At 40.5% G+C, this 461,373-nt stretch carries 370 protein-coding genes, 4 tRNA genes and 3 pseudogenes (2 of these 377 running past the window's edge); 192 read left to right on the forward strand and 185 right to left on the reverse strand.

Annotation, left to right across the window (positions count from 1 at the left end; all coding sequences use genetic code 11):
• Together ACPZ3T_RS11060 and ACPZ3T_RS11065 are read left to right on the forward strand one after the other, a co-directional pair.
• Window positions 1-961, forward strand: partial view of an NACHT domain-containing protein gene (locus ACPZ3T_RS11060; protein WP_490276184.1) — the final stretch only. The gene continues 1,367 nt to the left of window position 1, outside the view; 961 of the gene's 2,328 nt are visible here — the last part of the coding sequence; its start codon lies off the left edge, out of view; the stop codon is at window positions 959-961.
• A 148-nt stretch (window positions 962-1,109) separates the two neighbouring features.
• On the forward strand, window positions 1,110-1,556 hold the full coding sequence (locus ACPZ3T_RS11065) for a rhodanese-like domain-containing protein (protein WP_490276186.1): 447 nt from the start codon (window positions 1,110-1,112) through the stop codon (window positions 1,554-1,556).
• A 205-nt stretch (window positions 1,557-1,761) separates the two neighbouring features.
• Here ACPZ3T_RS11065 and ACPZ3T_RS11070 read toward each other — a convergent pair whose 3' ends face one another.
• Window positions 1,762-2,391 carry a ribonuclease H-like domain-containing protein gene (locus ACPZ3T_RS11070; RefSeq protein ID WP_490276188.1) on the reverse strand — a complete coding sequence of 210 codons (630 nt, stop codon included), beginning with the start codon at window positions 2,389-2,391 and terminating at the stop codon, window positions 1,762-1,764.
• A 65-nt stretch (window positions 2,392-2,456) separates the two neighbouring features.
• A complete protein-coding gene (locus ACPZ3T_RS11075; RefSeq protein WP_490276190.1) occupies window positions 2,457-3,002 on the reverse strand; it encodes a CAP domain-containing protein in 546 nt (181 codons plus the stop codon).
• 94 nt (window positions 3,003-3,096) lie between these two features.
• On the opposite strand from ACPZ3T_RS11075, the gene ACPZ3T_RS11080 reads away from it, so the two are divergent.
• A complete protein-coding gene (locus tag ACPZ3T_RS11080; protein WP_490276192.1) occupies window positions 3,097-3,294 on the forward strand; it encodes a hypothetical protein in 198 nt (65 codons plus the stop codon).
• On the opposite strand, the gene ACPZ3T_RS11085 is transcribed toward ACPZ3T_RS11080, so the two are convergent.
• The 3 genes from ACPZ3T_RS11085 to ACPZ3T_RS11095 form a co-directional block, all read right to left on the reverse strand.
• Window positions 3,264-4,073 carry a CAP domain-containing protein gene (locus tag ACPZ3T_RS11085; protein ID WP_490276194.1) on the reverse strand — a complete coding sequence of 270 codons (810 nt, stop codon included), beginning with the start codon at window positions 4,071-4,073 and terminating at the stop codon, window positions 3,264-3,266. The two genes, ACPZ3T_RS11080 and ACPZ3T_RS11085, sit on opposite strands and share 31 nt — an antisense overlap.
• Window positions 4,074-4,120: 47 nt before the next feature.
• Window positions 4,121-4,243 carry a hypothetical protein gene (locus ACPZ3T_RS11090; protein ID WP_490276196.1) on the reverse strand — a complete coding sequence of 41 codons (123 nt, stop codon included), beginning with the start codon at window positions 4,241-4,243 and terminating at the stop codon, window positions 4,121-4,123.
• A 355-nt stretch (window positions 4,244-4,598) separates the two neighbouring features.
• On the reverse strand, window positions 4,599-5,822 hold the full coding sequence (locus ACPZ3T_RS11095) for a bifunctional sterol desaturase/short chain dehydrogenase (protein ID WP_490276197.1): 1,224 nt from the start codon (window positions 5,820-5,822) through the stop codon (window positions 4,599-4,601).
• Between the two features lie 265 nt (window positions 5,823-6,087).
• Here ACPZ3T_RS11095 and ACPZ3T_RS11100 point away from each other — a divergent pair, with 265 nt between their 5' ends.
• From ACPZ3T_RS11100 to ACPZ3T_RS11125, 6 genes are all read left to right on the forward strand, one after another.
• Window positions 6,088-6,543: a MarR family winged helix-turn-helix transcriptional regulator gene (locus ACPZ3T_RS11100; protein ID WP_490276198.1), complete on the forward strand. Its 456-nt coding sequence runs from the start codon at window positions 6,088-6,090 to the stop codon at window positions 6,541-6,543.
• Between the two features lie 163 nt (window positions 6,544-6,706).
• The gene (locus ACPZ3T_RS11105; protein ID WP_490276200.1) at window positions 6,707-9,961 is read left to right on the forward strand and encodes an EAL domain-containing protein; all 3,255 of its coding nucleotides are present in this window, start codon (window positions 6,707-6,709) and stop codon (window positions 9,959-9,961) included.
• A 142-nt stretch (window positions 9,962-10,103) separates the two neighbouring features.
• A complete protein-coding gene (locus ACPZ3T_RS11110) occupies window positions 10,104-11,030 on the forward strand; it encodes a carbohydrate ABC transporter permease (protein WP_490276202.1) in 927 nt (308 codons plus the stop codon).
• A 302-nt stretch (window positions 11,031-11,332) separates the two neighbouring features.
• Entirely contained in the window at window positions 11,333-12,001 is a 669-nt protein-coding gene (locus tag ACPZ3T_RS11115; protein ID WP_490276204.1) for a response regulator transcription factor, read from the forward strand.
• Window positions 12,002-12,187: 186 nt separating this feature from the next.
• Entirely contained in the window at window positions 12,188-13,801 is a 1,614-nt protein-coding gene (locus tag ACPZ3T_RS11120) for a sensor histidine kinase (protein WP_490276206.1), read from the forward strand.
• Window positions 13,802-14,269 carry a PepSY-like domain-containing protein gene (locus ACPZ3T_RS11125; protein WP_490276208.1) on the forward strand — a complete coding sequence of 156 codons (468 nt, stop codon included), beginning with the start codon at window positions 13,802-13,804 and terminating at the stop codon, window positions 14,267-14,269. It begins immediately after the preceding gene.
• A gap of 211 nt (window positions 14,270-14,480) precedes the next feature.
• Here the strand turns inward: ACPZ3T_RS11125 and ACPZ3T_RS11130 are convergent, their stop codons facing one another.
• The 6 genes from ACPZ3T_RS11130 to ACPZ3T_RS11155 form a co-directional block, all read right to left on the reverse strand.
• Window positions 14,481-16,232, reverse strand: a complete 1,752-nt coding sequence (locus tag ACPZ3T_RS11130) for an iron uptake porin (protein ID WP_490276210.1) — start codon at window positions 16,230-16,232, stop codon at window positions 14,481-14,483.
• A gap of 62 nt (window positions 16,233-16,294) precedes the next feature.
• Complete coding sequence (locus ACPZ3T_RS11135; protein WP_490277192.1) at window positions 16,295-17,254, reverse strand: phosphotransferase; 960 nt, start codon at window positions 17,252-17,254, stop codon at window positions 16,295-16,297.
• Between the two features lie 81 nt (window positions 17,255-17,335).
• Window positions 17,336-19,120 carry an ABC transporter ATP-binding protein gene (locus tag ACPZ3T_RS11140; protein ID WP_490276212.1) on the reverse strand — a complete coding sequence of 595 codons (1,785 nt, stop codon included), beginning with the start codon at window positions 19,118-19,120 and terminating at the stop codon, window positions 17,336-17,338.
• Window positions 19,121-20,296, reverse strand: coding sequence for a glycosyltransferase family 4 protein (locus ACPZ3T_RS11145; RefSeq protein WP_490276214.1), 1,176 nt, complete (start codon window positions 20,294-20,296; stop codon window positions 19,121-19,123).
• Window positions 20,293-21,546 (reverse strand): glycosyltransferase, encoded by a 1,254-nt coding sequence (locus tag ACPZ3T_RS11150; RefSeq protein ID WP_490276216.1) that lies wholly within the window; start codon window positions 21,544-21,546, stop codon window positions 20,293-20,295. The genes ACPZ3T_RS11145 and ACPZ3T_RS11150 overlap by 4 nt, the downstream gene beginning before the upstream one ends.
• Window positions 21,547-21,700: 154 nt before the next feature.
• Window positions 21,701-22,966 (reverse strand): glycosyltransferase family protein, encoded by a 1,266-nt coding sequence (locus ACPZ3T_RS11155; RefSeq protein ID WP_490276218.1) that lies wholly within the window; start codon window positions 22,964-22,966, stop codon window positions 21,701-21,703.
• A 441-nt stretch (window positions 22,967-23,407) separates the two neighbouring features.
• Here ACPZ3T_RS11155 and ACPZ3T_RS11160 point away from each other — a divergent pair, with 441 nt between their 5' ends.
• The 12 genes from ACPZ3T_RS11160 to ACPZ3T_RS11215 all read left to right on the forward strand — a co-directional run bounded on the left by ACPZ3T_RS11160 (window position 23,408) and on the right by ACPZ3T_RS11215 (window position 41,806).
• On the forward strand, window positions 23,408-24,625 hold the full coding sequence (locus ACPZ3T_RS11160) for a glycosyltransferase family protein (RefSeq protein ID WP_490276220.1): 1,218 nt from the start codon (window positions 23,408-23,410) through the stop codon (window positions 24,623-24,625).
• Window positions 24,603-25,805: a glycosyltransferase family protein gene (locus tag ACPZ3T_RS11165; RefSeq protein ID WP_490276222.1), complete on the forward strand. Its 1,203-nt coding sequence runs from the start codon at window positions 24,603-24,605 to the stop codon at window positions 25,803-25,805. Before ACPZ3T_RS11160 ends, ACPZ3T_RS11165 begins: the two co-directional genes overlap by 23 nt.
• A gap of 46 nt (window positions 25,806-25,851) precedes the next feature.
• Window positions 25,852-27,699: an ABC transporter ATP-binding protein gene (locus ACPZ3T_RS11170; protein ID WP_490276224.1), complete on the forward strand. Its 1,848-nt coding sequence runs from the start codon at window positions 25,852-25,854 to the stop codon at window positions 27,697-27,699.
• A complete protein-coding gene (locus ACPZ3T_RS11175; RefSeq protein WP_490276226.1) occupies window positions 27,683-28,423 on the forward strand; it encodes a histidine phosphatase family protein in 741 nt (246 codons plus the stop codon). Before ACPZ3T_RS11170 ends, ACPZ3T_RS11175 begins: the two co-directional genes overlap by 17 nt.
• A gap of 1 nt (window position 28,424) precedes the next feature.
• A complete protein-coding gene (locus ACPZ3T_RS11180; RefSeq protein ID WP_490276227.1) occupies window positions 28,425-29,705 on the forward strand; it encodes a colanic acid biosynthesis glycosyltransferase WcaL in 1,281 nt (426 codons plus the stop codon).
• Between the two features lie 10 nt (window positions 29,706-29,715).
• Window positions 29,716-30,987 (forward strand): glycosyltransferase, encoded by a 1,272-nt coding sequence (locus tag ACPZ3T_RS11185; protein ID WP_490276229.1) that lies wholly within the window; start codon window positions 29,716-29,718, stop codon window positions 30,985-30,987.
• A gap of 43 nt (window positions 30,988-31,030) precedes the next feature.
• Window positions 31,031-32,056, forward strand: a complete 1,026-nt coding sequence (locus tag ACPZ3T_RS11190; protein WP_490276231.1) for a glycosyltransferase family 2 protein — start codon at window positions 31,031-31,033, stop codon at window positions 32,054-32,056.
• A gap of 185 nt (window positions 32,057-32,241) precedes the next feature.
• On the forward strand, window positions 32,242-37,629 hold the full coding sequence (locus ACPZ3T_RS11195) for an AAA family ATPase (protein WP_490276233.1): 5,388 nt from the start codon (window positions 32,242-32,244) through the stop codon (window positions 37,627-37,629).
• A gap of 333 nt (window positions 37,630-37,962) precedes the next feature.
• Window positions 37,963-38,033, forward strand: a tRNA-Phe gene (locus ACPZ3T_RS11200).
• 506 nt (window positions 38,034-38,539) lie between these two features.
• On the forward strand, window positions 38,540-39,121 hold the full coding sequence (locus tag ACPZ3T_RS11205; RefSeq protein ID WP_490276234.1) for a YdeI/OmpD-associated family protein: 582 nt from the start codon (window positions 38,540-38,542) through the stop codon (window positions 39,119-39,121).
• A 34-nt stretch (window positions 39,122-39,155) separates the two neighbouring features.
• Window positions 39,156-40,682 carry a slipin family protein gene (locus ACPZ3T_RS11210; protein ID WP_490276236.1) on the forward strand — a complete coding sequence of 509 codons (1,527 nt, stop codon included), beginning with the start codon at window positions 39,156-39,158 and terminating at the stop codon, window positions 40,680-40,682.
• Window positions 40,683-41,035: 353 nt separating this feature from the next.
• A complete protein-coding gene (locus ACPZ3T_RS11215; RefSeq protein WP_490276238.1) occupies window positions 41,036-41,806 on the forward strand; it encodes a hypothetical protein in 771 nt (256 codons plus the stop codon).
• Here the strand turns inward: ACPZ3T_RS11215 and ACPZ3T_RS11220 are convergent.
• The gene (locus tag ACPZ3T_RS11220; RefSeq protein ID WP_490276240.1) at window positions 41,790-42,656 is read right to left on the reverse strand and encodes a phosphate/phosphite/phosphonate ABC transporter substrate-binding protein; all 867 of its coding nucleotides are present in this window, start codon (window positions 42,654-42,656) and stop codon (window positions 41,790-41,792) included. The two genes, ACPZ3T_RS11215 and ACPZ3T_RS11220, sit on opposite strands and share 17 nt — an antisense overlap.
• Before the next feature lie 288 nt (window positions 42,657-42,944).
• Here ACPZ3T_RS11220 and ACPZ3T_RS11225 point away from each other — a divergent pair, with 288 nt between their 5' ends.
• Window positions 42,945-43,841, forward strand: a complete 897-nt coding sequence (locus ACPZ3T_RS11225; RefSeq protein WP_490276242.1) for a Tll0287-like domain-containing protein — start codon at window positions 42,945-42,947, stop codon at window positions 43,839-43,841.
• A 523-nt stretch (window positions 43,842-44,364) separates the two neighbouring features.
• Window positions 44,365-44,745, forward strand: coding sequence for a hypothetical protein (locus ACPZ3T_RS11230; protein WP_490276244.1), 381 nt, complete (start codon window positions 44,365-44,367; stop codon window positions 44,743-44,745).
• A gap of 119 nt (window positions 44,746-44,864) precedes the next feature.
• On the opposite strand, the gene ACPZ3T_RS11235 is transcribed toward ACPZ3T_RS11230, so the two are convergent.
• Complete coding sequence (locus ACPZ3T_RS11235; RefSeq protein ID WP_490276246.1) at window positions 44,865-46,259, reverse strand: protein kinase domain-containing protein; 1,395 nt, start codon at window positions 46,257-46,259, stop codon at window positions 44,865-44,867.
• 392 nt (window positions 46,260-46,651) lie between these two features.
• Between ACPZ3T_RS11235 and ACPZ3T_RS11240 the strand changes: the two genes are divergently transcribed.
• Together ACPZ3T_RS11240 and mltA are read left to right on the forward strand one after the other, a co-directional pair.
• Window positions 46,652-46,906 (forward strand): hypothetical protein, encoded by a 255-nt coding sequence (locus tag ACPZ3T_RS11240; protein WP_490276248.1) that lies wholly within the window; start codon window positions 46,652-46,654, stop codon window positions 46,904-46,906.
• 7 nt (window positions 46,907-46,913) lie between these two features.
• Window positions 46,914-48,164, forward strand: coding sequence for a murein transglycosylase A (mltA, locus tag ACPZ3T_RS11245; RefSeq protein WP_490277193.1), 1,251 nt, complete (start codon window positions 46,914-46,916; stop codon window positions 48,162-48,164).
• Between the two features lie 49 nt (window positions 48,165-48,213).
• Here the strand turns inward: mltA and ACPZ3T_RS11250 are convergent, their stop codons facing one another.
• Both ACPZ3T_RS11250 and ACPZ3T_RS11255 read right to left on the reverse strand, forming a co-directional pair.
• Window positions 48,214-48,357 carry a hypothetical protein gene (locus ACPZ3T_RS11250; RefSeq protein WP_490276250.1) on the reverse strand — a complete coding sequence of 48 codons (144 nt, stop codon included), beginning with the start codon at window positions 48,355-48,357 and terminating at the stop codon, window positions 48,214-48,216.
• Window positions 48,338-49,207, reverse strand: coding sequence for a DUF5895 domain-containing protein (locus ACPZ3T_RS11255; RefSeq protein ID WP_490277194.1), 870 nt, complete (start codon window positions 49,205-49,207; stop codon window positions 48,338-48,340). Before ACPZ3T_RS11255 ends, ACPZ3T_RS11250 begins: the two co-directional genes overlap by 20 nt.
• 360 nt (window positions 49,208-49,567) lie before the next feature.
• Between ACPZ3T_RS11255 and ACPZ3T_RS11260 the strand changes: the two genes are divergently transcribed.
• Window positions 49,568-50,842, forward strand: coding sequence for an urease accessory protein UreH domain-containing protein (locus tag ACPZ3T_RS11260; RefSeq protein ID WP_490276252.1), 1,275 nt, complete (start codon window positions 49,568-49,570; stop codon window positions 50,840-50,842).
• A complete protein-coding gene (locus ACPZ3T_RS11265; protein ID WP_490276253.1) occupies window positions 50,817-51,479 on the forward strand; it encodes a hypothetical protein in 663 nt (220 codons plus the stop codon). Before ACPZ3T_RS11260 ends, ACPZ3T_RS11265 begins: the two co-directional genes overlap by 26 nt.
• A gap of 1 nt (window position 51,480) precedes the next feature.
• Here the strand turns inward: ACPZ3T_RS11265 and ACPZ3T_RS11270 are convergent, their stop codons facing one another.
• Complete coding sequence (locus tag ACPZ3T_RS11270; protein WP_490276255.1) at window positions 51,481-52,350, reverse strand: DUF4231 domain-containing protein; 870 nt, start codon at window positions 52,348-52,350, stop codon at window positions 51,481-51,483.
• 131 nt (window positions 52,351-52,481) lie between these two features.
• Between ACPZ3T_RS11270 and ACPZ3T_RS11275 the strand changes: the two genes are divergently transcribed.
• Window positions 52,482-52,613, forward strand: coding sequence for a hypothetical protein (locus ACPZ3T_RS11275; RefSeq protein ID WP_490276257.1), 132 nt, complete (start codon window positions 52,482-52,484; stop codon window positions 52,611-52,613).
• A gap of 61 nt (window positions 52,614-52,674) precedes the next feature.
• Here the strand turns inward: ACPZ3T_RS11275 and ACPZ3T_RS11280 are convergent, their stop codons facing one another.
• Window positions 52,675-54,030, reverse strand: a complete 1,356-nt coding sequence (locus ACPZ3T_RS11280) for a pentapeptide repeat-containing protein (RefSeq protein WP_490277195.1) — start codon at window positions 54,028-54,030, stop codon at window positions 52,675-52,677.
• Window positions 54,031-54,043: 13 nt separating this feature from the next.
• Window positions 54,044-54,292: a hypothetical protein gene (locus ACPZ3T_RS11285; RefSeq protein ID WP_490276259.1), complete on the reverse strand. Its 249-nt coding sequence runs from the start codon at window positions 54,290-54,292 to the stop codon at window positions 54,044-54,046.
• 133 nt (window positions 54,293-54,425) lie between these two features.
• Here ACPZ3T_RS11285 and ACPZ3T_RS11290 point away from each other — a divergent pair, with 133 nt between their 5' ends.
• From ACPZ3T_RS11290 to petL, 3 genes are all read left to right on the forward strand, one after another.
• Window positions 54,426-55,172, forward strand: coding sequence for a tetratricopeptide repeat protein (locus ACPZ3T_RS11290; protein ID WP_490277196.1), 747 nt, complete (start codon window positions 54,426-54,428; stop codon window positions 55,170-55,172).
• 5 nt (window positions 55,173-55,177) lie between these two features.
• Window positions 55,178-55,300: a hypothetical protein gene (locus tag ACPZ3T_RS11295; protein WP_490276261.1), complete on the forward strand. Its 123-nt coding sequence runs from the start codon at window positions 55,178-55,180 to the stop codon at window positions 55,298-55,300.
• Window positions 55,301-55,431: 131 nt separating this feature from the next.
• The gene (gene petL, locus ACPZ3T_RS11300; RefSeq protein ID WP_490276263.1) at window positions 55,432-55,527 is read left to right on the forward strand and encodes a cytochrome b6-f complex subunit PetL; all 96 of its coding nucleotides are present in this window, start codon (window positions 55,432-55,434) and stop codon (window positions 55,525-55,527) included.
• A 407-nt stretch (window positions 55,528-55,934) separates the two neighbouring features.
• Here the strand turns inward: petL and bioB are convergent, their stop codons facing one another.
• On the reverse strand, window positions 55,935-56,939 hold the full coding sequence (gene bioB, locus ACPZ3T_RS11305; protein ID WP_490276265.1) for a biotin synthase BioB: 1,005 nt from the start codon (window positions 56,937-56,939) through the stop codon (window positions 55,935-55,937).
• A gap of 262 nt (window positions 56,940-57,201) precedes the next feature.
• Here bioB and ACPZ3T_RS11310 point away from each other — a divergent pair, with 262 nt between their 5' ends.
• From ACPZ3T_RS11310 to ACPZ3T_RS11365, 12 genes are all read left to right on the forward strand, one after another.
• The gene (locus ACPZ3T_RS11310; RefSeq protein ID WP_490276267.1) at window positions 57,202-57,771 is read left to right on the forward strand and encodes a GNAT family N-acetyltransferase; all 570 of its coding nucleotides are present in this window, start codon (window positions 57,202-57,204) and stop codon (window positions 57,769-57,771) included.
• 266 nt (window positions 57,772-58,037) lie between these two features.
• A complete protein-coding gene (locus ACPZ3T_RS11315) occupies window positions 58,038-59,621 on the forward strand; it encodes a sigma-70 RNA polymerase sigma factor region 4 domain-containing protein (RefSeq protein WP_490276269.1) in 1,584 nt (527 codons plus the stop codon).
• A gap of 15 nt (window positions 59,622-59,636) precedes the next feature.
• Window positions 59,637-61,190: a DUF1822 family protein gene (locus ACPZ3T_RS11320; protein WP_490276271.1), complete on the forward strand. Its 1,554-nt coding sequence runs from the start codon at window positions 59,637-59,639 to the stop codon at window positions 61,188-61,190.
• A 369-nt stretch (window positions 61,191-61,559) separates the two neighbouring features.
• Window positions 61,560-66,131 carry an nSTAND1 domain-containing NTPase gene (locus ACPZ3T_RS11325; RefSeq protein ID WP_490276273.1) on the forward strand — a complete coding sequence of 1,524 codons (4,572 nt, stop codon included), beginning with the start codon at window positions 61,560-61,562 and terminating at the stop codon, window positions 66,129-66,131.
• 206 nt (window positions 66,132-66,337) lie between these two features.
• Window positions 66,338-67,150: a C39 family peptidase gene (locus ACPZ3T_RS11330; protein WP_490276275.1), complete on the forward strand. Its 813-nt coding sequence runs from the start codon at window positions 66,338-66,340 to the stop codon at window positions 67,148-67,150.
• A gap of 17 nt (window positions 67,151-67,167) precedes the next feature.
• The gene (locus tag ACPZ3T_RS11335; protein ID WP_490276277.1) at window positions 67,168-69,531 is read left to right on the forward strand and encodes a dynamin family protein; all 2,364 of its coding nucleotides are present in this window, start codon (window positions 67,168-67,170) and stop codon (window positions 69,529-69,531) included.
• 537 nt (window positions 69,532-70,068) lie between these two features.
• Window positions 70,069-72,036, forward strand: a complete 1,968-nt coding sequence (locus tag ACPZ3T_RS11340; protein WP_490276279.1) for a dynamin family protein — start codon at window positions 70,069-70,071, stop codon at window positions 72,034-72,036.
• A gap of 137 nt (window positions 72,037-72,173) precedes the next feature.
• Window positions 72,174-74,219: a dynamin family protein gene (locus ACPZ3T_RS11345; protein WP_490276281.1), complete on the forward strand. Its 2,046-nt coding sequence runs from the start codon at window positions 72,174-72,176 to the stop codon at window positions 74,217-74,219.
• 196 nt (window positions 74,220-74,415) lie between these two features.
• On the forward strand, window positions 74,416-75,402 hold the full coding sequence (locus tag ACPZ3T_RS11350) for a M48 family metallopeptidase (RefSeq protein ID WP_490276283.1): 987 nt from the start codon (window positions 74,416-74,418) through the stop codon (window positions 75,400-75,402).
• A 32-nt stretch (window positions 75,403-75,434) separates the two neighbouring features.
• Window positions 75,435-77,213 (forward strand): dynamin family protein, encoded by a 1,779-nt coding sequence (locus ACPZ3T_RS11355; protein ID WP_490276285.1) that lies wholly within the window; start codon window positions 75,435-75,437, stop codon window positions 77,211-77,213.
• Between the two features lie 27 nt (window positions 77,214-77,240).
• Window positions 77,241-78,209, forward strand: a complete 969-nt coding sequence (locus ACPZ3T_RS11360) for a lipase family protein (protein ID WP_490276287.1) — start codon at window positions 77,241-77,243, stop codon at window positions 78,207-78,209.
• Between the two features lie 262 nt (window positions 78,210-78,471).
• Entirely contained in the window at window positions 78,472-78,612 is a 141-nt protein-coding gene (locus ACPZ3T_RS11365; RefSeq protein ID WP_490276289.1) for a hypothetical protein, read from the forward strand.
• Window positions 78,613-79,025: 413 nt separating this feature from the next.
• Here the strand turns inward: ACPZ3T_RS11365 and hemW are convergent, their stop codons facing one another.
• Entirely contained in the window at window positions 79,026-80,207 is a 1,182-nt protein-coding gene (hemW, locus tag ACPZ3T_RS11370; protein WP_490276291.1) for a radical SAM family heme chaperone HemW, read from the reverse strand.
• A gap of 248 nt (window positions 80,208-80,455) precedes the next feature.
• On the opposite strand from hemW, the gene ACPZ3T_RS11375 reads away from it, so the two are divergent.
• Window positions 80,456-81,532 (forward strand): PIN/TRAM domain-containing protein, encoded by a 1,077-nt coding sequence (locus ACPZ3T_RS11375; protein WP_236144393.1) that lies wholly within the window; start codon window positions 80,456-80,458, stop codon window positions 81,530-81,532.
• 5 nt (window positions 81,533-81,537) lie between these two features.
• Window positions 81,538-81,732: a DUF8622 domain-containing protein gene (locus ACPZ3T_RS11380; protein ID WP_490276293.1), complete on the forward strand. Its 195-nt coding sequence runs from the start codon at window positions 81,538-81,540 to the stop codon at window positions 81,730-81,732.
• Between the two features lie 391 nt (window positions 81,733-82,123).
• On the opposite strand, the gene tnpA is transcribed toward ACPZ3T_RS11380, so the two are convergent.
• Window positions 82,124-82,528 carry an IS200/IS605 family transposase gene (gene tnpA / locus ACPZ3T_RS11385; protein ID WP_490277197.1) on the reverse strand — a complete coding sequence of 135 codons (405 nt, stop codon included), beginning with the start codon at window positions 82,526-82,528 and terminating at the stop codon, window positions 82,124-82,126.
• 85 nt (window positions 82,529-82,613) lie between these two features.
• On the opposite strand from tnpA, the gene ACPZ3T_RS11390 reads away from it, so the two are divergent.
• The 4 genes from ACPZ3T_RS11390 (at window position 82,614) to ACPZ3T_RS11405 (ending at window position 87,121) form a co-directional block, all read left to right on the forward strand.
• Complete coding sequence (locus tag ACPZ3T_RS11390) at window positions 82,614-83,930, forward strand: RNA-guided endonuclease InsQ/TnpB family protein (protein ID WP_490276295.1); 1,317 nt, start codon at window positions 82,614-82,616, stop codon at window positions 83,928-83,930.
• A 123-nt stretch (window positions 83,931-84,053) separates the two neighbouring features.
• Window positions 84,054-84,470, forward strand: coding sequence for a hypothetical protein (locus ACPZ3T_RS11395; RefSeq protein WP_490276297.1), 417 nt, complete (start codon window positions 84,054-84,056; stop codon window positions 84,468-84,470).
• A 108-nt stretch (window positions 84,471-84,578) separates the two neighbouring features.
• Entirely contained in the window at window positions 84,579-85,367 is a 789-nt protein-coding gene (locus tag ACPZ3T_RS11400) for a hypothetical protein (RefSeq protein ID WP_490276299.1), read from the forward strand.
• Window positions 85,364-87,121, forward strand: a complete 1,758-nt coding sequence (locus ACPZ3T_RS11405; protein ID WP_490276301.1) for an ATP-grasp domain-containing protein — start codon at window positions 85,364-85,366, stop codon at window positions 87,119-87,121. Before ACPZ3T_RS11400 ends, ACPZ3T_RS11405 begins: the two co-directional genes overlap by 4 nt.
• Here the strand turns inward: ACPZ3T_RS11405 and ACPZ3T_RS11410 are convergent, their stop codons facing one another.
• Complete coding sequence (locus ACPZ3T_RS11410) at window positions 87,122-87,730, reverse strand: PAP/fibrillin family protein (protein WP_490276303.1); 609 nt, start codon at window positions 87,728-87,730, stop codon at window positions 87,122-87,124.
• 130 nt (window positions 87,731-87,860) lie between these two features.
• Here ACPZ3T_RS11410 and psb34 point away from each other — a divergent pair, with 130 nt between their 5' ends.
• Window positions 87,861-88,031, forward strand: a complete 171-nt coding sequence (gene psb34 / locus ACPZ3T_RS11415) for a photosystem II assembly protein Psb34 (RefSeq protein ID WP_490276305.1) — start codon at window positions 87,861-87,863, stop codon at window positions 88,029-88,031.
• Between the two features lie 106 nt (window positions 88,032-88,137).
• On the opposite strand, the gene ACPZ3T_RS11420 is transcribed toward psb34, so the two are convergent.
• The 5 genes from ACPZ3T_RS11420 to ACPZ3T_RS11440 form a co-directional block, all read right to left on the reverse strand.
• A complete protein-coding gene (locus ACPZ3T_RS11420) occupies window positions 88,138-93,357 on the reverse strand; it encodes a PAS domain-containing protein (protein ID WP_490276307.1) in 5,220 nt (1,739 codons plus the stop codon).
• A gap of 141 nt (window positions 93,358-93,498) precedes the next feature.
• The gene (iscB, locus tag ACPZ3T_RS11425; protein ID WP_490276309.1) at window positions 93,499-94,782 is read right to left on the reverse strand and encodes an RNA-guided endonuclease IscB; all 1,284 of its coding nucleotides are present in this window, start codon (window positions 94,780-94,782) and stop codon (window positions 93,499-93,501) included.
• 469 nt (window positions 94,783-95,251) lie between these two features.
• Window positions 95,252-95,653: an SMU1112c/YaeR family gloxylase I-like metalloprotein gene (gene gloA2, locus ACPZ3T_RS11430; protein ID WP_490276311.1), complete on the reverse strand. Its 402-nt coding sequence runs from the start codon at window positions 95,651-95,653 to the stop codon at window positions 95,252-95,254.
• Between the two features lie 4 nt (window positions 95,654-95,657).
• Entirely contained in the window at window positions 95,658-96,941 is a 1,284-nt protein-coding gene (locus tag ACPZ3T_RS11435) for a vWA domain-containing protein (protein WP_490276313.1), read from the reverse strand.
• Window positions 96,938-98,191, reverse strand: coding sequence for a vWA domain-containing protein (locus ACPZ3T_RS11440; RefSeq protein ID WP_490276315.1), 1,254 nt, complete (start codon window positions 98,189-98,191; stop codon window positions 96,938-96,940). The genes ACPZ3T_RS11435 and ACPZ3T_RS11440 overlap by 4 nt, the downstream gene beginning before the upstream one ends.
• Before the next feature lie 280 nt (window positions 98,192-98,471).
• Here ACPZ3T_RS11440 and ACPZ3T_RS11445 point away from each other — a divergent pair, with 280 nt between their 5' ends.
• The 5 genes from ACPZ3T_RS11445 to ACPZ3T_RS11465 all read left to right on the forward strand — a co-directional run bounded on the left by ACPZ3T_RS11445 (window position 98,472) and on the right by ACPZ3T_RS11465 (window position 100,891).
• Entirely contained in the window at window positions 98,472-99,134 is a 663-nt protein-coding gene (locus ACPZ3T_RS11445; RefSeq protein WP_490276317.1) for an ATP-dependent Clp protease proteolytic subunit, read from the forward strand.
• The gene (locus tag ACPZ3T_RS11450; protein ID WP_490276319.1) at window positions 99,124-99,369 is read left to right on the forward strand and encodes a hypothetical protein; all 246 of its coding nucleotides are present in this window, start codon (window positions 99,124-99,126) and stop codon (window positions 99,367-99,369) included. Before ACPZ3T_RS11445 ends, ACPZ3T_RS11450 begins: the two co-directional genes overlap by 11 nt.
• 12 nt (window positions 99,370-99,381) lie before the next feature.
• Window positions 99,382-99,975 (forward strand): ATP-dependent Clp protease proteolytic subunit, encoded by a 594-nt coding sequence (locus ACPZ3T_RS11455; protein WP_490276321.1) that lies wholly within the window; start codon window positions 99,382-99,384, stop codon window positions 99,973-99,975.
• Complete coding sequence (locus ACPZ3T_RS11460) at window positions 99,959-100,084, forward strand: hypothetical protein (RefSeq protein ID WP_490276323.1); 126 nt, start codon at window positions 99,959-99,961, stop codon at window positions 100,082-100,084. The genes ACPZ3T_RS11455 and ACPZ3T_RS11460 overlap by 17 nt, the downstream gene beginning before the upstream one ends.
• Before the next feature lie 174 nt (window positions 100,085-100,258).
• Window positions 100,259-100,891, forward strand: coding sequence for a J domain-containing protein (locus tag ACPZ3T_RS11465; protein WP_490276325.1), 633 nt, complete (start codon window positions 100,259-100,261; stop codon window positions 100,889-100,891).
• A gap of 40 nt (window positions 100,892-100,931) precedes the next feature.
• On the opposite strand, the gene ACPZ3T_RS11470 is transcribed toward ACPZ3T_RS11465, so the two are convergent.
• Window positions 100,932-102,263: an aromatic ring-hydroxylating dioxygenase subunit alpha gene (locus ACPZ3T_RS11470; protein ID WP_490276327.1), complete on the reverse strand. Its 1,332-nt coding sequence runs from the start codon at window positions 102,261-102,263 to the stop codon at window positions 100,932-100,934.
• A gap of 184 nt (window positions 102,264-102,447) precedes the next feature.
• On the opposite strand from ACPZ3T_RS11470, the gene ACPZ3T_RS11475 reads away from it, so the two are divergent.
• Entirely contained in the window at window positions 102,448-102,708 is a 261-nt protein-coding gene (locus ACPZ3T_RS11475; protein WP_490276329.1) for a MoaD/ThiS family protein, read from the forward strand.
• Window positions 102,698-102,892: a hypothetical protein gene (locus tag ACPZ3T_RS11480; protein ID WP_490276331.1), complete on the forward strand. Its 195-nt coding sequence runs from the start codon at window positions 102,698-102,700 to the stop codon at window positions 102,890-102,892. The genes ACPZ3T_RS11475 and ACPZ3T_RS11480 overlap by 11 nt, the downstream gene beginning before the upstream one ends.
• On the opposite strand, the gene ACPZ3T_RS11485 is transcribed toward ACPZ3T_RS11480, so the two are convergent.
• The 5 genes from ACPZ3T_RS11485 to ACPZ3T_RS11505 all read right to left on the reverse strand — a co-directional run bounded on the left by ACPZ3T_RS11485 (window position 102,818) and on the right by ACPZ3T_RS11505 (window position 114,396).
• On the reverse strand, window positions 102,818-105,589 hold the full coding sequence (locus ACPZ3T_RS11485; protein WP_490276333.1) for a DUF11 domain-containing protein: 2,772 nt from the start codon (window positions 105,587-105,589) through the stop codon (window positions 102,818-102,820). The genes ACPZ3T_RS11480 and ACPZ3T_RS11485 overlap by 75 nt on opposite strands.
• Window positions 105,590-105,656: 67 nt before the next feature.
• A complete protein-coding gene (locus tag ACPZ3T_RS11490; protein ID WP_490276335.1) occupies window positions 105,657-109,415 on the reverse strand; it encodes a TonB-dependent receptor in 3,759 nt (1,252 codons plus the stop codon).
• Window positions 109,412-110,941: a DUF11 domain-containing protein gene (locus ACPZ3T_RS11495; protein ID WP_490276337.1), complete on the reverse strand. Its 1,530-nt coding sequence runs from the start codon at window positions 110,939-110,941 to the stop codon at window positions 109,412-109,414. The genes ACPZ3T_RS11490 and ACPZ3T_RS11495 overlap by 4 nt, the downstream gene beginning before the upstream one ends.
• 253 nt (window positions 110,942-111,194) lie before the next feature.
• Window positions 111,195-111,758 (reverse strand): hypothetical protein, encoded by a 564-nt coding sequence (locus ACPZ3T_RS11500; RefSeq protein ID WP_490276339.1) that lies wholly within the window; start codon window positions 111,756-111,758, stop codon window positions 111,195-111,197.
• Between the two features lie 103 nt (window positions 111,759-111,861).
• Window positions 111,862-114,396 carry a beta strand repeat-containing protein gene (locus ACPZ3T_RS11505; RefSeq protein WP_490276341.1) on the reverse strand — a complete coding sequence of 845 codons (2,535 nt, stop codon included), beginning with the start codon at window positions 114,394-114,396 and terminating at the stop codon, window positions 111,862-111,864.
• Window positions 114,397-115,104: 708 nt separating this feature from the next.
• Between ACPZ3T_RS11505 and thrC the strand changes: the two genes are divergently transcribed.
• The 4 genes from thrC to ACPZ3T_RS11525 all read left to right on the forward strand — a co-directional run bounded on the left by thrC (window position 115,105) and on the right by ACPZ3T_RS11525 (window position 117,555).
• Complete coding sequence (gene thrC / locus ACPZ3T_RS11510; protein WP_490276343.1) at window positions 115,105-116,409, forward strand: threonine synthase; 1,305 nt, start codon at window positions 115,105-115,107, stop codon at window positions 116,407-116,409.
• A gap of 79 nt (window positions 116,410-116,488) precedes the next feature.
• Window positions 116,489-116,764 carry a MoaD/ThiS family protein gene (locus ACPZ3T_RS11515; protein WP_490276345.1) on the forward strand — a complete coding sequence of 92 codons (276 nt, stop codon included), beginning with the start codon at window positions 116,489-116,491 and terminating at the stop codon, window positions 116,762-116,764.
• 266 nt (window positions 116,765-117,030) lie between these two features.
• A complete protein-coding gene (locus ACPZ3T_RS11520) occupies window positions 117,031-117,381 on the forward strand; it encodes a hypothetical protein (protein ID WP_490276347.1) in 351 nt (116 codons plus the stop codon).
• 6 nt (window positions 117,382-117,387) lie between these two features.
• On the forward strand, window positions 117,388-117,555 hold the full coding sequence (locus tag ACPZ3T_RS11525; RefSeq protein WP_490276349.1) for a hypothetical protein: 168 nt from the start codon (window positions 117,388-117,390) through the stop codon (window positions 117,553-117,555).
• Here the strand turns inward: ACPZ3T_RS11525 and ACPZ3T_RS11530 are convergent.
• Entirely contained in the window at window positions 117,544-118,479 is a 936-nt protein-coding gene (locus tag ACPZ3T_RS11530) for an alpha/beta fold hydrolase (protein ID WP_490276351.1), read from the reverse strand. The genes ACPZ3T_RS11525 and ACPZ3T_RS11530 overlap by 12 nt on opposite strands.
• 52 nt (window positions 118,480-118,531) lie before the next feature.
• On the opposite strand from ACPZ3T_RS11530, the gene ACPZ3T_RS11535 reads away from it, so the two are divergent.
• Both ACPZ3T_RS11535 and ACPZ3T_RS11540 read left to right on the forward strand, forming a co-directional pair.
• Entirely contained in the window at window positions 118,532-118,681 is a 150-nt protein-coding gene (locus ACPZ3T_RS11535) for a hypothetical protein (protein WP_490276353.1), read from the forward strand.
• A gap of 34 nt (window positions 118,682-118,715) precedes the next feature.
• Window positions 118,716-119,585, forward strand: coding sequence for a shikimate dehydrogenase (locus ACPZ3T_RS11540; RefSeq protein WP_490276355.1), 870 nt, complete (start codon window positions 118,716-118,718; stop codon window positions 119,583-119,585).
• Between the two features lie 301 nt (window positions 119,586-119,886).
• Here ACPZ3T_RS11540 and ACPZ3T_RS11545 read toward each other — a convergent pair whose 3' ends face one another.
• The gene (locus ACPZ3T_RS11545; RefSeq protein ID WP_490276357.1) at window positions 119,887-120,873 is read right to left on the reverse strand and encodes an alpha/beta fold hydrolase; all 987 of its coding nucleotides are present in this window, start codon (window positions 120,871-120,873) and stop codon (window positions 119,887-119,889) included.
• Between the two features lie 87 nt (window positions 120,874-120,960).
• Window positions 120,961-121,863, reverse strand: a complete 903-nt coding sequence (trhO, locus tag ACPZ3T_RS11550; RefSeq protein ID WP_490276359.1) for an oxygen-dependent tRNA uridine(34) hydroxylase TrhO — start codon at window positions 121,861-121,863, stop codon at window positions 120,961-120,963.
• A gap of 72 nt (window positions 121,864-121,935) precedes the next feature.
• Here trhO and ACPZ3T_RS11555 point away from each other — a divergent pair.
• The 5 genes from ACPZ3T_RS11555 (at window position 121,936) to ACPZ3T_RS11575 (ending at window position 128,681) form a co-directional block, all read left to right on the forward strand.
• A tRNA-Ala gene (locus tag ACPZ3T_RS11555) sits at window positions 121,936-122,008 on the forward strand.
• An 83-nt stretch (window positions 122,009-122,091) separates the two neighbouring features.
• Entirely contained in the window at window positions 122,092-123,486 is a 1,395-nt protein-coding gene (locus tag ACPZ3T_RS11560; protein ID WP_490276361.1) for a protein kinase domain-containing protein, read from the forward strand.
• A gap of 267 nt (window positions 123,487-123,753) precedes the next feature.
• Complete coding sequence (locus ACPZ3T_RS11565; protein ID WP_490276363.1) at window positions 123,754-124,260, forward strand: COP23 domain-containing protein; 507 nt, start codon at window positions 123,754-123,756, stop codon at window positions 124,258-124,260.
• A 142-nt stretch (window positions 124,261-124,402) separates the two neighbouring features.
• Entirely contained in the window at window positions 124,403-127,606 is a 3,204-nt protein-coding gene (locus tag ACPZ3T_RS11570) for a trypsin-like peptidase domain-containing protein (RefSeq protein WP_490276365.1), read from the forward strand.
• 547 nt (window positions 127,607-128,153) lie between these two features.
• Window positions 128,154-128,681 carry a single-stranded DNA-binding protein gene (locus ACPZ3T_RS11575; RefSeq protein ID WP_490276367.1) on the forward strand — a complete coding sequence of 176 codons (528 nt, stop codon included), beginning with the start codon at window positions 128,154-128,156 and terminating at the stop codon, window positions 128,679-128,681.
• Between the two features lie 24 nt (window positions 128,682-128,705).
• Here the strand turns inward: ACPZ3T_RS11575 and ACPZ3T_RS11580 are convergent, their stop codons facing one another.
• Both ACPZ3T_RS11580 and ACPZ3T_RS11585 read right to left on the reverse strand, forming a co-directional pair.
• Entirely contained in the window at window positions 128,706-129,092 is a 387-nt protein-coding gene (locus ACPZ3T_RS11580) for a response regulator (protein ID WP_490276369.1), read from the reverse strand.
• The gene (locus ACPZ3T_RS11585) at window positions 129,082-134,379 is read right to left on the reverse strand and encodes a response regulator (protein WP_490276371.1); all 5,298 of its coding nucleotides are present in this window, start codon (window positions 134,377-134,379) and stop codon (window positions 129,082-129,084) included. Before ACPZ3T_RS11585 ends, ACPZ3T_RS11580 begins: the two co-directional genes overlap by 11 nt.
• Before the next feature lie 527 nt (window positions 134,380-134,906).
• On the opposite strand from ACPZ3T_RS11585, the gene ACPZ3T_RS11590 reads away from it, so the two are divergent.
• From ACPZ3T_RS11590 to psb35, 10 genes are all read left to right on the forward strand, one after another.
• Window positions 134,907-135,443, forward strand: coding sequence for a universal stress protein (locus tag ACPZ3T_RS11590; RefSeq protein ID WP_490276373.1), 537 nt, complete (start codon window positions 134,907-134,909; stop codon window positions 135,441-135,443).
• A gap of 197 nt (window positions 135,444-135,640) precedes the next feature.
• Window positions 135,641-136,153 carry a bidirectional hydrogenase complex protein HoxE gene (hoxE, locus tag ACPZ3T_RS11595; protein ID WP_490277198.1) on the forward strand — a complete coding sequence of 171 codons (513 nt, stop codon included), beginning with the start codon at window positions 135,641-135,643 and terminating at the stop codon, window positions 136,151-136,153.
• Window positions 136,140-137,759, forward strand: coding sequence for an NADH-ubiquinone oxidoreductase-F iron-sulfur binding region domain-containing protein (locus ACPZ3T_RS11600; protein ID WP_490276375.1), 1,620 nt, complete (start codon window positions 136,140-136,142; stop codon window positions 137,757-137,759). The genes hoxE and ACPZ3T_RS11600 overlap by 14 nt, the downstream gene beginning before the upstream one ends.
• A gap of 221 nt (window positions 137,760-137,980) precedes the next feature.
• Window positions 137,981-138,697 (forward strand): bidirectional hydrogenase complex protein HoxU, encoded by a 717-nt coding sequence (hoxU, locus tag ACPZ3T_RS11605; protein WP_490276377.1) that lies wholly within the window; start codon window positions 137,981-137,983, stop codon window positions 138,695-138,697.
• 120 nt (window positions 138,698-138,817) lie between these two features.
• Window positions 138,818-139,411 carry a DUF3122 domain-containing protein gene (locus ACPZ3T_RS11610; protein ID WP_490276379.1) on the forward strand — a complete coding sequence of 198 codons (594 nt, stop codon included), beginning with the start codon at window positions 138,818-138,820 and terminating at the stop codon, window positions 139,409-139,411.
• A 106-nt stretch (window positions 139,412-139,517) separates the two neighbouring features.
• Window positions 139,518-140,063: an NADH-quinone oxidoreductase subunit B family protein gene (locus ACPZ3T_RS11615; protein ID WP_490277199.1), complete on the forward strand. Its 546-nt coding sequence runs from the start codon at window positions 139,518-139,520 to the stop codon at window positions 140,061-140,063.
• Window positions 140,063-140,257 carry a hypothetical protein gene (locus ACPZ3T_RS11620; RefSeq protein WP_490276381.1) on the forward strand — a complete coding sequence of 65 codons (195 nt, stop codon included), beginning with the start codon at window positions 140,063-140,065 and terminating at the stop codon, window positions 140,255-140,257. Before ACPZ3T_RS11615 ends, ACPZ3T_RS11620 begins: the two co-directional genes overlap by 1 nt.
• 236 nt (window positions 140,258-140,493) lie before the next feature.
• Complete coding sequence (locus tag ACPZ3T_RS11625; RefSeq protein ID WP_490277200.1) at window positions 140,494-141,108, forward strand: CP12 domain-containing protein; 615 nt, start codon at window positions 140,494-140,496, stop codon at window positions 141,106-141,108.
• A gap of 235 nt (window positions 141,109-141,343) precedes the next feature.
• Window positions 141,344-142,783 (forward strand): Ni/Fe hydrogenase subunit alpha, encoded by a 1,440-nt coding sequence (locus tag ACPZ3T_RS11630; RefSeq protein WP_490276383.1) that lies wholly within the window; start codon window positions 141,344-141,346, stop codon window positions 142,781-142,783.
• A gap of 245 nt (window positions 142,784-143,028) precedes the next feature.
• Entirely contained in the window at window positions 143,029-143,256 is a 228-nt protein-coding gene (gene psb35 / locus ACPZ3T_RS11635; RefSeq protein ID WP_490276385.1) for a photosystem II assembly protein Psb35, read from the forward strand.
• Between the two features lie 60 nt (window positions 143,257-143,316).
• Here the strand turns inward: psb35 and ACPZ3T_RS11640 are convergent, their stop codons facing one another.
• From ACPZ3T_RS11640 to ACPZ3T_RS11685, 10 genes and pseudogenes are all read right to left on the reverse strand, one after another.
• Window positions 143,317-143,739, reverse strand: a complete 423-nt coding sequence (locus ACPZ3T_RS11640; RefSeq protein ID WP_490276387.1) for a tellurite resistance TerB family protein — start codon at window positions 143,737-143,739, stop codon at window positions 143,317-143,319.
• A gap of 19 nt (window positions 143,740-143,758) precedes the next feature.
• Window positions 143,759-144,967 (reverse strand): RNA-guided endonuclease InsQ/TnpB family protein, encoded by a 1,209-nt coding sequence (locus tag ACPZ3T_RS11645; RefSeq protein WP_490277201.1) that lies wholly within the window; start codon window positions 144,965-144,967, stop codon window positions 143,759-143,761.
• Between the two features lie 129 nt (window positions 144,968-145,096).
• Window positions 145,097-146,446, reverse strand: coding sequence for a 16S rRNA (cytosine(967)-C(5))-methyltransferase (locus tag ACPZ3T_RS11650; protein ID WP_490276389.1), 1,350 nt, complete (start codon window positions 146,444-146,446; stop codon window positions 145,097-145,099).
• Window positions 146,447-146,770: 324 nt separating this feature from the next.
• Window positions 146,771-147,274 carry a MogA/MoaB family molybdenum cofactor biosynthesis protein gene (locus ACPZ3T_RS11655; RefSeq protein ID WP_490276391.1) on the reverse strand — a complete coding sequence of 168 codons (504 nt, stop codon included), beginning with the start codon at window positions 147,272-147,274 and terminating at the stop codon, window positions 146,771-146,773.
• Window positions 147,275-147,520: 246 nt separating this feature from the next.
• Window positions 147,521-147,856 (reverse strand): photosystem II reaction center protein Psb28, encoded by a 336-nt coding sequence (gene psb28, locus ACPZ3T_RS11660; RefSeq protein ID WP_490276393.1) that lies wholly within the window; start codon window positions 147,854-147,856, stop codon window positions 147,521-147,523.
• A 101-nt stretch (window positions 147,857-147,957) separates the two neighbouring features.
• Window positions 147,958-148,407 (reverse strand): D-aminoacyl-tRNA deacylase, encoded by a 450-nt coding sequence (gene dtd, locus ACPZ3T_RS11665; RefSeq protein WP_490276395.1) that lies wholly within the window; start codon window positions 148,405-148,407, stop codon window positions 147,958-147,960.
• Between the two features lie 114 nt (window positions 148,408-148,521).
• On the reverse strand, window positions 148,522-148,617 hold the full coding sequence (locus ACPZ3T_RS11670; RefSeq protein ID WP_490276397.1) for a type II toxin-antitoxin system HicA family toxin: 96 nt from the start codon (window positions 148,615-148,617) through the stop codon (window positions 148,522-148,524).
• 122 nt (window positions 148,618-148,739) lie between these two features.
• A pseudogene (locus ACPZ3T_RS11675) lies at window positions 148,740-148,979 on the reverse strand (type II toxin-antitoxin system HicB family antitoxin).
• A gap of 87 nt (window positions 148,980-149,066) precedes the next feature.
• A complete protein-coding gene (uppS, locus tag ACPZ3T_RS11680) occupies window positions 149,067-149,810 on the reverse strand; it encodes an undecaprenyl pyrophosphate synthase (protein ID WP_490276399.1) in 744 nt (247 codons plus the stop codon).
• A 74-nt stretch (window positions 149,811-149,884) separates the two neighbouring features.
• Window positions 149,885-150,814 carry a ferritin-like domain-containing protein gene (locus ACPZ3T_RS11685; protein WP_490276401.1) on the reverse strand — a complete coding sequence of 310 codons (930 nt, stop codon included), beginning with the start codon at window positions 150,812-150,814 and terminating at the stop codon, window positions 149,885-149,887.
• 201 nt (window positions 150,815-151,015) lie between these two features.
• Here ACPZ3T_RS11685 and ACPZ3T_RS11690 point away from each other — a divergent pair, with 201 nt between their 5' ends.
• Window positions 151,016-153,640, forward strand: coding sequence for a tetratricopeptide repeat protein (locus ACPZ3T_RS11690; RefSeq protein WP_490276403.1), 2,625 nt, complete (start codon window positions 151,016-151,018; stop codon window positions 153,638-153,640).
• 468 nt (window positions 153,641-154,108) lie between these two features.
• Complete coding sequence (locus ACPZ3T_RS11695) at window positions 154,109-154,627, forward strand: SH3 domain-containing protein (RefSeq protein ID WP_490276405.1); 519 nt, start codon at window positions 154,109-154,111, stop codon at window positions 154,625-154,627.
• A gap of 120 nt (window positions 154,628-154,747) precedes the next feature.
• On the opposite strand, the gene ACPZ3T_RS11700 is transcribed toward ACPZ3T_RS11695, so the two are convergent.
• Window positions 154,748-155,797, reverse strand: coding sequence for a BMP family protein (locus ACPZ3T_RS11700; protein ID WP_490277202.1), 1,050 nt, complete (start codon window positions 155,795-155,797; stop codon window positions 154,748-154,750).
• Window positions 155,798-156,085: 288 nt separating this feature from the next.
• Between ACPZ3T_RS11700 and ACPZ3T_RS11705 the strand changes: the two genes are divergently transcribed.
• A complete protein-coding gene (locus tag ACPZ3T_RS11705; protein ID WP_490276407.1) occupies window positions 156,086-156,580 on the forward strand; it encodes an ureidoglycolate lyase in 495 nt (164 codons plus the stop codon).
• A gap of 31 nt (window positions 156,581-156,611) precedes the next feature.
• Here ACPZ3T_RS11705 and ACPZ3T_RS11710 read toward each other — a convergent pair whose 3' ends face one another.
• From ACPZ3T_RS11710 to ACPZ3T_RS11750, 9 genes are all read right to left on the reverse strand, one after another.
• Window positions 156,612-158,405, reverse strand: coding sequence for an ABC1 kinase family protein (locus ACPZ3T_RS11710; protein WP_490276409.1), 1,794 nt, complete (start codon window positions 158,403-158,405; stop codon window positions 156,612-156,614).
• A 285-nt stretch (window positions 158,406-158,690) separates the two neighbouring features.
• On the reverse strand, window positions 158,691-162,029 hold the full coding sequence (locus ACPZ3T_RS11715; protein ID WP_490276411.1) for a LamG-like jellyroll fold domain-containing protein: 3,339 nt from the start codon (window positions 162,027-162,029) through the stop codon (window positions 158,691-158,693).
• A 147-nt stretch (window positions 162,030-162,176) separates the two neighbouring features.
• The gene (locus tag ACPZ3T_RS11720) at window positions 162,177-163,478 is read right to left on the reverse strand and encodes a lipase family protein (protein WP_490276413.1); all 1,302 of its coding nucleotides are present in this window, start codon (window positions 163,476-163,478) and stop codon (window positions 162,177-162,179) included.
• A gap of 54 nt (window positions 163,479-163,532) precedes the next feature.
• On the reverse strand, window positions 163,533-170,480 hold the full coding sequence (locus tag ACPZ3T_RS11725; protein WP_490276414.1) for a condensation domain-containing protein: 6,948 nt from the start codon (window positions 170,478-170,480) through the stop codon (window positions 163,533-163,535).
• Window positions 170,477-174,439 (reverse strand): beta-ketoacyl synthase N-terminal-like domain-containing protein, encoded by a 3,963-nt coding sequence (locus tag ACPZ3T_RS11730; RefSeq protein WP_490276416.1) that lies wholly within the window; start codon window positions 174,437-174,439, stop codon window positions 170,477-170,479. The genes ACPZ3T_RS11725 and ACPZ3T_RS11730 overlap by 4 nt, the downstream gene beginning before the upstream one ends.
• A 169-nt stretch (window positions 174,440-174,608) precedes the next feature.
• Complete coding sequence (locus ACPZ3T_RS11735) at window positions 174,609-175,940, reverse strand: hypothetical protein (protein ID WP_490276418.1); 1,332 nt, start codon at window positions 175,938-175,940, stop codon at window positions 174,609-174,611.
• Between the two features lie 136 nt (window positions 175,941-176,076).
• Complete coding sequence (locus ACPZ3T_RS11740) at window positions 176,077-176,352, reverse strand: acyl carrier protein (RefSeq protein WP_490276420.1); 276 nt, start codon at window positions 176,350-176,352, stop codon at window positions 176,077-176,079.
• Window positions 176,353-176,496: 144 nt separating this feature from the next.
• Complete coding sequence (locus ACPZ3T_RS11745; protein WP_490276422.1) at window positions 176,497-178,104, reverse strand: acyl-CoA dehydrogenase family protein; 1,608 nt, start codon at window positions 178,102-178,104, stop codon at window positions 176,497-176,499.
• Complete coding sequence (locus ACPZ3T_RS11750; RefSeq protein WP_490276424.1) at window positions 178,091-179,995, reverse strand: AMP-binding protein; 1,905 nt, start codon at window positions 179,993-179,995, stop codon at window positions 178,091-178,093. Before ACPZ3T_RS11750 ends, ACPZ3T_RS11745 begins: the two co-directional genes overlap by 14 nt.
• A 992-nt stretch (window positions 179,996-180,987) precedes the next feature.
• Between ACPZ3T_RS11750 and ACPZ3T_RS11755 the strand changes: the two genes are divergently transcribed.
• The 14 genes from ACPZ3T_RS11755 (at window position 180,988) to ACPZ3T_RS11820 (ending at window position 200,027) form a co-directional block, all read left to right on the forward strand.
• Window positions 180,988-182,118: a DUF3419 family protein gene (locus ACPZ3T_RS11755; RefSeq protein ID WP_490276426.1), complete on the forward strand. Its 1,131-nt coding sequence runs from the start codon at window positions 180,988-180,990 to the stop codon at window positions 182,116-182,118.
• A gap of 806 nt (window positions 182,119-182,924) precedes the next feature.
• Window positions 182,925-183,965: a Rieske 2Fe-2S domain-containing protein gene (locus tag ACPZ3T_RS11760; RefSeq protein WP_490276428.1), complete on the forward strand. Its 1,041-nt coding sequence runs from the start codon at window positions 182,925-182,927 to the stop codon at window positions 183,963-183,965.
• 3 nt (window positions 183,966-183,968) lie between these two features.
• A complete protein-coding gene (locus ACPZ3T_RS11765) occupies window positions 183,969-185,090 on the forward strand; it encodes an acyl-CoA dehydrogenase family protein (protein WP_490276430.1) in 1,122 nt (373 codons plus the stop codon).
• Between the two features lie 63 nt (window positions 185,091-185,153).
• Window positions 185,154-187,244, forward strand: coding sequence for an AMP-binding protein (locus ACPZ3T_RS11770; RefSeq protein ID WP_490276432.1), 2,091 nt, complete (start codon window positions 185,154-185,156; stop codon window positions 187,242-187,244).
• Window positions 187,245-187,365: 121 nt separating this feature from the next.
• Window positions 187,366-188,409 carry a 3-oxoacyl-ACP synthase III family protein gene (locus ACPZ3T_RS11775; protein ID WP_490276434.1) on the forward strand — a complete coding sequence of 348 codons (1,044 nt, stop codon included), beginning with the start codon at window positions 187,366-187,368 and terminating at the stop codon, window positions 188,407-188,409.
• A gap of 273 nt (window positions 188,410-188,682) precedes the next feature.
• On the forward strand, window positions 188,683-191,301 hold the full coding sequence (locus ACPZ3T_RS11780; protein WP_490276436.1) for an aminotransferase class III-fold pyridoxal phosphate-dependent enzyme: 2,619 nt from the start codon (window positions 188,683-188,685) through the stop codon (window positions 191,299-191,301).
• 214 nt (window positions 191,302-191,515) lie between these two features.
• Window positions 191,516-192,976, forward strand: a complete 1,461-nt coding sequence (locus tag ACPZ3T_RS11785; protein WP_490276438.1) for an NAD(P)-binding domain-containing protein — start codon at window positions 191,516-191,518, stop codon at window positions 192,974-192,976.
• A gap of 259 nt (window positions 192,977-193,235) precedes the next feature.
• Complete coding sequence (locus ACPZ3T_RS11790; RefSeq protein ID WP_490276440.1) at window positions 193,236-193,931, forward strand: methyltransferase family protein; 696 nt, start codon at window positions 193,236-193,238, stop codon at window positions 193,929-193,931.
• Window positions 193,932-193,949: 18 nt separating this feature from the next.
• A complete protein-coding gene (locus ACPZ3T_RS11795) occupies window positions 193,950-195,602 on the forward strand; it encodes an acyl-CoA dehydrogenase family protein (protein ID WP_490276442.1) in 1,653 nt (550 codons plus the stop codon).
• Window positions 195,603-195,805: 203 nt separating this feature from the next.
• Window positions 195,806-196,504, forward strand: a complete 699-nt coding sequence (locus ACPZ3T_RS11800) for a Coq4 family protein (RefSeq protein WP_490276444.1) — start codon at window positions 195,806-195,808, stop codon at window positions 196,502-196,504.
• A gap of 103 nt (window positions 196,505-196,607) precedes the next feature.
• The gene (locus tag ACPZ3T_RS11805; RefSeq protein ID WP_490276446.1) at window positions 196,608-197,477 is read left to right on the forward strand and encodes an alpha/beta fold hydrolase; all 870 of its coding nucleotides are present in this window, start codon (window positions 196,608-196,610) and stop codon (window positions 197,475-197,477) included.
• A 174-nt stretch (window positions 197,478-197,651) separates the two neighbouring features.
• Entirely contained in the window at window positions 197,652-198,206 is a 555-nt protein-coding gene (locus ACPZ3T_RS11810; protein ID WP_490276448.1) for a 1,2-dihydroxy-3-keto-5-methylthiopentene dioxygenase, read from the forward strand.
• A 239-nt stretch (window positions 198,207-198,445) separates the two neighbouring features.
• Window positions 198,446-199,090: a methylthioribulose 1-phosphate dehydratase gene (gene mtnB, locus ACPZ3T_RS11815; protein WP_490276450.1), complete on the forward strand. Its 645-nt coding sequence runs from the start codon at window positions 198,446-198,448 to the stop codon at window positions 199,088-199,090.
• Window positions 199,091-199,163: 73 nt separating this feature from the next.
• Window positions 199,164-200,027, forward strand: coding sequence for an alpha/beta fold hydrolase (locus tag ACPZ3T_RS11820; protein ID WP_490276452.1), 864 nt, complete (start codon window positions 199,164-199,166; stop codon window positions 200,025-200,027).
• A gap of 334 nt (window positions 200,028-200,361) precedes the next feature.
• On the opposite strand, the gene purU is transcribed toward ACPZ3T_RS11820, so the two are convergent.
• From purU to ACPZ3T_RS11855, 7 genes are all read right to left on the reverse strand, one after another.
• Window positions 200,362-201,216, reverse strand: coding sequence for a formyltetrahydrofolate deformylase (gene purU / locus ACPZ3T_RS11825; RefSeq protein WP_490276454.1), 855 nt, complete (start codon window positions 201,214-201,216; stop codon window positions 200,362-200,364).
• Window positions 201,217-201,684: 468 nt separating this feature from the next.
• Window positions 201,685-202,305, reverse strand: coding sequence for a DUF4340 domain-containing protein (locus ACPZ3T_RS11830; RefSeq protein WP_490276456.1), 621 nt, complete (start codon window positions 202,303-202,305; stop codon window positions 201,685-201,687).
• A 213-nt stretch (window positions 202,306-202,518) separates the two neighbouring features.
• Window positions 202,519-202,647, reverse strand: coding sequence for a hypothetical protein (locus ACPZ3T_RS11835; protein ID WP_490276458.1), 129 nt, complete (start codon window positions 202,645-202,647; stop codon window positions 202,519-202,521).
• Window positions 202,622-204,406, reverse strand: coding sequence for a GldG family protein (locus ACPZ3T_RS11840; protein WP_490277203.1), 1,785 nt, complete (start codon window positions 204,404-204,406; stop codon window positions 202,622-202,624). The genes ACPZ3T_RS11835 and ACPZ3T_RS11840 overlap by 26 nt, the downstream gene beginning before the upstream one ends.
• A 109-nt stretch (window positions 204,407-204,515) precedes the next feature.
• Window positions 204,516-204,650 carry a hypothetical protein gene (locus tag ACPZ3T_RS11845; protein ID WP_490276460.1) on the reverse strand — a complete coding sequence of 45 codons (135 nt, stop codon included), beginning with the start codon at window positions 204,648-204,650 and terminating at the stop codon, window positions 204,516-204,518.
• Between the two features lies 1 nt (window position 204,651).
• Window positions 204,652-205,464 (reverse strand): ABC transporter permease, encoded by an 813-nt coding sequence (locus ACPZ3T_RS11850; RefSeq protein WP_490276462.1) that lies wholly within the window; start codon window positions 205,462-205,464, stop codon window positions 204,652-204,654.
• Window positions 205,465-206,457 (reverse strand): ABC transporter ATP-binding protein, encoded by a 993-nt coding sequence (locus ACPZ3T_RS11855; RefSeq protein ID WP_490276464.1) that lies wholly within the window; start codon window positions 206,455-206,457, stop codon window positions 205,465-205,467.
• Window positions 206,458-206,556: 99 nt separating this feature from the next.
• Here ACPZ3T_RS11855 and ACPZ3T_RS11860 point away from each other — a divergent pair, with 99 nt between their 5' ends.
• The 4 genes from ACPZ3T_RS11860 to ACPZ3T_RS11875 all read left to right on the forward strand — a co-directional run bounded on the left by ACPZ3T_RS11860 (window position 206,557) and on the right by ACPZ3T_RS11875 (window position 214,597).
• Window positions 206,557-206,790, forward strand: coding sequence for a hypothetical protein (locus tag ACPZ3T_RS11860; RefSeq protein WP_490276466.1), 234 nt, complete (start codon window positions 206,557-206,559; stop codon window positions 206,788-206,790).
• A 278-nt stretch (window positions 206,791-207,068) separates the two neighbouring features.
• A complete protein-coding gene (locus tag ACPZ3T_RS11865) occupies window positions 207,069-210,107 on the forward strand; it encodes an Eco57I restriction-modification methylase domain-containing protein (RefSeq protein ID WP_490276468.1) in 3,039 nt (1,012 codons plus the stop codon).
• 170 nt (window positions 210,108-210,277) lie between these two features.
• Window positions 210,278-210,847, forward strand: coding sequence for a Uma2 family endonuclease (locus ACPZ3T_RS11870; RefSeq protein WP_490276470.1), 570 nt, complete (start codon window positions 210,278-210,280; stop codon window positions 210,845-210,847).
• 375 nt (window positions 210,848-211,222) lie between these two features.
• The gene (locus tag ACPZ3T_RS11875) at window positions 211,223-214,597 is read left to right on the forward strand and encodes a helicase-related protein (RefSeq protein WP_490276472.1); all 3,375 of its coding nucleotides are present in this window, start codon (window positions 211,223-211,225) and stop codon (window positions 214,595-214,597) included.
• Here ACPZ3T_RS11875 and ACPZ3T_RS11880 read toward each other — a convergent pair.
• Window positions 214,592-214,789, reverse strand: a complete 198-nt coding sequence (locus ACPZ3T_RS11880; RefSeq protein ID WP_490276474.1) for a hypothetical protein — start codon at window positions 214,787-214,789, stop codon at window positions 214,592-214,594. The genes ACPZ3T_RS11875 and ACPZ3T_RS11880 overlap by 6 nt on opposite strands.
• A gap of 813 nt (window positions 214,790-215,602) precedes the next feature.
• On the opposite strand from ACPZ3T_RS11880, the gene ACPZ3T_RS11885 reads away from it, so the two are divergent.
• A complete protein-coding gene (locus tag ACPZ3T_RS11885; protein ID WP_490276476.1) occupies window positions 215,603-217,684 on the forward strand; it encodes an S-layer homology domain-containing protein in 2,082 nt (693 codons plus the stop codon).
• 132 nt (window positions 217,685-217,816) lie between these two features.
• Complete coding sequence (locus tag ACPZ3T_RS11890; RefSeq protein WP_490276478.1) at window positions 217,817-218,503, forward strand: hypothetical protein; 687 nt, start codon at window positions 217,817-217,819, stop codon at window positions 218,501-218,503.
• A gap of 325 nt (window positions 218,504-218,828) precedes the next feature.
• On the opposite strand, the gene ACPZ3T_RS11895 is transcribed toward ACPZ3T_RS11890, so the two are convergent.
• Complete coding sequence (locus ACPZ3T_RS11895; RefSeq protein ID WP_490276480.1) at window positions 218,829-220,112, reverse strand: aspartate aminotransferase family protein; 1,284 nt, start codon at window positions 220,110-220,112, stop codon at window positions 218,829-218,831.
• A 456-nt stretch (window positions 220,113-220,568) separates the two neighbouring features.
• On the opposite strand from ACPZ3T_RS11895, the gene ACPZ3T_RS11900 reads away from it, so the two are divergent.
• Window positions 220,569-221,633 (forward strand): potassium channel family protein, encoded by a 1,065-nt coding sequence (locus tag ACPZ3T_RS11900; RefSeq protein WP_490276482.1) that lies wholly within the window; start codon window positions 220,569-220,571, stop codon window positions 221,631-221,633.
• Window positions 221,634-221,842: 209 nt separating this feature from the next.
• On the opposite strand, the gene ACPZ3T_RS11905 is transcribed toward ACPZ3T_RS11900, so the two are convergent.
• From ACPZ3T_RS11905 to ACPZ3T_RS11920, 4 genes are all read right to left on the reverse strand, one after another.
• Window positions 221,843-223,552: an NAD+ synthase gene (locus ACPZ3T_RS11905; protein WP_490276484.1), complete on the reverse strand. Its 1,710-nt coding sequence runs from the start codon at window positions 223,550-223,552 to the stop codon at window positions 221,843-221,845.
• A 132-nt stretch (window positions 223,553-223,684) separates the two neighbouring features.
• Complete coding sequence (locus ACPZ3T_RS11910) at window positions 223,685-224,431, reverse strand: NUDIX hydrolase (protein ID WP_490276486.1); 747 nt, start codon at window positions 224,429-224,431, stop codon at window positions 223,685-223,687.
• Window positions 224,392-224,994 carry a nicotinate-nucleotide adenylyltransferase gene (locus ACPZ3T_RS11915; RefSeq protein WP_490277204.1) on the reverse strand — a complete coding sequence of 201 codons (603 nt, stop codon included), beginning with the start codon at window positions 224,992-224,994 and terminating at the stop codon, window positions 224,392-224,394. Before ACPZ3T_RS11915 ends, ACPZ3T_RS11910 begins: the two co-directional genes overlap by 40 nt.
• A gap of 219 nt (window positions 224,995-225,213) precedes the next feature.
• A complete protein-coding gene (locus tag ACPZ3T_RS11920; protein WP_490276488.1) occupies window positions 225,214-226,584 on the reverse strand; it encodes a nicotinate phosphoribosyltransferase in 1,371 nt (456 codons plus the stop codon).
• A gap of 572 nt (window positions 226,585-227,156) precedes the next feature.
• Between ACPZ3T_RS11920 and ACPZ3T_RS11925 the strand changes: the two genes are divergently transcribed.
• Window positions 227,157-227,309 carry a hypothetical protein gene (locus tag ACPZ3T_RS11925; protein WP_490276490.1) on the forward strand — a complete coding sequence of 51 codons (153 nt, stop codon included), beginning with the start codon at window positions 227,157-227,159 and terminating at the stop codon, window positions 227,307-227,309.
• A gap of 402 nt (window positions 227,310-227,711) precedes the next feature.
• On the opposite strand, the gene ACPZ3T_RS11930 is transcribed toward ACPZ3T_RS11925, so the two are convergent.
• Window positions 227,712-228,401 (reverse strand): haloacid dehalogenase type II, encoded by a 690-nt coding sequence (locus ACPZ3T_RS11930; RefSeq protein ID WP_490276492.1) that lies wholly within the window; start codon window positions 228,399-228,401, stop codon window positions 227,712-227,714.
• 496 nt (window positions 228,402-228,897) lie between these two features.
• Between ACPZ3T_RS11930 and ACPZ3T_RS11935 the strand changes: the two genes are divergently transcribed.
• The gene (locus ACPZ3T_RS11935) at window positions 228,898-229,398 is read left to right on the forward strand and encodes a sterol desaturase family protein (RefSeq protein WP_490276494.1); all 501 of its coding nucleotides are present in this window, start codon (window positions 228,898-228,900) and stop codon (window positions 229,396-229,398) included.
• Between the two features lie 291 nt (window positions 229,399-229,689).
• Here ACPZ3T_RS11935 and ACPZ3T_RS11940 read toward each other — a convergent pair whose 3' ends face one another.
• The 3 genes from ACPZ3T_RS11940 to glyS form a co-directional block, all read right to left on the reverse strand.
• Complete coding sequence (locus ACPZ3T_RS11940) at window positions 229,690-230,220, reverse strand: DUF1622 domain-containing protein (protein WP_490276496.1); 531 nt, start codon at window positions 230,218-230,220, stop codon at window positions 229,690-229,692.
• A complete protein-coding gene (gene murD / locus ACPZ3T_RS11945) occupies window positions 230,217-231,584 on the reverse strand; it encodes a UDP-N-acetylmuramoyl-L-alanine--D-glutamate ligase (RefSeq protein WP_490276498.1) in 1,368 nt (455 codons plus the stop codon). The genes ACPZ3T_RS11940 and murD overlap by 4 nt, the downstream gene beginning before the upstream one ends.
• An 84-nt stretch (window positions 231,585-231,668) precedes the next feature.
• Complete coding sequence (gene glyS, locus ACPZ3T_RS11950; RefSeq protein WP_490276500.1) at window positions 231,669-233,819, reverse strand: glycine--tRNA ligase subunit beta; 2,151 nt, start codon at window positions 233,817-233,819, stop codon at window positions 231,669-231,671.
• Between the two features lie 639 nt (window positions 233,820-234,458).
• Between glyS and ACPZ3T_RS11955 the strand changes: the two genes are divergently transcribed.
• Together ACPZ3T_RS11955 and ACPZ3T_RS11960 are read left to right on the forward strand one after the other, a co-directional pair.
• Window positions 234,459-235,751: a glycosyltransferase family 4 protein gene (locus tag ACPZ3T_RS11955; RefSeq protein WP_490276502.1), complete on the forward strand. Its 1,293-nt coding sequence runs from the start codon at window positions 234,459-234,461 to the stop codon at window positions 235,749-235,751.
• Window positions 235,752-235,933: 182 nt separating this feature from the next.
• Window positions 235,934-236,620 (forward strand): polysaccharide deacetylase family protein, encoded by a 687-nt coding sequence (locus tag ACPZ3T_RS11960; RefSeq protein WP_490276504.1) that lies wholly within the window; start codon window positions 235,934-235,936, stop codon window positions 236,618-236,620.
• A 118-nt stretch (window positions 236,621-236,738) separates the two neighbouring features.
• On the opposite strand, the gene ACPZ3T_RS11965 is transcribed toward ACPZ3T_RS11960, so the two are convergent.
• The 3 genes from ACPZ3T_RS11965 to ACPZ3T_RS11975 form a co-directional block, all read right to left on the reverse strand.
• On the reverse strand, window positions 236,739-237,080 hold the full coding sequence (locus tag ACPZ3T_RS11965; RefSeq protein WP_490276506.1) for a helix-turn-helix transcriptional regulator: 342 nt from the start codon (window positions 237,078-237,080) through the stop codon (window positions 236,739-236,741).
• Window positions 237,081-237,396: 316 nt separating this feature from the next.
• On the reverse strand, window positions 237,397-237,840 hold the full coding sequence (locus ACPZ3T_RS11970) for a PIN domain-containing protein (protein WP_490276508.1): 444 nt from the start codon (window positions 237,838-237,840) through the stop codon (window positions 237,397-237,399).
• 836 nt (window positions 237,841-238,676) lie between these two features.
• Window positions 238,677-240,059, reverse strand: a complete 1,383-nt coding sequence (locus ACPZ3T_RS11975; protein ID WP_490276510.1) for a proton extrusion protein PcxA — start codon at window positions 240,057-240,059, stop codon at window positions 238,677-238,679.
• Window positions 240,060-240,152: 93 nt separating this feature from the next.
• Between ACPZ3T_RS11975 and ACPZ3T_RS11980 the strand changes: the two genes are divergently transcribed.
• The 3 genes from ACPZ3T_RS11980 to msrA all read left to right on the forward strand — a co-directional run bounded on the left by ACPZ3T_RS11980 (window position 240,153) and on the right by msrA (window position 244,362).
• Window positions 240,153-242,345, forward strand: a complete 2,193-nt coding sequence (locus tag ACPZ3T_RS11980; RefSeq protein WP_490276512.1) for a recombinase family protein — start codon at window positions 240,153-240,155, stop codon at window positions 242,343-242,345.
• A gap of 261 nt (window positions 242,346-242,606) precedes the next feature.
• A complete protein-coding gene (locus ACPZ3T_RS11985) occupies window positions 242,607-243,266 on the forward strand; it encodes a PEP-CTERM sorting domain-containing protein (RefSeq protein ID WP_490276514.1) in 660 nt (219 codons plus the stop codon).
• Window positions 243,267-243,690: 424 nt separating this feature from the next.
• Window positions 243,691-244,362 (forward strand): peptide-methionine (S)-S-oxide reductase MsrA, encoded by a 672-nt coding sequence (msrA, locus tag ACPZ3T_RS11990; RefSeq protein WP_490276516.1) that lies wholly within the window; start codon window positions 243,691-243,693, stop codon window positions 244,360-244,362.
• 7 nt (window positions 244,363-244,369) lie between these two features.
• On the opposite strand, the gene mazG is transcribed toward msrA, so the two are convergent.
• Together mazG and ACPZ3T_RS12000 are read right to left on the reverse strand one after the other, a co-directional pair.
• Window positions 244,370-245,197, reverse strand: coding sequence for a nucleoside triphosphate pyrophosphohydrolase (gene mazG, locus ACPZ3T_RS11995; protein WP_490276518.1), 828 nt, complete (start codon window positions 245,195-245,197; stop codon window positions 244,370-244,372).
• Window positions 245,172-245,783 (reverse strand): metal-binding protein, encoded by a 612-nt coding sequence (locus ACPZ3T_RS12000; protein WP_490276520.1) that lies wholly within the window; start codon window positions 245,781-245,783, stop codon window positions 245,172-245,174. The genes mazG and ACPZ3T_RS12000 overlap by 26 nt, the downstream gene beginning before the upstream one ends.
• Before the next feature lie 105 nt (window positions 245,784-245,888).
• Between ACPZ3T_RS12000 and ACPZ3T_RS12005 the strand changes: the two genes are divergently transcribed.
• Window positions 245,889-245,961, forward strand: a tRNA-Val gene (locus tag ACPZ3T_RS12005).
• A gap of 138 nt (window positions 245,962-246,099) precedes the next feature.
• On the opposite strand, the gene ACPZ3T_RS12010 is transcribed toward ACPZ3T_RS12005, so the two are convergent.
• From ACPZ3T_RS12010 to ACPZ3T_RS12020, 3 genes are read right to left on the reverse strand one after another with little or no spacing between them, the layout of a single operon-like run.
• Window positions 246,100-247,488: a TniQ family protein gene (locus tag ACPZ3T_RS12010; RefSeq protein ID WP_490276522.1), complete on the reverse strand. Its 1,389-nt coding sequence runs from the start codon at window positions 247,486-247,488 to the stop codon at window positions 246,100-246,102.
• Complete coding sequence (locus tag ACPZ3T_RS12015; RefSeq protein WP_490276524.1) at window positions 247,478-248,629, reverse strand: ATP-binding protein; 1,152 nt, start codon at window positions 248,627-248,629, stop codon at window positions 247,478-247,480. The genes ACPZ3T_RS12010 and ACPZ3T_RS12015 overlap by 11 nt, the downstream gene beginning before the upstream one ends.
• 2 nt (window positions 248,630-248,631) lie before the next feature.
• Window positions 248,632-251,328, reverse strand: coding sequence for a TnsB C-terminal domain-containing protein (locus ACPZ3T_RS12020; protein ID WP_490276526.1), 2,697 nt, complete (start codon window positions 251,326-251,328; stop codon window positions 248,632-248,634).
• Window positions 251,329-251,501: 173 nt separating this feature from the next.
• Here ACPZ3T_RS12020 and ACPZ3T_RS12025 point away from each other — a divergent pair, with 173 nt between their 5' ends.
• Together ACPZ3T_RS12025 and ACPZ3T_RS12030 are read left to right on the forward strand one after the other, a co-directional pair.
• The gene (locus ACPZ3T_RS12025) at window positions 251,502-251,762 is read left to right on the forward strand and encodes a helix-turn-helix domain-containing protein (protein WP_490276528.1); all 261 of its coding nucleotides are present in this window, start codon (window positions 251,502-251,504) and stop codon (window positions 251,760-251,762) included.
• Between the two features lie 32 nt (window positions 251,763-251,794).
• The gene (locus tag ACPZ3T_RS12030; RefSeq protein ID WP_490276530.1) at window positions 251,795-252,802 is read left to right on the forward strand and encodes a TniQ family protein; all 1,008 of its coding nucleotides are present in this window, start codon (window positions 251,795-251,797) and stop codon (window positions 252,800-252,802) included.
• 28 nt (window positions 252,803-252,830) lie between these two features.
• On the opposite strand, the gene ACPZ3T_RS12035 is transcribed toward ACPZ3T_RS12030, so the two are convergent.
• Window positions 252,831-256,313, reverse strand: coding sequence for a HEAT repeat domain-containing protein (locus tag ACPZ3T_RS12035; RefSeq protein WP_490276532.1), 3,483 nt, complete (start codon window positions 256,311-256,313; stop codon window positions 252,831-252,833).
• A 168-nt stretch (window positions 256,314-256,481) separates the two neighbouring features.
• On the opposite strand from ACPZ3T_RS12035, the gene ACPZ3T_RS12040 reads away from it, so the two are divergent.
• Window positions 256,482-256,685 (forward strand): hypothetical protein, encoded by a 204-nt coding sequence (locus ACPZ3T_RS12040; protein ID WP_490276534.1) that lies wholly within the window; start codon window positions 256,482-256,484, stop codon window positions 256,683-256,685.
• Between the two features lie 103 nt (window positions 256,686-256,788).
• Here the strand turns inward: ACPZ3T_RS12040 and ACPZ3T_RS12045 are convergent, their stop codons facing one another.
• The 7 genes from ACPZ3T_RS12045 to ACPZ3T_RS12075 all read right to left on the reverse strand — a co-directional run bounded on the left by ACPZ3T_RS12045 (window position 256,789) and on the right by ACPZ3T_RS12075 (window position 264,055).
• Window positions 256,789-259,668, reverse strand: a complete 2,880-nt coding sequence (locus tag ACPZ3T_RS12045) for a type I restriction endonuclease subunit R (protein ID WP_490276536.1) — start codon at window positions 259,666-259,668, stop codon at window positions 256,789-256,791.
• A 59-nt stretch (window positions 259,669-259,727) separates the two neighbouring features.
• Complete coding sequence (locus ACPZ3T_RS12050) at window positions 259,728-260,342, reverse strand: Uma2 family endonuclease (protein WP_490276538.1); 615 nt, start codon at window positions 260,340-260,342, stop codon at window positions 259,728-259,730.
• Window positions 260,343-260,387: 45 nt separating this feature from the next.
• On the reverse strand, window positions 260,388-260,756 hold the full coding sequence (locus ACPZ3T_RS12055; RefSeq protein ID WP_490276540.1) for a type II toxin-antitoxin system VapC family toxin: 369 nt from the start codon (window positions 260,754-260,756) through the stop codon (window positions 260,388-260,390).
• A complete protein-coding gene (locus ACPZ3T_RS12060) occupies window positions 260,734-260,994 on the reverse strand; it encodes a hypothetical protein (protein WP_490276542.1) in 261 nt (86 codons plus the stop codon). The genes ACPZ3T_RS12055 and ACPZ3T_RS12060 overlap by 23 nt, the downstream gene beginning before the upstream one ends.
• Before the next feature lie 67 nt (window positions 260,995-261,061).
• Complete coding sequence (locus ACPZ3T_RS12065) at window positions 261,062-262,312, reverse strand: restriction endonuclease subunit S (RefSeq protein ID WP_490276544.1); 1,251 nt, start codon at window positions 262,310-262,312, stop codon at window positions 261,062-261,064.
• Window positions 262,309-263,844: a type I restriction-modification system subunit M gene (locus tag ACPZ3T_RS12070; RefSeq protein WP_490276546.1), complete on the reverse strand. Its 1,536-nt coding sequence runs from the start codon at window positions 263,842-263,844 to the stop codon at window positions 262,309-262,311. The genes ACPZ3T_RS12065 and ACPZ3T_RS12070 overlap by 4 nt, the downstream gene beginning before the upstream one ends.
• On the reverse strand, window positions 263,834-264,055 hold the full coding sequence (locus ACPZ3T_RS12075; RefSeq protein WP_490276548.1) for a hypothetical protein: 222 nt from the start codon (window positions 264,053-264,055) through the stop codon (window positions 263,834-263,836). The genes ACPZ3T_RS12070 and ACPZ3T_RS12075 overlap by 11 nt, the downstream gene beginning before the upstream one ends.
• A 272-nt stretch (window positions 264,056-264,327) precedes the next feature.
• Between ACPZ3T_RS12075 and ACPZ3T_RS12080 the strand changes: the two genes are divergently transcribed.
• Entirely contained in the window at window positions 264,328-264,621 is a 294-nt protein-coding gene (locus ACPZ3T_RS12080) for a helix-turn-helix domain-containing protein (RefSeq protein WP_490276550.1), read from the forward strand.
• 127 nt (window positions 264,622-264,748) lie between these two features.
• Window positions 264,749-265,054, forward strand: a complete 306-nt coding sequence (locus ACPZ3T_RS12085) for a hypothetical protein (protein WP_490276552.1) — start codon at window positions 264,749-264,751, stop codon at window positions 265,052-265,054.
• A 630-nt stretch (window positions 265,055-265,684) separates the two neighbouring features.
• Here the strand turns inward: ACPZ3T_RS12085 and cas5 are convergent.
• From cas5 to ACPZ3T_RS12105, 4 genes and pseudogenes are all read right to left on the reverse strand, one after another.
• The gene (cas5, locus tag ACPZ3T_RS12090) at window positions 265,685-266,323 is read right to left on the reverse strand and encodes a type I-MYXAN CRISPR-associated protein Cas5/Cmx5/DevS (protein WP_490276554.1); all 639 of its coding nucleotides are present in this window, start codon (window positions 266,321-266,323) and stop codon (window positions 265,685-265,687) included.
• 152 nt (window positions 266,324-266,475) lie between these two features.
• Entirely contained in the window at window positions 266,476-266,691 is a 216-nt protein-coding gene (locus ACPZ3T_RS12095) for a hypothetical protein (RefSeq protein ID WP_490276556.1), read from the reverse strand.
• Between the two features lie 2 nt (window positions 266,692-266,693).
• Window positions 266,694-267,356, reverse strand: a pseudogene (gene cas6, locus ACPZ3T_RS12100) (type I-MYXAN CRISPR-associated protein Cas6/Cmx6).
• 470 nt (window positions 267,357-267,826) lie between these two features.
• Window positions 267,827-269,248: a hypothetical protein gene (locus ACPZ3T_RS12105; protein WP_490270384.1), complete on the reverse strand. Its 1,422-nt coding sequence runs from the start codon at window positions 269,246-269,248 to the stop codon at window positions 267,827-267,829.
• 857 nt (window positions 269,249-270,105) lie between these two features.
• Between ACPZ3T_RS12105 and ACPZ3T_RS12110 the strand changes: the two genes are divergently transcribed.
• The gene (locus tag ACPZ3T_RS12110) at window positions 270,106-272,256 is read left to right on the forward strand and encodes a hypothetical protein (RefSeq protein WP_490276558.1); all 2,151 of its coding nucleotides are present in this window, start codon (window positions 270,106-270,108) and stop codon (window positions 272,254-272,256) included.
• A gap of 111 nt (window positions 272,257-272,367) precedes the next feature.
• Here ACPZ3T_RS12110 and ACPZ3T_RS12115 read toward each other — a convergent pair whose 3' ends face one another.
• Both ACPZ3T_RS12115 and ACPZ3T_RS12120 read right to left on the reverse strand, forming a co-directional pair.
• Window positions 272,368-273,180: an alpha/beta fold hydrolase gene (locus tag ACPZ3T_RS12115; protein WP_490276560.1), complete on the reverse strand. Its 813-nt coding sequence runs from the start codon at window positions 273,178-273,180 to the stop codon at window positions 272,368-272,370.
• Window positions 273,181-273,318: 138 nt separating this feature from the next.
• On the reverse strand, window positions 273,319-273,813 hold the full coding sequence (locus ACPZ3T_RS12120) for an NUDIX hydrolase (protein WP_490277205.1): 495 nt from the start codon (window positions 273,811-273,813) through the stop codon (window positions 273,319-273,321).
• 1,135 nt (window positions 273,814-274,948) lie between these two features.
• On the opposite strand from ACPZ3T_RS12120, the gene ACPZ3T_RS12125 reads away from it, so the two are divergent.
• Window positions 274,949-275,113 carry a hypothetical protein gene (locus ACPZ3T_RS12125; protein ID WP_490276562.1) on the forward strand — a complete coding sequence of 55 codons (165 nt, stop codon included), beginning with the start codon at window positions 274,949-274,951 and terminating at the stop codon, window positions 275,111-275,113.
• Between the two features lie 255 nt (window positions 275,114-275,368).
• Here ACPZ3T_RS12125 and argH read toward each other — a convergent pair whose 3' ends face one another.
• The 9 genes from argH to trmD all read right to left on the reverse strand — a co-directional run bounded on the left by argH (window position 275,369) and on the right by trmD (window position 282,553).
• Window positions 275,369-276,754, reverse strand: a complete 1,386-nt coding sequence (gene argH, locus ACPZ3T_RS12130; RefSeq protein ID WP_490276564.1) for an argininosuccinate lyase — start codon at window positions 276,752-276,754, stop codon at window positions 275,369-275,371.
• 179 nt (window positions 276,755-276,933) lie between these two features.
• Window positions 276,934-277,140 (reverse strand): hypothetical protein, encoded by a 207-nt coding sequence (locus tag ACPZ3T_RS12135; protein WP_490276566.1) that lies wholly within the window; start codon window positions 277,138-277,140, stop codon window positions 276,934-276,936.
• 114 nt (window positions 277,141-277,254) lie between these two features.
• On the reverse strand, window positions 277,255-278,043 hold the full coding sequence (gene larB, locus ACPZ3T_RS12140) for a nickel pincer cofactor biosynthesis protein LarB (RefSeq protein ID WP_490276568.1): 789 nt from the start codon (window positions 278,041-278,043) through the stop codon (window positions 277,255-277,257).
• Between the two features lie 143 nt (window positions 278,044-278,186).
• A complete protein-coding gene (locus ACPZ3T_RS12145) occupies window positions 278,187-279,974 on the reverse strand; it encodes an ABC transporter substrate-binding protein (protein ID WP_490276570.1) in 1,788 nt (595 codons plus the stop codon).
• 24 nt (window positions 279,975-279,998) lie between these two features.
• Window positions 279,999-280,592 (reverse strand): PIN domain-containing protein, encoded by a 594-nt coding sequence (locus ACPZ3T_RS12150; RefSeq protein ID WP_490276572.1) that lies wholly within the window; start codon window positions 280,590-280,592, stop codon window positions 279,999-280,001.
• A gap of 13 nt (window positions 280,593-280,605) precedes the next feature.
• Window positions 280,606-281,106 carry a hypothetical protein gene (locus tag ACPZ3T_RS12155; RefSeq protein ID WP_490276574.1) on the reverse strand — a complete coding sequence of 167 codons (501 nt, stop codon included), beginning with the start codon at window positions 281,104-281,106 and terminating at the stop codon, window positions 280,606-280,608.
• Window positions 281,107-281,201: 95 nt separating this feature from the next.
• Window positions 281,202-281,684, reverse strand: coding sequence for a 2-C-methyl-D-erythritol 2,4-cyclodiphosphate synthase (gene ispF, locus ACPZ3T_RS12160; protein WP_490276576.1), 483 nt, complete (start codon window positions 281,682-281,684; stop codon window positions 281,202-281,204).
• Window positions 281,685-281,703: 19 nt separating this feature from the next.
• Complete coding sequence (locus tag ACPZ3T_RS12165) at window positions 281,704-281,853, reverse strand: hypothetical protein (RefSeq protein ID WP_490276578.1); 150 nt, start codon at window positions 281,851-281,853, stop codon at window positions 281,704-281,706.
• Window positions 281,843-282,553 carry a tRNA (guanosine(37)-N1)-methyltransferase TrmD gene (gene trmD / locus ACPZ3T_RS12170; RefSeq protein WP_490276580.1) on the reverse strand — a complete coding sequence of 237 codons (711 nt, stop codon included), beginning with the start codon at window positions 282,551-282,553 and terminating at the stop codon, window positions 281,843-281,845. Before trmD ends, ACPZ3T_RS12165 begins: the two co-directional genes overlap by 11 nt.
• Window positions 282,554-282,803: 250 nt before the next feature.
• Between trmD and ACPZ3T_RS12175 the strand changes: the two genes are divergently transcribed.
• From ACPZ3T_RS12175 to cphA, 3 genes are all read left to right on the forward strand, one after another.
• The gene (locus ACPZ3T_RS12175) at window positions 282,804-282,962 is read left to right on the forward strand and encodes a hypothetical protein (RefSeq protein ID WP_490276582.1); all 159 of its coding nucleotides are present in this window, start codon (window positions 282,804-282,806) and stop codon (window positions 282,960-282,962) included.
• A gap of 107 nt (window positions 282,963-283,069) precedes the next feature.
• Window positions 283,070-283,933: a cyanophycinase gene (locus ACPZ3T_RS12180; RefSeq protein WP_490276584.1), complete on the forward strand. Its 864-nt coding sequence runs from the start codon at window positions 283,070-283,072 to the stop codon at window positions 283,931-283,933.
• Between the two features lie 170 nt (window positions 283,934-284,103).
• A complete protein-coding gene (gene cphA / locus ACPZ3T_RS12185; RefSeq protein ID WP_490277206.1) occupies window positions 284,104-286,809 on the forward strand; it encodes a cyanophycin synthetase in 2,706 nt (901 codons plus the stop codon).
• A gap of 68 nt (window positions 286,810-286,877) precedes the next feature.
• On the opposite strand, the gene tatA is transcribed toward cphA, so the two are convergent.
• Both tatA and ACPZ3T_RS12195 read right to left on the reverse strand, forming a co-directional pair.
• Entirely contained in the window at window positions 286,878-287,051 is a 174-nt protein-coding gene (gene tatA / locus ACPZ3T_RS12190; protein WP_490276586.1) for a twin-arginine translocase TatA/TatE family subunit, read from the reverse strand.
• 95 nt (window positions 287,052-287,146) lie between these two features.
• A complete protein-coding gene (locus ACPZ3T_RS12195) occupies window positions 287,147-288,547 on the reverse strand; it encodes a serine/threonine protein kinase (RefSeq protein ID WP_490276588.1) in 1,401 nt (466 codons plus the stop codon).
• Between the two features lie 86 nt (window positions 288,548-288,633).
• On the opposite strand from ACPZ3T_RS12195, the gene cbiT reads away from it, so the two are divergent.
• Both cbiT and ACPZ3T_RS12205 read left to right on the forward strand, forming a co-directional pair.
• Window positions 288,634-289,236, forward strand: coding sequence for a precorrin-6Y C5,15-methyltransferase subunit CbiT (gene cbiT, locus ACPZ3T_RS12200; protein WP_490276590.1), 603 nt, complete (start codon window positions 288,634-288,636; stop codon window positions 289,234-289,236).
• A 202-nt stretch (window positions 289,237-289,438) separates the two neighbouring features.
• Window positions 289,439-290,329 carry a phosphatidate cytidylyltransferase gene (locus ACPZ3T_RS12205; RefSeq protein ID WP_490276592.1) on the forward strand — a complete coding sequence of 297 codons (891 nt, stop codon included), beginning with the start codon at window positions 289,439-289,441 and terminating at the stop codon, window positions 290,327-290,329.
• A gap of 266 nt (window positions 290,330-290,595) precedes the next feature.
• On the opposite strand, the gene ACPZ3T_RS12210 is transcribed toward ACPZ3T_RS12205, so the two are convergent.
• Complete coding sequence (locus ACPZ3T_RS12210; RefSeq protein ID WP_490276594.1) at window positions 290,596-291,309, reverse strand: LmeA family phospholipid-binding protein; 714 nt, start codon at window positions 291,307-291,309, stop codon at window positions 290,596-290,598.
• A 144-nt stretch (window positions 291,310-291,453) separates the two neighbouring features.
• Here ACPZ3T_RS12210 and ACPZ3T_RS12215 point away from each other — a divergent pair, with 144 nt between their 5' ends.
• Window positions 291,454-292,272 (forward strand): pseudouridine synthase, encoded by an 819-nt coding sequence (locus ACPZ3T_RS12215; RefSeq protein ID WP_490276596.1) that lies wholly within the window; start codon window positions 291,454-291,456, stop codon window positions 292,270-292,272.
• The gene (locus tag ACPZ3T_RS12220; protein ID WP_490276597.1) at window positions 292,244-293,059 is read left to right on the forward strand and encodes a helix-turn-helix domain-containing protein; all 816 of its coding nucleotides are present in this window, start codon (window positions 292,244-292,246) and stop codon (window positions 293,057-293,059) included. The genes ACPZ3T_RS12215 and ACPZ3T_RS12220 overlap by 29 nt, the downstream gene beginning before the upstream one ends.
• 37 nt (window positions 293,060-293,096) lie before the next feature.
• On the opposite strand, the gene malQ is transcribed toward ACPZ3T_RS12220, so the two are convergent.
• Window positions 293,097-294,605, reverse strand: a complete 1,509-nt coding sequence (malQ, locus tag ACPZ3T_RS12225) for a 4-alpha-glucanotransferase (RefSeq protein WP_490276599.1) — start codon at window positions 294,603-294,605, stop codon at window positions 293,097-293,099.
• 58 nt (window positions 294,606-294,663) lie between these two features.
• On the opposite strand from malQ, the gene ACPZ3T_RS12230 reads away from it, so the two are divergent.
• The 7 genes from ACPZ3T_RS12230 (at window position 294,664) to ACPZ3T_RS12260 (ending at window position 300,664) form a co-directional block, all read left to right on the forward strand.
• Complete coding sequence (locus ACPZ3T_RS12230; protein WP_490276601.1) at window positions 294,664-294,837, forward strand: hypothetical protein; 174 nt, start codon at window positions 294,664-294,666, stop codon at window positions 294,835-294,837.
• The gene (locus ACPZ3T_RS12235; protein WP_490276603.1) at window positions 294,834-295,277 is read left to right on the forward strand and encodes an NUDIX domain-containing protein; all 444 of its coding nucleotides are present in this window, start codon (window positions 294,834-294,836) and stop codon (window positions 295,275-295,277) included. The genes ACPZ3T_RS12230 and ACPZ3T_RS12235 overlap by 4 nt, the downstream gene beginning before the upstream one ends.
• Complete coding sequence (locus tag ACPZ3T_RS12240; protein WP_490276605.1) at window positions 295,274-295,666, forward strand: RidA family protein; 393 nt, start codon at window positions 295,274-295,276, stop codon at window positions 295,664-295,666. The genes ACPZ3T_RS12235 and ACPZ3T_RS12240 overlap by 4 nt, the downstream gene beginning before the upstream one ends.
• A 286-nt stretch (window positions 295,667-295,952) precedes the next feature.
• Window positions 295,953-296,153 carry a hypothetical protein gene (locus ACPZ3T_RS12245; protein ID WP_490276607.1) on the forward strand — a complete coding sequence of 67 codons (201 nt, stop codon included), beginning with the start codon at window positions 295,953-295,955 and terminating at the stop codon, window positions 296,151-296,153.
• 91 nt (window positions 296,154-296,244) lie between these two features.
• Window positions 296,245-296,712, forward strand: a complete 468-nt coding sequence (locus ACPZ3T_RS12250) for a hypothetical protein (RefSeq protein ID WP_490276609.1) — start codon at window positions 296,245-296,247, stop codon at window positions 296,710-296,712.
• A 521-nt stretch (window positions 296,713-297,233) separates the two neighbouring features.
• A complete protein-coding gene (locus ACPZ3T_RS12255) occupies window positions 297,234-298,796 on the forward strand; it encodes an ATP-binding protein (protein ID WP_490276611.1) in 1,563 nt (520 codons plus the stop codon).
• 161 nt (window positions 298,797-298,957) lie between these two features.
• Entirely contained in the window at window positions 298,958-300,664 is a 1,707-nt protein-coding gene (locus ACPZ3T_RS12260; protein WP_490276613.1) for a tetratricopeptide repeat protein, read from the forward strand.
• A gap of 270 nt (window positions 300,665-300,934) precedes the next feature.
• Here the strand turns inward: ACPZ3T_RS12260 and ACPZ3T_RS12265 are convergent, their stop codons facing one another.
• The 3 genes from ACPZ3T_RS12265 to ACPZ3T_RS12275 all read right to left on the reverse strand — a co-directional run bounded on the left by ACPZ3T_RS12265 (window position 300,935) and on the right by ACPZ3T_RS12275 (window position 302,549).
• Window positions 300,935-301,372: a hypothetical protein gene (locus tag ACPZ3T_RS12265; RefSeq protein ID WP_490276615.1), complete on the reverse strand. Its 438-nt coding sequence runs from the start codon at window positions 301,370-301,372 to the stop codon at window positions 300,935-300,937.
• 238 nt (window positions 301,373-301,610) lie between these two features.
• Entirely contained in the window at window positions 301,611-302,237 is a 627-nt protein-coding gene (locus ACPZ3T_RS12270; RefSeq protein ID WP_490276617.1) for a (2Fe-2S) ferredoxin domain-containing protein, read from the reverse strand.
• Window positions 302,238-302,303: 66 nt separating this feature from the next.
• A complete protein-coding gene (locus ACPZ3T_RS12275) occupies window positions 302,304-302,549 on the reverse strand; it encodes an Asr1405/Asl0597 family protein (RefSeq protein WP_490276619.1) in 246 nt (81 codons plus the stop codon).
• Window positions 302,550-303,169: 620 nt separating this feature from the next.
• On the opposite strand from ACPZ3T_RS12275, the gene dpsA reads away from it, so the two are divergent.
• The 8 genes from dpsA (at window position 303,170) to nblB (ending at window position 312,443) form a co-directional block, all read left to right on the forward strand.
• Window positions 303,170-303,724 (forward strand): DNA starvation/stress protection protein DpsA, encoded by a 555-nt coding sequence (dpsA, locus tag ACPZ3T_RS12280; protein ID WP_490276621.1) that lies wholly within the window; start codon window positions 303,170-303,172, stop codon window positions 303,722-303,724.
• Window positions 303,725-304,150: 426 nt separating this feature from the next.
• Window positions 304,151-304,291 carry a hypothetical protein gene (locus tag ACPZ3T_RS12285; protein ID WP_490276623.1) on the forward strand — a complete coding sequence of 47 codons (141 nt, stop codon included), beginning with the start codon at window positions 304,151-304,153 and terminating at the stop codon, window positions 304,289-304,291.
• Between the two features lie 37 nt (window positions 304,292-304,328).
• Window positions 304,329-307,604 carry a carbamoyl-phosphate synthase large subunit gene (gene carB / locus ACPZ3T_RS12290; protein ID WP_490276625.1) on the forward strand — a complete coding sequence of 1,092 codons (3,276 nt, stop codon included), beginning with the start codon at window positions 304,329-304,331 and terminating at the stop codon, window positions 307,602-307,604.
• Between the two features lie 770 nt (window positions 307,605-308,374).
• The gene (locus tag ACPZ3T_RS12295; protein WP_490276627.1) at window positions 308,375-309,331 is read left to right on the forward strand and encodes an RNA polymerase sigma factor, RpoD/SigA family; all 957 of its coding nucleotides are present in this window, start codon (window positions 308,375-308,377) and stop codon (window positions 309,329-309,331) included.
• Window positions 309,332-309,782: 451 nt separating this feature from the next.
• Window positions 309,783-310,127 (forward strand): DUF760 domain-containing protein, encoded by a 345-nt coding sequence (locus tag ACPZ3T_RS12300; protein ID WP_490276629.1) that lies wholly within the window; start codon window positions 309,783-309,785, stop codon window positions 310,125-310,127.
• Between the two features lie 420 nt (window positions 310,128-310,547).
• Window positions 310,548-310,964, forward strand: coding sequence for an 8-oxo-dGTP diphosphatase MutT (gene mutT, locus ACPZ3T_RS12305; protein WP_490276631.1), 417 nt, complete (start codon window positions 310,548-310,550; stop codon window positions 310,962-310,964).
• A gap of 260 nt (window positions 310,965-311,224) precedes the next feature.
• Window positions 311,225-311,683, forward strand: a complete 459-nt coding sequence (locus ACPZ3T_RS12310) for a CBS domain-containing protein (RefSeq protein ID WP_490276633.1) — start codon at window positions 311,225-311,227, stop codon at window positions 311,681-311,683.
• Between the two features lie 94 nt (window positions 311,684-311,777).
• Window positions 311,778-312,443 carry a phycobilisome degradation protein NblB gene (gene nblB, locus ACPZ3T_RS12315; protein WP_490276635.1) on the forward strand — a complete coding sequence of 222 codons (666 nt, stop codon included), beginning with the start codon at window positions 311,778-311,780 and terminating at the stop codon, window positions 312,441-312,443.
• Window positions 312,444-312,503: 60 nt separating this feature from the next.
• On the opposite strand, the gene ACPZ3T_RS12320 is transcribed toward nblB, so the two are convergent.
• A complete protein-coding gene (locus ACPZ3T_RS12320) occupies window positions 312,504-313,322 on the reverse strand; it encodes an exosortase-dependent surface protein XDP2 (protein ID WP_490276637.1) in 819 nt (272 codons plus the stop codon).
• A gap of 883 nt (window positions 313,323-314,205) precedes the next feature.
• On the opposite strand from ACPZ3T_RS12320, the gene ACPZ3T_RS12325 reads away from it, so the two are divergent.
• A complete protein-coding gene (locus ACPZ3T_RS12325; protein WP_490276639.1) occupies window positions 314,206-316,059 on the forward strand; it encodes a C2 family cysteine protease in 1,854 nt (617 codons plus the stop codon).
• Window positions 316,060-316,269: 210 nt separating this feature from the next.
• Here ACPZ3T_RS12325 and ACPZ3T_RS12330 read toward each other — a convergent pair whose 3' ends face one another.
• The 7 genes from ACPZ3T_RS12330 to rpaB all read right to left on the reverse strand — a co-directional run bounded on the left by ACPZ3T_RS12330 (window position 316,270) and on the right by rpaB (window position 321,582).
• Complete coding sequence (locus ACPZ3T_RS12330; RefSeq protein ID WP_490276641.1) at window positions 316,270-317,091, reverse strand: exosortase-dependent surface protein XDP2; 822 nt, start codon at window positions 317,089-317,091, stop codon at window positions 316,270-316,272.
• Window positions 317,092-317,707: 616 nt separating this feature from the next.
• On the reverse strand, window positions 317,708-318,226 hold the full coding sequence (locus ACPZ3T_RS12335) for a DUF456 domain-containing protein (protein WP_490276643.1): 519 nt from the start codon (window positions 318,224-318,226) through the stop codon (window positions 317,708-317,710).
• A 261-nt stretch (window positions 318,227-318,487) separates the two neighbouring features.
• Window positions 318,488-318,766: a hypothetical protein gene (locus ACPZ3T_RS12340; protein WP_490276645.1), complete on the reverse strand. Its 279-nt coding sequence runs from the start codon at window positions 318,764-318,766 to the stop codon at window positions 318,488-318,490.
• Between the two features lie 5 nt (window positions 318,767-318,771).
• Complete coding sequence (locus tag ACPZ3T_RS12345; RefSeq protein WP_490276647.1) at window positions 318,772-319,278, reverse strand: hypothetical protein; 507 nt, start codon at window positions 319,276-319,278, stop codon at window positions 318,772-318,774.
• A 126-nt stretch (window positions 319,279-319,404) separates the two neighbouring features.
• A complete protein-coding gene (locus tag ACPZ3T_RS12350) occupies window positions 319,405-320,037 on the reverse strand; it encodes a Uma2 family endonuclease (protein ID WP_490276649.1) in 633 nt (210 codons plus the stop codon).
• Between the two features lie 21 nt (window positions 320,038-320,058).
• Window positions 320,059-320,700 carry a cofactor assembly of complex C subunit B gene (locus ACPZ3T_RS12355; RefSeq protein WP_490276651.1) on the reverse strand — a complete coding sequence of 214 codons (642 nt, stop codon included), beginning with the start codon at window positions 320,698-320,700 and terminating at the stop codon, window positions 320,059-320,061.
• 153 nt (window positions 320,701-320,853) lie between these two features.
• Window positions 320,854-321,582, reverse strand: coding sequence for a response regulator transcription factor RpaB (gene rpaB, locus ACPZ3T_RS12360; RefSeq protein WP_017742704.1), 729 nt, complete (start codon window positions 321,580-321,582; stop codon window positions 320,854-320,856).
• A 177-nt stretch (window positions 321,583-321,759) separates the two neighbouring features.
• On the opposite strand from rpaB, the gene radA reads away from it, so the two are divergent.
• Both radA and ACPZ3T_RS12370 read left to right on the forward strand, forming a co-directional pair.
• Entirely contained in the window at window positions 321,760-323,268 is a 1,509-nt protein-coding gene (gene radA, locus ACPZ3T_RS12365; RefSeq protein WP_490276653.1) for a DNA repair protein RadA, read from the forward strand.
• Window positions 323,269-323,541: 273 nt separating this feature from the next.
• Window positions 323,542-324,252: a Uma2 family endonuclease gene (locus ACPZ3T_RS12370; RefSeq protein WP_490277207.1), complete on the forward strand. Its 711-nt coding sequence runs from the start codon at window positions 323,542-323,544 to the stop codon at window positions 324,250-324,252.
• Window positions 324,253-324,639: 387 nt separating this feature from the next.
• On the opposite strand, the gene ACPZ3T_RS12375 is transcribed toward ACPZ3T_RS12370, so the two are convergent.
• Together ACPZ3T_RS12375 and ACPZ3T_RS12380 are read right to left on the reverse strand one after the other, a co-directional pair.
• Window positions 324,640-324,903 (reverse strand): hypothetical protein, encoded by a 264-nt coding sequence (locus ACPZ3T_RS12375; protein WP_490276655.1) that lies wholly within the window; start codon window positions 324,901-324,903, stop codon window positions 324,640-324,642.
• A 54-nt stretch (window positions 324,904-324,957) separates the two neighbouring features.
• Window positions 324,958-325,431, reverse strand: a complete 474-nt coding sequence (locus tag ACPZ3T_RS12380; RefSeq protein ID WP_490276657.1) for a hypothetical protein — start codon at window positions 325,429-325,431, stop codon at window positions 324,958-324,960.
• A gap of 255 nt (window positions 325,432-325,686) precedes the next feature.
• On the opposite strand from ACPZ3T_RS12380, the gene ACPZ3T_RS12385 reads away from it, so the two are divergent.
• The 3 genes from ACPZ3T_RS12385 (at window position 325,687) to ACPZ3T_RS12395 (ending at window position 329,834) form a co-directional block, all read left to right on the forward strand.
• Window positions 325,687-326,508 (forward strand): Uma2 family endonuclease, encoded by an 822-nt coding sequence (locus ACPZ3T_RS12385; RefSeq protein ID WP_490276659.1) that lies wholly within the window; start codon window positions 325,687-325,689, stop codon window positions 326,506-326,508.
• Between the two features lie 544 nt (window positions 326,509-327,052).
• A complete protein-coding gene (gene ppk1, locus ACPZ3T_RS12390) occupies window positions 327,053-329,266 on the forward strand; it encodes a polyphosphate kinase 1 (RefSeq protein WP_490276661.1) in 2,214 nt (737 codons plus the stop codon).
• Between the two features lie 154 nt (window positions 329,267-329,420).
• Complete coding sequence (locus ACPZ3T_RS12395) at window positions 329,421-329,834, forward strand: response regulator (RefSeq protein ID WP_490276662.1); 414 nt, start codon at window positions 329,421-329,423, stop codon at window positions 329,832-329,834.
• A 163-nt stretch (window positions 329,835-329,997) separates the two neighbouring features.
• Here the strand turns inward: ACPZ3T_RS12395 and ACPZ3T_RS12400 are convergent, their stop codons facing one another.
• A complete protein-coding gene (locus ACPZ3T_RS12400) occupies window positions 329,998-330,180 on the reverse strand; it encodes a hypothetical protein (protein WP_490276663.1) in 183 nt (60 codons plus the stop codon).
• 312 nt (window positions 330,181-330,492) lie between these two features.
• On the opposite strand from ACPZ3T_RS12400, the gene ACPZ3T_RS12405 reads away from it, so the two are divergent.
• The gene (locus ACPZ3T_RS12405; RefSeq protein ID WP_490276664.1) at window positions 330,493-331,044 is read left to right on the forward strand and encodes a DUF2854 domain-containing protein; all 552 of its coding nucleotides are present in this window, start codon (window positions 330,493-330,495) and stop codon (window positions 331,042-331,044) included.
• A 98-nt stretch (window positions 331,045-331,142) separates the two neighbouring features.
• Here the strand turns inward: ACPZ3T_RS12405 and ACPZ3T_RS12410 are convergent, their stop codons facing one another.
• Entirely contained in the window at window positions 331,143-331,403 is a 261-nt protein-coding gene (locus ACPZ3T_RS12410; protein ID WP_490276665.1) for a CRR7 family NDH-1 assembly protein, read from the reverse strand.
• Window positions 331,404-332,117: 714 nt separating this feature from the next.
• Here ACPZ3T_RS12410 and ACPZ3T_RS12415 point away from each other — a divergent pair.
• Together ACPZ3T_RS12415 and ACPZ3T_RS12420 are read left to right on the forward strand one after the other, a co-directional pair.
• On the forward strand, window positions 332,118-332,393 hold the full coding sequence (locus ACPZ3T_RS12415; protein WP_490276666.1) for a hypothetical protein: 276 nt from the start codon (window positions 332,118-332,120) through the stop codon (window positions 332,391-332,393).
• A gap of 108 nt (window positions 332,394-332,501) precedes the next feature.
• On the forward strand, window positions 332,502-333,530 hold the full coding sequence (locus ACPZ3T_RS12420) for a diguanylate cyclase domain-containing protein (RefSeq protein WP_490276667.1): 1,029 nt from the start codon (window positions 332,502-332,504) through the stop codon (window positions 333,528-333,530).
• Window positions 333,531-333,699: 169 nt separating this feature from the next.
• On the opposite strand, the gene ACPZ3T_RS12425 is transcribed toward ACPZ3T_RS12420, so the two are convergent.
• Window positions 333,700-334,902 carry a histidine kinase gene (locus ACPZ3T_RS12425; RefSeq protein ID WP_490276668.1) on the reverse strand — a complete coding sequence of 401 codons (1,203 nt, stop codon included), beginning with the start codon at window positions 334,900-334,902 and terminating at the stop codon, window positions 333,700-333,702.
• A gap of 126 nt (window positions 334,903-335,028) precedes the next feature.
• Between ACPZ3T_RS12425 and ACPZ3T_RS12430 the strand changes: the two genes are divergently transcribed.
• The 4 genes from ACPZ3T_RS12430 to ACPZ3T_RS12445 all read left to right on the forward strand — a co-directional run bounded on the left by ACPZ3T_RS12430 (window position 335,029) and on the right by ACPZ3T_RS12445 (window position 339,552).
• Window positions 335,029-336,537, forward strand: a complete 1,509-nt coding sequence (locus ACPZ3T_RS12430) for a hypothetical protein (RefSeq protein ID WP_490276669.1) — start codon at window positions 335,029-335,031, stop codon at window positions 336,535-336,537.
• Window positions 336,538-336,669: 132 nt separating this feature from the next.
• A complete protein-coding gene (locus ACPZ3T_RS12435) occupies window positions 336,670-337,995 on the forward strand; it encodes an S-layer homology domain-containing protein (protein WP_490276670.1) in 1,326 nt (441 codons plus the stop codon).
• Window positions 337,996-338,081: 86 nt separating this feature from the next.
• Complete coding sequence (locus ACPZ3T_RS12440) at window positions 338,082-339,125, forward strand: M42 family metallopeptidase (RefSeq protein WP_490276671.1); 1,044 nt, start codon at window positions 338,082-338,084, stop codon at window positions 339,123-339,125.
• 46 nt (window positions 339,126-339,171) lie between these two features.
• Window positions 339,172-339,552, forward strand: a complete 381-nt coding sequence (locus ACPZ3T_RS12445) for a hypothetical protein (protein WP_490276672.1) — start codon at window positions 339,172-339,174, stop codon at window positions 339,550-339,552.
• Between the two features lie 137 nt (window positions 339,553-339,689).
• Here the strand turns inward: ACPZ3T_RS12445 and ACPZ3T_RS12450 are convergent, their stop codons facing one another.
• Entirely contained in the window at window positions 339,690-343,004 is a 3,315-nt protein-coding gene (locus ACPZ3T_RS12450; RefSeq protein ID WP_490276673.1) for a CHAT domain-containing protein, read from the reverse strand.
• A gap of 93 nt (window positions 343,005-343,097) precedes the next feature.
• Here ACPZ3T_RS12450 and ACPZ3T_RS12455 point away from each other — a divergent pair, with 93 nt between their 5' ends.
• Window positions 343,098-343,571, forward strand: coding sequence for a type II toxin-antitoxin system VapC family toxin (locus ACPZ3T_RS12455; RefSeq protein WP_490276674.1), 474 nt, complete (start codon window positions 343,098-343,100; stop codon window positions 343,569-343,571).
• A 5-nt stretch (window positions 343,572-343,576) separates the two neighbouring features.
• Complete coding sequence (locus ACPZ3T_RS12460) at window positions 343,577-343,759, forward strand: hypothetical protein (RefSeq protein WP_236140374.1); 183 nt, start codon at window positions 343,577-343,579, stop codon at window positions 343,757-343,759.
• Between the two features lie 233 nt (window positions 343,760-343,992).
• On the opposite strand, the gene ACPZ3T_RS12465 is transcribed toward ACPZ3T_RS12460, so the two are convergent.
• A complete protein-coding gene (locus ACPZ3T_RS12465; RefSeq protein WP_490276675.1) occupies window positions 343,993-344,226 on the reverse strand; it encodes a hypothetical protein in 234 nt (77 codons plus the stop codon).
• 283 nt (window positions 344,227-344,509) lie between these two features.
• On the opposite strand from ACPZ3T_RS12465, the gene ACPZ3T_RS12470 reads away from it, so the two are divergent.
• Window positions 344,510-345,748 carry an RNA-guided endonuclease InsQ/TnpB family protein gene (locus tag ACPZ3T_RS12470; RefSeq protein ID WP_490276676.1) on the forward strand — a complete coding sequence of 413 codons (1,239 nt, stop codon included), beginning with the start codon at window positions 344,510-344,512 and terminating at the stop codon, window positions 345,746-345,748.
• A 114-nt stretch (window positions 345,749-345,862) separates the two neighbouring features.
• On the opposite strand, the gene ACPZ3T_RS12475 is transcribed toward ACPZ3T_RS12470, so the two are convergent.
• Window positions 345,863-345,934: transfer RNA gene (locus ACPZ3T_RS12475), tRNA-Thr, on the reverse strand.
• Window positions 345,935-345,967: 33 nt separating this feature from the next.
• On the opposite strand from ACPZ3T_RS12475, the gene ACPZ3T_RS12480 reads away from it, so the two are divergent.
• A complete protein-coding gene (locus ACPZ3T_RS12480; protein WP_490276677.1) occupies window positions 345,968-346,234 on the forward strand; it encodes a DUF3493 domain-containing protein in 267 nt (88 codons plus the stop codon).
• Between the two features lie 650 nt (window positions 346,235-346,884).
• Here ACPZ3T_RS12480 and ACPZ3T_RS12485 read toward each other — a convergent pair.
• From ACPZ3T_RS12485 to ACPZ3T_RS12525, 9 genes are all read right to left on the reverse strand, one after another.
• Window positions 346,885-348,525, reverse strand: a complete 1,641-nt coding sequence (locus ACPZ3T_RS12485; protein WP_490276678.1) for a DUF1565 domain-containing protein — start codon at window positions 348,523-348,525, stop codon at window positions 346,885-346,887.
• Window positions 348,526-348,969: 444 nt separating this feature from the next.
• Window positions 348,970-349,149 (reverse strand): hypothetical protein, encoded by a 180-nt coding sequence (locus tag ACPZ3T_RS12490; protein ID WP_490276679.1) that lies wholly within the window; start codon window positions 349,147-349,149, stop codon window positions 348,970-348,972.
• Between the two features lie 6 nt (window positions 349,150-349,155).
• Entirely contained in the window at window positions 349,156-349,767 is a 612-nt protein-coding gene (locus ACPZ3T_RS12495) for a low-complexity tail membrane protein (protein WP_490276680.1), read from the reverse strand.
• Window positions 349,768-349,897: 130 nt separating this feature from the next.
• The gene (gene infB, locus ACPZ3T_RS12500) at window positions 349,898-353,017 is read right to left on the reverse strand and encodes a translation initiation factor IF-2 (protein ID WP_490276681.1); all 3,120 of its coding nucleotides are present in this window, start codon (window positions 353,015-353,017) and stop codon (window positions 349,898-349,900) included.
• An 18-nt stretch (window positions 353,018-353,035) separates the two neighbouring features.
• Window positions 353,036-353,395 (reverse strand): hypothetical protein, encoded by a 360-nt coding sequence (locus ACPZ3T_RS12505; protein WP_490276682.1) that lies wholly within the window; start codon window positions 353,393-353,395, stop codon window positions 353,036-353,038.
• Between the two features lie 110 nt (window positions 353,396-353,505).
• Complete coding sequence (locus ACPZ3T_RS12510; protein ID WP_490276683.1) at window positions 353,506-353,775, reverse strand: YlxR family protein; 270 nt, start codon at window positions 353,773-353,775, stop codon at window positions 353,506-353,508.
• A gap of 151 nt (window positions 353,776-353,926) precedes the next feature.
• On the reverse strand, window positions 353,927-355,216 hold the full coding sequence (gene nusA / locus ACPZ3T_RS12515; protein WP_490276684.1) for a transcription termination factor NusA: 1,290 nt from the start codon (window positions 355,214-355,216) through the stop codon (window positions 353,927-353,929).
• A 186-nt stretch (window positions 355,217-355,402) separates the two neighbouring features.
• Window positions 355,403-355,864, reverse strand: a complete 462-nt coding sequence (gene rimP, locus ACPZ3T_RS12520) for a ribosome maturation factor RimP (RefSeq protein ID WP_490276685.1) — start codon at window positions 355,862-355,864, stop codon at window positions 355,403-355,405.
• Window positions 355,865-356,264: 400 nt separating this feature from the next.
• On the reverse strand, window positions 356,265-357,707 hold the full coding sequence (locus ACPZ3T_RS12525; protein WP_490276686.1) for a hypothetical protein: 1,443 nt from the start codon (window positions 357,705-357,707) through the stop codon (window positions 356,265-356,267).
• Window positions 357,708-358,029: 322 nt separating this feature from the next.
• On the opposite strand from ACPZ3T_RS12525, the gene ACPZ3T_RS12530 reads away from it, so the two are divergent.
• Window positions 358,030-358,797, forward strand: coding sequence for a peptidoglycan-binding domain-containing protein (locus tag ACPZ3T_RS12530; RefSeq protein ID WP_490276687.1), 768 nt, complete (start codon window positions 358,030-358,032; stop codon window positions 358,795-358,797).
• Between the two features lie 3 nt (window positions 358,798-358,800).
• Here the strand turns inward: ACPZ3T_RS12530 and ACPZ3T_RS12535 are convergent, their stop codons facing one another.
• The 3 genes from ACPZ3T_RS12535 to ACPZ3T_RS12545 all read right to left on the reverse strand — a co-directional run bounded on the left by ACPZ3T_RS12535 (window position 358,801) and on the right by ACPZ3T_RS12545 (window position 362,261).
• On the reverse strand, window positions 358,801-359,694 hold the full coding sequence (locus ACPZ3T_RS12535; protein ID WP_490276688.1) for an SDH family Clp fold serine proteinase: 894 nt from the start codon (window positions 359,692-359,694) through the stop codon (window positions 358,801-358,803).
• Window positions 359,695-359,826: 132 nt separating this feature from the next.
• Window positions 359,827-360,852: a UDP-glucose 4-epimerase GalE gene (galE, locus tag ACPZ3T_RS12540; RefSeq protein ID WP_490276689.1), complete on the reverse strand. Its 1,026-nt coding sequence runs from the start codon at window positions 360,850-360,852 to the stop codon at window positions 359,827-359,829.
• Window positions 360,849-362,261, reverse strand: a complete 1,413-nt coding sequence (locus tag ACPZ3T_RS12545; protein ID WP_490276690.1) for a sugar transferase — start codon at window positions 362,259-362,261, stop codon at window positions 360,849-360,851. Before ACPZ3T_RS12545 ends, galE begins: the two co-directional genes overlap by 4 nt.
• Window positions 362,262-363,207: 946 nt before the next feature.
• On the opposite strand from ACPZ3T_RS12545, the gene ACPZ3T_RS12550 reads away from it, so the two are divergent.
• The 13 genes from ACPZ3T_RS12550 (at window position 363,208) to ACPZ3T_RS12610 (ending at window position 378,478) form a co-directional block, all read left to right on the forward strand.
• Window positions 363,208-365,421 carry a GumC family protein gene (locus ACPZ3T_RS12550; RefSeq protein ID WP_490276691.1) on the forward strand — a complete coding sequence of 738 codons (2,214 nt, stop codon included), beginning with the start codon at window positions 363,208-363,210 and terminating at the stop codon, window positions 365,419-365,421.
• A gap of 398 nt (window positions 365,422-365,819) precedes the next feature.
• A complete protein-coding gene (locus ACPZ3T_RS12555; RefSeq protein ID WP_490276692.1) occupies window positions 365,820-366,860 on the forward strand; it encodes a CgeB family protein in 1,041 nt (346 codons plus the stop codon).
• 5 nt (window positions 366,861-366,865) lie between these two features.
• Window positions 366,866-367,807 carry a class I SAM-dependent methyltransferase gene (locus ACPZ3T_RS12560; RefSeq protein WP_490276693.1) on the forward strand — a complete coding sequence of 314 codons (942 nt, stop codon included), beginning with the start codon at window positions 366,866-366,868 and terminating at the stop codon, window positions 367,805-367,807.
• 39 nt (window positions 367,808-367,846) lie between these two features.
• A complete protein-coding gene (locus ACPZ3T_RS12565) occupies window positions 367,847-368,584 on the forward strand; it encodes a class I SAM-dependent methyltransferase (protein ID WP_490276694.1) in 738 nt (245 codons plus the stop codon).
• 1 nt (window position 368,585) lies between these two features.
• Window positions 368,586-369,821 carry a lipopolysaccharide biosynthesis protein gene (locus ACPZ3T_RS12570; protein ID WP_490276695.1) on the forward strand — a complete coding sequence of 412 codons (1,236 nt, stop codon included), beginning with the start codon at window positions 368,586-368,588 and terminating at the stop codon, window positions 369,819-369,821.
• Window positions 369,822-369,835: 14 nt separating this feature from the next.
• The gene (locus ACPZ3T_RS12575) at window positions 369,836-370,636 is read left to right on the forward strand and encodes a class I SAM-dependent methyltransferase (protein WP_490276696.1); all 801 of its coding nucleotides are present in this window, start codon (window positions 369,836-369,838) and stop codon (window positions 370,634-370,636) included.
• Window positions 370,633-371,829, forward strand: a complete 1,197-nt coding sequence (locus ACPZ3T_RS12580; protein ID WP_490276697.1) for a glycosyltransferase family 4 protein — start codon at window positions 370,633-370,635, stop codon at window positions 371,827-371,829. The genes ACPZ3T_RS12575 and ACPZ3T_RS12580 overlap by 4 nt, the downstream gene beginning before the upstream one ends.
• A gap of 68 nt (window positions 371,830-371,897) precedes the next feature.
• The gene (locus ACPZ3T_RS12585; RefSeq protein WP_490276698.1) at window positions 371,898-373,322 is read left to right on the forward strand and encodes a hypothetical protein; all 1,425 of its coding nucleotides are present in this window, start codon (window positions 371,898-371,900) and stop codon (window positions 373,320-373,322) included.
• A 119-nt stretch (window positions 373,323-373,441) separates the two neighbouring features.
• Entirely contained in the window at window positions 373,442-374,479 is a 1,038-nt protein-coding gene (locus tag ACPZ3T_RS12590) for a glycosyltransferase (RefSeq protein WP_490276699.1), read from the forward strand.
• Window positions 374,463-375,653, forward strand: coding sequence for a glycosyltransferase (locus tag ACPZ3T_RS12595; RefSeq protein ID WP_490276700.1), 1,191 nt, complete (start codon window positions 374,463-374,465; stop codon window positions 375,651-375,653). The genes ACPZ3T_RS12590 and ACPZ3T_RS12595 overlap by 17 nt, the downstream gene beginning before the upstream one ends.
• Window positions 375,643-376,404: an FkbM family methyltransferase gene (locus ACPZ3T_RS12600; protein ID WP_490276701.1), complete on the forward strand. Its 762-nt coding sequence runs from the start codon at window positions 375,643-375,645 to the stop codon at window positions 376,402-376,404. Before ACPZ3T_RS12595 ends, ACPZ3T_RS12600 begins: the two co-directional genes overlap by 11 nt.
• 58 nt (window positions 376,405-376,462) lie before the next feature.
• Window positions 376,463-377,245: a glycosyltransferase family 2 protein gene (locus ACPZ3T_RS12605; RefSeq protein WP_490276702.1), complete on the forward strand. Its 783-nt coding sequence runs from the start codon at window positions 376,463-376,465 to the stop codon at window positions 377,243-377,245.
• An 18-nt stretch (window positions 377,246-377,263) separates the two neighbouring features.
• The gene (locus ACPZ3T_RS12610; protein WP_490276703.1) at window positions 377,264-378,478 is read left to right on the forward strand and encodes a glycosyltransferase family 4 protein; all 1,215 of its coding nucleotides are present in this window, start codon (window positions 377,264-377,266) and stop codon (window positions 378,476-378,478) included.
• A 15-nt stretch (window positions 378,479-378,493) separates the two neighbouring features.
• Here the strand turns inward: ACPZ3T_RS12610 and ACPZ3T_RS12615 are convergent, their stop codons facing one another.
• From ACPZ3T_RS12615 to ACPZ3T_RS12625, 3 genes are all read right to left on the reverse strand, one after another.
• Window positions 378,494-381,016: an AAA-type ATPase lid domain-containing protein gene (locus ACPZ3T_RS12615; RefSeq protein WP_490276704.1), complete on the reverse strand. Its 2,523-nt coding sequence runs from the start codon at window positions 381,014-381,016 to the stop codon at window positions 378,494-378,496.
• Window positions 381,017-381,386: 370 nt separating this feature from the next.
• Window positions 381,387-382,526, reverse strand: coding sequence for an AI-2E family transporter (locus ACPZ3T_RS12620; protein ID WP_490276705.1), 1,140 nt, complete (start codon window positions 382,524-382,526; stop codon window positions 381,387-381,389).
• A 90-nt stretch (window positions 382,527-382,616) separates the two neighbouring features.
• The gene (locus ACPZ3T_RS12625; protein ID WP_490276706.1) at window positions 382,617-382,796 is read right to left on the reverse strand and encodes a hypothetical protein; all 180 of its coding nucleotides are present in this window, start codon (window positions 382,794-382,796) and stop codon (window positions 382,617-382,619) included.
• A gap of 333 nt (window positions 382,797-383,129) precedes the next feature.
• Between ACPZ3T_RS12625 and ftsH the strand changes: the two genes are divergently transcribed.
• Window positions 383,130-385,064 carry an ATP-dependent zinc metalloprotease FtsH gene (ftsH, locus tag ACPZ3T_RS12630; RefSeq protein ID WP_490277208.1) on the forward strand — a complete coding sequence of 645 codons (1,935 nt, stop codon included), beginning with the start codon at window positions 383,130-383,132 and terminating at the stop codon, window positions 385,062-385,064.
• 170 nt (window positions 385,065-385,234) lie between these two features.
• Here the strand turns inward: ftsH and ACPZ3T_RS12635 are convergent, their stop codons facing one another.
• The 3 genes from ACPZ3T_RS12635 to ACPZ3T_RS12645 all read right to left on the reverse strand — a co-directional run bounded on the left by ACPZ3T_RS12635 (window position 385,235) and on the right by ACPZ3T_RS12645 (window position 388,873).
• Window positions 385,235-386,278, reverse strand: a complete 1,044-nt coding sequence (locus ACPZ3T_RS12635; protein WP_490276707.1) for a cysteine hydrolase family protein — start codon at window positions 386,276-386,278, stop codon at window positions 385,235-385,237.
• A 516-nt stretch (window positions 386,279-386,794) separates the two neighbouring features.
• The gene (locus ACPZ3T_RS12640) at window positions 386,795-387,592 is read right to left on the reverse strand and encodes a hypothetical protein (protein WP_490276708.1); all 798 of its coding nucleotides are present in this window, start codon (window positions 387,590-387,592) and stop codon (window positions 386,795-386,797) included.
• 39 nt (window positions 387,593-387,631) lie between these two features.
• Complete coding sequence (locus tag ACPZ3T_RS12645) at window positions 387,632-388,873, reverse strand: hypothetical protein (protein WP_490276709.1); 1,242 nt, start codon at window positions 388,871-388,873, stop codon at window positions 387,632-387,634.
• Between the two features lie 329 nt (window positions 388,874-389,202).
• Here ACPZ3T_RS12645 and ACPZ3T_RS12650 point away from each other — a divergent pair, with 329 nt between their 5' ends.
• From ACPZ3T_RS12650 to ACPZ3T_RS12680, 7 genes are all read left to right on the forward strand, one after another.
• Window positions 389,203-390,612 carry a sensor histidine kinase gene (locus tag ACPZ3T_RS12650; protein ID WP_490276710.1) on the forward strand — a complete coding sequence of 470 codons (1,410 nt, stop codon included), beginning with the start codon at window positions 389,203-389,205 and terminating at the stop codon, window positions 390,610-390,612.
• Between the two features lie 150 nt (window positions 390,613-390,762).
• Window positions 390,763-391,242, forward strand: coding sequence for a DUF2267 domain-containing protein (locus ACPZ3T_RS12655; RefSeq protein ID WP_490276711.1), 480 nt, complete (start codon window positions 390,763-390,765; stop codon window positions 391,240-391,242).
• 294 nt (window positions 391,243-391,536) lie between these two features.
• Window positions 391,537-392,340 carry a hypothetical protein gene (locus tag ACPZ3T_RS12660; protein ID WP_490276712.1) on the forward strand — a complete coding sequence of 268 codons (804 nt, stop codon included), beginning with the start codon at window positions 391,537-391,539 and terminating at the stop codon, window positions 392,338-392,340.
• Window positions 392,341-392,771: 431 nt separating this feature from the next.
• On the forward strand, window positions 392,772-393,458 hold the full coding sequence (locus ACPZ3T_RS12665) for an Npun_F0296 family exosortase-dependent surface protein (protein ID WP_490276713.1): 687 nt from the start codon (window positions 392,772-392,774) through the stop codon (window positions 393,456-393,458).
• Between the two features lie 361 nt (window positions 393,459-393,819).
• Window positions 393,820-393,975 (forward strand): DUF2256 domain-containing protein, encoded by a 156-nt coding sequence (locus ACPZ3T_RS12670; protein WP_490276714.1) that lies wholly within the window; start codon window positions 393,820-393,822, stop codon window positions 393,973-393,975.
• Window positions 393,976-394,071: 96 nt separating this feature from the next.
• Window positions 394,072-395,028, forward strand: coding sequence for an isoaspartyl peptidase/L-asparaginase (locus tag ACPZ3T_RS12675; protein WP_490276715.1), 957 nt, complete (start codon window positions 394,072-394,074; stop codon window positions 395,026-395,028).
• 5 nt (window positions 395,029-395,033) lie between these two features.
• A complete protein-coding gene (locus tag ACPZ3T_RS12680) occupies window positions 395,034-395,207 on the forward strand; it encodes a hypothetical protein (RefSeq protein WP_490276716.1) in 174 nt (57 codons plus the stop codon).
• On the opposite strand, the gene glmU is transcribed toward ACPZ3T_RS12680, so the two are convergent.
• Together glmU and ACPZ3T_RS12690 are read right to left on the reverse strand one after the other, a co-directional pair.
• Window positions 395,162-396,517, reverse strand: a complete 1,356-nt coding sequence (gene glmU, locus ACPZ3T_RS12685; RefSeq protein ID WP_490276717.1) for a bifunctional UDP-N-acetylglucosamine diphosphorylase/glucosamine-1-phosphate N-acetyltransferase GlmU — start codon at window positions 396,515-396,517, stop codon at window positions 395,162-395,164. The genes ACPZ3T_RS12680 and glmU overlap by 46 nt on opposite strands.
• A 145-nt stretch (window positions 396,518-396,662) precedes the next feature.
• A complete protein-coding gene (locus tag ACPZ3T_RS12690) occupies window positions 396,663-397,898 on the reverse strand; it encodes an HD domain-containing phosphohydrolase (protein ID WP_490276718.1) in 1,236 nt (411 codons plus the stop codon).
• A gap of 524 nt (window positions 397,899-398,422) precedes the next feature.
• On the opposite strand from ACPZ3T_RS12690, the gene ACPZ3T_RS12695 reads away from it, so the two are divergent.
• Entirely contained in the window at window positions 398,423-398,608 is a 186-nt protein-coding gene (locus tag ACPZ3T_RS12695; RefSeq protein ID WP_490276719.1) for a hypothetical protein, read from the forward strand.
• A gap of 32 nt (window positions 398,609-398,640) precedes the next feature.
• On the opposite strand, the gene ACPZ3T_RS12700 is transcribed toward ACPZ3T_RS12695, so the two are convergent.
• Window positions 398,641-399,528, reverse strand: a complete 888-nt coding sequence (locus ACPZ3T_RS12700) for a tRNA (5-methylaminomethyl-2-thiouridine)(34)-methyltransferase MnmD (protein WP_490276720.1) — start codon at window positions 399,526-399,528, stop codon at window positions 398,641-398,643.
• Between the two features lie 141 nt (window positions 399,529-399,669).
• On the opposite strand from ACPZ3T_RS12700, the gene ACPZ3T_RS12705 reads away from it, so the two are divergent.
• The gene (locus tag ACPZ3T_RS12705; RefSeq protein ID WP_490276721.1) at window positions 399,670-400,488 is read left to right on the forward strand and encodes a sulfurtransferase; all 819 of its coding nucleotides are present in this window, start codon (window positions 399,670-399,672) and stop codon (window positions 400,486-400,488) included.
• A 244-nt stretch (window positions 400,489-400,732) separates the two neighbouring features.
• On the opposite strand, the gene ACPZ3T_RS12710 is transcribed toward ACPZ3T_RS12705, so the two are convergent.
• The 6 genes from ACPZ3T_RS12710 to ACPZ3T_RS12735 form a co-directional block, all read right to left on the reverse strand.
• Window positions 400,733-402,061 carry a hypothetical protein gene (locus tag ACPZ3T_RS12710; RefSeq protein ID WP_490276722.1) on the reverse strand — a complete coding sequence of 443 codons (1,329 nt, stop codon included), beginning with the start codon at window positions 402,059-402,061 and terminating at the stop codon, window positions 400,733-400,735.
• Window positions 402,062-402,373: 312 nt separating this feature from the next.
• Window positions 402,374-403,462, reverse strand: a complete 1,089-nt coding sequence (locus ACPZ3T_RS12715; RefSeq protein WP_490276723.1) for an alkene reductase — start codon at window positions 403,460-403,462, stop codon at window positions 402,374-402,376.
• Window positions 403,463-403,615: 153 nt separating this feature from the next.
• Complete coding sequence (locus tag ACPZ3T_RS12720) at window positions 403,616-404,059, reverse strand: type II toxin-antitoxin system VapC family toxin (protein WP_490276724.1); 444 nt, start codon at window positions 404,057-404,059, stop codon at window positions 403,616-403,618.
• Window positions 404,059-404,349, reverse strand: coding sequence for a DUF2281 domain-containing protein (locus ACPZ3T_RS12725; RefSeq protein ID WP_490276725.1), 291 nt, complete (start codon window positions 404,347-404,349; stop codon window positions 404,059-404,061). Before ACPZ3T_RS12725 ends, ACPZ3T_RS12720 begins: the two co-directional genes overlap by 1 nt.
• Before the next feature lie 71 nt (window positions 404,350-404,420).
• Complete coding sequence (locus ACPZ3T_RS12730; protein ID WP_490276726.1) at window positions 404,421-407,504, reverse strand: efflux RND transporter permease subunit; 3,084 nt, start codon at window positions 407,502-407,504, stop codon at window positions 404,421-404,423.
• A gap of 121 nt (window positions 407,505-407,625) precedes the next feature.
• Window positions 407,626-408,534: an AAA family ATPase gene (locus tag ACPZ3T_RS12735; protein WP_490276727.1), complete on the reverse strand. Its 909-nt coding sequence runs from the start codon at window positions 408,532-408,534 to the stop codon at window positions 407,626-407,628.
• Between the two features lie 257 nt (window positions 408,535-408,791).
• Here ACPZ3T_RS12735 and ACPZ3T_RS12740 point away from each other — a divergent pair, with 257 nt between their 5' ends.
• Complete coding sequence (locus ACPZ3T_RS12740; protein ID WP_490276728.1) at window positions 408,792-408,944, forward strand: hypothetical protein; 153 nt, start codon at window positions 408,792-408,794, stop codon at window positions 408,942-408,944.
• Here the strand turns inward: ACPZ3T_RS12740 and ACPZ3T_RS12745 are convergent.
• The 3 genes from ACPZ3T_RS12745 to surE form a co-directional block, all read right to left on the reverse strand.
• Complete coding sequence (locus tag ACPZ3T_RS12745) at window positions 408,899-409,951, reverse strand: bifunctional riboflavin kinase/FAD synthetase (RefSeq protein ID WP_490276729.1); 1,053 nt, start codon at window positions 409,949-409,951, stop codon at window positions 408,899-408,901. The genes ACPZ3T_RS12740 and ACPZ3T_RS12745 overlap by 46 nt on opposite strands.
• Before the next feature lie 131 nt (window positions 409,952-410,082).
• On the reverse strand, window positions 410,083-410,979 hold the full coding sequence (locus ACPZ3T_RS12750) for an MBL fold metallo-hydrolase (RefSeq protein ID WP_490276730.1): 897 nt from the start codon (window positions 410,977-410,979) through the stop codon (window positions 410,083-410,085).
• A 317-nt stretch (window positions 410,980-411,296) separates the two neighbouring features.
• Window positions 411,297-412,094, reverse strand: a complete 798-nt coding sequence (gene surE, locus ACPZ3T_RS12755) for a 5'/3'-nucleotidase SurE (protein WP_490276731.1) — start codon at window positions 412,092-412,094, stop codon at window positions 411,297-411,299.
• Between the two features lie 192 nt (window positions 412,095-412,286).
• Here surE and pheS point away from each other — a divergent pair, with 192 nt between their 5' ends.
• The 3 genes from pheS to ACPZ3T_RS12770 all read left to right on the forward strand — a co-directional run bounded on the left by pheS (window position 412,287) and on the right by ACPZ3T_RS12770 (window position 414,421).
• Complete coding sequence (gene pheS / locus ACPZ3T_RS12760; protein ID WP_490276732.1) at window positions 412,287-413,279, forward strand: phenylalanine--tRNA ligase subunit alpha; 993 nt, start codon at window positions 412,287-412,289, stop codon at window positions 413,277-413,279.
• Between the two features lie 86 nt (window positions 413,280-413,365).
• The gene (locus tag ACPZ3T_RS12765; protein WP_490276733.1) at window positions 413,366-413,839 is read left to right on the forward strand and encodes a P-loop NTPase family protein; all 474 of its coding nucleotides are present in this window, start codon (window positions 413,366-413,368) and stop codon (window positions 413,837-413,839) included.
• 3 nt (window positions 413,840-413,842) lie between these two features.
• Entirely contained in the window at window positions 413,843-414,421 is a 579-nt protein-coding gene (locus ACPZ3T_RS12770) for a Uma2 family endonuclease (RefSeq protein ID WP_490276734.1), read from the forward strand.
• Between the two features lie 14 nt (window positions 414,422-414,435).
• Here the strand turns inward: ACPZ3T_RS12770 and ACPZ3T_RS12775 are convergent, their stop codons facing one another.
• The 3 genes from ACPZ3T_RS12775 to ACPZ3T_RS12785 all read right to left on the reverse strand — a co-directional run bounded on the left by ACPZ3T_RS12775 (window position 414,436) and on the right by ACPZ3T_RS12785 (window position 418,491).
• Window positions 414,436-415,878 carry a RecQ family ATP-dependent DNA helicase gene (locus ACPZ3T_RS12775; RefSeq protein ID WP_490276735.1) on the reverse strand — a complete coding sequence of 481 codons (1,443 nt, stop codon included), beginning with the start codon at window positions 415,876-415,878 and terminating at the stop codon, window positions 414,436-414,438.
• A gap of 402 nt (window positions 415,879-416,280) precedes the next feature.
• Window positions 416,281-417,885, reverse strand: a complete 1,605-nt coding sequence (locus ACPZ3T_RS12780) for a 2-isopropylmalate synthase (protein ID WP_490276736.1) — start codon at window positions 417,883-417,885, stop codon at window positions 416,281-416,283.
• A gap of 84 nt (window positions 417,886-417,969) precedes the next feature.
• The gene (locus ACPZ3T_RS12785) at window positions 417,970-418,491 is read right to left on the reverse strand and encodes a LabA-like NYN domain-containing protein (protein ID WP_103136109.1); all 522 of its coding nucleotides are present in this window, start codon (window positions 418,489-418,491) and stop codon (window positions 417,970-417,972) included.
• A gap of 665 nt (window positions 418,492-419,156) precedes the next feature.
• On the opposite strand from ACPZ3T_RS12785, the gene ACPZ3T_RS12790 reads away from it, so the two are divergent.
• Window positions 419,157-421,484: a CHASE2 domain-containing protein gene (locus tag ACPZ3T_RS12790; protein WP_490276737.1), complete on the forward strand. Its 2,328-nt coding sequence runs from the start codon at window positions 419,157-419,159 to the stop codon at window positions 421,482-421,484.
• A 5-nt stretch (window positions 421,485-421,489) separates the two neighbouring features.
• Here the strand turns inward: ACPZ3T_RS12790 and ACPZ3T_RS12795 are convergent, their stop codons facing one another.
• Entirely contained in the window at window positions 421,490-422,206 is a 717-nt protein-coding gene (locus ACPZ3T_RS12795) for a rhomboid family intramembrane serine protease (RefSeq protein WP_490276738.1), read from the reverse strand.
• Window positions 422,207-422,543: 337 nt separating this feature from the next.
• Between ACPZ3T_RS12795 and ACPZ3T_RS12800 the strand changes: the two genes are divergently transcribed.
• The gene (locus ACPZ3T_RS12800) at window positions 422,544-423,164 is read left to right on the forward strand and encodes a tetratricopeptide repeat protein (RefSeq protein ID WP_490276739.1); all 621 of its coding nucleotides are present in this window, start codon (window positions 422,544-422,546) and stop codon (window positions 423,162-423,164) included.
• A gap of 9 nt (window positions 423,165-423,173) precedes the next feature.
• Here the strand turns inward: ACPZ3T_RS12800 and ACPZ3T_RS12805 are convergent, their stop codons facing one another.
• From ACPZ3T_RS12805 to ACPZ3T_RS12835, 7 genes and pseudogenes are all read right to left on the reverse strand, one after another.
• Complete coding sequence (locus ACPZ3T_RS12805) at window positions 423,174-425,054, reverse strand: TubC N-terminal docking domain-related protein (RefSeq protein ID WP_490276740.1); 1,881 nt, start codon at window positions 425,052-425,054, stop codon at window positions 423,174-423,176.
• A 259-nt stretch (window positions 425,055-425,313) separates the two neighbouring features.
• Complete coding sequence (locus tag ACPZ3T_RS12810) at window positions 425,314-425,622, reverse strand: phosphopantetheine-binding protein (RefSeq protein WP_490276741.1); 309 nt, start codon at window positions 425,620-425,622, stop codon at window positions 425,314-425,316.
• 196 nt (window positions 425,623-425,818) lie between these two features.
• On the reverse strand, window positions 425,819-427,147 hold the full coding sequence (locus tag ACPZ3T_RS12815; RefSeq protein ID WP_490276742.1) for a phthiocerol/phthiodiolone dimycocerosyl transferase family protein: 1,329 nt from the start codon (window positions 427,145-427,147) through the stop codon (window positions 425,819-425,821).
• Window positions 427,148-427,495: 348 nt separating this feature from the next.
• On the reverse strand, window positions 427,496-429,127 hold the full coding sequence (locus tag ACPZ3T_RS12820) for a PfaD family polyunsaturated fatty acid/polyketide biosynthesis protein (protein ID WP_490277209.1): 1,632 nt from the start codon (window positions 429,125-429,127) through the stop codon (window positions 427,496-427,498).
• A 73-nt stretch (window positions 429,128-429,200) separates the two neighbouring features.
• The gene (locus ACPZ3T_RS12825) at window positions 429,201-432,395 is read right to left on the reverse strand and encodes a PfaB family protein (protein ID WP_490276743.1); all 3,195 of its coding nucleotides are present in this window, start codon (window positions 432,393-432,395) and stop codon (window positions 429,201-429,203) included.
• A 396-nt stretch (window positions 432,396-432,791) separates the two neighbouring features.
• Window positions 432,792-439,946, reverse strand: a pseudogene (locus ACPZ3T_RS12830) (SDR family NAD(P)-dependent oxidoreductase).
• 438 nt (window positions 439,947-440,384) lie between these two features.
• Complete coding sequence (locus tag ACPZ3T_RS12835) at window positions 440,385-440,696, reverse strand: hypothetical protein (RefSeq protein ID WP_490276744.1); 312 nt, start codon at window positions 440,694-440,696, stop codon at window positions 440,385-440,387.
• 786 nt (window positions 440,697-441,482) lie between these two features.
• Here ACPZ3T_RS12835 and ACPZ3T_RS12840 point away from each other — a divergent pair.
• From ACPZ3T_RS12840 to ACPZ3T_RS12850, 3 genes are all read left to right on the forward strand, one after another.
• Window positions 441,483-442,670, forward strand: a complete 1,188-nt coding sequence (locus ACPZ3T_RS12840; protein ID WP_490276745.1) for an ABC exporter membrane fusion protein — start codon at window positions 441,483-441,485, stop codon at window positions 442,668-442,670.
• Between the two features lie 287 nt (window positions 442,671-442,957).
• Window positions 442,958-444,130, forward strand: a complete 1,173-nt coding sequence (gene devC / locus ACPZ3T_RS12845; RefSeq protein WP_490276746.1) for an ABC transporter permease DevC — start codon at window positions 442,958-442,960, stop codon at window positions 444,128-444,130.
• A 144-nt stretch (window positions 444,131-444,274) separates the two neighbouring features.
• On the forward strand, window positions 444,275-444,967 hold the full coding sequence (locus ACPZ3T_RS12850; protein WP_490276747.1) for a DevA family ABC transporter ATP-binding protein: 693 nt from the start codon (window positions 444,275-444,277) through the stop codon (window positions 444,965-444,967).
• A 336-nt stretch (window positions 444,968-445,303) separates the two neighbouring features.
• Here ACPZ3T_RS12850 and ACPZ3T_RS12855 read toward each other — a convergent pair whose 3' ends face one another.
• Window positions 445,304-445,720: a hypothetical protein gene (locus tag ACPZ3T_RS12855; RefSeq protein WP_490276748.1), complete on the reverse strand. Its 417-nt coding sequence runs from the start codon at window positions 445,718-445,720 to the stop codon at window positions 445,304-445,306.
• Window positions 445,721-445,944: 224 nt separating this feature from the next.
• On the opposite strand from ACPZ3T_RS12855, the gene ACPZ3T_RS12860 reads away from it, so the two are divergent.
• Entirely contained in the window at window positions 445,945-447,417 is a 1,473-nt protein-coding gene (locus ACPZ3T_RS12860; protein WP_490276749.1) for a site-2 protease family protein, read from the forward strand.
• Here ACPZ3T_RS12860 and ACPZ3T_RS12865 read toward each other — a convergent pair.
• Both ACPZ3T_RS12865 and ACPZ3T_RS12870 read right to left on the reverse strand, forming a co-directional pair.
• Window positions 447,379-447,585, reverse strand: coding sequence for a hypothetical protein (locus tag ACPZ3T_RS12865; protein ID WP_490276750.1), 207 nt, complete (start codon window positions 447,583-447,585; stop codon window positions 447,379-447,381). The genes ACPZ3T_RS12860 and ACPZ3T_RS12865 overlap by 39 nt on opposite strands.
• A gap of 8 nt (window positions 447,586-447,593) precedes the next feature.
• On the reverse strand, window positions 447,594-448,844 hold the full coding sequence (locus ACPZ3T_RS12870; RefSeq protein ID WP_490276751.1) for a glycoside hydrolase family 10-like protein: 1,251 nt from the start codon (window positions 448,842-448,844) through the stop codon (window positions 447,594-447,596).
• Between the two features lie 378 nt (window positions 448,845-449,222).
• Here ACPZ3T_RS12870 and ACPZ3T_RS12875 point away from each other — a divergent pair, with 378 nt between their 5' ends.
• On the forward strand, window positions 449,223-449,720 hold the full coding sequence (locus tag ACPZ3T_RS12875; RefSeq protein ID WP_490276752.1) for a hypothetical protein: 498 nt from the start codon (window positions 449,223-449,225) through the stop codon (window positions 449,718-449,720).
• A 223-nt stretch (window positions 449,721-449,943) separates the two neighbouring features.
• Here the strand turns inward: ACPZ3T_RS12875 and ACPZ3T_RS12880 are convergent, their stop codons facing one another.
• The 4 genes from ACPZ3T_RS12880 to crtR all read right to left on the reverse strand — a co-directional run bounded on the left by ACPZ3T_RS12880 (window position 449,944) and on the right by crtR (window position 452,792).
• A complete protein-coding gene (locus tag ACPZ3T_RS12880) occupies window positions 449,944-450,669 on the reverse strand; it encodes an SDR family oxidoreductase (protein WP_490276753.1) in 726 nt (241 codons plus the stop codon).
• Between the two features lie 167 nt (window positions 450,670-450,836).
• Complete coding sequence (locus tag ACPZ3T_RS12885; protein WP_490276754.1) at window positions 450,837-451,427, reverse strand: Crp/Fnr family transcriptional regulator; 591 nt, start codon at window positions 451,425-451,427, stop codon at window positions 450,837-450,839.
• A 27-nt stretch (window positions 451,428-451,454) separates the two neighbouring features.
• Complete coding sequence (locus tag ACPZ3T_RS12890) at window positions 451,455-451,820, reverse strand: hypothetical protein (RefSeq protein ID WP_490276755.1); 366 nt, start codon at window positions 451,818-451,820, stop codon at window positions 451,455-451,457.
• A gap of 81 nt (window positions 451,821-451,901) precedes the next feature.
• Window positions 451,902-452,792, reverse strand: coding sequence for a beta-carotene hydroxylase (gene crtR, locus ACPZ3T_RS12895; RefSeq protein WP_490276756.1), 891 nt, complete (start codon window positions 452,790-452,792; stop codon window positions 451,902-451,904).
• A gap of 349 nt (window positions 452,793-453,141) precedes the next feature.
• On the opposite strand from crtR, the gene pyk reads away from it, so the two are divergent.
• Window positions 453,142-454,911: a pyruvate kinase gene (pyk, locus tag ACPZ3T_RS12900; protein ID WP_490276757.1), complete on the forward strand. Its 1,770-nt coding sequence runs from the start codon at window positions 453,142-453,144 to the stop codon at window positions 454,909-454,911.
• A gap of 431 nt (window positions 454,912-455,342) precedes the next feature.
• Here the strand turns inward: pyk and ACPZ3T_RS12905 are convergent, their stop codons facing one another.
• The 8 genes from ACPZ3T_RS12905 to ACPZ3T_RS12940 all read right to left on the reverse strand — a co-directional run.
• Window positions 455,343-455,813: a type II toxin-antitoxin system VapC family toxin gene (locus ACPZ3T_RS12905; RefSeq protein WP_490276758.1), complete on the reverse strand. Its 471-nt coding sequence runs from the start codon at window positions 455,811-455,813 to the stop codon at window positions 455,343-455,345.
• Window positions 455,810-456,205 (reverse strand): hypothetical protein, encoded by a 396-nt coding sequence (locus tag ACPZ3T_RS12910; RefSeq protein WP_490276759.1) that lies wholly within the window; start codon window positions 456,203-456,205, stop codon window positions 455,810-455,812. Before ACPZ3T_RS12910 ends, ACPZ3T_RS12905 begins: the two co-directional genes overlap by 4 nt.
• Window positions 456,206-456,261: 56 nt before the next feature.
• Window positions 456,262-457,353, reverse strand: a complete 1,092-nt coding sequence (locus ACPZ3T_RS12915; protein ID WP_490276760.1) for a glycosyltransferase family 4 protein — start codon at window positions 457,351-457,353, stop codon at window positions 456,262-456,264.
• A gap of 49 nt (window positions 457,354-457,402) precedes the next feature.
• A complete protein-coding gene (locus ACPZ3T_RS12920) occupies window positions 457,403-458,584 on the reverse strand; it encodes a hypothetical protein (RefSeq protein ID WP_490276761.1) in 1,182 nt (393 codons plus the stop codon).
• A gap of 10 nt (window positions 458,585-458,594) precedes the next feature.
• The gene (locus tag ACPZ3T_RS12925; protein WP_490276762.1) at window positions 458,595-459,179 is read right to left on the reverse strand and encodes a D-glycero-alpha-D-manno-heptose-1,7-bisphosphate 7-phosphatase; all 585 of its coding nucleotides are present in this window, start codon (window positions 459,177-459,179) and stop codon (window positions 458,595-458,597) included.
• Window positions 459,180-459,251: 72 nt separating this feature from the next.
• Window positions 459,252-459,821: a D-sedoheptulose 7-phosphate isomerase gene (gmhA, locus tag ACPZ3T_RS12930; RefSeq protein WP_490276763.1), complete on the reverse strand. Its 570-nt coding sequence runs from the start codon at window positions 459,819-459,821 to the stop codon at window positions 459,252-459,254.
• A 9-nt stretch (window positions 459,822-459,830) separates the two neighbouring features.
• Window positions 459,831-460,760, reverse strand: coding sequence for an NAD-dependent epimerase/dehydratase family protein (locus ACPZ3T_RS12935; RefSeq protein ID WP_490276764.1), 930 nt, complete (start codon window positions 460,758-460,760; stop codon window positions 459,831-459,833).
• Between the two features lie 2 nt (window positions 460,761-460,762).
• On the reverse strand, window positions 460,763-461,373 hold the 3' portion of the coding sequence (locus ACPZ3T_RS12940; RefSeq protein ID WP_490276765.1) for a methyltransferase domain-containing protein. Its footprint extends 592 nt past the window's final position; 611 of the gene's 1,203 nt are visible here — the last part of the coding sequence; the start codon falls outside the window, past its right edge; it ends in the stop codon at window positions 460,763-460,765.

The following is a 461,373-nucleotide window of genomic DNA, read 5'->3' on the forward strand; positions in this document are numbered from 1 at the left end:
ACCAAATGTAGAAACTCTCTCTCCAGATACATCCCAAAGATATAGGAACTCAGTGATACAAGGTTTATTATTTCAAGATGGTTTATTGGTGGAGCGAGCCAGGGGAATATACTCTTTTTATAATTTGGGATTATTAGAATATCTGACTGCCAAGCACTTGGTTGAAAATTACGAGCAAACCAATTGGCAATCATTAATCACCAATATTATAGAAGAGCGTTGGCATTCTGTTTTTATGCTGGCTCTGACTATGCTACCAAATACTGATGAAACTATCAAATTAATCAAAAATCAGATTGATAGACTTGTAGTAAATAATCAAAGACTCCAAGCATATCTCATTTGGCTAAAACAAAAAACTGATTCTGTCTCTAAATCTACTAAAAATAAAGCTGCTGTCCGCGCTTTTTATTTTACTTATGGTTGTACTCCTTGTCTCAGTAAAAATTACTGCATAGAATGGGATTTTCTAGAAAGTTTAGTTTTTCACCCAGAACTAGCACTAGATGAATTGCTGTTTAGTATTCTTAATTGTCTCCATGAATTAAAATTCGCTAGTAATAATCATTTGAATATCATTGATGCTTTTAACCATGCTCGTGCCTTGAGTCTGACTTTGGATGAAGCTATTGACTTAGTGTGGGATTTGGAATTTAAGCAAGAACTAGAAAAACTAAAAAAACAATTGCCTTGCACAGAAAGCAACTCAGAAAAATTCTATTCTTGGTGGCAAGAACAAGGTGTAAATTGGGAACAAAAAATCCGATATCAGATGATTAAATATCGTAATATTGGTTATGATTTAGAGTTGGATAACCAACAGATAAAAATCTGGCGTTCTTATTTTAAGTCTAATAAATTAATCATTGATTGCTTAGAAAAAAATACCAGCATTAACCAGGAATTACAACAGCAAATTGAGGAGCAATTATTTTTAGCGATCGCTGACAATAATCCCTAATAATTAACTGATTTTATTCCCGATAAAATATCCTCTCACACTAAATCTACCTCCAGAAATCGCCGTTATTCATACCAGAGCAAGATAAATTAAATCAAGATAATTAGTTAAATTGCAAATAATGCAGTCAGCAATTAATAGTTAAGCTATGAATAACAATTTACTCGGCGGTGTTATTCCCCCACAACCACCTATAGAAGCACAATCTGACGTTCATGTAGTTAAATCTCGTCTAGAATGGGGTGAACCAGCCTTTACAATCTTAGATGTACGCGATCGCCCAATATATAATGAAGGTCATATTATGGGTGCAATGCCCATGCCAATCGATCAATTGGTAGATCGAGCCTTACCATCTTTAGATAAAAGCCGTGATATTTACGTCTATGGCGCAACAGAAGAACAAACCACCGCAGCAGCTAGAATGCTTCGTTCTGCTGGATTTATTCACGTATCAGAACTCAAAGGCGGTTTAGCTGCATGGAAAGCTATTGGTGGCCCGACAGAAGGGATTATTGAATCACAAACCCCCGCCGGTGCGGATGATTATAATGTCGTTGATCGGATGAAAAGTCACGTAGACATTAATTCGTAATTCGTAATTCGTAATTACGAGTTACGTCTAATGTCAATTAAAATCTTGCGAATACCCAGATATTTGTAGGGGCGGGTTCACCGAAATCAAAAGTTAATCATGAATGATGTTTGTTAACCCGCCCCTACTATTTATTGGATAGGCGGTTTTCCTAATTCACATCAGGCATGAGTTACGAATTATTATGGTGAGTTTAATGGCCTGCTCAATGCTCAAATAAATCTTTGAATTGCAGTAAATCCAAAGAAACAATTGTAGGAAGAACTTGAAAACATTGTTGAGCGAGTTCCCAACGTTCTTCCCGTTGGAGCATCGCGGTTAACTTTTGTTGCACACCAATTAAATAGCGGACATCATTGGCGGCGTAACTTAGCTGTGCTTCAGATAAATTATTGACGTTACCCCAATCTGAACTTTGAGCAGTTTTATCGAGTTCTACACTTTCTAATTCGTGTACTACATCTTTGAGTCCATGACGATTGGTGTAAGTACGAGCTAACTTACTAGCAATCTTAGTGCAGAAAATTGGTTGGACATGAATGTCCAAATGATGACGTAGGGTAGCAACATCAAACCGCGCAAAATGAAATATTTTCAGGACATTGGCAGCTTCTAACAGTTTCTTTAAATTGGGGGCTGCCGTTTGTCCTTTGACAATGCGAATTGCTGTGACTTGGCCTTGTGGGTTGCACAGCTGAACTAGACACAAGCGATCGCGCTGTGGTAATAATCCCATAGTTTCGGTATCAACAGCCAAAACCTCAGACTGTAAATATTGGGATACAGCCTCATCACTCAAATCCCTTTCGCTCACTTGAAAGTCTTGTAATGTCATGAATCACTTAATAATATATGCAGTCAGACATACATTATTATTGTGTAAAAACACCAAAATGCCATCTAGCGAGTCCGCAGAAAAATTTGTGTGAGATAAACTTCACCTTTTTGGTTACTAGCGACACCAATTCCTGTAAGATTGTAATTACCCTGGATATTCTTTAAATGTCCCGGACTTTCTAACCAACCAATCACCGCCTGATTAGCTGGATCAGTATACCCCCGGTTAAAAGCAAGATTTTCAGCAGCACTCTTGTAGCGCAGGGGAATAGCATAAACTCGTTCCTCAAATCCATGATGACTAAATGGTGCTTTACCTCTAGCCATATTTTGACTGTGGATTCTAGCTTGGCGAGTAATGTTGGCATTGAGAGTCAGCTTTGGCAAATTCCTAGCTGATCGATATCGATTGATTTGTTCAAACACGGATCTCTCTAGAGCAGTAGTTTGAAATGTTGTAGAAGTAGCAACCTGACTATAAACAAACGACAACGGTTGATCATCAGTAGGTGCTTGTGTAGACGTATGGCCTGCTATGGGAGGAACAAGCAATCCTCCTGCAAGGACAAGCGTACTTAAAGCGATGCCAAAAGCAGGTTGTCGGGTCATGCGAAATTACTTTGTGTACATAATAATAAGACCTATACTCTACTTCCCTAGCTGGCAATATATAACAGGATACTTTTAGAGATTCATCGGCAAGTTGGGGGCAGGGGGCAGGGGGCAGGGGGCAGGGGAGACAAGGGAGACAAGGGAGACGAGAAAGCAGAGGAGATTTTATCCCAATGCCCGATGCCCGATGCCCAATGCCCAATGCCCAATGCCCAATGCCCGATGCCCGATGCCCAATGCCCAATGCCCAATGCCCTTTTATGAGCGCATGAAAATTTGTGTCAGATAAACTACACCTCGGCCATTAATTGCAACACCAATACCCGTCAAATTAGTATTGCTCTTGATGTTAGCAAGGTGTCCTGGACTTTTTATCCAGCTTTGTACAGCACTTGTAGCCGCGTCTCTATCTTGGTTGTAAGCAACATTTTCACTGGCTGTTTTATAAGCAATACCAGTTGCTTTAAATCTTTGATCTGCACCCTGATGGCTAAATGGAACTTGTCCACTAGCCATGTTCTGACTATGAGTTCTGGCTTGCTCATCAATAGCAGAATTACGTGTGAGTGCTGGTAGATTTTGGGAAGCTCTATATTGGTTGATTTGGTCGAAAACTGCCTGTTCTATAGAAGCTGCATTAGAGTTAGATTGTCCACCGGCAGAGCTAGGATTTGATGTTTGTCCAACACTATCGGGATTTGATTGTCCACTGCCAGAGTTAGAATTTGTTGGTTGTTCAACACTACTGGGATTTGATTGTCCGCCAGACGAGTTAGGATTTGATGGTTGTCCAAAACCACCGGGATTTGATTGTCTAGAAGGATTATATGGTCGTTGAGGAAAAGATTGTACGGGACGATTATATATTGGACGACGATTGTATTGTCCCGGGAAATATTGTGCTAAATCATAGCTGGTGGTTGAAGACTTCGACTCAACAGATTGAGTTTGTAGGGAAACAGCACTCGCTCCACTGGCGAGAACAAAACTGCCTATAGCAAAACTATAAATTGTCGTTCGGAGCATTTCTCTAGCCATGTAGTTGTTGCAATCATCTAACCAGAGCATGATTAATTGAACAACTTCGCTGTGTGGTCATATCTCTTTGGTTATAGTTACATAACTACGAATATTCTCTGCTCACTTTTAAATTCACAGTTTTTGAGAATGGGGCATGGGGCATTGGGCATGGGGCATGGGGCATTGGGCATTGGGCATGGGTTGAAAAATTCATGCACAATCCTTTCCTTGGCTGGCTGAGTAAAATTTGCAGTAGGAAAAGTTATTTTTCGCGTTCTTTAAGTAACAAGTAATAAGTCATGGGTATTTACTCATTACTCATTACTCATTACTCATTACTCATTACTCATTACTCATTACTCATTACTCATTACTCATTACTCATTACTCATTACTCATTACTCATTACTCATTACTCATTACTCATTACTCATTACTCATTACTCATTACTCATTACTCATTACTCATTACTCATTACTCATTACTCATTACTCATTACTCATTACTCATTACTCATTACTCATTACTCATTACTTATTACTCATTACTCATTACTTATTACTCATTACTCATTACTTGCTAAAAACCCGATAGTATAACCAAGTGCTGACTTCCTTGATGGGGAAAAGTAAATAAGTCAGAGGATTGATGGTAACGATAATATTGCGAAAATCGCGCCGTGCTAAAAATAAAACGGCACGAGCTACTTGCTGTGCTGACATCACCCCATAGGGATTAAGTTGGCTTTTAAAAGGCCCTAAAATCAATTTACGAATTACACAACTATCATCTAAACGTTTGAGTGTGATTAAATTACCCAAGGTGCGTTTGCTGAGTTCATAAAGTGGACTTAAGGCAGGAGAAACTTCAGCTTCAGATGTATTTACCCAAATTTCTTTAGTGGCTTTTGCTTGTGGCCCTGTGACTGTGGCGATAAATATATCCATCAACCGCAAAGCAGAAAAAGCATTGACTTCATAAGATGAGTTGATGGCTTGTGATGTCCGTTCAGTGTAGACATTAACACCGTGGTTGATAATCAAAATATCGACTTTCTCTAAACTGGCTTGGAGTTCTGCTTCATTACCTAATTCCCAGGTAATTACTTTCACACCATTATCCGTTGGTAATTTATCTGGGTTGGTAGTTAATGCTATAACTTTAGCTTTGTATTTAAGTAATTCTGCGGTTAGGGCTTGTCCTAAAGCACCGGATGCACCAGTGACAGCGATGGTTTTACCCTTTAAAGACAGTCCTGTTCCTAATATCTTATCTACCAAGGAAAATACTCCACTGTAGTAAGCATTGACATCATCAAAATGGTGTCGCCAATGGTAAGAGCGATTTACCCACCAGACAGAAGGGGTGGTTTCTAAAGGCCCTGGTAGATGATTATAGTCTGTTTCAATTGTGCCTCGGAAATATCGCAGGGATGCACCAAACAAAAATGTACTGGCGTAAATGACTCCTAACCATAACCCGATTTGTTGGACGATTAAGGCAATGATTGTTAATACTGTGACTAATAGACTAGATTCTACAATGTCGTTGTATAGCTGGGATTCTTGATAAGCTTTTAAAGAGATCATTGATAAATCCCGGCGATATACCATATGGTGCTTGTTGTGCCATTTACCTAGCCAAATGAATTTATGACACAAGGCATGGTATGTATCTCTGAATATCTCCGCCAAGAATAGGGAGAATAACCCCCAACTGGCAAACTGCAAACTAGCACTGAGCAGCACCCAATTAATTTGTAATTTTGTCGCAACTTCGGTTAAGCTCTCTAGCATTTTTTCCCCACCACTTGTCTTAATCTTTTTTCATATTCTGATCAGAATAGATTAACGGCAAGTTACAAAGCAATCTATTATTGGGGAGCGGGGTGTGGGGGTGTAGGGAGACAAGGGACAGGGGGCAGGGGGCAGGGGGCAGGGGGCAGGGGGCAGGGGGCAGGGGACAAGGGGGACAAGGAAGTAGAGGAGAAAGATTAATCTAAAATCTAAAATCCAAAATCAAAAAGGGTATGAGTATCGTTACGAGGAGAATCATAGTTTCATGGAGTTCGGAAAACCTTCCCAGGAATGTGCTGTCAGGGTTATGGATACAATTCCATTATTGATGCGGTTTATCCGGGCTGAGATGCGGACTCATAGTGCTGATTCTATTTCTATACCACAACTGCGATCGCTAGCTTTTCTCAAGCGTTGTCCTGGTGCTTCTTTGTCTCAGGTGGCAGATCACCTTGGTGTAACTTGTGCTACAGCATCAAGCACAATTGAACGACTAGTGCAACGCCATTTGGTACAACGTACTGATCATCCTCAAGAGCGGCGGCGTGTAGTTCTAAATTTGACACCAGAAGGAAAGGATCTGTTAGAGCAATCCCAAGAAAAAACTCGCGCTCATATTGCGGAAATTTTACAGGATCTCACCCCAGAACAAATATCACAAATTGAAGAAAGTTTGACTCTGTTGAAAAATGTGTTTGAGCAAACTGAATTTTCTTTGTGAAGCTATTAAAAGATAACTTAACTTTAAAAATTACATGAAGTTTTAATTATTACTTCATATTTATCAAGGGTAAATTTGGTCACATTTACTCTGTTAAGAAAAATGATGTCATGGGCATTATAAACTACAGCATTTAAAAAAAATTTACATAATCCTGGCACGAATGTTCATTTCTCCCACCGCTTTGACAGTAGCTGATCTGGAGTCCGCGATCGTTCGCAACCCACTGATAGTTTCGCCGGATACATCTGTGATCGCAGCCATTGCCCAAATGAGTGGGATTCGTGCTGTGTGTTCATATTCCAGAGAGACAGACAGTGAACTTGCAGCCCTACATCTAGAGGCGCGTTCTAGCTGTGTATTAATTGTTGAAGGGAATAATTTATTAGGTATTTTCACGGAACGAGATGTTGTTCGTCTGAGTTCTCAAAGGCGATCGCTAGAACATCTCACCATAAGTGAAGTGATGACACATCCAGTTATTACCTTACAGCAATCTGCATTTACTGATCTGTTCTTCGCAGTCAATTTACTCCAGCAACATCACATTCGCCACTTACCATTACTTGATGAACAAAACCAAATTGTCGGCATACTCACCCATGAAAGCTTACGGCACTTGTCTCGTCCCATAGATTTACTGCACCTCCGCATTGTTGCTGATGTGATGACTTCTGAAGTGATTTGTGCTGCTCCTACTGTTTCCATGCTCACTATCACTCGCTTGATGGCAGAACATCAAGTCAGTTCGGTGGTGCTGGTAGAAGAACGATTTCAGGAAATACAAGGGGAATTTATACAATTACCAGTTGGCATTGTCACAGAGCGAGATATTGTGCAGTTTCACGCCTTAAAACTCGATTTTGAGGAGCTACCAGCACAAATTGTCATGAGTACACCCGTGTTCTCAGTCACTCCTCAAGAGTCATTATGGATGGTGCAACAGATTATGCACCAATACTTAGTCAAAAGGTTAGTGGTGATTGGCAAGCAAGGGGAGTTGCTAGGCATCGTTACCCAAACTAGTATTCTCAAAGTTCTCAATCCTTTGGAGTTAAATCAATTAGTGGCAGTTTTAGAGCATCGGGTGTCTTGCTTAGAAACAGAGAAATTAGAACTATTGCAAAATCGCAACGCCGAATTAGAACAGCAAGTTCAAGAACGAACAGCTACACTCAAAGCCAAAGCAGAACGGGAAAAGTTGATTGCAACTATTGCTAGCCAAATTCGCTCTTCCCTCAACCTACAAGATATTCTTGACACCACAGTCCAAGAAGTGCGATCGCTGTTAAAGTGCGATCGCGTGAATATCTGGCAGTGTCAACCAGACTGGAGTGTAGTTGTAGTTGCTGAATCTGTCGCTCATGGTGATATTGCTTATTTGGGCAAGCAAGTTTACGATCCTTGTTTTGCAGGTGACTGGGTAGAACTATACCGTCAAGAACGGATTCGAGTAGTGTCTGATATCTACACTACACAGATAAGCGATTGTCACCGAGAATTACTAGAAAATTTACGGGTTAGGGCTAAAGTATTAGTACCAATTGTCAACAGTAATCAACTGTGGGGATTGCTGAATGTTGTCGAAAGTCAAGCACCTCGACAGTGGCAACCGGAAGAAACAGCTTTGTTGCAACAGCTATCTACCCAAATGGCGATCGCTATTCAACAAGCCACTGCTTACCAACAGCTACAAACTCAACTCACCGAAAGACAAAAAACAGAAGCAAACCTCCGGCAAAGCGAACAAAGATATGCTTCCTTAGCCGCAGCCGCTCCCGTGGGCATTTTTCGTACTGATGCTCAAGGAAATTGTCTTTACGTCAATGAACGTTGGTGCAAGATAGCTGGGTTAGCTTCTCAAACAGCCCTCAAAAGTGGATGGATAGCAGCGATTCATCCCGATGACCAAAATCAAGTTTTACTAGAGTGGTACACTGCTACCAGAGAAAATCGTCCTTTTCAACTAGAGTACCGCTTGCAACAGCCTGATGGCACAATAACTTGGGTGTTTGGGCAAGCTGTGGCAGAGTTAGATACTACTGGAAAAATTACAGGTTATGTTGGCACAATCACCGATATTAGTGAACGCAAAGATGCCGAAGCACAACTAATTTACAACGCCTTACATGATTCTCTAACTAACTTACCCAATCGTAACCTCCTCATAGAACGATTGGAATTAGCTATGAACCGAGCCAAGCGAATTGACAATTATCATTTCGCGGTTTTGTTTCTCGATATGGATCGATTCAAAATTATTAATGACAGCTTAGGACATTTAGCCGGCGATCAACTCCTCAAAATTATTGCTCAGAAGCTAAAATCCAAAATTCGGGCGATGGATTTAGCCGCTCGCTTGGGTGGCGATGAGTTTGTAATTTTACTAGAAGACATAGACGGTATTGACGAAGCTGTCATTGTTGCCAAGCGAATTTTAGCCGAATTTCAAACCCCATTAACCCTTAATGGACACGAAGTCTTTATTACTACCAGCATCGGCATAGTATTAGGAACAGCTAATTACCATCAAGCCTCAGATTTACTCAGAGATGCCGATATTGCCATGTATCGAGCCAAAACTGAAGGTAAAAGCTGTTATAAAATTTTTGATACTCAGATGCACATTCAGGCACTACAACGACTCAATTTAGAAAATGATCTCCGCAAAGCACTGGAACGACAAGAATTTATTGTTTACTATCAACCAATTGTTGATATTAATAAAAATCATTTAATCGGTTTTGAAGCTTTAGTACGCTGGCAACATCCTACTCGCGCTTGTGTTTCTCCCATAGAATTTGTTTCTATAGCTGAAGAAATAGGTTTGATTGTTCCCCTAGATAGCTGGGTACTCAAAACTGCTTGTCAACAACTCGCAACCTGGCAAACTCAATTTTCTAGCCAATTACCCCTGAAGGTGAGTGTTAATTTCTCAGTCCAAGATATCCACAAAGCCACCTTAGTCCAAGATGTAAAAGAGATTTTAGCTCAAACTGGTTTAAGTGGTGATTGTTTAACACTAGAAATTACTGAGAGTATTTTAATTGAAAATATTACTGAAACAATCATAATATTGGAGCAGTTAAAAGCATTGGGAATTAAAATTAGTATTGATGATTTTGGTACTGGATATTCATCACTCAATTATTTGCATCGATTACCTGCCGATACTTTAAAAATTGATCGTTCCTTTATTCGGCAAATGCTGCAAGAAAAACGCAACTATCAACTTGTTAAAACTATCATCACACTCAGCAATGAACTGGGATTAGCAGTAGTGGCAGAAGGTATTGAAACACAGCAACAACTTCAATGGTTACAGCAACTAGGATGTAAGTTTGGCCAAGGTTATTTGTTTTCTCGACCTTTGCCTGCTGATAAAATTGAGACTCTGCTACTCAAGAGGCTTGAGTGATGAGTGATGAGTGATGAGTGATTATTACTTATTACTTATTCTTAACAGCCTAGGCAGGCGCAGAATAGTCTGATATCATATATCTCCATGTAGTTAGGAATTTAGTCCTTAAAATCTACACTAAGCATATATAAATGTATTTATGAAACAATTAATGTCTAAAGATTGGATAGTCATTCAACAACGATTGACTCCTTATTTATTTTTATTGCCAGCTTTAATTTTGTTGGGTTTAACTGTATTCTGGCCTGCACTACAAGCTTTTTACCTGAGCTTTACTAGCTACGAAGACCTCAGCCAACCACCCCAATGGATAGGTATAAAAAATTTCTTGCGTTTATGGCAAGATGCCGTTTTTTGGAAGACTTTAGAAAATACCTTTCTTTATCTTGTAGGCGTAGTACCGATTCTAGTGATTTTTCCTTTAGGATTGGCAATTTTAGTTAATCAAAAATTACGAGGAATTAACTGGTTTCGTGCTGCCTATTATACCCCAGTAGTTATTTCTATGGTGGTAGCCGGGATAGCTTGGAAGTGGCTATATGCAGAAAACGGCTTACTAAATCAAGTCTTGAAAATATTAGGTCTTTTCCCTGATGGTATTCCCTGGTTAACTAGTTCGACGAAAATTTTTGGTATCGTGCCAATCACTTTAGCTAGTGTTATGGCTGTCACCATCTGGAAAGGATTGGGTTATTACATGGTGATTTACTTAGCAGGGTTGCAATCAATTCCAGCAGATGTTTATGAAGCCGCCGCTATTGATGGTTCAGATGGTATTCGTAAACATTGGGATATTACTGTACCTTTAATGAAGCCTTATTTAGCATTAGTAGGAGTAATTTCCGCAATTTCAGCGACAAAAGTATTTGAAGAAGTTTATATTATGACCCAAGGTGGCCCTTTGAATAGTTCTAAAACAATTGTTTATTATCTCTACGAGCAAGCCTTTACTAATTTAGAAATTACCTATGCTTGCACAATTGGATTAGTGCTATTTTTAATAATTTTAGGATTATCGGTTTTACGATTAGTAATTAGTCAACCAGGGGGAGACAGTTTAATTTAACAGTATTGGATGGAATTACAGCATTTTTGAAGTAAGTGAGGTACATCTTGAGTAATGAGTAATGAGTAATGAGTAATGAGTAATGAGTTGGGTGTATCAAACTTGGTAGGGGTGGGTTAACAAACATCATTAATGATTAACTTTTGATCTCGGTGAACCCGCCCCTACAAATATCTAGGTATTCGCAAGATTTGAATTGACATTAGAAGTAATTTGTAATTGAGAACTGCGTTGAAGATGGGGAACAGGTTCTAGTTTTATGGATGTCTTAGCTGTAGAAGCACAAACAGAGGTTGCATCAGATGAATCGAGTTCTCATTGTAGAAGATGAACCCCGCATAGCGGCTTTTATTGAAAAAGGGTTACGTTCTCATGGTTTTACAACATCTATAGCAGTTGATGCTGATTCTGCTACTAATATGGCATTAAGTAGCGGTTTTGACTTAATGATTTTAGATTTGGGGCTACCTGGAAAAGATGGCTTAGATGTATTGGCAGAAGTACGGGGACAAGGGGAAAGCTTCCCGGTGATTATTTTAACTGCCCGTGATGATATTCAAGATAAAGTTGCGGGTTTTGAAGCTGGTGCAGATGACTATGTAACTAAGCCTTTCCGGTTTGAAGAGTTATTAGTAAGGGTAAAAGCTAGATTACGTCATATTGGTAACACTCAAACAAATGAAGAGATGGTACTCAGGTTTGGGGATGTAGTTTTAGACTTGCGATCGCGTAAAGCAAAAGTGGGTCAAAACATAGTAGAATTGCCAGCACGGGAATTTACTCTGGCGGAAACCTTCCTTCGCCATCCTGGACAAGTGTTGAGTCGTGAACAATTATTAGATAGAGTCTGGGGTTATGACTATGACCCAGGCTCAAATATTGTTGATGTTTACGTTGGTTATTTACGCAAAAAATTAGGTAGTAACTTAATTGAAACTGTCAGAGGCATGGGTTATCGTCTGCGAACATGAGAATTTTCTCATCAACATTTCATGATTGTCTCATGAGAGAATTAGATACTCATAAGCATAGATTAGATTGTAATGTGCGTGTGTTCCCTATGTGACCAGAATTTTGGATGTAAAGTTTTGGGTTTTGGAGATCAGATCCAAAATCTAAAACTTTTATAGTTGTCATACCCAGGAATTTATAGTTATATGGAGAAACAAGCCAAGAAAGACAAGTCTCAAGTTTCTCTATTTGATTCCCAAATCCTAAGATTCGTGGTAAAAAATCAAACCACAATAGCTAAAACATATCTAAAACATCGTCGAGGCTTTTTTTGGGCTACCCGTACTAGGATTTTGTTTTGGTATGCCATAATTTTATCCTTGACTTTTATAGTTTTTATTCCGGCGATTCGTCAGGCTTTATATGCACGAGTTGATCAACGTGTACATAATGAAGCTAGAGACAAAATACAAATCTTTGAGCATTTACTGACTGGTAAAAGTAACATTGATCAGCCTCTAGATGAAGACAGTATTGAAGCTATTGACAAACTCAGAAGAACTGATAACCGTCTACTAAATCCACCAACCACAAAAAGAGAACTCAGAGAATTTTTTGATGCTTTCTTAAGCAATCAACTCCCACAAGATGATACATTTCTGATTGCCTTAATGGATGAAAAATTTTATAAATCAAGTCCTAGGGCTAGACCAAAAGAAATGAATATAGATGCAAAAATTGTTTTAGATTGGGCAAAGTTAACACAACCAGCCCAAGGAGAAAAGATCATTCCTGGTAGTGAGATTGATAGTATCTTATATCTAGCTCAACCCGTGATAATTAATGGCGAAGTCATGGGAGTCTTTGTCATTGCTCACACCACGGCTGGAGAACGTGGAGAAGTTTTAGAAACGGTAGCAGTGATTCTGCAAGTGAGTGTGATTGTTGTAGCATTTGCTTTAGTTTTCGCTTGGTTTGCTGCGGGAAAAATTCTTGCACCTTTGCGCTTACTCACTCAAACGGCTCGCAAAATTAGTGAAACAGATTTAAATCAAAGGCTGACTATAGATGGTAGCGGAGAATTAGCAGAATTAGGAACTACTTTCAATGACATGATGGATAGGTTGCAAAATGCTTTTATCAGTCAACGGGATTTTATTAATGATGCTGGACACGAACTCCGCACACCAATTACTATTATTCGTGGTCATTTAGAATTAATGGGTAATGATCCACAAGAGATCAAAGAAACTTTAACTATAGTAATGGATGAATTAGAACGGATGAACCGCTTTGTTAATGATTTGATGTTATTAGCAAAGGCGGAACGTCCTGATTTTCTGTGCTTAGAAACAATTGATGTTTGCACTTTCACCGAAGAGTTATTTGCTAAAGTTAAAGGTCTTGGCGATCGCAACTGGCAACTCGAAGCCCTCGCTAGGGGTAAAATTGTTGCAGACCGTCAACGTCTAACTCAAGCGATGATGAATTTGGCACAAAATGCCACTCAACATACCAAAAATACTGATAAAATTGCCCTGGGTTCAATTATTCACCGGGGTAAAATTAGCCTTTGGGTACGTGATACAGGCATAGGTATCGCACCTGCTGATCAACAGAGGATTTTTCAACGTTTTGCTCGTGCTGCTAATAGTCGCCGCCGTTCTGAGGGAGCAGGGTTAGGTTTATCTATTGTGCAGGCCATTGTTGAAGCCCACGAGGGGAAAATTACCCTAGAAAGTCAACTAGGAGCAGGATCTGTATTCACAATTATTTTACCTTTGGAATCACCCCAAATTAGAACATTAATAATAAAATAAATGGTTATTTTGGTAATAAAATCAATTATTTATGCTGTCGTTAGTGTCTCACTTTTAACCTGTTTATTAGCTTTTTATTATTTACCTAATCATCAACAAGGTATAGTAGTTCCTGAAGCTGTAAAGGCAGCTTTTAAAGCCAAGTATGCTGATATTCCTCACACTTGGCAAAAACACGACTATGGTTATGAAGCGGTTTTTAAGCAAAACAATATTTTATATGAAGCAGAATTTTCAGCCACAGGGGAATGGTTAGAAACTGAATATTATGTAACAGAAAAAGATTTCCCTGCTGTTGTGTTAGAGCGAATCAAAGAAAAAAGACCTGGATTTATTGTCACAAAATATGAAATTGAAATCACCCCTAAAGGGATATTTTATGAAGTAGATATTACAGACGGAGAATTAGAAGAAGAATTATATCTTGATGGGAATGGTAATTTACAAGTTGATTTATATGAGGATTGAAAGCTGTGTTATAATTGATGTCTAGTGTGAATTATAATCTTGTGAATCCCTTGTAGGGGCATGAAAGACCTAACCCCTAACCCCTTCCCTACAAGGGAAGGGGAATAAAACTCAAAGCTTTTATCCTTGGAGGACAGAGGTTTAGAGAGAGGTCAAAACAGTTGTAAATTCAAGCGAAAGCTGCTATTTTTATTCACATCAGGCGTAATTTTTAAAAGCTAAATGTTGTCCGAAGTGTGCCAACATAAATGTTGTCATTACTATTATTATGTTCTGGATTTGTGATGACAAATAATCCTGGAGTGATAGCCATATTATCTGTGATTTGCCAATGATAAAAAGCTTCTAGATGTAAAGATGTAGCCTTATCTTCAAAGGCTTTGTCAAAACTATTATGAGTTACTTTAGGCGGTTGACCAAGCACAAATCCGGCAAAACTTCCTTCTTGTCCTATATCTCTAAGAGTTAGAAGTAACGCCCATGTGGAGATAGTCGCATTGGGAGTTGTTGGTAAATCTGCGGCTGTGGCATTAATCACACCAACTCGCCCACCGAGACTGATAGTTGGGTTAATTTGCCAAGCGGCCTCTGCACCAAAGGAATTAGCTATAATTGCATCGGCTTGATCATCAAAAGGATTGTTAGTTAATTCGCTGCCAGTTCCAGTCTTTACATTATTGTAAGAATGGATATAGGTAAGACTAAGTGCTGTGTTTTTGGTAGGTTCGAGGGTAAGTTGAGCGATCGCGCCATAAGGACTAGCCAAAATTCCCTGCTCTGGATTAGCTACATTATTAGTGACATATCCCAATGATAAATTCACTGAGTCACTTAAATTATGAGAAATTCCTACACCCGCACCGCCACCTTGACGGCGAATGGGATTTTCTCGCCCAAAGGTGGAAATTGAACCGTCTCCGCTACCGCTAAACAGAGGATTAACACTAGGAACAAAATCACCTAAACCTCCTCCCAGTGCGTAAAGAGTGAGGCGGGTTTGTTTGCTGAGGGGTAATTTATAATCTATTTCATCTATTTCTACTTCGTTGTCATCGTCACCATCAAAGCCCAAATTAGCCATTTTAGTATCGGTAACATTTTCTAATTCCGGTGTGTTGCGTCCTTGCAAGCGGATTTGTAGTTTGTCTTTACCTGTGAAACTTGCTTCTAAACTGAGACGAACGCGATCGCTTAATACTAAATTCTCATTGATTGGTTTGGTTTTACTGTTAGCTTTTTTATCACCAGCAATTCCAGTCACAGCAAATATAATCTCTCCCTCTAGCTCAACTTGGGGTGAAAACTGTTGTGATTGTAAAGTAGCGACTTTGTTTTCTAATAAATCAACCCGACTGCTAAAAGTTAGTAATTCTGCTGCAAATTCTGATTTTAATGTTTGAATTTTACTTAATTTTTCTTGGTCAATTGTCTTGATTTTTCCCTGAGTGATTAGCTCATTTATTTGTATGATACAAGCATTGATTTTAGCAGCAAATTCATATTTAGACAGCGTTTGATTGTTTCTATTGATATCATTACTAGCACAGTGATATTTTTCAATTAATGATTGTAGGGTTTGCCATGTCCAACTATCTCTATTCACATCAGACAATTGATCCACTGATGTAATGTTCTTTAATTGATTATTATTGCTTACAGATGGGATAGTTTTTGCATTAGCTTTAGTTGTACTCAAAGCAAGTAAAACCGTCAAACAAATCAAGTGAAATTTTCGCACGATAATTAAACCTATCAACGCTATCTCCTGAAAACAATCAACTATAGGACTAGTATTTGATTTTTGACAAAATCTAAGTATATGTAGTGGCGTGGCAAGGCTAAAATAGTGTATTAAATGTAGGTTGGGTTGAGCAAGGCGAAACCCAACATGGATATCGGTGTTGGGTTTCCTTACGTCAACCCAACCTACTCCTAATTCATCATTTAAGGCTTGCCAAGCCACTACGTATCTATTTCCTGAAAACAATCAACTAGAATATCAAAACTTATAATTAGGAATGCGAACTATAAATCATGAGTTATCTTCAAACGTTGTTCGCATATATTTAATAAGGTTTCCGTAAAAGAACGACGTTCGGGGAATTGGGTACTGATGTGAATATGTCGGACTAAAGTTAGAGTAATATAGGCTTGAATTGCGGGTAAAAATTCCTTGCCTGATAGTTGCAAGAATCTTGTAATGAGAGCATCTTCATAATCTTGCAATACTTGTAAATTTCCAAAAGTACGCAGACTATATTCTTGAATATGAGCGATGAAATTACCAATATCAAGTGCTGGATTACCTGCACAATATAAATCCAAGTCAAGCAGATACAAACGTGAATTATTAACAATCACTTGATCAGGATAAAAATCACGATGAATACCACAAGGTTTTGATTCTGGCGTGTTTGCTCCCAAATTATCGCTAGCAGCTAATATCCGTTCTAAACGAGTTTGCCATTGTGGATATTGTTGCATGACCAATGGCATCCGTTCATGCAAAATTCGCAGTTCATCAGACATAGTATGAGAACGACGCGGAGGAATATTAGCTTGGTGCAACTTATGAGCAGCTTCAGCAATAAGTTGAGCCGGAAAAATACCGTTATTTCTTGAGAGTAATTGAGTAGAAATTTGCCCCTCAACCTTACGCTGTAACCACATTTGCCATTCAGGAATTATCCCCACAGGTTCAGGTACAGAAATTCCATCAGAACTATCATCACCAAATCCCGATTCCCACAGAGACTTCTGCAACTCATAACTATAAAAATCCGTCCCCTTAGCCCGCACCTTCCCAATTAGAGTAATCACTTCCCCAACATCATTAATCAACACATACTCAATCAAACAACGCCGCCCCAACTTATGACGAATCAGCCGCACATTTTGCACACGACAATTTTTAGCGATCGCCAAACACTCTCTAAAACACTCCTCCACCCGCACCCGATCCAGCGCATCCCCCAAAAAACCCATCTTCTCATCACTAAAACTCATACTCCGCGTACCTTTGCGCCTACCTTTGCGCCCCTCTGCGTTAAAAATCCTCTTCCCCCTCTAAACCCTCAAAGAAGCCTGCACCTCATACAAAGCCGCATACCGCCCATTTTTGTGCATCAACTCCCGATGAGAACCCTGTTCCACCACCCGCCCATGTTCCAGATAGACAATCACATCTGCGCGAGTAGCAAAATCCAGATCATGAGTAATCACAAAAGTTGTCTTATTCCGTGACAAACATTGCAGCGCATCAATCACAGCCTTCTCATTTACCTTATCTAGCCCCGTAGTCGGCTCATCTAAAATCAGGATAGGAGCTTGACGAATAGCAGCACGAGCGATCGCAATTCGTTGTCTTTGTCCCCCTGAAAGCGTCGCCCCTCTTTCCCCCACCAGGGTATCGTATCCTTGGGGTAAAGCTTCGATAAAATCATGAGCATGAGCTAGACGCGCCGCCGCTTCGATTTCCCCATCAGACACCCCAGCAACTCCGTAAGCAATGTTTTCGCGGATACTGGCAGCAAATAACAGACTATCTTGTAAAACTACACTAATTTGGGGACGTAATGAAGCCAATGTATATTCTCGAATATCCCACCCATCAATCATGATGCGCCCAGAGGTAGGTTCATACAGCCGTAATAAAAGACTGACTAATGTAGATTTCCCACCGCCAGAAGTCCCGACAATAGCGACTTTTTGTCCTGGTGCAATATCTAAATTAATATCTTGGAGTATTCCTTGTCCTGATTCATAGCCAAAGTGGACATGATCAAAACGGATTGCTCCTTGGAAAATCGGCGCAGGGATAGCATTTGGTGAATCCCGTATCTCTGGTTGCTGGTTTAATACATCTAAAATACGTTCACTAGAAGCCGCAGCTTTAGCCAGCCTTCCAGTGTACTTAGCGAAGTTCTGCACTGGCTTAAAGGCGTTCTTCAGGTAGGTAAGGAATACCAGTACATCCCCAGGGGTTAAGGCATCGCGCAGAGCCAGCCAAGAGCCATACCATAAAACGATCGCAGTTCCCAAGGCAATTACCCCGTCTACAGTACGTTCCAAGTGAGCCGCTAGACGTTGAGTTTTGACACTTTCTTGAAGACTGCGGTGATTTAATTGAGCAAATACCTGAGCAAAAGCATCCTGTAGAGAGAGGGCTTTGACTAACTTAATGGCTGCAATTGATTCCGCAGCCGTCGCTGCCACAGCCCCTTCTTGTTGACGCTGCTTGAGTGAGGACTCTTTAATGCGTCGGCTGAGTCGGTTTGTCACGAGCCAAAATAACGGCAGTGTCAGCAATGATAGTAAAGTTAGGCTACGATTCATCCAGAACATTACCCCAATCATCCCCACGAGAGAGAGAATGCTGATTAATAGGGGTAAAGCCGCCGTAATCATAATTTCTTGGAGACGGCTAGCATCACTACTAACACGGATAATTAAATCACCGCTACGGGCTTTAGTGTGATAAGCCAAAGATAAATCTTGGAGATGACAGTATAAACGATTACGAACTTTTGCCATAACGCGACTGCCGACGGTGGCTAATCCCACGGTACTACCATAGGCAGCTAGAGCGCGTAAACCTGTAATGATTAAGACAGCAACGGCTGAGAGTGTCAGTAATGTGATGGGTTCGAGACGAGCAATTACAGGTAGAGTATTTAACTTATCACCCCGGAGGAGAACATAATCAAAGACAAACTTTAAAGGCCAAGGTTCTAACACCCGTAGCCCCACATCCGCAACTAAAGCGATCGCGGAAATCAAAAGTAGTCCATAATGGGGACGAATATCACGCCAGAAATAAACCAACACTCCCCACAAACTTGCTTTTGGCATTTAGGATTTCACCTCCATTGGTAATGGAGAATCTAAGCCAGCTATCTGGATAATTTGGTGAGCGATCGCATCCCAAGTATGATGAGTAATGACCGTGTTTCGTGCAGCTTTTCCTAAATTATGCCGGAGATGAGGCGATCGCCATAATATCTCTAATGTCTCAGCTAAAGCGATCGTATCACCAGGAGGGCAAAGCATACCATTCACTCCATGCTCAATTAAATCAGTTAATTGTCCAATCTGACTAACAACCACAGGTAAACCAGCCGCCATATATTCATACACCTTCAACGGCGAGAAGTAAAAATCAGATTGGGCGGCGTAGGGTGCGACAGCCACAGTCATTGCAGCTAATAATTGCGGTACTGCTTCAGGATTTACCGCCCCTGTAAATTGAGTGTGAGTATTTAATCCCCGTGCCGCTAATTCAGCCTCTAGCTTTTCCCGTTCCGGGCCATCACCCACAATTAACAACTTAGCCTGGGGAACACGTTGATGTAGTAAACTAAAAGCCTCCGTTAAAATGGGCAATCCATGCCAAGGCTTCAAACTCCCGACAAATCCCACCGTAAAATCATCTGATTGACTTACCGCAGCCAGACTAGAAAAACGGCGAGGATTGACACCATTAGGGATGACATGAATTTTGCTCTCATCCACATAATCCATCAAGTAACTTTTCACCGCCTCAGAAACCGCAATCAAAGCGGTAGCAGCAGAAAACACCCGACGCGCCACAGCTTCCGCCCCATCTCGATCAATCAAACCCCGATGCTGCGCCTGTTCTAAAATTAAAGGTGAATTTACCTCCAACAACCCAGGAACACCCATATCCTGAGCAAATTCCATCGCCCCATAACTCCAGAGAGAATAACGCTCATAAACCAAATCAAAAGGTGCAGACTTCTCCAAACTCAACCGTAAATCAGGATTCATCCCCAAAGCCACCTGCTCACGCATCCCCCGTTCCAACTTAGGAACAGGTGGAAGTTGATGCACCACCACATCATTCAAATCCGTTGGTAACTCCCCCCCCAACCGAGTAGCAAACAAATCCACCCGTACACCTTCCCCCTTTAAACCCCGCATCACCTCCTGCACATGAATAGAACAACCCTTCTGTCCAAAAACAGGAATCCCCCCATCAGCACAAACATAAGCAACTCTCACCTTCATACCTCCTCCGCGCCTCCGCGCCTCTGCGTGAAAAATAACTCCCTCAAAACTTCCGTATTCCGACAAATATCAAACTCCGACTCAATCAACCTCCGAGCCTGAGTAGACAACCTCACCCGCAAAGCCTCATCCTTAAGAAGTTGCCCAAGAGCATTAGCCAACTCCTCCGCATCATATTGCCCTACAATCAAACCAGTCTCCCCATCCCGCACCACTTCAGGGATACCCGTCACCACCGTACTAACACAGGGAGTTCCCAAAGCCATCGCCTCCAGTAAAACCGTAGGTAATCCGTCCCGATTCCCATCTTGACCAATCACATAAGGCGCAGCAAACACAGCCGCATTCTGTATTAATTGAAACACCTCATTTTGCGGACGCGCACCAACAATTTGCACACAAGATTGCAAACCTAAATCTTGAATCTGCTGACGTAAAGTTGATTCTAAACCCCCAGTACCAACAATTTGACACTGAAACTGATAATTTCTCTGCTGAAGAACTGCACAAGCATCAATTAAAACAGATAAACCTTTCTTCTCAATTAACCGACTAACAGAGAGAATTAACGGTGGACGTTCAGCCGGAGAAGAATATTGTAACTGTCGCAAGTCCAAACCATTATATATGCGTTGAACTTGATTTGCAGACAAACTATACATCTTTTGGAGATATTTGAGATTATAGTCACTGACAGTCACCACCCTAGACGCATCCTTGAGCTTGCGCCGCATATCCTCAAATTCCACACTCTCATGAAAGATATCTTTAGCATGAGCCGTGAAAGTATAGGGAACACCTGCAAAGTGAGATGCTAGACGAGCTACACTAGTGGCCACAGTCCCGAAATGAGCGTGTAAATGAGTAATCCCTTTGAGCTTGACTTCTCGTGCTAACCAAGCAGCTTGGTAGACAGTGCTAGCTTTTTCCCCTTGAGCAACAGCCAGCTTTGACCAAAAATCAGGTATAACTTGACTAGCCTCCTGTAATTCCGCCCAAAAATAACTAGCGGCTGTAGGCGCAAGACTATTGAGAGAATCACTCACCCGTCCTTGAATTGGCTTACGAATATAAGTAACAGGCGCACGCACTTGGGAAATAATATTTTGAAAATGCGTATCAGCAGGCGGCCTCAAGGCGAAAATCTTGATATCCAACCCAGCCGCTTCATGAGCCAAAATTTCATTGACAACAAAAGTTTCAGAATAGCGAGGATAACGTTTGAGAACATAAGCGATAGACATGGACATTATTCGTGTCAAAAGGGTATAGGGGTGTAAGGGTATAAGGGTATAGCAAAGTTACTTATTTGCGTTCTTCTTTGCGCCTTTGCGCCTTTGCGCGAGCTTTTAAATAATATTCTTGCCAACACCAAAGAATTTATGCAACAAGTCGAAAGACTATTCATGAAGCTTGTGGCGGTGCTTGATGAGCAGACATCAGGATTTCATTAACAAATTGAGGAATGCGAGTGAGTCCATTAAGATCAACATAACTACGGACTTGTGGTGGCCGAATATCTTGGATAAGCCAGTCTGTCAATGCTTGAGATGTCAGCTTATTTGGATGTATATAATCAATTAAACCTAGAGATTTTAATTTTTCAGCCCGGATTAATTGTTCTTTGCGGGGTTTGATGCGGGGTAGAATGAGCGATCGCTTACCAAATGACAACAATTCACAAGTCGTATTGTAACCACCCATTGCAATCACGCGTTCGGCTTGATTTAACAACAATGTCGGCTCGGCTAAATATTCCAAGACACGCAAGTTTTCACGTTGTGCTGCATAGTTTTGGAGTTTCTGCCGTATTTCTCGCGGCATAAACGGCCCTGTTAAGATCATACCGTTCATCCCTGGTGGTAATTCAGCATGGGCAAAGGTTTCAGCTAACATTGCTCCATCTTGTCCACCACCTACCAAGCATAATACTAATCTTTCGGGTAAATTGAGTGATTTAAATGCTTGCACAGTCTCTAAATTGAGATGTTTGAGGCGGTAACGTTGGTCAAGATAGCCAGTATAGCGGAACTTAGCGACGGTTTTTGATTGCCAGCGATATTCTTTAGCTAAATCGTAGATGTTGCGATCGCCATACACCCAAACTTGATCATAATAGGTTTGAATCGCTTCTTCATTGCCTGCCCGCTTCCAATCTCGACGCACGGCAGCAGGTTCATCTAAGATATCCCGTAAACCTAGAATACAATGGGTTTTGCCTTCACTACGCAAGTATTCCAAGGTGGGATCTAATTCTCTAACTGCGCCTCGCGGAACATTATCGACAATGAAGATATCCGGTTGAAAGGTTTTAATAGTAGTGAGGATAACTTGCGATCGCAGTGTAATGATTTCGTGCAATGATAGATCCAATCTTCTGGCTTGATATTGCCCATCAATGTTTTTATGCAACGCCGGGAGAGTTAAACAGTCTACTCCTGGGGGTGTGGGAACATTGCTCACATCTGGAATACCACTAATCATTAAAACATCTGGTTTTAGGGGTGAAGATCCTAAAGTTTGAGCAATTAATAAATTACGACGTTTGTGTCCTAATCCCATTGTGTCGTGGGAATATAACGCAATGCGACACTTACGAGTATTGCTAGATAAACTACTAATAGCTGAGGTTCTGGGGTTGTTTCTAAAGAGGGGTAGAAATTTGCTCATGTGACTCCACACTAATTGAGGAAGTTGAAAAAGTATCAGAAATTTCAATGGAATCGATTGAATGCCTTCTTGGACATATCGTCTTACTCACTGCTAAATAGCATTGGTTATTTTAAATGCTATGTGTATTTGCTTATCTCTAGGCGAAAAGTAAAATTAATACTCAAATTTATTTAACTTTGACTTAAACTAAGTTTAATCTTTTCTTTATGAGAAGATAATTAAAGAAAAATGAGAAACTTCTCATGAAAGCGTTATCAGATATAAGATTCAGACTATTAGCCGCCTAAAAAATGGTTAACAACTGGCTAAGAAAAGAGAAAATACTACTAAATATACTGGAAATTTTCATGAGAATCTTCTCATAAGATGTTCATTCATCACTCATGTAGATAAGTAAATATGTGTATTAACAAGAGAAGATCGTAATTGGTAAAAATTATGCGACTGCTGGTATATTCCCATGACGCATACGGACTTGGTAACATCCGCAGAATGTTGAGTATCTGCAAACATCTGCTAGCTGAAATACCGGAACTCTCAATTTTACTGGTGTCTGGTTCACCGATGTTACAGGGGTTTCGTTTACCCCAGGGTTTAGATTACATCAAACTGCCTTGCTTGAATAGAGGCGCAACTGGCGAAGTGGCGGTAAAATATCTGGGAATGGGGGTAGAAGAGACGGTAAGATTGCGATCGCAATTAATTCTCTCTGCTGCCATTAACTTTCAACCAGACTTATTTCTAGTAGATAAAAAACCATACGGTATCAAAAACGAATTAGCCAGCACGATTAATTATTTTCATCACAAATTACCCCAAACCAAGCTAGTTCTCTTACTGCGTGATATTCTCGACTCCCCACAAGTCACTATTTCCGAATGGAAAAAAAATCATTATTACACAGCTATAGAAAAGTATTACCACCAAGTTTTAATAGTCGGAACGCCAGCAGTTTTTGATACTGTCAAAGAATATAACTTTTCCCCCGCTATTACCCAAAAGTCTCATTACTGCGGTTATATCCATCATCAATCAGGTTTAAAACCATCTGCACAAGTGAGAGCAGAATTACAAATATCCCCCACAGAAAAATTAATTTTAGTTACCCCTGGCGGCGGTGAAGATGGTTATGAAATAGTTGCTACTTATCTTGATACAATTAAATTAGATACAGCTAATATCTACAAAAGTTTAATCATTTATGGGCCGGAAATGCCCACAAAGCAAAAACAACTCGTGATGGCAGCAGCAGCCAAGAATCCTCAAGTACAGGTGAGAGAATTTACAGATGATTTAATGAGTTATATCCAGGCAGCAGATGCAATAGTTTCAATGGCTGGTTATAATACAGTTTGTGAGATTTTATCTGCCAAAAAGCCTGCCATAATTATACCACGCTCTCACCCATCACAAGAGCAATTGCTGCGCGCTCAAAGGATGGCTGCATTAGGTTTATTTACAGCCATTCATCCCGATGAATTTACTACATCAACCTTAAAAGCTGCTCTAGAAAATCAGTTTTCTATGTCTCAAGTTACATTCAATATGAATGGCTTGGATAACATCAAAGAACACATCCAGATTTTATTAACTCAAACAAGTTGCGAACGCCAATTCAAGTATGAAAAAAATCATGTTTTATTGCCAATATCTTAGCGGTATGGGACATTTAGTCAGAAGCACAGAAATAGTGCGGAATTTAGTTAAATATTTTGAGGTTTATTTTATTTGTGGAGGCCCAGAAATCAGGGGTTTTGCAATTCCGCCACAAGTAGAATTAATTAAACTACCTGCACTATGGTTAGAAGATGGAGAATTTAGAGTAGAGGATAGTGATAAAAGTGTTGAACAAATCAAAGAAATCAGAAAGAATCTGTTAATTTCAGCTTTTGATAACATCAAACCCGATTGTTTAATTACCGAATTTTTCCCCTTTGGCAGACACAAATTATTGTTTGAACTAATTCCCTTAGTTGAGCATATTAAAACTACAAATCCTGATACAAAAATTGTTTGTAGTTTACGTGATGTAATTGGCAAGGAGAGCAACCCGCAGGAAGAAGGAACTATTTGTGATTTAATGAATCGCTATTTTGATTTATTACTATTTCACGCTGATGCTAATTTTCAGAAATTCTCTGAGAGTTTTCAGAGATATAGAGATATTAAATCTAGGATTATTCATACTGGCTTCGTGACTCAACCAGTGAAAGCTGATGTTAATCATCATCAACTGTGGGGTAAATTCAACCCAGAAACACTAAAAATTATCGTGAGTATTGGCGGCGGTAGAATTGGTTATGAATTGTTAGAAACAGTGGTAGCAGCTAGCCCAATCTTAGCAAAAAAGATACCGAATATTATCAAAATATTTACTGGGCCGTTCATGCCAGAAGCCAAGGTAAAGCAATTAAAAGAATCAGCAAAAAATCACAATAATATTCAGATTGCCACATACACATTACATCTACTTGCTTATATGCAAACGGCAGATATTTCTCTTAGCTTGAGTGGCTATAACACGACTATGAATATTTTAAGTACGGGGGTGCGTGCTATTGTTGTGCCAATTGGCCATGAGCATCAAGATCAAGAACAGTTAATTAGAACTCAGAAATTACAACAGTTAGGAGTTGTTGATTGTTTGTTACCACAAGATTTAGATCCGGGTTATTTATCTGAGAAAATTATTGCTTCTTTAACCAGGAATATAACTTTAGATTGCTCTTGTAGGTTTGATTTGCAGGGTGCTGAGAACACAGCTATATTCCTGAAGGATTTTTTGAATAATCATCAAAATCTATCTCAACCAGAGGAGATAAGTTTAAAAGATTAATTTTTTCTATTGATAATTATATGTTGGTGAAGGAGAGGAATAATTAATGGGACAACGTGCCAAAGAAAAGGAATTAATAGGAGTTATTCCAGGTATCTTGCGAATATTAAATAAACTTTCGCTTTATATTCGGCAACAAAAAGTTTTAATTGCTGGTTCTTTTCTGGCACTTTTACTAGAAACTGGCTTACGTTTGCTTGAACCTTGGCCTTTAAAATATGTATTTGATTATATTCTGATACCTGCTCACAATAACTCTGTTAATTCTATTAACCATTATGGATTAAGTCCGGTTTTATTATTAACTTTGGCGGCTGTTGCCATTGTCGTAATTTCTGCGGTGGGTAGCATTGCTGCCTATCTTAGTACCTATGGAATGTCTTTAGCTGTGGTGCGGGTGTTATCAGAGGTACGTGGTGATGTTTTTAATCATTTACAACATCTTTCTTTATCCTTTCATCAAAAGTCTAAAAGTGGTGATTTAATCGCCCGTGTCACCGCCGATATTGAAAAAATGCGGACTGTGACTGTAAAAACTGCTTTGCCTTTATTTACGAATACATTCTCAGTTTTGGGAATGTTGGCGATTATGTTTTGGTTAAATTGGGAGTTGGCTTTAGTAGTCTTGGCTATTTTCCCATTATTAATGTTGTTAACCAGTAATATGATTAGCCGCATTCGTAAATTTGCTAAAAAACATCGTGATTCTGAAGGGGTTTTAGCAGCAACTACTGGTGAAACTATCGGTGCTATTAAGGTGGTGCAAGTTTTATCTCTTCAGACAATGCTACATGATGTTTTTTCAGCACAAAATCAAAAGAGTTTAGATGAAGCAATTGAATCTTTAAGATTATCAGCCGCACTAGAAAGGGCTGTCCAAATTTTAATGGCAATAATTATTGCTGTGGTGTTGTGGCGTGGTTCTCATGTGGTGCTACATCAAGAACTTACACCAGGGGAATTATTGGTATTTATGAGTTATTTAAAAAATGCTTTTGAACCGATGCGGAAACTATCCAACCAAATTGGACAAATTGCTAAAGCTACAGCTTCCGGGGAACGGGTGGTAGAACTTCTCGACTATGAACCGAATGTCAAAGATTTACCAACAGCGAAACCAGCACATCCTTTTTTTGGTGCGGTGCGGTTTGAAAATGTTGGGTTTGGTTATGACACAGAAAAAGAGATTTTAAACAATATTAGCTTTACTGTGCAACCGGGACAGCAAGTGGCAATTGTAGGGGCTTCTGGTAGTGGTAAATCAACGCTCCTGAGTTTAATTTTACGGCTTTATGATCCAGAAGCGGGGAGAATTTTAATTGATGGTCAAGATATCCGCGAATATACTTTAAATTCTCTCAGACAACAAATCAGTGTAGTTTTACAAGATAGTGTGTTATTTGCTGTCAGTGTGAGAGAAAACATCGCTTACGGTAAATTAGGATGCTCTCATCAAGAAGTAGAAAAAGCGGCAAAGTTGGCGAATGCTCACGAATTTATCATGAACTTGCCCCAAGGTTATGATACGATTTTGGGCGATCGCGGTGGTACACTATCAGGAGGACAACGACAAAGAATTGCGATCGCTCGTGCTGCAATACGTCAAGCACCAATAGTTATTCTGGATGAACCCACTACAGGTTTAGATAAAAAAAGTGAATATATAGTTAACTCTGCACTCAGTAAACTAACCAAGGGGCGAACAACCTTTATTATTTCCCATAACCTCAAAGCAGTAGAGAACGCAGATATAATTCTCTACGTCGAGGGGGGAAGTATTTTAGAGCAAGGTACACACGCAGAATTAATGGCTGTAGGTGGTTGCTACGCCACTTTATACCGGATGCAAAGTATTGTTGATGCAGAGGGCGATATCTATGCGGTTGAAGCTTGAAAAAAGCTCAGGAACTCGTGTGGTGCTGTTACGCCACGGGGAGAGTACGTTTAATGTTTTGGGTTTATATCAAGGTAGTAGTGATGAGTCGGTATTAACTGAAGTTGGGCGCAAAGATGCGCGAATTACTGGGGAGTTTTTGCAGGAAATAGCATTTGATGCTGTTTATATCAGTTCTTTGAAGCGGGCGCAGGAAACTGCTAAGGAAATTTTAGAGGTAATGAATGTTCTACCAAAGTCGGTTTTTATTACTAATAAATTACGGGAAAATGATCTACCTGGTTGGGAAGGTTTAGCATTTGAATATGTGCGGGAAGTCTTCCCGGAAGCTTATAAACTTTGGAAACAACGTCCCCATGAGTTTTGGATGCAGGTAGATACTGAAACACGGTTTTATCCGGCTCTGAATTTATATCAACGGGTGCAAGAGTTTTGGCAGGATGTGTTACCAAATCAGGTTGGTAAAACTTTGTTGGTGATTGCACATGGGGGGACAAATCGGGCTTTGATTAGCACTGCTTTGGGTATAAGTCCTGAGTTTTATCACTGTTTTAAACAGTCTAATTGTGGGATAAGTATACTGCATTTTTCTGATGGTTGTTTGGGTTCTGGGGCGTTGGAGGTGATGAATTTGAATAGTCATTTGGAGTGTTTTAGAAAGGAAAGGAGGATTTTGAAACGCAGAGGGGCGCGGAGGTTTACGCAGAGGGGCGCGGAGTTTTAAGATGAAGGTGGCTTTTTTTGTTTGGCGATTTCCGGTTTTGTCTGAGGCTTTTATTCTTAATCAAATTACGGGTTTGATTGATAGGGGACATGAGGTTTATATTTATCCTGTGAATGGTTTACCTAAGAATTATACGGGTAAGGTTCATCCAATTGTGGAAGAATATAAGTTGATGGATTGTGCTTATTTTCCTCCTGTTGTTCCTGAGAATATTGTTTGGCGTTTTTTTAAGGGTATTGGGTTATTAGTTAGGAATATTTATCAGGGTTCTTTCAAGAGTTTGCGCTTTTTTTATGGGAAGTATGACAAGGAAGTAAGCACTTTAAAAACTTTTTATCGGATTGTGCCTTTTCTGGAAGATGGTGTATATGATATTATTCACTGTCAATTCGGTACGTTAGCACCTATTGCCCTTGCTTATCGGGATGCGGGAATAATTTCTGGTAAGCTAATTACGACTTTTCGGGGTATTGATATTAGTAAATATGTGGAGGAAAATGGCAGGGATGTTTATGAGCAATTGTTTCGGGAAGGGGAGTTTTTCTTGGCGAATTGTCAATTTTTTGGCGATCGCGCGGTGAATTTAGGTTGTGATTCTGATAGAATTGTGGTTCACGGTTCTGGTTTGGATTGTGGAAAGTTTACTTTTAAACCTCGTTATTTCCCTGCTGATGGTAAGGTACAGATTGTAACGACGGGACGCTTGGTAGAAAAGAAAGGAATTGAATACGCTATTCGTGCAGTTGCTAAAGTAGCGGAATTTTACCCTAATATTCAATATAAAATTATTGGTGATGGGGAGTTAAAGGAACATTTTGAACAACTTATTGCGGAACTAAATATTGGTCATATCGTCCAATTATTGGGATGGAAGCAGCAAAAAGAAATTGTCGAAATTCTGGATAATGCTCATATTTTTATCGCGCCTAGTGTGACGGCTGCTGATGGTAATCAAGATGCGCCAGTGAATACTTTAAAAGAAGCGATGGCGATGGGTTTACCTGTGATTAGTACGACGCATGGCGGGATACCTGAATTAGTAGAAGATGGGGTTTCTGGGTTTTTAGTTCCAGAACGAGATGCGGATGCGATCGCTACTAAATTACTCTATCTTATTCACCATCCCCAATTGTGGGAAAAAATGGGTAAAGCTGGACGTGCGCGTGTTGAAGAAAAATACGACATGAACAAGCTAAATGATGAATTAGTGGCTATTTATAAACAAGTTCTGCAAACAGAATTACCTGTAAGAGCTTTGCGAGAAGAATTAACTCATATCTAAATATAACATCATGAAAGTTGCCTTCTTTGTAGCACGTTTCCCTGTGTTATCTGAGCCGTTTATTGTCAATCAAATTGTTGGTACTATCGAACGGGGACACGAGGTTGATATCTACTCTCTTGATGGTCGTCCTAGTAATATATCTAAAGTACATCCTTTAGTAGAGCAATATCAACTCATTGAACGAACAATTTACGCTCCCACTCGCCCAAATCATGAAGTATGGCGATGGGTTAAAGGTTTAAGTTTACTGCTGCTCAACTTTTACAAAAATCCTGCTGTTTGTCTGCAGTTACTAAATACTTCCCGCTACGTTAGTCAAGCAAAATCCTTAAAAATGCTCTACCGAGGATTTCCATTTTTAGAAAAGAAATCCTACGACATCATCCACTGTCAATTTAGTACCTTGGGCGTGTTTGGGGTGTGGTTTCGTCAACTTGGTTTAATTGAAGGAAAATTAATTTCTACTTTTCGGGGTGCAGATATTAGTAAGTTTCTCCCTAAGTGGGGTGAAAAAGTTTATCAGGAATTATTTCAAGAAACAGATTACTTTTTAGCTAACTGCGAATTTTTCAAAAATAAAGCAGTTGCTTTGGGTTGTAATGCTAACAAAATTCATGTCCACGGTTCAGGAATTGATTGTAGTAAATTCTTTTTTAAACAGCGTGAGTTTCCCAGTGATGGAATTATCCGCATTGCCACCACTGGCAGGTTAGTAGAAAAAAAAGGGATTGAATATGTCATTAAAGCCATTGCTGAGGTAGCTAAATATCACCCGCAACTTGAATATAATATTATCGGCGATGGAGAACTCAAAGAACATTTTCAACAATTAATTGCTGATTTAAACCTGAAGGACATAGTTAAATTATTAGGGTGGAAACAGCAAAAAGAAATTGTTGAAATTCTTGATAAATGTCATATTTTTATTGCCCCTAGTGTCACAGGTAAAGACGGAAATCAAGATGCGCCAGTCAATACATTAAAAGAAGCGATGGCGATGGGTTTACCTGTAATTAGTACCAGACACGGCGGCATCCCTGAACTTGTTCAAGATGGAGTTTCTGGGTTTTTAGTACCCGAACGAGATGCAAATGCGATCGCAACTAAATTATCTTATTTAATCACACATCCTGAAATCTGGGAAGCAATGGGTAAAGCTGGACGGGTGCGAGTTGAAAAACAATACGATATGAATAAACTCAATGATGAATTAGTAGACATCTACCAACAAATTTTAAATAATCAATCTCCTAACAAACCGCTTGTAGAGGCTCGATGAAATCTATCTAAATGTCACAAATATCAAAATGGAGTTATCAACAATGTCACAACCAATAGTTACCCTGATAGTTGTCCCCCGTGAAAGATTTAGCTGCACTCAAGCATCCCTAGAAAGTATTTACGAACATACAAAAATCCCCTTCAAACTAATCTACATTGATGGTAATTCACCCCCTAAAATTCACCATTATCTCCAAACAAAATCTCAAGAGCATAACTTTCAACTAATTCGCACAGATTATTATCTTTCTCCCAATCACGCGCGTAATATCGGCTTGAGTCACGTTGATACTAAATATTTAGTCTTCATTGATAATGATGTGATAGTTTCCCCTGGTTGGTTAACAGCTTTAATTAACTGTGCAGAATCAACAGGTGCAACTGTTGTTGGCCCTTTAATGTGTGAAAAGCAACCCATACATCAAAGAGTACATTTTGCAGGTGGAGAAAGTCATATTGTAGTTGATATTAAAGGCAAAAGACATCTCCGCGAAAAAATGTATAAACAAGGTCATCAAGTATCAGAATTGCGTCCTCATCTCCAACGCACTGAAACCGAGTTAGCCGAATTTCACTGTACTTTAGTTCGCACGGAAATCTTTGAAGAAATTGGCTATTTAGATGAAGAAATGCTCAACACTAAAGAACACCTTGATTTTTGCATGACTGTGAAACAGGCAGGTGGTAAAGTTTATTTTGAGCCTGATAGTTTAGTCACCTATGTACCAGGGCCTCCCCTAGAATGGAGTGATTTACACTTTTATATGCTGCGTTGGAGTGATGCTTGGACTTTAAATAGTCTACAACGCATCCGCAGTAAATGGGATTTATCTGAAGATGGTTATTTTCAAACTAAATACAAAAAATTAGGGGTGAGAAGAGTAGCAACAATTATTAAACCTTTAGTGCGTAAACTCAGTTTTGGCAATGAAAATAAGCCATTAAAAAAATTATTAAAAAAATGGGATAGAAAACTCAATAATTTTTTGACTAACCGCTATACCCAGACGCTACCACAATGCAAAATTGATTTACCACCTATCAAAAAAACATTATATACTGAGTGAGAATATGAATTTATCTCACGCAGAGGCGCAGAGACGCAGAGATAGACGGAGGTTTAAGCCTGAAGGTGACTTTGGAGGTGTAGGGGTTTTCGGTTTTGTCTGAGGCGTTTATTTTGAATTAATTATGGGCATACTAAGGGTTCAATATCCTACACACTATCACCTTCAGTATGAGGTCGTTGTCCATGAGTGCAACCTTAGATAAAACCGTTTTGCTGCCGGGATATGAGTTAATTGAGCAGCTTTATCACGGCTCTAAAACGCTTGTATATCGTGGCATACGACTGACAGAGAGTACACAGCAACCTGTGGTGATTAAATTCCTGCGCCGGGAATATCCTAGCTTCAGCGAATTATTGCAGTTTCGCAATCAATACAGCATTGGTAAAAATCTCAATATTCCCGGTATTATCCACCCCACTGCCCTAGAAACCTATGGCAATGGTTACGCTTTGGTGATGGAAGATTTTGGCGGGGTATCATTGGAATGCTATAGTCAAACCCACTCTTTGTCTTTGGTGGATGTATTAGCGATCGCCATTCAACTGGCAAATATTCTACATGATCTCTATCAAAATCGTGTCATCCACAAAGATATCAAACCCGCTAACCTGCTCATTCATCCTCAGACGAAAGAAATTAAGCTGATTGATTTTAGCATTGCTTCCTTATTACCCAAGGAAACCGAAGCCGTTAAGCATCCCAAAGTTTTAGAAGGGACACTTCCCTATCTCGCACCAGAGCAAACCGGACGGATGAATCGAGGTATAGATTATCGTAGCGATTTTTATGCTTTCGGTGTGACGTTGTTTGAATTGTTAACAGGAAAGTTACCTTTTATATCAGATGATCCTTTAGAATTGGTACATTGTCACATTGCCAAACCTGCGCCCTCGGTGTGTACATTACAACCAGAAATTCCCTCAGTAATTGGAGAAATTATCGAGAAACTAATGGCGAAGAACGCCGAGGATCGCTATCAAAGTGCATTGGGTTTGCAGTATGATTTACAAAATTGTCTAAATCAACTGCAAAATACAGGTAAGATTGAGTCATTTGAGATTGCTACACGGGATATTTGCGATCGCTTTCTGATTCCTGAAAAACTTTACGGTCGGGAGGAGGAAGTTGCTACACTACTCAAAGCCTTTGACCGTGTCAGCAATGGTAACTCTGAACTGATGCTAGTGGCGGGTTTCTCTGGAATTGGTAAAACTGCCGTTGTCAATGAAGTTCATAAGCCCATTGTCGAGAAGCGGGGCTATTTTATTAAAGGTAAATTTGACCAATTTAATCGCAGTACGCCCTTCTCGGCTTTTGTGCAAGCATTCCGCGATTTAATGGGGCAATTGTTGAGTGAAAGTGATGAGCAATTGCAGACTTGGAAAACCCAGCTTTTAAAAGCTTTAGGGGAAAATGGACAAGTTATTATTGAAGTAATTCCCGAATTGGAACGCATTATTGGGGAGCAACCCCCCGCCATAGAATTATCTGGAAATGCGGCACAAAATCGCTTTAAATTACTCTTACAGAACTTTATTCACGTTTTTACTAAACCAGAGCATCCCTTAGTTATATTTTTAGATGATTTACAATGGGCAGATTCCGCTTCTCTCAATTTAATGCAAGGATTAATGGCGGAGTCAAAAACAGGCTATTTACTGTTGCTTGGGGCATATCGTGACCATGAAGTTTACCCTGCTCATCCTTTAATGTTGACTCTGGAAGCAATTCAAAAAACAGCAGCAACAATCAATACAATTACTCTGCAACCATTGAGTTTAACTAGCCTTAATCAATTGATTGCAGATACTCTCAATTGTACAGCAACGTTAGCGCAACCCTTAACTAAATTAGTCAACCAAAAAACCCAAGGTAATCCCTTTTTTGCTACCCAATTTCTCAAGGCATTATATCAAGATGGACTGATTTATTTTGATTTAGCTGCCGGATATTGGCAGTGTGACATTGTTCAGGTGCAGACAGCAGCGTTAACTGATGATGTAGTGGAATTTATGGCGTTGCAGTTGCAAAAACTGCCACCAGTCACCCAAAATATTTTAAAGTTAGCTGCTTGTATTGGCAATCAATTTGATTTAAATACCTTGGCGATTGTCTCGGAACTATCTCCAGCCGAAACGGCTACAATCTTGTGGAAGGCATTACAAGAAGAATTAATTCTCCCCCTGAGTGAAACATATAAATTCTTCCAATCTAGCCCACATCAAACAGCAGGCGATAGCCAAATTACAGTCAGTTATAAATTTTTCCATGACCGTGTACAACAAGCTGCTTATTCCCTCATTCCCCAAGAGCAGAAAACAGCTACTCACCTAAGAATCGGTCAACTCCTGTTAAATCATACCCCAGAAACAGAATTAGAAAATCGTATTTTTGATATTGTTAATCAGTTAAATGTCGGTATTGATTATTTCACAGAGCAACATCAAAAACAGCGATTACTAGAATTAAATTTAATTGCTGGAAGAAAAGCAAAAGTTGCTACCGCTTATGTTGTCGCTGTCGATTATTTAAATACAGCCATCAAACTCCTTGAAGAACATAGTTGGCAAAATCAATATGAACTAACGCTGAATTTGTATGATTTGGTGGCGGAGGCGGAATATTTAAATACGAATTTTCCCACTTCGGAATTACTAGTTAAGGAAATATTGGTAAATGCCAAACATACCTTAGATAAAATTAAAGCTTACGAAATTCAAATTCAAGCTTATACAGCGCAAAATAAACTCATAGAAGCGATAAATATCGGGAGAGAAGTTTTAGGTTTACTGGGTATTGATTTTCCTGAAGATGGCGACATGGAAACCATCATAACTGAACATGATCGATTGAAGTCGCTGTTTGGAAAACGCTTAATTGAAGACTTAGTAAATTTACCAGAACTGACAGACTTACAACAAGGTGCAGCCTTAAGAATTTTATGTGGTTTATTTGCCCCGATTTATCTCGCTAAACCGATGCTGTTACCTTTAAAGATATTCACAATGGTGAAAATCTGTATTCAATATGGTAACTCTCCTCAATCTGCGATCGCATACAGTTTGTATGGATTATTTTTGTGTGCATCGGAAGACATTGCTGATGGCTATCAATTCGGCCAGTTAGCTATGACAATTTTAGATAAATTTAATGCCCAAGAGCTAAAAAGTAAAGTTTATCTAACATTTTCCTTGTTTATTAAGCATTGGCAAGATAGTGTTAATTCCACTTTAGATATATTCTTAGAAGGTCTGAAAGCTGGTCTAGAAACTGGTGATTTAGAGTATGTTGGTTATTGTGCCAATTGTTATGCTCAGTTCTTATTCTGGACAGGAGAAAATCTAGAAATTGCCGAAACAGAGGCTAATAAATATTGTGCTTTGATGCAGGATATTAAACAAGATGTATCTTTAATTTGGGGAAATACATGGCGACAAACTGTCATGAATTTACAAGGGAAAGTCGATCATCCCCAAATGCTAGTGGGTGAATGTTTTGATGAAACCGTCACTCTCCCGGCTTTAATTGCTAGCCGTAATACTAATGGTATTTGTTACGTTTATCTAGCCAAACTATTCTTAAATTATTTGTTGGGAGCAGATGAAAAAGCGATTGAATACGCCAGTCTCTTTGAAGAATACGAACAGGGTGCGGCTGGTTTATTAATTGTGCCGTTGAAGAATTTTTATCAATCTCTGAGTATGCTTTCCTTGTATCCTCAATTGGATACTGAGCAACAATCTCGCTATTTAGAAAAGATTACAAATAATCAACAAAAAATGCAAAAATGGGCAGATCATGCTCCTATCAATTATCAACATAAATTTTACTTAGTGGCAGCCGAAAAACATCGGGTTTTAGACGAGAAAACAGCTGCTATAGAATTATACGACCACGCGATCGCCCTAGCCAAAACCAACGGTTACATCCAAGAAGCCGCCCTAGGTAACGAACTAGCTGCCAAATTCTACCTCAACTGGGGTAAAGAAAAAGTTGCCGCAGGCTATATGCAGGAGGCTTATTACTGCTACGCTCATTGGGGTAGCCTCGCCAAAACTAATGATCTAGAAAGCCGTTATCCTCAACTGTTGCGCCCCATACTACAACAAGCTATTCATCCCCTGAACATTTTACAAACCTTCACTAACCTCACTAGTTCCCTACATTCTACCCATCACCAAAGTTCTTCCAGCACCAGCATCAATCAGATATTCGACTTTACGGCACTACTGCAAGTATCTCAGGCAATTTCTAGCACGATTGAACTAGATAAGTTACTGCAAACCATGACTGAGAAGATGCTGGAAAATTCCGGGGCTGATTATTGTGCTTTAATACTGTGTCAAGAGGGAGAATGGCAAGTCAAAGTAATAGCTAACTCCCAGCAAACCAGCTTACAATCTACTCCCCTGGAAAATAATCTTACCGTTCCTGTCAAGCTCATTCAGTATGTCAAAAATACCTTACAAACAGTTGTCATCCATGATCTAAAAACCGATATACCAGGCGTAATGAGCAATTATCTTGATCAGCATCAGCCCAAAAGCGTGTTATGCTTGCCGTTAATTAATCAAGGTAATTTAAGCGCGATTTTATACCTAGAAAATCAAGTTACCAGTGATGTGTTTACAAGCGATCGCCTCCTAGTGCTGAAATTCCTCTCTAGCCAAGCCGTTATCGCCTTAGAAAATGCTCGTCTCTATCACCAAGTACAACAAACTTTAGAGGATCTGCAACAAGCACAAGTGCAAATTGTGCAGAATGAAAAGATGTCTGCATTGGGTAACTTAGTAGCCGGGGTGGCTCACGAAATCAATAATCCCGTCGGTTGTATTGTTGGTAATATTGGTGCAGCCCAAGAATATATTAACGACCTGTTGGGAGTGATTGACCTCTACCGTGAGCAATTTCCCCAACCCGGTAGAAAAATTGAAGATGAAGTAGAGGCGATTGATTTGGAATATCTGCGGGAAGATTTGCCCAAACTTATCAAAGCCATGAAACACGGAGGCGATCGCATTAAAGCTATCAGTAAAAGTTTGCGTACTTTCTCCCGCGCCGACAGCGACGAAAAGCAGCCTTTTAACATCCACGATGGTATCGACAGTACCCTGTTGATTTTACGTCATCGCCTCAAAGCCAACGAACACCGCCCAGCCATTGAAGTTATCACCGAATACGGCAATCTTCCCCCGGTGAAATGTTTCCCTGGGCAACTAAATCAAGTATTTATGAATATACTCGCCAATGCCATTGATGCCTTAGATGAATCAAATCAAGGATATACTTTTGCTCAAATTGAAGCCCAGCCCAATCGCATTACAATTTGTACAACCGTTACAGGTGAACAGGTGAAAATTAGCATCAGCGACAATGGTAACGGAATGCCAGAAGAGGTGCAAGCCAAAATTTTTGATCACTTGTTCACCACTAAAGGAGTAGGTAAAGGAACAGGTTTAGGATTAGCCATCGCCCGTCAAATTATCGTAGAAAAACATGGAGGCGCGATCGCGGTTAACTCTACACTAGGTCAAGGAACTGAGTTTTTATTAACCTTGTCCATCTCTTAGAGATAAAATCAATCTTAATTTTGTAGGGTGCGTTCAAGCAACGCGTAACGCACCAATATCATACGGTGCGTTACGGCTACATATCATTTGTTCAGAAGTCTCAATCCTTACACAGCCGTAACACACCCTACTTTATACTACTTAATACACAACAGTGAAATATGTATGCTACATTAAGTAGTAATGTAGTAATACATCTGCCGAGCTATAGTCTAGGTTCTATATACCCAACTGGTGCGCCAACCTCTGGATTGAGCGTATACCGCAAAGCAATGCGTCACTACGTTACCCCTGTTTGATCAGGATGGAGTGAACGTCCCGCATCAAACCCCTGAAAGTAAGCTCAGTGGTAGAGCAATCGACTGAAGATCGATGAGTCGCAGGTTCAAATCCTGTACTTTCCGCAACCCTGTCCGGGTTAAAAGACACTACCCTTTTAAGGTAGCCCATGTAACTTAATTCTCAACTCTGTGATGTAGGTATACTATTGGTTTACCGATAGTAGCAGTGCAGAAGCCAGCGTGAATGTCCTCTCCCTAATTTGAGTATGTCCCTTCGTTTTCCAGCCTGAATTGGTCAACTGAACGGTATATTTGAGGTTGTTATCTGTTTCAAGATTATCCTTGGGTAGTCTAGAGGCGATCGCAATTATCTTAATCCAATTTTGGAGACGCAATTCACCCGCAACTAAACTGTAAACACCTACATTTGCAGAGTTTTAAAATATAGTGTAGTATATGTAGTATGTTGCTGTTAAAACCCCATTCAATCCGAGTATGCTTCTGACTTTTCACGGTATGTGGAAAGATTGACGCAAAACCTAACCCCCTAACCCCCTTCCCTACTAGGGAAGGGGGAAAAGTTAAAGGCTCTCTCCTTGTAGGGGAGAAGATTAATTATCTTAATTTTTATGTCTAACTTCGATAATCAACTAGAAACATTTCATGCTCCAAATCGCCAAGCTTGGCGGCAATGGTTAGAAAATAACCATCAAAATTGTATTGGTATATGGCTAATTTATTACAAAGTTAAAAGTGGTAAACCTAGCATTAAATATAGTGAAGCCGTCAAAGAAGCCTTATGTTTTGGTTGGATTGACAGTAAAGTTAAATCCTTAGATCCAGAACGTTATATGCAAATATTTACCCCACGTAAACCCAAAAGTGTTTGGTCAAAATTAAATAAACAGTATATTGCCGAACTCATCGATCAAGGTTTAATGAATGAGGCTGGTTTGGCAAAAATTACAGCAGCTAAAGCAGATGGTTCATGGACTAGTTTAGATGCCATAGAAGCATTAATTATTCCCGATGATTTACAGCAAGCATTAGCCGCAAATCCAGAGGCTAATGAATATTTTATGGGATTTAGTAACACCAATAAAAAAAATATTCTTTCTTGGATTGCTAGTGCTAAACGTCCAGAGACAAGAATGAAACGAATTGAACAAACTATTAATTCAGCCGCACAAAATAAAAATCCTAAGTTATAAATGTCTAATCCTTAATTGAAACAGGAAAATTTTTATGTGGAAAACTTTTTACATCCAACCTCACGAAATTGGTATTCTCTATCATCGTAGCGACTTTCAAAAAATCTTACAGCCAGGGATTTACCATTATTTTGGTCGCCATTGGCAAGTAACAACCTATGACCTCAATCAACCCCAGGCTAAGATTGAAAATTTAGAATTATTACTCCGAAATCACAGCGCAGAATTACAGAAATATTTATTAGTAGTACGCACAGCATTTAATCAAGCGGCTTTAGTGCGCTGTGGTCAAAATTGGGTTAGTGTTCTACCCAATCAACTCATAGCTTTTTGGCGTGGTTTTATTCAGGTAGAATCTCATGTTTTTAACTTAAATGAAAGCTTAGAATTACCTGCTGAATTTGTACAGCAACTACGAGGAATTAATTTTAATAGTATCAAGACATTCCAAATTTCCGAGTATGAAATTGGTTTGTTGTATGTGCAGAATAACTTTGTCCGGCCATTAGAGCCAGGAGAATACGCGTTTTGGGCTGTGAATAGGGATGTTTGTGTCAGAACTCTCAGCCGGATTTTGCCCAATCCAGAATTTCCCTTAGAGGATGTATTAATTGAGCGACATCCTGAGTTTGTAGCGGCTTACTGCCAGATAGTACAATTACAAAATCAACAAGTAGCGATCGCCCGTTATCAAGGTAAAGTCATCTCTATTCTACCCCCATGCACTCGTAAGCTTTTCTGGCAAGGTGTGGAAGTGGAAGTGATTAATATTAGCACTGATGGGAAATTACCCTCTCGCCTAGTCGCAGAGTTAGTTTCTGGTTTACCAGAGACTTTATTATTGAGCCGCAATTTTTTGCATATTTGCGAAGTACCCACCCAGCACATCGGCTTACTATACATTAATCAAGAATTTCAAGCCCAACTCCCACCAGGAAAACACGCTTGGTGGTTGTTTGGAACTTCATTAAAAACAGAAGTTTTTGACTTACGTCAGCAAACAATGGAAGTTTCCGGCCAAGATATTTTATCGAAAGATAAAGTGCCATTACGTTTAAACTTAACGGCTGGTTTCCGTATCATCGATCCCTTGAGAACCAAGAACGGGTTAGCAGATATCAATGGCTACTTATACAAAGAATTACAGTTTGCTCTCCGTGGGGCTGTAGGGGAAAGAACGTTAGATCAACTATTGGAGGACAAAGGCGTAATTGATAGAAGTATTTTTGAATACATCCACCAGAAAACCGCAGACTATGGAATTGAAATAGATTCCGTGGGGGTAAAGGATATTATTCTCCCTGGTGAGATTAGGACAATTTTAAGCAAAGTAGTAGAAGCCGAAAAAGCAGCCCAAGCCAACGTAGTGCGTCGCCGGGAAGAAACAGCCGCTACCCGCAGTATGTTAAATACAGCCAAAGTCATGGAAGATAACCCCGTAGCCTTGCGTTTGAAGGAGTTAGAGGTATTGGAAAGAATTGCTGAAAAAATTGAGAAAATTCAAGTCAATGGGAGTTTAGATAGCATTTTGACCGAGCTAATTCGGATTAATAGAAATTAAGAAATGTAGGAGTGTAGGGGAGACAAGGTAGACACGGTAAGCTGTTACACCTATTAAGTACTGTAGAGACGTTGCATGCAACGTCTCTACATCATTTATTTGGCGCAACTTCATAGAGAATTGGTATTAGATCATTTCATGTGTCTAAAAAAGTTGTAAACCCTTGCTCCCTGCCCCCTGCCCCCTGCCCCCTGCCCCCTATCGCCCTAGAATGTGAATCTGCAAATTAAAAGTCCGACAGCTTAACCGATAAAATTAGATGAGCAGGCTAGAGAGAATTTTTTTGACAGATGCTCCAGTCCGTGTAAAATTATACGCAATGAAATAAACACAGACATTTAAAATGGTTTCTTATGTCCATTATTGCGCTCAGAGCATGGTATCTCCAGGATTATGAGCCGATTTCAGAACTGGAAAAACGTCCCCCAGATATTCGCCTCAGTAAAAAAAGCTTGCTGAGGTCAGCCTTGCGTGCAGATTTTCTCGAAGATAGTGACGAAGTTAAACAGTCTACTTGGTTTACCCGCTATCTTGAGGGAGAAAACATTGAATTTTATATTGAAGGTAGTGGGGGATATTGTGTAGCTAACATTGATTTGATTAGCCATGAAATTTATTTCACGAAGCAGACTCTGTTAGCACAGTTAGAACCAACAATTTTTTTCTCCTATCAAGTTGAGTATGCCCCTGCTAGTGATGCTCTCAAAGAGGCATTACGCAAAAGTTTAGAAACATTAAATTTGCGATCGCGCTTCCCCCTCACCCTAGTAGAATCATATCGCCCTAGCAATGCACCAATCCGGCTTAACCGTACAGTTATGCGAAAAATTCGCAAGAGTTTACTATTTATCGCTGATACTACACCAATTGCTAGCATTGATGGGGAAGAAAATCAGCAATTAATTCCTAGTTCTAATGTCTGTGTAGAACTGGGCTATGCTATTCAAAGCAAGCGTGCTGAACAAATATTACTAGCACAGATGCAACGCTCAGATATGCTAGGACAATTTCCTTTTGATTTACCTACCCAGCAAATTTTACAATTTCAAGATATTTCAGAACTCAATAAAATTCTTACCAAATCAATTGAAACTCAGCTAGCAAGATTTAAGTTGTTTTTTTGAATAATTGCACAGGCTTATTTTGCAGTTCTGTTGCAATTAATTTCACCCGTTCCACTACATCAATCATGTATTTATAATCGGGGATTTGTCCATTAGGAACATAGCCAACTTCTTGCGCTATAACACTAGGAAATTCACTCATCACTTTACGGATGTATTCCTGGCGATTTCGTTCTACAGTCGGACTAATTAAAACTACTCCCGGAGGGACGTAGTGAGGATCTGTGTGGAGGACTTGCAACTCACTTTGGTTTAAAGGCGAACTGTAAAGATTAAATTCTGCCATTGAAATTGCACCAGCCACAGCTTGACCTTCTGCTACCCACTCTAGCAGCGTTTTCGGTGTGGGAGCAAACATGATTTCTGCTAGTGTCAATCCGTAAAGATTATAAAGTGGTAAATAATATCCCGTAGCTGAACCTCGTTGACCTAACGCTATAGTTTTACCTTGCAACTGCTTTAAATCCTTGATGGAACTATCCTTACGAACTACTATAATTGAGCGTAAATTACTCACACCCACCAAAGGAAAAATCGGTACATATTGAGAACGCGCAATGGCAACAGCTGCTAACCCTGGCGGCGCAAACACCAAAGACCAAGCTTGAGACTCTACACGCTCAATAGCTTTATTTTCATTAAAAGTAGGCTCTAATTGAATACTGGCTTTAGTTTTTTCTGCTAAATAACGATTAAACTTTGCATATTGGTTGATGATTTCTGCATTACCATCATAATCAATCACCCCAATAGTTAATTTACCTTGATAAGTTGGTGCTGATGAGCATCTAGCAACGGTAAACCCTAGTAAATTTAACAGAAATAAACGTCTCGAAAATCTCCACACCATCACTATTTATGTTTAGATAATTTATTTTTACCACTATTTAGACATTAAATGTAATTAAAATCATACCTAAGTTATCAACTAGCGCAATTTTAACATTTATTTACTTTTATCAGGTATCTGATCATCTCTTATCTGATAAAATACGTTATTATTCTCTGACTTTTTTATGAAAATTGTCATCATAAAAATCAGCTATAGGCTAAAAATACCATAAGCTGAAAACCTGCTGTTGGAAAGATCAGAATTAATTGCAAATATCAAGATTTACGCTTAGTTAATTAATAAATTATGTTAAATAATTTAAAAATAGGTACTAAATTCAATTTACTTTTAATATTAGTTTTTGTTATCAGCATTTGTTTAAGCGGTGTGATCTTATCAAGCGTATTACAACGCAGAGCGCAAAATGAAGTTAGTTCTCAAGCACTGCTGTTAATGAAAACCATGAACTCTGTAAGAACCTATACACAAGATAGGATCAACCCTTTATTAGCACCTCAGCTAGAAACAGCAACGGCATTTATTCCCGAAACAGTACCAGCTTTTTCCGCCACAGAAGTATTTGAAAATTTTCGCAAAACCGAAGGAAATGAAAACTTTCTTTATAAAGAAGCTACACTAAATCCTACTAATTTGAGAGACAAAGCCGATGCTTTTGAAACTCAACTTGTAGAGCGTTTTCGCCAAGAATCTAACATTAAAGAAATTGTCGGCTTTCGTTCCCTACCTGAAGGCGATGTATTTTATATTGCGCGACCTTTAGCAATTACAAAACAGACTTGTCTGCGATGTCATTCCACACCAGAACTAGCTCCTAAAAGCCAATTGATCACCTATGGCAGAAAAAATGGTTTTGGCTGGAAGCTCAATGAAATTGTTGCGGCTCAAATAATTTCTGTTCCCTCCAAGGAAATTTTTAATCATGCCCAAAGTAGTTGGTCTTTGATTATGGGGCTATTGATTGCTATCTTTACTATCGTTCTACTTTTAATTAATTTTTTAATTAAAAAGACTGTTATTCAGCGCATTAAGAATATAGAAAAAATTGCTCAAAGAGTCAGCACTGGCGACATGAACGCTGATTTTCATGAATCTTCAAAAGATGAAATTGGAGGGTTAGCAGCAGCATTCAACCGCATGAAATCTAGCCTACAAATAGCAATGGATATGCTTAATCAACAATGATAATCAGAGTTGTGAGATTAAATAAGTAATGAGTAATGAGTAATGAGTAATGAGTAATGAGTAATGAGTAATGAGTAATGAATAATGAGTAATGAGTAATGAGTAATGAGTAATGAGTAATGAGTAATGAGTAATGAGTAATGAGTAATGAGTAATGAGTAATGAGTAATGAGTAATGAGTAATGAGTAATGAGTAATGGGATTTACCGATTAAAACGTTTTTTACTCTGTCAAAGCACAAATCTCTGCGTACCTTTGCGCTTTACTCCGCGCTCCTCTGTCTTGAAAAGTTTCCTACGGAGGGAAACCCTCCTCCAGAACTTTTCGCTGCGTTTCAAAATATTATCCTCGAATCAAGCCCTAAAAAACTGGGTTTCTGAACGAAAGATTAAGGTTTTAAGCTGAGGGATTTGCAAGAAACCCGGTTTTTAACCGAGGTGCAAGATGAGAGTCAACAAGTTACTTGATATTTGTTGGGGAATCGAATAACCTAGACAATCAGTTATATTCTTTGAGGCATCTTATGAACAAAAAGCTGATACTGAATCTGCTTGCTAGTTCCTCAATTTTTACATCTTTGATATCTACCCTAGGTGTAATTAATCCCGCTCATGCTAATGATAATATCACCCAGCGAATATTACACACCGATGATAATCGTACCTGCATTACTAATCCTCATGGTATGAAGGATTTTGTTTGTATTAGAGATTCCGAGAGAGATCCAAAGGCTGCTCCACCTAAATCGATGATAGTTTCAGCACAACCATCTGATAGTACTGTTGCAGTCCTAAATTTTACTGAAGAAGAAAGTGATGCTGCAATTAGAATATTTAAATGTGATTGTCCATTCTGTATCAATTCTTTGCGTCAGTTACGTGGTACTGGTAGCTTAGTCTACTAATTTATTAAAATGAGATGACTGAAACTTCAGTTTGTGTAGTTTAATTTTCAGAGTCAGTAGCATTTTCGTAACCAAATACTTCTATTTGACAAACAATAAATTTTTGACGTTCAAGACATTTACGATAAGAGACGCTGCTGAAATTGCAAAGCTTTTTGAGGATCTGGAATTGTAGCTGCTAGAACTTTCACAAACTCTATCCGAGAAATAGATATACCAGCAGATTTAATGGCTTTTTGAACGAGAAAAACACCCATTGGGCCGATTAAATCAACTAATTCCCGTTCACATTCACGGAGAAAATTTTCACTAATGGTTGAGTTGATACTGGGGGGAGTGATGCTGGGGATGTTTGGTAAAGTTTGAGAGGGATTTTCTGGCTGAGGACTAGTAGATTCTTCTAATAACAATGACATCGCCTTTTGCCGGAATTGAGGACGTTGATTTTCTGTCAGGTGTAGAGATAAATTATCAATAAGTTCTTGGTAATTGGTTGCTGAGGCTGCCAGGCGTAATAATGTTTTAGCTACAGGGCCAACTAATTCTAACAGTATCTTCTCCAGGCGATCGCTTTTTTCTGGCGACAACATAGAACCAGTTCGATTACTCATTCCCTGTTGTTGGGATGATGTATTTTGAGTTTGTAATGTCAATGTTGATGGTGTCTGCGTCAACTGAGTTTGTGCTTGCGGGTGAAAACTCTCCTGAAGTGCTTCTAAAACCTCTGTGGCAGACTGATAACGTTGTTTCCAGTTATTTAGCACCATCTTGGAAATCACAGATGCTAAGGCTGGACTAACTGTCGCACGATATTGCCAGAGAATTTCCCCTGTTTGGGGATCTTCTTGAAATTCCCTAGGATGTAGTCCTGTGAGTGCTTGGATACAAACAACCCCTAAAGAATAAATATCACTGTTAGGTTGGGGTTTGCCTCGTCCCTGTTCTATAGACATATATCCAGGTGTACCAATAGCTACAGTCATTTCCGTTTGCCCAGGGACTGTAATCATTTGGGTGTGGACTTGTTTAACCGCGCCAAAATCAATCAGCACTAATTTACCATCATTTAAACGTCGGATGATATTTTCCGGCTTAATATCTCGATGGATGACTTTGTAGCTGTGAATAAATTTCAGAATATTTAATATTTGCTGCAACAGAAATATAACTTTCTCTTCCGTCCATCTCTGACTAGATGCAATTTCAGCTTTGAGAGAATTGCCCTCAATATACTCTTGCACCAAAAAAAACTCTTGCTTTTCTTCAAAATATGCCAAAAGCCGAGGAATTTGCTCGTGATGACCGAGTTGTTCTAAAGTTTCTGCTTCAGTGGTGAATAATCTTCTAGCAGTTTCCAAAAAGTCAGGGTTATGAGTGACAGGACGAAAGTGCTTGACAACACATCTAGGATAACCTGGACGTTGGGTGTCTAGCGCAATATAAGTTTGACCGAATCCTCCTCCCCCTAAGACTTGGAGGACTTGATAACGACTAGCTAGTAAGTTTCCTAACATTGTATGACTTGTCTAAGTCCTCACCTTCATATTGACATAATCACCAATCTAGGGAGAAATTATTCGCAAAATGTAGGGACTTGATTTTATACCATTTCTCTAAATCCCGGCTACAGATCATTCTTCCCCTGCCCCCTGCCCCCTGCCCCCTGCCCCTGCTGTCTATCTGTAGGTTTATTTTGGAGAATTGGTATATGCAACCCTTGGGGAACTGCTCAAAGCCTTAACCGTCTAGAGGGGAAGTAAAAATCAAGATTTAAAAATAGATTATCATGGGTGACTAATTCATAACTATCTGAAAAAGCTGGTATTGCTCCCGTATGCTTACCCTTTTCATTCTGGGGAATCGTGGTTAACAATAGGTTGAACATTTTTGATCAAGATTCAATCTTATGCCTAGAACCCCAAATGAATATGCAGTCTACCTCTTACTAGAAAGTGGTCATCGAGAAGAAGTCAGATTTCCCACCATCCAAGAATTTCAAAAGTGGTATAGTGGAGAACTTGTACCGAAGTCTGGCTCTGGTGATTTTATTAGCGTACCAATCAAAAATATTCAAGGGGAGTATATGGTGGTGCGTCCCTCCCGGATAGTGGCAATTCGAGTAGAACCAGTTTTTAGTTCTAGTGTTGAAAGATTTAACTAACTTAATGATGAGAAAAACCCTTGCTTTGCTTTCCTTGAGTCTGGGAATTACCTTTATCAACCCAGTTGCTGTTGCTCAGATTATCATTCCTGTCCCAGCACCGAATGTTCCTACTCCTGAGTTACAACCGCCAGTCAAGCCAAGCACTCCTGAGATTGATCTACCCCTCAAACTAGTACAGGTCAGCAATTGTAATGGCCAAAGTACTTGCTTGGGATGGGATGAGCAAATTTTTGGTAGCAGGGGTCAAGCAGGCGATCGCCAAGCTTTATTAACATCAATTGATCACAGCCTGCGTTATCTCAATACCAATACTGCTAGGAGATTATACCAGAATTATCCCGTCCAGGGAATCACCCTAGACCGTGTACGCCGCAGTTTGTTACGGTTTCGTCAATTGGTGGTTAATTCTCAATCTCCAGCCCAACTAGAAGCGGCAGTCAAAAGAGAGTTTGCTTTTTACCAGTCTGTCGGCAATGATGGCCAAGGTACTGTCAAATTTACTTCCTACTACCAGCCTGTCTATAATGCCAGCCGTGTCAGGACTTCTGTATATAAATATCCTCTTTACCGACTACCGTCTAATTTTGACAGATGGGCTAAACCCCATCCTACACGCCTGCAATTGGAAGGTAAAGATGGTTTACTGGGCAATAAAAGCAAGTTGCGCGGTTTAGAATTGTTGTGGTTCCGCGATCGCCTTGATGCCTATATGATACATATTCAAGGTTCTGCCCAAATTCAGTTAACTGATGGCACAAGAACAGCTATCGGTTATGCCGGCGCAACCGACTATCCTTGGACAAGTATCGGGCGAGAATTAGCCAAAGATGGTAAATTACCGTTATCAGGGTTAACCATGCCCAAAATGATTAGCTTTTTTAAAGCACAACCCCAGGAATTAAATAACTATCTACCCCGTTGGGAACGATTTGTTTTCTTCCAGGAAAGCAAGGGTAGACCAGCTACAGGCAGTATAAATGTACCAGTCACCGCCGAGCGTTCCATTGCCACAGACAAATCTTTAATGCCTCCAGCCGCACTAGCACTAGTTCAGACTTCAATACCTTATCCCGTTGCTGGTGGCAGATTAGAGTATCGTCGAGTGAGCCGTTTTGTGCTAGATCAAGATACTGGTAGTGCCATCAAAGGCCCAGGCAGAGTAGATTATTTTATGGGAACTGGTAAACTAGCAGGCGATCGCGCAGGTGTCACAGGCGGCAATGGATCATTATATTATTTATTGTTGAAAGAATAGGGGCTAATCAATTCAAAATTCAAAATTCAAAATTCAAAATTAAGGAATTTTAGCGTATGGGGCATTGGGCATGGGGTATTGAGGTAAATATTTCTCCCTTGTCTCCCTTGTCCCCCTTGTCCCTACTTCCCCTGCCCCCTGCACCCTGCCCCCCTGCCTCCTCCCCCCATTCCCTAATACGGCGGATAACCAAAATCATCCTCATCAGGATAAATATAAGAACCAGAAACCGCAGCTACCGCCATTTTTGGTGCTTCTGTTCTCACTGGTTCTTTAGCAAAATCTTTGTAATCTTCAAAGGCTTTACAAATAATTGTTGATTCTGGTGAATCGGAAGCAACTAAGTAATTAGTTAAAGTTCCCACTGTAGGATGTTCATAATCTACAGTAGAAGCTACCAAAACTGTATTTGGTTCAATTCCTCTTTCTTCACACTCAATAATCGGACAAAAGATTCCGTGAGCATGAAAGAGAGGGCCTTTTGGTGTAATTGGTTGTTTACGGAATAAAGCATAAGCTCTTTCTAATTCCGCGACAAAACCACTAACAACTTTACCCTGTTGAAAATCACAATAAGTTTTACTAAAACTTGCTCCTGCTGCCCCATTGAGAGTTAATTGTAAAGGAGAATCATGGAGAAATTTTTTATCTTCACTTACTAAGAAAATCAGGTAACGTGTGAAGGTTTTAAACTTTAATTTATCTGCTAAAAACGCATCATAATTATCTTTGAGTGTCCCCAGTTTGATGCCAGTTTCTCGATCTTTAACTGACAAAGGCCCCCGACGTACTATTACTATGCGGGGAGTGGCAGTCATAAAAACTGTTTCCACTCCAGAACTAAATTCATGTTCTACTTGCTGCCAATTATCGTCAGGCTGAAAACCTACTGCCTGAGCGTTATCTAGTTTAATAGCTAAACCGTGGGATTGGACTCCATCTGCACCATACCGAGGATTAATCATCTGACACCAGGGTATGACTTGAGAAGGCGGCGCATTAAATTTTTCATCCTCAAAGTCGAATTTAGCAGATGCTTTCATCGTTTTAGGCACGGTGGTACTTTACTATACAAGTTTATCAATAGCTTGCTGATCAGCAAACAGGTGTACTGTTTTTCCAGATTAAGACACAATCAATCTTTGTGACAATCCTTGTTTTATTTTTTCACAACTGCTCGTTAACAATTCAAAATACCCTTACGGAAAGCAAGCTACAAAATTCAAAAAAATGGTGCGTTACGGCTATATATCATTTGCTCACACTCCCACATCCTTAGCCCTAACACACCCTACTGGAATCATTTTTGATACAGTTTGACGGGTGGTCTTTTGACAAATTGGTAAATTTTACTTAATATCTCCCGATAAAATTAAGTAGCTTCCCAACAGCCATGACGAAATATGCTAGATTTATCGCTGATCACAATTCTGGGGTTTTTGGGTAGCTTTGGGCATTGTTTTGGGATGTGTGGGCCGCTCACCGTGGCTTTTTCCCTGTCTAGCCACCAGTCAAATTCACCAAAATCATCTTCAGTTGGGGTATTAACTGTAGAAAAATCCTCCCATACTTGGCAGCAACAATTAACATTCCATGTGTTGTTAAATTTAGGACGAATGTTAAGTTATGGCTTGGTTGGTGCTGGTATTGGGGCTTTGGGTTCGGTACTTTTACAAGGGGGACAGTTAGCTGGGGTAGGTAGCGACTTCCGCCGTGTGATGGCAATTTTGACGGGTTTAATGCTGATTTGGTTCGGTTTAGGGCAAATTACACCGAATTTACTGCCTCATATTCCCCTACTGCATCCTTTTTTAAAAGGTGGCTTACATAATCGACTCAGTGCTGTAATGATGAAGTTATCTTTACAGCAACGATGGTGGACACCGATAATTTTGGGCATGACTTGGGGTTTAATGCCTTGTGGTTTTTTGTATGCAGCCCAAATTAAAGCGGCGGAAACTGGTAGTTTATGGCTGGGGATGGCTACTATGTTGGCTTTTGGCTTAGGAACAATGCCGACAATGCTGGGTGTAGGAGTTTCTACTGCTTTAGTTAGTCAAGATAGGCGTAGTCAGTTATTTCGTTTAGGTGGTTGGGTAACACTAACTATTGGTGCAATTACCTTGCTGCGGACTGGGGACACAATGGCAGATTATACCGGACACGCAGCATTACTGTGTCTGATTCTGGCTTTAATTGCTCGTCCTATTAGTAAATTATGGGCATCACCTTTACGTTATCGTCGTGCTTTGGGTGTGGGTGCTTTTGTTTTGGCTGTGGTGCATACTACCCACATGATTGAACATTCCTTGCAATGGAATTTAGCTGCTTTTTGGTTTTTACCGCCACAATTCCAAGTAGGGATGGGGGCTGGTGCGGTAGGATTAATATTAATGACCCCCGCAGCCCTCACAAGTTGGGAATCATTACAGAAATCTTGGGGTAAACGCTGGCAACAAGTTCATTTATTGAGTGTGCCGGCTTTGCTTTTGAGTGTGATTCATACTATTTTAATTGGCTCTCATTACTTGGGTTCTTCACAATTAACATGGGGGCATAAACTAGCAACGCTACTATTGGGACTTATTAGTCTGGCGGTATTGCTAGTTAGGACAAGATTTTTTTGGTCAAAGTTAACTCTAGAAAAGTTTTATGTCCCACCTAGTAAATCACGGTAAAGCTATCACAGACAAGAGTGTACAAGTTATTAAGTGTATTTCGGTGTTGAGTTGCTTCATATTGGGGTTAACTCATGTTGATTCTGCTTTAGCCCATAAGGTTGAAGTAGCCGCAGATGTTGGTGCGACACTGCATATTGAACCGAATGATACGCCTCGTGCGGGAGAAACTGCCCAAGCTTGGTTTGCATTGACTCGCAAAGGTGGTAAAGCTATTCCTTTAGCAGAATGTGATTGTCAATTGGCTGTGTATGCTGAACCCCACATTGCCGGAGAACCAGCATTGCTAGAACCATCCTTACAAGCAGTGAATGCTGAACGTTTTCAAGGCATACCAGGGGCAGATATTACATTTCCCAAACCAGGAATTTATCAACTGCAACTAACAGGAAAACCTAAGCCTGGGGCGAATTTCCAACCGTTTGAATTTAAGTTTGATGTGACTGTGGCGGTGGGTGCTGGTAGTGCTAGGAAACAAGTACAAAGCCAGCAAGCGATTAATAATAATGATGTGGGGGACAGTGAAGCATCATCATTGACAGTGGGGACGATTCCAGTTTGGGCGATCGCTATCCCCACTGTCTCAGCCTTGGGTATAATATTCGCAGCTTGGCAAAGTCAAAAAGGCAAGAATTAAATTAGGCAGTCTGCTGTGATTGTGATTCGCTAGATGAGGCAGATTCTTTCTTCTCTGATTGCGTGTCACCATTCTGTTGCACTTGCTGAAGATGAATGTTATTGACTTGCACAATAAAGTATTCTAATGCTTGACTAACTTTTTGTTGCTGTTCGATTTCGTCAGAGGCATCATAACAACGATAAGGCTGAGTCACTCCCAAAATAAATTTTTCTTGTTCAGCTTCTAACAGTTCAACGGCTGTATTAGCTGCAACCCAATTTTTTTGAAAAGGAAACGATGTTACTATACTCGCAACAATAGAGGCAATAGCTGGACAAATCACAGGCAGCCACTTTAGCCAAGCTTGACCTGATTCTATTTTATCTACCAAGACTAAAATAGGTGTGATTCCTGAAAATACAACAGTGGTAATTTGCAAAACATAGTAAATCGTTCTTGATAAATTGCGAACGCGTTTATAGTCGTCAATCAACTCTTGGCAATACTGTAAAGCTTTAGCTTTCACAGGAGTAAAAGTATTTTGTTGCTGGGAATTATTACTCAACAGATAAGTATATAATTCAGCTTTTTTGTTGAACTCATACTGATTAACTAATTGCTTTGAATCTTGAAACACTTGTCTATTAATAATAAACAAGACACCTACAAGACTCAAAGATATGATGCCATAAATTAAAAAATTTTGACGTTTTGAAAATATAAATACCAGAAGTATAGCCATAAATAATATAGCTATGAGTAAATTTTCAATTATCTTCAAAGTCAACAGTTTTTTTTGCTCTACTGAGGAGAATAAATTCCCAAAACCTTGATCATTTGAGCTTTGAGGTTGATTTGCAAGACTAGTAAAGTCAGAGGTTGTAGTCATAATCTAGAAATTGAATTGATTATGGGGTAGTTTATATGTGACGGCTGTAATTGCTGGGCAAGGATTAGAATCTGCCAAGTTTAATTTAGCTATTAGAGTATGTATCTCGCCTCGGCATTAATTCGGAGTCTATGGGAGGTAGGGGGCAGGGGGCAGGGGGAGACAAGGGAGACAAGGGAGACAAGGGAGACAAGGGAGACAAGGGAGATAAGGGAGATAAGGGAGATAAGGGAAAGAATTTTAGATTTTGGATTTTAGATTGAAATTCAATCCAAAATTTAAAATCCAAAATCCAAAATTGAATGCCCTATGCCCAATTCCCAATTATCTTCCTAACCGATTAGGGATACCTTCACAACCGCCGGGAATTGTACTTCTGGTTTTTTCGCCACCCCAAGCACAACAGTAGTGCCGATTCACGTCAGACATTCTTTGAACATTGGTGAAATCAGCATTTTCAACTACAGCACCGGTATATTCTCCTGTTTCGTAGTCTGGTGGTAAGGTGCGACTACGGGGTGATGCTTGTTCGACTGCACCATAAAATAGGCGTACCCCATTTAAGTCAGCACCCCTGAGATTAGCATCATATAAAATCGTGCGAGAGAGGTTGGCTTTGACTAAATCACAACCACTGAGGTTAGCACGGACAAGATTTGCTTCACTGAGATCAGTCCAACGTAAATCTGTATTACCAAGATCGGCGGCGGCTAGCATCACACCTAAATCAATTACCCGCACACCATCTAATCTGTCTTCTTCGTAACCGCCAATACCGTTGAGAATAGCTCTACCTAAACGCCGATCGCGTTTTAGGGGTGTGAGTAACTTAGAACGGGATAAAAAACGGAGAATTTTGGCTTTTCCGCTACCATCAACACTACTAAAAATTGCTGCTGTGCGACCTTCCGCGATCGCTCTTTCTTGCGGCCAATCTTCTAATAATCCTTCTTCATCTAATACTAAGTCAGAAACACCTTGGAAATAAGAATCAATGGTTTGTTGTTGGGTAATAATATTTTGTTGTACAGTTAACAGGTTTTGCTGAATTGTCAAGTCTTTAGAAATGACATATTGTCGCCACGCCACATAAACAGCAATGATGGCGATAAGAATTTGTCCTAAAGCTCCAAACCACTCCGCCAAAGTCCCCGAAGCATCCCAATTAATTCGCCGTCCCCACTCAATTAAGCGATCGCCTAATCCGCTAAACTTTAAACCACCCACAATTCCTACTATCATCCCTACCAAGGCGATGAAGATAGTTTTATCTTCGCCAGAAAACCAAGAGTTGACGATATATTCTAACCAAGGAAACAGAATCACCAAAGATAACAATAGCGTCCCCAAAGTCCCCAGCATCCCAATAATCCAGTTATTGAGGACAAAACCGAGCAGAGTTATAGCGATCGCTACTATAGTCATTAACAATGCTCTCGGCTTGACAGTTAATTGAGGTTTAGGGTGAGTTGAGAAACTAGAACGAGCTTGTTGTAAAGCGGCTGTATTTTGCGGAGATTGCAAAGAAGAAATCGCCGCTAACGCTTGTTGTGCAGCGAGTGTTCCCGGTGTGAGGTGATTTTCACCTCCTCTTGCGCCATCAAAGTCATTTGATTGCAACTCATCATCAGATGTAGATTGCGGGGTGGTTGGTTTTGGGGAATCGGATTCAGTCGTCATGCTTTCTAAATAGTTAGGAATTGGGAATGGGGAATGGGGCATGGGGCATTGGGAATTGGGAATGGCGCAGGGTGTACTTGGTGTGGGATGGTGGAGAACAAATCTTTCCCCCCACACTCCCCTCTCCCCCCTCCCTTGTCTCCCTTGTCTTCCTTGTCTCCCCCTGCCCCCTGCCCCCTGCCCCCTGCTCCCTGCCCCCTGCCCTTCCCTGCCAGGACAAGATTTGATTTTTACAACAAAATGTGTTAATATTGGTGAACATTTTTTACAATTCTTTCAAAACTAGGTCAATCGTCAAAACATATACAAAACTATCTAAAAACATTGGTGATAGTAAATACGATTAGAAAATATGGGTAGTTTTAAAATTGTTGTATGAGTTCTATCGTCATAGCATGGTCTTTTGGCGTTGCTTGATTACGTGTGGTTTTATTACTGTCTTGATGTTTGGCTGTAGTGATGGCATAAACTCATCAAAAGCTAATACCAAGGAAGTAGTCAAGACTGTTAATATTCCTCCTCGACGATTGACACAAGCTAATAATACCCAAGAGGCAGAAAAGTTATTTTTTCAAGGTAATAATTTATTAGATGCGCGACGCTATCAAGATGCTATAGGTATATATGAGCAAGCGATCGCCATCCAACCCGAAAATGCAGACATTTGGATTAATCGCGGTAACGCCCTAGCATCCTTGCAAAAGTACAAAGATGCTCTCTCATCCTATGATAAAGCGATCGCCCTTCAGCCAGAGAAGGACGAGGCGTGGTATAACCGAGGCAATGTTTTAATGACGTTGCAAAATTATCCAGGTGCAGTAGCAGCATACGACAAAGCGATCGCGCTTGCACCAAACAAAGCCGCCGCCTGGATTAATCGCGGTATTTCCCTGACGAAACTGCAACGATATCAACAAGCTTTAAAATCTTATGAGCAAGCGATCGCTATCAAACCAGATAAACCAGAAGCCTATTACAATCGAGCCTGTACCTATGCCTTACAAAGCAATGTAGAATTAGCCACTAGCAATTTACGAAAAGCCATACAACTCGATGCTACCAAATACCAATCCTTAGCAAAAATTGATCCCGATTTTGATCAAGTAAGAAATCATCCGCAGTTTCAAGAATTGATTCAATAGGGGAGTTGAGGGGCAGGGGGCAGGGGGCAGGGAGCAGGGGGCAGGGAGCAGGGGGAGACAAGGTAGACAAGGGAGACAAGGGGCAGGGGAGCAGGGGAGCAGGGGAGCAGAGGCAGAAAAACTCTTGAATTTTGAATTTTGAATTTTGAATTTTGAATTGATATGCCCAATGCCCAATTCCCAATGCCCCATGCCCAATTCCCAATGACCAAAAATTAATGGTTCAATATAGTTAGTAAAGTATTGTGGAGAAAGATAAATGTTAGCAGTGGTATTTTATATTGTCTTCTTGGCTTTGTTCATGGGCATAGCTGTGGGTTTGCTGTTCGGTCTGCGTTCTGCCAAGATCCTCTAAGAATTAAGGGTATGGGGGTATAGGGGTGTAGGGGTATAGGGGGGTGAGAGAATAAAGGTGTGGGGAGTATGGGGAGTGTGGGCAGTGCGGAGAGTGTGGAGGGTAATTTTTTAGATACTTAGCTAGAAATCCCACACAAAATTCCGTTCACCGGGTATAGGGGGAAAGAGAGGAAGAATTTTAAACCCTTACACCCCTACACCCTTACACCCTTACACTAGGCTGTTGACTTTGTTGAAATTTGGGCGGTTTTTAGTAATTTTGTACGCGATGTTTAATTTGTGCCTCAAAGCCTTCTCAAAACACAGTTTCAGCCATCGTAACTACGCACATTTTTTGCATGGACAAAATCCCAAAAAAGGTACAGAGTCAACAGCCTACCCTTACACCCCTACCCCCCTACACCCTTACACCCCTATTTGACTAGCTACCCTATTTAGTCTTTGGGAAGGGGGACGCATTTCTAAGCCGAGTAAGTTCAACATTTCTTGGTCTGCGTCGTAGTCTGGACAGGGGGTGGTGACTGTTAACATCTTGTTATCGTCGCTGGAAAAGATGGAGTTAGCCCCCGCCATGAAGCACAAAGCTTGTTCAACTTGAGAAAGTCTCGCCCTCCCTGCACTTAAGCGCACGTCGGAAGTAGGCATAACTATGCGCGCTGTGGCTATCATTCTGACAACATCCCAAATGGGGATATCTGGTTGGTTTTCTAAAGGTGTACCTGGTACTTGGGAGAGAATGTTAATTGGTACTGATTCTGGGTGAGGATGGAGGTTGGCTAGGGTGTGTAACATGGAAACTCGATCCTCGACGGTTTCGCCTAAACCGAGGATACCGCCAGAACATACAGTAACATTAGTTTGGCGGACATTTTCGATGGTATTGAGGCGATCGCTATAAGTTCTACTAGTGATAATTGTGCTGTAATATTCTTCAGAAGTATCTAAGTTATGGTTGTAAGCATACAGCCCAGCTGTTTCTAATCGTTTGGCTTGGTCTGCTGTCAACATTCCCAGGGTACAGCAAACTTCTAAACCCATATCAGTTACATCTTTGACCATATCCAGAACTTTCTCAAATTGAGAATTGTCCCGCACTTCCCGCCAAGCTGCACCCATGCAAACGCGACTCACGCCTTTTTGTTTAGCGTTTTGGGCAATGTTAAGAACTGTTTCTTTATCTAAGAGTGCTTGCGGCTTCACCTCAGTTTGATAACGAGAAGATTGAGCGCAGTAACTACAATCCTCTGGACATCCACCGGTTTTAATGGAGATCAGTTTGCATACTTGTATCTGTTTGGGGTCATGATATTGACGATGGATGCTAGCTGCTTGATAAATTAGCTCTAGCAATGGTTTATTATATATTCCCCGGATTTCTACTTCTTGCCAATCGTAGCGTATTCCCGACATTAGTATCCTTCTTCTAGACTGGAGTGAGTGATTAACATCTGTCTTTTTGTTATATCCCGTAATGTACATCTTTTGGAGCAGGCGACAAACTCAACCCCGTGCAGACTACTGCACCTATTATCCCCGACTAACATTTGATAGATGTGATTCATCAGGATAAACAATAGCCAGAAAATTTCTGTAAATTTAGTGACAATATAACTATTTCTGTACCCCTACACCCCTACACCCCCACACCCCTACACCCCTACAAAACAGCAAGATGAAATCAGAGCTACCGATAATTACTAGCGATCGCCTACTATTACGAATAGGGATTAAAGAAGATATACCTGAAATTCTCAGATATTTTCTGGAAAATAAAGATTTTCTCACCCCATTTTATCCGACTTGGGCAGAACATTTCTTCACAGAAGAGTATTGGCAATATCAACTAGAAAATAATTTTTTAGAATTTATTCACGATCAATCTTTAAAACTATTTATTTTTCCTATAAAACAACCAACTCAAGTTATAGGCACAATTAATTTTAATAACTTTATCAGAGGTGCTGCTCATTTCTGCCATGTGGGATATAGTCTAGCGGAAGTTGCTCAAGGTAAAGGTTACATGACAGAAGCGTTGCAGGTAGCAACTAAGTATGTCTTTGAAGAACTAAATTTTCATCGCATCATGGCTAATTATATGCCCCACAATCAACGTAGTGGCAATGTCTTAAAAAGATTAGGTTTTGTGGTAGAAGGTTATGCTAGAGATTATTTGTTAATTAACGGCAAATGGCAAGACCATATTCTCACTAGTTTAATGAATCCTGATTGGGAATGGGAGTAGGGGAGAAATTAAGTCATCTGTCACAACCAAAAATTGGATTGCATAATTTACCAACTCGTCACGATGGTAGATACAGCAAGGATAAGCTTGCATCCATGCGGAGGTGTAGATGGCTTTTCACACACACACACACATAGAAACCAGCGATTCCCATCAGGATTTTAGCACCAGATTAGTTGGCGATCGCTATAAGCCCCCTAACCCATTGTCTCAGAACAGCAGCTTCGCTAGCTTTCTAACTACTGAGAAATGAGGGAGGGGAGTTTATGACAACAAATTTACCACCATGTCATGCTGAGATTGTGCAGTTGTTTTCTCAGCGATTTCGCGGTTGGCAAGATACTAATGGCAGTGTGACTATAAAACAACCTTGTTTGCAGATTGATGCAAAACTACAAACAAGTATCACAGATTGGTTAGCTGCTAATTCATCAAAAGATGCTGAAACCTTTGCTAAATATTGCATTCTAAATTTAGATAAAAATAATGTCAAGCTAGCCGCTCCACACTTATCAGCTTTTTTGGAAAATATTGGCTATAAAATCGCTAAAAATATTTTCAAAAAGCTAAAAAATAGACAAGATCATCATCGCATTACGCCTATTGAAAATTCTTTAGAGGAAGTTTATCAATATGCTTGGTTAGCAGCAAGTAACCCCCAAAAGTTTTATGATACTTTTCAAAGAGAAACACCTTATTTATTACGTTATACCCAACGCAAAATGGAAGGTGTGATCTATGACGGCATATTTGCTAAAAAAAATCCTCGGATGACTGGGTACGGTTTATTACGTAAATTAGGGCCAAGACAACGTAAAAATGCTCTGGAATTACAAGGATATAAAGAACCTTTACTCAGTCAATACTGCTTACTTTGGGAGTGTTTTTATCAGATTTGTACTAGCATTCGTGGCAAGATATCTCCAAATGATGCTCATTGGCAAGCGATTGTTCAGCAATATAATCGATTGAAAAAACAATTACCCAATTCCATGAAAAATCATAATATTGATGCAAATACAGTGAAAGAATACCTTGATGATATTTGTATTCCAGCAGCTACAATGTATTTGTTTCCTAAATTTAAATCTATAGATATTCTCTATGAAGACAACAACTCTCCTTTATTAGAATTAGCTGATACTTCTCCCTTGCCAAATGAAATATTAGAACAACAAGAGTTTCATAAAATCATCAATAGCCTGAGAGCTAATTTCTCAATTGTCAATATTCTAGAACAACTTGAATTAGAACAAAAAAAAGTCCTGTTGTTAAGATATGGTTTAGCATTGACACAAGTAGAAGCTGCTCAAGAAATGTCATGGCTAGATAAACAAAATCGTCCCATAAATTCGACAGTTTCCCGATGTGAAGATAGAGTTATAGTAAAACTATTAAAGGAAATAAGTAATTGGGTAGAACAAGAGCAACAAAATAATGATTACCCTTATACTATAGTTCCGAGCAACACTAAATTTAATGCAGATTGGCTCAAGCAAATGGAAATTAAACCTGCTGTAAGCAGCTTATTAAGCAAATATTATTTAAATGTAGTCAAATCGTTATTTGATGCGGTATTATTGCCAGTACAATTTAACCAGCAACAAATAACAGTACAACTTCCTCCGCCAAAAAGTAATGAAAATATGCTGGAATTTGTGGCAAGAATATCTGAGTTAGACGAGGATAATTTACTACCAACTAGACTGCTGCATTTACACCAACTAATTACTCAACAAATCCAAACCCGTTTCAACATCACTCTCCAAACAGGAGGCACAGCCGCACAAAGGATTATGATTCTTGTTTTAGATTGGTTGAAAATTGATTTTTATCAACCAAATAATTAAAATGGAGGTAATAGAATGAAATCTGGGTTACAAGAATTTGAAATAATTGATAGCGAACAAATTTGGTTAGCTTTCTCGCTAGAATACGAGAATTATCTGTTGTCATCTGTTAGAGATTATTCCTATGAAGCGGCACGTTGGAATGCTTACCTAAATTGTTTATCTTTAAATGCTTTTATTAGTTGGGTTAAAGAATATCTAGATTTATCAGAAACAGTTTTATTGTTACCAAATGAAGATGAATGCTATAAACTTTGGGAATTTCTCAACGGTACATCTATACAATTAGGTAACAATCGGATTGTCATAATTCCTACGGAAGATAGTATTGTTGAAGAATTTTGTATACAGCAGGAATGGATAGATATTCCTGGTTGGGAGGCGAATTTTTATGTATTAATTCAGGTAAACCCGGAAGAACGTTGGTTGCGAATTTTAGGATATGCTAACCACAATACGATTAAGTATAAGGCAGAATATAACCAGATTACACGTACTTATTCATTATTGCGGAATCATTTAACAGCAGATTTAAATATGATGTGGATAGAAGGCGGAATTTTGACTCAAAAGCAACTAGCAAGCATCCCACTACCAAATATATCCCATCAACAAGTAAAGACACTAATGGGAAAAATAGATGATCATTTGTTATGCTCTCCTCGGTTAATGTTGAATTTTGAAGATTGGGCAGCTATATTAGCTGATGGTAACTTAAGGAAATGTTTGTATGAGCAGCCAACAGCAGAACAGATTCATTATCAGTCATATATTACTAAATTAACATCCCATAAAAAAGTTAATTTATCCCATTGGTTACAAGGATTATTTGATTTACCTTGGCATACTTTTACAGAACTTTTAGGGACAAGAGAAGGGAATTTTGCTTATGGGTGGCGGGGAGGCGAACATGGCGAAAAAATTACTGCCGAACAAACGACAGCTATTCCGGCCTTAATTGAACTGTTACATTTAGAAACAAATGAAGAAAAGCGGTTGAAAGCTGCCGAGTGTTTGGGTACAATTGCCCCTGGTAATGTAGAAGCGATCGCAGCTTTAATTGAACTGTTAAATAATAGTAAAAACAAATGGACTCGCTGGCAAGCTATAGAAAGTTTGGGAGAAATTGGTCATGGGAATACAGATGCTATAGCAGCTTTAACTACAATATTAAATAATTACCAAGATGATGATTTACGCTGGCAAGCTGCCTTAAGTTTAGGAGAAATTGATCCTCATCATCCCAAAGCAGGCATTGGTAGGTGTCGTAAAATTGACTTGGGAATGCAATTAGACGGACATTCGGTAGCCTTGCTAGTATATTTAATGCCAGAAAAAGAAAATAAAGTAGCAGTTTTACTCAAAGTTCTGCCGACAGGGAATAATATTTACTTACCAGCTAATTTAGAATTAATTGTACTTAATGAATCTGAAGAAATATTCGACCAAGCAACAGCTAGAAGTGCTGATAATTATATACAACTAGAGTTTACTTACCAAGCAGGGGATAGTTTTTTGGTGAAAGTAGCACTGGCAAATATCAGCCATACAGAAGAATTTACCAGCTAAAATTGCATATTTGGCAAAATGATTCCGATATACCCTCAACTGTGCTATTGCAGTTTGATATAAAATTTTACTCTAGCCCAACGCCTTCGGTGCGTTACGGCTTACGCCTAACACACCCTACAGATAAGTAAGTCGGCGAGAAAAAAACAAACTACATTAAGTAATGTAAAATTTAATTAAATTAGCTTGTAGTAAGAGCTTTAGCCCTTAAGAGAGGACTAAAGTCCCTACTACAAACCTTGAATTATTCACGCCGTTCTACTTACTGATAGAGAAATAAATCAAATCGGATGCCGAGATTAACTTTAAATCTCATACAATTTAGAGATGATTAAATAACAGTAATTACCTAGTTGACTGGAAATAAACATGACTAAGTTAGTTATCATTCGGCTAGATGCTGGTAACTTTAAAAATGGATTTCCAGTCACCCTAGAGATTGGAGAAGATAATAGCCGTCCCTCAATGGTTATTCAAGGCTATTTACCGCCAATGCCAGAAATGCTCAAACATTATGAAAATTGGCAATTAGCCTACCGTCAACTAGGATTACATTTTCGAGAGTTACAACGCAAAACAACCCAAATTAAAAATGTTTCCATCACTCAAGATTGCCGGGAACTGGCCTTAATATTAAGCAATAGTCTGAATGTTTGGTTAAACTCAGAAAGTTTTCGCCCAGTCAAAGAGGGATTGATTAAATACATCCCAAATTTTACAGAAATTCGCATTGTTATTCAAACTGAAAATCTGCAATTACGACAACTTCCTTGGCATTTATGGAAAATATTAGCAACAGATTATCACCACGCAGAAATTAGTTTTAGTCCGGTAGAATATGAACAGTTAATCATTGTACCTCAGCCAAATAGCAAGCAAAGAGTCAAAATTTTGGTGATTTTGGGGGAAAGTTCGGATATCGAGGTACACAATGACTTAAATTTATTAAAACAAAAATTACCTGATGCAGAAATATTCCCACTGATTAATCCCCAAATTGAACAATTAAGTAATGAACTTTGGCAACAACATTGGGATATTCTATTTTTTGCTGGACATAGTTCTAGTCAATTTCACGACGGGCAAGGCAGACTATATATTAATGAGCGCGAAAGTTTGACGATAGATGAGTTAAAATTTGCCTTGAGGAATGCGATCGCTCACGGTTTGCAGTTAGCTATTTTCAATTCCTGTGATGGTTTGCTCCTAGCCGAGCAACTAGAAGATTTACATTTACCTGCATCTATTGTCATGCGGGAAAGAATCGCTGATGAAGCTGCCCAAAAATTCTTAGAGTATTTTCTTGAGCCATTTCGAGAACAAGGAAAATCTTTATATCTGTGCGTGCGAGAAGCACGGGAGAGACTACAAAGTCTGGAATATAAATATCCCTGTGCTAGTTGGTTGCCAGTCATTTGTTCTCATCCCGCAGCAGAAACCATAACTTGGCAAAGATTAGGCGGTATTCCTCCTTGTCCCTACCGAGGTTTAGCAGCCTTTCAAGAACAAGATAAATCTGTATTTTATGGGCGAGAAGCTTTCACACAGCAGCTACTCATAGCTGTGACAACAAAAAAACTGGTGGCGGTAATTGGTGCAAGTGGTAGTGGTAAATCTAGTGCTGTATTTGCAGGGTTAATACCTCGTTTACGTTCCCAGACAACAACATCACCCATCAAAATTGCCTGTTTTCGCCCAGGCAATCATCCTTTTGAGGCTTTAGCAACAGCACTGGTGTCTGTCACCTCTAATTTCCCAGAGATACTTTCCCCTACACCCGCTTTCACATCAGAGCAGCGATTAATTGCCCTGCAACTAGCACAAGAACTACAACAGCATCCAGATGTATTAACCCGAACTATGGAAAACATTATCCAGTCGGGTAATTGTCAATTATTATTGGTGGCTGACCAATTTGAAGAACTGTATACCCTAGTTGGGGAAGCAGAACGGCTATTATTATTGGATGGGCTATTAAAGGCAGTTAATCACGTTCCAGGATTTACTTTAGTGCTGACCTTGCGGGCAGATTTTTGCGGTAGAGTCCTAGAATATCAACCTTTTGCTGAAGCATTGCATCAGTATCCCCCAGAATTTTTAATACCCATGAACCGGGAGGAATTGCAACAAGCGATCGCACTACCGGCACAACAAACAGGGGTAAACTTAGAATCAGGACTAGTAGAACGCATCATTAACGATATCCACCTACAACCAGGTAAATTACCATTGTTGGAATTTGCCCTTACCGAATTATGGACAACACAACAACAAGGTGTTTTATCTCTCAAAGCCTATGCAGATATTGGTGGTGTCGAAAAAGCCTTAGCTAACCATGCCGAACGCGTCTATCTTCAACTCTCTGAAGTTAACCGCCAACGCGCCAAGCAAATTTTTATCCAATTAATACAACCAGGGGAAGGAACAGAAGATACCCGGCGGATTGCGACTAGGACGGAGATAGGCGAAGATAATTGGGATTTAGTTGTGCAATTAGCTTCGGCACGGTTAGTAGTCACCGGACGAGACGAGAGCAAAGGTTGTGCAACCGTGGAAATAGTCCATGAGGCATTAATTCGCAGTTGGAGAGAATTAACACTGTGGATACAACAAAACCGCGATTTTCGCACCTGGCAAGAACGCCTACGAATGGCAATACTACAATGGCAAAAAAGCGGTTATGACCAAGAAGCATTATTACGAGGTTTCTTACTCACAGAAGCCGAAGACTGGCTACAACAACGCCAAACAGAATTAAGCCCTGATGAGCAAAATTTTATCGAAATCAGTGTTAACCAGCGCAACAGCGAGCAACAAGCAAAAGAACAGCAAAGACAGACTAAAATCGCCGCACTAACTAGCAGTTTGGTCTTAGCTCTCAGTTTAGCGGGGATAGCTTGTTGGCAATGGCAGCGTGCTGAGTGGCAAAAACAATTAATAGAAATCACTGCTATTCAGGCATTTTCCGAAAATCTCTTACTTTCAGGTAAAGAATTTGAGGCTCTGTTAGCAAGCTTAAAAGCTGCTAAACTCTTACAAAAATTTCATAACCACCAAGATACACGTATTCAAGTTGCGGCCACCCTCCAACAAGCACTCTACAAAGTTAGAGAAAGTAATCGACTGGAAGGACACACGGGTCGAGTGATGAGTGTATCCTGGTCAGGTGATGGTCAGACTATCGCCTCGGCTGGGTTTGACAAAGTAGCTAAAATTTGGCGCAGCGATGGTACATTGCTGAATACTTTATCAGGACATACCGACACAGTTTTTAGTGTGGCTTTTAGTCCAGATGGTCAGTTAATTGCCACTGCTAGTTTTGACCAAACCGTGAAAATTTGGAATGTCAACGGCAGTTTAGTCAAAACTATTATAGGACATAGCCAGAGAGTTTTAGGTGTGGCTTGGTCGCCTGACGGAAAAACCATTGCCACCGCCAGCGAAGATCAAACAGTCAAACTCTGGAAGTTAGATGGCACTCTCATTAAAACATTTGTGGGGCATACAGATACAGTTTTTAGTGTCACTTTTAGCCCTGATGGCCAGACAATTGCCTCTGCCGGTTGGGACAACACAGCAAAATTGTGGGATTTAGATGGCAACCTGCTACAAACCCTCACCGGACATACTGACCAAGTAGATAGTGTAGCCTTTAGTCCCGATGGTAATTTAATTGCTACTGCCAGTGCAGATTTAGATAAAACTATCAAATTATGGCGACGCGATCGCACTCAAGGAATTTATACCATTGATCGCACTCTCCCCGCCCATCAGGATACCATCTATAGCGTCAAATTTAGCCCTGACGGTAACACTCTCGCTTCTGCTAGTAAAGACGGCACGATTAAACTTTGGCATCGCCAAGGAGAATTAAAACAAACCCTCATAGGACACACTAACAGCGTTAATAGCATTAGTTTCAGTCCTGATGGTAAAAGCATTGCTTCCGCCAGTGCAGATGGCAGTGTGAAAATTTGGCAGGTGGCTGGAGCAATGCCAATGAGATTACAAAGCACTGGTAAACCAGTCTTAGCCATCAGTTTTAGCCCCAACGGACAGCACATCGTCACCACCGAACAAGAAGGCAAAATCAGACTGTGGCGGACTAACGGACAGCAGCAACTTGAGTTTGGGGACGAACAAACTTATATTAGTGTAGCGTTTAGTCCTGATGGAGAAACTATTGCTACCGCAGGTAAAGATAATTCAGTAAAAATATGGCGGCGAGATGGTACTTTTATTCAAGCATTACCAGGACATACAGCCAGAGTATTTGATTTATCTTTTAGTCCAGATAAGGCTTTAATTGCTACAGCCAGCGCAGACAATACCGTAAAAATATGGGGAATAGACGGAACTTTAGTCAGAACCATTCCCGCCCATGACGATGAAGTATTGGCTGTTGCATGGTCGCCGGACGGTAAAACCCTCGCCTCTGGTAGTAGCGATCGCACCGTTAAGTTGTGGAACATCGCCGGGGAATTATTATCGACAATGAGGGGACATAGCGATCGCATTATGAGTATTGCATGGTCGCCCGACGGCAAAACCATCGCCTCCGCTAGTCAAGACAACACGATTAAATTGTGGGGCATGAACGGTCAATTGCTACACACACTCAAAGCACATACCGACATCATCAATAGTGTGAAATTCCACCCCAATGGTCAAAGTATCGTTTCCGTCAGTGAAGATAGCACAGTCAGATTTTGGAATTTAGAAGGCAGTTTACTAGCTACCCTGCGCGGACACAACCAAGGCATTAACAGCGTCAGCTTTAGCCCAGATGGTCAAACTGTCGCCTCAGCCGGTAACGACGGTATCGTCATCCTCTGGAGTTTGGATTTAAACGAGTTAACCACGCGTGCTTGCCATTGGGTAGGTCATTATTTGCAGACTAATCCCACAGGGCAACTAACAAGCCACATATGCGATATTTAAATGGGAAAGGCTATTATTCAAGGATTTTAGAGCTTATCTGCATATTTTGCTAACTCATACACGATAAAGATTCAGGAAAATGAAATGTCTGAGGTGGTTCTTTAATAGGACAACAGCTAACTAACTGTATATGTCACCCTACTGAGAAATACATATAAGTAGGGAAATGCAAGTCAAGTATAGAAATCTTTATCAAGGTTAACAAGATGTTTGTTAATAGTATTTTCTCAACCTTAAATGAATGGTTGGATGTAGAGGATAACTCACAAGAAGATGTACTTGCACCAGAAACAACTATCGACGATAGTGCAGATAATTTTCACGGCGATAAACATCCAGGCTCATCGGGCGATCGCCAACCACCCAAAAATATGAAGGAGGATGAATCTTTCGATGAAAATCTCTACTTCATCAGTGACACAGAATGGTTAGCATCTGATAACGATTGGCATCCTTCCCAATTCGATGGTTGGGGAAATCCCATTGCTGATGCCGAACACTGGCAACGACAACAAGGTAATAGTTCCTGTGCGGTAGTTGCCCAAATTAGCGTTCTGGAATCAATTACAGGGGTGGAAATTACAGAAGCAGAAGCTTGTGAACTGTCAGAAGCTAAGGGTTGGTTTGACCCAGAAACGGGAACTACCCCAGAACATATCGGCAAATTTTTAGAACATTATGGTGTGCCTTGCGAAAAAAGTTATAACGGTACTCTCGAAGATATAGCTGATGCTTTAGAAAAGGGCGATAAAGTAATTGTTGGACTCGATGCCCATGAAATTTGGCATCCCGTTAGAGATCCCATGACAGGTTCGCCTCTAGAACAAGCCAATGGCGGCCATGCGGTTTGGGTGACAGGAATTGATACTGAACCAGACGGTAGTGTGAAAATCATCCTCAATGATAGCGGTACTGATACTGGTCAGATGAAAGTTGTGGATGCAGAAGATTTTCTCAATGCGTGGGAAGACTATGGCAATTTGTTAGTCGTAGCAGATAGCCCGGATCAAGTGGTATAAAAATAGGAGCAATCGCCATGCAAATTAACCGAGATTTACTCAGACAAGTATCTGTACAAACTGCTGCCAAGCAAACAGGTGTCGGGGCTTTACCTCGTAGCATTCACAAAACACCTGATTTGCGAGAATGGGTAACTTTAGAAACAGTCGCTTTACCTCCAGTACCAGTAAATAAAGCAGGTAGTTGGCACTTGATTTCTCTGTTAGTTGTACCGACAACCTTCAACAGAGATACCCTGCAATGGAAAGCTCCTTGGGGGGCTGTAGAATGGTCTTGGAGCGATCGCCAACTAGTACAAACCATCGACCTCCGCCAGCGTCAAGATACAGCTGTGTTGCGTCGTTCGCCAACTATCTCGGCATATCCGACTGCGGCTAATTTAACCTTAAATACAATCTCCCGCACTCAAAAGGAAAATCATCTGTTTCGGGTTTTAGATGGTATCCTAGCCACTCCACCCAGTCAGGAACTTGATTTAAGTTCCCTGGCTATCCACTATGCTCATCTTCTCCCTGGGGAAATTTACCCTTATTATTGGGCATTGATTCCCGAAAGTAAAGCATGGTTGCGTCCTGAGTCGCCATTATCACCTTTATCTATCCCATCCCCAATACCCACTCCCACCGACTTGACTGCACAGGTTAGTCATTGGTTGCATCAAAGTTTAGATTTAGCCGCATCAACAGAATTATCTCCCGTAGTGGCAGAAATCGAAAAGTTAGTGACTTTGCTACATTTACCTGGTTTTCGCGTTGCAGTTGTGGGAGAATTTAACCGGGGCAAAAGCACTCTCGTAAATCGATTGTTACATCGGTCTGTTGTACCTGTGGGGATCATTCCCACAACAGCCGTTCTAACTTCCATTACACCCGGAAATCGAGACGAGATGGAAGTCTATTTTTCTCAACAACGTAGTCAAATCCGACCTTTAGAACCATCCTCATGGAAAGATTTACTCGCCACAAATGAGAATAAGCGGGAACGGGAAGTATTAGCTGGGGTGCAAATCACTATAGATGAACCGTGGTTACAAAAGCTGGATATTGAATTAATTGATACTCCCGGAACTAGTGATTTAAACGCTAGTCGTACATCCCTAGTGTTGAATGTACTCGATCGCTGCGATGCGGTGGTGATGGTTGTGAGTGCGATCGCTCCCTTAAGTTTAACGGAAGTGGCGTTTCTCAAACAACAAGTCATGGGACGACATATCAATCAGGTATTAGTCGTTGTTTCCCATCTAGACACAATTGCCCAAGCAGAACGACAAAGACTATTTCAGCATATTTGTCAACGGGTGCGGGAAATCTCTGCACATATCCCAATTTTACCCTTGCATCCTGTTGAGGAAGATTCCGAAACCGTTGTACTAGAAGCAGTACGCCATCAAATTGCCACAATGGTTTCTGGTTCTCGTCGTGCTTGGCGCAGTCAACAAGTAGCAGCACAACTAGTAGATCATCTCAGTAATTTAATCCAAATTGGAGAAAATGCGATCGCCTCTGCCCGTCTAGACCCCGTAGCCAGAGAAAAAGCGTTAGAACAAGCCCAAGCCGCAGCCAAAAAAGCAGAATCCCACTGGCGGAAAATTTGTCGAGAAATTGATCACAGACGTAATCAGTGCAATCAAAAATTGCGCGACAAAATTCTCAATGCCAAAGACGATTTTCTTGATGTTCTCACTTTTGAATTAAGTCGTACACCCAATCCTAAATTCTGGTGGGAAAAAGAATTTCCTTTTCGGTTACGGCGAGAATTTCCCGCTATTGGTAGGAGATCAGAAGGCTTTTTAATTAAAGCGATATCTAACGATGTTGAATGGTTACAAGCAGAAGTCAAGACAATTTTTAATATGCAAATGAACTGGAAAGGTGACAGTTCTATAGTTCTAGCATCACCCAATCCCAGTATGAACCAGCCCGGCGAAATCGTCCCAGCCTCATCAGACATGGTTGACATCCAAAAGTATCGTTTAATGACCAGAATTGGCAGCAGTATGGCAATGATTGGCGGATATATTTTTGGTGGGCCAATTGGTGTGATTACCAACACGGGAATCGCTGTTTTCAGTGAATTTTTGCTGAACAAAACCTTAGAAGAACAGCGACAGATCATTAGAACTAAACTGACTGAAATTATTGACCAAGCATTTGAAGAACATTGTCAACACGTTTCTCAACGCCTGAGTAATTTATATAAACAATTGATTGATGACACCAAACGTCAACAATCTCTTTGGGAATCTGCCAAAAATACAGCCGTCAACGAACCGATTATTATAGGAGAAACCGAAATCATTTGGCAACAAGTCATAGCATCAGCTACTATTTTGCAAACAGAGATTAATAAACAATTGCAAATACATTCTACAGTAATGTAAACAATTATGTAGATATGCAATCCTTTACGAATTTATCCGATTGCAAAGTGTATTCATTTCTAACAAATTCAGTAGGGGCAGGTTTCAAAATATCATCACCTATGAATAATGGTATCAGTGACCTCTCCCCTACTTCCCATTCCCAGGACTTACACAACTAGCATATTAATCCGATGCGTCAGATACAAAAATCAATTTACAGCAGATTCGATGTTTATGAGGTACAGCAACTGATTGAAAAAAGTAATGAGTAATAAGTACAGGACTTACGCAAATGTCACAATTGATCGTTGATGCGTGACGCTATAAGTTTCATGACTACGTTCACATACTTTCGCAGCGTCACACATCCTACATCAAAAAATATCCCAGTTGCGTAAGTCCTAAAGTAAATTTCTTACTCATTACTCATTACTTATTACTTATTACTCATAGTGTACCTCACTTACTCCAAAAGTACTGTATTAACAGCATTTGAGCCTCTGACGCACCCTAAAAAACTAACTCCCCCTGCCTCTTATCAAATTGGATGGCTATATGATGCAATCAAGATCAAATTTAGCGTCTATTGATTACAGGAAATCAGTATTTCACCTCACAAATTATCTCAAACAACTGCAAGATTATGCTCAAAAACTCAATCTTGCCAACTTAGAGCAAGTGATTAGCTATCTTCGCAATCACTTAGAAACTAATTCCTTTTCAATTGGGGTTTTTGGTAACTTCAACTGCGGTAAAAGCACCTTTATTAATGCCTTAATTGGTAAAGATATTTTACCAGTTGATATTTTAGCGACAACGGCAACTATTAGCCGTATTACTCACAGAGAAACATCAGGGGCAAAAATTTGTTTAAAAGACGGTAGAGAACAAGAAATATCTCTATATCAGCTAGCAGACTATATTACTAAACTGACATCAGATGCTGCTAGTCAAGCTGAAAAAATACAAGAATCTATAGTTTATTATCCTATACCCTATTATCAGAATCAATTAGAGATCATCGACACCCCAGGATTAAATGATGATGGAGAAATGACAGCCATAACTTCAGAAATGATCCATCAATGTGATGTAGCTATCATGTTAATTTCTGCGATATCGCCTTTTGGCACTACTGAAGGAGAATTTTTAACTACACAATTACTAGCTAATGGAATTAGTAGCATTTTATTTGTGATCAATGCGATTGACTTACTGGATACACCAGAAAATGTTAATAAAATTGTTAACTTAATTAAGAATCGCATTAATAAATGTATTCGAGAATGGGCTGCACAACAACCAAACCCAGAAGCATATTTAAATAAAATCGGTAAAATTCAAATTCATGAAATTTCTGCCTTTCAAGCATTAACAGCCAAAGCTGCTCACAACATACCATTACTAGCACAAAGCCGCTTTGTAAATTTTGAATGTAGCCTAAGAAGTTTGATTAATCAAGGACGGGGTTTAATTCAATTACAAATAACTAGCGATCGCATCATCATCTATGCTACAGAAATTCTTGCTATTGTTAATAATGAACAATATGAACTTGCAGATAAAATAAACCAATTAAGTAAAGCAAAAGCAAATATTAATCATTATATTACTCACCTGCGCCGTCAAAAAACAGATATAATTGAAACCCTACATACAACATTATCCTATACTCAAAATCACGCCCATTCATCATCTTCGCGCCTAGACACAAAACTGAAAACATCTGCAAGACAAACTATTGAATCAAGCGAAATAAACGTTGCCAAACAAAATGAAATTGGTGAATCAGTATTCAAAGCTGTGCAGAATGCTACACAGGAATTTGCCCAAGAAATTCAAACCGAAACCCAAAATACATTGAACTTGTGCTTGCTCAAAATTCAGCAGTTCACACAGTTATGTGAACAAGTTATTCCTCAACTGCAATTAGAGATGAATCAGTTAGGATTAAACAATGAATTTTACAGCAAAGTAATCGAAATTACCCGCTCATCTCATCGAATTTGTGACAGCTTAAGCCAAAGAAAACTCAATTCCTTATCTCTAAAATTTGCTGGTAACGCAGAAACGTTCACCTTCACAATAGAATCTAATGGTGCAGGAACAGCAGCCGGTGCAGCAATAGGTTTTATGGTACTTGGCCCTATAGGCGGCGGAATTGGCGCAGCAATTGGTGCGGCAACTGGCGAACATAGGCGAGGTAAGAAGTTTAAAGAAAACTATCAGCCACAAGTAATGACAGCTATTGATAATCAATTAAAAAATCTTAACGTCAATCAAATAGTAGAAAAATATCTATCTCAAGCATTTTCTCAAATAGCAGAACTGCAAAATTTATTAGAAACAAGCGTGACTGCAATGCTCAATCAAACTCAAAATCAATTTACAGAATATTCTGGAAAGCAAGAAGTTCTCAATGAAATAAAACAACAGGAACTTAGTCAAATGCGAACAGAGATTGAGAAAATTATCAGCCAGATGCAAGATTTTTCACAACAACTGAGTCAAGTAAGTGCATAAATGCAGTTCTCATCACGATAACAACATGAAGCAATTATTTTGGGATTCTGGGTAAATCTTTTTAGCGTTCTTATTAACCAAAACCAAATTCCCAATTAAATTACATCAGTTTTTAGATTATTCAGGAGTATTCAGCCATGACAGCTACATATGACCAAACTATCAACCTTGATTCTGTAATCGAATACAAAAAAGTTGAACGCACACTCATCGATGATTTAACAAAACTACGTGGTTATTCCGAAAAACTCAAGCTGAATAAATCCGTTGAATTAATTGATGAAGTCTTAAATCGGATAGCAGAAAGAACTTTTTCTGTTGCCATTGTCGGGGAGTTTAAACGCGGTAAAAGCACTTTTATTAATGCTTTATTGGGTAAAGAAATTTTACCATCTGATATCTTACCTTGTTCGGCAACATTAAACCGTGTCACATACGGAGTTACACCCTCAGTAAAAATCATTTTCAAAAATGGTAGTGAAGAACAGATCCCAATTGATCACCTGACGGATTATGTTACCAAACTAACGCCGGAATCTGAACTAAAAGCTGAATCAATTAAAGAAGCTGTTGTTTCTTATCCTATCCCTTACTGTCAGAATAGTATCGAAGTTATTGATACACCAGGGCTGAATGATGACCAAAATATGACTGAAGTTACCCTATCAGTTTTACCCCAGGTTGATGCAGCAATCATGATTATCTTAGCTCAAGCACCTTTTTCTGAATTTGAGCGGGATTTATTAGAAAATAAGCTGCTCACCAATGATTTAGGGCGGGTGATTTTTGTCGTCAATATTTGGGATAACTATACACCAGAACAAGCCGAGCGCGTACTGCAAAATATTAAAGCTCGTATTGAAAAGTATGTACTGATTCGAGCCGAAGAACAGTTTGGTAAAGATTCTGAAGAGTATAAGATTTACAAACAAAAGATTGGTGAACCTAAAGTATTTGGTCTTTATGTTAAGCAAGCTTTAGATGCTAAACAAAGAGGAAATGATGAGTTATTAACTAAGAGCGGTTTTAAGAAATTTGAAAGCGCGTTAGAGAAATTTCTCACACAGGAGCGGGGTATCATTGTTTTGCAAGTACCAGCTAATCGCGTCATCGCTTCGGCTCAAGAAATTCTCTCTACCATCAGTATTCAAGAAAAAGCCATACAAATGAACCAACAAGAGTTTCAAGTGGCTTATGACAAGAGTGTAGCTGAAATTGCTACTGTTCGAGAGCGACAAACACAAGAATTGAGATTGATTGATGGTGCTGCGGCTAACGTCAAAATGTTACTGCGTCCTTTAGTTTATAACCTGCGAAATGAATTAAAAAAAGCAGCCCAAGAGGCTATTCAATCAACATCTATTGAGCCAAGGGAAGTAAATAACAAAAAAGCTCTAGCTAAAAAGTTGGGTGAGCAAGTATCTAAGGCTCTGCAACGCACTTCTGATAAATTATCACAGCAAATTCAGGATGAGGTTCAAAGAGGAATTGATCAAGAAGTTGAGCGATTAAAAGACTTTGCTCAATCAGTTGATCAGGCTCTCACAAATATCCAAATGGAGTTTGAGGGAATTGAAGGTAGATCAACTCGTCCAACCAGTGGTGCGGCAGAAGCAATTACAGCTGCTTTATCAGTGTTTACAGGATTTGGTGGTATTTGGTCAGGCTATCGTGTAGCCGGACTCAAAGGTGCGCTGGTTGGTGCTGGTGCTAGTTTCGGTACATTTTTCTTAGCCGGATTAATTACTGGAGCTATCGGATTAACAGCCGCCGCATTTTGGCCTGTGGTTATTGCTACAGGCGTGATTTCAATTTTTACTGGTGGTAAATTAGCAGAAGTTGTATTTAGCCGCGATCGCGTGGAAAATTTCCGTAAAGATTACACCGAAAAAATACTCTTGGAAATTGAAAAGAAAGTCCAAGAAGAACACCTAGAACAAAAAATTGATGAACAGATCAGCAATCCTTTTGAAGTGTTGAAACTAACACTGCGTCAAGAAGTAGAAACATTTCTTGATAATACCCAAAAGACTTTGAATGATTTGAATGATAAGCGGGGAAGAAATGAAGCAATCACTGATGCTCAACGTCAAGAACTCAACAACATTCGTACTGAAACTGAAAAAATTCTGGGTAATTCTCAAAGGTTAGCAGACCAACTTGTAGAAATTATGAGTGTCTAATTCTTGCAGGTAGTTGGTATTAACTTACTACTATCAAACGGTGTGTTACGGCTAGATATCATTTGCTCACAATCCTAAATTTTCATCCAGCTGTAACACAACGGCAATAAAGCGGGAGGAAAATCCACACCGCTTTTTTCCTCCCCTAGTTAATATTATTTGAGGACTAAAGTTCTCACTACAAACTAACGAAAAAATGCAACAATTACCTAACAGCAACCCTACTGCAAACATTGATCTGAATTTTGCTGACTTCTTGCAGCATCGCACATCAGAATTATCTTCTCATTTAGTCGCTGGTATCCCTGATTATGCTTTCTCCCTAGACCAAAAATTACGCCAACAAATTTCAGCAATGGGAATCATTAGAACTATAGCTCAAGCTTTAGTGTCTTTCACCGTTCCCTACTATAAACAAATCCAAAATATGCAAGGTGTTGCTGTTAGTCCCCAGCAATATCCGCATATTTATACTATTGGTGAAGATTGTGCTAAACGTCTTGGTATTGGCATTCCCCAGATTTTTGTCTACTTTTCGCCTCTGTTAAATGCTTATACAATTGCTACTGATAATGTTGCACCGATGATTGTTTTATCTAGTGCCTTAGTAGAAGCATTAGAACCCCTAGAATTAAAATTTGTGATTGGTCATGAGTGCGGCCACATTCATAACTTACACGGGGTTTATAATACTGCGGTGGAATTAATGACTAATGGCTTGGCTAAAGTAATTTTGCAATCAATTCCCGCTTTAGGATGGTTAGAAGGGGTAGTAAAAGGGGGAATGATGCTGTTTTTCTTAAGATGGAGTCGCTGTGCAGAAATTACTTGCGATCGCGCCGGTTTGATTTGTTGTGGTGATACCATAGCAGCACAGATGGCTTTAGCAAAATTGGTGACAGGTGGTGGCGATAAATTACAACAAATTAACTTTCGAGAATACCTCAAACAAATTACTCAAGTACAGTCTACACCTGTACGTCTTTTAGAATTATTTTCTACACACCCCCTGATTCCTAAACGCATCCACGCTTTGCAATTATTTGCTGATTGTGAAACTTACTATACTTGGCATCCTGAATTACAACCCTCTACACCACTCCGCAGCAAAGTTGAACTTGATGAAACCTGTGAAAAATTTATTAGTGTTTTAAACCAAGGCTATTCTGTTCAATCTGCTTAATTTTTATCTAGAAATTATTAAAATTATTGCTTATGTCTACCACTGTTAAAACTATTAGATATAGTCCCGAACATTTACATCAAGAATTTGCTCAATTGCTGCAAAATTTTGTTGGCGGATGTCAAGCAGAAAATATTTCCCGATTTCTCGGTAATGATTTACTCACTAAAATTATCTGCCAAACCAATCAAATTCAACAAAAGCTCCATCAAGAATGTGCAATTGTAGTTATTGGAGACTTTAAACGTGGTAAGTCTACCTTAATTAATGCCTTACTACAAAACCCTATTGTTACAACCGATGTCACCCCCGAAACCATCACCATCAACGAAATTAAGTATGGTGAAAGTAGCAAAATTAATATCTGCTTAGAAGACGGCGGATATATCAACTTACAACCAGAAGAACTCAAAGCCGAAAAGCTCTCACCCATACTCGCACAATATGGCGATCGCATCAGCCATTTACAGATTGAAACACCTGTAGAATGGTTAAAGGGAGTGCGTTTAGTTGACACCCCCGGCACAGGCGATATTTTTCATAAATTTGATCAGCAAGTGCAAACTTATCTCCAAAAAGCTGATGTAGTGGTTTGGGTTTTATCTGCCTTGACACCACTTTCGGAATCAGAACAAGCTTTTCTCAAACTTGCTGTTTTACCTCAAGACTTCCCCAAAATACTGTTTGTGATTAACTGGATGGACGTTACCCAGAATGAAATAGAAGCACAAAGATTATTAAATTCTAGCTCTCAGAAAATTTCCCAAAACTTCCCCAATGCTCATATTTTTGCAGTCAGTGCGCTAGATGAAATTTCCCGTCTGCAATCTTTACCCAGACCTAATTTATCTTTAGAATCGACATTAGAAACTTACTTTCAAAGTTTTCAAAATTACCTACAACAATCCATTATTCTTAACCGAGATGTCATTCAACTAGAAAGAGCTTATAGTCAACTATCACAAATTCTTGCTCAATCTGATTTTAGTCTTAACTTAATTTCTGAATTAATAGCGACAGAACAATTATCACCCAAACCTGATCAGACATTAGAACTACGTAAAAAAGTTGAAAAAGAGAAACAAGAGATTATAGCAGAAATTACCAAACTCCGCCAGCGATCGCACCATTGGATGATTGAGTTTATAGAAAGATTGAAAACAGAAACAATTGCCCAACTAGACAAATTTAGTTTAGATGAAATCCGTTGTAACTTTCCCTTCTTTCTAACAGAAAAATTACGCCAAGCCATTTATGAGTGCATCAATATTCATCAACCAATCATCTTAGAAAAAATCCAAAAATCTCAAATATCTATCCTAGAAGATTTCCATAATTTAACTGATATTCAAATTACAGGCGCGAATTTAGCCATGCCATCTGCTGCTTTGGATGATATGCGGTGGCAAGACATGAATGCTGTGCAACTATTAATCAATTTAGGACGGATTGGGGATATTATGAGAGTCTTAACAGCCTTACTTGGACAGGAAGGCACTAAAGCAGAAAGAACCAAGTTAGTGATTACCTATCAAAAAAGGCTTCAGGAATATTTACCAGAATTAGAAAATTTGCTGTTACAACATCTAGATAAAATATATACAGGTATCGCCACTAATATTGAAAAACAACTCGAAACAATATACCAACAAGAAATAGAAACATCTTTAGCCGCAATTAAACAGGCACATAATATTAAATTTTCGCAGCAAGAAAATTTAGAGAGTAAAAATACAGCCTTATCACTTATAGATGATACTCGCATAAAATTGCAATCATTGAGAGAAAAGCTAAGTTATACGCTCTTATAAAGTAAACATTAAAAATGTGCAATACTTATGAACAATAATATAGACAGAGCGCGGACGCTAGAAATGGCTTGCCTAGCTCAATTAACTTATGTTGGCTATAAAGAAGGAGAAACAATTGTTAAGACGATTCTGACCTCTGGTTTACAACCATTTATAAATAGTTACAAAAAAATTGAATTTCTACACGCACCGCGTCTTTTTAATTCTCGTGGAGAGTTGTCAACAGTTGGTTTTTTATTATCGAACCCAGATTATATTGTAATTGCCATTAGAGGCACAGAAAATTTAGACGACTATTTTTGTAATCTCCTTATTCAGCCCAATTCTGAATACATCCATTCAGGTTTTGATATCTACGTCCAAAGTTTTTGGCAGCAAATACAAGATTTTCTATTACAAGAAGATAACGGTAGCAAAAACATTTTCATTACTGGGCATAGTTTGGGCGGTGCAGCAGCGATACTCATTGCTAAGTCTCTGAGCCAACTTGGTTTTAAACCTATTTATCCCTATGTTTTAGAAACATATACCTTTGGCGCACCACCAGTCAGCACCGTAGAATTAACACTAGACACACCTTTATTAAGATTCCGCACGTCTGGTGATTTGATTCCTCATTTACCCCAGATAGTTGTTACCTTAATTAACAGAATACCTCACTTACAAAATTTAATATTTAACTGGAATCCCAACTTGTTGTCAACGCTTTCTGAATATCGCCATACAGGTAACGAATATTTAATAGATAAAGATGATCAAATTCGTCACCTGGAACAACCTGAAATCGGCAAAGCTTGGTTATGGATTCAGTTAACTAAAGTATTATTACCAAATCTACAGTTAAAAATACAGAAGTGGGAAGATAAAAACAATATCAGAAATCTACTCAGACAGATCATTACTACTCTAATTGATACTTCATTGCAAGAACATCGAGCGATTAAATATGTAGAAAAGTTAAATTATGGGCAACTGCCATCTTGGTGCAAAAAATGAGCAACCTAAGTAGGTCGGCGTAAATAATTATTGTTGGGATAAGGCAGGATGTAGGGGTATAGGGTAATAAAAAAGTGTTTCTTCTATATTTTGCTAGTGCGCCACTGCACTAGTTAAAGCCTCTCAACTTGCAGAGAATTTTTCTACAACATGATCTGCATATTTTCATTGTTCATCACGATAACACCATCAACCAAGGAATTAACAATAGTCCTCAAAATAAACAAAACAAGGGGTATCGACAATGCAACAAATAATTTTTGTGCTTATATGGATTGCAATGGGTTTTCTTTGCTCTAAAATAGCTGAAAATAAGCATCGAGATAAAACAGTTTGGTTTATTCTCGGTGTTTTAGGTGGTTTAATTGCTGTTGTAGTGATCTCGGTTTTACCTCCGATATAAGGGACTTCGATGTGAAAAGTTCTGGAGCAGGGGAGCAAGGGTAGGCTGTTGACTCTGTACCTTTTCAGGGGTAAAAAATTCATCACAATCCTTTCCTTCTTTAAGTAATGAGTAATGAGTAATGAGTAATGAGTAATGAGTAATGAGTAATGAGTAAATAGCCATTACTTATTACTTATTGAATTTGGTTCACCGATGATGACACCAAAACTTTATGAATAAAGAATAGGTAAATCTCATGAAAGTCAACACCCTAGAGCAAGGGATATATCGCCCAAAATTCTACTTGGTTTTAACCTTATTCTTTTGATCAAAAATATCCAAAATTTAGCCAGCGTCAAAACTATTCTGCTCCCTTGTCTCCCTTGTCTCCCTTGTCTCCCTTGTCTCCCCTCCCCCTCTGCTCCCCGTCCCTAAGCTTCTAAGGAATTAAACAAATCTGCTAGTACAACGTTAGAGAATAAAAACCCCTCTGGGTCAGACAAACGCAGCCTTTCCTCAGTGGTTTCTACTAAACCTTGCTCAACATGAGGTTTAAGACATTTGTAAATTACTTCTAAAGGCTGTTGACCAAATTTTTCGCTGAGTGTGGTTAAATTCACACCCTCAGCTAAACGTAAACCCAACATTAAAGTGTCTAATAATACTTCTTGGGGTGGTGTAACTTCACAATCAATTACACAACCTGCTTCTACCCATTGATAATACTCCTTCGTCGTGCGGGGACGAGTAAAGCGTTTACCTTCTACATAACTTGCTGCACCCATCCCAAAGCCATAATAAGGACGATTTTCCCAATACACCCGATTATGTTGACATTGATGCCCTATTTGTGCATAGTTGGAAATTTCATAATGTTGATAACCCGCAGATGTTAAGATTTGCTGTGCGAGTCGGTACATTTTAACGGTGGTTGCATCTGTGGGTAAGGGACTATCCCCTGGTCGATAGTAGCGACCGAAAGCTGTTCCCGGTTCAATGGTGAGATCATATATAGATATATGAGTTGGTGCGATCGCTACCGCTTTGGTGAGAGAATCTTGCCATTGATCTAAAGACTGATGTGGCAGTCCAGAAATCAAGTCTATGCTAAATTCGGGAATCTTCGCTTGGTGAATTAATTCTACAGCTGCAAAAACATCTTCTACCGAGTGCGATCGCCCTGCAACTTTGAGTAATTCTGCTTGCAATGCTTGTACACCCAAACTTACCCGATTTACGCCCACATCACGGTAGCCTGTAATATGTGCCAAATCAAACGTTCCTGGGTCTACTTCCATCGAAATTTCTGCATCAGGAGTCATCCCAAACCGCTTGTCTAAAACCTGTAATATTTGTGCTAACTGTTCTGTAGACAGCAGTGAAGGAGTGCCACCACCAAAGAAAATGGTTTTTAGTGGTTGACCATAAATTGGTGCGGTAGTGATTTCTTGACACAGTATGTCAACATATCGAGAGATACTACCAGAATTTTCTCCCCGCAGGCGATCGCCCACCACAAATACCGGAAAATCACAATAAAAGCACCGCCGCCTGCAAAACGGAATGTGTACATAAGCAGAACTAACAATGCTAGCGTCATTAACTTGTGGCATTTTCGTGCAGAAAAATCAATTTAATTAACAAAAAATTAGAAATAATGAAATTGCGTAGTTTCTTTACAAGTTTTTATCGGTTTTTGACAAAACTATGAAAAATATTAAGAGAAAGCACTTTAGTTATAATATTTGCAGACATTCCCTGCATCAAACCCTAATCTAATTAAATATTGCTGACTCTCATTGAGTCAATTCACATTATTTGACTTGATTAGGTAAACCAATCGCAGGAATACATCATAACCATGCTTGATGCCATTATCATTCTCTCATTTATCCTGGCAGCAGCAGGCATCGGCTTCTACAGCACCGATCTACTACCCAACGGGACACTAGATCGCGTTACGAATCTCGAAGCTTTACGCCTAACTGTTGCAGTTTTTGCCGCTATCATTGGCGGTGCTGTCGGCCTGAGTTTTCAAACCACCTACCGCCGCTTAGAAGCCCAAGTCCGAGAAATGCCTCTGGAAGTAATTCTAACGCGTGCGATCGGTTTAGTGATCGGGTTATTGTTAGCAAACTTAATGCTAGCCCCATTATTTTTATTACCGATTCCGGCGGACTTTAGTTTTATTAAACCACTAGTGGCAGTGGTTGGTAGTATCATCCTCTCCGTTACCGGCATGAATTTAGCCGACACCCACGGACGGGGTTTATTACGATTTATTAATCCTAATACCGTTGAAACAATGGTAGTCGAAGGGACACTCAAACCCGCCAGCACCAAAGTTTTAGACACTAGTTGTATTATCGATGGTCGGATTGAAACACTGCTAGAAACCGGATTTCTAGAAGGACAAATCATCGTTCCCCAGTTTGTCTTACAAGAACTACAGCAAGTTGCTGACGCGAGTAAAGACCAAAAACGGGTACGGGGAAGACGCGGACTAGAAATTTTAAACCGCATTAAGGAAGCATATCCAGATCGAATTATCATCAATCAATCTGATTATGACGATATTCCTACGGTAGATGCCAAATTAGTCCGTTTTGCCCAAGAAATTAACGGTACACTCCTGACCAACGACTACAACTTATCGAAAGTAGCCAGCGTGCAGAAAGTACCCGTCTTAAACGTCAACGACCTTGTAAATGCAGTTCGTCCTACATATTTACCAGGGGATAACCTTGATTTGAAAATTCTCAAAGAAGGTAAAGAACCCAGCCAAGGCATTGGTTACTTAGACGATGGCACAATGGTTGTCGTTGAGGAAGGTAGAAATTATGTAGGTGGTGAAGTGCGGGTAGTAGTTACCAGCGCATTGCAAACCACAGCCGGACGGATGATTTTTGCCAAACCCCAAGCGTCAGCAATAGCGTGAGGGCAATGTCTGCTAGAAATCGAGTTAAATTATGCAATCGGTGTAGGAATACTCAACCTGCACCGATTTTATATAGAGTGAAATTTGAACTAGGCGGAGATTGGGTTTTTGTCTGTCCTCAATGTTGGACGGATGTCAGCGAAAATAACCCATTTTACGTTTACGGTGGAACGTGGAAAGCAAAGACACCAAAGAAGTAGCGAGAAGACTTAAGATTTACTTTATAAAATCCTCTAATAGCAACTTATCTAAAAAATCTCTGCGTACCTCTGCGCTAACCTCCGCGTACCTTAGCGTTAAAAAAATCGAGATTTGACACCCGATAAATTTGGGAAACTTGGTAGCCTCGTCTCTTTAGAGCGAGGCGGAAAAGTGACCCATGCGACTTTAGTTGCCTAGTTCCTCCTGAAGTGAATATTCAAAGTAAGTATTGTTAACCTAAACTCTCGCCATTGCCTGCACCAGTAGAAAAACTTCTTGTGTAATCCCAATGAAACTTTCCATCCCTCACCCTGGATATAATCTTTAGTTTGAAATCTAAAGAAAACAAACCTTCCGTCAGGTGATGTTGATATAAAATTTTTAAGCATATTAATAATGATGCGGGTCTTCAATGTACTTTTGAATTGTAGCAGCACTAACATTACCTGCGGTACTAAAAAAGTAGCTTTTGCTCCATAGACTTGGAAGTTTTTTAAGCTCTGGAAACTCTTTACGTAAATAATTTGAAGACCTCCCTTTAAAAGCCTTAACGACTAAATGAATTGGGTCTGTTGGGTTAATCTCAACAAACAGATGGATATGGTCTGGAGCAATTTTTAAAGCTCGGATGTTCCACTTTTTTTCTACAGCTAATTCTTGCCATATTTGATAAAGGCGATTCCTGACTTCACCTTTTAAAACAGGCTTACGCCGCTTTGGTATGAAAACAAAATGGACAATAGCCAAACCTACAGAGTGATTGTAGTGCTGATATTCAAAAGTCTGTTTACGCATGAAGTCTCGCCATTTTTCAATCATCATGTTTAATCCAATTATCTTGTGATATACTGTCGTTTAGTATAAAGATATCGACAAAATTATGTATGGATGTCAACAAACGTTAATTCATGCCCCGCCTGATATTCAGGCAATTCTTGAGTATCTTTGCACAGAATCAAACAAAGTTTGGAACTGTTCTGTTTATTATGCCAGACAAATCTTTTTTAAAACTGGCAAGATAATTAAACGTGCGGAAATATGTGCTGAGATGGTTCGCTCCAAAAACAAACATTTTGGAGCAATGTATGTATCCTCAGCACAACAAACTTGTAATAATGTTTCAGAAGCTTTTAAGTCATTCCAAGAACTAACAAAACTGTGGAAACGTGGAGAGCTTCAAGATAAGCCATCATTACCCAAATACCGTAAAACTGGATTATTCACAGTCACTTACCCTAAGCGTTGGTTAAAGTTGTCTGAAGAAGGTATCAGGATTCCACTAGGTAATCAGGTTAAAGCTTGGTTTGGCATTGATGCAATCTACTTACCAATGCCCTCAAATTTAAAGTGGGAGGATATCAAAGAACTTAGAATATTGCCCAGGAATAGATGCTTTTACGCTGAATTTGTTTATCCCGTTGAAGATATTAAGTCTCAGCTAGATGCAAGCAGAGTACTAGGAATTGATCACGGAATCGATAATTGGTTAACTTGCGTTAGTAATGTAGGTACAAGTTTTATCATTGACGGAAAGCATCTCAAATCTTTAAATCAATGGTACAACAAGCGAGTTGCCACTCTAAAAGAGAACAAAGAGCAAGGTTTTTGGTCTACGCAATTAGCCGCAATCACAGAAAAACGCAACCGACAGATGCGAGATGCTGTGAACAAAGCAGCAAGATTAGTGATTAATCACTGCCTAGAAAATAGCATTGGTCGAATTGTTTTTGGATGGAATCAAAGACAAAAAGATAGTGCCAATATGGGGCGTAAAGCTAATCAGAAGTTTGTTCAAATCCCCACAGCTAAACTTAAAGAACGCATTTCTCAACTTAGTCAGCAATATGGAATTGATTTTGTAGAAACCGAAGAAGCGAATACTTCTGCTGCCTCATTTGTAGACGGTGACAGTCTCCCTAAATATGGTGAAAAACCCGTTCGCGCTAGCGTCTCCGAAGGAGAAGGGTGGAAGTCATCAGGTAAGCGAGTAAAGCGTGGGTTATTCCGTACTGCAAGCAATTGGTATATCAATGCTGATGCCAATGGTGCAGCAAATATAATTTCCAAAGTAGCGGCAACATTGGGGATTAACCTCAGTGGAGTCAGTAGAGGCGCATTGACTACGCCATTACGAGTTCATTTGTGGACTCTTAAGAATCCCCCGACTTTTTGTTTAAATGAGCGAAGCGAAATTTAAACAGTCGGGGGAGTGTCAACTGCATAAAACAGCATAGCCAAACCTATTAGACAATAACAGCTTGCAAAATCACAAGACACAAGCTGGTTAAGAACTTTGTCAACCAATGAGGTTTTCAAAATTATGAATATCAAAACTATGCTGTCGGCTCGGTTTTTGTTAATGCTGAGTCTTACCGTTCCGACTATGCTCTTGTCTACAATAGCTGGAGCAAAAGCCCAACAGCCTGCACCCGGCCAAGTCAACGTCCGTCAGAAACAGCCTTTTATTCAAGATAATTTCCGGCGCGATACTTTATTAGATTTGCATAAATCACCCGTGTTTAGTAACGATGGCGGTACAGGTAAAGAAGCCTCCGATAAAGGCAAAGATGCGTCTGATAAAGGTTCTGATAACAAAGAAGCTTGTGATAATCCCTGCGGTGGTTATTTCAACTCTAAAGACCCCGTAACTTTACCAGCCGATAGATTACTTCTACCCGCAAAATTACAAAACATTCGTTCTAAGTCCTTGCTTAAAGGCAGCAACCCGATTTTTTAATTTAGGGGTGTAGGGGTGTAGGGGTGTAGGGGAAAATTCTACCCAGTTACCAATGCTCAATGCCCAATGCCCCATGCCCTATGCCCATCTCAAAAATAATTCAAGACTATGGATTTAATCATTGTAGGCGATCGCAGCGATCGCTTTTCTACGGAAGTTCTCGATTTAGTGCAGCAAGCTGGCTACACGGCTGATATTTTCGATGTCTGTGATGCGGCGCGTTTATTCTCCATTGGGATGGAAGATGGACAAGTCTTCGTCACCCCTGACATCCCAATTTTACTGAGGATTCAACCACCATCTACTATCAGAACTAGTTTCGATGATTCATTTATTTATGGTGAATGTCTCTCCACTTTATGGGCAGCAGCCACACTCAATAAATCACCTGTAATTAATCGTCCCACACCTCATAGTATTTGGGGTAAAACTTCATATTCTTCTGTATTAACGGCGGTGCGCGCAGGTTCTCAAGAAAAGGATATAGAAATATTTTCCTCCCAAATTTTACCGCCACACATTCCCCAAATTAACAAACAATGGTACATCCAAGATTTAGTTACCTATAACACCACAGCTTACCCTAACATTCCCCAAGGAGCAGGGCCTTATCGCGGACGTTGGGCAGATATTGATCCTGGTTATGAAATTGTTGTCGTATTAGAAGACAAAGCTTGGCGTTCTACTACTGTTCCCTTAGAACATTTAGCACTTGAACAACAAAGTATTGACTTAATTAGAAACTTAGATTTAACATTCGCTGCTATCACCTGGAGCATTTCTGAAAACTTAGAAACTGCAACTATTGCGCGTATTGATTCCTTCCCTTTAATGGAACAAATTCAATTTGTTTGGCCTGCTCTTGCTCCTGCACTTTTGGAGGTTTTCTTCCCATGATTTACGCCATTGGTATTGACTCAGACCGCACTTTTCGTCATTTCATCCGTGAAACTAATCAGCGTGGTATTGAAGTACAAGCAATTAATCTCCGCGAAGTCATAGCTTCAGGAGACTGGCGGTTAACGCTTCCTGATGATGGTATGAGTTGGGTAAGTGTAGACGATAAAAAATTTCAGCTAGACCCCAATGGTGCTTATTATTGCCGCATTATTGACCTTTCTAGTGTGCAGTCAGACATGGCTTTGGCAATGCGTTGGCGGAGTTTGTTGGCTGCCCTTTGTGTGTGGTTAGAACATATTCCAGGTGTAGTAATTAACCGTCCTGGTGGTCGTACTGATAATTCTTCTAAACCATTACATGAATATTCTTTGCAATCTTGGGGTTTTAATGTTCCTCCTAGTCTCACTAGTTCTGATCCTGAACTATTAGCAGCTTTTGCTAGTCTTGGTAAAACCATCGTTAAACCTACATCGGGTATTCGTGCTGATAGTCGCTTAGTTTCACCAGAAGAATTTCTAGATTTTCATCCATCCCAAGGGCCAGTACACTTACAAAGATATTTTGCTGGTGCAGATGTCCGCGCTCATGTTGTTGGGAATCAAGTTCACGCGGAAATTATTAATTGTCCTCAAGTAGATTATCGCCGTTCTTATCAAGAGGCGAAATATTCTCCTTGGGAATTACCAGAGTCTTTAACTAAACAAATTATTCAAGCGACGGCTGCTTTTGGTTTACAGTTTTCTGGCTGGGATTTTAAGGTGACAGAAGACCAACAATACTGGTGTTTAGAAGCCAATCCAATGCCGGGTTATGATGGTTATGATATTAGAGCCGAGGGTAAAATTACTGAATCACTTTTAGCCTTGCTCTCCCCTACCAATGTAGAGACGTTTCATGAAACGTCTCTACATATTCCCCATTCCCTAGTAGGGAAGGGGGTTAGGGGGTTAGGTTTTGCATGGACTTTTCCACATAACCTGAAAAGTCAGGAAGATTTACAAGGAGATGCTGCTAGGCTGAGTCAGTCGCCTATTCTGGTTGCAGATGAAATATTAACAGAAACTCAATGTAATGAAGTTTATGAGACTATTCAAAGTTTAAAAGAACATTGGATTACTAGAGGACAAGAACCAGCAAGCTTTTTTACCTTGGGAACAGCATCTTATTTGGATTTTCTCAATTTACCTGACTTTGCAGGTGATTATTACACTAGAGCCAAACAATATAATTATCTATTACAACAACATTTTGGCTGGCTTTACGAATTAGTTAAAACTTCCCTAGAAAAACAACTGCAAGCAGCAGTTAATTATCATCCTGATTTTGCTCTCCCAGGATTTCATATTTGGGAAACACCTGCAATTTTCACTAAATCCACAGCATCCGTGCATTTTGATTTACAATATCAAAATCTCAATTGGCAAGAGCAAGAAAATATAGATTTTCAACGCACCATTTCCTTTACTCTCCCAATCAAACTGCCGCATTTGGGTGGAGGTTTGAATGTTTGGGATTTAACTTATGACGAATATATTGATGGTCGTGACCCTGATTATTTAGGCGATGTGGAAGTGATGAAACGCTTTAGAAATAAAACTGTTCATCCTTACAATGTAGGTAAGATTGTAATACATGGTGGACATTCACTGCATCAAATTGCCGCGATCGCACAAGTTTACCCCGGTGACGAGCGCATTACCCTACAAGGTCACGGCATATATCATAATGGGCAATGGCTACTCTATTGGTAATCACTGACGACGAAAGACAAACAGATTCCCGGTTGCACCTCTCCCCACTCTAATTTCTTCATCTAAATACGAAGTGATCCATACAGCTTCTTTTCGTAAAAATTCTAATACGGGAATTTTCAATGGCGGTAAGTTTACAGATACCCCAAAAGGTTTGATAGCTTCCACAGCAAAGGAATGAAAGCTCACCTTCGCCTCTTGCTCATCTTCCCCCCAACGCCAAACGCCATCAGCCCACAGTTGCCAGTTTCCTAACAGGGGTAGTTCAAACTCAGCCCCATTACTAGCAGAAATTTGTCTGTTATCGCCTGTAACTAACTTTTGCCAAACTCCGATAATTTTGATTCCTCCCCAAACACTTGCAACTGATGACAAGGGACGAGTAATCACAGTCCCGCGAGAAGCGTACACCAATTGCCAATTACCACTTAAATCAGCTTGGTGTTGCACACTCAAGGGTTTGCTAATGGGATTAACACTTTCCAACTGTTGCACTAGCTCATCAATTCGTGGTTCGGAAGTAGGAAACAAAGCTTGCTGTACATCTAAATCTGCTATGCGCTGTAATAGCTCACTTCTCCAAGATAGTCTGGTTTCACTCTCTATCATGTCTTCCTCCGCCCCCTAATAAGCAATTTTTATGAAACTTATCAGGCTTTTATTGTCAAGCCTAGTTGACACTTTGTAACAAACTTGTTAAATTTATTTACATAAGTTAACAAAACACAGAAAAAAACATATGTATACCACCATTAACGAAGACGGCATCCTCAATAACTACGCAAACGAACCTGAAATGTACTATGCTAGCTACCCCAACCAAGAGCAGCAACGCCGCTACGCCTTACAAGGTGCATATGCTGTATTACTCGTCACCACTTTAGTTTTAGTTGCTTTAGGCGTTAGCTAAAATTTTTACCTCGGTTAAGGTTTCTCATCGTCATTCGGACTTCTCTTAATTACCCCAGTTGTCAAGCTGGGGTTTTTTGTTTGCAAGAGCAAACCTGCTGATTGCTTCACCTTCCTATTAACATTGCAACTGCCCTAACTAACTCATCAGGATCAATGGGTTTGGCAAGATGCTGTTGAAAACCTGCTTGCAGTGCTTGTTGTTGGTTGATTTCTCCAGCATAGGCAGAAAGTGCGATCGCTGGGATAGTTCCGCCCTGTTGGGGTGAGTATTGTCTAATGTGCCGAATCAGAGCATAGCCATCCATATCTGGCATACCAATGTCAGATAGTAGTAAATCAGGCACAGATTGATTTAAGAATGTCAATGCCTGTAATGCGGAAGCTGCTGTAATTACTTGTGCGCCAGCTTGAGTCAGGATAAATTCTGCCAACTCACACATATCGGGATCATCATCCACAATCAATATCTGCATACCTTTGAGGTTGATTGCACTTTCGATATCGTTATGATCTGAAGATAGCTCCTGCTCGACAACATTTAAAGGCAACTTGACTGTGAATTTTGCTCCTAAATTTTGCCCTGGACTATCTGCTTGAACTGTTCCTCCATGCAATTCTGTTAAATGGCGGACAATCGCCAGCCCTAATCCCAATCCCCCGAATTTTCGTGTCGTTGCGCCATCCTGTTGACGGAAGTATTCAAAGACGTAAGGTAAAAACTCTGGGCTGATGCCAATACCCGTGTCTTTAACTTGAATTTGAGCATACATCCCCATCTGTTCTAGTTGCACTTCAACTTGTCCTCCAGAGGAAGTGAACTTCACAGCGTTGGAAAGGAGATTCCAAACCACCTGTTGTAAGCGGTTGGAATCGCCCAAAACTGTGCCAGCAATCGGGTTGAGTATGGTCTGAATTTGAATATTCTTGGCTTCTGCTGCCAGCCGTACTGTTTCGAGAGCGGCTTCAATAGTTGCAGCTAAATTCACTGGGGCGACATTTAAAGAGATTTTTCCCTGAAGGATGCGGGAAACATCTAATAAATCTTCAATCAACTGGGCTTGCAACTGAGCATTACGTTCGATTGTTTCTAAGGCCTGGTCAGCTTTTGTAGGGTTGAGCCGCTTATTTCGCAGCAGTTTTGTCCAACCTAAAATCGGATTGAGGGGCGATCGCAATTCGTGGGATAGTACCGCCAGAAATTCATCTTTAATTCTGTTAGCCGCTTCTGCTTTGGCGCGATCGCTTTGAGCTATGCGGTACAATTGGGCATTATCAATGGCTAAGGAAGCACGGCGAGCTAGTTCCTCTGCTAATTGTAAACTTTTCTGGTCATAGCGTTGTCCTGACTCGGTTGAGATAAAAGAAATCACACCCAGAATTTTGGTTTGGGTTCGTAATGGTACTGTCATGACAGATTTAAACCCAACAGAGCGCAAGATTTCTAAATGTTCTCGATCACGGGCTGCTTGTACGAGCAATTCATCGGGAATATCTGAGATTAAATCTGGCTTTCCGGTGCGTAACGTCCATGCAGCACCTCTAGGCTCATCCGGGTTGAGAGGATATTTCTGTCTGATTTGGTTAGCCCATTGCAGTTTAGCAGGGTCGATGTGAGCTACTGCAATCTGATCAATAGAACCACCTTCTTTAACTACATGGACTGTACACCAATCTGCTAACTCTGGTACTGCCAACTGTGCTACTCGCTCTAGAGTAGTTTGGTAGTCGAGGGAAGATGCCAAAACTCCGCTTGCTTCTGCTAAAAAGCGTTGATTACGTTCCAACCTGACCTGCTCGGTAACATCTATCACATACGCTAAAACATCTTCTACTTGATGGTTGGAGTTTGTGGTTGGCAGATAATAAACATTGTAGTAACCAGGAGAGCGATCGCTACGACCTGGAGGATTGATAGCAAGGCTGAAAGAGATAAAGCGATTTCCTGTTTTGTAAATCTCATCAAAGACGGAAACTATTCCCGGATCAATTTGACTAAACAGCTCCGCCACTGAATGTCCTAAATGTTGTTCACGAGTGAGTCCGTTGATTTGAGCTAATGCCTCATTAATGGCAATAAATCGCTGCTTACCATCTAACAAACCAATTCCCACCGGAGAGGTTTCAAAAATGGTTGTTAGTTGCCGTTGTGCGGTTTCTGCTTGCATCCGGGCAATGCGTTCACGTTCTAGCAATTGTTCCCGTTCTTGTTCAGCTTGCTTCCGCTTTGTGATTTCAACGACAGCCCCAATAGAAGTTTTTGGATTGCCCTTCAAATCGTAGGTAAACTGTCCTCTGGCTTCTACCCAATGAATCGAGCCGTCTGGCCAAAGTAGCCGATATTCGTGGTGATACTCTTTCTTGGCCAGCATGGTTTCCTGAATTTTGGCCTCGGTTTGTGCTAAATCATCTGGATGCACCCGACTTGCCCAAAGTTCGTAGGTAGGTTGACACTCATACGGTTGCAGACCGAACACCGTGAAGTGTCCTGCTGACCAGGACAATGTACCAGTTTGTATGTCCCAGTCCCATGTTCCCATAAGTCCGACCTTCAGGGCAAATTGCAATTGCGCCTCATTTTCTCGCAATGCTTCCTCAGTGCGCGATCGCTCTACGGCTAACCAAGTTTGTGCAGCAATCTGCTCCATCAGTGCTACTTCCGCCTCTGTCCAGTAACGAGGAGCAATATGGTGTAGCACAAATAACGCTACAAACCTGCCTTGTTTGACTAACGGCACACATAAAAAAGATTTAGTTTCAATTGTCTCAAAGGCTATTGCACCAGTTCCCCTAGTCCGAGGATCAGCATCCACATCATGCACAACAATTGTCTTGCCTTGCTTGAGTTCAGCAATGATTTGTGTGCCAAAAGAATCCATGTAATGAGAGCCAACAATGCTGATGACACCATTGCAGTAGTCGCGCTCAACGATGACGTATTTTTGGGTGGGGTCAATTTCACCGTAGGTACAGCGAGTCACTTGGAAATGATTTCCTGTGGCACATACCACTTGCCACATAATTTCTTTTGGATCTGGAATAGCGCGAATGGCATTATTTAAATCAATTAAAAATTCCTGTTGTCTCTCTTTGTGTTGCAGCTGTTCGAGCAGTTGTTTACGCTCTGTAATATCAACAGAAACGCCAATCATGCGAACTCCGCGCCCAGTAGCATCTAGGTAGGTTCTGCCTTGACTATTCAGCCAGCGTATTTCTCCATCTGGAGCAATTATTCGGTACTCCTCCTGATAAACCGTTTCTCCGGCAGTTGCCCTTTGAGCTGCTTCCACCACTTGCTGTTGATCATCTGGATGAACCTTAGCCATAAATTCCTCGGTTGTACCTGCTTCCAAACCCCAGATAGAAATGGCATTAGCAGAACACACCACATGATTGGTGATTAAATCCATGTCCCAGGCAACTATCTGACCAGAACTGAGGGCAAGTTGTAAGCGTTCTTCTGTTTGCCGCAAGTTTTCCTCAATCTGCTTGAGTCGCGTTACATCTTGAAACATCCCAATGCAAATAGCCGGATGCCCATACATTGCTGGCAAGGTTTCTCCCCACCAAAGCGTCGAGCGAATACCTCCGGGTGTATGCCAGTTCATTTGATAGTTTTGTAGCTGTTCTCCCTGGGCTAACAGCAGCGTAGGGATTTTATTTGTGGGGATGCCATCGCCATTGGCATCGGTGCAATAGTAAACATCGGGGTATTCATCCAAAGATTTGTGTTTCGGTAAATCACCACCGGCTAATTCATTGGCAATGCGATTAGAGAAGGTAACTTTTGCCGTACCAGGTTCAATAAATACTGTGGGTGTTGGCATCAAATTCAACACAGCTTCTAGCCATTTCTGCTGATTTTCTAATGCCTCGGCTTGCTGTCTGAGAGCGGTTTCTATTTGCTTGCGTTCAGTTATATCTTGAAAAACAGCCACAGCTGCCACAATTTGATTTTGGCTGTTGAGAATTGGTGCAGAATTAACACTAATAACAGTTTGCTTACCATCACTTTGTAGGTGCAATTCTTCGTTTGAGACTACTTCCCCTGTGCGGAGCGATCGCCCTAATGGATAATCATCAGGAGCATACATTTGTCCATCTGGGCTAAAAGCTACAAATGGGGTAATAGGTACGTATTCTTCTAGTTCTAGATACTGCTCATAGCCGTACCCAACAATTTGTTTAGCTTGTTCATTGGCAAGAACTAATTTACCAGATGCCGCATCAGCAATTAGTACACCAGTTGGTAACTGCTTTAAAACAGTTGCAAATCGACTATGTTCGGTTTCCAACTCGTGCAATAACCGCTCCCGTTCTGCCTCGGCTTGTTTGCGCTCTGTGACATCACGAAAATATACTGCCACACCCTCAACCGAAGGATAAGCATTTGCCTCTAACCAACAGTTAACAGAGTTATCACACTCTTCCCATGAAACAGGAACTTGTTGGGCTACTGCGTCGTGCAGTGCTTTGTATGCTACACCACCTACCAGATCAGGAAACACCTCATGCCAAACGTGTTTACCAATAAGTTCCTCTGGTGTTTTGTGTAAAATTTTAGCTGCTGCCTGATTTACATAGGTGTAGTGCCAATTATGATCAAAAGCAACAAAGGCATCTGTAATGCTTTCTAGGATTGTTATGACTCGGCGTTCAGTTTCTTGGGCGGCGATGAATTGGGTGTGTTCTTGCTGGGCGAGTCTTGTGTCGGTCATGTCCCGGCTAATGACTACAACTGATATGGGTGTTCCCTGAACATCCAATTCTGGAACTAACCGAGCCTGATAAAATCTTACACCGGACGAGGTGGCAAATTCAAATTCAATTTCTTGTTCTTGGGCAGTGGCAAACACCTGACGTAAATGCTCTTCCCAGAATAGGTATATGGGGTCTGACATAAATTCAGACATGGATTTACCTAGTACAGCATCCCGTGACAATCCCAGGATTTGTTCGACAATGCGGTTGACATACAAATAACGAATTTGCGGATCGAAGCGGGCGATCGCATCTGGTGCATTTTCCAGTAAGACTTCTAAATCTTGTTTCTGACGCTCTAGGATGGCGATCGCTTGCTGCTGTTCCCGGATGCGTTTTTGTAACACTGAGTTTTCAGTATTTACCCTGGTTTCTAAACCATCGAGATGTTCTGCATTTCCCAGACTGCGGGCAAAGTATTCAATTAATTCCGAACGAGAAATTCCTTGCTTTTGTGCTTCTGCATCGAGCGATCGCCATGCTGTACTCGTAAGAGATACACTAACTCGTTGTTTCTTTTCTAATTCCCAGTTACTAACAAACTTACCTGTGGAGTCACGCTTCATCAGAACCTCCTAGGAGACTCCCGCTTATCCTGACAAGGAAAGCGGTGTGAGGAATAGGAGGTGAATTGTAAAACGTCCCATGAACACATTTTTGTGTTAGCAAAAACAGTGATTGGGACAGTTGAACAATTCACAAATTCTCTACATAGCATAAGCGTAACCATCTTTTTTGTGAATAGTTTTACAGTATTTATAAGAGATACCTTGGATTAATCCTTGTGCAGTTGAGATATTAAAACTACCTGTCGCACGAGTAGCAATTCTACCAATACAAGTACCAACCTTTTTACCTTTAGTAACAACAGCTTTTACAATATCTCCAGTTTGAAATCCAAAATGAAATTTAGTTCTAGAGCAATGTCGAATAGGAAAGCCATATTTATCGGTACGACATGATTGTCTTGTACCATGACCATTGGCTGTAATTAATAATGGTTTAACACCTTTGATTTTGAGAGTTGGTGTTGATGTCCCAACGCAACAAGCGTCTAGCCAGTGAGATTTACTTAACCCTTGTTGAGTTCTGTTGAATTTAGTTAACCCACCAGAACCAGTTTCTACGGGTAAGCCAGTAGATTTTAACGTTTCTAGTAGTGCAAATCGAGTTGTATTAACTGCTGCTGCATCTGCCAGTGGCTTTTTAGTTAATGCTAGGATTTTCTCTAATCTGGATTTGTCTTTTTTTAAGAAATCTCTGATATCTTGATTGCTTTTTTTGAGGTTACATTTCTCACAACTTAGTGTAAGATTTGTGATGGAATTTGACCCGCCCTTGCTTTTTGGATGGATGTGTTCAATTTGCAGTGGAGCATCTTTAATTCCACAGTAAGCACATTCTCTATTCCACTTTTCAAGTAGGTATTGTCGAGTCTCAAACCCAGCCAAAGTACCCTGTTGGTATTCTTTACCTTGGATATCAGGACGGTGGATTAACTGCATATCAAACTTAACCAGTTCTTGACTAATGGCTGTGATTGGTGCAACTTTCTGTAATCTACTAACCCAAGTTTTGATATTCTCAATCCGACTTTGTAAGCTTGGTGCTAACCATTCTTGGGGTCTAGTTCTATTAAGAAACCTGGGTTGACGGTATCTAGTTTTTCTACTCCTCCTAGCTCTACGCAGTTGCCTTCTTGAAGTTAAAGCATCCCGAATAGCAAACCCTCTGTGCTTTAATTCGGCAGCAAATACAACTTCACCACTGACATCGTTTACCAATGCAATACCTGTGTATTTTGCCCCAGGGTCTAACTTTAATCTGAGTGGGGATAAAGTAGCATCTGTAGATGATTCTTTCACAATAATTGTGAAAGGGAATCTTTTAAATACTGCTACTTTTCCTCTACTTAATAATTGTCTTGCTTGTGCTGGATGGATTGGATTTAATGGTCTTTTTTCGCTATCAATTACAAACACTTTGCACATAATTGTGCCTCCAATTTCTTGGGTAATGTGAGCCTAGACAATGATTTAAAGGCTTTTTACGTCAACAGCACTGGCTTAACCCAATTACACCTGTTTAACTGTTAACCTCAGAAGCCACTGCGTTGCTTTGGTTTGCAAAGTTGTAGCAAGTGGCGTAGCTACAAACTGGCTACGTATTTGTAGGTGAGATGACCTCAAAATCGTAGTGTACTAAACACTTAGTCGGGTAAACTCTAGGCTTTAAAAGCCCCCACCATATTGCTAGCAATTGGTGGTGGGTTGTTTACTTAGGTTATCCGTAGACATACACGGTTGTTTATATTTAATCTGAATTACACCCCTGTCAGGATCTTTCTTAAGACTGAGGTTTTATTGAAACATTATTGAATATGTTTTGCTCTCTACAATTTTGGCAATCAAAATATTTCAATCCGTTTTCACGAATAAATCTTACTAGTGATTTGATTGCCTACTGCTTTCTTCCAGAATACTCGTAAATCTCTAGGGGCAAATTATCCGGGTCTTTAAAGAAAGCAAATTTTTTGCCTGTAATCTCATCAATTCTGATATCTTCTACTTCTAAATTATGCGATTTTAAGTAAACAACAGTTTCGTCTATATTCTCAACAGCAAAAGCTAAATGTCTTAAACCACAAGCCTCTGGATTGCTGACTCTTTTAGGAGGATTGGGAAAGGAAAATAATTCAATTTGAGTATTTTCGTTAATTCGTAAATCTAATTTATAAGAATTTCTGGCGGCGCGAAATGTTTCTTGAATAATCGCAAATCCTAGAATATCTACATAAAATGCTTTTGAGCGTTGATAGTCGGAACAAATAATTGCTATATGATGAATGCCAGTAGTTTTCATGGGTTCAAGAACTTTGTAAAATTGTCTTGGCAGCAATGCGAGTTTTTTTGAGGTCTGCATCGGAAAGTTCTTGGCCAGATTGCAGGCGGGTGGCGGAAGTTTGTAAAACTGTGGCGGCGTTTTGATCACCGATTTGCAGAGCAGTTTTCGCCGCAGTTTGTAACATCGTAGCTGCACCGGAGCGATCGCCTTGTTGTAATTTAGTCTCAGCTAACTGAGTTTGGCGATATTTGGCTACAGCTAAAATCCACTGATGTACTTGCGAGTTAAAATCTGGTTGATATCCCTCTACCACGTTGGCATATATCGGCCACATTGGCGACAGTAACCCCTCTTGCTCTATTGCTGGGTCATCGTAGCGGATCTGCATATTACCAATAAGCTGCTCTCCTGGTGGTAACTTGCCTAAATATAAATTTGCTAAAACTACCCGTTCCACATCTTTCATTAAGTCCCCCACACGCACAGCACAAGTACCATCGTTTAATGTTTCCACGGGTAACTCAATAATATCGGGGAGAACTTGCGACATCGGTTTGAGTTCTGCTAACCTAACCTGGGGTTGTAAAGATAGTTGCAAGTAAGCATTCGTTAACCCTACTGATTGCACCCGTGTAAACAGACGATTAAATTGATGAGTAGCTTGTTCTGGTCGCTCAATATGGGCGAGAGTTCCACCACCAGCATCAGCAATTTTTTCTAATAAATCTTGATGCCAGTGATTACCAAATCCTAAAGTATTAATAGTCAGGTTAATTTTTGCAGCTTTTTTAGCCAGTTCTAAACATTGCCTACCATCATCATCACCAAATTCCCACTTCCAAATTTTCAGACTGCTTTTACCATAACCATCGGTAAGCAGAAAAGCTTGGGAAACAGCACCTTTTGTCCCCTTCATTAATTCTGTAATCCCCAGTTGTAACCCCTCAGCAATGGCAGTACCACCGCTAGCGGTTAATTTCTTTTTAATTTGAGATTTGATCTTTTCGGGGTCAAGCACTGGTTGATTAGGGATAATGACCACAGCAGAACCCGCAAAAGCGACAACTGAAATGCGATCGCGTGGTTCTAATCTATCTAATAATCGCTCTACAGCCTCAATCACGGTTTTGATAGGCCGACCGTGCATTGAACCACTCTGATCCAAGATTAAGCATAAATTCAAAGGCAAATTATGCTCAAACCGGTCAGGAACTGCCGAAATGGAAATAGCCAATTGACGCTGACTATTGATTTGAGCCGCATCAAGATTGTGATCACTTAAGGCTGAGAGCAATTGAACTTTCATTTAGGGGTATCTTGCAAGACAGTTTTCGAGACAATCCTAGTTTTCTTGCGATCGCTTTCTGATAAATCTTGCCCAGCTTGCAGTTGCGTTGCTGAGGTTTGTAGAACTGTTGCCGCACCTGTATCGCCCATTTGCAGAGCAGTTTTCGCCGCAGTTTGTAACATCGTAGCTGCACCAGAGCGATCGCCTTGCTGTAATTTGGCTTCTGCTAATTGGGTTTGACGATATTTCGCCAACGCTAAAATCGATTGCTGCACCTGGGGATTGAGTTGTGGTTGATAAACCCTAACGACGTTGGCATAAACGGGGGTATTGGGTGTGAATAACCCGGTTTGATTTTGGGATGGGTGATCGTAGCGCACCTGTACATTAGCAATTGGCTGTTTACCTTCTGGCAATTGTCCCAGATAAATATTCGCCAAAATCACCCTTTCTACATCCTTCATCAAATCTCCCAACCGGACAGCAAAGCGGCCATCACTTTCTTGTTGCCAGGGTAACTCAATTGTGTCTGGGGCAACTTGGGCAATAGGTTTAAGTTCCGCTAACCGGACATTGGGCATCAGAGAGAATAACAAATAAGCATTAGTCAAAGCCACCGTTTGAATGCGAGTGAACAAACGCCCAAATTCATCTACTGCTTGTTCTGGTTTTTGAATATAAGATAAAGCACCTAAACCCGCATCAGCGATTTTTTCTAAAATATCTTGATTCCAGTTGTCACCAAATCCGAGAGTATTTAAAGTCAAGTTATAACCAGCCGCCAACTGAGCAAATTTTAAACAGCGATTGTTATCACCGTGTTCATTTTCCCCATCAGTCAGCAAAAACGCCTGGGAAACAGTTTCTTTCTTCCCCTTGGCTAACTCCTCAATTCCCAAACGCAAACCTTCATCTATAGCTGTACCGCCATCCGCCGCCAGACGGTTGATTTGTTTTTTAATTTGTTCTGGGTCTGTAATCGCTTGATTCGGCACTAACACCTTAGCCCGATGATCGAAGGCTACCACACTGAGGCGATCGCCAGGATTAAGTCTATCCACCAACTGATTTGCTGCTTTTTTGACCGTTTCTAGCGGTCGCCCATTCATCGAACCGCTATGGTCAAGAATTAAGCATAAATTCAGGGGGACAGTCCGGTCTTGAGGTTCTGCACCAGCAGAAATAGAAATTGCCAACTGACGCTGACTGTTGACTTGATTAGCGTCTAGATTGGCATCATTGAGGGTAGGCTGCAAATTAACTTTCATAACCCAAGCTTCTCAGAATATTTAACAAACACGGCGAAGGAGAACTTCACCATTACACATTCTTGAATAACTTCAAATCGTTACATGAATCCTACGGAAAACTTAATTAAAGCCATCCATATAATATATTTCAGATAATATATTCAGAATATCTTAGAAGCCAAACATTGGCAGATGCCCAGCTATCTTGCTAATTAGCGAGGAAACCGCACTTGCAGATAGCTACCATCACGCTAGGATGTATTACAGTTAACGGTACAATATCAGGCGATCAGTTGCTATGGACATTTCCCCCATCAAGGCTGTTCAAGCCGCTTACTACGGCGATAACTCCTACCGGACACCGCCGCCAGATTTACCATCTCTACTATTAAAAGAGCGAATTGTCTATCTGGGAATGCCACTGGTTCCTGCTGTCACAGAATTGATTATTGCTCAATTATTGTACTTGCAGTCCGACGACCCCGAAAAGCCAATTAAAATTTATATCAACTCCACCGGCACTTCCGGTTATAGTGGTGAACCCATCGGCTTTGAAACCGAAGCCTTCGCCATCTATGACACCATGAAATACATCAAGCCACCCATCCACACCATCTGTATTGGTTCTGCAATGGGCATGGCAGCCATGTTACTCGGTGCTGGTACAAAAGGTTGCCGCGCTAGTTTACCCAACGCCAATATTATCTTGCACCAACCTAAAAGCTACGCCCAAGGTCAAGCCACAGATATTCAAATTCGGGCTAAGGAAGTTCTAGCTAACAAAGCCTCAATGGTTGATATTCTGTCTCGTACTACAGGACAGCCACCAGAAAAAGTTACCAAAGACATGGATCGTCTCTTCTACATGACTCCATACCAAGCCAAAGAATACGGCTTAATTGATCGAGTCTTTGAAAAAGAAGAACTCGCCAACCCCCCATTGCCAGCTAGTGTGCTTTAAGGAGGCAGGGGAGCAGGGGAGTAGGGGGCAGGGAGCAGGGAGCAGGGAGCAGGGAGCAGGGAGCAGGGAGCAGGGAGCAGGGGGAGACAAGGGAGACAAGGGAGACAAGGGAGAAGATTTCACTCTATCCCATGCCCGATGCCCGATGCCCAATGCCCAATGCCCAATGCCCAATGCCCTATGCCCGATGCCCAATGCCCTATGCCCTATGCCCTATGCCCAATTAACTATATAACGGAGTCAAAATATGCCTATAGGAGTTCCTAAAGTTCCTTATCGGATGCCCGGTGGCCAATTTACAGATTGGATTAGTATCTACGATCGCCTATACCGGGAACGGATTATTTTCCTAGGGCGTGATGTTGATGATGAAATTGCTAACCAAATCATCGCCGTCATGCTCTACTTGGATTCAGAAGACCCCGGTAAGGACATTTATTTATACATCAATTCCCCCGGTGGTATGGTAACATCCGGCTTGGCGATTTATGACACCATGCAACACATTAAGTCTGATGTGGTGACAATTTGTGTGGGTTTAGCCGCTTCAATGGGTTCTTTCCTATTGGCAGCCGGCACAAAAGGCAAACGCCTGGCATTACCCCATTCTCGGATTATGATTCACCAACCCTCTGGCGGTACTCGTGGACAAGCCACCGACATCGAAATCGAAGCTAGAGAAATTCTCAGAATCCGTAACCAGTTGAACCAAATTTATGCTAACAATACTGGTCAAGCTCTAGCCAAAATCGAAAAAGACATGGATCGTGACTTTTTCATGTCCGCCCAAGAAGCCAAAGAATACGGCTTGATTGACCGTGTGATTGAAGAAAGGGTGTAGGATTGGGGAGCAGGGGAGCAGGGGGCAGGGAGCAGGGAGCAGGGGAGACAAGGGAGACAAGGGAGACAAGGGAGACAGGGGCAGGGGGAGAAAAACTTTTGAATTTTGAATTTTGAATTTTGAATTTTTCTGCCCCATTCCCCATTCCCCATGCCCCATTCCCCATTCCCTATAAAATCTGTCAAATGTGAACTATAAAAATATAAAATTATTGATTATTATTAAAGTTTTCAGTTAGCAGTCGATGGCTGATTGCTGAACATTCACTACTTAACAGATCAAAATGGATCTCGGAGATTGCTACCGTTTATTGGGTTTAAGGTCGGGAGCTTCTTTTACCGACATTAAAGCCTCTTATCGAAAATTGGCGCAGCAATATCACCCGGATATCAACCCCGGTGATAAAAAAGCGAAAGATAAATTTATCGCCTTGACTGAGGCATACAGATTTTTGTTGACTGTCGTTCCACCAGAGGAGACAACCCCACGGGTAAAGCAGTCGCCTTCTACTTCTACAGCTAAACGGGACGAGACGAAAACCGCTACTGCCCAAAAAACAACTACAGCCACCGCCACAACTGAGAAACCACCAATGACTCAGCCGCCAAACATCGCGGAAATTGAACAACGGCTGAAGTGGAAGACTTACGAACAACTGCAACGATTTTTAAGAGAACGGCGATTTCCGCAAGCGATCGCCTTAGCTGAAGCCTTAGCCGCACGTTTACCCAAAGATCCAGAAGTACGCCAATGGCAAGCGATCGCCTATCAAATTTGGGGACGCGCCCTCATTAATGAAAACCAAATCCTCAAAGCCAGAGTTTATCTCAAAAAAGCCTTAAAAACCGATCCTCATAACAAAACCCTATGGGAAGAAGTACAGCGCGACTTCCAAAAATTAGAACAAATTTTTTAATAATTCTCTCCCCCTGCTCCCTGCTCCCTGCCCCCTGCCCTTATCTTTCCGCGTGAACATAGTCCACAAAGTAAAATTTCGGAGTCAGCCAGAATTTTAACCAAGCGTAAGCAACAAGACCTAACAGTCCGGTAATGACTAGGGGTAAACCTAACTTCAGTCTGAGGCTGTCGGGAAGAATGGCGGAGGTAGCAACGGTAACAGCAAAATAGGCTAGGAGAATAATTTGCGATCGCTCAATATTCTTTAAAGCGTTACGGCAACTACTACAATGCTGAGTATGTTGTTGATAACGATCTAATACCACAGCGCGATCAGCATTAATATTTGTGCTTTCTGCAACATTCATACCAACTTCTTGCCAAGGTAATTTTCCCTGACAATACTTATCAAACCACTTACGAAACTCAATCACTAAACGGTCTGCACTCGTAGGCATTTGATAAGCAGTTTTCCAGCTTTCGCTTGATTGTCTTTGTTGGAGAAGTTGTTCTTGCTGAAGTAACAAAATCATATCTCCATCTAAAACTGGATTACGATTTTTGATATGATCCCACCAACGCGGTGTAAAACGATGCAATTGTTTAGCAAAATTACGGCTAAATTGAGCCACAATTCGGGATTTACCCGGAGATACAGGAATACAGTAAGTAATTAATCCTACTTGTTTGCCAGCATTACCAAAACTAATAGCATACTCTAAACGACAAGGCGGCTCAAAAATAATTGTGCTTTTCAAGTTTCTACTCACACTAACCTCAATCAAATCTGGTGTAGATTGCACAATGTCGATAGGAATTGGTGTGGCGTTGTCTCTATTTCCCTGTACGCCATGATGAGCAAAAGGCACATGACTAGGATCGGCAACATTTTCTACTAAAGTTTGCCAATCATAGGCTAAATCACGGACAAAAGAACTCCACACAAAACCTTTGCTAGTATCTATTTGCGGTGACAAAGGTAAAGGCGTTTGGTTAGCTAATTCTGTTGATTTAGCATCTGGCCAAACCCAGAGTAAATCATTTGCTTGACGAACTGGTAATGTTGTCACACAAAAACTATCTCGATTCTTAGTGAGAATTTCTGGATTCTCCGCCTGGGGAATGCGAGTACAAATCCCTTCAGCATCAAATTCCCAGCCATGATAACTACACATCAAATTCCCTGTCTTCTCGTCAACTCGTCCTTCACTTAAAGGCGCGAGACGGTGAGGACATTGATCTAAAAATACGCGGTAAGTTTCAGAAAATTTAGGCTTCCAGATTACCAGACGCAATCCTAACACGGTTATGGGAGTGGGTCTTTGCGGATCTAAGTCTTCAACAGGTGATAGTGGATACCAATGCTGAAAAAAGTTAAATTCAGGTTGCATTTTACTCAAAAATTAAATAAATTTTAAAAAAGCGTCTATAACGACCGTTAAAACCAAAAGTTATGGTGTTTGTTAGTGATACTCAACACTAAACTATCAATAATGCCCAAAAAATAGAACCCTTATCCAGCTAGTCCACGTCTTCCACAAGGCTTATACCCTTAAAACCGGACGATAAAACAATATGTGCAATTCTGCCATTAAAATCACCGTCAAATTATTTGCTGTGTATCAAGAAACCTATGGAGTACCGGAGCTAGTGTTAGAGTTTCCCTATGGTACACCTGTGAGTGCAGTATGCGATCGCCTGATTACCGAACACCCAAAACTCAGCCAATGGCGCGACGTTACCCGCTTTGGGATTAATTTAATTTTTGTCAAACCCGATACAGTCTTAAAAGACGGCGATGAAGTGGTGTTAATTCCCCCTGTTAGTGGAGGCTAGACAAGGTAGACAAGGTAGACAAGGTAGACAAGGTAGACAAGGTAGACAAGGTAGAAATATCCAATGCCCCATGCCCAATGCCCAATGCCCAATGCCCCATGCCCAATATTCATTTCACCTTAGCTCTAAAACGAACAAAACCGTAAGATTCTGGTGGTGTACCGCTACCAGTAGCGAACGGTAGCACGGGTAAAATGAGAGTGCGAGTGATTTCTACGACTATAGCCCCATTGGTGTTGCTACTAGCACAGAAGCTAGGTGTATTCGGGTCATTAGCTGGGTAAAAAGTGCCGCGATCGCTATCTGCTACATTACTAAAATATACTGTTGGTTCAGTAGAACCCACAGCCATTGCAATACCTTGTTCTGCCCCAGATAAACCGCCATCATTAGGAGTCTGACTATTAAAAGCCGCAGGGAGAAAGGTAACATTACTAGGAACTAGATCACACAATTTTACATTTACCGCATTATTTTCACCATTAGACAAAAAGTAGATAGTATATTCTAATTCATCGCCTGGCTTGACAATATCAGTATGAATTAAACCCCGTAAATAACCACTTGGCCATTTGGCATCATCATCATCAGTATCCTGTGGTGCAGCTACATATTGATCATCATCGGAACTAACATCACTACGTCCATTGATAGTAGTAATGTAATCTTGGTTGTTAATGCGCGTAATCCGTTTGACTAGAATTAGATTAGAAGTTGAGCTGGAAGAAACAATATTAGCAACATCAGGGGGACTGGTATTATTAGTATTATTACCATCACCACCACCAGATACGGTTGCAGTATTAGTCACACTAGTAGCTGTAATATTAATGTCAATAGACACATTAATGCTGATATTAGGATAGCTGCTACCTGCGGCTAAAACATCGCTGCGAGTGCAAGTTACACTTTGTCCTGAAACTGTACAATTCCATCCTGTACCTGACGCGCCTGTAGGAATGATGCCAGTGGGTAGAGTATCCGTTACTGTCACCTGAGTACCATTAGTAGCATCACCACCAGAATTAGGTACAGTGATCACATAAGTACCTGTACCACCCTTAACAAAATCAGTTGGTGTATGGGTTTTACTAATTGTTAAATCAGGACTGACGATATTGAGAAAATTATTAGCCGCAACACTGGGAAAGAATGTCCATTGGTCTAAACCTTTGGTATCTCCGAAAGAACCATTAGCATGACAGACAACATTTTCATTACCACCAGTCAATTGCCCAAAGGCACGTTGATTTGTGGTAGTATCAAATCCTGTAATTTGATTACTGAATCTAATAGTGGGTGCGCCCACACCGCAAAGAGGATTATTGTTATCAATATCAGCTTGTGTTGCTGTTGAATCAACTATAGTACCATTTTTAGTTTTATAGACTCGGTCATCATAAAAACCAGTGGTGGGGCCAAAGCCTGGTAAGTCAGCAGGGTATGAAGCTGGAGGATTAAGTAAAGTGACTGTTGGGCCACCGTAGTAATTATTTTCTGCATCTAATACCGGAAAGTGATATTCCCCAGCATTGATTCTGATAGTAAATTGATAATTTGTCCCCACTGGAAAGAAATTACCAGCATTGTCTCTGCCATCCCAATTCGCAGTTTGTGTCCCTGCTGAGTTCATGTAACCTCTGATAACTCTGTTTATGGGGTTTTTCGGGTCAAAGTCTGTGCTACCACTACCTTTGATCACAATTTCGTATGACCCTGTAACAGTGCTATTGAAGCTAAAAGTACCACCATTACCGACTTTACTGTTGTTACCAGATAAATTACCGACAAAATTAGCACTACCTACAATGGGAGGAACTGGGGTAGTAGTAATACCGACACCCTGGAAAATCCCAGAGCGGTCATAACGATTAATAAAAGCTAAAGCGTTAGGATCAAGCAGATTAAAAAATGTGGGAAATTGCGGACGTGCTAAGGATGCACCACCTTGGATACTAGATACATTACCGTTAGTACCAACAACGTTACGGTATAGAGTCGAGACACCATCACTATCAAAAAAACCAGCTTCGTTACCATAAAGAACGAAACCGTTGGGGTCTAAACCTCTAATTTCTGTTCTATATCTATAACCGTCTGTGGTGACAGGATAAACTGTTGAATATATCGGTCTACCATTACCTCGTGTAAATAATGCTAAATAATAAGAAAATAAACGTCCGATTGAGTCTGCACTGGAACTCGTACTATTGCGAATAGTTACATCCCAAGCTGCTACACTACTTCCTTGGCTAGAGTCAAAATTAGTACTACTAGTTAAATTTATCTCTGCTGTTACCCCACCATCACCAGTAGCACTAAATCCTGCGGGGCCAAAGATGACAACATCATAAATGCCTGTCGTGGGTGCTTGATAGTAACAAGGTGTATATCCGCTAGTATTAGCATTACCATCAATACTTTTTGGCCCCGCTAATTCCTCGGTTCTGCTATTAATCTTTCCTCGTCCGGCTTGAGAAGTACATTGAAAACTGGGTGTACTGGGAAAAGTTTCACTACCTACCTGACCTGTGACTAAACCAGGGTTGTAAACATAGATATCACCAGTGGTTGTGACACTTCCACTAGTGCGAGTGACACCTACAGCACTAGAACCTAGTAGGATGTATTCACCAGCTTGGGCATAAACTTTTAATAGTGTTCTTCTTTTAATTAAGTTACCTGTATCTTCTGTCCGCCATTCTAAGTTAGCTCGATATGCAGTCCCAGGGGAAGAAGCAGGGTATAAACTGCGGCTGCCTTCGGCTTGGACGGGTTGGATACCAATAGCTACAATACCTACACAAAGAGCCGCACTGGTAGTAAAGGATTTGATATTTGGGATTTTTTTTATTTTGCGATTAGTTGGGCTGCGATTCATAATTTGATAGCTTTTAATTGTTAATTGCTGTTTGTTATAACCCAGATAAAGATATAATTTTGCTTTATTATTTTTTGGCTGCTGTTACAGGTTTTTGTAACCCAAAGCCATCAAATAATTCGTTCAGTTTCAGCGTCAAGCCCAAATATGCACCTCCTGCGGAACGTGTACCCGAAAAATCCCGGTCATCAACTTTACCAAAGGCATAACCAGCACCTAGACGCAAATTAGGACTTAAATAATAACCAGCTTCCACTACAAAGCCTGTCTCAGTATGGTTAGGTTGACCAATTACACGCGCCTCACCGACTAAATCCCAACTATATCCCAGGCGATAGGTAGCCCGTAATTGTCCGAGGTTTATCGTACTTGTACCGACTAAGTCACTAGCTAAATAAGAAGTACTGTTACGCAACGCATACTTACCATAAAATTCCCATTGCCAATTAGGTGCATAAATCGCTTCTACTGCAAAGGTATGGTCTTGAGAACCCGTACCACTACCTAAAAAGATGGTGTCGGGAATAGTTGCGGGGTTTTGACGATATTCATAACGTAATAAGGCGTTAAATTTATCGTTAGCGGGGTCGCGGTAAGCTAAACCTAACTTGAAGTTGACTCTATCACCCAGTCCCGAAAGTTTTTGATTGGAAGAATTAGCTTGTTGATAACGGAATAAACCTGTCAGTGCAGGGGAGATTTTACCTAAAGCTGCGGCGGAAATGACGGTATTAGAACCGCCAGAGGAAGTGCGATGTTCATAACGCGCACTAGCTTGAAACTTAGGATTATCAGAGTATTCCAAGCCAACACTGTAACTATCACCGCCATTAAATCCAATAGCAGCTGCACTTTGTCCAGGGGCAAATGGTTGGGCAAATTGTTGACCTGCGGCGGTACGGTTGAAGAAGTTACCAAAGACGTGTTCGTAAGCGAGATTCAACCGCAACCCAGAAGCAATCATCCACTGATTTTTAATCCCTAAAGCACCTTGGGTAGTAATTTCATTAGCTCCACCGATAATGGAATAACGACCAGTTAAGGTTGTATCTGTACCAAGTTTATGTTCGCCGTTGACACTTAAATTAGTGATGGAATTTCCTGCTAACTGACCAGCAGTGTAAAACTGTTGGGCGAGACTAACATTAATACCAGGAACAACAGCCCAATTCAAACCTAAAATAGTGCGGTCTGGGTAGACTGTATCTTTTTGGGAAGATAAGGTGAGTTCGTTTTGGGCTTGAAAAGTGAGGTTATTGGTGAGGGGATAGGTGAAACGACTACGCAATTGATCGGATTTAGTATTCAAGCCATTAGTCATTCTGTCTTGGCGATCGCGGTGAATCCAATCAACGTCCATAGTAGCTTTACCTAAGCGTTGTTGTATCCCCGCCGAAATGGTTGTCAGGGAATTATCAACTTTACTACCGGGTATAGCTTCTGAACGCGGTGCAAATAATTCTTCAAAGGTATCTAATGGCTGGGCTGCAATGCCAAAGTTATCTTCGTGGTCGTACTGTACCCGAATATTCGTAGTTTTGGTAACTCTCCCGGTTAACTGTCCGCCATAACGAGTCTGACCAGGAACAAAGCTAATGGTAGCGTTATTAGCAAAGCCTGTATCGGCGTGACGATAATAAGCGCGACCTTGTAAACCTTTAAAAATCTCCCCTTGGGCTTCTAGACGGTAAGCTTCCCCTCTTACCCGTCCCATCATCTCAGAATCATTGCTGGAATGGGCATATTCTGCGGTTAACTTACCTTGAGAACCTAAAGCAATCATGGCATCTGCGCCATAGAGTTCAAATTCTCGTACTCCTTGCTTTTCTCGGAGGTAAGTTGCACCTAACCAACTTTCTTGATTGAGGGTGCGGGAAAAGTTGTATTGTAGACGACCTGCATAGATATTGTTATCTGAGTTACCCCCATCGTATTGATAGCTAACCACAATCCGCCGCACGAGAACTTGTCCCGTTTCGTCAATATCTGTACGCAGAATTGGTTCACGGAAAATGAGAGTACCGCGATCGTAATCAATTTCGTAGTCTCTTGCCCTATTGAGTTGTTTTCGTTGTAAGACTGTACCAGGGCGATTTAATTCTTCTAACTCCAGGAAAACATTTTCACTACCAGGAACTAATAGCCGCCGAGACAGGAAATAATAACCGCTAGTCCCATCGGGAGCAATGGTATCTCGTTGAAAAGCTTGTAAATTATTGCCATAGAAACCTGTAATTTGCAGATTCCCTAAATTGTAGTTGGCTTTAAATCCGTGGAGTTGGCGAGTAACAGCAGTAAACTGCTGCGAAGCACGGGCAAATTCCTCTGTATTGTAGTCACCCCACATAGCATAATCAGGGGCAGTTCCAGGGATACGAGAGGAACGCTCAAAACGCAGATATAAGCTATCAATGGAAGGTGTAACAGCATCAACTGTGGAATTGTCACCGTAAACAGGATAGTTTTGTTCGCTAAATTGAGAACCTCTAAACAGGCGATTATCACAGTTACAATCCTCATTCAGACTACGAGAACTGTTGTATGCACCCGTAAACAACCATTCGCCAAAAGTACCCGTAGCAAAAATAGCTGACTGAAAATCTAATTGAGTGCTGTTATCTTGATCGGGACGGAGAAAATCACGGAAGCTACCATAATAATTTGTCCCCCTTGCACCTAAACGCAAATCTATCACCCCAGTTACCAAACTGGGACGCAATGCTGTTTCAAATTGCAGTTGGGTGAAGGCTTCTAAGTTATTAACTATGCCTCTAATTCTCACAGTTTGAGCTTTGAGATCAGAACGCAATTGAGCCGTGAATTGTCCTTGCTTCACCTCTACCTGAAACCCTGGTTGTTCTGGTTTCAAGTCTGTTCCTACTAACTCTCCAGCCGTGGGGATTAAAGTAGCGATCGCATCTTGATTAGAGCGATTACCATTAATATCTAGCAGTTGACCTTTAATGGTGGCTATTGAACGTCCATCAGCAGGGATACGAGACTCAACGGTTTCGATGGTTAATTTACTAGCTTTTCCCCTGACTATTACCCTAGCTTTGATCGGTGTCTGTGTACTTCCGATGATTTGAGCCGCAAGAGTATTTTCACCCTCTTTGAGAGCCACTCCATACCATGTCTGCGTTACTAAGTTAGTATCCGCATCAGTTGTTGTTTTCCCTATTAAGGCGGCATCAACTAAGACATCATTTACCCGCAGTTCTACTTGACTACCAACAGGAAACTGTACTGTTACTGTAATTGCTGGGGCATCTACAATGCTGTCAGCAGTAGGGATGAGGATTTTGATTGGGGATTGGGGGTTGGGGACTGGGGATTGGGGATTGGGGGTTGGTTCTGCTGCTATGAACTTACTTAAGCTTCTGGGTAACGGTGTTTCAGTGGTTGGTTGGAAAGTGGGGATTTCTGGAAGTTTTTCTGGGATGGGTGCGGTGAATTTGCTTAAAGCTAATGGTACTGCAATTTCTGCTGAGGGTTGAAATGGTGAAATGGCGTTTGCAGCAATTGGCGGATTGTCAGGTTCTACTTCTGGGGATTGACCTAACCCCCTAACCCCCTTCCCTAGTAGGGAAGGGGGGATATGTAGAGACGTTTCATGAAACGTCTCTACATTATTTTTAGGGGAGAGGTTGGGAGAGGAATTTTCTAACTCTGGTAATAACTCTGGGTGATTATTAGTTTCAGTTAACTTTGGGTGATTATTAGTTTCAGTAGTTTCACCATGAACTATAGCTGGATACAAAACCCAGCTAAAAGCCCCTACCATCACTCCCATTAACCTTAAATTGAAATTAGTTACAGGTTTCATGGCTTAACTACCTCCTCTGAGATAGGAGTGATGGCAAAATTCATGCGTACTAAGCCACCTGGTTCTAAACGCACTAGGCGAGATTGGCTATTACGTTCTCGGAATTTTTTGTTAGGTGCAAGTTTATAACCGGGAACACTGGTGAGGTCTAATACTCCGGCATGACTTCCAGGTAAGGCATTAGCTACGGAAAATAAACCATTGGGGTCAGTAGTAATACGGTTGCCGTCTTGTAAGAAGATGACGGCATTGGGAACACCTGGTTCTCCTGGTTGTTGTTCCCCATCAAAGTTTTTATCTACAAACACCCGACCTATAATAGTGCCGCAATCAGAAACTATACCCGGTCTAATTCTTAATTGATGGGTAACAGGGCCATCTTTAATACTAAAAGAATTATCAGCACGTAGGGCATTAGCGATCGCACTATTCTTACCAGTCCCCCGCAGAGAATCTGTTGTTAATTGGACTGCATAGGCAATATTTAACACTTTCCCCACGGGGATATTTACGTTGGTGCTGAAGGTGACTGTGCTACCGTTACGTGTAGCCGTGATGGCCACTGGCTGACGATCTATTTCTCCCCGGACAGATTTAGCTACAAAGTTAAATCCTAGAGGTAAGTTATCGGTAACAACTACATTACTTAAAGCCGCATCAGATAAGTTGCGGACTGATAGGCGATAAATTACAGTATCTCCTGGTTCAGCCGCAGCGCGATCGCCTGTTTTGATGATCTGCATCTGGTTGGCTTGGCACATATTGGTAGTGAAGTTAAAAGCTAGTAAGTCCAATCCCTCCGCTTCCGCATTTGCCACTAAAACCACTGTGTCATCTACTGTTGTTGCACCTGTCAGACTAATTGGTTGACCATCTAAAGAAGTAGCAACATAACGGACAACACTGTTATTAATTGCCCCTGTACTATTAAGAATTTCAATCTTGATACGTCGTTGCTGATAAATAGAATTAGCGGGCGGATTAACCACAAGAATATAAGTTTTACCTGGTTCTAGTTGCCCTTTATTGGGGTCAAATAAAAAGTTATAAACACCAGCCGGATTATTTGTAATAAAATACGGATTAACATTTTCACTATTTGGTGTTTTGCCACCCGGAATATTATTATTAGGAATATCAGGAACTTCTGTACGTGTTAAATCTACTAATTGTCCTAAGTCTGTGCCTGTAGGGTCATTGGGATTTGCTTCATATACACCCACAGAAAAACCTGTATAATCTGGTAAAAGCTGACCTCCACAACCTAAAATTCTTCCTAATGGGTCTACTAATGGACTAGGATTCAAATCCAGCTTACTAGTAATTCCTAAATATTGATTATTGCTAGCAGTATCTTGATAAGTATAAGTAGCTTGATTACTCACATTGACTACACCAGCATTTTGTGCTGTCACTGGTATAAATACAGTAGTTGACAACAAACCACCAAGGAGAATACTTGCTGTTAATTGTTGATACCAGTTACCACTAAAAGTAAATTTTTTCCTGTTACGAGGACGATTCACTGACTTATCTCCTCAGAAACGCCCTGATATTGATGAATAAAGACATTGATTTAATACTGACAAAATTGTCAGGCAAAAAGTAACCTATTTTCATTTAAGAAATCAAGACAACATACCTCATTTAAAGATGCAATTTATACCAGATTTAAAGCTTGTAGTAAGCACTTTAGTGCTGAGGAATTAAGGACTAAAGTCCTTACTACTAACTTGCTAATAAGTAAATGTTGCCCCAAAATAGTAGAAAACTTGTCAGTTAACGTACCTGAGTTTGATAAGTTGCCTCAACTGTAGTTTTTGCTGCTAGTGAGGGAACTTTTAAACGAATGTGAGTATAAGCAGTTGCAGGTGCAGGTTTAGTTTCGACTTTCCCCCCAGGGAGGGTAACTTTAATTGTGGGATTTTCGACAAAACTACGTCCGCCATCGATGCTGTAGGTGATTTTGGCATCTTTATTGTTCATATTGGCAGACTTCAATACGTACATCATCCCTTTGGGAATGGGTTGATTGAGAGTGAGATTTTTAATGGGGCGATCGCTCTTATTTTCCCCTCTCAAGGTATAACGTAATATATCCCCTGGTTGCACCACAGCTTGACCTTGCAGTGCTTGCCATACAATCTTTTGTTTACCTTGTTGGTCTTTAGTAATAACTTGTTTTTCTGCTGCTAAACGTAGCTGTAATTGTGGTTGCTTTTGAATATTTTGCGCCACCACACTGCTAGATAACCAAGAAGTTAGCCCCGGTAAATTCCCAATAAATGGTACAGTTGCAGTTACAGCCAATGCTCCCAGACTTGCGATCGCAACACCCTTCATTCCAATTGCCTCAAAAACTCTTAGATATATAATTCCCATGTTTGTAGTAAGGACTTTAGTCCTTAATTCCTCAGCACTAAAATACTTACTACTCTGCAAACCTTTAGTTAACCTTACGACGGAAGGTAAATGTTCTTAGCTGACCCGGTGTTACCTGACCAGTGACATTATTTACATATCGAGTCACATCGGTATTTACGGTAGTTCCTGTCTGGTCACTGCCAAGGGTGGTAGCTGGATTACCGTTAAAGAACTGGATATTGCCATTCGGATCAATAGCTGAACCAATGATGTTGCTAGTATCAATCTGACCATTACTATCGTTATCTAATGCCCAGTTATTCGGAAGTGTCACACCGTCTTCAGTAATCACCACATTGCTGGCGTTTAAAATGATGTTACCGTTACCAGATTGTGGCTCAGAAATATTACTGTACTGAATCACGTATTCAATAATATTTCCAGGTATAGGACTCTTGGGATCAGAACTAAGTTGACCATCAGTACCAGCTACTGGCTGTCCATTGGCATCTAAGATTCTCGACAGTTTTCGCAGTTTTAAGTAACCAGTATATACACGGTCAATGGTTGTATTCTTAACAGTTTCAGAACCCAAACCAGGGGTAGCATCATCTACAAAAGCCGTAATGGGAACTGGGAAACCTCTGTCAATATCTGTAGATAATGGAGTGCCAGCAGGTAAATCAACTTCTACACCGTAGTTGATATTAGTGCCAGCCGGGACATTAGGAATGGTAATGTATTCATTGGTGGCATCAATAGCTGATTGATCACCTGTTGTTGCAGGATTGCCATCAGTATCAAAGAGGAAATTAGTCCCATCCCAAACATAGGCTCTAGATTCAGAACCATAGGTAATGGTGACTAATGTACCTGTGGGCAAATCACTAGGTGTTGCAGGTGGTATAGGAACTAGAGAATAGTTGCTGGGGTCAGTACCACTATTTCTGATGGTGTTAGTGAAGGCTACGGCTTGAGGGTTGAGTGTAGAACCTGGTGCTGTCCCGGCTGGTACTAAAGAGGATTTGTTAGTGAAGTCATCATTGGTTGTACCAGATGGGCCAATGGCATCGGGAGCATTGACAGGGCCATTGAGAACTGCTGAAGTTACGGGAACTTCGATAGTAAAGATGTTGGCTTCACCACCTTGTCCAACACCAGTGTTATCGTTATTACCATCAACCCCCGTTTCCGGTGTAGCTGGTGTATCAATAAAACCGTCATCAACACTAGTGTCAGGAAGAGTATCAGGAACACCATCACCATTGGTATCCGTACCCGGAGGGGGTGTCATGTTGCCCGGTTGACCATCAAAGTTACTGGGGTTTTGATCACCAGATTCATCGTATACAGGGGCGTTAGTACCAGGAGTTTGACCAAATACTTGGGCGATGTTGGCAACTTGCAGAGGTGAAGTTGCGCCAGCTTCAACCGCTAATTGAATCGAAAAGCCCGTAACTGTGACATTTGGTGCAACAGAAGTAACCGTAGCGGGGTTGTTGATGAAACCAACACGGGTAACTGTAGTCAAATCACCAGGTGCGGTTGTTGTCCATTGAGCAGCATTAGCATCTGTGGTAACTGGATCAGTAGTATAAACTGCTGTCCATCCACCTGGGGCAGTTGGTACGGCTGCCAAATCTGTACCTGTAGGAATCGCATCGGAAATTAAGATACGCGTTACAGGATTACCATCAACGATAATAGTTGTTCCTTCCAATGGTGCTGGTGTTAATCCCTGTCCTGTGGTGTCATTACCTTCAACTCGCAAACTCAATCCATAGGTAAGGGTGTCATCTGTAATTGAATTAGTTGTACCACCATTGCTGTAATTAGTACGTGTCTTGAGAATAGTCGCTAAAGAGTAAGTTTTAACAGTACTACCCACTGGGACATTTATAGATGTATCACTAGCTTCTCTAGTACCGTTAACAGGTGCGCCAGCTACTTCATTGGGACTACCATCAGCATTATCTACTGTGTAAACGTCACCACCATCGGGATTTCTCAAAACGTTTTGAGCATTGGCTGGAGTATTACCCAACTTAACGGTAATTATGTCACCAGATTGCGCTCCTGCCTGTACAGTCACAGGGACTCTGACTAAGACCTTACCCCCTACAGGAATGTTTGGTACAGTTACATCTGAGCCAGTGATGTTAAGCCAGGTTGTACCATTGTCAAGACTGTATTGCAGGTTGTTGGGTGTGCCACCGGGTAATGTTCCTGAAACTGTGGCTGGCCCGGTTGTGCTGGCAAGGTTGGGTATGCGGAAGCCTGTGGGGTCGTTACCGACGTTAGTGACGGTATAATTGAAAATTAATAAATCGTTTACCTGAACACCAGCACCAGGGTTGGTTGTATCTTCTACACCTGTATACTCAACTGTAATACCCGCAACTTCTGCAATAGTTACAGTTACGGTGTTAGATGTAGTGTTGAGTGGTTTGTCTGGGTCATTGGGATCTTCGTAGGTTGCTGTTGCACGGTTATCGATGACTGTACCAGCTGTAGTTCCCTCCGCTAGTACAGGGGCAACAAATTGGAAAATACCGTTAGCTAAGAATGCTGTTGCTATTAAAGCGCGGTAAAGTCTAGACTTGTTAGTCTTATTCATGCTAGAACGAGATTTCATTTGGTGTAGTTGCTTGATAGAGTGCTGCCTGATAAATTTCGATGAGAATTAGTGCAAAATACACCTGAGTCATTCAAATCTACATTTGATGTAAGTTGCAGTTATTTCTTTCCATAGCAAAGCTGTTCAAAAGCAATTGAGATTGCTTCAGAGCAGGAATTTGAGTTGATATCTAAGGTTTGATATAACTTAATGTTGGTTGAATCAGTTTTATTTACTGATATCTCACCGAGGAATTGTCACAGAGCGATCGCGTAACAATAACCTTAAATCAAAAAAATCAGATCCTAAAACCGTTAAATTACCAATATTTCATGCTTGCCATCAGGAAATATCTATCTTTTTCACGTATAGGATCTTAAAAAGTTATCTATCTTTTTATACAAAATTATTATTTAGTTGAATCTGAATTAAATCTTGAAACCCTTGCGGTTTGGTAGTAAATGCCAAAAGCATGATTGGAGACAAATTATAGAAACCCTGATTAGATAACAACCTTGTCTAATTCACATTAACTATTATTCTGCTTCAGTAATACGTAGTTGCACAAGCACATTTATATACTTTTGCTCAGTTTAATGAATGGTGATGACATACCCGATAATTTTAGTCGGGTATGTTTGACGGGTATTTTTACTCGTGTTACTATTCAGCACACAGTTGACGGACAAACAGGGAAAGATATTTACTATGACTCAGACAGTATCCACTCCAACCAAAACAACCAACGCCGCCTTTCAAGCTTTGAAGTGTAAAGAGTGTGGTGCAGAATACGAGCTAAAAGCTAGTCATGTGTGTGAGTTGTGCTTTGGGCCGTTGGAAGTGAAATATGACTACAATGCTTTGCGTCTGAGTGTCACCCGTGAAAAAATCCAAGCTGGCCCTAACTCAATTTGGCGTTATCGTCCCTTTTTGCCCGTCGCAACTGACAATGTAATTGATGTGGGAACAGGTATGACTCCCCTGGTGCGTTCCCATCGTCTGGCGCGTCGTCTAGGTCTGAACAAACTATATATAAAGAATGACGCGGTAAATATGCCCACCCTCAGCTTTAAGGATCGGGTGGTGTCCGTTGCTCTTTCTCGTGCAAGAGAATTAGGTTTTACAACCGTTTCGTGTGCTAGCACTGGTAACTTAGCCAACTCCACAGCTGCGATCGCTGCCCATGCCGGTTTAGACTGTTGTGTATTCATCCCCTCAGATTTAGAAGCTGGTAAAGTGTTGGGTAGCTTGATTTACAGCCCTACCCTCATGGCTGTTAAAGGTAACTACGACCAAGTGAATCGTCTCTGTTCAGAAGTTGCTAATACACATGGTTGGGGTTTTGTCAATATTAATTTGCGCCCCTACTACTCAGAAGGTTCTAAAACATTAGGCTTTGAAGTAGCAGAACAATTGGGTTGGGAACTACCAGATCATGTAGTTGCACCTTTGGCTTCTGGTTCACTGTTTACAAAGATTTACAAAGGCTTCAATGAATTTGTAGAAGTCGGTTTAGTGGAAGGTAAAAACGTCCGGTTTAGTGGCGCACAAGCAGAAGGTTGTTCACCCATCGCCGAAGCATTTAAAGAAGACCGCGACTTTATTAAACCAGTTAAACCAAATACAATTGCTAAATCAATTGCGATCGGCAACCCAGCAGATGGTATATATGCTGTTGAAATTGCCAAGAAAACTGGCGGTAATATTGAATCAGTCAACGATGCAGAAATTATTGAAGGTATCAAGTTGCTAGCTGAAACAGAAGGCATCTTCACCGAAACAGCTGGGGGAACTACCATTGCTGTACTGAAAAAATTGGTAGAAGCTGGCAAAATTAATCCAGATGAAACTACCGTGGTTTATATCACTGGCAACGGTTTGAAAACCCAAGAAGCTGTACAAGGCTATATTGGCGAACCTTTGACTATTGATGCCAAGCTTGATAGTTTTGAACGTGCATTAGAACGTTCTCGCACCTTAGACCGCTTAGAATGGCAACAAGTTCTTGTTTAGTCAATACTCAATAGTCATTAGTTAATCACTAATGGCTATTGACAACCTCTTTGTAACAACTGACCACTATTAACTTACTATGGCTGTAAAAGTTTTAGTCCCGACTCCTCTACAAAATTTCACCAACAATCAAGCTGAACTACAATCTAGTGGTAGCAACATTGCTGAACTTTTAGAATCTTTAGAAAAAAGCTTTCCTGGGATTAAATCGCGCTTATGCGATGACAATGGACAGCCGCGACGCTTTTTAAATTTGTATGTCAACAGCGAAGATATCCGCTTTTTGGAAGGAATAGCTACACCATTAAAAGATGGGGATGAAGTGAGTATTGTCCCGGCTGTTGCGGGTGGTTGATACACTACAAATTTTCTAAACAATATAGTTTTAGTCTCTCCGGTACTATATCTAGTAAATCACGGCAGAAATAAAACCATGATCTCAACAGAGTTAAAAAGCGGTTTTTCTTTTGCTTTGTAGTTCTAGAGAGACAATAGATGTCAACTGTTATTAGCATGAGTAGTTTTTATTACTCGTGCTTTTTGTGTTGATTTTATATGAGTATTCTATCTCCAGTCGCCTGACTCCAGTAAGATGAAGTAATCATTTTTAATCAAGAGCTTATGTCTTCTACTCCTCTGACATTAAATTTAGTTGAAGGTTCTGTTGGGTTTAATTTTTCCCCAGAAGCAGCGAGAGAATTAAAAGCAGCGATAGATAAATTGTTGGAATCATTAAAAGCTGTGGCAGCTAAATCTAACTCAGGTAATAAAGTCACTCCTCAACCACCTTTGGAATATCGTTATACAGGTGAAGTATTTTTAGAGATTTTTTGTAATCCGAATATCTGGCCTACTCCATTTGCTGCTAAGGTATTGCTAACTGTGCGGGATGTGAATATTCGCTTGACTACGGAAGCGGAACTAGTCAGGGTAATTGAAGATATTAACCAGTATTTAGAGCAAGTTGGGTAAATGGGAATGGGGAATGGGGAATGGGGCATGGGGCATGGGGCATGGGGCATGGGGCATGGGAAGATTGATTTCTTTTCTGTTCCCCGTTTCTCCAACCCTGTTCCCTTACATAGAAAAAATGGTGCGTTATTTTGTCAACGCACCCTGAAAATATTGGCTCATTTAAACAATTGATAATGCCCAATCTCGTAAAAGTGGGTTTACTTGATTTGGAACTTCATCATGGGGACAATGACCAGCTTTGAGGAAATATTCTGTTAATTGAGGGTAATAAAGACGAAACTTTTGAGAACGTTCTCTAGCATTCATCCAGGGGTCAGCTTCTCCCCAAAGTAACAATAAAGGACAAGTTAATTGTTTTAATAAAACATCGACTTTTTCGCCTTGAGGAGTGCTAAAAACAGAAACAAAGACATCTAAAGCACCAGGATCATAGGCAGGACGCTCAATTTCTGCTACTAATTGATCTGTGACTGCCGTTTTATCAAGATAAACCTTTTCTAAGGTGCGGCGAATTACCCAACGTTGGCGGACATATTGAAATAATAAAAACTGGGCTAACCGTTGTTGAAACATCCACTTAACACTATTACCGACCAATTTTTGCACAGGAGATAGTTTTTTAGGTGGTTGAATTTGTGATTGTAAAGCTTCTGGTTCAGTTGTAGATGGTGTGACACTAAAGGGGCCAGCACTGTTGAGTAAGACTACACCAGCTACACTGTCAGGAAATTGAGCAGCTACGCACAAGCAAGCATAACCCCCAAGGGAGTTACCTGCTAGTATTGTTTTTTGACCAATTACTTCACTAATGAAATCATGGAGTTGATCGCGCCACAAGTCGCCACCATACTGTAATTTGGCTTTGGCAGAACGACCAAACCCTAACAAGTCGATCGCAAATACTTCAAAATCAGTACACAAACCTGTGATATTCTTACGCCAGTGGTCTGTAGAAGCACCAAAACCATGCACTAACAGCAATGGCGGACGCTGGGGTTGTTTTTCTCCCGCACGGACATAGTAAATTTGATGCCCTCGCCACTGCCAATATTGTCCAGGAATAGGGTTTGTAGAAGGGGCGGTTGTTACCTGCATATTTTGAAGAAATGTTAATTATGTTAATGATTGTAAAGCAGAGGATGGGTTTTTGAGGGCAGGGCGTATGGGGCAGGGGGCAGGGGGCAGGGGGCAGGGAGCAGGGGGCAGGGAGCAGGGGGCAGGGGGAGACAAGGGGGACAAGGAGGACAAGGGAGACAAGGGAAGGGAGATAAGGAGCAAAAGTTATTTAAGTGACTGATGACTGATAACTGATAACTGATAACTGATAACTGATGATTACAGGCAAAACAAAACTATTGGGTGTAATTGGTTGTCCGGTGGGTCATTCGCTCTCGCCGGTGATGCACAATGCCGCGATCGCTGATTTGGGTTTAAATTATGTGTATCTTCCTTTACCTATTGAACCACAGGATTTAGAGGTGGCGATCGCAGGTTTGGCGGCTGTGGGTGTGGTGGGTTTTAGTGTGACTATTCCTCACAAACAGGCAATTATGCCTTTACTTGCAGAGATTACACCCCTAGCTCAAGCTATAGGTGCAGTTAATACTGTTAGCCGTAAAAATAACCAATGGGTTGGTACAAATACTGATATAATAGGTTTTATTCACCCTTTACAAACTACCTATCAACAGGATTGGAGTCAGAAAATTGCTGTGATTTTAGGGAATGGCGGTGCAGCTAGGGCGGTGGTAGCGGGTTGTCACCAGCTAGGTTTAGCGGAAATTCATGTGGTGGGGAGAAATTTGGAGAAATTAAAAGAATTTCAGCAGAGTTGGAAAAATTCACCCATCGGTGAGAATTTACGAGTACATACCTGGGATAAATTAACACAACTGCTTCCCCAAGCTGATTTATTGGTAAATACCACACCTATGGGAATGTATCCCAAAGTCGATGATTCCCCGGTGAGTGCCGATGAAATGGCCAATTTACCCACAGGTGCGATCGCCTATGATTTGATTTATATCCCTCAGCCTACCAAATTTCTGCAATATGCACAAAAACAAGGTGCGATCCCAATCGACGGTTTAGAAATGCTAGTGCAGCAAGGAGTTGCAGCCTTAAAAATCTGGTTGCAGCAAGACGATATACCCGTCGATGTCATGCGTCAAGCTTTGAAACAGCAACTAGGGCTAGGGTAGAATTAAGTAGGTCGGCGTAAATAATTATTGTTGGAATAAGGCAGGGAGCAGGGAGAGAAGTCGCAAGGAGGGTTTCCCTCCGGGCGAACTTCGGAGGAGAAAGAGTTTGAGCCTTATTTACTTTTCTTCACATAAGTAAGTCGGCGAGAAAAAAACAAACTACATTAAGTAATGTAAAATTTCATTGAATTAGCTTGTAGTAAGGGCTTTAGCCCTTAAGAGAGGACTAAAGTCCCTACTACAAACCTTGAATTATTCACGTCGTTCTACTTAGTTTGTTTGATTGCACCGACTTACTTAATTAAAAATCAATATTTTGCTCATTAGTCTTTTCTAAGATAATTTCAATAGCATTGATGATTAATTCTGGTTGATCAGTCCAAACAAAATGGCTACTTTTATGAGCGTTAATTTGTTTAACATCTGTAGATAAATTCATTATTTGTTTGTGCATTGTATCTCGTAAATGATTAGCTGCTTTTATAGGTAAAAGTATTGTCCCAATAGAAGCATGAAAAAAAGTATGTGCTTTAATGCTAACTAGAGGTAATGACCCTAAATCATTAGTTAACTGGAGTTGCCGACTACTATTATCTAGGTTTAAAAGCTCTCGAATCATGGTAATCCAATGCTTAGGTCGGCAAAAAGAACGCTTAATTGGATTTAATTGTAAGTTAGTAAATTTAACTAATTCTGGTTTAATAAACTCAAATATACCAATCAATTTGAGTAATCTAATAATGCCAAGTATTGAGCCGAAAATTGACATAAAAAAACCAGAAACAAAAAATAGTTTCAAAGCTTGTAAATAGATGGACATTTTTAGCATTCCCGTTTCATGGAGTCCATCAGTAAGTACCATCCCGATTACTTTTTCGGGAAAATAATGGGCATATAACCGGACGTTATAACTACCAAAGGAGTTACCTACAAGAATGTAAGGTGGCTCAATTCCTGCTTGTGTGAGGAGAGAATCTAACTCTGTGACAATTTTCTGGCTGGTGCGTGGATGGGGACTATGATCACTCCAACCATATCCAGCCCGATCATAAATACACACTCGTGTTAGTTTAGCTATTTCTTGTACCAGTAAATAACCTTCAATTCCCCCTAAACTGTATTCTAAGATGACTGTGGGGCTAGACTTTCCTGCCGTGTAAAGGTGTAGGCGATACCCACCGACATCAATTAGTTGTCCTGGTGGTGGTTGTCGATTTTCGATTAAGCTAGCGATCGCCTGATAAAAAGTGGTAGCTAATAGTACGATACTTTCAATAGGGGATGACATTTTATCCCCCAATCTATCATTGATTTCTGACGAAAACAGCTTAATTTAGCTTTATTTAAATTTTTACACTGTAAGACTAGCCATAAATTAAGCCAGCCGTTGTCTTTGTAGCTGGTACTGTCGCCATTTTTCTTGCTGACGCAATCTTTTATCTGGCGTGAGATGATCAAAACAATAGGGGCAAGACATACCTAACTCATATTTGGGTGAGGCTTTATCTTCTGGCAATAGGGTATGTCCACAACAGAAACACAATTCATGATTCCCTGTTTCTAACCCATGACTTACGGCGATGCGCTCATCAAAGACAAAACATTCCCCTTCCCATAAACTTTGTTCTGGGGGGATTTCTTCTAAATATTTGAGAATACCGCCTTTGAGGTGATAAACTTCAGTAAAACCTTGAGAAAGCATAAAAGATGAGGCTTTTTCACAACGAATCCCCCCAGTACAAAACATCGCTACTTTTTTGTGTTGTTTGGGGTCAAGGTTTTGACTAACATATTCAGGAAATTCGCGGAAGGCATTAGTCTGGGGATTTTGCGCTCGTTTAAAAGTACCGATATGTACCTCGTAATCGTTGCGGGTATCAATTAGTGTAACTTCTGGGTCAGAAATTAAATCATTCCATTCCTGGGGAGTGACATAAATACCTACCTGTTGATTCGGATTAACTTCTGGTAAACCCAAGGTGACGATTTCTTTTTTTAAACGCACCTTCATTCTTTCAAAAGGTGGGTTTTCTGCTGTTGATTCCTTGTGTTCTAAGTCTGCAAACCGAGGATCAGCACGGAGATGACTGAGAACTGAGTCGATGGCTTGACGCGAACCTGCGATCGTGCCGTTGATTCCTTCTGAAGCTAAGAGAATCGTTCCTTTAATGTCTTGTGCCGAACAGTAAGACAATAAAGGTGCTTGCATCTCAGTAAAATCCGGCAAACTGACGAATTTATAAAATGCGGCAACAATTTGGAGATTTTTTTGGTTCATCCCTTTGGCAAAATCACAACTTTCAGGTATAGTTATTTAAGTGAAATAAAATTACCCGTATTTTTATTTTACGGGGGTTTAGCTCAGTTGGTAGAGCGCCTGCTTTGCAAGCAGGATGTCAGCGGTTCGAGTCCGCTAACCTCCATAACAATTTAGCTTAACCAAAAAACAACAGATATTTGCTTTTCGTGTCAAAATTCAGATCAATTAACCATAGTTGTGAATCTGATGATCGGTAAAATCCTGGATGGCCGCTACGAAATTATTAGCAAACTGGGAGAGGGTGGTTTCGGTGCTACTTACCTGGCTATTGATAGGAAGCTACCCGATAAAGACCAGTGTGTTGTTAAGCACTTCTCACCGCAAACGATCAATCCCTATACTTTGTATCATGCTCGACGACTATTTGAGACGGAAGCTAAAGTATTAAACCGGTTGGGTAATAATGACTGTATTCCTCGGTTACTGGCTCATTTTGAGGAAGACGAAAATTTTTATTTAGTTGAAGAATTTATTGCAGGCCATGACTTGAGTTCGGAAATTAAGCTTAACCAGCCGTGGAGCGAAGAGGAAGTAATTGTCTTATTGAAGGATATTTTAGAAACTCTAGATGTGATTCATCGGCATAATGTAATTCATCGAGATATTAAACCCTCAAATTTAATGCGTCGTCAACAGGATGGCAAAGTTGTACTGATTGATTTTGGCGCAGTCAAACAGATTAACACGCAACTAGTCACGGCTCAAGGACAAACCTCACGAACTGTCATAGTTGGTACACCTGGTTATATACCCAGCGAACAAAGTCAAGGTGAGCCACAGTTATGCAGTGATATCTATGCAGTTGGTATCATTGCGATTCAAGCTCTAACTGGTTTACATCCTATGCAATTAGTCAGAGATACTGTCACAAATGAAATTATCTGGCGCAACCAAGCACAGGTGAGTCAACAGTTAGGAGACATTCTTGACAAAATGATCAAGTATGACTTTCGACAAAGATGTCAGTCGGCTGGAGAAGTGTTGCAAGCTTTAGAAAAACTGACACCAACTCATCATCAAACGAAATCAAAATGGTTGAAGGCTGGCATTAGTTTAGGTATCACTACAGCTGCGATCGCCACTATACTCTTGTTGATCATTATACCCCGTCATCAAAATCTGGAAATTTACGATAATACCGTTTATGGTATTTCGATCAAATACCCTCAAAATTGGGAACAAACTGGCACTCCAGACCGAATTACAGGGAATTTGGTCAAATTTATGTCTCCCAAAGCAAATGATGGCGATACTTATACAGAAAACTTGAATTTAATTGTACAGGATCTACCGGAAAGCCGTAGAGAACTAGAGCAATTCACTACATTTTATGTAGATGAAATTAAACAATATCATCAAAATTTCCAAATCATCGCACAGGATGCAAAACTATTAGCAAATCAACCCGCTCATCAAGTTATTTATACTTTGAGTGAAGAGGGAATTAACCTGAAACGCCTACAAATTTGGACTATTAAAAATAATAAAGCCTACATTATTACCTATACCGCAGATGCCGATAAATATGATGAATATATTCCTACAATACAAACTATGATTGATTCTTTTACAATTCAATAATATTTAACAGGCGTTGCTGATTAATGGGAAGTGAGGTACGGGTAATATTTTGAAACGCAGAGGGGCGCGGAGTAAAGCGCAAAGGTACGCAGAGATTTGTACCTCAGCAGACTAGAAAACTCTATATACTGAGGTTTTGCCAGAATGATATTCGGCAAATTTATGAAAATTTACACTGTTTTAAAGTTTTTTCCGTAAAAATAAGGATTTTTGTGGTATAGGTATAATACAGATGCTTTCATCATCCTTTAGTGAGAACTACCCAAGATGAAAACCCGTTTATCTGTGCAAGTTTTAACGGCTGGTGCAATTGCCTTCAGTAGTATTGGTGCGATCGCTCCCTCTAGTTTGGCACAAGGACAGACATACTTTTGTGAAAATCATAAGGGTGTGTGGACTACATTTGCGAGAAATTACAACAACCGCAAAATTCCTGTGATTCGCTGGGTGAGAACTTTAGGAAACTATACTCCTAAAGCACGTTGTCAAGCAGTATCAGCTAGATTTCAGAGTGCCTATCAAAGTGGTATCCTCAACTACCTAACTACAGGGATTTCTGGCAACCAAGCCGTTATCTGTGCGGCTAGTCAATACGGTGGCCCTTGCAGTCAATTATTATTCACCCTCAAGTCCCCACGGGATGCTAGTTCAGTGCTGCAAAACCTCGTAGAAATTGGTTACAAGGCGCGTGGGCCAGTGCTGCAATCTGATGATGCTTCTGATCAAGTCTACATTGACATGAATTTGATCATGAATCAAAAAGAATCAGAATAATCCCAACTCATACTCATCTTGCTTATACCCTCACCAAGCCTTTTTCTTACTCCTATCTCCTGACTCCGTACTCCCGTCCTACGCCCATAATTTCACAAATCAAAGCGGATTTTTATAGATATTTGTAAGCGTTAAAAGCAACATGAAACAAAAATTAGTTGATCACCGCTCACTGGCTTTGATTGCCTGGATGGGTTTAGTATTGATGTTGCCTATACAAGCTGTAGGGCTGACAATTTTTCATGGGAAAGTGTCTGCTCAAAAGTCAAATGTGCAGTTATCTGAAGAGCAACTTAAACAACTAGCTAAATCAATCACAGTCAAGGTTGTATCGGGAGAGAATACTGGGTCTGGGATTATTTTAAAAAAAAATAATCAAGTTTATACTGTTATTACAAATCGTCATGTTTTAGAAGCAGGTGTTCCTACTAAAATTCAGACAGAAGACGGCAAAATTTACCCAGCTAATGTAGTGAAGGGAGTCAATTTTCAAGGCAAAGATTTAGCTTTATTGCAGTTTCGGACTAATGCTAATTATCGTGTAGCTCCCTTGGGAAATTTAGCCACAGTCACAGTTAATGAACCAATATATGCAGGCGGATTTCCCTCTGAAAATCAAGGTTCTAAATCCCAGGGGTTTGTCTTCAAAGCAGGACAAGTTTTATTAGTACAAGAGCGAGCCTTTAAAGAAGGCTACCAGATAGGGTATAACAATGAAATTGAAAAGGGGATGAGTGGGGGGCCGATTTTAAACCGTCGGGGACAAGTCATTGGGATTAATGGTATCCATGCCTATCCTCTATGGGGAAACCCTTACGTATATGAAGATGGTTCTCGACCAACGGCAGCACTACAAGATTTAATCAGCCGTTATAGTTGGGGGATTCCAATTCAGACTCTGGCTCGGTTAGCACCGGAATATACAACTAAAGAATCTCAACCAGCATCTAACCCAGTCTCACAGGCGAGTCTTCCCCCCATTGCCAATGAAGTTAATAACATTGCTCAAGAAATTACAGTACGCATAGATGTGCCGACTTTACGGGAGTGTAGCGGCTCTGGGGTGATTATTGGCAAACAGGGAAATACTTACAGTGTCCTGACGGCGGAACACGTTGTCAGAGGATCAAAAAAATGCGATCGCACTGTTTTAGAAATTATCACCTCTGATGGTAAGCAACATCAAGTGAGGGTGAGTGAGCAAAACCTCAAAACCTTGCCAGAAACAGACTTAGCGGTATTGCAGTTTACTAGCAATCAAAATTACCGCGTAGCGACCATAGCCAACTATGACATAGTTAACGACCAAAACTACATCTTTGTTTCTGGGTGGTTAGGGCCACAACCTGGAGGTAGACCAACAGAGCGTCAGTTTACCGCAGGCAGTGTGGCCGCAAAACAAGGAGCTTCTATCTTAGCCAGGAACTCTTTATCTCTGAGTTATGGTTATGGATTAGTGTATACTAACCTCACATATAAAGGCATGAGTGGCGGCCCGATATTAGATATTCGTGGTCGTGTTATTGGCATTCATGGCAAAGCAGAACTGGAAGAAATTACAGATAAAACTGGTAAACCTCGTTTAATCCCATTGGGTTTTAGTTGGGGTGTCCCCATCAGTACCTTTGTCCGTTGGTCAGAGTCAGTTGGCATGGCTTCTCTATTAAAAGTAGAGAAAAATAAACCACCGAAATTAACACCAGAAGAAACAAAAGCTATTCTCGAAGCTTTATTTAAGGTAGAAAAACCGCAAAATAATGCAGATGCTATTGATTGGCTCAACTATGGTTGGGAGCTAGCCCGCAACACCCCAGAAAAACCCCTGGGTGAAAATCAAGCCAAAGAGGCATTTAACGCTATTAACAAAGCAATTGAGCTAGAACCTAACTTTTATCAAGCTTGGTATCTGCTGGGTTTTGTACACATAACTCGTCAGGATTATCCAGCAGCTCTCAAAGCTTTTGATAAAGCCACACAAATTCAGCCAAACTTTTCGCCGTCTTGGCGTTGGCATGGACTAGCACTAGCTAATTTAGAACGCTACCCAGAAGCCTTAAAATCCTTTGACCAATTAGCCAGATTAGACCCCGATGATGCTAATATCCAAGTATTTCGTAGTTTGATGCTACTGCAAGCAAAACGCTTTCCAGAAGCATTAGAAGTATCAAACCGAGTTGTACAAAAAAATCCTGGTTCTTGGGCTTACTTTGCCAGAGGTGCAGCACGTATTGCCACAGGAGACTTAAAAGGAGCGATGGCTGATTTAAATGAAGCTATTCGCTTGAATCCAGAATACATTGAAGACACAGCTTATTCATTGCGAGCCTCACTCCGCGCTCAACAGAAAGATTATAAAGGGGCGATCGCCGACTATACTGAAGCTGTGCGTTTCGACCCTGAAGATCCTGACCATTTTAAAAAACGCTCCGCAGTTCGCTTCCTCCAGCAAGACTACAAAGGAGCAATAGCAGATTTAGATCAAGCACTGCGACTAAAGCCCAAAGATGTTGATGCCCTCAAATCCCGTACTGTTATCCGTAGGCTACAGCAAGACTACAAAGGAGCTTTAGCTGATGTAAATGAAGTACTGCGACTCAAGCCTGACGATGTTAATGCTCTCAAAGAACGCGCTGGTATCCGTAGGCTACAGCAAGACGACAAAGGAGCTTTAGCTGATGTAAATGAAGTACTGCGACTCAAGCCTGACGATGTTGATGCTCTGCAATTCCGTGCTGGTATCCGTAGTCTACAACAAGACTACAAAGGAGCAATAGCAGATTTAGATGAACTCCTTCGACTCAAACCTGACCATAATCTGGGTTACTACTACCGAGGGCTAGTACGCGCCCAAATTAAAGATTATCAAGGAGCAGTTGCCGATTACAACCAGATATTAAATGCTCAAGAATTAGTTGGTATTGGAGTACAAGTAGAAATTAATGCCCAGACTAAAATCCCAACAGTTTCTCAAGTCATTAATAATTCTCCCGCGCAAAAAGGAGGAGTCAAAGCAGGAGATCAAATCTTAGCAGTTGATGGTAAATCAACAACCAATATGACTTTAGAACAGGTGATTAAACTAATTCGGGGTCAAGAAGGCACTCAAGTGGCTTTGCGAATTAATCGTACTGGTAACAACCGCTTAAATACTACCCTGACAAGATCACAAATCACAGCTGATAAACAATTTGCTGATGTTTACTATCATCGAGGTATAGCCCGAACTCAAATGCAGGATCATCAAGGAGCGCGTCAAGACTGGCAAAAAGCCGCAGACCTCTATCAACAACAAGGTAAAGCGGATGAATACCAAAAAGTGATGGCGAGAATTAGAGAACTTCAGTAGTTACAGCACTTTTGACGTAAGTGAGGTACACCATGAGTAATGAGTAATGAGTAATGAGTAATGAGTAATGAGTAATGAGTAATGAGTAATGAGTAATAAGTAGCCGTCATGAACTGCGTACACCAGAACACATCAAAAAGTCTTTCCCTTACACCCCTATACCCTTACACCCCTATACCCTTACACCCCTATACCCCTTTTTCAATTCAGTGAGTAATCAGGCAAGACAAGTTAGTTAGTAGGGTGCGTCAGTTGCAATCTTTCCTTGGTATGGTTAGGATTGTTCATTACTGACGCACCCTAACATTTTGGGTATTTTTTTGATCTGGAAAACCTAAAGCAATAGCTGATTTTATCTATGTAATGGTACAATTATACTACTCATGCAAAAATCAATGCTCGTTTTAGTCAGGCGAGAGTGTTTAGCAGTGTGATGACTGTGATACAACGCGATCGCTTGGCTTTTATGCTACTAAAGAAATAGTCATAAATAAATTCATAATTACGAATTACAAATTACGAATTACGAATTATTCAGGAGGATGTCATGAACAGCTGTGTTTTAATGGCGGAAATTATTCAAGAACCGCAATTACGTTACACATCAGATAATTTAGCAGTCACGGAAATGCTAGTACAGTTTCCTAATTCCCAGCGTCCAGAAGATGCGCCAGCGACGTTAAAAGTAGTGGGATGGGGAAATTTAGCTACAGAAATTCAGCAAAATTATCATCAAGGCGATCGCGTTATTATAGCAGGTCGCTTAGGGATGCACACAGTTGAGCGTCAAGAAGGCTTTAAAGAAAAACGGGCAGAATTGACTGTACAACAAATTCAATCTGTTGGTAGTGGTTTGACAGCATCAGCAGCACCAGTGAGAACCCCAGCCGTTACACAAACACCACCCCCCCCACCACCTGTAAATGTTCCTAGTTATGAACCTCCACATCCCACCCCTACCCCAGTGACAAACCCTGTGAGTGTTGCTCCCCAAGTGAATACCTACGAACCTGCCACCAAACCCAGTAGTTATCAACCTGCGGAAGAACCAGATCCAGATGATATTCCATTTTAGGGACTAGGGACTGAGAAGTATTGACTATTTATCTAGTTTCCAACCTAGTGCTGTAGCTACCTGACCGGCTAATTCTAGAGGATTGAAAGGTTTAGCGATCGCTGTTACCATACCTAATTGAGAGTAGCGGCGACGGTCAGAAGCTTGGATTTTGGCGGTTAATAAAATTACAGGGATTTCCTTGGTGGCTGGATTAGCTTGCAGTTGCTCAAAGGTAGCAATTCCATCCATATCAGGCATCATCACATCTAGAAGGATGGCATCTGGTTGGTGAGTTTGGGCTTGGTTGATGCCTTCTTTACCAGAACTGGCTGTTACCACCTCCCAGCCTGCTACAGTTTCTAAACAAACTTTAGCAACTTCTTGAATATACTGCTCATTATCAACCACTAGAATGCGTTTAGTTTTCATGGCGGCTGGCCTCTTTTTGGTTGTGAGTAATTCGTTGCAGTAGTTCTATCACTCGTTGTTCAAATTCTTGGGTGGTTACACGTCCTTTTGTTAAAAACTCTGTATCTCCTAGCTTAAGCCTTTTACGCTCTGATTCGTCTAAATCTTTAGCAGAATATACAACTAACGGGATATTACACAGATGATTGTGCTTTTGTAACCAATCGACTACTGTAAACCCATCAGTTTCTGGTAAAATCAAATCCAGAATTAACAAATCAGGGTTGATTTCTTGACTGAGGTGAATTGCTTCTTTCCCGGTTTTGGCATAGAAGGTTTCAATGCCATGTCGTTCAAATACAGTGATGAGTAGTTCCACTAAATCAGGATCATCCTCAACAATGAGAATGCGGACTCGCTGAGAAAATTTGGCGATGACTTGTCTGAGAGATTGTAATAAATGGCTTTCTTGGACTGGTTTACTCACCCAATCAACAAAGTCTGCATGGGATTGACTATTGGTATTTTGCTTGTAAACGCTGCAAATCACAATGGGAATGTCTTGAGTTTGTGCTTGTTCCTTTAATCGTGCCATTGTTTCCCAACCATTCATCTCTGGCATGAGTAAATCTAGTACAATCACATCAGGGTGTTGGCTAGCTGCTAAGGCGATCGCTTCTTCTCCATTACTTACAGTTACTACTCGATATCCGCCTCTTTCTAGGAGAGTTTGCAGTTCTACACGAATTACAGGATCATCATCACAAACTAGAACTAGAGGGGACTGGTGACTGGTGACTGGTGACTGGGGATAATTGGTTAATTCTGTGTTTGGCAGCACTGGTAAAATTGGCAGACTAAAGTAAAAAGTGCTACCTTCTCCTAAAATACTTTCTACCCAAATCCTTCCTCCATGCTGTTGGACAATACTCTGGCAGATAGCCAAGCCTAAACCTGTACCATCATGGTTGCGTGAATCAGAGGAATCTACTTGCTGAAATCGCTCAAAGATAGTATGAATTTTATCTGCCGGAATCCCTCGTCCGGTGTCCTTGACTGTCACCAAGACTTCATCACCGTATTTTTGAGCAACTAGGTAGACTGTGTTTTCTGGTGAGGAAAATTTGATCGCATTACTGAGGAGATTAGTTAAAGTTTGCACAATCCGATCAGGATCTACCCATAATTCTACTGATGGGCTATTAATTGATAGTTGCACTTGAGCTTTATTCGCCAAGGGCTGCATAATACTGACAGCCGACTCAATCAAATCTGTCAAGTTGCAGCTTTCCCGCTCCATTTTCACCCTACCAGACTCAATTCTTTCGATGTCGAGGATGTCATTAATCAAGCGGACTAGGCGTTCTGTGCTGTCGGTGGCAATTTGGAGTAGGCGTTTGCCTTGCTCTGATGTTGCTGGTAATAACCCACTGGTAAGCATTCCCAATGAGCCGTGAATTGAGGTTAAGGGTGTACGTAGTTCATGGCTGACTACAGATACAAACTCATCTTTCATTCGTTCGATTTGTTTGCGTTCCGTAACATCACGCAGAATTACAGTATATAAAACTTCGTTTTCAATGTGCAGCTTCGATATGGAAGCTTCTGCGGGAAATTCTGTGCCATCCTTCCGACAACCATAGATTTCCCGCCGTTCTCCCATGCGTCTTGCCAAGCTCGGAGATTGTCCAAACCCAGAAACATGATGACGGTGTGCCTCAGCAAAACGTTGGGGTAAGAGAGCATCTAGGGGTTGTCCGATAATTTCCTCAGCAGAGTAGCCAAAAATTTTCTCAGCCCCCTGATTAAAGATGGTAATTTTTTGACTAGCATCGATGGAAATAATTGCATCGTCAGCAATATCTAAAATCCGTGCCAATCTAATTTGAGAAATCCGCAGTGCTTCTTCTATGCGTTGGCGTTCATCGAGTTCTGATTGTAGCTGGCGATTGACATTCACTAGCTCTACAGTCCGTTCTGCCACTCTTAATTCTAGTTCGTTATTAGCAGCTTGTAAGGCGGCTTCGATTTGCTTGCGATTACTAACATCTCTGACTGTACCCAGCATTTGCACAGCTTCACCAGCTTGATTGTAATAAAGTTTACCTGTTCCCTCTAGCCAATGAATGCTGCCATCAGGCCAAACTACGCGAAATTCATGATTATAGTCGGTTTTTTGGTGTTCAGCATCCCGAAATGCTTGCTCTAAACCAGGCCAGTCTTGTGGAAGAACAAGTTTTTTGAAGGTTTGATAAGAAACATGGGGATGAGTAGGTTTGATACCAAATAATCGGGTATGACCTTCAGACCAAGTAATTTTGTTCGTGATGAGATTCCAATCCCAAATCCCTAAATTCACTGCTTCTAGGGCGAGGGCGAGACTTTCCTCACTTTCTTTGAGGGCAGCTTCGGCACGTTGGCGATCGCGCTGATTCCGTAATGCTAAAATCCCATAAGCTAAATCTGCTGTTAGTTCTTGTAACAGTTTCACCTCATTCACATCGAAAGCATCCGGTTCAACTGCGTAAATATTCAATGCCCCAAAAGCTTCACCATTAACCATTAAAGGCAAAGCAATTGCAGCAGCATAACCCCGACTCATCGCTTGACAACGCCAAATCTCATACCGGGAATCAGTGAAAATATTTTGAATAATTGTCGTTTTACCTGTACGAATAGCGGTAGCAGTGGGACTCTGCCCGTGAATTGTATCCGCCCAAGTCAAATGCAGAGATTGCAAATATCCATCTTCATAACCAGCTTGGGCGGCTGGTTTAATATCTTTTTGGGAATTATTCTCAGCATAGGCTACCCAAGCCAGGCGATAACCACCGACTTTGATAATAATGTCGCAAACTTGCTGGAGTAATTCATCTTCATTGTTGGCACGAATCAATGCTTGATTACAACCACTCAAGGTTTGCAATGTGCGATTTACACGGGTAACTTCTGCTTGAACTTGTTTGTAATTGGTAATATCTCGTGTAATTGCCAACTGTACCCAACTACCATCTGCGGCGTTACGCAAAGGCACAGAGTGAGTTTCCACCCAACGACGACGACCCCGACAAGTGATCATCTCAAATTCTAGACTACCTTTTTCACCTTGACAAACACGTTCATTCAGTTGACGAAAGGCCTGTTGATACTCAGGGACAATGAGATCATACACAGACTTACCCACCACAGAGTCCGCATTATCTGCCTCTAATGTCCCCAAACACGCCGGGTTAATTTCCAATACAGTACCATCAGCCGCCACAATTGTTACACACTCTGGTTCAGCATCAAAGATGGCGCGTCCGTCGGTGAAGAAGGGACTGGGGGTGGAGGCAGGGGGGCAGGGGGCAGGGGGCAGGGGGAGAAATTCTACCTTGTCTCCCTTGTCTACCTTGTCTACCTTGTCTCCCTTGTCTCCCTTTTCCCCTACCCCCTTCTGACTCACTCGCCTTAACAACTTCACTCTTTCCAGGCGGTTGATAATGCGCGTTACTAATTCTGGCCCGACGATGGGTTTGCTGACAAAATCATCAGCACCGACGCTATAAACTTGATTGACGATTTCCGCGTCGCTGTGGACTGTGAGAAATAGGATCGGTAATTCACTCCATTGGGCATCATTACGGACTACTTGACATAGTTCGATGCCGTTCGTGTGGGGCATTTCCACATCTAGAATTAACAAGTCTGGATTTTCTGACTTTAATACTTCCCAAAAACGGCGAGGATCATCTAAGGTAATGACTTTTAAGCCCCAAGGTTGGAGGAGGGTTTGCAATAACGCTAGAATTTTGGGGTCATCGTCTACAGCTAATACTTTGGCTTCCGCATGGGGAAGTTGTTGTATGATTTGAGCGATCGCTTCTACAACTTTGGCTGTAGGTTGGGGTTTTTGTAAAAAAGTATGTTCAGCTTGCCGTGCTAGTTGCAAACGGTGGTGAAAGTCTGTCTGTTCTGTAAAAACTACTACTGGTACAGGTGGTTTGAGTTGGGCAAGTTCTGCTAAAAAATGTAAACTTTCTTCTGGATGGGCAGCAACACGAGGATCAAACAAAACTACACTAGGATGCTGTTGGTAGAGTATATTTCTCCCTTGCGCTAGATTAGTAGCAGTAGTAAATTGTAATTCCTGGCTAACCGATGCTTGTGTTAGCTCGGCAGCTAAAACAGCATCATTATCTACTACCAAGACTAAGGGAAGTGAATTAGTCGCAGATGTTGCTGAGTCTGCGGCTGGTTTTTGGGCAGCAATTTCTTGGCGTAATAACTTCACCCACTTCTGTAACTTGGTGATTTCTGTGGGTGTTGGGGTTGTCTGTGATTTCAATACCTGCTCAATTTTCCGGGCTAACTTTGAGCCTGTTGGTAAACCAAATGTCCCTAATGATCCCGCTAATGTATGCGCTTCTTGTCTTGCTTTTAAACGTAATTCTGAATCTAAAGCCTTTTGAGTGATTGCTTTTACTGCTTCCTCTACGATTTTAACTTGTTCATCCACCCGACCATAAAATTTTTGCCAAATGCCGGCGATCGCTGTTCGTGTTGACTCAGACTCAGACTTACCAAAAGATGTACATTTTTCCTGCTCCCCTGCTCCCCTGCTCCCTTGCTCCCCTGCTTCCCTACTCTCTTCCTTCTGTGGTGTGAGTCGATAACCAATTCCGTAAACCGTCTCAATTAAATCCCCAGAAACTCCGGCATTTCTCAACTTCATTCGCAATCCTTTAATATGGGTGCGAACTGCTTCTTCTCCGGGAGTGTCTTCATAAGACCAGAGATGTTCTAGAATCATGCTACAGCTAAACACCCGGCGACGATTTCGCAAAAATAACTCCAACAAAGCATATTCTTTGGGCGTTAGTGATAGCACATTTTTTCCATAGGTAACTTCACAACTGCTAGGATCAAGGCGCAAATCGCCACATTCTAGAATTGGCTGTGATATCGTCCCACTTCGTCGTAATAGCGCACGCATCCGCGCCACTAATTCTTCTTCAGCACATGGTTTAACTACATAATCATCAGCACCCGCATCTAAACCAATAGCTTTTTCGTGGCTACTATCACAACCTGTCAGTAACAGAATTGGCATTTGTCTACCACTAGACCGAATTTGCCGACAAAGACTGATTCCATCTAGCTTAGGTAGCATCACATCTAAAAGAATTAAATCATAATCATAAGTTTCGATTAAATCCCAAGCCGCATTACCATCAGCAGCCATTTCCACCACATAGTTTTGATTTGCGAGAATAGCACTCAGTGCATAGGCATTTAATTCGTCATCCTCTACAATTAAAATTTTCATATTAAATTAAGATTTAATAAATAATTACACGGAAATATCGTTCTATTTTTCAAACAACCTCTAAAAATTAAATAGAAGTCCTATCTCTACAAAAACAAATCAAATTATTAATATTGCTACTTTAAATATATTTTAGATAGTATACCAAGAAATAATTAATATTATTTAACAAATAGTTATCAATTTTTATCAATCTATATATATAGATAATACTAGTCGGGAAATAAAGCCTACAGTAGATGTTATAGCATTCACTACACCCTACACCCTACCCCCTACACCCTGTTCATAGCTTTTATCAACAACTCAAATGATGTAACTCATACATCTAAAAGCTTAATAGTTATTACCTTCTTCACAACTTCCTCAAATTGTTGTCCTATAAACAATGGTGAGAGGCAAAGGAAAGTTGACTGTTGACTGTTTAACCCTATGGCCAATTCCCCACCTCCTCAATAAAACTAACTACTACAAGAACTGACTTTTAAAACCAAAAACCTCACCAATGACTACTTACAGAGGTCTATATGCTGAAAAACATTTTAGTTGCATTGGATCGCTCGGAAATCGGACAACAGGTTTTTGAGCAAGCATTAGCTTTAGCAAAAGCTACACAAGGTAACTTGCTCTTAGTACACATCTTGTCACCAGAGGAAGATGGCAGTCCTAACATTCCCATGATATCTAATTATGACTACTATCCAGGTCTAAGCGGTCAAAGCTTTGAAGTATATCAAAAACAATGGGATCACTTTAAAGATCAAGGTGTGAGAATGCTGCAATCCTTCAGTGCTAAAGCCAACACCGCAGGAGTTTCCACACAATTTCAACAAATCTTGGGCAGCCCTGGACGCACAATTTGTAAATTAGCCACCAATTGGAATGCTGATTTAATCGTTATGGGACACAGGGGTTTAGCTGGGTTTAAAGAATTACTGCTGGGTAGTGTGAGTAACTATGTTTTACACCATGCCCCTTGTTCAGTTCACATAGTTCATTGTCCAGTAACAGAACAAGCAACAGATCAACAAGACTCAGAACAACCCCAAGCATTATCAGTATAGAAGGTGTCAGGGAAAGAATTTTAGATTTTAGATTTTGTGGAAAGTCTGTAGCAAGATCCCGTAGGTTGCGGAGGTTTCCTCCGTACAGAACTTTCCAAGACGGATTTTAGATTGAAATCCAATCCAAAATTTAAAATCCCAAATTGAATTGCCCCATGCCCCATGCCCCATGCCCCATGCCCAATTCCCAATTCCCAATGAAAACCACATCATTACCAAATCAGACTCATCCCAGTGGAGATAAACGCTTGAAGATGCTAGACGCAACTATCAAGCGTCATCAGTATCAACAAGATGCACTGATTGAAATTCTCCATAAAGCACAAGAACTCTTTGGCTACTTAGAAAACGATTTATTGCTTTATATTGCCCATAGTTTGAAACTACCACCTAGTCGAGTTTATGGGGTGGCAACTTTCTATCATTTGTTTTCCCTAGCACCCCAAGGTATTCATAGTTGTGTGGTGTGTACAGGTACGGCTTGTTATGTCAAAGGCGCGCAAGCTATCTTAACAGGTCTAGAAGCATCAACTCACATCCATGCAGGGGAAACTACTGCTGATGGTCAATTATCACTACTGACAGCACGGTGTTTAGGTGCTTGTGGAATTGCGCCGGCGGTGGTGTTTGATGGCGCAGTTTTAGGTAATCAAACCCCTGAGTCGGTGGCTGAACGTGTACAAGGATGGCTCAATAATGGAACTGACTGAATTACTGGAAATTTCTCGACAAGAACGTTCTCAAGCTAAACCAGTACAAATTCGTTGCTGTACGGCGGCTGGTTGTCTGTCTGCTAATTCCCAAGCGGTTAAACAACAATTAGAAGCGACTGTCAAAGCAGAAGGTTTGGAGCAAGAAGTACAAGTCTCTGGTGTAGGTTGTATGCGCTTGTGCTGTCAAGGGCCTTTGGTGGAAGTTGAGACAGTTGGAAGTCGGGAGTCGGGAGGAGAGACGCAAGAAACATTGTATGAAAAAGTTACTCCTGAAGATGCGCCAGCGATTATTGGGACATTGAAAGGAAAAGAGGCAGAACTATCAATCGTAAAATTAGATCAACCATTTTTTACGGGACAGATGCCGATTGTGCTAGAAAATAGTGGCAAGGTTGACCCAGAACGGATTCAATCTTACATTGCTACTGGTGGTTATCAGGCTCTTTATCATGTACTGCGGGATATGACCTCAGTTGAGGTTGTAGATACTATTAGCCGCAGTGGTTTACGGGGAAGGGGTGGTGCAGGTTATCCCACCGGTTTGAAATGGGCGACGGTAGCTAAAGCTAAAGGAGAGCGCAAATTTGTCATTTGTAACGCCGATGAGGGAGATCCCGGCGCGTTTATGGATAGGAGTGTGTTGGAGAGTGATCCCCATCGAGTATTAGAGGGAATGGCGATCGCAGGTTATGCTGTAGGTGCAAGTCAAGGTTATATATATGTAAGAGCAGAATATCCCACCGCCATTAAACGTCTGCAAATAGCCATTAATCAAGCCCAACGCCTCGGTATTTTAGGTAGTAAAATCTTTGACTCTCCCTTTGATTTTAAAATTGATATCCGCATTGGTGCAGGAGCTTATGTTTGCGGTGAAGAAACGGCTCTCATGGCTTCTATTGAAGGTAAACGCGGTCTTCCTAGCCCACGTCCCCCCTATCCGGCTGAATCTGGTTTATGGGGACATCCTACCTTAATTAATAACGTCGAAACTTTTGCTAATATTGCACCGATTATCCGTAAAGGTGCGGAGTGGTTTGCTGGTATCGGTACTGCCAAAAGTAAAGGCACAAAGGTATTTGCTCTGGCTGGCAAAATTCGCAACACAGGTTTAATTGAAGTGCCAATGGGAACTTCGCTACGGGAAATAGTAGAACAAATGGGAGGAGGTATTCCCGATGGTGGTACGGCGAAAGCAGTACAAACAGGTGGCCCTTCTGGGGGATGTATTCCCGCCTCTGCATTTGATACACCTGTAGACTATGAATCCTTAGCTAGCCTCGGTTCAATGATGGGTTCTGGTGGAATGATTGTTATGGATCAAACTACCAATATGGTAGATGTCGCCCGTTTCTTCATGGAATTTTGCATGGATGAATCCTGCGGTAAGTGCATTCCTTGCCGAGTTGGGACTGTCCAATTACATAGATTATTAACCAAAATTAGCGAAGGTAAAGCATCACACGCTGATTTAAAACTTCTAGAAGAACTGTGCGACATGGTAAAACACACCAGCCTCTGCGGTTTAGGACAATCTGCACCCAACCCCGTATTTAGCACCCTGCGGTACTTCCATGATGAGTATTTGGCATTGGTGAGAGTATAGGGAGGCAGGGGGCAGGGGGCAGGGAGATAGGGGAGACAAGGTAGACAAGGGAGATAGGGGAGACAAGGTAGACAAGGTAGACAAGGTAGAAATATTTACCCCAATGCCCAATACCCAATGCCCAATGCCCAATGCCCCATGCCCAATGCCCCATACCCAATGCCCAATGCCCCATGCCCTATCTTAATTACGAATTACGAATTACGAATTAATTACGAATTATGACTGTAAAAACCCTAACTATAGATGGTGAATTAGTCAGCGCGCGTGAGGAAGAAACGGTGTTGCAGGCGGCGCAAGAGGCGGGTATTCATATTCCGACACTCTGTCATTTGGAGGGTGTGGGAGATGTGGGTGCTTGTCGGCTGTGTTTGGTGGAAATCGCTGGTATCAATAAGTTACTTCCTGCTTGTGTGACGAAAGTTGCTGAAGGTATGGAAGTGGTGACAAATAGCGATCGCCTCCAAAGTTATCGTCGTACAATTATCGAAATGCTATTCGCTGAAGGTAATCACATCTGCTCAGTGTGTGTAGCTAACGGTAACTGTGAATTACAAGACCTAGCTATTGAAATGGGAATGGATCATGTGCGTTTAGCCTACCATTTCCCCGATCGCCAAGTTGATGTTTCTCATCCTCGCTTCGGTCTTGACAACAACCGTTGTGTTCTTTGTACTCGCTGCGTCCGCGTATGTGACGAAATCGAAGGGGCGCACACCTGGGATATGGCAGGTAGAGGGACAAACTCCCATGTGATTACCGACTTGAGCCAACCTTGGGGAACTTCCCAAACCTGCACCTCCTGCGGTAAGTGCGTCAACGCTTGCCCCACTGGCGCACTATTTTACCAAGGTTCGAGCGTCGGCGAAATGAAACGCGATCGCGCCAAACTCGATTTTTTAGTTACCGCACGGGAAAAACAGCAATGGAATCTATAGGGACTGGGGAATGGGGAATGGGGAATGGGGAATGGGGACAAGGAAGACAAGAAAAAATTTCTACCTTTTTTTCCCCCTCTCTTCATTCTCCATCCTCACCAATACTAGGAGGTGAATCTGATGTCAAAAATCAGCCGCAAACTCAGCAAGCACAACCGGAACAGGAAAATTCCACAGCCTTTGTCTATGTGTCTGTCACCGACTTCTATCAAAAGTCTCTTATGGTGGCTACTCTTGTTAGGGATAGTGACGATTTTTATGTTCCTGGGTTTAGGAAGCCTCTATACCGAAACAGTCATTGCTGCTGTCGAGCAACAAGAAACAGCAACAGCAGAAATTCTCTATCGCTCACAAACAAAATTAGCTGATCAGTCAGGGAAAGTTTGGCAAGTTGTCCTATTTAAGCAAGTTTATCCCGGTCAAGCGCAAACTGTAAATCTGCGCCTAGTAGGTTTTCCTGGTTCTGCGGAACTTATTCATCCCCAACCCTTAAAAATCTCCACAGCCACAGGTAAAGTCTTTAGTGCGGCCGATGTTTTCTTAGATGAAGCCCCTGCCCCAACCATTGGCCAGTACGACTTTCAGGATATCTTGTCCCAACTACCACCAGAACCCCTAACCTTGAGCATACCCTTACCTGGCGATCGCTCCATCAATATCGATGTCCCCCAACGCATCGTCCAAGAATGGCAGACACTCCTAAGTCGGGCATAGGGTATGGGGCATGGGGCAGGGAGCAGGGGGCAGGGGGAAAATTTTTCTACAGCCAACACTCTCAAATTACGAATTACGAATTACGAATTACGAATTACGAATTATTATGTCTCGCTTGAAATTAGCAACAGTATGGTTAGGTGGCTGCTCTGGCTGTCATATGTCCTTTTTGGATTTAGACGAATGGCTAATTGAATTAGCCGCCCAGGCAGATGTAGTTTTTAGCCCTTTTGCAGATATCAAAACATATCCAGAGGGTGTAGATGTAGTATTGGTAGAAGGTGCGATCGCTAATGAAGAACACTTAGAAACCATCCAAATTGTCAGAGAACGTTCTCAAGTATTAATTTCCTTTGGTGACTGCGCTGTAACTGGTAATGTCACCAGTTTACGTAATCCTTTAGGTAGTGCTGAACCAGTTCTGGAACGTTCTTACATCCAAACATCTGATCTTTATCCTCAAATTCCCCATGAACCAGGTATTGTACCCCCTTTACTAGATCAAGTAACTCCCGTACACGCTCTAGTACCCGTTGACATTTATTTACCTGGTTGTCCACCCTCCGCCACACGCATTCGCGCCGCCTTAGAACCACTATTAAAGGGAGAAAAACCCCATCTAGAAGGACGTGAGTTTATTAAGTTTGGGTAATGGGGCATTGGGCATTGGGCATTGGGCATGGGGCATTGGGCATGGGTAGACAAGGTAGACAAGGTAGACAAGGTAGACAAGGTAAAATTTATTTCCCCTACACCCCTACACCCCTACACCCCCACACCCCCACACCCCTACACCCCTACACCCCCACACCCCCACACCCCTACACCCCTACACTAGGCTGTTGACTTTGTTGAAATTTGGGCGGTTTTTAGTAATTTTGTACGCGATGTTTAATTTGTGCCTCAAAGCCTTCTCAAAACACAGTTTCAGCCATCGTAACTACGCACATTTTTTGCATGGACAAAATCCCAAAAAAGGTACAGAGTCAACAGCCTACCCCTACACCCCTACACCCCCACACCCCTACACCCCTACACCCCTACACCCCTACACTCCTACAAATCTTCCAACCAGGGTAATTATGTTAAAAGCAGCAGACGTAATGACGAAAGATGTGGCGACTATTCGCAGTTCTGCCACTGTATCTGAAGCAGTCAAGTTAATGCGTGCTAGGGACTGGCGGGCTTTAATTGTAGACCGTCGCCACGAACAAGATGCTTATGGCATTATTAGCGAGAGCGATATTGTCTATAAAGTCATTGCTTATGGTAAAGATCCTGGTAAAGTCAGAGTCTATGAAGTCATGACTAAGCCTTGTATCGCTATCAATCCAGACCTTGGGTTAGAATATGTAGCCCGACTATTCGCTGATTATCATCTCCACAGAGCGCCCGTTATTCAAGGTAATTTATTGGGAATAATTTCCCTGACTGATATTCTCGCCCACAGTAATTTTCTCGAACTACCACGCACAATTGTTCTAGAGCAACAGTTACAAGAAGAAATTCAGCAAGCGCGGACTATTTGTAGTCAAAAAGGTATACGTTCTGAAGAATGTGCCGCAGCTTGGGATGTCGTCGAAGAATTGCAATCAGAAATAGCCCATCAAAGAGCCGAAAAGATTCAGAAAACCGCCTTTGAAGATTACTGTGACGAATACCCAGAAGCACTAGAGGCACGATTATATGACCTTTAGAAGTTGACTCTCTGAATTTTAGATTTTAAATTTTGGATTTTGGATTGAATCTAAAATCTAAAATCTAAAATCTAAAATTGCTTGACTGTTGAGTGTTTACGGCTCAATACGGTTCAGATATAGAGATGTGATAAATCGCTGCTAAAAAAGCAATTATCAACTTGCTCTACTTTCCCAGTTTGCAACTTCTAGAAATGTTCTAATTTTGAATTTTGAATTTTGAATTGAACCACCTATGTCTAAAAGAATTGTCATTGATCCTGTTACCCGTATTGAAGGCCACGCCAAAATTAGTATTTACTTAGACGATACCGGACAAGTTAGCGATGCTCGGTTTCATGTGACAGAGTTTCGTGGCTTTGAAAAGTTTTGTGAAGGCCGCCCGATGTGGGAAATGCCTGGAATTACAGCCCGTGTCTGTGGTATTTGTCCAGTTAGTCACTTGTTGGCTTCAGCAAAAGCAGGCGATCGCATTTTAGCAGTCACTATCCCCCCAGTTGCAGCTAAACTCCGTCGTCTGATGAATTGGGGGCAAATTATCCAATCCCATGCTCTGAGTTTCTTTCACCTCACTGCCCCAGATTTATTATTGGGTATGGATAGTGACCCAGCAAAACGCAACGTATTTGGTTTAATTGCCGCCGAACCAGAATTAGCTCGTGGTGGGATTCGTCTACGCCAATTTGGACAGGAAATTATTGAATTATTGGGAGGGGCAAAAATTCACCCGGCTTGGGCTGTTCCGGGAGGGGTAAGAGAACCCCTGACATCAGAAGCACGCGCCCACATTCAGCAGCGCATCCCGGAAGCAAAAGCCACTACTCTCAATGCTTTGGAGAAATTCAAGGGATTACTGGCACAATATCAAAAAGAAGTACAAACCTTTGGCAACTTCCCTAGTTTGTTTATGGGTTTAGTCACCTCTGAGGGTTTATGGGAAACTTACGACGGCCAGATTAGATTTGTTGATAGTAACGGTAACATCATTGCTGATCAACTCGACCCCACACGCTATCAAGAATTTATCGGCGAAGCAGTCCAACCAGATTCTTATTTAAAATCACCATATTATCGCCCTTTGGGTTATCCAGATCACAATGGCCATAGTGGGATGTATCGGGTAGGGCCACTAGCACGGTTAAATATTTGTAATTCTATTGGTACACCTCTAGCCGACAAAGAATTACAGGAATTTCGCCAACACGCTCAAGGTAAAGTCACATCATCATTTTTCTATCACTATGCCCGTTTAATTGAGATTCTGGCTTGTATTGAATACGTGGAAATCTTTCTTGATCACCCAGATATACTATCAGATAGATTACGTGCAGAAGCCGGTGTCAATCAACTAGAGGGCGTTGGTGTGAGTGAAGCACCACGAGGCACATTATTTCATCATTATCAAGTTGATGAAAATGGCTTATTGCAAAAAGTTAATTTAATCATTGCTACTGGCCAAAATAATCTGGCCATGAATCGTACTGTTGCCCAAATTGCCAGACATTTTATTCAAGGTACAGAAATTCCTGAAGGAATGCTCAATCGTGTTGAAGCTGGTATTCGAGCTTTTGACCCCTGTTTAAGTTGTTCCACCCACGCCGCCGGACAAATGCCATTACAAATTCAACTAGTCGCCGCCGATGGTAGTATCCTTGATCAAGTTTGCCGTCATTGAGATTCTATGAATTGTTAACTGTCAACTATCAATAGCCTTATCAGATATTTCTCACCCATAGCAAAATTTAGGGTGCGTCAGTGCGATAGAACCTAACTATAGGCAGAAATTATTCATACTGACGCACCCTACTAAACGGTCAACTGTCAACAGCCATATCAGATATTTCTCACCCATAGTAGATGTAAATGATACTCTGTTCCTATACTGTATTAAGAAGTGTTTCGTAAATTAGGAGCATATATATGCCATTATTAATGCAAGCAGCAGATTCAATTGCTACTGGTGGGTCTCATTTTCCCCTAGCTTTTACATTAGTTTATGTAGTTGGCTTTATTGCTGCTGTCACTATTGGTTCTATTGCTTGGTACAACTCCAAACGTCCTGCTGGTTGGGAAAGCAAGGCGCGTCCTGATTTTGTGCCTAAAGTTGAAAAAGAAGAAACTCCGGGTCTGGGTGAACCGAAGTCATAATTAGTCATTAGTCATTAGTCATTAGTCAATTAAGTCTAGGCTAAAGACTTTTGACTACAGTTAGTTTTGAACTTCAACCCAACGCCGATAAAGCTTCTGTATTTTTTTGAGTAATGTGGTGTGTGCTGATTGATGGGATTCGCTCATCTGGGTTAACTCTTGCAATTTGGTCAAGAGTCTGGCTTCTTCGATCGCAACTTCACCATCACTATAAATTAGACCACTAATAGCCTCAATCAGATTTTCGCAGTCTTCGTTAGTCGGGCGATCGCCTAAATATTCTTTTACCCATGTATAACATTCGTTAGGTTGTACAGGCACTAATTCATACAGCCAAGGTTTAATCTCAGGATCTGTAGCTAAACCTTTGGCCTGAGCGATTTCACGGAGATATTGCCGTTCTTCTGGTTGAATCCTGCCATCAATCCATGCAGCTCCAATCAGAATCTTAACCAAGTTTTTGACGTTTCCATCAGTTATCATTGCTGCCGCTCCATATTTACTAACATTTGCTAACAAATACTTCTTGCTTCACCCTAGAAGTGTCGGCACTATCTAGTCCACAAGCTGTCACGGTCGAACTGACCGCCATCTTCACGCCACTGGCGACAACTTTGTCAACCAAAGCAACGCAGTGGCTCAAATTAATTGCCGCATTCAAATCTCTATCACACTCAAAACCACAGTGTTCACACCTGAAAACACGCTCTTGAAGTGACAGAGACTCTTTTTTTGTTCCACAGTGGGAACAGGTTTTACTGCTGGGATAAAACCTATCTACAACTACTAACTGACTCCCGTAGAGTTGAGTTTTGTACTCCAACTGACGACGCAACTCATAAAAGCCCATGTCAGCTATGGCTTTAGCCAACTTGCGATTTGCTAACATTCCAGATACATTTAAATCCTCAACTACTATCACGCCGTGGTTCTTGGCTAAATACGTAGTGAGTTTGTGCAATGTGTCTTTGCGAATATTGGCTATGCGTTGATGTAACTTAGCAATTTTGATTTGTGCTTTGTTCCAGTTAGCTGAACCATATTGTTTATGACGATTGAGCCACTGGAGTCTGGATAGTTTCACCTTTAGTCTACGGTAGGATTTTGCCCCCTGAAATACCTCCCCAGTGGAAAGGGTAGCAAGAGATTTAATCCCCAAGTCAACACCTACAACATCAATTGTTTTAGGTGTATCCGTTGGTTCTACTTCCATCCGAAATGAGATATACCAACTCTTAGCACTGCGGCTGATAGTGACTGACTTTGGTTGGACTTGCGGCAAATCTTCATAGGTTTTCAGTACCCCTAGCCTGGGAAGCTGGATTTTGCGTGTCCCAAGGATTTTGATAGTTCCGTCTAACTCAAATGAGTCACCCTTGCCTTTTTTCTTAAATCTGGGAACACTCGCAACTTTCTTGAAGCATCTATCCCACGCTGTCCGCAAGTCACGTAAAGCATACTGCGGCGCGCACTTTGACACTTCAAAATACCAAGGATGTTCAGGCTTTACTAGTGCTACTAACCATTTATGTAAGTCAATTGCGGTAGGGAATTTAATTTTCTCCTCTGGCTGAGTTTTGTTATGGTTAAGTATTTGTTTGGTTAATGCTAATCCCCAATTCCACGCGTGACGCGCTACGCCACAGTGTTTTAGCAAGTCTGTGCGTTGCTGATTGTTGAGTTTGAGTTGTGTTTTAAATCCTAGTAACATTCGCATTATGATATGGCACATTACCAGACATTGAAAGATGAATGATAGCTGACCATCAGGATTCCACTGTTGATTAACCTCCTCTGGGAGATTCAGGCTTTCATAAAATGGTACAATCCCTGATCGTATTCACCCGGAATCGTTGGTTTTTCTTAAGCGCACCATGAAAAATCCATCCATGTCCTGATGATGAGGCCAAACTTTTAACCAACCTGGGGATGTGATATCAGTCAAATCAGGTAAATTAACCCGCAAGTTTTCAATTTGCCAGTTGGGATGTGTTGCTAAAAATTCAGTAATCACGGCTTCATTTTCGGACGGGTGTAAGGTGCAAGTAGCGTAAACTAGTACTCCGCCGGGCTTGACAAATTTTGATGTTTCTGCTAAGAGTTCTTTTTGTAGTGTGGAGAGTTCGCCTACGGAGGTGGGTGTTTGTCGCCAACGCGCGTCAGCATGACGATGTAGAGTCCCTAAACCAGAACAAGGAGCATCTAATAATACTCGGTCGGCGGTATGCTCAAACTGTGGTAAATTGCGACTATCGCCAGTATAAATTTCAATGGAGTGTAAACCCAAGCGTTGTGCATTTTCTTTGAGTTTACGCAACCGGGAGGCAGTGCGATCGCCAGCTAAAATTTTACCTTGATCCTGCATTAACTCAGCTATGTGGGTTGTTTTCCCCCCTGGTGCAGCACAAGCATCAATGATTACTTCCCCAGGTTGAGGATCAAGTATATGACTCACTAATTGCGCGCTAGCATCCTGAACCACCCACCAACCTTGACTAAAACCAGGCAGATTTTGAATACCTCCACTATTACTAATTAATCGCAAAGCTTGGGGTAAATGAGGTATTCTCCTCACTAAAATACCTGCTGATATTAATGCTGTTTCTACTTCCTCAATAGAAGTACGCAAAGGATTAATTCGCAAATCAATTGTCGGTGTTTGGTTCATCCACTCACACAGTCTTTCCGTCTCCTCTATACCCAATTGTTCTAGCCAAACTGCAATTATCCAGTCAGGAAAGCTGTGTAAAATTCCTAAACGTTCCACTGGATTTTCTGGTAATTCCAAGGGATCTGATGATTTTTCAGCTAAACGAACGTATTGACGTAACAAACCGTTAACAAATCCCGTCAGTCCAGCCAAACCATTTTCCTTAGCCAGTTGTACTGTAGTATTGACAGCCGCCGATACAGGGATACGTTCTTGATAGCGCAGTTGATACAGTCCTAAATGTAAAATACTGCGGAGTTCACTTGGCTGTTGAGATGATTTCTTTTTGGCGAGTTGGTCAATTAGAGAGTCAAGAGTACGTTGTCTTCTAACGCTGCCATATACTAATTCTGTCACCAAACGGCGGTCAATATCAGACAATTTAACTTTTCGTAGCAGTCTATCTAATGCAACATCAGCATATGCTCCTTTATGCACATCTCGCAGAGTTAAAAAAGCTATTTGACGGGGATTTGTCACGTAGTTGCACTCCGATTCACAATTTTTACTGGGTTGTTATTCCCGTTCTTCTGATGTCTCCTAATTCTGTTGTTTCTAGTTCTTTTGTGATCCATTGTTCCATGTGCTGATTTTGGTATATTTCCCCTTCCTTATACCAACTACATATTTTCCGCATTCTGTCAACTTTTGTGTTAAGAAAGATGTTTATAATGGATAGCTTTTTAAGGGGGATTTAGGGGGATCTAGATATGTGCAACTTAACATGAAATCGGTATTACTACGAACTCAATCCTAGTGTTTTTACATTATTGAAAATAGTTTGATTTTTGCAAATCGTTCTAGTTATTTGTGCATTTGAGTAACTAAATGAGTCAGTTCTGGTAAGATGAGCTTTTCCATAGCTAATCGCACAGCATTACTAGAACCAGGTAGGGAAAAAATGAGTTTATTTTGATACACACCAGCCACCGCACGAGAAGCGATCGCTCGTGAACCAATTTCTTGATAACTTAAAAATCTAAACAACTCTCCAAATCCCGGTAGAGTTTTTTCTAGCAATTTTTCAATAGCATCATAGGTAGTATCTCTCGGTGCAATCCCTGTACCACCATTAAAAATTACTGCATCTAAATTGGTGTTTTGACCAAGTAATTGTATCTGCTGGTGAATTTGCTCTGGTTCATCTGGAATAATTGTGTATGCTCCGACAGTGTGACCAGCATCTGTTAATAGCTGCTGGATAATTTCACCACTTTTATCTGTCTGTGGGGTACGTGTATCGCTGACGGTAACAACTGCACAAGTTACTGTGATTCCTGACACATCTGGGTGAGGTTGTGATGTCATTTATCAAGGAATGGGGGATAGGTGAGAGTTGGGAGGAAAGAACCAACAGATGCAGAAGATAAGCTGTTAAGCATATAAGAAAGCACATTGAGTCCGCAGAGGGGCAGGGGGCAGGGGAGAGGGTTTACAGCTTTTGCCAGCATGAAAATGATGGAATTTAAATGACGATTAGCTTATTGAAGTCAGTGAACAGTTATCAAGTAACTGGTGACTGATAACTGATAACTGTTAATACGCATTGATTAGTTAAGATTTGCTAAATCCCAACCCATTTTCTTCGGCGTATCGCTCCATAAAACGCATAAAGCGATCCCATTCATCACTAGATTTCATTAAATAAATAGCTTCTAAGGCTTCTGGTCTACCGTTGATGAACTTAGCTTTTACCTCACGGGTGATGAGTTCTCCTTCTTCATCAATCAAGTACATCCCCGTGATGTCTTCAGTGGTATTTTGGTCTAATATCTTCGGATTGCTAAAGATAAATGTTGCTGTGGCAGTGTCACCACTACGCGATCGCGTCAAACGTACCTCTGGAATTACTTCTTCGTCAAGTCCCCTGGAAAACTGGATTTTCGCCATGATCAATGAATTTAAAGTTTTGTAATCATTAGTTTAATATTGTCTCATCATTTGGGGGGCATTGGGCATTGGGAATTGGGACTTAGGAGAGAGAAGCAAATTCAAAACTCTCTTTCCAATATCAAAGTCACTGGCCCATCATTTTCGATGCTGACTTGCATCATTGCGCCAAATTTGCCTGTTTCTACTGTTAAACCACTAGTTTTTAACTTAGCAACAAAGCTGTTATATAATTCCTCAGCTTGTGCAGGATTTGCTGAACGGTCAAAAGAAGGACGGCGACCTTTGCGACAGTCACCGTAGAGGGTAAATTGGCTGACTACCAATAACTCGCCTCCAATTTCTTGCACAGATTTTTGCCACCTGTCGCCGCCTTCTTCATCGGGAAACAACCTTAATTCTAAACATTTACGCGCCATCCAGTCGAGTTCTGCTTCGGTATCTGTGTCCGCAATACCGACGAGTAAATTTAATCCTCGTCCAATTTTGCCGATAATTTCACCGTTAACAGTTACCTGAGATGATTTGACTCGCTGGATAATTACACGCATATTAATAATTCAAAATTCACCCTGTGAGAAACCCGGTTTCTTTTGCAGCCGCGAGACCCGCGCGAAGCCAGAAACCGGGTTTCTTTTAGGTTATCTCACGAGAAACCCGGTTTCTTAAGGCCTCGCGAATGTTTCTTTATCAATGCCAATATCTTGAATCATTCCCATCAAAGTACCTTGTTTTATGTCTTTTCCAGAATGAATTGGCACGACAACTCGATTGCCTTGAACATTCTTGTAAATAGCATGACTACCCTTTTAACGATCAAGATAAAAACCTAATTTTTCAATAACTTTCACAAAATCTTTAGGTTTGACGCTAGGAAAATTACTCATATTAGAATACTTAATGGCTTAACAATTAAATCTTCTTTAGGGATAGGTTGATGATCAGCCATTAAACTTTCAAGCTATAATTCAATAGCTTCTGTAATATTATTGATGGCTTCTTCAAAAGTATCGCCTTGAGAATGACAACCTTTGAGAATAGGACAAAAGGCATGATATCCACCATCTGCTTCTTTTTCTAGAAGAACTGTATAGTTATAAACTTGCTTATTTTTGTTTTCCATATATTTTCACCTTTTTTAAAAGCTACTGATTTTTAGCTTAAACCCTTTTTATCCAAAAAGGGTTTAAGTAATTGATTTTACTCAGGGTTAGGCTGAGAGTAGAGGTTTGACTTGACCGAAACGGCGATCGCGTTTTTGATAATTTAATAAGGCTTGATGTAATGCTTCTTGATCAAAATCAGGCCAAAAAATATCGGTAAAATACATTTCTGTATAGGCCATTTGCCACAACAGAAAGTTACTTAATCGCATCTCTCCACTGGTGCGAATTAGTAAATCTGGGGCGGGGGTATCTGTTGTATAGAGATGTTGTTCTATGAGGTTTTCATTAACTGCGGCTGCGTTGATTTTGCCTTGTTCTACTAGTTCCGCTACTTGGCGACAGGCTCTAGTAATTTCGCTACGGCTGCCGTAGTTGACGGCAATTGTAAAGTGAATTGCTTGATTATTTTGTGTCTCTGTCATGGAATGTTCTATTTCTGTTTGCAGAGATGAGGGTAAGGCTGATAAGTCGCCAATGAAGGAAATTCTTACGCCTTCTTGGTGCATTTGGGCTAGTTCTCGGCGCAGTAGTCGCTCAAATAGGTGCATCAGGAAGTCTACTTCTTCTATGGGACGTTGCCAGTTTTCGGTGGAGAAGGCGTAGGCGGTGAGGGCTTTGATTCCCCAGTCTTTGCAGCAGCGTAGGAGTTGTTTGAGGGTTTTTGCTCCTTGGCGGTGTCCGGCTATGCGGGGTAGTCCTCGGCTGGTTGCCCATCTGCCGTTGCCGTCCATGATGATGGCTATGTGTTGGGGGATTTTTTGGGGGTCTAGGTCTGGGGGTAATATCATGGTTTTGGGCTTGGTGAATGGGTGGGTGGAAAGCTCGCGCAAAGGCGCAAAGGCGCAAAGAAGGGCGCGGAAGGTTATTCGAGGAGGTTTTGTAGGTATTGGGGGGTAAGGGTGTTGTGCCATTTCCAGAGGTGGTGCATGGTGTGGGTGAAGGTGAATATTAGGGTGGTTTTGTTGGTGGGTGTCCAGGTGTTCCAGTTGAGGGTGTTCATCATGCGGCGCAGGGTGCGGATGAGGTTGTTGCGTTGATAGGTTTGGGAACGGGTTTTGATGAGGGTTTTGGTGATGCGGATGAGTCCGGTGTCGGGGTATAGCCAAACTCCAAAGCCCCAAAATTTGGTCATGTGGTTGATTTCGTCTTTGGTGATTTCTTCTAGTACGTGTTGAAGTGTGCCGGTGGTGTGTGCCATTAGCCATAGGTAAAGGCAGGTTGCACCGTATTCTGTGGCTACTCGGTGTAAGCCGTGGCGATATAGGTCTTCGTGGGGGTTGTCTGTGGGGAGGTAGCCTCTAACTATGCGCTGTTTGGGGGTGATTTTTTCGCCGGTGAGTTGGGTGTAAATCTTCATTAGGGCGGGTGTGTGTTGGCGTTCTTCTTTTTCCCATAGGCCGATTTCTTGGAGTTCGCCATCTTCGTTGACTGTTCCACCAACAAAGCGCGCCATCTGGGGATGTAGTTTTTCTAAATATTGGCGGCTGGTTTGGGTGTAACCGCGAATGGGTGCTTCTGTATCCATTGCACCTATCAAGACGGATAAAAAGATTTCTGGTTCTATACCAATAATTTGATTGCGGTTGATGGTTTGCCAATCAATGGGTTTCCAGGGACGGGGTTGGGGGTTGGTAAATTGTGTAGGTAAATCTTGTAGGCGTTCGTGTAATTTTTCGCTCGATACGTAGTGATCAATTAGGGAGCGTAAACGATGTTGTCTTTGCCAGTAGTTAGGACTGGTATGGGTTTGACCTGCTAAATCTTCTATAAGTGGGCTGGTAGTATTCACCATGTTTTTTATACTTTTATCTCTACGCCCAATAGCCTAAGCGATCGCACTTTGGTTTGTCAGTCGGCTGAAGTCGGCAGTTTTATATGATGTAGTTGTCAAAGTCGGGGAAAAAGTCGGATTCATAGAATCTTATCCGAAAGTTGGGGTAAGGAGACTGTAGATTAATCTATGGTTGTCAACTCTCACTAGCCTTGTCACGGAATGAACGCTGAAGCAGCATTAGCATGGTTAGAAACGATAATTCCTACTCACACCGGGGAACGGTTGAGCGATTTGCAAAAAGTGATTCTTCAGCAGGTTTGGTTGGGTAGAAAGTATTTAGATATTGCCCATGCTTACGGCTGTACGGAAGGACACGTTAAGGATGTTGGCTCACATTTATGGAAGTTGCTTTCTCAGGTGTTGCGACAAAAGATTACTAAAAGTAATTGTCGCGCTACTTTGGAACGAGTTCTGAGAAAAACTACTGCTATCTCCAATGCTTTTGATTTAACCTCTCCCCCAACCCCTCTCCTACAAGGCGAGGGGAGTAATTTTCCCCCATTCCCTTGCAGGGAAGGGGGGTTAGGGGGGTTAGGTTTACCTGACTTTTCACGGGATCTGGAAAACCCCTCTCCAAACCTCTCCCCTGCAAGGAGAGAGGCTTTGATTGCTCCCCCTTCCCTGGTAGGGAAGGGGGCTGGGGGGTTAGGTTTGGCGTTGACTTTTCCACATGACGTGAAAAGTCAGTTAGGTTTACAAACTATTCCAACACGAGAAGATACTAATTTTATTGGACGACAAGACGCGATCGCTCACCTGAATACTTTGGTAAATCAAGGCGCGAAAGTAATTGTTATCCAGGGTGAGGGAGGGTTAGGTAAAACGACTCTCGCGCAGCAATATCTGCAAACTCAGGGTTTTGACTTGGTTTTAGAATTATTAATGGCAAAGGAAGCCCAAAATATCACTTCGGTGGAACGGGTGGTGGAGGAATGGTTGAAGCAAGATTTTGGGGAAGAACCAGGGGTAGAGTTTGGGGTAACATTGGGACGACTCAAACGCCAACTGCATAATAGACGCATTGGGGTGTTAATTGATAATCTTGAACCTGCATTAGATCAACAAGGACGCTTGATTTCTCCTCACCGCAGTTATGTAGAGTTGTTGCGGGTTTTGGCTGATGTGCGGGTGCAATCTGTGACTCTGATTACTAGCCGCGATCGCTTGTGTGAATCTGGGTTAAATATACATCATTATCGGCTGCCAAGTTTAGATGTGAGTGCATGGCAACAGTTTTTTAGTCATCGTGGGTTAACTATCGACTCACCCACCTTGCAACAAATACATCGTACCTATGGCGGTAATGCTAAAGCAATGGGTATTCTCTGCGGTGCAATTCAAGAAGATTTTGGCGGTGATTTAGCTTTATATTGGCAAGAAAATCACGCTGATCCTTTAGCAGCCACCGACTTAAAAAATTTAGCCGTAAGTCAAATCAATCGCCTGCAAAATCTCGATTCCCAAGCTTATCGCCTGCTTTGTCGTTTGGGATGTTACCGTTATCAAGACATACCCAAAATCCCATCGTCGGGACTATGTTGTTTACTTTGGGATGTTCCAAAAACTGAACATCTTCAAATCATCGCCTCTCTAAGAAATCGTTCTTTAATTGAGTGCGAACAGGGGGAATATTGGCTACATCCGGTAATTCGAGCCGAGGCGATCGCGCGTTTACGCATTAGTGATGAATGGGAAATTACCAACCACAAAGCCGCCGAATTTTGGACAGATAGCGTCACCCAGATAGCCACCTTTAAAGATGCTTTGCAAGCTCTAGAAGCATATTATCATTACATAGAAATTAACGCCTTTGAGTTAGCAGGTAAAGTTATTCTCAAAAGTCGAAATAATCAATGGCAACAGTTTTTACCTCTCGGTAGTACGCTGTATCGGATGGGTTTGATTCAGCCTATCTTGACGGCGATTAATCAAGTAGTCAACAATATTGAGCCTGACCAAAGTATTATTGAATTATACAATATTTTAGGTGATTTATATTGGATTACAGGGAAAATAAGTCAGGCGATCGCCTGCCAAGAAAAAACCATTAATTTAGCAACTCAAGCCCTCAAATCCCTTGTTCCTCAACCAGAAAATAAACATCAAGTCTACTATCTCAGAATGTTAGAAGTAGATTCACTTTTAAGCATCGGTCTTTATAAAATAGATTTATGGGAATTAGAAGAAGCTGCACAATTATTCCAACAAGTAATTTACCTAGCACAAAATACCGACCATCATCGCTGGGCAGAAAAAGCTTCTGTTTGTTTAGCTTTAGTCAATTCCTATTTAGGTTTATATGATTCTTCCCAGGCGTTGGCAGATGTAGCTTATCAAAATATTACCAACGAAAAACTTGTGAAAACTGGCAGATTAGCTTATTTCATGCAAATCCTAGGTCAAACATATATTAATCTGGGTGATTTTACCAGAGCTACAGAAATGTTTGAGCAAGCATTGACCTTTGCCGAAGCCAGTCATTATATGCAAGTAAAAGCCAAAACTTTGAATAGTTTAGCCGAAATTTATCGCCAACACCAAGATTATCAATTAGCCCTAACTCATCATCAAGAAGCTATCGAACTGTTAGAAAAAATTGGTGCTAAATGTGACCTAGCCGAAGCATATTTCCAATTAAGTTTAACTTATGACAAGATATCATTTTTTGACAAAAATGAAATAAATTGTATCAAAGCGATTCAATTATTTACTGAAATTAAAGCTCCCAAGCAAGTGGCTAAAATTTCACAGTCCACATACTCCCTGACAATCGGCAAAACTTAAGGCTTTGGTGTCCAGAAAATGAATAATTTATTTTTTCGCAGTGCCTAAACAGAATTAACTAGCCGTCATGAACTGGGTACACCAAAACACATCAAAAAGTCTTTCCATTACACCCCTACACCCCTTTTTCAAGCTAGAACAGTGTAAATAATTAAAGGTTTGTGAGAGGACTAAAGGACTAAAGTCCTTACTACGAACTAAATGCAATTTTTTTACATTACTTTACATAGTTTGATTTTTTCAAGTCGTTCTACTTATCCGTATAATTATTGTTTTCAAGCAAATATAAAAAGGCTAGATTTGAGAAAACAATGTGTATTAAGCTACTTAAATTATGCAGCTTAATAGACAATTTGAAACTACAATAATACAATGAAATATTTTCACAAATTTATTTCTGCTATTTCCTTAATTTCGCTTTCTGCAATTGTGTTAAATTTTCCGCATACTGTGTTAGCGAATAGCTCAATGTCAATCAACTCTAACAATAGAGTACAAAAAAACCTGATAGCGCAACAACAAATTTGTAGTGTAGTCAACATTCAATCAGGTCAATTAGCTTTGCGGTTTTCTCCCAATGGAGCATCAAGAGCAGGGTTGAATAATGGCAATACTTTAGCTGTTCTGAAAACGGGTAGTGTACCTTGGGCGTATGTGCGTGTACTTAATGGCCCAAATAGTAGAATAAATGGTTTGAAAGGTTGGGTAAATGCTCAATATCTATCTTGTGGTGAAATCAGCCAGGTTAATCAATCTCCGCAAGTTTTTTGTGATGTAGTTAATATTAGAACAGGTCAGCTAGCTCTGCGCTATTCTCCTAATGGGAAGTCAAGAGCCGGTCTGAATAATGGTAATACTGTTAAATGGCTGAGAAAGGGTCAAGGACATTGGGTTTATGTGCGTGTTTTAGAAGGGCCAAACTTTGCTGTGAATGGCTTGGAAGGTTGGGTAAATTACAATTATCTATCTTGTTATGATGATTTTTAGTTTGGGTTTATGCAGGAACTTTTCTATCAATTTTCCATGAAAGTTCCTGAAGAAAATTAATATTTGAAGACGCGATTTCTCGCGTCTCTAAAAAGGTACAAATTACGAATTTGTATAAGACTAGGTTTTTTGTTTCACACAACGTGTATTTTTACTGGCTTCTTGACAATCTTCAAAATAAATTTTCTTATCAATAATTGCTTGTTTAACTGTTAGTGAATCTTGCTGAACCCTTGTCGGCACAACTGCGCCAAATTTACCCAAAGACAAAATATCCGGTCTTTCTAATCCGATTTTATATACTTGTCCTTGAATTTGTTTTTGTTGTGCTAATTCTGCTAAATAAGCTATGGCAATATCTAATCTTTTCACGGCACTAGTTAACACTGCTTTTGGTGCAACATCTAACTGATCTTTTGTGTTACCAAAAGCATAAACGCCTTTATCACTAGCGGCTTGTAAAACTGCCGGGGAAGCACTATCTAACCATTGATAAATCACATCATTACCAGTAGAAATTAAAGCTAGTGTTGCTTCTTTCGCTTTCGCTACATCATTCCAATCCCCTGTAAATGTAGAAGTAATTTGAATATTAGGTTTAATAGATTTTGCACCTAATTCAAAACCTCTTAATTCTTCTTGAGTAGCAGGAAATTCCTGTCCAGCGATGTAGGCTAACTTATTAGATTTAGTCATAGCTGCGCCAATAGCACCGCAGAGATAACTACCTTGTAAATGATCTATTCGCAAGGATGCGATATTTTCACCTTTGAGATTACCATTCACACCGACAAAAAAAGTATTAGGAAATTGAGCGGCGATTTGTTCAATAGCAGCATCAAATTGTCCACCGTGGGCGAATATCAAATTATAACCTTTACGAGCAAAATCTGATAAAGCTTCGGTTTGATCTGCTTGGGCGACTTGTTCCACATATGCAATTTCCGCACCCAACTTTTGTTTAGCGAGATTTACCCCTTCATAGCCAGACTGATTCCAAGCTTTATCAGTGATGACTCCAGGAAGTGCGATCGCTATTTTAAAGCCTCCTGTGCCACTATTTGCTTTTGGGGTTGTTGTTGACTGGCTGCAAGCCTTTAACAACAGACTGCTAGCAATGGTAGCTGAACTATACAAGACAAATTGACGGCGATTAAAATTGAGCTTTATCATACTTACCTGAGAATTATGATTTTTAATGCAACATTTTAGCCTTGCCATGCCAGTAGGGTGTGTTAGCAGCGAGAGTACAACACCTAGCACCAAGGGCTGTGGTGCGTTACCACACATACTTAGATTTTTTCAGAAATCAAATACTAGCTCAGTTACTTCAAAAGTGCTATAAATGCTAACTGTGATTAAAAAAGGGCAATTTTTAGCTAGTGCTAACTTCTAAAAAATTACTCTTTCCCTCGTCTACCTTGTCTACCTTGTCTCCTACCTCAAACTAAAAATCTTATGAATACATCCAAAACAGTACAACAATTAACAGCACAATGGATTACACCCGAGAACTTTCAACGTTATGGACAAGTAATTTTTCCCAGCAGTGACGGTAAAGCATTTGATGCTGAAGATGCTCAACTAAATTTAGAAAATGGTACGCCACGTTTTTATATTATGCGATTGCACAGACGAGGCAGAAAGTTTCATAAAATCACTCGTCATGTGCAATGCACTCAATGTTTAGGTTCTTTAGAGGGTAAAGACTGGTTAATTGCTGTTTGTCCTCCTCATAATGAATTGAATGAACCAGTATTATCAGAAATTTCTGCTTTCCGCATTCCAGGAAGTTGTTTTATTAAATTAAATGAGGGAACTTGGCACGCCGGGCCATATTTTGATCATGAGTTTGTAGATTTTTATAATCTAGAATTGGCTGATACAAATGTTGTAGATCATTTTACCCATGATTTTTTAAACACCCATAATTTAGAAATGGAAATGGTTTAATTACAATTTGTTAGGTTGGTCAAATACTCTCTTATATTTGGCTGAAGCCTACTAATATTCGCCTTCCTAATTGATTAAATATTTCCTTTACTAAACGCTTGAGTTCTGGACGTAAATACAGTTGAGATAACTCTTGGATGGAAAGAAAGTTTAGATGGTTAACCTGTGAAAATTTACTGATAAACTGCTGGATAACATCGAGAACTTTCATTAATCTCATCGTGGAAGGTAAAGGAGTGATGATTGCAAGACTCCAACTCATCATCTCTTGTAAACTGTTTTTTGACATAGATTCTAGATTAGTTACAACTTCATTAACTAGAACAGAACGTAATGGCTTTCCTTGAGGAGAATAGAGGAACTCTAACATTCGTTCTGATGTCAAATAGGGGTTGAAATCCTCACTTTGATAAATATTATCTAGTAAATCTGAGACTAGCTCCCATTGGATAGTCTTGTTACTTAAGCAGAAATTTTTCAAAGCCTCCCATAATATTGGTGATTTATTCGTTAATACCCATTGTGCAATATAGGGATAACCAACTTTGTAAGCCTGAAAATCAGGATTAAATTTCAGAGCGATTCCTTCTATAGTTGCAAAGCAGCGAAAAACCAAGACGTAGAATTTAGGAATTTGCCAAGAATATTCGTAAACTAAACCTAATAACTTCTCAAAAATTTGCTTGAAGCCAAATTCAGCGATACTCGTCTCACGAATATTGGCAAACATTTTCTCCAGTTTGGGAATTAATGGAACTAAATCAGTGTCTGGAGGAAGAAATCCCAATGAAACCAAGTCTTGGGCAAGGGCTGGAAAGTCACCAGCGATTAGATGTAAAAAGAAGACAATTAACAAATCTCGCGTCTTTGGTTCAACTTCGCTCATCATGCCAAAGTCCAGATAAGCTAATTTCCCGTCTGGGGTAACTAATATATTCCCAGGGTGAGGATCGGCATGGAAAAAGCCACCTTTGAGGAGTTGTTGTAAAGAAAATTTAAATTCTAAAGCAATAACATCATTAGGCTTTAATCCTCCTTGTCCTTGACTCACCTCATTGGAGGTGATTTTTGCACCATTAACCCACTCCATTGTGAGGACTCGGCTGGTGGTGTAAAGTTTGTGGATACGTGGTACAAGAATATGAGGCAAATTCCCGTAAAGTTTGGCAAATTTCTGAGCGTTGGCAGCTTCTTGCACATAGTCCATCTCTTTAAAGATCGTACTGGCAAGTTCATCAGTTAAAGCTCTGATGTTGGTGTGAATGAAGGGAACATTTTTTTGTACCCAAGCTGCTAATTGCTGCAATAAATAGATATCTAGACGCAGAGTTTCGATGATTCCGGGACGTTGTACCTTGACAGCAACGATTTCACCTGTGTGAAGTTTGCCCTTGTAAACTTGTCCTAAAGAAGCAGCCGCTACAGGTTGGGGATTGAGTTCAGCATAGATTTCGTCATAGGAAGATCCCAGTTCTTCTTCTATGACTTTATAAGCTTGCTCATTAGGAAAGGGGGGCAATTTGTCTTGCAGATTGCCTAGTTCGTCTACATACACAGGTGGGATAATATCAGGACGACAAGAAAGGACTTGTCCTAATTTGATGAATGTTGGCCCTAACTTAATCAGCTTCTGGACTAACATTTTGGCTCGTAGCTGCTGATTACGTTGTAACCGTCTGGTTAGCCAGTCCCATCCCAGGAAAATAGCGAAGGATAAAGACGAAATTAAAATACTAAACCGACGTGTCCAAACTTTTCTCGGTTGCTGGCTATAGTTGGCTATAGCGGTAAAATCATTTGGTAATGGTACTGAAGTATCTTGCATATTTATGTATATAATTCATATTTGTTAAATAGTATAAGGTAACAAATAAGGCAATTCATCATTAAGATATAATCTTTTAACTAGCGACAGATGAACCCTTGTTTTTGTTCGTTAACAGTATTCAAACTGTTAATATTTTGACAAATATTGAAGTTACTAATTTCTTACCAGGACTTACAATCAATGGTTGGTGCGTGACGCTATAAGTCTCATGACTACGTTTAAATACTTTGGCAGCGTCACGCACCCTACATCTACATCAAAAATATGCCAGTTGTGTAACTCCTACTTAGGATTTATTGTTCTTCTCTGTTCCTCACGCAACAGTTCCAGCAGAAATGGACTGACAATATCCTTAACGGGACGAGTCAACTGCTCCCAAAATCGTTTCTGCTCCTTCAATAATTCCAGATAAGTTTGGGGACTGTGGGGAAAGGGAATTGTAAATGGGATTGAGAAGAGTCCGGGAATAGTGAAAGACGCGCTTTGACCACCGACTCCCACAACTGTAATAGGTTCGCCGCCATTACCATACTTACCCAGGAAAAGATTGCCTAATTTGAATCCTTCAGGAGCGATCGCAGAAACCGGGAAAGGAGGATCATAAGGATATGTAGGAACTACATCCAAAACATTTTCGATGCGGTAACTGAGTTCTTCTCCGATTTGCTGGTTGTAGAAATCGATAAATTGTTGATTACCAATTTTCGGTGATGCGATCGCATAAACTTTAATCTGCAATCCCCCAGATGAAGCAGCACCAAACCAACGCCGCAAGGCTAAACCCACAACTTGGCTCAAGGCTGCACCCAAACTAAAACCAGTTACCCACACCTGTATCGATTCAGTTAACGGTGATAACTCCGATAAAAGCTGCTCCTCTAAAAATTGTAAAATCTGCTCCAGTTCTTCATCATCATCAACTTCACCATCAGTAATCACTTTCTCAATTAAATCTTCAGCTTTTTGAGCAAACTCCACTCCTAGTCTGACTCCTCCTGCACCAGCCAAAGCATTAATACAGGCAAATTTTCTTATGGGAGTTAACTGATGCAGCCGCCGGAAATCTGACGGTTTTAATTCACCTCGCAATGTCTTGAAGAAATATTGAATTTCATCAGCCACTGACTCAAAAGCCAGATTAATTCCTTGTACAATTTTGGCAAATTGGATAGACAAAGGCCCATAATCAACCAGTTTCCAATCAAGATCAGAAATTATATTATCCAAGTTGACGACACTATCTGTATAACCAAATGATGTGCCTCGTAAGGAAACCACATACTGATGGGCATCTGGCGATTCTGTAGTTTTGAGAATTAGTCCCCGAATGTTAGTGTTATCATTACGGATCGTGTGAACTAATTGCCATCCCTGATTTTTATAAATAGCCTTGTAAATTTCCCTTAAATCTAAATCATCAATACTGTCATCGTCATACTCAAAAAAATCAAAGGCATATTTAGAAAAAGTTGTCATCAAGATCGCTTCATCAAAACTAAACCCCTTGCGAAACTTCAATTTTGTTTGAGGAATTTGTACTGCTTTTCTAGCTTTATCTTGTTGATTTTCAGGAGTCACTATCGATTCAGTAGTTGCTTCTGATTCACTAGCTGGTTGACTTTCAGGAGTAACTATCGATTCAGTATTTAGTTCTGATTCATTGGGTTGTTCATTTTCAGGAGTAACTATCGATTCAGTATTTAGTTCTGATTCATTGGGTTGTTCATTTTCAGGAGTAACTATCGATTCAGTAGTTGCTTCTGATTCATTGGGTTGTTCATTTTCAGGTATAGATGTTTCAGTTCCTACTTGAGCATTTCCTTTAACTGTTAATGAATAAGTCCGATTTGTGGAGTTTGTAAACGCTGTAGAGTTTGCACCTGAACCTGTAAATAATACAGTTCCACTCAAGTTACCAATTGCCCAAGCCGCACTTTGTTCTTTAAAGAAACTCACACATCCTGCTTGGGGATAATACATCCCTATAAAGTCACCTTTGTTAACTTTAATAGGCGCAGAGATAGAAAATTTATTTAAACCAATCACAGGGGTTTCAAGTTGACTATTCCCAACAACTGACCAGCTATCTGCCTCTTTTCTATAGATCATTAATTGTACAGGTAGGGTATTTTCTGCCCAAATTTCCCACTCTGTTAATTCACCATTATCATTGATTGGATTGTTTGTATCTACTAAGTAAAAATTAGTAGCTGAATCTGCAATGTTATATTTGGTAGGAGTATTACCACCTGTAATTATATTATTCTCCACTTCACTAGAGATTACTGCTTGAATTGGTACTTCTTCTTCCTGCCAAACTGCACCCTTAATTGTGCCGTTATTGCCTTTACCTGTCTTGTCACTAACGATATTACCCGAACCTTCATTCAAGGGTAAATAAAGAACTAAACCATCCTCCTCTCCAGTTAGACGCTGATTCATGTGTGTCTGAATTTCTGACCCTGTTAGGGCTTTATTCCACACACTAACTTCCACAATTTGACCAGAATAAAAATAGTTCGGATTTCCTTCAGTAGTACCAGCAGCAATTCGCAAAGGACATTGTTTATTAAGTACGTAAGCTACATTTTTGCTAGAAACTTCTGTACCATCGACATAAAGTTTCAGTTGTTTGCCATCAAAAGTACTTGCTATGTGAGTCCAGGTGTTGAGAACTACAGGAACATTATTATTAATAACTTCCCAATCATTCCCATTACCTACCCAGGCTTGCCATTTATTATTATCTCCTGCGTAGATAAGATAACCTTTTAAATGATCACGGGAGGTAATCACAGAGCGGAATTTTCCTTCTCCTCCGGTAACTTTTACCCAGCAGGAAACAGTAAAAAAGTCGGGATTAAGTGACTGGTTATAAGGAATTTCTACATAATCATCGTTACCATCAAACGTTAATACCGATTCCATATTTTTGGACATTTGACTACTATTGGTATTTAATTGAATTGGTACTTCTTCTTCCTGCCAAATAGCACCGTTAATGATGCCATGATTAGCATTAGTAGTTTGATCATTACTATCCCCATTTAAAGGATAATAACCTACTAAACCAGCTTCATTTCCTGTGAGACGGCAATTCATATTTTGCTGAATTTCTTCTGGAGTTCGAGCAATATTCCAAATCCGAAATTCCGCTAAACAGCCTTTCCAATAGTAATAACCTTCAGCAAAAGCACCAATAATAAATTTTTCAATTCCAGCTAAAGATTTCTTTTGTTCTTCCCCTTGATGCCAAACTTCTCCCTGGCGATAAATTAACATCTTTCCGGCGGTAACATCTTTGATAAAAGCCCAATGCGTCCAGGTATTATATTCTTTGCTTTTAACTACTTTGTTAATCCGATCATAACTACCATTTTCATCCCCAGCATCCCAATATATCTGTCCACCCCAAGGTAAATGCACATTTGCCAGACGATTTCCTTGACTATTACAGGCATTAAAAATGCTAGTTGTTTGTTTGAGAGTGTTTTCTGTTTTTGCCCAAAATTCAATAGTGATGGACTGATTAATGCTAGGAAACCCTTTAGGGAGGATCATATTATCATCTGTGCCGTCAAATGATAATACAGATTGCATGGAAATCGGATTATTTGACATAAGGCTCATTACCTAGGGCTTTCTGAACAACTCTAGAAGTGTAATAATTCCCAAAATAGGGGATAAATTAAATTTTTTCTAGTTCGTAGTAAGAATTTTAGTTCTCAAATCCTTACTACAAACCTGGAATTATTTACACAATTCTATTTACTTGACGATAGTGATATCTTCATCATTCTTGACACTGCTGGAATTTGCATCTTTTTCTTTATCTTCATTGAGCAGGTCAATCATAAACGGACTAAAAATATCCTTCACGGGACGAGCTAGCTGATGCCAGAATAGTTTCTGATCCTCCAATAATTTAATATAAGTTTCCGGGCTATGGGGAAAGGGAACGCTAAAGGGGATACTGAACAAGCCGCCAAAGGAGACAGATCCGCTTTGACCTCCCAGTCCGGTAACTGTAATCGCCTCGCCACCATTAGCAAACTTGCCGAGGAAAAGATTGCCAACCCGTAATCCTTCCGGTGCGATCGCAGAGATGGGGAAGGGAGGATCTATGGGGATAGTGGGAATAGCATCCAAGGTATTTTCGATGCGGTAGCTTAGTTCTGCTCCCATTTGCTCGTTGTAGTAATCGACAAATTCTTGATTACCAATTTTACAAGCGGCAACAGCATAAACTTTGATCTGCAATCCCCCGGATGAAGCAGAACCAAACCAGCGTCGCAAAGCTAAACCAGCCAATTGACACAAAGAACCGCCTAAACTGTGGCCTGTTGTCCAGACCTCTATAGTTTCATTTAACGATGTCAGCTTGGATAAAAGTTCCTCCTCCAAAAAGGTCATAACTTTTTCCATTTCTTCATCGTCATCAATTTCACCGTCGATAAAGATTTGATGAACTAAATCTTGAGCCTGTTCCCCAAACTCTTTTCCTAGTCGGATTTCTCCTGCATCAGCCAAAGCCGTCAGACAAGCAAATTTTCGCAGGGGAGGTAAGTTATGCAGTCGCCGAAAATCAGAGGGTTTTAACTCGCCGCGCAGAGTCTTAAAGAAGAATTGAAGTTCATCAGCAACAGACTCAAAGGCCAAATGAAACCCACGTACAACTTTTGCCCGTTGGACAGTCAAAGCACCATAATCAACTAGTTTCCAATCGATATCAGAAGCTACATTGTTCAAGTCAACCGCACCATCATCCATACCAGCTGAACCTCGTAAGGCAACTGTGTACTGATGACTATTTGGTGTTTGGGTATTTTTGAGCAGTAGCCCCCGAACGTTGGAGTCGTCGTTACGAATGCAGTGAACTAACTCCCATCCTTGATTGCGATAAAGAGCTTTGTAAACTGTCTTAATTTCTACATCATCAACACTACCATCATCATACTGAAAAACATCGTAGGAATACTTAGACAGTGTGGTCATGAGGATGGCTTCATCAAAACTAAAGCCTTTACGCAACTTCATCGGTGTACTCATGGTTAAGTCTCCAAATTTCATTACATGAGAATTGGGTATAAACTAGGACTTCACTAGTCAATTCTAGTCATAATCTCAATGAGATTGTGTATTTCCCAGAGAATCAAGGTATCTTCTCAGGATTTTGGCGATCGCAGACGCGTGGGGATGTCGAAGTAAGTTGAGATGATTACCAGGTACATCATGTACATCGACACCACCTTTTACCAAGTCACGCCAACCCCAAGTTTCATCTTGATCTAACTGGATATCGCTGGTTTTCAAAAGGACTATCTTGCCATCATAAGCTGGTGCTGTGTAACGATACAAAGCTGCAACATTACCAAACACCATCTGCCATAGACGAATCGTGACACGAATTTGCTCTTTTCGAGTCATCGACTGGGTATCTTTACTCGCAACCCGAATCTTTTCAGAACGATGTCCCAAAGATGAGAGCATCCGTTTGATTATACCTTGACTTTCATGATTGCTTGCGGATGGTTGCAAAGATAAGGGTTCTCTCACCCTAATTAGTGCCAGGTAATCATAGACCCAAGGTAAGTTATCTTGGAAACTAACTAATAAACCAGCTATTCTCCCCAAATCCCTAGCTTTGTAGCCGGTTTTCAAATCAGGGGGAATATCAATCATGACTAATAACTCTACTTCCTGATTCACTTGTTGGAGTCGAACAGCCATTTCATAGGCAACGTAAGCACCTAATGACCAACCTGATAGTAAGTATGGGCCTTCAGGCTGAACTGCACGGATGGCTTCCAGGTAATGAGCAGCCATGTCTTCCACTCGCTTTAAAGGCTGTTGATCTCCCGTTAATCCTGGTGATTGTATCCCATACACAGGGTGATCAGAACCCAGTTGATAGGCTACAGGGTAATAGGGAAAGACAAAACTAGCCATCGGGTGAATCCAGAAGAAAGGCCGCTTGCTACCACCTGGTTTAATAGGAACTAAACAAGGATAAGCTTGGAGAGCTTCTTCTATATGCTGATTATTTGCCGTTGCTTGTGATGATACATCCGGCTTGGCAATCACTTCGGCTAGTTCGGCAATGGTGGAAGACTGGAACAGCACCCACACCGGCAGATCAGATCCAAAAGTCTCTTGTATCTGAGACACGATTTGCGCTGCTAGTACCGAATGACCACCTAATTCAAAGAAGTTATCATGAATACCGATTTTTTCCAGCCCCAGGACATTTTGAAAGATGTCAGCTAACTGGCGTTCAATCTGATTGCGTGGTGCTGTTTGTTCACTAACCTTGAATCCTGTGTAAGTATAGGTTAACTGTGTTATGTCAACTTCCCCCGCATCTGTCAAAGGCATTTCATCGAGTTGCACAAAATGACAGTGGGTTAAAGTCCCGAAGCGATCGGCTATACTACTTTGATGCCATGACTCTATCGATAATTCCCGATTCTTAGCTGTGAATAAAGCTGTTAATTGTTGTAAACTTTGGCAGTCTAAGGTAAATCGCTGAATATGGGACTTGCCTGCATCTAATCCGATGAAAAGATTGCTACAACGATGAGCTAAAGCTATTAACAAAGAATCCATCCCTTGAGAGGGTGAAATAGCACAGTAGCCTTTTGCTTGACTGAGTTCTTTCATGGGATAGCCACGACTCATTCCCGTTTCGTCCCACATACTCCAACTCAAGCAATAGCTTTCCCAGGAACTATGTTGTTTTTGATACGCGCTAAAAGCTTCTTGGAAACTATTCGCGGCTGCATAAGCTGCCACACCTGTGCCTCCAAAGAAACTATTAACTGAGGAAAAGTGTAGGAAGAAACCATGATTTTGGTGTTGCAGCAGGTGATGTAGTACCCAAGTTCCTATCACCTTCTGTTGCAATTTGGCTGTTAAGTTTTCTGGGGTTGTAGATACTATTAATTCCTCCTCAAGAACTCCCGCTAGATGAATTACGCCATCAATTTGGGTTTCCCACTGGTATGATACTAACTCTAGCGTCTGTTGCATCTCGGTGACATTGCAGATATCAACAGCTTGATAGAGAACCGAACCGGGAAGTTGTCTTAACTGTTGATAAGCTTGAATCTTGAGTGAGAGTTGATCTTCACCACCTTGATAATTATGCCAAGTGCTTTCATCTGGTAAAGGTGTGCGCCCAATTAACAACAAACGAGCTTGGTAATGTTCTAATAAATACCTAGCAACTTTAACGCCAATACCGCCTAGTCCACCGGTGATGATATAGACTCCACCCTTTATAAATGACAGTGGTTGCTGTGGTTGTTGACTAAAATCTGTCTTTTGCAGATGAGGAACTAAGCGTTGCCCCTTTCTGTAAGCGACTTCAGGATCTGAAGTTAAGGCAGAAAACTCCGCTAGTAAATGAGTTCTATTAATTTCCAGTGCCGCCACGGGTAAATCAATATGACGACATTCCAACCAAGGTATTTCTTGGGGAATGGTTCTGAGGAAACCTAAAACTGTGGCTTTGTGATAGGCGATCGCATCAGTTGCTAAAATAGATTGACTGTCACTCGCTACAAATAACAACTGTACAGGCTCTTTTGTTTCATGCCCCTGCTCTAGTGCTTTCACTAAAAACAGTAAGCTGTAAAGTCCTAGTTGTTGACTATCTTGGAGAGCTTCCAGGTTAGAAATACCATCTTGATAGATTTGATAATTCCACAGATGGAAAATATGACCGATGGTATAATTGTGATTTCTTAATGCTTGAATTAACAGTTGATAATCTTCCTCATAGGCAGGATTAATTACATAATATTCACTGCTAATTTGAGCAAAACTATTTCCTGCCTCAACTTTAATGCAAGCATAACCTTGAGCTTTCAGTCTTTGACAAACTGATTCTCCTAACTCTAACTGATCAACAAAGACTATTACCGCTTGTTTAACCGTGGAAATCGGATTAATTCGCGCCTGTTTCTCACACCAAACTTTCTGATAAAACCAATCAGGAATCGTATTCTTGCCTAATTGAATTTCAATCTCTGCAATTACTGAATTAAAATCACCAGCCTCTAGTTTTTTTCTCAATTGAGAACGCTGAATTTTACCACTAGTAGTCTTAGGAAATTCCTGGCGATGCACAGGAATGACATAATAAGGGCTAATTCCTAACTGAGAACTAACTTGTTTTTTAATGCTCTGAATTACTTCCAAGTCAAGTTGAGAGGTTGCTTGTTCAGGTGAAAAGAAAATTGCTAATCCTTCAGTTCCAGTTTGTGGATTTGAGAAGGCACAAGCACCTGCATAAGTAGGAGCTACACCTGCAATGCCATTGACAATATCTTCAATTTCATAGCAGTAATAATTCGCTCCGTTAATGATGATGACTTCTTTCTCTCGTCCAGTCAAAACCAGATGACCATTGAGAATAAATCCTAAGTCTCCTGAATTAAACCAACCGTCTCCCACAAAGGCTTCTGCATTAGCTTTGGTATTATTTAAATAACCTGGCGTAACTACTTTTCCTTTAATTTGTAAACGCCCAATTACACCTTCTGGTAATAGGGAATTTTCGCTATCAGTGATGCGAATTTGTACTCCGGGAACTGGTAAACCCAAGTCAGTAAACTCAATTGCATCTACGCTAGAATCTGTTGTTTGTTCTAACAAACCACCAACCGAAGATTTTTTAATCCGATAGATATCAGTTTCCTGGTTAAACTGATTTTGATAAGTCATGCAAGTACAAACTTCCGCCATACCAAATGCCGGTTGCATAACTTGAGAAGAAATACCAAAAGGCGCAACGCTAGATAAAAATTCTCGGACAACTCTAGGGGTGACTTGTTCCCCGGCATTCATCAAGAATTTAACTGAGGAAAGATTCCAATTTTTACCCGAATTTTTTGCCAGTGCTTCACTAATTAACTTAAATCCAAAGTTAGGACACCAACTGTGAGAAACTCGATACTCCTCTATCAAATCTAACCATTTTAAGGGGTTAGCTAAGATAACTCCTGTCTCTACTTCAACTTGTTGGCAACCCAAATATACATCTTTGAAGTGACAAGTTAAGATAGGCACAACATGATCAACAGGCAACCAATTCAGGCTAATATCTTCATTCCCATATTCATTGAATTGTTTAGCTGCATGGATATGGGCAATAATCCCTTGATGAGTTTCTTGAATACACTTAGGAACTCCGGTACTACCAGAAGTTAGTTGTAAGAAAGCTACTTCATCAGGACGACTGGGATACAATTTTGATGTCGCTGAATAATTTCTTAACTCTCCTACAGAACAGATTTTTAATTCTGGTATGTTGAACAAAGAACGCAGATTTTCCAGAGGTTCAACCAAAGCATCACTTGCTAAAATACAAGGATGTTCTAGCAATTCCCATGTATTATATAGCTTATTGACAACGGCATTTTTCTCTGTGTAAGTCGGAGCTACCGCTACAGTTACAGGTTGAATCCCTCCGAGAATACAACCCCATAAGGTGGGAAAATAATCTCGCAGTGATGCAATTTGCAAAATAACTCGTTGTCCTGGTTGCAACCCTTGATTTCGCAAACCGTTAAGAATGCGTTTAGCCTCATCTAAGAGGCTAGGGTATGTTTGCAATTGCTTTTCACCTTTTGCAGAGATGTAAGTAATACCTTGGTCTTTGCATCGAGTTGCAGTTTCAATTAATGCTGCGGTTAAAGTCTTGGGAGCATCTTCTGGAATGTGCAGAACACCACCATCGCTAAGTGCGGGTGTTGTCAATGGTGGTTTTTCCGTAGGAATAAGACCAACAATAGAAGCTGTTTCTGCAATTGGTAAAGAAATTGCTGTGTTATTTGTTCCTGGTGGTAGTAATTTTCCTAAGTGCAGTGGTGGGGGTGACGTTGTTTGACGTGGACTAGCAATAACTACGGCTTGCTCAATTTCGGGATGGCTGTTTAATTGTTGCTGCCATTTATCTAGAAGTTTGGTATCAATTACTTCTAAAGCCGTCAAAACCTGCTCATCAATTTGGCCTGTTGGTGTTAACGGTAAACTTGATACTTGCACATAGGCAACTGGCAACATATAATCAGGCAACTTAGCCTGTAAGTTAGCAGTGATAGACTCGCTTGATAAAGATTTTGAGCTAACTACATAAGCAACGAGTTTACCCTCCCGTGCTAGAACATAACAATCTTGTATACCAGAAATTGCTAGTAACTCCTGTTCTATCCTTTGGAAATTGATCCGGTATCCACTAATCCAGGCTTGTCTATGTGTTAATCCTAATACCTCTAAAGATCCATCTCGACGTAGACGACCCCATGTTTGAGTTCTGAGTAAACTGCCTAATAAGGGGTGTTCTAAAACTTCAGTTGCAGTTTGTTGCGGCTGCAAGTGATTTTTGTTGCTAATATAAATCTCGCCTTCAACACCAAAAGGCAGCAATTTTCCATGTTGATCTAATACATAAATTGCTGAATTATCTGCCCATTCAGGAGAAATAAATCTATTATTTTGCGCCTTGATAGTAGGGTCTTGACAGAGTATTAATATCTGCTGTTGTTCAGTTTCAGATAAAAGCGGCAGTTGACTAATTTTTTGCTGTGGATTGGCTACAATTGCTGCTAATAAATTTTGGAAATGACTTGCCATTTGGGCAATAGTCCGTTCATCAAATAAGTCTGTGTTATACCTGAAAAACCCGACTAAATCCCCATTTCCTTCTGCCATCATCAAGTCTAGATCAAACTGCCCCTCCATCTGGGTCATTTCGTAAGGTTTGAGTTTAAATCCTTCTCGATCTACTTCACCACCTAATAATAATTGTTGACTATATTCAAACTGCCGTAAGTTTTGCAAAATAAAGTTAAATAAAGCCTGGAAGATAGGCGAACGGCTAGGATCACGCTTTGATTGTAATCTCTCTACCAGTAAAGCAAAGGGAAAATCTTGATGTGCTAATGCTTCGGATACTGTTTGACGAGTTTGGGAGAGAAATTCCTGAAAACTAGGACTCTCTGAAAAATTCACCCGCATCACCACAGGATCAACAAAGTAGCCAACTAGTGGCATAAATTCAGATTTAGTTCTACCGGCAGTGGGAACACCGACTAAAATATCTTCCTGTCCGGTGTAACGATATAAAAGAATCTGAAATGCCGCTAGCAGAACCATAGATTGAGTTGCACTTTGGGTTTGAGCTAGCTGCTTGAGTTGTTCTGTCAGCTTTGGAGATAGTTGGAATTTATGAGAAGCACCGTTATAGGTTTGTATGGGTGGTCTTGGCCTATCTGTGGGTAAGTTGAGTACAGGTAACTCTCCTGATAGTTTTTTTTGCCAGTACTGCCAAAGTTTCTCTCCCTCATCACTGGTTAGTAATTTTCTTTGCCAACGTACGTAATCAATGTAGGAGTGCTTGAGAGGTGTGAGGTTTGGCTGAACCCCTGACTCTAGAGCAGGATAGAGCGTGATGATCTCCTCCATGAGTAATGGCAGACACCAAGCATCAATTACAATATGATGTACTGTCAGCAATAAAATATGTTCTTGCTCAGACTTAGTGAATAAATTCACCCGCATTACCGACCCATTTTGAAGGTCAAATGGTTTCTGAGACGTTTGAAAAACTCTCTCATCAAGTTCCGCCTCGCTCCAAGTGGAAGCATTTATTTGCTGAAAGTTTGGTGACAGGGTTTGATTAATCTTTTGAACTGGCTTATTACCTTGTTTGGGAAAATTACTACGCAGTTGCGGATGACGTTCCATGAGAGTTTGGAAAGTCTTTTGCAAAGTCGTAACATTCACAGAGGAACAGATACGACAGGTCAATGCTACGTTATAAAATCCACTCTCAGGTGCTAGTTGCCACAAAAACCACATGGCTTGTTGACCATAGGAGAGGGGATAAACATTTAAAATATCTGGAGAATCATGCAGGATATCTAGAATTTCAGTTTTATGCTCTTGTAGTTGAGCAATCACATCAGGAGTTAGAATTGACTTAAAGCCGCCAATCCGCAGTTTTTCGCCGTTAGGTGCTAACTTAACTCCTTTTAAAGCCAGGTCTTGTAACAATTCTGCTATCATATTTCTATCTCAATCCATTCACTATCTTGGTCATTTTCTAGCTGAAATTGATGATTACTTTCTAGCTCCATTGTTTGAGTAATATTTGTCGAAAATAGTTGATGATTGAGCTTAGTTGATAGAGCTGCAATGGTGGCTTCTTCCATGAATGTGGCGATCGCAATATCTATTTTAAAATCCGTTTGAATTTGATTTCGCAACTCCATCACCATTAAGGAATCCATGCCCATCTCAAAAAAGCCTTGCTCTGGACTGGGCAATTGAGTGCCTTTATATCCTAAAATTCTGCCGATTTGCTCTTGCAGATAAGCTATTAATAAATTTAGGCGATCGCTTTTTTCTGCGACTTGTATCTTTTGCCAAACTTTTAGATTCGATGTTTTGGTTTTTTGTTGTTGTACTTCAATATTTTGCAGAATACTTAAAACAGCTTGGCGAGTGAATTGTTTACCAATTAAACCTGCAATTTCAGCTACTACAATTCCATTTTCATCAAACAGTAAAACATTAGAAGTTAAAGCATCTTGATTCCTGTTATCCTTGTGGGATATTTCTACTTGACTCCACAATTTACAACTGGAGCTACGATATAGTTTTAAACGCTCTATCTTAATTGGCAGATAGATATTCATAACACTAGAACTATCGAGATCCAGTGTTAAACCATATACTGAATGTAAGCAAGAATCTAGTAAGGCAGGATGTATTTTGTATTTTTCCGCTTCCTGGGCAATCTCTGGTGATAATTCCATAAAAGCGAGAGTTTTTTCTTGACTTCTAGACAGGCTTTTGACAGCTTGAAAACTTCGCCCATACATCATCCCTTGTGCTTCTAGTTCTCGATATAAAATTTCAACCGGAACTTTTTCAGTATATTCCTGTTGTAATTTAGATAAGTTAATAACACTAACATTTGGGTTATCTTCGCCCTTTAAGACTTTACCAGAGGCATGGAGGCTAAAAGATTGATTATCTAGATTGGCTGCTGTGCTGAAGCTGAAAATTTCAAATTGGTAAGTATTGATTTGTAGAGGTTTTAAAACTATTTGAACTGTCTGATCTTGATTTTCTGAAAAAACTAAGGCTTGATAGATATTGACATCTTCCAGAATTAAATTATCTGATTTAAAAACTGTTGCTCCTGCTGCTAAAGCCATCTCTAAGTAGGCTGTAGCAGGTAATATTGGTTTATTAAACAGTCGATGGTCACTGAGATAAGCAGGTTCAGCTATACTTAATTCAGCTTGAAAACGCTGCTTTTGTGAACCTGCTAGGCGTAGTTTTTCACCCAGTAAGGGGTGGAAATATGTAATTTTTGGCTGATATTGCTTGTGAGATTGTATACTATCTGTTTCAATCCAATATTTCTCTCTTTGAAACGGATAGGTAGGTAGTGTAACTTTTGTGCGCTGATCATCACCGTCAAGTCCTGCCCAGTCTACCTTGTATCCGGTTGTATATAACTGTCCTAAATTAGAGAGCATCACCTGCAAGTCGTCAAAACCAGGACGCAAAGACGGCAACCAAACACCCTGACTATCTATTAAACTCTCCCATAGAGTCGGCTGAGAACCAATCTCTAAGAATACTTGACATCCCAGCTGATGTAATGTCTGCATACCGTGAGCAAACTGCACTGCACCAGATAGATGATTCACCCAGTATTGCGCTGTTCTTATATCATCATCAGCAAGTTTTCCGGTGACATTGGATACTAATTTAATTTGGGGGTGATTGTAGGTAATTTGATTGGCTATAGCTGAAAACTCTGCCAATATTGCTGTCATCAAGGGAGAATCAGAGGCATGGGATACCTGTAACTGTTCCGTCTTGACTCCCTGTAATTCTAATTTTTGACCAATAACAGTATTGTCAGATCCATGAACTGCGGCGATCGCCACTCTCTCATAAAATGGTGCAATGGTTTCTCCCACCACATCCTCTGAAGCTATCACTGACACCATCTCGCCACTAGATGGTAACTCTTGCATCAATCTTCCTCGATGGGCAATGAGTTTGAGCGCATCTTCTAAGCTGAAAACTCCTGCCACAGTTGCGGCTACATACTCGCCGACATCATGCCCCATAACTGCATCTGGCTGTATCCCCCAAGACTGCCAAAGTTGATACAGAGCATATTCAACGGCAAATAAGGCGGGTTGAGTGTAGGCGGTTTGATTCAATAATGAGGATGCAATTTCTTCTTTAGCTGGGTCAGGATACAGTATTTCTAATAAAGAATGCTCCAAATAGGGGCTTAAAATCTCATGACACTGCTCAATAGTTTGGCGGAATATCGGCTGAGTGTCGTAGAGTTGCCGTCCCATGTTGATATACTGGGAGCTTTGTCCAGTAAATAAGAAGGTGATTTTCGACCGCTTTTTACTTGCTTGATTGCTGAACAATCCAGTAGTATTTTTTCCTGTAGCAAAAGCAGCTAGTTGTGCAATTAATTGCTCTTTTGAGTCAATGACAACTGCTAAACGATGCTGAAAATGCTCCCTTCCTGTATTTGCTGTATAACAAATATCTGCTAATTCTAGCTGTGGATTAGCCTCAAGGTGACTTTGATAGCGACTCACCAATGCTTGTAAAGCTGGTTCAGTTTTTGCTGATAAAGTCAACAGATGACAAGAACGCTCTCCCAAATTTTGATTTTTTACTTGAGGCGGTGCTTCTTCTAAAATTACATGAGCATTAGTACCACCAAAACCAAAGGCACTAACACCTGCTAATCTGGGTTGCCCTTGGGCTGGCCATTGTTGGCTCTCTGTAGGAATTTTAATAGGAGTGTCTTTGATTTTAATATAAGGATTTAACTCTTTCAAATGCAGATGAGGTGGAATCTCACCATGTTGTAGCGACAAAACTACTTTGATTAAACCTGCAATCCCGCCAGCAGCTTCCAAATGACCTATATTCGTCTTGACTGAACCAATCCAACAAGGTTGATTTGCTTCCCTACCTTCCATCAGCACTGCTTTGAGAGAATTTACCTCAATGGTGTCTCCCAAAGATGTTCCTGTACCTTGAGTCTCAACATAGCTTATCTGTGATGCTTTCACCCCAGCATTAACTAAAGCTTGGCGGATAACTGCTTGTTGAGCAGGCCCATTGGGGGCTGTCAGTCCATTAGTCAGTCCATCTTGGTTAACTGCTGAACCGCTAATAATCGCCTGAATGTTGTCTCCATCTCTAAGTGCATCAGACAGGCGTTTGAGGACTATAATTCCACATCCCTCTCCCCGCACAAATCCATCCGCCGCCGCATCAAAGCTTTTGCAACGACCGTCTGCTGCTATCATTTGGGCGTGGGAGAGAGAGATTGTTGCTTGGGATGACAAAATCAGGTTAACTCCCCCAGTCAGACACAGATTAGATTCTCCACTCAACAAACTTTGACAAGCGTAATGAAGTGCTACCAGTGAAGAAGAACAAGCCGTGTCTATGACTAAACTAGGTCCTCGTAGATTTAATAGATAGGATAAGCGATTAGCAATAATACCCAAACTAGTGCCAACTGCATTGTAAGCATTAATTTGAGCATTTTTCTCAGATAAAACCATCCCGTAGTCATAGTTAGCAGCACCTAAAAACACCCCCGTTTGAGTGCCACTCAGTTGTGTTGATGGTACTATTCCCGCATTTTCTAAACTTTCCCAAGCAACTTCCAAAACCAACCTTTGCTGAGGATCTAAGCGTTCTGCCTCTTTAGGCGAAATTTGAAAAAAATGGGGGTCAAAGTGGTCTACTTTTTCTAAAAAGCCTCCCAATAGGCTTTTTGATTCGCCAGTGGTAGGAACTACAGAATGCTCATGCAACTTACTCCAATCAAAGGGTCGTGATGGTAATTCTCTAATTCCATCTACCTTATTAGATATAATTTCCCAGAAAGATGCAGGATTATCAGCACCAGGAAAACGACAACCAACACCTATAATTGCTATTTTTTCTTCCATTTTTTAAACTGCTATATAAAATCAGGCTTATACACTGTACAGAGTACCCATGATATGAGTTGAGAAAAGTACTTGGTTTTATGCTTTATTAAATGATTAATTTGATGAGAAATCCATCTATACTTTCAGGGTTGAACATTGTTCAACCCCATCACAAATATTATTTCAACTAACCTACAGAATTTCCTATGAAGGTGTAAGTCTGAGAAAACTGCTGAAACGCTATGATATTATTTTTGATCGCTTTTTTAATAGAACCACCTGAAGCCATGACACGCATTTCCCGATTGACAGGCCACAAGTAGTCTAACTGCTCTGCAAACTTACGTAAATCTGATAACAAATTATTATGTACTTTGAGATTAACATCAAATCCTTCATGCTCATGACATAGACACTTTTCAATCCAATGAATAGCTTCCTGGGTAGACATATCAAACACCGGACTCTGCAAAAGTTTCAGCAGAAAAATTATCACATCACTATCACTCAAGAAGCGATTAGTTGATATTCCAGAGATAGCATTCAGATTCTCATACTGTGCTTGTAAAATAGCTAAATTGGCAATCCATTTTTCATATCTTGATGGCTTTGGTAAATATTTATGGAAGTCTCTACCAAGAAATAGAGAAGTTGTTGTATGGAAAGCCTCATCTAAAAAATGGTAGTGAGATATAGTAGTTGGACTTGGTATAAATTCATGATTTTTTTGCAATTTTCTGTAGTAAAGATGTATACCAAATTCGTGGTTTTTTAAGAGGAGATTAGCCATATAACGCACAGCATAGAAATTCGCGGCTAAGAATGGATAGGTTTTCCAATTATCGGAAAAAAACTGTTTTCTTGATACATCTGATTTACCTGAAAAACCATTAAAAAATCCGTTAGTAGGAAATGACAAATATTTATCAGAATCACAATGAGATTGCTTTTTACCTTTGAGCATCATCATAGCGATAAAGTTGGCAGCAGTGGATAGATAATTAGAAAATTCCACTCTTTTATTATTCTGTGCAGCAATCTCCTCTGAGATGGTATTTACGAGAGCTTTCTTACCTAGTAAAGCTTTCTTAGTTTTATAATTTACTTGTGAAAAAGCATGAATGTGTTGCCGTTCTTGGTAAGTTTCATGAGCTAACAGTTCTACGAGCATCTTATAATCACTATTTGCTGCCATAAGGCAGTCTGCTGTGATGGTATTGTAATGAATTAGCTCAGTTTCACTATCAGCAACTCTCTTATAAAACAATACCCAATGCAGATGATTGAGTGCTAATTTTTGCGAGAGCGATGCTTGTTCATAGAGTGGTGTCCCATAAAGCAGTGAGTGTTCTGGTTCACTCCAATAAGCATTACTGTTGGCACTATAGTTAAAGTTTTTATCTAGTTCTTGGATTCTTTCAGTGTAGTCGGAGTCAAGGTTATTCCCATAGTTTTTCTCCAAGAGAGGGATAACTTTATTAAATTGAGAAGTGGCTGAAGTTTGAGTGCTAGTAATCATGAGTTATTACCATTTTCTATTCTATGTTTGTCTTGTATCTTAATTTCTCAGAAAACCAAAATCTCATAATCAAATATTTTTTGAATTTATGAGAGAATTTATTGAGTATCTTAACTCTTGCAATTTTTGAGATTCCCTACCCCAAATATTCTGCTAAATTTGCAATTGTCGGGTAATCATACATGATAGTTGGTTCGATTTCTTTTCCGAGCCAACTCCCTAAATCTCCCGTTAAAATCACTGCGGCTGATGAGTCTAAACCATAACGGGAAAAATTAGCTTCTACATCTATTTCTTCTGAATCAATTTCTAGAAGATCAGCAATATAGGAAACTAGCCATTCTCTAATTTTTATGGATGTAAATTGCTCGTCATGTTCAGTAGTGTTGTTGTGATCAAAAAGTTGAGTCATGTAAAAATCTCCTTGTTTATAGATATATATTACTGCTTGAACATTATATTTTGCTATCTTTTAGCTTTTCACTTGCAGCCGATTATAACCTTATTTATTGGTTAATTTTTTGGTGATACTGCTTAATACAAATTTGAAATTGTTCTAGATATTATTACACAGATATTCATCAATTTTATCTTCTTCTCCAGGCAGGTTTTGTTCAACATTACCAATCATTTCTGTATACTGATTAATTAGATTTTCTAACTGATTAGTATCCAGTACAATCTCGTTGGCTAGATTATTACCCATAGCATGAGCTACTTTTGCCATAAAATTTTGTTGACCCCATTGTTCTATACGTTTTAATTCATTTGAAGGCTGAATTTCATGAGATATTTGAATGCAAGCTAGCACAAACCCCCATGCAGCGACATCTCCCAACTTTTGAGACAGTATTTTACTAAGTTTTTTATGACTACTCCGAGATAGGTTTTGATTTTTCAGAGAAGAAATACAATATTCAGCTGTGTATTGTAATTTATCGCTGATTTCATTAGCTTGCAGAAAATCTTTAAAAACAGAACAAACTTGGTTTGTATGGTATAAAGCTAACAATCCCAAGTGCATTTGCAAAGTTTCAGTAGGACCTTCAAAGATCCGAAACAATCGAGCATCTCTGAAAATTTGGGGCGCAATATTAGATTCAATATAACCCCGTCCACCTAGCAGTTGCATCAGATTATCCGCAGCTTGCCACATCAATTCGGGTGCAATAATTTTTGTCACAAGATAAGCTTCTGGAGGAATCGATTTTCCTTCATCTAGAGATGTAGCGATAAAGTTTACTAAGCACTCAACCGCGCCAATTGCTGCTGTTAAATCACTCAAACGTTGCAAAGTAATTTGTTGCTCTATTAACCGTTCCATACCAAGTAAACGACGGGTTGCATAACGCAGCATCAGTTGAGCGCAACGTTTCATTCCCCCAATACACATAACAGCAATTCCCAACCGTCCCAGTTGCATTGCGTCCTGAGCAACTACAAAACCCAAGCCAATTTCACCTAAGACATTTTCACGATTGGCTTTCACTTGTTCAAGATGAACGGTATTCTGAACCATACCGCGCATTCCCATCGTGGGAGCTTCAGCACCTTGCCTTAATCCTGAAGCATTTTCTGGGATGGTAAATGCTGTTACTCCCAAAGATTCGCCTTGTTCATCTATCACATGAGCAAAAGTATTAATCATGGTTGACCAAGATGCAGAACCACTCCAAATCTTAGTACCACTTAGTAACCACCCCCCATTACCATCTGCATGAGCTTCAGCCTTAATACCTCTGGGATTAGATCCCGCAGATGGTTCTGTAATGGCAAAGGCTGCTAAATCTCTGCCTTGAGCTAAGTTCGGTAAGTAGGTTTCTTTGATTTCAGGTGTCCCATACTTGAGGATTGGATAGATTCCTAGAACGTTGTTGACACCAACAAATGAAGCTAAATTGAGATCGATAGCTGCAAGCTGTTGCACAACTTGAAACATATCACAGTAAGTTAAGCCAATACCCCCGAATGATTGTGGCACAAGCATTCCTAACAAACCCTTTTTACCAAAGTCTAGAACGATATGAGGAGTTATACATCGTCGCTCGTCCATGAGCCTGGAATTAATTCGTCTTGGGGCATAGTTTCTTAACCAATAGATAATTTCTTCTGCACGTTGACGACTTGAACTTTCCCAGGATTGACTTTGATTATTGGCGTGCATTAGCTTTTGCACCCTCCTTGATATTGGCTATTTTCACATCAGAGTTAACTTCTTGGACTTTTGTTAATAGGGAGTTAACATCGGTTGTTAACTTTTGCAGGTTAGCTTGATGCTGAACGCTGCTACTACAATCTTCTACTACATTCAAATTGCCTTCTAAAAACCCACGCCGACAAGCATGACGCTGAATCTTCCCACTAGATGTCTTAGGAATACTACCAGGCTTAATCAAGACTGTGGCATACACTTGTAATCCGTGGTTATCTATAACTGCCTCGGTGATATTTCCCACGACTTCTTTAATATCTAAGCGTCTTAAAGAGGTTCGTTCTACCTCTTGCACAATGACTAATCGTTGTTGCCCTTTCTGCTCAACTGTAAAGGCTGCTCCACAATTTAATCGTAGTGCTGGATGACTATTTTGAACAGTTAACTCAATATCTTGGGGGTAATGATTTTGTCCCCGGATAATAATAACATCCTTAAGTCTGCCTGTGACAAATAGCTCTCCATCTTGTAAAAAGCCTAAGTCACCTGTACGGAGAAACAGGCCTGATGCTCCTAACCCTTCGCTAACACTTCCATCTGATATGTATGCTTGAAAAGTTTCTGCGGTTTGCTCTGGTCTTCTCCAATAGCCAGCAGCAACAGAAGGGCCTGATACCCAAATTTCCCCTATTCTATCTGGTGGACATACAGTTAAAGATTGGGGATCGACAATGATAATTTTTTCATCTAACCAAGTACGACCACAGCCAACAATTGTTCTAGTTCCCTCCTGTGAGGTAGCCGCTACTACCTGATTTTCTTCCAAGGCTGCTGTGTCTACTCCACACAATACGGGGGGAGAAGTGGTCACACCTCCAGAAACAAATAAAGTTGTTTCCGCCATACCGTAGCAAGGATACAAGGCCTCTTTGCGAAAACCACAGGGGGCGAAATAGTTAGCAAACTTCTCTAGGGTTTCAGAACGCACTGGTTCTGCTCCGTTAAAAGCAACTTCCCAACTGCTCAAATCAAGACGAGAGAGTTCTTCAGCAGTGATCTTACGAATGCAAAGATCATAGGCAAAATTCGGGCCGCCGCTAGTAGTTGCTTTGTAACGAGAAATAGCTTGCAACCAACGCAAAGGCTTTTGCAGAAAAGCTACTGGTGACATAAGAACTGAATGTATACCCAAATATAACGGCTGCAAGACATTACCAATCAGTCCCATATCGTGAAATAACGGCAACCAACCCACGAAAATTGTTTTATCTGTATGTCCGAAGCCCATCTTGATCGATCGCTGATTGGCTAGCAAATTCCCATGAGTGATCATTACTCCCTTGGGCGTTCCCGTAGAGCCAGAAGTGTATTGCAGAAATGCTAGGCTATCTTTTTCTAGTTTTGGTGGTTGCCAAGCGTTACTGAGGTGAGTGTCGATGTCATCAGTAGCCAACCAGCGCATAGTAGCTAATTCTGGATTTTCTGCCCAGCGACTTACCAAGTTAGCCAATAACCCTGAAGTTGTTAAAACTAAGCTGGCTTCGGCATCTGTAACGATCGCCTGCAACCTTAACAAGTTCATATTCTGCCTGGGTGGATATGCGGGAACGGCTACAACCCCTGCATATAAACATCCCAAGAAGGCAGTAATAAACTCTAAACCTGGTGGATACAAAAGTAATGCACGCTCCCCTTCTGCTCCTAAAGACTGAAGATGGCAGGCGATCGCTCGTGCTTTTTGATCTAATTCTTCATAAGTCAGACTGACTTCTTCTGTTTCTCCATCTCGCAAAAATGTGTAAGCCTTTTGCTGTGGTTGAGTCTGAACTCTATAGGTCAATAGCTCTACTAATGTGGAAAATCCGTCTGTAGAGTCTTGGAAATCATGCCAAGGAAGATTCATAAGCGAATATTTTATAGCTGAGGAAGTAAGACAATCTAGATCAATGTTTTTTTGCTTAGTATGCCTGTATATTCAGAAAACTTGCTTTTTTTTAGCTTTTTTTATGATTTTTGCCAGCAATTTGACACAACAAACAAAACCCACTTTGCTCAAGTAGGAATCCATCAGGCATCGCCATCAATTTGTCACCAATCTAAACCCAACGCGAGTAACGCGATTTTGTTACATACCCAAAATTAGTAATATTGACTGGCCTAGTTCATTAAGGGCTATTCAATAACCATGATCAATAACAAAATATGATTGCTGCTTATTGAGAATGAAGCCACATAATTGACAATCAGCCTCTAATTACGAAATCGCGTTACTCGCTTTACTAACATCGCCGAGTTGGGGAAACCTCAGATATTGGTCGTATCAAGATTATACGTCCAACCTGCGTGATAATAACATAAACACTCTGGGAAACCAAGTAAAGTTTTTTATCTTATTTTATACAAACAGGAATGGGGAAGTCCGCATTGTTGTACATATGATATCATGTCACCTAGCGACAACTAAGATGGCAATTGCATACTGGCAACAGTCATTTCATCGGCTTTGTTATAGTATTTGTGGGATTGACACCCCACCAGGGTATGCGAGAAAAGTAGTTGACAGAACTAGCTGAGGCAGTTATAAGTTTTAGGTAATAAAACTGTAATTTACTCAAGTCCGAATAACTAGAACCCTAATCAAAACATTCTTAATGCAAGACCAATTGATACACAAATGGTCATGCTTATTCTCCATGCCGTGGTTGCAATAGTGCCAATCATGCTACCTCCTACCTAACCCAAACCCCTAGTGAAAGCACTCTTGGAATGGGAGAGGTTGATTATTGATATCTTGTCTGGCTCTTCTCAATTTCCAGAAGTCCCAAGATAGTACAGACAAATTCGCCAAAAGCTCCAAATCTAGAAGTAATCAAGCTAATCAAATAAGAAGGTTTTATGCCAAAATCTGCTCAAGAAAAGTGGATACTATACAGTACCTGCGATGAAGATTCCTACTCTGAGTTAAGAGCCTTAGAGATTACATCCAACGATAGAGTTCTTTGTGTAACGGGTAGCGGATGCCGAACTTTGAGCCTTCTGGCTTGCAATCCCAAACAATTAATCTCTGTAGATTACGCACCTGGTCAAAATTATTTACTCGAATTAAAGCTAGCAGCCATTCGTAGTTTGTCATACGATAAGCTGCTACAATTTTTTGGTGTAGAAGATTGTCGTCATCGCTGGGAAATATTTTGTTCGTTTGAAGATCAAATATCTCCTCAAGCATCTGCTTATTTTAGAGCCAATCGCTGGGCTATTGACACAGGAATTTTGTTTGCAGGTCGTCACGAATTATTTTACGTAAGATTTGTTGCGCCAGCAATGCGTCTACTCTTTGGTAGACAAATGAAGCAACTTGCTCACGCTGCCAATTTAGAAGAGCAGCGTGAAATTTACAATAAACATATCTCTGGTTTTCTCTGGCATTCGCTGATTCGTCTTGGTTTTTCACCCTTGTCTATTAGCCTCATTCTCAACGATCCTAAATATGTCGTGGAAATGAATGTGAATGTTGGTGATTACCTCATAGAACGATTGGATCATACTTTCAATCATCATTTAGTCAGGGATAATCACTGGACTAGTTTCATGTTCTACGGTAAGTATCTAGGAAAACGTTGCCTGCCTCACTTTTTACTAGAAGAAAATTATCATGCCATCCGTCAAGCAACTACAAAATTTGAGATTGTGACAGGCAATCTAATTGAATATATTCAGAAATTGCCAGCGCATTCAATCGATAAGTATTCACTATCAGATGTGACAAGCTGCATCAACACAGAAACTTTTAAAATTTTAATGCAGGAAGTCATTAGAACCAGTGAAAATCAAGGAAAATTATGCTATCGAAATTTCTTGAATAAGCAATTAATTCCATCTGATTTAGAAGATAATTTCCAGAGGGATACTGAGCTAAGTGCCTCACTTTATCATGATGACTTAGCCTTTGCTTATAGTTTTGAGGTGGCAGAGATTATCAAAACCAAAAAACAAGTTGAAGAAATGACAACAGCACAGCTTATGTGAGTTAAAGTAAAAAAGTTTGTGCATAAGATTAGAATTATTGATGAAAGCAATATCTAAAATCTGTGTGCAATCTAGGCAATTTTTAACTTACATAAGGCGTACAGTCATAGAACTTGCGCTTTGATAGAAAATACTCAAGATATATTGAGGTTAAACCTATATCTTTGTGTAAGCTGTTATAAATAGCTATATGCTACTTCCAGCTTCAAGGTAAAGGTTAATTCAATTAAACTTAATCATTGATGTAAATTAACAAAACAATATTTTGTTAACACATATCATGACAAATTTCTAAAAAGCGTAAGTCATCCGAGGATGTCTAAAAAGTATTAAAAAAGATATCAGCTATCACTGACTCAATTATAAGGGGTATAGTTTGGTATAACGCCGCACCAACATTTTTATAGCAATTAGTGTGGTGTTTTACTCTTGAATTTTAACCAACACCCAACACTGTTAAATATTTCTGAAATATTTCGGCTGATATCTCCTAGTATCTTTTGGAATGGTAATCTACAAATACCAAGTAGAACACCAAAAATTTTTAGACATCCTCTGATACCAATTCAAAATTCGCAATTCAAAATTGAGAAATCCATAATTCACAAAGGTTTCTGGTTTGGGATGTGTTGCAGAATTTTAGTGAATTGGTATCAATGGCTGAGATTTAGTTAGTCAATCAATTTTAGATTTTAGATTAAATATTATTCTGCCCACTTTGAAAGCGGATACTCTACCAAAAATATCCAAAATCTAAAATTCGCCGGATCTAAGATAACTCAAATAATATTCAGAGAGTCACAATTATGTGCTTGAATCGCAATATCAGAATCCACCCAATTCCTAATAGCTGGTATCGTGTTTGCTTTAGCAAAGACTTGCGTCCAGGAGAAGTTAAGCCACTGCGTTACTTTAACAAGGATATTGTCCTCTTTCGCACAGAAAGTGGTGAAGCGTGTATTTTTGATGCTCACTGTCGCCATTTAGGAGCGCACTTAGGTCATGGAGGAGAAGTAAAAGGGGAAGGCATCCAATGTCCTTACCACGGTTGGATTTGGGATAAAGGAGGACAGTGCAATCATGTTCCTTACCCTCACACCGGTTGTAATCCGAGCGTGAAAATGGGTAAATGGCCTGTTGCAGAACTCAATGGGACAATTTTTACTTACTACCACAGTGAAGGCAAAGCTCCTACTTGGGAAATGCCGATATTCCCTGAATTTTATGGTGGAGAGTGGGTATCTGCAATTCAAATATATAAACGCAACGTTAAATGTTCTATTCAAGAAATTGCCGAAAATAATTCAGATACAGCACATTTTAGCCATTTACATGGGGCAAGGTTTGGTAAAGTCCTGAGCGAATCTCTAGAATTAGACGGTTTGCTACGGACTCATATTGCATCTTATGAAGTGCAGATACCAATTATATCTAAATTGCTGGGGATCAACGAATTTCATACTACATATCAACAGTATGGATTAGGTTGCAATCGGAATCTTGTCTCGCTCAAAGCAAATGGCAAAACAGTCTTAGAATGGCGATTGGTTTGTATGCACACGCCGATTGATAAAGAAAATGCTGAGGCGTTATGTGTGACAAAACTGAAGAAATTCATTAATGTTCCCATCACCCGGTTCATCGTAGAACTACTGACCAAAAAAGCTTGTGAAGAAGTTGATAAAGATGCAATGGTTTGGGATCACAAAATCTTTCTGGAGAATCCCCCTCTCTACAAAGAAGAACATAGCATCACCCAATTCCGCGAATGGGTGAAACACTTTTACTCAGATTCAGAGCAACCGGAAAAGATATCATTCCCCACTACTTCTGGGAGCAACAACTAAACAATGAATTTTTTATCTAAAGAACGTGCGACTCTCGAACAATTCCTCCCTACTCTTGATGAGCAGTTGCAAGCAAAATCTCTGTTGGATTTGGAGAGTAAAGAGAGTCCAGCCCTAGAAATTTTTCGTCAACTTGGCGGCCCAGGATTACTTATTCCGCGTGAATATGGCGGGGCTGGTGTTACACCTTTACAACTCACTCATATTCAAAGAGCGATCGCTACTCGTTCACCTTCTTTAGCGATCGCTGCTAATATGCACCATTGTACAGTAGCAGCTTTGCTTGAAAGTATCGCTGATGAATCCGTTGCCGAGTTCATTCGCGCTATTGCAGAGAACAATCTCTATTTAGCTTCTGGCTTCGCTGAAGGTAAAACAGGTACAAGCATCTTGTTACCATCTATGAAGTGCCAGCGAGTATCCGATGGTTTAATAGTTAGTGGCAGCAAAAAGCCTTGTAGTTTATCCGCATCAATGGATTTTCTGACAGCAAGTGCCATGATTCCCGGTCAATCAGAAGACGGGGATCAGCTAGCATTAGTGATCATCCCCGCAGATTCACCAGGGATCGAACGTAAACCTTTCTGGAATACATGGGTACTTCAAGGTGCAGAAAGCGAGGAAGTAATTTTAAACGAAGTTTTTGTCCCGGAAGAATTTGTTTACTATTTGGGTAAACCAGAAGACTTAGGAAACATACTTGCAAAGGCCTTTATTTGGGTTGAGTTATTTTTATCAGCTTCTTACCTGGGTGCAGCTAGCAGCCTAGTTGAGCGGGTAATAGCACAAGGTAAAGGTACACCTACCGAGCGTGCATTCTTAGCCAGTGAAGTTGAAGCAGCAATGGCTGCATTGGAAGCTGTGGCACATTCAATTATGTTTGTTGGCAACACTGACACTGAAGTTGCACAGTCTTTATTTGTGCGTTATTCAGTCCAACGCGCTATAGAGCGAGTCACTGAAACATCCACAGAGTTATTAGGCGGCATAGCCTTTATTCGTTCCGAAGAAGTTGCTTATCTGCTAGCAGCTTCTAGAGCCTTGGCATTCCATCCCCCTTCACGGGTAAGTATGTCACCTTATTTAGATGACTATTTAGCAGGTAGTTCTTTAGTGATCCCTTAATTAAGTCAGACGTAAACTCGAAGTTCAGTTAAACATAACGAGTACTCAGTGCAAATAATTCCCATGAATCAGGTAATTACAACAATTACAAATAACAATTTTGTTAGCAGCAAAAGCTTCTCTAACTTGGTTGAACTTTTACGCTATAGAGCTTTACATCAACCAAATCAAACTGCCTTTACTTTTTTACAAGATGAAGAAGGGCTAGAGTCCAGTTTAACTTATCAACAACTAGATACTAAAGCTAGAGCGATCGCTATATATTTGCAGAATATATCAACACCAGGCGAGAGAGTTTTATTACTCTACCCACCAGGACTAGATTATATAGCCGCTTTTTTTGGATGTCTTTATGCTGACTTAATCGCCATTCCTCTTTATCCGCCGAGAAATAACCGTAATATGTCTCGGATTGAGTCAATTATGGCGGATTCACAAGCAAAAATTGCTTTAACAAATAATCAATGTTTGCTCAATGTCCAAACATTATTTAATCGTGGTGCTGATTTACAAAAACTGCAATGGTTAGCCACTGACCAAGTTGATGAAAACTTAGCTCATCAATGGCAGTCAAAATCAATTAGTAGTGTTGCTATTGCTTATCTTCAATACACATCTGGTTCTACTTCCACCCCTAAAGGTGTGATGATTAGCCATGAAAATGCTTTATGTAACTCAGCAGAAATAGCCACTTCCTGGAGAACAGGATCTGATAGCATTCTCGTGTCATGGCTACCTCACTTCCATGATTTCGGGCAAATCTACGGGGTGATTCAACCAGTTTACAATGGGTTTCCATGTATATTTATGTCACCTGCCGCATTTGTACAGAAACCTATTCGCTGGTTAAAAGCCATCTCTGACTACAAAGCTACTCACAGTGGCGCGCCCAATTTTGCTTATGATTTATGCACTGAAAAAATCAAACCAGAACAACGGGAAAATTTAGACCTGAGTAGTTGGGAAGTCACAGTCAATGGTGCAGAACCAGTCAGAAAGCAAACATTAAAAAAATTCTATCAAACTTTTGCACCTTATGGTTTCCGTTGGAGTACTTTCTACCCAGGTTATGGACTAGCAGAGGCAACACTGAAAGTATCATCTGCAAGAAAGAAAAATTCTCCCACCATTTTAAATGTGCAAGCTGATGCACTCTCTCAAAATTTAATTGTGGAAGCATCAGAAGACGACTTATTTGCTAAGGCGTTAGTTGGATGTGGTAGTAGTGTATTCAACACAAAAGTTGTAATTGTAGATCCTGAATCACTAACACAATGTCCAGCCAATCAAGTGGGTGAAATTTGGGTATCAGGTTCTAGTATTGCTGAGGGATATTGGGGAAGACCTGAAGAAACTCAACGCACATTCAAAGCTTATTTGAATGACACTGGAGAAGGGCCATTTTTGCGGACAGGCGACTTGGGTTTTCTCAAAGATGATGAATTATTTATCACAGGTCGAATTAAGGATTTGATTGTCATCCGGGGTAGCAATCACTATCCTCAAGATATCGAGCTAACAGTAGAACAAAGTCATCCGAGCTTACGTTCAGGATATAGTGCAGCTTTTGCTATTGAAAAGAACGATGAAGAAAAACTAGTTGTTATCTGTGAAATCGAGCGTAGTTACCTACGTAAAATTGACGCTGATGAAGTAATTCGAGCTATACGCAAAGCAATATCTCAAGCGCATGAATTAGACGTATATGCCATATTACTGCTAAAAACAGCCAGCATTCCTAAAACTTCTAGTGGCAAAATTCAACGTCAGGCTTGCCGTAATCAATTTTTAAATAATCAATTAGATGTGATCAGAGAATGGAAAGATCAGCCTCACAAACAACTAACAAATCCTGGTAATTCTCCCATGCAGAATAACTTATCCAATATTATTAAATTAGGTATTCAAGATTGGCTGATTGCTTGGATTGCTAAAGAAAGAAAGTTAGATATTAAAGACATCGACAGCAGTCAATCTCTAAATGATTACGGTCTTAATTCCTTGGATAGCATGAATTTGCTGGGAGATTTAGAAAATTGGCTCGGCTATTCCATTGTGCCTGATTGGTTGTGGGATTCTCCATCAATTGAAGCTTTAGCCTCTCAAATTGCTCAATCTCAAACCTTTGCTGCTGTTACTAAAGTTGCATCATAGCGGAATTATATAAATCCTCTCATTTTAGTAATTCTTGTTTTATTGCAGGAAGTTATTGAATAAATCCATAACTTCCTCCGATTAACCGCCAACAATTGTTGTCTTATTACCAGAAAATCCCATGAAAATTGAAGCTATTAAAGCCGCTTTGCCCACAAAGAAACTTACCAACGATGATATTTTGGCACTGGTTGAGGAATATAGTACACCGATATTTACAGGAGATTTAAAAACTACTTTAAATAAAATAAATTTTTTCCTCCGGTATTCAGGTTCAGATACCCGTTACTGGTTAGACAAAGATGAACGTCCCATTGATTTAGTCTCTCGTGCTTTTGAAGAAGCAATTACAGAAGCAAACTGCGACAAAAATGACATAGATTTACTAATTTATACAGGTATTGGTCGCGGATTCATTGAGCCAGCCGCAGCATACCACATTGCAGCTAGTCTAGGTTTGCAAAACGCTGAGTGTTTTGATATCCTCGACGCTTGTATGAGTTGGACTCGTGTGCTAAATATAGTCTATACACTGTTAAAAGGTGGTCGCTACAAACGCGCTTTAATTGTTAACGCAGAATGTAATATGCGTTTCGGTGGGCCAGTTTTTCCGACTGTCTTCCAATTGTCGAATGTGGAAGCTATTGAATGGTCTTTTCCAGCTTATACCTTGGGAGAAGCAGCGACAGCAACCATTGTTACCTATGATCCGGATCGAGAATGGGAATTTCATTTTAAATCTCGTCCAGACTTAGCAGATTTGTGTAACGTACCCTTAGATGGATACGAAGGTTACTGTACACCTTCTGAACGAATTGGTTTAAATGGCATTAACAAATTTACCTCTTTTGGAGTTGATTTACACGCCAACGCCTATGAAGAATCGATCAAGGTATTTAAGCTGTTAAAAGCTCCAATTGATCAAATTCGTGCCATCTTCCCTCATGCCTCCTCAAAAAGAGAATGGGACAAAGTTGCTGAAGCATTAGGCCTGAAGCATCTCATGTGGCATATTTATCCAACTTACGGCAATTTAGTCTCTGCTTCTATACCTACAGGCATCGCGTCAGCCATAGCAGCAGGAAAAATTCAGCGAGGAGATCGGGTTGCAGGTTTACTTGGCAGTGCAGGTATGTCGTTTGCAGCCTATTCCTTCGTCTATTAATTCCGAGGTAATTAAGTAGAACCGACTAAATAATTAAAGGTTTGTAGTGAGAACTTTAGTTCTCTCTGCGTTCTCTCCGTTCGCGGAGCGTGTCGTAGACAGACGCTCCGCGAACAAAGCAGGACTAAAGTCCTTACTACGAACTCTAGTATTTTCACATCATTTAACATAGTTTGGTTTTTCAAGTCGTTCTACTTAGAGGGCTATTGAGTCCTTCTACTTCCTTATCTTCTCGAAGAAGAAATAATTTCTTAACAAGAGGGTTAATAGTTAATGTTGTTGCAACTTTTAAAGTTTATTAGTGTAACTTTTATTTACCTGTGTGGATATTTTATTACTACTTTAGGTAGTAATAAAGAAGAGCGAGTCTTAAAACAAGGACAATGGATTTATCGTTATTTCCTGAAAATGGGGCCAGTCTACATCAAAATTGGCCAAATTTTAGCGACTCGTTCCGACTTGATTCCCCAAAATTGGGTAAAAATCTTACGAGAATTGCAAGATAATGTGCCTCATATGAATGAGGCTGATACCAGAAAAGTTATCACTAAAGATTTACCCCTGGCATTTGAAGAAGTTTTCAGCGAGTTTTCCTTTCAACCATTAGCAACTGGTTCAATTGCTCAAGTCCATAGTGCAACTTTATTAACTGGCCAAAAAGTAGCTGTTAAAGTTGTTAAGAAAAACGTTCGGCATCAACTTAAACAAAATCTCGATATTATTCAGTTATTCGTCAATATTCTCAACTTTCTCCTGCCTAGTGTACAAGAATTAGGCTTACCAAAGCGTCTGCAAGAATTGAGGGCTTTGTTGATTATTCAAGCAGACATGAAGCAGGAAGCCCAAAAGCAAGAAGCAGTATATACCAACTTTAAGAATCATCCCTATGTGAGAGTTCCGGCTGTAATTCAAGACCTTTCTACATCTAACTTATTGTTTATGGAGTTTGTAGAAGGAATCCCAGGGAAAGATGTACATAAAGTTGAATTAAAACGTAATCTGCTGGCGCAACGTTTTCAGGATACTATTTATACCATGCTATATATGCACGGTTTATGTCATGGTGATCCCCATCCTGGCAATGTGTTTTTTACCAAAGAAGGCGCAATTATCCTCTTAGACTATGGCATTACTGTGCAACTGAGTGAAGATGAAAAATGGGGATTATCATCTTTTTACTATGCTTGCACTCGCAAGGAATGGGACATAGCCGTAGAACGGTTTACCCAGCACTTCGTCACAGATAAAGACTACGTGTTACAAAACTGGAGTGAATACGCCCAGGAAATTGAGCAGGTTTTACAATATCACTTTGATGTTAATACAACTCAATGGTCAACAGTTAGTTATTTCCAAGATGTGAGTAAGGTATTGCGTAAATATCGGGCGCGGTACACAACTAATTTTACAAAAGTTGAATTAGTATTTTTATCTTGCGAAGGCTTTGCTACTCAAATTGATCCCAATATTGACATCTGGGAGAATGCGCGGAAGTTTACAGACCGTTACTCGCCTTATATTAGTCCAGAAGTCAGAGATACCTTTGATGCTTATTTCCAAAAAACTTCTCCTTCCTCTTTAGCAATGCGCGATCGCGCCAATAATTCCATTGTCGCACCTACTCACATTCACCGCTATTTTTTCCCCAGCACTTATCCAGTATTTGTCAAAAAGGCCTATGACAGTAAAGTTGAAGACTTTGATGGTAATGTTTTTGTAGATATATCCTGTGGTTATGGCCCTCATCTTTTAGGCTACGCCCATCCTGCTATTAACCAAGCACTTTCTGAATGCCTATCCAACGGATTTGTTAACGCCATTGGTTCAGAAGCCGAGTTAAGATTAGCAGAAATGTTGGTTGAAGCTTTACCGGGTGCAGAAAAAGCCATCCTCTCCAACTCAGGCACAGAATCAATTTTACAAGCTTTACGGCTGTGTCGGGCTTACAAAAAGAAAGATCGAATTGCAAAATTTGAGGGGCATTATCACGGCTTTTCCGATCAGGGAATGGTCAGTTCTTGGTTTCGCTTTACAGGAGAAAAGTTCGATCCTCAACCCATCGCAGGTACTCAAGGAAGTGACAGTGCCACAGTCAAAAATACTTTGATTTTGCAATATGGTCACACTGAAGGTTTAGAAAGACTGCGAAAAGAGGCATCTGAGTTAGCCTGTGTGATTTGCGAACCCATGCCTTCATTACTTGCTAATTATGACATTGAATTTCTCAGCAAACTCAGAGAAATATGTACAGAGTTTGACATCCCCCTAATCTTTGATGAAGTTGTTTCAGGATTTCGGGTAGCTTATGGCGGCGTACAAAATTTAGCAGGAATTTTCCCCGATTTGACTTGTTTAGGTAAAGTCATTGGTGGCGGACTTCCCTGTGGTGCAGTTGTAGGTAAACAGAAAATCATTGACATTGGTAGAAGTTCTCAAGACCCATTCTCAGACTATGAAAAGAAAGCCTTTGTTGGCGGAACAATGAGTGGGAACTCGATCACTTGTGTTGCTGGTACGGCTGCCTTAACTTATCTGAAAACCCATCCAGAAATATATGTGCAGTTGGAAGATAACACTAATTGGTTAGCCCAAAGATTACTAGAAATTGGCCGCTCTCACGGTGTACCCATCCAAGTGAAAGCAAATCGCTCTATTTTTTCCTTAACCTTTAGCCACAAACCTGCGAAATACTTCCGAGAAAAACAAGCTGGTAGTAATTTTAAAGTCAATCTGGCTCTAGCATATTATATGCGTAAACATGGCATTTATATGCCTGAACTCCACACCTTAATGTTGAGCGCAGCCCATACCCAAGAAGACCTAGATTTGATTTGTACTGCTTTTGATTTAAGTTTGCAGGAAATGATAGAAGATAGGTTCTTTACACTTTAATGAGTCGCTGGGAAAGAATAGCAAAAAATTAGCTAATACCAATTCTCTATAAAGTTGTGCCAAATAAATAATGTAGAGACGTTGCGTGCAACGTCTCTACAGTACAGAATAAAGTGCATCTATGGCTACGCCAGGCAAGCTACATCAAGAAACGGTATAACTTTCCTGACTTGTTCTTAATTGTTTGTTGATAAAAAAATACTGAGATAATTTTATGAGCTTGCTAAACTCCTCCCAAAATTCTCCTCGTAAATGTAGAGTTGCGGTGATTGGTGCTGGTGCTAGTGGTATTGCCACAGCAAAATGTTTGTTGGAAGATGGTCACGAACCAACTGTGTTTGAAAGAAGTGATCAAGTTGGTGGTGTTTGGGTATTTAATAATTCTCAAGGACGAGCTTTTAGTACAGTTCACTTTCAACACTCCAAGTATGTGAGTGTGTTTTCTGATTATCCTATGTCCTTGGAGTCGAGTGAATTTCCTCACCATACAGAAGTTCTGGAATATCTGAATGAATATGTAGATCACTTTGAAATTAGGAAGCATATCAAATTTAATACAACAGTCGAGAAAGTTGCTAAAACCAATGATGGCTGGGATGTGACTATCAGCTATACTGGGGGTCAATCTACCTTTAATTTTGATGCGATCGCTATTTGTAGCGGTATCTATAATGAAGCAAGATATCCAGATTTTCCCGGACAAGAAAAATTTAAAGGAATGATCATCCATTCCAAAGATTATAAAGAGCCTTCCATTTTTGCAGGCAAGAATGTTTTAATTCTCGGTAACGGCCCTAGCGGTGTAGATATTGCAGTTACAGCATCTTATGGTGCAAATAAAGCCATTTGGAGTTACCGTAAAAACCGTTGGTTACTGCCCAGATACTGCGAAAGAATACCTTTTGATTTTATTGTTACTCGCCTCAATAAACATATTCCTTTCCGTCACCAAATTTTATCTCTGGTTCACATTAAAAAGTTTTATCCCATTCTTTTAGATCATAAAGCTTGTGGTGTTAAGCCCAATGTTGGCCCAGAAAAATCCGGCCCTGTATTTAACGAAGATGCCTTAAATCGCATCCGTTTGGGAGCAATTAAAACGAAACCAAATATTGCACATTTTGAAGAAAATCGAGTTGTTTTTGAAGATGGCAGTAGCGAAGCAGTAGATATTGTTGTCTATGCCACAGGCTACCAAGTGAAAGTTCCTTTTATGGATGAATATTTAGGTGAAGACCATCAAAAAAACCTCAATCTTTATAAAATGGTATTTCCTCCAGAATTACCCAACTGTGGGTTTATTGGATTTGTCTACGGTAACGTTATATTTCCCACCTCTGAACTGCAAGCTAGGTGGTTTTCTAAAGTGATTTCTGGTGAACTGCAATTACCATCAAAAGCAGTTATGGAGGAGCAAATCAAAGAACACAGAAAACATCAAGAAGAAGGCTGGCTTGATAGTGCATACCGTAGCTTGCGGGTTTCTGCTTTTGATTACATGGATGACATTGCTAAAGAAATTAATGCTCTGCCTAAAATTTGGGAGAACTGGAAAGTTTTGAAAGAAATTTTCGCTGGGCCTATGCTTTCTACACAATACAGAATTAACGGACCTAATAAGTGGGAAGGTGCGGTTTCTTGGATTAAAAAAGTACCCCAGCTAGTCAAAAAGTAAGTGCATAAAAAAGCTTTGTAACTTCCCAATCAAAAATATCCAAACTGTAGGGTGCGTCAGTAAAATACAACCTCATTATACTCAGAAATGATTCATACTGACGCATCTTAAGCAATCATCAATTTTGGATAATTTATTTTTTGAAGTTAACTATAGCCTTTCTTATCCTAGTGATGTACAAGCCTTAATTAAACGCAGATAAACGCAGATAAACGCAGATTAGTAAACGCTCTAAAAACATCAAAAAGCTAAGTTTGGGATGATGAAAAACACACTTTTAACCATATTAAAAGCTATTGTGAGCTTACTAATATATGGCTTTTTGTTGATTGGTGTCCCGCTTTTAGGTTGGGGTATTGATGACTTGACAGAATTTTTGGCTCATCCAGTCAGAGTTATTTTCTTGTTGGGGGCAATTTTTATCAGCATTTTTTATGCCTGGTTTATGCCGAAAAATAATTTGCGTGATGGGGTAAAAGATGAATCGGTAACTCGCCAAAAAGTTGTTTTTGTGGTGAACATCATTTTTTACCTGATTATGTTTACCTTATTACCGTATTGCGATCGCCACAACCTCTGGCAAATTCAAGCCGATAATTCCTTAAGATATCTTGGGGTAGTAATTTTTGTGATTGGTCTGATCTTCTCAGCTTGGGGGCCACTACACCTTGGGCAACAATCTAGTTACACCTTAACTATTCAACAAGACCATAAATTAATCACAGATGGGCCATTTAGGTATATACGCCACCCTCGTTATTTGGGTTTGAGTCTTTGGATTTTAGGAGTTTCATTAATCTACTTATCAATAGTAGGTCTGGTGATTACTACGGTAGTTACCTTTTTGCTGACATTGCGAATTGATGATGAAGAAAACTTACTTCAGCAACAGTTCGGTCAAGAATGGCAAAAGTATTGTCAGCAAACAAAACGGATAATTCCTTTGATTTATTAAAGTAGGAGCAACAGAATTATGTTAACTAATGACTTAGCACCAAAACATAACTTGAATAACCTGATTAACCAAGCATCTCTTACACAATCAGATATAAGTAAAAACAAAGCTAATCAACTTATAGAATGGTTGCGTAATTATGCTAGTAACCGTATTAATTCCCGCTTAATTGATGAGCGTCGTTGCATACCTCCTTATATAGTCCTGGATTTTGGCAATCAGGGAATATTAGGAATGCAAGTACCGCAAGAATATGGTGGTTTAGGATTAAATACTTGTGATGCAATGCGCGTCATCGAGCAACTAGCTGGTATTGACATTACACTAGCTACTTTTGTCAGTATCAATAACTTTATGGGTATTCGCCCAATTTTAAAATCGGCAACCCCAACATTGCGCCAAGAAGTTTTACCTATACTAGCTCAAGGACGGGAACTAGCTGCCTTTGCTTTGACAGAACCAGGTGCAGGTTCAAACCCACGAGAGTTAGCCAGTATCGGTTTACCGGATGCTAAAGGCGGTTGGCGGTTGAGTGGCAAAAAGATTTGGAGTAGTACTGCTTCCTGGGCGGGTGTGATCAATACTTTTGTCAAGGTAGTTGATGCTGATCATAAACCCATAGGCATTACTGGTTTTACTCTGCGTCAGGGAACATCTGGCTTACACCATGAGCCAGAAGCAATCACAATGGGAATGCGGGGCTTTGTTAAAAATACTGTCCATTTGGATGAAGTACCTGTATCTTCTGTGAATTTGCTAGGGGAACTTGGCTCTGGTATGGCAGTAGCTCAGGATGCCATCTCAATGACAAGATTAGCAATTGGCGCGAAAAGTGTCGGCGGCATGAAACGTTGCGCCCAGTTGATTTTGCGTTATGCCACGCGCCGTGATGTTGCTACAGGTCGCTTAATTGATAATCCTTTAACTTTAGTCCGCTTAGGTAGTATTACAGCTGCAATTACAGCGTTGGAAACTTTAACCCATAGGATTGCAGAATTAATTGATCATGGATATGCTGTCCCAGGGGAAGCATATATTGCTTGCAAAACCTTGGGTGCAGAATTTCTCTGGCAAGCTGCTGATAACTTGATTCAACTTTTAGGCGGTCGCGGTTATATCGAGACTAACATTGCACCTCAAATGCTTCGAGATGCTAGAATATTCCGTATTTTTGACGGCCCGACTGAAACATTGAATATGTTTCTTGGTTCATCTTTATTGCAACCTCGAGAGGAATTACAAAACTTTTTCTGCAATAGTCTGAATGCCCCTGATGTTTGGGAAAGTTTAAAAGCCGCAATTCCACAAATTAATGCTCGTTGGTCAGAATCAATTGCACCTTTTAGTGATGTGACTGCGGCTCGACGTTGGGCGACCTTAGTAAGTGGTGAAGTGGTAAATTACGCAATTTTGCTGGCTGCTTTAGAGGGAGCGCGCAAACACCAGCCATCCGACCAATTGCATAGCCGTGCCATCGATTGGGTACAAACTCAGTTTGATATTACCCTCAAAAAAGCTCTGAATAACGAAGAACTAAAATCTGCAACCCAAACAGTCGATGCAACCACAGCACTGATATCTAGCTATGGTGAAAGCATTGGCGACTTACAACAAACTCTTCCCGACGAAGATACCTCTTTAGATGAGCTACTACACCTCTATGATCTGTAGACCGTTCAAATACCAGGCTTGATCTTTGCGTTGGTAGAGTTTATTGGTTGTCCTTTCACTCAATATATTTTATCTGAGCTACTTGCATTGTTAATTATACCTCTTGCAAAAGTCATAATTTTGCGTCTTTGCTCCTACCCTGCGGCGAAACAAAAAAAAGATAGATGCAAGAGGTCTATTGAAGGATAAAAAGGAAATATATTATGCCCAAACCTACAACAATTCTCGATGTTGATAGAACTCAATTAGTTAGTCCAGAACTTATCAAAGAACTTACTCCAGAAGTTATTAAAGGTTTGCAAACGTTCATTTCCTTTATCAACGACGGAATAACTATCGAGGGAATTTTGGAGCTTGATAATGCGTTAGCCAATCAAGAAGTTGCTGCTGCCGAGATTGCCTATGTCAAGTCTAATCCTGACATTGCTCAACTTTTTGAAGAACGATATATTGCGCCGACTCCCGATTTAGATGAATTACTCAAACTACCAGAAGATTCTTTAGGTTTTGCCTATGCCTCTTACCTGCGCGGATTAAACTTTCAGCAAGAGTTTTATCCCAAAGTCGAGGTTAAAGACGATGCCAGCTATTTTGCTTTGCGTATCCGACAAACCCATGATATTTGGCATACCGTTACTGGATGGTTTGATGAGATTGGGGGAATTAAGCTAGCAGGATTTCAGGTAGCGCAAACTCGCTCTCCACTGTTAACTATGGTCAGTGTTGGAGTCATACTAAATACCGTCAAGATGAATAAAGATATAACCCCGATTATATCTTTTCTTCAGGAAGGCTACCATGTAGGCTCTCAGGCAAAACCATTTCTAGCCCAGAAATGGGAAGAGGCTTGGGAAAAGCCCCTAGCGCAGTGGAGAGCGGAGTTAACTGTAAATGTCTGTTAACCAATCTTAGAGTTCTCTTTAGTTTGTTTTAAGGAATTAGCTCTAAAGTCTAATCCTAAGATGAAAAGGTAAGCTTGATATTTTTGAGTTTCAGGAGCATAACATGAGTTTTAACACTCAAGCAAAAAACACGCCAGAATATAAAACTGTCGAGCTACCTCAAGGGATAATTCACTACAGCGATCGCGGCGAAGGGCCAGTATTACTCTTTATACACGGTCTGCTGGTCAACGGACAACTGTGGCGTGATGTCGTACCTTTACTCACAGACAAGTTTCGCTGCATTGTCCCAGATTTACCCCTCGGCTCTCATCCTCAACCAATGCACGCTGATGCCGACTTAACTCCAGGTGGTATTGCTCGCATAGTAGCAGATTTGATTACAGCCCTGAATTTAGAGAATGTCACCTTAGTAGGTAACGATACAGGCGGTGCTATATGTCAGGTAGTCATTACCAAGTACCCCGAAAATATATCAGGTCTGGTGTTGACTAACTGTGATGCTTTTGAAGTCTTTCCACCAGCCTTTTTTAGTCCCCTCCAGTATGCTGTTCAAATACCAGGCTTTATCTTTGCATTGGCTCAGTTTATGGGTTGGCCTTTAACTCGACAGATGTTGTTTAGTCTACTGGCGCACCGACGCTTAGAACCAGAAGCAGAAAACGCATACTTTACACCATTAACAAGTTCCTCTGGGATACAAAATGATCTCACCAAAGCTATGCGTGGTGTTTCTAATAGTTACACTCTAGAAGCCGCTCGTTCTTTTAGCAATTTCAACAAGCCAGTTTTAATTGTTTGGGGTGAAAATGATCCATTCTTTAGTATGGAACTAGCTGAACGCTTGGAAAATGCCTTCCCTAATGCTCGACTAGAGCGTGTTACTAACTCTCGGACTTTCGTACCGGAAGATCAGCCTCAAGTTTTAGCCCGTTATCTGGAAATGTTTTTACCGTCTTTGAGCCAGACTTAACTAGTAATTTATAAGCTGTTAAGCATTTAATTTGCATATTAAGTCCGCAGGGGGGCAGGGAGCAGGGGGCAAGGGAGAGAGTTTGCAGCTTTTACCAGTATGAAAATGATGCAATTTAGATGACGATTAGCTTATTTCTCAAGTCTTGTCCGAGTTATTTTTTGGAGGTAAAGAATGGCAGTTCTCAAATTAGAAAATGGCACTGTCCACACTGATTTAAACGAAATTGCTCAGGAATTAGCCCCCCTGAATATTGAAATTAATCGCTGGAGTGTGACAGATACCCCAGAACTCAAAGAATTATTAGCACAGGATAGTCTCAACGAAGAGCAAAAAGAACAAGTCCTCAAAGGTGTAGATAGTTACTTTGAGCAACTCAAACAGACAGCAGGTTATCAAGCTCGTGATTTGGTTGTCCTTCATCCAGGAATACCTAATCTGAATGAATTAATGGCAAAGTTTCAGCAAATTCATACCCATGCAGATGATGAAGTCCGCTACATCATTGATGGAGAAGGAATTTTTGGCTTTGTACTTCCTGATGATAGTCAAGTAGAACTGACGGTACAACCAGAAGAATACATTAACGTCCCAGCCGGCACTGAACATTGGTTCTATCTGACATCTATAAAACGGGTGAAAGCTGTACGCTATTTCACAACTACAGAAGGTTGGACACCTGAATATACAGGGAGGAAAATTCGTATTGGGCAACCTGTACTAGTTTGATAAGGGCAGGGGGCAGGGAGCAGGGAGCAGGGGGCAGGGAGCAGGGAGCAGGGAGCAGGGGGAGACAAGGGAGACAAGGAAGACAAGGGAGACAAGGGAAAGAATTTTAGATTTTAGATTTCGGATTTTAGATTGAAATCCAATCCAAAATTTAAAATCCAAAATCCAAAATTGAATTGCCCCATGCCCAATGCCCAATGCCATGAAATTTTTAAATTTTAAATTGGGAGAGTAGCGACGTGACTAGCATCACAATAGCAGATCCTCGTTTACAACTAATTGCAAATGCCCGTTATTTTTACCAACAAGGTTGGATGCTAGGAACGGCTGGCAACCTCTCGGCTCGTCTACCTGATGGTAGTTTCTGGATTACAGCCAGTGGTAAATCTAAGGGTGAGTTATTACTTGACGATTTTGTCCGCATAGCTGCTGATGGCAGAGTAGAAGCATCAGCCTCTAACTCGCAACCTTCGGCTGAAACGTCTATTCATCAGGTAATTTATCGCCTGTTCCCAGAATCACAAGCTTGTTATCATATCCACTCAATTGAGGGGAATTTGGTTTCTCGCTTGGTAACAGGAGATAGTTTACTTTTACCACCATTAGAAATGCTCAAAGGTTTGGGAGTTTGGCAGGAAAACCCCCGTTGTGTGATGCCAATTTTTACGAATCATTTGGCAGTTTCTCAGATTGCTGCTGATATTGAACAACGCTTTACTATTTCTCCACCGCAGATACCAGCATTACTAATTCGTGATCATGGTATTACAGTTTGGGGTACTTCCGCAGAAGCGTCTCGTAATTATATTGAGTTATTAGAATACATCTTTCGTTATGTAGTCGCTGCTAGTCAGTTAGATATCAACACACACAGCGAACAATAGCTGAAGCTTTAGGGACATTGAGAGAGCATACCAACCATTAAGCTAGATATTGTTAAATTTACAGGAGAATAACATGAGTTTTGAGTCTTCAGGAAATAATGCCCCAGAGCGTAAAACTGTCCAATTATCTCAAGGAATAATTCACTATAGCGATCGCGGTCAAGGTCGAATATTACTCTTTATACACGGGCTACTAATGAACGGGCAACTGTGGCGTGATGTTGTACCTCTACTAGAAGGACAGTTTCGCTGCATTATCCCCGACTTACCCCTTGGTTCTCATCCTGAACCCATGAACCCCGACACTGACTTAACTTCCGTGGGTATTGCTGGCATAGTCGCAGATTTTATGACTGCTCTGAATTTAGAGAATGTCACCTTAATTGGCAATGATACAGGGGGTGGTATATGCCAGTTAGTCATTACAAAATATCCTGAAAAAATATCAGCTCTTATATTGACTAACTGTGACGCTTTTGAAGTCTTTCCACCAGCCTTTTTTAGTCCTCTCCAGTATGCTGTTTACATACCAGGCTTTATCTTCACATTGGCACAGATTATGCGCTTGGGTTTAGCCCGAAAAACCTTGTTTGGGCTACTTGCATACAGAACTTTAAAGCCAGAAGAAGAAGACCGATATTATGCACCTGTGATTAATTCGGCTGCTATACAAAGGGATCTCAACAAAGCTATACGTGGTATTTCCAATCGTTATACTCTAGAAGCAGCTCGTTTATTTCCCAATTTTCATCAACCAGTTTTACTTGTTTGGGGTGAAAACGACCCATTCTTTCCTATGAAACTAGGTGAACGCTTGAAAGATGCCTTCCCTAATGCTCGACTAGAACGTGTTAGCAAATGCCGTACTTTTGTAGCTGAAGATCAACCGGAATTGTTAGCACAATCAATTAGAAATTTTGCTGCTAATTTGAATTGATCAGTTTAGATATAATTGATAAAATAAACCTTTAATTGTAGTATTATATCTGACTTTTCACGGGATCTGGAAAACCCCTCTCCAAACCTCTCCCCTACAAGGAGAGAGGCTTTAAATTTCCCCCCTTCCCTACTAGGGAAGGGGGTTAGGGGGTTAGGTTTTGCGTTAACTTTTCCACATAACGTGAAAAGTCAGTATTATATTGGTGCATTACGGCTAGATATCATTTGCTCAGATGCTCAAATCCTTACATAGCCGTAACACACCCTACTAAGTTTCTTAATTACGAATTACGTTAGCGGAGCGGGGCGGGAGCATCGTTACGAATTACGAATTACCCAAATACTACAGTACGATTACCATAGACTAAAACTCGATTTTGTAAGTGTGAACGGACTGCTCTAGCTAACACCACTCGTTCTAAATCTTTACCTTTTCTAATTAAGTCTTCCACTGTATCCCGATGGCTGACTCTCACTACATCCTGCTCAATAATTGGCCCTGCATCTAATTCCGCAGTGGCATAGTGAGCCGTCGCACCGATGACTTTAACACCTCTTTCAAAAGCTCTGTGATAGGGGTTAGCACCGACAAATGCAGGTAAAAATGAGTGATGTATATTAATAATTTGTGGAAATTTTGTAATAAAATCTGGACTGACAATTTGCATATATTTAGCTAGAACTACTAAATCAATTTTGTATTGTTGCAGTAATTCTAATTGTTTAGCTTCTTGTTCTGATTTATTGTCTTTATTAATAGGAATGTGATGAAAATCAATGCCAAATTGGTCAGCAATTGGTTTTAAATTAGCATGATTACTGATAATTAAAGGAATTTCAGCAGCAATTTCTTGAGCGCGTTGTCGCCAAATTAAATCATAAAGACAATGATCTTGACGACTTACCCAAATAGCTATACGGGGGACTGTATCGGAAAAGTGGAGTTCCCATTTAGCACCTAAAGGTTGAGCAATAGCATTAAATGCAGGGCCAATTAAGTCTCGTGGTAAATTGAAACCCTTTAATTGCCACTCAATCCGGGAGAGAAATAACCCAGCCGCAAAATCTGTATGCTGGTCAGCATGAATAATATTACCACCATTGGCATAAATAAAATTGGCAATTTTTGCCACTAATCCACGTTGATCTGGACAATAAATCAATAGAGTTGCCGTAGAATCACTCATACTTTGTGTAGAAAGTTTAATAAGAATTAATTTAGTTATCTTTAAATGTAATTTGATTAATCATTATGCTTTTATACGGGTTTAACCGTAATCATAAATAATGATGATGTAATCATAAATATCAAGAGATCAATACCTGATTTGTATGCAATCTGTTGTATTGTACGGGACTTTTCTATTCCATCTTTCGCCTTTTGTTTGGATAGCCATCATATTGTACCTAGCAATGGCTTATTTTTTATTTAGACAATGGGTATTTTTATTGCTAGAAGATCAAGAGATGAGTGCTAATCAACGCTCTATATCTCGTATACTTCTGGGAATCAGTACTATAATTTGGCCAATCATCGTTCCGGTGGCTTATTTAGCATTATTGAATGTACACATAAAATATAAAAAACAGATAGCTTTTTTGATACATCAAGCGCATAACAGAATGAATGATGATGAATTGAGAAGTTGAGATTTTTATTGGTTTTGAATGGGAGTAGGTTGAGGAGTATTCGGTGTAGGCTGTTGTTCAACCTGATTTGTAGGTTGTTTCCACTCCGATAGTTCTCGATTCACTGCATTTTCAAAATCCGTAGATACCAACAGCACATTAATATTGTCATTTGTTTGGGGATTGGGGTCAACTTGGGCATAGAGAAAACTACGGTTAAAGTTAGGTTTCCCTAAGATGATTTGATGAGTTTTTTGGTTTTTTAAGTTAATAGTGATAGTTGCTTGGGGCTGATTTAAACCAAAGTCTGCGGCTTGGTTAGCTGCAATTGATACAGTCTGATTACTCTTTCCCTTGACTAATAAATCCATTAAATAAGAAACGATCGCATCATTTGCTGGTTCTGACACAGGAGACTTGAGCAACCATTTAGGGTTAGGTTGAGAGTTACGCTCTAAATTCAAGGTGAGTTTTGCAGTCTGCACCGTCAAAGACTGCACATCATCTTCCGCAAAAGAGAAAATTTGTTGTTGATTTGCCTTCGCCTCTTCTCGCTGAGTTGCACCTTGAATTTCATAGAAATAAACAAATCCTCCTAACCCCAGTGCAAGTAACACTAAAATCAAAGTTGTCTTTGGTAGTTTCATAATTAATTATTGGGAATTGGGAATTGGGCATGGGGCATGGGGCATGGGGCATGGGGGATTGGGCATGAGTTATCTTGACTCACCCAGCTTTTTAAAGCGGGGATTCAAACTGATGCTACTGTGAGGGCTGTTCGCCCTTGGCGTTCCTGAAGGGTAGCCACTCTCTGTAGCTATTTACTCATTACTCATTACTCATTACTCATTACTCATTACTCATTTAATCTCTCCCTTGTCTCCCTTGTCTCCCTTGTCTCCCCCTGCTCCTCTGCCCCCTGCCCCCTGCCCCCTGCTCCCCTGCTCCCTGCCCCCTGCCTCATCATCTCCGTTTCCACCAAATAGCAACGGCGGTGATAAACCCGATTAAGGGTAAAACTATCACAGACGCAATGGTCAGAAAGTTGGCTTGGGCGGCTGACATGGTGATGCGGCGGTTTTTTGGTTCTTTGGGGCGAATGGAGAGGGGTTGCTGATCCTGCTGACTTAACCAGGTAACTGAGTTGAGGAATACATCTCCATTTAGTTGCTGTCGGAAGATGTTGTCTGTGGCAAAGTCGGAATTGCCAATTACTACTAACCGCGATTCTTTGGTTGTTTGTTGAGGTTGCTGTTCATTTTGGGGTGTGGGTGATGTGGTGGGGGTAGGTGTGGGACTAACTTGATTTTGGGGTGTGGGTGATGTGGTGGGGGTAGGTGTGGGACTAACTTGATTTTGGGGTGTGGGTGATGCTGTGGGGGTAGGTGTGGGAGTAGCTTGGTTTTGGGGTGTGGGTGATGTGGTGGGGGTAGGTGTGGGACTAACTTGATTTTGGGGTGTGGGTGATGTTGTGGGGGTAGGTGTGGGGGTTGCTATTTTTTTACTTAAAGCAACACCTAGAGTAAGAGGCCCTTTGAGGTCTTTGTCAGGGTTAAACTCTAGTTTTTCACTTTGCAGGTCACTTTCTGCCCAGCTATCAGGATAGGGTTTAGTTTGTAGGAGAGGAGTAGACTGGACACCTGGGACTGGGGTAATTTGCAGAGGTCGAGCCAGACGGTAAAAAGAAATACCGTTACCGAAATCTTGGGTAATGGGGTGTTGTCCATAATCTCTGATGATAGGTGCAGCCGGGCCAAGTCCTACACCCGCACCGGAGACATCGACCGCTAAACGATCATCTAGACTAACGCCCCACTCTTGTAGCAAACTATTAAGGTTGGGGTTTGTGCTGGGGTCAACCATGAGTAGGACGTTACCACCACGGTTGAGGTAGTCTTGTAAAGCTTTGACTTCAGCATCAAATAGTTCCCGTTTGGGGCCAGCTACAACTACAACATCGGCATCATCAGGAACTTTGGGATTATCTGCCAGACTTAAAGGAGAACCAGTGTAATTTTTATCACTTAAACTTTGAACAGCTTGTGACATTCCCCCTTCGCCAGCAGCAATGGGATGTTCGCCATGACCTTGCAGGAAGTATACTTTAGCAGTGCGATCGCTATATATTTGTTGTAGTTTATTAGTTAACTTAATCTCTGACAGACGCTCATTAACGTTAACTGATTGTACTAATTGCCGTTTGTCACCAGATTCTAGATATACTTCTCCGTAATCTTTCACACCAAATTTTTCTGCTAATCCTGGTCTACTTTGAGGATCAACATACTCAAATTGAAATTTAGCACTTTGGCGACGATAATTTTCCAACAGTTCCCTGTCTTGGGGATTTCGAGTCACATCGAACAGCCAAATTTTCACCGGCTGCTTGAGTTTACGGACTAACTCCTGGGATTGTGGTGATAGGGTAAATAACTGCGTATCTGTTAAATCTGTACGCAACTGGTAGCGAGTCGCCATAAAGTTAATTAAGCCGATAATTACCAAGACGGCAACAGTTGCTACCAAAGCATTAGTACCCGCCTGAGTGGAACGGCGTTGCCACCATTGACTGCGTTGACTTTCCCACACTACCCATAAGACACAGATCATAATACCTGTAATGAGTAGCACTAAGGGAACAATTCCCCAACTTTCAGCCACTAACCCAGCCGTTAAACCTGCTACAGTCAAAAACGGCCCTAGTAAAAATAAATATTTCCAAAGTTGTTTTTGTTTAATGATAGTCATTTTATTTAATCTATTGGGAATAGGGAATGGGGCATGGGGCATGGGGCATTGGGCATTGGGAATGGAGTTAAACAACAAGCCCTAAAAAACCGGGTTTCTGAACAAAAGATTAAGGTTTTAAGCTGAGGGATTTGCAAGAAACCCGGTTTTTAACCGAGGTGAGTCTACCTTGTCTACCTTGTCTACCTTGTCTCCCCCTGCTCCCTGCACCCTGCTCCCGCTCCCCTGCCCCCTTGCCTCTCAAACTATTGCCGTTGAAATCTCAGTGCATCAATTGATTGTGCGGTGAGAAAGATACCTAAGAAAATATAACTGCCAAATAAGACTAAGGCACTGGTATCAAAGATGCCTTGAATTAGGGTGTTGTAATGTTTTAGCAGGGAGAAATGACCGACAATTTCTCCTAGTGAACCGCCAAGACTTTTAGCGATTAAATCTATAAATAACAGCAATATAACTAAGGCAAAAGTGAAAACAGCCGAGAGAATTGTACTATCTGTTAATGAGGAAATAAACATTCCCAAAGATAAAATTGCTGATGCTAGTAAGATTAAACCCAAATGTCCGACTAAGGGAATTGTGGGTGATAGGGGGGGATCGGAACTACTAATGGCGATCGCCTCAAATACCATTAGTGGTAAAATCAAAGTGGTAAAAAATGTCACTACCCCTAATAATTTACCGACAGCAACAGCCCAATTAGTGATGGGAGATGTGGCGAGGAGTTCTAAAGTACCGCGTTTACGTTCTTCGGCATAGAGTCCCATTGATAAAATTGGTAAAATAAATAACAATAGCCAACCCATACGGTCTAAAAAGGCTTTAATAAATTCGTAGGGGACATCAATAGGTGGGACTGGAACGTTTAATTGTTGTCCTTGTAAATCTATAAAAGCTACGGCTGGTAGAATACCCTCTGGCCCTAGCAAAATCATCACTAAGAATAAACCGCCCATCAACCAAAATACGCCAGCGATCGCATAAGCTAAAGGTGAGACAAAATAGCTTTGTAACTCTCGGCGATAAATGGCAATAATATTACTGACGATTAAACCCATTTACGCTGTTTCTCCTTCACTAGCTGCTGTTTCCTCAATTTTAGAGAAATTCTTCTCTTCTGTTGTTAGTTGCAAGAATACATCTTCGAGGGTGGCACTAACACGGCGCATTTCATGCAAACTAAATCCAGAATTGACTAAAGTTGTGGCGATGTCTTTTCCTGGTTCACTTCCTGGCTGTGACAACACCCGCAAGTATGCACGGTTTTCTCTGGGATAATTCACAGGAACGGACTCTACCAAACTAATACCGGCGATGTTTTGTAATACTTGCTTCGCCAAGGCTGCTTCTCCGTCAATTTCTATTTCATAACCTGCGCCTCCTGTCAACTGTGTCATTAAATTTTCTGGTGTATTAGTAGCGACTACTTTACCTCGATTAATAATAGTGACACGACTACAGGTCATACTCACCTCTGGCAGAATGTGAGTGGAGAGAATAATTGTATGAGTTCCAGCCAGACTTTTAATTAAATTGCGTACCTCAATAATTTGACGGGGGTCAAGTCCTACTGTCGGTTCATCTAAGATAATAGCTGGAGGATCATGAACGATCGCCTGAGCAATACCGACCCGTTGACGATATCCTTTAGATAACTTGCGAATAATCACGCGGCGTTTTTCTTGTAAATTGCAGCGTTTGATAGCGGCGTTCACCTTTGTGGGGCGATCGCCTGCTGGTATACCCTTAAGATGGGCGACAAAATGCAAAAATCCCTCCACCGTCATTTCGGGGTATAACGGCGGCGTTTCCGGTAAATAGCCAATGCGTTGACGCACCGCCAGAGAACTTTCATGAACATCAAAGCCGGCAATTTTAGCTGTACCACTACTAGCTGGGAGATAACCCGCCAAAATCCGCATAGTTGTAGTTTTCCCCGCGCCATTCGGCCCTAGAAACCCTACAATTTCCCCAGGCTCAACACTAAAAGTCACATCAGTAATAGCTGGAGTAGAACCGTAAATTTTACTGAGATGTTCAACTTCAATCATCGGTTATTTGGCGATCGCAACTTAAACTAGGGTACTTAACAATAGTGACATCTTACCGACACTCTTGATCAGTGCCAGCCTCATCGCTCACTCGTTGACGTGAAAAACTCCCCACAAGTTGCCGCAAAGTATGAAAAACTCCACCCACAAGGGGATGGAGTTTTTGGGCATGGGGAATCGGGCATGGGGCATGGGAAAGAGATCACCAATGCCCAATGCCCAATGCCCCAAGCGACGGGGCGACTATCCCTCTCCACCCGCAAGGGGATGGAGTTTCGCGTCGCTTTCGATGAAAAACAGGCGCAAAGTGTAAATTTTTCTCGAAATGAGTGATTCTGCTGAGGTGAGTATCAGAAATATAAAGTTAACTTTAAGTATAAAACTTTTAAAACTTAATATTAATAAATCGCCCTTATTTACTGTTAAGCATCACCCATAAATGCCTAACACATAAATTTAAACTTATCAAAATTTCTCACACTAATTAAACCTCCGCGTACCTCCGCGTAAACCTCCGCGTACCTCTGCGTTTAATCAAACCTTCTCCTGCTACTTCAAACAGTAGCCACACCTTGCCGTGCAGACATATCCCCAAAATCTACCCCCATATTATGTTCACCTTACAACTACAACAGTCAGTTTTAGATTCACTCCGAAATCTTAAAAGTATCGACACCCTAAAAAAACTATTTTGGAGTCAATTAAACTACGAAAGAATTAATCAACCCCTTTCGCGGCGCAAACTGACTGAAGCAGTTGCTAACGAACTGATAGAAGAACCCCTATTATTAGCATCAGGTGGGAATAATAACGCCTTTCATGTAATTTACTCACGACTAAAATCTGAAGAATTATCTAGACAAGGAGAAAGAAAAATTGTCAATCATCTTTTAAAAGAACATCCCTATGCACTATTTATATTTTCTAATAAATCTCACTCTCGCTGGCACTTTCTCAACGTCAAATACGATAACACCCTCCAAAAACGGAAACTTTTCCGTCGTATTACCATTGGAGAAGACGAACAATTACGCACCGCCTCAGAAATCATCAGTCGCTTAGATTTAGAAGATATTCCCGCTAATGCCTCACCATTAGAAATTCAAACACGCCATGATAAAGAATTTGATGTTGAAGCTGTCACCCAAGAATTTTTTAACACATATCGCCAAATATTTGAGAAAGTTGAGGAATTAATTCTAGGAATTGGTGGTAATGAGCGTAAACGGTTATTTACCCAAAAATTATTTAACCGTTTAATGTTTATCGCCTTTATTCAGAAAAAAGGGTGGTTAAAATTCCAAGGTAAGACAGATTATTTATCAGTCTTATGGGAAGATTATCAAGATCATCATACTAATGCAACTGCAAATTTTTATCGAGATAGACTATCACACCTATTTTTTGCAGGCTTAAATAATGCTCAACAAGCTGATGTTATTGGTATAAATAATGGTGGATTTCTTAAAAACTTAATTGGCAATGTACCATATCTTAATGGTGGTTTATTTGAGCAAGATGCAGATGATAATAATCCCCAAATTATCATTCCCGATGAATGTATAGATGCTATTTTACATGATCTATTTCAACGCTTTGCATTCACCGTAACCGAGAGTACACCGCTAGATGTAGATGTAGCAGTTGACCCAGAAATGTTAGGTAAAGTATTTGAAGAACTCGTCACAGGAAGACATGAATCGGGTAGTTATTATACACCAAAACCGATAGTTTCATTTATGTGTCGGGAAGCATTGAAGGGGTATTTAAAAACAGCAGTTCCAGGGGAATCTAGTGATGCAATATCCCAATATATTGATGAACATATTCCTGATGATATCACCAACTCAGGTGAAATATTTGATGCCCTGCGTCGCGTCCGATGCTGTGATTTAGCTTGTGGGAGTGGTGCATATTTATTAGGAATGTTGCACGAGTTATTAGATTTGCGTAACTGTTTATTTGCTAGTAAGAAAATTGGTACTGACAGTACATATAATAGCAAGTTAGAAATTATTGAAAATAATCTGTATGGTGTAGATATTGATATCTTTGCGGTGAATATTGCTAGGCTACGGCTATGGTTATCATTGGCGGTAGATTATGAAGGTGAACAACCGAAACCTTTGCCTAATCTTAAATATAAAATTGAAGTTGGTGATAGTTTAATTGCACCTAGTCCTACAACTACAGGTGTGATTAGACATGAATTTATTAATCAGTATCGGCAAAAGAAAGCTGAATATATGCGGACTCATGAAGGAGGTAAAAAGCAGAGTTTAGAAAAGGAAATTAACGAGTTAAAGACTCAAATTAGGTTATTCAGTTATGGGAATAGTCAAGCATCAGTAGGTTTTGATTGGGCGGTAGAATTTGCAGAAGTTTTCGCAGATGGTGGTTTTGATATTGTAGTAGCAAATCCGCCTTATGTGAGACAGGAATTAATTAAGCATCTCAAGCCAACATTAAAAAAAATATACGCCGATATTTATACAGGAACAGCAGATTTATATTGTTTCTTTTATGCGCGTGCATTGCATCTTTTAAAATCTGGTGGGATGTTAGCTTTTATTTCATCTAATAAATGGTTTCGTGCTAAATATGGTGAGAAGTTGAGGAAACACATCGCTGATACTTGTCACGTTCACAGCATCACCGATTTTGGAGATTTACCTGTTTTTAAAAGTGCAACAGCATACCCAATGATTTTTATAGCGCAAAGTGGCAAGATAGAAAGTGACTCATCTATTTTTACTACAGTTAAATCATTAGAATTTCCCTATCCTGATATTCTGGAATTAATGCGAAATAAGGGACAAAAATTGCATTCTACATCTATCAATGGTTCAAATTGGATACTAGCGGATACTTCTTGTGCTAACCGATTGAAAAAGATGGAAGAAGCAGGTGTTACATTGGGGGAGTATATCACAAGAAAAATTTATAGAGGCGTACTCACTGGATTCAATGAAGCATTTGTTATTAATAGTACAAAACGAGCAGAATTAATCTCTGAAGATCCAAATAGTGCTGAAATTATTAAACCTCTAATAGAAGGAAAAGATATTCGTAAGTGGTATATTGCACATCAGGATAGGTGGTTGATATTTACAAAGCGGGGCATTAATATAAATGCCTATCCAGCTATAAAAGCACATTTGACTAAATGGCGTGTTCAATTAGAGCCAAAACCTCAAAACTTATGTTCCAATGAAAAATGGCTAGGTCGAAAATCCGGGTCATATAAATGGTATGAAATACAAGATAATATTGCTTATTATTTGGAATTTAATAAACCTAAAATTGTTTATCAAGAAATTGCAACATATCAATCTTTTGCTTTAGATTGTACTGGTAGCTTTGTTAATAATAAAGTTTTTATAATTCCGACTGATGATTTATATTTATTTGGAGTATTTAACTCTTCTTTATCCTGGGAATATTTACAAAACACGTGTTCAAAGTTATCAGGTGGTGCTTTAGCGATGCAGACTCCTTACGTAACTAAAATTCCCATACCCATTGCTTCCACAACAGAAAAAGAAACCATATCTCAACTAGTCCAAAAATGCCTAGATGCAAAAGGCGTAAACTGCGAAACCTGGGAAAAAGAAATAGACGAAAGAGTAGCCGCCCTTTACGGACTATAAAATGTCAAACAATGTAAATTAAGTTCGTAGTAAGGGCTTTAGCCCTTCCCTCTTCCCCTAACATCTCAAAGAGAGGACTAAAGTCCTCACTACAAACTCTTACCCCAACACAGAAAATCGAACCTTGAGTTTCCTACACATAATAGAGAAAAGACTAACAAAGTGAAATCATGTACTCACCCATAAACCTCTTCACCATCGAAGAATACCTAGAACTAGAAAAATCCAGCGAAACCCGTCACGAATACCTAGGCGGACAAATATTCGCCATGTCTGGCGGTAGCAAAGAACACAACATAATCACTCTCAATATTGCCAGTAGAATACGTTCCCATCTGCGGGGTAGTTCCTGTAGCGTCTTCATGGCTGACATGAAAATCAGACTCAAACTAGCCAATGAAACCAAAAACCTATTTTACTATCCAGATGTCACCGTCACCTGCGACCCAGAAGACAAAGACCGCTTTTACTTAAACTCTCCCTGCTTAATTATCGAAGTTCTATCACCCAGCACAGAACTAACAGACAGGAGAGAAAAACTTGTCAATTACCGTACATTACACAGCTTACAAGAATATGTATTAGTTTCCCAAGATGAAATCAAAATTGAAGTCTACCGCCAAGATACTCAAGGGAATTGGACACTAGAAATATTAAATCAGGGAGACGAATTAAAATTAAATTCAATAGGATTAATCCTCACAATGCCTGAAATTTACGAAGATGTCATCAATATATAAGGTGCGTTACAGCTTACTATTTTACTTATGCCCATACATGACATTATAGACAATCGCCAGTTACAAAAAATTGTAGGTTGGGTTGACGCAAGGAAACCCAACACCAACATCTATATTGAGTGTCCGAGATCAATGTTGGGTTGCGCTCCGCTTAACCCAACCTACATTTAATGCACTGCGCCTCTGCGTGATCAAAATCCTATGCCCATACATGACATTATAGATAATCGCCAGTTACAAAAAATTGTAGGTTGGGTTGACGCAAGGAAACCCAACACCAACATCTATATTGAGTGTCCGAGATCAATGTTGGGTTGCGCTCCGCTTAACCCAACCTACATTTAATGCACTGCGCCTCTGCGTGATCAAAATCCTATGCCTATACATGACATTATAGATAATCGCCAACAAAAATTACTAGACCAAATCAACTGTATTCTCACATCATCATCATCTGCACATTTCGCAGTTGGTTACTTCTTCCTTTCCGGCTTCACCGCCATAGCAGAACAACTAACAAACATCCAAGAACTACGCTTATTAATTGGCAATACCACCAACAATGAAACCATCGAACAAATTGCCCAAGGATATCGCCGACTAGAATTAATTGCCGATAAAATTGAAGCCCAAAACTATCCCAAACGGACACAATTACAACAGATAACTAACAATACAGCCGCCAATATCCGTTCTAGTATAGAACTAATGGATCAAACAGATACAGCCGAGATACTAGTAAAAAATCTCGTGCAGATGATTGCCGAAAAACGGCTTCATGTCCGCGTTTACACCAAAGGAACTTTACACGCCAAAGCCTATATATTTGACTACGGTACTGTCTATGATAGCCAAGGTAGACCCCTAGCACGCACTGAAAAAGGTATTGCAATTGTTGGTTCATCTAATCTTACCCTCTCTGGTATTACTCACAATACCGAACTCAATGTCATTATTCACGGTAACGACAACCATACAGAATTAACTAATTGGTTTAATGAACTATGGCACGAAGCCGAAGATTTTAATGCAGCCTTAATGCAAGAAATGCAAACATCTTGGGCTGTTGCTTCAGTTAGTCCCTATGATGTTTATATGAAAACTCTGTATTGTTTAGTCAAAGATCGTTTAGAAGATACAGAACCGAAAGATTTAATTTTAGAAGACAACGAAATTACTAAACAATTAGCAGAGTTCCAAAAAGTTGCTGTTAATCATGCAGTGCAGAACATTAGAGACTATGGCGGCACTTTTGTTGCTGATGTTGTCGGACTCGGTAAAAGCTTTATTGGGGCTGCAATTGTCAAACGGTTTGAACAAACAGAACGCGCCAGAACATTAATTATTTGTCCCGCACCGCTAACAGAAATGTGGGAAAGGTATAACGAAGTTTATCAATTAAACGCCCGCATTTTGTCGATGGGAATTTTAAAAGAAGACGAAGAAAGCGGTTTTAAACTTTTATTAGAAGACTTCAAATATAAAGACAGAGACTTTGTGTTAATAGACGAAAGCCATAACTTACGCAATCATACAACTCAACGCTATAAAGTAGTAGAAGCATTCTTAGCCGCAGGTAAACGTTGCTGTTTATTAACCGCCACACCCCGCAACAAAACCGCTTGGGATATCTACCATCAATTAAAACTATTCCATCAAGATGATAAAACTGATTTACCCATAGATCCCCCTGATTTAAAAGAATACTTTCAGTTAGTAGAAAAAGGGGTAAAAAAATTACCAGAATTACTCTCTCATATCCTAATTCGCCGTACCCGCAACCATATTTTACGCTTTTATGGTTTTGATGCTCAAACTCACCAACCTGTAGACTCAAGCAACTTTCGAGAATACTTAGATGGAAACCGACGCGCTTACGTTTTAGTTGGTGGCAAGGGACGATTTTTCCCCAAACGGGAATTAGAAACGATAGAGTACAGCATCGAAGACACCTATCAAGGACTCTATCAAGAATTACGTCAATATATAGGCAAATCTCGCAAGCGTCAACTCCTCAAACCACCAACCAACGAACTTAGCTATGCCCGTTATGGGTTGTGGAACTATGTTTTAAAAGATAAACAAAAACAAGAACCATATAATACATTACAACGTGCTGGCGCAAATCTGCGGGGACTGATGCGAGTGCTATTATTTAAACGGTTTGAATCTAGTGTTTATGCGTTTAAAGCAACTATCACAAAATTATTGTTAGCCCATGAACGCTTTTTGAATGCTATAACGCAAGGATTTATTCCCGCCGGAGAAGAAGCGCAAACATTGCTATCAGAAGATTATAACCAAGCGGAAGAACAAGATTTAATGGAGGCATTACAGCAAGTTTCTGGCAAATATGACCTCACAGATTTTAATGCTGAGAAATTACAACAGCATATCTTACATGATATCAAACTCCTAAAAAAAATTATAGCATTAGTTGCACCAATTACTGCCGATAAAGATACTAAATTACAAACTCTGATGCAGTGGTTAGCCAAACCCGGAATTAAAACTAAAAAAATCCTAATTTTTACTCAATATGCAGATACAGCCAAATATTTAGCCGAAAATTTAAATCCAGATAATCAACAAAGTGATATTGCTGTAATTTATAGCGGAAACAGTAAAAATAAAGTCAGTCTAGTAGGAAGATTTGCCCCCAAAGCCAATCAAGAATATAAATTTAAACCAGGAGAATCAGAAATTAATACCCTGATTGCTACAGATATTTTAGCAGAAGGCTTAAACCTCCAAGATGGTGATTTAATTATCAATTATGACTTGCATTGGAATCCAGTCCGATTAATTCAACGGTTTGGGAGAATTGATAGAATTGGTAGTGAGAAAGATATTATTTATGGATATAACTTTTTACCGGAATTGGGTATTGAGCGTAATTTAGGTTTAAAGCAAAAACTCAAAAATAGGATTCAAGAAATTCATGATACTATCGGTGAAGATGCTGCTATTCTTGACCAAACCGAGACACTGAACGAAGAAGCAATGTATGCCATTTACGACCAACAAAATGGTAAACAGTTGAGCCTTTGGGCAATACCCGAAGAAGATGAATTTTTAGATTTAAATGAAGCGGAAGAAATTCTTAGGAAATTACAAAAAGATCATCCTGAAGAATTTGAGCGCATTGCTAATTTACCGCATGGAATACGTACAGCTAAATTTTCTCTTTCATCTAAAGGTACATTCATTTTTTGTGAAGCATCTGATCCCAATAGGCCAGATATCAAAGGTTATCAACAGTTATTTTTGGTAGATCATAACGGCAAGATTATTTCTAGAGATATTCCGCGAATTTTAGGCACAATCAAATCAGATGTTGAAGATGAAACCTATAAATTACCAAAAAATCATAATTCTGTAGTCATGGCTATCAAAGATCAATTTGCCGAAGAAGTTAAACATCGTCAATCAGAACGGCAATATAATCAGCGTTTAACTCAGGGGCAAAGATATATTTTAAGGGAACTAAGAATCTTTTTTAAATCTCTAAAAAATGAAGATTTAAAAGCTCAAGTCAATATTTTAGAAAGTGTGTTTCGCAACCCTCTAACTCAAGCTATTCATCGAGAGTTAAATAGTTTACGCCGTAATAGTTTCACAGGGGAGAATTTATTTAATCAACTAGTGCAGATTTACCGACAACATAATATGCAGGAATGGAATAATAATCATCTGCCAGTATTATCAGAGCCAATACCGATGATTGTTTGTAGTCAAGCACTTTTATAAAATTCGTAATTCGTAATACCCTACGGGAAGGCTAAAGCCTACGTAATTCGTAATTCCGCTACGCGGAAGCAATCTACTAGCTAAATCAGTTAATGCTTGAATCGCTTTAGTGTTAGATTGAATCAGGTTTTCTAAGTTTTCGGAATCACTCATCAAAGTCCTCGCGCCGTGGAAGCCCCTGGCTTTAGACATGGGGGTAAGGCGCATCTGATTTTAATCAGAGTCACATTATCGCCTTGGGGTTGTTGCATTCGGTGTACCTTTGTTTTGTACTTTCAACAGGACAGTTACCGTTTCAAATTTGACAACCCTGTACGCATAATGTTTTGCTCCAAAGAGCCTCCCTTACGGGGTAATGTTAGCTTCGACAATGTTAGAGGTCGGTGAGGCAGTGTGCAGAACAGGGGGTTTCCCCCATGAACAACTGCCGAACCCCGGAGGGGTAACTATCCAAACGACACTGGTTTAACCCCTTTAAGCCTGTTTAATCGTTCGGTTCTAGAGCAGAGGACTAGCTTCGCATCCCCTGGTAGGTCTTTAACTCTTGCCTCTAACGTAGTTCAGTTAAGAACTTAGTCTGGTCAGATTAGGGCTTTTTCAAGCCCCCGGCTTTAGCCGTGGGGTTTCTGACATCGGTATTTGGTCACTAATATAAATTATGCCAAATGAGTTGGTAAATGGGTTGGTAATACCGTTTCTTGATGTAGCTTGCCTGGCGTAGCCATAGATGCACTTTATTCTGTACTGTAGAGACGTTGCATGCAACGTCTCTACATCATTTATTTGGCTTCATAGAGAATTGGTATAAGGTGCGTCAGCATGAAAAGGTTATGGTTATAGTTAGCTTTTGTCGAAGTGACGCACCCTACATACATTATTTTATAAATTCGTAATTACAAGCCTTGTTCCCAGTCCCCTGTCCCCTGTTCCCTGTCCCCTATTCCCTATTTCCCGGCAATGTTGTTTTATCATGATGTCATTTAAACAATTATTGCTTAATGATCAATGGTGAACACTAACCCCATTGCTACACTTTATGTCAACCCTCTAACGGGTAAAGATACTAACTCTGGTTCACGCACCAGTCCATTTAAAACGCTGACTCGTGCTTTAAAGGTGAGTTCGCCGGCAATTATTCAGTTGGCGACGGGGAACTATAACACTGGAAATCAAGAGGTGTTTCCCCTAATAGTGCCGTCAGGGGTGACGGTGGTGGGGAATGAAGCTACTAAAGGTGCGGGAATCGTAATTTCTGGGAGTGGGGAATATCAAAGTTCCAGCTTTGGGGTGCAGAATGTCACCTTAGTTTTATTAAATCAAGCTAGTCTCAGGGGTGTGACTGTGACTAACCCTGTAGCTAAGGGAACTGGAGTTTGGATTGAATCTACAGCCGCCTATATAGCAAATAATACCTTGACTAACTGCGGTCGAGAGGGTGTATTTACTAGTGGTACAGCCAAAGCCTCGATTGTAGATAATGTGTTTGTGCAGAATGCTGCCAGTGGGATGTTTATGGCACGCAATAGCAAAGGGGAGGTATTACGGAATGTGTTACAAAAAAATCCTTTAGGTATAGTTATTAGTGATTTTGCTGCGCCTATTATTACCCATAATAAATTTTCTGATCATCGCACAGCGATCGCTCTAGCTCGTAATGCTCGGCCTGTGTTACGTCATAATTTGATGATTAAAAATAGTCAAGGTGGTTTACTTGTCAACGAGAACGCTGTCCCGGATTTGGGTAATACTCAAGATATTGGCGGGAATATTTTTAGTGATAATGGGGAATTTGATATTCAAAACAACTCGACACAAGCTTTGATGTCTGTAGGGAATCAGTTAAATCCTACCCAAGTCAAGGGAAAGGTGAATTTTCCCGTAGCTATTATAGATAACCCCATCCAATCAGCCAACACGAGTTTAATTGATATTGCTGGGCATTGGGCGGCGGAGTTTGTGGAAGCATTAGTGAATAAAGGCTTGATTAGTGGTTTTCCTGACGGCACTTTTGCTCCCAATGCACCCATCACCCGCGCTCAATATGCCGCGATAATTGCCAAAACTTTTAATCTGCCCACGAAAAATCAATCAACCCAATTTAAAGATGTGAAATCTGACTTTTGGGCAGCCGCAGCCATTACCAAAGCCGCTCAAATGGGTTTTATGAGTGGCTTTCCTGATGGGACATTTCGACCAGGACAAAATTTAACTAAGGTACAGGCGATAGTTTCAGTCGTCAATGGTTTGCAACTGAGTGGCGGTAATCCTCATGTCTTAAGTGTATATGACGATCGCGCCCAAATTCCCAGTTATGCTACCAATGCGATCGCTACTGCCACAGCCAAACAATTAGTAGTAAATTATCCCCAAACTGAGGAACTGCAACCCCTGCGAGATATTACTCGCGCCGAGGTAGCTAGTTTAATTTATCAAGCTTTAGTGACAAACAAAGAAGAAAAAGCGATCGCTTCACCTTATATTGTTCGTGTTGATGTAGCCTTACCCACCTTCACCGACTTAGGGGGACATTGGGCAGAACCATTCATTGTTGCCTTAGCTGAGATGGGGATCACCCACGGGTTTGCTGATGGCAGTTACCAGCCCAATAAACCTATGACTCGCGCCCAATATGCGGCTTTAGTGGCGGGTGCATTCAACCCCACACCCAAAAGAGCCGCTACAGAGTTTGTAGACGTACCTAAACAATTTTGGGCTTATCAGGCATTACAAATTGCCACTAGTGGGGGCTTTGTCAGTGGTTTTAGCGATCGCACTTTTCGCCCAGATCAAAATGTCCAGAGGCTACAGGTGATTGTTTCCTTAGTCAATGGACTTGCCCTCACAGCAACTAATAATGATACTTTCACCTATACTGACAGTAATACAATTCCTGAATATGCTCGTAAGGCTGTCATCACTGCCACCCAACAAAGCATCATTGTTAACTACCCCAACCCCAAATTACTAGCACCCACCAGGGAAGCAACCAGGGCAGAAGTAGCGGCAATGGTTTATCAAGCCTTAGTAGCAATTCAACGCGCGCCAAGTATTAATTCAGCCTATATAATTTCGACAGTTGACAATTGACCAAGTAAAATGAGAGACACCGCTTATTAGCTTGGAAACTATTGGTAACAAATCCTACAGTTCCCTTAAGATGAGCTTCCCAGATGTACTGGGTAGATCATCTCCACCTCTTGCCACCAGCCAAAATTTCTCATGTCACAATCATTACCAATCACTTGTGCTAATTTGGCGATCGCCCTATTAATTCACTATAGTTTTGACCTCAGTGGCTACAGTGCTAGTGAGTTAGTTCATCGTTGGCGCAAACAATACCCAGCAGATTGGCTACATTTGGCAGTGATTGAAGCCCTATATCAAGGACGTTATAAAGGCATTTCCGTACAGCAAATTTTGGCGTTTTGGTTACGGCGAGGACAGGTGATCTATCATTTCAATATGGAATTTGAACGCCTGATTTGTAGCCAATTTCCCAGCACGTTAACGGCTGCTACTACTATGGCTTTAAATTTCAATACCCAACCAAAGGAGCTTGAGCCAGTCTTAGTGGCATCCCCCCCAGTGGACAATGGTGAGGACGATAGCCAGCCCAGCCATTCAATTCAACTGATGAAGATTAGAGAGCCAGAAGCTATCACTCAACAAGCAACACAACCAGCACCGAAACTTTTAGCTGCTTCTAGGGTAGGTGCAGCTACCAGCGATGTTCAACCCCGGCTAGGGACTGTAGAAACATTGAGTCAAAAGACAAATAATTTATCCGTAACTGTCAATCGTCCCCCAATTGGCCAGTTTACCCCGGCTAAAAGCGATCGCTCCGAATCATTTACTTCCAAGCTGAAAGCCATGTCTGGGGAGCAATTATCGAAAAATGGAATCTAAAGATAAGTAATGAGTAATGAGTAATGAGTAATGAGTAATGAGTTTTGAGTAATGAGTTTTGAGTAATGAGTTTTGAGTTTTGAGTAATGAGTTTTGAGTAATGAGTAATGAGTAATGAGTTTTGAGTAATGAGTAATGAGTAATGAGTAATGAGTTTTGAGTAATGAGTTTTGAGTAATGAGTTTTGAGTAATGAGTAATGAGTTTTGAGTAGGGTGTGTTACGGCTATGTCAGGATTTGAGGGTTTTACCAAATGATATCTAGCCGTAACGCACCGTATAATGTTGGTGCGTTACGCGTTGCTTGAACGCACCCTACACCCTGATTACGCTGTAACTGTTGCTAAGGCTTTCTCTACAGCTTGCAAGGCGGTATTAATTTCTGCCTCACTGACAATTAATGGCGGCACAAAGCGCACCACTTTAGGCCCGGCTGGTACGAGTAATAAGCCTTCGCTCATGGCAGCTTTGACAACTTCCGGTGCAGTTAACTGGATATCTGCTGATAATTCCATGCCGTTAATTAAACCCCAACCGCGCACTTCGGTTATATGATGGGGATATTTAGCAGCGATCGCTCTTAATCCAGTCCGTAATTGTTCGCCTCGCTCCTCGACATTCTGTAACAGATTTTCTCTTTCCAAGGTTTGGCATACGCTTAACGCCACCCCACACACAAAAGGATTACCGCCAAAGGTGCTGGCGTGTTCTCCTGGTTGGAACACATCACAGAATTTTTTACTCATCATTGCGCCAATCGGAATACCACCACCCAAACCTTTGGCACTGGTGAAAATATCCGGTTCAACTCCCAGATGTTCATAACCCCAGAGTTTACCACTGCGTCCCATCCCCACTTGCACTTCGTCGAACATCAACAAAATGCCAATTTCATCGCAGATTTGCCGCAGTTTTTGGAAGTATTCTACATCTCCGGGACGTACTCCCCCTTCCCCTTGTAACGGTTCGATCAAAATAGCCGCAACGCGATAATCACCCTCGTCTAACTCAGTTACTGCACTTTCAACAGCACTGATATCGTTATAGGGGACGTAATGAAATCCCGGTACGAGAGGATCAAAGTATTTTTGATACTTCGGTTGTCCTGTGGCGGTAATGGTTGCCAAAGTCCGACCGTGGAAGCTGGCGTTAGCTGTTAAGATAATAGGCTTGTCAATTTCTAAAACTGTATGGGCATATTTACGCGCCAATTTAATGGCAGCTTCGTTGGCTTCTGCACCAGAGTTGCAAAAAAATACGCGATCGGCGCAAGAATGTTGAATAATCCATTGGGCTAATTCCCCTTGTTCGGGAATATAGTACAAATTAGAAACATGATGCAGCTTTTGAATTTGCCGTGTTACCGCTTCTATCATGGCGGGGTGGGCGTGTCCGAGGGTGCAAGTAGCAATCCCGGCAACAAAATCTAGATATTCTTTGCCCTGGGTATCCCAAACCCTGCATCCTGCACCCCGTTCTAGGGCAATGGGAAACCGGGCATAGGTAGACATCACAGCTGAGTCAAAGCTGTCTGTACTAAAGGGGTTAGATGCAGCAACACCTGAGTCTGGGGGGTTTGTGCCTTGCTCAAGTAGAGTTTGTAGGCTCACTACCTCTCCTCCTAAAAATTTTTCATTGTAAACTTACTTACTAGTTTCCTAGAAATTCTGCAAAATTGCTTTGGATTTACGATATGAAAGCAGGGTAAGAAAAATCACTAACCTTAAGTCGGGGGAACAGGGGCTAGGGTGTACACACAAGTTATCTGATCCCCCTAAATCCACGCCACTTGCTTCAAGTCGGCAAAGCCGCCCAACGCAGTGGCTCCCCTTAAAAAGGGGGACTTTGATTCTTGTTCCCCCCTTTTTTAAGGGGGGCTAGGGGGGAGCAAGTCACATTTTGCACTCAGCACAAAGATGTGTGTACACAGTAGGGGAACAGGGGACGGGGAACGGCACGGGAACTTAATTTTCCCCTCTGCTCCCTGCCCCTCTGCCCCCTGCCTCTGATCCACTTGGGTCTAACATTATATATGCTCAAAGCATGAACAGTGGTGAAATATAACTTTGTATTCAACTCTTGAGCAAAAGTACCGACGGATTCAAAAAGAGTTAATGGCTGGAACGATCGCACTTGGCGGTGTGTTCTTGCTTGGCACTTTGTGGTACAAATTTGTAGAGGGGTGGTCATGGGAAGATGCCGCTTACATGACTGTGATTACCTTAGCTACTGTCGGATTTAGTGAAACACATCCTTTAGGTAGCCGTGGCCGCTTGTTTACCATTGCCTTGATTTTGTTGGGTGTGGTCAATATCGGTTACATTGTCAACAGATTTACAGAAGCGATTATTCAAGGCTACTTTCAACAGGGGATTCGACTACGACAACAGAGGCGGTTAATGGAATCTCTTTTTGGACATTACATCATTTGTGGATTTAGTCGGACTGGGCGACAAATCGCTAAGGAGTTCCGCGCCGAAGGTGTGCAGTTTGTGGTGATTGATTCTGAACCGGAATCTATAGAAAGAGCGCAAAATGAGGGTTACATAGCTTATCAAGGGGACGCTACTCTCGATGATTCCTTGCTGAAAGTGGGAATTGAGCGAGCTATTTGTATAGTTGCTGCTCTCCCTTCCGATGCCGAAAATTTATATACTGTGTTATCTGCCAAAACTTTGAATCCGAGAATTAGAGCGATCGCACGGGCAAGTACAGAGGAAGCGTTACAAAAATTACAACGTGGTGGTGCAGATGCAGTAATTTCACCATATATAACTGGGGGCAAGAGAATGGCAGCTGCCGCCCTCAGACCACAGATTTTAGACTTTGTAGATGGGATTTTGACAGGTGCAGACCGCCAACTTTACATGGAAGAATTTTTACTTGACCCGGCGTTTTGTCCGTTTGTGGGGCAAACCTTGCAAAAAGCCAAACTGCGATCGCAAACTGGCGCGTTAGTTCTAGCGATTCGCCGTCTTGATGGTAATCTCATTGGAGGCCCCACTGGGGACACAATTTTAATGCCAGGAGATACCCTCATTTGTATGGGTACAGCCGAACAACTCCGCAGCCTCAACCAAGTTCTCGGCCCTATTAATTCCCAGCATTTACGTAAACCAAAAAATAGTTAAATCAATTCACCAACCCCTTCGGGGTACGGAATAGGGTTGAAGCAACAGGCAACAGTGAGGATTGCAACTTCAAGTATTGATTAGCTCGTTCTCTCCTGTCCCAAAAACCAGAGGGTATGAAGCCCCGTATTTAAAGACGAGTGTTTTGGGCGAGGTCTAAATCCTGCCCTGTTCCCTATTCTCTGTTCCCTGTTCCCTTTTGAAATGGACTAAACAGTAGAAGTTGAGACGGCTTTCGGTTGATAGGTGTTTTTAATGGCACTCCAGTTACTCGCAATTGGCATTCGCCAACCTGTGCCAAAGGCGCGGTCGGTGATTTTTAGTCCTGGGGGTGCTTGTCGGCGTTTAAATTCTGCTCGTGCTAACATTTGGATGATTCTTTCGACAACTGTAGAATCATGTCCGGCGGCGACGATTTGGGGTACTGATTGGTGTTCATTAATCAGGCGTTGCAAAATATCATCTAAAATTTCGTAGGGTGGTAGGGAATCTTGGTCAACTTGTCCGGGTTTGAGTTCTGCGCTTGGTGCTTTGGTGATGACGTTTTGGGGGATGATTTCACTGTTGTGGTTTAGCCAGTTGCAGAGTGAATAAACACGGGTTTTGGGAACGTCTGCAATGACTGCTAACCCGCCATTCATGTCACCGTAGAGGGTGCAGTAACCAACTGCCATTTCGGATTTATTGCCGGTGGATAATAAAAGATAGCCAAATTTATTAGCGATCGCCATTAATAAATTACCGCGAATCCGGGATTGAATATTTTCCTCAGCAATACCAAACTCTGTACCTGCAAACAAATCAGCCAAGCTGTTGTCAAAACTCTGCATTAATTCCCCTATCGGTATGGTTTGGGTTTGTATCCCCAAATTTTTCGCTAATGCTAAAGCGTCGCTGATGGAATGTGGGGAACTGTAGGGGGAAGGCATCAGTACACCGAGGACATTTTCTTGACCTAAAGCTGCGGTAGCGATCGCTGCTACTAATGAGGAATCTATCCCGCCACTTAACCCCAATATTACCTTAGAAAAACGGCATTTTTGGGCATAATCCCGCACTCCCAAAACTAAGGCGTGCCAAATTTCTTCCTCTTCTGAGGTGTATGCTGGCACAACAGCACTTAATTGTAAATCTCGTTTATCTGTATCAAATTCTACTGTAACTAAATCGCTAACAAAACCACTGGCGCGACATATCACTTCACCTTGACGATTGACAGCAAAGCTACAACCATCAAAAATTAAATCGTCGTTACCGCCGACTTGGTTAGTATAAATTATCGGTTGCTGGAAACGCACCGCACTATGTTTGAGCATTTCCTCCCGACTGCGTTGTTTACCCACGGTGTAGGGAGACGCAGATAAATTGACAATTAAATCTACACCCAAAATTGATAAATCAGCGATGGGATTAGCAGCATAATTGCGTTTGCCCCAAAATTCCTCATCGTTCCATAAATCTTCGCAAATTGTTACGCCAATATCAATATTATCTAGGGTGAAATAGTTAGCTTGCAGTCCAGGTTCAAAATAACGATTTTCATCAAATACATCATAAGTTGGTAATAATCGTTTATAAAAAAATTGTTTTATATTCCCGTTTTCTAATAAAACAATACTGTTATATAAAGTTTTACCGCCTGTAATATGGGCTTGTAAATTTTGTTGGACTGTCCCAACTAACACAGCTAAATTACTAGGTAAATCCCTAGCTAATTGCTGTAAAGTCATATTCATAGCGTCCACAAAACTAGGATTTAATAATAAATCTCTAGGAGGATAACCACATAAAGAAAGTTCAGGAGTTAACAACAGTCGCGCCCCTTGTTTAACAGCCTGCTGTGCCATCTCCAGAATTTTTTGAGCATTACCAGACAAGTCACCAATTATAGGATTAAGTTGAGCGATCGCAATTTTCATAGTTTAGTTATTAGGGGATTGGGCATGGGGCATGGGGCAGAAAAGAGTCAAAAATCAAAAATTCTTTAATTTTGAATTTTGAATTTTGAATTTTGAATTTTGAATTTTGAATTTATTTGCCCCTACACCCCCTTAAATAAACACCAAGGGTTTATCTTTGAAGGGTGCAAATGCTGCGGCATCAAATTTATATAAACTGGCGGGACGACCTGCGCCCCGTGATACTTTGATGCCTGTATCAGATAAAAATCCTAACTTGAGGAGACGCGCTCGAAAATTAGAATAATCAGAGAAGTTATCGCCTAAAACTGTGGTGTATAACTGATATAAATCATTTAAAGTAAACATTTCTGGTAATACGTCAAAAGCTACGGGACTGTACTCTAATTTATTGCGTAACCTTCTATGTCCATAAGCCAAAATTTCATTATGATCAAAAGCTAATTTTGGCACTTGCTTGACTGGATACCAAGCAATACCAGTAACACCATCAGCAATTAATTCTGCTTCTTCAAATCTCACCAGGGCAAAATAACTTACTGATAAATAACGCACGCCATAACTACCAGTTTCTTCTCTGGGGTCACGCTCTGGGCCGCCAAAGGTATACAACTGTTCTAAATAAAGATTATTTACCTTAATTTTCTCCGCCATAATGCGATAAGCAGCATCTTCTAAAGACTCTCCTTGACGTACTAAAGTACCAGGAAGACTCCATTGATTTAAAAATGGTTCTTGCTGTCGCATGACTAAGAGAACTAAGAGGCGATTCTGTACAGTATCTACAGAAAAAATTACATTATCAACACCTACTTTGAAATCAGCCAAAGGTTGTTGATTTAGCGGAGTTGAAATTTTTTTGTGGTTGCGTCCGGGCATTTGTACAAATGCTGTTGATTAATATAAGCAGCGATAGGGGGAATAAGGGCTTCAGTGTTTCCATGTTCACGATAGGCTGTGGAGGAGACATCTAAACCAGTTAAACTGGCGATCGCAATTTTTCCTCCCAGTGCTTCCACGGCTTCTAAGCTAGACTGATCTATCTCATATCCCGGTCGTGGCACAATCAACAATTGCACTTGCTGTAATAATTCTTCAATTCGATACCAGCGTGGTAACTGATGCAGTAAATCTGAACCAATTACTAAGGTGTAGTCAGTATCCTCACCCCACCGCAGTTTAGCTTTATACAATGTTTCCAAGGTTCTAAAGCTACTCAATTCCTGTTCTAAAGCAATATTTTGTTTGGGTGCTTCTATATCTGTAATCAACAACCGCAGCATCGCCGCCCGATGCGCTAACAGTGTTTGATGAGATTTAAAAGGATTATCAGCAGCCCAAACCGCCACCCAATCATAACGTTCAGACAACCACCGCAGAATCTTTTGATGTCCTGCGGTTGGGGGATCGGCACTAGTACCAAATAAAGCGATTTTTTTCATAAGAATTGGGAATTGGGAATTGGGCATCGGGCATCGGGCATCGGGCATCGGGCATCGGGCATGGGGAATTGGGAATTGGGCATGGGGCATTGGGAATTGGGCATTGGGTAAAATCTTCTTTGTCTACCTTGTCTACCTTGTCTACCTTGTCTACCTTGTCTACCTTGCCCCCTACACCCCTACACCCCTACACCCCTACACCCCTACACCCCTACACCCCTACACCCCCACACCCTTAGTCAACTCTGCCAACGTGGGTGAAATTTCCACATTTAAGGCAATAGGATGCTCTAGTTGTCTGGTTTTTTCTGGTAAACTTGCTACGGAAGCGGCTGTACGTTGGCGAATTGCGGCTAAGGTTTCTGGTGGTTGCAGTCTTTCACCCTCTTTCATTACTAATTGCAATAAGGGTTTTTCTGTAGAGAGGGGAGTGTCTGTTGCTAATCCCAATCTGTCGGCTTTGATTTGGCTGCCTGTAAATGACCGAAAAACTTGTTTGCGTCCTGGATATGTGGTTTTACCAGTGGATTTTTTCATGACGGGGATACCGTCAATTTCTACGAGTTTATAAACTCCGTTGACTGGTGTACCTGTAACTAATTTCGTTCCTAGTCCGTAGCCATCTATTTCTGCTCCGGCGGCTTTGAGTCTGGCGATTTCCCACTCGTCTAAGTCGCCGCTACCAAAAATTGTCACACCGGGCAGGAGCGATCGCACTTGTTGTGATAAATTTACCAAGTCTCCAGAGTCTAGCCTTACCCCTGTTAATTCCATCTCTCCGGCATTGACTTTTTCTGCTAAGTGTTGCGCCGCCGCCACGGTATCATAAGTATCAATTAATAATGGCGCACCGGGAAAATAACGATGAAATGCGGTAAAGGCTTGTGCTTCACTTCCTTCCATAGCTGACAATGCCATAACTAAGGCATGAGCCATCGTACCACTAGGTTGCTCCCCTAGTTGTAATGCGGCTAACACATTGGAAGTAGAGTCTAAACCCCCGGCTAATGCTGCCCGTGCTGCCCACAATGAGGCTTGGGGACTAAATGCCCTTCTTGTACCAAATTCCAGCAATCTGGCGTTATTTCCTGCAATATCCCGCAGCCGTGCGGCTTTGGTAGCTATCAGGGTTTGGTAGTTGAGGGTATTTAATAGATAGGTTTCGACTAATTGCGCTTGCCATAGGGGAGCTTCTACCCTTAATAATGGCTCGTTAGCAAAGACAGCTGTCCCTTCTGGTACTGCCCACACATCCCCAGTAAATCGTCCTTCTGCCAGCAATGACCAAAAGCGATCGCCTGCTTGGGCAAAAATCCCTGTGGCTTGTAAGGCGGCTATCTGTTCAGGGCTAAAACGCAGATTTTCTAAATATTCCAATGCTTGCGCCAAGCCCATCGCAATTAAATAACCAAAACCTTCAGGCGATCGCCTCACGAATAACTCAAAGCTAGCCCGCCGTTGTTCCACACCTTCCCCCGTGTAACAAGCTGTCATTGTTAACTGGTAAAGGTCTGTCAACAGGCTGTAGTCCGCCGCAGAGATATCTAATTTTGGTTTCTGGTGCTTATCCCAGACTGGGAAAGGTGTCATACCAGAGTTTCCTTACACGAATGGTGCTTTTCATTATGGTAGAATTTACCATAAATAATGTCAAGCACAAAAAGTATGAGTTTGTAAGTTGACGGAAATGTAGTATTTATATGGCTTGCAATGTTTTCTTAAACTATTAATTAACTTTCCTTAATGGTTAATTTCATCAAAAATTGATAAATAAGCCCATGAATATCAAGAAACCTTTTGGAGAAATATAGGATTGCAAAATTTTTCTATCTCAGGTGATAGGCTGTTAACTAAGCTAGTAGTAAGGACTTTAGTCCTTGATTTGAGGGCTAAAGCCCTGACTACAAACACCGCCAAGTTTGCTTGGTGAACTATTAGCAGTCAACACCAAACAAAAAAAGATAGCTGATGGCAATAACCCGCGATTTTTGATTAAGATAGACATAGAAATTAATAACTTGTAAATCAAGTGAAGTATTGCAAAGCTAACTAAAAAACTGTTGCATATATTGTCAATATATTGAGAACACAATCTAGAAGAATTAATCAGGATTAAAGTAGAGACACCAAGATAGATTGGCTCAAAAAGGAGTCTAAATATTATGGCTATTTCCAGAATAATTGCTAGCATTACTCAGTATATTTCTGAAGCCGTAATGCGGATCTTTGGCCCTACCGATGATGCTTATCCTAATACTGGCGTACAACCTTTTACGGGTGAGCCTTACAAAAAGGATGCTGCTGAAAATTGGTAAATGTTAGTGCAACCCGTCATCTGTATATTTGGCAAATTGCCAACACAGATAAGCACAGATTTATAATCTGGGCTTATCTATTTTTTTAATTACGCAAGTGTCACAATAGATGATTGGTGCGTGACTGTCTTTAAGTAATAAGTTATAAGCTATAAGTTATAGCGATTTCCAGTTAAGTGAGGTACAGATAATATTTTGAAACGCAGAGGAACGCAAAGTAAAGCGCAGAGGTACGCAGAGATTTGTACCTCAGCAGATTAGGAAACGCTATATTACTTATTACTTATAAGTCATAGAATTTACTCAAAACTCATTACTTATTACTCATTACTCATTACTCATTACTCATTACTCATTACTCATTACTTATTTAACACAACCATCTAAATATCAACATCAATTTCACAAATAACCAAGCAGACTCTGTAAATCTGGAACTTCTAAATCAGGTTTACCTGTAGATGGCAGAGTAGCACCAGAACCTTGTTTTCCGGCTCTCCTATTCACCCAAACTGTTGATAATCCTAATGATTTAGCTGGAATAATATCATGATACACACTAGCAGCAATATGCAATATTTCCTTTTGGGGTAAACCAATTTTTTCGATGGCTTGTCTGAAATTATTCAAAGATGGTTTATAGGATTTTAGCTGTTGTGCTGTGATGATATCATCAAATGCAACCTCTAATTTATTAGCAGAGAAAGCAAATAAATCGTCATCTATATTAGAAATAATTACTAAATGAAACCTTTGCTTGAGCAATTTCAAAGCTGCAACTGTATCAGCAAAAGGTTGCCAATATTGAATTGAGTTAGCCAGTGCATTTATTTCTGTTTCTGTGGGGTTAAAAGCAAACTTTTCACCAAACTTCTGCACTACTCCCTTCAAAACTTCTCGATAGTTAATATATTCTCCCTGTTCTAACTCTGATTCAAATTCAGCGAAATATTGGAGAATTGTATCTTCATCTAAATTGAGATGGTGATTAATGACAATTGGTTGAAATGCCGTTAATATTCCCGTTTCCCAGTCAATGAGCGTGCCATAGCAATCAAAAGTTATAGCTTTGTACTGACTAAAATTTATCATAAGTGTCAATATGTTATATGTGATAAAAAGTTTGTAGTAAGGACTTTAGTCCTTAAAGTTTAATTAGAGAATATCTAAAAAACCTTAACCTAAATTTGTACTATTTTTAACTCATTCTTTGCTTATAGTGTATCGCTTCATCAGAAGATTGGGAAGTAACCATAACATATTACGGTAAGTCTATCCGTTTTTAGATGTATCAACTTCATCAAATCCAAGTCAAATGTCAGATTCCAAGCTCGCAAAAGTTAATATTCTCTACATTGAGGATTGTAGATTCATAAGAATACAACTTTCTCAATTACTTTTGTGTTGAGCTAAATTCAGCTATAGCAATTTTAAGTTATTTGTGAGAGACAAGAAACCTCATGGATTCAACATCTTCATAAATCGAAATAAGATTGCTACACAATGCAGATGAATTATTGTAAATCAGTCTCTGCATTGAGCAAGGTATTGTTTTGTGGTGTTTGCTTACTGAAATCGAGGAGTAGAAATGCTTGAGGCTATCGCTATTGCCTGGCTGTTATTATTTTTTGGTGATTTTTTATCAACATTTGTTTATCATGTACCAGAACACGTTTTTGGTAGCCTCCACTTGAAAACGCACCACTCATGGAAGAAAGATTTTCGCCATTATGCAATTTTGACATGGAATATTCAGGTGCTTTTAGATGGTATTTTGGGAGCTTTACCATATCTATTGGTAGCTGTATTTCTGTGGAGCTTTTCTCCCATTGGTGTAATTTTAGGCTTGTTATTGGGTCAATTTCATGTGTGGTGGAGACATATTAGTGTCTTAGGTTGGCAAACTCCAAAACCCATCAATTTTTTGTGCCAAATTCTGTTTATCACTACTCCTGAAAGACATTGGTTACATCACCAAAAAACTAATCTAGGTTTTGGCGATATCTTTACCTTTTTTGAAAAACCTGCACAAATTTGGTTACGCTGGTTAAGACTAATTAGGTTAAATAGACGTTACTTAGGTATTTAGGGACTCCCATATCCAAAAATATCTAATAGCAATTCTCCAAAATAAAGCTACACATAGACAGCAGGGGGCAGGGGAGACAAGGGAGACGAGGAAGACAAGGGAGACAAGGGAGACAAGGGAGACAAGGGAGACAAGGGAGACAAGGGAGACAAGGGAGACAAGGGAGACAAGGGGGCAGGGGAGCAGGGGAGCAGGGGGAAAATCTCATGCCCCATGCCCCATGCCCTATGCCCCATGCCCCATGCCCATTTTCAAGCTAGAAAGTCAATCTAAAATCCAAAATTGATTGATTCATTCTGCTCCTGTTTGATGTTCATCAAATTGATGGGAATTATGAATATTTTCTCTACTAGTAAAACGAGTTTGTTCTACTTGCTTAATCTCACGTTCTAAGAAGTAGTTCAAGAGAGTTCTTAATAACACAATTGCCCCCAAATTTAAGATGTCTTGGCGTGTAGGTGCAACTGCCGTCCTTAAAATATCACTAGCAACAGTAAATTCTAATCCTAATGTTAATGACCTGCCTAATTTCAGACGTATTAATTCAGTAGAATCAATATGTTGTCTGGAGCGAGAAAATATTTGCCGTAAATAAAGCACAATACCACGAATTACCGCTAGTCCAATTACTAAAGCGGCGGCAATTTCTGCTGTTGCGGCTAAGTAGCTAACAATTAGCTTTAGCCATGATTCTAAAGGAATTTGAGAATCTGCTGGTGTTTCAACTTGTCCGACATTGATATTTAAAATTAGCACTAACCCGAAAATTAATGCTAAAGGAAGCAAAAGATTAACTAATTCTAGTAATGACTCCCGCTTCATTTGAAGTATTGTAAACACAATTGTCGAAAGCGATCGCCCCGCACTTCAAAATTAGGATATTGGTCAAAGCTAGCGCAGGCGGGAGATAGTAATACTACAGACGCTTGATGTTGTTTCGCCAACTCTCCACTTCTGGGTATAGCATTTTCCATTGTTTCAACAATTTCATAATTGCTATAGCCTATCTCTTGCAGAAGTTGAGCAAAGGCTGGGGCAGCTGCACCAATTAACAACACAGCCGCTGCTTTAGCTTGTATACTAGCTAACCATGCCTTATCATCCCCTGGTTTGGCTTCACCACCAGCAATTAACACTACTGGACTACTCACAGATGCTAGTCCCACTTCCGCCGCATCGTAGTTAGTGGCTTTGCTGTCGTTAATAAAATCAATGCCTTCCCAAGTGCAGATATGCTCTAAGCGGTGGGGAACGCCGGGGAATTGTCGCACGGCGTTATCTATCGCCTCTGGCGCAATTCCTGCTAATCTGGCTACAGCTACAGACATCAGCAGATTTTGTTGGTTATGCCCTCCTACCATCCGCAAAGCTGAGGCTTCAATAATTCTTTGGGGTGTAGCATCGGCTTGTAACTGCTCGACTACCCAACCATCCTCAATATAAAAGCCTTTTTCCCCAAGCAAAAATTCTTTACCTTTGACACTTGTCCAGTAAGCATCCGGCCAGTGACTCAAACCTACTTTGTTGAGGTAAGCATCATCGCCATTAAAAACTTGCAATTGCGACTGGCGTAACAACTTGGCTTTAATATTGTAATAATTTTCTAGGGTTTTATGGCGTGCTAAATGATCTGGGGTGAAAGTTGTCCAGACACTAATGTGAGGCGCGAGAGCAACGGAAGATTCGATTTGATAACTGCTCATTTCCCCAATTACCCAATCTGGGGCTTTCTCTGCTAACGCTACTTCACAAGCAGCGTAGCCGATATTGCCGCAGGCTGGGGCATCAAATCCCGCCGCTTGAAAGATGGCTGCAATTAAAGCGGTGGTGGTAGTTTTACCGTTAGTGCCGGTGATTCCCACCCAAGGAAGTTGATGGAGATGTCGCCAAGCTAATTCCATTTCGCCGATTGTTTCTATGCCCAGTTCACGCGCTTGGACTAACGCTGTTATGTCCCAAGGCACACCAGGACTAACAACAATTAAATCGGGTAAATCAGCAGGATCTAATTCTAGTGAAACCCCCAATTTAACTGTAATTTGTTCCTCGGCAAGTGCTTGTTGCTGATAGAGAAGGATTTCGGAGGTGTTGCGGTCAGTGAGCATCACCTCCCAACCTTCCCGTTTCAACAATCTCGCCGCAGCAATACCGGACTTTCCTAATCCAATGACATGAGCTTTGGACATAGACTGTGGCAGAGTTCCCTGGTTAAGCACTCATTATGTTATCGCTAATTGGCAAAAATTAACACCATCTTTTGTTGCTTTAAACTACAGATTTTTTACAATTGCCCCAAAGTCAGCTAACACACGGGCATGATTTCGCAATAATCCCAGTAAATTCAACCTATTGCGTTTAATATCTGGGTTAGGGTCAATCACTAAGACGCTATCTGCACCGTCAAAGAAATTGCTAACTGTGGGTGCAATTTCTACTAATCCCGCTACTAACAGTTGATAATTGCGTGATTGTTGTGCGGCTTGGGTTTGGGGTACTAATTTGACTAAAGCTTCGTAAAAGGCTGACTCGGAAGACTTTTGGAATAGTTGGGGATTAACTACGGTACTGGGGTCTAGTTGTTTGGTGTCTAAATCGCCTTGGGCGGCTAGTCTGGTGGAACGGTTGACGGTTTCGTAGATTTTATCTAGTGTACCGTCCTGGCGGATTTGTTGCAGATATAAACTGCGATCGCGCACGTCTAATAAATCCTGTAATGCCCTATCTGTATACTCTGGGTCATTTTCACCCAAGACAGCATTGACTAAATCATAGTCAATTTGTTTTTCTTCTTGCAGCAGGGTACGCACCCGTTGTAAGAAAAAGTCTTGTAAGGCTGTGTTTAATGTGGCTAAGTCTTTATGATATTGCTGGCAGAAATTAGCGGCGACTTGCTCTAACAGGCTGGCTAAATTAATTTGTAAATTTGCTGCCCAGGTAATATTCACTACAGCGTTAGCAGCACGGCGCAAAGCAAAGGGGTCAGACGAACCACTGGGAATTAAGCCTAAACCAAAGATACTGACTAAGGTATCGAGTCTATCGGCTATACCGACTACCTGACCGGTGAGGGTTTGGGGTAGGATGTCATCTGCCCCCCGTGGTAAATAATGTTCAAAAATCGCCGTAGCAACTGCGGTTGATTCTTGGCTAGCGATCGCATATTTTTGTCCCATAATTCCCTGTAACTCTGGGAACTCAAACACCATTTGGGTTACTAAGTCGGCTTTACATAATAATGCCCCTCTTTGGATGTTTTGGCGATCGCTGGCATTTAATTGCAGTTGTGTAGCAATTTGTCCGGCAATATTAACTATGCGGTCTACTTTGGCACGTAAAGACCCCAAATCTTCTTGAAAGGTGACGGTTTCTAGTTGGGGTAAATAATCTTCCAAAGCTTTGGATAAATCAGATTTATAGAAAAACTGTCCATCTGCTAACCTAGCTCTAATTACCCGCTCATTCCCCACAGCGATAATCTCGGCTTTATTGGGGTCGCCATTACTGACGGTAATAAAATAAGCTTGCAGTTCCGTTGTACTACCTAGTTGAAATACAGGGAAATAACGCTGGTGACTCACCATCACCGTGGTAATTACTTCTGTAGGTAAGGCTAAAAATTCCGGTTCAAATTTACCCACCACTGCGGAAGGCCATTCTACTAAGTTCGTCACCTCCTCCAATAAGTCGGGGTACATTTGGGTACTACCGTTTAATTTTTCTACTGCTGCTTGTACTTGTTGTTGAATTAAGTTGGTGCGTTCTTGGGGGTCTACAACTACGTAAGCATCATGCAGAGTTTTAACGTAGGCTAGAGCGTTGTCAATGGTGACTGGTGCGGGGTGTAAAACTCGATGACCATACGAAATGCGATCGCTTTTAATTGTAATTGCACCATTTTCTAATTCAATGGGCAGCACTGTCTCATCTAATAAACTCACTAGCCAGCGAATGGGACGAGAAAATCTCATATCCCCATCCCCCCAACGCATCAACCGCTTACCCTCTAATTTATTAATCCATTCGGGAACAAGTTCTGTTAATATATCCGCCACAGGACGACCAGGAATACTTTTTTGGACAAAGATAAAATCCCCTTTCTCCGTGGGGCGAACTTCTAACGCCTCTATTGCCACACCTTGCTTTTTGGCAAAGCCTAGGGCGGCTGCTGTGGGTTTACCATCTTTAAATGCTGCTTGGGCGGGTGGGCCTTTAATTTCTTCTTCCCTATCTGGTTGCTGGGATGGTAAGCCTGTAATGAGTACCGCCAACCGTCGGGGTGTACCGTAAACTGCCACAGATTCACTATTGAGGCTATGAGCTGCTAAACTCTCAGGAATAAGCGATCGCCACTGTGCAGTAGCACCACTCAAAAAGCTTGCAGGTAGTTCTTCTGTACCAACTTCTAATAAAAATGCCGCCATAGGACTTGTGTTTTTAACGTTGCGTAGCTTAACTTTCTTGGTCAATTCCAACAGTGTACCTTGCCTCAACACTGCCGTAGACTATGCCAAGCTACGAACTCTCAAAAGGCAACAGGAAATGCCTATCAATCAATTTCAGTAGATGACAAAGTTCTCTGTTTAGGCTGGGTGTGGCTGAGTGGGTGTCAGGTGTCAGCGCAACACAATTCATATCTAACAGCCTAAAACTTTTAATATTTACGTGAAAATTTGCCCAAAAGTTTAAAGATTTCATGAATAGACCGTAAAAACCCTCAGAAATAGTGAATATAAAGCTACAATTTCCTGTGAGGGCGGACTGATGATATAAAGCAACGATATCAACACACTGAAAAATCTATGGTTTTGATGACTTCATAAGATGTCAAGATAAAACTCATCATTTTCAAGTTATTAACAGGGATTGATATTTTTACTTGTATGTGCATCCTCTGAAACAGCAGGTAAGCTATTAAGCCTTGAAATTACTGAGTCATTAATGAAGGCTCTTAACTATTGACTGTTAACAGTTAACAGCCAAAAGGGAAAGGTATGCTTTCTTAGTGCAGGACAAGACTGCATATTTTTTTCAGGCTGACCTAGAAAATTCATCTACAGCTCATGCAAATTCTGATTTATTCTTACAACTACTATCCAGAACCGATTGGTATTGCGCCTCTCATCACTGAACTAGCAGAAGGTTTAGTAGCCAAAGGTCATCAAGTGCGGGTAATTACAGGAATGCCTAATTATCCCCAACGGCAAATTTACGAAGGATACAGGGGTAAGTGGTACATTACAGAAAAAAAGAATGGTGTCACTATTCAGCGTAGTTATTTAAGAATAAAATCAAAACCCAACCTTATAGATCGGTTGCTTTTAGAATTAAGTTTTATATTTAGCAGTTTGCCGCAAGCTTTTAATGGTAAACGACCTGATGTCATTCTCCTCACAGTACCGCCCCTATTAGTTTCATTACCAGCTATCTTACTCGGTCGTTTGTATAAATGCCCTGTAGTGCTAAATGTACAAGACATCTTACCAGAAGCCGCAATTCGTGTTGGTCTGATGACCAATAAGTTAATGATTCGGGTATGTGAAGCCATAGAGAAATTTGCTTACCGCCATTCTACGAGAATTAGCGTCATCTCCGATGGCTTCTTAGAAAATTTAGTGAATAAGGGAGTCAAACCCCAAAAGATGGTTTGTATTCCCAATTGGGTCAATGTTAACTTCATTCGTCCCCTAGATAAGAATAACCCTTGGAGAACTACTCACCAACTAGATGGTAAATTTGTGGTGATGTACTCTGGTAACATTGCCCTCACACAAGGTTTAGAAACCGTCATCGCCGCCGCCGCTTATTTGCGTCATATTCCAGATATTAGCTTTGTGATTGTAGGCGAATCAACCGCCTTGGCTAGATTACAACAACACTGTCTAGCTTGTGGTGCAGATAACGTTCTACTCCTACCCTTGCAACCTAGAGAACAATTACCCGAAATGTTAGCAACTGCTGATGTAGGGTTGATTGTGCAGAAAAGTAATGTAATTTCTTTTAATATGCCTTCTAAGATTCCACTATTGTTAGCCTCTGGCCGTCCTATAGTGGGTTCAGTACCAGACACAGGCACAGCCGCCAAAGTCATTGGCGAGAGTGGTGGGGGTATCATTGTAGAGCCAGAGTCACCCCAAGCATTAGCCGCAGCAGTGCTAGAGTTATACAATGATTCTGAACTAGCAGCTACGTTAGGATATAAAGGTAGAAATTTTGCTTTAGAGAAATTCTCTTTTGAGCAAGCAATTGAGCATTACGAAGACCTATTTTGTGATCTCGTAGGAAAAAGACGACCAAGTTTAGATAAAATCAACAACTTAACTCAAGAGAAATCAGTCGTAGATATTTCCAAATAACCTATACCCCTGATGTGAATTAGGAAAACCGTCTATCCAATAAATAGTAGGGGCGGGTTAACAAACATCTTTCATGATTAACTTATGATCTCGGTGAACCCACCCCTACAAATATCTAGGTATTCGCAAGATTTGAATTGACATTAGACGTAATTTTGAATTGGAGCGGAGCGACTTGAGTAATGGAATTTGCTCCTATATTCCCCATAGTTTACCGGATTCTGCAACCGACTTTTCCTAATTGTCTGTGGCATGGTAGTGTTGAGACTAAAACAATTGCCCTCACCTTTGATGATGGCCCTCATCCCCAATACACTCCCGAAGTACTAGCAGTTTTAGACCGCTACAAAATCCCCGCTAGCTTTTTTTGGTTAGGTGCTTGTGTCAACCGTTCACCAGCAATTGCCAAAGCAGTTAGCGATCGCGGACACTGGATAGGGTTACATGGTTACGATCATCGCTCTTTTGCTGCCCTCTCACCAACAGACCTCAAAGAAAGTTTAGAAAAAACCCAAGCCGCTATTTATCATGCTTGCGACATCCCACCTGTAAAAGTCCGCGATGTCAGACCCCCCAATGGTTTATTTACACCTAAAACCCTCAAGTTATTCTCCCAATGGGAATACCGTCCCGTAATGTGGAGTGTTGTCCCAGAAGATTGGGTTAGACCAGGAGTACATAAAGTAGTACACCGAGTCATGAAGCAAGTTAAAAATGGCTCATTGATTGTTTTACATGATGGTGCTTGTGGTGGACAAGATGTAGCCGCAACCATCCGAATTGTCATACCTCGCCTGCTACAAGCAGGTTATCAATTTGTGAGTGTTGACCAACTATGGCAACAAACCCAAAACCCACATTTAGAGTAAAACTGTTGATTAACCTTTCATTGATGTAGGTTGTGTGACGCTGCCAAAGTATTTGAACGTAGCAATAAGACTTATAGCGTCACGCACCAACTATAAGATCGAAGTCCCTCAATAGATTTCAGGTGCTTTTTACTTGTGGTTGTTCCTTGACCTCAGTATCGGCAGGATTAACTACAACTGGCTCATGATTGCCTAAAAGCTGATGTAAGTCATTTAATGAGGTAGGTTTGGCTACAGACTCATCTGTTGACTGATTCGTATAGTCTATTAGGTCTTCTACTTGACAATTCAAAGCTTTACAAAACCTAATAATCCTTTCAATATGGTCTGTCCCAGTTCGGCCACTTTCCCAGTTTTGAATAGTGCTTTCAGTCACGCCGACAAGACGGGACAGTTCAAGTTGAGTTAGCCCTGCTTTCTCTCGCAGCAAAGCGATCCTTGGTTTTGGCTTTTGTTTCACAGCTACAGCACTTTTATCTATCTATAGTCGTAGATCCTATCATTAAAGAAAACCTAGGCCTATAAAATTACTAAAAAAGTTTTGTATATTCGTTAAAATATTTTACATAATAGGAATAATCAGGGAACACCACAACATAAATTATCCTGAATTTACAGGGTGGCAGGGTGCGTCAGTATCAAGAAGTTCTAGTTACAGTGAGTGTTTCTCCAACTGACTCAGCCTAAATCTTGAATATTTCTATACTAAATTTATTTATTAAATTTATTTATATTTAAATGCGTTATAGTGGATTAAATATAAAATATCTCTCATTTTAAAGAGATACCTGCAACTGAGTTTCTAGATTAACACGCAACCACAAATCCCTAAAAGACCAAATATAGAAATTATTTACTACACCTTGAAAATTTTCGGGCTGATTAGTAATAATCGCATCCAATTGATAATCTTTAAGACAGACTAGCTCTACAGCAGATTCAAAATCTTTCAAAGGTAATAAACGTGCCGTGTGGATAATACTTTGGTCAACAATACAAATTTTAATCTTTTCTACTAACCAATCAGCTACTGTGTCCGCAATCTGATCATTCTGTAAACAACTAGCATAGGCATAAATTTTCTGCAAACTTACATTTGTCAAATACATTTGAATAGATGAACTTCCCATGTCTAATAATTTGCTAACATCAGGTGTAAACTCAGTGCGATTCATTAAAGCTTCTAATAATAAATCACCATCAATTAAAATACTAAACACTGTGAAACTTTCCTTTACTCAAAGTAGTAATATTTATCTTCGTAACAGTGCGGAGCATCGTTAAGAATTACCTAGGCGTTAGCCTACTTTCCGAAAACGCTACGCAAACCCGTAGGGAATTACGAATTACGAATTACGTAGCTTGCTACTCTCCGAGAACGCTCCGCGAACTCGCTTTGCGAGTATTGCGAATTACAAATTGGTATCACTCCCCTAAAAAGCCCTAAAAACCCGAGTTTCTGAACAAAAGATTAAGGTTTTAAGCGGTATTTGCAAGAAACCCGGTTTTTAACCGAGGTGCAAGATGAGAGTTTACCGCCACCGAGGAGGCTACGCGAACCTACACGGTAGAGGGGATTTTAAATTTTATACGCCCAGTTTGACACTAACTACATACTCCTGAGTTTTTATCTAGTTAATACAACCCCAAGGCATGAGATTTCTGAAATCATTGCCAAATTAGTCAAAAATTAGGCATAAAATATTCGTCGGTATTTAGATATTTATCAATTTCTACTCTTTATTGTCAAAAAGTAGAGAAAATATCTAACTACTGACACTTATTTCACACAGAGTTGTACTGGATGAATATGTAGAGACAATGACGCAAAATTATTGTTAATAGTTCCAATAGGATAAGCTGTTAAGCATTGAATTTACAAATTGAGGATACAGGGAAGGAACACGGAGCAAGGCAAATACAGCAAATATCAATTGATACCAATTTCATGAAAAGTAGAGGCGTTGTATACAACGTCTCTACAACAACTTGTAGGGAAGTAGTTGGGTTAGGTGGCGTTGAACCCACGTCAAATTAAATTATTTTACTGTTACCGTTACTCATTCATATTACGGTATGTAGCGACTGCGGAAGGTGATATACGATTGAGGTAACGGAAAATCCAATATTTAAAGATAGTATCTAAAATTACGGGAAAAGTAGCAATAAATAAGAAAATGAAGTCTCGGTTTGCTGGTAAACCCCAGTGACGAGTCACACCCTCTAAGATGACTTCCCAGCCGTGCGGAGAGTGAAAGCCTACGAAAATATCAGTAAATAAAATAATAATAAATGCCTTAGCACTGTCACTTAAACCATAGACAACATTATCAAAAAAGTCTTTTAGCACCATAATAGAAGGTTTGCTGACGATGAGCAACCAAATGACGGCAGCCACAGAGAAAATATCTGCAAAAACATTTTTAATAGCATTAGCACTTTCACGACGAAACTCTTCGGCTACCTCACTCGCTTTTTCTTTCATCCGAATTTCTACTTCGGCGGGTGAAAGAGGAGGTGCATTGCTAATTAAGTTTTCAAATTTAATTTTTTCTTCAAATCTTTGTAGTGTTAATAGTGCTTCTTCTTCCATTTCTTCATTCAAGAAAATTTGCTCGGCTTCAGAAGTTCTGAAATTATCAACAACTGGCCCTACAACTAATGCTTTTGATAACTGATGGGTGAGAAGAGGTATGATAATAAGTAGTAAAATAAATCTAATGGAAATAATTGTTCTCCGTTGTGCTTGCCGGAAATTCTGCACAACATCTTGTTCAGCATTAGGGTCTAATTCAATTTGTAAACGGCCAATAGTACTGAGGATAGAACGGGGTAAAATACCCATTGAGTCAGCTTTTGCGCGTTTTTTGGGACTTGCATCTGTATTTTTTCTGCGATTTTCTGGTGGTGATGTCGGTGCATAGATGCGTTCTACTAAATCATTATTTTTAGATTTAATAATACCTGGAGTATTGCTTAAGGATGGTTGATCATTGAGATTTATTTGATGGGAAATAATTGGAGATTCTGGAGAAAAAGTATCTGGAGTTGCGCTAGTATATTTTGATGTAACATCATCAATAAAATTTAATTTTTCTAAAATAACTGTAGGATTCAGATACTCTATGCCTGTTTTTTGGGCAGCTTTTTGATTAGATTCATTGATAACCCACCGACTAAATTGAAATTCTGTGAGACGCATCCTGACTAATTTTAGTTGTTGCTTCAGGTCAGATGCAAAATAATCCATTACACTACTACTATAAATAGACGAAGTGAAATCTATTGCATTACCATGAAAATATTCATCTTCTATAGATTTAATTTTTAATGCTGCTTTATAAGCTTCTTCTAAAGAACGTTCTGGCGTTTGTAGATACCAGCGATAAGCAGACAGTAAAAAGGGATAAATTTTTTGGTTGAAAATAGAATTGTTCATTGTCGGTGATGTTGCAGGACTATATATTATGTAGTGATTATTAACTTTAAATTAACGCAAATTATTATCATAAATCTGCTAAGGAGACCGTTGGTGAGTTTTGATTCTATTTGGGTTGTTGGTAATAGCCGTAGTGGTAAGACTAGCCGATTAGTGGAGCAATTCGGGAATTGGGTACAAAATGATCAACAAATGTATGAATTATTTTATACTAAAAAAGCAAAATTAAAAGCAAGCACTTACACGCCTTCATCTTTATTGACGCAACAGGCAAAACCAGGAGTTTTGGTTTTAGGGGCTAATGATGACAATCGCCGAGAATTAGGTGATAAAATTGTTACTAATACTCAAGGAAAGTATCCAGTTCGTGTCAGAACTCCATTAGGTTTTTTTCAAGATGATGTAATCTTATTTTGGCCTTTACTGATTCAATCGTTGAATCTAAAAGCACAATTTCCTGTAAGATTGCGCCCAGAAACGGAGCAAGAACTAGCTACTAAACTCTGGAGAACAGAGTTAAATGAAGACATATTAAGGCGTGCGGGGGTAAATGAGTACCGGTTAGTCAGGCGCATTTTAGATTTAATGCAATTAGCGGCTTACAGTGGCACACGTTGCGAAGATATTGCAGAAATTTTGCAAACAGGTTTAGGAGAAAATAACCCGAATCTAGAGCCACAATTTATGGCAAATTTGCTCTTAGATTGGCGTAATTGGTGTTTAGAGAGAGGATTACTCACCTATGGCATGATTACCGAACTCTATAGTCAATATTTATTAACTAACGAGAATTACCAACAGTACTTAGCCAATCGTTATCAAGCAGTTTTGGCGGATGATGTGGATGAATATCCTGGTGTGGTGCGTGATTTGTTGGAGTTGCTATTAGATCAGGGAGCAGTAGGTGCGTTTAGTTACAATCCTGATGGGGGTGTAAGATTGGGGTTAGGGGCAGATCCTGATTATTTGGCAGGTTTAGCCAAACGTTGTCAAGTGGAAACTTTAGGAGGATATGCGGTTGACTCTCTAGCCAATAGACTAGCTGCGCCAATGGTGGAATCACTGACTACACCGATGGTATTATCAGATTTACCCACAGTAGTGCAGTCCATCCAAACGACTTCTCGTTCCCAGTTGTTGCGACAAACAGCAGAAGTCATTGCCAAGGCAATTAAATCTGGAGAAGTAGCAGCCCAAGAGGTAGCTATCATTGCCCCTGGTTTAGATGCGATCGCTCGTTATACCCTAATAGAGATCCTCACTAAGCAAAATATCCCCGTCGAATCACTCAATGATCAACGTCCCCTCATCAGTTCACCTGTGATTCGGGCATTACTGACCATGCTAGCCTTAGTTTATCCTGGGTTGGGCAGATTGGTAGACCGGGATGCTGTGGCCGAGATGTTAGTCATCCTCAGTACAAAACCAGAACCCGTAGAAATTTCTGCCCCATCCCCTACACTGCCATGTAAAATTGACCCAGTCAGGGCAGGATTAATAGCAGATTACTGCTTTGTTCCCCATCCAGAACATCCCAACTTATTACCAGTCACAGCCTTTGAGCGTTGGGATCGGATTGGTTACGCGGCAACTACCGCTTATACTGAGATTTTACAGTGGTTAGAACAACAGCGATCGCAACAAGAATTACGTTTAATTCCCAGCCCTATTTCCCTTTTAGACAGGGCAATTCAACGTTTTTTGTGGAATGGTAGTAACCTTCCCTATGAACAACTAGCCGCACTGCGAGAATTACTAGAAACTGCTCAACACTACTGGGAGATTGATACTAGGTTACACCAAACAACACCCCAGACTCTAGACCCGATCAATCGCCTCTCGACAAAGCCGATTGAGGAGTTCATTCAATTACTACGACGGGGAACAATTACCGCCAACCCCTACCCTCTACGTTCTCTTGGCAAAACCAAGCAGGCTATCACCTTAGCAACTATCTTCCAATACCGTGCTAGCAGAAGGTTTCACCGTTGGCATTTTTGGTTAGATACAGGTTCACCCCTATGGGCAAAAGGTGGGGCTGCTACCTTGTTTGGTGCGCCGTTTTTCTTGCAAGATAGACTAGGGCAACCTTGGACAGCAGAAGATGAGAAACTAGCAGAAGAAGCCAGATTACAACGGATTTTACATGATTTGCTATCCCGTGCATCTGAAAGAATTTACTTGTGCCATAGCGATTTAGCCGTGAATGGACAAGAACAACTAGGGCCATTATTGCCGTTAGTTCATGCTTGTATACCCTTGGATTCCCAGACTGTTGCCATTTGATTAATAATTTCATCGTATTTTTACTTAAAAAATACTTTAAATATAAACTTTTTACAAATCCTACTTGTAAAAAATAAGATAATAGCGTTGAATCACACCGCATTCATGAGGCTGAATACGGTGTGATTTACTGACCACGATGGGGTATATACTGATTGATTTTGCTTAAGTAAGGTATTTTTAGCATACCAAAACTAGTAGATACCGCTTACTGCAAATCATCAGTCTAATAACTGTTTATTTCACTCAACTTAGATGATAGTGCAAACTTTCAATATTGTCAAAAAAATATCCGTAGTGGTTGCAGCTTCTGTAATTGGAGCGATCGCCACCCAAGACAGAGCATCAGCTCTTGCCATTTACCTGGGAAACGGAATTAATTGGCCTGAGGTTGCTTCTCAATATAGCTACACTGAAGGTAGTATCTCTTTGACGGCTACAGGAAGTTTACAAAGTGGTGCTACGAGCAACGTTTATCGTTCAATATTAGGTCTAGGTGTGACAAAAAAAGTTCTCTTTGATGGAGACAACAATCAGATTGATGGAGTAGGAACTGATGAAACACTCAACTTGACTTTTAACCAGTCTGTTACTCTACTCTCTGCCACCTTTGCTAGAGTTGGTAAGGATGACAGTTTTAAACTAGTAGTAGATCAGGGAAAATTTGTTCTGTCCTCTGATATTCCTGGAGGTAACTCTTCGGATTTCGACATTAGCAAATTCAAGTTTAATCCTGCTCCTACAGGCAAAATTTTTGGCTTCACCGTTAATGAAAAGGATGATGACTACTTACTCAAATATGTAGAAGTCGAGGCAGTACCTGAACCCATAACAATGGGAGGCTTAGCCCTAGGTGCAGGCTTTGGAGTATTCCTTAAAACTCGTTATTCCCAAAAGAAAAACGAACTAGAGAAGTCTTGATTCCTAAGTTTTGCTCAGACTCAATATCTCAATTAATATTTTTTGTTCTCCTGCTAGTTGCGCTACAAATGAAATTTCTATCCAAATTTCACAACTTGCTTTAGGTTAACCGATTCCTAAAGAAAAGTGGGGCATTGACTAGTCATCTATATCACGAAGCTAGAGTTTGGTTTTCTTGATTGATATACATAGGACTTACGCACTCACTACGAAAATAAAGCCCTTGAGATTCCTTCTCATAGACGCTGACAAATCCAAATTAATCGCCAGAACTACTAAAATATTAAGTAAAGTAACAATAGACCTCTTGCATAAATGCTGAACCTGTCATTTTGAGAAAAGTGAAACATCTCAAGAATGACACATCCCATTGCGGACTTTTGCAAAAGGTCTAATATCTATAAAAAAATCAGAGTTGAAATCAATGGCATTATTTGGATTTGGTAAAAAGTCGGTTATGCCTACTCCTGAGAAGGCTTTACCAGGCAGAACACAAACTATGCCCGTACCTGCCCATCACTACGTCAACAATAACCCCCTCAAACCACCTTTCCCGGAGGGTATGGAGCAAGCAATGTTTGGGTTGGGTTGTTTTTGGGGTGCAGAACGGAAGTTTTGGCAAAAAGAGGGTGTTTATACAACGGCTGTGGGTTATGCGGCTGGCTTCACACCTAACCCCACCTATGAAGAAGTATGTTCTGGCTTAACTGGACACAACGAAGTCGTATTGGTGGTGTTTGATCCTCAAGTCATTAGTTACGCCGAATTACTCAGAGTCTTCTGGGAAAGTCATAACCCCACCCAAGGAATGCGTCAAGGTAATGACGTTGGTACTCAGTACCGTTCTGGAATTTATGTTTATTCCCCAGCCCAAAGAGAACTAGCAGAAGCCTCACGGGATGCTTATCAAGAAGCCCTTACCAGTGCTGGGTACGGGCAAATTACCACAGAAATTCTTGATGCCCCCCCATTCTACTATGCAGAAGGCTATCATCAGCAGTACCTAGCGAAAAACCCCAACGGGTACTGTGGCTTAGGTGGCACAAATGTTTCTTGTCCTATAGGTGTGTTGGAATCAGTCAACAGTCAACAGTAACTCATTTCTATTCTTGAGCAAGTTGGGCTTTTGCTTGTTGCCAAAGAGTTTCTAACTCATCCAAACTGTAATCAGAGAGGGGGCGGTTAACTACTGCCTCCATTTTTTGTAAACGCTGGATAAATCGCTGATTTGTGCCTTGTAAAGCTGCACTGGGGTCAAGATTATACCAACGGGCTAACTGAATGACTGCAAACAACAAATCCCCTAACTCTGCTTGTTGGCGTTCTGGTGTTTCTTCGGCAATAGCCTGTTGAAATTCTTGTAATTCCTCATGGAACTTTGCCCACACCCCATCAATATTTTCCCACTCAAAACCCACCGCCGCCGCTTTTTGGGAAATCTTCATCGCTGCGGTGAGTGGAGGTAGAGTTCTGCCATAGCGGCTGAGTTTGGTACTGAGTTTTTGACTGTCTGGGGAGGGTTCACCTTTCTCTGCTGCTTTAATTTGTTCCCAATTTTGTCGCACCTCATCAACATTTTGTACCGACACATCACCAAACACATGAGGATGACGACGAATCAACTTTTGGGCAATACCTTGGGCTACCTCTTGCAGAGAAAAATCACCAGATTCAGTGGCTATTTGCGCCTGTAATACCACCTGTAACAGCAAATCCCCTAATTCTTCGGCAATATCTGCCTTTGTGCCGTTTTTAATAGCATCTACCACCTCATAGGCTTCTTCAATTACATAAGGTGTCAGGGTTTCTGGAGTTTGTGCCAAATCCCAAGGACAACCCCCATCAGGCGATCGCAATTTTGCTACTACATCAATTAAATCTTGCAACGCCGCCAAAGTTTCTGGATTATTTTGTTCTTTGTCCTTTGTCATTGACTTTTACTCCCTTGCTGACTTTGCGACGTGTAACTTTACGTTTCTTAATTTTGCCACTAGGAAGTATTCCCTTGAATCCCTGCTTGCGAAACCGTTTATAAGCCGAACCACCCCAATCACTCAGGGAATGACTCATTGCACCCAATTCTAAACCCAGAAATAAGGCAAAACATTCTGTAGTGTAACTGAATAGCGATCGCCCCACAGCTCCCTCTAAATCCTGCCATCTCACAGTTACATTTCCTAACTTTTCGACTACAGCCACCGTCACCAGTGCCACGACAGCCAGCACACTGCTGAGATAAACCACCCGCAGCGTCGTGCCAATAATTGGCCCATGAGATAAAAAAGAACGATGGCGCAGGCTTTTTTGGTACGGTAGCCAAATCCAGCGTAAAACCCCCCAGCGTTGATATTGCCGGGAGTATATATCTAAGTCAGGGCCGAACATCAACCCACCAAACATAAACCCACCAGCCACCAATAAAGTCAGATTGCCAGAGCGAGTCTGCCAAAAGGCCACACCCGCCACCATCGGCAACGCCCATAAAGTAATGCGATCGTGCGTTCGACCAGAGGGCATTTCTAGGTTCTCAAAAATATTTTAAAAATTTTCTTCAAAATACTAGCGCAATCAAAAATATTTTGCTATATTGTTTAATTGTGAGCGCAAACACAAAGCGCAAACGGGTGGTTAGCTCAGTTGGTAGAGCGCCTGCCTTACAAGCAGGATGTCACTGGTTCGAGTCCAGTACTACCCATTTTTACACCAACTTCAGGTGGGTGTATATGTGTGACTTTACCCATAACTTTGCCGCAACGGCAAGCTTATGCTTCCAATGAAGGGCGGCAAGCTTATGGTTCCAGCTTTTGAAGCGTACAGGTAAAACTATAACATCTTATAAACCAAATTCACGTCGTGCATTATTAAAAGCAGCGCGGACTTGTTTATATCTAAAACACCCTGGATTTGTAATTAATTCACAAACGCGAGCTTCTGTTGGATAGACACCCTGAGCATTAAGGCTAAGGACAATCTCTCTAACGTCATTGCACAGTTTTTCTATGCTTTTGAGACGACAAGCTTTATTGTAATCACGACATTTAGCAGAAATAGCACTACACAAATCTGGAAAGTGTCTAGAAATAGTTCTATTCTGATGACCTAACCGCTTTGCAACTTCTTCCATTGTTGGTGGTGGTTCTTCATTCGCTGCAAGTATTGCTAATAAAGCATCTCTGACTTTATGTTGGTCGAAAACTTTTGGAGATACCCTTGGTGTGCGAGAAAGTTGGAGGTACTTCTGCGAGATTTTTGTAAAAGATTTAGTGACTAGATTTTTTGGAGCAAGGAATTCTACCAACGATATCTCTAATTCGTAACAAATCTTCAGAAGTATATTTAGCTCTGGCAAAGTTTTAGTAGATTGCCACATCCACAAACTATTTCTTGGTACTCCAATAAGACGAGAAAATGCAGCTGCATTATTTTCTGCAACTTTCTCAATAACTAAATTTAACGATTTTGTAATGTTTTCTTTTGATGGGGCAAATTCAAAGCATTGAGCAGATGAAATTAACTCTCCTACAACATTGGCAGTCCAAAACTGCCACTCCAACTGTAATTTTATTGATGCTTCACCATCTGTAAATGTCTTAAGGTATTGATTTATGCCTAACCACTCTCCACACTTTGAGCAGTAACCAGGTCTTGAGTGCCAGCTTAATAAAGGTGATTGATGATTGCAGTAAGGACAAAGATCAACCAAGGGTTTTTGATGCTGAGGGCAAATTTTAATTAGGTTGATTGTCCAAAGCAATTGCTCATAAACTACCTGCCTATTTTGATGTTGCTCTTGATAACAAATTGGACACCAAGCTTTGTGGGTGCGAAATAAATTGCGTGGAGTCAAAATGCTAGACCAAAACAGCATGGTTAAAAAACGCAAGTCATCTCTAAGTGTCAACTTTTGTAACACTTGAACTAAATCTGCTGCCATCTCTCCCATGCCATTCAACGCTTGACTACGGTTGAATATTTCACGAAAACCTCGATTAGCTCCATTTTGGAAATATAGTTTATTGACAAGCGGAGCAATTTCTCTAGTCATCAATACCCCTGGGAGAACTCCATGCAGCTCTGCTATCCGTGCGATGTAACCTGTTAAACTCTCTATGTAAGGAGTCCCAAGACCTACAGGTTGAGGTTGATAGAGGCGACTACGTTGTGGAATTAATGGCTTTTTTAAATCCCAAGATTCGTATGTTTCTAATGCACTAGCTAACATCTTGCTGTACTCCAATGGGATCTCTTTTAGGTTTGCGTTTGCCAACCTTCCTTGGAGGAGGAGTAGTTTTTGGGGTTTCTTCAGGTAGCACAATTGGTTTTTCGCCAAGTCCTAATGCAGAGCGTAAGTTTTGTATATCTGTTTCTGTTTCAGATAATTGTTCTTCTCCCTCTTTAATTTCCTGAAACATTCTCCGACACTGAGCAACCGACCACGCACGTTTTTGTAAATCTTTGAGAGTGATTGTTGTTGCTTCTCGATCCAGAGCATCTTTAAGAGCGCGTGTTAACCAATTCTTCAGTATGCCAATACATCCTAAAGTACGTTTGTAAAAATATTCCCAATGATCAACTAAATTTAGAGTTTCTGCTAGTGGCATCTGCTGTTGAAAAGTTAACAATACACTCTTAAAAGCCTGTATATCTTCTGGACTATCAGCACAATAACGGCGAAAATGAATATCGACGCTACGACGCGAAAGTTGACCGCTTAAATTTCGGAATGTAAGTAGTTCATATGTTCCTAATAGACAGTGTAAAATCCCTGTCATATTTGCTAGAGATTTGAGGCAGTCTAATTGGTCTTGTAGCTTGTATCCGCTTGCCATCTTGCCAAAATGTTGTGCTTCATCTACAAAAAATACGTCTGGATGACGATGGATGAGAGCATTTTCTAAAGCTCTGCGTAAAGCAGGTGCAACTACTTTTGACTCAACATTAATTTTGCCAAAATTATCACGAGAGATACCACGCACACCGTAATCAAACTTGTGATCAATTAAGGGTTCTTCTAAGGCGATTAAGGCGCGTGTGTAGTAATCTTTCCAGTTGAAGTTTCTCGATTCTGGGGATACAGCTTCAATACCAACAACAGGAACATGACCACGATCGCTTTCCAGTAATGGTAATGCTAGTTCTGTTAATTTCTGCTCGACGCGGAGTCGCAAAGTTGTTTTCCCAACACCGCTAGGGCCATAAACAAAGATAAATGATGCCCCTGCGGGTTCGGCAATTGTTCGTATGAGAATGTCATAGACTTCTTTAAGCCGAGGATGCGCTACAGTGTAATTCTCAAAGTAAGCAAGCCTTTCTGTAGCAGGTAGTGTGAGGAGTTCAAGCGGAAATCCAGTAGATTTTGTCATAATTAAAACTCCTCATACACTACAAGTGTTTCTGGGATGATTGCTTCATCCTCATCCGCTTGAGTATCAGTATTTTCAAAAGGAACTTGAATAAGTTGTGGTTGTTCGTTAAGACTTGCTGTCGCTTTTCCGCCCTCAATTACTCTAAAGACTTCTTTAACTTCTGCATCATAGGAACGCTGTTGTAATAGAGCTTCTTGTGCCTCTACCGATGCTAAAAATTCTGCTAGATTCTTAGCTGAAACTTTAGATTGTTGTGCATGATTTGAGTAGCGTTTGCGTAACTCGGTACTAGCTAAGTTCAGTTCTTTTTCTGACCGACCTTGGAGTTCTGCATAATATTGAGAGATACACTGTACCCACTGTCCTCGAACAAAGGCGTAAGCAATACCAATATTCAACGGGTCGTATTTTATATACACGGAGGTATTTTCAATTTGAGGGTCGCGGAAACTATTAGACCAGTAGTAGATGGAGTTAATTTTTACGCCGCGTCCAACTTGAACTTTTGCTTTCCCTTTTGAAGTCGTAGATAGGGTAAGAATTTGAAAGTTTTCATCGTAAGGAATCATGCGGTGAATCCGACTGCCACTAATCGTCATACCCGCAGCAAACGCATCCCTCGGACTCTGGAAAAGTGCTGGATGTTCTTTTGTATCGTAAACTTCGTAAGCCCAAGCACAAAGATATTCATAAAGTAAACCAAGTGTCCATACAGCTTGATTTTTAGGGTTAACTGACTTGGTGACTTGGCGGACGTTACGAGTTATTTGCGTATTACCGAGTAAGTTATGCACAAATTGAGTATTGGAAGTTCCAAATAGGCGTTCGCAGACCGCACCGAAACGACCCTTAGCTGGCGGTCTTTGCTTTTTTGTAGATTCAAGAGTAGCTAGTAGTATTTCAAAATAACCGCCGTCAAACTCTGGGCCATTATCTATCACTACAATTTGGGGAATTCTACCGTGACGCTTGACACAAATTCTTAGCACCATTAAGCAAGAACGATATGAGGGTGAGTCAAACGTTAGGTAAACTGCCAGCAATCGTCGTGAGTAGGCATCTACGAGAAATGTAGCCCAAGGTCTGCCAAGATTGCGACCTGTACGAGAGCAAACTAGCTCTACATCTAATTTAGTATGGTCAATATGTCCGATTTCAAAGGGGCGATCGCCGTGTGTTGGGGTCGTTTGGGTAAGCTTCCAATAGAAGGCTTCATGCTGGTAAGCGGCGCGATGACCTTGGCGTTTTTTAGTCTGTTCGTAACCAGAACGGCGTTTTACTTCTTTAGTAAATGCTTTGTAACTCGGAGCAATTACACCAGATTGTTCGCAAGCTCGAACTAAAGCCCCGTGAACCTCCAACATTTTTTTTTGTTTCAGAGTTTCATAGTCTTCTAAAATAAATTTCTCCATAATGGCTAAGGTATCTTCGGGCAGCTTGCGCTGACGATTACCTTTGGCACTGCGATGGGACAAAAGCCCAATGTAGCCGCAACCGTATTTTTGAAGTGCAGTTAAATATTTAGCTTTCCAGTCACGAATGGTACGCGCTGATATTGTTTCGTTTTCTGGGGGATGAGCGTTTAAATAAGGTTCGATAGCTTTGTAGCGTTCAAGAGCTTCTGCTTGGTCTTCAGGACTAGCTTGATAAAATCGCTGCCAAGATTCTGTGCTAATGGCTGTTTTTTCTGGTTTTTGGAGACTTGTAATTTTTCCTTGGCGAAGCAGATTCTCAAATATAGCTTTTTTGAGTTCAATTAACTGATTATTTTCTGCGCCAAGTATAACCTCTGTTTCGCCAACATGGATGACATTTAAACCTTTGCCGTCCCAACTAAGAGGTGTTCCAGTGGCAATATTGATTACAGGAGAGATAGCCGGAAGATTTACACTTGGCTGCTCAACCATTAATCTATACGCACTGGCAGTTTGTTCGTCACGGAAGATTAGACATCTTTCTGGTTCAGCAAGTGGTGCAGCACTTAAATCACAATAGATTTGCTCTTGAGTAATTAAGATGTAGATATCGTCAGATTTGGCTTCTGTTTGCTGATGGAGTAATTCTGCTAAAGTGATTCCTGGTTGAGATGACACAATTGCAAGTAATGATTGAGCGATCGCTTCTTCCACTGCTAGGGATTTTGAGCGATAGTAATCTTCTAAAAATTGCAAATTACGTTGCAAAACCCAATTGATTTCCTTATCTGAGCGAATGTGGTAATAAAGCCCAAACTGGTTAGCATAGTCTTCTCCTGGCGGACAATGCCATTGATTATCTTCTTGAGAATAAAAGTAACGATTGGGGTTTTTTTCTGCTAGTTTTTTCAGATCCTGCTCAGTTTTACACTCTTCCCAACCAGCAGAATTAGTTCGGATGACAAAGAAATCTGGGGTGTGTAAAACACCTAATCTACGCCCGTTACTTGCTTGATAATCAAGTTTAATTTGTGGTGGTTGATCGTAGAATTCTAGAACGTCTTTATCGTGTTCTAACTGATAGATAATTGGCAGTTCAACCCGATGAGACTCAAATTGAATCGTGACTCCCATTTTGCGGCTAGGGTAGCGTCCCGAAACGTTCTTACTACCACCACCAACACGACGGGATGGCTCAGATGAGCGAACTTTCTCAATAATTTTTTGCCCTGCCTCGGATATTTGAAGGTGAGCAACCCACTGTTCAAATTGCTCTTTCATATAGTCCTTACTAAGCACTTTGCGCTTGATTCTATGAATCTATCAAAATAAGAGCATAGAGTTAGGAACTTGCTTGCCTAACTCTATATTACTTAACCTTATAACACTTATAGTGTGCAAAAGTCTACTGATAGTAGGTAGATTTAACAGCGATACTGGTTCAGTATTGTTTCGTGACACAGAAACACTTCAGTATTGAGTACCGCTTTGGCAAAGCAATTAGGCGGCGAAGGCGAGAGCTAGATTTATCCCAAGAACAACTGGCTGAAAAGTCAGGGCTTCATCGCAATTACATTTCAGGTATCGAAAACGGAGAGCGTAACCCTTCGTTAAAAAATATTGTTAAGTTAGCGGCAGCTTTGGAGATTTCTGTCGCTGATCTCTTTGTTAATTACGGTATCGAGGTTAAGAGTGAATCGGAAACTAATTCCTGAAATTTGGCTGTTAAAACTAAAGTACCAGCGTAATGGTTAATTCAAGCGGGATGACTATTTACTCAGAACATTGGAATCTAAAACCTCCAGAAATCCCGCAACGGAGTCGCTTATTTTGTCTTGAACCTGTGGGTGTGGGAACTTCCTATACAGAAAGTCTTAGCAGCTATATCCATCGTTTAGCGCAGGCGCATTGTTTAACTTCTCAAAAGCTCGTTATGGGAGAAATTGCGCCACTTATTCTCAAGGATGAGGATAAATTTGAGCTATTGGCAAAAAATCTGAGTCACTTATTGGGAAATAGCGACGCGAAACCTGCTATCAACGGAATGCGAGAAATGACAGGAAAGTTGGTCACTGTCTTAGAAGAGTTAACAATGCGTCAGGATTTACGCTTTTTGACCCTTTTAAGCTGGAAAGCAATGATTTATGACAAGGGGTTATTTCGGAACTATCGCGCTTGGTGTCCTTGTTGTTGGGAAGAGTGGATGCAGGAGAACAAAACTATCTATGAACCATTATTATGGTCATTTAAGGATGTAGAATTTTGTTTGATTCACAAACAACGATTAATAGAACAATGTCCTCATTGTGGTTCGCGTTTACCTGTGATGGCTAAGTTTTCGCCTACGGGGTTTTGTTCTCGTTGTTACGGGTGGTTAGGGCAGGAAATTAAAGGCGAAGAGGACGTAGAGAAATATCGAGTTAATATTCAAGGAATTAGCGAATTAATTGCACTTACTCTCCAATTAGGATATAAACCCATCCCGATCGAGTTAACCCGAAAATTACAGTTAATTTTATTAGTGTTTGAACAAGCAATTGGCAAAGATGTGAAGTTATTGGGATATTTAGGGGGAATCATGGAATCGTTGAGGATTGCCTCAACAACAAATCAAAATCAACCTTATCATTTGGTAAAGTTGATTATTCCTGTGTGCGAGAAGGCGAAGATTAGTGTATCTCAGTTGTTTGAGTCAGATTTTCAGGAATTGGGCAAGATATTGTTCGGGAATTTTAGTCTGGAATTGAAGTTATAGAAGTTTAGTAAGTAGTAATGCCTCTTTCCTACTCTCCATTCACTTTCTCTTGTTGATGCCAAGCTTGATAAAAAGCTGGGTAGGGCATACTTTGGGCACATTTCCAGATAACTTCGTAGCAGTTATTAAATTGCTTACAGTCATTTTTATAAGTTTCAGGTGATAAGTAATTGTTCCAAGCAATGACAATAGGTGCCATGTGTTCCTCTGTGATAATTTCCACTAAGCTAGATGCCGCTAGACTTCGGATAAAATCATCCAACTGTGAATTACCAATTAACTCCACCAAAGCAGCGATCGCTGTAGAGTTGCCTGGGTCAATGCGCCCTAAGCTTTGTGCCACTTCTTGTAGAGTAAAACCGTCTACTTGTCGGCTACGGATTAATTCTACCAAGGTGTCAATTGCCCTAGAGTTGCCAGAGCCAATTTCTCCTAAATAAAATGCCACTTCGCTGACGGTATTATTATCCACCTGTGGGTTGCGAATTAACTCTACTAAGGCATCAATCGCTCTAGAATTGCCAAAACCAATTTCCCCTAAGCTTTCTACCGCTCGCCATCGGGTACGCTCATCCACCTGAAAGTTACAGCTTAACTCTGCCAAAGCATCAATTGCCCTAGAGTCGCCAGAGCCAATTTGTCCTAAGTAAAATGCCGCTTCGCTGACGGTATCATTATCCACCTGTGGGTTGCGAATTAACTCTACTAAGGCATCAATTGCCCTAGAATTGCCTGGGTCAATTTTCCCTAAGCTTCTTGCCGCTAGGCTTCGGGTATAATCATTTACCTGTGGGTTGCGAATTAACTCCACTAAGACATCAATTGCCATAGAATTGCCAAAGCCAATTTCCCCTAAGCTTTCTACCGCAAACCTGGGATGAGCATTATCCTCCTGTGGTTTGCGGATTAACTCCACTAAGAAATCAATTGCCGTAGAGTTGCCTGGGTCAATTTCCCCTAAGTGTCCTGCCATTAGGCTTCGAGTCAAATAATCCACTTGTGGGTTACGGATTAACTTCACTAAGAAATCGATTGCCGTGAAGTTACCTGGGTCAATTTGCCCTAAACTTCTTGCCGCTAGGCTTCGGGTATAATCATTTACCTGTGAATTATTGATTAACTCTACTAAGACATCGATTGCCGTAGAGTTGCCAGAGCTAATCTTGCCTAAGCTATATAACACTTCCTGTCGGATACCATTATCCACTTTTGGGTTACAGATTAACTTCACTAAGAAATCGATTGCCGTAGAGTTGCCAGAGCCAATTTCCTCTAAGCTGTATGCAGCAAGCCGGAGAGTACGATTACGATTATCCACTGGTAGGTTGCTGATTAACTCGACCAAGGCATCAATCGCTTTGATGCGATTTGTCTCAAGCAGTGCTGTTCTTGCTCCCTCTGGGATTGGTTCGAGAAACTCTACCCACTGGTTTTGTTCAACCTTAAACTGGCCAATGCTCCATTTAATGATTTCCGCGACAATAGCATCTGCGTTGCAAGAATTTTTCCACTCATCAACCGCCGCCGCCGCGAGAAAATAAGCACGAAACTTGTAAAATCCCTTTCTGACTTCATCAATAGCTGTGTATTCTCCGCACCCATCATCAAATTCCAGCAACGCCTGAATAAACTCTTCTTTCTTCTCTCTCCCCACATCCTCACGTCCCAACCACAGCAAAATCACCTCTTTCCACTGCGGTGCAAAAATCCGATAAACCCCTAGTGCGGGGTTGTCGGGAACATGATTGAGAAACTCGTCCCAATTCTTAACCACCAACGCTGCAAAATATTCTTCAAATGTGGGATGGTAGAAAGCGTAAACTTTCTCTTTCGTTGCTGACTCCGCAGCGAGTCCAACTTCATTTAGCCATCCCAACTTTAACGCTAACCAAAATAAAGAATTTGGCTGTTTGGGATCGCCTAATTGCTCACGCACAAATTTATGTCGTAGCCGAAACCGTGACGTTTTTTGATCAATTGCCCATTTCGCTAAACGTCCCAAGGCTGCGTTTAATTCTTCTTGCTGCTGTTCGGTGGTAGGGAAGCGGTTTTCTTTCCACTTGTAAAACTCTTCCACAAACTGCTGATAAAGTCCGGCTTTAGTTTCCGGTAAACCTTTATCCGAACTTTGCCAAGTGCTACACAACAACGCTAACCGCAAAGGATTTTTAACTAAATCTTGGATGCGCTGACGTTCAGGTTTATCTAATTTCTGCCATAATCTTTTCCCTTTGTCTGCATCCCTGTTGTGAAACCAACGACGGATAAACTCTTGTACTTGTTGGGGATATGCAAAATTGAGTAACTGATACGTCTCGAAATTTTCTAAAGCACCTGCGTTTGCTTCCCAAATATTTAGCCGACAACTCAGCACAACCCGCGCATTTTTCACCCATCCCGTCAACTGCTGGGAAATCTCAGTTAATGGTTGGAGTGAAGACATTTCATCTGCTGCATCCAACAATAACCACGCACGATTATTTTTGAATAAATCTGCAAAAGCGTTTTCCTGTTCTTCTGTTACGCGCACCACTTCTAAAGCATTCTTCAGCCAATTTTGCAACAGATAATTTTCTACACTCTTTCCTTGCAAGTCTGCCAAAGAAATCCAAATTGGTAAACCCAGATTATTGTTTAATATCCAAAAAGCTATAGTTTGCAGCTGAGTAGTTTTTCCCGCACCCGGTTCTCCAATTAAAGCGATGCGGTGTCCTTGAGTTTTACCAACACCATCACGGATAATTTGCTCTAAAAAAGCCTCATGTTCAAATCGCTGCTTCTCTTCATAACTCGGTTCATAAAGCCGTGAACCTTGTTCTGGGGAAATATCCTCGCTGCACTTCTTCGGTTTGTTCCGTTCCACCAATGCTAAAGGGACATGAAGTTCGTCTAACTCAAATTTCATGTCATCATCAGCAAACAACAACTCATTTGTGGTGAGACGCTTGTGCTTTTCCAGCATAGCGCGGCAGGTTTCTTGCCAATGGAAGCTATTATCCGTTGTTTCTACCTGCGATGTTTCTTTTAAATTTGTCTTTTGGTATTCCTTCCACTTCTGCTTAACCACCTCCAGATTATCTTTTATCGATGCTGTCTGATGTTTTAGCGTCAGGGTAAATTTCCAATAACCTTGATTATTCGCGGCTTTTTTCGGTTCTCGCACTCCTAACTTCCATAGCCAGTTAAGTGCGGTTTGAAGCTCTTGGAATTCTCTTTCTTTCGGAGAAGCATGAGATTCTGGTTTTGGCGGGGGAAGTTTTAAAGTTTTGCCAGCATCTTTAATCTGTTTGAGTAAATATTCCTTGCTTGTACCAACTTCAGTTGCTTTGCTTCTGTTTCCTGTTGTTTTTTTGATTTGATATCCGGTAATTCGCAGCTTATGAGCTTCCCAGACAACGCAAAGTGGAAGTTTTGATTCACAGTCTTGCTCTTGTGACAGTTGCAGCAATGCTTCTAGCAGACTGAGTACATTGTCTAAAACTGATTTATCCCCACGATTATTTCTTGACATCAGTCAAATATAAAGAAAATAAAAATAATTTGTAATTCCCCAAACAAACGAGCTTCCCCAAGCCGCAAAACCTGATGATACAAGCATTATAGACGTTGCTTGGGGGATGTGTCTGGGGAAACACCCAAAAAAATAATTCACCTTGTAAGTCTAACAACAAGGTGAATTATGTCAGGTAAAAAAACTGGTAATGGTGCAAGTCAAAGAGCGATCGCTTTCTTGCTTACTCTCCAGATAATGTTAATTGGCGTAAATGCCGAAAACCGCCTTCAGCAAGGAGACTCACCAATTGAGGTTCTGATGTGGATGATTAACCAGTGTATCCCAGTTCTGAAACAAGCAGACAGTCTTCGAGAAAAGCAGAAAAAGTAAGAATACAGGTAGGGGGGGTTTATACCAATTCGCAATCAAGCAATCGCCAAAACCCTTGCGATTGCTTTGGAAGCCTTGCAAATCGCCTGCTTTGAGAACTGTTTTATTCTTCCTCCCCAAGCTCACCAAGAGCGTCATCAAATTTGTTGATGATGTCGAGTAATTTTGATACAACTCGTGCAAAGATTTTTTTACGATCTAACAATTTGGGTTTTTCGTTACAAGCACTCAGCACAGTCTCTCTTAATGGCTCTTTCCCAGAGAATTTATAGTCGGCAATCATTTGATTAACAATTTCGACCTTGAGATTTTCCTCTATACAGAGTTGCTGAATTGCTTCAATCCGTTCTTGAGTCCAGAAGTTTTGGAAGACGGTTTCGACTTTTTCTTCGGGTTCAAGGGTGGGTAGCCGCTCTTCGATAAATTTCTCTAGCAGATCCCGTTTACTTCGTAATTGGGCTTCTTTGCCAATGATTTCCAGGATAGAGGCTTTTTGGCTCTGGTATTCTTCTGAGGTGATATTTGTTTTGCGATCGCGCTGGAGGTTAGCCAGCAGCTTGAGAATATAGGCGACATTGATTTCGTCTCGCTGGATCAGTTCCAGTTCAAAATCGACTTCCTCAACCAAAGATTCTTTTTCGTCATCGGGTTTGGATCGCGTTTTATCATAGATGTCCAGATATTTGCTTTTATAATCTTCAAAGGTTTGTTCATCTAGATTCAAATCAGAAAAACTAAATTCAGTGAATGATTTACTAACATTCTGTAACCGAATAAGATTACGAAAGGCTTTAACAAAATTAACTTGGTCGTCTTCACTAATCAGCTTATTGACATCGTTAGGGATAGTGGCGATCGCTCTCAGTTCTTGCACACCTTGATTAAATTCCTCAATGTAGTATTCGTAGGGTTCAATGAAAATTTGTTCATTAGCATTGGGATCGGAAAAGAGGGCAACGGCTTGATCAGTATTCTCCTTAAGATTGCGAAAGCAAACAATATTTCCCTGAGATTTAAGTTCGCCCAAAATGCGATTAGTACGGGAGTATGCTTGAATTAACCCGTGGTACTTCAGATTTTTATCGACATAGAGCGTATTGAGTTTCTTAACATCAAAACCCGTAAGAAACATATTGACAACTAACAGAATATCTGCACGTTCTGCGTCCTGAAAGTTTTCCCGATCCCTATCCTTCATTCGTTTGGAAATATCTTTGTAGTAGGCATAGAATGCCTGACTATCTTTCGCTGAATGTTGGGTTTGGTACATCTGGTTATAGTCGGCGATAAATTCATTCAATTTGTCGCGGCTATGGCTGCGGCTGCTCGTATCTGTGCTGATATTGAAATCAGGTTCTCCAATTAAGCCGTTTGCGTCTTCGTCTTCTTCGTTATCGCTAGGGGTAAAAATAGTAATGACTCGTAAGTCATGTAATCCCTGTTTCTGTTTATTTTTAAACGTTCCGTAATAAGTGATTAGGGTATCTACGTTACTGACGCAGAGCATAGCAGAGAATTTTCTGCCGTGGGTTTTACGGTTATGGTTGGCAATAATCCAATCAACAATCAGTGAAATTCGGTCGGGATTTTCAAAGAATTCGGGGTCTAATTTTGGTTCTGTAATGAGTGTTCCATCTTTGCGTTTGAGTTTGCCCCAATACTCGACGGAAAATTTAAGAACGTTTTCATCAGCGATCGCATTGGTGATCACATATTTATGCAGACATTCCTCGAATAAGTCTCTTGTGGTGCGCTTACCGTGTTGATTACTGGCAGCGTTATCGGCAAAGATGGGAGTCCCGGTAAAGCCGAACATCTGGGCTTGGGTAAAGAATTTGACGATATTTTTATGAGTTTCGCCAAATTGAGAACGGTGGCATTCATCAAAGATAAACACAATGCGCTTATCTTTCAAGCCTTCCATCGCGGTTTCATGGCGTTGAGATTTTATCGCACGGTTGAGTTTCTGAATCGTGGTGACGATCAGGCTACTATCTCCAGCCATTTGTGTTACCAGTTGTCTGGTATTGTCGGTGGTGTCTACGCATCCCTCGCTAAAATGATTAAATTCTTTGCTAGTTTGATAATCGAGGTCAGCGCGATCGACGACAAACAGCACTTTATGTACTTTGGGGAGTTGGGTAAGGATTTGGGCAGCTTTGAAGCTGGTAAGAGTTTTGCCTGATCCAGTGGTATGCCAGATATAGCCATTATTATTGGTATCCCTTACTCGCTCGATAATGGCTTCTACTGCGTAGTATTGATAGGGGCGCAGCACCATCAGCACTTTGTCGGATTCGTGCAGGACAATGTACTTACAGATCATTTTGGAGACATGGCATTTCTCCAAAAAGCTATCCGCGAAGTCTTCCAGTTGGGTAATCAGGGTGTTGTCTTGGTTTGCCCAGAAGAAGGTTTGTTTAAATTCTTGTTTACGGTTGTTGGCGTAGTAGCGGGTATTAACTCCGTTGGAGATGACGAAAATTTGGACATATTGAAACAGTCCATTGTCTGCACCGTAGGAATGGCGTTGGTAGCGGTTGATTTGGTTAAAGGCTTCTTTGAGTTCCAGCCCTCGGCGTTTCAGTTCAATTTGCACGAGAGGTAAGCCATTAATCAGCAGGGTTACATCGTAGCGGTTTTTGTATTTGCCTTGCTGGGTAACTTGATTGGTGACTTGATATTGGTTTTGACACCAATGTTCTGTATTGAGGAATTCTAGGTAAAAGGTAGTGCCATCGTCGCGCCTGAGTTCCATTTTGTCCCGCAGGCGTTTAGCTCGGTCAAAGACGTTACCTTTATCGAGGTGGTTGAGGATGCTTTTAAATTCTGTGTCGCTGAGTTCGATGTGGTTATGTTTTTCGAGTTGGGTTTTGAGGTTGGCTTTAAAGTCTTCAGCGTTGCGAAGGGTGACAGGTTCGTAGCCTAGTCCTGTTAGACGTTCAATCAGTTTTTGTTCTAGTTCGGCTTCGGTTTGGGGCATAGGGGAATGGGGAATACAATAAAGGTATTATTTATTGCCTACTACCTATAAAATACTACCTATTCCCTAATGGTGTCTGTTGGGGTTTCTGCGGAGAGGGTTAAACCGCGATAGACTTGTTCAATGGGGAAATTGAGCTTAATGCTTTTGAGTTCGATTGTGTCACCTGGTTTGTAGTTGATAATCAACCAATCGCCTGCGTCGTTTTTGTGATACAAGTCAATTTCGATACTAGTGGAACTGACTAGTAGGTAATCAATTAAGGCTGGATTTTGGCGGTACATTCGGAATTTGCCGCCTCTGTCGTAGGCTTCGGTGCTGGCGGAGAGGACTTCGACTATTAAGCAGGGGTAGGTAATATATTGGGTTGTGGTTTTGTCGCGATCGTCGCAGGTGACGCTGACATCTGGGTAGGTGTAGTTATTTGTGCCGACAATATTAATTCTTAGGTCTGAAGTTGCAGTTTCGCAGCCACTCCCTTCTAAATGATTACTAAAAAATGTGATCAATTTGGCAGCAAGTAAGCTATGGTTTTTGCTACCACCAGTCATGCCATAGATACCCATAGGATAAACTTGACCGTTGATCAGTTCGTGTTTTTCTAGTTGTTGTTCTTCCCAAGCAAAGTATTCTTCGGGGGTTAGGTTTGTGGGTTTGTCTTTAGCGGCGATCATTTTTGGGTAATTGGTAATACTTTGATTTTATTCGCTATCCCTTAACTAACTTTTCGTTGGCAAAGAAAGAACCTGTACTTCGCTGATTTTGGACAACTGCTTATCATTGGTAATCAACACTGCTGCACACTCCCAAGCACTCGCAAGAATAACAGCATCAGGCATCTTTAAGCTATATTTTCGCCTTAATTGAATCGTTTTTTCGGCAATAGTCGTATCTAGAGATACTTCGATAATAGTTTTTAGAGTTGAGCGAATTAAATTATCTTCCTGCGAAGATAAACCCTTAAAAGACAAAATCTCAATACTTGTGATGACAGAATAACCTATGTTACCATTGGGTATGGGTTGGGTTAATTCTTGATTGAATAATGAGATCAAAATATTAGTATCAATGAGATAATCCAGTTTCATCCCACTCACTCCGAATTTGCTCTTGCCAAGCTAAAGCATTAACCCCTTGAAAGGCTGTAATTTTTCCTGAGAGTTGGTTAATGGGATGCTCTGAAGCATGATCAGGACTAGATTGACTATCAACTGGTTGACTATGGAGTTTTTGACTCAGATATTGCAAAACTTCCTGTTGTTCTGTCCAAGATAATTGTTCAAGTAAACTAAATACTTGTTCTTTGGTAATTTGCAAGTTCAGCATTGCTTAAATCTCCATATTTTCTATTAGGTAATGAGTAATACTTTTATTTTATTCCTTGTCCTTTTTTTCAAATAAACAGTTTTTGGAGTAAGCCTTTTTTGAATTTTTCTGTTTGCTCGATTTGGCGGGAGAGGGCTTCGATTTTGTAATCGATTGCGGTTAAGAAGTTGGCTATTTTTTCTTGTTCTTTTAATGAAGGAAGTAAAAATATAAATTCTAAAAAATCTGAGAAATGAAGGCGTTTTTTTTCAATAAGCGAACCTTCTGCCATGTGATTATAGTATTGAATTGAGTTGTGATTTTTCAGAAAAAATTCAATAAAAAATAAGTTAACACTTTTGTCTAATGAAAATACATCATAATATTTTGAAATTTTAACAGGATAGTTTCTTTTATGTCTTGCTAAAGCTCCAAATCTAAGATTCATTGGATTATAAACAAAATCATTTGGCTCTACTAATTTATATGCTTCTTCTGCATCTTTCACAAGAAAACTTCTTTCATATCTTTCTGTTTTTTCTGTAATGCCATCTTCAATGGTCAAGCTAAACAAGGGGATATAATCAGAAGCAGTAACATCTTTTTTGAGAATAAATTCACTAAGTTTTCTTGATTCCCAATTACCAGAAAACTCTGGAAATCTAAATTCTGGCGTTTTCTTCTTTTTCCTCAAGCCAATTTTGTGAGTGAATAGTTTCTGTATTACGCCGCGTTTATAGGTTTGCAGCAGTTCCCGTTTGCGGCGGAGTTGGTTTAGGCGCGTATCCACTGCCTCCAAAAAACTAGCAATCTTTTCTTGTTCTTCTAAAGAACAATATTTAATTGGTAAATTTTGTAAGATTTCTGTATTTAAAGATGGCATGGTAGAGCCAACAGCAATCCTAATAATGTACCTTCTAACTTTTGTTTGCTGTAAGAAATAAGCAAGAAATTTAGGTTTTAGTTTCTGATTCGGTCTAACTCTCAACATCCGACTAGAAAACAACCAGCCTTCTTGGTGATCTTCAACACACGCACTTAAATCGACAGAACCTACTCTAGAAAATACAATATCACCAGAGTTTAAGGTATATTTTTTTAATCTTTCTCTGTCTAAATTAGTGACTGATGGATAGTCAAAATTATCAATATAGAAATTTTTTATATGCTCAACTGTTACTACAGGAGTTCCACCAGTTATATATTGCTCATTCTTTAACTGACTTCCAAAAGGGCCTGTTTGAATCTGAGAAGCTTCGGCTAAAATCTTGTCTTTCCAATCTCCCTGAAACTCAGGAAACCGCAACTGAGGCAAATTTTTGTTTAACTTCTTACTCATAAAGGTGCCTCAATCCCCAATTCCTCACAAAACCCACGAATCAGCCGATCTGTCTCCACCATCTCCAGATCAATTTCTCGAATTTCCCGCGCCACCGCGTCTAAATCAATCTCCTCCTCCTCCTCAAAGGTATCCACATAACGGGGAATATTCAAATTAAAATCATTCTCCTCAACTTCCGTTAACGGGGCGCGATAACTATACTTATCCTCTTCTAACCGTTGCCGATAGGTAGAGACAATCTTATCAACATCCTCATCCCGCAAATAATTCTGGTTCTTTGCCTTTTCAAAATAGGCACTCGCATCAATAAACAAAACATCTTCAGGATTTTCCCGACACTTCTTAAACACCAAAATACAAGTCGGGATACTCGTCCCATAAAAAATATTCGCAGGCAACCCAATCACCGCATCTAACCAATTGCGTTCCTTGATCACATACTGGCGAATATGCCCCTCTGCTCCACCGCGAAACAAAACCCCGTGGGGCAACACCACCGCCATAATGCCATTATCATCTAGGTGATGGATCATGTGTTGTACAAAGGCAAAATCAGCCTTAGAAGCAGGGGCTAACTTCCCATATTGACTAAAGCGATCATCTGACTCAAATAACTTATTCGCGCTCCACTTCGCCGAAAACGGCGGATTTGCCACCACCGCTTCAAACCGCATCCCCTCATGCTGGGGGTTCTCTAACGTATCCTCCTGGCGCAGATCAAAATTGCGATAATGCACCCCATGCAAAATCATGTTCATTCGCGCCAGGTTATAAGTCGTGCGGTTCATCTCTTGCCCGTAAAAATCCCCGACTGATTCCACCTCCCGCGCCACCCGTAGCAGCAACGAACCCGATCCACAGGTGGGGTCATACACCGACTTCAGACGACTCTTCCCCGTCGTGACAATCTTCGCCAACACCTTAGACACCTGCTGCGGCGTGTAAAATTCCCCCGCCTTCTTCCCCGCACCACTGGCAAACTGCCCAATCAAATACTCATAGGCATCCCCCAGCACATCGCTCTCGGTTTCCTCTAGCCGAAAATCAATCTTATTTAGATGCACTAAAATTTTGGCAATTAAAGCATTTTTCGCCTTCGGAGTCCGCCCCAACTTCGTTGAATTCAGATCCAGATCCTCAAACAAATGATCAAAATCTTCCTCACTTTCCTTGCCCATTGTGGAGCGTTCAATGCTGTTAAGCACCTGGGCGAGATCATCCAAAATAAAATTTGACGACTCAAAATCCTCATCCCTCAAATTTTCTTCAGTGGCTTTTTTCGCCCCTAACGCCCGCTCCGCTAAAGAACTGAACAATTCTGACGGCTTGAGGAAATATCCCAGCGTGGCGATCGACTCGTCCCGAATCGCCTCTATATATTCTTGCCCCTCCTCCGAAGATTCATCAATCTCCAAAAAGTCAATGCCATCCTCTGCTAACACTTCATTGGCATAGAGATGCTGCCGCTCAGAGAGGTACTTATAGAAAATAAACCCTAAGCAATAATCCCGAAACTCATCAGCATTCATCTTGCCCCGAAGCGAGTCGGCAATATTCCAAAGCTGGGTTTCTAGCTTTTTCTTGTGTCCGTTTTGTCCGTTCAGTCCGTTCGTCATTTATCTCTCGTACTGGGCGATCGCTATCACCGCCAAGAAGTGGTGTCTGAGCAACGTATAGACTAACACACAAGATGATTCCTTGGTACAGTGCGTAAGTCCTAATATTGTGCTGGATGAGCATAGCAAGTTTATAGTCATTGACTCGCGGGACAAAACGCCGCTAAAGATACTAATGGCTTACCAGGAATCAAAATCTCAACATTGCGATCGCATTTTTATCCATAGCAAGGCAAAATCCGCCAGTTTGGACTTCTGTTAATAAGAATGAAAACTAAATCTTTTGGGGCTTCAGCGTCAGTTTTTTAAGGAGGCTCACTTTCGCTCTAAATCCTTATAGTTTGTAAACTGTAGTAGCTCAGAAATTTAGATTTTGTTTACTGTCGTAGCTATTATATGTCTAACAAGGGTGAGAAAGAAACCAGAATTTATATTTATATTGAGGACGTTGTATCTGTTGCCTGGAATAAAGATAGAGGAACAGTTCTAAAACGATTACGGGGAAAAATGTCACGCCAGAAACTGGCTGATGAAATTGCTGCCAGAGGTGGTGAGTGTTCCCACCAAAATTTAAAAAAATTAGAGTATGGTGAGTCTGAAAGCGTTTCTCTAAAAGTATTAGAGGCTATTTGTACTGCATTAGGAATATCGATAAACAATTTTTTAAGCACAGTCGAAGTGACAAATTAAAGTTTTAAATATACTTGTTGATTTTAGCTACCCAAGTAACTAATATATTGATGTACTCAAAAAGGCGATCGCCCTCCGTCCAAAGATTGCGATCGCCTTTTGTTCAACCCCGTTAATGAGGTCACTCATGATGATTGTACAAGATGAGTTTGATAACCCAGCCTTGGCTAAAACCGAGTTTGATGAATATATTGACCAACTTGCCGATCCAGTAGCACCAGAAATTGAGATTGATTCGGTATCAGAGGTATTTGGCGAACTTTACCGTGTTTGGAATGGTTCCCAACTACTTGGCACTTTCTACCAAAATCTGAAAGGTGAATGGATAGCACAACCCTGTAATAGCGACGATAGATTACGTTGTGACACTCCTTTAGCAGCACAAATCATCATCATCGCTGTGAATGGCTTACTGGTAGCCGACGCAGCATAACACACAAAGCATTTATCCCATCACTTGGAGACGTGATTTAGTTCACGTCTCTTTCTTGTGTAAAGGAATAATCCAACCGTATCAAACCACGAATCACTTTTGCGATCGTAGTTAGTAATTTAATCTTGATATTTGAGCAACGCCTAACGGCATCAAGCCACGAATCACCCTTGATTAAAATTGAGACACAAGGAATTGCCCTTAATTGAGCAACGCCTAACGGCATCAAGCCACGAATCACCAAAATGGTGCAGACGAATACAACGATTCTGTATATTGAGCAACGCCTAACGGCATCAAGCCACGAATCACGTGAGGAAACAACTTGTTTTGAACTAAAGCTGTATTGAGCAACGCCTAACGGCATCAAGCCACGAATCACAGCAAAGGTGAAAACCCTTAGCTGAGGAAGGTTAATTTACAATCTTACAAGTACCTCCCAAATCGAGAAACCAAAAACATAAAACTTACCAAAGTTTCCCTGACTTTCGACCCCTCAAACCCAGTGCCGATAAACTTTCCCAAAAATGGCAAGCACCTTTTTTCTTGCCTAAATTACCATATCCCTTACCGTATAAACCTTCCCGACATTCTTTTACCCTAAATTCCCTTTCCCACAAGAGATACTTGTCAAATTGGAGATTGAATCATTGTCCACGCCAAATCAGGAGGTGGTGAGCTTGGCATTTCCTCAATCCGATACCTCAAAAATCGGGTATTTCTTGACCCCACATGGTCAACCCAATAAGGTAAGGTTAACCTGCCTCGATTATCCCTAATCACCCACTGTCTCACCCCTTCTAGATAATCTTCTGAGACAAGTTTGATTGTTTTAATCAACTGGTCACTTTCTCCCAAAAATAAACAACCAAACCGTCTTACTAGCTCAGGATGGTCAAACGCTAACTGTATCCTCTCCCTTAAACTTGGTTGTATCTTCTCCCCGTCGGAACGAACCCAAATCAAACACTTGAGATTAGACAAAATTTCTTGATAACCGGGAATAACATTCTCTGGATGGCTAAAATCAGCATTCTTAAACCGTCTCATTTGACGCAAAATCCGCGACTTTTTGGGACTAGATAACATTGCGATCGCCAATTCTACCCCACAGTGGCGATAGACATCCGTTTCCCCTACCAAAGACAACAACATCCCATACACTGTTGCTGGAGGAGGTACAGGATAGGTTTTTCCCATTTCCCTCGCATGGGACTCCCGAAAAGTTGCAAATGGAACATCCAAATAGAGAATTAATGGTGCAGTCATTTTGATTCTTCTAAGCCCAAATCTCTTTTAATGACTGTTTTCAAGGCTTCAGCCAGTTCATTTCGATTCCGATAAATATGCGCCTTGTTAAAAGGGGAATTATCAAAATTATCCAATTGCTGTAACTCCTTAACAATTGTTCCCCCAATCCATCAAGATAGGGCAACAAAATCACTTCCTTGCCAGAATAATTCAATAGTATCAGCAGTCAAAAACCATGATATATGTCCTCCCCGTTGACGAGATGAGGGATATTGCTTTTCTAATTGCTGTAAAGTCATGTAAAGTCCCGTCATTCCCACGCGGTGCATTATTGTCGTATCCGCAGCATCGAGAGATAGGGAAATTTTGGGTTGGGTAGCAACCATGATTAGGTTTCCTCTTCTTCCTTGCTACGAGTAGCTGGGACAAATATTCCACACATCATCTTTCGTTTTCCACCAATCCCCTGTTCTTGCAGGATTAAGGAATCTTCTGGGTGGAGTTCGCTGATTTTTACGCCAAATCCTCTAACTTTAAACTGTTTCCCTTCTTTATTGATGGTTAATTGTCTTTTTTGAGGTGTTCCATCTTGTCGGGTAAGTAATTCAATTTTCCCTTGTATTCCTATATTATCTAGTTGCCGTTGCACAGCTTCAATAAAGTTATTAGAGTCTTGAAAACCTTTAATTATCAATAATCTGGAATAGACACTTTCTGAGGAAATTAACGGTTTGTAGTCGGGAATATCTAGTTGATAAGAATTTTGACCTATATGAAAAGCTTGACCAGCTAAATAAGGATAAATTCAAGGAATTTGTTGATGATTAATCCGAATTTTGAAACGAGATTGGGCAGTGAGTTCAAGCAAATTGTTCCTAGTCGGGATTCCAGCAATCGGATGAATCCCAATAGACTTTAGTTCGTGAAGGCTAGGACAAATCCTGGACAAAGCACTATAGACAGCATAACCATTATCAAGAGGAATCGGTGCGCCTCTTAGCTTAAACGTTAAGTCTACATATTCCTCACTGTGAAGTAATATGGCTGCCATAGATGGAAATTTTGAGAAAAATTTAAAGATGGCAGAGTTGTTTAATACATCAACATCTCTTGTGCAAACTTGCCCTCATTGTCATCGCCAACTACTTTGGTGAGATTGGCAATCCAGTTTAGGCTATTGTTCGCAATGTTCTCACTACTTAGGAGAATCTTATAATACTCCAGTAGTTAGAGCTGATTCGTAAATAAAATCTTAAGGGGACTCAAGTCATGGCTAGGTCTAAGTTTCAGCGAATAAGTGCCGTATTAACTCAAATTTCTCAAACCCTTACAAGGTAAGTATTTTACTTTAGTTTAGAAATTAGCTCTTACTCAGGAAAGACTGATAGCCGAAAGTTTCTATCCCGTACCAGCATAAACCGCTTCTGCTCAATTCTGAAAAATCCAGTGCTTTCCTACTTTCCATGCTTGATTGGACTCACGGTAGGCTGTTGACTCTGTACTTTTTTTAGGGGTAAAAGTTCATGCAGTTTCTGTGTCTTCGTAATCAGGAGAAAATAATATTTTTCGTTTCGAGAGCGAAGACTGACCAAAAACCTGAAGAAACCATGCTTCAACATCAGCAAAGCTAATATTTAAAAGTGCATTTTTAACAACAGTAGTTGTTAAATCCATAGTCGATAGACATATGGTTAGTAGCATTTGACTGATTTCTTTAAATGGACAGCGAGCAGAAAATTGCTTGTATTTTCCAAAGAGTGATTCAATAACATCAGAAGTAGCCAAAAAAGTACCTTCATGCTTGATTTTGTTACATTGAACAGCTAGATAACCCAAAATATCTTGCTGAAGCTTCTGGAGACAATTATCATCATAATTATCTTGATTATTTGCGAAATGCACAAGAGAATCATGATTGATTCCTGATTGTTTAAGCTCAGTTTCGATACGGCGTGTTAGCAATACCATTTGATTCCATTTAATTAAATCTGATTGATAATCATTTAACCACCCCAACTTATCTCTGACTTTTTGATAAATCACTGTGGGGGCAATATCTGGAATCAGGCTAATTAGAGTTTCCACTGATGAGTTTAATAACTTAATTCCCCAATTAGTTAGCCTTTCAATATTAAAATAACGACATTGAGAACGCTGTGATGGCGGAGCTAAAAAAGATAATTCTGTTTGCTGTAATTGCTGCCTACATATGCTACACTTTTGGATAAATGATTGATATCTCTTATCTGATTCTAATTGATATTTTAATAGTAATGCCATTGCGTGAGTCACATCATGCGTATAAATTACCTCTGGATTATTTTCTTGATATAGCTTGATTCCACGCGCTAGGTCACTACTATTATCTGCAACGATTTGTCTTGGTACTCCCACCCTTTGGCTAATTTTATCTAATTGCTTTTCTATGATTTCTCCTTTGGTAGACTCCATTATTTCTATTGCTAGTATTTCTACGTCTTTATGTGATAATCCCCTCTTTTCCTCAATTACATTTGATAATAAGTATTCCTGTGACACCCCTAGCACAACTAAAGCTTTATGTTTTCCCAATGCTAAAGTAAAATCCACAATGTAAATCCAATCCCTGCGATACTCTTTTTCTCTTTTTAACTCATATATTGCTATTCTTCCTAACCATTTTCTAATACAGCTAAAGCTAGGAGTTGCCTGTGATTCACAATCATTAAATAATTCAAAAACTTTCTCTACACCTCTAAAACTAATCCCACTGTTGATTAACAAATGTATCGCTTGCTGAATTGTTTTTACATCATAATAGTGACCCTTAATCTTTAAGTCTGTTTCACCCATCTCCGATTCTATGTCGGCTGATTGGTTTTCGATTTCTGCTTTTTTTCGCTCTCCTCCTCCAACTTCAGTTTTTTTAACCTTGCTTCTGCCGCCATCGCACGCTTTTTCCACTTCTCTCTCGAATCCGTTAAGTCTCTCACTTTTATTTCTAAAGCTCTGATTTGCTTCTGTTTTACGACCGCCTTCTCTTTCCAGTTTTCTCTACCTTTCTTGAACAATCTCGCTAATCTACTCACTGGGCTTTTAAACTCTTGCATAGACTTTGACTTTGCTGGATTTTTCCGACACAATTATTGTATGAACTAATTCTGCCTTAAAACCGACAAAGTCAACAGCCTAGACTCACGGCAAGCTTATCCTACCATTTTGGACTGGCGGCAAAGTTATGCTTCCAAACGGTTAATTTCATCCAAAATGATCTGACGCAAGAATAAAGGTTATAGTGTTGTTGACGGCAAAGTTATGCTTCCAGTCGCGGCAAACTTATGGGTAAAGTCACAATGTGACTTAAGGAAAAAGATCGCCGAACCTATAGCCTGACTGCTTTTGTAGTCAAATGCCCGTCTTGCGAGAATGCGATCGCATTCACGAAATACTACAACAAAACCTCAAACCTTTCACTGAGTAATAAATAAAACTTTCACAACCACAATCTGCACCAGCATATATGCACATATATATACTGGTGCGGACTGTGGTTTTTTATCGAACAAATCCAATCCGATTTAATATTTAAAACCCATATCTTCACAAATAATTCATATTCAATTTATCCCGGAAAACGTTCATATTGAACAACTTAATGATTTATTCATATTTTTTTGCAACGCATCTCTTCACAAAAGATTCATATTGAATGTGTTCTAGAAAACGTTCATACTGAACAATTTAATGATTTATTCATATTTGTTTACAGCCGCTTGTCTGACCTCAAAGACAAATATTGAATCAAAGGAAAATTAAAGCACATGGCGACATCTCTGGAATCATTGACAGATAAAGACCTTGAAACCTTGAGTGATCAATTAGTTTCTGGCAAGGTAGATGCGGCTGCTTTCGCTAAATTGCTTAGTGATTCTGCTGTAGTTGAAGAACTTCGCTTGGCTAACCCACCTGCTGAAGTTATTGCCACCACTAGCAGTGAAGCAAACGAATTGGTTGCCAAATTTGCTCCTGATGTAGTCAATGACCCAGTAGCCTTTGAGGCCTTCTTGAGTGCGACTAATCAGCCAACACCCTCACTTGACGCAACTTTAACTTCGTCCAAGACTAATTCCAGTTTCCTAGCTGCTCCCATCAGTGCCAAGCTAATTCATGTCATTTTTGGAACGGCTGCTAATGACATTTTGATTGGTAAAGCCACCCATGATTACATTTTTGGTCTGGATGGTAATGATATTATCCTTGGCCAAGGCGGTAATGACTTCCTGTTTGGCGGCAAAGGCAATGATATCCTGCTTGGTGGACAAGGTAATGATGTTGTGTTTGGCGAAGACGGAGACGACATTCTGTTTAATGATGCAGGCAGCGATACCCTCATCGGTGGTAATGGTAATGATTACTTTTATGTTTTAGACCCAAATGGTAACAGCTTGCTCAATGGTGGCAATGGGTTTGACACAGCTGACTACAGTGCTTTAAGCCAAGCAATTACCCTCAAAGCGACTGGCATCGTTACAAAAGGAGTCGGGTTTGGTACAGACCAACTAGTGCAAGTCGAAAACATTATTGCCACTTCATCACTCAACGACTGGATTGATGCGTCTGATGCAACTAGCCCAACTTCAGTAACTGTTAATTTATCAACTAATTCCCTAATCGTGAATAATGTTCCTGGTTTGGGAACACTCAAGTTCACTGTCAACAACTTTGAGAATGTCACAGGTACAGCTCAAGACGACAAAATTACAGGCAACAGTGCTAACAACATTATCAATGCTGGTGCAGGCAATGATGTGTTATTCGGTAGCAAAGGCAATGACACCCTCAATGGTGAAGCAGGTAACGACACAGCAGACTACAGTGCATTAGGACAAACCATCGTTCTTGGCCCTACAGGTACTGTGACGAAAGCAGGTGGATTTGGTACTGACCAATTGAACTCCATTGAAACCATCACCGCTTCTAACTTGTTGGGTGATACCATCAATGCTTCCACTGCAACAGGTAGCACCAGCATTACTGCTAATCTGGCTACCAATAGTTTGATTGTGAATAATGTTCCTGGTTTGGGAACACTCAACTTCACCGTCAACAAATTTGAGAATGTCACAGGTACGGCTCAAAACGACAAAATTACAGGCAACAGTGCTAACAACATTATCAATGCTGGTGCAGGCAATGATGTCTTATTCGGTAGCAAAGGCAATGACACCCTCAATGGTGAAGCAGGTAACGACACAGCAGACTACAGTGCATTAGGACAAACCATCGTTCTTGGCCCTACAGGTACTGTGACAAAAGCAGGTGGATTTGGTACTGACCAATTGAAATCCATTGAAACCATCACTGCTTCTAACTTGTTGGGTGATACCATCAATGCTTCCACTGCAACCGGTAGCACCAGCATTACTGCTAATCTGGCTATTAATAGTTTGATAGTGAATAATGTTCCTGGTTTGGGAACACTCAACTTCACCGTCAACAAATTTGAGAATGTCACAGGTACAGCTCAAGACGACATTATTACCGGCAATGCTAGCAACAATACTCTCCGTGGTGGTGCTGGCAATGATTTCTTATCAGGTGGTGCTGGCAATGATAATTTGATTGGTGGTAGTGGTGTTGATGTCTTAGTTGGTGGTGCTGGTAGCGATCGCTTTACCTTCTTAAATCCTGGTGAGGGTGTAGATATTATCACTGATTTTGTTTCTACCTTGGATAAAATCGCAGTTTCTGCTGCTGGTTTTGGTGGTGGTTTGGCTCAAGGTGCGCTGTTAGGTACTCAGTTTGTTCTAGGTGCTGCTGCCACAAATTCTAATCATCGTTTCATCTATAACAATGCTATAGGCGCATTATTCTTTGATATCGATGGTAACGGTGCAGCAGCACAACAACAGATTGCTAGCCTCACTTCTTTCCCCGCTCTGACATCTAATGACATCGTCGTCATAGCTTAAGCAGTTCTCAAACTAAATCTTGATGTTTTAAAGTTTGGACTCAAGACTTTAGTCCTGAGTCCAAATTTTAATTCCCTCAATTTTTACTTGCTTTTGAATTTCTATTATTCCCTATCGATTTAAGATAAAATCTCGAATATCTCCAGCTACAAGCCCAACACAAGATTTTGGCAACTCATAACCAGCATGAGCAATCATTTTCAACTCAACATCAGGGATGAGTTTACTGTAAACCTCACTACGAATCACAGCATCAGTTGAATCTTTAGCACCTTGTAAAATCAACACCGGAACTGCAATTTCATCTAATCGACCTTGTAATAATTCTGCTGCAATTTCTGGTTGTTGTCGCTGAAATAATAATTGACAAGCAGTAGGGAATTGCAATATTTTTTGATGTGTTTGCCAATCTTGTTCGATTTTCTCGTGTAAACCAAAAATTTTGGTGATAAAACGCAGCGATCGCACTATCCTAAAAAATAATGGCGATCGCTTGACTAACTTCTGCATTTTACGATAATAAACTTCTTGCCTAGGAGTTTTTACACCCTCTGGTGCGAGTAAGACTAACTTCGCCACCTGTTCTGGATACTTGAGAGCATAACTAGCCGCAACCCAACCACCCAGGGAATGTCCTACTAAATATACTCTGTCTAATTTCAAAGCTTGCAAGAACTCAGCAATACATTCCACTTGCAAATCAATTGAGTAATGAACATCAGGATTTTCTGACTCACCAAACCCTAATAAATCTGGGGCGAAACAATTGAAGTCTTTAGCAAGTAACTCCATTACCGATAACCATTGGCTACTTTCATGCCAACTACCATGTAACAAAACGATAGGAATCCCCTCACCAGCCTCACGCCAGAATAATAGCCCTTGAGATAGCTTTCTCCGGGCGTTACGTAACAGCGTTTCCATCTTAGTTGAACAACCTATACAGTAGATTTTAAGTTTTAAATTAGACTTTCGAGCGTAAATCTAAGTTGCTAATTTTAACCTAAAATTTCACATCTTTTTATCTCAATTCTCCACCCATTCCCGAATCCCCAGCCCCAATCAAGCTAATGTCGTCAAACCATTTAAATAGTCACGTAACTGGCGCGCGTGATCATGAGACATTGGTTCTGGAGGTAAAGAATCAACTGTAAAGGCTTGGATTTCCATAACTTCCAACTTATCCTGAATTTCCATATTCCCTGTGACTTCTACTTCTACCACAACACAAATTGAATGGACTCTGGGATCACGCTCTGGAGAAGAGTAAACCCCCACCAAACGCTTAATTTTTGTCACCTCTAGTCCAGTCTCTTCCTTTAATTCCCGGTGAACTGTATTAGGAATATCTTCCCCCCAGTCCACCATACCCCCAGGCAATGACCAAAGACCATCATCACGCCGCTTGATCAACACAATTCTTCCGTCAGATAATATCGGTATGATACTAGTTCCCGTAATGGGATGACGGAAAATAATTCCTAGTACAGTTTGTCCAATACGCCAGAGACTACGTGCAGATTGGATCGGTATCGCAAAAAAAGCAAGGACTTTCAATCTAAAAATGTTTATATTGTGTAATTTAAACCAATCCCATCGGTAGAAAATCAAGTTTTGGAAAAGCTGAATTTTGCTTGACACAAATCTACTCACGGTTTGAGAATACATTTTAACAAAAAATTTAGTTATGTATAGACATATTATCAATCATTATTAAAATATCCGAGATTTGAGCAAAGGAGAATTTTACATATTCCTCAACATTAACGGTGTCAAATTCTTCTTTGATAGATTTGTATAATCGCTGACTGCCACTAAACACAGGGTTGTACGTCTATATAACAATAAAAAAGTGTTTATTCTCGATTTTGGCTTTTGCACTTTCCAGCTATTTATAGCCTTTAAATAGCAGTTTCATACATTACATAAATAGCAAATTGATCAATTAAATCCTTCTTGCTTGTGATTATTGCTTTTTTAAAGGATTATTTGTATTAGTGTGACATATCATACTAATTTAAAATATTTTTAACATAAAAATTATACTTTTATGAATATTCTTTTTTGAAAATAAATAAGTTTTGTAAAAAACATTAGTTTTATCTATAAATATTATAACTGAATAACTTTATTTACTAGGTAAGATTAATTGTATTTATTATCAAATATATATATAGGAATCATATTTGATTTCTGAAAAAAACTAAGTACACCTCTGTTACGTCTTTTCCCGTTCCCTGTTCCCTCAACCTTCCTACCTACGCAAATAATTTCAATAATCAAGTCGGATTCCTATATGATTGATATTTGATTTTTCAAAAAACTCCGTAATCATCTAAAGTGTTTTTTTCCTGTTCCGCCAACCTTCCTACTTACGTAAATAATTTCATTAATCAAATCGGATGTCTATATTTGAGTTAATGTACAACTTCCGGGTGCAGGAAATTACTTTTACCCTACACAAGATATTGATAGTCAATAAATTTTGAGAATATATTGTAATTTTTTCTGGATGTCAATTGTTCTAGTCTCAGGAAAGATTGACATTATCCAATTAAATAAGGTAGCATTATATGCTGTTCAAACTATATACAGTCAAAATCTAGGCTAAAACTGTATCAATAACACTAGTAGCTGATATTGCCTACTAAATGCCTAGAAGCTTATTTTGTTGTTTATTCATGAGGTGAACATGGCAAAGCGCCGTAACCCGAAAAAAGAAAAGGCGCTACGAAACCAGGCATACGCCAGAAAGTTTCGTAAACGGACTACAACAGGCAAGATGCAAAGAAGATTCCAACAAAGATCGCCTAAGAATGAGGAAGATGAGGGCGCAGCAGCAGTTGACGCTGAATAAGCTGCCTTTTGAAACCGATATTCTAGAAGTGATTTAGGATTTGGGCATTGGGCATTGGGCATTGGGCATTGGGCATTAAAAAGGCAAAAGGTTAGCCAGTGGGTGAACAGGTTTCCCGGCTTGAAGCCAGTGGCGTTAGCAACGCAAAAGCTTCACCTGAAGGGCAAAAGGCAAAAGCTAAAAAATTCTTTTCTTTTTACTTTTACCTGTTGACTTTTGACTTCCCTTAACCCCATTCCCTTAACCCCATTCCCTCTAGTCTGATATTTGACTACGGGCAACTAAAAGGGCTTTATTTACCTGCTCGAAACCTGTGCCGCCGTAACTGTTACGTGCGGCTACAACTGTTTTAGGGGATATGGCGGTGTAAATATCTGCCGCAAAAGCCGGGTGTATTTGCTGCCATTCTTCTAGTGTTAAATCTTTTAAAAGTTTACCTGCGGCAATGCTGGTTTTCACTACTTTACCAACGAGATTATAAGCTTCGCGGAAAGGTACTCCTCTGGCTGCTAAATAGTCTGCAACATCGGTAGCATTAGAAAAATCTTCGGTGACGGCTGCGTTTAAGCGATGAGTGCGAAATTCTAAGCCTTCTCGTAGCAAAATAGTCATCGCTTCTAGACAAGCCTTGACGGTGTTTACAGCATCAAATATGCCTTCTTTATCTTCTTGCAAATCTTTGTTATAAGCTAGGGGTAGTCCCTTCATAATGACTAGCATCGCTTGGAGATGTCCGAATACCCTACCAGTTTTACCCCGGACTAGTTCAGGTACATCAGGGTTCTTCTTTTGTGGCATGATACTCGAACCAGTAGCACAGCTATCTTTGAGGGTGACAAAGCGAAATTCTTCAGATGACCAAAGAATGATTTCCTCAGAAAGCCGACTGAGGTGAACCATAATCAAACTAGCGGCACACAAAAATTCTACAGCAAAGTCTCGATCGCTCACTCCATCCAAACTGTTAGCATAAATTTCATCAAAATGCAATAGGTTAGCAGTATAATGGCGATCTATGGGGAAAGTCGTCCCAGCTAAAGCACCACACCCCAAAGGCGAAATATTCACCCGGCGATACACATCACCTAGACGTTCCCAGTCTCGTTGTGCCATCTGGAAGTAAGCCAAGAGGTGATGAGCTAAACTCAGGGGTTGAGCGCGTTGTAGATGGGTGTAACCAGGAATCAGAGTTTCTACATTTTGTTCAGCAATATCAAGTAAGACACGCTGAAATTCCCTTAATAGGTGTTTGATTTGTTGAATTTGGTCACGTAAGTATAGCCTAGTATCTGTGCCTACTTGGTCATTACGCGATCGCGCCGTGTGTAGTTTTTTCCCTACATCACCGACAATTTCCGTTAACCGCCGTTCCACAGCAAAGTGAACATCTTCCGCATCAATACCCGGTTGAAATTGTCCTTGGCGATATTCTTGGCGAATTTGTTCTAAACCTGCTACTAATTGCTCACCTTCGGCGGCAGAGATAATCCCCGTATGTGCCAACATTTGGGCATGAGCTTGAGAGCCTGTCAGGTCGTATTCTATTAATTCAATGTCAAAACTGATACTAGCATTAAAACGAGCGATCGCCGGATGCAACGCTGATTCAAACCTCTGACTCCAAGTTTGTTTTTCGGTCATACAAATATTGCAGATTGGGAATTGGGGATAGGGGATAGGGGATAGGGGACTGGGGACTGGGAACTAAGTGTGAAATTAAGATAAAATTTCTCCCTTGTCTCCCTTGTCTCCCTCGTCTCCCTCGTCTCCCTCGTCTCCCCTACACCCCTATACCCTTAAACCCCTACTCCCTACCCCTGTCAACCGTACTTAGTTAGGTTTCTAAAGATATAACCAACTACTACACCAATCAATAATGCCCAGATTTGACCTGACTTCACAAAAATGTTCCACGTTTTCTGTATTTGACCTATCAAGTCTGGGTCAGTGACATTTTGTGCTAACACAGTTAAATTAACAGGTAAATCCCAAAAATTCTGAGATATTAAATCACTTAAGTAGTGCATCTTGAGTAATTCATTAAGTTAAAAATTAGGGAGAGAAACTAAAGTTGAGAGATTAAGTAATTTACCCAGTCCCCAGTCCCCAGTCCCCAGTTCCTAATCACTCGCTGTCTTAACTCAAGATGTCACCGATGCCATCCGTAATTTCTCGGCTGTTCGCAAAATTTGCCCTGCTAGCACAGCAGCACCAAAACCGTTATCAATATTAACTACACCTACCCCAGCCGCGCAGGAGTTGAGCATAGTTAATAATGGTGCTAACCCGCCAAAACTAGCACCATAACCCACACTCGTAGGAACAGCAATCACAGGAGAATCAGCCAAACCCGCCACAACACTGGGTAAAGCACCTTCCATACCTGCCACGACAATTAACACTGACGCTGATTGAATCAGATGGCGGTTACTTAATAAACGATGAATCCCCGCCACTCCCACATCCCAAAGACGCAGTACACGAAATCCCGAAAGTTCCGCCGTGACTGCTGCTTCTTCCGCCACAGGTAAATCAGCCGTACCAGCAGAGAGAATACCAATCACGCCCTCAAACTGTGGTTCAATTTCAGAGGGTGCGATCGCACAAATTCGTGCTAGTTCGTAATACTGTAAGCCCCGAATTTTTGGTTGCAATAAGCTATAAGTTGTTGGTTCGATGCGAGTAGCCATCACCACAGGGTTACGCTGGCGCATTACCTGCATGATTTGGGCAATTTGTTCCGGGGTTTTACCAGGCCCCCAAATTACTTCCGGGAAACCAGTTCTCAGATGACGGTGATGGTCGATTTTAGCAAACTCCCCTACAGGCTCATAGGCTAAATCCTTGAGAGAGTTTAAGGCCATATCTGGGCTAACTTTACCATTGGCAACTGCCTCTAGGAGCGATCGCAAAGTTTCAGGTTGAGTCACAGTAAATTTAGGGAATAGGGTTAGGGGAACAGGAACAAAGTACATTTTATCCCAATGCCCAATGCCCAATTCCCCATGCCCCATGCCCAATGCCCAATTCCCAATGCCCCATGCCCAATTCCCAATGCCCAATTCCCAATGCCCTACTCAACAATTTTGATTTCGTAGAGATTCCAGAAAGCACCACCTAGAGCTGAAAATTTAATCCCAGCAAAACGATTCCGTACTGCTGACAAAGCATAGGGATTTACCAAATAAATAAATGGTAAATTTTCCTGAGTAATGCGTTGGGTTTCAGCATAAATTTCTTTACGCTTGGCTTCGTCTAATTCTCTGGCAGCTTGAATATATAACTGACCAATTTTCTCTTCCCAAGGTGCTACTTCCCAACCTTCAATGGGTTTTTGTCCGGCTTGGGGTTTTTGATTAAACATATGTAATCCCCCTTGAGGTGACCAAACATTAGCTCCATCATTTGGTTCTAAACCACCAGTCAAACCCAACAAGGAAGCGTCCCAATCTAAAGTGTTACTCAGTTTATCTATATAAGTATTCCATGCCAAGGGAGTAAAATCGACTTGAATACCAATTTTGCCCAAGTCTTGTTGAATTTGTGATCCCATTGCTTCCCGAATTTTGTTACCAGCATTTGTCAGCAACGTAAACCGGACGCGATTACCTTGAGCATCTAATAATTGACCTTGCTCATTGTATTTAAAGCCAGCTTTTAATAACAGTTGTTTAGCTCTCTCTAAATTGTAATCGTAAACTTTTAATCCCTCTTTTGGAGAAAGATAATAGGGACTCTGGACAGAAATTGGGGAATTTTGTGTTTGACCTAAGCCACGGAAGATATTATTAATCATGGTTTGGCGGTCAATTGCATAAGCCACAGCTTGCCGAAATTCAACAGTATTAAACCATCTCGACTTAATCGGGCTAATTAATGGTTTACCATTCCTTTCACCTTTGTTTAAATTAAACAAGATAAAACTAGTACCAGCCGCCGGGCCACCATTATAAATTTTGAAATTACCTTGTTTTTCTTGTCGCTTCAGTAAAGAAAAATAGTCTGGTGATACACCCACACTATCTAAACCACCAGAACGAAATTGTAATAGAGAAGTATCTGTTGATTCTACAATTTGCCATACAATCCGTTCTATATATGGCTGTTGTTCACCTTTAGCACCTTTGCGCCAGTAATAAGGATTACGTCGAAAAACTACACGTTCACTAGTGTCATAGCGTTCGATTGTATACATTCCGTTACTAATGATTTCATTAGGAGGTGTATCCACTCCCCATTTTTGTAAAAACGTCGGCTTGCCTTCTGCATCTTTTTTCTGTATCGATTCTCGTAGTGCATGGGCTGGTAAAATAGGTGCGCCAGTAGCACTCCGTAAAAATGGTGCAAATGGTTCGGGAACAGTAAATTCTACTCGGCGACTATCGACTTTTTTCACAGTAGGTAGTTGACGACTTTCACCAATCCTCATCACATCTCTAACGTCTGTGGGAATAGCTTCATTAAAATAAATCTCATTGTAAGTAAAGATGACATCATCTACTGTCAATGGTTTTCCATCAGACCATTTCAAACCATCACGTAGAGTAAACACTATTTTTAATTTATCATCAGAAACTTCCCAAGATTCTGCTAATGCTGGTTCGACTTCCCCTGTCTCATAGTTTTCAGTAATCAACCCCTCATAAATCAGTCCAAAAACATTAGGAGATTCGGAACTCAGAGCAAAATTAAAAGTCTTAGGATCACTCAAGATGCTAGTGACTAGTTGTGGTCTTGTTGATGCTGCACTTTTAAAATTTTCTGGGTTACAAGCTGCAACAGAAACTGCTGTAAATGCAGCCAGAATTATCAGTATCCAAAAACGTTTGATTAGACTAAATATATTACCAGTAAATCTCATAATTTTAGATGTTAGATGCTTAATTTAATTGTTTTGAGACTGTAGCCAACCAAGAAAATCTTGGGTTTTTGTAAAATATCTTACACCTGCCCTATGCAAAGCTGCTTGCACTTCTTGTTTACCAAAGTCATTGCTATTGCTACTCAAGAATACTTTATCAGCTTGTTTCTGCAAATTTGCATGATCAAGGATACACTTGAGAATTAGATTATCTATCACATCATTTTTAATAGGTAAATTTTCTGAATCCATGAGACTTGTTTCTGTGATAGTTTGCAGTAAATTGGTACTTAAATTGATGATTTCGCCTTTGTCAATGAGTTTATCTATAGCGTCATAAAGGCGATAATTAATTTCATTGAGAAGGGCTTGATTTAGAATAAATGTTTGTTCTAAATGTAACATTAGTTTTTTAGCATTTACAGAAGCTATATTGCGTTTTGCTTTGTTAATCTGCTTATTCAATTCCTGTTTAAATTCTTGACGATCTTTTTTTTCCTTTTCAAAGGTGGTAATAGCTTCTATAAAACAAATATTCGGTATTAGTATACGTAATGATATAGGAGGATTATTAAGCAATTCATTGGCCTCTAAATCTTGTCCCTGAGCAATACCCATCAGAAAGTTAGTTTCAACGTAAAGTATGACCATGAAGATTTACCTGAGAATTAGTAGTTCCCCCTTCTATACGTTGTAAAAAACCAATGTTTTTTAGGTTGTCTGATTCTGGAGGTTTTGGTGATTGCCAGTGATATGCTAAGTCTCTTAACCATGATTCAACAAGTGTTTCTAAATAAAATCCTGATATGCGATTATTCTTCTTCAATTCCCTGAAATTTTCATCATACTTATTCAAGATATTATCAGTTTTTAGGCAAATAATAGGCTCTGAAAAATCATTTTGTTCAGATTCAAAAATAATAATATTTTCCAAATCTACTAACATCACAAAAGGCTTGTTTTCATTTCCATCTTGTAGATAGAGTTTTATCGGAATTAGGGATGTTTGTTGTTCCGTCTTATCTTGGAGATTTTGCGCTTTTACTTCAACCAATAGAACAATTTTTTCATTCTGATCAAGAACAACAATATCAGCAATATAATTTGGACTTTTAAATTTAGCGATTTCCATTGTCTTAATTCTCCTAACAAGGTAATGAGTTTAGGAAATTGAACTTTTCATGTCCTCATATACTAGTGATGCCACATCATCCACTTAAAGATAAGTTAATTCGTCCCTAAGAGCAGGACTACAGCATAAGCTGAAATTCCTTCTTCTCGACCCTCTGGCCCTAATTTTTCGTTGGTGGTAGCTTTAATACCCACTTGATTCGGCTGTAATTTTAAAACATCTGCTATTTTGTCACGCATTGTTTTAATATGGGGCTTCAACTTGGGGCGTTCTGCAACAATTACTGAGTCAATATTGCCAATCTGCCAACCTTGATCTCGAATTAATTGATCTACTTGGCTTAACAAAACTAAACTATCTGCCCCTGCCCACTGGGGATCAGTGGGGGGGAAATAATGGCCAATATCCCCTAAAGATAATGCCCCTAACATAGCGTCCATAATCGCGTGAGTTAGTACATCCGCATCACTATGTCCCAATAAACCGAGTTCATGGGGAATCTGTACACCTCCCAAAATTAAAGCGCGATCGCTCACCAATCGATGGATATCGTAGCCGTTACCAATTCGGATATTCATAAGTTTTAGTTATTAGTCATTAGTCATCGGGCATTGGGCATTGGGCATTGGGCATTGGGCAAAAAAATGCAAAATTCAAGAATGATTCTCTCCCTTGTCTCCCTTGTCTCCCTTGTCTCCCCCTGCTCCCTGCCCCCTGCTCCCTACTCCCCTGCTCCCTACTCCCCACTCCCTGCCCCCTGCTTCCCCTGTTGCCATTTCCAGAGCAAATCAGGACGGCGATCGCGGGTTCTTTCAATTTGTTGTTCATAACGCCATTTAGCAATGGCAGCATGATTCCCTGATAATAAGACATCAGGGACTTTCCAACCCCGAAAGTCGGCGGGACGGGTGTATTGAGGATAATCAAGTAATCCTTCTTCAAAACTCTCGGCGGTTAATGATTCGGTTTTGGCCACAGTTCCCGGCAGGAGACGCACCACACCATTAATCAACGCCATCGCTGGGATTTCCCCCCCTGTGAGGATAAAATCCCCCAAAGAGACTTCACGGGTGACAAGATGCAGTACCCGCTCATCCACCCCTTCGTAATGCCCGCAAATCACGACTAATTGGTCGTAATTGCTGGCCAATTCTCGTAATAGGGGTTGATTGATCGTTTGTCCTTGGGGACTCATTAAAATCACTTCTCGGCGTGGTAGAACTGGTAGAGATTCTACAGCCCGGAAGATCGGTTCTGGTTTCATGAGCATCCCTACACCACCACCATAGGGTTCGTCATCTACCTTGCGGTGCTTGTCGGTAGTAAAGTCTCTAGGATTAGCTAGGTTTACTTGGGCAATTTGTTTAGCCAAGGCTTTACCCAACAGCCCAGAATTGAGAACTGAGGTAAAACAGTCAGGAAAAAGTGTAACTATATCAAAACGCACAGTAATTCGTATTCAAGAACACTAATCTAAATAATGAATGTCTATCAAACACAAGCAGCAAATTGTAGGGTAAAACTACATATAGGCTTTATCAATAGTATCTGAAAGTCTTAGAACTCTTGATTTTTGCTAGACTCAAAAATTTATCTAGTTACTTAATTTATGTTTAAATATTGTCACAACTAGTTTAAATAAATAATCTCAACCAGGTTAACAACTTCCAGGATGCATCAGTCCAGCCTCAGAAAATGTGTGTAAAGACCTGCTCAGTCCAAACCCAGAGGGGAAACCTAATCCCCAACGCCAGAGGGGAACACAGCCCTTAAGCAAAATTGAGCCAGTCTGGAAAAAGTGGACAGGTGGAAAACAAGGTGCTGGCTTTGAGGAACACCCAACACCACAATCATGAGGCTTACGGTGAGTCGAATCTAGTGTCCTCACTCAAGCAAAGTGCAGAAACGATCAGGCTCTCAAACCTTGTTACATTCACCTGAAGTTGTTGACAGGAGAAACACAATGCCGGAATTAAAAGCTAAATCGCTGGAAATGAGGACACCCCAAGCAACAAAAACCGCCGTTCTGGTAATCGGAGGCGCAGAAGATAAAGTTCATGGACGAGAAATCCTGAGAACTTTTTTTGGACGTTCTGGTGCAAGTAAGGCCTATATTACAATTATTCCATCCGCTTCCCGCGAACCCGCGATTATCGGTGGTCGGTATATCCGAATTTTTGAAGAAATGGGTGCTGAAAAGGTCGAGATTTTAGACATTCGTGAACGGGAACAGTGCGAATCTTCCTATGTCAAAGAAGCCCTAGAAGCCTGTAGCGGAGTATTTTTGACAGGAGGCGACCAACTGCGCCTGTGTGGTGTATTATCCGATACATCAGCAATGGAAATTATCCGCAAGCGGGTAAGAGGTGGACAACTAACTCTAGCAGGCACAAGTGCAGGAGCAGCAGTGATGGGTCATCACATGATTGCTGGTGGGGGTAGTGGTGAAACGCCAAATCGTTCCCTAGTCGATATGGCAACGGGTTTGGGATTAATTCCCGAAGTCATTGTTGACCAACATTTCCACAATCGCAATCGGATGGGTCGTTTAATTAGTGCAGTCGCCGCTCATCCCGATAGACTAGGAATTGGCATCGATGAAGATACTTGTGCTGTATTTGAACGTGACGGTTGGCTACAGGTAATGGGTAAAGGCAGTGTCACCATTGTCGATCCCACCGAACTCACCCACACCAACGAACCCCATGTGGGTGCAAATGAACCCTTAACCGTGCATAACTTACGTCTGCATATCCTCAGCTATGGCGATCGCTTTCACCTGTACCAAAGGACTGTATTGCCTGCGGTACACCGCATCTCCAGCTGACGGAATAGAGTACCTGAGGTTAGACTGAATTGATCGCCTGCTATTCTTGGCTGTAGAAAAATCATTGAAATACTATGTAAGAAGAAAAAACTGTTTGTAAAGAACAGTTTAGCGGTCAATTCCAGTTAGAAACTAGAATTTTGGTTCCGAATCTCCATCTACCTATTCCCATGAGAATCCTCAAGATCCAGACCTTACGCGGCCCAAACTACTGGAGCATTCGACGCCACAAGCTGATCGTCATGCGCCTCGACTTAGAGAACCTTGCCGAGACACCCTCAAATGAAATACCCGGTTTTTACGAAGGATTGGTAGAGGCACTGCCGAGTCTGGAAGGTCACTACTGCTCACCTGGCTGTCGTGGTGGCTTTCTAATGAGAGTGCGAGAAGGCACGATGATGGGTCACATTGTCGAACACGTAGCCCTAGAACTCCAAGAACTAGCAGGAATGCACGTTGGCTTTGGCCGCACCCGTGAAACTGCTACACCTGGAATCTACCAGGTAGTAATTGAGTATTTAAACGAGGAAGCCGGGCGTTATGCTGGCAGAGCCGCCGTCAGGTTGTGCCAAAGTATTGTAGATCGGGGGCGATACCCCAAGGCAGAACTAGAGCAAGATATCCAAGACCTCAAAGACCTATGGCGTGATGCTTCCCTCGGCCCTTCCACCGAAGCCATCGTCAAAGAAGCCGACAAACGTGGCATCCCCTGGATGCAACTGAGCGCACGCTTTTTGATTCAACTCGGCTACGGCGTGAATCAAAAGCGGATGCAAGCCACCATGACCCAAAAGACTGGCATTTTAGGCGTAGAATTAGCCTGCGACAAAGAAGCTACCAAACGCATCTTAGCCGCATCGGGTGTGCCAGTACCTAGAGGTACAGTGATTAATTTCTTGGATGACCTGGAAGAAGCCATTGAATACGTCGGTGGTTATCCCATTGTGATTAAGCCCTTAGATGGCAATCATGGCCGTGGCATCACTATTGATATTAGAAATTGGGAAGAAGCCGACGCAGCCTACGAATCCGCCAGACAAGTCTCCCGTTCCATTATTGTGGAAAAGTATTACGTTGGGCGTGACCATCGGGTATTAGTCGTAGATGGTAAGGTAGTGGCAGTTGCCGAACGTGTACCAGCCCATGTGGTTGGTAATGGCAGATCCACCATTGCAGAACTCATTGAAGAAACCAACCAAGACCCCAATCGTGGTGAGGGACATGACAACATCCTCACGAAAATTGAACTAGACCGCACTAGTTACCAATTACTAGAAAGACAAGGTTACACCCTCAACAGTGTGCCACCGAAAGGCACAATTTGTTATTTAAGGGCAACTGCTAACTTAAGTACAGGTGGTATAGCTGTAGACCGTACAGACGAAATTCACCCGGAAAATGTTTGGTTAGCCCAAAGGGTAGTAAAGATCATTGGTTTAGATATTGCCGGACTAGATATCGTCACAACTGACATTAGCCGTCCCTTGCGAGAATTAGATGGCGTAATTGTGGAAGTGAACGCTGCCCCTGGTTTTAGAATGCACGTAGCCCCCAGCCAAGGCATTCCCAGAAATGTGGCTGGCGCAGTCATGGATATGTTGTTCCCTCATGAACAATCTAGCCGTATTCCTATCCTCAGCGTCACAGGCACTAACGGTAAAACCACAACTACCCGTCTTTTAGCTCATATCTATAAACAAACAGGAAAAGTAGTAGGTTATACTACCACCGATGGTACTTACATCGGAGATTACTTAGTAGAATCTGGCGACAATACAGGGCCACAAAGCGCGCACCTCATTCTGCAAGACCCCACAGTAGAAGTCGCAGTATTAGAAACAGCCCGTGGAGGAATTTTACGTTCTGGTTTAGGGTTTGAATCTGCTAACGTGGGGGTAGTATTAAATGTGGCAGCAGATCACTTGGGTATTGGTGACATTGACACCATTGAGCAGTTAGCTAACCTCAAGAGCGTCGTCGCAGAAGCGGTATTTCCTGATGGTTATGTAGTACTCAACGCCGACGATCGCCGTGTTGCCGCAATGGCAGAAAAAACCAAAGCCAACATTGCTTACTTTACGATGAATCCCAGTTCGGAACTCGTGCAGCAGCACATCCAAAAGGGAGGAGTCGCCGCAGTTTATGAAAATGGCTATCTGTCAATTGTTAAAGGTGATTGGACACATCGCATTGAAAGGGCAGAAAATATTCCCCTAACAATGGGTGGCCGTGCGCCGTTCATGATTGCCAATGCCTTAGCTGCGAGTTTGGCAGCCTTTGTCCAGAACGTTACCATAGAGCAAATTCGCGCAGGCTTGAAAACTTTCCGGGCTTCGGTGAGTCAAACACCTGGACGGATGAACCTGTTTAACTTGGGCAACTACCACGCCTTAGTAGACTATGCTCATAACCCCGCCAGTTATGAAGCCTTGGGAGCTTTCGTCCGCAACTGGACAACCGGACAACGGATTGGCGTAGTTGGTGGCCCTGGCGATCGCCGTGACGAAGATTTTGTCACACTAGGTAAACTAGCCGCCGAAATTTTTGACTACATCATTGTCAAAGAAGACGATGATACCAGGGGTAGACCAAGGGGATCAGCCTCCGAGTTGATTACCAAAGGCATCACCCAAGTTAAACCTGATGCCCGTTATGAATCAATTTTGGATGAAACCCAAGCAATTAATCGTGGCTTAGACATGGCCCCCGACAAAGGTTTGGTGGTAATTCTGCCAGAGAGTGTCACCCGCGCCATTAAACTGATTAAGCTACGTGGTGTAGTAGCAGAAGATATTCAGCCGCAAAATATTCACTCCCCCGTTGTCGATAACCAAAATGGCATAGCATCTAATTCTGTGATTAATACTTTGCTGTAGTTGATAGTAGAGATGGGCAAAATTGCATCTCTACTATTGACTGTTGCTGAGTTGACAGTTTAAAAATTTTATTTTTCTTCGTGTTCCGGGTTGGTATCCTCGCTAGGATTGTTTAACTCCTCCTTAAAACCTCGTAGGGTTTTACCTAGTGCGTTTCCCAGTTCGGGAATTTTTTTCGGGCCGAAAATTACTATAGCGACGACGGCGATGATCGCTACTTCCGGCCATCCTAGTCCAAACATATCAAATTCCTCTAATGATTCTGGGCTTTTGGGTAAATAATAAACCTTAAACCTATGGTAAAGGTTAAAAAATCGATAATGAAGCAGTGGTTTTTTTATTCTCTATTAATAGGAATACCAAGCCAATCGCTTAATTCATGGGCTAACCATTCTAGTTCTGCTTCCGATTGAATGGCACTGCTATTACCAAGTTGATATTTTTGTACACCTGCCCAAATTTCTAATTGTGCTGGTACTTCAGTACGACTACCTTCAGCATCTTTAGTCCAATGTTTTTTGGTATAAACTAGTTTGGTGATGCTGCTTCTAGGGGCGGGACGGGGACGATACAATTTAAATCCAAATAGTTCTTGATAAAAGCTAATTTTTTGGTTATCTAGATGTAGGTGGATATGTCCAAATAAATTAAGTAACAAAGTGTAAACCATAAAACTGCCCGTACCCCAAAAAGGTAGTGAGAATAGCGCAAAGGGCAGATTCATCGGAAAAGGTGCTGAGAGTGCGCCAATAGTCCAAAATAGAATAAAAGCATTCCAGGCGATCGCAAATAATCCTGTAAATATCATCGACGGCTGAAACCCCAGGGGAGGAATGAAAATTTCTAGCTTCTGCCAATTCTTTGTCAGCTTAATTCTGCTGCCAACAGGTTGAGTAATTACTAAACTGCTACTACTAGTATTCGGTGCTGCTTGTGACTCCTCTAAGGCTTCAAGGGCAGCCCTAGCAGAATTAAACCGCCCTTCTAATTGAGGTTCAACCATCACCTTCAGCCAGCGCGTGAAACCTGAACTCAAACCTACTACAGACTCAAACTGAATCCGAAAATCTTTTTGGGGTAAATCAGCCGGATGAGTACCCGTGACTAAGTAAATTAAAGTCGCACCTAAACTATACAGGTCGGAGGAAGTGACAGTACGACCTCCAAATTGTTCTGGTGGCATATAGCCATAAGTTCCGACTACAGTTCTTGTTCCCCCTTCTGTCGCCAAAACAGTCTGGACTGAGCCGAAATCTACCAGATAAACTTGACCAACGCTATTACCAGAACGCTCCCCCAATAAAATATTGCTAGGCTTAATATCACGGTGGATCACAGGGGGATATAGTTCATGTAAATATATAAGTATTTCTAATAGTGCTTTAGCTACTTGTTTAAGTTCCCTTTCCGTAAAAGTTCTGCCAGATTGTAAGTATTGCTCTAAAGTCTGGGCTGGGATATAACTCTGTACTAGGGCAAAACCTTTAATGTTTGGCGTATTAACTTCAAAATAATCCACATATCTTGGAATCAAAGGATGTGACAAAGATTTGAGAGTTTCTGCCTCACGCTCAAACAGTTTAAGATCATCCCATTCAAAATCACTACTAAAAGCTAGTAATTTGACAACTACCAACTCACCAGTCATCACATCTTTAGCAAGTAGCGTCCGCCGCCCTGCTTTTTTGCCTAACTGTTGTTCAATCTGGTAACGAGCGTTGAATATTTCCCCAATCATAATGAGTGCTGAGTAAGCAATTATTTAATTTTGGATTTGGGATTTTAAATTGATTAGCCCTTCTACTAGTATAATTGCGTATTCCTATGCCCTCCCAACTTTGGCCTTATGTTACTCCTGGCATTCCTGATGAAATGTTCGAGCATTTGCCAGGCATCCCCTTTAGTCAGCGAGAAATTAGGTTGTTGTTAATTTCCCAGCTGCGGTTAGAACCTGATTCTGTATTGTGGGACATTGGCGCGGGTACAGGAACAATTCCTGTAGAAGTGGGGCTATTATGCCCAAAAGGACAGATTATCGCCGTCGAACGGGATGAAGAAGTGGCTAACTTAATTAAGCGTAATTGCGATCGCTTTGGGGTAAAAAATGTAGAAGTGATTGAAGGTAGCGCACCAGAATGTTTAAATGAATTAAAAGTTACTCCCCATCGTATTTGTATTGAGGGGGGGCGACCAATCCAAGATATTTTGCAAGCAGTGTGGCGTTATTTACCATCAACAGGAAGAGTAGTAGCCACAGCTGCTAACCTCGAAAGTTTGTATGCAGTTTCTCAGAGTTTTTCCCAGTTGCAGGCGAGGAACATCGAAGTTGTACAGTCTGCGGTTAACCGTTTGGAGACACGGGGTTTTTCTCAAACCTTTGCCGCAGTTGATCCCATTTTTATCCTCAGTGGTGAGAAACTAGACTAGAGATTGGGGATCGGGGATTAGGGATTAGGGATTAGAGGCGAGAAAATTCAGTATATTGATCTAATACTTTAGTTACCCCAGTCCCCAGTCCCCAGTCTCCAATGTCCAATGCCCCATGCCCAAAATTCTTTAATTTTGAATTTTGAATTTTGAATTTTGAATTGATTAGCCCCAGTCCCCCCATCCAATATTAAATACTTCTATGCCTTGGTCTCGGATTATTAGTGGAATTGTTGCGATCGCTCTTGCTTTAGGTGCTGTCCTGTTGGGGGGGTGGTATTTTACTATCATGCTTGGTGTTGTGGTTTTTTTAGGACAACAGGAATATTTTGATTTAGTCCGAACCAGAGGCATTTTACCAGCAGCCAAAACTACCCTATTCCTCAGTTTAGTTTTACTAGCGATTTCTACAATTGATGCTACTTTAGCTGATGCTGTCATGCCCATCGCTGGTACATTCATTTGTTTTTACTTACTGTTTCAGCCAAAAATGGCCACCATCGCTGATGTTTCAGCTTCCATTATGGGGCTTTTTTATGTAGGATATTTGCCTAGTTACTGGGTGCGTTTACGTACAATAGGTAGCGTAGACATCAGTAATTTACCTCTAGGTGGTTATTGGCCTGCAACATGGACAGATATTTTTAGCGAGAAGAATTTTGCTTCTCTCCCACAAGGTTTAACAATCACGATTCTCACTTTCTTGTGTATTTGGGCTGCGGATATTGGCGCGTACACTATTGGTAAATTTTTTGGTAAAACTCGCCTCTCTGATATTAGCCCCAAGAAAACTGTAGAAGGTGCTGTCTTTGGGATCAGTGCTAGTTTGGTTGTTGCTTTGGTTGGGTCTTATTATTTACAATTACCGCAATTTTTAATTACAGGTATCACCCTAGGCTTACTAATTGGCCTGGCTAGTCTTTTGGGCGATCTCACCGAATCAATGCTCAAGCGTGATGCTGGTGTCAAAGATTCCGGCCAATTAATCCCCGGACATGGTGGAATTTTAGACCGCACCGATAGTTATATCTTCACTGCTCCTTTGGTTTACTATTTTGTCACCCTGATTTTGCCACTGTTGGGTAATTCGTAATTCGTAATGGACTTCTCTCCGAGACGCTAACGCGAACGTCCCGCTTCGCTAACGTAATTCTTAATTCTTAACGATGCTCCCCCCCGCTACGCTAACGTAATTCGTAATACTCACAAAGCGAGTTCGCAAAGCGTGACGCAGTAAAGCAAGCTACGTAATTAAGATGGCGTGAAAATTTTTTCTCGGCTTCCCAATGCCCCATGCCCCATGCCCAAAATTCTTTAATTTTGAATTTTGAATTTTGAATTTTGAATTGATTAGCCCAATCACGGGTTGACATTCAGCTGTCCCTGACAAACTAATTTACCGGGGATCACGGTAAGTTCTTGGAGGTCAACATCTGAGCCAAGATGAAAATTGTAACTTTCGCTACTTTGTAAGTTGGCGATCGCATTTGGTTTGACTTGCAGTTCTGAAATTTGCAACTCTTGCCCACTCAGCAATTTTAAGGAGAAACTAATTTCTAGGGGTATAGGTTCACTAGTAGATGGTAGGATAGCCATCAGTGTGATTTTTTGATTGTCTAAGATAATGTTTTGCCAAAAAATAGGCTTGGATTTGGGACAATATTCTGGTAAAAGTTTAACCAGTAAATCATTTAAAGCAGTTGATAACAGTTGAGATGAGAGGGAAGCATTTAAATCCTTCTCCTCTATGGTCAATTCGCCTACTACTGGAACTACGTGTAACAGTTGCAAAGGCTGACCTTTTAGTATTTGACCTATATTGATTTGAATATTCTCTGCTGCTAGTTTAATGTGGGTAATATGGAGACCTTGATATACAGCATGATTGGCTAATATGGAAACCCCAGGAATACAACCGGAAAGCAATTGGCGATCGCTTGCTTTCATCTCCACTTCTAGCTGAGAGACTTGGCTGACTTGCGCCCTTAACCAGAGCTTTAATGCTGTCTTGAGGACGTTAGTAACAATGCGGATTTTGCGGAAAGGTCTGTTTTGGGGATTTGGTTCTGGCATTTAACCACTCTAAATAAATGGGTATTTGCTTAGTCTCAACTCAACTGAAACAAGCATTAACTTTAGCATTTATGGCTACCTCACACAAAATGCCAATATGATGATTATTATCTAAACCATTAGATTAGTATCCGTAATTTCTACATGGAAGTCAGGTTGCAAAAAGTTCTATCTGAATTAGGTGTAGCCTCACGGCGAGAAGCTGAGGAAATGATTCGGCGATCGCGTGTGCGGATTAATGGTGTATTGGCACAAATAGGACAAAAAGTTGACCCGGAAAAAGATAGGATTACAGTTGACGATCAGCCAATAGTGGCGCAAAATCGTCCACCCCTAGTGTATGTCTTACTCAACAAACCTCTAGGAGTAGTTTCCACCTGCCACGATCCCCAAGGTAGAAAAACAGTTCTGGACTTATTACCTCAACAATTACGTAAAGGTACGGGTATTCATCCTGTTGGTCGTTTAGATGCCTATTCTTCAGGTGCATTAATACTCACTAATGATGGAGAATTGACATATAGACTGACTCATCCGCGTCATAGTATTCCTAAGACCTATCAAGTTTTAGTTAAAGGTCATCCCTCAAAAGCAGTGCTAGACAAGTGGCGCAGGGGTGTGCTGTTAGATGGGAAAATTACCCGTCCAGCCGAGGTAAGTTTGGTAGAAAGATTTGCTGACAATAGTCGTTTAGAAATTGTTCTCAAGGAGGGTAGAAACCGCCAAATTCGCCGTGTAGCCGAACAATTGGGATATCCCGTAGTTCAGTTACATCGAATTGCTATAGGTTCGATTCGCTTACAAACATCAAACACACCCCCATTAAAAGAGGGTCAATATCGTGTTCTCCAAAATGAAGAAATTCGTTGCTTACAAAATCAGACACAACACATACCTATTAAAGATTCAGCTGAGGTAAGGAGATTACAAAAACATGAAATGGCTAAAGCGAAAAAATCATGAACAACCACAACTTTCTATAGAAGAACAAAGAGCCGAAAAACTCACAGAAATCGGCGCGCAGTTGTGGGCTTCTCGTCAAGAAAAAGGTCTATCTTTAGACGAAATGGTGGCATTAACTAGAATCCCTCGGCGACTGCTACAGGCCATTGAAGAAGGGAACTTAAATGATTTACCAGAACCAATTTATATTCAAGGCTTAATTAGACAATTTGCGGATGCAGTCGGTTTCAAAGGTGTAGAATTTGCCAGTCAATTTCCTGTGAGTTTTGAGACTGTCCAGACTTCCCCTAGTACCGTGAACCCATCAAGAACAATGGGTTTATTACGTCCCGTACATCTTTATTTGCTGTATATATTCTTGATTATCTGTTCTGTCAGCAGTTTATCTCATGTATTGAATCATGCTGCATTAAGAGCTAATAATAGTGATCCTGAACAAAACAATTCAGAAACTTTGGTTAAAAACCAATCGACTCAATCCCAAAAATCAACAACTCTACCTGTCAATAATCGGGTTGTGCTGAATAAAGATACCCAATCAGTTGAGATTGGCGTAACTTTACAAGCATCTTCTTGGATTCGGGTAGTAGCTGATGGGAAAACTGAGTTTGAAGGAGTTTTACCAGAAGGCGCGCATCGCGTTTGGAAAGCTCAAGAACAGTTGACAGTCAGAACTAATAATGCTGGTGGTGTGCTGATGAGTGTAAATCAGCAAGCAGCCAAGCAAATGGGGGAATTTGGCAAGGAGGAAGAAGTTAAAATTGCTGCTGTTAAACCGGAATCATGACAACCTAGAGGAAGTCCCCGACTTCCTCTTTATACGCTTATTTCCCTTGGGGGGCGCGTCCGTAGAGTTTAGTGAGATTTTTGAGGCGATCGCCTAATTCTGTGCTTAAAACTCCCGATTGATAACGCCACTGCCAATTACCCTCAGCAATACTGGGAAAATTCATTCGCGCTTCAGTTCCCAAACCCAAAATATCCTGTAAAGGAATAATTGCTTGATTGGCGATCGAACTTAACGCCAGTCTAATTAAATCCCATTGAATCCCTTCCGGGCTGACACAACCTAAATAAAGCAACAAGTTTTGTTTTTCGTAGTCATTGGCTGCATTAAACCAGCCTACAGTCGTGTCATTGTCATGAGTGCCAGTGTAAACAACGAAATTACGGCCATAATTAAAAGGTAAAAAGGGATTGCCGGGATCAGAACCAAAGGCAAAATGTAACACCTTCATCCCCGGAAACTCATACCTATCTCGCAACGCCTCCACCTCTGGCGTAATGATCCCCAAGTCTTCTGCTAACACAGGTAGCTTACCCAAGCTTTGTTTAATCGTATCAAACAATTCTTCTCCGGGTGCTTTCATCCACTCGCCATTGATAGCTGTTTCTTCCCCTTGTGGTACAGCCCAAAACGCTTCAAAACCGCGAAAGTGGTCAATACGAATCACATCTATATAATCCAGCATCGCCTCAAAGCGACCCAACCACCATTTAAAGTTTTGCTTTTCCAACTCCTCCCAGTTATAAACCGGGTTGCCCCATAATTGACCAGTCGCACTAAAATAATCTGGTGGCACTCCCGCCATGAGTGCAGGCTGCATAGTTTCCTCATCCAAACAAAAAATGTCGGGATGCGCCCACACATCAGCACTATCTTGAGCTACATAGATAGGAATATCGCCAATAATTTGGATGCCGCTCATATTAGCGTAAGTTTTCAGTTCTGACCACTGGCGGAAAAATTCAAACTGGACAAACTTGTAGTAAAAAATCTGAGCCTGTAGCTGTTGTTTCGCCATTGCTATGGCCGCTGGTTCACGCTTGACTAGTTCTGGTTTCCAAGTATGCCAACTTGTACCGTTATGGGCATCCTTGAGTGCCATAAATAAAGCATAATCATCTAACCAATAAGCCTTACTCTCACAAAAACCTGCAAATTCCTTTTGTTGTAAAGGTGTGGCTTTGGCTTGGAAATTTTGGCAGGCTGTTTTTAATAAATTGATTTTAATCGGGATAACTCGGTCATAATCTATTTGATTAGCATCAAATTCTGGTAGATTAGCAAAGTCCTCCTCAGCTAACAAACCCTGCTCCTGTAATTGTTCTGGGCTAATCAGTAAATGATTACCCGCCATTGCTGAATAAGAAGCATAAGGAGAATTACCATACCCAGTAGGCCCTAAAGGTAAAACTTGCCAGTATTGCTGGTAACTGTCTCGCAAAAAATCAATAAACTTATAGGCTTCTAAGCCCAAGTCTCCCATCCCAAAACGACTAGGGAAACAGGTAGGATGCAGCAAAATGCCACTGGATCTAGGAAAAGGCATATTTAATTTGAAATATAGGAGGAAGCGATCCCATCGAATCTATCATGGTCAGGTCAGCTTGCAAAGCTATCTTTTGGTGGGAATTGGGAATTGGGCATCGGGCATGGGGCATTGGGAAGCCGAGAAAAAATTTTCACCCCATCCTAATTACGTAGCTTGCTTCCGCGTAGCGGAATTACGAATTACGAATTACGAATTACGAATTACGAATTACGAATTATATAGACTATGAATTACAAAAATCCTGCACCGACAGTAGATATCATTATTGAATTAATAGATCGACCTCATCGACCGATTATTTTAATTGAGCGACATAATGAGCCTTTGGGTTGGGCAATTCCTGGGGGTTTTGTGGATTATGGTGAACCTGTGGAGGTGGCGGCGCGACGGGAAGCTGAGGAAGAAATAGGATTACAGATAGAATTAATTGCACAGTTTTTAGTGTATTCTGACCCCAAGCGTGATCCCCGTCAGCATACGATTAGCATTGTGTTTTTAGCAACCGCTACAGGAGAACCCCAAGCTGGGGATGATGCTAAGAATGTGGGGATTTTTGAGCCTTGGTGTGTGCCGAATAATTTATGCTTTGACCACGATCGCATTTTGCGGGATTATTGGCGTTATCGACATTATGGGATACGTCCCCGATTAACCACCGAGGAAATATGAGTAAACAAGTTATTCGTACTGAGCAAGCACCTGCACCAGTAGGGCCTTATAATCAAGCGATCGCAGTTTCTGGTCAAATGTTATTTGTAGCCGGACAAATTGCCCTCAATCCTGCTACTGGGGAAATTGTCGGTGCGGGAGATGTGAAAGAGCAAACCCAGCAAGTTATGGCTAATCTGCAAGCAATCTTAACTGCTGGTGGTGCAAGTTTTGCTGATGTGGTTAAGACTTCTGTATTCTTAGCTGATATGAATGATTTTGCGGCTGTGAATGCAGTTTACGCCCAGTATTTTGATGAAGCTACAGCCCCAGCCCGTGCTTGTGTCGAAGTCTCCCGTTTACCCAAGGATGTGTTAGTTGAAATCGAGTGTATCGCAGTGATTCCTTAAACCTAGGACTTACGCCACTAACATATTTTTGAGATGTAGGGTGTTTCAGTAGATGTAGTAGATGTAGGGTGAGTTCGACGAATTTAAAAAACCCCTCTCCAAACCTCTCCCCTGCAAGGAGAGAGGCTTAAAAAGCTTAATCTTTCGTTGAGCGTCACGCACCAACCATTGTGAAACCTGCATCACTCCTGAAATATAGAGTTTAGTATTGAATTGTCAAGATTTCTTCGATAGTAAAATCTTCTCAAGAAACTTTGTCTCCTAGACTTTCACAAGTGCAGATGAGGTGATTAATATAGCATTTCATCTGCTAGAAAAATTAAATTCGGAGTATGCTTTTTGGTTAGAAGATACTCGGCAAAAAGTTGATGTAGCGATCGCGGAAATTGAAAGAGGGGAAGGTTTGGATGGGGAAACAGTAGTCATGGAGATACTCCAAAGATTCCAAACAGCACGGGAGTCTGAAAAATTAGCGAAACTTGTATAAAAAAAACATATTAATTACTTATAAATCACCATGAATACCTTGCTGAACTGGGTAATACTGAAAGCAAGCCCCATTGTGAGATGTATGAAAAATGGCAGACAGTAAAGTCAGTGCAAAGCTTTCCCCGACAGATAAAAAAGCTGTAATGGATGCAATTAACACCATTAAGGAAAAACTACCGTTTTTGATTGATTTGACAACTGAGGAGCGTAAATCATTACCTAAGTTGGGTGATAAGAGTCGAGCATTTGTGAGTAAGGCGTTGGAAATAGCCGCGCAAAATCCAGATTTCTTACCTCGTTCTTTTGATGTCGATGAAATGCGGCGAGATATTGAATTATTTGAAGATTTATACCCGATTTTGCTGTCTTTGAGCCAACTGCAAGAATTGATTGATGATACATCTGTCGCTGTGGGTAGCGAAGCCTATGCGGCTGGGTTGATGGTGTATAACTATGCTAAAGCTAGTGGGAAAGGTGCTGGTTTAGAGTCGATGATTGATGATTTAGGACGGAGATTTGCCCGGAAATCGAAAAAAGTCCAACCGCAAGCCTCGTAAGTAGAGAAATTAACCGGAAATTTTGACTAAAAACTTAAAAATTTGAGCCTCTGAGCTTGGGTGTTTCTGTTTCAACTGAAAAACTCCGAGTTCAGAGCTTTAATTTTGGTGTTTTAAGTGAGAACGTTTTCGTTTCAAGTGAGAAATTTTATGTTCAAAACTAGATAGTTGTAAGTTAAAGTGCGATCGCTGGAGATAATATCAGTAATTACGTAGCTGAGGAACAAAAGCAAACTGGAATTTTCTCAACAGTCGAGTTTATAAGTGTTTCATTTTGGTAAGCACTGGGAATTATAGCAGTTTGCAGTTGAATCTAATACAGACCTAACCCCCAGCCCCTTCCCTACAAGGGAAGGGGAGTAAAACTCAAAGCTTCTCTCCTTGTAGCAGAAAGCTTTGGTGAGAGGTTAGAGTGTATTGCATACAAACGAGAAGTGGTATAAATCTTTTTAAATCCGAAACTAGTAAGGCGTAGTTAGTAGTTATCTTATATGTATTAGAGCTTACAACTGCATCTGGTAATGAACCCGCAAAATAAGCCCAAGACTTTACAGGATATTCTCAAACAACGGCAGCAATCAGGCTTTGTTGGTCGTGAAGAACAAATCAACACATTTCGCCAAAATCTAGAATTACCTTTAGAAGACCCCCGACGGCATTTTTTATTTAATATTTGGGGTCAAGGGGGAGTGGGTAAAAGTACACTGCTCCGTCAGTTTCGCCAAATTGCGGCAGGAGCAAAAATCATTACCGCTTACACTGATGAAGGTGAAAAAAGTGTACCGGAAGTTATGGGACGTTTCGCGGAACAATTGGAACAGCAAGGTTATAAGCTGGGACAGTTTACGGAACGCTACAAAGTTTATCGTCAGAAGCGTCAGGAATTAGAAACCGATCCCGAAGCACCGCAAGGCTTTTCAGCTTTTGTGGGTAAAACTGTAGCAAAAGCCGGAATGGGGATGGCTCGACAAGTTCCGGGGGCTGGTGCTGTAGTTGGTTTAATCAATGAAGATGCTTTTGCTAGTCAAGCCGGAGAATGGGCGGCTTATGTGGCAAAAAAATTAACCAATAAAGATGAAGTTCTCTTAGTTCAAGAACCTGTGGAGGTACTGACTCCGTTATTTTTAGAGGATATTTCTAAAATTGCCCAAAAGTTTGGTCTTGGTTTGTTCTTCGATACCTTTGAACGCAGTGCCGAATTTCTAGATAACTGGCTAAGGGAAATTCTCGATGGTCGCCACGGTGAATTACCTCTCAATATATTGATCATTATTGCCGGTCGGCAAGAATTAGATAAAAACCATTGGGCAATTTATGAGGGGTTAATAGTTCGTTTCCCTTTAGAACCATTTACAGAAACAGAAGCCCAACAATATCTCTCACGCAAAGGCATTACTAACAGTCGGGTTATTGATGTAATTTCACGTCTTTCTGGAAATTTACCCTTGTTAGTCGCCACCTTGGCGGCGGAAACTCCCAGCGATCCCAGCCAAGTCGGTGATCCTAGCGGTACAGCAGTAGAACGCTTCTTAAAATGGATTGATGACCCCAAACGGCGACAATTAGCCCTAGATGCTGCGCTTCCTCTGTGTTTAAATCGGGATGTTTTGGCTAAGTTACGAGGAGAAGAAGAAGCGGATGCTTTATTTAGCTGGCTGAAAGAAATGCCATTTATTGACGAACGCACTGATGGCTGGGCTTATCATGATGTTGTCAAAACTCAACTGCTACGCTACAAGCGTCTTTCATCTCCCCAAAGTTGGGCTGATTTGCATGGCAAGTTGGCAGACTACTACGACACCTTGCGAAATGATTTACACCTAGAAGACGATAAAAAACAGCGTGACCCTGTTTGGCAAAGTTACACTCTCAATGTTTTGTATCACGGTTTATGTCAGTCACCCCAGAGAAGTTTACGTGCAGCTTTAAATGAGTTCCTAGCTGCACTGAAAAATCAACGTTCTTTTGCTCAACGCTGGGCAGAAAGAATGATACAGGCAGGTAAAGATACGGATATAACTGAGATTCAGCATTGGGGTGAACAGTTAGCCAATGGCTTAAAAGCCTTTGAGGAAAAAGAGTAGACTTCTTGCATAAATACTTTGGTGTTGCTAACAAGATTGTTTAAAAGCTCACGCAAAGGCGCAAAGACGCAAAGAAGAACGCAGGAAAATAACTCTTGAAGTTATTTATTAGGATTGTTCAATTATTCGTGCAAGAGGTCTAGTATGAAATTGCTGCTGAAATGTTTACAGCATTGCTGAGTAATACTTTTCTGGAAGTCAAGTGGCGCGCAGTAGCTTTATATCGACGTGGTGATATTTATACTCAGTCTGAGCAATACTCAAAAGCTCTAGAAGATTTAACTACAGCTGTAAATTTATCTCCGAATGAACCTGAATGTTTATCATACCGAGGCAGAACTTACCGCTTTATGGAGCGTTATGAGGAAGCACTGCAAGATTTTGATCGTGCTATTGAACTTAATCCCAAATATAAATGGGCGATTGAATATCGAGCTTATATCTACCAATTGATGAAGCGTTACGAGGAATCACTGCCAGATTTTAACCGTGCCATAGAACTTAATCCCAAAGATGATTGGGTGATTGCACATCGTGGTGAAACTTACCGTTTAATGGAACGATATGAGGAAGCACTGCAAGATTTTGACCGTGCCATAGAACTTAATTCCAAAGATGACTGGGCGATAAAAGTGCGAGGTGAAACCTATCGCTTAATGAAGCGTTATCAAGAAGCACTGCAAGATTTCGACCGTGCTATTGAACTTAATCCCCAAGATGACTGGACGTTCACTAGTAGGGGTCAAACTTACAGAACAATGAAGCGTTATCAAGAAGCACTGCAAGATTTCGACCGTGCTATTGAACTTAATCCTAAATCTGGTTGGACTTTCACAGAGCGAGGTGAAACTTACCGCTTAATGGAGCGATATGAGGAAGCACTGCCAGATTTCGACCGTGCCATTCAACTTAATCCTCAATACAACTGGGCGATCGCTAGTCGTGGTCAAACTTACAAAGCGATGGAGCGTTATGAGGAAGCACTGCCAGATTTCGACCGTGCTATTGAACTTAATCCTAAAAACGACTGGGCGATCGCACAACGTGGTGAAACTTACCGTTTAATGAAGCGTTATGAGGAAGCACTGCCAGATTTCGATCGTGCTATTGAACTTAATCCTAAAGACGACTGGGCGATTGCTAGTCGTGGTGAAACTTACCGTTTAATGAAGCGTTATCAAGAAGCACTGCCAGATTTCGACCGTGCTATTGAACTTAATCCTAAAAACGACTGGGCGATCGCACGTCGAGGTGAAACTTACCGTTTAATGCAGCGATATCAGGAAGCACTGCCAGATTTCGACCGTGCTATTGAACTTAACCCTAAAAACGACTGGGCGATCGCTAGTCGTGGTCAAACTTATGATTTAATGGGGCATTATCACGAAGCATTGCAAGATTTTGACCATGCTATTGAAATTGATCCCAAATATCACTGGGCAATTTATAGACGGGGTGAAATATATTTACTGCTTAAAAAATACGATCAAGCACTCGCAGATTTTAATCGTGCTATAGAGCTAGACCCCAATGATACATGGTATTTGTATGAACGTGCTTTAGTTTACCAAGCCCTCCAACAACAGGAGGAAGCAAAACCTGATTTTGAGATTGCCATTCAGCTTGCTCAAAAGCAATATCAAGAACAGCCTCAAAACTGGCGTAATGCTTTTAATCTTGCTCTTTACTACTTAACTTCTGGAGATATTGAACAAGCACAAAGCCTTTATCAATATATCCTTTCCATGAATATTTCTGTTGATATTATTCATGAGGCTATTCGTGATATAGATATCTTTCTCACCGTTTTTCCAAATTATGAGTCAGCTATATCTATGCGTCAGATATTACAATCTTCCTTGAGATGATTTTGAAAAACTAGAACCCCGACTTTCTGAAAAAGCCGGGGTTCTAGATAACATAAATTACACGATGTGCGACTTATTCTTGAAACCCCTCTCCATAGAGCGAAGCTCTTCTCGTAGAGTACCTGCGAACAGCAACTGTAGAGACGTTGCATGCAACGTCTCTACTTTGATTCTTGCTCCCCTTCCCACTCCTTCGGAGAAGCAAGCTATGTAGGGAAGGGGTTGGGGGTTAGGTTTAAAAAAAAGTTGCACACGGCGTTAACTTATTCATCAAACCAACTCAAAACCCTGCACTGCTAAATATTCCTTTGCTGGTGCTAAAATTTCTTTTCTAATAATTATCTTGACTTTCGGCTCACGTACATATAACCGAAAACGCTCCACAAATAAACCATTAGCCGACTCAATTTTCTGAATCGCACTCCAAGGAATTAGCAAAGGTGGACATCCAAAACTAAACAAGGGAAACACACTTAAATAAATACCTTTGGAACTGACACCAACATTTAAGGTGCTTTTGTAGTACACCCAACCCACAGAACCCCGTTCCATCCGTGAAAAGTTTGGTGGCGGTGGCTCATAGGTGCGGTAGAGTTTGGCTAGCCTATTCCAGTCATGACGCAACACAACAACTGTGATTGTCATAATCACGACATAAAAGGCTACATATTCCCAAGGAAAAGATTTTGGCATTTCAGCATTAGGCATCAGCTAATTAATAGAGATACCGCACATCGGAAGCAAGCGATCGCCCCAGCAATATCTTGTAATTAAAATGAGCCTCATGCTGATTGTCTAGGAGTTGACTACCAACAACAAAAGAGGAATTTGCAAAATATCTTTATGTAGATATGTGAACGCCAAAAATATACTATTGCAAATTCCTCGCAAATTTTCTAGCCAAGCATTAGGGAACACACTAATTCCCTTTTAATAAAATTTATCATCAAATTGCTGAAACTTGAGCAAAAGCTGGATTTAAATGGGGTTGAGATATTGCTGGAGGTTGTTGTTCTCGACTCGGACGAGCAAAGTGCTTATCCATTAACAGGGGAATTTGATCTGCTTGAATCCTGCTGTAGCGAGTTTTATCAGGCATGACTATGTTCGGCCCGGCTTTGCAGTTTTTCATACAACCAGTTGCCTTAATAGTAACTTGGTCTTCTAGTCCGCGATCGCTCAATGCTGCTTCTAATGCTTGACAAAGGCTTTTACCACCACGTTTCATGCAATCAGACTTTTGACACATTAAAATTGTGGCTTTTTGAAGTGGTGCTTTTGTCTGAGTTGGGGTAGAAATATGCCCTGTAGCTGCCATCACACGTTCAGCTTTGAGGGCAACTTTACCACTTTTGCGATCGCACTTTTTTTCTCCAACCACTTGTAACCAAGTCCCTGGCTGCAACCGCCAATCAAAACTATACCTTAAATTTTTAGCCAGTTTTACATAATATTCACCGTCATAAGTTCCTAGTAACAAGCCTTTGAGCTTATAACCATCTTTAATAACAAATTCAATAAATCTGCCCTCAAGACAAAATTCAGACACTTCTTTGCTGTGACATACACCCATATTCTTTCACCTATTTTTAACTAACTTTTAACCTGACTGATTTAGTAGAGTCGCTCACAACACTTATTAGTTGCTTTGCCAATTTAATTTCAAAAGCGAAATTAAAGCCTGGCGAGAAGCCGTGAACTGCTGCATCACACTCCAAAGCTGAATGGCAGCCACAGGACTAGTAATTTCAACTTTCAACGGTTCATTAGCTTCACACCAACAGGGGATATCTAACTCCTGCAACCGTTGATAAACCTGCCAACGGTCTAGCCAATTCACTTCTAAAACGTAAGTTTGCTTGGTTTGTGAAAGGAATGATTTCAAGCGAATAGCCCTCAACGTGCAACTAAATTGCAACAAACATAGGACAACTACTCCCCATATTTAGAATTTTTAGAGATGTAGCTTCTTTCCTTAGAATAACTTAAGTGCAAACTTTTCTCAATTATCTGATCAAAAAAAATCAGGAATTTTGTAATAATTCTCTACTCAACCCAATATCGACACTCACATAGTCACATTAATCGGCAATTCATCCAGATTTGCATCCATCTAGATGAAAAGTGAAAACAATCAGGTTAGATAGGCCAAAATACTCTTTTGCAGGCAATTTTTGGCTACAAGAACCCCGGTTTTTAGCAAATTGGGGTTTTGAGTTGATCAAGCCCCTTGTGGGCGGCTTAATTTCTCTGTTGCCTGTTCCCCGTTCCCTTTCATATATACACCTGAGTAGATGACTGAATCACTAAATAGTTTTAATTAGAAGTTAATCTAATATTAATTAACGTATGTATACTCATTATTGCTAAAAAATTATTGAGGAATTTACAGCACAAAAAATTTCAAAATATATGCTATCGATAGAGGCGAATTACATTTTGATGATGTTAATATGTAGAAACTCAACATTTACGAAATGTAACTGTTAAACAGAGAGGAGAACAATGGCTGATACACAAACCTTGCTACAAAACTTTGGTCAAGTCTACGATAATCCAGTATTACTAGATCGCAGTGTAACTGCTCCAGTAACCGAAGGATTAAACGTTCTTTTAGCGAGTTTTCAAGCATTGTATGTGCAGTATCAAAAGCACCATTTTGTAGTAGAAGGTGCAGAATTTTACTCACTGCATGAATTTTTCAATGACAGCTACAACGAAGTTCAAGACCACATCCATGAGATTGGTGAACGCTTAAATGGATTAGGTGGTGTGCCGGCTGCTACTTTCAGTAAATTGGCGGAATTAACCTGTTTTGAGCAAGAATCTGATGGTGTTTATTCTTCTCGCCAGATGCTAGAAAACGACCTAGCAGCAGAACAAGCTATTATCAGCGTTATCCGTCGCCAAGCTGCTCAAGCAGAGAGTTTGGGAGATCGCGGTACACGCTATATGTACGAAAAGATTCTGTTAAAAACTGAGGAAAGAGCTTATCATATAGCTCATTTCTTAGCTAAGGATAGCTTAACCTTGGGTTTTGTTCAACCTGCCCAAAATTAATGTTCAGAGAATTTTAGAGATAACCAGTTTATAAGACTGGCTTGGCAAGAATATCACAAAAGGTAGAAAGCATTTATACTTTCTACCTTTTTTATTTACACCTAGTTAAATAATTTCAGTTTTTGAAAAAGATTAGCAATTATCTACTTGAAAATATTTAGACTTGAAATTCTACCAACGTGAAGTTACTAAATTTCGCTACAATCAAGTAAAAAATTAATATAGATAGAAACTAATAATATTTTTAATCTCAAAAAATAGTAGTGGTGATTGAAATTATTGATAAAGATTGGCAATTATTGCGATACATAAATTAAGAATGATTAGTGTTACTACAATTAACCTGAAAAAGTGACGAAAAACAAACATTAATTAACAAAAATTTGCCCTATTGACAAAGATAAATGTGCAGCAAGTATAAAACCCATGCCCAATGCCCAATGCCCAATGCCCAATGCCCCATGCCCCATGCCCCATGCCCCATGCCCCATGCCCCATGCCCCATGCCCAATTCTGAGAAAACTTAATAATAAACATCACTATGAGAGGAAAAGACCCTTAAAATAATCAGGACTTTGTATTCTCGTACTCCAACCCAACGACTATGCCCCGCCGTCAAGACCTTCAGAAGATACTGTTATTAGGATCTGGCCCAATTGTGATTGGCCAAGCCTGTGAATTTGACTATTCTGGCACTCAAGCCTGTAAAGCATTGCGAGAAGAAGGTTATGAAGTGGTGCTGGTGAACTCCAACCCAGCGACAATCATGACTGACCCAGAAACGGCCGATCGCACTTATATTGAACCTTTAACACCAGAAATTGTCGCTAAAGTCATCGCTAAAGAACGCCCAGATGCTTTACTACCAACGATGGGGGGACAAACAGCCCTGAACATAGCTGTCACCCTAGCGAAAAATGGTGTGTTAGATCAATATAATGTCGAGTTAATTGGTGCGAAGTTAGAAGCCATTGAAAAAGCCGAAGACCGGAAGCTATTTAACGACGCAATGGCAAAAATTGGGGTGAAAGTCTGTCCTAGTGGTACAGCTTCATCCTTAGAAGAAGCAAAAGCGATCGCCAAAAAAATCGGTACATATCCCTTAATTATTCGCCCAGCCTTTACAATGGGTGGTACGGGTGGCGGTATCGCCTACAACCAAGAAGAATTTGAGGAAATGGCACAAGTCGGGATTGATGCCAGTCCCGTTTCCCAAATCTTGATCGATCAATCCCTCCTCGGCTGGAAAGAATATGAACTAGAAGTCATGCGGGACTTAGCAGATAACGTAGTAATTATCTGTTCCATTGAAAACCTCGACCCGATGGGGATTCACACAGGCGATTCTATCACCGTCGCCCCCGCCCAAACCCTCACCGATAAGGAATACCAACGGCTGCGGGATATGGCAATTAAAATCATCCGCGAGATAGGGGTAGAAACTGGCGGTTCTAATATTCAATTTGCTGTTAACCCAGTAGATGGGGATGTCGTAGTGATTGAAATGAACCCCCGTGTTTCTCGTAGTTCTGCCTTATCTTCTAAAGCTACAGGTTTCCCAATTGCTAAGATGGCGGCCAAGTTGGCTGTCGGTTACACCTTGGATGAAATTAAAAACGACATCACCAAAAAAACCCCAGCTTCCTTTGAACCGACGATTGACTACGTTGTTACCAAAGTTCCCCGCTTCGCCTTTGAGAAATTCCCCGGTTCAGAACCCGTTCTGACTACCCAAATGAAATCCGTCGGGGAAGCAATGGCCATTGGCAGAACTTTTAATGAATCCTTCCAAAAAGCTTTGCGTTCTCTAGAAACTGGCCGTGCTGGCTGGGGTTGTGACAAAGCCGAAAAATTACCCAGTGGCGAACAAATTCGCGCTTTATTACGCACACCCAACCCCGATCGCATTTTTGCAGTCCGTCACGCTTTACAATTAGGACTAACCAATGAGGAAATTTACGAACTCACAGGTATTGATCCTTGGTTCTTAGATAAAATGCAGCAATTGTTGGAGGTGGAGAAATTCCTCAAACGCACACCTTTGCAACAGTTGACACAGGAGCAAATGTATGCAGTTAAACGGGATGGATTTAGCGATCGCCAAATTGCCTTTGCTACCAAAACCACCGAAGATGAAGTCCGCGCTTACCGCCAACAATTAGGAGTTTTACCCGTTTACAAAACTGTTGATACCTGTGCAGCAGAGTTTGAGGCTTTTACACCTTATTATTACTCCACCTACGAAACAGAAACCGAAGTCATCCCCGCCAGCAAACCCAAAGTCATGATTTTGGGAGGCGGCCCCAACCGCATCGGCCAAGGAATTGAGTTTGACTATTGTTGCTGTCATGCTGCCTATGCCTTGAAGGGTGCAGGCTTTGAGACAATCATGGTTAATTCTAACCCAGAGACAGTTTCTACTGATTACGATACCAGCGATCGCCTTTATTTTGAGCCGTTAACCAAAGAAGATGTCCTCAACATCATCGAAGCGGAAAACCCAGTCGGAATCATCGTGCAGTTCGGGGGACAAACGCCGTTAAAGTTAGCATTACCGTTGCAGCAGTATTTGCAAGGGTTAGGGACTACAGAAGATTCCCAATCCCCAATTCCGAAGATTTGGGGAACATCACCTGATTCTATCGACACCGCCGAAGACCGCGAACGATTTGAGCAAATTTTAAAACAATTAAATATTGCTCAACCACCCAACGGGATTGCCCGCAGTTATGAAGACGCGCTCATTGTTGCCAAACGCATTGGCTACCCTGTGGTAGTACGTCCTAGTTACGTATTGGGGGGAAGGGCGATGGAAATCGTCTACTCAGATGCGGAATTGGAACGTTACATGACCTTTGCGGTACAGGTAGAACCAGAACACCCGATTTTAATTGATAAATTCTTAGAAAACGCCATTGAAGTTGATGTGGATGCGATCGCTGACCACGCCGGCAGAGTAGTAATTGGTGGCATCATGGAACACATCGAGCAAGCGGGGATTCACTCAGGTGATTCAGCTTGTTCTCTGCCTTCAATTTCCCTACCTCCAGCTGTCCTGCATCAAATCCGCACTTGGACTGTACAACTAGCACAGTCATTGTCTGTAGTCGGTTTGATGAATATTCAGTTTGCCGTCGTCGGTGCGGCGAGTTATTCGCCTCAAGTGTACATTCTAGAAGCCAACCCCCGCGCTTCTCGCACAGTTCCCTTTGTCTCCAAAGCTACAGGTGTACCCTTGGCCAAGTTGGCATCCTTGATTATGTCAGGGAAAACCCTAGAAGAACTCAACTTCACCCAAGAAGTCATCCCCAATCACATCGCCGTTAAAGAAGCCGTCTTACCCTTTAATAAATTCCCAGGAACTGATACAATATTAGGCCCAGAGATGCGCTCAACTGGCGAGGTAATGGGCATCGATAGCGATTTTGGTCGCGCCTTTGCCAAAGCAGAATTAGGTGCTGGAGAGCGTTTACCACTCACAGGAACAGTATTTGTATCCATGAGCGATCGGGATAAAGCCGCAGCCGTTCCTGTAGTGAAAGAATTTATGGATTTAGGCTTCCAGGTCATGGCTACCTTTGGTACACGGCAAGTCTTAAAGGAGCATGGTTTAGATGTGGAGTTAGTGCTGAAACTCCATGAAGGCCGTCCCCACGTCATTGATGCGATCAAAAATCAGAAAATTCAACTGATTATTAACACTCCATCTGGGGAAGAAGCCCAAACTGATGCTAGATTAATTCGCCGCACAGGTTTAGCCTACAAAATCCCCATCATCACCACCATCGCCGGGGCTAAAGCTACCGTAGCAGCGATTCGTTCCATGCAAAATACGACTTTAGACGTAAAAGTCATTCAAGACTATTGCTCAAGTCTCTAGATGAGGGTGTAGGGGCAGGGGAGGCAGGGGGCAGGGGGCAGGGAGCAGGGGGGCAGGGGGAGACAAGGTAGACAAGGTAGACAAGGGGGATTTTTAACCCCATTCCCCATTCCCCATTCCCCATGCCCGATGCCCCATTCCCCATTCCCCATTCCCCATTGAATCTGCACAAAGCAGTATTTACAACGAAAATTAAGTAATTATTATAGAAAAATAATTATGGTTTTCATTGAGATATTTTAACAAATATGAGGAAGTGATCATTCTCTGCGGAAACTTCACGAATCAGTACAAGTCAAAGTAATTCAGTGCATTTGGTCGCCAGAGGAGCATAACTGGTGTGCAGAACCTAAAACAGAAAATATCACCTCCATTTATTGATTACCGATGGGATGTATATTTCGATTTGGTGTACTATTCTATTAGTACACTGAGGATTGATTTACCTAAATCTTCCTGCCTGCAAAAATTGATGATTACTCAGTACACCAAAGGCTCTCATAAATGTTACAATTGTTAACAAATATTTAGATACAAAAATGTTCATTCCCCTACCTTTTATCTAACCCTAGATACTTGTACCAGTTAGGGAATAACTGTAACTTCTAGCAGTTAAAGACCCATTGAGACTGAGATAACAGCCGCCGCTCATCGGTTGTACAAATTAGAAAACATAACAAACACCCCAGTTTAACTGGGTAGTACCGGCAAAGAGCATCTATCAGTTAATGACCCTACCAACAAGTCCAAAATTACCAAAGAGTAGCGCCATGAAGACCGCTCAGACAGCCACAGACCTCGTGCGGACTTACCTGCGTGAGATTGGCCGTGTACCACTCTTAACCCACGAGGAAGAAATTTTTTATGGTAAACAGGTACAGCGTTCATCCATATTGCAGGAAGTGCGAGAGGAGCTGTTCAATAAGTTAGGTTATGAGCCGAGCTTAGAAGAGTGGGCAAAAGCGGCAGATTTAGATATAGCAGAATTAAACACAGCGATCGCTGAAGGCGAATTTGCCAAACGCAAGATGGTAGAAGCCAACTTGCGGCTTGTGGTATCCGTTGCGAAAAAGTACATTAAACGCAATGTCGATTTATTGGACTTAATCCAAGAAGGCAGTATTGGGATGCAACGGGGTGTAGAAAAGTTTGACCCCACCAAAGGTTATAGATTTTCTACCTACGCCTATTGGTGGATTCGCCAAGCTATTACCCGCGCGATCGCCGAAAAAGCCCGTACTATCCGCCTACCGATTCATATTACCGAAAAGCTTAACAAAATTAAAAAAGCCCAACGCCAACTATCTCAAAGACTAGGACGCGCTCCCACAGCATCTGAACTAGCCAGTGAATTAGAATTAACCCCTAAGCAGGTACGAGAATACTTAGAGAAAGCACGTTTGCCCCTATCTTTAGACTTGCGCTTAGGAGATAACTACGACACTGAACTAGGAGAAATGCTAGAAGATCCCGGTGCTTCTCCTGAAGATTTTGTCATGCAATCCTCTCTATCTCACGACTTAGATCGTCTCATGGAGCAACTTACCCCTCAACAAAAAGAGGTAATCAAACTCCGGTTTGGTCTAATGGATGGACAGGCTTTAACGCTGGCAAGAATCGGCGAAATTCTCAACATCAGTCGGGAACGAGTCCGGCAAATTGAAAGAGAAGCTTTAACAAAACTACGTAAGTCTAAAGCCAATATGAATGAGTATTTGGCAAGTTAGTCAATAGTCATTAGTCAATAAGTAGAACGAGTTGAAAAAAATGAACTCTGTTAGGTAATGTAAAAATACTAAGATTGAGTTCGTAGTAAGGACTTTAGTCCTGATTTGAGAACTAAAGTTCTCACTACAAACCTTTAATTATTTAGCTCGTTCTACTTAGTCATTAGTATAGGTTGGGTTAAGCGTGGTGCAACCCCACCGGATCAACCCTGTTATATATTCTGATGTCAAAACCCATCACTTCTAATCATTATTGACTAATGAGGATTGACCATTGAGGCGAGAAAATCCCATGTTTGCTGTACGGTTACACCTACTCCCGATCGCAAATTAACTTGTTACATTAATTGACAGGAACACTAAATAGACTGTTAAGTCAAGTAAATAAAAGACCTCAGCCTACTCAATTTACTAACACCACGTTCAACCGTGGTAGTACAGGAGGTACAAAGTGAGTAATCCATCTAACCGAGTATCAGAATTTTTTGAAAGCGAATCAGAAACAAATAATTTACTCTGGCAGTATGTGAAGTCATTAAACCCAGAGACAGTTAACCAGCTATCTAAACCAGCCTCCCCTGACGTGTTTCAAGTCATGGAGCGTAATATAGTCGGACTGTTGGGGAATCTGCCTTCTGAACACTTTGACATTACTATTACTACCAATCGAGAAAGCCTAGGACGGTTATTAGCATCTGCCATGATTAGTGGTTACTTCCTGCGAAATGCCGAACAAAGAATGAGCTTTGAAAAGGTATTGCAAGGAACTGAGAGCAATAATCACGAAGCTGAATAGCATTTCACCTTTTCCCAGATGAATCATACATCCTTGAGTAAATAGCTTGTGAAATTACCAAGGAAAACTACCTAATTAGTAGTCATGTGTTAGCTGCATTTGCTACATTAACCACGCAAGCTAACGCTGATTATTTTTGCAGATATTTATTAACCATCATTGACCCCATTAAAGTTTTAAGCAAGATAAGTAGAACGGTGTAAATAATTAAAGGTTCGTAGTAAGGACTAAAGTCCTTACTACGAACTAAATACAATTTTTTTTACATTACTTTACATAGGTTGTTTTTTTTTCAAGTCTTTCTACTTAGAAACCGTATAATAAGTCCAAACTCGGCAGATATTCCAGAAATCTGCTGAGTTTTGTTGTGTATAGTCAGGGTTAGCAAACCTGAGTTTCCCAAGTGCCGTGAGGTTTTAAATGGACAAAACCACTACTTTACCACCACATAAAATTATTGGTGTAGCTGTAATTTGGAATGAACACCAGCAAATTTTAATTGATCGTCGTCGTCCAGAGGGGGCTATGGGTGGTTTGTGGGAATTTCCTGGTGGAAAAGTCGAGTCCGGCGAAACAGTTGAACAGTGTATTAAAAGAGAAATTTACGAAGAACTGGGAATATTAGTGGCAGTAGGAGAACATCTCATTACAATTGATCACACTTATACTCATTTACGTGTCACGTTGACAGTACATCACTGTCGCTTGCTTTCAGGCATTCCCCAACCCCTAGAGTGTGATGAAGTTCGTTGGGTAAGTTTAGATGAGTTAGAACAATTTACTTTTCCCCAAGCCAACGCTCAGATTATTGCTGCATTAAAAGGGAATGGTGAGTAGGGTGTAGGGGGCAGGGAGAAGGGGGCAGGGAGAAGGGGGAGACAAGGTAGACAAGGTAGACAAGGTAGACAAGGTAGACAAGGTAGACAAGGTAGACAAGGTAGACAAGGTAGACAAGGTAGATTTTACTCCAATGCCCAATGCCCCATGCCCAATGCCCAATGCCCCATTACCGTAACAATGTATTAACTCATTCAGGTTGAGTCACCGAATTTTCTACAATATTCGCAGAGACAGTGATCGAGGGTGTAAGCGAATCAATGCCTAAAACCGTTGCCGATATAATGAGTCCTGAGCCAATTGTTGTCGGGCCAGCAACTCCACTTCAAGAAGCAATCCAAATTCTGGCAGAACGACGTATCAGTGGCCTCCCTGTTGTCGATGATGTCGGTAAATTGTTGGGCATTATCTCAGAAACTGACTTGATGTGGCAAGAAACTGGTGTAACACCTCCGGCATACATCATGTTTTTGGATAGTGTGATTTATCTAAAAAATCCTGCTGTCTATGAACGGGATCTGCATAAAGCTTTAGGACAAACTGTTGGAGAAGTGATGAGCAAAAATCCTGTGACTATCACTCCTGACAAGACTGTAAAACAAGCTGCCCAACTCATGCACGATCGCAATGTTCATCGCTTACCTGTGTTAGATGAGACGGGTAAAGTTATCGGGATTCTCACCCGTGGTGACATTGTTCGGGCGATGGCTGCTAGTTAGTCAATGGTCAATGGTCAAGGTGTAGTAGCTATTTTGACTCTAGACAATTGACTATTGACTTTTGTGAAACACTTTGAGAAATTAGGATAATTAAATGAGTACAACTCCTGAGTCTGTAAGACAGTTGCTCAGTTCTGAAGATTTGGGCGATCGCTTGCGTGCTGTAAATCAAATCCGTGAACTTGAACCCGCTACTGCTTTTGAATTGGTGCAAATCGCTATTGGTGATAGTAATTCCCGTGTTCGCTATTCAGCAGTGAGTCAGTTCGATACTCTCGGTACTCAGGACTTAGATTTATCGTTGGATTTATTGCGGGGTTTGTTAAAAGATCCAGAAGCTGATGTACAAGCAGCCGCCGCAGATTGTCTAGGTGCGTTGAAGTTACACGCTGCTTTTGAAGATTTACAACAGCTTTACAACACCACCCCTGAGTGGCTAGTGCAATTTAGTATTATTGCCGCATTGGGAGAGTTGGGTGATCCGCGATCTTTGGAATTGCTCAAACAAGGACTGGCATCTGATGTAGAATTAGTGCAAACTGCCGCTATTAGTTCCCTGGGAGAGTTAGGAGATTTACAAGCAGTTCCGTTGTTGGCTGCCTATGCTACTAACCCTGATTGGCAAATGCGTTATAGAGTAGCACAGGCTTTGGCGCGTTTGGGTGGTGCAGAGGCTAAGGCTATTTTAGAAACTTTAGCAAATGATGAAGTAGATGCGATCGCCACTGAAGCCAAAAAATCTTTGCAATTAGTTGAATAACCTTTCCGAGCTTACGCAAGATGAAACCGAAAAGCTGATTCTTGCGTAACGTTCATAATTTTATGTTGTTTTAGTTTTCATCTGACGACGACGCACCAACATCAAACCAGCTACCGCACCTAACCCCATCATTGTGGTAGGTTCAGGTATAGGTGTGCAGCAAAAAGAAGTATGAGCAACTAATTTGAAATCAGCACCATTAAAGCCAGTCTCAGATATTAATTTCAAACCACTAACTAAACTACCGTTAGTTAATCCCAAATCAGCAAAGCTCACACCCCAAGCACCTACATTTTGAGCTTTACTAATTTCTGTTGTTTTGATCTGAAAGCCAGCGAATTGCCACAATGACCTATCTATTGTAAAGGCATTACCCAGTAGACTTCCACTCCCATCCAATGCTTGAAGTTTAAGATCACTGTTCATTCCTCGTTCCCAGAAGAAGAAGCTATCTATTTTAGTGTCGCTCGATGCAACTGCACTCTCAAAAAATACATCAAGCTCAAACCCGCCATTATCTTCACTATCGATAATATTGTTTAAGTTGTTATTACCCAAGTAGGCGGCAATCTCTGAAGCTAAGGGGTTTTCGTTGGGAGTTAAACCCGGAGGGGGAGTAGCTGTATCACCATTATCAGTACTAGCTGGGCCTAGAACACCTACGTTGCTGATGATGTTCACTCTATTAACTAATTGAAAGTCACTGATCTCTTTGCCATCGTTCCGAACAATAGACAGCAATTCAATATCTGCTGTAGGATCGGTAACAGGATTGGGGCTAAAGTTGGTGGTGAAAGTACCAGCTTCCGCAGAGTTAGACATAGCTACAGCTCCACTCAGAGCCAGTACCATAGATGTGAATATATTTTGAGCTTTCATTCGTTGTTGCGAAAAATGTTGATTTGAGCTATTTAGTCAGAAAGTAAACGTTTCAACCCTTCACCCCATCTGATGTTGAAAAATTCAGTTTGATTTTTTATCACCAGAGTGATCAAAGCGTGTTACTTGCAATACAGAGTTTATCACCTTAAATTTACTTACGTAATACGTAATTATTGAAAGTTATCTCAAAAAAACCTGAGACTATACGTTTTTTTAGAGAATTTTTATGATTTTTGCCTTGATTTATGAGCAATTAGGCATTAAACCACAACATTTATATAGAAATCCAGTTTGATTTAGAGAAAAAATCTCAGTCTATGTAGCATGGGTAGTATGTGTAGGGTGTGTTATCGACAGCGTAAAGCACCCATGACAACTTGCGGTGCGTTACGGCTTACGCCTAATACCATTTCACGAAAAACCTGATACAGATGTAAACCCTCAAAGCCTTGCTGCATCTAAGTTTTTTAATTACGAATTACGAATTACGAATTACGAATTGGTATAACACACCCTAGTGGCTTCAAAAGTCCTAAATTTATTTTTTGTGTTCCCCCTTCACATTGCGATGAATTAAGGGTGTTCAAATATAAGAAGTATCAATAGTTTGTATTATATTTATCCAATACAATTTAATTTCCTCCGTAATACCAACTTAATTCAACAAGATTATTTATAACTTTATTGCATATTTATTCTTAAATTAAGTATTTATACTAAAAGTTTGAGATTGCGTGGATGTCCCCTAGTTTCTACAAAACTTTAAGAAGATAATTAAGAAAAGTTTAATTTTGTTTTCGTGTTTGTAAAAAACTAGTTTTTCACATAGATGAAAGGGTGCAAATTCCCCCATTTTTTAGCTATGTAAGCAAGGATATTTATGCCTTTTGATAATGCAGGTAATACGTTACAAACTGCGAAGAAGATAACTCTTACTACCAATATTCAGACCTTCAGTGATTGGGTAGGTTCGTCAGATATCGATGATTTCTACAATTTTAATCTGAGTGGACATAGCAGTCTTAATCTCTCTCTTGACGGACTGAGTGCTAATGCTGATGTACAGATTATTAAAGATGCCAACCGTAATGGTTTGATTGATAGCAAAGAAGTCGTCTATGGTTCTTATAAAAGTGGAACTACAAGTGAATATATTCGCAAGAGTTTAGACCCTGGCAGTTATTTTATTAGAGTCTATTCCAGAGGTAGTGACACTAACTACAATTTGACTATTTTTGACAATACTCCTCCAACTTCACTAGACTTTAACCTCAATAGTACTAGTGTGAATAAAACAGACAACCTCAGCATCAATAATGCTTGGGTATCAGATGAAAATGGTGTTAGCGATATCTCCAAGGTAGATTTTCGCATTCAAAAAGCAGATGGAAAATTAATAAATGTCGCTGATGCTACTGTATTTACTGCCGATCCTAACGATGGAACTAAGGCGAGTTTCAACTACAGTTTATCTCTAAAAAATTTGAATTTGGCGGCTGGTAACTATATTCTCCAAGGCAAGGCTTACGACAACACTGGTGCTGGAAGTAATACAGTTAAGGTGTCATTTACAGTCACGACAACAACATCAACCACAGCACCAACGACAGCACCAACGACACCACTCACTACACCATCGACAACACCATCAACTACAACATCAACCACAACATCGACTCCTATTCAAGATTGGTTCAGTAAAAATCTGCTCGACCAAAAGATCGTTGCACTAGCTCGGAACTTAGCATCTGATGGTGATTTAAGTCGTCAGGATATGCTGGCTATTTTTAGAGATGCTCAAGATAATTCTGCAATTGATACTAATGAAGTAAAAGACCTCAAGACATTGCTAGGTGCAAGTACACCTTTTACTATGCAAGACTCTGTGAAATGGTTATCCACACAGGTGAGTAATGGTGCATCTGTCAATATGAGTGCTACTGATTTTGAGTCTAATTTAGTTGGTCGCTGGTTTTTAGGAACAATAGCACCGACACCTGTATTTAATGGTAAAAACCTAACTTACACTGTGGTTACAGGTAGTCTGTATGGTAGTTCTGGCGAAGCGCGAATTGGTGATATTGATCAAAATAAGTTAGGTGATTGTACATTTTTAGCAGCTTTGGGTGCAACCTTTGGTCGTCAGTCTAATGATGCAGGTAATGCTTCTAGCTCTGCGATTAATAGCATGATCACAGATAATGGTGATAATACTTACACCGTACGCTTTTACTCATATAGTGGAGCAGAATATGTGACAGTTGATCGTCGCATCGCCACAAGTATTGCTGCTAAACGAAATAACGGTGTTCTTTGGGTGGCATTAGTCGAAAAAGCTTATGCTCAATGGCGGGAATGGAGTGCGAAAGGACAACCTGGATATAACCTCATAGGTAATGGAGGCTCTCTGTCTACTCCTATCAAGCAGATTACAGGAAAGCAAACAACTTACCATAGTATTAGCAGTGTTAGTTTTTCCAGTCTGGAAACTGCTTTAGCAAATGGTCAAGCTTTGACCACGTCAAGAGTTGGTAATAACAGTAAATATATTGTCAGTTACCATGCTTATTCAATTACGAATGTTTACACTAATACTAGCGGTGAACAACGGGTAGTAGTGCGAAATCCGTGGGGCGTAGATGGTAGAACAAAGACTGGTAGTGATGACGGATTTATCGATTTATCCTTTGATCAATTCATCGAGTCTTGTAATTATGGAATCGTTGTCGCTTAATCTGTGATACCTGATTTTTGCAAGTTTTAGGGACTTCCAATTTTCCAAAATATAAAACCCGCGCAAGCGGGTTTTAAGGTTACTAAATATTTTTGTTGAGGAAACAGAGATTATCTCTGCGGTTGACTATAAACCACCGATATTTTCGCCAAAACAATTATGCAGCAAGAGAATGTGAATATAGCATTGGCGATATCGCTAAAAACAATACTAACCAACAGCTTTCTTGTTTTGGCGACGACGTAATAAAGCAAGTGCAGCTACTGAACCTAAACCTAGCATAGTGGTAGGCTCAGGTACTACAATCGGATCACCATCAACGTTATGAGCAACTACTTTGAAATCAGGGCCATTAAAGCTGGTCTCAGATATTAATTTCAGACCAGCAACTAAAGTTGTGTTAGTTAATCCCAAATTAGCAAAGCTAACACCCCAAGCACCTACATTTTGAGCAGCACCAACTTCTGTGGTGTCAATCTGGAAGCCAGCAAATTCCCAGAATGATCTATCTATTGTAAAAGCATTACCGAGTAGACTTCCCGACCCATCTAATGCTTGAACTTTAATATCACTGTTGAGTCCTCTTTCCCAGAAGAAGAAGCTGTCTGTTGTTGTTTTCTGTGAGTTAACTGCCTCGTCAAAAAATACATCAAGCTCAAACGCACCACCATCTTCAGCATCGATAATGTTGTTTAAGTTTTTATTACCTAAGTAAGCAGCAATTTCCGAGGCTAAGGGGTCTTCTGTGGGAGTCAAACCTGTAGGGGGAGTAGCGTTATCACCATTGTCAGTACTAGCTGGGCCTAGAACACCTACGTTGCTGATGATGTTAACAGAATTAACTAATTTAAAGTCATTGACTTCTAAGCCATCGTTCCGAACAATAGAGAGCAATTCAATATCTGCTGTAGGATCGGTAACAGGATTGGGGCTAAAGTTGGTGGTGAAACTAGCAGCTTTAGCATTGCTAGAAACACCTAAAACAGCACTGAGAACAATTCCGGTTGAGATGAATATATTTTTAACTTTCATTTGGTTTTCCTGTGGGTATTGAGTATTAGTGAAATTACCAGTTCGGTTTGTACTCTCAATACAGAGTCTAACACCACGAAATTACTTAAGTAATGGGTTTTTATTGAAAATTAGGTAAACTAGGCTGCAAATTTTGTGTTTTTTACATAAAGAACTTTTGCAAGTTCCCAGTATCAATTCTTATCCTCATACAAAGGTTGTTTACAAACGCGTGAAACTGCTGATGTTGCAATGTTTTAGGTATTCTTGTTTAAATATTTACTTTGAGTTTGTAAACAATCTATCTATAAGCAGATGAATTTATTTATTGTTGGATGTCGGTTGGCAGGGTGTGTCAGTATCAATAACCTGTAGGTGTAGTTAGGTTTTCTTAAACTGACGCACCCTACTGCGGTGGCAACCCAACATTTATCTTGGAAACTGAATATAGATGTTAGATGTTGGTGCGCGACGGTATCAGTCTTATGACTACGTTCAAATACTTTCGTAGCGTCACGCACCCTACATTAATTAATTCAAAATTCAAAATATGCTGAGATTTTTTTAGAAATCCAACCGTGTTCTATAGAATTTATCAATCGTCAAAATCAGTAAAAGTCAATATTTTAGATTGAGTTTAGTTGACAAAGACTTGTGGCCAGGTTGTGACTAGGAAGACTACAAAAGCTGCGATCGCTAATAATCCTTGTATCAAATTACCGACTACTGTACCAACAACAATACCAACACCGGCTTTAATTGCCAATCCTAGTTGGCGACAGTAAATATACTCAGCAATAATTGCACCTAACAAGGGGCCGAATAGAATACCCAACAGTGGCCCCCCTACGGGTAAAGTTGGTAATAATCCGAAAAACCCTAACAAAAAGCCGACAAATGCCCCAATTTGTCCCCATTTGCTAGCACCGGCTTGTTTTGCACCTATATAACCAGCTAAAAAATCAACCCCAATACTTAAAATTAAAACAATGGCTGTCACAATCAAAGGTATTTTGATGGCAACAAAGGAATGACTAACTATTCCCCAAATAATAATTGCTACTAAAATTAGGCTTGTTCCAGGTATTGCCGGTACTACAGCACCAATAATTCCTACAATCATTAAGGCAATCAGTAGCCAATAAATAATTTGCATAATCTGTATTTTTTTGAAACTTTGGGAACTGAATTTAGAGAGATTTTAATATTAAATATTGAATATTATCATCTAATATCTTACTATTTATTTCTAGTAATTAGGGGATTATAAAAATAAATTATCGGAAATTGATGCTTGGGAAAGGTGCGTCAGTATGAATAATTTCTGAGTATAGTTAGGTTCTATTGCGCTAACGCACCTTACTGGACTGTAGAGACGTTGCATGCAACGTCTCTACATCATTTATTTGGCGCATTGTTAAAAGTGTGTTTGGTAATATGCTTCTACTGCACCCACAGCTTTGAGTAATGGAGCATCTAAGGGTTCAATCCAGTCAGCTACCTCACGAGCTATACCAAGAGTTGTATTTCCCTGTGATGGTTCAAGCTCACCAATCATTACTTTATTTTTGACAGATTCGAGAACACTAATTACGTTATTTAAACGCTGTGATTGTTCAGAGTTATGTCGCATCTGTTCAGCAATTGCAACTGATTGGTTAATAAGCTTGATAAATTCTTCTTTTGGAGTTGCCATAAACGTTACGGACAAGTAAATTCGTTGACAGTCATCTTTTTACCTTCAGACCACTTAATATTAGGATCTTTTGAGTCTTGAATAAAGGTTTGTTGGCCACCCCCTGGATAGCATGAAGCGGGGGTTTGAGGAGCAACAATACCTTGATAAACTGTTGTTCCTGCGGGTATTGTTACTTTGAGTCTCATTGTGGCTTGATTTCCCCATGCTTGATTAAGGGCTAAATTCTTGATTACATCTATATTTTTCTTATATTTGTCAGTTGTGAGATATCTACCATATTTATTGCTGTCGCTACTATAGTAACGATAAAAGGTTGTGGGTTGCTTGAGTGTGACTGCTTCACATTTAGAATCAAGGAAAGTAACAGCTATTTCGGTTGGGAGAGGACAATTAGTGGCTACTTCTTGAGCAATAGCTGGTGTGGAATTGAAAATTAGATTGGGACTGACTACCAATAGGTTACTGATAACACCTAAACCTATACTGATGGATACTGACTGAAATTTCATGAAGCTTTCCCTCACAAGAGTTTGTAGATTCTTTTGTCAGTATTCCATTATTTGTTTGTGTTGTTTTTAACTTGAAATATTATTTAATAACCAATATCTTAATTTTCTGGAAATTACGTGTAAATACTAAGAAATCTGCTGTTTTACCCAAGCGCGAAAAGCCTTCTTGGCGGCTAGCTGGCCTATTTTTTTACTTTCTTGTAGAAATCTAGGAATATCTTTCACCATGACAGACGCGAAAGTAGGACTCTGTTCTACTTCTGTGTATTGATTTCCTGAAAGGATATAAATTCGTAATACACTACCGTTGTATCTCCAAAATTCAGGAATACCCATTGCAGCATAGAGAGATAATTTATCTATTTTGGGTTTGGAATAATCTACCTCTAAGACTAAATCTGGAGGTGGATCTTGATTTAAATCAATATTTTCTTTATCTCTGACTAAAAACTCATTTTGAATGTAATAACTGCTATCTGGTTCTGCTCCCTTTTCTAAGTCGTCTCGTGTTAAGGTGAGTGAACCTGTAGTTTTAACTTCTAAATTAAATTCTTCACAAAGTACAACAATCAAACCTTCAATCAGACGGTTAGAAGTCTCATGTGGCATGAGTGGTGTCATGATTTCTACTATGCCATCGTCGTAAGCTAATCTTGAGTTACGCTCATTACCCATGTCCGTCAGCATCGCTTTGAACGTTTGCCAGCTAATATTTTTAAGCAAAGTTCTTGTTTGTGTAAGGGATGCTGTGGTTGTCATATAAATAACCCCTGGAGAGAATTAATAATTTTCAAGAGTTACTGCTAATTTATCGGCAATTCCGGCTATCCAATTTTCGTCTTGTTTGGTGTAACTTCTCGGTGCATTTGCTCCTAAAATTAATACGCCTTGATTGCCGATGGGTTGACAAATTACACCTTGGGTATTTTCTGGCAAATAATCAAATTCAATGCGTCCGGGGTAGACCTTTAATGCTACCAAATACACAGGCTGTTGTTTTTCTAAAACCCGTTTGACAATTGGGCCGGGAACTACTTCTGATTTATTTCCCAGAATGCCGCGACGTAACAAAACTTTGCCTTGATAGAAAACTACGAGCGATCGCGTTACCGTATTCGTTAACAATAAATGTGATGCCCAGGCTAATTCTGTTTTCACGGCTTCTGGTAAATCATCTGCTAATACAAAGCCTTCTTCACCAATCAATTCTACAGCATCAGGCGATCGCGGCTGTACTTGTTGCCAAATTAAACCAGTTAAAATCAAAACAGCACTCAAAATCACGCCTAAAACATCGCCTCGCGCCTGAGAGTCTGTGAGTTCTGGTGTCAACAACCGGTTAATTAGCAATAGCACAGCACCCAACCCCCCAACTACTAAGGGTATGCGCCGTACAACTCGATTGGGATCGGATTTAGTCATTAGTCATTTTTTGGGCATTGGGCATTGGGCATTGGGTATTGGGCATTGGGCATTGGGCATTGGGCATTGGGGTAAATATTTCTACCTTGTCCACCTTGTCTACCTTGTCTTCCTTGTCTTCCTCCCCCTGCTCCCTACTCCCTACTCCCGTGCCTATTCTTCTCCTGGTTCAATTATGCGTTGAAACAAGTAACCAGTACCTCGCGCGGTGAGTATTAACTCTGGGTTACTGGGATCATCTTCTAATTTTGCCCGTAAGCGGGAAATATGTACATCAACTACGCGGGTATCTACGTGGCGTTCTGGTGTATATCCCCAAACTTCTTGCAAAATCTCGGAACGGGAAAAGGCTTCTCCTGAACGACTGACTAGCAATTCTAAAAGGCTAAATTCCATTCCTGTTAGTCTGATGCGCTCGTCACCTTTGTAGACTTGGCGTTTGTTGGTATCAATTTTGATGTTACCTACATGAATCACGCCGGAACTGGGAATGCCTGATGCACCGGTTTTATCAACGCGGCGTAAGACTGAGCGAATCCGCGCTTCTAGTTCCTTGGGGGAGAATGGCTTGACTACGTAGTCATCCGCGCCCAATTCTAAACCGGTGATGCGATCGGCTACGTCACCCAAAGCTGTTAGCATGATAATGGGTACGTCTGATTCTTTACGTAACTCTTGGCAAACACCATAGCCATCGAGTTTTGGCATCATCACATCCAAAACTACCAAGTCAGGATCAGCTTTGCGGAATGTTTCTAAGGCTTCTTCTCCATCCCCGGCAGTGACTACATCGTAGCCAATCATCGACAGACGTGTTTCTAAAATTCGTCGGATGCTGGCTTCATCGTCTACTACCAGAATTTTTTCTTTATGACTTTCCAAGTTTCTCAACGCTCCTTAACTAAAATTTTTCATGATTAATTTTTAATACCATAATATTAAGATATCATTCTCACAAATGATTTGGAAAAAGCTGGAAACTCTTCTATTAATTGGCTTTTCAGTTAGCCCAAAAATTAAGGAAAAATTAAGATATTTAATAATATTTAAGATTTAAGAATGCCAAAGCCAAAAAGTATTTATATTTGTAACGAATGTGGTGCAGAATCTCCCCAATGGTTTGGTAAGTGTCCTAATTGTGGTACTTACAATTCTCTAGAAGAACAGATTAGCATTCAATCGTCTGTAGATATACCTAGTCGGGGCATCAGTGGTTGGCACGGCACACAAGGTAATGGCAAACCTACGAATAAGCCAGCCAAACCGAGAGCTTCTTTAACATTTGACCAAATTAGCGATCGCCAAGTCACTAGATGGGAATCTGGATATGGTGAATTAGATCGGGTGCTGGGTGGGGGCGTTGTTCCCGGTTCAATGGTGTTAATTGGTGGCGACCCTGGTATCGGTAAATCTACTTTACTATTACAAGTATCAAATCAGCTAGCGCAGAGATACCGCATTCTGTATGTTTCTGGAGAAGAATCGGGACAACAAGTCAAGTTAAGGGCTTCGCGCTTGGGTGTATCTAAATCTGTGAATGTTGTTAGTGATGAAGATGACGAAGCAGAAAAAGAATCATCCCCCGGCATAGGTGCAGATTTATACGTACTGCCAGAAACAGATTTAGAAGAAATTTTACGGGAAGTAGATTCATTAAAACCAAATGTAGCGGTAATTGACAGTATTCAAACTGTATTTTTCCCCGCTTTAACTTCCGCACCCGGTTCAGTAGCACAGGTAAGGGAATGTACGGCTGCCTTGATGAAGGTGGCAAAACATGAAGATATTACCATGTTAATTGTCGGACACGTCACCAAAGAAGGAGCGATCGCCGGGCCGAAAGTATTAGAACACTTAGTAGATACAGTACTGTATTTTGAAGGCGATCGCTTTGCCTCCCACAGATTATTAAGGACAGTCAAAAACCGCTTCGGTGCGACTCACGAAATCGGTATTTTTGAAATGGTGGAAAACGGACTCCGAGAAGTCCCCAACCCCAGTGAGTTATTTTTAGGCAACCGTGACGATCCCGCACCAGGCACAGCTATTGTAGTAGCTTGCGAAGGTACACGCCCCATTGTAGTTGAGTTACAAGCCTTAGTCAGTCCCACCAGTTACCCCTCACCCCGCCGTGCTGGAACAGGTATAGATTATAACCGCCTAGTCCAGATTCTCGCTGTCTTAGAAAAGCGTGTCGGGATACCCATGTCCAAATTAGATTCCTACGTCGCCTCGGCTGGGGGGTTAAATGTAGGAGAACCAGCCGTAGATTTAGGAATTGCCATTGCCATAGTTGCCAGTTTCCGCGATCGCATAGTAGATCCAGGTACAGTATTAATCGGTGAAGTCGGCTTAGGTGGACAAGTACGCGCCGTTTCCCAGATGGAACTACGCCTTAAAGAAGCCGCTAAACTAGGATTTAAAAGAGCGATCGTCCCTAAAGGTCAAAAATTCCCCAACTTCGACATCGAAATTGTACCAGTTTCCAAAGTCATAGATGCCATCATCGCCGCCATCCCCCATCAAGAACTGACAGACGAAGATTTAGATATAGACGAAGAAGAATAGGTTACAGGTTACAGGTGACAGGTTACAGAAGCTTGAAAAAGTTTTTTCCCCTATACCCCTACTGCCAAATATGGATTTATTAATTTACGCAATGTGCAACTTATTTTTGAAACCCCTCTCCAAACCTCTCCCCTGCAAGGAGAGACGCTTTAAATCTTGCTCCCCTTCCCTACAAGGGAAGGGGTTGGGGGTTAGGTTTTAGAGAAAGTTGCACACGGCGTTAATTTTGAATTTTGAATTTTGAATTGGTATTACACCCCCACACCCCTAAACATGACAGTCATCACCCCCAACTACCAAATCACTTGGGAAAAGCTACCCGAAGACTACAAGCTACCAGATGAACCAGTGGACAACATCAACCAACCATTTCTCGCCGCAGCACTCACCCAAAGCTTAGAATTAGCGGGAAAACTGCCACCTAACGCCCTCACACCGACAAATTACGGCATTTGTGCCACATTAAATAATAAAACTGTCGTTAAAGCTCCCGATTGGGCATATATTCCCAACATAAAAGTCAGTAGAGAAGAAGTAACCCGCAGTTACACCCCGCAACTAGAGGGAGACATCCCTGTAATTGTCATCGAATTTTTATCTGATACCGATGGGAGTGAATATTCTAGTAAACCGACTTACCCCCCTGGTAAATGGTTTTTTTATGAATGTGTCTTAAAAGTACCGAGTTACGCCATCTTTGAACCCAACACAGGAGAGTTAGAAGTATATCGCCTAGATCAAAAGACAGGTAGATACAGCCTACAAACCCCCAACGAAAACCAACATTATTGGATAGCCGAAATTAATCTTTCCCTTGGCGTATGGCAAGGTACGCGTGAAAACCGTACAGGTAATTGGTTACGCTGGTGGGATGAAAACGGACAACTATTATTATGGGGTTCGGAGTTAGTTGAAAAAGAACGCCAACGCGCCGAAAGACTAGCCGCACAACTACGCGCCGCCGGAATTGAGCCGGAAGACTAGATTGACTTTCCACAGGATTTGGAAAACCCCTCTCCAAATATCTCGCCTACCAATGTAGAGACGTTTCATGAAACGTCTCTACATATTCCCCCTTCCCTACTCTATGGTGTACACACAAGTCATCTGATACCCCTAAATCCCCCTTAAAAAGGGGAGCCACTGCGTTGGGCGGCTCTGCCGACTTGTAGCAAGTGGCGTGGACTTTGATTCTTGTTCCCCCTTTTTTAAGGGGGGCTAGGGGGGATCAAGTCACATTTTGCACTCAGCACAAAGATGTGTGTACACGGTAGCCTACAAGGAGAGAGGCTTTGAAACCCCCATTCCCTAGTAGGGAAGGGGGGCTAGGGGGGTTAGGTCTTTCAGATTTTAATGTTACTAATAATACTTTTAAAACTTCAGCCTCCAAGGCTCAACTTCCAGCCTTAAAACCTCAACCATCAGCCTCAAAAGCTCAACCGTCACCCTCAAAGCCTCAACTGTCACCCTCAAAGCCTCAACTGTCACCCTCAAAGCCTCAACTGTCACCCTCAAAACCTCAACCGACAGCCTCAAAACCTCAACCGTCAGCCTTAAAGGTTCAACTTTCAACCTCAAAGGCTCAACTGCCAGCCTCAAAGCCTCAAAGGTGAAGATATATACAAGAAAAGACACAAAAATTTTGTGTCCCTACATCAATATATTTGGAGCGATCGCCTATATTAAACTTTATCCAGTCACAACCTCGGCTTTCTTTTTCTTAGAACGGCGCGTAAACCTGCGTCCCATTTCATCAATTACACTATCTAAACCAGCCACATTACCATTAGCCTTAGCATAGTTATAAACTGCTAATGCTGCCGTATATGCTTCACTCCCAGAAGCCATCACAGTATCATCCACTAGTTCTTGGAGTTGCGTCAAAGACAACAGCACTGGATACAATGCTTCATACAGTGCTAAATCACGACGCATTTCTTCGATATCAAAAGAACGAGGTAAAAAATCAGGATTTTGTGTAGCAACTTCCAAAGCTTTACTCACAAATGCGCGACTTTTATCACCCATTTTGACTATAGTCCGGCGGTCTTCCGTCGTCAAATCAATTAAAAACGGTAACTTTTCGCGGATAGTTGCGATCGCTTGCATAACTTCATCCTTATCTGCTGCCGAAAGCTTGGCACTGATGCGATTTTCTGCCATATTTACTACAAATTTGTATACTTTTAACTTCAGTATTCACCAAATAATTCCAGCAGTCATGGTTACTTATAGGCAATTAAAATAAATTTTTTATACATCTAAAAGTAGTAATATCTCGCTAATTACTAACCTTACATAAGCTTGCCGTCTAGATGCTACTGGCTGTTACTGCCAGATAACTGAACATTTATAGATAATAAAAGCAGCAGGAACATCAAAAATTTAGCTGATGTCAAAACCATCACCCGATAATATATGACTACCTTCCCTAAATATATTCCCCAATCTGACCCGCCGCTTCCTGCTTGGGAAACCCTACCCACAATGTATGATTTACCCAGCGACAACCCAGAGGAGTCAGGTTTGCCAGACGAGTTTCACTTTCTACAGCCCTTACTTTTATACTTAACCTTTCAACCCATTAACTGGAATCCCGAATTAGTTTATTGTGCGGCTGACCTAAATCTTTACTATGATGTTGAGCATCCCTTATGGTACAAACGCCCTGATTGGTTTGGCGTTGTGGGAGTACAAAAACTCTACAAAGGCGAAGATTTGCGTTTAAGTTATGTGACTTGGCAAGAACCAGCAAATCCTTTTGTAGTAGTAGAATTATTATCCCCAGGTACAGAAGACGAAGATTTAGGGATTACTCAAAAGCCAACAGCTAAACCTCCTAGCAAATGGGAAGTTTACGAGCGAATTTTGCGAATCCCTTACTATATTGTGTTTAGTCGCTACACCAATGAACTGAGAGCTTTTCAGTTAGTCGGCGGTCATTATGAAGCGATAAATCTAAATAAGGGACGTATACCCATGCCAGAATTAGGTTTAAGTTTGGGTGTATGGCAAGGAGCGTTTCGAGATATTAACAGGTTGTGGCTACGTTGGTTCACCTTAACAGGAGAATTAATTTCTGAGCCGACAGAAGAAGTTGTTGCAGCTACGGAACGAGCAATGATTGCTGAACAAGAAGCTACTGATGCTAAACAAGAAGCGGAACAGGCAAAAAGAAAAGCAGAACAACTAGCAGAACGCCTGCGACAACTAGGAGTGAATCCTGATGAATTAGTGTAAACTATGCTTCTCAGATAAACCTGGTTAAAAACCGTGTTTCTTGCAAATCCCTCAGCTTATAAACCTTAATCTTTCGTTCAGAAACTCGGTTTTTTAGGCTAGCGATCGCGCTTTCATCTGCAACTTTTTCGTTTTTAACACAAAAATTGTCACTCAAAACAAAAACATTCTCACTTCAAACCCCAAAGTTCTCGTTTCAAACTAGAACATTCTCACTTACAACAGCAAAGTTTTAGTTCTGAACTCGGAGTTTTTCACTTCAAACACAAACATTCCACCTCAGAAGCTCAAATTTGATGTTTTCCGCTAAAATTACCGAGTTAATTTCTTAACTGACAATGCTTGTGGCTGCACTTTTTTCGCTTTCCGTGCAAATCTTCGTCCTAAATCATCCACCATTCAACTTAAACCAGCACCTTTGTCGTTAGCTTGCTATCTACGACAAGATTTAAGCCCAATCTCCTTCACCCAGAGGACACATTTCAATTACTATGTGTATTGTTATCTTCCTCAATGGGCTGCATCAGGCTAGCCTGCGATCGCCATGCCTAAATCTAAAAAAAGCTCTAATCCTATTAACTTAAACGATTCACAATATTATATTAACCGAGAGTTAAGCTGGTTACAATTCAACAACCGAGTGTTAAATGAAGCTTGCGATCCGCGCACGCCATTGTTAGAAAGATTGAAGTTTTTGGCAATTTTTAGTTCTAACTTGGATGAGTTTTTCATGGTGCGGGTTGCAGCTTTGAAGCAACAGGTAGAAGCTAAGGTCAGTAAGTTAAGTCCTGATGGACGCACACCACAACAACAGCTAGATGATATTCGCTTATACCTCATACCCGAAGTTACCAAACAACATGAACAGTTTGAACAGGTCGTCCGTCCTTTGTTAGCAAGTCACGGTATTCATATCCTCGATTACATTAACCTGACTGAAAAACAGCGTAATTATCTAGATAATTATTTTGAAGACCAAATTTTTCCAGTGCTGACTCCCTTAGCAGTTGACCCCAGCCACCCCTTCCCCTATATTTCTAATCTCAGCTTGAATTTGGCTGTTTTGGTGAAAAACCCAGATACAGATGAGGAATTTTTTGCGAGAGTCAAAGTCCCTAATGTTTTACCCCGGTTTCTGCCCCTACCGCCAGAGTTGGGCATGAAGTTGGAAAATGGCAAACCTGCTAACTGGACTGGTATACCCTTAGAGCAGGCGATCGCTCATAATTTAGAATCTCTGTTTCCAGGGATGAATATCCAGGAATATCATCCTTTCCGCATTACCCGTGATGCTGATTTGACTTTAGAAGAAGATGAAGCGGATGATTTATTATTAGCAATCGAACAAGAACTCCGCAAACGCCGCATCGGTGGTAATCCTGTCCGTATCGAAATTAAATCCCAAACCCCTGCACCTATACGCACTCGCTTATTACAAGATTTAGAACTCACAGAAAATGATGTCTATGAAGCCGAAGGTTTATTAGGACTGCGGGATTTAATGTATTTTATGGCTTTGCCCTTGCCAGAACTCAAAGATCCACCACGTCAGTCTGTAGTACCCATGCGTCTGCAACGGTTACGAGAACCAAGTCTAGATCCCAATGTCTTGGAGTTAGACGAGGGTAAAGATTTCTTTTCTGTAATTAGAGAAAAAGATTTATTTGTCCACCATCCCTACCAATCTTTTTCCTCTACAGTAGTACGGTTCATCACTCATGCCGCCCACGATCCCAATGTATTGGCGATTAAGATGACTTTGTACCGCACTTCTGGGGATTCGCCTATTGTGAATGCCTTAATTGCCGCCGCAGAAAATGGCAAACAGGTATCAGTCTTGGTGGAATTGAAAGCCCGCTTTGATGAAGAAAATAATATTTACTGGGCAAGGCGATTAGAAAGGGTGGGGGTACACGTTGTTTATGGTTTGGTTGGTTTAAAAACCCATTGCAAAACTGTCATGGTAGTGCGCCGAGAAAAAGACCGGATGCGCCGCTATGTGCATATTGGCACTGGCAACTATAATCCTAAAACTGCACGTCTATATACAGATTTAGGTTTGTTTAGTTGTCGGGAAGAATTGGGTGCTGACATTACAGATTTATTTAATTTCTTGACAGGATATTCTCGCCAAAAATCCTATCGAGAATTGTTAGTTGCCCCTGTGAATATGCGCGATCGCTTTTTAGAATTAATTCGGCGTGAAATCACTAATGCCCAAAGTGGCTGCAACGGTCGCATTGTAGCTAAAATGAACTCCCTTGTTGACCCCCAAATCATCACTACTTTGTATGAAGCTTCTCGCGCTGGGGTGCAAATTGACTTGATTGTTCGAGGCATTTGTTGCTTACGTCCAGGACTGCCCGACCTGAGTGAAAATATTCGTGTGATTAGCATTGTCGGACGGTTCTTAGAACACTCTCGCATTTATTACTTCTACAACAATGGTCAAGAAGAAATTTACATTGGCAGTGCTGATTGGATGAGCCGTAACTTAGACCGACGGGTAGAAGTGATTACGCCGATTCAAGACCAAGATATTGCTAAAGACTTGCAAGAAATTTTGGGGATTATGCTAGCAGATAATCGCCAAGCTTGGGATTTACAAGGTGATGGAACTTATGTACAACGCCGTCCCGGAGATGAATGTCCCGAATCTCATTCCCAAATCACATTCATGAATATGGCTTTACGTTCCACTGGCATCACACCAAATTTAATTGATGCTAAAAAAAGTTCTTCACTCACAGATAATTAAATCAAGTACCAGCTTTATCAAAACTTCAATTTTTTGAGCAGAAGTTTTATAAATTTCTCTACTTATGTACCAACTATTCACCCATAAGATAGAGTAATTCTTAGTATTTGTTCCCATAGACTAGAGGGATTATCGTATTTATTTTTTCCCTGGAATGTTAATGTTCTCCTGTGAGTCTTCTACCTTACGCGTTTTAGTGGTTGACGATCACGAACTGACTCGTCTAACCCTAAAATTAGCTTTCGCAGGTCAGGAAAATATTCAAGTTGTGGGTTTAGCCAGTAACGGTCAAGAAGCTATAGAAATGGTTAAAGATTATCATCCCGATGTGATTGTTCTGGATTTACAGATGCCAGTCATGGATGGTTGGAGTGCTTCTTTCCATATTAAAGCCATTTCTCCAAATACTCAGATATTGGCTTATTCTTCTGTAGAAGACACAGCTTTGCCTGACAAAAATATCATGCCTAACTTTGATGAAGTCTGCAAGAAAGATGTACCTACTAGTGAACTAGTTGCTTTAGTCAAACAACTAGGAAAAAGTGCAGCAAATAATTCTATTTCTTAGTAGAAAAAACTGCTGCTACTGTGTCAGCCTAATTTGACAGACTCTAATTAGAGTGGCTAGAGACTATCAAAATTTGTCAGAAATACACTGAGATGAAAATCTCTACTCCCCACACCCCACACCCTACACCCCGCCCCAACGGGGCTTAGTCATAGGATATTTCTTAATTATTGTCTGTTTGTGGAATAGTACGTCTAAACTCTTCCATCAATTCGTCTAGTTCTTCCAAGGCTTGATTTACGTCAACTCTCAAAATTCCCAGGTTTGGTTGCTCTAAAAGGCTCAGTAGGTACTCACGTTTACTAGCCGCGATCGCAATCCGCTCTTTGAGTGTCTGTAAATCCATTGTTTTTGTGTCCTGATATGATCTCTAAATTTAAAGTTAACTCAAAAAAGCCAGCCTGTAACTGATCACAGATCAAATCTAAGTAGAACGGTGTAAATAATTAAAGGTTTGTAGTGAGGACTTTAGTCCTCTATTAAGGACTAAAGTCCTTACTACGAACTAAATTCAATTTTTTTTACATTACTTTACATAGTTGGGTTTTTTCAAGTCGTTCTACTTAGTAATATAACTAGCGATCGCACCCAGTACTTTGTGACCCCATTTAATGATAATAAAACTAGATGTGTTAAGAATTTATACTATTCTGAGATCATGTTAGGTCAAATTTCTCTGGGAACTCTTGGTTTAAGTATCGGTAGCATATTGACTATTGTCGGGTTTGTTGCCTACGCTGCGGATAACGCCACACTTAATTTAGTAGGTTTTTTTTACGGCTTTCCACTGTTGCTAGGAGGATTAGCACTCAAAGCTAATGAACTCAAGCCTATTCCTTTTAGCCAACCAACATCACCCTCAGTTTTATTATTGCGACAGCAGCAAGCAACTGTTACCCAAAATAAAATTCGTAAAGATATCACTCGCTATTGCTACGGGCAAGATGCCCATTTAGATGGCGCACTGGCTTATCTCGGTTTAAGCCCTGACGATGACACAAGACCTGTAGTTACAGGGTTACGAGAAACAGAAATTAATGGTGCTTATGCCTTGATTTTAGAATTTGATTCACCGTCATTACAAATCAGTGATTGGCAAGAAAAACAAGAAAAAATGACCAAATATTTTGGGCCAGGAGTAAAAATAGCAATCACATTGGTAAATGACAATCAAATTGAGTTAGCTTTGATTACGGATAGTCAAGAGTAATTAGCTATGGCGGATGGGGGATAAAAAATACAGAATTTAGACAATATTTGTCTTTTTCTACTCCCTCATCCCAAGCATACTATTTTTTTACTAAAAACTTACTTTTCTAAACGTACCGCATACCATTGCAAATATTTACCAATTCCCACATCCAGTTCGCAACTTGTATCAATTAGATGTTGGGCTTGTTCTGTGGGAGAATCAAATTTTTGTAATTCAAGTGGTAAGTCTTGAGAATCGATTTTTTCTAACTCACTTTTGAGCTTTTCTAGTAATTCTGCTGTGGTGAGAAATTGTTCTGGTTCATTTGTTTCTAGGACAACGAAGTTATCCTGTTGATACATTAATGGATCAGGCATAATTTAAATTAATCAAGTCATTTAATAAGGTAATTAATTTATATGTTTAAATTTTACTTTATTGTTTCCCTCTCACCAGAAATATAAACATTGAAAAACACTATTTATATTAACCTTAATTTTAGATATTTCGTTGCCTTTTTTTATAGTTGAAAGACCTAACGTTTAAATATCACATTATCGTTAAGGTTATGCCAAAAGCGAAAAATTTCTTCATGATTGTTCATGATTTGTTTTAATACAACCACCTACTTACTATTTACTTAAGCCTTGTTGCACAACAATCTACTCACTTCTTTTGGATTAAGTATATATGTTGGTTTATAAGTAAAAATACTGCAATTAGCATCAAGTCACTACTAATAGTTAAGTATTGTTAATAGCTTGATAATAACATAGCGCAATTTATGTAATTACCCCCAGTCAACAACTAAAACCTAGTAGATTAAATATACTGGATCAATTGCAGTCAATCAATCAAACTCGCAGTAATTCCAAATTTTCTAGTCACTGTGTAATAGAAATAAATTATTGATCTAGTATCTAAAATGACTACATTTTTAAAGATATAGGGCTAGTATTTGAAGTTTTGGCCAGCATCGCAATTCAATGCTATCAAGAGGGAAAGATAAAAGTAACATTTCTTAGCACGGCTAGAAATGACTATTAAGGTAACAAGTACCTTAACTTCCTATATAAATTGATAGATTGTCTATGCAAGCTGGTATGATGCTGTTTTCTTGGCTGAAGATGATTGAACGGTGTTTTATCTACACAAGTGTTCGAGGTACATCAGATAGATGGGTGTTAAGCGTTCCCATATCAATGACTAAAGGATTATTTTTAGGCGATCGCATGATAACTGGTCAGTATTTACACACACTATTAACTCAGACAGTAACACAATCGCCATCAAAGAGTAAATTAGCAAAAGATATTTTGCTAATTCCTGGTGATTTGCTCAAAACTTCCCCAGAGTCAGTCACTTAGTTGTGGCTACTTTCACCTAATTTCGGTTAAAAGTAATTAATTTATAGGAGCAAGATTTTTCTAGGTTTGCTCCGCTTCAACTCTGAGACTTTTTGTGGAACGCAACTCATGTCACGCATAAGCCCATATTCTCTTAAAGAACCTCCTGTAATTTTGGTGGCTGATGATGACACAACCATCCGAACTATGTTGCGTAAAGTAATGGAAAAAGAAGGCTATCGTGTCATTGAGGTGACAGACGGTAAGCAGTGCTTAGACGCTTATATGACCGTCAAACCAGATATAGTCTTGTTAGATGCTGTAATGCCTGTGATGGATGGTTTTACGTGCTGTAAACAACTACTACAAATTGCTAGAAATAATCTCATGTCCGCTTTAGCGAATCTAGATACTGATTCTGGATTAGGTAATACGGTGATATCAAAACTCTGGGAACGTACTCCCATATTAATGATTACCAGTTTGAATGATGAAGAGTCTGTAGATAGGGCTTTTGAAGCAGGAGCAACAGATTACATCACCAAGCCAATTCATTGGGCTGTGCTGCGTCAACGTCTACGCAGACTTTTACAACAAGCACAAGTCTATAAACAATTGGAAGCGGCAAACTTAGCTTTGCAGGAACTAGCTCATGTGGATGGTTTAACAGGCTTGGCTAATCGCCGTCGTTTTGATAACTATTTAAATACCCAATGGATTAATTTAGCACAATCCAAACTGCCTTTATCGCTGATTTTATGTGATATCGACTTTTTTAAATTTTACAATGATTTCTATGGGCATCCGGCTGGAGATGCTTGTTTACAAAAAGTTGGTCATGTTTTAAATCATAAAGCTGAGAAACATCGAGATTTGGTAGCTCGTTATGGCGGTGAAGAATTTGCGGTGATTATGCCCTATACTCATGCAGTCGGTGCAATTCATGTTGCTACCATGATGCAGGCTGGCGTTAGTGATTTACATATTGTCCATGAAAAATCTACTGTGAGTCAGTATCTAACTTTGAGTATGGGTGTAGCCACTATGGTACCCAGTTGGGAATGTTCCCCCTCAGATTTACTTGCCACAGCAGATAAGGCTCTTTACCAAGCCAAGGAGCAAGGGCGTAATCGGATTTGCTTATTGTCGGAAAGCTGAAATAATTCGTAATTCGTAACGATGCTCCCCCCCGCTACGCTAACGTAATTCGTAATTCGTTCCGCGTAGGCTTACACCTCGTCGGGAAAGTTTGTGCCTCAGTAAAAACAAAGAAGAATTTTTACCTTGTCTACCTTGTCTACCTTGTCTACCTTGTCTACCTTCCCAATTAAGATGGATAAACTGGTAAGGTAAAGTGAAACCATGCACCACCATAGGGGTTAGAGTCTACCCAAATTTGACCGTAATGCGCTCTGATGATTCGTTGGCATAAACAAAGACCTATACCGTAACCTTCAGTACCTTCATCTCGTTCTAAGCGATAGTGGTTTTCAAAAATGCGATCGCGGTTTTCTGGTGGGATACCAGGGCCAGTATCTCCTATGCTGAACTGAACTTTTTGGGTAGTGCGGTGTAAGCCAGCAACGCTAATTATGCCAGATTCTGGGGTATATTTGATGGCGTTATCCAATAAATTAATCAAGACTTGCCGGATGCGTTCAGGATCGGCATAAACATAGGGTAAATCTTGGGGAATGTCGGTTTCTATCTTTTGGGATTTGGTAATGTAGCGATCGCGTAATTCTTCTAATATATCCCAGCAGAGTTGACCGAGATTTGTTTTTTGGGGTGTGATGGGAAACTCTGTATCATGACCTCTACCAACCTGTAGCAGATCGGCGATCATTCTGTCAATAGTTTTAGTTTGATTGCGGGCTTGTTTTAATAAATGAGCAATTAAGGCTGGTTTGAGGCGTTGAAATTCACCAGTTTCTGAGTTGTAGTTAGATTGTAGTGTATCGATGGCGATCGCCGCAGCTGTTAAGGGATTGCGGAGGTCGTGGGCTAACATTCCAATTACGCGATCTTTAAACTGTAACTGTTCTACAAGTTTTTCTTTTTCTTGTTTGAGGTGAAATATTTCATCGGAAAGTCGAATTAGTTCCGCAGAAACTGCAACAGAGCGGATGGTTGATTTCGGTTGTGAGATGCGCCCATCCTCTACACGCTCTTGTAAGTCCTCTTGTAATTTGAGGTAAGTTTCTACAGCCGTTTGCCAACGAGGCCACCAGCTTTTCAGTTGGGAAATAATGTTACTACCCGCTAAAATCTGCCTAGGTTCTGGGTGAATTTTGATTAAGGCTGGTGTTGCGACTAACTTAAAGTGTTCTGCTAAATAAGGTTGTTGTCCCACATCGATAATTTGCAGTTCAAAATTATACTCAGCTTCTAATTCTTTTAAGTAAGCACGGATACGCAGCACCTGTTGTTTGGACTTTGGTCGTCCATCAATAAACAGTAGCAGCTGGAGTGGGGCTTCAGAATAGATCGGCTGATCCTGGGAAACTTGCATGTAATCGTGTTTCAGCACTGGTAACAACCTGGCGACGTTTTGCAGAAGTTAGATTAGACTGACAGGTGTCGATGGTCGTTCGTTTTTTTCAATTTAATATCTATTTTAGATTTTTCATACTCCCATCTGATCAGGGTTTTTGATATGAAATACATCTTTTTGAGCTTTTTGCTTCCAATTGGGCTAACTTGTGTAGACGGAAAGGTTTTTGCTGTGGCAGATCAACCTCCACTTCCTCTTAATGATACTCTGACTGTAGAATCAACAAATGAAAATTTTTATACTCAGGCTAGTCAGATCATACAGCAGCATCTCAATTTAATAACGCGAATTGAGCAGGCATTGGTGAATCCCGATCCTAATCGTATCCGCGCTGTCAGAGGACAGTTGATTCTCCATACTAAAATTACTGAAGGGTTTCTTCAGCGTCAACACTTGCGAGGGAAAACCTTGTGTAATTCCCCTCATGCTTCCCCTGTGTCTGGTAACTTCACTCAATCACAAGTACAAATTTATTGCTCTTTGTCTGCTGCTAATCAGGAATTGCTCAAACTTGCGTCAATATTGGATAGGAGTTTATCTCGTCGGGGTGAATTAGCTTTAGTGAGAAAATTACCCCTAGTGAGTGGTGAACGTCAATCAGATCCAGTATTATCAATTGCCCCTGTGCAGCATCCCCATCTTGACCAACCAGGAATACCCTTTGCAAGTAGGGAAAACAATCTAGCACAACCCTCTAGCACCTCGTCAAACTCTTTGAAATTACCAATTATTGGCAGAGTTGGTAAAACAGCCATAGCTAACTATCACCCACCGATACAACCTGCAATTGCTGCTCCAGAAACAGCATTGACAATTTTGGCTGATATCAAGGGCTTTCTAACTACAGCCCAAGTTAACTTTCCTGTTGGCTATCAGTTTACAGATGCCAAGGAAACTACTGCTATTCTTGACCGATTTAGTTACGGATTAGATCCCCAAGCCGCGCAAACCTACGCTCAGTTTTTGCAATTACCCCAGACAGGGATATTTCGGGTGTTACCTGCTTTAGCTTACGAGCGTCCCCTGAATCAGATGTGGAATCGTTTGCAACCTCAAGTGAGCCAACGTTATCCTTTTCCTGTTGTGGGTAATGCTAAAGGAAGTCTTAAACCTAGTTTAGCACTGAAATTAGTTGGCGATCGCTTTCAAATGCAGCATTCAGGAGTAGATTACAGTTTTATGGTGGATATAGGGGATATTCCCTTGGAGAAGTTAGATCACAAACTACAAGCCGTACCCTCATCCACACGGAAATTTTTTCTCAATTACCAACCACCCCAGGCGTTAGAAAGCTTGCAGGTGGAAAGACGCAGGTTTTTAACTGGTAAAGACCAAAACTGGAATCAGAGCCAAGTTATTTTAGCTAATGCTCCAGCTAAATTGCATCATACTTATTTAGTGCGATCGCTGCAATTTCAACTGCCAGAGATTGTCTTCAATGGTCAACTTATTCCGGCTGAAAAAAGACGCTACTTAGATGCACTACAACAAATTCAAAGTAGTGATATGATCATAGCCTTTCGTCCAGTGCGGCAGCGTTCTGATGGTAGTTATACCGTACTTTGGAGGGTTTTAGAGGAATTACCCGCACCACAAATTTTGGCTTTATAACAGATATCTTTTTTCTTCTGCTTTGATTGCAACTCAATTTTTAGAGATTGGTCAGCAACTAAAACCTCAAACGCCAATTCAATGAGGGCAGTATGCGCTAGGGTAGGAATTGACACGCGTTTGTGATTTCCTGTGCTTGTGTTTAAACGTCCAGCTTTATTTTTAACTTTGGCTGTTTTTCTCACTTCGTTAACAGCCTGTACGAATGCACCAACTGCCAAAAACCTGGAACAGTCTTTGGCAGCAGATCCTAGATTAAAAAATAACCCAGGAGTTTTAGGTCAATCTCCAGGCGGAGAAGCGAAATCTGGAGAAAATCAATCATCCGTGCAGTTACCTGGGGATTTTCCCCAAGATATCCCTATATATCCCAATGCCAAACTCGCAGAAATTACCCCTGCTAGTAGTACAGACAATAGGGTGTTGACTCGTTGGCTAAGTTCTGACCCGAGCAATGTTATTACTAGTTTTTACCGCAACGAGTTTCAGAAAAATAACTGGCAGATTCTACAACAACCTACAGATGATCTAGAAGGTAGTTTTGAAGCGCGTCGTAATGACTTGTTGGTGAAGGTGTCTATTCAACCTCAATCAGTGACGAATCCTGCACCCAATCAACCGCAAACCTCTACATTATTAAAGATCGAATACGTACCAAATAGTACAGCTACTTCAACTACTAATAATGTTACTCAACCGAGTGATTCCCAATTGAGCAGCCCAGTCCCAGGCAATTCTACTACACAACCAAGGGGGACATCATTCAGCGATTTAGATAAATTACCCCAGCAACTACAGCAATATATCCAAGACTTAGGAGCATTAGGGGTATTTGCTCCAGATGCTACTAACAATAAAACTAACTCTACTACCACCAATCAACAATTTCAACCCGGTAAAATTATCACTCGGCGAGAATATGCCCGTTGGCTACTGGCGGCTAACAATGCCATGTATGCCAATAATCCTGCCAAGCAAATTCGCCCAGCCTCAGAGACTGTACAACCAACCTTTAGTGATGTGTCGCCTCAAGATCCTGATTTTGCAGCAATTCAGGGATTAGCAGAGGCTGGTTTAATTCCTAGTTCTTTATCTGGTGATGCTACGGCGGTATTATTTCGCCCTGATGCACCACTCACACGAGAACAATTAGTTTTATGGAAAGTCCCCCTAGATACCCGCCAAGCTTTACCAACAGCTAATTTAGCAGCTGTTAAGGAAACTTGGGGTTTTCAGGATGCGGGTAAAATTGACCCCAAAGCTTTGAGAGCCGTTTTAGCTGATTTTCAGAATGGTGAACAATCCAATATCCGGCGAGTGTTGGGCTATACAACTTTGTTTCAACCGAAAAAACCAGTAACTCGTGCGGAAGCGGCGGCGGCGTTGTGGTATTTTGGCACTCCAGGGGATGGTATATCCGCTAGTGAGGCTTTAAAATTAACGCGATCGCCAAGTTAGGAATTTCTAAAGAAAAAAACATCCTATCGCTTTGTAGGCGCAAGCCTTCTGGTAGAGTATTTTGAATTTTGAATTTTGAATTGTTTATGTGGGCTAATGATCGCTTATTTGAAACTATAGCCGAATTGGTTATGCACCATTCTCCTAGCGGTGCAGAGGCGGAAATTAATCAACTTTTGATGCAGCGATTTACCGAGTTGGGTGTGGAAGTTTGGAGCGATCGCGCCGATAATATTATTGCGAAGATTCCCGGTAAAAATTCTGATAGAGCAGTAGCGATTACAGCCCACAAAGATGAAATTGGGGCAATAGTCAAAAATATCGGTGATGACGGTAGGGTAGAAGTCCGCAAGTTAGGCGGTGCTTTTCCTTGGGTTTACGGGGAAGGTGTGGTTGATTTACTAGGAGACAACGAAACTATTAGCGGTATTCTCAGTTTTGGTTCGCGTCATGTCTCCCACGAATCACCACAAAAAGTCCAGCAAGAAGACACAGCCGTAAAATGGGAAAATGCCTGGATTGAAACTAAACGCACTTCAGAGGAGTTAGAAGCGGCTGGGATTCGTCCGGGAACGAGAATGGTAATTGGGAAGCATCGTAAGCATCCCATTAGACTTAAGAATCACATTGCTAGCTACACCTTAGATAACAAAGCATCGGTAGCGATTTTATTGGCGTTAGCACAGCATTTAAAACAGCCATCTGTCGATGTTTATTTAGTTGCTTCCGCCAAAGAAGAAGTCGGGGCAATTGGGGCATTATTTTTTACTCAAAATCAGCGTTTAGATGCTTTGATTGCTTTAGAAATTTGTCCCTTATCTGAGGAATATCCGGTAAAAGATGGGGAAAATCCGGTGTTATTATCTCAGGATGCCTATGGGATATATGATGAAGGGCTAAATGGACAATTGCGCCAATGTGCCAAGCAATTAAATCTGCCTGTACAGCTCACAACCTTAAGCGGTTTTGGTAGTGATGCTTCTATAGCGATGAAATTTGGCCATGTGGCTCGTGCTGCGTGTTTGGCATTTCCTACCCAAAACACCCACGGATATGAAATCGCTCATTTGGGGGCAATTTCCAACTGTATTATTTTATTAAAAGCTTTTTGTGAAACTGAGTTTGAGTAACTATAATTATCTAGTTTTTCCTATATTTACTCCTTAAAACTATTAAATGCTTACCGTTACACCAGAAGAAATTAGCCAGTTTCGCAGTCAGTTGGCGGATAGTCCAGAAGCTTTAGCGGCCTTAGATGCGATACAAGAGTGTGAAGGAAATCTGGAAGCAGCAGCACAGTTAATTGCTGTTGAAACAACCGATACAGAAGTTAGCTTGAGAGCAGATTCAAATTATTTAGAGAAATTAGCCGAAAAACTCAGCAATATCATTTGTCAAGAAGAATTTGACGAGTTGATGACGGGAGTATTGACTGCGGCGATCGCCTATCTCGCCGCCAGTGGTAATATTCCTGTAGCCTTGGCAACTCCAGTAGTCATTTATGTTGCCAAAATTGGGAAAAAGCAGTTTTGTGAAACTTCCAAACCTGAATCTTAAATCAACGTGAGTTCGATGACCTCTCCCCAACCCCTCTCCGACGCGGAGAGGGGCTTAAATATCTTGTAAGCTGAACGAACAATTAAGGTTTTGAAGCCTCTCTCCTTGCTTCATTGTTCACTGATAACTGTTCACTGTTAAAGCCCTGTAGCTGTAAATCCCGCCCAGTAAAATGGTGCTGCAAAAGGGTGGGGTTCACGTTTGCAGGTTCTTCTTAATATTGCTCTTGCAACTGGACGCTTTTCTTTGGGAAGTTGAGCAAAAATCTCCTCTATTTGTGAATCATATTTAACTAATAGTGCTGCAAATTCTTCTGTGGTTAAATTTCGTAGCCATTGCTGTGCTTGATTGAGTGCTAGGGAGACGTTATTTATTATTTGCAGGTTTTCATAAAGTTTTATCATCAAAAATGCTGTAGATAAATCGTCAACTGTCCACAAACTACTGACTACAGCTTTACTACCAGCTAACAGAAAACCGCTAGGTAAACCAATATATTCATCACTGGTATTTTCATAATCAATCAATCCAGTTTCGCAAGCGGAAAGGGTGACGAGGCGACATTTTTCTAATTGCAGAGCGAAGATTTTATCTAACGTCAGACATTTTTCTAAATCGTGAGTTTCTCCGGCGCGCACGTTTAGATAACGTTCAGAGTTAGATTTTATTGCTGTGTCTTCGACTGCTGCATTGGCTAGAATCAAACCAGATTGACTAGCGTTTGTCAAGTTAAAATAACCGTGACAACTAAAATGGGCGCAGTGGTAAGTGTTTAACTCAGATTGATTAATTTGATTAATTGCTGTGAGTGTCGCGTCTGTTTTTTTCAGAATATTAGTGGTATCAAAATAACTTTGAATAACTTGTACTTCTAAATCTGTATAGTTTAAATCGCCTGTAGGATTTTGAATTGCAAACAGAGATTGAAAATCAGGACGTTTGCGCTGTTGTACCTGTTGCAGTAATTGACAGCTAGGTGCATAGCTCACACCATCAGGAAATAAATCCAGAAGACAACACGAACTTTCAGAATTTGTGGCCTGCTTTTTCACTGGGAGTGTATGAAGTGGGAATAAATGCAGGAATTGATGGGGAATTAGGATGAGTTGATTACAGTGCTTTGGTATTTGGGTTAATATCTCATCAATCTGGAGAATTGAGGCTAATTCTTGGAGTGATGCTCCTAAGTTATTAAGCCATTGGTCTTTTTGAAGATAGTAATTTCGTAAATATTGATTCCCCCAATTTTCTAAAGCTTTTAAATCTTCTGGTTGAGATTGCCAAACTGTTACATTCCCTGTTTTGGTGACAATAAACGCCAGAATTTTATCATTCAGAATATACCACTCAATGATGACTGTATTTTCATTCAACGTAGCTTGGAATGAATTAAAATCAAAACCATAACCAACAGGTAAATATTTGTTTTGTAATTCGTTACGCTGTTGTCGCAACTCTTGGAGACGTTTTGCTAAATCTTGGGGATTTTCAGCTTTACCATTTTGGATTTGATATTGTCCTACGGCTATTTCATCCCTGTAGTTTTCTAATTGAGTGAATACTTCGGGAGGAAAGATGTTTTTAGAGTCACGTTCAAGGATTTTTTCAACTAAATTGCGAGTTTTACTACGTTCAACATATTCAATTGCTTCGGTAATCTTATTTAATTGCAAGCAAACTTTTACCATGCAGCTATAAACTTTGTTAAAATTTTCCGCTTGTTTGCGTTTGCTTTCTTCACCAGATACTATTTCTTCTCGTAAAGATTCTATAGTAACAATGGCAGCCTCAAAAGTTTTGTATGCTAAGTCAAACTTGTTTGCGTCTTGGTAAGTTTTTCCCAGTGAGAACAATGTTTCTGCATGGTCTTGAGGTAAAGCTTCCCTAGTTCTGACAGTTAAAGCCGCAGTATATGCAGCGATCGCTTTTTCAAAATTTTCGGCTGGTTCTTCTGTGATTTTGACAGAGTAAACATTCCCCAGATTATTTTGCGTTATTGCCCAATCTTGGGGTGCAACCTCGCGGGTTCTCACTTCCAAAGCATTTTCATAAGCCTTAATAGCCTTAATAGCAAGTTCAGTATTTTCTGACGGATTTATCAGTATTTTTTTATAGTAAGCAGTACCTAAATGGTCTTGTGTTGCTGCCCATTGTTGGGGTAACGCCTCGCGGGTTCTAACTTTCAAAGCATTTCTGTAGGCTTTGATTGCTTGTTCGAGATTTTTTGTAGGGTCTTCCTTAATTCTGTAATGATAAGCAATTCCCAGATGATTTTGTATCATTGCCCAATTTTGGGGTGAAACTTCGCGCGTTAAAACTTTCAAAGCATCTGTGTAGTGATTGATTGCTTGCTCGAGATTCTCTGCTTTGTCTCCTAGTATTCTGTTAGAGTAAGCATTCCCCAAATTATTTTGCGTTATTGCCCATTGTTGAAGCAAATCCTCACGGTTAAAAAATTCCAAGGCATTTGTGTAGGCATTGATTGCTTGTTCGAGATTCTCTGCTTTGTCTCCTATTATTCTGTTAGAGTAAGCATTACCCAAATTATTTTGCGTTTCAGCCCATTGTTGAAGGAAAGTCTGACGAGTTCTAACTTCCAAAGCATATGTGCAGGCTTGGATTGCTCGTTCGAGATTTTCTGCTTTGTCTCCTATTATTCTGTCAATGTAGGCAAGTCCCAGATTATTTTGCGTCATTGCCCAATCAACAAGCAAAGCTTCCCTGGTTCTGACAGTTAAAGCCTCAGTAAAAGCAGCGATCGCCTTTTCGATATTTTCTGCTTTGTCTCCTTTGATTCTCTCCCTGTAGGCATTTGCGAGATTATTTTGCGTTGCTGCCCATTCAACAGGCAAAGCTTCCCTTGTTCTGACAGTTAAAGCCACTTCATAGCCGATAATAGCAATTTCCATCTTGTTGGCTTTGCTACCCAAGGGAAATTGCGCTACTAAATTGCTAAATTCAACAATAACTGCTGCTAAATATTCCGCCTCATCTGCTTTTGCTTCCCTCAGTATATTTGTCCCCCAACGGCGCAATATTTCTGCTAACACCCCGTCGAGTTTGTCTGTATTCTTTTCCAGCAAGGGGTAAACCACCTGGAGATTACCACTACTGTCTGCGGTTGCTTGTAGTACCTCCATCAAAAATTGGAAATATGCTTGTTTCTCCTCCTCACTGAGCGATTGCAAATCTACTTCATTATCTAGATTCATCGCTTCCCTTAGTTCCATTGCCAAATTTCGCAACCAATTCGCTGTCTTCTCATCCCCATGTTGGGAACACATCTGTGCTACTTCTTCTACCTTCTGCACTAAGCCAGCATCAAGTAATTCTTGGTGTGCGGCTAAAATCTTTGATTCTTCACCACTGGGGGCATCTAACAGACTGCCAATGAGGTTGAGATAGGCTTGCTGACGCTGTTCGTTCATGGGTAAGGGCGTGAGACGCAACATAATCAAGAGTAAAATACAACACCAACGCCCTCAATTCGAGAAAAGTGTAGAATTTCATCACAGGTGATGTGTTTCTGATGATGCAAGAATCTGATGAAAGAAAAAGTCTATGTAGAAACTTCAGTAATAAGTTATCTAACTTCTCGTCCTAGCCGAGATATTGTGATTGCAGGGCATCAACAAATTACCCAAGAATGGTGGCAAAATTATCGAAATAAATTTCTTCTAGTGGCTTCACAGCTAGTTATTCAAGAAGCCAGTGCTGGAGATTCTATTGCCTCTGAACAAAGATTAAAAATCTTAGAAACAATAGAATTATTAGAAACTAGAGAAGACGCACTAAGTTTAGCCCAAGCTTTTCTTGATTTTAAAATTATGCCGCAAAAAGCGGCTGAGGATGCTTTACATATTGCTATTGCTGTAACTAATGGTATCCATTATTTATTAACATGGAATTGTAAACATATTGCTAATGCTATAATTCGGAGAGAAATTGAACGCATTTGTCGCTCTCAAGGCTATGAACCAGTAATAATTTGTACCCCAGAAGAACTGATAGAAAGTTAAAAGTTATGTGGGAAGATCCAATTATCGAAGAAGTTTATCAAGCTAGACAAGCTCATTCAAATCAATTTAATAATGACTTACAAGCAATCTATCAAGATTTAAAAGCACAAGAAAGAAAGAGCAAGAGAAAATTTGTTTCTTATCTTCCAAAGTTATTGAAAGATGTTTCTTTGTTGCATAAAACTTAGAGGTTGTTTGAAAAGTTTTTGGCTGTGACTTTAAGTACATTCAGATCCCCCCTAACCCCCCTTAAAAAAGGGGGGAACAAGAATCAAAGTCCCCTTTTTAAGGGGGATTTAGGGGGATCAAACCACATTTTGCACATAGCACAAAGATGTGCATACACCATTTAGAGATAGCTATTGCAATTAACAATCGCATCTGCAACAAAGCGATCGCTGCTATATATCCCAATCCTCAATCAACAAGTTATTGTTTCGCGTTCTGCTTGTTGTCCTTGGGGATGGCGGAAAAATGACTCATCTTGGATACATCCGTAGAAATGAGGCTGGGGATATTCTGGAATTTTGCTTGTTTGCACAGGTTGAGTGTTGTTATTGTGAGTAGTCAGGCTTTGTGCTGAAAGTTGGATAATATAAAGTTTATCGTCTGGTGAAAGCTGAAGGAGTTGTTGTTCAAGTTCTGGGACAACCACGATCGCGCTGAGGTAGAGGATAATTTGATTTTACCTTTAACAGCAATTCATCTCACGCTCCCCTTCGAGTGAGACGTGAGATGAATTGCGCGTGAGTTGACGAAAGTTTCCCGAGCAATGCCGACAGGCAAGGGAGGGAAACATGGAGGAAACGAACAATTGAATGTCTTGACTCGCCGTCAGGGTTTATATTATCATGAACCCTGAAACACGGTAAAGGTCGATGCCCTTCGGGTTCGCCACGTTGGCGGGACGGAAACCGACACCGCCAAGTGGTCTGACCATGTATAGAGCAATTAAGTTGAGAATCTATCCTACTGACGAGCAAGAGTCTTATCTGGCTCAATGTTTTGGCAATACTAGATGGTTGTGGAATTATATGCTTAATCTCACAACTACAGAGTACAAAGAAACAGGAAAAGGACTTTCTAAGGTGGCAATGGACAAGTTGCTGCCTGGGTTAAAGAAAGAGTATGAATGGTTAGGACTTGCATACAGTCAAGTATTGCAACGAGTCACATTCAATCTTTCTAGTGCATTCGTTAATTTCTTTGAAGGACGTGCTAAATATCCCAACTTCAAGTCTAAACATGGCAAGCAATCGATTCAATATCCCCAAAACGTGAAGCTAATCCTACAGGATTCTGTGATTAAGTTTCCTGGTAATCTGGGGATAGTCAAAGCTGTATTTCACAAAGAACTATCAAATGCTAAGTTCACGACTGTAACTATATCTAAAAATGCAGATGGTAGATACTACGCTTCTATTTTATTTAATCAAGAGGATGCACCAGTAGTTGCAATCAATGAAGCTATTGGAGTTGACCTTGGCTTGAAAAACTTTGCTATAACTTCGGATGGCTCAAAATATGACCTACCTAAAAAGAGACTAGCAAAGTTAGAAAAAAATAGAAAGCGTAAGCAGAAAAAACTAGCAAGAAAGAAGGATAAAACGTCTAAAAAACGCCAAAAAGCTAAATACTTAGTGGCTAAAGTTTCTAGTAAAATCTCTAGAGTTAGAGAAGATTTTCTACACAAGCTATCTCGCAAAATAGCATACGAAAACAAAGTTATTTGTGTAGAAGACTTGGCAGTTAAAAACATGGTGAAAAATCCTAACTTGGCAAAAGCTATTAGTGACCAAGGATGGGGGATGTTTCTCACTATGTTGAAATACAAAGCTGAAAGATTTGGACATACCTATCAAGAAATCAATCGCTTCTTTCCTTCATCTCAGCTTTGTAGTGAGACTCTGCTACCAATCCCAATACTGCACAATGGTTATGATTCGTTAGGGATTAGGTTTGTAGATTGCCCACACTGCCAAAAGCAGCATGATAGGGACATTAACGCTGCGACCAACATAAAAAACGAAGGTTTGCGACTTTTGGTGTTAGGAACGAGCATCTCTGCCCAAGGAGGGAACGTAAGACCAAAGACTTCTGGACGTAAAAAATCCACCCAGTCTGAGGCAGTTCCCAATGATTTGGGAAGCCTACATCGTACCGCAAGGTCGATGTAGGTAGTTCACTTTCATAGCCAAGGACAAGGCAAAAGAAAAGGCGATCGCATTTATAGATTTAGCGTCAATGTTTCACTGACGTTTGTCAAACTGAGTTTGAGTAATTTTATTCAAAGCCGATGACGGGATTTGAACCCGTGGCCTGCTGATTACGAATCAGCTGCTCTACCACTGAGCCACATCGGCATACACGATTGAAGATTATAGCATGATTTACCTATGGTAGAACCAAATCCTAAAAACCGTCTGAACTCAGAAAAATATGCGCGCCTGAAAGCTGAAGCGGTATCACCCTATCGCGGCTTGCGACAATTTATTTATTTTGGTGTTGGTGCTTCTGGTTTTATCGGTGCATTTGTCTTCTTTTTTCAACTACTTGCCGGCAGAGATATTGAAACTGCTTTACCTAACTTTGCTCTCCAAGTAGGAATAGTAGCACTGATGATTTTTCTCTGGCGTTGGGAGCAACGCCGGCAACGTCGATAAATTGCGTAATACGGTTTCTTATTGAAGATATGCTTTATTCTGGACTGTAGAGACGTTGCATGCAACGTCTCTACATCATTATATTTGGTGCAACTTCATAGAGAATTGGTATAAGTAGGTACGCACAATAAAACCAAACTGTGTCAAGAAAAGTCAACAAGACTAAAACCATTTTTCCCCCTGCTCCCTGCTCCCTGCTCCCTGTCTTATCCCAACGACAATTTTTAACATCAACCTGCTTAAAACTGAGGCTGATTCAAAAAAAAATTAATTTGAACCACAAGGGGAGCAAAGCTAAACCCAGAGGGCGCAGAGAATTAGGTAATATTGCTTACAACTTGTAGAACATCAATAGGATACTTATTGAGTTATTTCTTCAGGATTTATTTTGTAATGGTTGATAATTTGATACATTTTGAAATATAAAGACAGAAAAAATAAAAAAAATATTAGGAAATCAAGAAAAATAAAAATTTCTGGCAGAATTATATTTGTTGAAACGGGGTCAGCGAATATAAAGACCCTGAATATAAACCCATAATATAAACTGGGGTCAAACCATTTAAAGACCCCAATCTTTAAAAAAACAACGTTGCCAGTGCCATATCAGTTTTTACTGATGATGACACTGGCAATTTTTAAATCAACTCTTATGGAACTCTAACTACGTAGGATGAGGGCAGTGGTTGAGCGCGTCCAGCGTTAACTAAAGCTTGATACACAAAGGCAGCAATTTCTGCCCTAGTGGCTTCCCGATTGGGATTCAGTTGGTTAACGTTGGGATAGTTAATGACTAATTGCCTGGCGGTTGCAGCCGCAACTGAACTACGTGCATAATTGGGGATCTGAGCAGCATCACTATAAATAGAAATGATATTCTGATTATCAGTTGTTAAGCCTAGTCCATTAGCTAGAGCTACTAAAGCTTGGACTCTAGGAATTTGTTGCTGCGGTTTGAAAGTACCATCAGGATAACCAGCTACAAATTCACTCTGGTATGCCGCTTGAATAGCACCGTAAGCCCAGAAATTACTACTGACATCTCTAAACTGAATTGCAGACCGTTTAACTGGTGGGGTTAAAGCTTTGGTGATGATGGTGGCGAATTGGGCGCGGGTGACAGGGTCATTGGGTTTAAATGTCCCATCAGGAAAGCCCGCAATAATATTTTGTGCCGCTAAGGCTTCTATATAACCTTTAGCCCAATAATTTGCAGCTACATCTCTAAACGCTGTCCCAGAACCGGGTGGTTCCACAGTAGCAGCCACAAAATCTACCTGACCAAAAATCTTTTTCTGGTCGATATCATTACCCACAGCCAAAATCCGATTTGTTCTGGTGGCGTTATTGACATCATAACGAGTGTTATTACGAATCAAATTACCACCAGGATTTTCGCTAGTCCCCAAGTCGGGTTGGGCAGAAATGGTAACTACAACACCATCCCGTTTATTGTTTTGAATGACATTCTTACGCAGGATGGGCTTGGCTGATTCTGAGATAAACAAACCGTCTTGATTTTCTACAATTTGGTTTTCTACTACCAAAGGTGTAGACGTACCCCCAATAGCTATACCAAAACCAGTGTCCTGAAATAAGTTATTGCGAATTTCACCTTGAGCAGATTTGGCTACAGAAACTCCATTACCTGTGTTCTGTAAAAAGATATTACCTTCAATTTTGGGGTTGCCTGTACCTGTGACGAAAACGCCGTCTCTGACGCTTTTAGTAAAGGTGTTGTTTTTGATAGTGGGATTAGTTGATTCTACCCAAACAGCCGTACCCCGTTGATTGGGGTTGGTAACAGTTAAACCGGCTATTGTTGTATTTTCACCAGCTAAAATTGTTATGTCTTGTCTAGCAAAGGTACGACTAGTATAGAAGCCGCCACCTGTAATTAATATTCCTTGCCCTCTAGTAGATTCATCACCCCGCAGTATTACCCCTGGGTTGACTATCAACGGAAATTTTTCTCCAGTTTCACTGTTATAATTTCCCGGTGCAAGTTGAATAATAGTACCTGCTTGCGCCTGACTCAGAGCGTAGGTAATGGTTTTGTATGGGCTGGCGGCTGTACTACCAGCACCGGCGGCATCTGTTCCCGTAGTGGGGTTGACATAAATTACAGGCGCAATTGTGGGAACTTGGGCTGTGAGATTAGGGTTAATTAGTTGTTGGTTAGCACTGACTTGGCTAGAAATGAGGGTGACTCCGTTAGTGGCTACTAACAAAGCGATGATTCCTGTGGAGAGGGTTTTTGCTGAATGTATATTTAATCCCTGATGTTTCATTTTTAGCTATGTGGAATGCTGAATGTGGGTTATTTGAATAGATGTTATGTAGCCGATATCTAGCTACAAAGCTTATGCAAAACTATAGCGGATGACTCAGGAATCAGCACCTAAGTTTCGCAAGAAAATACATAAATTATTGGTATTGAGGGTCAAAATCGGGTAAGAGATGGGTTACTATCCTCAACTTGCAGTGATACCAATTTTAAAAATGATTACTGCAAATGTCAGTACCCATCTGTTTCATTTTTTTTCTAAAATTGGTATGACACAGAGGCTATGCGGTTGATTGGTATAGATAATTGCTCTATCAGACGCGATAATCACGCCTCTACATGAGAATTTTGGACTTTATCCGTAATAAAAAATAAAAAAGGGATCTATTTATCTAGATCCCCTTTTCACTGCCTGCTATTGTTTCTGAAACTAGTTGGTATTTTTTTGTTAATAAGCTAATGTTTCTAAAGTTTCCCTTAAATATCGCTGCACCTGCTGTTCTAGGCGCAGTTCTTGTAGTTGAGTGTAGCTTTCTAGTTGCCAGCGTTGAAAACCAGAACTAGCTGCGATCGCTGATTGGAGATTTTGCCAAATTTCTGAATTACGAGCAAATTGAACTTTAGCCATATTCCCTTATTCCTCAGTTTTAACTTTAACAGTCAACTGGGGCAAGATTTTATTAACCCGCACCCCTAAAATCGTGAAATCCTGGTTAATCTTCTCTAAAGGTAACGGTTCTATAGCAGCAAATTCTGTGTCATTTGTGACTAAAACTCGTGCTACACTCACTGGAATCAGCAAAAATAAATTACTTGCCAAAAAAGTTAAGCCAGCCAACAATAATGCCACACTCCGCCATTGGGGTAAAAAACTAGCTATATTCGCCATCAGGGGAGTTGCTTGGTAGAGTTGCCACAACATAAAAATTGATATTGTTGCTGTCAGTAGTGCCAGCACCCGATTTAACTTTGTATTAATTAAACAGAGAATTTTTCTTTGCTGTTCAGTCAAATTTTCTGGTTTGAGAGCTACTCCCAAAATGGCAAATATATAGAAGGGTCGGCGTAACTGCATCCACAAAAGGGGCATAACACCAACTCCTGCGACTAGCAACAGTTCCACCCATACTGGTAATACTGGCTGACCTACTGACAAAAACAACAAGCACAGCAGTAAAAATACAGGTAGGGTGGCCAAGCCAGCAACATGAATCCACAAAATAGGTTCAGAACGAAATGAGCGCATAATTAAAGTCCTGAGTTGGCAGTTTTGAGTTCTGAGTGTTGATGTTCCAGTTGAGAGTTATCAGTTGAGAGAAATTCTGCAACTGTTTACTCCTGACTGTAATTCAGCACTCAGAACTGGTGACTCACCACTATCTTGTTAACGCTAAGGAACGACGTTTAGTAACCATTTGGTACGCGTCGATGATGTCACCTTCAGCCCAATCATGGAACTTGTCAATGCCTACACCACATTCATAGCCAGCATTAACTTCCCGTGCATCTTCTTTCATCCGTTTGAGGGAGTCTAGGACACCTTCATAGACTACTTTGTTGCCGCGACGTATCCGTACTTTACAGTTGCGGACGAGTTTACCAGATTGAACGTAACAACCAGCAACAGCACCGCGACCAACTGGGAAGACAGCCCGGACTTCGGTTTGGCCTAGGGGTTCTTCTACCAACTCTGGTTCTAACAGACCTTCTAAAGCACCTTGGATATCTTCCAATAGTTTGTAGATGATGTTGTATTCGCGCACATCTACACCGGCTTCATCGGCGGCTTGTCTTGCTCCACTGGCGTAGGTGGTATTGAAGCCAATAATAACTGCGCCACTGGCTGCGGCGAGGTCAATATCTGTTTGAGTGATTTCCCCGGCTGTCGCTAATAGCATCCGAATTTGGACTTCGTTTTGGGGGATTTGTTTGAGTGATCCCACAATTGCTTCTACAGAACCCTGTACGTCGGCTTTCAGGATTAGGTTGAGTTCTTTCAACTCGCCTTCTTGAGCTTGAGCCGATAGGGTGGTGAGGGTGACACGTCCTTGTAGTAGACGTGATAAGCGTTGTTTGTCGGCACGGTCTGAGGCGATCGCTCTAGCTTCTTTCTCGTTTGAGAATACCTCAAATTCATCACCTGCGGCGGGAACATCGCTTAAACCGAGTACCTCAACGGCAAAGGAAGGAGAAGCAATTTCTACTCGTTTACCGCGATCGTCAACCATAGCCCGGACTTTACCGAAGGCTGAACCAGCGACGAGCATATCTCCTACGTGGAGAGTTCCGTTTTGAATCAGTAGGGTAGCGACTGCACCTTTAGCTTTATCTAAATGCGCTTCGATGACAGTTCCCCTTGCTAAACGATCTGGGTTGGCAGATAGTTCTCCAACTTCTGCGACTAAGAGAATCATCTCTAGGAGTGTATCCAGGTTTTCTCCCTTAATAGCACTCACTGGCACCATGATTGTTTCACCGCCCCATTCTTCTGGTGTTAAACCATATTGGGTCAGTTCTTGCTTAACGCGATCGGGTTGCGCCCCTTCTTTATCAATTTTGTTGATGGCTACCACAATCGGTACTTCTGCTGCTTGAGCATGGCTAATCGCTTCTACTGTTTGCGGACGTACACCGTCATCAGCAGCCACTACTAAAACTGCTATATCTGTTACCCTAGCTCCTCTAGCCCGCATAGCGGTAAAGGCTTCGTGACCAGGTGTATCTAAGAAGACTATCTGGTGTGGCTGACCTTCATGTTCAATGTCTACGTGGTATGCACCGATATGTTGGGTAATCCCACCTGCTTCCCCTGCTGCTACCTTAGTTTTGCGAATTGAGTCAAGTAAGGTAGTTTTACCGTGGTCTACGTGACCCATAATTGTCACTACAGGTGGACGACGATGGAGATTTTCCAAGTCGCCGATATCAATCATTTCTGTGACTTTACGGGCTTCTGCTTCTGGTTCGGCGGTTTCAGTTTCTACCTCTAGTTCGTTACCAACTAAGGTAATGGTCGGGATATCCAGATTTTGGGTGATACTCACCGCCATGCCTTTCATGAACAAGATTTTGACAATCTCTGTGTCCGCTACCACTAAAGCTTCAGCTAGTTCTTGTACCGTCATCGGGCCTGTGACAACCAGTTTGGTAGGCCGCTCACGTTTGACCTCAACTTCTGGCTGACGACGATTTTGATCACGAGAGCCGAACTTTTTACTTCTGGTGTTGGGGCTACTAATTACAGCTGCACCAGAAGGCTGTGCAGGTCGGGCTGCTTTGGGTTTGGGAGGACGAGCAATGGAAAGGCTCACCTGAACGGTGGCTGGTATTTCTAATCCGTCTTCATCGAGTAAATCATCTTCTTCAAAATCATCTTCAACGATAGGCTTAACACGCTTACCTTTGATTCCGGCTTTACCGGGTTTTTCTTTAATTTCGTCAATGATTTCTTCTTCTTGCCACTTTTTCCCACCTTTATTTAGACGGGGTGGTGTGGGGCGTTTTAAATCCAGCAGTTCTGGTGTAACTCTATCATTAGGAGCTTCTGCACGGCTGGATACTCCCGCCATTTGTTTTGGCGGAGTTGCCACTGGCATTGCTGCCACTGCTTCTGACGGACGTGCGGGTCTACTAGGACGCTGCCCTTCCCCGCTTGGACTACTTGGTCGATGAGGGCGATTTTCCGATTTTCCTGGGGATGGAGTGGAACGGGGCTGTTTTTGTACTGGAGTTGGAGTTGTTTCTGCTTGTGTAGGTTTAGAAACTTTTGGTCTGGGTTGATCCCGATCCTCCTCTCCACGCCGTGGGCGTTCACGCTTGAGGATTGGTTTTTCTGAAGTACTCACCTGTTGAACCACGTCCAATTTTTCTGCTACAGGTCTAGCAGGGGGAGCTACCAGTTGTGGTTTTTGGGGTTTTTCTGGTTTGGTTCTAGATGGTATTACCTTTTCTGGTTTCTCAGCTGCAATTTTTTCAGGAGTCGCTGTTTTAGGGGCTGACTCTGTGGCTGGGGCAGCTGGTGGTTGAGAAGTTTCCGATTGATTGCGGGGAACAGGTCGAGTAGGAGCCGTCGGCTTCATGGGTGAGACTGGTGTAGCAAAGGGCTTTGGTGGTGCTGGAGAATTCACGTCGGATGAAGCAATTTGATGATTGTTAGCCACTGCGGCTTCGGGGGCATGAGAAGTAGGATTTTTCAATATTTTGGGTTTACGAATTTCCAAAATTTCTTGTTTGTGAGGTTGAGCAGGTTGGTTGCGCGACCCTGTGGGTGATGAATTGGGTTTATGAGATGATGTATGGAATTCTTTTTTGGGCGTTCCTTGGGTAGCTGGTAATTTTTCAGCTGCCGCCCTGATATTTTCTGCCTCTGTTTCTGAAATTGTACTGCTATGGCTTTTGACCGCGATGTTGAGCTGGTCGCAAATTGCTAATAGCTCTTTGTTATCCAAATTCAATTCCTTTGATAATTCGTAGATTCTAACTTTGCCGTTGTTCATCCACTCTTCCCCTTTAATTTACAGTTTTTTTGCGGATGGTTGCCTGGGAGTGTGACATCTCCATCCTTCGATTACTGTTTTTAGGTTGCCCTTGGTGTGTTTGCCGGTGCCTCCAATCAGGAAAGAGAGATGTGTCGGTTTAATTTTGGCATCGCCACCCTTTGGGGTGGTTATCCCACAACCATAAATTTTTTCTAAAGAAAAGATTTTTCTGGTTGCTGGTGATGCCGAACTGCGCCTGAACTCTACCAGGTTGCCATTCGGTGGTTTTTTGGTTTGTTGATTCTGAGTCTTCCACAACACAATTAAATAAAATTTGTTGGGAGTACTGCTTTGCTCTTCTTTATTTTGGGAGAGCCGTTTGCTAACTACACCCATTTACTATTTTGGCACTAAGCCCAACAATTGGAGAGGGTGTATGATACCCCTGATAATTGGGCTTTTGGCTAAATTCCCCTAGGAATGACAGACCACAGGACAATTCAGACCTAAATTTCTTTTTGGGGATTGTTTAGGGCTAGATGTTGCCACAATGTTTGGTACAGTGTTTCTGGTACTGATGCACGTAGCGATCGCCCTAGTTTATTTTTTTTCTGAGCCGCTTGCAAACAGCTTGGTTTTGGGCAAATATAGGCTGAACGCCCCATGCCCTGATTTAATTGTACCTTTCCCGAAGGGAAGACACGGACAATCCTCCAAAACTCTTCTTTTAAGCCTACTTGGCGACAACTAACACAACGCCGATAATTTGGTTTCATCGGGATTCTGAGAATTTAACAGAAATGTTGTTGGTAATCATTAAAGTTTGTCTAACCAAACTCCCTTCATACAAAGTTGCCTAATTTTTAAGTAATCATGAAGACTGATACTGAAATTAATCCTACCAGAACTTTTATTGCAGCTGATGAATCACTCTTCGTCATCGGTGTCAAACGGTTCATCCTCTAAATCTTCTACCATTGTTTCTATTTGATTTTCTTCATCCTCTTGTTCCTCGAACTCTGTGTCATCTTCCTCTGGTGTATATTGGGCGCGAGCCGCAGCAAATTTGGCATCTTCTCCGGCATGGTCATATTTAGCTTTATCTTTAATGTCGATTTTCCAGCCAGTTAACCGCGCTGCTAACCTGACATTCTGTCCTTCTTTACCTATGGCTAAACTTAGTTGATCTTCGGCTACTAAAACGTGAGTCTGCCGAGTTTCAGTATCCATCAAGCGGACTTCGTCTACCCGTGCTGGACTCAAAGCATTGGCGATGTATGTGGCTGGGTCTGGAGACCAACGAATTACGTCTATTTTCTCCCCGCGTAATTCATTCACTACTACCTGGATACGTGATCCCCTAGCACCAATGCAAGCCCCAACTGGGTCTACGTCTCGATCTAAGGTATCTACAGCTATTTTAGTCCTGGGGCCGACATATCGAGAGGGTGGATTGGCTTCTCTGGCTACAGCGACGATCCTCACTACTTCGTCTTCAATTTCTGGCACTTCGTTGGCAAATAAATAAACTACCAACCCAGCATCGGCACGAGATACAAGTAGTTGCGGCCCCCGTTGCTGACCTTGTGAGACTTTTTTGAGATACACCTTAAATGTAGCATTGGCACGATAGTTATCGTTGGGTAATTGCTCCCGCTTTGGTAGTTCGGCTTCTACCTCCGGTTGCCCAAAGGTACTGCTGACTGCCAAAATTACTGACTGACGCTCAAACCGCAGAACTCTGGCTTGCAGTACGGTGCTTTCTAAGTCTTGAAATTCTTCTTGCACCATTTGCCGTTGTTGATCTCGGAGCTTTTGCGCTAGCACTTGCTTGGTTTGCATCGCTGCCATCCGCCCAAATTCTCCTTGATCTGGGGTAACATCTAAAACTACAGAGTCTCCCAATTGCGCTTCGGGTGCTACTTGTTGCACTTCATCTAAGGATATTTGATGATCCGAATTATTGACGGCTTCTACAATAGTTTTTGTAGAAAGTACGCGAAACCCTTCTCCATCAATATCTAATTCAACTTCAAAATTATCAAAGTAATCTTCTTCAAACTGTTTACGTTCTAGGTTTTGCGCGCGGCGGTAACGTTCATAACCTTTAAGCAGGGCTTCTCTAATCGCTGATTGCACTGCCAAACGGGGCAAATTACGCTCACGACTAATACTTTCTATTAAATCTTTTAATCCTGGTAAACTAACCATTGACATAAGCAATCTCCTTTAAAAATTGGGGATTGGGGATTGGGGATTGGAAAAGAATAAAAATTAAGCATTAAAGAACTGGGATTAGAGCAAATTTGTACTCTAGTCCCTAGTCCCTAGTCCCCAGTCCCTAGTCCCTAGTCCTCTAGTCCCTAGTCCCTAGTTCCCTGTCCCTAGTCCCTCACTACTCAGTCATCGTGGCTCATCTAATTGCACCCTAGTGATGAGGGAGCGAGGTATTTGAATGACACGACCTTTTTGATTTAAGTAAACTTTTGTCTCATCGCGGCGGATAAGTTGACCATTCCATTCTTGTTGTCCTTCGTAGGATGGAGAAGTGGAGACAATTACAGGAAATCCTTTGAAGGAAATAAATTCCCTGTCTGTAACTAACTCCTGTGAAACTCCAGGACTAGAGACTTCCAAAACATAGGCATCTGGAATCATCTCCGTTGCATCTAAAGCAGTTTCTAGCGCACGGCTCATTTTTTCACAATCATTTAAGCCAGTATCTTGCAGGGGATTACGGATATCTACCCGCAAGACTGGTGGACTTTGGTTAGTGTGAAAGACTATGCCAACAATTTCCAGTCCCAGTTGTTCTGCTACTGGTACTGCTAACTCTGTAATCTGTGGAACTAGAGGATGAGCCATGTCCGAAACCAATAAAAAAAGTGGGCATTAACCCACTTCCTGCGATAAGGATATCTTCCAAGAAGTCTTGTGACGAACCTTGATTGGTTCGCCTCTCATTTGAGTGTAGCGCATTTCTTGAATAGTCAATAGTGATTGGGCATGGGGCTAATCAATTCAAAATTCAAAATTCAAAATACCCTGCGGGTACTCTGCGAGAACGCCTTTGGCGAACGCGTAGCGTCTCGAAGAGAAGGCTTGCGCCTACAAAATTGAAGAGTTTTACTCCCCCTGCTCCCTTATCTCCCTTGTCTCCCTTGTCTCCCTTGTCTCCCTTGTCTCGCTTGTCTCGCTTGTCTCGCTTGTCTCCCTTGCCTTCCTCCCCCTGCTCCCCTGCCCTCTGCTCCCCTGCTTCTACTATCTAATACCTAATCTTTGGGAGAGTGGTTTGCTTGACGACTGGCTGAATAGGTGGTTGGGTTTTGAGTTTTTGGGTTTGTTCTAGGATTTGGTCGATATCTTCTTGAGATAAACGCTGGACGTAGTTGAGTTTGACTTCTTCTAGGAAATCTACAAGTAAGCTTTGGATTTGAGTAATGACTTGCTGTTTCTGGATTTCAGTACCTAGGGCTTGGCTGAAGCGTTCTATGAGTTGATTGGTGAGTTTCGCGCCTACAGGATCTTCTACCGCGCCGACTAATGCTTTATAGAGATTGGTTGTAAGTTGAGTGGCTAGTTGTTCGCTCAGTTGGGTTTGGATCTTGCTGACTCCAGGAACTAGTTGCAGGTTACGGGAAAGGGGGATTTGATGAAGTACTGTGTCGATGTTGTGGACTAAAATGGCTGTGAGTTCTGGTTGAATTTTTGGTAATACTTGATAAACAATTGTTTGTACTAAAAGACCTGCGATCGCTTCAATTTCATTGATATCATTTATATCTATATAAGGGCGTAAGTTATCTTTCTGTAATAGCCAACGGACAATCTCACCCTGCTGAATAGAAAGCTGCATCTGGTTGATGACTCGAATCACTACAACTTCTGTGATTTCTTCGGCGAAGTTAGCGACTACTGTTTGGTGTAATTGTCGATTGAATGGTTGAAGATTTATTAGTTTTGCTTGATCTAAACGTATGGTGACAGGAATAATTCGCAACCATCGCCAGAAGGGGATCAACAGAAAAATATCATACCATCGCCACAAGATAGCATTAAACCAACTAAAAATAGGATGGCGACGCTTGATATAAAATGCACGCATCGCCAATTCTAGAGTAAATAAAATTACAAAAGGTAAATCAATTAGCCAAAATAAATCAACAAATTCACCACTTTCATCAATTTGACGATAGTAGTTAGTGGCAATTAAAGGGCGAATTTGTTCATTAAAGAAAAGCATTTCCTTTTGCCAACCATTTTGAGATAAGTATGGCTGACTCCAAAAGGTATCAAATGATTGTTTTGCTGATTCTTTACCGATGCGATCGCGCATTCGGTTTTTGATTTTTTCTAATGTACCACTTTTGTTAGCACCGGCGAATGGATTATTATCAATCATCTCGCTGCTTAAACGGCTCAATTCGTCTAATTTAGCTTTGGCCTGTGGTGATCTTAAGCCGGTTTGACTGACTTGTGCTTCTAGTGCGCTGACTGTGGTTAGATAATTTTTTGTTTCTCTGTGAGGTTCAATACCTTTAATTGGGTCATATATCCGAGTAAGTTCGGGAAAATTACGTAAGTATAAATTCCTCCAGGGTACATAAGTTAAATTAAACAAAACTAAGCAGAGGTTAAGTGTGGCAACAGCTGCCATCAATCGTTCAAAATATAAATTTTGCTTTCTTGATGTTTTTTTATTCGACATTTTTGGTTAGTTATCAATTATCAGGGGTATGGTGTGGTGTAACAACGCACCAAGGTATTTCCCAAGCTTGATTGTTCCGCCAACACCCAACTAAAGAACAGTTTATAAGGTTGGCAGTAGGAAGCAAGAATTATCTTGAACTGTAAGTGAATTTATTTCTGGAGATAGAAGACAAAAATAATTCTTGATATTAAGTGATAAATTTTATCCAGTCTGATTGTGTTAATTAAAAAAGATGAATTTTTCCGAAAAAAGTATAAAGGATTTTAAGATTTTTCTGTTAACGTTTATAATGCTGATTTAATTTAAAGGAGTGAGAAATATGTGGTGTGGTTTCGGAAAATCAAGCATGATCATCGGTGCTGCTTGTTTGGTTACTGCTAGTGTAGTAATTTCTAATACAACTTTTGCAGCTCGTCAACGTAACTATACACCGCAAGAGTTTCGTTCTGTATTGCGGGGTCTAGGCTACAACGTGAAAGTGACAAATACTCCCCTCACTGATGAGGAAACGAAAAAAGCAATCAGTGAATTTCAAAGAGGTTATAAGCTGACTGTTGATGGTATAGCCGGGCCAAAAACTCAAGATTTTGCTGCTACTATCATGCAAATTTTGCAAGGGAATTTAAATGCTGTACTCAAGCCTAAATCACCCTTACCCCGTGATCAATTTTATAGCGATCGCACAGAAGCTTTAGTTAAAGAGTACCAGAAAAAAAATCAACTACAAGAAACTGGTATAGCTAACTTGGCACTCCGCCAAAAGCTAGACCAAGAGGCGAAAAAAATTATTAATCAGCAAACCAAGCCATCGCCATCCCCAACAGCGTCACCATCCCCAACAGCATCACCATCCCCAACAGCATCGCCATCCCCAACAGCATCGCCATCCCCAACAGCATCGCCATCCCCAACAGCGTCACCATCCCCGACAGCTACGCCATCCCCAACAGCGTCACCAACTCCAACAGCGTCACCAACTCCAACAGCGTCACCATCGCCAACAGCGTCACCATCCCCAACAGCGTCACCAACTCCAACAGTGTCACCATCCCCAACAGCAACACCATCCCCAACAGCAACACCCTAAGCGTCAGGTTTTCTGATTTGGTTCTTCCATCGGTCTACCTTTAGGTGTTGGCAGAATTGGACGACGGTCATCATAAGGCATGGGAATGTACTGCACAGTAGGTCTTCCGCCTTGTGGTTGTGGATACAAATCCATCAATTCATATATAGAACGGGGCAGTCCGACATTTACGGGTAGCCCCATTTCTGTAGCTTCTTCCACGGTGATGGGGTAGTCGTGGGTAACACGTCCAGTTGTTAAAGCTTCAATTATTGGTTCGATATCTTCCAGCCTAACTTTTTGTTTGGGTATATTATCTTTGAGCAGAGTCCGCACAAAGCGTTGTACTTGGTGAATAGCTTTGTTTGCTAGGTCTGCCATAATTAGGGTTTGGTCGTCAATCTCACTAATAGGTTTATCTGCAATTACTTTGAGGATACTGGCGGCTGGGTAGTTACCAAGTTGGGGATCAACAGGCCCTAAGACAGCATTGGCATCCATGACAATTTCATCGGCGGCAAGAGCTAACATTGTGCCGCCACTCATGGCATAGTGAGGCACAAAAACACTGACTTTTGATGGATGACGAATTAATGCTCTAGCGATTTGTTCGGTAGCTAATACTAAACCGCCAGGAGTGTGGAGAATTAAATCTATGGGAACATCAGGCGGCGTGAGACGAATTGCCCGCAGGATTTGTTCTGAGTCTTCAATGGTGATATAGCGAGATAGGGGAATACCTAGTAAACTGATGGACTCTTGACGATGTATTAATAAAATTACACGGCTTTTGCGTTCTTGTTGAAATTCTTGGAGGGCGCGAAAACGCCGATACTCCATTTGGCGTTTCTGCCAAATGGGTTGTAAGGAAGACAGCAGCAAGAAAATCCAGAATAAATCCCCAATACCGAATCCCATAGGTTAGTTCAAAATTAAATGATGTAGCTATAATTTTGACAAGTTTTGAGCAAACCCAATTCTATCTGGGGGTTTAACTAGGTCGGTGTAAATAATTATTGTGGGGATAAACCAGAGAGAGGTCTGCTTCCCCTACACTCCTACTCTCAGTAAAGGTTGGACTATTGGATTGAGTACCGTACCTTGACGACGCATTTCCCAAGCTAGGGTAGTTTGGACAATTACATCCAAGTCATTATATTGAGGTTGCCATCCTAATACTTGACGGATTTTTTTGGCGCAGGTGATGACACAAGCAGGATCTCCAGGGCGACGACCTGTTTCGATGACTGGGAAATCTACCCCAGAAATGGCTTTGACTCGTTCGATGACTTGGCGCACACTATACCCTTGTCCATAACCGCAATTGAGAATTTGGCTCTCATGACCTGCTTCTAGGTAGCGTAAAGCGTCTAAATGGGCTGATGCTAGGTCTTCAACGTGAAGATAATCTCTAATAGCTGTGCCATCTGGGGTGGGAAAATCTGTACCAAAAATTCTGATACCTGGTTGGCGTTTGAGTGCGGCATTACAGGCGACTCCGATTAAATGAGAGACATCGTGGGACATTTGCCCTAGTCTGCCTCCTGGTTCTGCGCCCGCGATATTAAAATAGCGTAAAATTACGTACCGCAGAGATGAGGCTGTGGCGTAGTCTCGAATTAGCCATTCGCAGGAAAGTTTTGAGCGTCCGTAGGGGTTAATGGGTTCGGTGGGTGTAGACTCGGTGACAGGATTGGTTGCAGGTTGTCCATAGACAGCTGCTGTACTGGAAAAGATGATTTGGTCAACCCCCATATCACTACAACAACGCAGCAAGTTGAGGGTGTTACGTGTGTTGTTGGCGTAATATTCTAGCGGATAAGCGACAGATTCCGGGACGTTGAGACTAGCGGCAAAGTGTAAGACGGCGGTAAATTTATGTTGCAAAAATACTTGATAAAGAGTGTCTGAATCAGCTAAATCGCCAACGATTAATTCACCGTGGAGGACTGCTTGGGGTAAGCCTGTCGAACAATTGTCATACACTACGACATCATAGCCAGCCGCACCCAATTGCCGGACTACGTGAGAACCAATATATCCTGCTCCACCTGTGACCAAAACTTTCTTTTTCATCTGCCCTTACCTAATAAGATGACCCGGATGGTTTTGAAGGCGATCGCTAAATCTAAAAATGGTGAATAATTCTTGATGTAGTAGAGGTCGTAAGCTAACTTTTCGTAAGCGTCCTCTACTGATGCGCCATAGGGATACATCACTTGCGCCCAACCAGTAATTCCCGGTTTGACAAAATAACGCAAATCATAGTAAGGAATTTCTTGGCGTAGTTTGACATCAAATTCTGGTCGTTCTGGACGCGGCCCTATGAGGCTCATTTCCCCTGCTAAAACGTTGAAAATCTGTGGTAGTTCATCAATTCTCAATAAACGTAGCCAACGTCCGACTCTAGTAATACGGGGATCATGTTCATGCGCCCACTGCACCCCCCGTTTTTCGGCATCTTGGTACATAGACCGAAATTTGTAAACCCGAAAGGTTTTTCTTTGTAGACCTGTTCTGATTTGACTGTAGAAAATAGGGCCGGGGCTATCTAATTTAATAGCTATGGCTGTTACTAACATCAGGGGTAACAAACCCACAAATAACAGCGATGCCAAAATGATGTCGGTGACGCGCTTGATTTTTTGGCTAATGCTGCTAGAGGTGAGGTGATATCCCGCACTAAATACTAGCCAGTTATCTTGGAGTAAAGACGAGGGGATTTTGTACCAGAGGCTTTCACAAATATCAGGAATACCATAGATGGGGACACCAGCCTGACGCAACTGCATCAACTGCTCTCTGTGGATATCTGATAATTGTATTGGAGTAGCTACTATAACCCCTGACCACGGTTGCTGAGTCCACTGGGGTAAGTCGTCAAAACTAGTAACACAAATGCGATGATTATTGGCTAATTCATGGGTGTTTTGGTTGGTGGTGGCTAAGATTACTAGCCGACCCCATGAGTTGTATTTGAGAAAACTTTTACCAAATTCAATCGCTTGTTTATTCGCACCTAAAATTAACCATCGGCGATTTTGAGCTTGCGATCGCGCCCATTTTGCTGCCCATATTCTTAAGCATACTGTCCAGATAGTCAATATACCCAGACTAGGAAGCAAAATCTGCCATTTCCATAGAGCTAGCTTTTCTGCACTCTCAATCATATGCAGAATGGCAAAAAAGATGCAGCCAACAAGCATATTGCTAATTAAAATCCGAGCCGGAGCGCGTAACCCAGAAATTTGCCTATCTGGATGGTAGGTATCTGCTAAATATAACCCCGCCATCACTAGCAAACAAAATAAGGAATTAACTAAGGCATCAAAACTATTGAGATATTGATCCCAATTTATCGAGAAACTTACAAATAAGCTCAACACTAAACCCACAATATCCCCTAGTAGTAGCGATATGCAGAGGATGTTGTGGGTGTGATGTAACTTACTTCCTTGATTGCTAACACTAAGAGTAATGTGCATCTGTATGATTTCTAAATATTAACAATGGCAAACTAGACATCGCCAAAGGGGATGCCAGTCATAGCGACTTGCAAAAAAATGATAATTACAGGTAAAAACTGTTGTTAGATGATAATTTTGTCAACAGCCTCAGAATCTAGAAATCCGATTTGATTTGTGAAAAATTTCAGTATATGTAGGGGAGGCAAATTGCAGTGTGGATTTTCCTCCTGTAATATTGCCGTTGTATTAGGCGTAAGTCGTAACGCACCAAAACCTTCGTAATAGGTGCGTTACGCTGTCGCTAACACACCCTACTGGACTGACTACATATCTGTTCAAAAATCAAGTAGGAATCCTATAGTAGTGAAATTCATACAGTAGATTTCAATTTAGTAAACGTAGATAACTATCTACGGTATACACCCAAGTTTATTAGTTCTATAGCTTTATTTTTTATTACTGATTGCTGCCACTTAGCTATGTGGAGATTACTTAAATATTTAGCTATAGCAAAAAATTATCCTCAATTGACAATTCAGGGAATTTATTCTGATACCATTTCTTGATGTAGCTTGCCTGGCGTAGCCATAGATGCACTTTATTCTTTACTGTAGAGACGTTGCATGCAACGTCTCTACATCATTTATTCGGGGCAACTTCATAGAGAATTGGTATGAGGCGGGACAGATACCATCAAACCACATTTGTCTCCACACATTTTTAAACGTAAAGAATTGATACTCTGTTGAAAATATAGTGAAATTACGTAGGATTTCCAAGACAAAAAGCTTCATAATGCCTTATTAAAAGTACATCAATATTAGGGTTTGCATCTAGTAACAAATTGAATAATATCAATTGGATTTAAGATTACACATCATTCATCATAATTGTGTGTAGCCTGATCACTGATTGGTGTGTCACGAAAACTGATGGCTGTATAAATAAATTTATTAGGTGTATTATGCCTTCTGATCAAGAAGAACAAGATTTTATTAATTTTCAACAGTATTGGTTAACTGTCAAAAAACGTTGGCTGTTGATAGCCCTAATTATCGCCTCTGTATTTGGCTTGACGGGGTTGCTAACCTTCAGCAAAAAACCAATGTATGAAGCACAGGGTAAACTACTTTTTAATAAACAAAGTGGTGTTTCTTCTCTTACAGGTATTAGTGAACAGGTGGGACAACTCAGTGGAGTGACAAATCTTTCTAACCCCCTGGAAACAGAAGCTGAGGTGATTCGTTCTAATACTATTTCTCAGAAGACTATTGATAATCTAAATCTGACCGACGGGGAAGGCAACCCCTTGGAATTGGATGCTTTTCTTAGTCGGTTGACGGTGAAAAGTGTGCGGGGAACTGATATTTTGCAGATTTCTTACCGCAGTACAAATTCTCAAGAAGCAGCTAAGGTCATCAATTCATTGATGAGTGCTTATCTAGAAAATAATATTCTAGTTAACCGTTCTGAAGCTAGGGCAGCGCGGGAATTTTTAGATAAGCAGCTACCTATAGTAGAAGCTAAAGTCACGGAATCAGAATTGGCTTTGCGTTTGTTTAAAGAACAATACAAGGTTGTTTCTTTAGAGGAAGAAGCCAAGGAAGGGGTAAAAGGGTTAAATCAATTATCCAACGAAATTACCCGGCTTCAGGCGCAACTAGCGGATGCAAGAAGCCGTTCTAATGCTTTGCAACAGCAATTGGCTTTAACGACAAAGCAGGCTGTAGCACTGAGTAAGTTGAGTCAGTCAAATGCTGTGCAGCAGGTGTTAACAGAATATCGCAAAGTACAAGACCAGTTAGCAGTGGAGCGATCGCGCTATACTGACGAGCATCCTGTAATTATCAATTTATTAGAAAAAGAACAAGCTCTCAGAGAGCATTTGGAACGGCGAGTTTCCCAAACTGCTGGTGTGAATGAGTCTATAGAAGAAGAGAATTTACAAGTTGGACAACTGCAACAAACTCTAACTGCTGATTTAGTACAGACAGAGGTACAACGCCTGGGACTGGAAAATCAAGTTGGTGTTTTGATGAAGGCTTTTCTGCGTTATCAAGCACGGATGAGAAGTTTGCCCAAACTAGAACAAACACAGTTACGTTTAGAAAGGCAGTTACAAGTAGCACGCACAAGCTACGAGCAAATGCTGAAACGCTTGCAAGATGTGCAGGTAGTGGAAAACCAGAATGTGGGTAATGCTAGGGTGATTTCTGAAGCGTTGATGCCTAAGAAACCGATTTCTCCGCGTATCGCTTTGAATTTAGCTCTGGGAGGATTTTTAGGTATTTTCGCAGCTTTGGGAATTGCCTTATTACTAGAATCTGTAGACAAGTCTGTCAAAACCGCAGAAGAAGCCAAACGCTTACTCAATTATCCCTTATTGGGTACAATTCCGATTTTTGACCAAAAAGCGAGATTGGCTCATGGTGAAAAACCAACGGAGTTACCTGTACTGAATAACCCCTATTCCTCTGTGAATGCAGCTTTTGAGATGCTGCAAATTAACTTGGGTTTCACCCTCTCTGATAAAGAATTGAAGGTAATTGTTGTCAGTAGTTCTGTGATGGGTGAGGGTAAATCTTTTATTGCAGCTAACTTAGCAGTAGCTACCGCCCAAATGGGTAAGCGGGTGCTATTAATTGATGCAGATATGCGTCGTCCCCATCAACATGAAGTTTGGGAAACACCCAATATGATGGGTTTGAGTAATGTGTTGGTGGGACAGGCAGAGTTTGCTAAAACTGCTAAGGAAGTAGTGATTAATCTAGATTTATTGACGGCTGGGACAATTCCACCCAACCCAGTAGTATTGCTAGATTCTCAACGTATGGCTAGTTTAATTGCCCAAGTGAGAGAAGAGTATGATTGCATCATTATAGATACGCCACCGTTGAGTATGTTAGCTGATGCCATGATAGTTGGTAATTTGGCTGATGGTATCTTGTTAGTGGCTAGACCTGGTGTAGTCAATTCTGAGGCAGCTAAGGCTACAAAAGCTCTGCTAGAGCATTCACGAGTACCAGTGTTAGGTATGGTGGTGAATGGTGTTGAGATTGACCGTTATCGTCACAATTACTACGATTACTACTACTCTGATTCTGGAGAAAAGCATTATCGCAAGCAAGATAAGATTAAGTCTGGCTTGAGTAAGATTACTGGTCTGCGATTGCTGTGATTGGTTTGGATTTCAGTATTATCTCTGAGGTGATTGAGTATTTAGATTGTGTAAAGTCATGGGCATTATATAAAGTGCAAATATCTTCAGTAGCAATTTCCAGCAGGAAATAGAATAACTACTGATAAAGCACCTAGAATCAACATGAAAACAAAAGATTTGCGACTCTTTCATGCAGGTAAGAATACTTCAGAACAATCTAAAAAAAATTCTACAAGGCTTGCAGTCCTTGTTACCCATCCCTTGCAGTATTTTGCCCCAGCATTCCTAGAATTAGCGCAAAAACCAGATTTACAATTGAATGGTTGGATATTCTATTACAATCATGGATTTTTAATAGAATATCCAAAATTTGTTATATACTTCAAAATGTTTACATTCAATTATTTCTGTCGGTAATGAATTTTAAAATATTAATTATTGGTAATACTTCAGAAAGATATCAATTAGGTTCTATATTAGCTAGAGCATCTCAAGATTTAGATATATTATTATTTACCAGTGATACAAATTGGAATTACTATGCTCCATCCATGAAACATTTATGGGGTAGAGTATTCTTCAAAATATCAGGAAAGCGTCCTTTAGAATGGTGGTCTTTCAATAAAAAAATTGTTGGTTTGATCAAGGAGTTCAATCCACACTTAATTCTAGTAACAGGAATTTTTCCTTTAAAATCTGAAGTTTTTGATATTTCTGGTCAAATAGGTGCAAAGACTGTTAATTATTTAACTGATTATCCTTGGAATAAATACCATCGTAGCGAGATTTTCTTATCAAACCTTCAAAGATATGACTTAGTTATAAGTACCAAAACAAAAATTTTGCCAGAATTAAATAAACATCAAGTTAAGAAGGTAAGATTTCTACCATTTGCGTATGATCCCTTTCTTTGTTATCAACCAAAAAATATCTCCCAATCAGATCAAGAATCATTCAGAGCAGATATTTCTTTCATTGGCATGGGTGATAGTGAACGTGTTCCTTTCCTGGATGCTATATCCTCATTAAAAGGATTGGAGGAATTGAATTTCAAAATTTATGGCTATGATTGGAATAACATAAACTTAAAAACATGGCAAAAACTACCGGCAGTTTTTGAACATGAGTTTCGGTTAGCCATTCATTGTTCTAAGTTGTCACTCGGTATTGTTAGAAAACGTAATCAAGATGAGTCAACAATGAGAACATTTGAAATAGCTGCTTGTGGCGGTTGTGGAATTTACGAAGATACTCAAGAACACAGAAAAATCTTAGCAGGATATCCTGACTATGGTTTTTTTAGTTCGCCAGAAGATTTAGCAAATAAATGTAAATGGTTATTAGAAAATCCTATAGAAAGAGAACAAATGAGAAAACTGGGGATGCAAATTATCGTCAAAGATACAAATACATATACAAATCGATTAAAAACTATATTAGAGCTATGTTGTGATTAGTTATTATGGAAAATTACTACAATCTATCTTGGTTAGAACAAGATAAATTACATCAAACAAGCATACTTAAGAGGTTATTTTATTTTTTTACTCGCCCTTTATTATCTATCTATGCCAGTCAATTTTTATCTCCGCAGACTTTCAAGAGCCTGCAACCTTCTCTTGTACTTCCAGGACGAGGAATGCCTTTAGAAGCTCGTCGTCTTTGGGGATCAAAACTTTGTCAAATTAAAGAAGCAACTATTCTTGTTCAAGGAACTGGAACTGGTTGGGATGTAATTTCATGGGCTAGATTAAAACCTAAGAAAATCATTGCAACTGATTTATTTGAATTTCAAAATTATTGGGTAGAAATTTCAGATTATTGTAAGCGTTTATTCAATGTTGATGTTGAGTTTCATCAATGTGCTTTAGAAGATCATTCTTTTCTCAAAAATGAATCAATTGATTTATGTGCATCTGACGCAGTTTTTGAACATTGTCAAGATTTAAAATCAGTTCTTAAAGAATCATTTCGTGTTTTAAAACCAGGGGGAAGTCTGTATGCTAGCTACGGGCCTCTGTGGTTTTGTGCTGGCGGTGATCATTTTTCTGGACGGGGAGGGCTAAAAAATTCTTTTAACCATTTATTATTAAATGCTGAAGAGTATATGAAATACTTTCGAGATTTCTTAGAACCTAATGAAGATTTTCAAAGTGGTGGGCGTTATGTTGAGCTAGGGTTGTTTTCACGTTTAAGCACTAAAGAATACTATCATTTTTTTCAGGAAGTAGGGTTTCAAATTAAAGGTCTAATTCTTGAATTAAATCCTAGGTCTTTAGTATTTAAACATGAATTTCCTGAACTTTTTCAGCAATTACAGCAAAAGTATATTCATAAGTGTGAACCGGATGATTTTTTACTTAGTGCTAATTTAGTACGATTAACGAAACCTATTTCTCATTGAAAATATTTTGAAATAAATAACAATCAACAAATACATTACATGACATATCGTCAGCGTTTATATAATACGTATGTTTCAGGAAATAAGCAGTTTCTACGTGATTTGCTTCCGAATCCTAAACAGCAGGATGTTCGTAATATAATTAACCTTCGTTTAGCTTGTAGTCATTGGTTAAAGAAAGTTCCAGTAACAGGCAAAGTGTTGGATGTGGCTTGTGGTGCAGGTAACATTTTAAATCTATTGCAATCTGAAGGCTTTATTAATTTGCATGGTGTAGATATAAGTCAGGAGCAAGTTAACATTGCTCGTGAAAAATTTCCACAAGTTATTTGCGCTGATGCAATTAAATATTTACTGCAACACCCGAACGAATTTGATTTGATAACTGCGTTTGATATACTAGAACATTTCAATAAAGAAGAAGCTTTTAAATTTCTAGAAGCTATTCACTCTGCACTGATTCCCGGAGGTAGTTTAATATTGCAGTTACCTAATGGTGACTCACCATTTGCTGGTGGTACGGTTTATGGTGACTTAACCCATGAGGTAACTTATACATCTGTCAGTTTAAAACATATACTTTTAACCTGTGGTTTTCAAGATTTCCAGTTTCAAGAACATGGGCCACAACCAACATCTTTAAAAGGGATAGTTAGATTTGTAATGTGGGGTTTAATTAGGCAAATAATCAAGTTAATTCATATTGTAGAAACTGGAGGAGCTTCAACAGGAATTTATACAAGAGTGATGCGTGTTTATGCTGTAAAGGCTAGTTGATATGCCTAAGCATTTTTTTAAGATATTAGACAAAGTTACTCCTGGCGCATCGCGTAGTCTTGGCTGGGAAGTTTTGATGTCTGCTCTTTCTTTTCCTGCCTCTATATTGTTGAATCGCACTTTAGGTGCTGAAGATAGAGGTTTACTTGCATTAGTCATCCTTGTGCCATCAACTATTTTTGTTTTGGGTAGTTGTCAATGGGACAGACTGCTAAAAGGTTTGATTACCTCAAAACAAATTTCATCTAGAGAAGCATGGCGCAGAACTGTATACTATGCTTTTTGGCTGTCTGCAATATTTATTCCAGTAGGAGTATTTGCAAGCCTAGCCTTTGATAAAATTCCACAGAATATTCGTTGGCTTAGTATTATCTACAATGCCAATTTTCCTATATATTTTCTCGGTGGTTGTCTATCTGCAATTTACGTTGCTTCTGGCAGTATTGACGGGCAATATGTAATGCGAATAGGACTACAAGGCAGCTACTTATTGTTAGTATTTTTTTTACTTTTAACAAAATTTATATCTGTTAAATCATTAGTATTTGTGTATATTATTATCCATATTATTTCTTTAGTATTGGGTTTGCTGAAAATAAACTCTTTACTTACAGGAGAAAATTTAAAAGACAAACCTCCATTACTTCCTATTTTTCATGCTTTTTTACCATATTCACTGGAATCATTTTCTTCAAGAATTGATGTATGGGCTTTTTCTATATTTGGTTCTTTGGTAAGTTTAGGTCACTACACAGGCATCACTGCACTTATGTTACCAGTGGGTTTGGTATCAAATGCCTTAGCAAGTGCTAGTACAGCCAAATTGGATTGGACAAAACCTGATCTAGTAAGGCGTTATTTAATGAAAACAGTATCTGTTTTATTCTGCCTTTTGCTAGTCCTAGTTATAGGAGGAATCTTGTTAGGTTCTTCTTTAATGAATTTACTTTTGGGTAGAAGTTTTCAGGGTGGAGAATGGATGATTCCTTGGGTTGCTGTTATCGTTGTGGGTCAAGCGGCTGCTGTTCAGTTTCATTCTGCTTTGCAATTATCAGGTGCTGTAAAAGCATACTTAATAATTCAAACAATAGAGCCATTTTTTCGGTTAATAATTGTCCTATTTTTAGCAATGTGGTTGTCAGAGTTGGGAATTATCTTAGGTATAACAATCTCTTTTACCTTAAAAGCAGCAGTATGTGTTTATTTTCATAGAAAGTTAGAAGTGAGAACTATATAAATAAGGACTTGATCATGAATACAAATTATTATGATGCTAGTGAAGCTTGGAAACAACAGTTAGAACATGAAGGATATGAACATCACTGCTATTCAGTAGCAAATTTGAAAAAAATTAAGCGGCTCGGTAGAGTTTGGCAGGAAATACTAGGAATTACAAAAATTAATCCACCAAATCGTTTGTTTGAATTGGGGTGTGGAGGAGGAATTCATCTAGCAAGTTTGGCGTTAAATGGGTTTGAAGTTCATGGTATAGATGTTTCTGCTAATGTAGTATCAAGAGCTAAAAATTATTTAGAGGAGATTGCTAAATTTCAGCATATTAAAGCAAGTATTGAAGTTGCTGATATTTTTGAGTATGAAAGTACCGCTTCTTATGATATGTGCTTTCATTTCGGCGTAGTAGAGCATTTTTTAGAATTATCACAACGTCACCAAATTTGGAATAAGCTTTATTCTCTAACTAAACCAGGCGGTTGGATTGTTTCTGTAGTTCCGTGTGGTCAACATTTTATGAGGAAATTAGTTAGAGAAAAAGGTTTAGGCGGTTACAATGTACCTGAAATTGACTACAGTTGTAGGTTACACAAAAAAGAATTTGAAGATTTAGCACTCCAGTTTATTCATGCAGTACCTCATAATTACTTTGGATTTCTTGCTGGACATCCTTCGTTGGTAATTTCTAAAATTATTTATCCGACCTGCTTCATTCTTGGGAATATTGCTATTCCTTATATCCCTTTGTCTGAAAATATTAAGGAAACTTGGGCGCAAACACTTATTGTAGTTGGTAGAAAACCAGATTTACAAGTATGAAAATATCTATTGTTGTTGGCGGAAGATGGCACGCTTTTGATTTAGCTAGAGAACTAAATGCAGCAGGTATTTTACATCGCTTAATTACAAACTATCCGAAATATAAAACCCGTAAGTGGGGAATACCAGATGATAAAGTAGTTAGCCTGCCTTTAACTCTTTTATTAGGAAAAGCTATCTATCAAATAGGTAGAGAAAAGTTAATGATGAAATCGCAATCTTTACTTCATAACTTATTTGCTAAAACGGCTAAGAAATATCTAGAAGGCAGCACCATAATACATGGCTGGTCAAGTTTTTCTGAACCTGCTTTGCATTGGGCAAAGCAGAATAACGTACCATTTTTATTAGAACGTAGTTCTTCTCATATGAGTGTGCAATATCAATTACTGAAAGAAGAATACCAACGTTTAGGTTTAAATTGGGTAGAAACACATCCAGAGATTGTAGCTCAAGAACTACGGGAATATGAACTCGCTGATAAGATAGCAGTACCTAGTTTATTTGTTAAACGTAGTTTTATTGACCAAGAGTTTTCAGATCAACGCCTAGTCCTGAATCATTTTGGAACAAATATCAAAAGCTTTTCACCTGGGTTAAAACAGGATAATGTATTTCGTGTTATTTATGCTGGTTCTTTAAGTGTACGTAAAGGCATTCATTATCTAGTGAAAGCTTTTATGGAGGCCGATATATTGAATAGTGAACTATGTTTGGTTGGTGGCGCAACGACAGAAACGCCTTTTTTATTAACAGGAGGAGATGAACGAATTAAATTAATTGGTCACGTTCCACAGCCACAATTAGTAAACTACTACCGCAATAGTAGTGTGTTTGTCATGGCGAGTATTGAAGAAGGTCTGGCGTATGTACAGGCACAAGCCCTTGCTTGCGGATTACCATTAATTTGTACGACTAATACTGGCGGTGAAGACTTACTAACGATGTCTAGTACAAAACCAGTCCAATTAGAGGCAGGTATAAATGAGTATCCGGCGGGATATTTAGTACCTGTAAGGGATAGTAAGGCGATCGCTACTTGTTTAAAACACTTAGCTAACAATCCTGAACTACTCCAATCTAAACGAGAAGCTGCCCTATCTATTCGTGATCCGAACACAGGACTGGACTGGAGTAATTACGCTAAACGGGCGATCGCTACCTACGAAGGTTTACATAATTTACATAATTAACCAAGGTAGATGAGAGTGCGATTGGCATAGCAATATAACCAATGTATACCTTGCTATTTAAATCATAAATGTTTATCAAATCATCTATTTTGCTTCTGATAATATTTTTAATACTTTGTGCTTTTCTAGGTTTACTTGAACTATCTCTAGGTATCCTAGCGTTAATACCATTATTAATAATTATTTATATTTCACAAATAGAGAAAAGTATTGAACTGCGATTACTCTCTATTGCTTACATGACAGGAAACATTCTTTGTTGGGTAGTTGGTTTTTTAGGATGTTTTTATATACTACCATCTATAGGATATCAAATTGGTAAGCATACAATCACCACCATGATTTTGATTAACTTGCTCATGTGGGCAAGTTTGATAGGAAGTTTAATAGCTCTGAAATTTAAATATTTGCGGAAAAAAGAATTTCATTTCAAAGCACTACCAGATAACTTAACTCAGAATGGAGTTGTAATTACAGGTATTATCTTTATATTAGTTTCTATTGCTAATTTTGCGTTGGGTTATTACAATGCTAGGTTTGTAATGGGAGGAAGTGTAGCAGTAGGTTCACCGTTATATTTCCTGGGTGGTATTAGTAGTTTGCAATATATCTTTTTCTTTCTTCTAGGAACTCGATTAAAACTACCGATTCTTTCACATCAAAATTTCTTGCCACTATTTTCTATATCTTCGGCGGTAATACTTTCTAGTATGGGTGGAGGAAGAGAACCTGTTATTCGTTCTATCCTTTTATTTTTTATAGGGATAATTTATGGAGGAAAAGTAAAGTTTGCAATGATCAGAAATATTGCATTGTGTTTAATTCCATTGCTTTTGGCTTTTATAATTATCTTGGGTTATGCTCGTGCAGATAGGCAATTTTCAGAAGGGGATTTTAGCGATCGCTTGACAACTATTTCTCAGGTAATGCTAGGAAATATAGAATTTCAGGGGAATAAATATGATGATCCGATATTTGGACTTTTAACTCGAATCACAGAGCCAACAGGACAATTAGTTATTGATGGTGTTGTTGATAGTCCAAAATATATTGGCTTACGGAACTTTGAACGAGTTATCAGTATTTTCATCCCAAAATTTATTACAGGAGAGAAGTTACCACTAGACGACGGAGCAGAAAGATTACGAGATAACTACGGTGTAAATATTACTGAATTTACATCTGCACCAATAACATTTATGGCTGATTCCTTTGAAAGAGGTGGATATTTGATTGTTTTTTTGTCCTCGTTAATCCTATCTTTTTGGTTAACTTGTGTAGGACGTTTATTGAGTCAAATTAAGCAACCTCTACTTAAACCAGCTTTGCTATGTTCTTTTTCCTTCATATCTTTGCGTCTTTACACTCCATCAGTTCTTGGTGCAATTAGTATAGTCACTTATTCATTTCTTCGAGACTTTATCTTGATAGGATTATTAGTTTTCTTTATTAATTTAAGCACTAAGCTATCTTTTACAGGTCACAATAAGTAATTAGTAATATTATGAGAATGCTTTGTTTGGTCACAGATGCCTTTGGGGGAAGAGGAGGCATATCAAAATATAACCGAGACTTGATACACTCTCTTTGCGATTTTGAAAAGTGTGATGAAGTGGTTGCTATTCCTAGAATTGTTGTTGATAAGATTGAAAATTTGCCTGAAAAACTCACATATATTACTTCAGGACTGGACGGTAAGTTTGCTTATATTCGTACCATTATTCAAACCATAAAATCTAACCCAAAATTCGATTTAATTATCTGCGGCCATCTTTATATGCTACCACTGGCTTGGTTCGTTAAACTGTGGACAAAAGCACCTATCCTGTTAGAAATATATGGCATAGAAGCCTGGAAACCTCATGGCAAACTAGTTAACTATTGCCTGAGAGCAGTAGATTGTATTGTCTCGATTAGTCAAATTACAATGGATCGGTTTCAATCTTGGGCAAATATAACCAAGGCACAACAGTTTTTACTCCCAAATGCAATTGATATTGGCCAGTATAGACATAATGATCACAGTTATAAACTTATTTCCAAATATGGACTGAATGGTAAAACAGTTTTGATGACATTGGGACGTTTAGACTCTTATGAACGATGTAAGGGATTTGATGAAGTAATCGATTTGCTACCACAATTGAGTGAACTGATTCCTAATTTAGTCTACGTAATAGTGGGTGAAGGATTAGATAGAGAAAGATTAGAAGCGAAAGTGCGATCGCTAAATCTTAGAGAACAAGTGATTTTCACAGGATTTGTTGCCGAAGTTGAAAAAGCTGACTACTATCGCCTAGCAGATGCTTATGTAATGCCAAGCAAGGGAGAAGGATTTGGCTTTGTTTTTTTAGAAGCAATGGCTTGCGGCATTCCTGTAGTGGCGAGTAAAGTTGATGGCAGTCGGGAGGCAGTACGCAATGGTTTACTAGGCATTTTGGTTAACCCTGAAGACCTAGAAGAAGTTAAGTCTGGAATTCTAGAAGCCTTACAGCGTCCCAAAGGAGTTATACCTCAAGGATTAGACTATTTTTCTTATGAAAATTTTGAACGCAGGTGTCACGATATTTGCACGCAAATATTGGCAACTTACAAACGAGAGGTTTTATCTGCAAAACCACAATTAAATAATCATGTCAAATCAACTTAAAATTCTTCATTACATTCCGGTTTATGCCCCAGCTTGGAAATTTGGGGGACCTGTTCTCAGTGTTAGCCAACTTTGTGAAGGACTAGCCGCCCTTGGTCATGAAATAGAAGTATTTACCTCTAATGCTGGGCTAGAAAACCAATTAGAATTACCCCTCAACCAGCCAGTCATCCGTAATGGAGTCAAAGTCACATATTTTCAGCAACAACCAGGAATGGGTATTCATTCCCCAGGTATGGAACAAGCAGTTACAGCGAGAGCTAAAGAGTTTGACATTATCCATATCACAGGTGTTTGGCAGCGCACCAGTGGAGCAGCTTGCAAAGCCGCAAAAAATCAAGGTGTTCCCTATGTTGTTTCCCCTAGAGGCGCGCTTGGGCCTTATTCTTGGCAGCAGAAAACAGCTAAAAAAATACTGTATTATCTCTGGCAAGAAAATTTTAATGTGACAAATGCAGCTGGCATCCACTACACTAGCAAGCAAGAATTACAAGAGTGTCGTTGGCTACAATTACTAGGAAAAACTTTTATTGTTCCTAATGGATTAAACACTGAATTTTGGCAACCAGCCTTAGAAGAAGCAAAAGTATGGCGTAAATCTCAAAACCTTAGTGAAGATGACTTTGTACTTTTGAATGTAGGCCGTCTCCACCACAAAAAAGGTTTAGATTTATTACCGCAAGCTTTAACACCCTTACGACATCTCAACTGGCGAATGGTTTTTGTTGGTGGTGATGACGATGGCACTAAAAAACAATTACAGCAGCAGTTTCAATCTGCAAACCTATTAGACAAAGTCATCTTTATAGAAAGATGCGAACCAAAAGAATTGCCAGCAATATACTCTGCTGCTAATTTATTCGTCTTGCCCAGTCGTCATGAAAATTTTGGGAATGTAGTTGTTGAGTCTTTAGCCTGTGGATGTCCGGTTTTAATTTCCGACAAAGTGGGACTACATAATGAGGTTGCTGAAGGTGGAGTGGGGTGGGTACGTTCTAGAGTTGCATCAGAGTGGACTGAGGCTATTGGGGAATTGATTAAAGTTCCTCAAAACATACAAGCAGTAATATCTGAATCAAGAGTATGGGTCAAGACTATGTTTTCAATTGCAAACACTTCTTTGCAAGTATCAAATCATTACATTAGTATTATTGGAGAAGATTGTGCTAAATAATTTGAATCGGTTTATTAAAGAATTATTGCTAGTTCAGAAAATTCTACCTTCATCTTTGTATGTTCGTTGGTTATCTGGGGTATTTAAACATTTTAATATAGTCTTAAAAACTAGAAGTTTAGGAATTGTAGATAAAATTTTTGGTGAATCATTTGACGTTTGTTTTAATGGAAATAAACTTCATTTCGATAATTTAGGATTTGGAGTAGTTAGGGAAATTTACGGTCATTTTTGTTATACAAAAAAGGGTAAATTAAGGGAAGCAAAAAATATTTTGGATTTAGGCGCAAATGGAGGTGCATTTACTGTTTTTGCTCTATTAGAAGCACCTCATGCACAAGTTTACGCTATAGAAGCAAAATCAGAATTTATTGATATTATACATAATAATATAAAACAAAACGGATATGAAAATCGTGTTGTAACTCAATGTGCTGTAGTTGGTGGTTTTTATGATGATTGGACACAATCTTTACTAGAATCAAATCCTCATATAAAAACATTTAATATTTATGAATATTTAGACAATGTAGGATATTGTGATTTTTTAAAATGTGATGTTGAAGGCGGTGAATTTTATCTATTTAAAGGAGATTTATCTTGGACTAAATCTGTTAAAAATATGGCATTAGAATATCATCCAGATAAAGGTAATGTTGATGAATTGGAAGAAACTTTAAAATCACAAGGATTTACAGTCAAGCGTGCAGATCATGGAAAACTAGGTTACTTTTATTGTACAAGAGATTAATTATATATGAATTATGATATTCAGTGCAATTATTCTAACAAAAGATGAAGTTTGTAATTTGAAACGATGTATCGATTCTTTACAGTGGTGTCAAGAAATTATTGTTGTAGACTCAGGTAGCACTGACGGCACAATACAGTTAGCGGAATCATTAGGAATTAAAGTTTTTACTCATATTCAAAACCCACCATTCCAAATTTCTGAACAACGTAACTGGGCTTTAAAAAATTGTCAATTAAAGGGTGAATGGGTACTTTTTTTGGATGCCGATGAAATTATTCCACCCAATTTAGCAACAGAAATTCAGCGTGTATGTTCTGAAAATAATCAACAATACAATGCTTACGAACTGCCTGCCCGTTATATATTTTGGGGTAAATGGCTCAAGCTTACACAAGGATATCCTAATTGGCATTCTCGGTTACTCAAACTAGGCGAAGTCACTTTCACAGGTGGAGTTTGGGAATACTTTTCTGCTGGTGCTAAAGTTGGCAGAATTAACCTTCCTTACGATCACTATGCTAACTCTAAAGGATTTGGAGATTGGTTAGAACGGCATAATCGCTATTCTTCTTGGGATGCTCAAAAAGTTGTGGAATTTTTAGAAACAGGTGAATCTACTGCTTTAGGAACTGAACGTAAATTAAAACTTAGATTACTCGCAGCTAAACTTTGGGTTCTGCGTCCTATTGCTAGGTTCATACAAATGTATTTTATAAGGTTAGGTTTTTTAGAAGGAATAACGGCTCTGATTTTCTGTCTACTTTATGCCATGTATGAGTTTATGACAGTGGTAAAAATCATAGAACTGAGACGTAAAAAATCTGGATTACCTCTTTAATAATTCCACAATAAATACATGGAAAAAATTACAGAAAACCTGACAATTATTACGCAATACTTTTACCCTAGCCATGCTGCTACTGCTCAACTCATGACTGATTTAGCCACAGGGATTTCCCAAAAAGGCTATGAGGTCAATATATTTACAGGTTCTCATATAGATAACACTGAACTTGAATTATCCTATCAAATCAAAGTTTACCGCGCCTTTTCTCCTATCACGGCTAGCACTAGCATTTTCAGTAAAGTTATTAGTTCAATATTTTTTCTTTTAGGTGCTTTAAAATATGTAGCATTATCCGTACCCAATACTACCCATTTACTGATCGCTTCTAATCCACCATATGCTGGAATTATAGGGACTATATTTAAAATTTTTCGCAGAGGTAAATATTATTTTTTACTTCAAGATATCTTTCCAGAGTCGGCTGTAATGTCTGGCATTTTTCAAAAAAATAGTTTTTTATTTGTTTTTTTTAGCCAATTATTATACTTAACGTATCAATATGCTGATGAAATTATATTACTCAGCAGTTCTATGCAGTGCTTTTTAGAAAAAAAATATCCTGAATTACAAGCCAAAATAAAAGTCATTGAAAACTGGGCAGTAGAAGATATCACTAATTGTGATAAACAAAAAAATGAGTTTGCCAAACAGCATGATATTGATAAAGTTTTCACAGTTTTATACTCTGGTAATTTGGGTAGACTGCATGATATTGAAACCATTACTGAAGCAGCCAAAATCCTGAAGGATACGTCTATTCAATTTGTCTTTATTGGTGATGGAGCGAAAACTCAATTAGTTGAACAAGCAATTCAAACTCACAAACTCAAAAATATTCTTTTATTACCTTACCAGCCTAGAGAATTACTTCCCTTATCCCTTACAGCCTGTGACATCTCCATTGTTAGCCTAATTTCTGGAGCAGAGTCGATTGTTGCACCTTCTAAACTCTACGGAATGTTAGCCGCAGGACGGGGAATTATTGCTATATCTTCACCCGATTCATACATTGACCAATTATTAATAAATTCTGGTTGTGGGATTAATACCCCTCCTAATAACCCGCAACGCCTTGCTGATGTCATCAATGAATTAGCTAGCGATAGTGCAAGAGTTCGGTTGATGGGAGAAAAAGCACGTCAAATTTACGAAAATAAATATACTTTTAAACGTGCGCTGGCTGAATATGAAAACCTCATATTTGGTATTGAATCAAATCTCTAAAATTAAGCTTACTCATCACACAATTATCATCCACATACTCACACCCAAAGCGATCGCGGCTAGATGTTGCCATAGTATAGCTCTCAATGGTTGTCGGGCTATCTTTTGCGTCAATATAATTGTCAACAACACTGCAAAAATCAAAGTCGCACCTTGTAAAAAAGCAATCACGGCTGGATGTGCTACTAATATTGGTAGTTGTTCACCACTGATACCAAAAGTAGCAAACGTCACAGGTAAAATCTTGCCCCCTTCACCCAAACCTAAACGTAGGTAATGAGCTAAATTACCTCCCAATACCAGAGGTAAATAACCATAGGCGAGTTCAATAAATCGTCGGGGTTTGCGGACAATATGGAATAGTTTCATACAACCATAAGCAGCAACCACAACCGCCGTAGGAATGATTAAAGCTAACAGCGAGATTCCCAAATGTAGCCAAAACTGACTTAAATTTAACTGTAATCCTAACCAAGTTTGCAACTCTGGTAAACGATGTAAATAGATACCCCCCAACAGTAACAACAACAAAGCAACTTCATAGTTGCGGGGTGCATGAGTTGTCCACAATTCAATTCCTGGAGGACGCAAGTTAAATTCTACAGAACGATGGGGACAGGCTTTTAAACAAGTCATGCACAACACACAATCTCGATTATCTTCTAACTGTGCTGGATGGGAATATAAAGGACAGCCATCAGTTTCCATTCCTTCGCCTTTTGCTGCACCACCTTTATAACATTGATAAGTATTACAACTAGCAGAACAAATTCCCTGTTGCGCCCTTAGTTCCGTCATGGAAAGTTTAGCAAATAAACCATTCATGCCGCCAATGGGACAAAGATAGCGACACCAAAACCGTCTTTCAAACAGAGCCGAAAAAATCATTGCCCCGGCGGTAATTAATAATAGTAAACAAGCGGAAAGATAGGCAGTATTTTCTAAATTCCAGAGTTCTTCCCAGAGAAAAATTAAGGTAAATAAACCAAATAAAAACCAGCCGCCCCATTTTTCAGCCTTCTCTCTTGGCCACCGTTGCAGTTGGCGAGGAAATAGCCACAAAGATAATTTTTGGGTGATTTCGCCGTAAATCATAAACGGACAAACAGCACACCACACCCGCCCAACAAAGGGAAAGATGAATAAAGAAATAGGCCACCACCAAGCCCAAAATAAATTTAAAGCGAAATTGCGATCGCGTGTTTGTGGCCCAACAAATAATACACCCACAACTAAGGCAAAAACCACCACAGTAAAACCATAGTTGATTTTATCTGGCCACCAATCACTCCGCAAAAATCGCCGCAACCGAGGATAAGCATTCAACAGATTTACCCGAAATTGCTTTTTCTTAGGATCAGCAGCCCAGAAAATTTCTTCTGTTAACTCCCTTCCCTTACCAACTTGGACAATTGCCCGTTCTACAAGGTTCTTCAACTCCTTGAGATTTCCAGGGAAATCATAGGACTGGAGGCGACGTAAAGCTTCTGGGGTAATGTGGGGTTTAGGTAATCCCCGCGATCGCACATACAAACTAGTGTAATATTCTACCTGAGCTTGAATATCAGCCTTTCGCACTCGTAGCGGCGGCACTTTAATAATATGTCCTACACAGCGTTCAATTTGGGACTGGGCTTTTTCAGAAACTATCAAAATTCTGGCTTTGCTGGTGCGGGGTGTAGCTATTGCTTCTCCAGGACGAGTTACAGGGGTGTATGTCCCGGTTTTGAGTAACTCCGCTACTGTCGGTAATAACTCTGAGGGTAAATCTTGAATATTGTTTAAAATTAGACTTCCTTCCCCTAGCCATGCCAATAGTCCCGGTTTGCCCTCAGCACGTCCGAATAAATCTGCACCGCTAGTTTGCAAAATCCCACAATTAACTTTAATAATTGGTTCACGACGTTTGGGGGAACTAAAATGAATCAGAGCCGCAATATTATCTTTCTCTAAACCTGGTTCGCCGAAAATTTCCACAGATTTCCTATCAGATGCCGCCTGACGAATTTGTTCGCGCAACCGCACCGCATAGCGACTTGTACCCACAATTCCCCGTTGTGCTTTGGTGACTAAATAAGGGCGCAAAGCTATAGCCCGTTCTTGTTCATAACTTAACGCCGATGTCACCAGTGCTAATTCCTGCGCCAGTTGTCGAGAAACAGCGTGAGTAATTTCGGGATACTGACTAACTAAAGTGCGAAACTCAGCCGCCGGCACAACCCAGACATGAGATTCTGTAACAGCAGTAATTGTGTATGGCGTTAACTCATTTAAAAGTAATTCCTTGAGGTGAATAACTGCACCTGGAAGGAAGCCACAGGGAAAAACAGGATGATTTTTATTAGTAATATCAGTTTCTAGTTGACCATCAACCAGAATATAAACTGCTGTGGGGGGATGCCCTTCTGGAATGAGGCTACTTCCCTGGGGTATGACTTGTTCTTGAATCAGGGGAGCGATCGCATTTAGCACTTCTGATGAGAGAATGCCTAAAGTTGTACGCTCCTGTAGCCAGATCACCTTGTCTGGAGATGTCATAATCATTCCCCCCTGTTACCTGTTTGCTATATAACAGGAATTATCCCTAAAAACAACTGCCTCATGGATTTATCAGACTTGCCTAATCTTTCTGTGCCTGTAGTGCTTTTGGGTTTAATAGTGCTGGCGGCAGTGTTTTTTAGTTGTAGGCACACAAGGTAGAGCAAGAAATCAATCGCTGGTTTTGCTCAAGTGAATTAGCTTGTAGTCAGGGCTTTAGCCCTTAAGAGAGGACTAAAGTCCCTACTACAAACCTTGAATTATTCACGCCGTTCTACTTATATATGAAATTGATGATACAGCATTAATAGTTCTTTTAGTTCATTGTCAGCACCGCAAGGAAGTTTATAGAAAGTAATTGATGAAATAACTAATCTTCTTGAGATACAACATCATCATTGAAATTATTAATTTGTTTCTCCTGTGTGTCATCTTCACCAACTTCACGAGACTCGGAAACTATCACTAACTCAGTTTCTTGAGTATGCTGATTTCCCCATTCATCTAAAACATCTTTAATTAATACTTCTTGTACCCAAATTTTAGCGACAACAGTTAATGGCAACGCTAAAAATAAGCCTAAAAAGCCGAAGAAAGTCACAAAGAATAATTGAGAAATTAATGTCACTGCTGGCAGCAACGAAACTTGTTGTGCCATGACATAAGGGGTAATAAAATTACTTTCTGCCTGTTGAATGATAAAGTATAAAATCAAGACAGCAACAGCTTTCCAAGGATTATCTAAAAGCGCGATCGCCATTGCTGGCACTACGCTCATTGTGGGGCCAAGATTGGGAATTAAATTTAAAAATCCTGCTAACACACCTAAAGCTAAAGCGGCCTTGACGTGTAGAATTGACAAGCCAACTACACTCATCAATCCCACTACACCCATCGCAATTAGTGCGCCTGTTACCCATCCTTCTAAGGAAAGTTCGCACTTATCTAAAATACCCTCGACACGACGGCGATAAAATGAAGGAAATAACCTGATAAATACTCTGCGGTAAGCCAAGGGGTCAACTAATAACATTCCCGTTAACACCAAGACTAATAATACCTTTAAAACAACTTCTAAAGAACCAGAAACAAAAGCAAAAGAACTTCCTAAAACACGATTCACAAAAGGTTGTGCTTGTTGAATGAGACTATTAATATCCGGTATATAACTAACTAACTGGGGTGGGATTCTAGGTCTTAATTCATTTAACCAAGTATTTAAGCGGTTCAACCCTAAAGGTACGCGATAGGTCAGTTCTTGGAACTGCTGGGCAAAAGGTGGGACAATCAACCAGAAAAAGCCAATGAAAACAGCTAAAAATATAATCACCGACAGGAAAACAGCCAATCCCCGCTTGAGTCCTGCCCCTTGAAAACGCCTTGCTAGTCGATTTAAGGTAGTAGCCAAGACAACTGCGGCAAACATCAGTAGTAAAACTTCTTTGATTTGCCACAATATATATAACGATAGAACTATGGCGATTAAGCCGATCCATTGACCAAGGTTCACAGATTAACTCCCAGCTTTTGGCGTGACGCAGATTCCTAGCAGTTCCAGTAGGTTAGCTGATTTTTACCATTCTCGCCTAGGGGTTTTTAGTTAAGTTTGTTTTTGTGTTTGGAATCGCCATGCCAGAGCGATCGCTATAATCACTGTAGGTAACAAAACGATCATCAAAGCAATAGCGTCTGTAGCCGGAATCTCTACACTCGGAGCTACATACTTAATCAAACCCGATAACAACGCTGAGACTACCAGTAATTTCACAATAAAACTCATCTGATTAACCCTAAGAGTACGGCAATACACATTTTGCGGTGGGGTGTCCACTAATTTAAGCTGCATTATCTAGTATCTACAATAAATCTAGAACTACACAAACCTTTACAAAGTAGCAAGGGAAGGGGAGCAGGGGAGCAGGGGAGCAGGGAGCAGGGAGCAGGGGAGCAGGGGAGCAGGGAAGCAGGGGAGCAGGGGAGCAGGGGAACAGGGGAGCAGGGGAGACAAGGGAGACAAGGTAGAAATTTTATTCAATGCCCCATGCCCAATGCCCAATGCCCCATGCCCAATGCCCAATGCCCCATGCCCAATTACAATCGAGGTAATATCAAAATGCCAGTTGAAACCGATAATAATAAAAAAATTAAACCGCCTAGATTACGGCAGTTTGGTGGCAGTTTTTTGATTCTGCTGACCTTGCTGTTACTACTGAATTTTATTGTTCCTAGCTTTTTCGGACAGCGATCGCCTCAAGTCCCTTATAGTGATTTTATTGCTCAAGTGCAAGCTGGTAAGGTAGATCGGGCAATTGTGGGTGGCGATCGCATTCAGTATTCTATCAAAGGTGAAACACCAGAAGGTCAAGCCACTGAGCAGGTATTTACTACCACACCAGTAGCGATTGATTTAGATTTACCTAAAATTCTCCGGGAAAATCATGTCGAGTTTGCAGCACCCCCACCGAGCCAAAATGGTTGGATTGGGACTTTACTGAGCTGGGTTGCTCCTCCGTTGATTTTCTTTGGTATTTGGGCATTTTTAATCAATCGTCAAGGTGGTGGCCCGGCTGCGTTGACGGTAGGTAAAAGCAAAGCCCGAATTTATTCTGAAGGTAGTACCGGGGTAAAATTCCTTGATGTGGCTGGTGTGGATGAAGCTAAAGCAGAATTGGAAGAAATCGTTGATTTCCTCAAAAATGCTGGTAAATACACCAAATTAGGGGCAAAAATTCCTAAAGGCGTGTTGTTAGTTGGGCCACCCGGAACTGGTAAAACATTATTAGCAAAGGCGATCGCAGGTGAAGCTGGTGTACCATTCTTCAGTATCTCTGGTTCTGAGTTTATTGAATTATTTGTGGGTGTAGGTGCGGCGCGTGTCCGTGACTTGTTTGAACAAGCTAAAAAACAAGCCCCCTGTATTGTCTTCATCGATGAGTTAGACGCATTAGGTAAATCTCGTGGTGGTGCTGGTGGTTTTGTTGGCGGTAACGATGAACGAGAACAAACCCTCAATCAGTTACTTACAGAGATGGATGGCTTTGATGCCAACACAGGCGTAATTATCATCGCCGCTACCAACCGTCCTGAAGTGCTTGACCCTGCTTTACGCCGTCCTGGTCGCTTCGACCGTCAAGTTGTGGTTGACCGTCCTGATAAAATTGGTCGGGAAGCAATTCTCAATGTTCACGCCAGAAATGTCAAATTGGCTGATGATGTGGACTTGGGTAATATCGCCATCAAAACTCCCGGTTTTGCTGGTGCAGATTTAGCCAACCTCGTCAATGAAGCGGCTTTATTAGCAGCACGACAAAATCGCCAAGCCGTCGTTATGGCAGATTTTAATGAAGCCATTGAACGTTTAGTAGCTGGACTAGAAAAACGCTCTCGTGTTTTAAATGAAACCGAGAAAAAAACTGTAGCTTATCACGAAGTTGGTCATGCTATCGTTGGGGCGTTGATGCCTGGTGCTGGTAGAGTTGAAAAAATTTCCGTAGTTCCTCGCGGTGTTGGTGCTTTAGGTTATACAATTCAAATGCCGGAAGAAGACCGCTTCTTAATGATTGAAGACGAAATTCGTGGGCGCATTGCCACCTTATTAGGTGGACGTTCCGCAGAAGAAACCGTCTTTGGTAAAGTCTCCACCGGCGCAAGTGATGATATTCAAAAAGCCACCGACTTAGCGGAACGCTACGTTACCCTTTACGGGATGAGTGACCATTTAGGGCCTGTAGCCTTTGAGAAAATTCAACAACAATTTATTGAAGGTTATGGTAATCCTCGCCGTTCTATTAGTCCCAAAGTGGCTGAAGAAATTGACCGGGAAGTGAAGCAAATTGTAGATAATGCTCATCATATTGCCTTGAGTATCTTGCAATATAACCGTGATTTGTTAGAAGAAACAGCACAGGAATTATTGCAAAAAGAAATTCTCGAAGGTGCTGCACTCCGGGAACGTCTCCAGCAAGCTCAAACACCAGAAGAACTATCAGAATGGTTGCGGACAGGTAAATTGTCACTAGATAAACCCCTACTGCAAACACTCCTGTAAATGTTCGTAGTTAGGACTTTAGTCCTGCTTTCATGACTAAATTCCTGACTACAAACCCAACAATAAGTAAGTCGGTGCAATAAAACCAAACTATGTGAAGAAAAGTAAATAAGGCTCAAACTCTTTCTCCCCCTGCTCCCTGCCCCCTGCCTTATTCCAACAAGAATTATTTACGCCGACCTACTTAATTCTATAGATTCAGTGGATTTGATAATCTTCATCCCGGCGGCAGCAAATCGAGCAAATGCCGCATCTGCTTGTTCTGTATAGTCCACGACTCCCGGCACTACCACAGGGGAAGTACAATCTTCTAGTAAAAATATTTTTTGAGCCAGATTAGCATCTATTTGTTGAATTTCTGTTAATAAATCATCAATTGTCCAAGCTACACAGTGGCTTTTAGCTTGACCACCAATAATTACAGCATCAAATTCTAAAAGTTCTTGAATTAAGCGCGTGTTCTTATGCGCTAGTGGATTTTGATCAAAACTTTGCAATACTTCAGGACGTAAAACAGAATAATTTTCTGTTAACGGATTATCACCTTTAATTTCAAATTGTGTTTGACTGCGGCGAGCAATACAGTGGAAAAATATGGCTTCTTCCACCGCAGCAACTAAGGCATGACCAATGCCACCTAACATGGAATGATAAGGCCAAACTGTCAGAGGATATTTACCATCTTGACTCAGTTGCTTAACATAATGATAGGCGTGTTTTGTTAATAATTCATAGTTGTTATTAATACTATTAGTAATATCTGGGTTGACCTGCCAAATCCCATTTTCAATATCTGCTGGTGTGATACTAGTAGCGGCTGGTGTGGGATGTTCCCCTGCATTATTTATCCAAAAAATAGGATGAAAAATTTGCATTGCTGTATGGGTATCGAGGGTAGGAATAATTTTTGTAATTACGCCTAAATTATGATAAATAAATTCACATAATCGGCGATTATCATCTACTGCCCCTGTTCCCGATTTACCTCCAACAAATAATTCAAATTCAGGTATACAAAAAGTATTCTGCACATCAATTAATAATAAACAAATACGTTTTTGGTCAGTAGATGCAGGTGTAATATTATATTTTTCAGCCCATAGTTCTGCTGCTGCTGCGCGCTCCTGATATAGTACACGCCAGACTTCCCCTACTTTGTCAGGGTTGTAGTGAGTGGGTAATTGAGTAATGATTTGGTTGTTATTATCCGCCATTTCTGCCTCCAGCTTAACAGTTATCAGTTATCAGTTATCAGTTATCGGTAGGATGGGTCTGTGCGATAGAACCTAACTATACTCAGAAATTATTCATCCTGATGCACCCTACAGTTCAGAGATTTCTTATCTAGAAGTCAATACGGTTCAGTTAAGAGGAAAAGTAGGTTGGGTTGAGCGATAGCGAAACCCAACAAAGTCTTAAGAATGTTGGGTTTTGTTCCTCAACCCAACCTACACGAGATTTGATGTTTAGCCTTAACTGAACTGTATTGATCTAGAAGTACCTAACTGTTCACTTAAAAAATTATCCTCTGGCTTGTGGCCAAAGGATGTTTAATTACACCTCTAATAATTGTAAGTAAAACGAATTGCAAAAACCAAATATGTTAAGTAAGGTAAAAAACTAAGATTGAGTTCGTAGTAAGGACTTTAGTCCTGATTTGAGAACTAAAGTTCTTACTACAAACCTTCAATTATTTACCCTGTTCTACTTAGTCGTAGCATATCCAGTTTTTAACGCTTATTCAAAGCAGAGCGTAACTGTTTAAGAACCTTACCAATTTCTAAAAATTGTGGGTCTTTAGCCAATTTTTGCAGAACTTCAGGGCTACTTTCCATCACAATATTATTGTAAGCAGTAATAGCAGCATTTAACTTATTTAGATCCACACTGGGTTTAGCTGCATTTTGAGAAATTTTTGTTTTTAAATCTTTAACACCAGCAACTAACTCTACTGGTTTTAAAGACCCCATATCAAGACCAGATGTAGATGCTGATGACCTCCTAATCATACCCCGGAGAGCATTGAGTAGAGGTTGCATTGCTGATGGTGACACCCCTAAACTACTCAAATAAGTTTGTACCTGACTGATAGCCCCTTCTGCATTAGCACCACCCAGTAAAATAATGACAACAATATTAAATGTCGAATTAGAATTGCCTGCATCACTCAAAACATTACCACTATCACCATCATTACTTACTGTTGATGAATTATCATTTTCAGCTTGTTGTAATATCTCTTCAGCAGCGTCATTGACATCATTTTGAACTTCTGTTGAGGCACTAATATTAATGTCTGAATCACCAGTAGCACCATTGCTATTTACTTCTACATTTGCACCAGGAAAAGGTTCGGGAACTGGCTCTGATGTGTTAGGGCTAAGATTATCACCAGCTGAACTAGGAGAATCATCACTAGTGCCGGCTACATTAGCACCACCTGCATAGACTTTCACAGGCGCATTAACTAAACAAGTCAATAAAATGAATACCAAACCTAAACTAACGGGTAATTTTTGTTTTTTCATGACTATTGCTGCTAATTTAGTTCCAAAATAACTCAATATTTAAAACCGAAAAGTATAACCTCCACTCAAAGTAAATCCAAGACCAGTTGCAAAATTACTGGTGACATCTGTGAAAATAGTATTGATAACTATGGGAGTATCTCGAAATGGTGCAAAAGATGCTCCCATATTCAGACGATTTCCCGTCCAGCTACTCACTAAAGACATTTGTGGAATGACTCTTAGACCGACACTACCAAACACATTTACAGACTCATCACCTGCTTCTATTGCACCCTTAGAACGAAAGCTACCACTACCAAGACCTACAGAAACCGTTAGAGGTAATTTATTATTGGGGTTATCTGGTTGGAGTGCAAAGGACTTAGTAACTACCCCATAGATAGTATCTTGAGCATTCTTCGCATCTCCCCATTTGACAGCATTTGACCAACCCACAGCCACAGCTGTACCATCACTAAAATATTTGTGTAGCTTAAAACCTACACCGCCACTATCGCCAAAATCAAAAGTATTACCACCACCTACACTGGTAATGTTGACGTTAACTTCTAACCCTACAGATTTCACCGCATCACCTAAGCCAAAACCCAATGACAGTGAACCGTCTACCCTATCTTTATCTTCATCAAGAGGGAAACTTAAACCACCGCCTATATAGGCTTGGCGAAAACTTGCACCATAGGCGGAGGGAGTACCGGCAGATGAACCAGGCGCAGTGCGGAAACGTTTACCTACTTTCACAATTGGTTCAATTAACAGTTCTTGGCGTAGTTTATTCGTATCACCTAGGGTGTCACCTACAACTTCAGAAGAGTCTGTTTGTGCAATAATTTGAGTTTGATGTTGCGGCTGTAATTCCTCGTTTGATGTTAATAAATTTGGTTCTAAGTTTTCTTTGATTCCTGCGGTTGAATGAGTAGAGAACATTTGTGCAGTACCAATATCAATAAATTCTGGTGTCTGCATATTTTGACTTGCTAGTTTATTAGCAAAAGTCATTTCTGGTAGGGAAGAGGGAATCTCTAAAGCCTCGATATTGGCATCAGATACAGAATCAGTTTCAGTGCTAGTGTAATCGCTATTAGTAGTGGATAAACTTAGATGTGAATCACCAACAACACGCTCTGATGCTTGTGCTAATGGCAATGAAACAAAGGTTAAACCTATTAAAGTGACTAAACCTGTGCCGAATTTCAAGTAAATATATTTGATAAATTTCACTTGAAAAATAGCAAGATTGCGAATAATTCTATGTTTTTGTTTATGTTTGGCAATCACTGTAATATTCCTTAATATTTTTACTAAAAAACACAGACGCAAGAGGAATTTATACTCACGACATCGTCAGAGCAAACCGTATTTTTACTGTTTTAGTTCATATTTAGCTTTTAGTCTTCAGGGGATATGGGGAAACTCAGCTATTAAGCCTTTAAGAGACTGCCAACTAAAAAAATAGACAATTGCTTTGGTGAGCAAGGGAGATACAGAAAATAGGATCTGAGTAAATTGGATAATTTATTTTGTGGAAATCCCTAAAATAAGTTTCATCTGTAACGGAACAGTCTCAGGATTATTATTGGCTGAGATTTTCAACTGAGGTAAATCAAATGTTCCAAGCTACTCGTCGTCGTCTGGCTATTTGGTACACTGCTGTAACTGCGGTATTACTTTTACTATTTGCTAGTGGTGTGTATTTATATGTCCGTAATACTTTAGTAGAGCGTATTGACGATACCCTAAATCATGTAGTGGAAATAATTGAGCGATCGCTAGTTATCGAACGAGCCAACAATGAGCTTGAACCATTCCGTATTAATGTAGAAGCGAGTTTCCGTAATAATGCTGAGACGGTAGAAGATGACCACATTGATTTAGAGTGGTTTAGTCCTACGGGGGAATTAATTTGGTCTACTTTTTCTGAACCTCTTAATATTCCCATACATAGCGATCGCACTGGTGAAACTGTACGCATAGTTAAACCAGAAAGATGGGAAAACCGAGAATCTCCTAATTCCCCTCTTCTATTACGGCAAGTCACCCAACGGGTAGAAATTGGACGACAAGTTTTAGGCTATCTGCGAGTGAGTCATCCTTGGTTTGAAGTCACAAAACCTAGTCGTCAATTAATTTTTGACTTGGCTTTGGGTACAGGGTTAATGGTAGTGTCTGTAGCTGCTAGCGGTTGGTTTCTTTCCGGTAAGGCAATGCAACCCGTCGGTGAGTCTTACCAACGGCTGAAACAATTTACGGCTGATGCTTCCCATGAGTTGAGAAGTCCCATCACTCTCATTCAAACTAATGTGCAAGTGGCGTTAAGTGATTTGGAGTTAACTCAAACCGAGGCTAGTCTTGCTCAAAATTATCGCCAACAGTTAAAGGTAGTAGAACGACTAACACAACGTTTGGGTAGATTAGTTAATGATTTATTGTTCCTAGCACGTCAAGACGGTGGCATGAGCAAAGATGACTTTACAGCTTGTCCTGTGGATGCTTTGCTGATGGAGGTAGTAGAGGAACAACAACTTCTAGCCACAGAAAAAACTATTAAGCTCAATTTACATTTAGTTGACCCTTCCGCTTCTGAAATTAGCCCAGAATTGTCAGAAAATTGGTTTACACTCTGGGGTAACTGGGATCAATTAGTGCGTTTATTCACGAATTTGATTGGCAATGCTTTGCAATATACCCCAGCAGGTGGTGAGGTGAATGTTGAACTAGCCAGAATAGATAGGATGCGTTACAACAGTCTCCCTGGTTTGCAAATTAGAGTCAGTGATACTGGCGTAGGTATTCCCCCTGAAGCTTTACCTCGATTATTCGACCGTTTTTATCGAGTCGATCCTGCACGCACCCATAAAACAGGACATCATACTACAGACACTGCTACAGGTTCAGGATTGGGATTAGCGATCGCTCAAGCTATCGTAGAACATCACCACGGTCAAATTCAAGTAGAAAGCACTTTAAGTCAGGGTACAACTTTTATTGTTACTTTACCAGTCACTCTTGAGTCTTAATTTATTAATTAATATTTGTTTCTTGTGGCAGATGAATTGTATGCCTTTGATTGTTTAAATTATTTACTAACGGTTGCATTTTTTGACTAAAACATAACTAGTGTTTTTTTGCTAAATAACGTAATCATGAAGTAAATTTTGGAGTTTGCAATGTCAACTGCCATCCAAGAAAAAGACATACCATTTTTAGAAAAAGTTAAATTAGGAAGTGGTTTATCAGATGTTTATGATGCCAGAGACATTACAGAGGTAGTCTTTCGGGTAATGCGTGATTTGATGACTACAGAAGCAGCCGATCGCGTTGAGGCAGAATTACATGAACCAGCAGAAGTGACTGATGATAAATCTCTACAATTAGAAATATCTGATTTGTGGCATGATACAAATCCCCTTGTAGGCTTTTTGAGTCGGGTACGTCCACCCTGGCAAGGCCCCGGAATTTTCAAAATTGATAGCGATCGCTTTTTATTCCGAGTAGCTAATGAAGGTGGAATGCCTCCCAATGTAGACCGGGAACAAGTTGTTAAGTCAGTGTTTGCAGCCACCAAAGACGAATTATCCTCAGAGAGAATACAGGAAATTGCTAGTTGGCTACCCGGTAAAGTTCGCCAACTTTGGGAAGAAGCTTAGTTAGAAGTTTAACTAATAATTAAGCACAAATAGGGGCGCAACCGCTTGCACCCCAGATAATCAATTCAAAATTCAAAATACCCTTACGGGAAGCAAGCTACAAAATTCAAAAAAATTGAGTTTTAATACTAAATTTATATATATAAAAATAGTAGCTTCTAAATTTAAACTGATTGATTTTTAATATTCATATATCAGATTTAATTTTTAATTGTTATAACTACATATTCAACTAATTGATTATTCTTTCGTAATTACGAATTACGAATTACGAATTGCTACTAGGAGGAACTTATGAAGACATCTGCTCAAAAATTATTTGGTGCTATCTGCGGAGGATTATTCATCGGCATAGCAGCAATTCCTAAAACTGCATCAGCACAACAACCGATTCCCAAAGTGAATCCTTGTCCTAGCATTTTCTACGAAGAACCGCATAACAATCGCGTTCTAGTACCTCAAGGTTGTCCACCCAATGCGTTAACTCGCAGATTAGCAGCGCAAGGACTACTACCACCAATCACTCCCCCTGCGACTCAATCACCATATCCACAAGGTATGGGTGGCGAAGCACCCCTATCAAGTACCCGTGGGGTTAATCCCTGTCCTCGCATTTATTACGAAGAACCTTTCAACTCTAGAAATATAGTACCCCAAGGATGTCCCCCCAACGCTTTAACCCAACAAATGCAAGCACGGGGTATCAATCCAGAACAAATGATTCCCCCCCGTCCACCAGTTTCTGTGATTCAACCGCCCCTTCCCAGAGAACAGCAACAACCTAGTGCTAGACTTGCTCTAGTGAATAATCAAGTTAACATCCGGTTGGTGAATGATACTGGTGCTGAGGTAACTTATGAAGTCGTTGGTGATACATCACCGCGATCGCTAGAAGGTAAATCAAATGTGATGCTACAAGGTTTAAACGCACCCGTAACACTCACACTTTACCGTAATGATGGTGGATTAATTCAAGTGATTCCACAACCGACATCAACCCAAGGAATGTTAGAAGTCCGATTAGACGAAACCACTAACGTTGGTCAAGATAAACGTACAGTCAGAATCCAAGAAGATGGTACAGTCTTTTTGAATTAGTCGTAATACTTCACAATACCCTGTAGCAAAACTTACAAAAAAGGGCTTCTAGCCCTGAATACAAAGTTGTGTCACATTAAATATGTCTTGTAGGGTGTGTTAGGCGTAAGCCGTAACGCACCTAAAGCTTTGGGGAAAAGGCGCGCTATCACTAACACACCCTACTGCACTGACACGACTAAAATATTGCAATAAAAAAATTGTTTCATCGGCGTTTATCTGCGTTTATCTGCGTTTTTAATCCAAAATCTATTGCAACATTTAACGCTTGACACGCCACTAACTATATTTTCAAAAATCAACTAAGCTGCGTGAAGAAAAAACTTCACCTAAACTTTAAGTGTATTTTCGTAGATTTACCGTAGTTCTTTTCCTTAATAAAAATGAGAATTAGTTTAATGCAATTTTTAATTTAACGCTTCATTATCATCATGCTACAAAAACTATCTCTTGCTTTATTAGGAACAACTGTTCTAGTGATGAGTGCAAATCCAGCTAGTGCGGTAACTATGACAGTCAATAGTGGGATGTTTTCTACCTACTCTGATACTCAAGTTGTCACCTTTGATGATGGCACAGCCAATGACCCCAATGGTTTTGCAACCTACTCTGGTATTACTACTAACATTGTTCAAGGTAGTAAATCTGGTCAATATGCCTCACCTGCTGGAAATACTACTAAATATCTAACAATTGCTCCCCAAAATACCAGTGTTGCTGGAAATACTGGTTCTGTAATGATTGATTTTAAGGAAGCTATTGATTACTTTGGTTTCTATGCAGGATCATTAGATACTTACAACTTTATTGATATTTACAATGGGAATCAGTTGTTAAATAGTTTTAGTGGCTCAAATGTACCAACAGCTACAGCTGATGGTAATCAGACTAGTGGTAAATCTAATTTATTTATTAATTTAGTAGGTGAGTCAGGTGAAAAGTTTGATCGCGTTGTCCTGCGTTCAAATGGTATTGCCTTTGAAACAGATAACCACACTTATAGAGTAGCAAACCAAAGTATTCCTGAACCCAATGCGATGTTAGGTTTATTAGCAATAGGTGCTTTTGGTGTTAATTCAGTGTTTAAACGTTTAGACAATAAGACAGTAAAAGGATAAATAGACTTTTGCTAAGTTAATTTATAACTGCTATGTGAGTAATCTGACATAGCAGTTTTTTTATTTATAAATTTCATAGGCATAATTTTCAAATATATTCTTATACCAATTCTCTATGCAGTTGCGCCAAATAAATGATGTAGAGACGTTGCATGCAACGTCTCTACAGTACAGAATAAAGTGCATCTTCATCAAGAAACGGTCTTAGTATTGATTTGTCAATTTAGCACAAACTAATATCACTCCATAGAAAGAGGCAGCCTGGATTTTCTTGCCAAAAGTATCTTTCTTTGGTATCAATCTGTTTATAATTGTCTTTCATCTGTTTTCAGAATCTAACTTAACTGTCTACGGGATCTATATGGGACGTAATCGTTCTAAATCTGACTTACCCACAAAAATCTGTCCGGTGTGTCAACGTCCCTTTTCTTGGCGGAAAAAATGGGAAGATTGCTGGGATGAGGTGAAATATTGCTCAGAACGTTGCCGCCGTCGTCGTTCTGATGCGAAAACATAAGGGAGAGTGGGGATTGAGTCATCTGGAGTACCCAATATTCAACCCCTATTTGCTCAAATCAACCATAATTTAGACTTTAATAGCGCAGGGGCATAAATGAAATCACAGGTGCAACCTAAATTAATTATTCATGGAGGAGCAGGTAGTTCTCTCCACGGTAAAGGGGGGTTGGAAGCGGTTAGGCGATCGCTTCATGCCATAGTAGAGGAAGTATACGCCCTGTTATTAACGGGAGTTGACGCTTCTGTAGCAGTGGTGCGGGGTTGTCAACTATTAGAAGATGAACCGCGCTTTAATGCTGGTACTGGTTCAGTACTACAATCTGATGGCCAAATTCGCATGAGTGCTTCCATGATGGATGGAGCATCAGGAAAGTTTAGTGGGGTAATTAATGTTTCACGGGTGAAAAATCCGATTAATTTGGCACAATTTCTCCAAAGTTCCCCAGATCGCGTACTCTCAGATTATGGTGCGGCAGAATTAGCTAGAGAATTACAAGTGCCTAGTTATAATGCCCTGACAGAATTGCGTTTGCAAGAATGGATTCAGGAGCGTCAAGACAACTTTAAACGCACGATGGCGGGAGTGGTTGCAGAACCAGAAATTTTAGAAACTAGTAATGCTGGACGGGGTACGATTGGGGTAGTTGTACTAGATGCCTACGGTAAACTAGCAACTGGTACTTCTACAGGTGGTAAAGGGTTTGAACGTATTGGCCGGGTGAGTGATTCAGCTATGCCGGCTGGTAATTATGCTACTAGTTATGCTGCTGTTAGTTGCACGGGTATAGGTGAAGATATTATTGATGAATGTTTAGCCCCCAAGATTGTTATCCGCGTCACCGATGGAATGTCCCTCAAAGCAGCAATGAAAAAATCTTTTGCGGAAGCACACGAGAACAAAAGAGATTTTGGGGCGATCGCATTAGATGCCAGTGGTACGATTGCTTGGGGTAAAACTAGCCAAGTCATTCTCGCCGCCTTCCACGACGGAGAGAAGATTGGCGATACTTTAGAATTGCCTGACGGGACTGAGGTTGGTTGTACGGTTTAGAGGGATTGGGGATTGGGGACTGGGGATTTTTAAGAAGTAGAACAGATAAGGGAGACAAGGGAGACAAGGGAGACGAGGGAGACAAGGGAGACAAGGGAGACAAGGGAGACAAGGGGGTTAAATCAGTCAATAATCAACCATCATTCTTTTGTTTGCGCCAACCGCGCTTAGTTACCTGACGACTGCGAGCAATTACTAAGCTATCGTCAGGTACATCTTCGGTAACTGTAGAACCGGCAGCTACATAGACATCATTACCCAAGGTGACAGGAGCTACTAATACGCTGTTAGAACCTGTTTTAGTGCGATCGCCTATTGTAGTACGGTGTTTTCTCTCGCCGTCATAGTTGGCGGTAATTGTTCCTGCACCGACATTTACTTGATTACCAGCCGTTGTATCACCTAAATAAGATAAATGGGCTACATTGGTGCGATCGCCTAACTGGGTATTTTTTAATTCCACGAAATTACCAATGCGGCAATTATTACCCACTTGTGCATGACCACGTAAATGGGCATAAGGGCCGATTTTCGTTCCTGTCTGGATAATACTATCTGTGACTACGGAATATAGTACTGTGACATTTTCACCCAACTGACTATTTTCAATTAAACTACCTGGCCCGATTCGACTCCCGGACTTAATCACAGTATTTCCCCGTAAGTGGGTTTGCGGTTCAATAATCACATCAGGCTGTAATTCTACGGTGTCATCAATAGTAATACTATTGGGGTCTATTAAGGTGACACCAGCCAGCATCCATTTTTCCTTGATGCGTCGTTGTAAGATTTGGGAAGCTGTAGCTAATTGTAGGCGATCGTTAATACCCAAAATTTCTTGCTCATCTTCTACATCAACTGCCATGACTTGACCAACTTGGGTGACAGCATCGGTAAGATAGTATTCTTTTTGAGCATTATTCGCTTGTAAATGAGGTAAAACCTTAGCTAAATTTGGCCAACGAAAACAATAAATTCCCGCATTAATCCGTTGATTTTGCCTTTGTAGAGGACTACAGTCTTTATCTTCAATAATTTGTTCTACAAAGTTGTTACTATCACAAAAAACCCGCCCATAGCCTTTAGGATTAGCTAGGTGGGCAGTGAGGATAGTAGCAGCGTTTTGATGAGTTTGGTGAGTTTGTAATAACTTTTCTAGGGTTTCGGTACGTAAAAGTGGTACATCCCCATTTAGTATCAGTAAATCTCCGGTATAGCCTTCAAGATGGGGTAATAATTGTTGAATGGCGTGGCCTGTTCCTAGCTGTACAGTTTGTTCTACAAATTCTAATCCAGGCAACTGCATAGCTGCTTTGACTTCCTCTGCCTGATACCCTACAATCACCATCTGCCGTGATGGTGCAAGAGGTTCTGCACTAGCCAAAACTCTTTCCACCATTGTCCGTCCACCCAGTGAATGTAACACCTTGGGTAAACTAGATTTCATTCTAGTGCCACGTCCTGCGGCTAATATTGCTACAACTACCATAATTAGCTCTGATCTACAATTAAATTTCGCTGTTGTACTTAGTACTCTGAGATTCAGGCTCAAATCATACCAGCTAATTCATGCACTAACTATGGAAAGCAACAATTAACAATTCAAAATTAAATCAGTGTTGGGTGAAAATTGATTAACTGTGGGGTAACTGATGAGAGAGAATAAATTCAGCGAATTGCTGCATAAGTTTGGGGTTGCGCCAACCGGATTCGGTTTCATCTAGCATGATACATAATGCTTCTTCTGGGGTAAAAGCTTTTTTGTAAGGACGTTCGCTAGTTAAAGCATCATAAATATCAATGACCTGAAACACTTGGGCAATGTAGGGAATTTGATCTTTCTTGAGTCCATCGGGATAACCTGAACCGTCCCAACGTTCATGATGATGGCGAATAATCGGAATTACACCTTGCATACTACGTAGGGGTTGACAAATCTTTTCCCCGATTAAAACGTGTTGCTTCATAATTGCCCAATCTTCTGGAGTGAGTTTGCCTTGCTTGAGCAAAACTGCATCGGGAATACCGACTTTGCCGATATCGTGCAGATAACCGCCCCAACTTAAGTCTCGAATTTGGGAGCGTGAGAGATTCAGGTATTCGCCAAAGGTTTGACCTAACTTGACTAGCCGTTCACAGTGGTCGCCAGTATTAGGATCACGACTTTCAACCGCTCTAGCTATAGAAAACAGTGCTTGTTCTGCATGGTCTAAATCTTCATTTAAACGCTTTTGGCGCACAAGAGATTTGACACGGGCTACTAGTTCTACTCGGTCGAAGGGTTTGCTTAAAAAGTCATCTGCTCCTACTTCAATGCCTTGGATGCGCGATCGCCTATCATTTAAAGCTGTAATGAAAATTACGGGAATTAGTCTAGTATCTTCATCTTGTTTGAGTAATTGACACACCTCAAACCCATCCATCCCCGGCATCATCACATCTAGTAAAATCAAATCCGGTTGTTGTTGCTTGACCAGTTCTACGGCAATAAAACCACTATCCGCCTCAATCACCGTATATCCTTCCATTGCCAACAGTGCCACCGCAGTCATTCTACTAGGAGTATGATCGTCAACTACGAGGACTTTTGCTGGTTCGGAATCGAAGCTCTTAATTTGGGAAGTTGTAGTTTGTATTTTTTTAGAAATTAAACGTTCATAACCCGAACACTGTTCAGGTTTTAGCCAAGAAGTTGCTTTTTGGCTTTCTGTAATCATAAAATCTTCTTTAGATAAATCCAAGGAATAATCTTCTAGTTCTTGTAATCCTGGGTCGTGATCTGAACTAATCTTGTTGAGTTGGCTTGACGGTTGAGAGCCACTCATATTCTGTTCAGTAGAGTTTGTGTATTCACCACTCCTTTTAATCACAGAAGCACCCCAATCTTCACTAAAAAACTTAACAGCGTCCCGATTTCAAAAAGACCTGAGTATTTAACTTTATACAACTGCCAATTCTGCACTTGCCCTGCATCCTATCAGAATACTTGTTTAAGCAAGACCCATCAGTTAATTTATTTTGTGCCAGAAAAGTGAGAATTGATTGATCTATTTTCCCTGCTTCTTATTCCAGTATGATAAATCTGTGCCAATGTTAAATCAGGTGTTTCACTGAGATTTTTAATCATAGTCACGTCAGAAAAAATAATGATTTTTGACTCTCCTGCTAAATTTATGCAAGTTCAGTTTTGCGTTGTTATTTTGGGGTGAGCAAGTCAGTATTTTTATCCATAAATTTGGGTAGATGATTATCTGCTCTCAATATACAAGATTTTCTGTATATTACAATACAGACAATTCATAAAATTACTAAATTTATCACAACAATAGCAATAAAAGGAAAATTTTTGTTAAAAATTTGACATATTTGCACTAGTTAACCAGTCCACAAGGGTATGGGGCAGGGAGCAGGGGGCAGGGGGAGACAAGGAGAGAAGTCTGAGCGGAGGTTTCCTCCGATGGCTTCGCCAACGCCAAGGGCGAACAGAACTTCGGGGAGACAAGGGAGCAGGGGGAGACAAGGTAGACAAGAGAGAAATATTTACCCCAATGCTCCAAAATTCCTTAATTTTGAATTTTGAATTTTGAATTTTGAATTGATACGCCCCATGCCCTATGACCACCGTTTTCGCCAACGGGAAGTAGGTTCTAGTAAGCTAGTTTGTTGCTCTTGTTGTCGTCGTTGCAATATCACAGAAGCAGCATCATTTAAGTGTGGGTCGCGGTAGGGAATAGCAGCACGGGTAAGGAGATGTTCTTTCTCTGCTGGGGAGAGGGGGGGAAGTGCTAAGTTTGACTCTGATGCAAGGCTTTGAGGATGGGCGGCAATTGTACCAGGCGATCGCCTCCCGACTGGGGGAGTTGAGCCTATTTTTAATCCAGCTAGCAACAAAGCTGTACGTACAGAGGCAGCACAAGAATAAGTAGCAAGCATTCCATCCTCGTGTAAACACATAGTCACTTGTTGAATAAATTCCACAGTCCATAGTTGAGGACACTGAGGCGGTGAAAATGGGTCTAAAAAAATGGCATCTGCTTGAAAACCTGACTGATTGACTCGCCTAATTGAGTCTCTAGCATCACCAATTAATAATGTTGCTTGGAGTTGATCTGTTTGTACCTGTTGCTCAAAAGCTAACTTGGTCAAAATATGAGTGTAATCATAATTCCAGTTATCTAATAGATGATGGGCAATTGCTGCTTGTGGTACAGATGGATTTAGTTCTAAACCAATCAATTCAACGTGGCAACTGGGATTTACTGCCCAAATGGTCTGTAATGCGGCGGCGGTGTTGTATCCTAGACCATAACAAATATCTAATAAACGCAAAGCTGGTTTTTCGGCAATTTTACTTAGTTGTGTAGGACTGGCAAATTTGAGAAAGCTTTCTTGCTTCGCCCCAAAATGACTATGAAAAGCTTCCCCAAAGTCTTGGGAGAAAAAAGTCAAAGAGCCATCTGCTGTTAGTTGGGGTGTAAAATTATTCTCTACGTCTGACATGGGGATTTAGGAAGGGGGCAGGGGGCAGGGAGCAGGGGGCAGGGGGCAGGGGAGCAGGGGGCAGGGAGCAGGGGAGCAGGGGGAGACAAGGGAGACAGGGGAGACAGGGGAGACAGGGGAGATAAGGATGTAGGGGGAGTAATGACTAACACTCAATTTGTTGTTTCATCGGACTGGTTACTTGAACACTTGCATGATCCGCAGGTTGTAATTGTAGATTGTCGCTTTTCTTTGGCTGACCCACAACTAGGACAAAGGCAGTACCAAGCAAGTCATATTGAGGGAGCTTACTATTTAGATTTAAATCTGGATCTTTCTAGTCCTGTGGGTGAACATGGTGGGAGACATCCTCTACCACCACCAGATGAGCTAGCTGAGAAATTAGCTGCAATGGGGATTGAGTCTCAAAAAAGTTTGGTTGTCGCTTATGATGACTCTCGTTTGGCTTTTGCATCCCGTCTTTGGTGGTTGTTACGCTATTTTGGTCATGAGCAAGTAGCTGTTTTAGATGGGGGGTTTAGCCAATGGGAAAAAGCTGGCTATCCTGTCACAGATATGATTCCGCCACCTCAAAAAGCTCATTTTATACCGCAATTGCAAACAGAATTGTTGGTAGATGTAGAAGCTGTTAAAAATCGTAAAGATTTACCCCAAGTTGTTTTGGTAGATTCGAGAGAGGGCGATCGCTATCGTGGCGAAAGAGAACCCACTGATAAAATTGCCGGTCATATTCCCGGTGCAGTCAATTATCCTTGGGTGGAACTCACAGATGCTTCTGGCTATTTAATTCCACTTCCAGCACACCAAAAACGTTGGGAACAACTCCAAACCTCTGAAGAAATTTTAGTTTATTGCGGTTCTGGTGTTACAGCCTGTGTAAATTTGCTGTCTTTAGAGTTAGCTGGCATTCATACAGGTAAACTTTATGCTGGGAGTTGGAGCGATTGGATTAGTTATTAGTTGATGGGCATGGGGCGTATCAATTCAAAATTCAAAATTCAAAATTCAAAATTAAGGAATTTTGGAGCATTGGGGTAAATATTTCTCCCTTGTCTCCCTTGTCCCCCCTGTCTCCCCGAAGTTCTGTTCGCCCTTGGCGTTGGCGAAGCCATCGGAGGAAACCTCCGCTCAGACTTCTCTCCTTGTCTCCCCCTGCCCCCTGCTCCCCTGCCCCCTGCCCCCTGCCCCCTGCCCCCTGCTATTTTTAAAATTCACCCAAAACCCAGTTGTAATTGACACTGAAAAACCAGCTATCAAAATCAATGTTCCTGGCGGTGGAATCACCAAAACTAAAACCAGTTTGCATATTGACTCTAGTTGACTTTGATAAACGATAAGTTAAGTTAGCAAATAATCGATGTGATTGGTCATGGCGATCGCGTTCTGTAAAATCTGATAAACTCAATTGATAATTTAAACCTACATTCAGAGGTTCTTGTAGTTGATAGTTCAAAGATAACCAAAGATAATTTACTATGCGACTGCGGCTTTCTGGGTCGGCTAAGTTCCAACTAAATTCATAAAAACTATCTAACATTAATTTTTGAGTGAGTCTATCTCTTCTCCCCAAAGATAGCTTAAAAGATTGTTCATTTAAGAAGCGATCGCCAGATGTAAATATGTCGCTACTGTTAGCATAAAACAATTGTTGATTACTCCAACTGATTTCACCAAACATTCGTCGTGATAACTGTTGGTAAATACCTAAATTAAACCTTAATTGGTTATAATTAAACTTTGATTGGTCTACGTAACGAATTAAATTACCATCAATTGAACCATTTAAATAAGTCTTAGAACCCAAGGGAAAATAAGCAGAATTTAGTCTCAGTCCATAAAATAACAACCCATCTTCTACTGGGGCATTTTCAGATGAGAAGATGTTAGTTGTATAAAAATAACCAATACGTGCTTGTAGAGAACCTATGGGTTTAAATTTAGGTACAGGACGTTCTGTCTGTGGTGGTTGAGGTTGTTCTAGGGGCGAATTTGGTAAAGGCTTTTGACGCACCCTTAGTCCCAATTCCCGATAGGTATCAGACTCAGGATTTGGCTGTTTTGTCTCTCTTAATCGCCGCCTCAATCTCTCTATTCTTTCTAATCTTTCTTGGTTATTTTTGGTAGGTAATTCTAATAATTGTTCTATCGGCTGTGGCGTTGTTTGAGGAAAGTTATTAGGCTGAGTTTCTAATTGCGGTGCTTCATTCCTCTGTGGAATAATATTGGTATCTGATCCGGGTGTAGAATCAGGTTGCTCTCTGGAATTTTCTATTTCTGTAGGAATTGTCTGCACAATTAACGGTTTTGCTGTCACCAAATTTAAATTCACTCTGCCTAAATCACCCTGGTGACAGATTGCAGGATTATTTGCTGAATTTAGCAAAAATTGTTGTGTTTGCTCTAACTCATCTTCACAAGTTAAGACATCTATTTCTTTAGCCGATGCTGCATCTGTTTTGGTGCTATAACTAATTGCACCAATAATGACTAATGAAATCGTAAGTAAAAAACTTTTCCAGCCCTGAAATTGCATCTTCTATAGATGGATTTAATTAATGTTACTTGACGCACACACTAAAAGTGTGTCAAATTTTCGTCAAGAATATTAGCTTACTATTAATTGGATGCTTTCAGGAAACACCAGAAAGTGAAAAGCAGGGGAGCGGGTAAGAAGGGACGCTCTCCCCCATCATGGGCTATTTTTAGGTGAGCGAAAAAAGGTGTGGGAAGTGTGGGGAGTGTGGAGGGTAATTTTTTGGATACTTAGCTAGAAATCCCACACAAAATTTCATTCACCCGCTATTTCTATACAAAGGTTGTTTGAAAAGTCGCTAGTAAACTATCTTTAACTATTGACTAAAAATGGATAATCTGTGTATCCTTCAGCACCTGAACCGTAAATTTTGCTGCCATCTGGGTTATTGAATTGAGCATTAATTTGGAATCTTTTTGGTAAGTCAGGATTAGCAATAAATAGCGTGCCAAAAGATACTAAATCTGCATCACCTTTAGCGAGAATCTCATTTCCTGTTTGTTGATTATAACCGCCATTGGTGATTAATGTGCCTTGATAAATTTGGCGGAAATGTGGTGTTACAGGATTCATGACTGCACGAGTTGATAAATCCACTTCGTTAGCTTCCATTAGATGGATATAAGCTAAACCGAAGGGGTTAAGAGCATTCACCATGTAACTAAATGTTTCTTTGGGATTTGAGTCATACATCCCGTAGAAGGTATTACTGGGAGAAAGTTTAATTCCGACGCGATCGCCTCCCCAAACACTGGTGACAGCTTCCACCACTTCCAATAAAAAGCGGCTACGATTCTCTAATGAACCACCATATTCATCAGTACGCTGATTTGAACCATCTTGTATAAATTGGTCAATGAGATAGCCAAATGCACCGTGTAATTCCACACCATCAAAGCCAGCCGCTAACGCATTAACTGCCCCTTGGTGAAACTGTTCGACAATTTCCGCAATTTCTTTGGTTTCCAAAGCACGAGGTGTTTCTAAAGGTACTTTACCGATGGGAGTATGAAGCGAACCCACACCAGCGATCGCACTTGGTGCTACTGGTAATTCTCCTCCCAACAAAGCCGGATGACCAATTCTTCCAGAATGCCACAGTTGTAAAAATATCCGTCCGCCTTGTTGATGCACTGCATTTGTCACCAAACGCCATCCAGCGATTTGTGTGGCTGTGTAAATTCCAGGACAATTAATATATCCCAAGCTCAGGGGTGAAATGGCTGTACATTCAGTCATAATTAACCCGGCACTAGCTCGTTGAGAATAATATGTTGCCATCAGGGAATTTGGGATATTGTCAATCGCCCGTAACCGAGTCATAGCCGACATAACAATCCGGTTAGGTAGAGAGTAACACCCCAATTGAACTGGTGTGAATAGGTTGATGCCTGTATTCATGATTGTGGGAATTAGAAGTTAGAATTTTGGCTGGAATTAAAACGTTTTTCTTTGACACTCACTTATATAGGAATCATATTTGATTTCTGAACTTACTTTTAAAGCTAGAGAACAGGGCTAGGGGTTGGGGGTTCGGGTAAAAAGGAATAGGCTTTACAGCCATGATTCCGTAGATAATTCTCTGACTGTGTCAATTCTCTGAAAGTCGCTGTCGGCTGAGACAAGGATAAGATCATGTTGTAAGGCTACTGCTGCAATCCAAAGATCATTCTCATCAAAACCTAGATCAGTGATTTTTGTTTTTCTGCGCTTGCTTTTCTCTTTTGGTGCAAATTCGTGAAATAAACTGGCTTTGAGTTCTCCGTAGATATTAGCAGTAAATCCATCAATATTATAAATGTATATACCTGTTATAAAACGGCGGATTAGAGCTAAGTTACTTTCTTTACGTTGAGAACGTTCTGCCATGTCTATAAGTTCGCCCTGAACAATGGCGCAGGTTGTAATAACTGAATTTTCCAGTTCTACAAGACGATGAATTACATTAGCGTTACCAAGTATTGCTTGACTACAGTGATTTGTATCTAATAGGTACATTATTCAAAGGGATTTTCGTAATCAAATTTGGCCTTGCGACGAGTACTATAAACTAATTCAAGACATTTTTCTAAATCATCACCTTCCCATTCACCGATGGTTTTTAAGTGTTCCAGCAGTGAGCCACCTGTAGAATTGACTATAGTGTGAATAGTAGAATCTACCACTTCACAAATCGGTTGTTTTTGCGTTTCCTTTGTTTTCAAAAAGCGTAAAAAATCTAGGGTTTCAGCCAAAATGTTATCTGATGAGGATTCAATTTCTTGGAGAAGCAATTCTTTGATGCTCATAATGGGTATTTCCTAATTAATCTTTTTGATTATTGTAATAGTTTCATTACTACCCAAGGAGTGAAAGCTCCCTACACCCTGTTTTTGACAATATACAAAATCGGCACAACAAATAAACTTAAGAATGTCGCCCCTAAAATTCCCCCAAATACAGCCGTTCCCAATGATTGACGACTAGCTGCACCTGCACCCACAGCAATTACAAGCGGAAAAATCGCCAACAATGTTGATAAGGCTGTGAGCAAAATCGGGCGTAATCTAGCTTGACTGGCTTGAATTGCGGCTTTAGTTATAGTAAGCCCCTGTTTACGCCATTGATTAGCAGATTCCACAATTAATATAGCGTTTTTACACGCCAAGCCCACCACCATGACTAAACCCACCTGAGAAAATACATCGTTACTTAAACCCCTCAAAGATTGAGCTGTCAATGCTCCCAGAATTACTAAGGGAACTGGTAGCATAATTATCAAAGGGTCTAGATAATTTTCGTATTGGGCAGCTAGTACCAAAAATATACACAGCAGTCCTAAACCCAAAATTAACGGTGCTGGAGTATGGGAAGCTTGTTCTTGGGTGGTAATTCCTGACCATTCATAGCCCATGCTAGCTGGTACTACTCTTTGGGCGATATGTGCCATTGCCGCGATCGCTTGTTTAGAACTAAAGCCAGGAGCAGCCCCACCGTTGATTTCTATCGACCGCAACAGGTTATAGTGGTTGATGGTTTGCGTTCCTGTGGTGGGGGTTAACTTGACTAAGTTACTTAGGGGAATCATCTTCCCAGTTTGGGAACGCACATATAATTTACCAACATCCCCAGGTTCAGAACGGAATTTAGCATCAGCTTGCACATATACCCGATAAGTCCGCGAGAGAAAATTAAAGTCATTAACATATTGCGAACCCAGATAAATTTGTATGGTTTTAAAAATATCGTCTATGGGGACTTGCAAGACTTTAGCTTGATTGCGATCTACTGTGATTAACATCTGCGGTGTGTTGGCATTAAATGTACTAAACACACCTTGTAATTCTGGGGTTTCATTTGCTTGAGAGATCATCTCTCCCATGACTGCCAGCATGGTGTTGAAGTTGTTAGTCCCCGATTTATCTTGGAGTTGAAATTGGAAACCTGCAAAATTCCCTACACCATCAATAGATGGCGGGTTGAGGGCGAAAATCCGCGCTTCGGGAATATTAGATAATACTCCCTGTAACTGATTTATAATTGCTTTGGCTGATTGTCCAGGTTGTCGGCGTTCATCCCAAGGCTTGAGGGTGACAAAAATCACACCACTATTAGCTGTATTGCCACTAAAGCTAAAACCACCGATCGCAAAAGTCTTAGCCACTTCCGGTAATTTTAAGATTTCCCCTTCTACCTGAGTCATGACTTTGCTAGTGTAGTTGAGAGAAACCCCCTCTGGTGCTTGAATCAGGGTGATCAAATAACCTTGGTCTTCATCGGGAATCAAGGCGGTGGGAAAGGTAACATATAACCAGCCTGTGAATATTAAACAGACAATCAATAAGGCGATGGCGATCGCTCTCATCCGTTGTAAAAAATGCAGCGTTCGCTCATATTGATTCTGGAGCAAATCTAAACACCAGTTCATCCGACTCAAAAACCAGGTAAATATCCCCCGTGGTTTGGGTTTAGCCTCTAGTAATAAAACCGATAAAGCTGGCGTAAGGGTGAGAGCTAAAAAGGTAGAAATAGTAATAGAAAAAGCAATAGTTAAAGCAAATTGACGATAAATTTCACCAGGGAAGAATGCTACTGATATAAATACTGATATCAATACTAAAAATGAACTAATTAATACACCAAATAAATCACCGATAGTTGCACAAGCAGCTTGACGCGGTGACATTCCCTCCTCTTGAATTAATCGGGAAATATTTCCCACCACAATCACAGCATCATCAACTACCATACCGATAGCTAAAGTCAAACCAAACAGGGTGAAAGTATTGATAGAAAAGCCAAAAACTTTAATTAAGGCGAAAGTTCCCATCAAGGATAAGGGAATTGTGATCAGAGGAATGAGGGTAGTTCGCCAATCTTGGAAGAACAGAAAAATTACCAAGACAACAATAGCGATCGCCTGTAAAAGTGTTTTTACCACTTCTACCAAAGACGCTGGTACAAATTCAGTTGTATCAAATGCCACTTGATATTCCATACCAGGGGGAAAGTTTTTCGCCAAGCGAGTCATTTCCAGGCGCACAGCCTTAGCTATCTCTACAGCATTACTCCCCGCTACAGGAAATATCCCTATCCCGATGCCTTCCTTACCCCGAAACCGCACAAAGGAATGATAGTTTTCTGCCCCTAATTCGGCTCTGCCGACATCCCTTAAGGTAATCAGTGAGCCATCTGCACCGGTTTTCAAAACTATATTTTCAAATTCGGCGACATCCGTTAATCTACTAGCCGCAGTTATATCAATTTGATACATTTGATCTGCGGGGATTGGTGGCTGGCCGATTTGTCCGGCACTGATTTGGATATTTTGTTCATTCAGTGCATTAATCACATCTTGGGCTGTCAAGTTGCGACTCGCCAAACGATTGGGATCAAGCCATAGGCGCATAGCATAACGACGTTCCCCAAAAATCCGTACTTCACTGACACCATCAATTCTTTTGAGGGCATCTAGTAAATATAAATCAGCATAGTTACTCAAAAATAGATTGTCATAGTCTTGGCGATCGCTATACAACCCCATCGCCAGTAAAATATGATCAGACAGTTTACTGACTTTGACTCCAGTACGCTGTACTGCGATCGGTAACTCTGGTTGTGCTAGCAAAATGCGATTCTGCACATCTACCGCCGCTATATCTTGATCCCGTGCAGCGTCAAAGGTGACTGTAATCGTACTACTACCATCATTACTACTGCTAGAAGTTATGTACTTCATCCCTTGCACGCCATTAATTTGGCGTTCCAAGACATTTGTAACTGTTTTTTCTACAACTTCCGCACTCGCACCCACATAATTAGCATTAACAATAATTTGCGTCGGACTAATTTTGCCATATTTATCAATTGGTAGAGTCAGAATACTAATGACACCCACCAAAAAAATCATAATGGCGCAGACGCTTGTAAATACAGGTCGTTTAATCAAGAAGTTAACGAACATAATCGAGACTGGGAAAGGGCAAAGGGGCAGAGGAACAAGAGAAAAAAATTCTTAATTCTTAATTTTGAATTTTGAATTTTGAATTTTGAATTTTGAATTGATATGCCCCATGCCCAATCCCTTAAGGAATGGGAACAGATCGCAATAATCGCTCCACCACACTTCTAGAACTACGTCCTCCTCTGGGAATCAGACGATGACACAAAACATGAGGCGCGAGTAATTTTACATCATCAGGAGTGGCATAATCACGTCCCAGTAAAAAAGCTAAGGCTTGGGTGGCTTTTTGTAAAGCTACTGTACCCCGTGGACTGACACCTAGAGTAATTTCCTCGTCTTGGCGGGTTGTTCGCACCAATTCTAGGATGTATTCTTGCAAAGAAGTTTCTACTTTCACCTGAGAACAAATTTCCCGTAATTGTGCAATCTCTGCCAAACTCATACAAGGCTGTAAATCATCCACCTTGACACCCTGTCGGAGATTTTGCAGCATTTCTAATTCTTCCTGAGCCGAGGGATAACCCAAACTTAAGGAAAGCATAAATCTATCCATTTGGGCTTCAGGTAGGGGGAAAGTACCTTGATATTCGACGGGGTTTTGAGTAGCAATCACAAAGAATGGTTGAGGAACAGAACGGGAAACACCATCAACTGTCACCTGATGTTCTTCCATGACTTCTAATAAAGCCGATTGAGTCCGAGGCGTAGCGCGATTGATTTCATCAGCTAACAACACATTAGCAAACACTGGGCCGGGAAGAAAAGTAAATTCGCCGCTTTTGGGATTCCAGATGTTAGTACCCGTAATATCTGTGGGTAATAAATCAGGAGTACATTGCAGACGTTGAAATTTACCATCCAGTGAACGGGCTAGAGATTTAGCAAGGAGAGTTTTACCGACTCCTGGGACATCTTCTAATAAAGCGTGGCCACCAGCTAATAATGCGACGAGAACTAAGCGTATGGCTTCAGTTTTACCCACGATAGTACGGGTAAGATTTTGGGTTAGAGCGTCAATTTTTTCTCTCATGCACCACAGGGGATTGGTGATTGGTATATAAGAAACAGGAGTAGAGAACAACCTATGCCTTATCCTCCACTCCGGTATTCATACAGTATTCCCACTTAATTAATTCAAAATTCAAAATTCAAAATTCAAAATGGCGATTGGGGGGCAGGGGGCAGGGAGTAGGGGGCAGGGTGCAGGGTGCAGGGGGGCAGGGAGACAAGGGAGACAAGGAGAGAAGTCTGTAGCTTGCTTCCCGTAGGGTGCGGAGGTTTCCTCCGATGGCTTCGCCAACGCCAAGGGCAAACAGAACTTCGGGTAGACAAAGCAGACAATTATTTTTTATTCCCATGCCCAATGCCCAATGCCCCATGCCCCATGCCCAAAGTCAACTTTGTGATAAAACTTGGATGGCGATCGCACAATCTTGTTGAATTTGATGTTTGAGGGCTTCTAGGGATGGGAATTTTTGCTCTGGGCGTAAAAATTCGACTAGCTGCACGGCGAGTTTTTTACCGTACAAATCCCCACTCCAATCCAAAAGATGCACTTCTACTGAAGGATACGTGCCGTTGACTGTGGGACGGTTGCCGATATTCATCACTCCCAAAATCTCATTTGGTATCTCGCCGATAATCTGGACACGGACAGCATAAACTCCTTTGCAGGGAATGTATTTATCAATTGGTAGTTCTAAGTTGGCGGTAGGAAAGCCAAGGGTTCTTCCTAGTTGTTCACCTTCGACTACTGTACCAATGAGACTGTAAAGTCTTCCCAAGCATCGGTTAGCGTTTTTGATATCTCCACTTGTTAAAGATTTACGAATCAAGGAAGTGCTAATCGGAGCATTGTGGCTGATATTGACGTTGGTGCAACTGTTGTCATTAACAGTAGGTAGGGTGGAGGTTTCAAGAGTCACTATAGTGACAGGAATGTTATATTGAGACGCGATCGCTTGTAAATCTTGAGCAGTACCACGGCGATTTTTCCCAAAACAAAAGTCTTGTCCCACACTAATTTGCTGACACTGTAGTTGTTGTACAAGAATCCTTTCCACAAATTCTTCGGGAGACAAGGCCGCTAAATCTCGGTCGAAAGGTAATAGTACAAGTTGTTGTACTCCCAGCGATCGCAATTGCTCTACTTTTTCATCTAAGGGTGTTAACCAAGTCCGGGGTTGTCCGGTGAAGAACTCTTGGGGATGGGGACGAAAAGTCACAACTGTGGAATATAGGGGGTCTGTTGGTGGGAGTGGTGTAGTGAGTTCCTCTCCCCCCATACCCTGCTGTGTTTTGACTGGCTGCAAAACTGGTTGAATTACCCTTTGATGGCCAAGATGCACGCCATCAAATTTGCCAAGGGCAACAGCAGTTGGCGTTAGTACTCTTTCAGTTGCAGCCGCAACCCACACAGAACACCCATTTTGAGACAGATTTAGCACTTGGATTTTCGGAATTGAGGTTTATTTCACCATCAATCGGTTGCTAGTTACCTTAGAGGTAGGCTCACACCAATTGATAGTTCCTAATCACCAATCTAATCTAAAATCTACCATCACTCTGATAGCAAGTTCTATCCAGAAAAATTACTCACAGAAAAAGATTCTGATATAGGGGCTGAAACAGGGATCTGGAGTACCATACCTTCCCGTGCCATAATTGCCCCAGGAAACTGGGCAAAGGCTTGAGAACCGACATGATCTAAAAAATCATCATCATGGGCAGGATCATGATGAAAAATTACTAGTGTCTTGACATTGGCAGCCTTAGCTACTTTTATAGCTTCTTGCCAAGTAGAATGTCCCCAACCAATTTTAGGGGATTTAGGGGAATAGTATTCGTCATCAGTGTAGGTAGAATCGTAAATAACGATATCGGCATTCCGGGCTAAAGACAAGACATTTTCGTCTAATTTATCGGCAAAATGTTCTGTATCGGTAATATAAACTGCCGATCCACCACACCAGTTTACTCGATACCCCACCGCTTCACCGGGATGGTTAAGTGGTGCTGTTTCTACGGTAATATCATCAATGTGGATGGGTTTTCCTGGGTAAACGTCATGAAAATGCAGGTTAGCCTGCATGATCTGCAAAGGTACGGGAAAATTAGGGTGGAGCATCTGATCATTAAGACGTTGTTCTACGGTAGAACCATCAGGAGCGATCGCACCATAAATATGAAAATTATTCCCTTTCACAAACCCAGGGACGAAGAAGGGAAAACCCTGCATATGATCCCAGTGAGAATGAGTGAAAAACAGATAAGCTTCTATTGGCATTTGACGCAATAAAGATTGCCCCAAAACGTGCAGCCCTGTACCACCATCGAAAATTAAGCGTTTACCCCCCACTTGCATTTCCACACAAGGGGTATTGCCACCATAACGGACTGTATGTGGCCCTGGACAGGGGATGCTCCCACGAACGCCCCAAAATTGCACAGTAAATTGGTTCTCTATCCTTGACATGGGTATTGGTTGCTGGACTGAGCGGGCGATCCAGAAAAAAGTGTTAGTTGGTTGTTAAATTTATACTGTTTTACCGTCGGCAATAGAGAAATTAATTAATGGTAAAACAGCATACATGATTTGAGCTAACCTATGGAACACAGCTGAGGCTATTGCCAAGCATTTACCTCATTATTCCCAAAATATTTGTATCAGTAATATCAAGAACGCTTTTATTTTATCTTTACCTTGTCTCCCTTGTCTCCCTTATCCCCCTTGTCCCCCTTATCCCCCTTGTCTCCCTTATCCCCCTCTCCTTCCTCTACACTCCCACACCCCTAAGAAAAATTGAACTCCCAATTTGATAGTTTATCTAGTGCGTTCCCATAGGTAAGATTGTATTGTAATGGCGTAATACTAATGTAGTTATCACGGATAACATGAACATCAATCGGGACATTTTGTGGCAGATTTAATCCGGTTGGTGGTTCGACATCTTCTAGAACTTCCCCAGTTAACCAGTAGTAAGTTTTACCACGGGGATCGATGCGTTTATCAAAAACATCTACATAGCGGCGCACTCCCTGACGGGTAAGTTTCACGCCAGCAATTTCTTCCCAGTTCACTGGCGGGACATTCACATTGAGCAACATTAAATCTGGGATAGGCTTAACGCTCAGTTGTGCGACGAGGATTTTGGCAAAGTGCGCCGCAGGTTGAAAGTTTTTATAGGTGTGGCTAGTTAAGCTGAAAGCTATGCTGGGAATACCTTCAATCATGCCTTCCATCGCTGCCGACACAGTACCAGAATATAAAATTTCAGTGCCTAAGTTTGCACCTTGATTAATGCCGGAAAGCACCAGATCAGGGGGAGAATCTAATAAAGCCCACAGTGCCAGTTTGACGCAATCTGAGGGAGTGCCATCACACGCCCAGGCTTTGATTGTGGGGTGAAAAATCGACTCGACAATTTCGGCGCGAATTGGTTGATGTAGAGTCAGTCCGTGGCCAGTGGCCGATCGCTCTCGATCTGGGCAAACTACAGTGACATCATGGCCTGCTTCGGCTAAACAGTTAGCTAAAGTACGAATACCCAAAGCCGAAATCCCGTCATCATTGCTAATTAATAATTTCATACTCATTAGTCATTGGTCATTAGTTAATAGTCAACAGTCAACCGTCAACAGTCAACAGTTACCCCTAAACTGGTAAAAAGAGCTATCGTTTTGATCCTTGTCTCTCATAAAATTAATGGCATACTACTAAAGTTATTTGTCGAATAGTCCAAACCTGTGGACTATTGACTATTGAATATGGACTATTGACTAATGACTAGCAACTTAGAAGCTCAACTTTTAGCATTGCGGCAACAAGGAGAAGAGGCGATCGCCGCCGCCGATACCCTGGAACGCCTAGAAGAACTCAGAGTGAGTTATTTGGGTAAAAAAGGGCAACTGGGGGCTTTGTTGCGGAGTATGGGGCAAATGAGTGCCGAGGAGAGGCCAAAAATTGGCGCGATCGCCAACACTGTCAAGGAAGCCCTACAAGCTAGTTTAGACGGACAAAAGGCAGCTTTAGAAACTGCCCAAATTCAGGCACAACTAGAAGCAGAAACCCTTGATGTCACCATGCCGGGCATTTTTCGCCCCCAAGGTCGCATTCACCCTTTAAATGGCATTATTGACCGGGCATTAGATATCTTTGTCGGCATGGGTTACACCGTGGCGCAAGGGCCAGAAATGGAGACAGATTACTACAATTTTGAGGCTCTCAACACCCCACCCGACCACCCCGCGCGCGATATGCAGGATACGTTCTACCTGCCAGATGGTAATCTCCTGCGGACTCACACCTCATCAGTGCAAATTCGTTACATGGAAAGGGAAGAACCACCCATCCGGGTTGTTGCGCCAGGGCGAGTTTATCGGCGTGATAATGTTGATGCTACTCACTCAGCCGTTTTCCATCAAATCGAATTGCTAGCCATTGATGAAGGACTAACATTTACTGACCTCAAAGGTACAATCAAAGTATTTTTAAATGCCATGTTTGGCGATTTACCGATTCGCTTCCGTGCCAGTTATTTCCCTTTTACTGAACCATCGGCTGAGGTAGATTTACAGTGGAATGGTCGCTGGTTAGAAGTTATGGGTTGCGGCATGGTTGATCCAAATGTGATGAAATCTGTAGGTTATGACCCAGAAATTTACACCGGATTTGCAGCCGGTTTTGGTGTCGAACGCTTTGCAATGGTATTACATCAAATTGATGATATCCGCCGCCTATATGCTAGTGATTTAAGGTTCTTGAGACAGTTTTAAAAATGAAGAGTTAGGAGTGATAAGTAACGAATTAACCTAAACTTCTAACTCTTAACTTGATTTACAATCTGATGAAATCAATAACAATGAATCGAGTTTTAATATTTGGTAATTCCGGTTCAGGAAAAACCACTTTAGCAGATAAACTAGGGCGGAATCTTGATCTTCCAGTTCTCGATCTCGATACTATTGCATGGGAACACCATCAAATTGCTGTACGCCGTTCTCAAGAAGATGCAGCCAAAGATTTACTAGAATTTATCAACAACAATAATTCTTGGATAATTGAAGGTTGTTATAGTACCCTGATTGCAATTGGTCTAGAATTTGCTACCGAAATTTATTTTCTTAATCCAGGGATTGAAAAATGTTTAGAAAACAATAGTAATCGTCCTTGGGAAGCTCATAAATTTAAATCACCTGAAGAACAAGCGGAAACTTTTGATTTTCTCCAGAGTTGGATAAAAGAATATGAAACTCGTAATGATGAATTTGGTTATTCATCTCATCGTGCATTATTTGAAAGTTTTAATGGTAAAAAACATGAAATTATTGGATAAGTTATGACATCACTAACATTAAATCTCAATTCTGTAATTAAATTGACAAGAGAACAGTTTTATCAATTATGTGTAGAAAATCCTGATTTAAAATTAGAACGCAATGCCCTGGGAGAATTAATTATCATGCCACCAACAGGAGGAGAAACAGGTAGAAGTAATGTGAATTTAATTCTACAAATAGCATCATGGAATGAACAAAATCAACTTGGTGAAGTTTTTGATTCATCTACTGGATTTACTTTACCAAATGGGGCTGATCGTTCTCCTGATGTATCTTGGGTAGAAAAATCTCGCTGGGAGGCTTTGACTAAAGAACAAAGAGAAAAATTTCTGCCTCTATGCCCAGATTTTGTGATTGAAATCATGTCACCATCTGATACCTTGAAAAAAGTTCAAGATAAAATGAATGAGTATATGTTAAATGGGTGTCGCTTGGGTTGGTTAATCAATCGCAAAAAGCAAGAAGTAGAAATTTATCGTCCTGGCAAAGAAGTAGAAATCTTAAAATTACCTCAAACTCTTTCTGGTGAAAATATATTACCTGGATTTGTACTCAATCTGCAACGCATTTGGGAGTAATTAAATTAAAATTATTAGCAGCAATTATCGCAATGTCCACAACGCCAGTTAGTGGCTTCTTTATCAAAACCAAAAGCATTTAATAAAAATTGCCAACGGCATTGTTTAGTATTTAAATATTGAGTCATTTGTTGAGCAGCGTGTAATTGTGTGGGTGGCTGATTTTTGGCTTTGTGTTCTATTTTGTAATGAAAAGGGTCAAGCCAGTTTAATTGTCCACTACTATGCAGTAAAGCTAAAGCGATCGCACTATCGGGAAATTGTTTAGTTATCGCGTTAACTTCACCCTGTGCTGGGAGTTTTTTGATTAACTGCTGGGCTTTTTGCTGCTGCGATCGCATTTGTTCTTGAAAAAACTGTTGTCTTTGTTTATCATCTGGATCTAGCCACCCTGTAGGCTCACTCACCAATGTCAAAGCCTCAGCCGGTTTACCATCTCTACCACCACGCCCAATTTCTTGCACATATTCAGATAATAGATGCGGTGCGTGATAGTGGACAACCCAGCGCACATTAGGCTTATTTATCCCCATGCCAAAGGCGCAGGTACACACCACAAACGGAATTTTATCACCCAACCAACTTGCTTCCACTTCCCGGCGTTCTGTTGCACCTAAACCCGCATGATAACTAGCGGTTTTGTAACCCATCTCTGTTAACCAAGCAGCTAAATTTTCACTATCTCGCCGAGTTCTGACATAAATTAATCCGGCTTGTTTTGGTCGATTTTGAATAAATTTGATTAATTGTTGTTTTCTTCCCCTTGGTGTCCAAGCGATGCGAACAGTAGGATGCAAATTTGGACGGTAAGGATTAAGGCGAAATATTTCCGGTTGTTGTAATTGTAAAACTGTTTGAATAGTTTTTTGCGCTAAGGGGTCAGCCGTGGCGGTAAATGCAGCAATGCTGATTTTTGTTCCTGGTGGCTTATGTTTGAGTAATGCAGGTCTGACAGCCCCTAATCTGCGGTAAGCTGGGCGAAAGGTTTCACCCCACTGTACTAAACAATGAGCTTCATCAAGAATCAAACCGTTGATTTGTAGTTGTGGCTGACATAATCTTTCCCAGACTGGCGGACTTAATAAAGTTTCTGGTGATAAATATAATAATCTTAGTTGTTGTTTTTCTAATGCTTGCAATGTTGCGCGGCGTTGAAATGATGGTAATTCACTATGCAATAATGCGGCTTTTTGTTGACGTTCAATTAATTCCTGTACTTGATTTTCCATCAGTGCTACTAATGGCGATACTACCAAAGTTAAGCCAGTTTGTAGTAATGCAGGTAGTTGAAAACAAATTGATTTTCCGCCCCCAGTGGGCATAATGATGAGTGCATCTTTTTGGGTTAATAAACTGTTGACGATTTCTCCCTGTGGCGAACGGAAATCATCATAACCCCAAATTTTTTGAAAAGTAGCGCGGACTTCTTCCCAAGATTTTGTTTTTTGATTATTCATATATGGTAGTAGATGCCCATGTTTTGAATTTACACGCTACTACCTAAATTCTGGTTCAGTAATCTTCTCAGATATTAACAATAGTATTTCTGTGTGAAGCTGGGTCAAATCTCAACTTTTTCAACGCTAAGGTACGCGGAGGTTAGCGCAGAGGTACACAGAGATTTTTTTAGATAAGTCGCTATTTTCTCAAACAATTAAAGGTTTGTAGTGGGAACTTTAGTTCTCAAAACAGGACTAAAGTCCTTACTACGAACTGAATCCTAGTATTTTTACATTGTTTAACATAGTTTGGTTTTTTCAAGTCGTTATACTGAGTAGTTCTGATGTCTTGAGTGCTGAGTCACGAGTGAGGATTTTCACTCAGCACTCAGCACTCAGCACTTTTAACTCAGCACTCTTTTACACTTGGTTAGCAGTTACTTCTGTTTGCTTCTCTTGCGTTTGCAAGGCTGCATACAAACGATTGAGGGCATTAACGTAAGCTTGTGCTGATGCAACTATGATATCGGTATTGGCTGCATGACCCGAAAATACTCTCGATTCATGTCTTAAACGGATAGTCACTTCGCCAATTGCATCAATGCCGGCTGTTACTGACTGCACGGAGAACTCAATCAATTGGTTAGGAACGTTTACGACACGGTTAATTGCTTTGTAAACCGCGTCTACTGGCCCTGTACCAATGGCTGCGTCGGTGAGTTCTTCGCCTGTGGGGGTGCGGAGGGTAACTGTAGCCGTGGGTTGAGCGTTACTACCGCAGGAAACCTGGACTAATTCTACCCGGAATAAATCGGGTGCTTGTTGAATTTCGTCGTTAACGATGGCTTCTAAGTCCCAATCAGAAATTTCTTTCTTTTTGTCGGCTACTTCTTTGAATCTCACAAAGGCTTTATTAAGTTCGGTTTCTGATAATTCAAAACCCAATTCTTTCAAGCGAGTACGGAAGGCATTACGCCCAGAATGTTTACCCAAAACTATTTGATTGTCTGTTAAACCAATCAATTGAGCATCCATAATTTCGTAGGTGAGTTTATTTTTCAAAACTCCATCTTGGTGAATACCTGACTCGTGAGCGAAAGCATTTGCACCGACAATTGCTTTATTTGGCTGGACTAACATTCCCGTCAAATTGGAAACGAGACGAGATGTTTTGTAAATTTGTTTGGTGTCAATATTGGTGAGAGGTTCTTCAGAATTTTCCGGTCTACCCAAGAAAGGATTAAAATATTGCCTGCGGACGTGCATAGCCATGACTAATTCTTCTAAGGCAGCATTTCCGGCGCGTTCTCCTATACCATTGATGGTACATTCTAACTGTCTAGCCCCATTTTTGACGGCTTCTAAGAAGTTAGCAACTGCCAAGCCTAAATCATTGTGTCCGTGAACAGAAATAATTGCTTGGTCGATGTTGGGAACGTTGTCTTTAATTCCCTTAATAATTGCCCCAAATTCGCTGGGTGTGGTGTAACCAACTGTATCGGGAATGTTAATTGTTGTTGCACCGGCTGCGATCGCTCTCTCTAAAACTTGGTACAAAAATTCTGGGTCTGAACGTCCTGCATCTTCGGGAGAAAATTCTACATCATCGGTGAAACTCTTGGCATAGGCTACCATTTCCTCGGCGATCGCAATTACTTCTGGTCTGCTTTTTTTGAGTTTGTATTGCAGGTGAATATCAGAAGTGGCAATAAAGGTGTGTATTCTGCCCTTTGCTGCCGGTTTAATCGCTTCAGCTGCGGCTTTAATATCATCATGTCTGGCTCGTGCCAAACTACAAATTACCGGGCCATTTTCTGTGCCGACAGTTTGAGCAATTTTGCTTACCGCTTCAAAGTCGCCGGGACTAGCAAAGGCAAACCCAGCCTCGATAATATCAACACCGAGACGGGCTAATTGCTTGGCGATCGCCAGCTTTTCGTCTATATTTAATGTCGCACCTGGACATTGTTCGCCATCCCGGAGGGTCGTATCGAAAATAATGATTCTTTCTGGTTTCGTGGTCATTTTGGCTTGTCTTTTTACCTTTACTTTTAATATCGCTTACATTAGTTTTTCTAGTCTTAACTTTGTAAATAATTGCTAAGAGAATTAACCTTCTGCTTTTTCTATTTGATCCCGAATATCATTTAAGTCTATATATCTATCGGTAGCGTTGCGTAACTCTCTAGCAATCATTCCTTCTGTGGAAACTACTGTAATATGAGTATTTTTGGATCTTAATAGTTCAATTGCTCTTTCAAAGTCCCCATCACCGCTAAATAAAACTACTCGGTCATACTGATCTACGGTATTAAACATATCTACAACAATTTCAATATCTAAATTCGCTTTTTGGGAGTAGCGACCGGAGGAATCATCGTAATATTCTTTGAGAATTTTCGTTCGGACTGTATAACCTAAACTAATTAGTGCGTCTCTAAAACCTCGTTGATCTTGGGGATCTTTTAAGCCGGTGTACCAAAAAGCATTAATTAATGTTGTTTCTGACTGTTCGTGTTTAAAGTATTCTAATACTCGTCGGGGATCAAAAAACCAACCATTTTTTTGTTGAGCATAGAACATATTATTTCCGTCTACAAAAATAGACAGACGATTCATTGGAGAACCCATAGAAAAATACACCTAACAATAGTAAAGAATTTAGATTGAACAATAGATTATAGCAATTCTCATTTGATAAATTTGCTAATCTCTTCAGAGTAGCTTGTGATGTATAGCTTTTATCTTACCTCTTGCACAGCATAAAATTATCTGACCCGGAGGATTTTATTTTCTGGGGTTTGAAAATTTTAACTCCCCAGACAATAAGTGATCCCCTGTAATCAGAATCTACCAATAAAATTGACTGATTAACAGGATTTTTTCCGATGGAGTCATCAAGTTTACTTCTAAAGACGTAAGGCATAGGTCTGAGGATAGGATAGGGAATAATCACAATCTCTACATTGTGCAGTTAACAATTTTGCCATCAGCACTCAACTCTAGACGCTTTGTAACAGCTGTACCGTGGAGATGGCATAGAGTATAATCTAGCCACAAGCAAGGGATGAGTCGGCATATTTGCGGCTCAAATCATGGGTACACAGTACTAGGATCTGACTCACAAAGAAATTTTTGGCAGTAGTAGTCTGACTAGCTGCCTGAGTAGATGGGGATGAATAATAAAAGTTATATTACAAATGTATAAGTTGATCATTTAAGTATTATTTCAATGTGATTGTAGTATAAGTGGGTCACAATAAATCAAATAGTTGTACGTAAATTATTAACATGATATGGCAGAAGAAACTACATCAAGGTCAAATAAGAAATATGTCTCTACTGCCAATATAGCCTCAACGAAATCAACTAAACCAACTTTGACTGGCTCATTACGCCAGTCACAACGCATGGTAGGACTAGGTAATCTACTCAACATTGTTGCCGCAGTTGGGGCATCTCTGGTAGTAAGTGCCGGCGGGGTTGTGGCTCAATGGTTGGAAAATCAAGCCGTATCAACATTTTGGCAACTGCGAGGATCGCTTGTGCCGCCAGAAGATATTGTCATTTTAGCAATTGATGATCAGTCAATATCACTACCCGAACAGTACTATAAAACAGATCCGCACACTTATGCCTACCTAGAACCACTGAGATCCTTTCCGTTTAAACGCGCTGCTTATGCTGAAGTAATTGAAAAATTAATGCAGGCGGGAGCGCGTTCCGTGGCTTTAGATGTGGTTTTTGATACTCCTGGTATTTATGGTACAGAGGACGATCGCCAACTGCAAGCAGCATTAAAAAAATATGGCAGCAAAATCACCTTAGCCGCGCAATACGAAGCATCTGAATCCCACCAAGGGACATTCACACAATTGAGGTTGCCTAATGAGAAATTTCGCCAATATCCCAACATAGGCAGTGTAAATTTCATCATAGAGGCAGATGGCAAGATTCATCGACTCGCCAGGGAATTTAATAAACTGTTAGCAGCAGATGATCTGCTAGCTGAAAAAGTGCTGTCATTTGATCAAGCTGTATTGAGATCAGCCGGAATTAAGTATCCACAACCGCGAGGCAGTGGTATTTATTTTTGGGGAGGAGCGGGTACATTTGAAGCGATTCCCTTGTGGTATGTCTTCGACTCGCAAAACTGGAATAGTTATTTACAGCAGGGTAGGGTATTTCGGGACAAAATCGTCATTGTAGGAGCAACAGCCCAGTTAGCTAAAGATTATCATCCAGTGCCAGTAGCTAGAAATGGGTTTACTCCTGAAAGCATGGCAGGTGTAGAAATTCATGCCCATGCTATAGCTACTTTAATGCAAGGCAAAGCGATCGCACCAGCTATTAATAGTCCTTGGCTGCGGGGTGTGTTTGTCTTAGTCTTAGTTGGCGGCACATCATTATTAATGAATAAAAGTAAAAGCGGACTGAAACGATTTTTGTTAAGTCTGGCTTTCGCAAGTATTTGGGGCTGCATCAGCTATATTAGCTTTATTTATGGATATTTAATCTTACCCACCACTGTACCAATATTGGCGATCGCTATTTGTGGTTTATCTTATCTAGGCACAGAAGTAGCAAGGGAAAAAATTACTATTCGCCAATTAGTAGAAATCTTCCAAAAATATAAAACTTCTCCAGTTGTGCAAGAGATTATCAGTCAACAACAGGAACTACAAAACCTCCTGCAACAACGAGACTTAGCCCTAGCAGGCACAATCTTAGGCGGACGCTATCAAATTATCAAAGTTCTGGGTGCAGGGGGATTTAGCGAAACATACATTGCTGAAGACATACAGCGTCCTGGAAATCCGCGCTGTGTTGTCAAGCAGCTAAAACCAGCCAACACCCAACCCAAATCCTTAGAAATGGCGAGGCGTTTATTTGCATCAGAAGCAAAAACCTTAGAAAAATTGGGTACACATCCCCAAATTCCCCAGTTACTAGCTTATTTTGAAGAAAACGCCGAATTTTATTTAGTACAAGAATATATTATCGGCCATCCTCTATCCCAAGAATTACCATCAGGTAGAGGCATTTTAGAAACAACAACCATCAAAATTGTCAAAGAACTATTACAAATATTAGTATTTGTTCATGAAAACAAAGTAATTCACCGAGATATTAAACCCAGTAATATTATTCGTCGGGATATAGATCATCAACTCATATTAATTGACTTTGGTGCAGTGAAAGAGATTTCTGCACTACCAATAGAAGATCAAGAACAAATCCCCTTTACTATCGGTATTGGCACTAAAGGTTATGCCCCCCATGAGCAATGTTTTGGTCGTCCTCAATACAATAGTGACATCTATGCACTTGGAATGATTGGCATTAAAGCTTTAACTGGTATCCCACCCCACGAGATTCCTAGAGACTACCATCAAGAATTGAAATGGATTGATAAGGCACTAGTAAGTGATGGTTTCGCCCAAATTCTCAGTAAAATGGTACGTGATGACTATAAACAGCGTTATCAGTCAGCATCAGAAGTATTGGCAGCAATTGCACAGATAGAAAATACTTCACCCCAAAAATCCCAACCATCCATAGATGCCTTAGAACCTTTAGACGATTCTGATTTCCCCACCACACCTTGGCCAAAAGACTTTTAACATCATTACCAAGAAGATTCTTCCTGTGGTTTGTCGCTAAATAAACCCAACAGGGGGCCAAGAATTGCGCCAAAGATAAAACCACCCGCATGGGCCCAATAAGCGATACCACCGCTTTCCATACCAATATTAGTGCGGGCTTCTAAGCTAGCCAGTCCGTATAGAGACTGCTGAAGAAACCAAAATCCCAAAAAGAAATATGCAGGAACGCGGAAAGTTGGGAAGAAAAAACCCAGGGGAACAACCCCAATAATTTCAGCTTTGGGGAAACGGAGGATATATGCACCCATCACGCCTGCGATCGCACCACTAGCACCCAAGGAAGGAATGTTAGAATCTTGAGCAAAGAACCACTGTGCCAAACTTGCTAACACCCCACAAGACAGATAAAACAGCAAATACTTGGCATGACCTAACTTTTCTTCCACATTATTACCAAAAATCCAGAGAAACAACATATTCCCAGCTAGGTGCAACAACCCACCATGCAAAAACTGAGAAGAAATTAATGTCGCCCACTCCGGCACAGGTTGATGCACTGAGACACCAGCAAAACTTAAACTCAGTTCACGGGGAACTACAGCAGCTAAATGTAAAAACCCATTTAACGCTTGTGGCGGCAGACTAGCTTCATACAGAAAAGCCAGAACATTCACCGCAATTAGTCCAAAAGTCACATAAGGCGTAATTGAGATGGGATTATTATCTCGAATAGGAACCACGAGTATTGACCTGATTATTCAAACACCAGCCTTACAATACTCGATTTCCTCAGTATCTTCTTCCACCTCATGGATAGATATTGACATTCCCCTACTATATACTTAGTATCAAATTCTCCGCGCAACTTCGCGCTTACCTCCGCGCGACGGCAGTCGCTACAAGTCGGCACAGCCGCCCAACGCGCTGCCTCCCCTCTGCGTTTTATTAGATAATGAATAAGTCAAGAGTTTTACTCATTACTCATTACTCATTACTTAAATACAGTTTGATTTAGAAATTTCACCCCCAACTCAACTGATACTACTTGTAAACCTTTTACGATAATTACTAATTATTATGTCCTTAACTAACACCCTAGAAACTCAACTCAATCATTGGCACAAAATTATTCAAAATCAACCCCAAAACCCTAATGCTTACATTAGGCGAGGCATGGTGAAATTCCAACTAGCCAAAATTGATGAATCTATTGCAGATTTTGACAAAGCAGAGCAATTAGATAGCCGTTTAACACCCTATCTCTGGCAACGAGGTTTATCTTATTATTATGCCGAAAAATTTGCCGCAGGAGCGCAACAATTTGAAATAGATTTAACAGTCAACTCCCAAGATGTAGAAGAAACCGTCTGGAGATATCTTTGTATGGCGCGCTTAGTTGGTGTCACACAAGCGCGCCAATCTCTATTAACCGTAAAAAATGATCCGAGAAAAATTATGCAGTGTGTCTATAACTTGTATGCAGAAAAATGTACACCAGATGATGTTTTAAATGTTGGTAAATCAGAAGGTATTCGCGGTGAGTTTTACGCCCATCTTTACCTAGGATTATATTACGAAGCTCAGAGTAACCTTGAATTAGCAAAAGATTATATAGTCAAGGCGGCGGATAATTATCAAATTGAAGACTATATGTGGTATTTAGCCCAAGTCCACAAAAAAATCCGCTTCTACAATTAAACCATATTTCTAGTTACTTGAGATTTCACTCAAATTAGCTTTCAAAGAAGCAAAATGTTTGCCACCTAATTCAATATCACCTTCTGCACAACCAGTTTTTAATCTTTCGATTAAATATTCTATGTTACTAGCTATAAAATTTGTACCATGATCAGGTTCTATTAAACCAACTAAATCAATAGTTTCTCTGGAATTTCTAGCTAAACTAGAAATACCTAAAAAGTTAAAAACTCCAGATTCATAAGTTCCACAAGGTACAGAAGGGTTATTCACTCCAACGCAGTATTCATGATTTGCAAACCATTTAAATGCCGGGTAGCCGTGAAAATGTACTATTGGCGCACCATGTTTAATCAATTCTGGTGTATATAAAGCAGCACCTAAACTAATAGCCAGCATGACGTAAATATCATAAGAAGGTTTAATATCTACTACCTCTGGTTGAATGCCTTCTGGTAGTTCTAGTAATAACCTTTCTGTTAAACCAATGCGGATAATATCACTAGCGATATTTAAATCTGTTTTATTTGCACCTGAGCGAGAACTTACCAACCAAATATCAGGAACTTGTTTAAATAAATACTCATCACCAATTTTAACTTTCACATAGCGTCTATTGTTTTCATGCTTACGGATTTCATCACTACTAAATCCCTCGATAGGTAGAAGATTTTCCCATTCATTCGCCGTGATTTCAGTTGCTCCTATATATTGTGGCGGTTCAGCATAAGCAACAAAACCATAAGACACCCCAGTTCTGCCATTGACTATAACATTGACAATATCTCGATGAGATTTTCTTTTAACTACTTCATCTAGCTTAAAACCAGATGGAAATAAACCTGTTGCTGCTAGTTCTTGTCCTAATTTGACTAGATTTGCTGCATAAATAGATTCATAAGGATTGTAATTACCTAGCTGAAATCGACTCAGTAATAGTGGGCTAATTGGCACAAAAACTTTAGGAATCAGGGATTTCAAAACAAATGCTTCTAGTTCAGATTTTAAGAAAATAGAGTCTGAAAGATTCATGTTTAATATGGAAATCTTATCTTTTGAAACTCCAATGACAATTTCTGAAAATGTCCTAACTAACGTTTTTAAGCCAATATTGATTTTTTGTTGATAAGATATAGCAGGATTAATAAATTCCTGGTCTATATCAGTAATCATTATTACTTGCGTATTAGTAGGGTCTTCCACATATTTAGCAGTGTGTTCTTCAGCCCAACTGCTCAATTTAGCAATTCTAGTGACAGGAATTTGGCGATTATTTAAAATTACCTGAGAATAAAATTTGTAAAAATTCTCGGCTACGAATATACCTAGTTTCCTGAGCAAAGAAGGAGGATTTTCAACATCAATCACTGCATTAATTTCTGCTTTCACTCCTCTTAACTTGAAACTAATTTTTTTGTGAATTAAAGGCAGAGATATGTTATGAGTAAATTCTTCTGTAGCTTCTTGCCAAGATAAAATTTTTACTCCATGATTTATCAGTGTTGTCTCTAATTCTTGACGAAATTTTAAGACTTCTTGTTTTTTATAGTTACTTGGTAAGGGTTTAAAAGTAACTTTCAGCCTTTGAGCCATAATTTTAGCATCAATAATAGGTGGCTGATAATCTCCGCAGGAATTATCAAAAAAGCCTGCAATTAAGCGACCAATAGTTGGTAAACTTAATCCTAGATTTAAGGGTATATCTACAGATTTATTTGCTATACCTGTTTCCCTGACTAAAGCTAGAATCTCAGCTTTTTGGGACACGAGGATTTCCTGAATTTCAGGTGTAATTACTCCCTTATGAGAACGAATATTTAATTTGTCATTATCAGCCCAAATCTGAACACCCTGTAGAGTTAATTTTTCAACTAATTCTGATGCGTTCATAGCTAAAAATTCTCCTGAAGTTTGACAATTTGTATTGTTGCGTAGGTTGGGTTGTAGCTTCCTTCCCCGTAGGGGTACGAAGTGAAACCCAACAATTACAAGACTTTTATCTGTTGGGTTACTCTTCCCTCCGGGACGCTACGCGAACGAGAAGGCTGCGCCTACGTTCCTCAACCCAACCTACATTTGCATCATATTTTTTGTGAAATGGTATAACACACCCTAAATAAAATATATGTCAGTTGCGTAATTCCTATGTTTAAATTTGAAACATTTCTGATTCTGAATCTGTCAATTCTTCTGCTAAACGTTCAGACAGGGATTCAATAGTGGGATAATGCCACAGTAGCATAGGAGAAATATTGAATCCCAATAATTTTTCGGCTTTTTTTACAAGCATGATTGCTTGTACAGAATCTAAACCATAGCTATCTAAAGGTTCTTGAATATCTATCTCATCAGGTTCAATTCCCATCTGCGCTGCAATATTAGACACTAGCCACAGTTGAATTTCTTCGGCAGTGTAATCAAGTTTTTTAGCAGAATTATTGTGTGTATATTGATTCATTGATGTACCTCTAACTTGCAAATAATCGAATGATCGGAACGTGCAATTAGTTAATATTAAATGTTTGTAGTGTACCCCTGCGGGGAAGCAAGCTACGCGCAAGCGTCTCGTAGAGAGAACTTTTGTTTTCAAATAAGGACTAAAGTCCTTACTACGAACTGAATATTATTCTTTTGACATTACTTACTTGTTCTACTTATATTAAGCAAGGATTTTCATAAGAATCAGAAACTCGCAAAATATAATTAATGAAATTATTTACCAAAGCCTCCATTTTTTCTTGACTAATAGAAGGACGAGAATAGACAAAATTTAACAACATTTTTCCTTGAAAAGTTGCCGCATGAACGGTAAACAGTCCTCCATATAAAGCATGAGTACCAGCAAAACTGATTTCTTCTAGCTCTAATTCTCCATAGGCTTTGGATATATTTACTTTACCCACATTGGAAACAGATACTGTAGCGGCTACTTCTTGAGGATAGATAAAGCAAAAATTTATAAGATGTTTGGCAATTGATATCATTTTAAAAAGATTATCTTGCTGGATATTAATATCTAAATTTCGTTTTGAATTTCGTGCTAGTTGCCAAAAATATGTATATTGATTTAATCTATAAAATCCCATATTAGATGTTGCAAAAACGCCCATATTTTCATCATTAACTACAGGCTTAATATGTTTTCTTAAGTCAATATATGTTAAACAATTTAACCAAAATTCTTTTTGATAATTCTTAATGAGTTTATCTGCAACCGCGAACATCATTGCAGCACATAAAGCACTATTCACTGTCGTATGTTCTTTGCGACAACGATTAATAAACTGTTGTGTTAGCTCTTGGTTAAGTTGTCTGTGAACAATACCGCTATAACGGTTAGCAATGGGTAGATAATTTTCAAATCCTAATGTTTGTGGTCGATACCAAATTTTCTGAACAGCCAACTTTAATAGAAAAAGTAAGCTACTTATCTTTCCTTTTAACCCTTGATGTGATGGGGGTATGAGTTCTTCTAGTGGGGGTAAAGAAGTTAAATTAATCAATGGTGGAATTGCTTCACCAGTGTAAATTTTTTGATGGTAAGTTAATATTTCTGAGTGCAGTTGAATACATGATAACGCATCTGCGATCGCATGATGCGCCGTTGTTATTAAAAAACTAACTTTTTCCTCACTTAAAACATTTACTAAAACCACTCTGAGTAAATATTTATTACTAGGAATCACCTGATTCATTTCTTCATTAACAATATCTTGCCATTCTTCTGAATGGGAAACTTTAACAACTCTTAGCGGGATTTTCTCAGTTCCTTGACTTTGAAATACTAGGTGATTTTTCAAGCTGACAATTCGTGAGTTAAGTCTAGGATGCCGACACTGAATAAGTTCTAGAGATTGTCTTAGTGCATCTTGACTGACAAAACCCTTAATCCGGCTAATAGTTACTACATTCCATGTTTTAGCACGAGCATTTAGCTTTTCCATAACTTGCTCAAGCTGCCCTAATTTCCTCTCATAACTCATATAAATTTAGCTCCTATAGGACAGTTGTTTTCAAAAATTACTGTTATCAAATGCGATAAATATACTGTGTATAAAAGTAGAGACGGTTACAAGTAAGTAGAAAGTTCGTAGTAAGGACTTCAGTCCTTATCAGAGGACTAAAGTCCTCTCTACGAGACGCTTGCGCGTAGCTTGCTTCCCCGCAGGGGTACACTACAAACCTTGAATTATCTACACCGTTCTGACATGAAAAAGGGTATAAGGGTGTAAGGGAAAGACTTTTTCATGTGTTCTGGTGTACGCAGTTCATGACGGCTACTTAGATAAAATTTTTAAACACGCCTCTACAAATAACGGTACGCTCAACATTTAACTCACAGGAGAATATTCAGCATAATTATCGGGAATTTGTAAACCTTGAAACTTTAAACTCTGAACCCGATATAAAAAAGCAGCCCCTGTCATGATATGGTGAGCAATATCAACGACTTTCCGATTATGTGGTACTTCTAAATATGTACCTTTTACCCAATTATTGAAACTACCCATTGCTGGGCCACACCAAATTTGATAATCCATTTCTCGACCTGGTTCACCAGAATTAGACCAACGGGATGATAAACCAAGATACCACCGAAAAATCAAAGCCATTTTTAATTTAGAGTTCTTACTGGCTTGTTCAAGTTTTACAGGGTTACGTTGGGAAAGATAAGCTACTGTTTCTTGCCAAACTGTATCTAAACTCTTCTTAAAAATTTGTTTTTCTAATTTCTCTCTTTCATCTGATGGGATTTCTTCAATTGATTCATAGGTTTTGTATAAATCAAATAGTTTTTGAGCGCGTAAAGGGAAGAAAGTTCCTTTTTTGAGAACTTGAACTTTTACACCCATTTCAAACATATCTGCGGCGGGGGCCATCATCACATCAGCCATATCAGCTTGGGCTAATAATTGCTTAGTGTGTTGAGAAGTACCAGCTTCAATACAAGACTGATTTATAGAACCTGTGACAACATAACTAGCCCCCATAATAAAAGCTGCTAGTGCTGAATGTGGAGTGGCAATTCCTCCACCTGCGCCAATTCTGACGGGTTGTTCATAATTGTATTGGCTTTGAATTTCATCTCTCAGTTCCAGAATGGAAGATAACAAACAAACTAGAGGACGATTATCTGTATGACCACCAGAGTCTGCTTCTACTGTGATATCATCAGCCATTGGCACTTTAACGGCCAGATTTGCTTGTAATTCGCTAATTAATCCTTGCTGTACTAATTGTTTTAAAATTTTTGTAGGAGCAGGTTGCAAAAATTTTGTGGCTACTTCTTTGCGAGAAATTTTGGCAATGACTTTATTATTGATGACAATTTGATTCGCTGAATTTAAACTTAGTCCTGCTGCTCGGTAGTAAACAAGGTTGTCAGTTAAATCTAAAAAAGCAGATGCTTCTATTGTTCTTACCTGATATTTGAGATATAAATCAACAACTCTGCGTTCAATGGCTGGTTCACTGGGACTATGGAGTAAGTTAAAAGCGTAAGGCTTCTGGTGTAAAGCTTGTTGAATGCGGTTAATAGCAGTTTCAACACGAGTCGGAGCTAAACCACCAGCACCAAAAGAACTTAAAATACCTTCTTTTCCTAGTGCAATTACTAGTTCTTCGGAAGCAATACCGTGAGCCATTGCACCAGCAGCATAGGCATATTTAACATTATGAAATTTTAAGAAATTGGCATCACCTAAGTTTTGACCAGTGAGAGGTGGAACAGCAATTAATAATTCAGTTTCTGCATTTTTACCATTATTGGCTGTATACCAGTTACCCTCATTGGTAACACCTATTTGTGTTTTATTTCTAATAATATAACATGGTTTATCCAAATTTAGCAACTTTGATTTTATACCTGATTCATCAAAACTTGCAGTCTCTAAGTCACCTTGCCAATATTGATTTTTACTAGGAAATGAATTGAGGATTTTCAAGGAATGATGAGACGGCATGAGAGAATTAGTTGTAATCATAACTTTTTTAAACCTATAAGGGACTCCTACCAAACCGCTAACCTGGGATAATTTATTTTCTGCTGTTCTCTACGTCAAATAATTTGTGTGATAAAGCTAGTTGTTGCTGAATAATAGTGCTGATTTGTTTCAGAGATTCTTGCCTATTGTGTAACAAGTTGGCATAATTTTTAGTCATAACATCGACATTTTCTTTAAGTTTTTGATAGTAAAGAGAACGTAAATTTGGCAATGAGTTTTCATCAAAAATATCTTGGCTATTCAAAGCATCATTTACTGGAATTGGCTCGTTTTCTTGGGGTGTGCTTAATACTTCTTTATTGAGTGTATGGTCATTGTGCTGTTCGCAGACCAATAAGCCAACAGATTGACTAGCATTTAAACTATGATTTGGATCTGAGATATCTTCATAACTAGCATGATTTTTTAAATGCGTTTGCCTCGTCGGATTTACGCTAAAAGTGTTGTTTTGACTCTCTCTAGATATACGCTCACTATTAATTAGCAAGGTAGAAAACTCATGTTCAAGTATGTGCTGATTATTGGCTTCAGATAATGAATTATGAGTTTTGTGATTATCTAAATTGAAATGAGAATATAGTGGCGATAAATCTAGACTAACTCGATGGCTCAAAAGTTTTGCTAAGGCTCGAATAATAGAAGTATGAGAGTCTACACCTCTTCTATTTAGAGAAACTGTAAGGTGTGCTTGTTGCTTGAGAGTTTCACTAATCCATCTAGAACAGTTGCTACCAACACCTACTTCAATAAATATTTTGTAGCCATCATTGTAAACGCGATTAATTAATTTAGGAAAATCTAAATGTTGGCACATATTTTTAGCAATATTATGCCCAATAGAGTGACTGTCGAGAGTAATAGGTGCGTATTCGGCAGCAGAATAAAAAGTAGTATCTGGTATCTTCTGAATAGGTAAAGTGTTGATTTTAACCAGTTCATTGTACTCAGATTTCATTGCCTGGCAATGAATCACATGGTTAATTGGGGTATGGTGAGCAGGACAATTTAGGGCTTGAATCACTCTTTTACAAGCTTCTGTGTCACCTGAAATCACCGCTTCTTCTGGTGTATTAATCAAAGTCAAATAAACACGATTTTCATGTTTAAGAGCTTCTTGAATACGCTCTATTGGACATAAAAGTACATAGTTATTCCAAAATGTTTTGTCTTGATAATCATCTGGCATTAAAGGCAAGCCCCAATATTCGCGTACTGCATTTTTAGGGTTAGATAAGCGAGTTTTAAATAGAGGTGATGTATTTAAACCTTCACTACTCTGGTTAAATTCTGTCCAGACACCTTGAGCAAACATCATGCTATTTTCACCCAGGCTATAGCCGAAGACAGCCCGGGGTTGTAGTTGGAAATAATTACTCAAAATGCTGGTCATTAATCCCGCAATGCCAACTTCAGATTCGAGCATAGTTATGGGATCATCTATTAGTTTTTGTTCGAGAAATTCTAATTGCTTTTTAGAAAGTTTTTTCAAGCTTCTGGGATACAGCAATTTTTCTATATTGGCGACACGTTTATAAAGGCTTTTAATTACCAGATCATCATAAATATCAGGAAATAAGCGGTAAAGATCGCGCGCTAACCCTATATAAGAATTGAACGAACCAGGATAAACAAAACTGACTTGATTTTCTTTACCTAATGGTTGAGATGTAAAGTAACTGCCTACAGGAGTTAACCAATCTTTACCTGTCTGGAAAGCAACAGTAACACCTGTAATTGCTCGTTGAATTTCTCGGATTAATTCATCTTGATTCCGTCCAAGAATAGCGAGAGCATATTTTCCTTGCTGACGCTGTTGGTAAGCTTTAAAAGTCAAGCTAGCGGCATATGCTAAGGAAGAGCAATCTTGGATAGTTTGTTGGAGAGTATGGATTTGCTCTAATAGGGTAGCTTGATCATCAGCAGCGATCGCAAACATATAATAAGGCATTTGGGCTAAATATTTGCTGCTGTAATTTGTCTGATTAATTTCCTCTGACAAAATTACGTGAGCATAACTCCCATCCATCTCCATGCCGTTAATAGCTGCCATTCTTCTGGTAACACCTGTTTCTAAAAACCAAGGTTTTGATTCTGTCGCTACATAAAAAGGGCTACCTTGCCAAATTTCAGGGTTTTTGGGGCTACACCACTGAGGAACTGCGGGAATATAACGATGATATAAACACAAAGCTGTTTTAATTAAACTGACTATTCCTGATGCAGCCCTGGTATGGCCGAAATTTGCTTTGACACTACCTACAGCACAACTGAGACTGCCTTCAGGAGTTTTATAGGCTTGAAGTAAACCCTGAATTTCTGACTCATCTTGTTGAGAAATACCACTACCCACAACTTCTAAATAGTTGATGTCTGTTGGTTGGATATTTGCTAAACGAAAAGCTGTTTGACAAGCTTGAATTACACCTCCAGCATCTGGCATACTAGGAACTGAATAAATTTTAGATTTTGCATCTTCTATCAGACTGATAGCGTCAATTACGGCATAGATACGATGAGAATTTTGTTGTGCGGTTTTGTGGAGTTGCAAAACTACAGCCGCCGCACCTTCTCCTACTATCCAACCATTGGCATTTTGATCATAGCTAAGAGTATTTACACCTGTATTGATTTGTGTATCCTGATGGCAAGCTAACAGATTAGATGTATCCTCAACTAACTCAACTGCACCTACTAAAACAGCATCTACTTCTTGAATTGTCAGTAGTTTTTGGGCAATTTCTAAGGCTTTAAAAGCAGAGTTTTGTTCAGCAATTAATGTGAATTTAGCTCCAGCAAAATTCCAGACTTTCGCAATATGATCAGCAATTTTATTTTCTAGATAAATCGGGTAGTTATGGCTGTTGTTTGCTGATGAAATCTGCGCGAGGTTTTGGGAAGTAGTGATAATGACTGCGATTCTGCTACCTTGAGGTAAACCTGCATCTTTGAGGGCATGATCACCCACTTTGAGCATTAAAAGTTCATGAGGATGAAAATTGTCTAGATGTTCTGGAGATATTTGTAAACTGGAAGTATCAATTTCAGACTCTCGAATATAGGCAATTTTATCTTGCTGTCTTGGAGTATTTAGCGATATAAAATGTTGTTTCCCTTCGTAAATGCTGCGTTCAAAATTATCCAAATCTTTGCAGTTATCACCTAAATGACATCCCATGCCTACAATAGCTATTTTAGGCATATTATTCTGTGTCAATTCTGCTGCCATATCCAACTCCTTATCCTATTGGTGATAATTTATGTCTTTGGGTAAATATAGGAATCTGGTTAAGAGGTTGTTTGAAAAGTCTTTGGTAATGTATCGAATATTTTTAGATCCCCCTAAATCCCCCTTAAAAAGGGGGACTTTGATTCTAGTTCCCCCCTTTTCACATTAGGGAGTTTGATTTTAGTTGCCTGTTTTTGAAGTTAGAGAATTTGATTCTAGTTCCCCCCTTTTTTTAAGGGTGGTTAGGGGGGATCAACAAGTGTTTAAAAACACAGCTAACCACTTTCCAAACATCTTCTAAAGGTGTATTAATCCTAAGCTATAAAGCATCCGCGAGAGCTTGCGGTGCGTTACGGATTTATTGGTGATCATTTATCTGTTTAGGCAAATATCTGGTTAAACTTTCGCTAATTCTTTGGGTAAAATAGTTCCCTTAGCACCTAGCATTTGGGAATAGATTTTACCGTGGGAATCATGGGCTATGACATCGCCTATTACGGCTGATTCTGTTTTTGATTTGATTTCACAGGAAATGTAAAATTCTTCGTCAAAGGGTATAGGTGCAAACTGTTCAAAATTGTCAATTCCTGAAGGCAAGCAACCCAGTTTATAAAAATGCTGTGTCCATATCCATAAAGGATGAATTTGAACATCGACAATATATGGATTGAAGGTTTGTACTGGAAATTGTCCTTGTTGCCTCGCTGCTAAATCATTTAAAAGACATTCTATAGTTATCTTTTGAGGACTAATATTGAAAACCTTTTTTACACCTTGAAAAGCAGAACCATGAAATAAGCTTGATGAGTCAGTTTGATAAAAAGACTTATTGAGATGTTGCTCGGTTTGCTCCCGGTTAAACAATTCATAAATAGGAGCTAGTGGAATTTTTTCCTTGAGTTGGATATCAGCACTGAAATGATAACGTATTTTACCACAATTCTCACTCCAAATTCTAGCTTTGAACTCTATTTCTTTGGAGTGAAACTTATTAATTTCTTCCAAGTCTAAAATGTATTGATTGTTTTCTTTGCCATCAAATATAATTCCCTTCAAAACTTTAAAATTTAGGCAACTAAAAAATTTATAACCAGGATATATTTGTTCACAGGTATTAGCAATCCAGGCAATAGAACAGGTGGCTGGTAAAACTGGATTACCGGCAATTACATGATCTTGTAAAAACGGATTTGCTGTTAATGTTAACTGTCGGTGGATACGGTAGCTTTTTAATTGAGGATCTAAGGTTTTTGGTGTGTAAGTCAGAGGGCTACCAATGACTACTTGTACAGTGTTGTGGTTGGTGGGCGCGAGTTCATCCACTAGCATTTGTGTGCCAATGTCAAGGGGGATTGTGTGAATATTGCGTTCAGCAAAGGCTTTCTTTAACTCTGGGGATACCATTCCGCTATCCCAAGGCCCCCAATTAATAGCAACCACATGACAATCGGGATGGTTGAGTTTGACAAGATGGGCTGATTTGTTGAGAATTTCATTAGCGATCGCATAATCAGCTTGCCCTACATTGCCATAGAAACCCACCACAGAAGAAAACAGCACTAAATGACGCAGTTGATTAGGTGGTACACATCGCAGTAAGTTGGCTAACCCTTTGACTTTGGCAGTGTAAACGGTTTCAAAATCCTGAATGGTTTTTTTCTCAATCCGCTTATCTGCGAGATTTCCAGCCCCATGAATAATCCCTGTCACCGCACCTATACGCTCAACCGCAGCAGTTAACTGTTCTGATAAAGCGATCGCATCGGTGACATCCACGCTCAAATACTCGGCTTTTGCACCACTGTCTGCGATCGCTTTGAGGGTTGCAGCAATGGCTCGCTGAGAAGCAATTTCCCGGAACTTTTTCTGCACCATTACAGGTGTCGGCTTTTCTCCTTGGGCTTGGAAATACTCCATAATCTGCTTTTTCAATTCCGCCTCATCCTGGCAACCCTCCGCCCATACAGGCTCAGGTTCAGGGCTAGAACGACCAAGTAGAATAAATTTACATTGATAACGCTGTGCTAATTTGATAACGCATTCAGCCGTTATCCCTTTTGCACCACCACTGACAAGGAATACAGACGTGTGATCAATCATTTTTCTCTCCTTATGGATAGGCAGGGGGTGGGGGGGCAGGGGGGCAGGGGGCAGGGGAGCAGGGGGCAGGGGGCAGGGGAGCAGGGGGCAGGGGAGCAGGGGGCAGGGGGACAAGGGAGACAAGGAAGACAAGGGAGACAAGGGAGACAAGCTTGCCCTGAGCGCAGTCGAAGGGGAGAAATATTTACCCTAATGCCCAATGTCCGATGCCCGATGCCCGATGCCCGATGCCCTATTTGTTTAACAAACCAAAGTTACTCGTCCCTGTGCGCTATATCCGACTTCTACAATTAATCTATTGGGGTCGTAAAGTTCTGCTAGGATGTGGTTTACTGATGTTTGTTCGTCTAAATCAGGGCTGAGGTCTATGGCTCGACAAAATACTGATTCCCATTCCTGATTGATAGTTTTAGTGAGTCCGAATAAACCGCCACTAATTGCACCAAAGTTAATGTTTTGTTTGAATCCCAATTCCCCATCTAGGCGAGTAATGGTGAGGAAACAACTACGTCCTAAGAGTGCGGCTTGATTTAAGGGTTGTTTGAGATGTTTGGCGATGAGGAAGATATGGCGAAGGAGGGTTTTTTCGGATTCTAAATAATGGACACCGCTTATTTGTGTGTGATTGGCTGGATTTAAGTGGATAAATGCACCAATTTGACCATAATTATTTGCGATCGCATCTAACTGTTTTTGCAGATGTTCCTCACTCCAGTCTGTCAATACTACGCGATTAATTCCTGCTGGTAAAGGAGACAGTTTATCTATCACCGTTTGCGGAAAGGTTAATACAACGGTTTCCCAACCACGTTGACAAAGAGTCTCACCTAATTTTCCTGTTGTCAGTGAACCATCATCGGTTAACAAAAGGATATGTTGCTCAGGTAAGGCACATTCTAAAACATCTGGTTCAGGAAGAAATTTCAGTTTAACGGGATGACGATGAATTAAAGATGGTGATTCCTTGATTTCAGGCTGCTGGGGTGGAGATGATGTATTTTGTTGTGTCTCTAGCAACAGCATTTTTTTTTCCGCCCCTGCCACCTGTTGCTCTATATATGCAACAATTTCTCCCAGTGTCCGCAGTTGTCCTAGTTCTTCTGGATTTGGTTTGGGTAGTTCGGGATATAGTTCTAACAATGCTCCCAGAATTTCTACCCGTTTGATGGAATCAATCCCTAAATCTGCCTCAATATCCATCGACATATCTAACATTTCAGTGGGATAGCCTGTTTTATCACTGACAATGTTCAGTAAAGTGGGACTGAGGTTAGCTAAGTCAATGTCGGATGGGGAAGATGTCACTTCAACTTCTGGGTGAGGGGAAGCTGTCACTTCAGATGTCACTTCAACTTCTGGGTGAGGGGAAGATGAATCAGATATGACTGCCACATCTACTTGATCTACTGCAACCCCTGGTACTAAAGTTTGCATATACTCGACTATTTGACCAAGAGTCCGCAGTTGTCCTAGTTCTTCTGGATTTGGCTGAGGTAAATCAGGGTGGAGTTCGAGCAATCCTCCCAGAATTTCTACTCGTTTGATGGAATCAATCCCTAAATCTGCTTCCATATCCATCGCTAAATCTAACATCTCCACGGGGTAGCCAGTTTTATCACTGACAACGTTGAGCAAAGTTTGACTGAGGAGGGCTGTATCAATAGCTATTGGTGATGGAACTGCTACCGTTGTGGTGACAGAATGATTTTCTATCGGTGTGATCATCTCTAAAACTGCTTCTGGTTGATGATTTGCACCATTACCATTACCGTTACTCAGACCATTTGATAATGGTTGAGATTGAGTGATCACACCGTTACCAGCTACAGCAGTTGATGCGTTTTTTACCAACACCGGATGCGGTTCAACAGCACTATAGGGAGATGGAATTGCTGGGGTATCTAGGGGTGATAAAAGAATATTGTGATTGATTAACTGGAAAAATTGGTTAGTGTATTGCTGTTGATAGTTTAAATATTGTTCATGGATGCGGAGGCTTTCAGCTTGATGATCATGAAACCGCATCATACTACGCTCAGAACTGGAGATTGCGAGTTGTTGTGTTTGTGCTTGTTCTTCGGTGAACTTCCCATTTCCCCACAACGCTTGCTGTTGCTGCATGAGTTGGAAGAACGTTTTGGTATATTCTATTTGATGTTGTAAAGATTGTTCATGAACTTGTAAAACACTACGTTGATGACGATTAAATTCTATGAGTGTGTATTCTAAGCTATCAATAATTTTTTGATAGTCTGTAGTAGATGACAGAGGCTGAATTACTAATTTTTCTCCTTGCCCATTTTCAGAAGATGCCATCTTCGCTCCATTTTTGACTAATACCTGGTTTTGTGGTTTTGAGTTGGCAGCCTGAGAAAGACCATTGTTTACAGGTGATTTGACTATTACTTCCTGTTGCATAGCTTTTTCAAAGGCTTGTTTGGTTTTTGGAGAAACATAGTTGGTGCTATTTAAGCGCACATTTAAAGCTTTGTTGGTGGCGACTTTTGGGATTTTGCTCTCTAGTTGGTAAGAGTCGATATTTTGCAAAGCTAACCCAGCCACGCGCAACTGAATCACAGCTTCTTTGAGAGTGCGATCGCTATCTTTGGTATAATTCCCATTTAAGGCTACAGCTATATGAGGGCGATCGCTCAAAATCTCTTTGACTAAGTTAGTCAGAACTTTACGGGGGCCAAACTCAATAAAGCAATCACCACCTTCAGCATAAATATTCTCAATCTCTTTCTGAAACAACACCTGATTCATCAGATGTTCTTTGAGAATACTTTGAATTTCCTGCGGGTTCGGTGGATAAGGTTTAGCTGTGAGATTACTATAAACTGGGATTTGTGGCTGGTTGAAGGTAACTGTCTCAATGGCTTTGGCAAAGGGTTTTTGAGCGTGAGCTACTAACTGGGTGTGAAAAGCAGCCGAAACACCAAGCAACACCGTAGAAAAACCCTGAGTTTTCAAAATCTCGGCTATTTCAGAAATTTCACCTGTTGCCCCCGCTAACACCACCTGCTGATGAGAATTGAAGTTAGCAATACTGACTTGAGGGAAGTTTTTCATAATGGCTGTAATCTCACCTACATCCCCTTTCACCGCTAACATACTCCCGGCATCAAATTGGGGATCTTTGGGTGCAGCCATTGCTTGACCCCTAGACTTGACAAGAAAACAATAATCTGCTTCACTTAAAACCCCAGCCGCCCACAGTGCTGTTAGTTCCCCAAAGCTATGTCCAGCAACAAAATCAGGCTTGAACCCCGCTTGTTGTAATATCTTGTACAACCCAACACTAAAAGCCCCAATTGCTGGCTGTGCATATTCAGTTAGTTGTAATCTTTCTAACTGAGCGGCTTTTTGTGCCGCATCAAATACAGGCGCAGGGAACACAACTTCGGAAATGGGTTGTAAACCATCTTGAGATAACAAGCTATCCATCTGAGCATAGCTCTGATGCAGACAAGGGAAGTTAATCGCCAATTCCCTTCCCATTTCTAAATATTGTGAACCCTGTCCAGAAAATAAGGCGACTACCTTACCTATAGACACCCCAGTTTTACGATAGTAAATTCCTTGGGGATGCTCCCAGGATTCAGCTTGGGGTTTGTTTTTGAGTAAATCAATGGCTATTTGTAAGAATTGGTGAGCTTGTGTGAGAGAATCGGCAACAAACCCGACTCTAGCATGATTGAGGGGAATTTCTCCGGCTTGAGAGGCTGTCACCAGTTCTCTATAATTTCGCTCTCTAGTATCAGATTGCCATTGATGGTGAATTTCTTGACAGCGTGACAACAACTGCTCTGCTGTAGATGCAGATATCAGTATTGGTTGGGCAGTTTGATGTAAACGGTAGGGTTGGAGATTTTCTGGTTTGTATTCTTCTAAAACCACATGATAATTTGTGCCACCAAAGCCAAAGGAACTAACTCCGGCGCGTCTTGGTTGGCTATCATTGCTCATCCAAGGTCTAGTTTCTGTATTTAAATAAAACGCAGAATTATCAATCTCTAGTTTAGGATGGGGTTTGGTGACGTTAATTGTCGGGGGTAAGACTTTATGGTGTAGAGCCAATACTGTTTTAATCAGACTTGCTGCACCAGCCGCCGCCTTGGTATGCCCAATTTGAGATTTGACGCTACCGAGGGCAATATATTGTTTTTTAGGATTATTTTCCCCGAAAAATTGTTTAATTGACCCAAATTCGGTAGGATCTCCCACCATTGTGCCTGTACCGTGTGCTTCTATTAAACCTACACTAGCAGGGGAAATTCCTGCATCTTCATAGGCACGGCGTAAGGCTTTGATTTGTCCTTCTGAACGGGGTGCATAGATGCTTTTATAGCGACCATCGCTAGAAGTGCCAATACCTTTAATAACTGCATAGATGCGGTCGTTGTCTCTTTGAGCATCTTCTAAACGTTTGAGAACTAACATCCCCACACCTTCACCCAGCATCATGCCATCAGATTCGGCATCAAAGGGTTTGACCTTTTCTCCAGAGGAAACCGCAGGAGTTTTACTAAAGCACATATAAGCCAAAATCGAGTTATCGGTGTCAACGCCGCCAGTAATCATCATGTCGGCTCGACCTTCCACTAGCTCACTAATGGCTATTTTTAAAGCACCTAAAGAACTCGCACAGGCGGCATCAACTACACAGTTCATTCCCCCCAAATCGAGGCGGTTGGCAATGCGTCCAGCTACTACATTGGCTAGCATCCCCGGAAAGGCGTTTTCGTCCCACTGCACATATGCAGCTTTGATTTTCTCGATGATGGTTTGGGTTTGTGCGTCGGATAAGCCACTACTTTTGAGGACTTTTTCCCAGACTGGATACTGTAATCTTGTCCCTAGGGGAACTGCCAATTGTCTGCCTATGGCTACACCTAATACTACCCCAGTGCGATCGCGCAGCTGATCATAGATATCACTATCCAATTGGCATGATTCACCATAACCCGCATCTTCCATTGCCGCTTTCGCTACCACCAAAGCTAACAACTGAGAAATATCTGTAACTTCTAAGGTGTTAGGTGGTAATCCAAATTCCATTGGATTAAAATCAATGTCGGGAATAAATCCACCACGTTTGCAGTAAGTTTTATCAGGTGTTTTAGGGTTGGGATCATAATAATCTTCTATGCTCCAACGGGATGCCGGAACATCAGTAATGCAATCTACTTTCTGCATAATCTTTTCCCAATATTCCTGCAAGTTCTTACATTGGGGAAAGATAGAAGCCATACCAATAATTGCAATATTAGTTTGTGAGCGTTGAATTGTCATATTATTTTCTGGGATATGAGTGATGGTTTTTTTGGTTATTGGTGTATGGTCAACCATATGTTTTTTGACTTTTATCATCTTGAGCAGAGCCTGTTCACAATTGCTTACTTCGTCTTGCAATTGTGCTAATCTAGCTTCAATTCTAGAAGCAATCATGATTTCATCTTCACTATCGATTTTGTGAAATTTAGCCGGATTCAGTCCTTAGTTTTCTCGATTAATCAGGCAAATACGCTAATCCACGGCTCATTTATATAAATACTCTTTGCCCTAGTTAAATGTTCACTCTCAACTAGCAATATTCAACTCTTAAATCGAGGTAATTTACTTTTTTATAACGGTGTAAGCTGAACTATTAGATATTAAGGAAAATACTGCTATCACCAAGCAAGTTTTAAATACCTTAATCACTGCAAGCTTAATTTATCTAATTCTGGTTCATCCTATGCAATTGACAGTTTCTCTGATATTAACTTGCTTGATCTGCTATTACAATCGATATGCAACTTAGGTGCAACTGCATAAGTTATAATAGTGCTTGTGTGATAGTCAGTATTTTTCCATTCACAATATCATCTCTCGTCTATGTTTTTCTCATAGTGATTTGCTACAAGAATCACCATCTCCGGGATTAGCTTCTTGTTCAAGCTGCTCATCTTCCTTGTTTCTAATTGGGTGATAGTGCGTATTATTTAATAATTGCTGCTCAAGCTCACTTACACTAATACCAATTTCATCAGCTTTCTTGTTTTTCCACTTTTCCAATTCTGAATCATGTTGATTTAACCATCCATGTAACGCTAAACGAGCCATTTCAGCTTTGCGGAGTGTTTGGCGTGCTGCATGAAAAACTAGTCTCTGGTGATCAAAGTTTGTTAATGAAAGCATAAATCGCTTTAACTTCATTTGCTCTAAATCTCTGGAGGAATTACTGTTACTCAATAGCGATACAAGCTCTTAATTTATTCATACCTTAATTTTGAGAATTTTCTCAAAAAATTGCATATAAATTGCATATGTTCTGTAAAATTATGATTTGATTATGTATATTTATAGGGGTTGATTGTATTAATTGCTTCCCTTAGCAAATATTTTGATTCTACAATCATCATCACTAGGATGTTTCCCAGCTTACTTTTAGCAAAGATTATGTCTTCAGTTATCAAAGATTTAGTCGCTTATCTCTGACTAGGGCTGATTGGGAAAGACTACATAACTTCATAAAATAAATTTGGTTTTCAGCATCACGATACATATCCCAGAAGATGAATATATCTAGGATTGTCTTTACTAGCTAAAATCAACATCTACCAGAAGATTGATTCCGTTGAAGCTAAAAATATGTCAACCTAACCACAACAACTATCTCTAAAACATCAAGAGCAAAAACTATAAATTAGTCTGGTCAGGTGTTAATAATTTGACAAAATTATTTTATCTAAACAGAGAAAATAACTTGGTATTTTTAATAAACATACTCAAAATTGCTATTTCACGAATAATTTATTACTCACTATCAATTGTGTTGCATATCAGTTGTAATCGAGGATCAATCAGTTTATTGTTTATGCAGAGCAATATCAAATATATGGTGGGATTTTAGGAGCGATTTCTAGGCGCGATCGCCTGAATTTATATCAATAGTAATTAAGCCCAAACAAGAATATTCTTGGAATCATCAAAGGCATGATTATGGTACAAAAACAAAAAGAGTCATTTATTAAACCTCTCAATAAATGGACAATATTTTTGATGTTGCTGATGGCGATAGTTCCTGGTGCAATTACTCTCTACACTGTTACACGCTCTCAATCTCGACTGCAACTTCAAGAAGAAGTCAAAACTGTGCCTACAATCAATGCTGTTGCCGCTTTAGGACGTTTAGAACCCCAAGGAGAAGTAACTCGTCTATCTGCCGCAGGTTCTCTAGGCAGTGCGCGGGTAGAAAAAATTTTTGTCAAAAAAGGAGACTTTGTACGTCAGGGACAAGTGGTGGCAATTCTTGACAGTTACAGTATGCGTCTGGCAGCTTTTGAAAAAGCTCAAAGGCAAGTTTTGGTTGCTCAAGCTAGTCTTAACCAAGTAACAGCCGGTGCAAAAGCCGGAGATATCTCTGCACAACAAGCAACAATTGCTCGTTTAGAAGCACAATTACGCGGTGAAATATCTGCACAAGAAGCTACAATTGCTCGCTTAGAAGCCGAGTTACGTAATGCTCAAAGAGAAAATCAACGCTATCAGCAGTTATATAAAGAAGGTGCAATATCAGCATCTGATTCTGACAGTAAACGGTTGCGTGTTGATACAGTACAACAACAACTCAATGAGGCTAACGCTTCTTTAAACCGTACTGTCGAAACTCTGCAAAAACAATTATATGAAGCTCATGCTAGACTTGAGAGTCTCGCTGAAATTCGTCCTACAGATGTGCAAGCTGCACAAACTGATATTGAAACAGCAAGAGCCTCAGTCAAACAAGCTCACGCAGATTTAGAGTTAAGCATTGTCAGGTCTCCCATCAATGGTCAAATCCTCAAAATTCATACTAGAGCCGGAGAACTAATTGGCAATGCAGGCATAGCTGATTTAGGTAATACACAGCAAATGTATGTAGTAGCAGAAGTCTACGAGACGGATATTAAAAAAGTCCGCCTAGGTCAGTCAGCCATTATCACTGGCGATGCTTTCACAGGCGAATTAAGAGGAACAGTTACAGAAATTGGTTTACAAGTTGGGCAACAAAATATTTTCAGTACCAATCCTGGTGCAGATAGAGATAATAAAGTTATTGATGTCAAAATCCGTATTGATAGCCCAGAAGATAACAGAAAAGTCACTGGTCTTACTGATTTACAAGTTGATGTATTTATTAATATATAACCTGAACAATTTAGAAATTTGTAGAAATTTGTAGTGTGCATTAAAGCAACGGTAACGCACCGGATGATATAGCGTTTTCTAGTCTGCTGAGGTACGAATCTCTGCGTACCTACCCTTCTCCTTCCCTACGGGACGCTACGCGAACGGAGACGCTAACGTGAACGGGTTCCGCCCTTGGCGGTATGCGCTTTACTCCCCGCCCCTCTGCGTTTTAAAAAGAGTAAATCTACCTCATTTGAATAAAAACCGCTATAAATTTTGGATTAATTAATCGAGGCCGAAAAAAAATGATTCTCAACATACCTCTAGCCTGGTTACAATTAGCTCGACAAAAAGTTCGGTTTCTTGTAGCTTTAGCTGGAATCGCTTTTGTTGCAGTTCTGATGTTTATGCAAATTGGATTTCAAGATGCTCTCTATGACAGTGCTACACAGGTACATACTAATTTGCAAGCAGACTTAATTATAATCAGCGCACAATATAAAGCTTTAACATCTAACCAAAGCTTTCCACGCTGGCGTTTATACCAAGCATTAGGGTTAGAAAGTGTAGAATCAGTTAGCCCATTGTATTTGCAATTTGCTAAACTAAAAAATCCTATAAATGGCAGAAAATACCCTATTTATGTGATTGGATTTGAACCGATTAAATCAGTTTTTCTATTACCAGAAATTCAACAAAGATTAAAGTCACTACAACTTCCTAACATAGTATTTTTTGACAGTGCCTCCCGTCCAGAGTTTGGCCCAATTGCTCAAGAATTTCTGCAAGGAAATACTGTTAAAGTAGAGATATTTAATTATAACAGTTTAATTGGATATAAAGTTAGAGTTGGTGGACTGTTTAGCCTTGGACCTTCCTTTGGAGTTGATGGCAATTTAATTGTTAATTCTTCCACCTTTCTGCGTATCTTTCAAGATCGTTCCGTACAAAATATAGATATAGGCTTAATTAATCTCCAGCCTGGTAGTAATCCCCAAAAAGTCGTAGCAGCTTTATCTGCTAGATTACCCAAAGATGTGAAAATAATTACTCTCCAGGAATTTATTGCTTTAGAAAAAAGCTATTGGACTTTGAGAACGCCGATTGGCTTCGTATTTAATCTCATGGTAGGTATGGGTTTTGTAGTGGGAGTAGTAGTTGTTTATCAAATCCTCTACACTAATATTTCTAATCATTTGACTGAGTATGCAACTCTCAAAGCAATGGGTTTCAAAAATTATTATTTATTAAATGTGGTTTTTCAGCAAGCTTTAATATTAGCTACTCTAGGATATATTCCCGGTCTATTTATATCTATAATTTTATATGATGTCGCCAAAGATGCCACTAAGTTGCCAGTAATTATGAGTTTAGATAAGGTGGTTGTCATCTTTATGTTCACTGTTTTTATGTGTTTAATTTCTGGTTTCTTTTCTACAAATAAATTACGCAATTTAGACCCAGCAGATATTTTTTGAATTTCTTAATTACTGGGGTTTGTAATCCTGCAATATTGCTGTTGTGTTAGGGACAATATAACTTACCTAACAAAGCTTTTGGTGCGTTACGGCTTACGCCTAACACACCCTACTCGACTAGATATACTGTGTTTATTGAAAAATATGTTTAATAATTTAACGCCAGAAGATTATATAATTAAAATACAAAATCTTAACCATTACTTTGGAAATCACAAACTGAGAACTCAAATTTTGTTTGATATTAATTTATCAATTCGTTCTAGAGAAATTGTGATTATGACTGGGCCATCTGGTTCTGGAAAGACAACTTTACTAACTTTGATAGGTGGCTTACGTTCTGTTCAAGAGGGAAGTTTGAAGTTTTTAGGTCAGGAACTTAAGGGTGCTAGTGATGAACAGTTAGTAGAAATCCGTCGTCATATTGGCTATATTTTCCAGGCGCATAATTTACTCGATTTTTTAACAGCTAGACAAAATGTGCAAATGTCACTGGAATTGCACAAATATATTTCCACCAGGGAAGCTCAGAGAAAATCTGAGGCTATTTTGACGGCTGTGAATTTAGGACACAGAATTAATTATTATCCATCGGATCTTTCAGGTGGTCAAAAACAACGGGTGGCGATCGCTCGTGCTTTAGTGAGTCAACCCAAGTTAATTTTAGCCGATGAACCGACTGCTGCTTTAGATAGTAAAACAGGTAGAGATGTTGTCAATTTAATGCAGCAATTAGCCTATGAACAAAATTGTTCTATTTTAATGGTGACTCACGATAACAGAATTTTAGATATTGCAGATCGCATTATTCATATGGAAGATGGTAAATTGTGTTAAATCAGTTATCAGTTATCTGTTATTAATAGGACTTATGTAACTGGCATATTTTTTAGGGACTTCCAACTAAAAAAATATACAATCGCTGTGGTAAGCAGGAGGGCAGGGGGCAGGGAGCAGGGAGCAGGGGGAAAAATCAAAATATTCTTTCTCGGAAATTGGATAATTTATTTTCTGGAAGTCCCTTATTGATTTGATTCAACTTATAGCGTTTCCTAGTCTGCTGAGGTACAAATCTCTGCGTACCTCTGCGCTTTACTTTGCGTTCCTCTGCGTTTCAAAATATTATCTGTACCTCACTTAACTGGAAATCGCTATAACTTACCCGTCTATTAATCAGCGATCAAAAACATACTTTTGGGCTACCTTCCAATAGCGTGAAAAACGCTTAAGGTCAATATATCCATCGTAATCAAAAAACGGCTCGACCTCAAAAACTTCCAACTTTAAAGAACGCTCAATGACATCGCAGATATCATGAAAGCGAGGACTAGGGCTATCAGTCGTCACTACTAACTCAGCGTTATGTTCTTGAGCAAAAGCTAGAACTTCCTGCGCCACATTACCGCGCCGAATTTCTACAGGTAATTCTAACAAGCACTCGTAAATAAAAGTCAAACGCTTGAGACTAAGTTGCCATTCTTCAATTAACGCATCATCCCAAACCCAAATAGCAGGGGCGTTTGGGTATTCTTGTAAAGCTGGGTTGTCAGGACTTAAACAGTCGCCATGTATCCAAATTATTTTACTCAATGGGAAACTCATCTCTCAAAGGCAGTTGGTCGGTAATATTAATTGATTTTAACCTGAATCCCCAATCCTCAATTCCTCATCCCCTTGGGCAGACTACAGCGTCCGTTATAGATTAATCACGAAAGCCTTCCTAGAAGGACGGGGCTTGAGACCCAGGTTTTTGGTAAGGTATCTGTATCACCTGACTAATTCGGGCTTGGTCTTTCACAGCGAAGGGTTTGGAAATGTTTACTTCGTCAGAAACTCCTATTATTGGGACAATTTTGTTAGTGGCTTTTGCCATTTTGGGTTGGGGCTTTTATCGCGCCAAACCTTTTGGAAAACTGGGAATCTTGGCCTGGTTACAGTCGGTGGTGTTAATGACTCCCTGGCTGTTATTTTTCGGTTTGTTTGCAGCCGGAATTTATCTCAACATAGCGGGTATATTGTTCTTGGTGGTGGCTTCTGCTGGTTTATATATCTACTTAGGTAGACAGCTGCGTGCTGCTGGTCAAGATGAGATTCTTAAGCAACGAGCGACAGAAAGGTTGACGGCTGAGTCACCAACGGAAAATCCTCCCCAGCCAACAGCAGTAGTGGTGGAAATACTGCCAATTCCAGAAGAAGACTTAAATGTCATTAAAAGTATTTTTGGAATTGATACATTTTTTTCCACAGAAACGATCGCCTACCAACAAGGTGCTATTTTCAAAGGTAATCTGCGCGGTGAACCCCAAGATGTTCACAATCGTTTGACTGCCAGTTTAAAAGCAAAACTAGGTGATAAATATCGCTTGTTTTTAGTAGAAAATACTGACGGTAAGCCTGTGGTGATTGTTCTGCCTAGCAGCAATGACCCACGGCCAATGATGTTACCGCAAAAGGTGTTTGCAGCTATCCTGGCTGTAGCCAGCATTGGCACTAGTCTAGAAACGGCGGGATTGTTCCTCAATTTTGATGTTTTAGCTCATCCAGAACGATTACAAGAGACTTTACCCATCGGTTTGGGTATATTTGCCATTTTAATCGCCCATGAAATAGGACATTGGTTACTAGCTCGTCGTCATCAAGTCCGCCTGAGTTGGCCTTTCTTTTTACCGGCAGTACAAATTGGCTCTTTTGGTGCAATTACCCGCTTTGAGTCATTGTTACAAAATCGCACAGTATTATTTGATATTGCCGTCGCGGGGCCTGTAGCTGGTGGTATTGTATCTTTAATCATGCTGATTGTGGGTTTGTTGCTATCTCACCCAGGCAGTTTATTTCAGTTACCCAATCAGTTTTTCCAAGGTTCGATTTTAGTTGGTAGTCTAGCAAAAGTGGTTCTAGGTTCAGCCTTGCAGTCACCGTTAGTTAGTGTTAATCCCCTGGTGGTGATTGGTTGGTTGGGATTAGTAATTACAGCTTTAAACTTGATGCCAGCCGGACAATTAGACGGAGGAAGGATTGTACAGGCGATTTACGGACGCAAAACCGCCAATAGAGCCACGATCGCTACTTTAATTATTTTAGCTTTAGTAGGCTTGAGCAATCCTCTAGCACTGTATTGGTTAGTCGTCATTGCATTTATACAAAGAGACTTAGAGCGTCCCAGCTTGAATGAAATCAGTGAACCCAATGATGCTAGAGCAGCTTTAGGTTTATTGGTGCTGTTCTTAATGATTACCACCCTTTTACCCCTAACCCCCGGTTTGGCTGGCAGGTTGGGAATTGGGTGATTGGGCATGGGGCATGGGGCATTGGGCATGGGGCATGGGGCATTGGGCATTGGGCATTGGGGCAAGTATTTCTACCTTGTCTCCCCTATCTCCCTTGTCTACCTTGTCCCCCTTGTCTCCCTGCTCCCCTGCTCCCCTGCTCCCTGCTCCCTGCTCCCTGCTCCCCATTCCCCAATTTACGGTTTCCAGCCTGTGAGTAAATTAGGATACTTGGCAGGTGTGGCAAACATTTGCTTTAATGCTGTCTGACGTTCTAAGGGTTTTTCTTTCGTGAGATTCCAGAGGGTTTCATAAAAAAAGAAGGAGACTCCGGCAAAATTGCGATCGCGTGCTTTTTGTACTTGGGTTTGAATTTGCTGCATAGATACGGCTCTATTCTTCAAGCCAGTCAAAATCCCAATACTTACAGGGATATGTTTCTGGGCTGCTTTCACCTCTGGATACTCTAATTCTTTGATAAACACATTGAGATCATCGCGGTAAATCTGTAATACTAAATCTTCTACTAATCCCATCCGTTCCCAGCGTTGCCAGTCTGCTAGAAAATATTCGTAAGAAAAACGCTGGGGGTTGGGAGCAACGGAAACTAAGCAATCTTTTTTCACTGATTTAATGGCTGTAAATACCCGCTTCATAAAATCAGTGATTTTGCTGGCTCGCCACCGTACCCATTCAGGATCTTTGGGATTTTTAGAGGGAGCTTGACCACGATGTTCTTTTTTGTACAAAGCTACGGTATAGGCATCATAGCCCAATTCTGAAGGTAAGCCGAAATGATCGTCAAATTGAATACCATCAATATCGTAGTTTCTGACGATTTCGACAATTAAATCTTGGATAAATTTCTGTACATCGGGACGAAAGGGACTTAACCACACCCTGTCATGTATACCTTCTTTGACAATGCGCGTACCATCGTTGCGATTTGTCAGCCATTGGGGACGATTTTTCGCCAAAAGAGAATCGGCTGGTGCCATAAAGCCAAATTCAAACCAAGGAATGACGGTTAGCCCTTGTTTATGTCCCTCAGTGACAATTTCTTTGAGCATATCGCGCCCTTGTAATCCTGGGGTGGGATCAAGAGAGCGGCCAATCACTTTGGCTGCGACTCGACTGGGATAGAGTGTATATCCCCAATTCCACACTGCGGGATATACGGTATTAAAGTTAAGTTCATCTAATTTTTGTAAAGATTTTCGCAGGCGATCGCGCTCAAACAGCACATCACTATCAATATTCGTTAACCACACCCCTCTCAATTCCGATACTAATGATGAGTTGGGAGTGTTTTGGGCGTTTAAAGGTAACGATAAAATCACCGTAGCCGCCACACTCAAAACCAGCATGACTGTAAAAAATACTGGCTTAGTTCTTTGATGAAAATTCTGCAACAAAAACCTCACACACCACTTTTTCAGTATTTTCATAAATTGTTACATCAGCAGAACATCAGATAATAATTATGACGCTTATAACAGCCAGAAGTTGCTCTAATTCAGGATTTATCACATTTACATAGTTTTATTTACATTCATCTTTCGCCCGAAACTTTATGTTTTCTTTATATCTTCATTTAATGATTTCATATTATTCATCTGTTAATATCAATACATCAACTTCATATTTGTTGAGATTAAGTAAATAATATACCTAATAGTTGACCATTCAGTATATTTAGCATTATGCTAAGTTTTAATTAGAAAATTTCCATTTAGTTTAGTTAGGGATACGTAACCCCAAAAACTAGCAGGCGGTGTTTACACGGTTATATTGACGAATTTCCACCTAAAATCCCAGATTCAGTGATGAAAAGCCTAAGTAACTCGCAAAATCATCTGCCAGAAACCGCAGCAGCCACTAAAAGACTAGAAAGGGCAATCATGCTTGCTGCTGGTGATTTTTCGCTCATCTTAGCTAGCTGTAATTCCCTTCAAAAACAACAGCAAATACTCGATTTATTCACTGAATCCTCAGCATTCAAAATCCAAGAAATTACTCTCCAGCCCACTGACGAGACACTATACACAACCATCATCAATCAAATAGGCACTGTTCACCCAGAAGCTTTGATGATTAGAGGTTTAGAATCTGTGGAAGCAATTAATCAACTCATCACCAGCACAAATCTGATGCGAGATGAGTTTCGTAAAAGTTTTAACTTTCCCGTAGTCTTGTGGCTCAACGATGAAATTCTCAATAAACTAGTTTGGTTAGCACCTGATTTAAAAAACTGGGCAGCTAACACCATTCGCTTTGATATTCCCCATCATCAACCGATAGAAAGCCCAGTTCTGATTGCTTAACAGCTGATGGTGATGTAATCATTACTTACGCAACTGGCATATTAGTAGGGTGCGTCAGATATCAAACATCTCTTTATTGACAGCATTTAAGCAGTCTGAAGCACCCTACAAGACCTCAACAAGTCCTAAAAAACCGGGTTTCTGAACGAAAGATTAAGGTTTTAAGCTGAGAGATTTGCAAGAAACCCGGCTTTTAACCGAGGTGCAAGATGTGTGTTTAGAGCTAAATTCCAGGGCGGAGAATGTTCTCGGCTACTTGGGGAAACCATCGCTGGAGGAAGAACAGTAGTTTAGTTTTACCGATTCGCATTTCATAGCGATCGCGTGTAAAATTATGCCAAAATTCATTCACCAGTGCATCAGGTGAGATTTTCCCTTTACCCCTCCCTTCAGTCATCGGTGTATCTACTAAAGGCGCGATAATTTCAAATACTTTAATAGATGTGGTTTCCAATTGCCACCGCAAAGCTTTAGTAGCAATATGTATCCCTGCTTTACTACCACAGTAGACAGGCGCGCTTTCTTTAGGAACTAATCCCAAGCCAGAGGAAACATTAATAATTGCGGCTTCGGGCTTATTTAACAGATGCGGCAACATCAGTTTAATCAATTGCAATGGCGCAATTAAATTAGTTCGTAATTCTGCTTCGATTAACTCTGTTGTTATCTCTGGATTCACAAATTCATAGTTGTATTGAATCCCTGCATTGTTAATTAAAATATTCACATTTGGATAGCGATTAACTAGCTTTTGTAAGGCATTTAAATCTTTTAAATCAGCCACTTCAGTAATGATTTCAGGAAACACTTGTTTTACATCAGCTAACTTCTGTGCATCACGTCCAGTAATAATCACTGTATTTCGCGCTTGCAAAAATTTTCGTGCCAATGCCAAGCCAATTCCTGATGAACCACCGGTGATTAAAACTATATTGCCTTGGGTTGACATTGGAGATTTCTGCACTGATAGTTTGCTGCCTGAATTTAAGAATGAAATCAAGCCTGTGTGCAAGTTATTAGGATATAATTTTTTATTCACCATTGCCAGTTAAACCCGCATTTTAGAACACCTTATTCAGATATAATCTGGAACAATGGGTAAGTCATTAACTTATGTTAATTAAGCTGAAGATTTTTCCGAATGCGACTGAGAGACACAGGTGAAATTCCTAGATAAGAGGCAATGTGATATTGCTTAACTCTTGTTTCTAAGTTGGGATATTCTCTCAGAAACTTTTGATATCGTGTGGTTGCATCATCGAGAAGTAACTCCGCCTCGCGTTTCTCTTTTTTGATGAATAAAGCCTCAACTAATTTATAATTAATTATCTGCCAGCATGAATTTTCTGTACATAATTGAGTGTACTGGCTATAATCTGCAACTAGTAATAATGAATCTTCTAAAGATTCAATAAAAAATTGGGCAGGTTGTTTTAAAATTAGCGCGCTGTAAGCAGTCACAAAATGATTTTCTGGACAAAATGATTTTGTGAACTCACCACCTGCTGAATTTACATAATAGAGACGAAATATACCGGAAACAACAAATCCAATTTGAGCGGGAATTTCACCCGCACGAATCAGAAAATCTCCAGTTTTGATAGTTCGTGGTTGAAAGAGGTGAGTTAATTTTGTGATTTCATCTGTGGGAATCTCAACCAGGCTTTGCAAAACCTTTTGAAGTTGGATATAGGCAGGATTAAACATAGAATTGAATCAGCTTACATTCTCCGTTTACTGCACAGATGCTTGTGTTGTTTGAGTAATATTAGATTTGTTTTGTTGAACTTCAACTTGTTGTTCTGTTTGTATGAACTCTTCAAACAGGTTGAAAAATTTCTCTAGCGCAGCATTTTCATCTTGAGAAAAAAATAGGATAATCTGATCCCAGGTTTGATGAGAACTTAGATTGAATTTTTGCTGAATCCAATCTTGAAATTTTGAAAAATGCTCTTCTTGTGAAGTTTGGGGGATTTTCATCTGGCGACGGGCAAAACAATAACCAGCTAAAAAAGTACGGAGATTAGAGACAGAAGCACGTCCTAAATACATAGCAGGACGTTTTTGAATGTTGCGGATAAGATCATATATGTCAAGCATATATACCTCAATTTTTTCAGGCAGTATCTATTGGTATAAAAAGTAGTTTGTACTACCTGAAATTTTTTGATGGCAAGAAATCTATTCTTTGTGGCGATGAAATCTAATTCCTAAAAAGATGTCGTAAACAAATTCCCAGAAATCTTTTTTCTGCAACAATCCTGAAGTTTGATAACAGCCTTTCTCATCTAACAGTGGCTTCATCAGATAATAAGCAGGCTGATAGTTATACCAGGGGATAGACGGCCACAAATGATGAATGAGATGATAATTTTGACCGAGAATCAGGATATTCAGAAGTTTACCAGGATAGACACGGGCATTTTTCCAGCGATCGCGTTCCACAAAGGGACGATGGGGCAGATAATCAAAAAATAACCCCAGTGCTATCCCCACAACAAAAGCCGGGATAAACCAAAAATTGAGAATATAGCCTAAAAAGTGGTACTGTATGGCAATATAGACAATACTGACTACAATCAAGCGGCTAATAAACCACTCTAGTAGCTCATATTTCCGCCATAGTTGGCGTTGAAAGAAAAATACTTCGTGATACAAAAACCGTACCGCAATCAACCAAAGTGGCCCGCCTGTAGAGACGTAATGATCAGGATCGTCTTTGGGATGGTTAACATGGCCGTGATGCTGTAAATGCACTCGCGTAAATACAGGAAAGGCAAAAGCTAAGATCAAGGCACTACCATGACCTAACATAGCGTTAATAATCCGGTTGCGGTGGGCAGATTGATGACAAGCATCATGAATCACCGTCCCCGAACAATGTAAAGCTAAGGTATTAATACTAAAGCACAGCCAATCAGGCCATTGCCATAACCAATAACCAAAATTAGACAATACCAACATAGCCACAGCAGCGAGAAATAACAGCACTGTGGGATTAAAATCACCAGGAGGCATTAAAAATTCCTTGGGTGGGACTTTTAATGGCTGCTGTGCCTCCAATGTGAGCATTACTATCTCCTTTTTGATCGAATCATTACGAATATACGACAAAGATTAGTGAATAATAAACTTTTATAAGGTTTTATATAGCAAGATTTATCTACATCTTTGTCGAGTGGTAGATGAATAACGCTATGATTCCAGACAGGACAATCAGTCTTTGCTGATAAGGGTGTGCTATCCGCATAACGGATAATCTTGATGTAAAAATCTCTTGTTGAGGGAGGATGGAACACAGATTGGTGTACTATAACTACTCTGTGCCACAGTTTTGCAATTTCTCAGACATTTCAGTCGCGGATATAGCAGTTCCTCAACTCACTATGACTCACTAAATAGCTCCCTAGAATCAGCCCCTATGCAATTAAGAGATTCTGTACGCCGAACCAAAATTGTTGCGACAATTGGCCCCGCCACCAGCAGCCCGGAAATGCTGAAGGCAATTATTGAAGCCGGTGCAACCACTCTGCGGCTTAACTTCTCCCACGGCTCTCATGCTGACCATCAGCGTAATATCCGCCTAATTCGGCAAACCGCCTTTGAACTAAATCAGCCAGTGGCAATTCTCCAAGACTTGCAAGGGCCAAAAATTCGTTTAGGAAAGTTTGAAAACGGGTCTATAGTTTTAGCAAAAGGCGATCGCTTCACATTGACAAATCGCCCAGTTGTTGGTACTCAAGAAATTAGCTGTGTCACCTACGATTATTTGGCTGATGAAGTCCCTGTAGGTGCAAAAATCCTCCTCGATGATGGCCGTGTAGAAATGGTGGTGGAGGATATCAACCGCGAGAAAGGCGATTTGCATTGTCGGGTGACGGTTGCTGGTAAGTTATCTAACAACAAAGGTGTAAACTTCCCTGGAGTTTACCTTTCCATTAAAGCCATGACCGACAAAGACCGCGAGGATTTGATGTTCGGTCTAGATCAAGGTGTAGACTGGGTAGCATTGTCCTTTGTCCGCAACCCCCAAGACATCATCGAAATTAAAGAACTGATTTCTAGCACAGGGAAGCAAGTACCAGTAGTTGCCAAAATTGAAAAACATGAAGCGATAGAACAAATGGAAGCAGTTCTAGCTTTATGTGATGGCGTAATGGTAGCTAGAGGTGACTTAGGGGTAGAACTCCCAGCCGAAGATGTCCCCGTACTGCAAAAACGGCTAATTGCGACAGCCAACCGTTTGGGTATTCCCATCATCACTGCTACCCAAATGCTAGACAGCATGGTGAGTAACCCCCGTCCCACCCGTGCGGAAGTCTCAGACGTAGCTAACGCCATTTTAGACGGTACAGACGCGGTAATGCTGTCTAATGAAACGGCTGTGGGTAGTTATCCTGTGGAAGCAGTAGCTACAATGGCACGTATTGCCGAACGCATTGAACAGGAAGAAGATAACAGTGCCAAATTACGACAACTGCGCGATAACCGCCGTTCGATTCCCAATGCTATTAGCCAAGCTGTAGGGCAAATTGCTGAACAGTTGGGAGCAGCAGCAATTATGACCTTAACCCAAACCGGGGCGACAGCTCGCAACGTCTCGAAATTCCGTCCTCACACACCGATTTTGGCAGTCACACCCCACGTTAACGTGGCGCGACAGCTACAGATGGTTTGGGGTGTGAAGCCATTGCTAGTTTTAGAATTACCTTCCACCGGTCAAACCTTCCAAGCCGCCATTAATGTGGCTCAGGAAAATAAATTACTGTTTGAGGGTGATTTAGTGGTGATGACAGCTGGTACACTCCAAGGTGTTTCCGGTTCAACGGATTTGATTAAAGTTGAAGTCGTAACAGCGATACTAGGCCAAGGTATTGGGTTAGGACAAGGTTCAATCAGTGGTCGTGCAAGAGTAGCTCACACAGGACTAGATGCGACTAACTTTAACCCTGGTGATATTTTAGTTGCTTCCCACACCGGTGCTGAATATGTAGATGCGATTCGCAAAGCCGGCGGAATTATTACAGAAGACGAAAGTTTGACCAGCCACGCCGCCGTAATTGGTTTACGCTTAGGTGTACCGGTGATTGTAGGTGTCAAGCAAGCTACCCAAGTGATTCGTGATGGGGCGATTCTCACAATGGATTTACAACGGGGTATAGTTTATTCTGGCGCAGTAGGAACACCGTAACAATTCAAAACTCAAAATTCAAAAAATCATTTTGGATTTTGAATTAGTTGATAAATCTTGGTACATTCATAAATCTAGCGATGAAGAATTTGGCAGTTTTTAATTTTGTTAAAAACTCATCTTCATCGCTGTTTTTTGAATAATTTAGTGTGAGTTCGATGACCTCTCCCCAACCTCTCTGCGCTTCGGAGAGGGGCTTAAATATCTTCAAATATAAACGAAAAATGAAGATTGTGAAGCCTCTCTCCTTGCAGGGGAGAGGTACTCTACGAGAAGAGCTTCGCTCAATGGAGAGGGGTTTTTTAAATTCGTCGAACTCATACCAATTCTCTATGAATTTGCACCAAATAAATGATGTAGAGACGTTGCATGCAACGTCTCTACAGTGCAGAATAAAGTGCATCTTTATCAAGAAACGGTATCACGTTAATTTAATTAATTGAAATATCTCTCCAGGTTTTAGCTTCGCTAAATCTGCTTAAATGTTTGACATTGGTAGTGGCAATGACAACATAACGAGCGGGAAATTCTTCTTTCAACATTTGCCAGTGACTACAAAGAATAATATCAATATCCAGACTTTTGTTATCTGCCGTCGGGATACCTTGACTACGAGCATCAGCCCAAAGGCTGGATGCTTTTTTCAATAATTCTGAGGTAATTGGTAGGAAAGAGATAATTTCTTGTAAATTATCTAGATTGGGAATACTATTCAGGTGTGGTTTGTGATGAGACTCTAGAAGCATACTTCTTCTGACTTCAAAATCACAGATTTGAGAAGAGCAAACATAGGCACTTCGTGACAGCAATTTGTAAAGCCATTCTCGACAATCACTAGCTTCTCCAATTCTATTCGGGTTGGCAAGAATACCCAGCACACTGGAGTCAATAAAAACTATCATAATTCTGAATATAACTTCTGTCCCTCTGGTCTTTCTGCATCAACTGTTTGTTTAAATCTTTCAAAAAATTCCTTCCGCTCAATGGCTTCTGAATCAGATATATTTTTGTAATGTTCTATTTGTTCTGCTAAAAGTTCCATAGCTCGTTGGTTTTTTTGCAACTGCTTTTCTCTATCCCATCCTAGTTGATTAGTGCTAGCTATGTTATCTTTCTCCAATTCCAGGTTCTTTCTCAGCACCTCAACATCCGATAATTCCAGATGAATCGGGTTAGGATATCCCTCTAAAATTAAGTGATAAATTTGATTATCCGTGCTGCTTGGTGGCAGCAGAGCCACAAAACGGGAGATATTTAAGATTTTGCCACTAGGCAGAGCTATTGATGTATTCATGGAGCAATATTTGAGTACCTACATATTTAATTTTACTGCACTCATCACCAGCCAATTTATAGATAACGTGATAAGACTTCGACTGTAGCAAGTCCGGTTTTTTCCCAACTAAATAGACTGGCTCTAGTGATACCTTGAAGAGAAAGACGAGAGCGCAATTTAATATCATTAGCTACTATCTGCATTGCGTCGGTAATTTCTGCTGTGTTGTAGGGATTAATTAAAATGGCTGCATCACCAGCAACTTCCGGTAATGATGACAAGTTAGAAGTGATGACTGGTGTACCGCAAGCCATTGCTTCTAACACTGGGAAACCGAAGCCTTCCCATAGACTGGGGAAAACAAGTGCGATCGCTTGATTAATAATGGTAGGTAGTTCACTATAAGGTACATAATTGAGGAACTTGACACGATGAGTTATCCCCAGTTCTGCAATTTGTGTTTCTAGAAGCGGGGTATAACGCTTGTCAGTCGGGCCTGCTAACCATAGCTCATAGTCGTTATTGGGTAGCGCAGCAAAGGCGGCGATGAGACGGTGTAAGTTTTTGTGGGAGTCGTGTCTACCAATGTAGAGAAAGTAGTTGCTAGTTGGTAAATTGAGATAACGGAAGTGATTGCGATCGTGTGCTAAGGGAATTGGTGTAATTTTATTAGCTGAAATCCCATAATAGTTAGTTAGGTCTTCAGCAGTTGCTTGGGAATTACAAATAATATGTTGTGCTTTTTCCAGGACTTGGGGAACATAGTAGCGATGGTAAATTCTCAGTGGTGATAAGTACCTTGGGAAACGCAAAGGTATCAAATCGTGCGACATCACTACAAATCTGCATTTTTCAGAAATAGGAGCTTCAGGAAGTGGAGAAAAAATGAGTTGGGATTTGAGATTGTGATATATTTTTGGTAACTCATATTGTGTCCATAATAAACGACGGATATGACCTGCTCTGCCATCTCCTGGGGTCATATTTGCAGGTATAGAATAACATTTAAAATCAGGGTATGTTTTTGCTGTTAATAATATAGGTTGTAAAGATTTTAAATAAGGAAAAATACTAAAAGCGTAATTGCTAATTCCTGTTGGTTGGGACAAAAGAATAGATAAATTAATGATAATCTGTGGTTGAGTGATGTTATTTTTGATTTCCATAAAATATGATAATTTTAAAATTATTAGTTATTAGTTTTAAATAAGAACTTTAACTTACTGATTGAGAATCATCAAATATTTTTGCGATTTTTTGTGCGTAAGATTCCACGCTATGAAATTTTTGATATGCTTGTTGCATTTTTTTGAGTTTTTTACGCACTGTCTCAGCAGCATATATTTTAATAATTTCATTTATAACTAAGTTAGGTTGATTCCAATTAATAGCTAATTCTTCAAGTTCATATTTAACCAACTCTTTTGCCATCCAAGTTTCCTTTGTGACCACAGGTATCTTGCCTGCAAAAATACACTCAGTAAAAATACCAGATGTGCGCTCACCATAAGCGGTAGAATCATAGGGTAGAAGAATAACATCACTTTGATTTAATAGCTTCAAATATTCTTCCTTCGGTAAAAATTCAACTAATAATTTTAGTTTTATGCCATGCTGTTTTGGATGTAACTCTGATTTTTCTGATGCCATTAAACATATTTTTTGTGCAGATTCAGCTTCAGTATTTACTATAGATTTGATAATATTCCAACCTTTTTCGGCACGCGGCGCACCTGGCCACCAACAAATTATTTCATTGCTTTTTTGTGTAAGATTATGATCGCTGTGTATCCAATCTGTATGGGGTATAGGCATAACAGTGATGCGCTCATGGAAATAATCTCCCAAAGATTGACTCAAAATCTCACTATCTGTCAGCAGATGAAAGTTACCATTGGTTAAAGTTTGTTTGAGCAGCTTATTTATTAACTTATAAATCAAGCGAGTCTTGGCATTATGCGTTTCTTGTCGATAAAGCAACCAAACATTTATTTTTCTTTTATCTTGTTTAGGCATTATATATAATGCGATGAGTACGGACAGAAGTTGAGTATGAATAAAATTTTCAATAAAAATTATTGGGTTATTAGTATAAGGTAAAATTGTAGTTTTAAAAAAACTTACAATAGTAGTAGCTAGCTTCCAAATATCATCAAATCTTATTATTCTTATAATAGGATGTAGTTTCTGTTCCATATCAATGGAACTCAAGACTGTGTACCATTCACCTGGTAAACCAACTACATTCTCATGAGATGGTACAGCAGCTATATGTTTCCAACCAATGCTCTTAGCTGCCTGAGCGACAGCAATATGATAGGGAATTATATGTCCTCCTCGGATAAGTTTTGGAATAATAGATACTAAAATTGGTTTGTCCAAATCATCTATACTCATAAAATACTGTCTAATTTATTCCACCTGCTAAGATGAGTTTTACTGTCTCCCTTACATCATGCACAATATGAATATAAGATTGATTTTTTAAAATATATTGAGATATGATTTCAGTCCTATCTGTATGTAAAAGTATTGGCTGACAGCCCGCATTTAAGGCGCATTCTACATCGCTAATAGCGTCACCCAGAAAAAAAGATTGCTGGAGATTTAAGTTATATTGAGCAGCCGCTTGCAGAATCATTTTTGGAGATGGTTTACGGCATTGGCATTGATCAGATGGATGATGAGGACAGATAAAAATGTCCTGAAATTTAATATTGAAACGCTCATATTCTGCTATCATCTTTTGATGAACTGCTTCAACATCATTCATAGTAAAATAACCTCTGGCAACACCAGATTGGTTAGTAATTACTATCAGCTTATATCCAGCATCTTGCCATTTCTTAAGAGTTTCACCACTACCAATAGGGATTTTCACTTGCTGGGGATGGCTAAGATATGGAATGTATTCGATTAACACACCATCTCTATCCAAAAATAAAGCCTTATTTTGTTGCTGTTGATGTTTAGAATGATTAAAACTAGTCATAGCAAAAATTGGACTTTATATTTGGTGACTGATTGAAATCTGGAAAGACTAGTTAGTGATGAGAAGTGAAGACTATCTCATATTTGCGAACATTGTCAACTCTACCTGCTCGCAAATCCGATGATAGGTAATCACATGAATTTCCTGGACGACAGGGGTATGATGTTCACTCACAAATAGGGGATAATCAGTAATTTCCTGCAAGACTCCGCCATTATTTCCTGCCATACCAATAGTGACGATTCCCATTTTTTGAGCTGTTTTTAAAGCTTTAACCACATTTTGGGATTTTCCAGATGTAGAAATTCCCCAGAGTATATCTCCTGGTTTACCCAAAGATTCCACCTGTCGAGAAAATATGGTTTCAAACTCGTGGTCGTTTGTCCAAGCTGTGAGGGTGGCGGGATTAGTAGAGAGTGCGATCGCAGGTAATCCTTTACGATTGATTAAGAAGCGTCCAATAAACTCCGCAGCGATATGTTGAGCATCCGATGCAGAGCCACCATTACCACAAATTAACAAGGTGTTGCCTTTTTGAAAACTTTCAACAATCAGATTCACTATTCTATCTATCGCTTGGCAATACTCTACTGTGAAAGCAGCCTCTAACCCTTTGAGTTTATCCTGCACCCAATAATCCAACTTTCTTCCTCACTTGTTGTTTGGTAAGAGTTTATCTTGTTGCGTTCCAAACCACTCAATTGTTTTGTTCAACCCAACTTCTAGGGAAGTCAAAGTTAAATCAGGAACATATTGCTTCAGTTTGCCGACACTTAGACACTTGGATTTAGCTCCAACATAGCGTTCTGTATCAAATTGGATTAAATTGAAGTCATAGTCTACTTTTTCGCAAATCAATTTAGCAAAGTGTCTAATGGTGAACTCCTCGCCTGCACCAATATTGATGAGTTGATTATCCACGCTAACTGCTAATTGAATCATAACTTTGACAAAATCGTCTACAAAAACTAGTTCGCGTGATTGATACCCATTTCCCCAGAGGATCACCGACTCCCCGTAGAGTTTACCGCGAATAATTTTGCGAATTAAGTCAAAGATAAAGTGCATTTGTCGCCCGTCTGTGTGGTAGCCTGGGCCATACAGGGTAGAGGGAACTAGACAAAGATATGTCAAGCCATATTGTTTATGCAACGCTAGCTGACCAGCGTAAAGCATCCGCTTCGTCATTGCATAGGTAAATAGGCTATCTATGGGGATTCCTGTCAAATAATTTTCTTCTATGAGTTCTAAATCAGGAGCATAAGCACAACTAGTCCCCATACTAATTAGCTTTGCTTGCGGTTGATATTTGTGCCACCAAGCCAGCACATTTGTATTTATTTGCTGGTTAATAATCCACTGTTCACCAGGATGGTATAAACAGAAGTCACCAGCTTGAGTCCAAGCGGCTAAATGATAAATATAGTCGTAGCTTTCATGGTTATATTTCCACAATGAATCTTGTTGAGTCAGATCACAGTTTTTAGAATTCAAGCGAACTAATTCATGTCCTTGAGTTTCCAATTGTGAGCAAAGTATTGTACCGAGAAAGCCTGTAGCACCAGTAACCAGGATTTTCATAGTTAAGCATCCTTGGGATTGACAGGAAAGTAAAATTCAACTCCTTGATCAATTAGGTGTTGGTTATTAGACAAAATTTCTTTTTTGAAGTTCCAGGCTAAGACGTAATAAATATCTGGTAGTTCCTGAAGTTCTTTTTCAATCACCAATGGAATGTGCATTCCTGGGGAATATAGTCCACGCCGTAGTTCATTTTTTTCTACCAGACAATCTATATAATTAGTGCCAACACCAAAGTAGTTCAACATGGTATTTCCTTTGACTGGTGCGCCAAAACCAAAGATTTTCTTACCCTGTTGTTTAGCTTTTTCTAAATATGCCAAATTTTCATTTTTCATTTGTTGGATTCTTTGAGCAAACTCCAGATATGTAGAGAGTTCGTTGCTCTTTTCATCTACTTCGGCTTGTCGGAGAGCTTGCAGGCGATCGCTTGCTTCTTTTTTGCCTTTATGTGTTACAAATCCGATAATAGAACCACCGTGAATAGGTGAAAGATACGCATCAAACATGGATAATCCATGTCTATTTAACAGCACCTCAATCGTATTGAGATTGTAGTAGAGTAAATGTTCGTGGTAAATCTGATCAAATGCTAAATTCTCTACAATTCGTT

The sequence above is a fragment of the Aliinostoc maniaoense genome (assembly GCF_058172895.1).

Excerpts from the sequence above, each read along its gene's own strand:
- ACPZ3T_RS11065 (WP_490276186.1), top strand. The coding sequence starts at position 1,110 with ATGAATAACAATTTACTCGGCGGTGTTATTCCCCCACAACCACCTATA.
- ACPZ3T_RS11070 (WP_490276188.1), bottom strand. The coding sequence starts at position 2,391 with ATGACATTACAAGACTTTCAAGTGAGCGAAAGGGATTTGAGTGATGAG.
- ACPZ3T_RS11075 (WP_490276190.1), bottom strand. The coding sequence starts at position 3,002 with ATGACCCGACAACCTGCTTTTGGCATCGCTTTAAGTACGCTTGTCCTT.
- ACPZ3T_RS11085 (WP_490276194.1), bottom strand. The coding sequence starts at position 4,073 with ATGCTCTGGTTAGATGATTGCAACAACTACATGGCTAGAGAAATGCTC.
- ACPZ3T_RS11095 (WP_490276197.1), bottom strand. The coding sequence starts at position 5,822 with ATGCTAGAGAGCTTAACCGAAGTTGCGACAAAATTACAAATTAATTGG.
- ACPZ3T_RS11100 (WP_490276198.1), top strand. The coding sequence starts at position 6,088 with ATGGAGTTCGGAAAACCTTCCCAGGAATGTGCTGTCAGGGTTATGGAT.
- ACPZ3T_RS11105 (WP_490276200.1), top strand. The coding sequence starts at position 6,707 with ATGTTCATTTCTCCCACCGCTTTGACAGTAGCTGATCTGGAGTCCGCG.
- ACPZ3T_RS11110 (WP_490276202.1), top strand. The coding sequence starts at position 10,104 with ATGAAACAATTAATGTCTAAAGATTGGATAGTCATTCAACAACGATTG.
- ACPZ3T_RS11115 (WP_490276204.1), top strand. The coding sequence starts at position 11,333 with ATGAATCGAGTTCTCATTGTAGAAGATGAACCCCGCATAGCGGCTTTT.
- ACPZ3T_RS11120 (WP_490276206.1), top strand. The coding sequence starts at position 12,188 with ATGGAGAAACAAGCCAAGAAAGACAAGTCTCAAGTTTCTCTATTTGAT.
- ACPZ3T_RS11125 (WP_490276208.1), top strand. The coding sequence starts at position 13,802 with ATGGTTATTTTGGTAATAAAATCAATTATTTATGCTGTCGTTAGTGTC.
- ACPZ3T_RS11135 (WP_490277192.1), bottom strand. The coding sequence starts at position 17,254 with ATGGGTTTTTTGGGGGATGCGCTGGATCGGGTGCGGGTGGAGGAGTGT.
- ACPZ3T_RS11140 (WP_490276212.1), bottom strand. The coding sequence starts at position 19,120 with ATGCCAAAAGCAAGTTTGTGGGGAGTGTTGGTTTATTTCTGGCGTGAT.
- ACPZ3T_RS11145 (WP_490276214.1), bottom strand. The coding sequence starts at position 20,296 with ATGAAGGTGAGAGTTGCTTATGTTTGTGCTGATGGGGGGATTCCTGTT.
- ACPZ3T_RS11150 (WP_490276216.1), bottom strand. The coding sequence starts at position 21,546 with ATGTCCATGTCTATCGCTTATGTTCTCAAACGTTATCCTCGCTATTCT.
- ACPZ3T_RS11155 (WP_490276218.1), bottom strand. The coding sequence starts at position 22,966 with ATGAGCAAATTTCTACCCCTCTTTAGAAACAACCCCAGAACCTCAGCT.
- ACPZ3T_RS11160 (WP_490276220.1), top strand. The coding sequence starts at position 23,408 with ATGCGACTGCTGGTATATTCCCATGACGCATACGGACTTGGTAACATC.
- ACPZ3T_RS11165 (WP_490276222.1), top strand. The coding sequence starts at position 24,603 with ATGTTTTATTGCCAATATCTTAGCGGTATGGGACATTTAGTCAGAAGC.
- ACPZ3T_RS11170 (WP_490276224.1), top strand. The coding sequence starts at position 25,852 with ATGGGACAACGTGCCAAAGAAAAGGAATTAATAGGAGTTATTCCAGGT.
- ACPZ3T_RS11175 (WP_490276226.1), top strand. The coding sequence starts at position 27,683 with ATGCGGTTGAAGCTTGAAAAAAGCTCAGGAACTCGTGTGGTGCTGTTA.
- ACPZ3T_RS11180 (WP_490276227.1), top strand. The coding sequence starts at position 28,425 with ATGAAGGTGGCTTTTTTTGTTTGGCGATTTCCGGTTTTGTCTGAGGCT.
- ACPZ3T_RS11185 (WP_490276229.1), top strand. The coding sequence starts at position 29,716 with ATGAAAGTTGCCTTCTTTGTAGCACGTTTCCCTGTGTTATCTGAGCCG.
- ACPZ3T_RS11190 (WP_490276231.1), top strand. The coding sequence starts at position 31,031 with ATGTCACAACCAATAGTTACCCTGATAGTTGTCCCCCGTGAAAGATTT.
- ACPZ3T_RS11195 (WP_490276233.1), top strand. The coding sequence starts at position 32,242 with ATGAGTGCAACCTTAGATAAAACCGTTTTGCTGCCGGGATATGAGTTA.
- ACPZ3T_RS11205 (WP_490276234.1), top strand. The coding sequence starts at position 38,540 with ATGTCTAACTTCGATAATCAACTAGAAACATTTCATGCTCCAAATCGC.
- ACPZ3T_RS11210 (WP_490276236.1), top strand. The coding sequence starts at position 39,156 with ATGTGGAAAACTTTTTACATCCAACCTCACGAAATTGGTATTCTCTAT.
- ACPZ3T_RS11215 (WP_490276238.1), top strand. The coding sequence starts at position 41,036 with ATGTCCATTATTGCGCTCAGAGCATGGTATCTCCAGGATTATGAGCCG.
- ACPZ3T_RS11220 (WP_490276240.1), bottom strand. The coding sequence starts at position 42,656 with ATGGTGTGGAGATTTTCGAGACGTTTATTTCTGTTAAATTTACTAGGG.
- ACPZ3T_RS11225 (WP_490276242.1), top strand. The coding sequence starts at position 42,945 with ATGTTAAATAATTTAAAAATAGGTACTAAATTCAATTTACTTTTAATA.
- ACPZ3T_RS11230 (WP_490276244.1), top strand. The coding sequence starts at position 44,365 with ATGAACAAAAAGCTGATACTGAATCTGCTTGCTAGTTCCTCAATTTTT.
- ACPZ3T_RS11235 (WP_490276246.1), bottom strand. The coding sequence starts at position 46,259 with ATGTTAGGAAACTTACTAGCTAGTCGTTATCAAGTCCTCCAAGTCTTA.
- ACPZ3T_RS11240 (WP_490276248.1), top strand. The coding sequence starts at position 46,652 with ATGCCTAGAACCCCAAATGAATATGCAGTCTACCTCTTACTAGAAAGT.
- mltA (WP_490277193.1), top strand. The coding sequence starts at position 46,914 with ATGAGAAAAACCCTTGCTTTGCTTTCCTTGAGTCTGGGAATTACCTTT.
- ACPZ3T_RS11255 (WP_490277194.1), bottom strand. The coding sequence starts at position 49,207 with ATGAAAGCATCTGCTAAATTCGACTTTGAGGATGAAAAATTTAATGCG.
- ACPZ3T_RS11260 (WP_490276252.1), top strand. The coding sequence starts at position 49,568 with ATGCTAGATTTATCGCTGATCACAATTCTGGGGTTTTTGGGTAGCTTT.
- ACPZ3T_RS11265 (WP_490276253.1), top strand. The coding sequence starts at position 50,817 with ATGTCCCACCTAGTAAATCACGGTAAAGCTATCACAGACAAGAGTGTA.
- ACPZ3T_RS11270 (WP_490276255.1), bottom strand. The coding sequence starts at position 52,350 with ATGACTACAACCTCTGACTTTACTAGTCTTGCAAATCAACCTCAAAGC.
- ACPZ3T_RS11275 (WP_490276257.1), top strand. The coding sequence starts at position 52,482 with ATGGGAGGTAGGGGGCAGGGGGCAGGGGGAGACAAGGGAGACAAGGGA.
- ACPZ3T_RS11280 (WP_490277195.1), bottom strand. The coding sequence starts at position 54,030 with ATGACGACTGAATCCGATTCCCCAAAACCAACCACCCCGCAATCTACA.
- ACPZ3T_RS11285 (WP_490276259.1), bottom strand. The coding sequence starts at position 54,292 with ATGTTCACCAATATTAACACATTTTGTTGTAAAAATCAAATCTTGTCC.
- ACPZ3T_RS11290 (WP_490277196.1), top strand. The coding sequence starts at position 54,426 with ATGGTCTTTTGGCGTTGCTTGATTACGTGTGGTTTTATTACTGTCTTG.
- petL (WP_490276263.1), top strand. The coding sequence starts at position 55,432 with ATGTTAGCAGTGGTATTTTATATTGTCTTCTTGGCTTTGTTCATGGGC.
- bioB (WP_490276265.1), bottom strand. The coding sequence starts at position 56,939 with ATGTCGGGAATACGCTACGATTGGCAAGAAGTAGAAATCCGGGGAATA.
- ACPZ3T_RS11310 (WP_490276267.1), top strand. The coding sequence starts at position 57,202 with ATGAAATCAGAGCTACCGATAATTACTAGCGATCGCCTACTATTACGA.
- ACPZ3T_RS11315 (WP_490276269.1), top strand. The coding sequence starts at position 58,038 with ATGACAACAAATTTACCACCATGTCATGCTGAGATTGTGCAGTTGTTT.
- ACPZ3T_RS11320 (WP_490276271.1), top strand. The coding sequence starts at position 59,637 with ATGAAATCTGGGTTACAAGAATTTGAAATAATTGATAGCGAACAAATT.
- ACPZ3T_RS11325 (WP_490276273.1), top strand. The coding sequence starts at position 61,560 with ATGACTAAGTTAGTTATCATTCGGCTAGATGCTGGTAACTTTAAAAAT.
- ACPZ3T_RS11330 (WP_490276275.1), top strand. The coding sequence starts at position 66,338 with ATGTTTGTTAATAGTATTTTCTCAACCTTAAATGAATGGTTGGATGTA.
- ACPZ3T_RS11335 (WP_490276277.1), top strand. The coding sequence starts at position 67,168 with ATGCAAATTAACCGAGATTTACTCAGACAAGTATCTGTACAAACTGCT.
- ACPZ3T_RS11340 (WP_490276279.1), top strand. The coding sequence starts at position 70,069 with ATGATGCAATCAAGATCAAATTTAGCGTCTATTGATTACAGGAAATCA.
- ACPZ3T_RS11345 (WP_490276281.1), top strand. The coding sequence starts at position 72,174 with ATGACAGCTACATATGACCAAACTATCAACCTTGATTCTGTAATCGAA.
- ACPZ3T_RS11350 (WP_490276283.1), top strand. The coding sequence starts at position 74,416 with ATGCAACAATTACCTAACAGCAACCCTACTGCAAACATTGATCTGAAT.
- ACPZ3T_RS11355 (WP_490276285.1), top strand. The coding sequence starts at position 75,435 with ATGTCTACCACTGTTAAAACTATTAGATATAGTCCCGAACATTTACAT.
- ACPZ3T_RS11360 (WP_490276287.1), top strand. The coding sequence starts at position 77,241 with ATGAACAATAATATAGACAGAGCGCGGACGCTAGAAATGGCTTGCCTA.
- hemW (WP_490276291.1), bottom strand. The coding sequence starts at position 80,207 with ATGCCACAAGTTAATGACGCTAGCATTGTTAGTTCTGCTTATGTACAC.
- ACPZ3T_RS11375 (WP_236144393.1), top strand. The coding sequence starts at position 80,456 with ATGCTTGATGCCATTATCATTCTCTCATTTATCCTGGCAGCAGCAGGC.
- ACPZ3T_RS11380 (WP_490276293.1), top strand. The coding sequence starts at position 81,538 with ATGTCTGCTAGAAATCGAGTTAAATTATGCAATCGGTGTAGGAATACT.
- tnpA (WP_490277197.1), bottom strand. The coding sequence starts at position 82,528 with ATGCGTAAACAGACTTTTGAATATCAGCACTACAATCACTCTGTAGGT.
- ACPZ3T_RS11390 (WP_490276295.1), top strand. The coding sequence starts at position 82,614 with ATGTATGGATGTCAACAAACGTTAATTCATGCCCCGCCTGATATTCAG.
- ACPZ3T_RS11395 (WP_490276297.1), top strand. The coding sequence starts at position 84,054 with ATGAATATCAAAACTATGCTGTCGGCTCGGTTTTTGTTAATGCTGAGT.
- ACPZ3T_RS11400 (WP_490276299.1), top strand. The coding sequence starts at position 84,579 with ATGGATTTAATCATTGTAGGCGATCGCAGCGATCGCTTTTCTACGGAA.
- ACPZ3T_RS11405 (WP_490276301.1), top strand. The coding sequence starts at position 85,364 with ATGATTTACGCCATTGGTATTGACTCAGACCGCACTTTTCGTCATTTC.
- ACPZ3T_RS11410 (WP_490276303.1), bottom strand. The coding sequence starts at position 87,730 with ATGATAGAGAGTGAAACCAGACTATCTTGGAGAAGTGAGCTATTACAG.
- psb34 (WP_490276305.1), top strand. The coding sequence starts at position 87,861 with ATGTATACCACCATTAACGAAGACGGCATCCTCAATAACTACGCAAAC.
- ACPZ3T_RS11420 (WP_490276307.1), bottom strand. The coding sequence starts at position 93,357 with ATGAAGCGTGACTCCACAGGTAAGTTTGTTAGTAACTGGGAATTAGAA.
- iscB (WP_490276309.1), bottom strand. The coding sequence starts at position 94,782 with ATGTGCAAAGTGTTTGTAATTGATAGCGAAAAAAGACCATTAAATCCA.
- gloA2 (WP_490276311.1), bottom strand. The coding sequence starts at position 95,653 with ATGAAAACTACTGGCATTCATCATATAGCAATTATTTGTTCCGACTAT.
- ACPZ3T_RS11435 (WP_490276313.1), bottom strand. The coding sequence starts at position 96,941 with ATGAAAGTTCAATTGCTCTCAGCCTTAAGTGATCACAATCTTGATGCG.
- ACPZ3T_RS11440 (WP_490276315.1), bottom strand. The coding sequence starts at position 98,191 with ATGAAAGTTAATTTGCAGCCTACCCTCAATGATGCCAATCTAGACGCT.
- ACPZ3T_RS11445 (WP_490276317.1), top strand. The coding sequence starts at position 98,472 with ATGGACATTTCCCCCATCAAGGCTGTTCAAGCCGCTTACTACGGCGAT.
- ACPZ3T_RS11455 (WP_490276321.1), top strand. The coding sequence starts at position 99,382 with ATGCCTATAGGAGTTCCTAAAGTTCCTTATCGGATGCCCGGTGGCCAA.
- ACPZ3T_RS11465 (WP_490276325.1), top strand. The coding sequence starts at position 100,259 with ATGGATCTCGGAGATTGCTACCGTTTATTGGGTTTAAGGTCGGGAGCT.
- ACPZ3T_RS11470 (WP_490276327.1), bottom strand. The coding sequence starts at position 102,263 with ATGCAACCTGAATTTAACTTTTTTCAGCATTGGTATCCACTATCACCT.
- ACPZ3T_RS11475 (WP_490276329.1), top strand. The coding sequence starts at position 102,448 with ATGTGCAATTCTGCCATTAAAATCACCGTCAAATTATTTGCTGTGTAT.
- ACPZ3T_RS11485 (WP_490276333.1), bottom strand. The coding sequence starts at position 105,589 with ATGAATCGCAGCCCAACTAATCGCAAAATAAAAAAAATCCCAAATATC.
- ACPZ3T_RS11490 (WP_490276335.1), bottom strand. The coding sequence starts at position 109,415 with ATGAAACCTGTAACTAATTTCAATTTAAGGTTAATGGGAGTGATGGTA.
- ACPZ3T_RS11500 (WP_490276339.1), bottom strand. The coding sequence starts at position 111,758 with ATGAAGGGTGTTGCGATCGCAAGTCTGGGAGCATTGGCTGTAACTGCA.
- ACPZ3T_RS11505 (WP_490276341.1), bottom strand. The coding sequence starts at position 114,396 with ATGAATAAGACTAACAAGTCTAGACTTTACCGCGCTTTAATAGCAACA.
- thrC (WP_490276343.1), top strand. The coding sequence starts at position 115,105 with ATGACTCAGACAGTATCCACTCCAACCAAAACAACCAACGCCGCCTTT.
- ACPZ3T_RS11515 (WP_490276345.1), top strand. The coding sequence starts at position 116,489 with ATGGCTGTAAAAGTTTTAGTCCCGACTCCTCTACAAAATTTCACCAAC.
- ACPZ3T_RS11520 (WP_490276347.1), top strand. The coding sequence starts at position 117,031 with ATGTCTTCTACTCCTCTGACATTAAATTTAGTTGAAGGTTCTGTTGGG.
- ACPZ3T_RS11525 (WP_490276349.1), top strand. The coding sequence starts at position 117,388 with ATGGGGAATGGGGAATGGGGCATGGGGCATGGGGCATGGGGCATGGGG.
- ACPZ3T_RS11530 (WP_490276351.1), bottom strand. The coding sequence starts at position 118,479 with ATGCAGGTAACAACCGCCCCTTCTACAAACCCTATTCCTGGACAATAT.
- ACPZ3T_RS11540 (WP_490276355.1), top strand. The coding sequence starts at position 118,716 with ATGATTACAGGCAAAACAAAACTATTGGGTGTAATTGGTTGTCCGGTG.
- ACPZ3T_RS11545 (WP_490276357.1), bottom strand. The coding sequence starts at position 120,873 with ATGTCATCCCCTATTGAAAGTATCGTACTATTAGCTACCACTTTTTAT.
- trhO (WP_490276359.1), bottom strand. The coding sequence starts at position 121,863 with ATGAACCAAAAAAATCTCCAAATTGTTGCCGCATTTTATAAATTCGTC.
- ACPZ3T_RS11560 (WP_490276361.1), top strand. The coding sequence starts at position 122,092 with ATGATCGGTAAAATCCTGGATGGCCGCTACGAAATTATTAGCAAACTG.
- ACPZ3T_RS11565 (WP_490276363.1), top strand. The coding sequence starts at position 123,754 with ATGAAAACCCGTTTATCTGTGCAAGTTTTAACGGCTGGTGCAATTGCC.
- ACPZ3T_RS11570 (WP_490276365.1), top strand. The coding sequence starts at position 124,403 with ATGAAACAAAAATTAGTTGATCACCGCTCACTGGCTTTGATTGCCTGG.
- ACPZ3T_RS11575 (WP_490276367.1), top strand. The coding sequence starts at position 128,154 with ATGAACAGCTGTGTTTTAATGGCGGAAATTATTCAAGAACCGCAATTA.
- ACPZ3T_RS11580 (WP_490276369.1), bottom strand. The coding sequence starts at position 129,092 with ATGAAAACTAAACGCATTCTAGTGGTTGATAATGAGCAGTATATTCAA.
- ACPZ3T_RS11585 (WP_490276371.1), bottom strand. The coding sequence starts at position 134,379 with ATGAAAATTTTAATTGTAGAGGATGACGAATTAAATGCCTATGCACTG.
- ACPZ3T_RS11590 (WP_490276373.1), top strand. The coding sequence starts at position 134,907 with ATGCTGAAAAACATTTTAGTTGCATTGGATCGCTCGGAAATCGGACAA.
- hoxE (WP_490277198.1), top strand. The coding sequence starts at position 135,641 with ATGAAAACCACATCATTACCAAATCAGACTCATCCCAGTGGAGATAAA.
- ACPZ3T_RS11600 (WP_490276375.1), top strand. The coding sequence starts at position 136,140 with ATGGAACTGACTGAATTACTGGAAATTTCTCGACAAGAACGTTCTCAA.
- hoxU (WP_490276377.1), top strand. The coding sequence starts at position 137,981 with ATGACTGTAAAAACCCTAACTATAGATGGTGAATTAGTCAGCGCGCGT.
- ACPZ3T_RS11610 (WP_490276379.1), top strand. The coding sequence starts at position 138,818 with ATGTCAAAAATCAGCCGCAAACTCAGCAAGCACAACCGGAACAGGAAA.
- ACPZ3T_RS11615 (WP_490277199.1), top strand. The coding sequence starts at position 139,518 with ATGTCTCGCTTGAAATTAGCAACAGTATGGTTAGGTGGCTGCTCTGGC.
- ACPZ3T_RS11620 (WP_490276381.1), top strand. The coding sequence starts at position 140,063 with ATGGGGCATTGGGCATTGGGCATTGGGCATGGGGCATTGGGCATGGGT.
- ACPZ3T_RS11625 (WP_490277200.1), top strand. The coding sequence starts at position 140,494 with ATGTTAAAAGCAGCAGACGTAATGACGAAAGATGTGGCGACTATTCGC.
- ACPZ3T_RS11630 (WP_490276383.1), top strand. The coding sequence starts at position 141,344 with ATGTCTAAAAGAATTGTCATTGATCCTGTTACCCGTATTGAAGGCCAC.
- psb35 (WP_490276385.1), top strand. The coding sequence starts at position 143,029 with ATGCCATTATTAATGCAAGCAGCAGATTCAATTGCTACTGGTGGGTCT.
- ACPZ3T_RS11640 (WP_490276387.1), bottom strand. The coding sequence starts at position 143,739 with ATGATAACTGATGGAAACGTCAAAAACTTGGTTAAGATTCTGATTGGA.
- ACPZ3T_RS11645 (WP_490277201.1), bottom strand. The coding sequence starts at position 144,967 with ATGTTACTAGGATTTAAAACACAACTCAAACTCAACAATCAGCAACGC.
- ACPZ3T_RS11655 (WP_490276391.1), bottom strand. The coding sequence starts at position 147,274 with ATGACATCACAACCTCACCCAGATGTGTCAGGAATCACAGTAACTTGT.
- psb28 (WP_490276393.1), bottom strand. The coding sequence starts at position 147,856 with ATGGCGAAAATCCAGTTTTCCAGGGGACTTGACGAAGAAGTAATTCCA.
- dtd (WP_490276395.1), bottom strand. The coding sequence starts at position 148,407 with ATGCGTGTAATTATCCAGCGAGTCAAATCATCTCAGGTAACTGTTAAC.
- uppS (WP_490276399.1), bottom strand. The coding sequence starts at position 149,810 with ATGATATTACCCCCAGACCTAGACCCCCAAAAAATCCCCCAACACATA.
- ACPZ3T_RS11685 (WP_490276401.1), bottom strand. The coding sequence starts at position 150,814 with ATGGTGAATACTACCAGCCCACTTATAGAAGATTTAGCAGGTCAAACC.
- ACPZ3T_RS11690 (WP_490276403.1), top strand. The coding sequence starts at position 151,016 with ATGAACGCTGAAGCAGCATTAGCATGGTTAGAAACGATAATTCCTACT.
- ACPZ3T_RS11695 (WP_490276405.1), top strand. The coding sequence starts at position 154,109 with ATGTCAATCAACTCTAACAATAGAGTACAAAAAAACCTGATAGCGCAA.
- ACPZ3T_RS11705 (WP_490276407.1), top strand. The coding sequence starts at position 156,086 with ATGAATACATCCAAAACAGTACAACAATTAACAGCACAATGGATTACA.
- ACPZ3T_RS11710 (WP_490276409.1), bottom strand. The coding sequence starts at position 158,405 with ATGCAAGATACTTCAGTACCATTACCAAATGATTTTACCGCTATAGCC.
- ACPZ3T_RS11715 (WP_490276411.1), bottom strand. The coding sequence starts at position 162,029 with ATGTCAAATAATCCGATTTCCATGCAATCTGTATTATCATTTGACGGC.
- ACPZ3T_RS11720 (WP_490276413.1), bottom strand. The coding sequence starts at position 163,478 with ATGAAATTTGGAGACTTAACCATGAGTACACCGATGAAGTTGCGTAAA.
- ACPZ3T_RS11725 (WP_490276414.1), bottom strand. The coding sequence starts at position 170,480 with ATGATAGCAGAATTGTTACAAGACCTGGCTTTAAAAGGAGTTAAGTTA.
- ACPZ3T_RS11730 (WP_490276416.1), bottom strand. The coding sequence starts at position 174,439 with ATGGAAGAAAAAATAGCAATTATAGGTGTTGGTTGTCGTTTTCCTGGT.
- ACPZ3T_RS11735 (WP_490276418.1), bottom strand. The coding sequence starts at position 175,940 with ATGATTACTAGCACTCAAACTTCAGCCACTTCTCAATTTAATAAAGTT.
- ACPZ3T_RS11740 (WP_490276420.1), bottom strand. The coding sequence starts at position 176,352 with ATGACTCAACTTTTTGATCACAACAACACTACTGAACATGACGAGCAA.
- ACPZ3T_RS11745 (WP_490276422.1), bottom strand. The coding sequence starts at position 178,104 with ATGCACGCCAATAATCAAAGTCAATCCTGGGAAAGTTCAAGTCGTCAA.
- ACPZ3T_RS11750 (WP_490276424.1), bottom strand. The coding sequence starts at position 179,995 with ATGAATCTTCCTTGGCATGATTTCCAAGACTCTACAGACGGATTTTCC.
- ACPZ3T_RS11755 (WP_490276426.1), top strand. The coding sequence starts at position 180,988 with ATGCCAAAATCTGCTCAAGAAAAGTGGATACTATACAGTACCTGCGAT.
- ACPZ3T_RS11760 (WP_490276428.1), top strand. The coding sequence starts at position 182,925 with ATGTGCTTGAATCGCAATATCAGAATCCACCCAATTCCTAATAGCTGG.
- ACPZ3T_RS11765 (WP_490276430.1), top strand. The coding sequence starts at position 183,969 with ATGAATTTTTTATCTAAAGAACGTGCGACTCTCGAACAATTCCTCCCT.
- ACPZ3T_RS11770 (WP_490276432.1), top strand. The coding sequence starts at position 185,154 with ATGAATCAGGTAATTACAACAATTACAAATAACAATTTTGTTAGCAGC.
- ACPZ3T_RS11775 (WP_490276434.1), top strand. The coding sequence starts at position 187,366 with ATGAAAATTGAAGCTATTAAAGCCGCTTTGCCCACAAAGAAACTTACC.
- ACPZ3T_RS11780 (WP_490276436.1), top strand. The coding sequence starts at position 188,683 with ATGTTGTTGCAACTTTTAAAGTTTATTAGTGTAACTTTTATTTACCTG.
- ACPZ3T_RS11785 (WP_490276438.1), top strand. The coding sequence starts at position 191,516 with ATGAGCTTGCTAAACTCCTCCCAAAATTCTCCTCGTAAATGTAGAGTT.
- ACPZ3T_RS11790 (WP_490276440.1), top strand. The coding sequence starts at position 193,236 with ATGATGAAAAACACACTTTTAACCATATTAAAAGCTATTGTGAGCTTA.
- ACPZ3T_RS11795 (WP_490276442.1), top strand. The coding sequence starts at position 193,950 with ATGTTAACTAATGACTTAGCACCAAAACATAACTTGAATAACCTGATT.
- ACPZ3T_RS11800 (WP_490276444.1), top strand. The coding sequence starts at position 195,806 with ATGCCCAAACCTACAACAATTCTCGATGTTGATAGAACTCAATTAGTT.
- ACPZ3T_RS11805 (WP_490276446.1), top strand. The coding sequence starts at position 196,608 with ATGAGTTTTAACACTCAAGCAAAAAACACGCCAGAATATAAAACTGTC.
- ACPZ3T_RS11810 (WP_490276448.1), top strand. The coding sequence starts at position 197,652 with ATGGCAGTTCTCAAATTAGAAAATGGCACTGTCCACACTGATTTAAAC.
- ACPZ3T_RS11820 (WP_490276452.1), top strand. The coding sequence starts at position 199,164 with ATGAGTTTTGAGTCTTCAGGAAATAATGCCCCAGAGCGTAAAACTGTC.
- purU (WP_490276454.1), bottom strand. The coding sequence starts at position 201,216 with ATGAGTGATTCTACGGCAACTCTATTGATTTATTGTCCAGATCAACGT.
- ACPZ3T_RS11830 (WP_490276456.1), bottom strand. The coding sequence starts at position 202,305 with ATGAAACTACCAAAGACAACTTTGATTTTAGTGTTACTTGCACTGGGG.
- ACPZ3T_RS11840 (WP_490277203.1), bottom strand. The coding sequence starts at position 204,406 with ATGACTATCATTAAACAAAAACAACTTTGGAAATATTTATTTTTACTA.
- ACPZ3T_RS11850 (WP_490276462.1), bottom strand. The coding sequence starts at position 205,464 with ATGGGTTTAATCGTCAGTAATATTATTGCCATTTATCGCCGAGAGTTA.
- ACPZ3T_RS11855 (WP_490276464.1), bottom strand. The coding sequence starts at position 206,457 with ATGATTGAAGTTGAACATCTCAGTAAAATTTACGGTTCTACTCCAGCT.
- ACPZ3T_RS11865 (WP_490276468.1), top strand. The coding sequence starts at position 207,069 with ATGTTCACCTTACAACTACAACAGTCAGTTTTAGATTCACTCCGAAAT.
- ACPZ3T_RS11870 (WP_490276470.1), top strand. The coding sequence starts at position 210,278 with ATGTACTCACCCATAAACCTCTTCACCATCGAAGAATACCTAGAACTA.
- ACPZ3T_RS11875 (WP_490276472.1), top strand. The coding sequence starts at position 211,223 with ATGCCTATACATGACATTATAGATAATCGCCAACAAAAATTACTAGAC.
- ACPZ3T_RS11880 (WP_490276474.1), bottom strand. The coding sequence starts at position 214,789 with ATGTCTAAAGCCAGGGGCTTCCACGGCGCGAGGACTTTGATGAGTGAT.
- ACPZ3T_RS11885 (WP_490276476.1), top strand. The coding sequence starts at position 215,603 with ATGGTGAACACTAACCCCATTGCTACACTTTATGTCAACCCTCTAACG.
- ACPZ3T_RS11890 (WP_490276478.1), top strand. The coding sequence starts at position 217,817 with ATGTCACAATCATTACCAATCACTTGTGCTAATTTGGCGATCGCCCTA.
- ACPZ3T_RS11905 (WP_490276484.1), bottom strand. The coding sequence starts at position 223,552 with ATGAAAATTGCGATCGCTCAACTTAATCCTATAATTGGTGACTTGTCT.
- ACPZ3T_RS11910 (WP_490276486.1), bottom strand. The coding sequence starts at position 224,431 with ATGCCCGGACGCAACCACAAAAAAATTTCAACTCCGCTAAATCAACAA.
- ACPZ3T_RS11915 (WP_490277204.1), bottom strand. The coding sequence starts at position 224,994 with ATGAAAAAAATCGCTTTATTTGGTACTAGTGCCGATCCCCCAACCGCA.
- ACPZ3T_RS11920 (WP_490276488.1), bottom strand. The coding sequence starts at position 226,584 with ATGACACCTTTCCCAGTCTGGGATAAGCACCAGAAACCAAAATTAGAT.
- ACPZ3T_RS11925 (WP_490276490.1), top strand. The coding sequence starts at position 227,157 with ATGGCTATTTCCAGAATAATTGCTAGCATTACTCAGTATATTTCTGAA.
- ACPZ3T_RS11930 (WP_490276492.1), bottom strand. The coding sequence starts at position 228,401 with ATGATAAATTTTAGTCAGTACAAAGCTATAACTTTTGATTGCTATGGC.
- ACPZ3T_RS11935 (WP_490276494.1), top strand. The coding sequence starts at position 228,898 with ATGCTTGAGGCTATCGCTATTGCCTGGCTGTTATTATTTTTTGGTGAT.
- ACPZ3T_RS11940 (WP_490276496.1), bottom strand. The coding sequence starts at position 230,220 with ATGAAGCGGGAGTCATTACTAGAATTAGTTAATCTTTTGCTTCCTTTA.
- murD (WP_490276498.1), bottom strand. The coding sequence starts at position 231,584 with ATGTCCAAAGCTCATGTCATTGGATTAGGAAAGTCCGGTATTGCTGCG.
- glyS (WP_490276500.1), bottom strand. The coding sequence starts at position 233,819 with ATGGCGGCATTTTTATTAGAAGTTGGTACAGAAGAACTACCTGCAAGC.
- ACPZ3T_RS11955 (WP_490276502.1), top strand. The coding sequence starts at position 234,459 with ATGCAAATTCTGATTTATTCTTACAACTACTATCCAGAACCGATTGGT.
- ACPZ3T_RS11960 (WP_490276504.1), top strand. The coding sequence starts at position 235,934 with ATGGAATTTGCTCCTATATTCCCCATAGTTTACCGGATTCTGCAACCG.
- ACPZ3T_RS11975 (WP_490276510.1), bottom strand. The coding sequence starts at position 240,059 with ATGAACAATTCTATTTTCAACCAAAAAATTTATCCCTTTTTACTGTCT.
- msrA (WP_490276516.1), top strand. The coding sequence starts at position 243,691 with ATGGCATTATTTGGATTTGGTAAAAAGTCGGTTATGCCTACTCCTGAG.
- mazG (WP_490276518.1), bottom strand. The coding sequence starts at position 245,197 with ATGACAAAGGACAAAGAACAAAATAATCCAGAAACTTTGGCGGCGTTG.
- ACPZ3T_RS12000 (WP_490276520.1), bottom strand. The coding sequence starts at position 245,783 with ATGCCCTCTGGTCGAACGCACGATCGCATTACTTTATGGGCGTTGCCG.
- ACPZ3T_RS12010 (WP_490276522.1), bottom strand. The coding sequence starts at position 247,488 with ATGTTAGCTAGTGCATTAGAAACATACGAATCTTGGGATTTAAAAAAG.
- ACPZ3T_RS12015 (WP_490276524.1), bottom strand. The coding sequence starts at position 248,629 with ATGACAAAATCTACTGGATTTCCGCTTGAACTCCTCACACTACCTGCT.
- ACPZ3T_RS12020 (WP_490276526.1), bottom strand. The coding sequence starts at position 251,328 with ATGAAAGAGCAATTTGAACAGTGGGTTGCTCACCTTCAAATATCCGAG.
- ACPZ3T_RS12030 (WP_490276530.1), top strand. The coding sequence starts at position 251,795 with ATGGTTAATTCAAGCGGGATGACTATTTACTCAGAACATTGGAATCTA.
- ACPZ3T_RS12035 (WP_490276532.1), bottom strand. The coding sequence starts at position 256,313 with ATGTCAAGAAATAATCGTGGGGATAAATCAGTTTTAGACAATGTACTC.
- ACPZ3T_RS12040 (WP_490276534.1), top strand. The coding sequence starts at position 256,482 with ATGTCAGGTAAAAAAACTGGTAATGGTGCAAGTCAAAGAGCGATCGCT.
- ACPZ3T_RS12045 (WP_490276536.1), bottom strand. The coding sequence starts at position 259,668 with ATGCCCCAAACCGAAGCCGAACTAGAACAAAAACTGATTGAACGTCTA.
- ACPZ3T_RS12050 (WP_490276538.1), bottom strand. The coding sequence starts at position 260,342 with ATGATCGCCGCTAAAGACAAACCCACAAACCTAACCCCCGAAGAATAC.
- ACPZ3T_RS12055 (WP_490276540.1), bottom strand. The coding sequence starts at position 260,756 with ATGAAACTGGATTATCTCATTGATACTAATATTTTGATCTCATTATTC.
- ACPZ3T_RS12060 (WP_490276542.1), bottom strand. The coding sequence starts at position 260,994 with ATGCTGAACTTGCAAATTACCAAAGAACAAGTATTTAGTTTACTTGAA.
- ACPZ3T_RS12065 (WP_490276544.1), bottom strand. The coding sequence starts at position 262,312 with ATGAGTAAGAAGTTAAACAAAAATTTGCCTCAGTTGCGGTTTCCTGAG.
- ACPZ3T_RS12070 (WP_490276546.1), bottom strand. The coding sequence starts at position 263,844 with ATGAATGCTGATGAGTTTCGGGATTATTGCTTAGGGTTTATTTTCTAT.
- ACPZ3T_RS12075 (WP_490276548.1), bottom strand. The coding sequence starts at position 264,055 with ATGCTCATCCAGCACAATATTAGGACTTACGCACTGTACCAAGGAATC.
- ACPZ3T_RS12080 (WP_490276550.1), top strand. The coding sequence starts at position 264,328 with ATGTCTAACAAGGGTGAGAAAGAAACCAGAATTTATATTTATATTGAG.
- ACPZ3T_RS12085 (WP_490276552.1), top strand. The coding sequence starts at position 264,749 with ATGATGATTGTACAAGATGAGTTTGATAACCCAGCCTTGGCTAAAACC.
- cas5 (WP_490276554.1), bottom strand. The coding sequence starts at position 266,323 with ATGACTGCACCATTAATTCTCTATTTGGATGTTCCATTTGCAACTTTT.
- ACPZ3T_RS12095 (WP_490276556.1), bottom strand. The coding sequence starts at position 266,691 with ATGGTTGCTACCCAACCCAAAATTTCCCTATCTCTCGATGCTGCGGAT.
- ACPZ3T_RS12110 (WP_490276558.1), top strand. The coding sequence starts at position 270,106 with ATGGCGACATCTCTGGAATCATTGACAGATAAAGACCTTGAAACCTTG.
- ACPZ3T_RS12115 (WP_490276560.1), bottom strand. The coding sequence starts at position 273,180 with ATGGAAACGCTGTTACGTAACGCCCGGAGAAAGCTATCTCAAGGGCTA.
- ACPZ3T_RS12125 (WP_490276562.1), top strand. The coding sequence starts at position 274,949 with ATGGCAAAGCGCCGTAACCCGAAAAAAGAAAAGGCGCTACGAAACCAG.
- argH (WP_490276564.1), bottom strand. The coding sequence starts at position 276,754 with ATGACCGAAAAACAAACTTGGAGTCAGAGGTTTGAATCAGCGTTGCAT.
- ACPZ3T_RS12135 (WP_490276566.1), bottom strand. The coding sequence starts at position 277,140 with ATGCACTACTTAAGTGATTTAATATCTCAGAATTTTTGGGATTTACCT.
- ACPZ3T_RS12145 (WP_490276570.1), bottom strand. The coding sequence starts at position 279,974 with ATGAGATTTACTGGTAATATATTTAGTCTAATCAAACGTTTTTGGATA.
- ACPZ3T_RS12150 (WP_490276572.1), bottom strand. The coding sequence starts at position 280,592 with ATGGGTATTGCTCAGGGACAAGATTTAGAGGCCAATGAATTGCTTAAT.
- ACPZ3T_RS12155 (WP_490276574.1), bottom strand. The coding sequence starts at position 281,106 with ATGGAAATCGCTAAATTTAAAAGTCCAAATTATATTGCTGATATTGTT.
- ispF (WP_490276576.1), bottom strand. The coding sequence starts at position 281,684 with ATGAATATCCGAATTGGTAACGGCTACGATATCCATCGATTGGTGAGC.
- ACPZ3T_RS12180 (WP_490276584.1), top strand. The coding sequence starts at position 283,070 with ATGCCGGAATTAAAAGCTAAATCGCTGGAAATGAGGACACCCCAAGCA.
- cphA (WP_490277206.1), top strand. The coding sequence starts at position 284,104 with ATGAGAATCCTCAAGATCCAGACCTTACGCGGCCCAAACTACTGGAGC.
- tatA (WP_490276586.1), bottom strand. The coding sequence starts at position 287,051 with ATGTTTGGACTAGGATGGCCGGAAGTAGCGATCATCGCCGTCGTCGCT.
- ACPZ3T_RS12195 (WP_490276588.1), bottom strand. The coding sequence starts at position 288,547 with ATGATTGGGGAAATATTCAACGCTCGTTACCAGATTGAACAACAGTTA.
- cbiT (WP_490276590.1), top strand. The coding sequence starts at position 288,634 with ATGCCCTCCCAACTTTGGCCTTATGTTACTCCTGGCATTCCTGATGAA.
- ACPZ3T_RS12205 (WP_490276592.1), top strand. The coding sequence starts at position 289,439 with ATGCCTTGGTCTCGGATTATTAGTGGAATTGTTGCGATCGCTCTTGCT.
- ACPZ3T_RS12210 (WP_490276594.1), bottom strand. The coding sequence starts at position 291,309 with ATGCCAGAACCAAATCCCCAAAACAGACCTTTCCGCAAAATCCGCATT.
- ACPZ3T_RS12215 (WP_490276596.1), top strand. The coding sequence starts at position 291,454 with ATGGAAGTCAGGTTGCAAAAAGTTCTATCTGAATTAGGTGTAGCCTCA.
- ACPZ3T_RS12220 (WP_490276597.1), top strand. The coding sequence starts at position 292,244 with ATGAAATGGCTAAAGCGAAAAAATCATGAACAACCACAACTTTCTATA.
- malQ (WP_490276599.1), bottom strand. The coding sequence starts at position 294,605 with ATGCCTTTTCCTAGATCCAGTGGCATTTTGCTGCATCCTACCTGTTTC.
- ACPZ3T_RS12235 (WP_490276603.1), top strand. The coding sequence starts at position 294,834 with ATGAATTACAAAAATCCTGCACCGACAGTAGATATCATTATTGAATTA.
- ACPZ3T_RS12240 (WP_490276605.1), top strand. The coding sequence starts at position 295,274 with ATGAGTAAACAAGTTATTCGTACTGAGCAAGCACCTGCACCAGTAGGG.
- ACPZ3T_RS12250 (WP_490276609.1), top strand. The coding sequence starts at position 296,245 with ATGGCAGACAGTAAAGTCAGTGCAAAGCTTTCCCCGACAGATAAAAAA.
- ACPZ3T_RS12255 (WP_490276611.1), top strand. The coding sequence starts at position 297,234 with ATGAACCCGCAAAATAAGCCCAAGACTTTACAGGATATTCTCAAACAA.
- ACPZ3T_RS12260 (WP_490276613.1), top strand. The coding sequence starts at position 298,958 with ATGTTTACAGCATTGCTGAGTAATACTTTTCTGGAAGTCAAGTGGCGC.
- ACPZ3T_RS12265 (WP_490276615.1), bottom strand. The coding sequence starts at position 301,372 with ATGCCTAATGCTGAAATGCCAAAATCTTTTCCTTGGGAATATGTAGCC.
- ACPZ3T_RS12270 (WP_490276617.1), bottom strand. The coding sequence starts at position 302,237 with ATGGGTGTATGTCACAGCAAAGAAGTGTCTGAATTTTGTCTTGAGGGC.
- dpsA (WP_490276621.1), top strand. The coding sequence starts at position 303,170 with ATGGCTGATACACAAACCTTGCTACAAAACTTTGGTCAAGTCTACGAT.
- ACPZ3T_RS12285 (WP_490276623.1), top strand. The coding sequence starts at position 304,151 with ATGCCCAATGCCCAATGCCCAATGCCCAATGCCCCATGCCCCATGCCC.
- carB (WP_490276625.1), top strand. The coding sequence starts at position 304,329 with ATGCCCCGCCGTCAAGACCTTCAGAAGATACTGTTATTAGGATCTGGC.
- ACPZ3T_RS12295 (WP_490276627.1), top strand. The coding sequence starts at position 308,375 with ATGAAGACCGCTCAGACAGCCACAGACCTCGTGCGGACTTACCTGCGT.
- mutT (WP_490276631.1), top strand. The coding sequence starts at position 310,548 with ATGGACAAAACCACTACTTTACCACCACATAAAATTATTGGTGTAGCT.
- ACPZ3T_RS12310 (WP_490276633.1), top strand. The coding sequence starts at position 311,225 with ATGCCTAAAACCGTTGCCGATATAATGAGTCCTGAGCCAATTGTTGTC.
- nblB (WP_490276635.1), top strand. The coding sequence starts at position 311,778 with ATGAGTACAACTCCTGAGTCTGTAAGACAGTTGCTCAGTTCTGAAGAT.
- ACPZ3T_RS12320 (WP_490276637.1), bottom strand. The coding sequence starts at position 313,322 with ATGAAAGCTCAAAATATATTCACATCTATGGTACTGGCTCTGAGTGGA.
- ACPZ3T_RS12325 (WP_490276639.1), top strand. The coding sequence starts at position 314,206 with ATGCCTTTTGATAATGCAGGTAATACGTTACAAACTGCGAAGAAGATA.
- ACPZ3T_RS12330 (WP_490276641.1), bottom strand. The coding sequence starts at position 317,091 with ATGAAAGTTAAAAATATATTCATCTCAACCGGAATTGTTCTCAGTGCT.
- ACPZ3T_RS12335 (WP_490276643.1), bottom strand. The coding sequence starts at position 318,226 with ATGCAAATTATTTATTGGCTACTGATTGCCTTAATGATTGTAGGAATT.
- ACPZ3T_RS12340 (WP_490276645.1), bottom strand. The coding sequence starts at position 318,766 with ATGGCAACTCCAAAAGAAGAATTTATCAAGCTTATTAACCAATCAGTT.
- ACPZ3T_RS12345 (WP_490276647.1), bottom strand. The coding sequence starts at position 319,278 with ATGAAATTTCAGTCAGTATCCATCAGTATAGGTTTAGGTGTTATCAGT.
- ACPZ3T_RS12350 (WP_490276649.1), bottom strand. The coding sequence starts at position 320,037 with ATGACAACCACAGCATCCCTTACACAAACAAGAACTTTGCTTAAAAAT.
- ACPZ3T_RS12355 (WP_490276651.1), bottom strand. The coding sequence starts at position 320,700 with ATGACTAAATCCGATCCCAATCGAGTTGTACGGCGCATACCCTTAGTA.
- radA (WP_490276653.1), top strand. The coding sequence starts at position 321,760 with ATGCCAAAGCCAAAAAGTATTTATATTTGTAACGAATGTGGTGCAGAA.
- ACPZ3T_RS12370 (WP_490277207.1), top strand. The coding sequence starts at position 323,542 with ATGACAGTCATCACCCCCAACTACCAAATCACTTGGGAAAAGCTACCC.
- ACPZ3T_RS12380 (WP_490276657.1), bottom strand. The coding sequence starts at position 325,431 with ATGGCAGAAAATCGCATCAGTGCCAAGCTTTCGGCAGCAGATAAGGAT.
- ACPZ3T_RS12385 (WP_490276659.1), top strand. The coding sequence starts at position 325,687 with ATGACTACCTTCCCTAAATATATTCCCCAATCTGACCCGCCGCTTCCT.
- ppk1 (WP_490276661.1), top strand. The coding sequence starts at position 327,053 with ATGCCTAAATCTAAAAAAAGCTCTAATCCTATTAACTTAAACGATTCA.
- ACPZ3T_RS12395 (WP_490276662.1), top strand. The coding sequence starts at position 329,421 with ATGTTAATGTTCTCCTGTGAGTCTTCTACCTTACGCGTTTTAGTGGTT.
- ACPZ3T_RS12400 (WP_490276663.1), bottom strand. The coding sequence starts at position 330,180 with ATGGATTTACAGACACTCAAAGAGCGGATTGCGATCGCGGCTAGTAAA.
- ACPZ3T_RS12405 (WP_490276664.1), top strand. The coding sequence starts at position 330,493 with ATGTTAGGTCAAATTTCTCTGGGAACTCTTGGTTTAAGTATCGGTAGC.
- ACPZ3T_RS12410 (WP_490276665.1), bottom strand. The coding sequence starts at position 331,403 with ATGCCTGATCCATTAATGTATCAACAGGATAACTTCGTTGTCCTAGAA.
- ACPZ3T_RS12415 (WP_490276666.1), top strand. The coding sequence starts at position 332,118 with ATGCAAGCTGGTATGATGCTGTTTTCTTGGCTGAAGATGATTGAACGG.
- ACPZ3T_RS12420 (WP_490276667.1), top strand. The coding sequence starts at position 332,502 with ATGTCACGCATAAGCCCATATTCTCTTAAAGAACCTCCTGTAATTTTG.
- ACPZ3T_RS12430 (WP_490276669.1), top strand. The coding sequence starts at position 335,029 with ATGAAATACATCTTTTTGAGCTTTTTGCTTCCAATTGGGCTAACTTGT.
- ACPZ3T_RS12440 (WP_490276671.1), top strand. The coding sequence starts at position 338,082 with ATGTGGGCTAATGATCGCTTATTTGAAACTATAGCCGAATTGGTTATG.
- ACPZ3T_RS12445 (WP_490276672.1), top strand. The coding sequence starts at position 339,172 with ATGCTTACCGTTACACCAGAAGAAATTAGCCAGTTTCGCAGTCAGTTG.
- ACPZ3T_RS12450 (WP_490276673.1), bottom strand. The coding sequence starts at position 343,004 with ATGTTGCGTCTCACGCCCTTACCCATGAACGAACAGCGTCAGCAAGCC.
- ACPZ3T_RS12455 (WP_490276674.1), top strand. The coding sequence starts at position 343,098 with ATGAAAGAAAAAGTCTATGTAGAAACTTCAGTAATAAGTTATCTAACT.
- ACPZ3T_RS12460 (WP_236140374.1), top strand. The coding sequence starts at position 343,577 with ATGTGGGAAGATCCAATTATCGAAGAAGTTTATCAAGCTAGACAAGCT.
- ACPZ3T_RS12470 (WP_490276676.1), top strand. The coding sequence starts at position 344,510 with ATGTATAGAGCAATTAAGTTGAGAATCTATCCTACTGACGAGCAAGAG.
- ACPZ3T_RS12480 (WP_490276677.1), top strand. The coding sequence starts at position 345,968 with ATGGTAGAACCAAATCCTAAAAACCGTCTGAACTCAGAAAAATATGCG.
- ACPZ3T_RS12485 (WP_490276678.1), bottom strand. The coding sequence starts at position 348,525 with ATGAAACATCAGGGATTAAATATACATTCAGCAAAAACCCTCTCCACA.
- ACPZ3T_RS12490 (WP_490276679.1), bottom strand. The coding sequence starts at position 349,149 with ATGGCTAAAGTTCAATTTGCTCGTAATTCAGAAATTTGGCAAAATCTC.
- ACPZ3T_RS12495 (WP_490276680.1), bottom strand. The coding sequence starts at position 349,767 with ATGCGCTCATTTCGTTCTGAACCTATTTTGTGGATTCATGTTGCTGGC.
- infB (WP_490276681.1), bottom strand. The coding sequence starts at position 353,017 with ATGAACAACGGCAAAGTTAGAATCTACGAATTATCAAAGGAATTGAAT.
- ACPZ3T_RS12505 (WP_490276682.1), bottom strand. The coding sequence starts at position 353,395 with ATGGGTGTAGTTAGCAAACGGCTCTCCCAAAATAAAGAAGAGCAAAGC.
- ACPZ3T_RS12510 (WP_490276683.1), bottom strand. The coding sequence starts at position 353,775 with ATGAAACCAAATTATCGGCGTTGTGTTAGTTGTCGCCAAGTAGGCTTA.
- nusA (WP_490276684.1), bottom strand. The coding sequence starts at position 355,216 with ATGTCAATGGTTAGTTTACCAGGATTAAAAGATTTAATAGAAAGTATT.
- rimP (WP_490276685.1), bottom strand. The coding sequence starts at position 355,864 with ATGGCTCATCCTCTAGTTCCACAGATTACAGAGTTAGCAGTACCAGTA.
- ACPZ3T_RS12525 (WP_490276686.1), bottom strand. The coding sequence starts at position 357,707 with ATGTCGAATAAAAAAACATCAAGAAAGCAAAATTTATATTTTGAACGA.
- ACPZ3T_RS12530 (WP_490276687.1), top strand. The coding sequence starts at position 358,030 with ATGTGGTGTGGTTTCGGAAAATCAAGCATGATCATCGGTGCTGCTTGT.
- ACPZ3T_RS12535 (WP_490276688.1), bottom strand. The coding sequence starts at position 359,694 with ATGGGATTCGGTATTGGGGATTTATTCTGGATTTTCTTGCTGCTGTCT.
- galE (WP_490276689.1), bottom strand. The coding sequence starts at position 360,852 with ATGAAAAAGAAAGTTTTGGTCACAGGTGGAGCAGGATATATTGGTTCT.
- ACPZ3T_RS12545 (WP_490276690.1), bottom strand. The coding sequence starts at position 362,261 with ATGCACATTACTCTTAGTGTTAGCAATCAAGGAAGTAAGTTACATCAC.
- ACPZ3T_RS12550 (WP_490276691.1), top strand. The coding sequence starts at position 363,208 with ATGCCTTCTGATCAAGAAGAACAAGATTTTATTAATTTTCAACAGTAT.
- ACPZ3T_RS12555 (WP_490276692.1), top strand. The coding sequence starts at position 365,820 with ATGAATTTTAAAATATTAATTATTGGTAATACTTCAGAAAGATATCAA.
- ACPZ3T_RS12560 (WP_490276693.1), top strand. The coding sequence starts at position 366,866 with ATGGAAAATTACTACAATCTATCTTGGTTAGAACAAGATAAATTACAT.
- ACPZ3T_RS12565 (WP_490276694.1), top strand. The coding sequence starts at position 367,847 with ATGACATATCGTCAGCGTTTATATAATACGTATGTTTCAGGAAATAAG.
- ACPZ3T_RS12570 (WP_490276695.1), top strand. The coding sequence starts at position 368,586 with ATGCCTAAGCATTTTTTTAAGATATTAGACAAAGTTACTCCTGGCGCA.
- ACPZ3T_RS12575 (WP_490276696.1), top strand. The coding sequence starts at position 369,836 with ATGAATACAAATTATTATGATGCTAGTGAAGCTTGGAAACAACAGTTA.
- ACPZ3T_RS12580 (WP_490276697.1), top strand. The coding sequence starts at position 370,633 with ATGAAAATATCTATTGTTGTTGGCGGAAGATGGCACGCTTTTGATTTA.
- ACPZ3T_RS12585 (WP_490276698.1), top strand. The coding sequence starts at position 371,898 with ATGTTTATCAAATCATCTATTTTGCTTCTGATAATATTTTTAATACTT.
- ACPZ3T_RS12595 (WP_490276700.1), top strand. The coding sequence starts at position 374,463 with ATGTCAAATCAACTTAAAATTCTTCATTACATTCCGGTTTATGCCCCA.
- ACPZ3T_RS12610 (WP_490276703.1), top strand. The coding sequence starts at position 377,264 with ATGGAAAAAATTACAGAAAACCTGACAATTATTACGCAATACTTTTAC.
- ACPZ3T_RS12615 (WP_490276704.1), bottom strand. The coding sequence starts at position 381,016 with ATGACATCTCCAGACAAGGTGATCTGGCTACAGGAGCGTACAACTTTA.
- ACPZ3T_RS12625 (WP_490276706.1), bottom strand. The coding sequence starts at position 382,796 with ATGAGTTTTATTGTGAAATTACTGGTAGTCTCAGCGTTGTTATCGGGT.
- ftsH (WP_490277208.1), top strand. The coding sequence starts at position 383,130 with ATGCCAGTTGAAACCGATAATAATAAAAAAATTAAACCGCCTAGATTA.
- ACPZ3T_RS12635 (WP_490276707.1), bottom strand. The coding sequence starts at position 386,278 with ATGGCGGATAATAACAACCAAATCATTACTCAATTACCCACTCACTAC.
- ACPZ3T_RS12640 (WP_490276708.1), bottom strand. The coding sequence starts at position 387,592 with ATGAAAAAACAAAAATTACCCGTTAGTTTAGGTTTGGTATTCATTTTA.
- ACPZ3T_RS12650 (WP_490276710.1), top strand. The coding sequence starts at position 389,203 with ATGTTCCAAGCTACTCGTCGTCGTCTGGCTATTTGGTACACTGCTGTA.
- ACPZ3T_RS12655 (WP_490276711.1), top strand. The coding sequence starts at position 390,763 with ATGTCAACTGCCATCCAAGAAAAAGACATACCATTTTTAGAAAAAGTT.
- ACPZ3T_RS12660 (WP_490276712.1), top strand. The coding sequence starts at position 391,537 with ATGAAGACATCTGCTCAAAAATTATTTGGTGCTATCTGCGGAGGATTA.
- ACPZ3T_RS12665 (WP_490276713.1), top strand. The coding sequence starts at position 392,772 with ATGCTACAAAAACTATCTCTTGCTTTATTAGGAACAACTGTTCTAGTG.
- ACPZ3T_RS12670 (WP_490276714.1), top strand. The coding sequence starts at position 393,820 with ATGGGACGTAATCGTTCTAAATCTGACTTACCCACAAAAATCTGTCCG.
- ACPZ3T_RS12675 (WP_490276715.1), top strand. The coding sequence starts at position 394,072 with ATGAAATCACAGGTGCAACCTAAATTAATTATTCATGGAGGAGCAGGT.
- glmU (WP_490276717.1), bottom strand. The coding sequence starts at position 396,517 with ATGGTAGTTGTAGCAATATTAGCCGCAGGACGTGGCACTAGAATGAAA.
- ACPZ3T_RS12695 (WP_490276719.1), top strand. The coding sequence starts at position 398,423 with ATGGGGCAGGGAGCAGGGGGCAGGGGGAGACAAGGAGAGAAGTCTGAG.
- ACPZ3T_RS12700 (WP_490276720.1), bottom strand. The coding sequence starts at position 399,528 with ATGTCAGACGTAGAGAATAATTTTACACCCCAACTAACAGCAGATGGC.
- ACPZ3T_RS12705 (WP_490276721.1), top strand. The coding sequence starts at position 399,670 with ATGACTAACACTCAATTTGTTGTTTCATCGGACTGGTTACTTGAACAC.
- ACPZ3T_RS12710 (WP_490276722.1), bottom strand. The coding sequence starts at position 402,061 with ATGCAATTTCAGGGCTGGAAAAGTTTTTTACTTACGATTTCATTAGTC.
- ACPZ3T_RS12715 (WP_490276723.1), bottom strand. The coding sequence starts at position 403,462 with ATGAATACAGGCATCAACCTATTCACACCAGTTCAATTGGGGTGTTAC.
- ACPZ3T_RS12720 (WP_490276724.1), bottom strand. The coding sequence starts at position 404,059 with ATGTACCTATTAGATACAAATCACTGTAGTCAAGCAATACTTGGTAAC.
- ACPZ3T_RS12725 (WP_490276725.1), bottom strand. The coding sequence starts at position 404,349 with ATGAGCATCAAAGAATTGCTTCTCCAAGAAATTGAATCCTCATCAGAT.
- ACPZ3T_RS12730 (WP_490276726.1), bottom strand. The coding sequence starts at position 407,504 with ATGTTCGTTAACTTCTTGATTAAACGACCTGTATTTACAAGCGTCTGC.
- ACPZ3T_RS12735 (WP_490276727.1), bottom strand. The coding sequence starts at position 408,534 with ATGAGAGAAAAAATTGACGCTCTAACCCAAAATCTTACCCGTACTATC.
- ACPZ3T_RS12740 (WP_490276728.1), top strand. The coding sequence starts at position 408,792 with ATGGCTTCGCCAACGCCAAGGGCAAACAGAACTTCGGGTAGACAAAGC.
- ACPZ3T_RS12750 (WP_490276730.1), bottom strand. The coding sequence starts at position 410,979 with ATGTCAAGGATAGAGAACCAATTTACTGTGCAATTTTGGGGCGTTCGT.
- surE (WP_490276731.1), bottom strand. The coding sequence starts at position 412,094 with ATGAAATTATTAATTAGCAATGATGACGGGATTTCGGCTTTGGGTATT.
- pheS (WP_490276732.1), top strand. The coding sequence starts at position 412,287 with ATGACTAGCAACTTAGAAGCTCAACTTTTAGCATTGCGGCAACAAGGA.
- ACPZ3T_RS12765 (WP_490276733.1), top strand. The coding sequence starts at position 413,366 with ATGAATCGAGTTTTAATATTTGGTAATTCCGGTTCAGGAAAAACCACT.
- ACPZ3T_RS12770 (WP_490276734.1), top strand. The coding sequence starts at position 413,843 with ATGACATCACTAACATTAAATCTCAATTCTGTAATTAAATTGACAAGA.
- ACPZ3T_RS12775 (WP_490276735.1), bottom strand. The coding sequence starts at position 415,878 with ATGAATAATCAAAAAACAAAATCTTGGGAAGAAGTCCGCGCTACTTTT.
- ACPZ3T_RS12780 (WP_490276736.1), bottom strand. The coding sequence starts at position 417,885 with ATGACCACGAAACCAGAAAGAATCATTATTTTCGATACGACCCTCCGG.
- ACPZ3T_RS12785 (WP_103136109.1), bottom strand. The coding sequence starts at position 418,491 with ATGGGTTCTCCAATGAATCGTCTGTCTATTTTTGTAGACGGAAATAAT.
- ACPZ3T_RS12790 (WP_490276737.1), top strand. The coding sequence starts at position 419,157 with ATGGCAGAAGAAACTACATCAAGGTCAAATAAGAAATATGTCTCTACT.
- ACPZ3T_RS12800 (WP_490276739.1), top strand. The coding sequence starts at position 422,544 with ATGTCCTTAACTAACACCCTAGAAACTCAACTCAATCATTGGCACAAA.
- ACPZ3T_RS12805 (WP_490276740.1), bottom strand. The coding sequence starts at position 425,054 with ATGAACGCATCAGAATTAGTTGAAAAATTAACTCTACAGGGTGTTCAG.
- ACPZ3T_RS12810 (WP_490276741.1), bottom strand. The coding sequence starts at position 425,622 with ATGAATCAATATACACACAATAATTCTGCTAAAAAACTTGATTACACT.
- ACPZ3T_RS12815 (WP_490276742.1), bottom strand. The coding sequence starts at position 427,147 with ATGAGTTATGAGAGGAAATTAGGGCAGCTTGAGCAAGTTATGGAAAAG.
- ACPZ3T_RS12820 (WP_490277209.1), bottom strand. The coding sequence starts at position 429,127 with ATGCCGTCTCATCATTCCTTGAAAATCCTCAATTCATTTCCTAGTAAA.
- ACPZ3T_RS12825 (WP_490276743.1), bottom strand. The coding sequence starts at position 432,395 with ATGGCAGCAGAATTGACACAGAATAATATGCCTAAAATAGCTATTGTA.
- ACPZ3T_RS12835 (WP_490276744.1), bottom strand. The coding sequence starts at position 440,696 with ATGAAGTTAAAGCGATTTATGCTTTCATTAACAAACTTTGATCACCAG.
- ACPZ3T_RS12840 (WP_490276745.1), top strand. The coding sequence starts at position 441,483 with ATGGTACAAAAACAAAAAGAGTCATTTATTAAACCTCTCAATAAATGG.
- devC (WP_490276746.1), top strand. The coding sequence starts at position 442,958 with ATGATTCTCAACATACCTCTAGCCTGGTTACAATTAGCTCGACAAAAA.
- ACPZ3T_RS12850 (WP_490276747.1), top strand. The coding sequence starts at position 444,275 with ATGTTTAATAATTTAACGCCAGAAGATTATATAATTAAAATACAAAAT.
- ACPZ3T_RS12860 (WP_490276749.1), top strand. The coding sequence starts at position 445,945 with ATGTTTACTTCGTCAGAAACTCCTATTATTGGGACAATTTTGTTAGTG.
- ACPZ3T_RS12865 (WP_490276750.1), bottom strand. The coding sequence starts at position 447,585 with ATGGGGAGCAGGGAGCAGGGAGCAGGGAGCAGGGGAGCAGGGGAGCAG.
- ACPZ3T_RS12870 (WP_490276751.1), bottom strand. The coding sequence starts at position 448,844 with ATGAAAATACTGAAAAAGTGGTGTGTGAGGTTTTTGTTGCAGAATTTT.
- ACPZ3T_RS12875 (WP_490276752.1), top strand. The coding sequence starts at position 449,223 with ATGAAAAGCCTAAGTAACTCGCAAAATCATCTGCCAGAAACCGCAGCA.
- ACPZ3T_RS12880 (WP_490276753.1), bottom strand. The coding sequence starts at position 450,669 with ATGTCAACCCAAGGCAATATAGTTTTAATCACCGGTGGTTCATCAGGA.
- ACPZ3T_RS12885 (WP_490276754.1), bottom strand. The coding sequence starts at position 451,427 with ATGTTTAATCCTGCCTATATCCAACTTCAAAAGGTTTTGCAAAGCCTG.
- ACPZ3T_RS12890 (WP_490276755.1), bottom strand. The coding sequence starts at position 451,820 with ATGCTTGACATATATGATCTTATCCGCAACATTCAAAAACGTCCTGCT.
- crtR (WP_490276756.1), bottom strand. The coding sequence starts at position 452,792 with ATGCTCACATTGGAGGCACAGCAGCCATTAAAAGTCCCACCCAAGGAA.
- pyk (WP_490276757.1), top strand. The coding sequence starts at position 453,142 with ATGCAATTAAGAGATTCTGTACGCCGAACCAAAATTGTTGCGACAATT.
- ACPZ3T_RS12905 (WP_490276758.1), bottom strand. The coding sequence starts at position 455,813 with ATGATAGTTTTTATTGACTCCAGTGTGCTGGGTATTCTTGCCAACCCG.
- ACPZ3T_RS12910 (WP_490276759.1), bottom strand. The coding sequence starts at position 456,205 with ATGAATACATCAATAGCTCTGCCTAGTGGCAAAATCTTAAATATCTCC.
- ACPZ3T_RS12915 (WP_490276760.1), bottom strand. The coding sequence starts at position 457,353 with ATGGAAATCAAAAATAACATCACTCAACCACAGATTATCATTAATTTA.
- ACPZ3T_RS12920 (WP_490276761.1), bottom strand. The coding sequence starts at position 458,584 with ATGAGTATAGATGATTTGGACAAACCAATTTTAGTATCTATTATTCCA.
- ACPZ3T_RS12925 (WP_490276762.1), bottom strand. The coding sequence starts at position 459,179 with ATGACTAGTTTTAATCATTCTAAACATCAACAGCAACAAAATAAGGCT.
- ACPZ3T_RS12935 (WP_490276764.1), bottom strand. The coding sequence starts at position 460,760 with ATGAAAATCCTGGTTACTGGTGCTACAGGCTTTCTCGGTACAATACTT.